At 70.2% G+C, this 461373-nt stretch carries 421 protein-coding genes, 7 tRNA genes, 1 pseudogene and 1 riboswitch (2 of these 430 running past the window's edge); of the genes and pseudogenes, 179 read left to right on the top strand and 250 right to left on the bottom strand.

All coding sequences use genetic code 11. The features are described 5' to 3' along the window. Positions 1–151, bottom strand: partial view of a LysR family transcriptional regulator ArgP gene (locus tag PP359_RS12405; protein WP_499250713.1) — the 5' portion only. The gene continues 770 nt to the left of window position 1, outside the view; the window shows 151 of its 921 coding nt (coding positions 1–151); the start codon lies at positions 149–151; the stop codon falls past the left edge of the window. A gap of 69 nt (positions 152–220) precedes the next feature. On the opposite strand from PP359_RS12405, the gene PP359_RS12400 reads away from it, so the two are divergent. Further along, complete coding sequence (locus tag PP359_RS12400; protein WP_499250712.1) at positions 221–835, top strand: LysE/ArgO family amino acid transporter; 615 nt, start codon at positions 221–223, stop codon at positions 833–835. 6 nt (positions 836–841) lie between these two features. On the opposite strand, the gene PP359_RS12395 is transcribed toward PP359_RS12400, so the two are convergent. Continuing rightward, on the bottom strand, positions 842–1813 hold the full coding sequence (locus PP359_RS12395; protein WP_499250711.1) for a formylglycine-generating enzyme family protein: 972 nt from the start codon (positions 1811–1813) through the stop codon (positions 842–844). 45 nt (positions 1814–1858) lie between these two features. Between PP359_RS12395 and PP359_RS12390 the strand changes: the two genes are divergently transcribed. Next, positions 1859–2134, top strand: a complete 276-nt coding sequence (locus tag PP359_RS12390; protein WP_036316881.1) for an acylphosphatase — start codon at positions 1859–1861, stop codon at positions 2132–2134. Between the two features lie 62 nt (positions 2135–2196). Here the strand turns inward: PP359_RS12390 and rplA are convergent, their stop codons facing one another. The 6 genes from rplA to PP359_RS12360 all read right to left on the bottom strand — a co-directional run bounded on the left by rplA (position 2197) and on the right by PP359_RS12360 (position 5598). Beyond that, a complete protein-coding gene (rplA, locus tag PP359_RS12385) occupies positions 2197–2886 on the bottom strand; it encodes a 50S ribosomal protein L1 (RefSeq protein WP_005050012.1) in 690 nt (229 codons plus the stop codon). A 13-nt stretch (positions 2887–2899) separates the two neighbouring features. Continuing rightward, positions 2900–3331, bottom strand: a complete 432-nt coding sequence (gene rplK / locus PP359_RS12380) for a 50S ribosomal protein L11 (RefSeq protein ID WP_005050009.1) — start codon at positions 3329–3331, stop codon at positions 2900–2902. Between the two features lie 144 nt (positions 3332–3475). Beyond that, entirely contained in the window at positions 3476–4546 is a 1071-nt protein-coding gene (nusG, locus tag PP359_RS12375) for a transcription termination/antitermination protein NusG (RefSeq protein WP_294978027.1), read from the bottom strand. A 53-nt stretch (positions 4547–4599) separates the two neighbouring features. Then, the gene (gene secE, locus PP359_RS12370; protein ID WP_499250710.1) at positions 4600–4986 is read right to left on the bottom strand and encodes a preprotein translocase subunit SecE; all 387 of its coding nucleotides are present in this window, start codon (positions 4984–4986) and stop codon (positions 4600–4602) included. Further along, positions 4960–5032, bottom strand: a tRNA-Trp gene (locus PP359_RS12365). The genes secE and PP359_RS12365 overlap by 27 nt, the downstream gene beginning before the upstream one ends. A gap of 131 nt (positions 5033–5163) precedes the next feature. After that, complete coding sequence (locus PP359_RS12360; RefSeq protein ID WP_039411433.1) at positions 5164–5598, bottom strand: pyridoxamine 5'-phosphate oxidase family protein; 435 nt, start codon at positions 5596–5598, stop codon at positions 5164–5166. Positions 5599–5696: 98 nt separating this feature from the next. Between PP359_RS12360 and PP359_RS12355 the strand changes: the two genes are divergently transcribed. Both PP359_RS12355 and PP359_RS12350 read left to right on the top strand, forming a co-directional pair. After that, the gene (locus PP359_RS12355) at positions 5697–7529 is read left to right on the top strand and encodes an HSP90 family protein (RefSeq protein ID WP_378795247.1); all 1833 of its coding nucleotides are present in this window, start codon (positions 5697–5699) and stop codon (positions 7527–7529) included. Further along, positions 7526–10327, top strand: a complete 2802-nt coding sequence (locus PP359_RS12350) for a tetratricopeptide repeat protein (RefSeq protein WP_499250709.1) — start codon at positions 7526–7528, stop codon at positions 10325–10327. The genes PP359_RS12355 and PP359_RS12350 overlap by 4 nt, the downstream gene beginning before the upstream one ends. A gap of 22 nt (positions 10328–10349) precedes the next feature. Here the strand turns inward: PP359_RS12350 and PP359_RS12345 are convergent, their stop codons facing one another. The 6 genes from PP359_RS12345 to gabT all read right to left on the bottom strand — a co-directional run bounded on the left by PP359_RS12345 (position 10350) and on the right by gabT (position 18521). Further along, positions 10350–11714, bottom strand: coding sequence for an NAD-dependent succinate-semialdehyde dehydrogenase (locus PP359_RS12345; RefSeq protein WP_295819108.1), 1365 nt, complete (start codon positions 11712–11714; stop codon positions 10350–10352). A gap of 61 nt (positions 11715–11775) precedes the next feature. Beyond that, entirely contained in the window at positions 11776–13230 is a 1455-nt protein-coding gene (locus PP359_RS12340; RefSeq protein WP_499250708.1) for an NAD-dependent succinate-semialdehyde dehydrogenase, read from the bottom strand. Continuing rightward, complete coding sequence (locus PP359_RS12335; RefSeq protein WP_036317321.1) at positions 13227–14780, bottom strand: APC family permease; 1554 nt, start codon at positions 14778–14780, stop codon at positions 13227–13229. Before PP359_RS12335 ends, PP359_RS12340 begins: the two co-directional genes overlap by 4 nt. Beyond that, positions 14777–15661, bottom strand: coding sequence for a universal stress protein (locus tag PP359_RS12330; RefSeq protein ID WP_499250707.1), 885 nt, complete (start codon positions 15659–15661; stop codon positions 14777–14779). Before PP359_RS12330 ends, PP359_RS12335 begins: the two co-directional genes overlap by 4 nt. Then, the gene (locus tag PP359_RS12325; protein WP_039411413.1) at positions 15658–17019 is read right to left on the bottom strand and encodes a flavin monoamine oxidase family protein; all 1362 of its coding nucleotides are present in this window, start codon (positions 17017–17019) and stop codon (positions 15658–15660) included. The genes PP359_RS12330 and PP359_RS12325 overlap by 4 nt, the downstream gene beginning before the upstream one ends. 152 nt (positions 17020–17171) lie before the next feature. After that, on the bottom strand, positions 17172–18521 hold the full coding sequence (gabT, locus tag PP359_RS12320; RefSeq protein ID WP_135949488.1) for a 4-aminobutyrate--2-oxoglutarate transaminase: 1350 nt from the start codon (positions 18519–18521) through the stop codon (positions 17172–17174). A gap of 151 nt (positions 18522–18672) precedes the next feature. Here gabT and PP359_RS12315 point away from each other — a divergent pair, with 151 nt between their 5' ends. The 3 genes from PP359_RS12315 to PP359_RS12305 are packed head-to-tail and all read left to right on the top strand — an operon-like array spanning position 18673 to position 21927. Further along, positions 18673–20205 (top strand): helix-turn-helix domain-containing protein, encoded by a 1533-nt coding sequence (locus tag PP359_RS12315; protein ID WP_499250706.1) that lies wholly within the window; start codon positions 18673–18675, stop codon positions 20203–20205. Positions 20206–20251: 46 nt separating this feature from the next. Further along, on the top strand, positions 20252–20944 hold the full coding sequence (locus PP359_RS12310; RefSeq protein ID WP_499250705.1) for a response regulator transcription factor: 693 nt from the start codon (positions 20252–20254) through the stop codon (positions 20942–20944). Then, positions 20941–21927, top strand: a complete 987-nt coding sequence (locus tag PP359_RS12305; protein ID WP_112930822.1) for a sensor histidine kinase — start codon at positions 20941–20943, stop codon at positions 21925–21927. Before PP359_RS12310 ends, PP359_RS12305 begins: the two co-directional genes overlap by 4 nt. 30 nt (positions 21928–21957) lie before the next feature. On the opposite strand, the gene PP359_RS12300 is transcribed toward PP359_RS12305, so the two are convergent. The 16 genes from PP359_RS12300 to PP359_RS12225 all read right to left on the bottom strand — a co-directional run bounded on the left by PP359_RS12300 (position 21958) and on the right by PP359_RS12225 (position 38763). Beyond that, complete coding sequence (locus PP359_RS12300) at positions 21958–22755, bottom strand: FAD:protein FMN transferase (RefSeq protein WP_499250704.1); 798 nt, start codon at positions 22753–22755, stop codon at positions 21958–21960. Then, complete coding sequence (locus PP359_RS12295) at positions 22752–23288, bottom strand: FMN-binding protein (protein ID WP_036316253.1); 537 nt, start codon at positions 23286–23288, stop codon at positions 22752–22754. Before PP359_RS12295 ends, PP359_RS12300 begins: the two co-directional genes overlap by 4 nt. Positions 23289–23307: 19 nt before the next feature. Then, complete coding sequence (locus PP359_RS12290; RefSeq protein WP_499250703.1) at positions 23308–24723, bottom strand: ferredoxin reductase family protein; 1416 nt, start codon at positions 24721–24723, stop codon at positions 23308–23310. A 94-nt stretch (positions 24724–24817) separates the two neighbouring features. Then, the gene (locus PP359_RS12285) at positions 24818–25948 is read right to left on the bottom strand and encodes a LacI family DNA-binding transcriptional regulator (protein ID WP_347417640.1); all 1131 of its coding nucleotides are present in this window, start codon (positions 25946–25948) and stop codon (positions 24818–24820) included. Between the two features lie 46 nt (positions 25949–25994). Next, on the bottom strand, positions 25995–27875 hold the full coding sequence (locus PP359_RS12280) for a glycoside hydrolase family 3 protein (RefSeq protein ID WP_499250702.1): 1881 nt from the start codon (positions 27873–27875) through the stop codon (positions 25995–25997). 32 nt (positions 27876–27907) lie between these two features. After that, positions 27908–28774: a carbohydrate ABC transporter permease gene (locus PP359_RS12275; RefSeq protein ID WP_347417642.1), complete on the bottom strand. Its 867-nt coding sequence runs from the start codon at positions 28772–28774 to the stop codon at positions 27908–27910. Positions 28775–28786: 12 nt separating this feature from the next. Then, complete coding sequence (locus tag PP359_RS12270; RefSeq protein WP_039411388.1) at positions 28787–29740, bottom strand: carbohydrate ABC transporter permease; 954 nt, start codon at positions 29738–29740, stop codon at positions 28787–28789. Positions 29741–29745: 5 nt separating this feature from the next. Continuing rightward, a complete protein-coding gene (locus tag PP359_RS12265; RefSeq protein ID WP_499250701.1) occupies positions 29746–31008 on the bottom strand; it encodes a sugar ABC transporter substrate-binding protein in 1263 nt (420 codons plus the stop codon). A gap of 245 nt (positions 31009–31253) precedes the next feature. Continuing rightward, complete coding sequence (locus tag PP359_RS12260; protein ID WP_347417644.1) at positions 31254–31889, bottom strand: TetR/AcrR family transcriptional regulator; 636 nt, start codon at positions 31887–31889, stop codon at positions 31254–31256. 30 nt (positions 31890–31919) lie between these two features. Next, positions 31920–33536 (bottom strand): glucoamylase family protein, encoded by a 1617-nt coding sequence (locus PP359_RS12255; RefSeq protein ID WP_347417645.1) that lies wholly within the window; start codon positions 33534–33536, stop codon positions 31920–31922. Between the two features lie 287 nt (positions 33537–33823). Next, positions 33824–34681 (bottom strand): MurR/RpiR family transcriptional regulator, encoded by an 858-nt coding sequence (locus PP359_RS12250; protein ID WP_499250700.1) that lies wholly within the window; start codon positions 34679–34681, stop codon positions 33824–33826. After that, positions 34671–35471 carry a phosphonate ABC transporter, permease protein PhnE gene (gene phnE, locus PP359_RS12245; RefSeq protein ID WP_036287321.1) on the bottom strand — a complete coding sequence of 267 codons (801 nt, stop codon included), beginning with the start codon at positions 35469–35471 and terminating at the stop codon, positions 34671–34673. Before phnE (PP359_RS12245) ends, PP359_RS12250 begins: the two co-directional genes overlap by 11 nt. After that, positions 35468–36280 (bottom strand): phosphonate ABC transporter, permease protein PhnE, encoded by an 813-nt coding sequence (phnE, locus tag PP359_RS12240; RefSeq protein ID WP_499250699.1) that lies wholly within the window; start codon positions 36278–36280, stop codon positions 35468–35470. The genes phnE (PP359_RS12245) and phnE (PP359_RS12240) overlap by 4 nt, the downstream gene beginning before the upstream one ends. Further along, the gene (phnC, locus tag PP359_RS12235; RefSeq protein ID WP_499250698.1) at positions 36277–37095 is read right to left on the bottom strand and encodes a phosphonate ABC transporter ATP-binding protein; all 819 of its coding nucleotides are present in this window, start codon (positions 37093–37095) and stop codon (positions 36277–36279) included. The genes phnE (PP359_RS12240) and phnC overlap by 4 nt, the downstream gene beginning before the upstream one ends. After that, a complete protein-coding gene (gene phnD, locus PP359_RS12230; protein ID WP_499250697.1) occupies positions 37092–38072 on the bottom strand; it encodes a phosphate/phosphite/phosphonate ABC transporter substrate-binding protein in 981 nt (326 codons plus the stop codon). Before phnD ends, phnC begins: the two co-directional genes overlap by 4 nt. Before the next feature lie 37 nt (positions 38073–38109). Beyond that, positions 38110–38763 (bottom strand): HAD family hydrolase, encoded by a 654-nt coding sequence (locus PP359_RS12225; RefSeq protein WP_499250696.1) that lies wholly within the window; start codon positions 38761–38763, stop codon positions 38110–38112. 75 nt (positions 38764–38838) lie between these two features. Here PP359_RS12225 and PP359_RS12220 point away from each other — a divergent pair, with 75 nt between their 5' ends. After that, positions 38839–39522, top strand: a complete 684-nt coding sequence (locus tag PP359_RS12220) for a hypothetical protein (RefSeq protein ID WP_499250695.1) — start codon at positions 38839–38841, stop codon at positions 39520–39522. A 39-nt stretch (positions 39523–39561) separates the two neighbouring features. Here PP359_RS12220 and PP359_RS12215 read toward each other — a convergent pair whose 3' ends face one another. Next, on the bottom strand, positions 39562–41043 hold the full coding sequence (locus PP359_RS12215) for a helix-turn-helix domain-containing protein (protein WP_499250694.1): 1482 nt from the start codon (positions 41041–41043) through the stop codon (positions 39562–39564). Between the two features lie 138 nt (positions 41044–41181). Here PP359_RS12215 and aceA point away from each other — a divergent pair, with 138 nt between their 5' ends. The 4 genes from aceA to PP359_RS12195 all read left to right on the top strand — a co-directional run bounded on the left by aceA (position 41182) and on the right by PP359_RS12195 (position 45727). Continuing rightward, positions 41182–42498 carry an isocitrate lyase gene (gene aceA, locus PP359_RS12210; RefSeq protein WP_036318282.1) on the top strand — a complete coding sequence of 439 codons (1317 nt, stop codon included), beginning with the start codon at positions 41182–41184 and terminating at the stop codon, positions 42496–42498. Between the two features lie 84 nt (positions 42499–42582). After that, positions 42583–44208, top strand: a complete 1626-nt coding sequence (gene aceB / locus PP359_RS12205; protein WP_499250693.1) for a malate synthase A — start codon at positions 42583–42585, stop codon at positions 44206–44208. 108 nt (positions 44209–44316) lie between these two features. Then, complete coding sequence (locus PP359_RS12200; RefSeq protein WP_499250692.1) at positions 44317–45159, top strand: alpha/beta fold hydrolase; 843 nt, start codon at positions 44317–44319, stop codon at positions 45157–45159. Next, the gene (locus PP359_RS12195) at positions 45152–45727 is read left to right on the top strand and encodes a TetR/AcrR family transcriptional regulator (protein ID WP_036318283.1); all 576 of its coding nucleotides are present in this window, start codon (positions 45152–45154) and stop codon (positions 45725–45727) included. The genes PP359_RS12200 and PP359_RS12195 overlap by 8 nt, the downstream gene beginning before the upstream one ends. A 3-nt stretch (positions 45728–45730) precedes the next feature. On the opposite strand, the gene PP359_RS12190 is transcribed toward PP359_RS12195, so the two are convergent. The 6 genes from PP359_RS12190 to PP359_RS12165 are packed head-to-tail and all read right to left on the bottom strand — an operon-like array spanning position 45731 to position 51698. Further along, positions 45731–47029, bottom strand: coding sequence for a chloride channel protein (locus PP359_RS12190; RefSeq protein WP_294978694.1), 1299 nt, complete (start codon positions 47027–47029; stop codon positions 45731–45733). A 4-nt stretch (positions 47030–47033) separates the two neighbouring features. After that, entirely contained in the window at positions 47034–47969 is a 936-nt protein-coding gene (locus PP359_RS12185; RefSeq protein WP_295775594.1) for an ROK family protein, read from the bottom strand. Further along, entirely contained in the window at positions 47966–48652 is a 687-nt protein-coding gene (locus tag PP359_RS12180; RefSeq protein WP_239498549.1) for an N-acetylmannosamine-6-phosphate 2-epimerase, read from the bottom strand. Before PP359_RS12180 ends, PP359_RS12185 begins: the two co-directional genes overlap by 4 nt. Further along, positions 48633–49511 (bottom strand): carbohydrate ABC transporter permease, encoded by an 879-nt coding sequence (locus PP359_RS12175; protein WP_051039415.1) that lies wholly within the window; start codon positions 49509–49511, stop codon positions 48633–48635. The genes PP359_RS12180 and PP359_RS12175 overlap by 20 nt, the downstream gene beginning before the upstream one ends. Then, positions 49492–50412 (bottom strand): carbohydrate ABC transporter permease, encoded by a 921-nt coding sequence (locus PP359_RS12170; RefSeq protein ID WP_239498548.1) that lies wholly within the window; start codon positions 50410–50412, stop codon positions 49492–49494. The genes PP359_RS12175 and PP359_RS12170 overlap by 20 nt, the downstream gene beginning before the upstream one ends. Then, a complete protein-coding gene (locus PP359_RS12165) occupies positions 50412–51698 on the bottom strand; it encodes an ABC transporter substrate-binding protein (protein WP_167487170.1) in 1287 nt (428 codons plus the stop codon). Before PP359_RS12165 ends, PP359_RS12170 begins: the two co-directional genes overlap by 1 nt. 199 nt (positions 51699–51897) lie before the next feature. Here PP359_RS12165 and PP359_RS12160 point away from each other — a divergent pair, with 199 nt between their 5' ends. The 4 genes from PP359_RS12160 (at position 51898) to PP359_RS12145 (ending at position 56227) form a co-directional block, all read left to right on the top strand. Then, a complete protein-coding gene (locus tag PP359_RS12160) occupies positions 51898–52614 on the top strand; it encodes a GntR family transcriptional regulator (RefSeq protein ID WP_036315553.1) in 717 nt (238 codons plus the stop codon). 18 nt (positions 52615–52632) lie between these two features. Next, entirely contained in the window at positions 52633–54156 is a 1524-nt protein-coding gene (locus PP359_RS12155; RefSeq protein ID WP_499250691.1) for a DUF4127 family protein, read from the top strand. Between the two features lie 28 nt (positions 54157–54184). After that, positions 54185–55390: a pyridoxal phosphate-dependent aminotransferase gene (locus PP359_RS12150; RefSeq protein ID WP_294944511.1), complete on the top strand. Its 1206-nt coding sequence runs from the start codon at positions 54185–54187 to the stop codon at positions 55388–55390. Positions 55391–55474: 84 nt separating this feature from the next. Next, positions 55475–56227 carry a phosphatase PAP2 family protein gene (locus PP359_RS12145; protein WP_347417659.1) on the top strand — a complete coding sequence of 251 codons (753 nt, stop codon included), beginning with the start codon at positions 55475–55477 and terminating at the stop codon, positions 56225–56227. Here PP359_RS12145 and PP359_RS12140 read toward each other — a convergent pair. The 10 genes from PP359_RS12140 to PP359_RS12095 all read right to left on the bottom strand — a co-directional run bounded on the left by PP359_RS12140 (position 56224) and on the right by PP359_RS12095 (position 65716). Beyond that, a complete protein-coding gene (locus PP359_RS12140; protein ID WP_499250690.1) occupies positions 56224–57360 on the bottom strand; it encodes a UDP-N-acetylmuramate dehydrogenase in 1137 nt (378 codons plus the stop codon). The two genes, PP359_RS12145 and PP359_RS12140, sit on opposite strands and share 4 nt — an antisense overlap. Further along, positions 57360–57773 (bottom strand): MaoC/PaaZ C-terminal domain-containing protein, encoded by a 414-nt coding sequence (locus PP359_RS12135; protein WP_499250689.1) that lies wholly within the window; start codon positions 57771–57773, stop codon positions 57360–57362. The genes PP359_RS12140 and PP359_RS12135 overlap by 1 nt, the downstream gene beginning before the upstream one ends. Next, positions 57770–58219, bottom strand: a complete 450-nt coding sequence (locus PP359_RS12130; RefSeq protein ID WP_112930795.1) for a MaoC family dehydratase N-terminal domain-containing protein — start codon at positions 58217–58219, stop codon at positions 57770–57772. Before PP359_RS12130 ends, PP359_RS12135 begins: the two co-directional genes overlap by 4 nt. Before the next feature lie 91 nt (positions 58220–58310). Beyond that, positions 58311–59120: a sulfite exporter TauE/SafE family protein gene (locus PP359_RS12125; RefSeq protein WP_499250688.1), complete on the bottom strand. Its 810-nt coding sequence runs from the start codon at positions 59118–59120 to the stop codon at positions 58311–58313. Next, positions 59117–61153, bottom strand: a complete 2037-nt coding sequence (locus PP359_RS12120; RefSeq protein WP_294978717.1) for an ABC transporter ATP-binding protein — start codon at positions 61151–61153, stop codon at positions 59117–59119. Before PP359_RS12120 ends, PP359_RS12125 begins: the two co-directional genes overlap by 4 nt. Beyond that, on the bottom strand, positions 61150–62877 hold the full coding sequence (locus PP359_RS12115; RefSeq protein ID WP_499250687.1) for an ABC transporter ATP-binding protein: 1728 nt from the start codon (positions 62875–62877) through the stop codon (positions 61150–61152). Before PP359_RS12115 ends, PP359_RS12120 begins: the two co-directional genes overlap by 4 nt. A 171-nt stretch (positions 62878–63048) precedes the next feature. Next, positions 63049–63125: transfer RNA gene (locus PP359_RS12110), tRNA-Met, on the bottom strand. A 35-nt stretch (positions 63126–63160) separates the two neighbouring features. Then, positions 63161–63232: transfer RNA gene (locus PP359_RS12105), tRNA-Thr, on the bottom strand. Positions 63233–63295: 63 nt separating this feature from the next. Continuing rightward, positions 63296–64747 (bottom strand): M23 family metallopeptidase, encoded by a 1452-nt coding sequence (locus tag PP359_RS12100; protein ID WP_499250686.1) that lies wholly within the window; start codon positions 64745–64747, stop codon positions 63296–63298. 177 nt (positions 64748–64924) lie between these two features. Beyond that, positions 64925–65716, bottom strand: coding sequence for an inositol monophosphatase family protein (locus tag PP359_RS12095; RefSeq protein ID WP_499250685.1), 792 nt, complete (start codon positions 65714–65716; stop codon positions 64925–64927). Between the two features lie 31 nt (positions 65717–65747). On the opposite strand from PP359_RS12095, the gene PP359_RS12090 reads away from it, so the two are divergent. Further along, complete coding sequence (locus tag PP359_RS12090) at positions 65748–67313, top strand: phytoene desaturase family protein (protein ID WP_499250684.1); 1566 nt, start codon at positions 65748–65750, stop codon at positions 67311–67313. Positions 67314–67316: 3 nt separating this feature from the next. On the opposite strand, the gene PP359_RS12085 is transcribed toward PP359_RS12090, so the two are convergent. The 4 genes from PP359_RS12085 to PP359_RS12070 form a co-directional block, all read right to left on the bottom strand. Beyond that, positions 67317–68339: a hypothetical protein gene (locus tag PP359_RS12085; RefSeq protein ID WP_036317494.1), complete on the bottom strand. Its 1023-nt coding sequence runs from the start codon at positions 68337–68339 to the stop codon at positions 67317–67319. 125 nt (positions 68340–68464) lie between these two features. Further along, positions 68465–68546, bottom strand: a tRNA-Tyr gene (locus PP359_RS12080). 100 nt (positions 68547–68646) lie between these two features. Further along, positions 68647–69132 carry an FBP domain-containing protein gene (locus PP359_RS12075; RefSeq protein WP_499250683.1) on the bottom strand — a complete coding sequence of 162 codons (486 nt, stop codon included), beginning with the start codon at positions 69130–69132 and terminating at the stop codon, positions 68647–68649. A 38-nt stretch (positions 69133–69170) separates the two neighbouring features. Next, positions 69171–70037, bottom strand: coding sequence for a phosphotransferase family protein (locus PP359_RS12070; protein WP_433718984.1), 867 nt, complete (start codon positions 70035–70037; stop codon positions 69171–69173). A 47-nt stretch (positions 70038–70084) separates the two neighbouring features. Between PP359_RS12070 and PP359_RS12065 the strand changes: the two genes are divergently transcribed. Beyond that, entirely contained in the window at positions 70085–70573 is a 489-nt protein-coding gene (locus PP359_RS12065) for a YajQ family cyclic di-GMP-binding protein (RefSeq protein WP_039416538.1), read from the top strand. 32 nt (positions 70574–70605) lie between these two features. Here PP359_RS12065 and PP359_RS12060 read toward each other — a convergent pair whose 3' ends face one another. Then, a complete protein-coding gene (locus PP359_RS12060) occupies positions 70606–70881 on the bottom strand; it encodes a hypothetical protein (protein WP_167487222.1) in 276 nt (91 codons plus the stop codon). A 31-nt stretch (positions 70882–70912) separates the two neighbouring features. Between PP359_RS12060 and PP359_RS12055 the strand changes: the two genes are divergently transcribed. After that, the gene (locus PP359_RS12055) at positions 70913–71302 is read left to right on the top strand and encodes a L,D-transpeptidase (RefSeq protein WP_204359871.1); all 390 of its coding nucleotides are present in this window, start codon (positions 70913–70915) and stop codon (positions 71300–71302) included. A gap of 17 nt (positions 71303–71319) precedes the next feature. On the opposite strand, the gene PP359_RS12050 is transcribed toward PP359_RS12055, so the two are convergent. Next, complete coding sequence (locus PP359_RS12050) at positions 71320–72195, bottom strand: DUF1295 domain-containing protein (RefSeq protein ID WP_499250682.1); 876 nt, start codon at positions 72193–72195, stop codon at positions 71320–71322. Between the two features lie 32 nt (positions 72196–72227). Continuing rightward, positions 72228–73982, bottom strand: coding sequence for an AMP-dependent synthetase/ligase (locus PP359_RS12045; RefSeq protein WP_499250681.1), 1755 nt, complete (start codon positions 73980–73982; stop codon positions 72228–72230). A 244-nt stretch (positions 73983–74226) separates the two neighbouring features. Here PP359_RS12045 and PP359_RS12040 point away from each other — a divergent pair, with 244 nt between their 5' ends. Further along, on the top strand, positions 74227–75654 hold the full coding sequence (locus PP359_RS12040; protein ID WP_239498604.1) for a D-alanyl-D-alanine carboxypeptidase family protein: 1428 nt from the start codon (positions 74227–74229) through the stop codon (positions 75652–75654). A gap of 10 nt (positions 75655–75664) precedes the next feature. On the opposite strand, the gene PP359_RS12035 is transcribed toward PP359_RS12040, so the two are convergent. The 6 genes from PP359_RS12035 to PP359_RS12010 all read right to left on the bottom strand — a co-directional run bounded on the left by PP359_RS12035 (position 75665) and on the right by PP359_RS12010 (position 81728). Then, on the bottom strand, positions 75665–76621 hold the full coding sequence (locus PP359_RS12035; protein ID WP_112931729.1) for an alpha/beta hydrolase: 957 nt from the start codon (positions 76619–76621) through the stop codon (positions 75665–75667). A gap of 120 nt (positions 76622–76741) precedes the next feature. Then, positions 76742–77569, bottom strand: coding sequence for an endonuclease domain-containing protein (locus PP359_RS12030; protein ID WP_036317483.1), 828 nt, complete (start codon positions 77567–77569; stop codon positions 76742–76744). 195 nt (positions 77570–77764) lie between these two features. Further along, the gene (locus PP359_RS12025) at positions 77765–79138 is read right to left on the bottom strand and encodes an FAD-dependent oxidoreductase (protein WP_036317482.1); all 1374 of its coding nucleotides are present in this window, start codon (positions 79136–79138) and stop codon (positions 77765–77767) included. 64 nt (positions 79139–79202) lie between these two features. Further along, the gene (locus PP359_RS12020) at positions 79203–80264 is read right to left on the bottom strand and encodes a polyprenyl synthetase family protein (RefSeq protein ID WP_036317481.1); all 1062 of its coding nucleotides are present in this window, start codon (positions 80262–80264) and stop codon (positions 79203–79205) included. Positions 80265–80401: 137 nt separating this feature from the next. Beyond that, positions 80402–81115, bottom strand: coding sequence for a class I SAM-dependent methyltransferase (locus tag PP359_RS12015; protein ID WP_036317480.1), 714 nt, complete (start codon positions 81113–81115; stop codon positions 80402–80404). A gap of 55 nt (positions 81116–81170) precedes the next feature. Then, entirely contained in the window at positions 81171–81728 is a 558-nt protein-coding gene (locus PP359_RS12010) for a DUF402 domain-containing protein (RefSeq protein ID WP_499250680.1), read from the bottom strand. 69 nt (positions 81729–81797) lie between these two features. Between PP359_RS12010 and PP359_RS12005 the strand changes: the two genes are divergently transcribed. After that, a complete protein-coding gene (locus tag PP359_RS12005) occupies positions 81798–83060 on the top strand; it encodes an isochorismate synthase (protein WP_036317478.1) in 1263 nt (420 codons plus the stop codon). Between the two features lie 13 nt (positions 83061–83073). On the opposite strand, the gene PP359_RS12000 is transcribed toward PP359_RS12005, so the two are convergent. Genes PP359_RS12000 through PP359_RS11990 form a run of 3 tightly spaced genes read right to left on the bottom strand, consistent with a single transcriptional unit; the run spans position 83074 to position 86193 of the window. After that, a complete protein-coding gene (locus PP359_RS12000; RefSeq protein WP_036317476.1) occupies positions 83074–83937 on the bottom strand; it encodes a polyphosphate kinase 2 family protein in 864 nt (287 codons plus the stop codon). Positions 83938–83978: 41 nt separating this feature from the next. After that, a complete protein-coding gene (menD, locus tag PP359_RS11995; protein WP_499250679.1) occupies positions 83979–85784 on the bottom strand; it encodes a 2-succinyl-5-enolpyruvyl-6-hydroxy-3-cyclohexene-1-carboxylic-acid synthase in 1806 nt (601 codons plus the stop codon). A gap of 1 nt (position 85785) precedes the next feature. After that, positions 85786–86193: a PLD nuclease N-terminal domain-containing protein gene (locus PP359_RS11990; RefSeq protein ID WP_036317472.1), complete on the bottom strand. Its 408-nt coding sequence runs from the start codon at positions 86191–86193 to the stop codon at positions 85786–85788. Between the two features lie 75 nt (positions 86194–86268). Here PP359_RS11990 and PP359_RS11985 point away from each other — a divergent pair, with 75 nt between their 5' ends. Then, positions 86269–86547: a DUF4229 domain-containing protein gene (locus PP359_RS11985; RefSeq protein ID WP_039416516.1), complete on the top strand. Its 279-nt coding sequence runs from the start codon at positions 86269–86271 to the stop codon at positions 86545–86547. Positions 86548–86577: 30 nt separating this feature from the next. Here PP359_RS11985 and PP359_RS11980 read toward each other — a convergent pair whose 3' ends face one another. From PP359_RS11980 to PP359_RS11970, 3 genes are read right to left on the bottom strand one after another with little or no spacing between them, the layout of a single operon-like run. After that, positions 86578–87561, bottom strand: coding sequence for a 1,4-dihydroxy-2-naphthoate polyprenyltransferase (locus tag PP359_RS11980; RefSeq protein WP_036317470.1), 984 nt, complete (start codon positions 87559–87561; stop codon positions 86578–86580). Between the two features lie 54 nt (positions 87562–87615). Then, complete coding sequence (locus tag PP359_RS11975) at positions 87616–88782, bottom strand: AMP-binding protein (RefSeq protein ID WP_036317468.1); 1167 nt, start codon at positions 88780–88782, stop codon at positions 87616–87618. A 17-nt stretch (positions 88783–88799) separates the two neighbouring features. Then, positions 88800–89711, bottom strand: a complete 912-nt coding sequence (locus tag PP359_RS11970) for a 1,4-dihydroxy-2-naphthoyl-CoA synthase (RefSeq protein ID WP_036317466.1) — start codon at positions 89709–89711, stop codon at positions 88800–88802. A gap of 69 nt (positions 89712–89780) precedes the next feature. Between PP359_RS11970 and PP359_RS11965 the strand changes: the two genes are divergently transcribed. The 7 genes from PP359_RS11965 to PP359_RS11935 all read left to right on the top strand — a co-directional run bounded on the left by PP359_RS11965 (position 89781) and on the right by PP359_RS11935 (position 95804). Beyond that, on the top strand, positions 89781–90332 hold the full coding sequence (locus PP359_RS11965; RefSeq protein ID WP_499250678.1) for a hypothetical protein: 552 nt from the start codon (positions 89781–89783) through the stop codon (positions 90330–90332). A gap of 45 nt (positions 90333–90377) precedes the next feature. Further along, positions 90378–93308 (top strand): ATP-binding cassette domain-containing protein, encoded by a 2931-nt coding sequence (locus PP359_RS11960; protein ID WP_499250677.1) that lies wholly within the window; start codon positions 90378–90380, stop codon positions 93306–93308. A gap of 9 nt (positions 93309–93317) precedes the next feature. Continuing rightward, on the top strand, positions 93318–93806 hold the full coding sequence (locus PP359_RS11955; protein WP_476153236.1) for a GNAT family N-acetyltransferase: 489 nt from the start codon (positions 93318–93320) through the stop codon (positions 93804–93806). Next, positions 93806–94159, top strand: a complete 354-nt coding sequence (locus tag PP359_RS11950) for a VOC family protein (protein WP_499250676.1) — start codon at positions 93806–93808, stop codon at positions 94157–94159. Before PP359_RS11955 ends, PP359_RS11950 begins: the two co-directional genes overlap by 1 nt. A 79-nt stretch (positions 94160–94238) precedes the next feature. Further along, positions 94239–94646, top strand: coding sequence for a glucose-6-phosphate dehydrogenase (locus PP359_RS11945; protein WP_083867937.1), 408 nt, complete (start codon positions 94239–94241; stop codon positions 94644–94646). Positions 94647–94721: 75 nt separating this feature from the next. Continuing rightward, a complete protein-coding gene (locus tag PP359_RS11940; protein WP_112931745.1) occupies positions 94722–95231 on the top strand; it encodes a hypothetical protein in 510 nt (169 codons plus the stop codon). Positions 95232–95240: 9 nt separating this feature from the next. Continuing rightward, a complete protein-coding gene (locus PP359_RS11935) occupies positions 95241–95804 on the top strand; it encodes a hypothetical protein (protein WP_499250675.1) in 564 nt (187 codons plus the stop codon). A gap of 24 nt (positions 95805–95828) precedes the next feature. Here the strand turns inward: PP359_RS11935 and PP359_RS11930 are convergent, their stop codons facing one another. Further along, positions 95829–99563, bottom strand: a complete 3735-nt coding sequence (locus tag PP359_RS11930) for a methionine synthase (RefSeq protein ID WP_499250674.1) — start codon at positions 99561–99563, stop codon at positions 95829–95831. Positions 99564–99617: 54 nt separating this feature from the next. Here PP359_RS11930 and PP359_RS11925 point away from each other — a divergent pair, with 54 nt between their 5' ends. Then, positions 99618–100595, top strand: coding sequence for an o-succinylbenzoate synthase (locus PP359_RS11925; protein WP_499250673.1), 978 nt, complete (start codon positions 99618–99620; stop codon positions 100593–100595). A 15-nt stretch (positions 100596–100610) separates the two neighbouring features. Here PP359_RS11925 and PP359_RS11920 read toward each other — a convergent pair whose 3' ends face one another. Then, on the bottom strand, positions 100611–101270 hold the full coding sequence (locus PP359_RS11920) for a TetR/AcrR family transcriptional regulator (protein WP_036317438.1): 660 nt from the start codon (positions 101268–101270) through the stop codon (positions 100611–100613). A gap of 173 nt (positions 101271–101443) precedes the next feature. On the opposite strand from PP359_RS11920, the gene PP359_RS11915 reads away from it, so the two are divergent. Both PP359_RS11915 and PP359_RS11910 read left to right on the top strand, forming a co-directional pair. After that, the gene (locus tag PP359_RS11915; RefSeq protein ID WP_499250672.1) at positions 101444–104335 is read left to right on the top strand and encodes an MMPL family transporter; all 2892 of its coding nucleotides are present in this window, start codon (positions 101444–101446) and stop codon (positions 104333–104335) included. Continuing rightward, entirely contained in the window at positions 104332–106305 is a 1974-nt protein-coding gene (locus PP359_RS11910; protein WP_499250671.1) for a YhgE/Pip family protein, read from the top strand. Before PP359_RS11915 ends, PP359_RS11910 begins: the two co-directional genes overlap by 4 nt. A gap of 124 nt (positions 106306–106429) precedes the next feature. On the opposite strand, the gene ccsB is transcribed toward PP359_RS11910, so the two are convergent. The 6 genes from ccsB to PP359_RS11880 form a co-directional block, all read right to left on the bottom strand. Next, a complete protein-coding gene (gene ccsB, locus PP359_RS11905; RefSeq protein WP_499250670.1) occupies positions 106430–107506 on the bottom strand; it encodes a c-type cytochrome biogenesis protein CcsB in 1077 nt (358 codons plus the stop codon). A gap of 39 nt (positions 107507–107545) precedes the next feature. Continuing rightward, on the bottom strand, positions 107546–109312 hold the full coding sequence (resB, locus tag PP359_RS11900) for a cytochrome c biogenesis protein ResB (RefSeq protein WP_499250669.1): 1767 nt from the start codon (positions 109310–109312) through the stop codon (positions 107546–107548). Continuing rightward, positions 109293–110045 (bottom strand): cytochrome c biogenesis CcdA family protein, encoded by a 753-nt coding sequence (locus PP359_RS11895; RefSeq protein WP_112931754.1) that lies wholly within the window; start codon positions 110043–110045, stop codon positions 109293–109295. The genes resB and PP359_RS11895 overlap by 20 nt, the downstream gene beginning before the upstream one ends. Next, positions 110042–110653 carry a TlpA family protein disulfide reductase gene (locus PP359_RS11890; RefSeq protein WP_499250668.1) on the bottom strand — a complete coding sequence of 204 codons (612 nt, stop codon included), beginning with the start codon at positions 110651–110653 and terminating at the stop codon, positions 110042–110044. The genes PP359_RS11895 and PP359_RS11890 overlap by 4 nt, the downstream gene beginning before the upstream one ends. Then, complete coding sequence (locus PP359_RS11885) at positions 110650–111279, bottom strand: histidine phosphatase family protein (protein WP_294982417.1); 630 nt, start codon at positions 111277–111279, stop codon at positions 110650–110652. The genes PP359_RS11890 and PP359_RS11885 overlap by 4 nt, the downstream gene beginning before the upstream one ends. A gap of 66 nt (positions 111280–111345) precedes the next feature. Continuing rightward, entirely contained in the window at positions 111346–112002 is a 657-nt protein-coding gene (locus PP359_RS11880; protein ID WP_039416486.1) for a DedA family protein, read from the bottom strand. A 77-nt stretch (positions 112003–112079) separates the two neighbouring features. On the opposite strand from PP359_RS11880, the gene aspS reads away from it, so the two are divergent. The 3 genes from aspS to PP359_RS11865 all read left to right on the top strand — a co-directional run bounded on the left by aspS (position 112080) and on the right by PP359_RS11865 (position 116495). Continuing rightward, complete coding sequence (aspS, locus tag PP359_RS11875; protein ID WP_499250667.1) at positions 112080–113420, top strand: aspartate--tRNA(Asn) ligase; 1341 nt, start codon at positions 112080–112082, stop codon at positions 113418–113420. Positions 113421–113498: 78 nt separating this feature from the next. Continuing rightward, complete coding sequence (locus PP359_RS11870) at positions 113499–114689, top strand: mechanosensitive ion channel family protein (RefSeq protein WP_499250666.1); 1191 nt, start codon at positions 113499–113501, stop codon at positions 114687–114689. Positions 114690–114776: 87 nt separating this feature from the next. Then, positions 114777–116495, top strand: a complete 1719-nt coding sequence (locus PP359_RS11865; RefSeq protein ID WP_499250665.1) for an AMP-binding protein — start codon at positions 114777–114779, stop codon at positions 116493–116495. 24 nt (positions 116496–116519) lie between these two features. Here the strand turns inward: PP359_RS11865 and PP359_RS11860 are convergent, their stop codons facing one another. The 5 genes from PP359_RS11860 to PP359_RS11840 all read right to left on the bottom strand — a co-directional run bounded on the left by PP359_RS11860 (position 116520) and on the right by PP359_RS11840 (position 118071). Continuing rightward, a complete protein-coding gene (locus tag PP359_RS11860; protein WP_036321684.1) occupies positions 116520–116822 on the bottom strand; it encodes a Dabb family protein in 303 nt (100 codons plus the stop codon). After that, on the bottom strand, positions 116819–117088 hold the full coding sequence (locus tag PP359_RS11855; protein ID WP_187289969.1) for a glutaredoxin family protein: 270 nt from the start codon (positions 117086–117088) through the stop codon (positions 116819–116821). The genes PP359_RS11860 and PP359_RS11855 overlap by 4 nt, the downstream gene beginning before the upstream one ends. Positions 117089–117182: 94 nt before the next feature. Continuing rightward, positions 117183–117281, bottom strand: coding sequence for a 30S ribosomal protein bS22 (locus PP359_RS11850; RefSeq protein WP_003792170.1), 99 nt, complete (start codon positions 117279–117281; stop codon positions 117183–117185). A gap of 82 nt (positions 117282–117363) precedes the next feature. Further along, entirely contained in the window at positions 117364–117555 is a 192-nt protein-coding gene (locus PP359_RS11845; protein ID WP_005049784.1) for a helix-turn-helix domain-containing protein, read from the bottom strand. Between the two features lie 108 nt (positions 117556–117663). Beyond that, positions 117664–118071: an ArsR/SmtB family transcription factor gene (locus PP359_RS11840; protein ID WP_112931760.1), complete on the bottom strand. Its 408-nt coding sequence runs from the start codon at positions 118069–118071 to the stop codon at positions 117664–117666. A 70-nt stretch (positions 118072–118141) separates the two neighbouring features. Between PP359_RS11840 and PP359_RS11835 the strand changes: the two genes are divergently transcribed. From PP359_RS11835 to PP359_RS11825, 3 genes are all read left to right on the top strand, one after another. Continuing rightward, positions 118142–119584, top strand: a complete 1443-nt coding sequence (locus PP359_RS11835) for a TrkH family potassium uptake protein (RefSeq protein WP_499250664.1) — start codon at positions 118142–118144, stop codon at positions 119582–119584. After that, positions 119577–120248: a potassium channel family protein gene (locus tag PP359_RS11830; protein WP_036321973.1), complete on the top strand. Its 672-nt coding sequence runs from the start codon at positions 119577–119579 to the stop codon at positions 120246–120248. The genes PP359_RS11835 and PP359_RS11830 overlap by 8 nt, the downstream gene beginning before the upstream one ends. Positions 120249–120465: 217 nt before the next feature. Beyond that, positions 120466–121461: a type IV toxin-antitoxin system AbiEi family antitoxin gene (locus PP359_RS11825; protein WP_135949868.1), complete on the top strand. Its 996-nt coding sequence runs from the start codon at positions 120466–120468 to the stop codon at positions 121459–121461. A 98-nt stretch (positions 121462–121559) separates the two neighbouring features. Here the strand turns inward: PP359_RS11825 and proC are convergent, their stop codons facing one another. The 3 genes from proC to PP359_RS11810 all read right to left on the bottom strand — a co-directional run bounded on the left by proC (position 121560) and on the right by PP359_RS11810 (position 124156). Further along, complete coding sequence (gene proC / locus PP359_RS11820; protein WP_036321976.1) at positions 121560–122393, bottom strand: pyrroline-5-carboxylate reductase; 834 nt, start codon at positions 122391–122393, stop codon at positions 121560–121562. A 76-nt stretch (positions 122394–122469) separates the two neighbouring features. Continuing rightward, a complete protein-coding gene (locus tag PP359_RS11815; RefSeq protein WP_112931762.1) occupies positions 122470–123150 on the bottom strand; it encodes a GntR family transcriptional regulator in 681 nt (226 codons plus the stop codon). 10 nt (positions 123151–123160) lie between these two features. Then, complete coding sequence (locus PP359_RS11810; protein WP_499250663.1) at positions 123161–124156, bottom strand: ornithine cyclodeaminase family protein; 996 nt, start codon at positions 124154–124156, stop codon at positions 123161–123163. Between the two features lie 244 nt (positions 124157–124400). Between PP359_RS11810 and PP359_RS11805 the strand changes: the two genes are divergently transcribed. The 8 genes from PP359_RS11805 (at position 124401) to PP359_RS11770 (ending at position 132851) form a co-directional block, all read left to right on the top strand. Further along, positions 124401–125327 (top strand): ABC transporter permease, encoded by a 927-nt coding sequence (locus tag PP359_RS11805; protein ID WP_112931763.1) that lies wholly within the window; start codon positions 124401–124403, stop codon positions 125325–125327. Then, positions 125324–126244, top strand: coding sequence for an ABC transporter permease (locus tag PP359_RS11800; protein ID WP_112931764.1), 921 nt, complete (start codon positions 125324–125326; stop codon positions 126242–126244). The genes PP359_RS11805 and PP359_RS11800 overlap by 4 nt, the downstream gene beginning before the upstream one ends. Continuing rightward, positions 126241–127275, top strand: a complete 1035-nt coding sequence (locus tag PP359_RS11795) for an ABC transporter ATP-binding protein (RefSeq protein WP_499250662.1) — start codon at positions 126241–126243, stop codon at positions 127273–127275. The genes PP359_RS11800 and PP359_RS11795 overlap by 4 nt, the downstream gene beginning before the upstream one ends. Next, positions 127272–128120, top strand: a complete 849-nt coding sequence (locus tag PP359_RS11790; protein ID WP_294945063.1) for an ATP-binding cassette domain-containing protein — start codon at positions 127272–127274, stop codon at positions 128118–128120. Before PP359_RS11795 ends, PP359_RS11790 begins: the two co-directional genes overlap by 4 nt. Next, positions 128117–129649: an ABC transporter substrate-binding protein gene (locus tag PP359_RS11785; protein ID WP_036321995.1), complete on the top strand. Its 1533-nt coding sequence runs from the start codon at positions 128117–128119 to the stop codon at positions 129647–129649. Before PP359_RS11790 ends, PP359_RS11785 begins: the two co-directional genes overlap by 4 nt. Before the next feature lie 74 nt (positions 129650–129723). Further along, a complete protein-coding gene (locus PP359_RS11780) occupies positions 129724–130956 on the top strand; it encodes an amidohydrolase family protein (protein WP_083868061.1) in 1233 nt (410 codons plus the stop codon). Then, positions 130953–131696 carry an aspartate/glutamate racemase family protein gene (locus tag PP359_RS11775; RefSeq protein ID WP_112931768.1) on the top strand — a complete coding sequence of 248 codons (744 nt, stop codon included), beginning with the start codon at positions 130953–130955 and terminating at the stop codon, positions 131694–131696. The genes PP359_RS11780 and PP359_RS11775 overlap by 4 nt, the downstream gene beginning before the upstream one ends. Positions 131697–131738: 42 nt before the next feature. Beyond that, complete coding sequence (locus PP359_RS11770) at positions 131739–132851, top strand: alpha/beta fold hydrolase (protein ID WP_036321998.1); 1113 nt, start codon at positions 131739–131741, stop codon at positions 132849–132851. A gap of 14 nt (positions 132852–132865) precedes the next feature. On the opposite strand, the gene PP359_RS11765 is transcribed toward PP359_RS11770, so the two are convergent. Further along, positions 132866–133333 (bottom strand): nucleoside deaminase, encoded by a 468-nt coding sequence (locus tag PP359_RS11765; RefSeq protein WP_499250661.1) that lies wholly within the window; start codon positions 133331–133333, stop codon positions 132866–132868. Positions 133334–133355: 22 nt separating this feature from the next. Between PP359_RS11765 and upp the strand changes: the two genes are divergently transcribed. Beyond that, positions 133356–133988: a uracil phosphoribosyltransferase gene (gene upp / locus PP359_RS11760; protein ID WP_036322016.1), complete on the top strand. Its 633-nt coding sequence runs from the start codon at positions 133356–133358 to the stop codon at positions 133986–133988. A 13-nt stretch (positions 133989–134001) separates the two neighbouring features. Here the strand turns inward: upp and PP359_RS11755 are convergent, their stop codons facing one another. From PP359_RS11755 to PP359_RS11745, 3 genes are all read right to left on the bottom strand, one after another. Continuing rightward, positions 134002–135003 (bottom strand): magnesium and cobalt transport protein CorA, encoded by a 1002-nt coding sequence (locus tag PP359_RS11755; protein ID WP_036287510.1) that lies wholly within the window; start codon positions 135001–135003, stop codon positions 134002–134004. Between the two features lie 302 nt (positions 135004–135305). Next, entirely contained in the window at positions 135306–135605 is a 300-nt protein-coding gene (locus PP359_RS11750; protein WP_036322021.1) for a DUF3467 domain-containing protein, read from the bottom strand. A gap of 78 nt (positions 135606–135683) precedes the next feature. Next, positions 135684–139247 carry a TM0106 family RecB-like putative nuclease gene (locus PP359_RS11745; protein WP_347417718.1) on the bottom strand — a complete coding sequence of 1188 codons (3564 nt, stop codon included), beginning with the start codon at positions 139245–139247 and terminating at the stop codon, positions 135684–135686. Positions 139248–139322: 75 nt separating this feature from the next. Here PP359_RS11745 and PP359_RS11740 point away from each other — a divergent pair, with 75 nt between their 5' ends. After that, positions 139323–141392, top strand: a complete 2070-nt coding sequence (locus tag PP359_RS11740; protein WP_499250660.1) for an NAD(+) synthase — start codon at positions 139323–139325, stop codon at positions 141390–141392. Between the two features lie 14 nt (positions 141393–141406). Here the strand turns inward: PP359_RS11740 and PP359_RS11735 are convergent, their stop codons facing one another. Then, positions 141407–141994, bottom strand: a complete 588-nt coding sequence (locus tag PP359_RS11735; protein ID WP_036318500.1) for a 4'-phosphopantetheinyl transferase family protein — start codon at positions 141992–141994, stop codon at positions 141407–141409. A gap of 232 nt (positions 141995–142226) precedes the next feature. Here PP359_RS11735 and PP359_RS11730 point away from each other — a divergent pair, with 232 nt between their 5' ends. Beyond that, positions 142227–143216 carry a hypothetical protein gene (locus tag PP359_RS11730; protein WP_476153282.1) on the top strand — a complete coding sequence of 330 codons (990 nt, stop codon included), beginning with the start codon at positions 142227–142229 and terminating at the stop codon, positions 143214–143216. A 1-nt stretch (position 143217) separates the two neighbouring features. Here PP359_RS11730 and PP359_RS11725 read toward each other — a convergent pair whose 3' ends face one another. The 12 genes from PP359_RS11725 to PP359_RS11670 all read right to left on the bottom strand — a co-directional run bounded on the left by PP359_RS11725 (position 143218) and on the right by PP359_RS11670 (position 162031). Beyond that, positions 143218–146304 carry an AAA family ATPase gene (locus tag PP359_RS11725; RefSeq protein WP_135949859.1) on the bottom strand — a complete coding sequence of 1029 codons (3087 nt, stop codon included), beginning with the start codon at positions 146302–146304 and terminating at the stop codon, positions 143218–143220. Further along, the gene (locus tag PP359_RS11720; RefSeq protein ID WP_112931775.1) at positions 146301–147449 is read right to left on the bottom strand and encodes an exonuclease SbcCD subunit D; all 1149 of its coding nucleotides are present in this window, start codon (positions 147447–147449) and stop codon (positions 146301–146303) included. Before PP359_RS11720 ends, PP359_RS11725 begins: the two co-directional genes overlap by 4 nt. A gap of 53 nt (positions 147450–147502) precedes the next feature. Then, the gene (locus tag PP359_RS11715; protein WP_294945087.1) at positions 147503–148969 is read right to left on the bottom strand and encodes an MFS transporter; all 1467 of its coding nucleotides are present in this window, start codon (positions 148967–148969) and stop codon (positions 147503–147505) included. Positions 148970–149077: 108 nt separating this feature from the next. Further along, positions 149078–152038 carry an immunoglobulin-like domain-containing protein gene (locus tag PP359_RS11710; protein WP_499250659.1) on the bottom strand — a complete coding sequence of 987 codons (2961 nt, stop codon included), beginning with the start codon at positions 152036–152038 and terminating at the stop codon, positions 149078–149080. Between the two features lie 47 nt (positions 152039–152085). Next, on the bottom strand, positions 152086–153588 hold the full coding sequence (gene araA / locus PP359_RS11705; protein ID WP_135949857.1) for an L-arabinose isomerase: 1503 nt from the start codon (positions 153586–153588) through the stop codon (positions 152086–152088). 50 nt (positions 153589–153638) lie between these two features. Then, the gene (locus PP359_RS11700; protein ID WP_499250658.1) at positions 153639–155237 is read right to left on the bottom strand and encodes a xylulokinase; all 1599 of its coding nucleotides are present in this window, start codon (positions 155235–155237) and stop codon (positions 153639–153641) included. Beyond that, positions 155234–155959, bottom strand: a complete 726-nt coding sequence (locus tag PP359_RS11695; RefSeq protein ID WP_051039629.1) for an L-ribulose-5-phosphate 4-epimerase — start codon at positions 155957–155959, stop codon at positions 155234–155236. Before PP359_RS11695 ends, PP359_RS11700 begins: the two co-directional genes overlap by 4 nt. Continuing rightward, complete coding sequence (locus PP359_RS11690; RefSeq protein WP_036320609.1) at positions 155956–157029, bottom strand: ABC transporter permease; 1074 nt, start codon at positions 157027–157029, stop codon at positions 155956–155958. Before PP359_RS11690 ends, PP359_RS11695 begins: the two co-directional genes overlap by 4 nt. Continuing rightward, positions 157026–158096 carry an ABC transporter permease gene (locus PP359_RS11685; protein WP_295819311.1) on the bottom strand — a complete coding sequence of 357 codons (1071 nt, stop codon included), beginning with the start codon at positions 158094–158096 and terminating at the stop codon, positions 157026–157028. Before PP359_RS11685 ends, PP359_RS11690 begins: the two co-directional genes overlap by 4 nt. Continuing rightward, positions 158093–159676: a sugar ABC transporter ATP-binding protein gene (locus PP359_RS11680; protein WP_476153149.1), complete on the bottom strand. Its 1584-nt coding sequence runs from the start codon at positions 159674–159676 to the stop codon at positions 158093–158095. Before PP359_RS11680 ends, PP359_RS11685 begins: the two co-directional genes overlap by 4 nt. A gap of 124 nt (positions 159677–159800) precedes the next feature. Further along, positions 159801–160817: an ABC transporter substrate-binding protein gene (locus PP359_RS11675; RefSeq protein WP_112931781.1), complete on the bottom strand. Its 1017-nt coding sequence runs from the start codon at positions 160815–160817 to the stop codon at positions 159801–159803. Positions 160818–161005: 188 nt separating this feature from the next. Then, a complete protein-coding gene (locus PP359_RS11670; protein WP_295776358.1) occupies positions 161006–162031 on the bottom strand; it encodes a LacI family DNA-binding transcriptional regulator in 1026 nt (341 codons plus the stop codon). Between the two features lie 153 nt (positions 162032–162184). Between PP359_RS11670 and PP359_RS11665 the strand changes: the two genes are divergently transcribed. Further along, positions 162185–163042: an alpha/beta fold hydrolase gene (locus PP359_RS11665; protein WP_294980940.1), complete on the top strand. Its 858-nt coding sequence runs from the start codon at positions 162185–162187 to the stop codon at positions 163040–163042. Positions 163043–163066: 24 nt separating this feature from the next. Here the strand turns inward: PP359_RS11665 and PP359_RS11660 are convergent, their stop codons facing one another. From PP359_RS11660 to PP359_RS11650, 3 genes are read right to left on the bottom strand one after another with little or no spacing between them, the layout of a single operon-like run. Further along, positions 163067–163294 carry an LAVTG motif-containing sortase-dependent surface protein gene (locus PP359_RS11660; RefSeq protein ID WP_295819316.1) on the bottom strand — a complete coding sequence of 76 codons (228 nt, stop codon included), beginning with the start codon at positions 163292–163294 and terminating at the stop codon, positions 163067–163069. Then, positions 163287–164393 (bottom strand): hypothetical protein, encoded by a 1107-nt coding sequence (locus tag PP359_RS11655; RefSeq protein WP_499250657.1) that lies wholly within the window; start codon positions 164391–164393, stop codon positions 163287–163289. The genes PP359_RS11660 and PP359_RS11655 overlap by 8 nt, the downstream gene beginning before the upstream one ends. Continuing rightward, positions 164390–165019 (bottom strand): hypothetical protein, encoded by a 630-nt coding sequence (locus PP359_RS11650; protein WP_499250656.1) that lies wholly within the window; start codon positions 165017–165019, stop codon positions 164390–164392. The genes PP359_RS11655 and PP359_RS11650 overlap by 4 nt, the downstream gene beginning before the upstream one ends. 358 nt (positions 165020–165377) lie before the next feature. Between PP359_RS11650 and PP359_RS11645 the strand changes: the two genes are divergently transcribed. Continuing rightward, positions 165378–168338: an immunoglobulin-like domain-containing protein gene (locus tag PP359_RS11645; RefSeq protein ID WP_499250655.1), complete on the top strand. Its 2961-nt coding sequence runs from the start codon at positions 165378–165380 to the stop codon at positions 168336–168338. Between the two features lie 13 nt (positions 168339–168351). Here PP359_RS11645 and PP359_RS11640 read toward each other — a convergent pair whose 3' ends face one another. The 4 genes from PP359_RS11640 to PP359_RS11625 form a co-directional block, all read right to left on the bottom strand. After that, positions 168352–168600, bottom strand: coding sequence for a hypothetical protein (locus PP359_RS11640; protein WP_036320633.1), 249 nt, complete (start codon positions 168598–168600; stop codon positions 168352–168354). Continuing rightward, on the bottom strand, positions 168597–168830 hold the full coding sequence (locus PP359_RS11635; RefSeq protein ID WP_295776370.1) for a hypothetical protein: 234 nt from the start codon (positions 168828–168830) through the stop codon (positions 168597–168599). Before PP359_RS11635 ends, PP359_RS11640 begins: the two co-directional genes overlap by 4 nt. Before the next feature lie 98 nt (positions 168831–168928). Further along, positions 168929–169240: a GNAT family N-acetyltransferase gene (locus PP359_RS11630; RefSeq protein ID WP_039413629.1), complete on the bottom strand. Its 312-nt coding sequence runs from the start codon at positions 169238–169240 to the stop codon at positions 168929–168931. A 39-nt stretch (positions 169241–169279) separates the two neighbouring features. Further along, positions 169280–169846, bottom strand: coding sequence for a P-loop NTPase family protein (locus PP359_RS11625; RefSeq protein WP_499250654.1), 567 nt, complete (start codon positions 169844–169846; stop codon positions 169280–169282). Between the two features lie 408 nt (positions 169847–170254). Between PP359_RS11625 and PP359_RS11620 the strand changes: the two genes are divergently transcribed. Genes PP359_RS11620 through PP359_RS11605 form a run of 4 tightly spaced genes read left to right on the top strand, consistent with a single transcriptional unit; the run spans position 170255 to position 173019 of the window. Continuing rightward, positions 170255–170992 carry a winged helix-turn-helix domain-containing protein gene (locus PP359_RS11620; protein ID WP_036320657.1) on the top strand — a complete coding sequence of 246 codons (738 nt, stop codon included), beginning with the start codon at positions 170255–170257 and terminating at the stop codon, positions 170990–170992. A gap of 55 nt (positions 170993–171047) precedes the next feature. Beyond that, a complete protein-coding gene (locus tag PP359_RS11615) occupies positions 171048–172016 on the top strand; it encodes a DNA-3-methyladenine glycosylase family protein (RefSeq protein WP_135950073.1) in 969 nt (322 codons plus the stop codon). Between the two features lie 39 nt (positions 172017–172055). Continuing rightward, positions 172056–172274 (top strand): hypothetical protein, encoded by a 219-nt coding sequence (locus PP359_RS11610; protein ID WP_039413617.1) that lies wholly within the window; start codon positions 172056–172058, stop codon positions 172272–172274. 22 nt (positions 172275–172296) lie between these two features. After that, on the top strand, positions 172297–173019 hold the full coding sequence (locus PP359_RS11605) for a Pr6Pr family membrane protein (protein WP_294947052.1): 723 nt from the start codon (positions 172297–172299) through the stop codon (positions 173017–173019). Here the strand turns inward: PP359_RS11605 and PP359_RS11600 are convergent. Next, the gene (locus PP359_RS11600) at positions 172958–173788 is read right to left on the bottom strand and encodes an aldo/keto reductase (RefSeq protein WP_112931790.1); all 831 of its coding nucleotides are present in this window, start codon (positions 173786–173788) and stop codon (positions 172958–172960) included. The two genes, PP359_RS11605 and PP359_RS11600, sit on opposite strands and share 62 nt — an antisense overlap. A 26-nt stretch (positions 173789–173814) precedes the next feature. Then, the gene (locus tag PP359_RS11595) at positions 173815–174627 is read right to left on the bottom strand and encodes a Cof-type HAD-IIB family hydrolase (protein ID WP_036320671.1); all 813 of its coding nucleotides are present in this window, start codon (positions 174625–174627) and stop codon (positions 173815–173817) included. A gap of 117 nt (positions 174628–174744) precedes the next feature. On the opposite strand from PP359_RS11595, the gene PP359_RS11590 reads away from it, so the two are divergent. From PP359_RS11590 to pgi, 4 genes are all read left to right on the top strand, one after another. Next, the gene (locus tag PP359_RS11590) at positions 174745–176091 is read left to right on the top strand and encodes a sensor histidine kinase (RefSeq protein ID WP_499250653.1); all 1347 of its coding nucleotides are present in this window, start codon (positions 174745–174747) and stop codon (positions 176089–176091) included. After that, on the top strand, positions 176079–176735 hold the full coding sequence (locus PP359_RS11585) for a response regulator (RefSeq protein WP_499250652.1): 657 nt from the start codon (positions 176079–176081) through the stop codon (positions 176733–176735). Before PP359_RS11590 ends, PP359_RS11585 begins: the two co-directional genes overlap by 13 nt. After that, positions 176732–177598, top strand: a complete 867-nt coding sequence (locus tag PP359_RS11580) for a hypothetical protein (RefSeq protein WP_499250651.1) — start codon at positions 176732–176734, stop codon at positions 177596–177598. Before PP359_RS11585 ends, PP359_RS11580 begins: the two co-directional genes overlap by 4 nt. Before the next feature lie 305 nt (positions 177599–177903). Continuing rightward, positions 177904–179583: a glucose-6-phosphate isomerase gene (pgi, locus tag PP359_RS11575; protein WP_112931795.1), complete on the top strand. Its 1680-nt coding sequence runs from the start codon at positions 177904–177906 to the stop codon at positions 179581–179583. 85 nt (positions 179584–179668) lie between these two features. On the opposite strand, the gene PP359_RS11570 is transcribed toward pgi, so the two are convergent. Next, positions 179669–180220 carry a helix-turn-helix domain-containing protein gene (locus PP359_RS11570; protein ID WP_135950064.1) on the bottom strand — a complete coding sequence of 184 codons (552 nt, stop codon included), beginning with the start codon at positions 180218–180220 and terminating at the stop codon, positions 179669–179671. A 65-nt stretch (positions 180221–180285) separates the two neighbouring features. Here PP359_RS11570 and PP359_RS11565 point away from each other — a divergent pair, with 65 nt between their 5' ends. Continuing rightward, positions 180286–181839: an FAD-dependent oxidoreductase gene (locus PP359_RS11565; protein ID WP_499250650.1), complete on the top strand. Its 1554-nt coding sequence runs from the start codon at positions 180286–180288 to the stop codon at positions 181837–181839. A gap of 28 nt (positions 181840–181867) precedes the next feature. Here PP359_RS11565 and PP359_RS11560 read toward each other — a convergent pair whose 3' ends face one another. Further along, positions 181868–182509, bottom strand: coding sequence for a YdeI/OmpD-associated family protein (locus PP359_RS11560; RefSeq protein WP_036320692.1), 642 nt, complete (start codon positions 182507–182509; stop codon positions 181868–181870). 112 nt (positions 182510–182621) lie between these two features. On the opposite strand from PP359_RS11560, the gene PP359_RS11555 reads away from it, so the two are divergent. Together PP359_RS11555 and PP359_RS11550 are read left to right on the top strand one after the other, a co-directional pair. Then, positions 182622–183332, top strand: a complete 711-nt coding sequence (locus PP359_RS11555; RefSeq protein ID WP_499250649.1) for an ABC transporter ATP-binding protein — start codon at positions 182622–182624, stop codon at positions 183330–183332. Then, on the top strand, positions 183329–184681 hold the full coding sequence (locus PP359_RS11550; protein ID WP_135950061.1) for an FtsX-like permease family protein: 1353 nt from the start codon (positions 183329–183331) through the stop codon (positions 184679–184681). Before PP359_RS11555 ends, PP359_RS11550 begins: the two co-directional genes overlap by 4 nt. A 19-nt stretch (positions 184682–184700) precedes the next feature. Here the strand turns inward: PP359_RS11550 and PP359_RS11545 are convergent, their stop codons facing one another. After that, entirely contained in the window at positions 184701–185417 is a 717-nt protein-coding gene (locus PP359_RS11545; RefSeq protein ID WP_499250648.1) for an NRDE family protein, read from the bottom strand. 64 nt (positions 185418–185481) lie between these two features. On the opposite strand from PP359_RS11545, the gene coaBC reads away from it, so the two are divergent. Further along, the gene (gene coaBC / locus PP359_RS11540; RefSeq protein ID WP_499250647.1) at positions 185482–186705 is read left to right on the top strand and encodes a bifunctional phosphopantothenoylcysteine decarboxylase/phosphopantothenate--cysteine ligase CoaBC; all 1224 of its coding nucleotides are present in this window, start codon (positions 185482–185484) and stop codon (positions 186703–186705) included. A 129-nt stretch (positions 186706–186834) separates the two neighbouring features. Here coaBC and PP359_RS11535 read toward each other — a convergent pair whose 3' ends face one another. Continuing rightward, positions 186835–188937, bottom strand: coding sequence for a glucose PTS transporter subunit IIA (locus tag PP359_RS11535; RefSeq protein ID WP_112931802.1), 2103 nt, complete (start codon positions 188935–188937; stop codon positions 186835–186837). A gap of 278 nt (positions 188938–189215) precedes the next feature. Here PP359_RS11535 and PP359_RS11530 point away from each other — a divergent pair, with 278 nt between their 5' ends. Continuing rightward, entirely contained in the window at positions 189216–190139 is a 924-nt protein-coding gene (locus PP359_RS11530; protein ID WP_499250646.1) for an aggregation-promoting factor C-terminal-like domain-containing protein, read from the top strand. Positions 190140–190212: 73 nt separating this feature from the next. Continuing rightward, the gene (locus PP359_RS11525) at positions 190213–190752 is read left to right on the top strand and encodes an NUDIX domain-containing protein (protein WP_499250645.1); all 540 of its coding nucleotides are present in this window, start codon (positions 190213–190215) and stop codon (positions 190750–190752) included. Positions 190753–190761: 9 nt separating this feature from the next. On the opposite strand, the gene PP359_RS11520 is transcribed toward PP359_RS11525, so the two are convergent. Both PP359_RS11520 and ykgO read right to left on the bottom strand, forming a co-directional pair. Beyond that, entirely contained in the window at positions 190762–191277 is a 516-nt protein-coding gene (locus PP359_RS11520) for a GNAT family N-acetyltransferase (protein WP_499250644.1), read from the bottom strand. Then, positions 191274–191396: a type B 50S ribosomal protein L36 gene (gene ykgO, locus PP359_RS11515; RefSeq protein ID WP_005049715.1), complete on the bottom strand. Its 123-nt coding sequence runs from the start codon at positions 191394–191396 to the stop codon at positions 191274–191276. Before ykgO ends, PP359_RS11520 begins: the two co-directional genes overlap by 4 nt. A gap of 82 nt (positions 191397–191478) precedes the next feature. Between ykgO and PP359_RS11510 the strand changes: the two genes are divergently transcribed. From PP359_RS11510 to PP359_RS11500, 3 genes are all read left to right on the top strand, one after another. Next, positions 191479–192513, top strand: coding sequence for a GTP-binding protein (locus PP359_RS11510; protein WP_499250643.1), 1035 nt, complete (start codon positions 191479–191481; stop codon positions 192511–192513). Between the two features lie 120 nt (positions 192514–192633). Beyond that, the gene (locus PP359_RS11505) at positions 192634–192804 is read left to right on the top strand and encodes a CsbD family protein (protein WP_036320714.1); all 171 of its coding nucleotides are present in this window, start codon (positions 192634–192636) and stop codon (positions 192802–192804) included. Between the two features lie 137 nt (positions 192805–192941). Next, positions 192942–193379, top strand: coding sequence for a DUF1622 domain-containing protein (locus PP359_RS11500; protein ID WP_036320717.1), 438 nt, complete (start codon positions 192942–192944; stop codon positions 193377–193379). A 13-nt stretch (positions 193380–193392) separates the two neighbouring features. On the opposite strand, the gene PP359_RS11495 is transcribed toward PP359_RS11500, so the two are convergent. Next, positions 193393–193767: a DUF2834 domain-containing protein gene (locus PP359_RS11495; RefSeq protein WP_499250642.1), complete on the bottom strand. Its 375-nt coding sequence runs from the start codon at positions 193765–193767 to the stop codon at positions 193393–193395. Between the two features lie 43 nt (positions 193768–193810). Continuing rightward, positions 193811–195388, bottom strand: coding sequence for a molybdopterin-dependent oxidoreductase (locus PP359_RS11490; RefSeq protein WP_499250641.1), 1578 nt, complete (start codon positions 195386–195388; stop codon positions 193811–193813). An 88-nt stretch (positions 195389–195476) separates the two neighbouring features. Between PP359_RS11490 and PP359_RS11485 the strand changes: the two genes are divergently transcribed. After that, positions 195477–195800 carry a DUF6176 family protein gene (locus tag PP359_RS11485; protein WP_499250640.1) on the top strand — a complete coding sequence of 108 codons (324 nt, stop codon included), beginning with the start codon at positions 195477–195479 and terminating at the stop codon, positions 195798–195800. A gap of 61 nt (positions 195801–195861) precedes the next feature. On the opposite strand, the gene PP359_RS11480 is transcribed toward PP359_RS11485, so the two are convergent. Further along, positions 195862–196194: a hypothetical protein gene (locus PP359_RS11480; RefSeq protein ID WP_499250639.1), complete on the bottom strand. Its 333-nt coding sequence runs from the start codon at positions 196192–196194 to the stop codon at positions 195862–195864. A 284-nt stretch (positions 196195–196478) separates the two neighbouring features. Between PP359_RS11480 and PP359_RS11475 the strand changes: the two genes are divergently transcribed. Beyond that, complete coding sequence (locus PP359_RS11475) at positions 196479–197033, top strand: DUF6932 family protein (protein ID WP_499250638.1); 555 nt, start codon at positions 196479–196481, stop codon at positions 197031–197033. 43 nt (positions 197034–197076) lie between these two features. Further along, the gene (locus tag PP359_RS11470) at positions 197077–198015 is read left to right on the top strand and encodes a hypothetical protein (protein ID WP_499250637.1); all 939 of its coding nucleotides are present in this window, start codon (positions 197077–197079) and stop codon (positions 198013–198015) included. A gap of 44 nt (positions 198016–198059) precedes the next feature. On the opposite strand, the gene PP359_RS11465 is transcribed toward PP359_RS11470, so the two are convergent. Together PP359_RS11465 and PP359_RS11460 are read right to left on the bottom strand one after the other, a co-directional pair. Further along, on the bottom strand, positions 198060–201614 hold the full coding sequence (locus PP359_RS11465) for an SIR2 family protein (protein WP_499250636.1): 3555 nt from the start codon (positions 201612–201614) through the stop codon (positions 198060–198062). Further along, entirely contained in the window at positions 201614–202015 is a 402-nt protein-coding gene (locus PP359_RS11460; RefSeq protein ID WP_499250635.1) for a type I restriction enzyme endonuclease domain-containing protein, read from the bottom strand. The genes PP359_RS11465 and PP359_RS11460 overlap by 1 nt, the downstream gene beginning before the upstream one ends. A gap of 526 nt (positions 202016–202541) precedes the next feature. Between PP359_RS11460 and PP359_RS11455 the strand changes: the two genes are divergently transcribed. Together PP359_RS11455 and PP359_RS11450 are read left to right on the top strand one after the other, a co-directional pair. Continuing rightward, positions 202542–203861 carry an HNH endonuclease signature motif containing protein gene (locus PP359_RS11455; protein ID WP_499250634.1) on the top strand — a complete coding sequence of 440 codons (1320 nt, stop codon included), beginning with the start codon at positions 202542–202544 and terminating at the stop codon, positions 203859–203861. 74 nt (positions 203862–203935) lie between these two features. After that, on the top strand, positions 203936–204253 hold the full coding sequence (locus PP359_RS11450; protein ID WP_295819398.1) for a hypothetical protein: 318 nt from the start codon (positions 203936–203938) through the stop codon (positions 204251–204253). Positions 204254–204280: 27 nt separating this feature from the next. On the opposite strand, the gene PP359_RS11445 is transcribed toward PP359_RS11450, so the two are convergent. After that, on the bottom strand, positions 204281–206101 hold the full coding sequence (locus PP359_RS11445) for a DUF2207 domain-containing protein (RefSeq protein WP_294947129.1): 1821 nt from the start codon (positions 206099–206101) through the stop codon (positions 204281–204283). A gap of 49 nt (positions 206102–206150) precedes the next feature. Between PP359_RS11445 and PP359_RS11440 the strand changes: the two genes are divergently transcribed. Further along, positions 206151–206579, top strand: coding sequence for a MarR family winged helix-turn-helix transcriptional regulator (locus PP359_RS11440; protein ID WP_036316225.1), 429 nt, complete (start codon positions 206151–206153; stop codon positions 206577–206579). A 4-nt stretch (positions 206580–206583) separates the two neighbouring features. Here PP359_RS11440 and PP359_RS11435 read toward each other — a convergent pair whose 3' ends face one another. The 4 genes from PP359_RS11435 to PP359_RS11420 form a co-directional block, all read right to left on the bottom strand. After that, positions 206584–206880, bottom strand: a complete 297-nt coding sequence (locus PP359_RS11435) for a DUF4287 domain-containing protein (RefSeq protein ID WP_294947133.1) — start codon at positions 206878–206880, stop codon at positions 206584–206586. Between the two features lie 29 nt (positions 206881–206909). Then, on the bottom strand, positions 206910–207941 hold the full coding sequence (locus tag PP359_RS11430; protein ID WP_294947136.1) for a DUF2804 domain-containing protein: 1032 nt from the start codon (positions 207939–207941) through the stop codon (positions 206910–206912). A 117-nt stretch (positions 207942–208058) separates the two neighbouring features. Further along, positions 208059–208514 carry an Hsp20/alpha crystallin family protein gene (locus tag PP359_RS11425; protein ID WP_016464249.1) on the bottom strand — a complete coding sequence of 152 codons (456 nt, stop codon included), beginning with the start codon at positions 208512–208514 and terminating at the stop codon, positions 208059–208061. Between the two features lie 139 nt (positions 208515–208653). Further along, positions 208654–210144 carry an L-serine ammonia-lyase, iron-sulfur-dependent, subunit alpha gene (locus PP359_RS11420; RefSeq protein WP_499250633.1) on the bottom strand — a complete coding sequence of 497 codons (1491 nt, stop codon included), beginning with the start codon at positions 210142–210144 and terminating at the stop codon, positions 208654–208656. A gap of 66 nt (positions 210145–210210) precedes the next feature. Here PP359_RS11420 and PP359_RS11415 point away from each other — a divergent pair, with 66 nt between their 5' ends. After that, positions 210211–212100 (top strand): amylosucrase, encoded by a 1890-nt coding sequence (locus PP359_RS11415; RefSeq protein ID WP_499250632.1) that lies wholly within the window; start codon positions 210211–210213, stop codon positions 212098–212100. 16 nt (positions 212101–212116) lie between these two features. Here the strand turns inward: PP359_RS11415 and PP359_RS11410 are convergent, their stop codons facing one another. The 4 genes from PP359_RS11410 to PP359_RS11395 all read right to left on the bottom strand — a co-directional run bounded on the left by PP359_RS11410 (position 212117) and on the right by PP359_RS11395 (position 213941). Further along, on the bottom strand, positions 212117–212641 hold the full coding sequence (locus PP359_RS11410) for a DUF4395 domain-containing protein (RefSeq protein WP_036316236.1): 525 nt from the start codon (positions 212639–212641) through the stop codon (positions 212117–212119). A 142-nt stretch (positions 212642–212783) separates the two neighbouring features. Further along, positions 212784–212856, bottom strand: a tRNA-Arg gene (locus PP359_RS11405). A 40-nt stretch (positions 212857–212896) separates the two neighbouring features. Next, entirely contained in the window at positions 212897–213499 is a 603-nt protein-coding gene (locus tag PP359_RS11400) for a hypothetical protein (protein WP_005049690.1), read from the bottom strand. A 61-nt stretch (positions 213500–213560) separates the two neighbouring features. Further along, positions 213561–213941, bottom strand: coding sequence for a DUF5684 domain-containing protein (locus PP359_RS11395; RefSeq protein ID WP_036316238.1), 381 nt, complete (start codon positions 213939–213941; stop codon positions 213561–213563). A 156-nt stretch (positions 213942–214097) separates the two neighbouring features. Between PP359_RS11395 and PP359_RS11390 the strand changes: the two genes are divergently transcribed. After that, a complete protein-coding gene (locus PP359_RS11390; protein WP_005049688.1) occupies positions 214098–214298 on the top strand; it encodes a hypothetical protein in 201 nt (66 codons plus the stop codon). 74 nt (positions 214299–214372) lie between these two features. Here the strand turns inward: PP359_RS11390 and PP359_RS11385 are convergent, their stop codons facing one another. The 3 genes from PP359_RS11385 to PP359_RS11375 form a co-directional block, all read right to left on the bottom strand. Then, a complete protein-coding gene (locus PP359_RS11385) occupies positions 214373–215353 on the bottom strand; it encodes an aldose 1-epimerase family protein (protein ID WP_005049686.1) in 981 nt (326 codons plus the stop codon). A 16-nt stretch (positions 215354–215369) separates the two neighbouring features. Continuing rightward, a complete protein-coding gene (locus PP359_RS11380) occupies positions 215370–216200 on the bottom strand; it encodes a sulfurtransferase (RefSeq protein ID WP_499250631.1) in 831 nt (276 codons plus the stop codon). Between the two features lie 72 nt (positions 216201–216272). Then, on the bottom strand, positions 216273–219359 hold the full coding sequence (locus PP359_RS11375) for a family 43 glycosylhydrolase (RefSeq protein WP_499250630.1): 3087 nt from the start codon (positions 219357–219359) through the stop codon (positions 216273–216275). A 438-nt stretch (positions 219360–219797) separates the two neighbouring features. On the opposite strand from PP359_RS11375, the gene PP359_RS11370 reads away from it, so the two are divergent. Together PP359_RS11370 and PP359_RS11365 are read left to right on the top strand one after the other, a co-directional pair. Then, a complete protein-coding gene (locus PP359_RS11370; protein WP_499250629.1) occupies positions 219798–221417 on the top strand; it encodes an MFS transporter in 1620 nt (539 codons plus the stop codon). Positions 221418–221427: 10 nt separating this feature from the next. After that, the gene (locus PP359_RS11365) at positions 221428–222273 is read left to right on the top strand and encodes an NAD-dependent epimerase/dehydratase family protein (RefSeq protein WP_036316432.1); all 846 of its coding nucleotides are present in this window, start codon (positions 221428–221430) and stop codon (positions 222271–222273) included. A gap of 43 nt (positions 222274–222316) precedes the next feature. On the opposite strand, the gene PP359_RS11360 is transcribed toward PP359_RS11365, so the two are convergent. The 6 genes from PP359_RS11360 to PP359_RS11335 form a co-directional block, all read right to left on the bottom strand. Further along, positions 222317–222946 carry a response regulator transcription factor gene (locus tag PP359_RS11360; protein WP_499250628.1) on the bottom strand — a complete coding sequence of 210 codons (630 nt, stop codon included), beginning with the start codon at positions 222944–222946 and terminating at the stop codon, positions 222317–222319. Beyond that, positions 222943–224052, bottom strand: coding sequence for a sensor histidine kinase (locus tag PP359_RS11355; protein WP_499250627.1), 1110 nt, complete (start codon positions 224050–224052; stop codon positions 222943–222945). Before PP359_RS11355 ends, PP359_RS11360 begins: the two co-directional genes overlap by 4 nt. 10 nt (positions 224053–224062) lie before the next feature. Further along, entirely contained in the window at positions 224063–224830 is a 768-nt protein-coding gene (locus PP359_RS11350) for an ABC transporter permease (RefSeq protein WP_499250626.1), read from the bottom strand. A gap of 3 nt (positions 224831–224833) precedes the next feature. Next, the gene (locus tag PP359_RS11345) at positions 224834–225766 is read right to left on the bottom strand and encodes an ABC transporter ATP-binding protein (RefSeq protein WP_499250625.1); all 933 of its coding nucleotides are present in this window, start codon (positions 225764–225766) and stop codon (positions 224834–224836) included. 87 nt (positions 225767–225853) lie between these two features. Beyond that, positions 225854–226450 (bottom strand): PadR family transcriptional regulator, encoded by a 597-nt coding sequence (locus PP359_RS11340; protein WP_112931835.1) that lies wholly within the window; start codon positions 226448–226450, stop codon positions 225854–225856. Between the two features lie 95 nt (positions 226451–226545). Further along, on the bottom strand, positions 226546–227628 hold the full coding sequence (locus PP359_RS11335; protein WP_499250624.1) for an FUSC family protein: 1083 nt from the start codon (positions 227626–227628) through the stop codon (positions 226546–226548). A gap of 82 nt (positions 227629–227710) precedes the next feature. Between PP359_RS11335 and PP359_RS11330 the strand changes: the two genes are divergently transcribed. Both PP359_RS11330 and PP359_RS11325 read left to right on the top strand, forming a co-directional pair. Further along, positions 227711–228412, top strand: coding sequence for a GTP pyrophosphokinase (locus PP359_RS11330; RefSeq protein WP_499250623.1), 702 nt, complete (start codon positions 227711–227713; stop codon positions 228410–228412). A 25-nt stretch (positions 228413–228437) separates the two neighbouring features. Then, on the top strand, positions 228438–229019 hold the full coding sequence (locus tag PP359_RS11325) for a DnaJ family domain-containing protein (protein ID WP_499250622.1): 582 nt from the start codon (positions 228438–228440) through the stop codon (positions 229017–229019). Between the two features lie 120 nt (positions 229020–229139). On the opposite strand, the gene PP359_RS11320 is transcribed toward PP359_RS11325, so the two are convergent. After that, entirely contained in the window at positions 229140–230117 is a 978-nt protein-coding gene (locus PP359_RS11320) for a Gfo/Idh/MocA family protein (protein WP_499250621.1), read from the bottom strand. 102 nt (positions 230118–230219) lie between these two features. Here PP359_RS11320 and PP359_RS11315 point away from each other — a divergent pair, with 102 nt between their 5' ends. Both PP359_RS11315 and PP359_RS11310 read left to right on the top strand, forming a co-directional pair. Next, positions 230220–231521, top strand: coding sequence for an O-acetylhomoserine aminocarboxypropyltransferase/cysteine synthase family protein (locus tag PP359_RS11315; RefSeq protein ID WP_499250620.1), 1302 nt, complete (start codon positions 230220–230222; stop codon positions 231519–231521). A 77-nt stretch (positions 231522–231598) separates the two neighbouring features. After that, a complete protein-coding gene (locus PP359_RS11310; RefSeq protein WP_036316412.1) occupies positions 231599–232198 on the top strand; it encodes a flavin reductase family protein in 600 nt (199 codons plus the stop codon). A 34-nt stretch (positions 232199–232232) separates the two neighbouring features. Here the strand turns inward: PP359_RS11310 and PP359_RS11305 are convergent, their stop codons facing one another. The 6 genes from PP359_RS11305 to PP359_RS11280 form a co-directional block, all read right to left on the bottom strand. Further along, positions 232233–233228, bottom strand: coding sequence for a class I mannose-6-phosphate isomerase (locus PP359_RS11305; RefSeq protein ID WP_499250619.1), 996 nt, complete (start codon positions 233226–233228; stop codon positions 232233–232235). Between the two features lie 11 nt (positions 233229–233239). Beyond that, positions 233240–234442, bottom strand: coding sequence for an ADP-dependent glucokinase/phosphofructokinase (locus tag PP359_RS11300; RefSeq protein WP_499250618.1), 1203 nt, complete (start codon positions 234440–234442; stop codon positions 233240–233242). Positions 234443–234470: 28 nt separating this feature from the next. After that, positions 234471–235337, bottom strand: coding sequence for a ketose-bisphosphate aldolase (locus PP359_RS11295; RefSeq protein ID WP_499250617.1), 867 nt, complete (start codon positions 235335–235337; stop codon positions 234471–234473). Between the two features lie 55 nt (positions 235338–235392). Next, on the bottom strand, positions 235393–236238 hold the full coding sequence (locus PP359_RS11290; RefSeq protein WP_135948989.1) for a carbohydrate ABC transporter permease: 846 nt from the start codon (positions 236236–236238) through the stop codon (positions 235393–235395). Position 236239: 1 nt separating this feature from the next. Further along, on the bottom strand, positions 236240–237169 hold the full coding sequence (locus PP359_RS11285) for a carbohydrate ABC transporter permease (RefSeq protein ID WP_499250616.1): 930 nt from the start codon (positions 237167–237169) through the stop codon (positions 236240–236242). A 109-nt stretch (positions 237170–237278) separates the two neighbouring features. Beyond that, positions 237279–238580, bottom strand: a complete 1302-nt coding sequence (locus PP359_RS11280) for an ABC transporter substrate-binding protein (protein ID WP_294979864.1) — start codon at positions 238578–238580, stop codon at positions 237279–237281. A gap of 179 nt (positions 238581–238759) precedes the next feature. Here PP359_RS11280 and PP359_RS11275 point away from each other — a divergent pair, with 179 nt between their 5' ends. Then, the gene (locus PP359_RS11275) at positions 238760–239563 is read left to right on the top strand and encodes a DeoR/GlpR family DNA-binding transcription regulator (RefSeq protein ID WP_112931847.1); all 804 of its coding nucleotides are present in this window, start codon (positions 238760–238762) and stop codon (positions 239561–239563) included. Between the two features lie 28 nt (positions 239564–239591). Beyond that, positions 239592–239948, top strand: a complete 357-nt coding sequence (locus PP359_RS11270; RefSeq protein WP_036316385.1) for a DUF7882 family protein — start codon at positions 239592–239594, stop codon at positions 239946–239948. A gap of 5 nt (positions 239949–239953) precedes the next feature. On the opposite strand, the gene PP359_RS11265 is transcribed toward PP359_RS11270, so the two are convergent. From PP359_RS11265 to PP359_RS11255, 3 genes are all read right to left on the bottom strand, one after another. Continuing rightward, positions 239954–240250, bottom strand: a complete 297-nt coding sequence (locus tag PP359_RS11265; protein ID WP_244295603.1) for a hypothetical protein — start codon at positions 240248–240250, stop codon at positions 239954–239956. 93 nt (positions 240251–240343) lie between these two features. Then, complete coding sequence (locus PP359_RS11260) at positions 240344–240670, bottom strand: DUF7882 family protein (protein ID WP_005049636.1); 327 nt, start codon at positions 240668–240670, stop codon at positions 240344–240346. 4 nt (positions 240671–240674) lie between these two features. Then, complete coding sequence (locus PP359_RS11255) at positions 240675–240983, bottom strand: hypothetical protein (protein ID WP_499250615.1); 309 nt, start codon at positions 240981–240983, stop codon at positions 240675–240677. A gap of 146 nt (positions 240984–241129) precedes the next feature. Here PP359_RS11255 and PP359_RS11250 point away from each other — a divergent pair, with 146 nt between their 5' ends. Then, complete coding sequence (locus tag PP359_RS11250; protein WP_016464229.1) at positions 241130–241285, top strand: hypothetical protein; 156 nt, start codon at positions 241130–241132, stop codon at positions 241283–241285. A 29-nt stretch (positions 241286–241314) separates the two neighbouring features. On the opposite strand, the gene PP359_RS11245 is transcribed toward PP359_RS11250, so the two are convergent. After that, positions 241315–242421, bottom strand: a complete 1107-nt coding sequence (locus tag PP359_RS11245; RefSeq protein WP_499250614.1) for a fatty acid desaturase family protein — start codon at positions 242419–242421, stop codon at positions 241315–241317. 159 nt (positions 242422–242580) lie between these two features. Here PP359_RS11245 and PP359_RS11240 point away from each other — a divergent pair, with 159 nt between their 5' ends. From PP359_RS11240 to PP359_RS11225, 4 genes are all read left to right on the top strand, one after another. Further along, a complete protein-coding gene (locus tag PP359_RS11240; RefSeq protein ID WP_499250613.1) occupies positions 242581–243498 on the top strand; it encodes an ROK family protein in 918 nt (305 codons plus the stop codon). A 52-nt stretch (positions 243499–243550) separates the two neighbouring features. After that, positions 243551–244339 carry an alpha/beta fold hydrolase gene (locus PP359_RS11235; RefSeq protein WP_294979869.1) on the top strand — a complete coding sequence of 263 codons (789 nt, stop codon included), beginning with the start codon at positions 243551–243553 and terminating at the stop codon, positions 244337–244339. 87 nt (positions 244340–244426) lie between these two features. Beyond that, positions 244427–244834, top strand: a complete 408-nt coding sequence (locus tag PP359_RS11230) for a DUF4383 domain-containing protein (RefSeq protein ID WP_499250612.1) — start codon at positions 244427–244429, stop codon at positions 244832–244834. Beyond that, positions 244831–245370, top strand: a complete 540-nt coding sequence (locus PP359_RS11225) for a hypothetical protein (protein WP_294947244.1) — start codon at positions 244831–244833, stop codon at positions 245368–245370. The genes PP359_RS11230 and PP359_RS11225 overlap by 4 nt, the downstream gene beginning before the upstream one ends. Before the next feature lie 89 nt (positions 245371–245459). On the opposite strand, the gene PP359_RS11220 is transcribed toward PP359_RS11225, so the two are convergent. Together PP359_RS11220 and PP359_RS11215 are read right to left on the bottom strand one after the other, a co-directional pair. Then, complete coding sequence (locus PP359_RS11220) at positions 245460–246587, bottom strand: Gfo/Idh/MocA family protein (RefSeq protein WP_036316375.1); 1128 nt, start codon at positions 246585–246587, stop codon at positions 245460–245462. After that, positions 246584–247408 (bottom strand): sugar phosphate isomerase/epimerase family protein, encoded by an 825-nt coding sequence (locus PP359_RS11215; protein ID WP_112931854.1) that lies wholly within the window; start codon positions 247406–247408, stop codon positions 246584–246586. The genes PP359_RS11220 and PP359_RS11215 overlap by 4 nt, the downstream gene beginning before the upstream one ends. A 135-nt stretch (positions 247409–247543) precedes the next feature. On the opposite strand from PP359_RS11215, the gene PP359_RS11210 reads away from it, so the two are divergent. Then, the gene (locus PP359_RS11210; protein ID WP_499250611.1) at positions 247544–248161 is read left to right on the top strand and encodes a TetR/AcrR family transcriptional regulator; all 618 of its coding nucleotides are present in this window, start codon (positions 247544–247546) and stop codon (positions 248159–248161) included. Between the two features lie 9 nt (positions 248162–248170). Here the strand turns inward: PP359_RS11210 and PP359_RS11205 are convergent, their stop codons facing one another. Continuing rightward, on the bottom strand, positions 248171–249070 hold the full coding sequence (locus PP359_RS11205) for a LysR family transcriptional regulator (RefSeq protein WP_499250610.1): 900 nt from the start codon (positions 249068–249070) through the stop codon (positions 248171–248173). Between the two features lie 84 nt (positions 249071–249154). On the opposite strand from PP359_RS11205, the gene PP359_RS11200 reads away from it, so the two are divergent. Together PP359_RS11200 and PP359_RS11195 are read left to right on the top strand one after the other, a co-directional pair. Continuing rightward, positions 249155–250312 carry a TDT family transporter gene (locus tag PP359_RS11200; protein WP_239640001.1) on the top strand — a complete coding sequence of 386 codons (1158 nt, stop codon included), beginning with the start codon at positions 249155–249157 and terminating at the stop codon, positions 250310–250312. Between the two features lie 9 nt (positions 250313–250321). Next, positions 250322–251200 carry a PhzF family phenazine biosynthesis protein gene (locus PP359_RS11195; protein WP_499250609.1) on the top strand — a complete coding sequence of 293 codons (879 nt, stop codon included), beginning with the start codon at positions 250322–250324 and terminating at the stop codon, positions 251198–251200. Here PP359_RS11195 and PP359_RS11190 read toward each other — a convergent pair. The 3 genes from PP359_RS11190 to PP359_RS11180 are packed head-to-tail and all read right to left on the bottom strand — an operon-like array spanning position 251184 to position 254753. Beyond that, positions 251184–251471, bottom strand: coding sequence for a hypothetical protein (locus PP359_RS11190; protein ID WP_294947225.1), 288 nt, complete (start codon positions 251469–251471; stop codon positions 251184–251186). The two genes, PP359_RS11195 and PP359_RS11190, sit on opposite strands and share 17 nt — an antisense overlap. 38 nt (positions 251472–251509) lie before the next feature. Then, positions 251510–252769, bottom strand: a complete 1260-nt coding sequence (locus PP359_RS11185; RefSeq protein WP_499250608.1) for a cation:proton antiporter domain-containing protein — start codon at positions 252767–252769, stop codon at positions 251510–251512. 7 nt (positions 252770–252776) lie between these two features. Beyond that, a complete protein-coding gene (locus tag PP359_RS11180; protein WP_499250607.1) occupies positions 252777–254753 on the bottom strand; it encodes a bifunctional lysylphosphatidylglycerol flippase/synthetase MprF in 1977 nt (658 codons plus the stop codon). Between the two features lie 164 nt (positions 254754–254917). On the opposite strand from PP359_RS11180, the gene PP359_RS11175 reads away from it, so the two are divergent. The 3 genes from PP359_RS11175 to PP359_RS11165 all read left to right on the top strand — a co-directional run bounded on the left by PP359_RS11175 (position 254918) and on the right by PP359_RS11165 (position 257354). Beyond that, positions 254918–255592 (top strand): response regulator, encoded by a 675-nt coding sequence (locus tag PP359_RS11175; protein ID WP_036316355.1) that lies wholly within the window; start codon positions 254918–254920, stop codon positions 255590–255592. Then, a complete protein-coding gene (locus PP359_RS11170) occupies positions 255589–256704 on the top strand; it encodes a sensor histidine kinase (RefSeq protein ID WP_499250606.1) in 1116 nt (371 codons plus the stop codon). Before PP359_RS11175 ends, PP359_RS11170 begins: the two co-directional genes overlap by 4 nt. Positions 256705–256853: 149 nt before the next feature. Further along, the gene (locus tag PP359_RS11165) at positions 256854–257354 is read left to right on the top strand and encodes a DUF2076 family protein (protein ID WP_378793061.1); all 501 of its coding nucleotides are present in this window, start codon (positions 256854–256856) and stop codon (positions 257352–257354) included. A gap of 31 nt (positions 257355–257385) precedes the next feature. On the opposite strand, the gene PP359_RS11160 is transcribed toward PP359_RS11165, so the two are convergent. After that, positions 257386–257877 carry a GNAT family N-acetyltransferase gene (locus PP359_RS11160; RefSeq protein ID WP_378793059.1) on the bottom strand — a complete coding sequence of 164 codons (492 nt, stop codon included), beginning with the start codon at positions 257875–257877 and terminating at the stop codon, positions 257386–257388. A gap of 129 nt (positions 257878–258006) precedes the next feature. On the opposite strand from PP359_RS11160, the gene arr reads away from it, so the two are divergent. Then, a complete protein-coding gene (gene arr / locus PP359_RS11155) occupies positions 258007–258429 on the top strand; it encodes an NAD(+)--rifampin ADP-ribosyltransferase (RefSeq protein ID WP_499250605.1) in 423 nt (140 codons plus the stop codon). A 32-nt stretch (positions 258430–258461) separates the two neighbouring features. Here the strand turns inward: arr and PP359_RS11150 are convergent. From PP359_RS11150 to PP359_RS11125, 6 genes are all read right to left on the bottom strand, one after another. Continuing rightward, positions 258462–258553 (bottom strand) — tRNA-Ser (locus PP359_RS11150). 100 nt (positions 258554–258653) lie between these two features. Beyond that, positions 258654–259955, bottom strand: coding sequence for an LCP family protein (locus PP359_RS11145; protein ID WP_112931866.1), 1302 nt, complete (start codon positions 259953–259955; stop codon positions 258654–258656). Positions 259956–259990: 35 nt separating this feature from the next. Continuing rightward, positions 259991–260075, bottom strand: a tRNA-Ser gene (locus PP359_RS11140). 96 nt (positions 260076–260171) lie between these two features. Continuing rightward, complete coding sequence (locus tag PP359_RS11135) at positions 260172–261101, bottom strand: HAD family hydrolase (RefSeq protein WP_036288963.1); 930 nt, start codon at positions 261099–261101, stop codon at positions 260172–260174. Continuing rightward, positions 261098–262375: a serine--tRNA ligase gene (gene serS / locus PP359_RS11130; protein WP_499250604.1), complete on the bottom strand. Its 1278-nt coding sequence runs from the start codon at positions 262373–262375 to the stop codon at positions 261098–261100. The genes PP359_RS11135 and serS overlap by 4 nt, the downstream gene beginning before the upstream one ends. 81 nt (positions 262376–262456) lie before the next feature. Then, entirely contained in the window at positions 262457–262657 is a 201-nt protein-coding gene (locus PP359_RS11125; protein ID WP_499250603.1) for a hypothetical protein, read from the bottom strand. A 311-nt stretch (positions 262658–262968) separates the two neighbouring features. Between PP359_RS11125 and PP359_RS11120 the strand changes: the two genes are divergently transcribed. Continuing rightward, positions 262969–263991 carry a diacylglycerol/lipid kinase family protein gene (locus tag PP359_RS11120; protein ID WP_499250602.1) on the top strand — a complete coding sequence of 341 codons (1023 nt, stop codon included), beginning with the start codon at positions 262969–262971 and terminating at the stop codon, positions 263989–263991. Here PP359_RS11120 and PP359_RS11115 read toward each other — a convergent pair. After that, a complete protein-coding gene (locus PP359_RS11115) occupies positions 263988–264584 on the bottom strand; it encodes a TetR/AcrR family transcriptional regulator (protein WP_499250601.1) in 597 nt (198 codons plus the stop codon). The genes PP359_RS11120 and PP359_RS11115 overlap by 4 nt on opposite strands. A 5-nt stretch (positions 264585–264589) precedes the next feature. Further along, positions 264590–265141 (bottom strand): hypothetical protein, encoded by a 552-nt coding sequence (locus tag PP359_RS11110; RefSeq protein WP_112931868.1) that lies wholly within the window; start codon positions 265139–265141, stop codon positions 264590–264592. A 122-nt stretch (positions 265142–265263) separates the two neighbouring features. Between PP359_RS11110 and PP359_RS11105 the strand changes: the two genes are divergently transcribed. Continuing rightward, positions 265264–266610, top strand: a complete 1347-nt coding sequence (locus PP359_RS11105; RefSeq protein ID WP_499250600.1) for a cryptochrome/photolyase family protein — start codon at positions 265264–265266, stop codon at positions 266608–266610. 47 nt (positions 266611–266657) lie between these two features. Then, a complete protein-coding gene (locus tag PP359_RS11100; protein ID WP_499250599.1) occupies positions 266658–267704 on the top strand; it encodes an LLM class flavin-dependent oxidoreductase in 1047 nt (348 codons plus the stop codon). Between the two features lie 109 nt (positions 267705–267813). On the opposite strand, the gene pheA is transcribed toward PP359_RS11100, so the two are convergent. Continuing rightward, entirely contained in the window at positions 267814–268797 is a 984-nt protein-coding gene (pheA, locus tag PP359_RS11095) for a prephenate dehydratase (protein ID WP_036316138.1), read from the bottom strand. Positions 268798–268820: 23 nt separating this feature from the next. On the opposite strand from pheA, the gene PP359_RS11090 reads away from it, so the two are divergent. Together PP359_RS11090 and pgm are read left to right on the top strand one after the other, a co-directional pair. After that, complete coding sequence (locus PP359_RS11090) at positions 268821–269456, top strand: hypothetical protein (RefSeq protein ID WP_231560275.1); 636 nt, start codon at positions 268821–268823, stop codon at positions 269454–269456. Between the two features lie 33 nt (positions 269457–269489). Next, entirely contained in the window at positions 269490–271133 is a 1644-nt protein-coding gene (gene pgm / locus PP359_RS11085; protein WP_499250598.1) for a phosphoglucomutase (alpha-D-glucose-1,6-bisphosphate-dependent), read from the top strand. 75 nt (positions 271134–271208) lie between these two features. Here the strand turns inward: pgm and PP359_RS11080 are convergent, their stop codons facing one another. Together PP359_RS11080 and PP359_RS11075 are read right to left on the bottom strand one after the other, a co-directional pair. Next, positions 271209–275297 (bottom strand): RICIN domain-containing protein, encoded by a 4089-nt coding sequence (locus tag PP359_RS11080; RefSeq protein WP_499250597.1) that lies wholly within the window; start codon positions 275295–275297, stop codon positions 271209–271211. A gap of 141 nt (positions 275298–275438) precedes the next feature. After that, on the bottom strand, positions 275439–276536 hold the full coding sequence (locus PP359_RS11075) for a glycerate kinase (RefSeq protein WP_499250596.1): 1098 nt from the start codon (positions 276534–276536) through the stop codon (positions 275439–275441). Positions 276537–276604: 68 nt separating this feature from the next. Here PP359_RS11075 and galE point away from each other — a divergent pair, with 68 nt between their 5' ends. Together galE and PP359_RS11065 are read left to right on the top strand one after the other, a co-directional pair. Next, a complete protein-coding gene (galE, locus tag PP359_RS11070) occupies positions 276605–277582 on the top strand; it encodes a UDP-glucose 4-epimerase GalE (protein ID WP_295776538.1) in 978 nt (325 codons plus the stop codon). 129 nt (positions 277583–277711) lie between these two features. Beyond that, positions 277712–277903 (top strand): hypothetical protein, encoded by a 192-nt coding sequence (locus PP359_RS11065; RefSeq protein WP_499250595.1) that lies wholly within the window; start codon positions 277712–277714, stop codon positions 277901–277903. A gap of 226 nt (positions 277904–278129) precedes the next feature. Here the strand turns inward: PP359_RS11065 and arfA are convergent, their stop codons facing one another. The 5 genes from arfA to PP359_RS11040 form a co-directional block, all read right to left on the bottom strand. Then, positions 278130–279635 carry an arabinosylfuranosidase ArfA gene (gene arfA / locus PP359_RS11060; protein ID WP_499250594.1) on the bottom strand — a complete coding sequence of 502 codons (1506 nt, stop codon included), beginning with the start codon at positions 279633–279635 and terminating at the stop codon, positions 278130–278132. Between the two features lie 45 nt (positions 279636–279680). Further along, positions 279681–281465, bottom strand: coding sequence for a glycoside hydrolase family 35 protein (locus tag PP359_RS11055; RefSeq protein ID WP_499250593.1), 1785 nt, complete (start codon positions 281463–281465; stop codon positions 279681–279683). Between the two features lie 84 nt (positions 281466–281549). Further along, entirely contained in the window at positions 281550–282893 is a 1344-nt protein-coding gene (locus tag PP359_RS11050) for an ABC transporter substrate-binding protein (protein ID WP_112931878.1), read from the bottom strand. A 73-nt stretch (positions 282894–282966) separates the two neighbouring features. After that, on the bottom strand, positions 282967–283890 hold the full coding sequence (locus PP359_RS11045) for a carbohydrate ABC transporter permease (protein WP_499250592.1): 924 nt from the start codon (positions 283888–283890) through the stop codon (positions 282967–282969). After that, a complete protein-coding gene (locus PP359_RS11040; protein WP_036316119.1) occupies positions 283890–284804 on the bottom strand; it encodes a carbohydrate ABC transporter permease in 915 nt (304 codons plus the stop codon). Before PP359_RS11040 ends, PP359_RS11045 begins: the two co-directional genes overlap by 1 nt. A 78-nt stretch (positions 284805–284882) precedes the next feature. On the opposite strand from PP359_RS11040, the gene PP359_RS11035 reads away from it, so the two are divergent. Both PP359_RS11035 and PP359_RS11030 read left to right on the top strand, forming a co-directional pair. Continuing rightward, complete coding sequence (locus PP359_RS11035) at positions 284883–285977, top strand: LacI family DNA-binding transcriptional regulator (RefSeq protein ID WP_374699898.1); 1095 nt, start codon at positions 284883–284885, stop codon at positions 285975–285977. Beyond that, positions 285974–288118 carry an alpha-galactosidase gene (locus tag PP359_RS11030; protein ID WP_499250591.1) on the top strand — a complete coding sequence of 715 codons (2145 nt, stop codon included), beginning with the start codon at positions 285974–285976 and terminating at the stop codon, positions 288116–288118. Before PP359_RS11035 ends, PP359_RS11030 begins: the two co-directional genes overlap by 4 nt. Before the next feature lie 22 nt (positions 288119–288140). On the opposite strand, the gene PP359_RS11025 is transcribed toward PP359_RS11030, so the two are convergent. Next, positions 288141–289151, bottom strand: a complete 1011-nt coding sequence (locus PP359_RS11025) for a LacI family DNA-binding transcriptional regulator (protein ID WP_499250590.1) — start codon at positions 289149–289151, stop codon at positions 288141–288143. A gap of 55 nt (positions 289152–289206) precedes the next feature. Between PP359_RS11025 and galT the strand changes: the two genes are divergently transcribed. From galT to PP359_RS11005, 4 genes are read left to right on the top strand one after another with little or no spacing between them, the layout of a single operon-like run. After that, on the top strand, positions 289207–290409 hold the full coding sequence (gene galT, locus PP359_RS11020) for a galactose-1-phosphate uridylyltransferase (protein WP_499250816.1): 1203 nt from the start codon (positions 289207–289209) through the stop codon (positions 290407–290409). After that, the gene (gene galK / locus PP359_RS11015) at positions 290406–291605 is read left to right on the top strand and encodes a galactokinase (protein WP_499250589.1); all 1200 of its coding nucleotides are present in this window, start codon (positions 290406–290408) and stop codon (positions 291603–291605) included. Before galT ends, galK begins: the two co-directional genes overlap by 4 nt. Positions 291606–291651: 46 nt before the next feature. Then, positions 291652–292503, top strand: a complete 852-nt coding sequence (locus PP359_RS11010; protein ID WP_499250588.1) for an alpha/beta fold hydrolase — start codon at positions 291652–291654, stop codon at positions 292501–292503. Between the two features lie 14 nt (positions 292504–292517). Then, entirely contained in the window at positions 292518–293192 is a 675-nt protein-coding gene (locus tag PP359_RS11005) for a YdcF family protein (protein ID WP_499250587.1), read from the top strand. Here the strand turns inward: PP359_RS11005 and PP359_RS11000 are convergent. The 3 genes from PP359_RS11000 to lplAB are packed head-to-tail and all read right to left on the bottom strand — an operon-like array spanning position 293165 to position 296595. Then, positions 293165–294616: a carboxylesterase/lipase family protein gene (locus PP359_RS11000; protein WP_499250586.1), complete on the bottom strand. Its 1452-nt coding sequence runs from the start codon at positions 294614–294616 to the stop codon at positions 293165–293167. The two genes, PP359_RS11005 and PP359_RS11000, sit on opposite strands and share 28 nt — an antisense overlap. Positions 294617–294655: 39 nt before the next feature. Then, on the bottom strand, positions 294656–295549 hold the full coding sequence (locus PP359_RS10995) for a DNA-methyltransferase (protein WP_499250585.1): 894 nt from the start codon (positions 295547–295549) through the stop codon (positions 294656–294658). After that, entirely contained in the window at positions 295546–296595 is a 1050-nt protein-coding gene (gene lplAB, locus PP359_RS10990; RefSeq protein WP_499250584.1) for a lipoate-protein ligase LplAB, read from the bottom strand. The genes PP359_RS10995 and lplAB overlap by 4 nt, the downstream gene beginning before the upstream one ends. Here lplAB and PP359_RS10985 point away from each other — a divergent pair. Beyond that, a pseudogene (locus tag PP359_RS10985) lies at positions 296525–298021 on the top strand (putative Ig domain-containing protein); the annotation flags it as partial. The gene lplAB and the pseudogene PP359_RS10985 sit on opposite strands and share 71 nt — an antisense overlap. 63 nt (positions 298022–298084) lie before the next feature. On the opposite strand, the gene PP359_RS10980 reads toward PP359_RS10985, so the two are convergent. Then, entirely contained in the window at positions 298085–299908 is a 1824-nt protein-coding gene (locus PP359_RS10980) for a LuxR C-terminal-related transcriptional regulator (protein ID WP_499250583.1), read from the bottom strand. 153 nt (positions 299909–300061) lie between these two features. Then, positions 300062–300943: an alpha/beta fold hydrolase gene (locus PP359_RS10975; protein ID WP_499250582.1), complete on the bottom strand. Its 882-nt coding sequence runs from the start codon at positions 300941–300943 to the stop codon at positions 300062–300064. Positions 300944–301002: 59 nt separating this feature from the next. On the opposite strand from PP359_RS10975, the gene PP359_RS10970 reads away from it, so the two are divergent. From PP359_RS10970 to PP359_RS10960, 3 genes are all read left to right on the top strand, one after another. Continuing rightward, on the top strand, positions 301003–302622 hold the full coding sequence (locus tag PP359_RS10970) for a DHA2 family efflux MFS transporter permease subunit (RefSeq protein ID WP_499250581.1): 1620 nt from the start codon (positions 301003–301005) through the stop codon (positions 302620–302622). 65 nt (positions 302623–302687) lie between these two features. After that, positions 302688–303137 carry a MarR family winged helix-turn-helix transcriptional regulator gene (locus PP359_RS10965; protein ID WP_112931889.1) on the top strand — a complete coding sequence of 150 codons (450 nt, stop codon included), beginning with the start codon at positions 302688–302690 and terminating at the stop codon, positions 303135–303137. Continuing rightward, the gene (locus PP359_RS10960) at positions 303134–304486 is read left to right on the top strand and encodes an MFS transporter (RefSeq protein ID WP_499250580.1); all 1353 of its coding nucleotides are present in this window, start codon (positions 303134–303136) and stop codon (positions 304484–304486) included. The genes PP359_RS10965 and PP359_RS10960 overlap by 4 nt, the downstream gene beginning before the upstream one ends. Positions 304487–304512: 26 nt before the next feature. Here PP359_RS10960 and PP359_RS10955 read toward each other — a convergent pair whose 3' ends face one another. Beyond that, positions 304513–306966: a glycoside hydrolase family 2 TIM barrel-domain containing protein gene (locus PP359_RS10955; protein WP_499250579.1), complete on the bottom strand. Its 2454-nt coding sequence runs from the start codon at positions 306964–306966 to the stop codon at positions 304513–304515. Further along, on the bottom strand, positions 306963–307664 hold the full coding sequence (locus tag PP359_RS10950; protein WP_051039444.1) for a TetR/AcrR family transcriptional regulator: 702 nt from the start codon (positions 307662–307664) through the stop codon (positions 306963–306965). The genes PP359_RS10955 and PP359_RS10950 overlap by 4 nt, the downstream gene beginning before the upstream one ends. Positions 307665–307855: 191 nt before the next feature. Here PP359_RS10950 and PP359_RS10945 point away from each other — a divergent pair, with 191 nt between their 5' ends. From PP359_RS10945 to PP359_RS10900, 10 genes are all read left to right on the top strand, one after another. Next, entirely contained in the window at positions 307856–309391 is a 1536-nt protein-coding gene (locus tag PP359_RS10945; RefSeq protein ID WP_036316088.1) for an ABC transporter substrate-binding protein, read from the top strand. A gap of 63 nt (positions 309392–309454) precedes the next feature. Further along, positions 309455–310396 (top strand): ABC transporter permease, encoded by a 942-nt coding sequence (locus PP359_RS10940; protein ID WP_036316087.1) that lies wholly within the window; start codon positions 309455–309457, stop codon positions 310394–310396. Then, positions 310393–312261 carry a dipeptide/oligopeptide/nickel ABC transporter permease/ATP-binding protein gene (locus PP359_RS10935; protein ID WP_499250578.1) on the top strand — a complete coding sequence of 623 codons (1869 nt, stop codon included), beginning with the start codon at positions 310393–310395 and terminating at the stop codon, positions 312259–312261. The genes PP359_RS10940 and PP359_RS10935 overlap by 4 nt, the downstream gene beginning before the upstream one ends. Further along, positions 312258–313100: an ATP-binding cassette domain-containing protein gene (locus PP359_RS10930; protein ID WP_499250577.1), complete on the top strand. Its 843-nt coding sequence runs from the start codon at positions 312258–312260 to the stop codon at positions 313098–313100. Before PP359_RS10935 ends, PP359_RS10930 begins: the two co-directional genes overlap by 4 nt. After that, positions 313097–314611 carry a sulfatase family protein gene (locus tag PP359_RS10925; protein WP_135948948.1) on the top strand — a complete coding sequence of 505 codons (1515 nt, stop codon included), beginning with the start codon at positions 313097–313099 and terminating at the stop codon, positions 314609–314611. Before PP359_RS10930 ends, PP359_RS10925 begins: the two co-directional genes overlap by 4 nt. Positions 314612–314646: 35 nt before the next feature. Further along, the gene (locus PP359_RS10920; RefSeq protein ID WP_499250576.1) at positions 314647–317061 is read left to right on the top strand and encodes a beta-glucosidase; all 2415 of its coding nucleotides are present in this window, start codon (positions 314647–314649) and stop codon (positions 317059–317061) included. Positions 317062–317078: 17 nt separating this feature from the next. After that, positions 317079–318206 (top strand): serine hydrolase domain-containing protein, encoded by a 1128-nt coding sequence (locus tag PP359_RS10915; protein WP_499250575.1) that lies wholly within the window; start codon positions 317079–317081, stop codon positions 318204–318206. Beyond that, a complete protein-coding gene (locus PP359_RS10910) occupies positions 318203–320983 on the top strand; it encodes a family 78 glycoside hydrolase catalytic domain (RefSeq protein ID WP_499250574.1) in 2781 nt (926 codons plus the stop codon). The genes PP359_RS10915 and PP359_RS10910 overlap by 4 nt, the downstream gene beginning before the upstream one ends. Positions 320984–320996: 13 nt before the next feature. Further along, positions 320997–322769: a DUF5605 domain-containing protein gene (locus tag PP359_RS10905; RefSeq protein ID WP_499250573.1), complete on the top strand. Its 1773-nt coding sequence runs from the start codon at positions 320997–320999 to the stop codon at positions 322767–322769. Beyond that, complete coding sequence (locus PP359_RS10900; protein WP_499250572.1) at positions 322766–324136, top strand: glycoside hydrolase family 30 protein; 1371 nt, start codon at positions 322766–322768, stop codon at positions 324134–324136. Before PP359_RS10905 ends, PP359_RS10900 begins: the two co-directional genes overlap by 4 nt. Here the strand turns inward: PP359_RS10900 and PP359_RS10895 are convergent. After that, the gene (locus PP359_RS10895; RefSeq protein ID WP_499250571.1) at positions 324123–324872 is read right to left on the bottom strand and encodes a FadR/GntR family transcriptional regulator; all 750 of its coding nucleotides are present in this window, start codon (positions 324870–324872) and stop codon (positions 324123–324125) included. The genes PP359_RS10900 and PP359_RS10895 overlap by 14 nt on opposite strands. 135 nt (positions 324873–325007) lie before the next feature. On the opposite strand from PP359_RS10895, the gene PP359_RS10890 reads away from it, so the two are divergent. From PP359_RS10890 to PP359_RS10860, 7 genes are read left to right on the top strand one after another with little or no spacing between them, the layout of a single operon-like run. After that, the gene (locus PP359_RS10890; protein WP_499250570.1) at positions 325008–326777 is read left to right on the top strand and encodes a dihydroxyacetone kinase family protein; all 1770 of its coding nucleotides are present in this window, start codon (positions 325008–325010) and stop codon (positions 326775–326777) included. Continuing rightward, complete coding sequence (locus PP359_RS10885) at positions 326774–327244, top strand: ribose-5-phosphate isomerase (protein ID WP_112931900.1); 471 nt, start codon at positions 326774–326776, stop codon at positions 327242–327244. The genes PP359_RS10890 and PP359_RS10885 overlap by 4 nt, the downstream gene beginning before the upstream one ends. Beyond that, on the top strand, positions 327244–328011 hold the full coding sequence (locus tag PP359_RS10880; RefSeq protein ID WP_499250569.1) for a triose-phosphate isomerase family protein: 768 nt from the start codon (positions 327244–327246) through the stop codon (positions 328009–328011). Before PP359_RS10885 ends, PP359_RS10880 begins: the two co-directional genes overlap by 1 nt. Further along, the gene (locus PP359_RS10875; RefSeq protein WP_499250568.1) at positions 328008–328802 is read left to right on the top strand and encodes a sugar phosphate isomerase/epimerase family protein; all 795 of its coding nucleotides are present in this window, start codon (positions 328008–328010) and stop codon (positions 328800–328802) included. Before PP359_RS10880 ends, PP359_RS10875 begins: the two co-directional genes overlap by 4 nt. Next, entirely contained in the window at positions 328799–329665 is an 867-nt protein-coding gene (locus PP359_RS10870; protein ID WP_499250567.1) for a phosphogluconate dehydrogenase C-terminal domain-containing protein, read from the top strand. The genes PP359_RS10875 and PP359_RS10870 overlap by 4 nt, the downstream gene beginning before the upstream one ends. Before the next feature lie 7 nt (positions 329666–329672). After that, positions 329673–330428: an SDR family NAD(P)-dependent oxidoreductase gene (locus PP359_RS10865; RefSeq protein WP_499250566.1), complete on the top strand. Its 756-nt coding sequence runs from the start codon at positions 329673–329675 to the stop codon at positions 330426–330428. Beyond that, positions 330425–332203 carry a D-apionate lactonase family protein gene (locus tag PP359_RS10860; protein ID WP_499250565.1) on the top strand — a complete coding sequence of 593 codons (1779 nt, stop codon included), beginning with the start codon at positions 330425–330427 and terminating at the stop codon, positions 332201–332203. Before PP359_RS10865 ends, PP359_RS10860 begins: the two co-directional genes overlap by 4 nt. Before the next feature lie 13 nt (positions 332204–332216). Here the strand turns inward: PP359_RS10860 and PP359_RS10855 are convergent, their stop codons facing one another. Then, entirely contained in the window at positions 332217–333218 is a 1002-nt protein-coding gene (locus tag PP359_RS10855; RefSeq protein WP_499250564.1) for a LacI family DNA-binding transcriptional regulator, read from the bottom strand. A 103-nt stretch (positions 333219–333321) separates the two neighbouring features. Here PP359_RS10855 and rhaI point away from each other — a divergent pair, with 103 nt between their 5' ends. From rhaI to PP359_RS10840, 3 genes are read left to right on the top strand one after another with little or no spacing between them, the layout of a single operon-like run. Continuing rightward, positions 333322–334488 carry an L-rhamnose isomerase gene (rhaI, locus tag PP359_RS10850; RefSeq protein ID WP_499250563.1) on the top strand — a complete coding sequence of 389 codons (1167 nt, stop codon included), beginning with the start codon at positions 333322–333324 and terminating at the stop codon, positions 334486–334488. A 1-nt stretch (position 334489) separates the two neighbouring features. Next, positions 334490–336526 (top strand): bifunctional aldolase/short-chain dehydrogenase, encoded by a 2037-nt coding sequence (locus PP359_RS10845; RefSeq protein ID WP_499250562.1) that lies wholly within the window; start codon positions 334490–334492, stop codon positions 336524–336526. Beyond that, a complete protein-coding gene (locus tag PP359_RS10840) occupies positions 336523–337944 on the top strand; it encodes a rhamnulokinase (protein ID WP_135948935.1) in 1422 nt (473 codons plus the stop codon). Before PP359_RS10845 ends, PP359_RS10840 begins: the two co-directional genes overlap by 4 nt. Here PP359_RS10840 and PP359_RS10835 read toward each other — a convergent pair whose 3' ends face one another. Next, positions 337945–338526 (bottom strand): DUF1349 domain-containing protein, encoded by a 582-nt coding sequence (locus PP359_RS10835; RefSeq protein ID WP_499250561.1) that lies wholly within the window; start codon positions 338524–338526, stop codon positions 337945–337947. Then, positions 338523–340580, bottom strand: a complete 2058-nt coding sequence (locus PP359_RS10830; RefSeq protein WP_295776606.1) for a beta-galactosidase — start codon at positions 340578–340580, stop codon at positions 338523–338525. The genes PP359_RS10835 and PP359_RS10830 overlap by 4 nt, the downstream gene beginning before the upstream one ends. 72 nt (positions 340581–340652) lie before the next feature. Between PP359_RS10830 and PP359_RS10825 the strand changes: the two genes are divergently transcribed. Together PP359_RS10825 and PP359_RS10820 are read left to right on the top strand one after the other, a co-directional pair. Next, complete coding sequence (locus PP359_RS10825; RefSeq protein ID WP_295819610.1) at positions 340653–341255, top strand: TetR/AcrR family transcriptional regulator; 603 nt, start codon at positions 340653–340655, stop codon at positions 341253–341255. Between the two features lie 45 nt (positions 341256–341300). After that, on the top strand, positions 341301–341657 hold the full coding sequence (locus PP359_RS10820; protein WP_005047703.1) for a hypothetical protein: 357 nt from the start codon (positions 341301–341303) through the stop codon (positions 341655–341657). Between the two features lie 43 nt (positions 341658–341700). On the opposite strand, the gene PP359_RS10815 is transcribed toward PP359_RS10820, so the two are convergent. Beyond that, positions 341701–342039 (bottom strand): hypothetical protein, encoded by a 339-nt coding sequence (locus PP359_RS10815; protein ID WP_005047706.1) that lies wholly within the window; start codon positions 342037–342039, stop codon positions 341701–341703. Continuing rightward, entirely contained in the window at positions 342036–342362 is a 327-nt protein-coding gene (locus PP359_RS10810; RefSeq protein WP_036317578.1) for a DUF7882 family protein, read from the bottom strand. Before PP359_RS10810 ends, PP359_RS10815 begins: the two co-directional genes overlap by 4 nt. Positions 342363–342463: 101 nt before the next feature. Between PP359_RS10810 and PP359_RS10805 the strand changes: the two genes are divergently transcribed. Continuing rightward, entirely contained in the window at positions 342464–343000 is a 537-nt protein-coding gene (locus PP359_RS10805) for a MarR family winged helix-turn-helix transcriptional regulator (protein WP_499250560.1), read from the top strand. Here the strand turns inward: PP359_RS10805 and PP359_RS10800 are convergent. Continuing rightward, positions 342985–343476, bottom strand: coding sequence for a MarR family winged helix-turn-helix transcriptional regulator (locus PP359_RS10800; protein ID WP_167487129.1), 492 nt, complete (start codon positions 343474–343476; stop codon positions 342985–342987). The two genes, PP359_RS10805 and PP359_RS10800, sit on opposite strands and share 16 nt — an antisense overlap. Before the next feature lie 75 nt (positions 343477–343551). Between PP359_RS10800 and PP359_RS10795 the strand changes: the two genes are divergently transcribed. The 3 genes from PP359_RS10795 to PP359_RS10785 are packed head-to-tail and all read left to right on the top strand — an operon-like array spanning position 343552 to position 347643. Next, positions 343552–345162 carry a carboxyl transferase domain-containing protein gene (locus PP359_RS10795; RefSeq protein ID WP_499250559.1) on the top strand — a complete coding sequence of 537 codons (1611 nt, stop codon included), beginning with the start codon at positions 343552–343554 and terminating at the stop codon, positions 345160–345162. Between the two features lie 4 nt (positions 345163–345166). Next, positions 345167–347146, top strand: coding sequence for an acetyl/propionyl/methylcrotonyl-CoA carboxylase subunit alpha (locus PP359_RS10790; RefSeq protein ID WP_499250558.1), 1980 nt, complete (start codon positions 345167–345169; stop codon positions 347144–347146). Then, complete coding sequence (locus tag PP359_RS10785; protein WP_005047720.1) at positions 347143–347643, top strand: MaoC family dehydratase; 501 nt, start codon at positions 347143–347145, stop codon at positions 347641–347643. The genes PP359_RS10790 and PP359_RS10785 overlap by 4 nt, the downstream gene beginning before the upstream one ends. Here PP359_RS10785 and PP359_RS10780 read toward each other — a convergent pair whose 3' ends face one another. Genes PP359_RS10780 through PP359_RS10765 form a run of 4 tightly spaced genes read right to left on the bottom strand, consistent with a single transcriptional unit; the run spans position 347644 to position 351949 of the window. Next, positions 347644–348234, bottom strand: a complete 591-nt coding sequence (locus tag PP359_RS10780) for a TetR/AcrR family transcriptional regulator (protein ID WP_112931914.1) — start codon at positions 348232–348234, stop codon at positions 347644–347646. A gap of 42 nt (positions 348235–348276) precedes the next feature. Next, a complete protein-coding gene (locus PP359_RS10775; protein ID WP_499250557.1) occupies positions 348277–349122 on the bottom strand; it encodes a transglutaminase family protein in 846 nt (281 codons plus the stop codon). Beyond that, positions 349119–350051, bottom strand: a complete 933-nt coding sequence (locus PP359_RS10770; RefSeq protein WP_005047726.1) for an alpha-E domain-containing protein — start codon at positions 350049–350051, stop codon at positions 349119–349121. Before PP359_RS10770 ends, PP359_RS10775 begins: the two co-directional genes overlap by 4 nt. Then, the gene (locus PP359_RS10765; RefSeq protein ID WP_499250556.1) at positions 350045–351949 is read right to left on the bottom strand and encodes a circularly permuted type 2 ATP-grasp protein; all 1905 of its coding nucleotides are present in this window, start codon (positions 351947–351949) and stop codon (positions 350045–350047) included. The genes PP359_RS10770 and PP359_RS10765 overlap by 7 nt, the downstream gene beginning before the upstream one ends. Positions 351950–352043: 94 nt before the next feature. Between PP359_RS10765 and PP359_RS10760 the strand changes: the two genes are divergently transcribed. Next, complete coding sequence (locus tag PP359_RS10760) at positions 352044–353555, top strand: molybdopterin-dependent oxidoreductase (protein ID WP_499250555.1); 1512 nt, start codon at positions 352044–352046, stop codon at positions 353553–353555. Positions 353556–353568: 13 nt separating this feature from the next. On the opposite strand, the gene rocD is transcribed toward PP359_RS10760, so the two are convergent. Together rocD and ddaH are read right to left on the bottom strand one after the other, a co-directional pair. After that, positions 353569–354792: an ornithine--oxo-acid transaminase gene (gene rocD / locus PP359_RS10755; RefSeq protein WP_499250554.1), complete on the bottom strand. Its 1224-nt coding sequence runs from the start codon at positions 354790–354792 to the stop codon at positions 353569–353571. Next, positions 354789–355631 carry a dimethylargininase gene (gene ddaH, locus PP359_RS10750; protein WP_294979985.1) on the bottom strand — a complete coding sequence of 281 codons (843 nt, stop codon included), beginning with the start codon at positions 355629–355631 and terminating at the stop codon, positions 354789–354791. The genes rocD and ddaH overlap by 4 nt, the downstream gene beginning before the upstream one ends. Positions 355632–355737: 106 nt before the next feature. Here ddaH and PP359_RS10745 point away from each other — a divergent pair, with 106 nt between their 5' ends. Continuing rightward, a complete protein-coding gene (locus PP359_RS10745) occupies positions 355738–356493 on the top strand; it encodes a hypothetical protein (protein WP_347417850.1) in 756 nt (251 codons plus the stop codon). A 111-nt stretch (positions 356494–356604) separates the two neighbouring features. Here PP359_RS10745 and PP359_RS10740 read toward each other — a convergent pair whose 3' ends face one another. Both PP359_RS10740 and PP359_RS10735 read right to left on the bottom strand, forming a co-directional pair. Beyond that, complete coding sequence (locus PP359_RS10740) at positions 356605–357150, bottom strand: GNAT family N-acetyltransferase (RefSeq protein ID WP_499250553.1); 546 nt, start codon at positions 357148–357150, stop codon at positions 356605–356607. After that, positions 357150–360848 carry a proline dehydrogenase family protein gene (locus PP359_RS10735; protein WP_499250552.1) on the bottom strand — a complete coding sequence of 1233 codons (3699 nt, stop codon included), beginning with the start codon at positions 360846–360848 and terminating at the stop codon, positions 357150–357152. Before PP359_RS10735 ends, PP359_RS10740 begins: the two co-directional genes overlap by 1 nt. A gap of 161 nt (positions 360849–361009) precedes the next feature. Here PP359_RS10735 and PP359_RS10730 point away from each other — a divergent pair, with 161 nt between their 5' ends. Continuing rightward, a complete protein-coding gene (locus PP359_RS10730) occupies positions 361010–361891 on the top strand; it encodes a LysR family transcriptional regulator (protein WP_061683823.1) in 882 nt (293 codons plus the stop codon). A gap of 19 nt (positions 361892–361910) precedes the next feature. Here PP359_RS10730 and PP359_RS10725 read toward each other — a convergent pair whose 3' ends face one another. After that, entirely contained in the window at positions 361911–362471 is a 561-nt protein-coding gene (locus PP359_RS10725; protein ID WP_036317546.1) for an acyl-CoA thioesterase, read from the bottom strand. A 143-nt stretch (positions 362472–362614) separates the two neighbouring features. Between PP359_RS10725 and PP359_RS10720 the strand changes: the two genes are divergently transcribed. Then, a complete protein-coding gene (locus tag PP359_RS10720; protein ID WP_036289977.1) occupies positions 362615–363133 on the top strand; it encodes a GNAT family N-acetyltransferase in 519 nt (172 codons plus the stop codon). Between the two features lie 164 nt (positions 363134–363297). On the opposite strand, the gene PP359_RS10715 is transcribed toward PP359_RS10720, so the two are convergent. From PP359_RS10715 to PP359_RS10705, 3 genes are read right to left on the bottom strand one after another with little or no spacing between them, the layout of a single operon-like run. Beyond that, complete coding sequence (locus PP359_RS10715) at positions 363298–364902, bottom strand: cytochrome b/b6 domain-containing protein (RefSeq protein ID WP_499250551.1); 1605 nt, start codon at positions 364900–364902, stop codon at positions 363298–363300. Further along, positions 364902–365909 (bottom strand): electron transfer flavoprotein subunit alpha/FixB family protein, encoded by a 1008-nt coding sequence (locus PP359_RS10710; protein WP_499250550.1) that lies wholly within the window; start codon positions 365907–365909, stop codon positions 364902–364904. Before PP359_RS10710 ends, PP359_RS10715 begins: the two co-directional genes overlap by 1 nt. A gap of 17 nt (positions 365910–365926) precedes the next feature. Beyond that, complete coding sequence (locus tag PP359_RS10705) at positions 365927–366703, bottom strand: electron transfer flavoprotein subunit beta/FixA family protein (RefSeq protein ID WP_061683826.1); 777 nt, start codon at positions 366701–366703, stop codon at positions 365927–365929. 154 nt (positions 366704–366857) lie between these two features. Between PP359_RS10705 and PP359_RS10700 the strand changes: the two genes are divergently transcribed. Next, positions 366858–367376 (top strand): MarR family winged helix-turn-helix transcriptional regulator, encoded by a 519-nt coding sequence (locus PP359_RS10700; RefSeq protein ID WP_499250549.1) that lies wholly within the window; start codon positions 366858–366860, stop codon positions 367374–367376. Here the strand turns inward: PP359_RS10700 and PP359_RS10695 are convergent. Both PP359_RS10695 and PP359_RS10690 read right to left on the bottom strand, forming a co-directional pair. After that, positions 367363–368139, bottom strand: a complete 777-nt coding sequence (locus PP359_RS10695) for an enoyl-CoA hydratase-related protein (protein WP_294978181.1) — start codon at positions 368137–368139, stop codon at positions 367363–367365. The two genes, PP359_RS10700 and PP359_RS10695, sit on opposite strands and share 14 nt — an antisense overlap. Before the next feature lie 4 nt (positions 368140–368143). Then, on the bottom strand, positions 368144–369292 hold the full coding sequence (locus PP359_RS10690) for an acyl-CoA dehydrogenase family protein (RefSeq protein ID WP_499250548.1): 1149 nt from the start codon (positions 369290–369292) through the stop codon (positions 368144–368146). Positions 369293–369468: 176 nt separating this feature from the next. Here PP359_RS10690 and PP359_RS10685 point away from each other — a divergent pair, with 176 nt between their 5' ends. The 5 genes from PP359_RS10685 (at position 369469) to PP359_RS10665 (ending at position 377040) form a co-directional block, all read left to right on the top strand. Continuing rightward, positions 369469–370686: an ROK family transcriptional regulator gene (locus PP359_RS10685; RefSeq protein WP_499250547.1), complete on the top strand. Its 1218-nt coding sequence runs from the start codon at positions 369469–369471 to the stop codon at positions 370684–370686. Between the two features lie 118 nt (positions 370687–370804). Beyond that, positions 370805–372169, top strand: a complete 1365-nt coding sequence (locus PP359_RS10680) for an extracellular solute-binding protein (RefSeq protein WP_499250546.1) — start codon at positions 370805–370807, stop codon at positions 372167–372169. 5 nt (positions 372170–372174) lie between these two features. Beyond that, complete coding sequence (locus PP359_RS10675) at positions 372175–373110, top strand: carbohydrate ABC transporter permease (RefSeq protein WP_499250545.1); 936 nt, start codon at positions 372175–372177, stop codon at positions 373108–373110. Then, positions 373107–373967, top strand: a complete 861-nt coding sequence (locus PP359_RS10670; RefSeq protein ID WP_499250544.1) for a carbohydrate ABC transporter permease — start codon at positions 373107–373109, stop codon at positions 373965–373967. The genes PP359_RS10675 and PP359_RS10670 overlap by 4 nt, the downstream gene beginning before the upstream one ends. Before the next feature lie 46 nt (positions 373968–374013). Then, positions 374014–377040, top strand: a complete 3027-nt coding sequence (locus PP359_RS10665; RefSeq protein WP_499250543.1) for an alpha-mannosidase — start codon at positions 374014–374016, stop codon at positions 377038–377040. A 97-nt stretch (positions 377041–377137) separates the two neighbouring features. Here PP359_RS10665 and PP359_RS10660 read toward each other — a convergent pair whose 3' ends face one another. The 6 genes from PP359_RS10660 to PP359_RS10635 all read right to left on the bottom strand — a co-directional run bounded on the left by PP359_RS10660 (position 377138) and on the right by PP359_RS10635 (position 384477). Further along, entirely contained in the window at positions 377138–378307 is a 1170-nt protein-coding gene (locus PP359_RS10660; RefSeq protein WP_499250542.1) for a thiolase family protein, read from the bottom strand. Positions 378308–378313: 6 nt separating this feature from the next. Further along, positions 378314–379516 carry a bifunctional 2-methylcitrate synthase/citrate synthase gene (locus PP359_RS10655; protein WP_499250541.1) on the bottom strand — a complete coding sequence of 401 codons (1203 nt, stop codon included), beginning with the start codon at positions 379514–379516 and terminating at the stop codon, positions 378314–378316. Positions 379517–379662: 146 nt separating this feature from the next. Beyond that, positions 379663–380562, bottom strand: coding sequence for a methylisocitrate lyase (gene prpB, locus PP359_RS10650; protein ID WP_039414774.1), 900 nt, complete (start codon positions 380560–380562; stop codon positions 379663–379665). Then, positions 380562–382088: an MmgE/PrpD family protein gene (locus PP359_RS10645; protein WP_499250540.1), complete on the bottom strand. Its 1527-nt coding sequence runs from the start codon at positions 382086–382088 to the stop codon at positions 380562–380564. The genes prpB and PP359_RS10645 overlap by 1 nt, the downstream gene beginning before the upstream one ends. Next, positions 382085–382714 (bottom strand): GntR family transcriptional regulator, encoded by a 630-nt coding sequence (locus PP359_RS10640; RefSeq protein WP_039414768.1) that lies wholly within the window; start codon positions 382712–382714, stop codon positions 382085–382087. Before PP359_RS10640 ends, PP359_RS10645 begins: the two co-directional genes overlap by 4 nt. Positions 382715–382818: 104 nt before the next feature. Then, entirely contained in the window at positions 382819–384477 is a 1659-nt protein-coding gene (locus PP359_RS10635; protein ID WP_499250539.1) for a PucR family transcriptional regulator ligand-binding domain-containing protein, read from the bottom strand. 136 nt (positions 384478–384613) lie between these two features. Between PP359_RS10635 and PP359_RS10630 the strand changes: the two genes are divergently transcribed. Genes PP359_RS10630 through PP359_RS10620 form a run of 3 tightly spaced genes read left to right on the top strand, consistent with a single transcriptional unit; the run spans position 384614 to position 388927 of the window. Then, the gene (locus tag PP359_RS10630; RefSeq protein WP_499250538.1) at positions 384614–386101 is read left to right on the top strand and encodes a CoA-acylating methylmalonate-semialdehyde dehydrogenase; all 1488 of its coding nucleotides are present in this window, start codon (positions 384614–384616) and stop codon (positions 386099–386101) included. Positions 386102–386126: 25 nt separating this feature from the next. After that, on the top strand, positions 386127–387494 hold the full coding sequence (locus tag PP359_RS10625; protein ID WP_499250537.1) for an aspartate aminotransferase family protein: 1368 nt from the start codon (positions 386127–386129) through the stop codon (positions 387492–387494). After that, on the top strand, positions 387491–388927 hold the full coding sequence (locus PP359_RS10620) for an aminobutyraldehyde dehydrogenase (protein WP_499250536.1): 1437 nt from the start codon (positions 387491–387493) through the stop codon (positions 388925–388927). Before PP359_RS10625 ends, PP359_RS10620 begins: the two co-directional genes overlap by 4 nt. Positions 388928–388955: 28 nt before the next feature. On the opposite strand, the gene PP359_RS10615 is transcribed toward PP359_RS10620, so the two are convergent. Next, positions 388956–389582, bottom strand: coding sequence for a TetR/AcrR family transcriptional regulator (locus tag PP359_RS10615; RefSeq protein ID WP_378792939.1), 627 nt, complete (start codon positions 389580–389582; stop codon positions 388956–388958). Between the two features lie 147 nt (positions 389583–389729). Between PP359_RS10615 and PP359_RS10610 the strand changes: the two genes are divergently transcribed. Then, the gene (locus PP359_RS10610; RefSeq protein ID WP_499250535.1) at positions 389730–390455 is read left to right on the top strand and encodes a hemerythrin domain-containing protein; all 726 of its coding nucleotides are present in this window, start codon (positions 389730–389732) and stop codon (positions 390453–390455) included. Next, positions 390452–390880, top strand: a complete 429-nt coding sequence (locus PP359_RS10605) for a BphX family protein (protein ID WP_433719408.1) — start codon at positions 390452–390454, stop codon at positions 390878–390880. The genes PP359_RS10610 and PP359_RS10605 overlap by 4 nt, the downstream gene beginning before the upstream one ends. Here the strand turns inward: PP359_RS10605 and PP359_RS10600 are convergent. Beyond that, positions 390867–391457 (bottom strand): TetR/AcrR family transcriptional regulator, encoded by a 591-nt coding sequence (locus tag PP359_RS10600; protein WP_499250534.1) that lies wholly within the window; start codon positions 391455–391457, stop codon positions 390867–390869. The two genes, PP359_RS10605 and PP359_RS10600, sit on opposite strands and share 14 nt — an antisense overlap. A 109-nt stretch (positions 391458–391566) precedes the next feature. On the opposite strand from PP359_RS10600, the gene PP359_RS10595 reads away from it, so the two are divergent. From PP359_RS10595 to PP359_RS10575, 5 genes are all read left to right on the top strand, one after another. Beyond that, positions 391567–392616 carry an agmatine deiminase family protein gene (locus PP359_RS10595; protein WP_499250533.1) on the top strand — a complete coding sequence of 350 codons (1050 nt, stop codon included), beginning with the start codon at positions 391567–391569 and terminating at the stop codon, positions 392614–392616. Further along, a complete protein-coding gene (locus PP359_RS10590) occupies positions 392613–394355 on the top strand; it encodes an amidase (RefSeq protein ID WP_499250532.1) in 1743 nt (580 codons plus the stop codon). Before PP359_RS10595 ends, PP359_RS10590 begins: the two co-directional genes overlap by 4 nt. Further along, a complete protein-coding gene (locus PP359_RS10585) occupies positions 394352–395728 on the top strand; it encodes a pyridoxal phosphate-dependent decarboxylase family protein (protein ID WP_499250531.1) in 1377 nt (458 codons plus the stop codon). The genes PP359_RS10590 and PP359_RS10585 overlap by 4 nt, the downstream gene beginning before the upstream one ends. 85 nt (positions 395729–395813) lie before the next feature. Then, positions 395814–396296, top strand: coding sequence for an Lrp/AsnC family transcriptional regulator (locus tag PP359_RS10580; RefSeq protein WP_036319660.1), 483 nt, complete (start codon positions 395814–395816; stop codon positions 396294–396296). Further along, positions 396293–397675, top strand: coding sequence for an aspartate aminotransferase family protein (locus tag PP359_RS10575; protein ID WP_499250530.1), 1383 nt, complete (start codon positions 396293–396295; stop codon positions 397673–397675). Before PP359_RS10580 ends, PP359_RS10575 begins: the two co-directional genes overlap by 4 nt. Positions 397676–397760: 85 nt before the next feature. Here the strand turns inward: PP359_RS10575 and ald are convergent, their stop codons facing one another. Further along, positions 397761–398834: an alanine dehydrogenase gene (gene ald / locus PP359_RS10570; RefSeq protein WP_499250529.1), complete on the bottom strand. Its 1074-nt coding sequence runs from the start codon at positions 398832–398834 to the stop codon at positions 397761–397763. A 141-nt stretch (positions 398835–398975) separates the two neighbouring features. Between ald and PP359_RS10565 the strand changes: the two genes are divergently transcribed. From PP359_RS10565 to ppsA, 6 genes are all read left to right on the top strand, one after another. After that, entirely contained in the window at positions 398976–399449 is a 474-nt protein-coding gene (locus tag PP359_RS10565) for an Lrp/AsnC family transcriptional regulator (RefSeq protein ID WP_231560325.1), read from the top strand. Between the two features lie 150 nt (positions 399450–399599). Next, the gene (locus tag PP359_RS10560) at positions 399600–401027 is read left to right on the top strand and encodes an APC family permease (protein WP_083868014.1); all 1428 of its coding nucleotides are present in this window, start codon (positions 399600–399602) and stop codon (positions 401025–401027) included. A gap of 80 nt (positions 401028–401107) precedes the next feature. Further along, positions 401108–402037, top strand: a complete 930-nt coding sequence (locus PP359_RS10555) for an ABC transporter ATP-binding protein (protein ID WP_499250528.1) — start codon at positions 401108–401110, stop codon at positions 402035–402037. Continuing rightward, positions 402034–403650: an efflux permease Rv1217c-related protein gene (locus PP359_RS10550; protein WP_499250527.1), complete on the top strand. Its 1617-nt coding sequence runs from the start codon at positions 402034–402036 to the stop codon at positions 403648–403650. The genes PP359_RS10555 and PP359_RS10550 overlap by 4 nt, the downstream gene beginning before the upstream one ends. A 154-nt stretch (positions 403651–403804) precedes the next feature. Continuing rightward, positions 403805–404620: a pyruvate, water dikinase regulatory protein gene (locus PP359_RS10545; RefSeq protein WP_112931942.1), complete on the top strand. Its 816-nt coding sequence runs from the start codon at positions 403805–403807 to the stop codon at positions 404618–404620. Between the two features lie 32 nt (positions 404621–404652). Beyond that, positions 404653–407040, top strand: a complete 2388-nt coding sequence (gene ppsA / locus PP359_RS10540; RefSeq protein WP_499250526.1) for a phosphoenolpyruvate synthase — start codon at positions 404653–404655, stop codon at positions 407038–407040. Here the strand turns inward: ppsA and PP359_RS10535 are convergent, their stop codons facing one another. Further along, positions 407041–408495: an aminotransferase-like domain-containing protein gene (locus PP359_RS10535; protein ID WP_499250525.1), complete on the bottom strand. Its 1455-nt coding sequence runs from the start codon at positions 408493–408495 to the stop codon at positions 407041–407043. Between the two features lie 67 nt (positions 408496–408562). On the opposite strand from PP359_RS10535, the gene PP359_RS10530 reads away from it, so the two are divergent. After that, positions 408563–408904: a hypothetical protein gene (locus tag PP359_RS10530; RefSeq protein ID WP_499250524.1), complete on the top strand. Its 342-nt coding sequence runs from the start codon at positions 408563–408565 to the stop codon at positions 408902–408904. Here PP359_RS10530 and PP359_RS10525 read toward each other — a convergent pair. From PP359_RS10525 to PP359_RS10515, 3 genes are all read right to left on the bottom strand, one after another. Beyond that, positions 408844–409602 (bottom strand): MBL fold metallo-hydrolase, encoded by a 759-nt coding sequence (locus PP359_RS10525; RefSeq protein ID WP_499250523.1) that lies wholly within the window; start codon positions 409600–409602, stop codon positions 408844–408846. The genes PP359_RS10530 and PP359_RS10525 overlap by 61 nt on opposite strands. A gap of 48 nt (positions 409603–409650) precedes the next feature. After that, positions 409651–410955 carry an HNH endonuclease signature motif containing protein gene (locus PP359_RS10520; protein ID WP_239498477.1) on the bottom strand — a complete coding sequence of 435 codons (1305 nt, stop codon included), beginning with the start codon at positions 410953–410955 and terminating at the stop codon, positions 409651–409653. A 73-nt stretch (positions 410956–411028) separates the two neighbouring features. Beyond that, positions 411029–411439, bottom strand: coding sequence for a GNAT family N-acetyltransferase (locus PP359_RS10515; RefSeq protein WP_036319721.1), 411 nt, complete (start codon positions 411437–411439; stop codon positions 411029–411031). Between the two features lie 73 nt (positions 411440–411512). Between PP359_RS10515 and PP359_RS10510 the strand changes: the two genes are divergently transcribed. After that, the gene (locus tag PP359_RS10510; RefSeq protein ID WP_112931948.1) at positions 411513–412058 is read left to right on the top strand and encodes a ribonuclease H family protein; all 546 of its coding nucleotides are present in this window, start codon (positions 411513–411515) and stop codon (positions 412056–412058) included. On the opposite strand, the gene PP359_RS10505 is transcribed toward PP359_RS10510, so the two are convergent. The 16 genes from PP359_RS10505 to PP359_RS10430 all read right to left on the bottom strand — a co-directional run bounded on the left by PP359_RS10505 (position 412055) and on the right by PP359_RS10430 (position 429210). Beyond that, positions 412055–412417, bottom strand: coding sequence for a VOC family protein (locus tag PP359_RS10505; protein WP_499250522.1), 363 nt, complete (start codon positions 412415–412417; stop codon positions 412055–412057). The two genes, PP359_RS10510 and PP359_RS10505, sit on opposite strands and share 4 nt — an antisense overlap. Positions 412418–412473: 56 nt before the next feature. Further along, positions 412474–412968, bottom strand: a complete 495-nt coding sequence (locus tag PP359_RS10500; protein ID WP_347417878.1) for an NUDIX hydrolase — start codon at positions 412966–412968, stop codon at positions 412474–412476. 31 nt (positions 412969–412999) lie between these two features. Further along, entirely contained in the window at positions 413000–414013 is a 1014-nt protein-coding gene (locus PP359_RS10495) for an aldo/keto reductase family protein (protein WP_036319715.1), read from the bottom strand. 62 nt (positions 414014–414075) lie between these two features. Then, on the bottom strand, positions 414076–415308 hold the full coding sequence (gene rlmN, locus PP359_RS10490) for a dual-specificity RNA methyltransferase RlmN (protein WP_295776696.1): 1233 nt from the start codon (positions 415306–415308) through the stop codon (positions 414076–414078). Beyond that, positions 415305–416306: a hypothetical protein gene (locus PP359_RS10485; protein ID WP_499250521.1), complete on the bottom strand. Its 1002-nt coding sequence runs from the start codon at positions 416304–416306 to the stop codon at positions 415305–415307. The genes rlmN and PP359_RS10485 overlap by 4 nt, the downstream gene beginning before the upstream one ends. 6 nt (positions 416307–416312) lie before the next feature. Then, positions 416313–417272 (bottom strand): carbohydrate ABC transporter permease, encoded by a 960-nt coding sequence (locus PP359_RS10480; RefSeq protein ID WP_112931952.1) that lies wholly within the window; start codon positions 417270–417272, stop codon positions 416313–416315. A 3-nt stretch (positions 417273–417275) separates the two neighbouring features. After that, positions 417276–418217: a carbohydrate ABC transporter permease gene (locus PP359_RS10475; protein ID WP_112931953.1), complete on the bottom strand. Its 942-nt coding sequence runs from the start codon at positions 418215–418217 to the stop codon at positions 417276–417278. Between the two features lie 64 nt (positions 418218–418281). Continuing rightward, positions 418282–419577, bottom strand: a complete 1296-nt coding sequence (locus PP359_RS10470; RefSeq protein WP_112931954.1) for a sugar ABC transporter substrate-binding protein — start codon at positions 419575–419577, stop codon at positions 418282–418284. A 37-nt stretch (positions 419578–419614) separates the two neighbouring features. Further along, positions 419615–420715 carry a LacI family DNA-binding transcriptional regulator gene (locus tag PP359_RS10465; RefSeq protein ID WP_135948893.1) on the bottom strand — a complete coding sequence of 367 codons (1101 nt, stop codon included), beginning with the start codon at positions 420713–420715 and terminating at the stop codon, positions 419615–419617. Positions 420716–420809: 94 nt separating this feature from the next. After that, on the bottom strand, positions 420810–422420 hold the full coding sequence (locus tag PP359_RS10460; protein ID WP_208656990.1) for a dipeptide ABC transporter ATP-binding protein: 1611 nt from the start codon (positions 422418–422420) through the stop codon (positions 420810–420812). Next, positions 422417–422932, bottom strand: coding sequence for a GbsR/MarR family transcriptional regulator (locus tag PP359_RS10455; protein ID WP_051039667.1), 516 nt, complete (start codon positions 422930–422932; stop codon positions 422417–422419). Before PP359_RS10455 ends, PP359_RS10460 begins: the two co-directional genes overlap by 4 nt. After that, positions 422929–424374 (bottom strand): serine hydrolase domain-containing protein, encoded by a 1446-nt coding sequence (locus PP359_RS10450; RefSeq protein ID WP_499250520.1) that lies wholly within the window; start codon positions 424372–424374, stop codon positions 422929–422931. The genes PP359_RS10455 and PP359_RS10450 overlap by 4 nt, the downstream gene beginning before the upstream one ends. After that, on the bottom strand, positions 424371–425261 hold the full coding sequence (locus PP359_RS10445; RefSeq protein ID WP_036321581.1) for an ABC transporter permease: 891 nt from the start codon (positions 425259–425261) through the stop codon (positions 424371–424373). The genes PP359_RS10450 and PP359_RS10445 overlap by 4 nt, the downstream gene beginning before the upstream one ends. Continuing rightward, entirely contained in the window at positions 425254–426186 is a 933-nt protein-coding gene (locus tag PP359_RS10440; protein ID WP_499250519.1) for an ABC transporter permease, read from the bottom strand. Before PP359_RS10440 ends, PP359_RS10445 begins: the two co-directional genes overlap by 8 nt. After that, complete coding sequence (locus PP359_RS10435; protein WP_112931958.1) at positions 426183–427541, bottom strand: M14 family zinc carboxypeptidase; 1359 nt, start codon at positions 427539–427541, stop codon at positions 426183–426185. Before PP359_RS10435 ends, PP359_RS10440 begins: the two co-directional genes overlap by 4 nt. An 82-nt stretch (positions 427542–427623) precedes the next feature. Beyond that, complete coding sequence (locus tag PP359_RS10430; protein ID WP_295776711.1) at positions 427624–429210, bottom strand: peptide ABC transporter substrate-binding protein; 1587 nt, start codon at positions 429208–429210, stop codon at positions 427624–427626. Positions 429211–429389: 179 nt separating this feature from the next. On the opposite strand from PP359_RS10430, the gene PP359_RS10425 reads away from it, so the two are divergent. The 4 genes from PP359_RS10425 (at position 429390) to PP359_RS10410 (ending at position 434586) form a co-directional block, all read left to right on the top strand. Next, the gene (locus PP359_RS10425) at positions 429390–430310 is read left to right on the top strand and encodes a PRD domain-containing protein (RefSeq protein ID WP_347417884.1); all 921 of its coding nucleotides are present in this window, start codon (positions 429390–429392) and stop codon (positions 430308–430310) included. 141 nt (positions 430311–430451) lie between these two features. Continuing rightward, positions 430452–432314 (top strand): beta-glucoside-specific PTS transporter subunit IIABC, encoded by a 1863-nt coding sequence (locus tag PP359_RS10420; RefSeq protein WP_499250518.1) that lies wholly within the window; start codon positions 430452–430454, stop codon positions 432312–432314. Positions 432315–432337: 23 nt separating this feature from the next. Then, a complete protein-coding gene (locus tag PP359_RS10415) occupies positions 432338–433759 on the top strand; it encodes a glycoside hydrolase family 1 protein (protein WP_499250517.1) in 1422 nt (473 codons plus the stop codon). Then, positions 433756–434586 (top strand): Cof-type HAD-IIB family hydrolase, encoded by an 831-nt coding sequence (locus PP359_RS10410; RefSeq protein ID WP_499250516.1) that lies wholly within the window; start codon positions 433756–433758, stop codon positions 434584–434586. Before PP359_RS10415 ends, PP359_RS10410 begins: the two co-directional genes overlap by 4 nt. Before the next feature lie 30 nt (positions 434587–434616). Here PP359_RS10410 and mmuM read toward each other — a convergent pair whose 3' ends face one another. Beyond that, positions 434617–435489 (bottom strand): homocysteine S-methyltransferase, encoded by an 873-nt coding sequence (gene mmuM / locus PP359_RS10405; protein ID WP_499250515.1) that lies wholly within the window; start codon positions 435487–435489, stop codon positions 434617–434619. A gap of 73 nt (positions 435490–435562) precedes the next feature. Between mmuM and PP359_RS10400 the strand changes: the two genes are divergently transcribed. Both PP359_RS10400 and PP359_RS10395 read left to right on the top strand, forming a co-directional pair. Beyond that, complete coding sequence (locus PP359_RS10400; protein ID WP_499250514.1) at positions 435563–436201, top strand: LysE family translocator; 639 nt, start codon at positions 435563–435565, stop codon at positions 436199–436201. A gap of 61 nt (positions 436202–436262) precedes the next feature. Beyond that, entirely contained in the window at positions 436263–437126 is an 864-nt protein-coding gene (locus PP359_RS10395; protein WP_036321571.1) for a Cof-type HAD-IIB family hydrolase, read from the top strand. Between the two features lie 94 nt (positions 437127–437220). Here the strand turns inward: PP359_RS10395 and PP359_RS10390 are convergent, their stop codons facing one another. The 4 genes from PP359_RS10390 to PP359_RS10375 all read right to left on the bottom strand — a co-directional run bounded on the left by PP359_RS10390 (position 437221) and on the right by PP359_RS10375 (position 440182). Next, on the bottom strand, positions 437221–438048 hold the full coding sequence (locus PP359_RS10390) for an SDR family oxidoreductase (protein WP_036321551.1): 828 nt from the start codon (positions 438046–438048) through the stop codon (positions 437221–437223). Then, complete coding sequence (locus tag PP359_RS10385; protein WP_039416290.1) at positions 438045–438830, bottom strand: enoyl-CoA hydratase/isomerase family protein; 786 nt, start codon at positions 438828–438830, stop codon at positions 438045–438047. Before PP359_RS10385 ends, PP359_RS10390 begins: the two co-directional genes overlap by 4 nt. Further along, complete coding sequence (locus tag PP359_RS10380; protein WP_036321548.1) at positions 438827–439588, bottom strand: SDR family NAD(P)-dependent oxidoreductase; 762 nt, start codon at positions 439586–439588, stop codon at positions 438827–438829. Before PP359_RS10380 ends, PP359_RS10385 begins: the two co-directional genes overlap by 4 nt. A gap of 96 nt (positions 439589–439684) precedes the next feature. After that, positions 439685–440182: a hypothetical protein gene (locus PP359_RS10375; protein WP_499250513.1), complete on the bottom strand. Its 498-nt coding sequence runs from the start codon at positions 440180–440182 to the stop codon at positions 439685–439687. A 53-nt stretch (positions 440183–440235) separates the two neighbouring features. Here PP359_RS10375 and PP359_RS10370 point away from each other — a divergent pair, with 53 nt between their 5' ends. Then, the gene (locus PP359_RS10370) at positions 440236–440961 is read left to right on the top strand and encodes a phosphotransferase (protein WP_499250512.1); all 726 of its coding nucleotides are present in this window, start codon (positions 440236–440238) and stop codon (positions 440959–440961) included. A 122-nt stretch (positions 440962–441083) separates the two neighbouring features. Here the strand turns inward: PP359_RS10370 and glpK are convergent, their stop codons facing one another. From glpK to PP359_RS10355, 3 genes are all read right to left on the bottom strand, one after another. Beyond that, positions 441084–442598: a glycerol kinase GlpK gene (gene glpK / locus PP359_RS10365; protein ID WP_036321542.1), complete on the bottom strand. Its 1515-nt coding sequence runs from the start codon at positions 442596–442598 to the stop codon at positions 441084–441086. Positions 442599–442646: 48 nt separating this feature from the next. Beyond that, entirely contained in the window at positions 442647–443405 is a 759-nt protein-coding gene (locus PP359_RS10360; protein ID WP_294978245.1) for an MIP/aquaporin family protein, read from the bottom strand. Positions 443406–443523: 118 nt separating this feature from the next. After that, complete coding sequence (locus tag PP359_RS10355; protein ID WP_499250511.1) at positions 443524–445251, bottom strand: glycerol-3-phosphate dehydrogenase/oxidase; 1728 nt, start codon at positions 445249–445251, stop codon at positions 443524–443526. Positions 445252–445419: 168 nt separating this feature from the next. On the opposite strand from PP359_RS10355, the gene PP359_RS10350 reads away from it, so the two are divergent. Beyond that, positions 445420–446406, top strand: coding sequence for a sugar-binding transcriptional regulator (locus PP359_RS10350; RefSeq protein WP_294944876.1), 987 nt, complete (start codon positions 445420–445422; stop codon positions 446404–446406). Here PP359_RS10350 and PP359_RS10345 read toward each other — a convergent pair. The 3 genes from PP359_RS10345 to PP359_RS10335 form a co-directional block, all read right to left on the bottom strand. Continuing rightward, entirely contained in the window at positions 446387–447181 is a 795-nt protein-coding gene (locus PP359_RS10345; RefSeq protein WP_295819759.1) for an energy-coupling factor transporter transmembrane component T family protein, read from the bottom strand. The genes PP359_RS10350 and PP359_RS10345 overlap by 20 nt on opposite strands. Further along, positions 447178–448650: an ABC transporter ATP-binding protein gene (locus PP359_RS10340; protein ID WP_499250510.1), complete on the bottom strand. Its 1473-nt coding sequence runs from the start codon at positions 448648–448650 to the stop codon at positions 447178–447180. The genes PP359_RS10345 and PP359_RS10340 overlap by 4 nt, the downstream gene beginning before the upstream one ends. Positions 448651–448652: 2 nt before the next feature. Continuing rightward, positions 448653–449309 carry an ECF transporter S component gene (locus PP359_RS10335; RefSeq protein ID WP_294944879.1) on the bottom strand — a complete coding sequence of 219 codons (657 nt, stop codon included), beginning with the start codon at positions 449307–449309 and terminating at the stop codon, positions 448653–448655. Then, positions 449302–449411, bottom strand: a riboswitch (TPP riboswitch). Its footprint overlaps the gene before it by 8 nt. 33 nt (positions 449412–449444) lie before the next feature. Here PP359_RS10335 and PP359_RS10330 point away from each other — a divergent pair. After that, on the top strand, positions 449445–450854 hold the full coding sequence (locus PP359_RS10330; RefSeq protein ID WP_244295585.1) for a serine hydrolase family protein: 1410 nt from the start codon (positions 449445–449447) through the stop codon (positions 450852–450854). 19 nt (positions 450855–450873) lie between these two features. On the opposite strand, the gene PP359_RS10325 is transcribed toward PP359_RS10330, so the two are convergent. The 5 genes from PP359_RS10325 to PP359_RS10305 are packed head-to-tail and all read right to left on the bottom strand — an operon-like array spanning position 450874 to position 455887. Then, a complete protein-coding gene (locus tag PP359_RS10325) occupies positions 450874–452469 on the bottom strand; it encodes an SLC13 family permease (RefSeq protein ID WP_112931969.1) in 1596 nt (531 codons plus the stop codon). Positions 452470–452503: 34 nt separating this feature from the next. Further along, entirely contained in the window at positions 452504–453454 is a 951-nt protein-coding gene (locus PP359_RS10320) for a DnaJ domain-containing protein (protein WP_036318145.1), read from the bottom strand. Between the two features lie 8 nt (positions 453455–453462). Further along, positions 453463–453990, bottom strand: a complete 528-nt coding sequence (locus PP359_RS10315) for a hypothetical protein (protein ID WP_112931971.1) — start codon at positions 453988–453990, stop codon at positions 453463–453465. Then, on the bottom strand, positions 453987–454823 hold the full coding sequence (locus PP359_RS10310; protein WP_499250509.1) for an LssY C-terminal domain-containing protein: 837 nt from the start codon (positions 454821–454823) through the stop codon (positions 453987–453989). Before PP359_RS10310 ends, PP359_RS10315 begins: the two co-directional genes overlap by 4 nt. Continuing rightward, complete coding sequence (locus PP359_RS10305) at positions 454823–455887, bottom strand: enoyl-CoA hydratase/isomerase family protein (RefSeq protein WP_112931972.1); 1065 nt, start codon at positions 455885–455887, stop codon at positions 454823–454825. Before PP359_RS10305 ends, PP359_RS10310 begins: the two co-directional genes overlap by 1 nt. Positions 455888–456010: 123 nt before the next feature. On the opposite strand from PP359_RS10305, the gene PP359_RS10300 reads away from it, so the two are divergent. After that, positions 456011–457093, top strand: a complete 1083-nt coding sequence (locus tag PP359_RS10300; protein WP_499250508.1) for an ATP-binding cassette domain-containing protein — start codon at positions 456011–456013, stop codon at positions 457091–457093. After that, entirely contained in the window at positions 457090–457914 is an 825-nt protein-coding gene (locus PP359_RS10295) for an ABC transporter permease (protein WP_036318149.1), read from the top strand. The genes PP359_RS10300 and PP359_RS10295 overlap by 4 nt, the downstream gene beginning before the upstream one ends. A 7-nt stretch (positions 457915–457921) precedes the next feature. On the opposite strand, the gene PP359_RS10290 is transcribed toward PP359_RS10295, so the two are convergent. Next, the gene (locus PP359_RS10290; protein WP_112931974.1) at positions 457922–458311 is read right to left on the bottom strand and encodes a hypothetical protein; all 390 of its coding nucleotides are present in this window, start codon (positions 458309–458311) and stop codon (positions 457922–457924) included. 126 nt (positions 458312–458437) lie between these two features. Here PP359_RS10290 and PP359_RS10285 point away from each other — a divergent pair, with 126 nt between their 5' ends. Then, the gene (locus tag PP359_RS10285) at positions 458438–459415 is read left to right on the top strand and encodes an acetylxylan esterase (protein WP_499250507.1); all 978 of its coding nucleotides are present in this window, start codon (positions 458438–458440) and stop codon (positions 459413–459415) included. 21 nt (positions 459416–459436) lie between these two features. On the opposite strand, the gene PP359_RS10280 is transcribed toward PP359_RS10285, so the two are convergent. From PP359_RS10280 to PP359_RS10265, 4 genes are all read right to left on the bottom strand, one after another. After that, entirely contained in the window at positions 459437–460231 is a 795-nt protein-coding gene (locus PP359_RS10280; RefSeq protein WP_112931976.1) for a uroporphyrinogen-III synthase, read from the bottom strand. A gap of 232 nt (positions 460232–460463) precedes the next feature. After that, positions 460464–460736: a hypothetical protein gene (locus PP359_RS10275; RefSeq protein WP_039416267.1), complete on the bottom strand. Its 273-nt coding sequence runs from the start codon at positions 460734–460736 to the stop codon at positions 460464–460466. Continuing rightward, positions 460726–461136, bottom strand: coding sequence for a phage holin family protein (locus PP359_RS10270; RefSeq protein WP_036318163.1), 411 nt, complete (start codon positions 461134–461136; stop codon positions 460726–460728). Before PP359_RS10270 ends, PP359_RS10275 begins: the two co-directional genes overlap by 11 nt. A gap of 1 nt (position 461137) precedes the next feature. Continuing rightward, a protein-coding gene (locus PP359_RS10265) for a hypothetical protein (protein WP_036318162.1) crosses the window boundary here: on the bottom strand, positions 461138–461373 show its 3' portion. The gene runs 160 nt beyond the window's last position; 236 of the gene's 396 nt are visible here — the last part of the coding sequence; the start codon falls outside the window, past its right edge; its stop codon occupies positions 461138–461140.

Here is a 461373-nt window from a genome sequence, read left to right as displayed (position 1 = left end):
GCAGGACACGTCCGAGGATCTCCTCCAGCGCTTTGATGCGCTGGCTGATCGCAGACGGGGTCACGTGCAGGCGGCGGGCGGCGCCGTCGAGAGTGCCCTCGTCGAGCACCGTGACGAGCGTGTGGGCGAGCTCGGCCGGGATCCGGATCATCAGCTCAGCTTATGGCGCTTCAGAATCATGAACTGGGCTTGCGCCATGTGCCGGTCTACGCTCGCGTGCGTGCTCCCCTCTGCGCTGGCCGGCCTCGGCCTCGGCCTGTCTCTCATCGTCGCCATCGGCGCGCAGAACCTGTTCGTGCTGCGGCAGGGGATCCGCCGCCAGCACGTCACCGCGGTGGTGATCGTCTGTACGGTCTCCGATGCACTGCTGATCGTGCTGGGCGTCTCCGGCGTCGGTGCGCTCCTGCAGACGCTGCCGGGCCTCATCGACGTCGTTCGCTGGGCCGGTGCGCTCTTCCTCGCGGGCTACGCCCTCCTGGCAGCGCGTCGAGCTCTGCGCGGATCACCGACCGGCCTGACGGGCGAGAGCCCGCCATCCGAGGTCTCCCGCCGCGCGGCGGTCGTGCTGACCTGTCTGGCCCTCACCTGGCTCAACCCGCACGTCTATCTCGATACGGTGTTCCTCCTCGGCACGGTCGCCAACACCCACGGGTCGATGCGGTGGGCCTTCGCCGCCGGTGCCGTCACGGCCTCGGTCGCCTGGTTCAGCGCGCTCGGCTTCGGTGCGCACCACCTGGGCCGACGCCTGTCGACACCGCGCGCCTGGCGGGTGCTGGACGGTACGATCGCGATCGTCATGCTGGGACTGGTGATCGGGCTCGTCCTGCCCCGGTGAACACGGCTAGCGCGCGCCGACCGTCCGAAACCCGGCGTTGCCCATGGACGAGTCCGGGGTGTTCGAGGAGCGGGCCGCGTTGCGATAGCGGTTGCAGTACGACGCGTGGCAGAGGTAGCTCCCCCCGCGCAGCACCCGCGCGCTCCCCCGCTCCGGGCCGCGCGGATCCTCCCGCGGCGAACGACGGTACGTGTCGGCGGAGAACCAGTCCGCACACCACTCCCAGACGTTGCCCACGGGCTGCCAGAGGCCATACCCGTTCCGGGTGAAGGAACGAACCGGCGCGGTCGCGACCCATCCGTCTTCTGCCGTGTTGACGTTCGGGAAATCGCCCTGCCAGATGTTCGCACGCCACCCGCCGTCGTCGACGGCGGCGTCGCCCCACGGATAGGTCGCACCCTCGAGGCCGCCCCGCGCGGCATACTCCCACTCCGCCTCGGTGGGCAGGCGCCGTCCCGCCCACGCACAGTAGGCCTGGGCGTCGTTCCAGCTCACGTGGACCACGGGGTGGTCGTCGAGGCCGTCGACCGAGGAGAGCCGACCCCCGGGGTGCGACCAGTCCGCGCCGCGGACGGCACGCCACCACGGAGTGCCGCCCAGGGGTGCCGACACCTCGTCGTCCGCTGCGGCGACGAGCAGGTGGAACACCGCGGACGAGCCGAACACCTCGGCCTCGGTGCGATACCCCGTCTCCTCGACGAAGCGCGCGAACGCCGCGACGGTGACCGTCGTGGCATCGATCTCGAACGCGGCCAGCTCGACCGCATGTCGCGGCACCTCGCCGTCGAGCGGGTTGCGATCTCCCGAGGCATCCCCCATGACGAAGGTTCCGGCGGGCACGGACACCTGCGCGATCGGATGAGACCCCCTCGTCGGGGCCGCGCGGACGGGCAGCAGAGGCCGTGACGGCACCGCACCGCGGGCCGGCGCCGCGCATCCGCAGCCGCAGCCGGAAGAGGGGTCGTCGGCGGTCGGCACCCCTCGACGCTACCCTCTGAGGCTCGGCGCGGGCAGGATGGACCGATGACACGGGTTCATCTGATCGCCTCGGGCGGCGTGCAGGGCGTCGGCTTCCGCTTCACTCTGCAGGCGGTGGCGACCCGGGCGGGCGCGACGGGATGGGTGCGCAACCGCGCCGACGGCACCGTAGAGGCCGAAGTCGAGGGCCCGCCCGAGGCGGTCGCCGCCGTCGTGGAGTGGGCACGGACGGGACCGCGCGGTGGGTGGGTCGATCAGCTGCGCGTCACGGAGCTGCCCGAGGAGGGGTCGAACGTCTTCGAGATCCGCCGCGACGGGTGATCGCACGACGACGATGGGGCCCCACCCGAAGGTGGAGCCCCATCGTGACGTCGATCCGAGGATCAGACGAGGGAGTTGACGTCCAGCGGGATGCCGGGACCGAAGGTGGTCGACACGGCGCCCTTCTGGATGTAGCGGCCCTTCGAGCTCGAGGGCTTCAGACGCACGATCTCCTCGACCGCCGCGGTGAAGTTCTCCTCCAGCTGCTCGGCCGTGAACGAGGCCTTGCCGACGACGAAGTGCACGTTGGCGTGCTTGTCGACGCGGAACTCGATCTTGCCGCCCTTGATCTCCTCCACGGCCTTGGCCGGGTTGGGGGTCACGGTGCCGGTCTTGGGGTTCGGCATCAGGCCGCGGGGACCGAGGACCTTACCGAGTCGACCGACCTGGCCCATGAGCTCGGGCGTGGAGACGGCCGCGTCGAACGCGGTCCAGCCGCCGGCGACCTTCTCGATGAGCTCGGCGCCGCCGACCTCGTCCGCGCCCGCGGCGATGGCGGCCTCGGCGGCCGGGCCCGTCGCGAACACGATGACGCGGGCGGTCTTGCCCGTGCCGTGCGGGAGGATGACCGTGCCACGGACCATCTGGTCCGCCTTGCGCGGGTCGACCGCGAGCTTGAGGGCGACCTCGACGGTCGAGTCGAACTTCTTCGACCCCGTCTCCTTCGCGAGCTTCACGGCCTCGGTGGACGTGTAGAACTTGTCGCGGTCGATCTTCGCCGCGGCTGCTTCGTAAACCTTGGACTTAGCCATTGTGCGTTCCCCCTCAGTCCTCGACCGTGATGCCCATGGAGCGGGCGGTGCCGGCGATGATCAGCGAGGCGGCCTCGATGTCGTTCGCGTTCAGGTCGGGCATCTTCGTCTCGGCGATCTGACGGACCTGGTCCTTGGTGAGCTTCGCGACCTTGACGGTGTGCGGGGTCTTGGAGCCCTTCTGCACGCCGGCGGCCTTCTTGATGAGCTCCGCGGCGGGCGGGGTCTTCAGGATGAACGTGAAGCTGCGGTCCTCGTAGACGGTGATCTCCACGGGGATGACGTTGCCGCGCTGCGACTCCGTCGCGGCGTTGTACGCCTTGCAGAACTCCATGATGTTGACGCCATGCTGACCGAGCGCGGGGCCGATCGGCGGCGCCGGGTTGGCGGCACCGGCGTTGATCTGAAGCTTGATCAGGCCGGTCACCTTCTTCTTCGGTGCCATTCTCTTTCCTTCTGTCGAGCGCACGTCGGCCGGAGCCTCGGGGCGCGCTTCCACACGATCGGCGGACCCGAAAGGTGGTGGGGATGTCGCGCGACGCGCGCGCAACCTGATGATTCTACCGGATGCCGCGGCATCCGGTATGGATCACTGCTTGGTGACCTGGTCGAACGACAGCTCGACCGGCGTCTCACGCTCGAAGAGGGAGACGAGCACGGTGAGCTTGCCGCTCTCGGGCTTGATCTCGCTGATCGATCCGGGCAGGCCCGCGAACGAGCCTTCCTTGATCGTGATGGTCTCGCCGATCTCGAAGTCGACCTCGGTGATGACGCTGCGCGCGGGAGCCGACGCCCCCTTGCCGGCGGCGCCCTTGACGGGGGCCGTCTCGGTGACCTGCACGAGCGACTTCAGCATGTTGAAGGCTTCTTCGAACCGCAGCGGCGTCGGGTTGTGCGCGTTGCCGACGAAGCCGGTGACGCCGGGCGTGTGACGCACGACCGACCAGGTGTCTTCGTTCAGCTCCATCCGCACGAGGACGTAGCCCGGGATGCGCACCCGGTTGACCATCTTGCGCTGGCCGTTCTTGATCTCGACGACGTCCTCCATCGGGACCTCGACCTGATAGATGTCCTCTTCGACCTCGAGCGAGTTCTTGCGCTGCTCGATGTTCGCCTTCACCTTGCGCTCGAAGCCCGCGTAGGAGTGGATCACGTACCACTTGCCGGGCAGCGAACGCAGTTCGGCGCGGAAGGCCTCGTAGGGGTCGTCGGGGGTCGCGTCCTCCGCGGCGTCGACGACGTCGCCGGCCGCAGAGACCTCGGCGACGAACTCCTCGTCCAGCGCGGGCGCGTCCGGCTCGCCGTTCACGTCGGGGCCGTCGTACGGCGCGATCTCCTCGGCAGCCTGGGCGGCGGCCTCGGCTTCTTCTTCGGCGAGCGCGTCGGTGAGCACCTCGGCGGCAGCCTCGGCCTCGGCCGCCTCGTCGATCTCGAGTGCGTCGTTCACGATGGCGTCTGCCTCCGGGTCGTCGATATCGATGTCTTCGTCTTCGCCCTCGACGTCGTCTTCATCGTCGACGACGTGCACGGCGAGGTGCTCTGCAGGCTCCGAGGAGAGCTCCTCGGCGGCGAGGATGTTGCCTTCCTGCGCCTCGTCGTCCTCGCTGGACTGCTCGGCGGCGGTGGCCCAGTCGACGTCGTCGGTGTACTTCTCAGACACGTATGTCCTCTTCCCTCGGGGGTCGTGCGGTGACAGCTCAGGCGTCGGCTGGATCAGCTCGGTGTGCCGAAGACGACCTGCACCACCCAGGTGAAGAGCAAGTCGAGGCTGTAGACGACGGCCATCATCACGACCACGAAGCCGAGGACCACACCGGTGAACTTCAGGAGCTCCTGACGCGTCGGGGTGACGACCTTGCGGAGTTCGCCGAAGACCTGGCGGATGAAGAGCGCGATCCGCTGGAAGAAGTTCAGCTTCTTCTCACGGGGCGTGCCGCCTGCTGCGACGACCTCGCCGTGCGCCTCTTCCTGGACCATGTACCCACCCATGTGACGTGCTCGGACGTGCTCGGACTTGCTTCCCACGCCGGCGTGAACCGGCGCGACCTGCGGTGTCAGCTGATCGCTGACGCGCAGGGCGGACAGGAATCGAACCTGCAACCTGCGGTTTTGGAGACCGCTGCTCTGCCAATTGAGCTACCGCCCTAGAGATCGTGAGATCCCGGGGTGAAGACCGCTTCCCTGCCCGAACGTCACGCGAAGCGCGGGCACGGCGAAAGAATGCAGACTTCAACTGCACTGTCCAGTGTACGTCATGCCATCTGGACGCGCGAACCGTCAGTACTGCTGCACCCCGTAGCGGTCGGGTTCGGGCCCCCTGCGAAAGTCTCGGCCCGACACGGATGCCGCGCGCACCCGGACATAGTTGTACTTCACGGTGGGGATCCAGGGCCGAAGACCCAGCTCGTCGGCGGCGCGGACCTCGTCGGCGGTCGTGAGCCGCTGCGCGTGCCCGCGGATCACGACGCTCCACGCGTCGGTGTCGCTGTACTCGTCGACCTCGAACAGGACGTCGTCGTTGATCGTCAGCTCGGTCAACTTGCTGCCCTCCGCCGTGCGGAACACCACACTGTCGCCGTCGACGATGTAGTTCACGGGGAAGATGTCCAGCACGGCGCCGACGTGGGTCACCAGGCGCCCGAGTTCTTGTTCGGCGAGCCGCTGCCAGCACTGCCGGTCATCGAGGAAGCTGACCGCATCCGAGGTGTCCATGGCCACATCATTCTCCGCTCGCGACCGGATCGCCAGCCTGCGCGCCGGGCAAAATTCTCGAATAGCCTGGACAGGTCCCCGACGCTCCACACCGAGGTATGACGCTGAACGAGAACGCCGCCGCCCATCAGTTCCAGGTCGATCTGCGCGGGGTCATCGACCTGCTCAGCCGACACATCTACTCCGGTCCCCGGGTGTACCTGCGGGAGCTGCTGCAGAACGCTGTCGACGCGATCAGTGCCCGTCGAGGCATCGACGGCGGGGGCGGGCGTGTGCGGATCACACCCGTCAGCGCGGCATCCGACGAGTTCGTCCTCCGCGACGACGGCGTGGGCCTGACGGCCGCCGAGGTCGCCGACCTGCTCGCCACCGTCGGCCGCAGCTCCAAGCGCGACATCTTCGATCTGCCGCGCGGGGACTACCTCGGGCAGTTCGGCATCGGGATGCTGTCGTGCTTCATGGTCTGCGACACCATCGTCATCCGCTCCCGCAGCGCGGTCACCGGCGAAGCCGTGGAGTGGGTGGGTCACTCCGACGGCACCTTCCGCGTCGGGCCGTGCACGCAGGACATTCCCGTCGGCACCAGCGTGCACCTGTCCCCCCGCGCGGAGACACGGACGCTGGTCGAGACCGCCACGGTGCGCGAGCTGGCGGAGACGTTCGCGGCCTATCTGCCGGTGACGATCGTGGTGGACCTGCCCGCCGGCGGCGAGATGACGATCACGACCGAGCCGCCGTTCCTCGCCGACGACCGCGACGCCCGTCTCGCCTACGGCCGTGACCTCATCGGCGCCGAGCCTCTGGACGCCATCGCGCTGTCGGTGCCGGCCACCCTGACCCGCGGGGTCGCCTACGTGCTGCCCTATGCCCCTCCCCCGACGGGCCGGCAGAGCACGCGGGTATACCTGCACCGGATGCTGCTGACCGAGCGGGCCGACGACATCCTCCCCGACTGGGCGTTCTTCGCTCGGGCCGTGATCGATTCGGAGGGCCTGCACCCCACCGCCAGCCGGGAATCGCTCGTCGATGACGATGCCCTCGAGCAGACGCGGCGAGAGCTCGGCGACGGCATCCGCCGGTGGATCCTCGAACTGGCGCTGCACGACCCGGCACGTCTGGCGCAGTTCGTGGCGATCCACGAGGTGGCGCTGAAGTCGCTCGTGCGCCACGACGACGAGCTCGCCCGCTTCATCGTGCGATGGCTGTCGGTGGAGACCACGCAGGGACGGCTGCGCATCGAAGAGCTGGTGCGGCGCTATCCGCACGTGCGCTACACCGAGACGGTCGACGAGTTCCGTCAGGTCGCGAGCGTCGCCGACACGAGCGGTGTGCTGGTGGACGGCGGCTATGTCTACGACGCCGATCTCGTGCGCCTGCTGCCGGGGCTGTTCCCCGAGGTCACCGTCGAGCGTGTCGACGTCGTCGATGAGATCGACCGTCTCGATCTTCCCCCGCTCGACGATCGCGACGCGGCGGTCGCCCTCGAACGGCGCGCGGCGGCGACGCTGGCCGACGTCGAGGTCATCGTGCGCGTGTTCGAGCGCACCGAGCTGCCGGGGCTGTTCGTCTCGGACCCGGCCGTGCTGCGCGCCCTCGACCGGGGACGGGCGCGCAGCGCGGGTGGGACCCTCTGGGGAGGCGTGCTCGACCGCGCCGCCGCGGTCGCCCGGGACGGGGAGCGGTCGGCGGCCTCGGCGTCGCGGCTGTGCCTGAACTGGAACAACGATCTCGTACGCCGGCTCGCGACGACACCCCGCGACACCGGCGAGCGGGTCTTCGCGCTGAGCGTGCGGCTGCTGTACGTGCAGTCGCTGCTGGCCGGACACCACCCCCTCGGCGCGGCGGACCGCGCGCTCATGACCACCTCGCTGTCAGAGCTGCTCGAGCACGCCCTGCGCGCCCAGACCGACGAAGAACAAGGAGAATCATGACGAGCTACGGCACCCGCATCCGCGCCCTCTTCGACGAGATCGACCGCACGCCCTGGGGCCCCGAGGAGCGGGCTCTCGTCGCCGAGGCCGTCGCGCTGGCGCAGGAGAGCGGCGACGAGCGCCTCGAGTACGAGGCACGACTGCGACAGACGTCGAGCGCGAACATGTCGGGCGACACCGACCTCATGCTGACCTCGTTCGCGTGGTGCCTGGCCCACCACGACGCCGACCCCGAGCGCTTTCCCGCCGTGCTCGAGCCCGCGGGCGATCTGCTCTGGCAGTACAAGTGGATGGCCGGAGCGCTGTCCAACTCCCCCGAGTTCGCTCCCGCCCAGATCGCCGCTGTGCTCGATGACATGCACGAGCACTACCGCCGCGCGGGTGTCGGCGAGTCGGGCGTGCTGATGGCGCGCTTCGAAGATGCCTGGTCGGCCGGACGTGTCGAGGAGGCGACCGCACTGCAGCGCACGCTGGAGGCGACGCCGCGCGACGATTACAGCCACTGCGACGCCTGCGTGCGCAGCCAGTTCGCCGGCTTCTTCGCCGAGACGGGGCGGGAAGAGGACGCCATCCGTCTGGTGCAGGAGATGATCGACGGCGGGTTCTCGTGCGGCGAGGAGCCCGAGCACGCCCTCGCCCGCATCCTGCTGCCCTACCTTCGCGCCGGCATGCTCGACCAGGCGCGGGCGGCCCACCTGCGCAGCTACCGGCTCGCGAAGGACAACCCCGCCAACCTCGCCATCATCGCCGACAACGTCGTCTTCTGCGCGGTGACCGGCAACGAGGCCCGCGCTCTGGCGCTGGTGGAGAAGCACCTGCCCTGGCTCGTCCACGACGGGCTGGATGCCGCCGCGCACGAGACCGCTCTCGCGTCCTTCGCCGTCGGCCTGGACGCGGTCGCCGCCGCGGGCCACCCCGACACCCCGGTGCGCGGCTCCGACGCGGAAGACCTCCTCGCATTGTGGGGCCCGCACGATGGAGCGTGGACCGCGTCCGCCCTGGCGAGCCGCGCGTGGGAGCTCGCCGACACGATCGCCGCCGCGTTCGACGCGCGCAACGGCACCGACGCGCATCGACGCGCCCTCGCCCGCCTGCGCGACGCCGGGCGCGAACGCTACGACGTGCCGATCCACTCGCACGAGTTCTCCGCGCGCGCCGCCTCACCGGCTCCGTCTGCACGGACGCCCGCGGAGCGCGTGCAGCACGCGCTGGTGCTGACCGGCGCCGGCTCGAGCGCCGCGATCGACGCGATCCGCGCCGCGCTTCCGGACGCCGTCGGCGAGGACCGCGTCGCACTGAGTTCGCACCTGCTGTCGGCCCTGTGCTGGTACGGACGCACCGAGGAGGCCGCAGCAGAACTGCCGGCCCGTCTCGCGGTGCTCCGAGAGGCGGGCCGCGACGTGCAGGCGGGCCTCGAGGAGCGTCTCGGGCTCGTGCTCTTCGGCGTCGACCTCGTCGAATCGCTGCCGCGAGTGCAGGAGGAGCTCGACGCGCTCGGCGACGAGCACCTCCTCGAGCGCGCCGACCTGCTGTCGACGCTCGCGATCGGCCGGATGTGGGCGGGCGCACACGCCGACGCCGCCGAGCCCGCCCGCGCCGCCGCCGCACTGTTCGCTCAGGCCGGCGACACCCGCCGCGCTCACGGCATGCGCCTGTTGGAGGCCGACGCCGTCTCCGCCGACGGCGACACGGCCGGCGGCGCCGGCCTGCTGGACGCGCTGCTCGGCGACCCTGCGCTCGAGGACGGGCGCCGGGTGCGGGTGCTCGCGACCCGTGCCCGTCTGCACGGGGTCGCCGAGGAGTTCACGGAGGGTGCCGCGGCCGCCGACGAGGCGGCGCGGGTCGCGGTGTCGATCGGTGTGGACGACGCGATGGTCTCGGAGATGTTCCTGCTGGCGGCCATGCTGCACGAGGACGACGGCGAGCCCTCGGCCGCCGTGAGCCGCTACCGGGTCGCGGCGGAGCGGCGCGACGCGGTGGGTCTGCCCAGCGTCGACGTGCGCTTCCGCCAGGGCCGCGCGATGCTGGCGGCCGGTTACGCTGCGGAAGCGGTGGACACGCTCAACGACGTGCTGCGCGAAGAGAGCGAGAACGGCGTGGAGCCGGGATCGCGGGCTCTGACCGCGGTGCTGCTCGCTCAGGCGCTGCATGCCGCCGAGGAGTACGGCAACGCGGTCGGCGCCTGGGCCTACGCGGCCGACCTCCGAGAAGAGGCCGAGGACGCCGTCGGACGCGCGTACGCGCTCGTGCAGCAGGGACGCCTGCTCGGTCGCTTCGGGGCCACGGACGACGCCATCGAGGTTCTCGCCGAGGCCGTCGATCTCGTCCGCGGCAACGAGGACGAAGTGGGACTGCTCGCCGACGGCCTGCACGTGCTCGCGCAGGCGCACCAGCAGCGCGGCGACGACGAGGCGGTGACGCTCATCGACGAAGCGCTGGAGCTCGGCCGCCGGCACGAGGCGACGTGGTTCGTGGCCGACGTCCTGGACACGCGCGCCCGGCTGCTCGCCGGTCAGGGACAGACCGATGCCGCCGTGGCGACTGCACTGCAGGCCGCGGACACGTTCGCGGATGTCGGCGACCCGGCATCCGCCGGAGGGTCCGAGCTGTTGGCGGCGCGGGTGCTGCGCGAAGCCGAGCGCGCCGACGACGCCGTCGCGCTCTACCGCGCGGCGTTCGAGCACGCGAGCGACGCGGAGCCGCTGCGGCAGGCCGTCGCGCTCGAGCTCGGCGACCTGCTCGAGGCGCTCGGGCGCCACGGCGAGGCCGCCGGCGTCCGCGCGGTGCTGCCGGCCTGAGCCGGCCGGCGGCACCGGCGCGTCAGCCGGCGATGCGGATGAGCTTCTTGTTGACGAATTCCTCGGCGGCCAGCAGCCCCATCTCGCGTCCGGTGCCGCTGCGCTTGATGCCGCCGAAGGGCAGCTCGGGCGAGTCGGCGAGGACGATGTTGACGTAGACCATGCCGGCGTCGATGCGATCGGCGATGCGTTCCGCCTGCTCCTCGTCGGTGGTGAAGACGTAGGAGCCCAGACCGAACTCGGTGCCGTTGGCGATCTCGATCGCCTCGTCCTCGCCGCTGACCCGATAGACGACGCCGACGGGTCCGAAGAACTCCTCGCGATACGCGTCCATGTCGGCCGTCACACCTGTGATCACCGTGCCGGGGAAGAACGCCCCGTCGCGCGAGCCCCCCGTGACGACGGTCGCGCCCTGCGCGACGGCGCGGTCGACCTGGTCCTGAAGCCGCTCGGCGGCGGCGAGCGAGGAGAGCGGCCCCAGGACCGTGTCCTCGGCGAAGGGATCGCCGACCTTGGCCCCCTCCAGCGCGGCCGCGAACTTCTCGACGAAAGCGTCGTGGAGCTCGTCGGCGACGAGGAAGCGCTTGGCGCCGTTGCAGGACTGTCCGTTGTTGTCCAGGCGCGCATCGACGGCGGCCTGCACCGCCGCGTCGAGGTCGTCGGTCGACAGCAGGATGAACGGGTCCGAGCCGCCCAACTCGAGGACGACCTTCTTGAGATTGCGCCCGGCGATCTCGGCGACGGCGGCACCGGCGCGCTCGCTGCCGGTCACCGAGACGCCGTGCACACGACGATCGGCGATGACCTCCGCGGCCTGGTCGTTGGTGAGACGGACGTCCACGTACGCGCCGACGGGGAAGCCCGCGTCGGCGTAGATCTGGGCGATCGCAGCCGCGGACTGCGGACACTGCGGTGCGTGCTTGAGCAGGATGGTGTTGCCGATCGCCAGGTTCGGCGCCGCGAAGCGGGCGACCTGGTAGTACGGGAAGTTCCACGGCATGATGCCCAGAAGCACGCCCAGCGGCGAGCGGCGGATCACCGCGGTGCCCTCCCCGAGGATGTCGATGGGCCGGTCGCCGGTGATCTCGTCGATGTGATCGGCGTAGAACTCCGTGATGTCGGCCGCGAAGTCGACCTCACCCTCGGCCGCAGCGAGCGGTTTGCCCATCTCCCGCACGATGATCGCGGCCAGCTCGTCGCGGCGCTCGCGATGCAGTTCGGCGACCCGGCGCAGCAGGGCCGCACGCTCCGCCGGCGTGGACGTGCGTCCCCATGTCTGTGCCGCCTCGTGCGCGGCGGCGACGGCGGCCTCGACCTCGTCGGCCGTGAAGTCGGGATAGGTGGCGAGGGTCTGGCCGGTGGCGGGATTCACAACCGCATACGTCATCGTCGTTCTCCGTTTCGTGTCGACTGAGGGTCGGTTCGCGTCAGTGGGGATCGGGCAGGGATCAGGCGGGGATCAGCGTGTACTTGGTCGAGAGGAACTCGTGGATGCCTTCGAGGCCTCCCTCACGGCCCACGCCCGACTGCTTCACGCCGCCGAACGGCGCGGCCGCGTTCGAGACGACCCCTGCATTCAGGCCCATCATGCCGGTTTCCAGGCGATCGATCATTCGCATGCCGCGCGCGAGATCCTCGGTGAAGACGTAGGAGACCAGGCCGTACTCCGTGTCGTTGGCGAGCCGAACGGCCTCGTCCTCGTCGGTGAACGTCGCGATCGCGAGCACGGGGCCGAAGATCTCCTCGCGGAGGATGTCGCTGCCGCCGACCACGTCGGTGATCACCGTCGGCTCGAAGAACGTTCCCGGCCCGTCGACGGCAGATCCGCCCGTGAGCAGCCGCGCGCCGCGCGCGACGGCATCCGAGACGAGCGCTTCGGCGCCTTCCACGGCCTTCGCGTCGATCAGCGGACCGATCTGCACGCCCTCCTCGGTTCCCCGTCCCACGCGCATCGCGTTCACGCGTTCGGTCACACGGCGCGCGAACTCGTCGGCGACCGAGGTGTGCACGATGAAGCGGTTGGCGGCGGTGCAGGCCTGCCCGATGTTGCGGAACTTGGCGAGCATCGCGCCGTCGACGGCCTTGTCGAGGTCGGCATCGTCGAACACGACGAACGGGGCGTTGCCGCCCAGTTCCATCGACACGCGCAGCACGCCTTCGGCCGCCTGGGCGATGAGCTTCTTGCCGACCGGCGTCGAGCCGGTGAACGAGAGCTTGCGCAGGCGCGGGTCGGCGATGATGGGTGCCGACAGCGCCGCCGAGCGGGTCGTGGTGACGACGTTGACCACGCCGGCGGGAAGCCCCGCCTCGACCAGGATGTCGACGAAGGCGAGCGTCGTCAGTGGGGTGAGCTCGGCCGGCTTGATGACCACGGTGCAACCGGCGGCCAGTGCCGGGGCGATCTTGCGCGTGGCCATCGCGAGCGGGAAGTTCCACGGGGTGATGAAGAAGCAGGGGCCGACGGGACGCTGGCTGACGATCATGCGTCCCGTGCCCTCGGGGTTCGAGCCGAACCGACCCGAGACGCGCACCGCCTCCTCGCTGAACCAGCGCAGGAACTCGCCGCCGTAGGTGATCTCGCCGCGGGCCTCCGCGAGCGGCTTGCCCATCTCGAGCGTCATCAGCAGGGCGATCTCGTCGGCGCGCTCCATCAGCAGGTCGAAGGCCCGGCGGAGGATGTCGCTGCGTCGCCGCGGGGCCGTCGCCGCCCAATCCTCCTGCGCCGCGACCGCCGCGTCCAGGGCGCGGATACCGTCCTCGGGCGACGCGTCCGCGATCTCGATGAGCGTGTCACCGGTCGCGGGGTCGACGACGGGGAAGGTGCCGGACGAGCCCTCGACCCACTCGCCGCCGATGAACAGGCCGCGGGGAACCTTCTCGAGCAGTGCGCTTTCGGTGATCAACGTGCGGCCTCCTTCAGGCGACGGGTGCTGGCAGGGGCGTCCGTGGCGAGGGTCTCGCCGCGGAAGAACGCGGGACGTGTCACCGACTGCCAGATCATGAGGACGATACCCACCACGATGATGAGCATGCCGAGGATGAAGACGATCCCGACGCCGCCGACGTTGGCGCCCGAGCCGTAGTCGGGATCCATGGAGTCGATGAGCGTGGTGAAGAACAGGATGCCGAGGATCACGCCGCCCACGAGCGGGAACAAGAACGTGAAGAACACGTTGCGCACGGAGTCGAACCACTGCTTACGGAAATACCAGACGCACGCGAAGGCCGTGACGCCGTAGTAGAAGCAGATCATCATGCCGAGGGTGAGGATGGTGTCCCAGAGGGTGTTCTCGCTCACCACGCGCATCACCGCGTAGAACGCGGAGGCGACCACCGCCGAGACGATCGTGGCGAAGCCGGGCGTGAAGAAGCGCGGGCTGACCCGGGCGAAGGCGGGCGGCAGCGCGCCGTAGTGCCCCATCGACAGGAGCGTGCGCGCGGGGCCCACGAACGTCGACTGCAGCGACGACGCCGACGAGGTGAGTACCGCGAGCGACACGAGGAACGCGAGGGGCCCCAGGATCGGCCCCGACAGGTGGAAGAACACGTTGCCCTGGATGTCTTCGTTGCCGAGGCCGAGCTCCCCCGTGCCGACACCGGCGTACATGATCATCGCGACCGCGAGCAGAAGGTAGATCGAGACGATTGTCAGCACCGTAATGGTCGCCGCACGACCCGGCGTCTTCTCGGGGTCCTTCGTCTCCTCGTTCATCGTGAGGGTGACATCCCACCCCCAGAAGATGAAGATCGACAGCGACAGGCCCGCGGCGAACGCACTGAACGAGCTCACGGCGAACGGGTTGAACCAGCCGATGTCGAACGGCTGGAAGTCGAAGCCCTTGCCGCTGACGGCCTCCACGATGGCGGCGATCGCGAAGAACAGCAGCACCGCGACCTGGAAGGTCACGAGCACGTACTGCAGCTTCTGGGTCGTCTGCATGTCGCGGTAGGAGATGAAGGTGGCCGCGAGCATGAACAGCAGGCAGACGCCCACATTGATCCAGGTGTTCGAGGCGAGGTCGGCGATCTCGGCGTTGCCGGTCACCTGCGACAGCAGCAGGAAGAGGAAGTCGACCGCGACGCCGGCGAGGTTCGACAGCACGAGGATCGTGGCGACGACGAGTCCCCACCCGGCCATCCAGCCGACCCACGGCCCGAAGGCGCGCGCCGCCCAGGTGAAGCTGGTCCCGGCATCCGGCATGCGGTTGTTCAGCTCGCGGTAGCCGAAGGCGACCAGGAGCATCGGGATGAATCCCACGAGGATGATCGCCGGGATCTGCGCGCCCACCGCGGATGCCGTGGGGCCGACGGCCGCCGTGAACGTGTACGCCGGGGCGATGCAGGAGATGCCGATGACGACCGCACCGATCAGACCGATCGTTCCGGCGCTGAGTCCCTTGCGGGAGAGTGCGCCGGTGGTGGCGTCGGCGTCGGTCGTGGAGGGTGCGCTCATCGTCGAGACTCCTCGGAGTGGGTTCGGGGCACGACGATCACCGGCACGGTGATCTCGTGCAGCATCTTCGCCGCGGTCGAGCCGAGGAACAGGCGGCGCGGCTGGGCGAGGCGGCTCGATCCGACGAGCACCACCTCGCCCGGCTGCCAGTCGAGGTAGGACACCGCCTCCTCGATGCTCTCGCCGGCGGCCACCGCGACGTCGGTGTGCAAGCCGGCGGGCAGCTCCGCCCGGGCTGCCGCCAGCACCTCGTCGGCTTTCGTGCTGCTGGCAAGGCGGATCGCTCCCGTATCTGCGGACGGCGGCAGATCGACCGGCAGCAGCGACAGCAGCCGGACGGGCACGCCGAGTCCCTGCGCGAGCGCCGCGGTCTCGGCGATGAGGGCATCGGCCCCGGGCCGCGTGCCGACCGCGACCGTCAGCCGCGTGATACCGGTCTCGGGGGCGATCTTGCGTGCTCCCCGCGGGACCAGCACGACGGGAACGTCCGACGAGTGCAGCAGCTCGGTCGTCGTCGATCCGAGCCGGTGACGACCGCGCGAGGCCCCATCGGCGGCGCCCACCACGACGTACGAAGCACGCAGCTCGTCGGCGATCTCGATGAGTCCCTCGGCGAACGATTCCGCCGGGCGCACATGCGCGTGGGAGACGACGTCGGCGGGAATCCGATCGATCGCCTGGGCGATCCAGGTCTGCGCCTGCGCGTGCAGATGCCGCTCGTACCCGGCATCCGGGGGCGTGATGACGCTGCGGTCCGACCGGGGCAGGATGATCGCCACGTCGAGCACGGCGTCGAGGGCCGCCGCCAGCCGCGCGGCGAACGCGACGGCGTCGCGTCCGGGCTTGGTCGCGGTGTACCCGACGACGACGTGCCCGCTCATGTGTGGATCTCGTCCAGGATCTGCTGCGCGGCCAGCCGCCCCATGCGGATGGCGCCGTCGACGTGCTGGTAGCCGGCGCCGGCCATGTCGCTGCAGGCGAAGTGGATCGGACCGACGGGCGTCCGCAGATCGGCCCCGTACCGGTGCAGGCCGCCGAGGTCGAAGGATGCCGCGTACGCACCGCGGGTCCACTCCTCGCTGCCCCAGTCGCTCTCGTAGTAGACGACCGGATCCTTCGCCTCGGGTCCGTAGTAGTGACTGAGCGATTCGAGGATGCGCTCCTTGCGCTCCTCGGCGCTCAGACGGAACAGGTCATCGGCGGTGCGGTCAGAGACGAAGCCCACGAGCGTTCCGCGCTCGTCGCCGTGGTTCGTGTTGTCGTACGCCTCGTGCGAGAGCTCGTACGGGCTGAAGGCCGTGCCCGACAGGCCCTTCTCGCGCCAGAAGGGCGTCTCGTAGACGGCGTGCACCTTGATGACGAAGCCCATCGAGATGTGCTGGTGCATCTGGTGCTGAAGGCGCGGCAACGGCGGCACGAACGAGATGCGGTTGTACAGCACCGGCGCGAGCGCGAGGATCGCGTGGCGCGCGCGGACGGTGACGCCGTCGGCGATGGCCACGACACCCTCCCCCTCGGTGTATTCGAGGGTGCGCACCGGCTGGCCGAGGAAGACGTCGTCGCCCAGGCGCTCGGCCAGCAGCAGCGGCACCTGCTGCAGGCCGCCGACGACGCGCTTGTCCAGGATGAAGTCGGCGTCGACCAGGTTGGTGTAGCTACCGGCGGATGCCGCCATCAGCAGCGACTGCAGCAGCGAGAACGAATGGGTCGGCTTCGTGAGCATGGCCGATCCGGTGGGGAAGGCGAGGTTGCGGATGGCCTCGTCGTCGTCGGTCTGCTCGCGCAGCCAGGCGTCCCACGAGACGGTGTCCCACTCCGCCGCCTGCGGATGGGCCCACGGACGGTCGGGGTCGATCTCGGCGACCATGGCGTCGAGGCGGGCGGTGACATCCGCGATGACCTTCTCGGTCTCGGCGCTGACGGGGAACATCTCACCCGTGTAGCGGTGGGCGACCCCATCGGGGCCGATGTAGACGCTGTCGCCGTCGCGGTAGCGGTCGAAGGTCTCCAGGCCCAGCTCGACGATGGTCTCCTTGAGCGCGTCCTGATCGGGCGAGACCCACTGGCCGCCGATCTCGAGCATCGCTCCCTCGATCGTGTCGGTCCACAGCCGCCCGCCCACGCGGTCGCGGGCTTCGAGCACGGCGACCGACAGGCCCGCCTTCTTGAGCTGGTTGGCGGCGGTCAATCCCGCCGCACCGGCGCCGATGACGACGACGTCGCGCGTGATCTCGGTCATGGTGTCTCCTCTGTCGTGGATCCGGATGCGTGGTGCTCCCGCAGCATGTCCCGATAAGCGCTGTCAGAGCGGCCTCGAGGAGACCGAAAGTGGGACATCGCCGGGCGCAAGTGGGACATGGGGCGGGGTGTGGGTGGGATGCCGGGGCGGGGTCAGTGGGCGGCGAGGGCGGCGACGACGACGTCGATTCCCTCGGAGAGCAGCTCGTCGGAGATCGACAGGGGCGGCAGGAAGCGGATGACGTTGCCGTACGTGCCGCAGGTGAGCACGATGACGCCCTCGGCGATCGCCGCCTTCGCGACCGCCGAGGTCAGCGCGGCGTCGGGAGCCTTCGTCTCGGGGTCGACGAACTCGACCGCGATCATCGCGCCGGCGCCGCGCACCTCGGCGATGCGCGGGTCGGACTGCTGCACGGACTCGAAGCGGGCGCGGAGGATCCCCCCGATCTCGCGCGCCCGCTCGAGCATCCCGTCGTTCTCGAACGCATCGATCGCCGCGAGGGCGGCGGCGCACGCCACCGGGTTGCCGCCGTAGGTGCCGCCGAGGCCCCCGCCGTGGGTGGCATCCATGATCTCGGCGCGACCGGTGACCGCCGCCAGCGGCATGCCGCCCGCGATGCCCTTGGCCGTCGTGATGAGGTCCGGCACGATGCCGAACAGTTCGCTCGCGAACATCGCTCCGGTGCGGGCGAAGCCGGTCTGCACCTCGTCGGCGATGAAGACGACGCCGTGGGCGCGGCACCAGTCGACGACCGCGGGAAGGAATCCCTCGGCGGGCACGATGAAGCCGCCCTCGCCCTGGATCGGTTCGATGATGACGGCCGCAAGGTTGTCGGCGCCGATCTGCTTCTCGATCAACGAGATGGCCTTGGCCGCGGCATCCGCACCGCTCAGGCCGTCGCGCAGCGGGTACGAGGCCGGAACGCGGTAGACCTCGGAGGCGAACGGACCGAATCCGCTCTTGTACGGCATCGACTTCGCCGTGAGGGCCATCGTGAGGTTGGTGCGGCCGTGGTACGCGTGGTCGAACGCGACGACGGCCGAGCGGCCGGTGGCCTTGCGGGCGATCTTGATCGCGTTCTCGACGGCTTCCGCGCCGGAGTTGAACAGCGCCGACTTCTTCGCGTGGTCGCCGGGCGTGAGACGGTTGAGCTTCTCGGCGACGGCCACGTACGACTCGTACGGCGAGATCATGAAGCAGGTGTGCGTCATCTGCGCGACGGCGGCCTGGACGGCCGCCACGACGCCCGGGTGGGCGTTGCCCACGCTCGTGACGGCGATGCCACTGCCGAGGTCGATGAGCGAGTTGCCGTCGGCGTCGACCACGACGCCCCCGCCGGCGGCGACGGCTTCGATGGGCACCGTGTGCGCGACTCCCGACGCGACGGCGGCGCTCTTGCGCGCCAGCAGCTCCTGCGAGCGGGGGCCGGGGATCGCGGTGACGAGACGGCGCTCCTGCGCCAGGGACGGACCGCCGACGACGGCGCTGTCGATGATGCTCATGCCGGGAGCGTATGAGCCTCGGATGCCGAGCCACACCCTCCGCCGTGTACATTCTGTGATCAGATGCGTACGTGGCGTACAGCCGCCGCGCACCCATCGCCGGGAACCCGCCCCGGATCGACCCCGGACCGCGCCGAGGAGGCCGCCGCCCATGACCGAGATGCAGCCGACCCTGCGCGCCCTCCTCGCGCGCCGCGACCTCGACCTGCGGCTCGCCTCCCGCCCCGACGATCTCGACGAGGGAGCACTGGACGCCCCGCTGCGTTGGGTGCACAGCTCCGACCTCATCGACCCCACTCCCTTCCTCGCCGATGACCTGCTGCTGCTGACGACGGGCACGCAGTTCGTCGGAGCCGGCGGCGACGGCGAATCGGGCGATGATGCCGCCGCCTACGTGACGCGCCTGCGCGCCCGCGGTGTGCGCGGGTTGGGGTTCGGCACCGAGGTGGTGCGCGACGGCATCCCGCCCGCGCTCGTTCTCGCCTGCGCCGCGCAGCGGATGCCGCTGTTCGAGGTGCCCTACCGCACGCCGTTCATTGCGCTGGCGCGGGCCAACGCCGAAGCCATCGCCGCGCAGGCGTATGCCCGTCGCACCTGGGCACTGTCGGCGCAGCGGGCGATCTCGCTCGCCGCACTGCGTCCGGACGGGCTGGCGGCGACCGTCGCCGAGCTCGCGTCTCAACTCGGCGCGTGGGTCGGACTGTTCGACGCCGCCGGCACGCTGACCCAGAGCGCCCCCGCCGACGCGCTCGACGACGATGCGCGCGCCGCCCTCGCGACGGAGGCCGGCGCCGTGCTGCGCCGCGGAGCCCGCGCGGCATCGACGCTCGAGATCGGTGATCGACGCGTCACGATGCAGACGCTCGGCCGCGGCGGACACCTCCGCGGGCTCATCGCGATCGTGGGCGCCGACCTCGACCTGGAGGGACGCAGCGTCGTGACCTCGGTCATCGCGATGGCCGGCCTCGCCCTCGAACAGAACGTGGGACTCGGCCGCGCTCGTGCGGCACTGCGGGCAGGACTGCTGCACACGCTCCTCGAGGACGACCCGCAACTGGCGCGTCGTGTGTCGCGCGAGCTGTGGGGCCCGCTGCCGACGAGCCCCGTCGTCATCGGGGTCGCCGCCGTCGCCGCCAACCGCACCGACGCGGCGGTCGACTGGCTCGAGCTGCAGGCCGCCGAGCGCGGCGGCCTGTTCTACGCGCGCAGCGGCGACGGGATCGTCCTCGTGGTCCCCGCCGACGACGAGGGCGCGCCCACCGCACTCGCGCGTCTGCTGGACGCCGCGGTGGGGCTGTCGGAGCCCACCGACTACGGCGGATTCTCTCGCGCCCACGCGCAGGCCCTCACCGCGCTGCGCACCGCCGTGAGCGGGACCGTCACGCGCTTCGCGGATGCCGCGGGGGTGCTGTCGAGTCTCGATTCCCCGGCCGCCCGCGCTCTCGCCGACGCGCGGCTGCGCCCGCTGCGGGCGCACGACGACGCCCAGGGCACGGCGCTCGTGGAGACCGTGCGCACCTGGCTCACCCACGACGCGCGCATCGATGAGGCCGCGCGAGCGCTCGGCATCCATCGGCACACGGTGCGCGCCCGGGTCGCGCAGGCGCAGCAACTGCTGGGGGTGGACCTGTCGAGCTTTCCGGCGCGTGCCGAGCTGTGGGCCGCCCTCGTCGCCGCGGGGTGATGCGCTCTTGGCGGATTCTTGGCGCCGATATGGGTGAATGATGGCGGTGAAGATCGGAGACGCGATGACCCGCGACGGCGCACGGCCGCGACTGCTCTACGTGGAAGACGACCCGACGATCGCGGGCATGACCGTCGAGGTGCTCTCCGAGGTCTACGACGTCACCCACCTCAGCGACGGTCTCGCCGCACGGGAGCGGGTGCTGGCGGAGCGCTTCGATGTCCTGGTCGTCGACCGGCGTCTGCCGGGGCTCGACGGGGTGGAGATCGTGCAGGCGATGCGTACCGCCCGCCTCACCACGCCGGTGCTGCTGCTGACGGCTCTCGGCGCCGTCGCGGACCGGGTCGACGGCCTCGACAGCGGCGCCAACGACTACCTGGTCAAGCCGTTCGACTTCGACGAGCTGCTCGCACGCCTGCGCGCGCTCGTCCGCGGGCACCATGCCGAGGGACGCCGGCGTCACCTCGGGGACTGGACCTTCGTCGCCGAGTCGCGCGCACTGTACGGCGGCGGCGGCGAGCGCGTCACGCTGACAGCGACCGAGGCGCGCCTGCTGGCGCTGCTGAGCGAGAGCCCCGAGCACGTCTTCTCCCGCGACGAAATCCTTCACGCCGTCTTCTCGTCCGACGACGCACTGAGCTCCGTCGACACCTACGTGCACTACATCCGCCGCAAGGCGTCGCCCGAGATCATCGAGACCGTTCGCGGTCGCGGCTACCGTGCGGGGAGCCCGTCGTGAGCGACGAGGCCGACCGCCGGCGCGTTCGTCGCGCCGCGGTCCACGTCGGTCTGCTCGTCGGTGCCGCATCGGCCGTCGTGGTGACGGCGGGAGTCGCGCTTCTCGTGGCCGTCCTGCTGCTGTCGGCCCGACCCGAACTGCACCACAACGGCGAGGGCGGCGGCCGCAGCGGTCCGCCGGACGGCGACCGCATCGTCGTCGACGTCGACCGCATCCTCCCCTGGGTCGTTGCGCTCGGTCTCGCCGGGGTGGCGCTGCTCGCCCTCGTCGCCTGGTTCGCCGCCCGCCGCGCGGTGGCCCCGTTGGCCGGTGCCCTGCGGCTGCAGCGCCGCTTCGTCGCCGATGCGAGCCACGAGATCCGCACGCCGCTGACGGCTCTCACGAGCCGGACGCAGATCCTGGAGCGCCGCTACCGACGCGGCGAAGACCTCACCGACACGCTCGCGGCGTTGCGCGCCGACGCGTCGGTCATGGACGCCGTGCTCACCGACATGCTGCTGACGGCGGAGGGAACGGCGACGGATGCCGAGCCCGCCGTCGTCGATGCGGCGCTGACGGCCGCGGCGGCCACGGTGGCGCCGCTGGCCGAGGAGGCGGGCGTGCGCGTCCGCGTCGGTCAGGGCGACGGCGCGGGCCTGCGGGTGCGCCTTCCCCGCGTCACCCTCGACCGGCTCTGCGTCGCGCTCCTGGACAACGCGGTGCAGCACACTCCCGCCGGCGGCGAGGTCGCACTGTCGGCGCGATCCGACGGACGGGGGGTCGCGATCCGGGTGCGCGACGGCGGCACCGGCATCGCCGATGCCGATCGCGAGCGCATCTTCGAGCGCTTCGCCCGCGGCCCGGAGTCGGGTCGGCGGCGCGGTTTCGGCCTGGGTCTCGCGCTCGTGCGCGAGGCGGCCGCGGCGGCCGGGGGCCGGATCGAGATCGAGCGAACGTCGGCAGCGGGTACCACCATGCTGCTCTGGCTGCCGCAGGCTGCGTAGCGGCCTCAGGCCGAGGTCGCCGTCGCGGGTTCAGGCCGCGGTCGCCGCGACGGTCTCGACGCCGACGCCCGCGACCCATCGACGGACACCGGCGTCGGTGACCGTCATCGCCGAGCGCAGCGGCGCGTCCCACAGCCACCGGGTGTCCTCGCCGGCAGCGACGGCGAGGGCGGTCGCCCACACGTCGGCGGTGGTGAGGTCGTCCGCGACGACCGTCGCGCTCACCGCAGCAGACACCGCGATGCCGGATCGAGGGTCGACGAGGTGCGCTCCCCGCTCGGCGGTCCCGGAGGTGGCGACGGCGCCGTTGCGCACCCGCAGCGTCGCCAAGGCCGCCCCCGGCCGCACCGGGTCGGCGATGCCGACGGTCCACGACCAGGGCGCGCCGGGCGCGGTCCATACCCTCAGGTCGCCGCCGACGTTGATGCCGACGGCGCTCACCCCGGGCATCGCGAGCAGCGGCTGGAGGTGCGCCGTCGCGGCGACATCCGTCGCCCAGCCCTTCACGTAGCCGGTGGGATCGAAGCCTTCCCGCCAGAAGGCGCTGAACCGCCCGCCGGTCGCCTCCTCGAGTCGTCGGCAGGCATCGGCGACATCCGTCAGCCGCGGATCGGCGTCGGCGAAGCTCAGCTCGCCGCGGCGCAGCCGCGAGATCTCCGAGTCCGCACGGTACGTCGAGAAGATCGCCTCCAGCTCGCGGAGCATCGCGACGGTGGATGCCGCGGCATCCGTCGCCGCCGCGCACGCGTCGGGACTGCCGATGACGTGGATGCTGGCGGTCGTGCCCATGAGCTCCGCCGTCCAGGCCCGGCGGCTCGGTTCGCTCATGCCGAGGCCTGGTCGATCGCCGACTGGAGCGAGTCGAGGTACCCGGTGCTCGTGTACGTCGCCCCCGACACCATGTCGATCTGCGCGCTCTGGGCCGAGAGCGTCTCGGAGATCAGCTGCGGCAGGGCGTCCTGGTTGATCTGACGATCGCGGCTGCTGTGATCGGGGTAGGCCGGCGTCTGCACGTCGGTGATCACGCCGCCCGAGACGGTGATCTGCACCTGCACCGCCCCGTAGCGCGTGTTGACCGCCGAGCCGGTGAACGTGCCGTCGGTGAGCCCGCTCTTCGACGTGGTCGTCGTCGAAGAGGTCGCCCCCGACGACGAGCTCGAACTCGACCCGCCGGCGGTCGTCGTGGTCGACGAGGTCCCGGCCGACGGCGACGCCGGAGCCGGGGTGACGCGGGTGGCGTCCGTGCGATTCGCGTTCAGCGGTGCGGCGACGGCCGCGTCCTCGGGAAGGGAGGTGCGATAGCTGAACAGCAGCACGAGGCCGCTGACGGTCGCGAGCAGGGCGTAGACGATTCTCTTCATGGTGGTGTCCTCTCTGAACTCAGACGCCGAAGGCTTCGCTGTGAATCTGAGCGGCCGGCACCCCGGCAGCCCGCAGGTCGCGACGCACCGAGGCCATCCAGGGCTCGGGGCCGCAGAGGTAGACGTCGTGATCGTGGATGCCGGGCACCATCCGCCGCAGCATCTCCGCACCGCGCCCATCGGCGAACGTCACCGGCAGCCACGTCGATCCGGCGCGACGGCGCGGACCGTGCAGAGCCACGTGGTGCAGGCCCCGGCGCGCGACCAGGCGCTCGATCTCGCGCACGCGCATCGACTCGGCCGCCGCATGGTCGCGAGTGATCAGGATCGCCTCGCCGGGCGCATACGGCTCGGCCTCGAGAAGCGAGACGAGGGGTGCGACGCCGGCGCCGGCACCCATCATGACGATCCCCCGCCGCGTCCGCGCCTCGCCCGTGAACTCGCCGTAGGGCCCTTCGATCAACACGCGCGTGCCCCGGCGGAGAGTCGCCAACCGGCGCGTCCCGTCGCCGACCATGCGGGCCGCGACGACGAGTTCGCCGCGGCGGGGGTCGGCCGCCAGCGACAGCGGGACTCCGCGCGTCCAGCCGGGTGCGCCCAGAAACCGCCAGACGAAGAACTGACCGGCGCGGGCGCCGAGGCCCTCCAAGCCGCGTCCGCGCATGCGGACCACGACGCCCACCGGCCCGTCTGCCTCGACGGCGACGACGCGGATGTCGTGACGCGCGGAGCGCCACAGCGGCAGCGCCACGCGGAAGACGATGACCGCGGCGGCGGTCGCCGCCCACAGTCCCCACCAGTACACCTCGGCGAGCGGATGGGCGGCGAAATCGGCGCCGGTCCACAGCATGTGCGGAATCGCCAGCCCGACACCGAGGTACCCGTACAGGTGCAGCAGGTGCCACGACTCGTAGCGCATGGCACGCCGCGCTCGGCGGATGCTGGTCACCACGACGAGCACCAGCAGGCCGGTTCCCGCCGTCGCGAGCATCATCCCGGGGTAGTTCCAGACGAAGTCCCACAGCTGGGCGATCACGTTGACACCGGCCTGGGCGGCGTAGCCGACCACCAGCAGGGCGATGTGGGCCAGCAGCAGCCAGAACGACCAGAAGCCGACCCAGCGGTGCATCCGCGTGATCGCATCGCGCCCGAAGGCTCGCTCGAACAGCGGCACGCGCGCCATCAGCAGCACCTGGTACAGCAGCAGATTCGCCGAGACGAGACCGGTGATCCGCCCCAGCGTGTTCAGGGTGTCGGCATCCCACGCGCGCAGGTCCTGCACGGCGCCACCGGCGATCCAGAGCGCGACGACGAAGAGGCTCGTCGCCCAGATGACGGCGATCGCGAGCAGCCGCCAGAGCGGGCGGCGCGAGCGGATGCCGAGCTGCGGCGCGGCGATGAGCGGAGTGGATCGCGTGGCGGCCTGTGTGGTCATGCGTCGAGCGTCGTCGACCAGCTCTGAGACAAGGCCAAGAATCAGAGGCTCAGGCGGCATCCATAGGAATCTGACAGCCCCGCGACACGGGCGCTCAACATCCGCAGCTCTGGCGGATCAGCAGGCGCGGAGCGAACACGGCGTCGAAGCGTGTCTGCCCCTCCGGGAGCGCACCGGCGGTGCCGGCGAGGATGCGGGCGGCGGCGCGTCCCATGGCCTCCATCGGCTGGCGCACGGACGTGAGTGTCGGCGTGCTGAGCCGACCGGCCAGGATGCCGTCGAACCCGGTGACAGCCACGTCGTCGGGCACGCGCACGCCGAGCCCGGCGAGGGCGTCGAGGGCCATGAGCGCGTGCTGGTCGCTGGCGCAGACGAGAACGCGGGGCAGCGCGCCGCGGGCGTGGAGCGCGCCGAGCTGCTCGAGCATCCGATGCCGACCGCGCACGGTGCCGTCGATCGGCTCGTCACGGGGACGCAGACCCCACCGCATCAGCGACGCCCGGTACTCCCGGAAGCGTTCGGCGTTGTCGAAGCCCTCCTGGCGCCCGACGAAGGCGACGTCGTCGTACTGGTGGTCGCCGACGAGGTGATCGATCAGCGCACTCATCCCGCCGGCGTTGTCCACGCGAACGCGGTGATGGGGATCGTCGCCGGGAGCGACGCTGAACAGGACCGTCGGGATCGTCGCGGGCATCCGCAGCAGAGCGGTCGGCAGCACCGGCGACGGGAAGATGGCCAGTCCGTCGACCCGGCCCGCCGTATCGGCGACCGACACGTCGCTGTCCGACCCGCTGGAGAGCATGACCGGCCGCCCCAGCATCCAGCACTCCAGCGCAAAGCCGCGCTGGATCTCGTCGACGTAGAGCGGGAACGCCCGCGGATCGGCGAGGGTCTCGTCGTCGGTCTGCGACCACGGGATGATCGACGCGGCGTCCCAGGGCGCCCGCACATCGGGTCGCGGGGGTGCGACGTCGCGCGGGTCGGCCCGTTCCAGCATGAGGTCGAACGCGTGCAGGCCGAGCGTTCCGGTGCGTCCGTTCGCGAGTCCTCGCGCCGCCGCGCTCGGGGCGTACCCCAACCGCCGCGCGGCGGCCAGCACCCGCTCGCGCGTGGCTTCGCTGATCCGCTCGGGGCGTCGGAAGGCGAACGACACGGAGGCGATCGAGACACCCGCCTCCTGCGCGACGTCGTAGACCGTCGGACGGCGCGCAGCGGCATCACTCATCGGCTGTCCCTTCGTCATCGGCGGCCCGGGGCGACTGGCGTGCGTCTCACCGGTCGGCGCGTTCTCCCACCCGTGCCGCCAGTTCGAGACCGAAGTGCACCGCGAACAGCGGATCACCCGTATCCGACGGTACATCTTCGCGCGAAGCGCGCACGGCATCCATCGACCGCGGCAGTTCCACCGGCAGGCGCCCCTCGGGAGCGACGCGACCGGTGAGCACGTCGAGCACGGCGTGCGCGGAGCTGCCGAAGTCGACGACGATCGCCGACGCGAACTCCGCGAACGGTGTGAGGATGCCGGGCCGGTCGAGGTTGACCACGAGCACCAGCGGGCACTGCTGCGCGATCCGTCGCATGCGGTAGATGCGCCCGGGCGGGAACTCGAGCGAGCCCTGGTGGAACCAGGCCTCGAGGAAGAGATCGTCGCGCGGTTCGAACGGGGCGCCGAGACGCACCAGGGCGAGATCGGCGGCGGCCGGATCGGCCACGACCTCGCCCAGCTCGGCGACGTCCTCCGCGCGGAAGCCCTCGACGTACACGCGGCGCGAGCGCGCGGCCAGCGGCAGCACGGGGTGGTCGTCGTCCGCGGTGGCGCGATTGACGACGACGGTCAGCGAGCGCGCCTGCGCCCGCTCCCCCTCGGCGCGGAACTCCGCGTTGCCGACGATGCGCTCGGCCTCGTCGGGATCGACGAACGGATCGTCGAACAAGCCCAGCTGGAACTTCACCCGCAGGATGCGGTGCGCCGAGGCGTCGATGCGCTCCTCCGGGACGCGGCCGGCCCGGACGAGGTCGATCAGCAGGTCGACGCACTCCTCGCCGCCGAACTGGTCGGCCCCGGCATCCAAGATCTTGAGCATGCGCTCGCTCGGCGACAGCTCCTCGACGCCCCAGGCCCGTGCCGGCAGCACCTGATCGCCCACGTGGTTGTCATTGACGAGTTCCCAATCGGTGACGACGACCCCGTCGAAGCCGAGCTCGTCGCGCAGGAGGTCGGTCACGATCTGGCGGTTGTAGCCGAAGCCCACCTCCTCGATCGGAACCCCGTGGCGTTCCAGCCCGATCGGCATACCGTAGTACGGCATCATCGCCGCGGTTCCGCGCCGGATCGCCTCCCGGAAAGGCTCGAGGTGGTACTCGAACATGCCGCCGGGGTAGACCTGCTCGCGGCCGTACGGGAAGTGCGCGTCCTCGCCGTCCTTCTGCGGACCCCCACCGGGGAAGTGCTTCGTCGTGCAGGCGACGCTGTCGGGCCCCAGCTCGTCGCCCTGGAAGCCCTGGAGGTAGGCGGCGGTGAACTCGGCGACCCGCGCGGCATCCTGGCCCAGCGTCTGGGCCTGGCGGCCCCACCGGGGCTCGGTCGCGAGATCGATCTGCGGGTGCAGGGCGGCGCGGATGCCGACGGCGCGGTACTCCTGGCGGGCGACCTCGGCGAACCGGCGCACCGTCTCGACGTCGTCGATCGCGGCGAGCCCGAGCCCCTCCGGCCACTGCGAGAACGGCCCGGCGGCGAACCCGACGCCGGTGTTCTCGACGAAGGCGTGCCGCGGGTCGGTGCTGATGGTCACCGGCACCCCGTGCGGGGTCTGCGCCGCGAGCATCTGGAGGTTGTTGTTCCACACCGCCGCCTGCCGCGCGGAGCGGATCGCGTGCACGTTGAAGTGCGTCAGGTGCTTGCCGCGCACCACCGTCGTCGTCGGCGACTTGGAGATCCGTCCCGGCGCCTCCAGCAGCTCGCCGTCCTCCCCCACCTCGATGACGGTCTGGAACATCAGACCGCACTTCTCCTCCAGGCTCATGCGAGCCACGAGATCGGCGGCACGCACGTCGGCGCTCAGGCGCGGGTCCTCGTACGGATCCATCACTCCGTTGCCGTTGAGGTCGCGGAAACGGGTGCCGTCGGGCGCGGTGAGATACGTGGGGGTCATGGTTCTCTTTCTCGAGGCGGGTCGGCGAGGGCTCACTTGAGCCCGGTCGTGGCGACGCCCTGGATGAAGTAGCGCTGCAGGAAGACGAACAGCAGCAGGATGGGCGCGATCACGAGCACCGATCCCGCCAGCAGCAGGCCGTAGTCGGTCGCGTTCTGGCCGGTCGAGTACAGCGACAGGGCCACCGGGAGCGTGTACATGTTCTCGGTCTGGGCGGCGACGAGCGGCCAGAGGAAGTTGTTCCACGAGGCGAGGAAGGTGAGGATGCCGAGGGTCGCCAGCGGCGGCCCGCACAGCGGCATGACGACACGGGCGAAGATGCGCAGCTCCCCCGCCCCGTCGATGCGCGCCGCCTCGATGAGCTCGTCGGGGATGCCGAGCATGAACTGGCGCATGAGGAACACCCCGAGCGGCGTCGTGATGAACGGCAGGATCAGCGCCGCGTAGCTGCTGGTCAGCCCCAGCGAGGAGACCATCACGAACAGCGGCACGAAGGTGACGACGCCCGGCACCATGAGGGTGACCAGCACGACGGCGAACAGCGCCTTCTTACCCGGGAAGTCCATCTTCGCGAGCGCGTAGCCGACCATCGAGCAGAAGACGAGATTGCCGAGCACCGTCAACAGGGCCACCACGATGCTGTTGGTGAAGAACCGGCCGATGTCCAGCGGCCCGAACCACTGGGCGAAGTTGTCCCACGTGAACTCGCGCGGCCACCAGGTGGGCGGGCGCTGCAGGATCTCGGCCTGGGTCTTGACCGATCCCAGCAGCATCCAGGCGAACGGCAGCATCCAGACGACGAGCCCGACGATCAGCACGATGTAGGTGACGGCACGTCCGGTCAAGGCCCGACGGCGGCGCCCCGTGCGCCGAGGCGGCGCGGTGACGGAAACGGTCATGACGAGGTCCTCTCAGTCCTTCGTCCGCAGCAGCCGGAACTGCAGCAGGCTCAGCAGCGCGATGGCGAGGAACAGGATGTAGCTGGCGGCCGAGGCCACGCCGTACTGCCCGAAGCCGAACTGCTTGAACGTGTAATAGGCCACCGACAGGGTCGAATCCAGCGGTCCCCCCTGCGTCATCACGAACGCCTCCTCGAAGAACTGCAGGAAGCCCACCGAGATGAGCACGGCACCGAGCAGGAGCGTCGGGCGCAACATGGGCAGCGTGACCGAGGTGAGCCGACGCCAGGCCGAGGCGCCGTCCATCATGGCGGCCTCCTTCACGTCGGTCGGGATCGCCTGGAGCCCGGCGAGGAAGATCACCATCAGCGTTCCGACGTTGCGCCAGACCGCCATCGCGATCAGCGACGGAAGCGCCCAGGTGGTGTCGTTGAGCCAGTCGGGCCCCTGGATGCCGATGAGGGCGAGCGCGCTGTTGAGAAGCCCGTCGGGCTGCAGGATGTAGCGCCAGACCACCGCGACGGCGACGATGCTGGTCACCACCGGGGCGTAGAACCCGACCCGCAGGAACGACACGATGCGCCCGCCCCCGGAGTTCAGCGCCAGCGCGAGCGCCAGGGCGACCGCCATCGTCACGGGGATGCCGACGACGACGAAGGTCGCCGTGACGCCCATGGACTTCAGGAAGGTGGGATCGGTCAGCACCTTGACGTACTGGTCGAGGCCCACGAAGTCCACCGAGAACGGGGAGCGGATGTCCTGCGCGCGGAAGTCGGTGAACGACATCGCGAACGAGCCCACGATCGGCACGATCATGAACACCGCGAACACGATGACGAACGGGAGCGCGAATCCCCACGCGATCCATCCCTGACGCCGGCGGCGGGTGGACCCCGGCCGGCGACCACGGCCGCGACCGGTGACGGCGACGGCCGTTCCGGTCGCGGCCAGTGATGCCTGCGTCATCTCGATCAGCCCATTCCGAGGGCGTCGGCCTTGCTCTGCAGCTCCTTCATGGCGTCTGCAGGGCTCTGGGTGCCCAAACGCACCTTCTCGAGCACCGCGTCACCGGCGGCGGCGACCTGCACCCACGTGGTGGTGGCGGGGACCGACTTCGCGGTCTCCAGCTGGGTGCCGAAGGCGGCGAGCGTCGGCTGCGAGGCGAGGGCCTGCTCCTTCCACGCCGCCTGGACGGCGGGCAGGTCACCGGTCTTCTCGTACCACTGCGCCTGCGTGGTCGGGTCGGTGAGCCACTGCGCGAGCTTCCACGCGGAGTGCGCGTTCTTCGAGTTCTTGAACACCGTGAGGTTCGCGCCGCCGCTGAACGACGTCGACGACTCCTTCGTGGGCAGCACCGCGGTGGTGAACTTGCTGGCGAAGTCCGCACCGCCGACCTTCTCGAGCGAGCCGATCATGAACGGACCGTCGATGAGCATCGGGGTCTTGCCCGCGACGAAGTCAGCCTCCTGGGCACCCGAGGAGCGGTCGGCCGCCGGGTTGGCGATGCCCTTCTGGAAGAAGCTCTGGTAGTACTCGTAGGCCTCGACCATCTGCGGGGTGTCGACGGTCCACTTATCGCCGTCGACGAGCGAAGCGCCGTTGGACCACGGCATCCACAGTGTGCCCTGGAACGAGTCGTTGCCGCCGGGCAGGCGGATGCCGTACTCGGCGCCGGCCTTGGACTGCATGTCGGCGGCCATCTGGCTGAGTTCGTCCCACGTGGTGGGGGCCTTCGTCCAGCCGGCCTTCGCGGCGAGGTCCGTGCGGTAGTAGAGCAGGCGGGTGTCCACGTACCAGGGGGCGCCGGTCATCCGATCGCCCACCTTCGTCGACGCGACAGCGCCCGGGAAGGATCCCGACGTGTCGAGGTCGCTCGGCACGGTCTGGAACGCGTCAGCGAAGTCCGCCATCCAGGTCGAGCCCATCATCGCGATGTCGGGCGTGGTGCCACCGGCGATGGCCGTCTGGATCTTGCTGTAGGCGGCATCCCACGGAATCGCCGTGACCTCGACGGTGACGCCGGGGTTGGCGTCTTCGAACGCCTTGACGAAATCGGGCAGCGCCTCGCCCTCCGCACCCATCGCCCACATCGTGATCGTGCCCGTGGCCGGCTCGCTGCCGATCGTCGTGGCGGCGTCGGGGGCGCTGGCGGTATCGCCGCCGCGGCCGCAGCCCGCGAGGGCGAGTGCGCCGATCGCGACGAGCGCGACGGCTCCCAGTCGGACGTGTTTCATGGTTCCTCCTCGAACGGGACACCCGCATCAGTGTCGGGCTCCACTGTACTTATGCGCATAACCTCCGTCAAGACGTGGCGCCCGCCCCCCGACCGCGCGCGAGTCCGCCCGCCCGCGAGACACCTCCTGCGCACCGAAACACCGGTGCACAGCGGCAGTCTCGGTGCAGGGACGGTGTCTCGCGGGGCGTACCCTCGGCGGGCTCGGCCGGCGGATCGGCGGGGTCGGCCGGCGGACGGGCGGGGTCAGCGGGGGGATGCCGCGGGGCGAGGTCCCCGTAGGTAGCCCCGCACGAACTCGTCGAACAGGGCCGTCATGTCGACGGTGTCATCGAGCAGCCACTGCTGCTGGATGCCGTCCATCACGGCGCTGATGAGGCGGGCCGCCGCGTCGGGATCGATGTCGGGCGCGATCTCGCCGGAGCGCTGGCCTGCGCGCAGGAGCGCCGCCGTGTCCGCGGCGCGCTCGCGATATCGCCTCGCGAAATCGTCGTGCAGCGGATGGTCGGGGTCGGCCGCTTCCGCCACCACGGTCGAGTAGAGGGAGGTGAGGCCACGTGTCGTCTGGTTGTGGGCGACGACCTTCGCCGCCTGGTCGATGAGGCCGTGCGCGGCGGGCTCCCCCGCCGCGGCGCGCACCCGCTCGTCGCGCTGGCGCAGGACCTCGGCGAACAGCTCCTCCTTCGAGGCGAAGTGGTGCAGGAGGCCCGCGGGGGTCAGTCCGACCCGCTTGGCGACCTCGCGCAGCGACCCGCTCGCCGAGCCCGAGCGGCCGAACACGAGCACCGCCTCGTCGACGATCTGCTGGCGCCGCGCCTGCCCCTTCGGATAGCTCCCCCGCGCACGCGAGGGAGCTACCCGGTCACCGGTGTCTGATGCCACGAGAATCCTCCCCGGCATCCACGCTACGGCTCAGTGATGCGGACGCCCCCACGACGAGCCGAACACCTGCTGCGCGATCACCGGCCGGAGGTTCCGTTCCATCGCGTCGTCGACGACGTAGCCCTTGAGCGCATCACCGGTCAGCTCGTTGCCGATCGCGGCCATGATCATCGACTGATCGAGCGAGAGATACCGCTTCGCGATGGTGTCGCTCTTGACGGCGACCGCATCGTAGAAGCCACCGGGCCCGTAGGCGCCGAGCTTCCGCTCGATCTTGCGGAGATTGTCCATGACGCCCTTGTGGTCGTACGGCAGCGCGAGGAAGGACGCGTGCGGCGTGACGACGCCGTCGCCGAAGGTCGGCGAGGGGTTGGTGCCCGTGTGGCAGCCAGGTCGGTCGATGTCGACGTCGGTCTTCTCCCGGTCGGAGGTGTAGCCGTCGCTGCGCATTCCGGCCAGATCGACGCCGTACTCGGAGTAACCCCCGAAGGGATCGCTGGCGGGCGAGAAGCCCCAGTAGCCGTACTTCGCGTCCTTCAGGCCGTGCTCCTTCTGCACTTCCACGGTGATGGGGTGGTTCAGACCCCACGAGCGAGGACCCCACTGCGCCTCCGGGATGAACAGGTCGGGCATGAGCGACTCGAACATGCTGCCGCCCCAACTGGGCACGAACGACATGCCGTCGTAGGAATACACCCCTTCGTACACGTCCACCCCGTCGTACTGGCGGGTCGTGCCGGTGGGCAGCTGCTCCTGCCAGGCCCAGTCGCAACCGGCGGGCATCGTACGATGCGTGCCGTAGAGGCCCGTCGCGGGGATCGTGCCGTCCGAGATCGCCAGGTACGTCGCAATGCGGCTCTCGCTGACGGTCGTGTCGTAGTGATGACACGTGTACGAGACCGTCTCGCCGCTGCCGTTGTACATGGGCGCTTCCACCGCGCAGCCGTCGCCGGGAGGCGCCTCCCAGAATCCCCCGCGGTTGGTTCCCGCCGGAAGCCCCGCGGCCCCGGCCGGATCGAAGAACGCGGAGAAGTCCATCGAACGGTAGAGCGCATCGGCACGGTCGTGCAGTGACGGCTCCGCCTCGCGCACGATCCGCAGGGCCGTCGCGAGCCAGCCGTTGTCGACCGTCGAGAGGAACGGATGGATCGTGTCGCCCGAGGTCGGAAAGACCGTGAGCTTGGCCCCCGTTGCCGGCGCGTACCAGTTGTAGAACATGCCGCTGCCGGGGTTTCGCTCCATGTGCTCGAGCGTGGTGATCGTCGCACTGAGCCGTTGACGCGCCTCGTCGGCGCCGATGATCCCGAGATCCCGAGCCGTGACGGTGGACCACAGATAGCCGCCGATGTTGGTCGGTGACGTGTAGCCCGACGCGGATGCCGCGTCGAGGTCACCGCCGATGTTGTCGTCGACGAGGCCCGTCTCGGGGTGAGCCATCGCGGCCATCGACGTCCAGGTGTCGGTGGCGTAGCGCAGGAGCTCGCGGGCGTCCTTCCCGTTGGGATGGCCGGGACGCCCGGCTCCATCCGCAGCGCTGTTGTGCGCTCCGGCGCCGTCGGGGGGCGCCGCGGTCGCGGGCGCACCTCCCGCCAGTGCACCGATCGTGAATGCGGCGATCGCGGCGGTGGCCGCGAGAGTTCTCTTCATGGGCGTGCTCTCCTCGTCGAAAGCGCTCCGCGGTGTCGGAGCCGCGCAAGAAACCTTACATGTGTACGGTTTTTTCGCAACCCGCCCGCGCGCGACGACGGCCGCACTCGCCGAGGAGATTTCCACTCGGGAGGACGGATGCCGCCACGGCATCCTCCCGACGCGAAATCTCCTCCCGGAGCGCAGCACGACTGAGCCGAAGCGCAGCACGACTGAGCCGAAGCGCAGCACGACCGGGGAGGATCGCCCTGCCCGACGAGATCGGCCAGCGAGATCGGCCGGCGCGGTCAGGCGGTGCCGTCGTCGAGGTTGTCCGACAGGATGCCGAGCACGTGCGCCCGCACGACGCGGGCCCTCTCCCCCAGCACGCCCGCGACGGCATCCACGAACGCCTCCACGAACGCGGCGTGTGCGACCCGCGAGGTGTGGGCCAGCTCCTCGCGGAAGCTGACGCCGGTCGGGGTGATCACGAGCGAGCGGTCAGCGCGGTCGGCCAACGGGCTGGACGCGAAGGAGGTCAGGGCCAGCACGCGCGCACCGGCGCTGCGGGCCGCCTCGGCCGCCCGCACGCTCGCGGCATTCGCTCCCGAGCCGCTCACGACGATGCACACGTCCGCGGCCGACAGCTGACGCGCCGCGATCTGCTGCGCGATGGCATCCGCGATCACCTCGGCGGGACGACCGACCGCGGTCAGGCGCATCGCCAGATCGCTCGCGACGGGAGCCGACAGGCCGTTGGCGACGACCAGCAGGCGTGAGGCACCGGCGACATCGGCGACGGCAGACGAGACGTCGTCGGCGCTCATCAGGCTCACCGCCGTGGTCAACGACTGCGCGGTGCGGGCGAGGGCCGCGCGCAGCTCACCGAGCGGGCCGTCGCCGTGGTCGGCGTCGCGTGGCGGCTGGGCGCCGAGTTCGGCGGCCAAGGCGACGCGCAGCTGCGGGTAGCCCCGGTAGCCCAGCGACTGGCACGCCCGCACGACCGATGAGCGAGCGACGCCGGCACGGTCGGCGAGCTGCTGCGCGGTGAGCTCCACCACCGCGTCGGGCTCGGCCACGATGAGGTCGGCGACCCGCCGTTCGGTGGGCTGCAGGCCGTTGCGCATCGCGGCGATGCGCACCGTCGTCGGCGCGTCAACGGGCACGCGGACCCTCCATGATTCGCCGGCGGAGCGCTCCACTCGCCGCGTCGATCGCCATCGTGACGACGATCACCACGATGAGCAGCATCCCCACGGTGGACCACTCCCGGTACTGGGTGTAGGACGTCAGCATATCGCCGATGCCGCCGACCCCGATGAGACCGAGAACGGCCGACGAGCGCACGTTGATCTCGAACCGGTAGAGCCAGAACGACAGGAACACCGGCTGCGCCTGCGGCCACACGCCCCAGCGCAGCACCTGCGCCGTCGAGCCTCCCGCGGCGCGCGCCGCCTCGATGGGCCCGGGAGGTACGGCCTCCACCGCTTCGTAGCCCCATTTGCCGAGCGTGCCGATGCCGTTGACGGCGAGGGCGAGCGCACCGGTCAGCGGCGTCAGCCCGGTGACCGAGAGGATGATGATCGCGATGATCAGCTCGGGCACGGCGCGGATGACCGAGAACACGAGTCGCAGCACGCCGCGCAGCCACAGCGGCCCGAAGCCGCGGGCGGCCACGAGACTGAGCGGGGTCGCCAGCAGGATGCCGAGCACGGTCCCCACCCACGCCATCTCGATGCTCCGCCAGGTCTGCCAGAGCGCCTCGGGCAGCTTCGACCACTCCGGCGCCGAGAACATGAGCCAGAGGTAGCGACCGATGTCGGCGGGGAGGTCGGCGAGACGGCCCCACGAGATCTGCACCGACCAGAAGGCGGCGACCACGACGGCGGTGACGACGACGGCCGACACGGCCCGCCACGGCGAACGACGGCGGACGGGAACGGCGAGGGCGCTCACACGAGCCTCCGTCTGATGGCGTCGCTCATCAGGTCGATCACGACGACCACGACGAGCACTTCGAGGATGATGAGGGAGAGCTGGTCGTAGCGGTAGAACGTGCGGACCGCGTCGATGAGCAGCCCGATCCCTCCGGCGCCGACGAGCCCCAGCACCGTCGAGGCGCGCACGTTCAGCTCGAACACGTACAGGGTCTGCGACACGAATGCCGGCCACGCATCGGGGAGGGCGACGGCGCGGTTGATCTGCGCCTGCGTGCCACCGGCGGCCCGACCGGCTTCGATGGCACCGGCATCCTGCGCGTCGATCGACTCGGAGACGAGCTTGACGATGATGCCGATGTTGAAGATCGCGAGTGCGAGGATGCCGGGAAGCGCGCCGACGCCGACCATCGCGACGAGCACCGCCGCGTAGACGAGCTCGGGAACCGCGCGGATCACATTCAGCAGGGTCCGCACCGCACCGCGGAAGGCGGGGTGCGGATTGGTGGGCCGTGCCGCCCAGAACGACAGCGGCAGCGAGATCGCGGCCCCCACGACGGTTCCCAGCACCGCCATCTGCAGCGTCTCGAGCATCGGCGCGACGGTGCGCGGAAAGAACGACCAGTCGGGCGTGAGCAGTTCGACGATCTTCGTGGCACCGTTTCGCCAGTTCGCGACGATCGGCGCGACATCCAAGCCCACGCCGATGCCCGGAAGGCACGTGACCACCGTGATCACGACGATGACCGCCACCGCGATCCACGTTCCGGCGCGGCGTCGAGGCCGCTCGGGCACCACCAGCGCGGATGCCGCGGGCGCGACGCTCATCGATCGAGCCGATCGTCGCCGGTCAGCGACCGTCCGTAGATGTTCTCGAAGTCGGCATCCGTCGCGCTCGCGGCCGGCCCGTCGAAGACGACCTCCCCGGCGCGCATGCCGATGATGCGCGCGCCGTACTGCCGTGCGAGATCGAGCAGGTGGATGTTGACCAGCACCGTGATGCCGAGGTCGGCGTTGATCCGCCGCAGATCGCCCATGACGCCGTGCGCGGTGGGCGGGTCGAGGCTCGCGACCGGCTCATCGGCGAGGACGATCCGCGGCTGCTGCGCAAGGGCGCGCGCGATCGCGACGCGCTGCTGCTGGCCGCCCGACAGTGCCGAGGCCCGATCCCACACCTTCGACAGGATGCCGACGCGATCGAGCGCCTCGAAGGCGATCTGCCTGTCGGCGTCGCGGTAGGCGCCCGCCAGGGTGCGCCAGTACGGCGTGTGGGTGAGACGCCCCACGAGCACGTTGTTCAACACGGTCGTCCGACCGGCGAGGTTGAACCCCTGGAACACCATGCCGATCTGCCCGCGGAGGTGGCGAAGGCGCTTGCCCCACGCGTTGTCGACGCGCTGGCCGCCGACGGTCACGGTGCCCTCCGTCACGGGCACGAGGCCGTTGATCGTGCGGATCAGCGTCGACTTTCCCGACCCGGAGAGGCCGACGATGCAGACCATCTCGCCCGGCGCGATCTCGAGATCCACACCGCGCAGGCCCACGGTGCCGTTGGGGTAGCGGACGGTGACCCCGTCCAGACGAATGCCCCAGGGCACCGCGGCCGCAGCCGCGATGCCCTGGGTCAGGATGCGATCCGTCACTGCAGTCCCAGCTGCTGGGCGGCCCGCGCGACGACGTCGAGCGATGCGGGGTTGGCCGGCGCGAGCTTGGTGATGGAGTAGATGCTCTGCAGCACCTTCGAGCCGGCCTCGGTCTCGGAGTACGACTGCAGTGCCTGCGTGATCTTGTCCTGGAGGGCCGGCGAGAGCTTCGACGAGACGGCGACGCCGTCGTTGGGGATCGGGTCGCTGAGGGCGAAGACGACGACCTTCTGGCCCACGTCGGGGGTGTCCTTCTTCACGAGAGTGCGCGCGTCCCAGAAGCTGAAGCCGACCTCGGCGTCGCCCTTGTAGACGGCCATGACGGAGGCGTCGTTGGCGGTGACCGGGATCTTCTGGAACCCGTTGTCGATATCGACGCCCTTCTCCTTGAGGGCGAGCATCGGATAGATGTAGCCGGCCGGCGAGCCGGGGCCGAGCACGGCGACCTTCGCACCGGCGATCTTGGTGATCGCGTCCAGGCCGCTCGGCGTCGCCAGCTTGTCGGTGCCGTTGCAGTACAGCATCCCGTCCTTGTCGACGGGGGTGTCGGAGCAGTACTTGCTCGGGTTGTTCGTCATGAACTGGGCCGGGTAGGTGATCGCGCCGTTACGCTCGGTCTGCAGCACGACCTTCGCACCGTAGCGGTCGCTGGCCTGCCACAGCTGCAGCGAGGGGAGGAAGCCGATCTGCGCCTGGTCGGCACCCATCGCCTCCACGGCGGCCTGATAGTCCTTCGACACGACGCCCGTGACGGGGATGCCGAGTTCCGAGCTCAGCATGTCGGTCAGGGGCTTGGCCGTGTCGACGAGGCCGCCCTGGTCCTGCGAGGGCACGAGGGCGAGAACGAGCGAGCTCGGATCGGCGGCCGGCGCGGCGGAGCCGGAGGCGTCGGAGGTGCCGGAGCAGCCGGCGAGCGCGACGGTGGCGGCGAGCGCCGTCGCGGCGACCGCGGCGAGTCGGAGGCGGGTGATGCGCATGAGGTGTCCTTCGGTGTCGGGGTGGATCGAGGAGTGGTCAGCGGGTACGCGCGCGGGCGCGAACCCATTCGGTGAGGGCGGGCAGGAGTTCGGGAAGCGTGTCGGCGCGGAAGTCCGGGGTGGCGTCGGGGTCGGGATAGCCGCCGACCAGCGCCGTCGCGTGGCCGCGGGCGTGGGCCGGAGCCAGGTCGTTGCGCCAGATGTCGCCGACGGCGAGCACCTCGGCATCCGCGTCCAGCTCGTCCAGCAGCGCGGCGAGCCCGTCGGGCTTGCCCGCGTCGACGACGACGCGGTCGAAGAGCCCTTCCAGCGCGAGCGCCGTCAGCGCCTCCGGAATGCGCACGCCGGGCGCGTTGGTGACCAGGATGCGCTCCGCGTCGACCGTCGCGAGGAAGGTGGCGAGGCCCTCGGGGGCGAGAACGGGAGCGTCGTCGGACGCGAGCTGTGCGCGGCTGGCGGCGTAGCCGCGCGCGAGGTGCTCGGGGGCGGCTCCGGCCGCGACGGCGCGCACCCGCACGAGGTCGTAGGCGTCGATGGCGTCGTCGCCGTCGGCGAGGCCGGTGGCGATCTCATCGACGAACGACGGCGACAGTCCGGCCTCGGTGGCGACGGCGCGGGCGTACGCGCGCACCGGCCCGTCGCCGAGGGCGACGGTACCGTCGAAGTCGAAGATGAGAATGGGACGAGGCACGAATCTCCCTGCGGGTGACGAACGCGTCCGTGAGGCTGGACGCTTTGTCCATAGTGAAGGACATGTGTGGACGTAATGACCACGGCAGATGAACATCCGGTAAAAAGTGGCGGGGAGCTCTCGCGACTCGACGCCGCGGCCGCGCTCGCCACGGGCGATCCCGCGGCCGCCTTCGACCTCCTCCCGTGGCTCGGCACCTCGATCGACGCCGACGCCGCCGCGCGCCGATTCGACGCATGGGGGCTGTCCACGGTCATCGACGAGAACACGGGCACATCCGTGGTCGCGGCGTCGGTCTTCAGGGCGCTCCACGAGCGCGCCGGCATCGACGCCTGCTTCCCCGTCGGCAACGCCGGCCTGCTGCACGTCTACGGCTACCTGCTGTCGACGACACCGACCCCCTACGGCCTCAAACGCGAGCGCTGGCTGGACGGCCAGCTGGCCCGCGCCTACGGGCTGGCCGCCGACGCCTTCCTCCCCTGGGCGCTGCCGACGGGCGAGACCCTGCTGGCGCGGGTCGCCGCTGCCGCCACCGCACTGGTGGAGCGCACTCCGGTGCGCCGTCAGCGGGTGCAGGACACGGAAGTCGTCATCGCGATCGGGCGCGCCGCGGCATCCGGCCCTTCCGCCCTCGCCTACGCGCTGATCAACGGCGGCATCCAGCGACTGATCACGACGTTCCCGGTCGCCTCGCCCGCGGCCGTTCTCGACGAGGTGGATGCCGCCACCCCGCGTCTGCGCTGGAACGCCGTGGTCTGAGCGGCCCACACCCCACCACAGCGCAGCGCAGCGAGCACCTCAGTCGCGGGGGGCGTGCGCCTCGAGGAACTCGTACAGGTCGGTCGTGTCGACGCCGGGGAACGCGCCGGTCGGCAGCGTCGCGAGCAGCGTCCGAGGGGTTCGCACGTTCGGCCACGCCTGATCGCGCCACTGCGACTCCAGTTCGGCGGGAGCGCGCCGGCAGCACACCTCGACCGCGTGACGGGAGACGCCGCGGTTGGTCGTCTCGCGCCCGACGAACCATTTCGTGTCGTCGAAGCGCACACCCACCGACACCGAGTGCGCTCCCTCGCTGGAGGTCTCCACGCGGGCCGTGCACCAGAACGTGCCGTTGCCGGTGTCGGTGTACTGGTAGTAGGGGTTGAACTTGTCGGGGATGTCGAACACGGCGCGGCTCGTCCAGCGCCGACAGCACAACTGCCCCTCGATCGAGCCCAGCCGGTCGGCCGGGAAGTTCACGTCGTCGTTCTCGTAGGCCTTCGTGATGGTGCCCGACTCGTGCACCTTCAGGAAGTGCACCGGGATGCCGAGATGCCGCGTCGCCAGATTGGTGAAGCGGTGCGCCGCGGTCTCGTACGACACCGAGTACGCGTCGCGGAGGTCTTCGATCGACAAGGCCCGGCGGGACTTGGCGTCGTGCAGCACCGGCACCGCATGGTCTTCGGGGATCAGGAGGGCACCGGTCAGGTAGTTCGTCTCCACCCGCTGACGCAGGAACTCGGCGTACGAGCGCGGCTCGGCGTGCCCGAGGATGCGACTGGCGAGCGCCTGGAGCACGGCGGTGCGCGAGTCGCCTTTCGCGGGCACCGTGCTCGACAGATACAGCCGCCCGTGCTTGATGTCGGCGACCGACCGCGTCGAGGCCGGCAGGTCGGCGACGTAGTGCAGGGAGAAGCCCAGGTGGGCGGCGATGTCCGACGCGGTGCGCTGCGTGAGCGGGCCACCCGGGTGGTCGACGGCGCGCAGGATGGCGCGCGCGTGCTCCTCGAGCTCGGCGAAATAGTTGTCCTGGCGCCGCATCAGGTGGCGCAGCTCGACGTTCGCGCGACGCGCCTCCTCGGGGGTGGCGGAGCGCTCGTCACCGAGCCTTTCGATCTCCCCCTGCAGCGCCAGCAGGGCACGAAGGGCGTCGTCGGGGATCGATTTGCCGATGCGGAACGGCTCGATTCCGAGCGCCCGGAAGGTCTGCCCCTTCATGGCGCGCTCCAGTGCGATCTCGAGCGTGGCTCGCTCGTCGAGAGGCTCGGCCTCGAGGAGCTGATCGACCGTGGCACCGAGCGCTTTGGCGATGGCGCGCAGGAGAGTGAGCTTGGGTTCGCGCTTTCCCGTCTCGATCATCGACAGCTGACTCGGTGCCCGCTCGACCGCTGCCGCAAGCTCGTCGAGGGTCATCCCGCGCGCCGTGCGCAGCTGACGGATGCGCCGGCCGATCGTGAGCGCATCGGCCTCGTCCTCGGGCTCTGTGGTCGTCGCCGTCAACGGAACATCGATGTTCGTCATGTCCGGGATTGTGTCACAGAACGTGAAGTTCCTTCAAACTTCACACCGGTTTTGGTTACTTCCGGCCTCGAATTTCACCCACAGTGGAGACACGAGCCACCGCCGGCATCGCCCCGGCATCCGATGAAGGAGAGCACCATGACGATCCAGGCCACCCCCGGTCAGCCGCCACTGCGCGCCGGCGACCAGACGCAGACCGCCGCTGAGCTGCAGGAGATCTGGGACACCGACCCGCGGTGGGACGGCGTACAGCGCACCTACACGGCAGAGGACGTCGTGCGCCTGCGCGGGTCGGTGCGCGAGGAGAACACCCTCGCCCGCCGCGGCGCCGAGAACCTCTGGAACCTGCTCCACACCGAGGACTACATCCGGGCCCTGGGCGCCTACACCGGAGGCCAGGCCGTGCAGCAGGTGCGCGCGGGCCTGAAGGCCATCTACCTGTCCGGCTGGCAGGTCGCCGCCGACGGCAACCTGGCCGGTCAGACCTACCCCGACCAGAGCCTCTACCCGGCCAACTCCGTGCCTGCCGTCGTCCGCCGCATCAACAACGCGCTGATCCGCCAAGACCAGATCGAGCACGCGGAAGGCACCCTCACGCAGGACTGGCTGGCTCCCATCGTCGCGGATGCCGAGGCCGGCTTCGGCGGCCCCCTCAACGCGTACGAGCTCGCGCAGTCGCTGATCCAGTCCGGTGCCGCGGGCATCCACTGGGAGGACCAGCTCGCCAGCGAGAAGAAGTGCGGCCACCTCGGCGGAAAGGTGCTGGTGCCCACGCAGCAGCACATCCGCACCCTGAACGCGGCTCGGCTCGCCGCCGACGTCGCCGGCGTGCCGACCGTCATCATCGCCCGCACCGATGCGCTGGCGGCCGACCTGCTCACCAGCGACGTCGACCCCCGCGACCAGGAGTTCACGACCGGCGAGCGCACGAGCGAGGGCTTCTACCGGGTGCGCCCCGGCCTGGAGGCGGTCATCAGCCGCGGCCTGGCGTTCGCGCCGTACGCCGACCTCCTGTGGGTCGAGACCGGAGAGCCCGACATCGAACTCGCCCGGGCGTTCGCGAGCGCGATCCACGAGCAGTTCCCCGGCAAGATGCTCGCCTACAACTGCTCGCCGAGCTTCAACTGGAAGCGCCACCTCAGCGACGAGCAGATCGCGACCTTCCAGCAGGAGCTCGCAGACCTCGGCTACAAGTTCCAGTTCATCACGCTGGCCGGCTTCCACGCCCTCAACTACTCGATGTTCGACCTCGCCTCCGGCTACGCCGAGCGCGCCATGAGCGCGTACGTCGAGCTGCAGGAAGCCGAGTTCGCCGCGGAATCGCGCGGCTACACCGCCACCAAGCACCAGCGCGAGGCGGGCACCGGCTACTTCGATTTCGTTTCCACGGCGCTCAACCCCGACAGCGCGACCCTGGCTCTGGTGGGATCCACTGAGGCCGAGCAGTTCCACTGACGCACCCCGTCTCGACTCGCTGCGCTCGCTGGGCCGAGTCGAAACGCCGCAATCAATCACACACGACACAGAAAGAGCAGGGCCATGACTCCCACCGCCACGGGCACCGCGCCCGCATCGACCATCACCATCACGGGACCGATCCGCGACCGCTACGAGGAGATCCTCACCCCCGCGGCCATCGCGTTCCTCGCCGAACTCCACGTCCGCTTCGCCGGGCGCCGCCACGACCGCCTCGCCGACCGGATGCGGCGCCGCTTCGAGATCGGCAACGGGCACGACCCGCAGTTCCGCTCCGACACGGCCCACATCCGCGACGACGCCGAGTGGCAGGTCGCAGGAGCCGGCCCGGGCCTGGAGGATCGGCGTGTCGAGATCACCGGCCCGACCGACCCGAAGATGACGATCAACGCGCTCAACTCGGGCGCGAAGGTCTGGCTGGCCGACCAGGAGGACGCCACGAGCCCCACCTGGCGGAACGTCATCGAGGGTCAGCTCTCGCTGTTCGACGCGATCCGCGGACAGCTGTCGTACACGAGCCCCGAGGGCAAGGAGTACCGCGTCACCGCCGAGCGGACTCCCACCATCGTGATGCGCCCGCGCGGGTGGCACCTGGTCGAGAAGCACATCCGCTACACCGATCGCGCCGGTCGCGACCTGGCCGCATCGGGCTCGCTGGTGGACTACGGACTGTACTTCTTCCACAACGCCCAGCGTCTGATCGACAACGGCGTCGGCCCGTACTTCTACCTGCCGAAGATCGAGTCAGCGGAGGAGGCGAAGCTCTGGGACGACGTCTTCACGTTCAGCGAGGAGTACCTCGGCATCCCGCACGGCACCATCCGTGCCACCGTGCTCATCGAGACGCTGCCGGCGGCCTTCGAGATGGAGGAGATCCTGTTCGAGCTGCGCGATCACATCGCGGGCCTGAACGCCGGCCGCTGGGACTACATCTTCTCGATGATCAAGAACTACCGCGGCCGGGGCGCGCGGTTCGTGCTGCCCGACCGCAGCCAGGTCACGATGACCGTGCCGTTCATGCGGGCCTACACGGAACTGCTCGTGAAGACGTGCCACAAGCGCGGCGCCTTCGCGATCGGCGGCATGAGCGCCTTCATCCCCAACCGACGCGACCCGGAGGTGACGGCCCAGGCGTTCGAGAAGGTCGCCGCCGACAAGAAGCGCGAGGCCGGCGACGGCTTCGACGGGACGTGGGTGGCCCACCCCGACCTGATCCCCGTCGCGCAGGCGGAGTTCGACGCCGTGCTCGGCGAGCGCCCCAACCAGATCGACCGCCAGCGGCCCGAGGTGAACGTGCAGGCGGCACAGCTGATCGACGTGCACATCGGGCTGCCGGTCACGGCGGCAGGCGTGTACGGCAACGTGTCGGTGGCGATCCGCTACATCGAGGCATGGCTGCGGGGCCTCGGCGCCGTCGCCATCGACAACCTCATGGAGGATGCCGCGACCGCCGAGATCAGCCGCAGCCAGGTGTGGCAGTGGATCCACCAGGATCGCTCGACCGACGACGGCACCCGCATCACGCGCGAGTACATCGAGGGTCTCATCGCGCAGGTGCTGAGCGAGGTGGAGCGGCGAAAGGGCGACCGCTACGACGACGCGGCGGCGATCTTCCGCGATGTCGCCCTCGGTGAGGACTTCCCGACCTTCCTGACGCTCGGCGCCTACGCCGACTACCTGGACGACTGACGAGTCCGACGCCGACAGTGGGGGTGGATGCGGCGGCATCCACCCCCACTGTCGTGCGGTGCCCGAGCGATCTTGACAGATTTGGCTAATGCTATTAGCTTTATGGCTATGACGACCTCGACCTCTCCCGCAGCCGCTTTCGCACGGCTCGATGTCCATCACCTCGACCGGCCCGAAGGTCGTATCGCGTATCGCGTGACCGGCGACGGGCCGCTCATCGTGTGCGTGCCCGGCATGGGCGAGATCGCCGCAAGCTACCGCCACACCGTTCCCGCCCTGCGCGAGGCCGGCTTTCGCGTCGCCGTGATGGACCTGCGCGGCCACGGCGAGTCGGACGCCACGTTCTCGGCGTACGACGACGTCGCGGCCGGCACCGACATCCTCGCGCTCATCGCCCACCTCGGCGGTCCGGCCGTCGTCGTCGGCAACTCGATGGCCGCCGGAGCAGCCGTCTGGGCGGCCGCCGAGAATCCCGCAGCCGTCAGCGGCCTGGGACTGCTCGGTCCGTTCGTCCGCAACGCCCCGACCAACCCGTTCGCCGCGGCGACGTTCCGCCTGCTGATGCTCCGGCCGTGGGCTCGCGCCGCCTGGCTCGCCTACCTGCCCCAGCTCTACCCCGGCCGCCGGCCCGCCGACTTCGCCGAGCACCGCGCGGCGATCCGCGCGGCGATGTCGCGCCCGGGCGCCACCGCCGCGTTCGCGCGCACGACCCGCACCGACCACAGCCTCGCCGAGAAGCGGATCCCCGAGGTGTCGGCACCGGCGCTGGTCATCATGGGCACCGCCGACCCCGACTTCAGCGATCCGAGGGGAGAAGCGGAGTGGATCGGCGAACAGCTGCACGCGCGCGTGACGCTCGTGGAGGGCGCCGGCCACTACCCGCAGGCCGAGCAGCCCGAGCAGGTCGGCCCCGCCCTGGTCGCGTTCTGTCGCGAGGTGACAGGTGCCTAGGGCCGGCCTCACGCGCGACGCCGTGGTGGCGCTGGCACTGGAGACGATCGACGAGCTCGGGCTCGACGGCCTCACCCTCGCCGAGATCGCCGGCCGCGCCGGCGTGAAGGTGCCGAGCCTCTACAAGCACATCGCCTCGCTCGAGGTGCTGCGTTCCGCTGTGGCCACCGAGGCGACGCGTGAGCTCGCCCAGGAACTGCGGGTCGCGGCCATCGGCGTGTCCCGGACGGCGGCGCTGGAGAGTCTTGCGCACGCCTATCGGGGGTACGCACTGCGGCATCCGGGACGATACGCGGCCACCCAGCGCGCACCGCTGCCCGGTGAGGCGCGCGAGGAGGCGCATGCCCTCGCCGCCGCGCAGGTGCAGCAGGTCGTCTCGGCGACGCTGCGCGGCTATGACATCGCCGACGATCAGCTGGTCGACGCGACCCGCACACTGCGTGCCGCACTGCACGGGTTCTGCGCGCTCGAGAACGGCGGCGGCTTCGCCCTTCCGGTCAGCGTCTCGGAGAGCTTCGCCCGGATGATCGCCGGTCTCGATCGCATGCTCTCGACCTGGCCGGCCTGACCCTTACTCGCGTCCGGGATCGATCGGCGCGAAGCGGCGCAGACCGCCACCCGTCGTCAGGCGGGATGCCGCGAGCGAGCCGGCGACCGCCAGGAAGATCGGCAGCAGCAGGGTGAAGCCCGTCCCCGTGAACTCGATGATCAGGGCGATCGCGGTGAAGGGGGCGCGCATGTTGGCGGCGAGGAACGCACCCGCGGCCACGATGGCCAACGCCGTACCGTCGGCACCGGGCCAGATGAACGCCCAGCCCGTCGCGGCGGCCGCGCCCAACGCCGCACCGATCGCCACCGACGGCTGCAGCGTGCCCCCGATCGCACCGGATCCGAGCGAGACCGAGGTGGCAACGTATTTCATGACGGCGAGTGCCAGCAGCAGGGAGGCGGGCTGAGCGAGATCGAAGCCGGCGGTCGCGAGGGCGCGACCATTGCCCAGGATGAGCGGGAAGAACGCGCCGAGCACGCCGACCGCGGCGAACGTGAGGGGAAGGACGATCAGCAGCTTCCACCCGGTGGGCCTGCGCCGCGACAAGCGGGCGGTGACGGCGGAGAAGCTCGTCGCTCCCCACCCCATGAGCGGTCCGACCAGCACCGCGGCGACGAGGAGCGACGGCGTGACGGCGACGGGGGCGACGTGGTACAGCGAGTCGTCGGCGACCAGGGGACGCGCGACGACCGTGGCGATCGCGCTCACGGAGAGGGCCACCACGGCGGCGCCCGCACTGAAGCGCGCAAGGAGGATCTCGATGGCGAACAGCGCGCCGGCCAGCGGCACGTTGTAGACGGCGGCCAGGCCCGCGCCGGCCGCGGAGGCGACGAGGATCATCGACCAGCGCGCGTCGATGCGGAACCAGCCGACGAGCTTCGATCCCGCCATCGCCGACAACTCCCGCGGCGCGACCTCCTTGCCAATCGAGGCTCCGAGGCCGACGGACGTCACCTGGATCACCGTGTCGGCAAGGGTCTCCAGCGCCGGCATCCGCTTTCCGGCGACGCCTTCTTCCACACTCGAAATGCGCCGACCGAAACGCCGCAGCACATACCAGCCGACGGCCGCGATCACTCCGGCTGCGCTCAGACTGACGATCGGCAGCCACCACGGCGACGGCAGCGCGAGCCCGTCGAGGAACGGCCCCTCGGCGCTTCCCCACACCAGGTGTTCCACCGAGTGGACGATCCAGACGAGCAGCAGCACCGCCAAACCCGTCGCGATGCCGACGCAGAGCGTGGCCAGACCCAGGCGCACCAGCCCCCAGAGACCGGAGAGACGGCGAGGCGGGCGGGCGGCGCGGTCGTCTCCTGTCACGTCGTCACGTTAGCGCACGCCGAGAGTCGTTCCGTGCGAGCCGAGCGGCGCCCCGCAGCGCGGCATCGGTGCCCGCGCGCGCGATCTCGATCCGCACCTCGGCGAAGGGCGGGCGCAGGCACGCCCGCAGCCCCTCGGTGAGGGGCTCGACAAGCGCCGCTCCCAGTTCGGAGACGCCGCCGCCGAGCAGCACCGTTCCCGGGTCGACAGTGGCGATCACCGGAGCGAGCGACGCACCCAGCTCGTCGGCAGCCGCCGCGATCACGTCAGCGGCCACTCTGTCGCCCTCCCGCGCGCGTCGAGCGACCTCTCGCAGAGGCACCACGCTGCCCGTACGCTCCGCAAAGGAGCGCTCGATACCCGGTCCGCTCGCGAAGGCCTCGATGTGGTCTCGACCGCCGCACGAGCACACCCGCCCGCGCATCGTGGCTGCGCGCAGATGCCCGATCGATCCGGCCATCCCGGATGCGCCGCGCAGGAGCGCACCCTCCGACACGACGGCTCCTCCGATGCCCGTCCCCACGGCGACGAAGAGGAAGCGGTCGCGGTTGGAATCGAGGGCGAGCTCCCCGAGCGCGGCTGCGTGGACGTCGTTGACGACGACGACCGGGATGCCGAGTCGCGCCACGAGTCCTGCGGCCACCGGGGTGCCGCGCCAGCCGGCGAGATGATCCGTGGCGTGCGTGACGGCGCCGTCCTCATCGAAGGCCCCTGCACTGCCGACGCCGACCGCCGCGATCGGACCGGCGGCAACGCCCACCTCGCGCACGAGCGCTGCCGCCGCATCGAGGATTGCTGCGGCGCCCTGCGCTGCCGGAGTGGGCCGCTGGATACGGTGACTGATCTGCCCGGACGCGTCCACGAGGGCTGCCGCCGTCTTGGTGCCGCCGATGTCGACGGCGACGACGGCCGGTGCGGTGCTCTGCTCCCGGACGCTCATCGCGCGCCCGGGGTCACAGCGACGAAGCGGCGCGTGATGGCGATGGGGTCGGTGATCGCTCCCCCCACGACGACGGCGTGGGCGCCGGCCTCGAAGGCCGCCGCCACGTCGGTGGGCGCCTGGAAGCGGCCCTCCGCGAGCACGCGAACGCCGCGCGCCGCGAGTCTCGCGACGAGGTCGAGGTCGGGCCCGCTGTGCTGTGGCGAGTAGGGGGTGTAGCCCGACAGCGTCGTGCCGACGAAGGTGGCCCCGGCATCCCACGCGGCCATCCCCTCATCGAACGTCGACACGTCCGCCATCACCGCGACGCCCGCGTGCGTGATCGCACTGCGCACGCGCGCCGCGACGTCCGCGACGACTTCGAGGGTGGCATCCACTGCGACGATGTCGGCTCCGGCATCCACGAGCGCGACGACCTGCTCATCGGTCTGCGTGATCACGTTCCGGCGCACCCCCATCCGCTTGTCGAGCCCGATGATCGGGACGTGCGTCGACTCTCGCACAGCAGCGATGTCGTGCACGCCGTTGACGCGCAGCGCGGCAGCGCCCCCGCGCAGCGCACTGGCAGCCAGCCGCGCGATCGTCGGCGTATGACGCAGCGGGGATCCGTTCGATGCCTGACACGAGACGATCAGGCGTCCGGCGACCGCGACGACGGCGTCTTCACTTGAGCGCACCGGCACCGACACCTCCTACGAAGTAGCGCTGGAAGACGACGAACAGCACCAGCGCGGGAAGGGTGAACAGAACGGATGCCGCCATCAGCGGGCCCCACTCCAGGTTCCGCTCCCCGAAGAACGAGTACAGACCGATGGACAGTGTGTACTTGCTCGCATCATTGAGATAGATGAGCGGATTGAGGAAGTCGGTCCATGCCCACACGAACTGGAAGATCGCGGCGGTGATGAGGGCCGGGCGTGCCTGCGGGAGAACGATCGACCAGTAGATCCGCAGCTCGGAGGCCCCGTCGATCCGAGCTGCCTGCAGCAGCTCGTTGGGCACGGAGGTCAGGAACTGCCGCAGCATGAAGATGAGAAACGGCGTGCCGAAGAAGGCCGGCGCGACCAGCGGGATGATGCTGTTGGTCGCCCCGAGGCCGTTCCACATCAAGAACAGCGGGATCATCGTGACCTGCGGCGGCAGCATCATCGTCGCCATGACGATCACGAGCAGGGGCCGCTGACCGCGCCACCCGATCTTCGACAGCGAGTAGGCCACGAGCGGCGAGGCGATGAGCATGCCCAGCACGGACAGACCCGCGATGACGACCGTGTTCAGCAGGTACTGCCAGAACGGGATCTCGTCGAACACCGCGACGAAGTTCTGCAGCGTCCATTCGGTGGGCCACAGCGACGGGGGTGCGCTGAAGATGTCGTCGGGCAGTTTGAACGCAGTGCTCAGCATCGACAGGAACGGGAAGACGAACGCCAGCGCGAGCAGCCAGACCGCGAGGTAGCGGGCGGTGGTGCGCGCGGCGCGGCGCCGCGCCGCGCGCGGACGGGCGCCGCCGATCGGCCGCGGGTCAGTCGCGGTCAGAGCCATAGTGGACCCATTTCTTCGAGGACCACAGCAGCACGAGCGTGATCGCGAGAGTAAGCAGGAACAGCACCCAGGCCATGGCCGATGCGTAGCCCATCTTCAAGAAGACGAAGGCGTTCTGGTACAGGTACATCGCGTAGCTGATCATCGATTGGCCCGGTCCCCCGCTCGCCTCGTTGAGCCGCGTCTGGGTGAGCAGATACGGCTGCGTGAAGATCTGGAGGTAGGCGATCACGGTCACGATGACCTGGAAGAGCGTGACCGGCGAGATGGTCGGCCATGTGATGTAGCGGAACCGGGCGAACCAGCCGGCGCCGTCGAGTTCGGCGGCCTCGTAGAGCTCAGCAGGGACGTCCTTGATCGCGGCGAGGTAGATGATCATGGTGCCGCCGATCGTCCACAGACACATCAACACGATCGCCGGCTTGCCCCACTGGGGCTGTTCGAGCCACTCCGGCTGCGGCAGGTGCAGCAGGCCGAGGAAGTAGTTGACGAACCCGTACTGGGTGTTCAGCAGCCATCGCCACAGGTACCCGCCGACCACGATCGGCACGATCGTGGGCAGATAGACCAGGGCGCGGTACAGCGGCTGACCGCGCACCGGAAGGTTCAGCAGGTGGGCACCGGCGATGGAGATGAGGATCGTGAGCGGCACGCCGAGGACCGTGAGGAACAGCGTGTTGGCCAACGCCTTCCAGAAGGTGTCGTCCCGCATCATCTGGGCGTAGTTGTCCAGCCCGACCCACGAGGGCGGCTGGAAGAGGTTGAAGTCGGTGAAGCTGTACACCGCCGAGGCCAGCACCGGCCACACGATGAACACAGCGGCGCCGATGAGGAACGGCGACGCGAACGCCAGACCCAGAAGGGTCTGGCGTCGCGCGCCGCGGGGGGCGGTCGGTGCCATCAGTACGAGGAGACCTTGCCGGCGACGGACGCCAGCGCCTTGTCAGGGCTGGTGACGCCGCGGACGATGTCGTCGAAGGCGGTCGCCAGGTCGGTGGAGTACTGAGCGCTGTAGGGCTGGCTCGCGAGCGACTTCGCGTTGGGGCTCGCGAGCGCCTTCAGCCAGGAGTCGAAGTGGGGGATCTCGGCGTAGGCGGGGTCGTCCAGCAGCGCCGTCTTGGAGGGCAGGTTGCCGAGCGCGAGCGTGAAGTCGACCATCGGCTTGTCCTGCACCATGTACGCGAGGAACTTCGCCGCCTCGGCCTTGTGCTTCGAGTTGCTCGGGATGAACAGCGTGCTCGTCGTCACCTGCGTCGTACCGGCGAGCGCGGGGGTGGCCGCCGGGATGTCGATCACGCCCCAGTTGAGGTTCGGAGCGACCTTGGGGATGTTGACCGCCTGCCATTCGCCGTCGACGACCATCGCCTGCTTGCCCGTGTAGAAGGGGTCCTGCGCGGACATGTACTGACCGAGACCCGACGCGAAGGTCGCGATCTTGTCGGCACCGAACGTGTCGGTCAGCGTCTTCGTGTACCAGTCGAGCGCTGCCACGTTCTGGGGGTCGTCGGGGGTGGGGGTCTTGCCGTCGGCGCCGTCCCAGGTGCCGCCGAAGGCGTAGCCGAGGGTCGTGAACAGAGTGGATGCCGAAGGGTTGCCGAGCCCGATCTGCGTGATCGCCCCGCTGCCGTCGACGACGGTCAGCTTCTTCACGGCATCCGCGAGTTCGTCCATCGTCGTCGGGGGCTTCACGCCCGCCTTGTCGAGGAGGTCCTTGTTGTACATGAGCTGCTGGGTGTGCACCGCGATGGGGAGCGCGTAGATCTTGCCGTCGAAGGTCATCTGCTCCATGGATGCCGGTGCGAACGCGGACGTGTCGACCTTCTCGGCCGCGAGGTAGTCGTCCAGGGGCGCGAGGATCCCCTTGGAGGCCCACGAGCCCACGGTGTTGCCGAAGTTGTCGGAGATGTCGAAGCTGCCGTTGCTGGAGGACATCGAGGTGAGCTGCTTCTGGGCATCGGGGCTCGAGACACCGACGACCTTGATGTCGGACTGGCTGGCGTTGAAGTCGGCGATGATCTTCTCCAGCGCCTTCGCCTCCTCGCCGCCCCACAGGTAGGAGAAGGTGATCGTGGTCGGGCCGGAGGGAGCGGCAGCCGCGCAGCCTCCCAGAGCGACGGACGCCGCGAGGACGCCGGAGAGCGCGACGGCGCGGGTGAGGACCCGCCGTCCCGTGGTGGTCAGTTCCATGGTGTTCCTTCGAGGTGCGTGGGTTCGGGTGATGAAGCTCGGTAGGAATTGGTGTACTCCATTTTTTCGAAGCATGTCAAGAGATTCCCCAAAAGTCATGTTTCTAGCGCCTCGACACACGGACTGATTCTGTGTAATGGTTAGATCCAATTCGCACACGGCAGCGGATGTCCCCCTGCCGAGGATCCGCGGGAGCACGATGACCGACGCGCAGCACAGCAAGTCCGAACGCTTACGACAGCACCTCGTCGAGGTGATCGGGCAAGGCCTCGAGCCCCATTCCCGTCTGCCCACCGAACGCGACCTGGCGACCGAGTTCGACGTCAGCCGGCTCACCGTCCGCCGCGCGCTCGACCGCCTGGAGCACGACGGGCTCGTCTATCGCGTGCAAGGTGCCGGCACGTTCGTCGCCGCACCTCGCATCGCCAAATCAGTGGAGCTGACCTCGTTCAGCGAGGACATGCGCGCGCGGGGACTCGAGCCGGGCTCGTCCGTGCTCGTGACCGAGACGATCCCGGCGGGAGCACGCCTGGGCGCGCGGCTTCGCATGAGCCCGTCGGAGGAGGTCTTCCACATCCGCCGCGCGCGCACGGCCGACGGGGAGCCCATGGCCCTCGAGGACTCGTACCTCAACCCGTCGTTCTTCCCCGGGCTGATCCAGAACGTCGGGAACGACTCGCTCTACCGGATCCTGGAGCAGCAGTACGGCATGCGGATCGAGTGGGCCGAGCAGAGCATCCAAGCGAGCGTCCTGGACCCCGAGCAGGCCGACATCCTGCAGGCGCCGGCGTTCTCGCCCTGCTTCTTCGTGACCCGCACCAGCTTCGACGCGCAGGACCGTGCGATCGAGTACGCCGAGTCGACCTATCGCGGCGATCGCTACCACTACGAGCTCCAGATCCATCGTTCGCGCTGAGGAAGCAGGACCCACCGCATGCGAATCGCCCTCGTTCCCCTCGACGAACGACCGGTCAACATCCAGCTGCCCCGGCATGTCGCCGCCATCGCGGGCGTCGACCTGCTGATCCCGCCCGCAACCGCACTCCCCTCCTTCCGGGCGCCAGCCGACGTCGACGCGTTGCACGCGTGGCTTCGCGAGCTGGCCGCCGCGGAAGGCGACGGCGTGAACCGCCTGATCGTCTGCATCGACACGCTCGTACACGGCGGCATCATCCCGGCGCGCATCACGGCGGATTCGCCGCGTGTGGCGCTGGACCGGCTCGACCTTCTGCGAGAGCTGCACGAGGTTCGCGCCGCCGCCGACACCCCCGCGCTCGTCATCACCGCGGCATCCCTGGTCATGCGCGCCAGCGACTCCTTCTCGGCCCTCGAGGAACCCGAGTATTGGAGCACGTACGGCCGCACGCTGCACGCCTTCGGCGGTGCGCTCCATCGCGCGCTGGAAGCCGATCTGCTCGCGGGCGATCCTCCGCAGGTTCCTGCCCTCGCGGTCCCGCGCGCCGAGCAGAGCGATTTCGAGCGCCGCCGCCTGCGCAACCACATCATCAACCTCGCCGCGCTCGGTCTGCACGAGGAGGGCGTCATCGATGCCCTCGCGGTGACCGCCGACGACACCGCCGCCTTCTCGGCCGGGTCGGTCGAACAGGCCTGGCTGCGTCACTGGGCACGCGCCCTGCCGCGCGGCGGCGAGGTGATGATGTATCCCGGCGCCGACGAGGTGGGCGCCGTCCTCGTCGCACGCGCGCTCGTCGCCGCCGGAGGCGGCCGCCCGACGTGGCGGATCGCCTGCGGCGAGGACGGCGGCCTCACCCGCATCCCGAACTTCGAGAACGCCCCCGTGCGCGACAGCCTCGTGCGACAGATCGTCGCCGCCGGCGGCATCGTCGCCGAGGACGACGGCCGGGTCGACGCCGTGCTCGTCGCGCACGCACCCGATCCCGAGCACGGCGACTGCTTCGGCAGCGTGCCGCGCTCCGATCCGGCGGCCGTCGAGGCGACCGTGTCGGCAGTGCGCGACGCGCTCGCATCCGGTGCCATCGTGGCGCTCGCAGATGTCCGCTACAGCAACGGCAGCGATCCGGCGCTCGTGGAACGACTCGCCGCGGAGGGGCTGCTGCTGCGGCTGACCTCGTACGGCGGCTGGAACACGGCCGGCAACGCGATCGGCGGCGCCGTCGCCGCGGCGACGGCCTGGTGGGTCGGCCGCCGCGACGGCACCGCCGACCCGCGTGCCCTCCGAGAGGCGCTGCTCACCCGGATCCTCGACGACCACGCCTACCAGAGCGGCATCCGCCCGGCCCTGCACGAGAGTGTCTTCGGCGGCGCGATCGGTCCGGTCGACGACGACACCGAAGCCCGAGCCCTCCGCCGCATCGGCCAGGAGCTCCAGAGCCGCCTGGACGATCTGCTCGCCGGCGACGACGCCTGGACGGTCGTCTCGGTCGCGCTGCCCTGGCATCGCAGCTTCGAGATCGACATCGCGCTGGCACCGCGCTGAGCGAACCGGACGCACTACGCTTTTGCCTGTGACCGAACGCGCTCCCCTGTCCCGCAAGCTGTCCGCCATCGCCGAGTCCGCGACCCTGAAGGTCGATGCGAAGGCGAAGGCCCTGCAGGCGGCCGGCCGCCCCGTCATCTCCTACGCGGCCGGCGAGCCCGACTTCGCGACGCCGCAGTTCATCGTGGATGCCGCCGCGCACGCCCTCCAGGACCCCGCCAACTACCGCTACACGCCCGCCGCCGGCCTGCCCGTGCTGCGCGAGGCGATCGCGGCGAAGACGCTGCGCGACTCGGGCCTGGAGGTCACCGCCTCGCAGATCATCGTCACCAACGGGGGCAAGCAAGCCGTCTACCAGGCGTTCCAGGCCGTGGTGAACCCGGGCGACGAGGTGCTGCTGCCGGCACCCTACTGGACGACCTATCCCGAGGCCATCGCGCTCGCCGACGGCATCCCCGTCGAGGTCTTCGCGGGCGCCGACCAGGACTACAAGGTCACCGTCGACCAGCTCGAGGCTGCGCGCACCGACAAGACGACGGTTCTCGTGTTCGTGTCGCCCTCGAACCCGACCGGCTCGGTCTACACGCCGGAAGAGACGAAGGCGATCGGCGAGTGGGCGCTCGCGCACGGCATCTGGGTGGTCAGCGACGAGATCTATCAGAACCTCGTCTACGAAGGGGCGCGGGCGGTGTCGATCGTCGACGCGGTGCCGGAGCTCGCCGGACAGACGATCCTCGTCAACGGGGTCGCCAAGACGTATGCGATGACGGGCTGGCGCGTGGGCTGGATGGTCGGTCCGGCCGACGCGATCAAGCTCGCCGGCAACCTCCAGTCGCACCTGAGCTCGAACGTCAACAACGTCGCGCAGCGCGCGGCGCTGGCCGCACTCACCGGGCCGCAGACCGAAGCCGAGGACATGCGTCAGGCTTTCGACCGCCGGCGCCGGCTGATCGTGTCGGAGCTCGCGAAGATCCCGGGCGTCACGGTGCCCAACCCGCTCGGCGCGTTCTACGTCTACCCGGACGTGACGGGCCTGCTCGGACGGGAGTGGAACGGCACGCGGGTCGACACCTCGCTCGAGCTCGCCGATCTCATCCTCGACCAGGCCGAGGTCGCGGTCGTTCCCGGCGAGGCGTTCGGACCGTCGGGATACCTGCGCCTGTCCTACGCGCTCGGTGACGACCAGCTGCTGGAGGGCGTCCAGCGCCTGCAGAAGCTGTTCGGCCTCGACTGATCCGCGACCTCCGCACACTCAGACAGCACATAGCTGGACGGAGAACGATCGGACTCCATGCGCCCGTCGACATCCTCCCTCCTTGTGGCGTCGCGCAGATCGCGCCGCCGCCGCAACGCGCTGCTCGCGCCGTCTGAACGACCGGCGACCAAGCTGGTCGTCGGGCTGGCGACGATCGTCTTCCTCATCAGCGCGGGGCTGGCTCTGCGCGCCGCGCCCATCGACGCGGACCTGTCGCGCGCGATGAACGGCTGGCACATCGATGGTCTCGGCCAGGTCACCGCCCTCGTGTACGACCTGTTCTCTCCTGTGCCGGCGATCGTCATCACCGTGATCGTCACCGGCATCGTGTGGGCGTTGAGCGGGCGACTGGCGCTGGCGATCGCCTTCGCCGGCACGATTGCGCTGACCTGGATCCCGTCCGACATCGTCAAGATCGCGGTCGGTCGCCCGCGTCCGGATGCGACACTGCTGCCGCATCCGGTGACGCAGATGCCGGTCGACCCGTCCTATCCCAGCGGGCACGTGGTCTTCGTCACCGCGCTGGTGCTCACGCTGGTGCTCATGCTGAAGGGCACGCGATGGCACCGGCCCGCGGTCGTGCTCGGCACGATCGCCGTCGTCGTGGTCGTGTTCTCCGTCGCGATCCTCGGCGTGCACTACCCCACCGACGCGCTCGCATCGGTGCTGTGGACGCTGGGCGTCTTTCCGGCAGCCCGCATCGTCTGGGTGCGCATGCTCATGCCGCTCGTCCCCTTCCTGCGGGAAGTGCCGCGACCCGAGCCGGCCGAGGCCGCTCCGGGACCCCGCCGCCACGGCGAGCCCGGAGAGATCTAGAGTTCGACGCCCACCAGCACCGGTTCGGGCTGCAGCAGCAGACCGAACTCGGACTGCACCCGGTGCTGGATATAGCGCGCGAGTTCGGCGATCTCGCCGGCGGTCGCCCCGCCACGGTTCGTGAGGGCGAGCGCGTGCTTCGTCGACAATCCGGCTCGAGAGCGTGGCAGCCGGAAGCCTTTGCCGAGACCGGCGTGTTCGATCAGCCAGGCGGCGCTCACCTTGACGTCGGGCTGAACCGAGACCGGCGGGGGCACGACGCCGTCGAAGGCGGCCAGAGGGATGACGGTGACGGGTTCGATCTCCACGGCCATCGGCCAGCGCGGGCACTCGGGCGGAAGGGTTCGCGCGAAGGATGCCGAAACGATCGCGTTCTGGAAGAAGGATCCGGCGCTGTGGGTGTCGGGATCGGCGTCGTCGAGCACCATGCCCTTGGCAGCCCGCGTCGCCAACACCGTCTCGCGGATCCACCGGAGCGACACCGCGGCATCCGGGGCCAACCGCAGCGCCTGACGCAGTTGAGCGCCGCGCACGGGGACCTCGCCGTCGCCGACCTCCTGCAGCTCGAGCGTGATCGAGACGATGACACCCGCGCGCTGGGCGCCGCGACCGTAGTGCTGCTTGAGCACCGACGTGCGAAAGCCCAGTTCGAGGGCGGCCGCAGAGACGGTCTCCACCTCACCGGTCGCCTCATCGAGCAGTTCGACCTCCACCAGCGTCTCGACGATCTCCTGGCCGTACGCCCCGACGTTCTGGATGGGGGCCGCACCGGCCGATCCGGGGATGCCGCTCATCGCCTCGATCCCGGCTAGGCCTGCCGCGACGGTGTACCCGACGAGGTCGTCCCAGTTGTGCCCCGCTTCGACGCGCAGGCGGACGTGACCCTCCCGAGCACCCTCCACGCGCTCGATGCCGGAGGTCCGCATCAGCACGACGGTTCCGTCGAAGGGCTCGTCGCCGGCGAGCAGGTTGGAGCCGCCGCCGAGCACGAGCCACGTCTCACCCTGCGACCAGGCCTCTCGCAGCGCCGAGACGAGCTCGTCGCGGGTGCGGGCCTCGACCATCCGCAGGGGGGTGCCCCCGACGCGGAGCGTCGTCAGGTCGGCGAGCGGAATCGGCGTGATCTCGGCCATCAGGACTGGTGGCGCACGCGCACCTGCGCCTTGCCGAGCACGGTCGTGTCACCGAACGTCACGGTGAGGTCGATGCGCACTGCCTCGTCGTCGACCGCGCCGACCTTGGCGGAGACGAAGAGATCGGCTCCGTGTTCGGCTTCCACGACGACGGGACGTGTGAAGCGCACGCCGTAGTCGACGATGCGTCCGGCGTCGCCGAGCCACCCGACGATGGTCTCGACGGCGAGGCCCATCGTCAGCATGCCGTGCGCGAGGACCCCGGGCAGACCGACGCGTTCGGCGACGTCGTCGCGATAGTGAATGGGGTTGAAGTCACCCGATGCGCCCGCGTAGCGCACCAGCGACTCGCGGGTCAGGTGCACGGTGCGCTCGGCGACGACGGTGCCGACCTCCAGGGCTGCGGATGTCATGAGACCTCGCCTCCGATGAGCAGGATGGATGTCGCGGTGACGACGTGGGCGCCGTCGGCGTCGGTGATCTCCGCCTCGCTGGTCACCATCGCTCCGGCGCCGAAGGGGCGGATGCCGGTGATGCTGAGCTGCGCGGTGAGCTCGTCTCCGGCGACGATCGGACGGCTGTAGTGGAAGCGCTGCTCGGCGTGCACGGTACGTTCCAGAGCGATGCCGGAGTCCTCGACGGCCAGCAGCTGCTGCATCGTGAGGTCTTGGACGACCATCGCGAAGGTGGGCGGTGCGACGACGTCGCGGTAGCCCAGCGCCTGAGCGGCGGCGGGGTCGACGTGCTGAGGGGCGTCGGCGAAGACGGCCCGCGCGAATTCGCGCACCTTTTCGCGGCCCACGAGATAGGAAGCGGTCGGCGGGAAGACGCGACCCACCAGCTCAGGATTCACTGACACCACTCGATCCTATCGACGGCGCTGCCCGCTCGTCCGCCCGCAGGCGCCGCATCAAACCCGCCGTGGCGACGGTTCGGGACGGATGAACGCGTCAGCGCGCGCGACGAGCGCGAACGGCCCGCACCGCCATCTGCGCGGCGATGAAGGTGAGGAAGCAGGCGAAGAGGATGTTGGCGACCAGGGGCGACAGCAGCGTGGCAATCCAGGCGCCGAGAGCCGTCGTGGTGCACGCCGCGACGCCAACGAGCGCGGCGGCGACCAGGTCGACGTTGCGGCGCTTGACGTTGCCCACGGTGCCCGAGATGGCGGTCGGGATCATCATGAGCAGCGAGGTTCCCTTCGCGATGAGGTCACTCGTACCGAAGAGGAAGATGAGCGCGGGAACGACGATGACCCCGCCGCCGACACCCAGCAAGCCCGCCATCACGCCCGTGAACAGCCCCAGCACCGCCAAGCCGATGCCGGATGCGACCGTGAGCTCGAGTGCGGCGTCCCGCGAGGGGACGACGATGAACAGCATCACGATCACGACGACGAGGAAGCCCACGAACCCCCAGCGCAGCGTGTTCTGCGGGATGCGTGCCAGCAGCCAGGAACCGATCTGCGCGCCGACGACGGCGCCGGCGGCGAGAATGAGCGCCGGGATCCACGCGACGGACCCGTGAAGGGCGTAGGAGACGACACCGACGGATGCCGTGGGCACGATGGCCGCGAGCGACGTGCCCGCGGCCAGCCGCTGGTCGAAGCGCAGCAGGAGCACCAGCATCGGCACGATGACCGTGCCGCCGCCGACGCCGAACAGCCCCGACAGCAGTCCGGCAGCGAGCCCGACCCCGATGCAAGCCAGCACGAAGCGGAGGTCGCGGCGCCGGGCGGGCGTCGCGGCTGCGGCCGCGCTCACGCGTCGGTCCCGGTGCCGACCTCGGCGGCAGGGTCGTCGGCGCCGGCGGCGGCCTGCTCGAACTGCGAGCGGTAGAGACGCCAGTAGGCGCCTTCCGCGGCGATCAACTCGTCGTGGCTGCCCTTCTCGACGATGTCGCCGTGCTCCATCACGAGGATGAGGTCGGCGTCGCGAATGGTCGACAGGCGGTGGGCGATCACGAAGGACGTGCGTCCTTCGCGCAACGCCGACATCGCGTGCTGCAGCAGCAGCTCGGTGCGGGTGTCGACCGAGCTCGTCGCCTCATCCAGGATGAGCACGCTCGGCTCGGCGACGAACGCGCGCGCGATCGTGATGAGCTGCTTCTCCCCCGCCGAGACGTTCGCGGCGTCCTCGTCGAGCACGGTGTCGTACCCGTCGGGAAGGGAGTGGACGAAGCGGTCGACCCGGGTCGCGACGGCGGCTTCGACGATTTCGAGGTCGGAGGCCTGCTCGTTGCCGTACCGGATGTTCTCGCGGATCGTTCCGGCGAACAGCCACGGATCCTGGAGCACCATGCCGGTGCGCGAACGCACATCGTCGCGGGTGAGCTCGGAGATGTCCTGTCCGTCGAGCAGGATGCGGCCCCCGTCGAGCTCGTAGAAGCGCATCAGCAGGTTCACCAGCGTCGTCTTACCGGCTCCGGTCGGGCCGACGATCGCCACGGTCTGGCCCGGTTCGACGCGGAAGGACAGGTCGCGGATGAGGGGCTTGTCGGGGCTGTACGAGAACGCGACGTTCTGGAACTCGATCACGCCGCGTCCCTCGCGCAGGGCGGGCGCGTCGGCGGCATCGGGCTCCTGCTCGTCCTGGTCGAGGAGTTCGAAGACGCGCTCAGCCGAGGCCGTTCCGGACTGCACGACGGCGGCCATGCCGCCGAGCTCCGACAGCGGCTGGGTGAACTGCTGCGAGTACTGGATGAACGCCTGCACGTCACCGAGCCGCAGCTGGCCGGAGGCCACCATCAGGCCGCCGAGCACGGCGATGCCGACGTAGGAGAGGTTTCCGATGAACATCATCGCCGGCATCATCAGCCCGGAGAGGAACTGGGCTTTGAACGCGGCCTGGTAGAGCTCTTCGTTCTCCTGCTCGAACTTCTCCCGCGAATCCTTCTCGCGGCCGTACACGCGCACGAGCGCGTGACCGGAGAACGACTCCTCGACGCGTGCGTTGAGCCGGCCGACCTTGCGCCACTGCGTGGCGAAGGCCTTCTGCGACTTCGGGCCGATGACTCCGAAGATGACGCCCATCAGCGGCAGCGCGATGAGGGCGACGATCGCGAGTTGCCACGAGATCGAGAACATCATGATGAGCACACCGACGACCGTCAGCACATTGGTGACCGCGGTGGACAGCGACTGCTGCATGGTCTGGGTGATGTTGTCGATGTCGTTCGTCACGCGCGAGATGAGCTCGCCGCGCTGCACCCGGTCGAAGTACGACAGCGGCAGACGGTTGATCTTCGCCTCGACCGACTCGCGGAGCCGCCACATGGTGCGCACCATGATCACGTTGATGACGTAGCCCTGCAGCCAGGTGAGCACGGCCGACACGACGTAGATGGCGAGTACGGCGACGAGCACCCACTTGAGACGCTCGAAGTCGACTCCGGCGCCGACCTGGAAGTCGTGCATCGCAGAGACGATGTTGGCGATGTCGTTCTGCCCGGCGGCGCGCAGGGCGTCGACGACCTGGGCCTGACTCGCGCCCGCGGGGAACTGGGCGGCGAGGGATGCCGAGACGACGCCCTCGAAGAGGATGTTGGTGGCTTCACCGAGAACCTTCGGCGCGATCACGGCGAGGACGACGCCGACCGCGCCGAGGACCGAGACGAACCCGAACGCCCACTTGTACGGGGCGAGCAGCCCGATCATCCGCACGAAGCTGCGACCGAAGTTGGCGGCTTTGCCGGGGGCGACGGAATCCCAGGATCCGGAGTTGAGCCGGGCCTGCTCGGCAAGCTCGAGTTCTTCGCGCTCCTCTTCGGAGAGGGCGGCGGTGTTCGGCGCGCTCATGCGTCGACTCCCAACTGCGATTCGACGATCTCTCGATACGTCTCGTTGCCGGCCAAGAGGTCATCATGCGTGCCGATGCCGACCCTGCGACCGTCGTCGAGGACCACGATGACATCGGCATCCGCGATGGTCGAGATGCGCTGCGCGACGACGATCTTGGTCACGTCCGGAAGCGCGCGCCACAGGGCTTGGCGCAGTCGCGCGTCGGTGGTGACGTCGAGCGCCGAGAAGGAGTCGTCGAATACGAGCACCTGCGGCCGGTGCACGATCGCGCGGGCGATCGACAGGCGCTGGCGTTGGCCACCCGAGACGTTGGTTCCGCCCTGCGCGATGCGCGCATCGAGTCCGCCGTCCATCTCCGATACGAAGTCACGGCCCTGCGCGATCTCGAGCGCGTCCCAGAGCTCGTCGTCGGTGGCGTCCTCACGACCGAATCGGAGGTTGCTGGCGACGGTACCGGTGAAGAGGAAGGCGCGCTGCGGGACGTAGCCGATGCCCCGCCACATCTCGTCGAGGTCGGCCTCGCGCACGTCGACGCCGCCGACCCGCACGGTTCCGCCGGTGACATCGAACAGTCGGGGAATGAGAGAGACGAGCGTCGTCTTGCCCGAACCGGTCGACCCCACGATGGCGACGGTCTGTCCGGGGGCGGCGCGGAACGAGATGTTCTCGAGGACGGGTGCTTCGGCACCCGGGTAGCTGAAGGTGACATCGTCGAATTCGACGGCGCCGAGGTCGGGAAACGCCGTGACCGGTCGCGCCGGGCGGTGCAGCGCGTCGGTCGAGTCGAGCACCTCTCCGATGCGATCTGCGGAGACGGCGGCGCGCGGGATCATGATCGTCATGAACGTCGCCATGAGCACGCCCATGAGGATCTGACCGACGTACTGCATGAAGGCGAAGAGGGTGCCGATCTGCACGTCGCCGGCATCCACCTGGATGCCGCCGAACCAGATGACGCCGACGACGGTGAGATTGAGCACCAGCATCGCCAGCGGGAACATGAGCACGAACAGCGAGCCGACCTTGCGTCCGACGACCATGATGTCGGTGTTCGCGACGCGGAACCGGGCCTCTTCGATGCGTTCGCGCACGAACGCGCGGACCACGCGCACCCCGGTGAGCTGCTCGCGCATGACGCGGTTGACGCCGTCGAGCTTGCCCTGATACTCGCGGAACAACGGCACCATGCGGCTGATGATGAAACCGGCGATCACCAGCAGCGTCGGCACGGCCACGGCGATGAGCCAGCTGAGCGCGGCATCCTGCTGGACAGCCATGATGACGCCGCCGATGGCCAGCAGCGGCGCCGTGACCAGCATCGTGGCGCCCATCATCGCGAGCATCTGCACCTGCTGGACGTCGTTGGTGTTGCGCGTGATGAGCGTTCCCGCACCGAACGACGACACTTCGCGCTCGGAGAAGCCGCTCACCTTGTCGTAGACGTCGCGGCGGATGTCGCGCCCGGCGCTCATCGCCGCGCGCGCCGCGAAGAACGTCGCGATCACCGAGGCGACGATCTGGCCCAGCGCGATGAGCAGCATGAAACCGCCCCGCGACCAGATGTATCCGGTGTCGCCCGCCGCGACACCTTTGTCGATGATGTCGGCGTTCAGGCGCGGCAGGTAGAGGGAAGCCATCGCCGAGGCGAACTGGAAGACGAGCACGCCCAGCAGCCACCACTTGTACGTCCAGAGATAACGGACGAGGAGTTTTCCGAGCATGAGGGGCTCCGTCTGCGGGCCGGGTGGGAACGGTTCATGCTATCGCCGGGCGCCGACACGCGTTCGCGAAGCGGATGCCGCGCGGCTGAACCGTGCCTCGGAGCGACGTACGACCCGAACGCGCCGCGAACACAAAACAGCCCCGGGGAGTCCGGGGCTGATCTGGGTTTCTGGTAGCGGGAGCGGGGCTTGAACCCGCGACCTCACGATTATGAGTCGTGCGCTCTCACCAACTGAGCTACCCCGCCGCGCCGCACCCACACGGCGAGATGTGGATGCTGCGAGCCCCGAGTCAGGATTGAACTGACGACCCCTTCCTTACCATGGAAGTGCTCTGCCACTGAGCTATCGGGGCGTGCTGCCCCTCGCGGGGCAACCAGAAAAGAATATCAGAGCCGGAGCGTCCGACAGAATCGGATCAGCCGACGGTGTGACCGGGCTTGGTGTGCTCGGCCAGCCACGGCATCGGGTCGATGCGGGTGGTGCCCCCGAGCAGAACCTCGAGGTGCAGGTGGGGCCCGGTCGCCTTGCCGGTCTGCCCGACGCGCCCGATGACCTGCCCGGCCGTAACCTTGTCGCCGACCTTGACCTGCAGCGAGCCGTACTGCATGTGGCCGTAGCGGGTGGAGACGAGCTGGCCGTCGATGATGTGGTCGATCAGCACGGTCACGCCGTAGTCCCCGCCGGACTCGGTCGCGATGCGCACGGTGCCCGCGGCGACGGCGTGGATCTCCGCACCCTCGCCCGGGGTCAGGTCGACTCCGTTGTGGGGCGTGGCGAACTCCGACATATAGGCGATGGAACCGAATGCCGCGGAGATCGGCACACCGACGGGGAACGGGTATTGGATGGGCGACGACGGGTCGTTCACCCACGTGTTCGCGAACAGGCGCACGCCGGACTCCGCGGCGAGTTCCGACATCGACGTCACGTTGTAGCTCTCGGGGCGATCGAGTGCCGTCGGAGCGTCCGTTCCCGAAGCCACGAACGCCTGGATCTGACCGGCATCCGAGCTCTTCGTCAACTTCTGACTGGCGGTGACGGCGGTGGGCTGCGCAGCGGTGTTCGACGATTCGGATGCCGAAGCGATCGCGGCCGCCGGCGTGGTCGTGCCCACGGCGAGCAGTCCGACGACGGCCATGACTCCCACGGAGAACGACGCCGCAGCGACGCGCTTGGCGATCGCCGCACCTCGCGGGCGGCGGCGGCCGGCGACGTGGACGACAGCCTCAGCGGCGGCAACCGGCTGGGCCGGCTCGGCGGACACGCTGGAGGGCTGCTGCACCGGCGTCTCGCCCGTGAACGAGAACAGCCGCGCGGCGAACTCGAACTCGTCGAGGGCGCACGGCTCGGATGCCGCGACGAACGCGGAATCGTTCGGCAGCTGGTCGGCGACGGGAGCGGGCACGACATCCGTGGCCTGCTCGACGGCGACGGGCGACGCGGGCGCGGCGTGGGGCGTGACGTCGAGCGCCGACGCGTCCTCGGTGGCCACCGACTCGAACACGGCCCGCGCGGCGCGGCGCAGACGCCGGCGGGAGGCCTCGTCGGGCTGTGCTCCGACGGCGGTCTCAGCGACGATCGCCGCGGCGACGTCGGCGACGACCGACTCGGCGAGGGAAGGCTCAGCGAGGGAAGGCTCAGCGGGCGCGGACTCGACGGGCGCCACGGGCTGCGCCGCCTCGGCGACGACGGCGGGAGCGCCGAGGGGAACAGTCTCCGCCGGCGCCGCCGCGGCAGCCTGAGCCGCCAGGCGCCGGTACTCGGCGCGGGTCAGTGCACCCGGCCCGGTCGGCGCTGCGGCCGACTCGGGTCGTCGGCTGGCTCGCCGCAAGGGCGTGGCATCGGCCGCGGGGGTGTCGGGGGTCAAATCACACAGGCTCTCGTCGGGCCGCACGGAAGGGGGGTTCCGCACGACGACGTACTACGGGCTTCGGATCGCTTCGCCGTTCGGGCCGGCAAAGATAACGATCGGGTAAACACTACATCGTGGTCGCTGGGAATGCCATGGACACACGGTCCACGTTCCTATCAAACCGTGGACGCCTCACATCTCCAGGAGCTCGCGCATCTGCGTGAACAGCTCCGGGCCGGCCGCGATCGTCATCTCCGCCCCCGGCGCATCACCGGGACGTCCGCCGACGACGCCGCCCGCCTCCGTGACCAGCAGGGCTCCCGCCGCGTGATCCCACGGCTTGAGCCCGCGCTCGAAGTACCCGTCCAGCCGCCCGGCGGCGACGTACGCCAGATCGAGGGAGGCGGCGCCGGCGCGACGCAGGTCGCGGGCGAGCACCATCATCCGGCGCACGCGTGCCAGGTCGCCGTCGTGGGTGGCGGGGTCGTATCCGAAGCCGGTCGCGAGCAGGGCCCCGGCATCCGTCACCGTCGATACGCGCAGAGGCTGATCGCCGAGCCAGGCGCCCCCGCCGCGGTGCGCGTGGAAGAGCTCGTCGACGGCGGGGCTGTAGACGGCCGCGGCCTGCGCGACCCACGTCTCGGGCCGCGCCTCGCCGGTCACCGCGGCGATGCTGACGGCGTACTGCGGAATGCCGTAGGCGTAGTTGACGGTGCCGTCGATGGGGTCGACCACCCAGGTGACACCGCTCGTGCCGGGCTGCGGATCGGACTCCTCACCGAGGAAGCCATCGTCGGGGCGGGCCGCGGCCAGCCGGTCGCGGATGAGCTGCTCGACCTCGCGGTCGGCCTCGGTCACGATGTCGGCGAGGGTGGACTTCGTCGCCGCCACCGCGACGCCCTCAGCCCGCCGACGCCGCGCGAGCGCGCCCGCCTCCCGTGCGATGTCGACGGCGATCTTCTCCCACTGCGCGGCATCCATCATGCCTCCACGCTACGCGCACTAGCGTGGCCTCATGAGCGCGCACTACGACGTCGTGATCGTCGGCGGTGGCCACAATGCCCTCACCGCCGCCGCTTATCTGGCCCAGGCACGCAAGCGCGTCGTCGTGCTCGAACGGCAGGACCGGGTCGGCGGCGCGGCGGTGTCGGAGCAGCCCTGGGCGGGCGTCGACGCGCGCCTGTCGCGCTACTCGTACCTCGTGAGTCTGCTTCCCCGCACGATCATCGACGACCTCGATCTGCGGCTCGACCTCCGGCGGCGCCGTTACTCGTCGTACACCCCCGACCCCGCCGACCCCTCCCGCGGCATCCTCGTCGACAATGCGGATGCCGCGGCCACCACCGCGAGCTTCATCCGCACGACCGGTGACCTGCGCGAGGCGGAGCGCTTCGAGACGTTCACCGACCGTCTCCTCCCCCTCGCCGCGACGGTCTTCCCCTCGGTGACGGCACCCCTGCGCCGCGCCAGCGAGATGCGGGCGGATATGGCGGACACGGCGCTCTGGGACGCGCTGACCACACGGCCTCTGGGTGACCTGCTGCGCGAGGGGCTGGGCACCGACATCGCGCGCGGCATCGCCCTCACCGACGGTCTCATCGGCACGTTCTCCTGGGCCGACGATCCCTCACTGCGCCAGAACCGCTGCTTCCTCTACCACGTGATCGGCGGCGGCACCGGCGACTGGGATGTTCCGGTGGGCGGCATGGGCCGGGTGAGCGCCGCACTCGAGAACGCGGCCCGTCGGGCGGGTGCCGAGGTTCGCGTCAACGCGACGGTGACCGCGATCGACCCCAGGGGAACCGTGACGCTGAGGACGGGCGAGCAGATCACCGCGCGTCTCGTGCTGAGCGGCGTCGGCCCGAGCGTGCTCGATCGCCTGATCTCGGCGGCGCCCGCGCCCGACGCGGACACGGCCCCGGAGGGCGCACAGCTCAAGGTCAACATGCTGCTGTCACGGCTGCCGCGGCTGCGCGACACGACGGTGTCGCCCGAAGCGGCGTTCGCCGGGACGTTCCACGTCAACGAGACGATGACCCAGCTCGATGACGCGCACGCCGCCGCGGTGGCCGGCGGCATCCCGCAGCCTCTTCCCGCCGAGATCTACTGCCACTCCCTCACCGATCCGTCGATTCTCGGACCGGCTCTGCAGCAGTCGGGCGCGCAGACGCTCACCCTGTTCGGACTGCAGGTTCCACACCGATTGGCTGCCGGTGTCACGAGCGCCGACTACCGGTCGACGCTCGTGGATGCCGCGACCCGCTCGCTCGATGCGGTTCTAGCCGAACCACTCGCCGACTGCCTGTTCATCGCGCCCGACGGCTCGCCGTGCATCGAAGCACGGACCACGACCGACCTGGAGGGGTCGCTCGGCATGACAGCCGGCGACATCTTCCACGGGCCGCTGTCGTGGCCGTGGGCGGGCGACGACGAGCCGCTCGAATCGGCCGCCGAGCGTTGGGGCGTGGCGACGGCACACGAACGGGTACTGCTGTGCGGGTCGGGCGCGCGTCGCGGCGGCGCCGTCAGCGGGATCGGCGGCCACAACGCCGCGATGGCGGCGCTGGAGCTTCTCGACTGACGCTCAGCTGTGCGGCTGCGGCGGCAGCGGCGGGGCGGGCGGGTAACCGTCGTGTCCGTGCGGGGCCGGAGCCGCCGGCGCGCTCGGCGCGTCGGTGAACCAGAAGCGCGCTCCGGCCGAGGGGTGACCCGTGTAGTAGGCATTCCAGTCCGGCGAGCCGTCGGGAAACACCGGCAGCGGGGTGACGCCGTCGGCGAAGGTGGGCCACGGCACGGATGCCGCCGGGGCGGGGGTCGGAGTCGGTGCGGACGGCTGTACGGGAGCGGCGGCGGGCTGCGGGGGCGCGGCGGGCGCGGGAGCAGGCGCCGCGGGCGGTGCTGCCGAAAGCAGAGCCGCGCCGTAGGGGGCCGAACCGTAGGGAGCCGCTGTGTAGGGTGCCGCGCCGTAAGGGGCCGCGATGTGCGGACGCGGACGCTTCGGCGCGAACAGCGCATTCACGAGCGGCAGGAGCGCGGTGCCGACGGCGGACAGGATCGCGAGGGCGACGACCACGCGCCAGTAGAGAGGACGGTAGGTGACGAACTCATCGGTCATCAGCGGCAGCACGAGCATGACCATGAGGATGACGACGAGCCCGATGGTCACGTAGGTGACGATCGAGGTGAAGGTCGTCTGGTGCCGCTGGAACGCTTTGAGGAAGAGTCGGGCGTGCAGAAGAGCCCCCTGGACGATGAGCGCGATGACGATGAACTTGAACACGCGCTCGGCGCCGGCGCCGAAGTAGCCGCTGGTCGGCATCCAGATGAGGAACGCTCCCACCAGCAGGATGAGCACCCACGAGATCATGCTCGTCAGCGCGAGCCAGGTGGGCCGGTTCTGCGCCATGTTCGACTCGGCGATCGAGACGCCGGCGAAGCCGGCCAGCAGGAGGATCGTCAGGAACGCCTTACCCACGATGCCGTTCGAGTCGCCGATCAGCACCCACACCACGCACACGAGGGCGGCGGCGATCAGGGCGCCGATCGCGACCCAGATCGTCGCTCGCAGGATCTTGTTCGACTGCGGTGAACTCGTCGGTTCGGTCATGTCTCTCCCCTTCGTTGGGCATCCAGCCGTGCACCCATCCTGTCACGCGGGTGCGACGGCGCGAGAGGTCTCGCTCCGCACGCGGGAAAGCGAAAGGCCCCGCGCGTGCGGGGCCTTTCGGTGGGTGGCGAGTGAGGGATTCGAACCCCCGAAGTCGAAGACGGCTGATTTACAGTCAGATCCCTTTGGCCGCTTGGGTAACTCGCCGAGTGCGCACCCGCCCGGCTTTTGCAGTCGACCGGAGGCGCGATCAACCATCTTACCCGGCCGCACGCGTTCCGAAAAACCACGGGCCGCATCGCGCGCGTCAGAGCGGGGCCACGACCCGCTCCACGAAGGCCTCCACGCGGTGGCGCGTCCCGTCGATACGGCGATCGACGCTGGCACGCACTTCGCTCGGCGCGAGCGGTGCCGCGAGGCGGACGTTCTCGTGACAGCCCAGATCTGCGCAGATGTAGGTGCCGACGCTGTCGCCGCGCTGCCCGGCATCCCCCGCCCGTCGCGCGGTGAACAGCGCCACCTGGTTGCCAGGCTGCATCGTGTGGCAGAGGTTGCACATCGCGGCGCGCGGACGGGACCCGGATGCCGCGCGCAGCACGATCCCGGTGGGCACACCGTCGCGCTCGACGATCATGTAGCCCCGACCTCGGAAGTCCGGATCGGACCACGCGAGGAAATCGAGGTGATCCCAGTCGGCGAGCACGAGGGAGAGCGGAAGCCCCACGCGGTCCAGCTCGTCGGGTGTCGCGTTGACGAGGGCGGCGCGCACCTGGTCCTCCGTGAGCGGCTGCATCCGTCCAGTCTACGAACCGGTCCGCCGCGCCGGGCCGGTCAGCCCGCGTACGTGTCGTTGGCCCGCGTGAGGGCGCGCTCGATCTCCTCAGCGGGTCGGCATCCCGCGATCGCGAAGCACAGCAGCTGCAGAGGGTAGGTCGCCGCCGTGACACGTGCGCGGTGGGTGACTTCGGGCGGCACGATCTGCGCCACGAGATCCCACCCGTGCCACGTCGCGAGCGCCGCCACATCTTTCGCCTCGTCGTCGGCGGCAGCGAGATCCCAGTCGATCAGACCCGAGACGGTGGAGGCGACGCCACCGGTCCACAGCACGTTGCTGCCGGCCAGGTCGCCATGCGTCAGCACGTCGCCCTGCGGCGCGAGCCCGACGAACGCCTCGGCCGCGCGGCGAGCGCGCTCACGGGCCGTCGGAGCGAGCATCGTGACGGCCTCGCCGGTCATGAGACGCAGACCCTCCTCGCCGCCGAAGAAGGTGTGTCGATGGGCCAGGTGCCTTCGCAGCGGCGCGAGGTCGGACTCGCGAAGGGTGTCGAGGAGGCGTCGAAGCTCGACGGGGTCGCCGCTGCCGCTCGGATGCGGCTCGCCGTCGACGCGCTCCTGCGCGATCGCGACCACGCCACCCGCGGCACGGTCATCGATCGCCGGGCCCGCGGAGCGCGGCACCGCGAAAGGCAGTGCCGGCAACGCGTCGACGAGCCGCTGGGCCCGGAGGGCCTCGGATGCCGCATCCGCGCTGCGCGCCACTCGCACCGCCACGCGCCCCGCGAGCACGACGAGGTTCGCCGAACCGTGCTCCACGCGCCGCCAGCCACCGCGCAGCACCCGCTCCCCTGCGGCGCCCAGCGCGCGGGCGACGGCGTCGTCGACGACGTCATCCGCGGGAGCGACGAAGCCGGTGTACACGGTTCGACCCTACGGGCTCGCGAGCGCGCGCGATTAGACTGCCACGCATGGCTGACTCCTCTTTCGACATCGTCTCCAAGATCGACCGCCAGGAAGCGGACAACGCGCTCAACCAGGCCCGCAAGGAGGTCGAGCAGCGCTACGACTTCAAGGGGACCGACGCGTCGATCGACTGGAGCGGCGAGGCGATCCTCATCAAGGCCAACAGCGAAGAGCGGGCGAAGGCGGTGCTCGACGTGTTCCAGTCGAAGCTGATCAAGCGCGGCATTTCGCTGAAGTCGCTCGAGTCGGGTGAGCCGCAGCCCTCGGGCAAGGAGTACCGCATCACGTCGACGCTCAAAGAGGGGATCTCCTCCGAGAACGCGAAGAAGATCACCAAGCTCATCCGCGACGAAGGCCCCAAGTCGGTCAAGGCGCAGATCCAGGGCGACGAGCTGCGCGTGCAGTCGAAGTCGCGCGACGACCTGCAGGAGGTTCAGCGCATGCTCAAGGCCGCCGACCTCGACGTCGACCTCCAGTTCGTCAACTACCGGTAAGGCACGCGGGCGGGCGGCACTCACCGGATTCATCACCGCTTCGCATAGATTCCGGGGATGATCGCGCCCCATCGTCGGCCGCCCCTCGTTGCCGCTGCGACGGCCTCCGCCGCAGCGGCCTTGTTGTGCCTTGCGGGCTGCAGCACACCCGCAGCATCCGCGGCGCCCGCGGCATCCACCCCGACCGCAGCAGCCACCCCGACCGCGACGCCCTCGTCGACACCGACACCGACACCCACTCCGGCGCCGACGCCCACGCCGGCCGTGTGGACGGTCCATACGACGCCCTCACCGGATGCGAACTGCACGGGGCCCGGCCGCGAGGCGGCGCGTGACGGCGTGCTGCACGTGTACGTCAGCATCGCGGCGCAGCACCTCTGGGAGTGCTCGGGCGAGAATCTGCTGATGGACTCGGCGGTGACCACCGGCGCCTCCGGTTTCGACCCGGACTACGCGACGCCGACCGGAACGTTCGCGATCAGTCGCATGACCCGCGACACCGAGCTTGTCGGCCACGACCGCCACGGCTCGTGGGACGACCACGTCGCGTACTGGATGCCCTTCGACGACGGCGACGTCGGCTTCCACGACGCCTCGTGGCAGACCTTCCCCTTCGGCACCGACGGCTACCTGCAGAACGGCTCGCACGGCTGCGTCCACATGCCCACCGACGCGATCGCGCACCTCTACAAGGATGTCGAGGTCGGCACGCGCGTCACGGTGCGCTGACCCGCGGCGCCAGCCGCTCAGCCGCGACCGAGACCGGGCACCAGCACCGGGGTGCGCTTCTTGTACTCCTGATAGGCCGGCTCGTCACCCCAGCGCGCGTCGGCGCGCTTCTCCAGCATCGGGATGCCGCTCACCCGCGTCAGCAGAAGGATCACGAACAGCGGCGAGATCACGGTGACCCACTGCCAGCCCACCGCCGCCGGCAGCGCGACGATCGCGACGCCGACCCAGACGAGGATCTCGCCGAAGTAGTTCGGATGCCGCGACCACGCCCAGACGCCCGAATCGATGAAGCGCCCCTTGTTGGCGGCATCCTTGCGGAACGCCGCCTTCTGCCCGTCGGCGACGACCTCGATGACCAGGCCCACGAGCCACACCACGGCACCGATGACGATCCAGACGTCGAGCCCACCCGCGGTGGTAGCGGTGATGCCGACCCACGCGGCCGACGACGTGACGGCGACCCACAGGCCCTGGATGATCCAGACCCGCAGGAACGCCAATGGGTTGATCTTGATGTCATCGAAGCGGCCGTCCGCGCCCTGCGCGTGCACCCGCACGTACAGGAATACGGACAGCCGCACTCCCCACACGACGATCATGACGGCCAGCACCCACGCCCGCACCGAGGCCGGCGCGACGGCCGCGAGCAAGACGATCGCGACCAGTGCGAACGTCAGGCCTCCCGTGAGATCGAAGAACTTCTCGGTACGCAGCAGCGCCGCCGGAATGTAGGCGACGACCTGGATCGCGAATGCCACGACGACCGCGAGCGCGAACAGCGGGATGCCGCCCCACGATGCGCCGGCGCTTCCGCCGGCGACGGCGAGTGCTGCGCCGATGCCGAGCGCGACGAGGATGGTGACGAGGATGGCGCCCGGGCGCTGTGACATGGGAGTTCTCCGGTTGAGGGGCGTAGGGCGGGTCAGAGGTAGAGGGCGTCGATGGTGCCCGACTCGCGGTCGAGCAGCTGACGACGCCGGATCTTCAGCGTCGGCGTCACGATCTCGCGATCCTCGGCATCCGCGAAGACGAGCGCGAACCGTCGCACCTGCTCGCTGCGCGAGACCAGCGCGTTGGCTTCGTCGACGGCCCGCTGCACCTCTGCGCGGAGGTCGGGGTCATCCAGCGCCACGGCGCTGCCGCGTGCGGCGGTGACCGCATCCTGGTCGAGCACGATGAGTGCGGTCAGATACGGCCGCCCCTCCCCCACGGTCACCGCCGAGGAGATGACGGGGTGCTCTTCGATCGCCGCTTCCCACCGCGCGGGGGCGACGGTCTTGCCACCCGACGTCGTGACGACGTCCTTGACGCGTCCCTCCAGCACGAGACGGCCGCGCTCGTCGAGCCTGCCGAGATCACCAGTGCGGAAGAAACCGTCGACGAAGGCGTCACGGTCATCGTCCGCGTTGCGATAGCCGGCGAACACACCGACGCCCTTCGCGAGCACCTCGCCGTCGTCGGCGATGCGCACGGTCGAGCCGGGAAGCGGCACCCCGACGGTACCCGAGCGGATGCGACCGGGAAGGTTGCCGGTGAGAGGCGCGGTCGTCTCGGTCAGCCCGTACCCCTCGATCACCGGAACACCCATGCCGCGAAACAGCAACGACAGCCGTGACGGCAACGTCGCGCCGCCCGAGAGCACGTAGCCGATGCGCCCGCCCATGAGGCCGCGGATGCGACGGTAGAAGAGGGCGTCGAACACGCGGCGACGCAGCCCCAGGCTCCACGACGACGCGGGCCGCTCGCCGTCGTCGATCTGCTCCTCACGCCGTGCGAGCTGCGTGGCGGTGCGAACCGCGGCATCCCAGACCCGCCCGAGGTGCTTGTCGGCGGCCTTCGCCGCGGCCGCCGCGGCGATCTTCTCGAGAATGCGGGGCACGACCACGAGGAAGGTCGGGCGCAGCTCCGCGAGCGAGGCGACGACTTCCGACGGCTCCGAGAGATGAGCGATGCGCATGCCGCTGGCGAGACAGATCAGCTGCAGCCCCCGGGCCAGCACGTGCGCCAGGGGAAGGAAGATCACCGTGCTGCCGTCCGCCCGCACGATGTCGGAGTATGCAGCGGCGATGTTGAGCACCTGCCCGAGGAAGTTCTCGTGACTGAGCACGACGCCCTTGGGCGTGCCGCTCGTGCCCGAGGTGTAGACGATCGTCGCGGGCGAGGTGGGGCCGGCATCCGTGCGGGCACGCTCGAGTACGGCGTCGTCGACGAGGCCGCCGCGAGCGGCGAGGTCGGCCAGGCCACGCGTCAGGGACAAGACGGTCGGTACCCCGGCCGCCGCCAACGCGGACCGGGAGCGCTCGTCACCGAAGAAGGCGACGCGCACTCCGGCGTCGGCGACGATCGCCGCGACCTGGCTCGGCGCGGAGGAGTCGTACATGGGCACGACGACGCCTCCCGCGAACCAGACGGCCAGGTCGGCGACGGCCCACTCGTAGCGCGTCGGGGCCATGATCGCCACGGCGTCGCCGGTTTGCAGGCCGTCGGCCAGCAGCCCCTTGGCGACCGCGCGCACCTCGGCGGCAAAGGCGGCTGTCGTCACCGGCCGCCACCGTTCTCCGTCGCGCACGTCGAAGGCGACGTGGTCGGGAGCCTCGTCGACCCGACGCGTCAGCAGGTCGGTGACATTGCGGTACGCCGACAGGTCGGCAAGCGGCGCAGTCGAGACTTCTCTCACGGACGGAGCTCTCCTTCGGGATGGGCGTAGCTGCCTCTTGTTCGGAGCCGTGGCCCGATCGGATCGGGTGTCCGCTCCGAAATCCTGCCATGCTCGCGCCCGACGCCCGGATGGGTTGCCGAAGCGCCCGCCGACACGGTATGGAGGCTCTCGCCGCGTGCGCGACCGGATACGCTCGCAGAGTGAGCTCCTCCGCTGTCATGCCGCGGCTCCCGGCGTGCGCCGTCACCGCACGGGGAGGCCGATGACCATGCCGCACGACGACGGGCTCGACGACTTCGCCGACCTGATGGGCTCGGCCCCCAGCGGTGCGTCGCACGTGTCGTTGTCCGCCGAGGATGCCGAGCGCCTGCGCCGACGTCGGCGCCGCCGCCGCCGCGGCTGGCTGATCGCCGCAGGTGTCGTGCTCGCGATCGTCGCCGGCGCCGGCGGCTACACGGCGTGGGCTCTGTCGGCGCCGTTGCCGGCGCTCGAGACGACGACACGCGTTCCGACCGTGACGCCGGGCGCCCCAGCAGCGCTGGCGATGCCCTCCGGACGGGCCGCCGCGATCTCGGTGGTCGGCGCCGCGGGCGATCTGGGGGCGGCGGGACTGCACGCGGTGAGCGGTGACGACCAGCCCCGACCGATCGCGAGCATCAGCAAGCTGATCACCGCGCTCGTCGTGCTCGACGCTCATCCGCTGCAGAGCGCCGACGACCCCGGTCCGACGATCACGTTCGACAAGGCCGACCACGACCTGTACGACCAGTACTACGTGCTCGGCGCGACCGTGGCCGCCATGCCGACCGGCAGCTCCATGTCGCTGCGCGACGCCCTGACCACCATGCTGTTGCCGTCGGCGAGCAACTATGCCGACGCGGTGGCGATGTGGGCCTTCGGCTCCCGTTCGGGCTACGTCTCCGCGACGCGCACGTGGCTCCAGGCTCACCAGCTGAACGGAACGACGATCGTCGAGCCCACCGGCATCGATGAGCGCAACACGAGCACACCGAGTGATCTGCTCGCCATCGGACAGCTCGCCGCGGCCAACCCCGCTCTCGCCCGGATCACGTCGATGTCGTCGGCCACCGTCCCGACGGTCGGAGAGGTGGACAACACCAACGATCTGCTCGGCAGCGACGGTGTGACCGGCCTGAAGACGGGCAACCTCGGCGCCGGGACGTTCGCACTGCTCTACACCGCGACGAGCAACCCCGGACTGGGCGAACCGCTGAAGATCGTCGGCGTCTCGCTCGATGGGCAGTCGCGGGAGCAGGTGGATGCCGATGTCACCACCGCGCTGCGCAGCGTCGCCGCCGGCGTGCACCTGGTGCCGGTCGCGAAAGCGGGAACACCGGTCGGCACGGTGACGAGCCCCTGGGGCGGGGAGGCGCAGTTGGTGCTGTCGCGCGACGAGAGCCTGCTCACGTGGTCCGATACGCCGATCACCGCATCGATCACGCTGACGATTGCGCCGACCGGCCAGGACGGCCAGCAGATCGGCATCGCGACGTGGACCTCCGGCGGCCGCAGTGCCAGCGTCGCGGTGGCCGTGCGCGGAACGATCGCCCCTCCCGACGACTGGTGGAAGCTGACCCATCCCTCGCTGCTCGGCGGCCCGGCGCCGTCGCCGTCGCCGTCGCCGAGCCTGAGCGTGAGCCCGTCTCCGACTCCCACCGCCGGCGGCTGAGCGGCGCGGATCAGCCCAGCGCGCCCGAGACGAGCCAGCGGCGCAGTACGCCGTACGCGGCATCCCTCGGCTCCGGCGCCGACAGGAACACGTCGTGGATCGCGCCGTCGATGTGCGCGACCGTCACGAGAGAGCCGATCCGCGTCGCCGCACGGGCGATGTCGGCGACCACCAGCACGCTGTCGGTGGAGGTCATCTCCGGCGCCCACTGCAGCGGCGTCGTCGATGCGGCGGAGAGCAGGGTGAGCACCGGGGCGTCGATCGTCAGGCCGCCGGCGACCGTGGCGTGACCCCGCATCACGGCGGCGAGCCAGCCCGGATGGGTGGGAAAGCCCCGCTCGGGACGCCAGCCTTCGGGACTGTCGGGCAGGGTCCCCAGTTCGCGCTGCGCGCGCGTGTAGAAGCCGAGATCGACGACCGGGTGCGCGCCGAGAGGGTCGAAGCGTGCCCGCATCGCGATGATCGGGGCGATGGCCTGACGCCCGATCGCACCCGTCTGCAGCTCCAGCCACGGACTGTTGAGCACGACGGCGGAGGCCGCGCCGCGATGCCGTGCCGCCCAGAGGCTCAGGGTGAGTCCTCCCGTCGAGTGCCCCAGCAGCACGAGCCGCCGGCCGCGATCGTGCGTGCCCATCGCGGCGAGGGCGGCGGCGATGTCGGGATCGTAGTCGTCGAGCGTCGTGACGTATCCCGGGATCTGCCCCGGGCGCAGGCTCCGGCCGTATCCGTGCAGGTCCAGGGCGTAGAACCGGGCACCGAGGCCCGTCCAGAAGCGCGCCAGCTCCGTCTGGAAGAAGTAGTCCGACCACCCGTGCACGTACAGCACGTCCACACCGTTCAACGGTCGCAGCCACGGCATCCGCGGGAGGGAGCGCACGAGGGTGGCGGGATCGGCGTCCGCGCCGAGCTCGAGCGTGAGCTGTTCGAAGCCCGGCCCGAGGATGTCTGCGACCCACTCGCCCACCATCTCGCCAGCCTATCCGCGGCCCCTCTGTGCGGGGCGACGGGGATAGCGGAGGAGATTTCCGTTCGGGAGGACGGATGCCGCGGCAGCGACCTCCCGACGCGACATCTCCTCCCGGGCGGTTCAGCGCGCGAGGTGGAGTCCCTGGGCGACCGCACGCATGAGCACGTCCTGCACCTGCTCCCACTGATGGATCACCTGTCGATAGCCGACGCGGATCACGTGATACCCGAGCAGCATGAGGGCGGCATCGTGCGCGTTGTCGGCATCGCGCTGCCCTCCGACATGGTGGCCGCCGTCGATCTGCAAGACGAGCCGCTCGCCGATGAGCAGGTCGACGCGGTGGCCGGCGATCCAGATCTGGCGCCGCAGCGACAGACGCATCCACCGCAACCGGGGCACGACGATCGTCTCCAATCCCGAGTCGGACCAGACCTCCGCCGCCGCGAGCACACGGCGCGCACAGGCCGGAAGGCGAAGCCGTGCCAGCGCCGGGGCGCTGACCTCTTCCTTCCGCAGAGCCGACTCCCACACCGCCAACGCGACCTCGAACGGTTGGCACGCGGCGACCGCAGCGAGCACGTTCTCGCGAGCATCGACCAGTGCATCCGGATGCCGCGGCACCACCGGCCGCGCCCAGTGCACGACCGCGGTGGCCGTCGGCGCCCTCCCGGCGTGAGCGTGAGCGGCGACGTGAACGCGCGCGTCGTCGTCGTGCACCCACCAGCCGCGCCGGCGCGCCTGCGTCACGCACGAGATCACCACGCCCGACCGTGCCGCCGCGATCAGGTGCGGGTCGGCATCCGGTACGGCCAACCAGCCGCGAGCCACGCGCACCAGCTCCCGCCGCGCCACCGCGCGGTCGAGCGCACCGCGCCCGTATCCGGCTCGAGCGATCCGATCGCTGCGGACCACGCCTCCGCATGCACGGGCCCACGTCGCGGCATCCATGTGCGACATCGTGACCCGAGCCACAGCCGGCGACCCCGCGCTCCGCGGCATCCGTACACAACCTGTCGCCTCTCCCCGCTGGGGAGGAGTCGAAGCAGGCCCACCCGCGCGCGCCAGCGGAGGAGATTTCCGTTCGGGAGGACGGATGCCGCGACAGCGACCTCCCGACGCGACATCTCCTCCCGAACCGACGCCTTACTCGCCGCGCGAGACCCGGACCATCTCGTCGCGGTCGACGACCTTGATGCGCGCACGCTCGTGCGGGGCGCCGAGAGCGACCTCGTGCTCGTCGAGACGATGCCACCCGTCGAGGTCCGTCCACGCGACGCCGCGCTCGGCCAGCAGGGCGGGGATCGCCTCCGGCGACGGGTCGGCGGGCTGCCACCACGACGCCTGGTCGTTGATGAGGTGGCTGATCGTCTCCATCGCGTCCGACTTCGTGTGCCCGATGAGTCCGACCGGGCCGCGCTTGATCCAGCCGGTCGCATAGACGCCGGGCACGCGCTCGTTGGAGTCCTTGTGCAGCACCTGACCCTCGTGATTGGGGATCACGCCGTGCTTCTTGTCGAACGGCACGCCCGGCAGCGGCGATCCGAAGTAGCCGACGGCGCGGTACAGCTGCTGGATCGGCACCTCGCGCAGCTCGCCGGTGCCGATGACGCCGCCCTGACCGTCCGGACGGGTGCGCTCGTACACGAGAGCGGCGACGCGGCCGCTGTCGTCGGTCTTCACCTCGACGGGCTTGGCCCAGAAGTGCAGGTGCAGCCGGCGCGACGCCTCGCCTCCGGCGTTGTTGACGCCCGGCCGCTGACGCCACGACTGCAGCACCCGATCGATGACCATCACCTGCTTGTTGCTGGCGACCGCGGCGCGCGACGCCTCGTCGTAGTCGAAGTCCTCGTCGTAGACGACCATGTCGACGTCGCGCAGCTCGCCGAGCTCGCGCAGCTCCAGCGGGGTGAACTTGACCTGGGCGGGGCCGCGGCGACCGAACACGTGCACGTCGGTCACCTGCGAAGCCTCGAGCCCGGCCTGCACATTCGCGGGGATCTCGGTGACGAGGAGGTCTTCGGCGTGCTTGGCGAGCACACGCGCGACGTCGAGCGCGACGTTGCCGTTTCCGATCACGGCGACGGATGCCGCATCCAGCGGCCACTCGCGCGGGAAGTCCGGGTGTCCGTCGTACCAGCTGACGAAGTCGGCCGCGCCGAACGAGCCGGCCGCATCGATGCCGGGGATGTCGAGGTCGGCATCCTTGATCGCACCGGTGGCGAAGATGACGGCGTTGTAGTGCTGCTTCAGGTCGTCGAGGGTGAGGTCCTGACCGAAGCGGACGTTGCCGAAGATGCGGATGTCACCGCGATCGAGCACGTCGCGAAGGGCGGTGATGATCCCCTTGATGCGGGGGTGGTCGGGGGCGACACCGTAGCGCACGAGTCCGTAGGGGGCGGGAAGGTGATCGAACAGATCGATCGAGACGTCGAACTTGCGCTCGGCCTTCAACAGGATGTCCGCCGCGTAGATGCCGGCGGGGCCCGCGCCGACGATGGCCAGCCTCAGCTTGGTCATGGGTGTGTCCTTCGTGTTCATCCGGTCGTGGGGCAAGGGCCGGCAGGCCCGGGTCGAGACGCGATCAGCTCGAGCGGTCGACGATGACGTGGGCGAGTTTGACCAGCGCATCGCGCACGGGACCGGCCGGAAGCGGATCGATCGCCGCGATCGCGGCATCCGCCCACTCGTACGCCTTGGCGCGGGTCTCGGCGGTCACGGCGTGTGCACGCAGCTGCTGCATCGCCTCGTCGAGGATCGCAGGATCGGCTCCGTCGGCGATGCGCGCCACGCCGTCGTCGATCGTGGCCTTCAGCGCGCGCGAGGCCGGGTCGGCGGCCCGGGCGAGAAGCAGGTAGGGCATGGTCGGCACGCCGGCGCGCAGGTCGGTGCCGGGGACCTTGCCCGTCTCGGCGGGGTCGTCGGAAAGGTCGATGACGTCATCGAGCAGCTGGAAGGCCACGCCGACCTTCTCGCCGTATTCCAGCGCGGGCTGACGGTACTCGGAGGGCGCGTCCGAGAAGAGGATGCCGGCCTGAGCGGATGCCGCGATCAGCGATCCGGTCTTGTCGGCCAGCACCTGCAGGTAGAAGTCGACGGGGTCCTCGCCGGCCTGAGCGCCCACCGTCTCGTGCATCTGTCCGAGGACGAGACGCTCGAACGTGTCGGCCTGCAGACGGATCGCGCGTTCGCCGATCTGGGCCATCAGCTGGCTGGCGCGCGAGAACATGAGGTCGCCGGTGAGGATGGCGACGTTGTTGCCCCACACGGCGTGGGCGCTGGGGACCCCGCGACGCACGTCCGCACCGTCCATGACGTCGTCGTGATAGAGCGAACCCAGGTGGGTCATCTCCAGGGCCGTGGCACCGGTGATGACGTGCTCGGTGGTGCCTTCGCCCAGCTGCGCGGTCAGGAGCGTGAGCATGGGACGCACCCGCTTGCCGCCGGCCTCGTAGAGATAGCGCGTCGTGGCGTCGGCGAGCGCGTCACTGACCCGCAGCTCGCGGGCGAGGGTGTCCTCGACGCGGTCGAGGCCGTCCTCGACGACGGCGAGCAGCTTGCGCATCCGGGGACCAGCGAGCACACGCTCGGTCAGACCGAGGTTGGCCGTCAATCGCGCACCGGCAGCGGAGGAGCTCGCAGTCACCCTCCCAGCCTACCCGCGGCCGTCGCACCCGCGGTCGCGGAGGCCGTTTCGACTCGGGCGCTACGCGCCCTCGCTCAACGACCGGGAGTCGCTGTCTCCCCCGCTCGGTGAGCGAGGGCAGCGAGTCGAAACGGGGCTCAGACGAGCGGCTTGATCGCGCGGTGCAGCGCGACGATGCCGAAGGTGAGGTCGCGGTGGGCGACGCGGGTCCAGCCGGCGTCGCGGATCCACGAGGAGAGCGTCACCTGGTCGGGCCAGTCTTTGATCGACTCGTTGAGGTAGTCGTACGCGTCGGCGTTCGAGCTCACGCTGCGCGCCACCGTCGGCAGGATCCGGTCGTTGTAGAACCGGTAGAGGCTCGCGAACGCGGGGTTCTGCGGGTGCGAGAACTCGCACACCAGCAGCATGCCGCCGGGCGCGGTGACCCGCAGCATCTCGGTGAGCGCCTTCTTCGGATCGTTGACGTTGCGCAGGCCGAACGAGATGGTGACCACGTCGAACTCGCCGTCGGCGAACGGCAGCGCCATCGCATCGGCCTCGACGAAGGTGACGTTGGGCACATGTCCGTGACGACGGCGGCCCTCGGCGATCATGCCCGGCGAGAAGTCGCCGGCCACCACCTCTGCGCCGCTGCGCGCCAGGGCGACCGAGCTCGCGCCCGTCCCGGCGGCGAGGTCGAGGATGCGCTGACCGGGCCGCGGAGCGATGGCACGCGTCGTGGCGATGCGCCAAAGCCGATCGTTGCCGAGGCTCAACACGGTGTTCGTGCGGTCGTAACCGGCGGCGACCTCGTCGAACATGCCGCTCACGCGGGACGGATCCTTGCCCAGGTCGGCGCGGTGTTCACTCACCCTTCGATCCTAGGCGCGCTCGCGGCGGCGCGGCAGCGCGGCAGCGCGGCGGCTCTCAGCGATGAGGCAGCGCCGCGAGCACGGCGAGCCAGTGCGCCGCCGTCGCCTGGTCGTAGGGCGCCCGCTCGGCACGGACCTCGGCTTCGAGCTCGACCGCCACGGTCTCGAGGCGCTCGACGATCTCCCTCGGGTAGCCGTACTGCACGCGATGCTCGTCCCACTCGTCGCGGTCGTCGATCCAGATGCCGCGGCCGTCGCGGGCACGCACGACGTCGAGGTCCATGTCGATGCCCGTGGGGCTCGGGATGCCGGCGGGATCCGCCGCGGCATCCCATCGCAGATCCCACGCCACATCGATGTAGATCGCGATGCGCGGGTGGGTCGCGTTGAGGGTGGCGGCGTATTCGCCGCTCGGCGGGATCAGGGTGACGTTGTCGCCGTCGCTGACCGTGTCGACGCCCGGTCGGGCACTGCGCCAGCCGTCGCGCTGACCGACCCAGTCGCCGTGGACGTCGCTGCCGAGATACACGCACTCGTGCTCCCAGTGCGGTCCGCCGCCCCACTTGCGCCAGCGGAAGACGAGCGGGGTGCCGGGCGCGGGTCGATCGGTCATGGCGGGAGCCTAACCCGCCCTGACCTTCGGCGCCCGGCTGCGGCGCGCCCGGCGGATTAGGCTGATCGGGTGAGTTCCGCGCCGCTCCTGCCACCCCGCCTGCGCATCGTGAGCCGGGAGATCGCCGCGATCGACGACCTGCTCGAATACGCCGATCCGGCCGACCCCCTGGTGTGGGCGCGACGCGGATCGTGGCTCGTGGGCGTCGGCTCGGCGCTGCGCATGGAGGTGCCGGCGGCGGATGCCGCAACCCTCGCCGACCGCTGGCGCGCAGTTGCGGCGGCGGCGACGGTGGACGACCACGTCGGCGTTTCCGGCAGCGGCCTGATCGCCTTCGGCGCGTTGCCGTTCGACGTGGAGTCGGCCGCGACCGCGGTGCTGACGGTGCCGCGGATGACGATCGGCACGCGCGAGGGCCGCACCTGGGTGAGCTGGGTGCTGCCCGACGACGGCGCCCCCGAGCCCGATGAGCCCCGCGCGATCGGCTACGGCCCGCACTGGTCGGCCGCGGTGGGACCCGGCGCGCTGACTCCGGAGGGCTATCAGGATGCGGTCCGTGCGGGACTTGCCGCGATCGCCTCCGGAGAGGTCAGCAAAGTCGTGCTCGCTCGGGAGCTGGCCGGCACGGTTCCGGCCGGCGCCGACCTCCGGCGACTCGCGCGCTCGCTCGCCTCGTCGTACCCCGACACGTGGGTCTACGCCGTGCACGGGCTCATCGGCGCGAGCCCCGAGACGCTCGTCACCGTCTCGGGGGGCCAGGTGACCGCGCGGGTGCTCGCCGGCACGGTCGCTCGGGGCGCCGGCCCGGACGCCGATCGCGAGGCGGCGCTGCGCCTGGCGACGAGCGCCAAGGACCTCGCCGAGCACCAGTACGCCGTGCGCAGTCTCGTCGACGCCCTCTCGCCGCACGCGAGCGCGCTGGCGGCCGCGGAGCAGCCGTTCACTCTCGCGCTGCCGAACGTGTGGCACCTCGCGACCGATGTGGAGGCCACGACCGCCGCCGAGACCTCCGCCCTCGACCTGCTGGGGGTGCTGCACCCGACGGCGGCCGTCGCGGGAACACCGACGGCGGCCGCTCTGGCCGCGATCCGTCGCATCGAACCGTTCGACCGCGGCCGCTACGCCGGACCCGTCGGGTGGGTCGACGCGAACGGCGATGGCGAGTGGGCGATCGCGCTGCGCGGGGCTCAGTTCGATCTCGCGGCGGCGGATGCCGACGGCATCCCGTTCCGCGCGCACGCCGGCGCCGGGATCGTCGCCGGCAGCGACCCCGAGGCCGAGATGCTCGAGACCCGCGTGAAGTTCCGCCCGATCGTCGACGCCCTGGCGTAGGGCGCGCCCGGGGTCAGCTGTCGGCGAGGCGTTTCTTCTCGGCCGCGACGTCGAAGTCGGCGGCGGGCCAGTGCGGATCGATGTCTTCGAGCGCATCCAGCAGGAGCGCCTGGACGGCCAGACGTGCGTACCACTTGCGGTTGGCGGGCACGACGAACCACGGCGCCTCGGGGGTCGAGGTGCGCGCGAACACCGTCTGGTAGGCCGCCATGTACTCGTCCCAGAGGCGGCGTTCGTCGATGTCGCCGGGGTTGTACTTCCAGTGCTTGTCGGGTCGGTCCAGCCGCTCCCCCAGCCGGCTCTTCTGCTCGTCGGCGGAGATGTGCAGCATCACTTTGACGATGCGGATGCCGCGATCGACGAGCCCCTTCTCGAAGGCGACGATGGCGTCGTAGCGGCGCTCGATCTCGTCGGCAGGCGCGAGCGCCCGCACCCGGCCGATGAGGACGTCCTCGTAGTGCGACCGGTCGAACACCCCGATGAAGCCGGGTGCGGGTACACGCTTCTCGATGCGCCACAGGAAGTCGTGCGCGAGTTCCTCGGGCGTCGGCTTCTTGAACGCGGCGAGCGCGACGCCCTGCGGATCGACCGATCCGACCACGTGGCGGACGATGCCGCCCTTGCCCGCGGAGTCCATCGCCTGCAGCACCAGCAGCACCGCCGGAGCGCCCTCTTCGACACGGCTCTGCGCGTAGAGGCGCTCCTGCAGCTCATCGAGCTCGTCCGCACCCGCCTCGAGGTCGCTCTGCCCCTGGTCTTTGTCGCCGTCGTAGCCCGGAGTGGATGCCGGATCGAGATCGGCGAGTCGGAACCCCGGGCCGACGCGCAGGAGCTCGGCGGGATCGGCGTTCCAGTTCTTCTGGCTTCTCGCGGTCATCTCCACATCATGGCGCGGGCAGCCGGATCCGGCCAGGGTGTTCAGCGCGCGAGGGCGACCTCGATGATCTGCCGCCCGACGACGCGGGCGGTGAGCGCCTGGTCGAGCTCGGCGCGCGTGGCGACGCGGACGTACTCCCAGCCGTACGCGGCGGCCAGCGGCGCCAGATCCACGTCCTGCGGCGTGTAGAGCACCCGCCGCATGGCGTCGGGCCCGGCGATTCCGGCGACCTCGAGCCCGTCGAAGATCGTTCCCCCGCCGTCGTTGCCGACGACGACCTGCAGCCGCGGCGCCGTCTCACCGACCGGCAGCAGAAGCGCCCCCACGTCGTAGAGGAAGGCGAGATCGCCGGTCAGCACACGGGTCACGCCGACGTCGGCGCCGGTCTGGCTCGCGATCGCGATCCCCATGCCCGTCGCGATGGTGCCGTCGATGCCGGCGAGTCCGCGGTTGGCGTGGACCGGCACCTTCTTGCCGCCGAGCACGCCGTCTGCGACACGCACGAGGCGCGACGAGGCGAAGAACAGCCGGTCGTGGGGCCAGGTCGCCCGCCACACGGCATCGACGAGTCCCACCCGGTCGATCGGGGCGCGCGCGACGGCGAGCTCGGACGCGATGGCGCCGAGGCGTTCGGCGGGTACCGCAGACGACAGCGCGGCGGCATCCGGCGCCGGCGGCGCGAGATCGACGGATGCCGCGCGGGACGCCCGCATCCAGGCGCCGAACCACTCACGGTCCATCTCGCCCACGGCGGCCACGACGGCGTCGACCGAGACCGAGGTGCCGTTGAGGTTGAGCGGCTCTCCCGGCCCGCGCACGGCGAGCACCTCGACGTCGTCACGCGACAGCAGCGCGGTGACCTCGCGGGTGAGCGTCGGATGACCGAAGACGACGGCGCGCTCGATGCGGCCGCCCAGCTCCGCATCGCGCAGCAGTCCGCGGTAGCCGTGCACGAGGTTGCGGCCGAAGCGGGCGCCGCTGACGATCTCGGCGATCAGCGGCCAGCCGCCCGCGTGCGCGAGCGCCTCGGCAGCGGGGCCGGCATCGGCCCCGGCGATCACCACGGTGCGGGGGCCACGCACCAGCACGTGCGGATCGACCTCCGGGTCGGCGGGATGGTTCGCCTCGCCGATGCCGCCGCCGCCCTGGTAGAGCGCTCCCGACGGCTCGGTCGCGCTCAGCTCGTCGCCGGCGACGTCGGGGCCGAGCGCGGGCGCGGGAAGGTCGAGCTCGGTCGTGCCCAGCCACGACGGCAGCACACCAGCCAGGGGCTCACGCAGCGGCAGGTTGAGGTGCACCGGTCCGGCCTGCCTCGTGCCCGTGCCGAGGGCGGCCGCGACCGCGTCCTCCGCAACCCGGCGGAGCATCATCGACTGCTCGCCGGTGCCGTCCGCATCGAGCGCGTCGGGCACGGGCAGGTCTTCTTCCAGACGCATGTTCGGCGCGAACATTCCGGGCTGGCGGGTCGTCTGGTTGGCGCCGACGCCGCGCAGCTCGGGAGGACGGTCGGCCGTGAGCAGCAGCAGGGGCACGCCGGCGTGATGCGCTTCGAGAGCCGCGGGCAGCAGATTCGCGACCGCGGTGCCGGAGGTGCACACGACGGCGGCGGGCATGCCGGACTCGCGGCCGATGCCGAGCGCGGTGAAACCGGCGACGCGTTCGTCGATGCGCACGTGCACGCGTACGTCGCCGCGCTTCTCCAGTTCGGCGGCGACCAGTGCGAGCGCCTGAGAGCGCGATCCGGGGCTGACGACGATGTGCGCGACCCCGAGTTCCGCCAGGCGTCCGAGCAGGGCGGCTGCGGCATCCGTCGCCGGTGCACGACCGGCGAGAGCGCTGTCGTCCATGTCAGGCGACGCTGCCGCGACGGTGCTCGTCCGGGTCGTCGTCGCCGCTCACCGGCGGATGCGACTGCGGGCCGCGGTCGGGATCGAGCCCCTCGGCATCGAGGGCGGCGAGCTCCTCTTCGAGGCGACGGATGCGCTCGTCCTGATCGGCGATCGAGACGCTGCGCAGGCTCCCGAGGAAGTCGGGGTTGTCGTCGGGTGCGCGGAAAGCGTTCTGGGGCCGCGCTCGGCCGCGACCGACCACGAACCACATCACGCCGCCGATGACCGGAAGCAGCACGACGATGACGATCCACAGCGGCTTGCTGACGCCGCGGTGACGAGTGGGCGGCTGCAGGGCGCAGTCGACGATGCTGTACACCCAGAAGGCGATCAGCAACAGCGCCAGAGGCAGCAGGATGCGCACCACCCCTCCATCCTAGGCGGCGCGCGCCGTGCGAGATCCGAGGACGGCGCACCGACGCCACGCGCGTAGGCTGGACACATGCGTGTCCGTTCGGCCCTCGTCTACACCGTCCTTCGTCTTCTGGTGTTCGTCGTGCCGTTCGCGATCATGATGCTCTTCCCGATCATGCGCGAGTACTACTGGCTGTCGGCGATCTTCGCCGCGCTCATCGGGCTCAGCCTCTCGGTGCTCTTCCTGCGCCGCCCGCTCGACGATCTGACCGCCGGTCTCGCCGCGCGCCGGCGTGCCCGTCGCGACACCGACGAAGACGCCGAGGATGCCGCGGCCGACCAGGTCGCCTCGACGCCGTCGGAGTGAGCCCGTCGGCGGCTCCTCGAGCGGGCGCGCTCAGCCGGTGAAAGCCCAGTAGAGCAGCAGCGACAGGGCCAGCGAGGTCAGCGAGGTCAGCCCCAGCGCGACGACCAGCTCGCGCGGTGCGCGGTACGTCCAGACGATGAGCACGGCGCACGCCGCGGGGATCAGCGCGAGCATCGCCAGCCATGCCAGCGGGTAGAACACCGCGAGGATGGCGACGAGGGCGAAGGCGATGACGACGAGCGCGGTGAACAGCACCTGCGTGGCGCGCCGACCGATGCGCACCGTGAGGGTGCGCTTGCCGGCGAGACGGTCCTGATCGATGTCGCGGAGGTTGTTCGCCAGCAGCACGGCGCAGGCCAGCAGGCCGGCGATCACGGCGCCGAACCAGCTCTCCTGCGGCACCGTGCCGATCTGCACGAACGTGGTGCCCACCGTGGCGACGAGACCGAAGAACACGAAGACGAACAGCTCGCCCAGTCCCGCGTAGCCGTAGGGACGCTTGCCGCCGGTGTAGAACCACGCGGCGACCAGGCAGGCGGCGCCGATGAGCGCCATCCACCAGTAGCCGGTGCGGACGATGATGGCCAGACCCGCTGCCGCGGCGATCGCGAAGAAGACGAGGGCGACCGTGAGCACGGTGCGCGGCTTCGCCCGGCGCGAGGCGGTGAGGCGGGCGGGACCGACCCGATGGTCGTCGGTGCCGCGGATGCCGTCGCTGTAGTCGTTCGCGTAGTTGACGCCGATCTGAATCGCCACCGCCACGACCAGGCAGCACAGGGCCAGCACCCAGCGCAGCGGCGTCCCGTCGAGACGAGCCGCCCCCGTGCCGATGACCACGGGCGCGACGGCGAGCGGGAGCGTCCGTAGGCGCGCGGCGCCGATCCAGTCGCGCGCGGTGGCCCGTGTCACGTGCGCGGGATCGCCCGACACACGCGCGCGCTGCGGATTGCCGCGCGGCTTCTGCTTCGCGTGATGCGCCGCGCGCGACTTCTTCTTCCGGGTGCTGCCTGCCACGCCAGAATCCTATGCCCGGATGGGCATGGATCCGCTGTGACGGCGTCGCGGACCTCAGCGCTCGGGAGCGATCCGCTCGGCCCACGCGCGCGCGAGCGCCGCCAGGGCCGGCCGGTCGGGCTTGCCACTGGCGAGCATCGGCAGTCGCGGCACCCGCAGGACGGCACGGGGCCGAGCCGGCGCACCGAGCTCATCCCCGACGAGCCCGCGGAGGGTCGGAAGGTCGGGATCGGCCTCTGCATCCGCGGCATCCGACGTCACCCCCGCAGCCACGACGATCGACGCCTCACCCCAGCGCTCGTCGGCGACCGGCACGACGACCGCATCGACGAATCCGGGGACGGTGCGGACGATGCGCTCGACGCGATCGAGCGAGATATTGATCCCGCCCGAGACGATGACGTTGTCACGGCGACCCGTGACGGTCAACCGACCGTCGAACCGCCCGGCGTCGCCGGTGCGGTACCAGCGCACACCCGCGTCGTCGCGCACGAACGCGGCGGCGGTGCGCTCCGGCTCGCCGAGGTAGCCGTCCGCGAGTGTCGGTCCCGACACGTGCACCTCCCCGTCGACGATGCGCACGCCCACGCCGTCGAGCGGGATGCCGTCGTACACGCAGCCGCCGGCCGTCTCACTCGATCCGTACGTGCGCACGACACGGATGCCGGCCTCGTTCGCGCGCGCGGCGAGCGCCGGCGGCAGCGCCTGGCCGCCCACGAGGACCGCGGCGAAGCCGGCGAGGGCGCGGCATCCGGCAGGGTCGTCGAGAAGCGTCTGCAACTGAGCAGGAACGAGGGACGTGTAGGTAGGCACCCGCTCGCCCCCGCGACTGGACGCCATCGACGATGCCGCGGCGACGAACGAGGCGGCGCGGAACGGACCCGCCAGGACGGCGGGCTCGTTGCCGGCGACCAGCGCGCGCACCAGAACCTGCACACCCGCGATGTAGCCCGGAGCCAGAGCGAGCAGCCATGAGCCGCTGCCGAGGCGAGCGGCCGTCGCCATCGCCGATGACGTCAGGGCTGCCCGACTGAGTGCGACGGCCTTCGGGTAGCCGCTGGAGCCGGATGTCGTGACGACCACCGCTGTTCCGGCCGGCACGTCCCGGGGCAGCTCGTCTCCCCCGCCGAGCGCGATCGCCGGCCCCGCCCCGAGCACCGCCGAACGCAGACCCCGCAGCACCGCGCGGGCATCCGCTGCGTCGACCCTCTCCAGCCGCACGTTCGTCTCCGGGAAGGTCAGTAGTGGTACGGGTACGGCGACCAGTCCGGGTCGCGCTTCTGCAAGAACGCGTCGCGGCCTTCGACGGCTTCGTCGGTGCCGTACGCGAGACGGGTCGCCTCGCCCGCGAACACCTGCTGACCGACCATTCCGTCATCGATCGCGTTGAACGCGAACTTCAGCATGCGGATCGCCGTCGGCGACTTGCCGAGGATCGTCCGCGCCATCGCGATCGCTTCGCGCTCGAGCTCGGCGTGCGCCACGACGCGATTGACCGCGCCCATCTCATAGGCACGGGCGGCCGAGTACTCCTCGGCGAGGAAGAACACCTCGCGGGCGATCTTCTGGCCGACCTGGCGAGCCATGTACGCCGAGCCGTAGCCCGCGTCGAACGACCCGACATCGGCATCCGTCTGCTTGAAACGGCCGTGCTCGGCGCTGGCGATCGACAGGTCGCACACGATATGCAGCGAGTGTCCGCCGCCCGCCGCCCACCCGGGGATCACCGCGACGACGACCTTCGGCATGAAGCGGATGAGGCGCTGCACCTCGAGGATGTGCAGACGACCCGCACGGGCAGGATCGGGCGCCGTCGCGTCATCGGCGGCGTAGGTGTAGCCGTCACGACCGCGGATGCGCTGGTCACCGCCCGAGCAGAACGCCCAACCGCCGTCCTTCGGGCTCGGGCCGTTCCCCGTCAGGAGCACGACCCCGATGCGCGGGTCCTGACGTGCGATGTCGAGAGCGCGGTACAGCTCGTCGACGGTGTGCGGGCGGAACGCGTTTCGCACCTCGGGACGGTCGAACGCGATGCGCGCGATGCGACCGTCACGCGAGACGTGCGCGGTGATGTCGGTATACGCATCCGCACCCGGGGCGAGCATCCACTCCGCGGGGTCGAACAGCTCGGAGACGAAGGAGTCGGTCACCCGCCCAGCCTACGCGCGGGCGCCGTCATCCGGCCGGGGCGCGCGTCCTGCCCCCTCTACGCTGGAGCGGTGACGTCGCCCCACCGCATCCTGACCCTGCTCGCCGCCGGCACCCTCGCGCTCGGCCTGTCCGCCTGTGCGTCGACCGGCGATGCGCAGCGCGCCGAGACCGAATCGCCGACTCCGGCCGGCACGGCCGAGGCCGACGCTGCGTGCACCGGGTCGGAGGGTGTCACACTCACGGTCGATTCGTCGGCGCTCAAAGGCGGCTCATCCGAGACCTGGTGCATCATCGGGACGGGTTCCGTGACGATTTCGAACGCACTGAACTTCGTCGGCGTGAGCATCGAGGGCACGAAGCAGTACGGCGATCAGGTCGTCTGCCGCGTCAACGGGCTGCCCTCGGCATCCGCTCCGGTCGGCTCGGCGCAGGACCCGGCGTACATCGAGGAGTGCGACGCCATGCCCGCGGCGTTCGCGTACTGGGCGCTGTGGATCAAGCCGGCCGACGGAGCCTGGGACTATGCGCAGGAGGGCCTGTCGACGCTGACGGCACAGCCGGGTGAGAGCGTCGAGTTGCTGTTCACCCTCGACGGCGCCCCCGCTGCGCCCTCCTCCTGACCGGGTCCGTCGCCTGACCGGCACCGACGCGCGTACTCTCGGCGCGTGAGCTTCCGCCCCGGACCCCTGCGCGCCGCCCTCGCTCTGGCGGTCGGCTTCGTGGCGGTCCGGGTCGTGTACCGGGTGCTCTTCCACGGCGTGGACGGCACCGGCGCGGTGCTGCTGCCGCTGCCGGTGTGGCCCCTGGCACCGCCGCTCGCCCACGTTCGGATGTTCGGCCCGGTGACGGCCGACGGGCTGACGGCGGCCGTCGTCGGCGCACTCCCGATCGCACTGACCATCCTCGCCTTCGGGATGCTCAGTGCGCTGCTCGACCTGCCGCGACTGCTCGCGCGCGGCGCGCGACGTGGTCCCTTCCAGGGACTCGCGCGGGCACTGTCGATCGCGTGGGCCGCACTTCCGTCGCTCGCCGATGCGGCACGCACGGCGCGGAGGGCGCAGCGTCTGCGCGGCGAGCGCGGCTTCGGGATCGGCATCCGCGTGCTCGCGCCGGTGCTGGAGGCGACCATCGAGCGTGCCACCGCCGTCGGCGCGTCTCTGGAGCTGCGCGGCTACGCCGGTCGCACGATCGAGGGCGACTGCCGCTCTCCGATCGCGCACGGACCTCTCGCGCTCGGGTTCGGTGACGACACCGTCGTGACGATCGACGGGTCGAGCGTCGGGGCGGATGCGGTGAGCGACGGCATCCGCAGCGGCTCGCTGACGGTGCTCACCGGCGCCACCGGCTCGGGCAAGACCACCCTGCTGCGTGCCCTGGGCGGGCTGCACACCCATCTCGACGGCGGGTGGCTCGACGGCGGCCTGTCGATCGCGGGGCACGATCGCGCCGACACCCCGCCGCGGGACCTGTCGCGGCTCGTCGGCGTGGTGCTGCAGAACCCCCGCGCCGGGTTCGTGACGACGAACGTGCGCGATGAGATCGGGCTGGCGCTGGAGCTGCGCGGGCTCGCCCGCGTGCTCGTCGACGAGCATGTTCGCGACGTCGCCGACCGTCTCGGCATCACGGCGCTGCTCGATCGGCGGCTGCGGGAGCTCTCCGCCGGCCAGGCGAGCCTCGTCGCCATCGCCGCCGCCATCGTCGAGCAGCCGGTGCTGCTGCTCGTGGATGAGCCGCTCGCCGACCTCGACCGCTCCGCGCGTGCCCGGATCGTGACGCTGTTGGGCGCGCTGGCGCACGAGGCCGGCATGTGCGTCATCGTCGCCGAGCACCGCGGCGCCGAGCTCGCCGGCGTCGCCGACGTGTGGCTGCATCTCACCGCGGCATCCGCAGCGACACCCGCGACCGTCACCACCCGACCCTCGCCGTTCACAACTCCGGAGTCTCGACCTCCCCTCCCCACCGAAGGGCCGTCGCGGGCAGCGACCGCAGCGGATCTCCGGAGTTGTGAACCGGCGCTCTCGACGCGGGTGACCGTCCGCTACGGGCAGCGGCTGGCCGTCGACGATGTCGCCGTGACGCTGCACCCGGGCGAGGTGGTGGCGCTGGTCGGGCCCAACGGAGCCGGCAAGTCGAGCCTTCTGCTCGCCCTCGCGACCGGCGAGCACGCCCGTGACGTGCGGCTCGTGCCCGACGACGCCGACGCGCTCTTCGTGCGCGACACGGTCGCCGCGGAATGTCGCCGCGCCGACCGGCGGGCGCACCTGCCGGTCGGGACCACCATCGCCCGCGTCGCCGCGCTGCTCGGACGCGACGAGCAGGCCCGACTGCTGGGGCCTCGGCATCCGCGCGACCTGTCCGCGGGCCAGCGGCGGTGCCTGGCGCTCGCGATCCAGACGGCGACGCGCCCCCGGGTGCTGCTGGTCGACGAACCGACGCGCGGACTCGACCCCGACGCCCGGCGGATGGTCGATGCTGCCGTCACGCGCATCGCGGCGGCCGGGACCGCCGTGCTCGTCGCGACCCATGACGCCGCGGTGATCTCCCGCGCCGACGTGGCGCTCGGCATGGACGCCGGTCGCCTATGCGCCGCGGGCACCACCACCGCCGCCGCGGCCCCCGCCACCGCCGCCGGGGCCCCCGCCGCCGCGCCGAGCGCAGACCGCGGCGCGACGCATCAGCCGCGTGCCGAACTCCTCCGCTCCGCGCGCACGCAGCCTTCGGAGGCGGCCATAGCCGCCGAACCGGACGAGATCGGAGGAGTTCGGAACACACGAGCGCAGACCACCGCCCGGGGACGGCGGCCACGCCCCGCGCTGACCGTCGCGCTGGTCGCGGCGAACGTTCTCGCCGCCGCCGCGTTCCTGTGGCCGCTCGCCGCGACCGCCCTCCCCGCACAGGCGCAGGCTGCCGTCGGGCCGATCGCGCTGGCTCTCGCGCCCCTGGCCGCGCTCGCCACCCTCGCGGCGCTCGACACGACGGTCCGCTCCGCCCAGACGCTGGCACTGCTGGCAGTGCTCGCCGCCATCGGGGCAGCCGTGCGCATCGCGAGCACCGGTGTCGGCGGCGTGGAGGCGCTGTTCGTGCTTCTCATCCTCGCCGGACGCGCGTACGGCGCCCGTTTCGGGCTGCTGCTGGGTGCGGCATCCGTGGGGCTGTCGGCGTTGCTGTGGGGAGGCGTCGGACCATGGCTGCCGTTCCAGATGTTCGCGTGCGCGTGGGTTGCGGCCGGCGCGGGCCTCCTGCCGCGCCGGGTGCGCGGCGGGGCGGAGATCGCGATGCTCATGGGATACGGCGTCGCCGCCGCGTACGCGTTCGGACTCATCATGAACATGTGGTTCTGGCCGTTCGCCGTCGGTGGTGGAACATCGATCTCGTATGTTCCCGGGGCGCCGCTGCCGCAGAACATGGGCGCCTTCCTCGTCTACTCGCTCGTGACCTCGACTCTCAGTTGGGACACGGTGCGCGCGCTCACCTCGATCGTCGGCATCTGTCTCGTTGGTCGCGCCGTGCTGCGATCCCTACGCCGGGCCAAGCCGGTGGCCGCCGCACCATCGCCGCCCCCCCACCGGCGCGAGCCCTCGGAGTGCGCTCGCTAGAGTCGAATCATGACCGCAACGATGCGCCCTTTGACGGCCGACGAGATCGCCGCCGACGCATTCCTCGCCCTGCTCTGGGAGGCCGCAGGAGTCGACACCGACGCCCTCATCCGCATTCGCGACGTCGAACTGCCCACGATGACCGTGGTCGGGACGGTCGAGGACGGCCGGGTGCTCGGCTTCGCCGCGTTCGGCGCCGACGCGCACGGCGCAGATCGCGCGGAGCTGCACTACATCGCCGTCGCACACGAGGCACGCGGAACGGGGCTCGGCTCTCGTCTCGTGGATGCCGCGCGCCGCGCCGACCCGACGCGACCCCTCTATGCGAGCACCGATGACGACGCCGTCGACTTCTACCGTCGCCTCGGCTTCGTCGTCTCCGACGCGCCCGGCGACCCGCGCTGGCCGACGCGGCAGCGCTACGACTGCCTCCTGGAACCCCTGGGCGACCCGGCCGAGGCTTTGACGACCACGGCGCGCAACGGAGGCCGCGACTGATGCTCACCGTCGGGTCGGTGGTGATCCGCGTCGATGATCTGGCGCGAGAGATCGCCTTCTGGACGGCGGCACTCGACTACGCGGCGCGCGAGCCCGTCGGCGACGACTTCGCACTGCTGCATCCGCGCGACGGTGTCGGCGTCAACGTGTCGCTCGACGCCGTCGCGGCTCCGCGCGTGCTGCCGCCGCGCATTCATCTCGATCTCTACGCGGATGATCAGGATGCCGAGGTGCGCCGACTCGAAGCGCTCGGGGCCCGTCGGGTGCACTGGGACAAGCAACCGCCGGATGCTGACTACGTCATCATGGAGGACCCCGAAGGCAACCGCTTCTGCGTCGTCGCGGCCGGTTAGGCGGGGACGGGCATCCACGCGGCGTGGGAGAATGGGGCACGGCGTGATCCACCCGAGGATGCCGCCGGAAGGACGAATCGTGCAGATCAGGAACTCCTCGGACTGGCGCGATGCCCTCCCCTTCGAGCTGCCGGTTTCCGCAGCGGAGGCCGTGCCTGGCGATGCCACGCGATGCTCCGGCTGCGGTCCCACGAGCGAGCCGTGGCCGCGCGAGGCGCTGTGGGTGGTGAAGCACCGGCATCCGACCAACCCCGCCGGTTTCGTGCGCTTCTACTGCGCCGATCACAAGCCGGCCGCGAAAATGGCTCCGGCCGCCGCGGCGGCGCCCGAACGCGCTCGCCGCACGCGGGCTGCCGCCGGTTCTGCTGCGCCGCGCAAGGCACCCGCCCCGATCATCCCCGAGCGCGAGGCCGTCCTCTGCCCCGACTGCTTCGTACAGGTTCCCGCCACGGGAGTCTGTGGCATGTGCGGCGCTCGCGTCAGCTGACGCCTGGCCCTCATCCCCGGCTTCGGCGCCGGCAACGCGTCGCCATCGATACGTGATCTCCGGCAGGATGACGCCATGGATGCGAATCGACGGAACAAACTGGCTCTCGCCACCGCTGGAACGGCGGTCGTGGCGGTCTACGCGGCCTGGGCGGCGATCCACATCCTGATCGTGAACCCGCTCGCCGCGATGCCCGGGCATACGGTCGGTGAGATACACGACACGATGACGGCGGCCAAGCAGTGGTCGGGGCCGCTCCGCGTCTACATCACCCTCGCTATCGGCCCCGTCCTCGCGATCGCCGCGCTCATCATCACCGTCCGCCGCAGCGATCTCTCCGTCGCCTCGATCGTGAGCGTCTACCTCGCGCTCATCGTGCTCGGCGCCCCTGGCTATTTCTGGGCATCGTTCGATATCGGCATGGGGATGGCCGACACATTCCAGATCAACGGCGGCGACTACTCGCCGTGGGCCGCACCACTGTACGCCCTGAGCTTCGCGACGCTCGTCGCACTGATCGCCGTCGGCGCGTCGGACCTGCTTCGCCGTCGGCGCCGGCAACGCGTCGCCGGCGCCAGCCGCTAGCATCGCGGCATGGTCGTCCTGCACCGCCTCACCCCGGCCATGGATGGGGCGCGGAGAGCGGTCCTGCTGCCCGGGCGCGGATACACGGCGCAGGCGCCCCTGCTCTCATGGAGCGGATTGCTGCTCGCCGAGGAGGGGTGGGACGTCTACGCCGTCGAGTGGACGGATGCCGCGGCCGAAGATCCGGCGGTGTTCCTCCACAGAGCCTGGGCAGAGGTGACGGCAATGCTCGACGGCGTCCCCGATCTCGTCGTCGCCAAGTCGCTCGGCACTTTCGCCGCGCCCCTGGCGATCGCCGCCGGCATCCCGGGCATCTGGCTGACACCGCTGGTGCGTCACGACGTCGTCGCGGATGCGCTGGGTGCGGCATCCGAGGATCATCTCGTCGTGGCGGGAACCGCGGATACCGCGTGGCGCCGAGACCTCATCGCCGGCACACGAGCTGCCGTCACCGAGATCGCCGACGCCGACCACGGCCTGCTGATCCCGGGCGACTGGCGTGCCTCGTACGCCGCTCATCAGGCGGTTTTCGGCCGCATCTCGGCCCACGTCGCCGCCCTACCGCCGATCTGAGCACCGACGGATGCCGCGGCCGCCTCAGACCGAGAAGTACTTCGCTTCGGGGTGGTGGAAGACGAACGCGTCGGTGGACTGCTCGGGGTGCAGCTGCAGCTCGTCGCTGAGTTCGACGCCCATGCGCTCCGGACGCAGCAGTTCCACGACCTTGCGGCGATCCTCCATGTCGGGGCACGCCGGGTAGCCGAGCGAGAACCGCGCGCCGCGGTAGTCGAGCGCGAAGAGGCCGGCGGTGTCGGTGGGGTCCTCCGCGGCGAAGCCGAGCTCGGCGCGGATGCGGGCGTGCCAGAACTCGGCGAGCGCCTCGGTCAGCTGCATGACCAAGCCGTTGAGCTCGTAGTAGTCGCGGTAGCGGTCTTCGGCGAACAGCTTCGCGGTCACGGCGTCGATCGCCCCGCCGGCGGTCACGAGCTGCACGGGCAGGACGTCGACCTGGCCCGACTCGCGCGCGCGCACGAAGTCGGCGAGGTTCAGGTGGCGGTCGCGCCGCTGCCGCGGGAAGTGGAAGCGCAGGCGGTCGGCTCCGAGCGGGCCGCCCGAGCCGCCATCGGGTGCGAGCAGCCCCGCTCTCCCCAGCACACCCGACGGGTCGTCGCCGTGATGCAGCACCACGATGTCGTCACCCTCCGACACGACCGGGAAGTAGCCGTAGGCGACCGACGCGTCCAGCATGCGCTCGGCGAGGATCCGGTCGAGCCAGTACCGCAGCCGCGGGCGCCCCTCTGCCTCGACGAGCTGCTCGTACGACAGCGCGCCCTCGCCGCGTCCGGGCCTGAGCCCCCACTGCCCCATGAACGTCGCCCGCTCGTCGAGGAACGCGGCGTAGTCGGCGAGCGCGATACCGCGGACGATGCGCGTGCCCCAGAAGGGCGGTGCGGGCACCGGGTTGTCAGATGCCACGTCCGACCGCGCCGGCATCGCCTCGGGCTCGGTGAGGGTCAGGCGTGACCCCGCGGCGTGGATGCGCTTCTTCAGCGGCGGCAGGCCGACGGCATCCGGAGCCTCGCCGCGCGCGACGCGCACGAGCGGCTCCATGAGAGCGAGCCCCTCGAACGCATCCTTCGCGTAGCGCACTTCGCCCTCGAACAGTTCGGCGAGGTCCTGCTCGACGTATGCGCGGGTGAGAGCCGCGCCGCCGAGGATCACCGGCCACCTCGTGCCGAGGCCTCGGGCCATGAGCTCCTCGAGGTTCTCCTTCATCACGACGGTGGACTTCACGAGCAGGCCGCTCATGCCGATGACGTCGGCATCGTGCTCCTCGGCGGCGGCGATGATGTCGGCGATCGGCTGCTTGATGCCGAGGTTGATGACGGTGTAGCCGTTGTTGGTGAGGATGATGTCGACGAGGTTCTTGCCGATGTCGTGCACGTCGCCGCGCACGGTCGCCAGCACGATCGTGCCCTTGCCGGCCTCGTCGGTCTTCTCCATGTGCGGCTCGAGCAGGGCGACCGCGGTCTTCATGACCTCGGCGGACTGCAGCACGAACGGCAGCTGCATCTGCCCCGACCCGAACCGTTCGCCGACGACCTTCATGCCCTCCAGCAGGTGGTCGTTGATGATCTGCAGCGGCGTGAGGGCGGGCGCCTCCGGACCGCCCGCGCGCGCCAGATCGAGGTCGGCCTCGAGCCCTTTCAACTCGCCGTCGATGATGCGGCGCTCCAGCCGCGCGCCCACCGGCAGGGCGGCCAGCTCGGCGGCGCGCTGGTCGCGCAGGGCCGCGGTGTCGACCCCGGCGAACAGGTCGAGCATCGTCGCGAGCGGATCGTAGGTGAGGGTGCCGTCGGCATCCCATTCGCGCCGATCCCAGACGAGGTCCAGCGCGACCGTGCGCTGCTCGTCGGGGAGCGAGGCCAGCGGCACGATCTTCGCTGCGTCGATGATGCCGCTGGTCAGCCCCGCCTGCGTCGCCTCGTGCAGGAACACCGAGTTCAGCACAGAGCGGGCGGCGGGGTTGAGACCGAACGAGACGTTGGAGACGCCGAGCGTCGTGTTGATGCCGGGGTACTTCGCGACGAGGGCCCGGATCGCCTCGATCGTCTCGATGGCATCGCGGCGGGTCTCCTCCTGGCCCGTCGCGATCGGGAACGTGAGGCAGTCGACGATGATGTCCTCGACCCGCATGCCCCACTCGCCGACGAGCTCGTCGACGAGGCGCGACGCGATGCGCAGCTTGTCTTCGGCCGTGCGCGCCTGACCCTGCTCGTCGATGGTCAGCGCGATCACGGCGGTGCCGTGCTCCTTGACGAGCGGCATGATGCGCCCGAAGCGGGATGCCGGGCCGTCGCCGTCCTCGTAGTTCACGGAATTGACGACGGGCCGGCCGCCGATCAGCTCGAGGCCCGCCTGGATGACGGCGGGCTCGGTCGAGTCGATCACGAGAGGAAGAGTGGATGCCGAGGCGAACCGCGACACGACCTCGCGGATGTCCGCAACGCCGTCGCGGCCGACGTAGTCGACGCACACGTCGAGCAGGTGCGCACCGACGCGGATCTGCCCGCGTGCGATCTCGACGCAGTCGTCCCACCGAGCCTCGAGCATCGCTTCGCGGAAAGCCTTCGACCCGTTCGCGTTGGTCCGCTCCCCGATCGCGAGGTAGCTGGCATCCTGCCGGAACGGCACGTGCTGATACAGCGACGCGACGCCGGGCTCCGTCTCGATCGCCGGTGTCAGCGAGACACCGTTCTCGCGCCGAGACACCGGTGCACTCTCGGTGTCTCGGTGCCCGGGCGGTGTCTCGCGGTCAGGGGGAGGGGACGCCACGGGGAGATGGCCGACCCGCTCCACGACGGCGGCCAGGTGCTCGGGCGTGGTGCCGCAGCATCCACCGATGAGGCCGATGCCGAACTCGCGGACGAACTGCTCGTGCGCGCTCGCGAGTTCCGCGGGCGTCAGAGGATAGTGGGCGCCGTCGGCGGTGAGCACCGGGAGCCCCGCGTTGGGCATGCACGCGATCGTCACCGACGAGTGCTTCGACAGGTGGCGCAGGTGCTCGCTCATCTCGGCGGGGCCCGTCGCACAGTTCAGGCCGATCGCATCGACGCCGAGCGGCTCCAGTGCGGTGAGCGCCGCACCGATCTCCGAACCCATGAGCATGGTGCCGGTGGTCTCGACCGTCACCTCGACGAAGATCGGCAGACGGATGCCGCGGGCCACGATCGCCTGCTTGCAGCCGTTGATCGCCGCCTTCGTCTGCAGGAGGTCCTGACTGGTTTCGACGAGGAAGGCATCCGCTCCCCCGTCGATGAGGCCCTCCGCCTGCAGCGCAAAGGTCTCCTTGAGGTGCGCGTAGGTCGTGTGCCCGAGGCTCGGCAGCTTCGTTCCCGGGCCCATCGACCCGAGCACCCAGCGCATGCGACCGTCGGCGCTCTCGGCAGCCTCGGCGCGTTCCCGCGCGATCCGCGCGCCGGCGGCAGCGAGCTCCGCGATGCGGTCGTCGATGCCGTAGTCGGACAGGTTCGACCAGTTCGCACCGAACGTGTTCGTCTCCACGGCGTCCACGCCGACGGCGAAGTAGGCGTCGTGGATCTCGCCGACCACGTCGGGCCGCGTGACGTTGAGGATCTCGTTGCAGCCCTCGAGTCCCTGGAAGTCGGTGTCGACCTGCAACTCGTGGCGCTGCAGCATGGTTCCCATCGCACCGTCGGCGATGACCACCCGCTCCGACAGGGCGCCCAGCAGCGCCTGCGCGCGAGCGGTGCGGGGCACTCCGTCGATGTCGAGCGCGAAGCGGCCGGTGGGCGCGAGTGAGGCGGTCACCGCCCGATTGTCCCACGGCTGTCCGGCACCGGCGCGGCGCGGCAGGATAGGGGCATGAGTCTGCCCCGCGTCGCCGATCTCCTCGCCACGGCGCACGTCGTCTCGCTGCCCCTCGTCACGCGCTTCCGTGGCGTCGAGCACCGCGAGGCGGTGCTGTTCGAAGGTCCCGAAGGCTGGACGGAGTTCTCACCGTTCCTCGAGTACAACGACGCGGAGGCCGCCGTCTGGCTGGCGGCCGCGATCGACTACGGCTGGCATCGTCAGCCCGCGCCGGTGCGCGATCGCGTGCCGGTCAACGCGACCGTGCCTGCCGTGGCCGCCGATGACGTGCCGAGTGTTCTCGCCCGCTTCGACGGGTGCCGCACGGCGAAGGTCAAGGTCGCAGAGACCGGGCAGACGCTCGCAGACGACGTCGCGCGAGTCCGCGCGGTGCGCGCGACCATGGGGCCCGAGGGCCGGGTGAGGGTCGACGCCAACGGGGGCTGGAACGTCGATGAAGCTGAACACGCGGCCCATGCCCTGGCCGCGTTCGATCTGGAGTACCTCGAGCAGCCCTGCGCGTCGATCGACGAGCTCTCCGAGCTGCGCGAACGCCTCGCCGACTGGGACCTGCCCATCGCCGCCGACGAATCCGTACGCAAGGCCGCCGATCCGCTGGCCGTCGCGCGCGCCGGGGCAGCCGACCTCCTCGTCGTCAAGGCGCAGCCGCTCGGCGGCGTCGCCCGCGCCCTGTCGATCGTCGACGAGGCGGGGCTTGCCGCCGTGGTCTCCAGCGCCCTCGATACGAGCGTCGGACTCGCGATGGGGGCAGCCCTCGCCGCCGCCCTGCCGGATCTCCCCTACGACTGCGGCCTCGGCACCGCGTCGCTGCTCGCCGCCGACGTCACGCGCGCACCTCTCCGGCCCGTCGACGGCAGCCTGCCGGTCGGCCGGGTGACACCGGATGCCGCGCTCCTGGCCCGCCACGCGGCATCCGCCGACCGTCGCTCCTGGTGGCTCGAGCGGCTCGAGCGCTGCGCCGCACAGCTCTAGGAGGTCGAGGAGCCGCTAGGAGCGGAACGCGGCCGCGCCGCCGTCGGAGACGAGCGCCGGCACCAGGGCTTCGATCCGGCGACGCAGGTCGTCCGTGATGCTGTCGGAGGACTTGCCCTCCAGCGTCGCCGTCGTGCAGGTCTCGTTCGAGACATCGAGGAGCACGCGCGCCGCGTCGCGCACCGGCATCCGCAGGGTGAGACCGTAGGTCGCGACGATGTGCTGCAGAAAGCCCTCGATGCGTTCGAGCACGCGGCGCTGCAGGGTGAGGAAGGCCTCGGCCAGACGCTGGTCGCGCAGAGCCTGCGCGCGGATCTCGGTCAGCAGGTGCGGATCCATCTCCTCGCCGAACGGGGCTCCGAGATGACCGACGAGATCGGAGATGTCGATCTGGCCATCCGCGGAGAGGCGCTGCACGCGACTCTCCACCGCGTCCAGCTTGGCGTCCGACAGTCGCGTGACGAGCGCCAGGAACAGCTCGTCCTTCGTCTCGAAGTTGGAGTAGAACGCGCCGCGCGTGAAGCCGGCCCGCTCGCAGATCGCCTCCACCGAAGCGGCATCCATGCCCACCTCCGAGAAGACCTCGTGAGCGGCATCCAGCAGTCGAGCGCGGGTCTGCTCCCGGCGCTGGCTGGGCGGGCGGGCGGCATCCGTGCGGTCGGCGATGTCGGTCACGGTCCCTCCCTCCCTCGACGACGGCGCCGCCGCCGTTGTCGCGTCTCAGTTCACATCGAGTGCTCAGGATTGCGCGAATCCCTGCTCTTAGGATACATCTGTGTATCGGATACAGCGGTGTATCGAACATTCCCTGTCCGTCACTGTCCCGAACGTCTGAACCGGAGCACCCCGTGTCCACACTTCTGTTTTCGCTCGGCCGCTGGTCGTACCGCCACTCCTGGCGGGTCCTCGTGTCGTGGCTGCTGCTGCTCGGCGTGATCGGCGGTGCCGTCGGGGTGGGTGTCGCCACGGGCGCCGTGAAGGGGTTCGACAACTCCTTCTCCATTCCGGGGACGGAGGGCCAGGAAGGCCTGGAGCTCCTCAACCGCACCTTCCCCCAGGCAGCCGGCACCAGCGCGCAGTACGTGATCGTGGCGGCGCCCGGTCAACACGTCGACGACGAGCCCTACAGCGGCCAGATCGCGGCCGCCGTCACGGATCTCGGAAAGCTCGACGGGGTGCTGGCGGTCACCGATCCGTTCAACAAGAACGTGACCGGCATGGTCAGCGACGACGGTCAGGCCGCGCTCATCCGCCTGCAGTTCGAGGGCACCGTCACCAATGTCCCCGCCGCCACGAAGACCGCCTTGCAGGACATGGCCACGAGTCTCGGCACAGCCCTCCCCGCGGGGTCGACGGTCGTGGTCGGTGGTGACCTGTTCTCGACCTCGCTGCCCAGCCTGTCGGTGACGGAGATCATCGGCGTGCTCGTGGCGCTGTTCGTCCTCATCGTCACGTTCCGCTCCCTCGCCGTCGCGTGGTTCCCCCTCGTCAGCGCGATCATCGGGGTGGTGCTCTCGGTCGTGCTGATCTTCGCCTCGACGGCCTTCGCGACGGTGTCCTCCACGACGCCGATGCTCGCGATCATGCTCGGGTTGGCCGTCGGCATCGACTACGCGCTGTTCATCGTCGCGCGACATCAGGACCAGGTGCGCGCCGGTATCGATCCCGAGGAGTCGGCCGCACGCGCGACCGGCACCGCCGGCTCCGCCGTCATGTTCGCCGGCGTCACGGTGCTGATCGCGCTCGTCGGCCTGGGCTTCGCCGGCATCCCCTTCCTCACCACCATGGGCCTGGCGGCCGCGGGCGCCGTCGCCGTCGCCGTCGCGGTCGCCGTCACCCTCACGCCGGCCCTCCTCGGCTTCGCCAAGGGCCGTGTCGCCGGGTGGCCGCGGGGTCTCGGGCGCGGCATCCCGCTCGGGCGGCGTCGCCGCGCGGCGCGTACGCGCGAGGATGCCGAGAACAGCGCCGCACCGGTGGCGTCGGCAGCGCCGAAGAAGACGAACCCGTGGGTGGCGCTCGTCACCCGGCATCCGGTGGTCAGCGCCCTGTCGGTGATCGTGGTGCTCGGCGTCGCGGCGATTCCCGCATCGAGCCTGCAGCTCGCGCTGCCGAACGCCGGCATGCAGCCGGCGTCGAGCGAGGCGCGACAGGCCTACGACCTGACCGCCGAGCACTTCGGTCCGGGCGCCAACGGGCCGCTCATCCTCACCGGCACGATCGTCACCTCGACCGACCCGCTGACGCTCATGGCCGACCTGAAGGCCGACGTCGAGAAGATCCCGGGCGTGAAGACGGTCGCCCTCGCGACCCCGAACCAGACCGCCGACACGGGACTCGTCCAGATCGTGCCGACCACGGCACCGGACGCCCCGCAGACGGCCGATCTCGTGCGGGAGCTGCGTGCCCACCACGACGAATGGCTGCAGAAGTACGGCATCGACCTCAAGGTCACCGGCTTCACCGCGATCGCGATCGACATCTCCGACCGTCTGGGCGCCGCCCTGGTGCCCTTCGGACTGTTCGTGGTCGGCTTGTCGTTCATCCTGCTGATGATCGTGTTCCGCTCGATCTGGGTGCCGCTGAAGGCGACCCTGGGCTACCTGCTGTCGATCCTCGCCGCGTTCGGCGCCGTCGCGGCGGTGTTCGAGTGGGGCTGGCTGGCCGACGCGCTGCACGTCACGCGGACCGGGCCGGTGATCAGCTTCATGCCGATCATCCTCATGGGCGTGCTGTTCGGGCTCGCCATGGACTACGAAGTGTTCCTCGTCTCGCGCATGCGTGAGGACTACGTGCACACCCGCCGCGCTCGCGGCGGACGAGCCGATCGGCAGACGGCCGTCGGCGCCGTGCGCAGCGGGTTCACGGCATCGGCGCGCGTGGTGACGGCCGCCGCGGTCATCATGTTCGCGGTCTTCGCCGCCTTCATTCCCGAAGGCGATACGTCGATCAAACCGATCGCGCTCGGGCTCGCCGTCGGCATCGCCGTCGACGCCTTCCTGGTGCGCATGACGCTCGGGCCGGCCATCATGGCGCTGCTGGGCGAGAAGGCCTGGTGGATGCCGAGGTGGCTCGACCGCGCACTGCCGCACTTCGACATCGAGGGCGAAGCCGTCGAGCGCGAGCTCGCCCTGACCGCGTGGCCGGAGCCCGGCTACACCGGCGCGCTGGCAGCGGACGAGCTGTCCGTGCGCGTCGAGGGCGGCTCGGGCGTCGGTGACATCACGCTCTTCCACGCCGAGTCCATCCGGCTCGAGCAGGGCGGCACGCTCCTGGCGACCGCGGCCGACCCGCGCGCCGGTCGCGCCTTCGTCCTCACCGTCGCCGGTCGGGTCGATCCCAGCGAGGGGCGCCTGCGTGTCGCGGGCCATCTGCTGCCCGGACGCGGCGCCTGGGTGCGCGCGCACGTCGGCGTCGCGCTGCTCGACGGTGCCGCCGCGCCCCTCACGGAGCTGCGGCGAGCGCTCGCCGGCGGAACCACCATGGTCGCCATCGACGGTCTCGACACCCTGAACGGAGCCGATCGCGATCAGGCCGCCGCGCTGCTGCGCGATGCGCAGGAGCGCGCCGCAGCCCGCACCGCCCGCGGCGGCGCTCCGACCCATCCGCTCACCATCGTCGCCTCCGCCCGTCGCGAGGGCCCCGCCCTCGACGTGCTCGCCGACGCCCATCGCCAGAGCGTGACCGCACTGGCGCTCACCACCGGCACCGCCGACTCTCCCACGCAGGTGATCTCCGCATGACTCTCTCCCTCGAACGCGCCCGCTCCCGTCGCCCCGTCACCTGGCTCACCCTGCTCGGGGTACTCCTGCTGCCCGTGCTGATCGGCGGCATCCTGCTCGCGGCGCTCTACAACCCCACCGAGCGTCTCGACAATGTCCGCGCCGCGATCGTCAACAACGACAAGCCGGTCACGATCAACGGGCAGACCGCGCCGTTGGGGCGCCAGCTCACCGCCGGACTGGTGGAGGGCTCCCCCGATGTGCCCAGCAACCTCGACTGGGTGATCTCCAACACCGACGATGCGGCCACGGGCCTCGCCGACGGCAGCTATGACGCCGTGATCACGATTCCGGAGAACTTCTCCGCCGCGGCGACCTCGACCGCACCGGGCAAGACGCCCGAGAAGGCCACCATCCAGGTGCAGACCGCGCCGGACGGCCGCGTCGTCGACGCAGCGATCACCGCGACGATCACGCAGACGGCGGCATCCGTGTTCGGCAGCGCCGTCTCCGAGCAGTACCTGACGAATGTGCTCATGGGGTTCACGAACCTGCACGACCAGCTCGGCCAGGCCGCCAGCGGCGCCGACCAGCTCGCGAGCGGCGCGCAGCAGGCGGCCACCGGCGCCGCACAGCTGCCCGGCGGTGCCACCGCGCTCGCCTCGGGCGCGGGGCAGCTCGGCACCGGGGCGAGCGAGCTGTCGTCGGGGCTCGACAAGCTGACGACCGGCGCCAACGATTCCGCGGCGGGAGCCGGCCAGCTCGCCGATGGGCTGACACAGCTGTCCGCGCAGTTCACCTCCACGGCTCCGAACACTCTCGGCGGCACGGTGTCGACCACGGCGCAGTACGCGTCGGCGACGGCGTCCGCGACCCAGAAGCTCGCGGGCACCTACCAGGAGCTGCTCGTCGCGAACCACTGCATCCCACCGCAGACGCCGACGACGCCGGAACAGGGTGCCGTCTGCGTCGCGCTGAGCTCATTGGCCGACGGTGTCACGCAATCGGCAACCAACGCGGGCTACGCGGCGGGATACGCGAACGGCCTGAAGAACGAAGCCGTCCCCGAGACGGTCAAGGGAGTGAACCAGCTCGCCGGCGGTGCGCAGTCCTTGCAGTCCGGCCTCGGCCAGCTCGCGGGCGGCATCGGCCAGGCGGCCACCGGCGCCACCGGACTGTCCACGGGCGCCTCGCAGCTCGCCGACGGCGCCACGCAGCTCGCCGACGGTGCGAGCCAGCTCAGCACCGGCGTGAACCAGCTCGCCACCGGGTCCAGCTCGCTCGCGCAGGGACTGGATTCGGCGGTCTCGCAGATCCCGACCTACTCGCAGCAGCAGGCCGACGCCACCGCCAAGGTCGTCGCGAACCCGGTGAGCGCGGACGGCATCGGCACCAACCTCTTCGGTGCCTCCGCGATCCCGCTCCTGGCGATGCTCGCGCTGTGGTTCGGAGGCCTCGGGTCGTTCATCGCGCTTCAGGCCGTGCCGCGGCACGCGCTGAGCTCGCGGCGGCCGTCGGTGCTCCTGGCGCTGCGCAGTCTCGCCCCGGCCGCCGGCATCGGAGCAGCCCAGGGTCTGCTCGTCGCGGGAGTCGCCCAGATCGCGGCGAACTACGACGCCGGCACCTGGTTCGCGTTCGCCGGCCTCGCCGTCGTCGCCGGTGTCTCGTTCGCGGCGGTCAACCAGGCGCTGGTCGCGGTCTTCGGGGGCGCCGGCCGCTGGATCTCGACGCTCGTCGGGGTGCTCGCGGTGGCGACCGGGATCGTCTCGACCATCCCCGGCGTGCTCGCCTCCATCGCGGGAGTCATGCCCACCGCCCCCGCCTACACCGCACTGCTGGCGGCGATCACTCCCGCCGGCGGCCTCGGTGCGGGACTCGCCGGCATGATCGCGTGGGCGGCACTGGCGTTCGTCGCCACGACGATCGCGGTGACCCGCCGCCGGACGGCGAACACCCGGGCGCTGCTCGCGGCATCCCCCGCCCTGGCCTGACCCCGCCCGCGCGCCACAAAACGGCTCGCGCTGCGACAACATCCGCAGCGCGAGCCGTTTTCTGCAGCTCACACCGGCCCGGCGACCGTGCGGACGTCTCCGTCCGGGCGCCCGCGGCGCGGGCTCAGTTCAGGCCGCTGTAGACGTGCAGGCCCTTGAAGAACAGGTTCACGATCGTGAAGTTGAACATCACCGCGGCGAAGCCGACGATGGACAGCCACGCCGAACGGGTGCCTCGCCAGCCGCGGGTCGCCCGCGCGTGGATGTAACCGGCGTAGAGCACCCAGATGACGAAGGTCCACACTTCCTTCGTGTCGAAGCCCCAGTAGCGTCCCCACGCGTCGTTGGCCCAGATCGATCCGGCGATGAGGGTGAAGGTCCAGAAGATGAAGCCGATGATCGTGAAGCGGTAGGCCAGCGCCTCCAGGACGTCGCCGGCCGGCAGCGTCCGCAGGAAGCGCAGGCCGCGGCGGCGCGGCGCGGCGGCGGCGGCCTCGTCCGATGCGGACAACGCCGCGATCGCCAGCCGCTCCCGGCGGGTCTGCATCAGCTGCAGCACCGACAGCGCGAAAGCGAGCGCGAACAGCGCCGTCGCGAGTGACGCCACGAACACGTGGATCACGAGCCACACGCTCTTCAGCGGATCCGAGAGGGGAACGACGGCGGTGTAGAACCAGATCACGGTGCCGCCGAGCAGCACGACGACGAGCCCGGTGATGAAGGTGCCGAGGAAGCGCAGGTCGTACTTGAACAGCACGACCAGGTAGACGGCGACGATCAGCATCGTGCCGGTGAGGGCGAACTCGTACATGTTCGACCACGGCACGCGGCCCGAGGCGACGCCGCGCAGCACGTCGCCGGCGACGTGGAAGAGGAAGCCGAGCACCGTCAGCGACGTGCCGATGCGCGCCCACAGGTATCGCGTGCGACGAGCCAGCGGCGCCTCCAGCTCCGCCTTGGCCGCCTGCTGCTCGGCCCGCATCTCATCGAGAGACCCGCCGAGCGCGGTCGACCCGGATGCCGAGACGCCCGCGACCGCGCCGACCAGCTCGCGCTGCTTCGCGGCATCCTTCTGCTGGATGGCGATGTCGGAGCGGCGTCCGAGGTCGATCGCGTAGGCGATGAACGCGAGCGCGTAGATCGCGACCGCGGTCCAGACGAGGAGCCGGGAGATTTCGTCGAGAGGGAGGCCGTCGGGCATGACGATCAGTCTACGTCGGCGTGCTGTGGGCCGGACCGGTCACGACCGGCCGGGGCCGCCAGCCCGACCCTCGGATGCCGCGACCGCTTCGCCCGCCGACCCGGCCGTGCCCGCGGCGTCCATTGCCGTGCCGTGGTCGCGGACGAGGTCGGCGACGGCGACCGCGATCGCAGGGTCCTCTCCACGCGCCAGACCCGCGTACTCGAGGTGCACCACACCGTCACCCGGCGTGGCCTTCACCCACATGCGCCGGCGCGGGATGAACAGCGCCGCGAGCAGTCCCGTCAGGGCGACGATCGCGAATCCGAGCACCCACGGCGCGCCGACGTCGCGGTGGATCGACAGCGACACGTAGCGCTTGACCTGCTCGCGAGCCCCGCTGGCCTTCGCGTCGTCGAACGTGATCGTGCCGAGACCGTTCGGCAGATCGACGGTCTGCCCCGGTGCGAGCTCGAGCGAGGGGACGTCGATCTTGCGGCCCGTCAGCTGCGTCATGCCGCTGACATCCAGCGCGTAGACGTTGCGGGGCGTGCCGTCGTCGATGCCGAGGTCGCCCGTGTACACGTCGAGGGTGAGCACGGGGTTCGCCAGCGACGGATAGTACGACGTCAGCGCACCGGTGTCCATCTTGACCGCCGTCGGATAGAAGAACCCGACGAGACCGACCTGCTGCGACAGCCCGTCGGGAACCTTGATGACCCCGAGCGAGGTCATCGTCGCGCCCTGCGGCAGGAACTCGACGTCCTCGTGCAGCACGACGTCGCCCGACGGGTTTCGCACCGTGATGGTCGGCGCGTAGCCGTTGCCCATGAGGTAGACGCGGTCGCCGGCCATGTCGATCGGGTGGTTGACCCGCACGGTCTGCTGCTGCGGGTCGTGTCCCGGCTCGCGGGTGGTGAGGTTCGCGGCGAAGTCCCCGGCCTGCCCCTGACCGGCCTGCCCGATGGGCACGTAATTCACGTCGAAGCTGTCGAGGGTGAGCGAATACGGCGGCAGCGCGTTCGTGTCGACGAAGCGACCGGGGTTGAACGAGGTGTAGCCGAGCCCGAGGGAGTTGACGAAGCTGTCGCCTTCGACGATGACGGTCTGGCCCGTATAGGTGAGCCCCCCGCCGACACCGACCGAGATGAGCACGCCGACGAGCGCGGCATGGAAGACGAGGTTGCCGGTCTCACGGGCGTAGCCGCGTTCGGCCGACACGGATGCCGTCGCGGGCCGCTTCGCCGTCGCGGCGGTGTCATAGCGCTCGACGCGGTAGCCGGCCTTGCGCAGCTGGGCCTGGGCGAGCTCGACCGCGGCGACGGCGGCCGCCTCGGCATCCTGCCCCGGAGCGACGATGCGCTCCGCCTCGGCGTGATCGTCGAGTCGCGACAGGCGCGCGGGCGTGCGCGGCGGGCGGGCACGCAGCGCGTTGAAGTGGTGCTTGGTGCGCGGGATCACGCAGCCGATCAGCGAGATGAACAGCAGGATGTAGATCGCCGAGAACCACACCGACGAGTACACGTCGAACAGCTGCAGACCGTCGAGGATCGGGAACAGGCCCGGGTTGTCGGTCTTGTACTGCAGCACGCCGTTGGGGTCGGCGGTGCGCTGGGGCACGATCGAACCCGGAATCGCCGCGATCGCGAGCAGCAGCAGCAGCACGAGCGCCGTGCGCATGCTCGTCAGCTGCCGCCAGCCCCACCGCAGCCAGCCGATCACGCCCAGCTGCGGCTGGGCGATGGCGGCGGGCGTCGCGGCATCCGCGTGGTCGGCCGGACGCAGCGGATCGCTGGTGCCCGTGCCGTCAGAGCGGGAGTTCGACACCGCCGATCACCCCCGTGAGCTGCGACATCGCCGCGGTCCAGAGCCCGGTGACCATGAGCAGCCCGAGCACGATCAGAAGCACGCCGCCGATGATGTTGACGGCGCGGATGTGGCGACGCAGGAACGCCACCGAGCGGGTCGCCCAGCCGAAGCCCACCGCGAGCAGCAGGAACGGGATGCCGAGTCCCAGCGAGTACGCGACGGCGAGCAGCACCGCGCGGGTCGGGTCAGCCTGGGTGAGGGAGATCGAGAGGATCGCCGCGTAGGTCGGGCCGATGCACGGCGCCCAGCCGATGCCCATCGCCACGCCCAGCAGCGGCGCGCCGACCAGTCCCAGACCGCTGCGCACCTGCGGCTTCATCGTGCGCTGCGCGAAGCCGAACAGACCGAGGAAGACGAGGCCCATGATGATCACGACGACGCCCAGCACGCGCGTGAGCACCTCGCCGTACTGGAGGAAGAAGCGGCCGAGGGTTCCGGCGAGCACCCCCATCGCGACGAAGACGACCGTGAACCCGGCGATGAACAGCACCACCCCCAGCAGCAACCGGCCGCGGCCGGTGCGCGTCGGACGACCGCTGCGGCTGCCGGCTCCCCCGGAGGCGCCGCCGAGGAACCCGAGGTAGCCGGGCACGAGCGGCAGCACGCACGGCGACAGGAACGACACGAGACCCGCGAGCATCGCGATGGGGATCGCGAGCCAGAGCGCGCCGCTGAAGACGACGTCGCTCACGTGGTCTCCGCGACGACGTCGTTGATGATCGTCTTGAGGATCGACTCGCTCTCGACACGGCCGATGAATCGCGCCGCGACGCGGCCTTGCCGATCGAGCACGAGGGTGATCGGCACGGACTGCAGCGGCGTCCACGACGCGAACGCGAGCTTGAGGTCGGCGTCGTCCTTGGCGAGCAGCGACGGGTAGGTGATGTTGTACTTCTCGTCGAACGCCTTCGCGCCCTCGGGCCCGTCGTAGATGTTCACACCGAGGAACTCGGCACCGGACGGCTGTACCGCCTGGTAGGTGCTCTCGAGCGTCGGCGCCTCCGCGCGGCAGGGGCCGCAGTTGGCGTACCAGAAGTTGAGGACCAGCACCTTGTCGGCGTAGTCGGCATTCGTCACCCTGGCCCCGTCGACCGCGGTGCCGCTGAACGAGACCGCACCGCCGCGGTCGCCGGGCGCGATCTCCTGCACACTGCCGTCGCCGGAGATGTAGCCCTTGCCGTCGCCCTGCTTGTACTGGTTCGCGAGGTCGTCATTCGCGCTGCTGCATCCCGCCAAGCCCGCGCCGAGCGCCAGGGCGAGAAGGGATGCCGCCAGCCGCGCGGTCGTCCGATGCTTCATACCGCTCCCACATCCACCGCGTGAGCCGTCGTGGCCGGCTCGACGTAGTCGACTTCGCGCCAGCGGCCGCCGGCGCGTTCGAAACTCGTGATGCTCGACAGGGCGCAGCGGCGCTTGCGCGGATCGTGACGCAGCGGCTGAGCGGCCACCGAGAGATGCGTGACCCAGATCGGCAGCTGATGGGAGACGATGACGACGTCGCCACCGTCGGCGTCGTTCCAGGCTTCGCTCATCGCGGCATCCATGCGGGCGACGACCTGCGCATACGGCTCGCCCCAGCTGGGGATCTCGGGACGCGCGAGATACCGCCAGTTGAGGGGGTTGAGCACGGCGCGCGTCATGCGCTTGCCCTCGAAGACGTTGGTGGGCTCGATCACGCGCTCGTCGATGATCGGGTCGAGTGCGAAAGCCTCGGCGACGGGCTCCGCCGACTCCTGGGTGCGCTGCAGCGGCGAGGCGTAGAGGGCGCTCACCGGGCGGCCCGACCCCTGCAGGTGGGCGGCGGCGCTGCGAGCCATCTCACGCCCGGCGGCACTCAACCGGAAGTTCGGAAGTCGCCCATACAGCACCCGCCCGGGATTGTGGACCTCGCCGTGGCGCACGAGGTGGAGGCGGTCAGCGGGCACCCCGCCAGTCTACGCGGGGCACATCTGTGGCCGGGCTGAGAGCGGAACCGCTCCGGGGGCTCCGTGTCAGGCCGGGTCGCTGTCGGCCGACGCACCGCGCAGCTGGCGCACGCGGTTCACGGTGAACCAGACGAGGGCCGTCGCCGCGACCGCGATCACCGCGTACTGCAGCACACCCGCGTACTCCTCGACGATGTGCCACTGATCGCCCAGCAGATAGCCGGAGAGGACGAAGACGGCGTTCCAGATGAACGATCCCGCCAAGGTCAGCAGGCCGAAGCGCCACAGCGGCATGCGCGTGACGCCCGCAGGGATCGAGATGAGGCTCCGGAAGATCGGCAGCATGCGCCCGAAGAAGACGGCCTTGCCCCCGTGCCGCTGGAACCAGGCGACGGTGCGGTCGACGTCCTCGACCTTGAGCAGCGGCATCCGTCGCACGAGCGCGCGGAGGCGATCGATGCCGAGCCACGCGCCCAGAGCGTAGAGCGCGAAGGCGCCCGCGACCGAGCCGGCGGTGGTCCACGCCAGCGCCTCGAACAGCGAGAACGAGCCGCGGGCGGCGGCCAGGCCCGCCATCGGCAGGATGACCTCGCTGGGCAGCGGCGGGAACAGGTTCTCGAGCGCGATCGCCAGCCCTGCGCCCGGCGCGCCGATGAGGTTCATGAGGCCGACGACGGCATCGACGAGCGCGGTGAGCCAGGAGCCGTCGGATGCCATCGCCATAGCTCGACGGTAGCGAGCGGTGATGCCCGTTGCCTGGACGGATGCCGGGTGCGGCGCTCCACGTAGACTGGTGCCTCGTGAGTGAACGCACCCTCCTCAGCCAGCTGCAGTCCCGCGAAGACGGCACCGTCTCGGTGTCCGGATGGGTCGAGACCGTCCGTGATCAGAAGAAGGTGCAGTTCGTCATCCTCCGCGACGAGACCGGCGCCGTCCAGCTCGTCAACCCGGCGACGCGCCCCGACCCCGACGGCGCCGAGCAGGATGCCGCGGCGCTCGCCCTCACGGCGCTCATCTCGGAGCTGTCCACCGGCACCTTCCTCACCGTCACCGGCGAGCTCAAGCACGACGAGCGCGTCAAACTCGGCGGCGTCGAGATCAAGATCGCCAGCCTGGACATCGCCGCCGCGGCCCTGCCCGAGACGCCGATCGCCGCCGACAGCGGCCTCGACAAGCGCATGGACTGGCGTTTCATCGACCTGCGCCAGCGTCGCAACAACCTCGTCTTCCGCATCCAGACGACGCTCGAGCACGCGATGCGCTCGTACTGGATCGAGCGCGACTACGTCGAGATCCACTCCCCCAAGCTCATGTCCACGCCGGCCGAGGGCAACGCCGAGCTGTTCGCGCTCGAGTACTTCGGCGACCAGACGGCCTACCTCGCGCAGAGCCCGCAGCACTTCAAGCAGATGGCGCAGGCCGCCGGCTTCGGCAAGGTGTTCGAGATCGGCGACGTCTTCCGCGCCGACCCCAGCTTCACCAGCCGCCACGCGACCGAGTTCACCTCGATCGACGCCGAGATCAGCTGGATCGACTCGTACGAAGATGTCGCGGCGATGCAGGAGGAGCTCCTTGCCGCTGCTTTCCAGGCCGTCAAGGACAAGCACGGCGACGAGATCGCCGAGCTGTTCGGCATCGACGTCGTCGTGCCGACGCTCCCCTTCCCGCGCATCCCGCTGGCCGAAGCCCGCGAGATCGTGAAGGCCCGCGGCTACGACATCCCCCGCACCGATGGCGACCTCGACCCCGAGGGCGAGCGCCAGATCTCGGCGCATGTGCGGGAGACCTTCGGGCACCAGTTCGTGTTCATCACCGACTACCACCCCGAGATCCGGCCGTTCTACCACATGCGCAACCCCGAGACCGGACTGACCAACAGCTACGACCTGCTGTTCCAGGGCACCGAGATCACGACCGGCGCGCAGCGCGAGCACCGCATCGACGTGCTGGAGGCGCAGGCGCTCGAGAAGGGCCTGTCGCTGGAAGGACTCGAGCACTACCTCGACTTCTTCCGCTACGGCATCCCGCCCCACGGCGGCTTCGGCATGGGTCTCGCGCGCGTGCTGATGCTCATGCTCGGCCAGGACTCCATCCGCGAGGTCACCTTCCTCTTCCGCGGGCCGACGCGCCTGGCTCCCTGACCGGGAGTCCGAGCCGGAGTTGCTTCGTACCCGGGGGCCGCGCCTAGCCTGGATGCTCCCCCGCCGAAGGAGACCTCCATGTGGGACAACTGGCTCGAACTCGCCATCGCGGTGGCCATCGCGGTGGTCGCGGCGTTGCTGCTCACCGTCGCGACCACGCTGATCGTTCGCCTCATGGCGCGGCGCGCCGACTGGCCGACGCGCCTCATCCGTCACGGGCGGCGACCGTTCCGCGTGCTCATCCTGGTGTTCGCAGTGTGGATCGCGGTCGCGGTGGTCGTTCCGGGAGACGCCCCGTGGATGCCGCTGCTCAGCCAGCTGTTCACGATCGCCGCGATCCTCGCCAGCGCCTGGCTGCTCGCCGGACTGGTCGCCTTCGCCGGCGACCTGGCGCTGGGCCGCTACCGCATCGACGTCCCGAACAACCGGGTCGCCCGCCGGATCAGAACCCAGGTGCTCATCCTTCGCCGGCTGGCGATCGCGTTGATCGTCATCATCGCGATCGGTGCGATGCTCCTCACCTTCCCCGCCGTCCGCACCGTCGGGGCGAGCCTGCTCGCCTCGGCCGGCATCGCGTCCGTCGTCGCGGGCCTGGCCGCGCAGTCGGTGCTGGCCAACATCTTCGCCGGCGTGCAGCTCGTCTTCAGCGACGCCCTGCGCGTGGACGACGTCGTCGTGGTGGAGGGCGAGTGGGGTCGGATCGGGGAGATCACGCTCAGCTACGTCGTCGTCGACATCTGGGACGACCGCCGCCTCGTCCTGCCCTGCACGTACTTCACCACCAAGCCATTCCAGAACTGGACGCGCACCGGCAGCGAACTGCTCGGCTCGGTCGAGCTCGACCTCGACTGGCGCGTATCGCCGGGGCGCATGCGCGAGGAACTCGCGCGGGTTCTCGAGCAGACCCCGCTGTGGGACCGGCGCGCGTCTGTTCTGCAGGTCACCGACGCCACGAACGGATTCATTCGCGTGCGCGTTCTCGTCACGGCGGTCGACGCGCCGACGCTGTTCGACCTGCGCTGCTACGTGCGCGAGCACCTCGTCGACTGGGTGCACCGTGAGACGCCAGGGGCTCTCCCCGTGCAGCGCGTGCTGATCGAGGATGCCGAGACGCCGCCTGCCGCGCCGGCCTCTCGCGACGCGGCCGCCGACACGGGATCGACCGGGCTGTTCACCGGATCTCCCGAGGCGGAGGAGCGCGCTCGCGCGTTCACGCAGGCGATCCCCATCGTCTCCGGCACCGGCGACGATTCCGAGCGCCCTGGGTGACGATCGTCGACAGCGCGCCGCGGGTGTCGCATGCCGCGCGACGGATGCGGCAGGGCGTAGCCTGACCGAGTGCCTCACGCGGATGACATGACGACTTCCCCCATCCGACCCGCCACCGACGCCACCGAGAAGGTGCGCGCCGCACGCGATCACCTGTTCGCGCATCGCGACGACTACGACGGCGCTGTATCGGGCTTCGCCTGGCCGGAGCTGTCCGCGTTCAACTTCGCGCTGGAGTGGTTCGACGTGGTCGCCGGCGAGCACCCCGACCGCGCCGCCGTCACGATCGTCGACGCCGACCTCGCGGCGCGGTCGTGGAGCTACGGCGAGCTCTCGCGCCGCTCGGATGCCGTCGCCGTCTGGCTGGGCCAGCAGGGACTGCAGCGCGGCGACCGCGTCATCGTGATGCTCGGCAACACGATCGAGCTCTGGGAGGTCATGCTCGGCCTCACCAAGCTCGGCGCCGTCGCCATCCCCACCACCACCCTCCTCTCGCCCGACGATCTCGCCTACCGCATCGCGCACAGCGGCGCCCGCGCGGTCATCGCCCCGGCCGAGACGGCGAGCGCGGTGGATGCCGCGACCACCGGCATCCTGCGCATCGCCGTCGGCGCCGACGCGCCGGAGGGCTGGCTCTCGTTCGACGAGTCGCACGAGGTCACGGCGACGTTCGTCCCGTCGGGACCCACACCAGCCGACGACCTCAATCTGCTGTACTTCACCTCGGGCACCACGTCGGCGACGCCCAAGCTCGTGCGCCACACCCACGTCTCCTACCCGGTGGGCCATCTCTCGACCCTCTGGTGGCTGGGCCTGCGCCCCGGAGACGTCCACATGAACATCTCTTCTCCCGGCTGGGGCAAGCACGCGTGGAGCAACTTCTTTGCTCCTTTCCTCGCCCAGGCGACGGTGTTCGTCTACACGTACGACCGCTTCGACGCCGCGACCCTCATGCACGTGATGGACACCCACGACGTCACCACGTTCTGCGCCCCGCCGACGGTCTGGCGCATGCTGATCCAGGCCGACCTCAGCCTGCTCACGAAGCCGCCGCGCGAGCTGCTGGGGGCGGGAGAGCCACTGAACCCCGAGGTGATCTCGCGCGTGCGCGCGGCCTGGGGCCCGACGATCCGCGACGGATACGGCCAGACCGAGATGACCTGCGCGATCGGGAACTCCCCGGGCCAGGTGGTGAAGGACGGTTCGATGGGGCGCCCTCTGCCCGGCTACCCCGTCGTGCTCGTCGACCCGGAGACGGGCGAGCGCGGCGTGGAGGAGGGGGAGATCTGCCTCGACGTGTCCACGCCGATCCTGGGCCTGATGGACGGCTACCACGACGCACCGGAGCGCACCGCCCGGGCCCTGCACGACGGGCTCTACCACACGGGCGACATCGCGTCCCGCGACCAGGACGGCTATCTCTCGTACGTCGGGCGCAGCGACGATGTGTTCAAGGCCTCCGACTACAAGATCTCGCCGTTCGAGCTCGAGTCGGTGCTGCTCGAGCACCCGGCGGTGGCAGAGGCCGCCGTGGTGCCGAGTCCCGACCCGCTCCGCCTCGCGGTGCCGAAGGCCTTCGTGCGACTGAGTGCGGCGGCCGCCGCGGACCCGCGCGCGGCGGCGGGCGAGATCTTCGCGCACGCCCGCGCCCGCCTCTCCGCCTACCAGCGCGTGCGCCGTCTCGAGTTCGTGGAGGAGCTTCCGAAGACGATCTCGGGAAAGATCCGCCGCGTCGAGCTGCGTGCGGCGGAAGCCGCAACGCGCGAACGGCCTGCGGGCGAGTTCAGCGACCGCGACTTCCGCTGAGGCGACGGCTCAGATCTCGACGGCTCAGATCTCGATGTCGACCGCGACCCGATCGGCACGGATCGTGCCGATGTAAGCCGCGACCTCCTCGTGGGCGGGGTGCACCTGGTAGGCGTCCAGGCCCGCGACGTCCTCGAAGTCGGCGACGAGCACGAGGTCCCAGTTCTGATCGGGGAAGAGGACGTTCGCCCCGGCGCTCATCGCGCGTAGCGTCGGAACGACGCCGACGAGGGCGTTGAGCCGGCGAGCCGCTTCCGCGGCGTGCGCGGCGCGGTCGGCGGGATCGGCGGCGGCCATGCGGAAGGCGACCACGTGGCGAAGGGTCATCGGAGGGTGTCCTCTCGGTCAGGGGTCGACAGCGCAGCCCGAAGGCGCTCCGGCGACAGACGCCAATGGGCGTGCAGGCGATCGTCGATGAGCACGACGGGGATCTTCTCCCACCACTGCGCGTAGAGGGCGGGATCGTCCAGGATCGACAACTCCCGGACGTCGACGGCATCCTCGGGCAGGTCGGCGACCACGGTCTCGACGATCTCCCGTGCGACGTCGCACAGGTGGCAATCCGGTTTGGAGATGATCGTGAGGGTGGTCACGCAGTCCATTCTGCCGGAGAACACGAAGCGCCCGTCCCGGATCGGTGATCTCGGGGACAGGCGCTCGGTGTCGTTTGCAGCGTGCCGCGACGAATTACTTCTTGTTGCGGCGCTGGTGGCGAGTCTTGCGAAGCAGCTTGCGGTGCTTCTTCTTCGCCATGCGCTTGCGGCGCTTCTTGATGACAGAACCCACGGAAAACCTCACTATGTCAGGGGTCTGGACGCGGGTGGCCGCGTCCGGGAACGGGCATCTCGAAAAATGCCCTCGGATTAGTCTAGCCGACGTCGGCGATAGGACGTTGCACGGCCTCGGTGACGGCCGTCTCGGGCACGCGGTAGCTGCGACCGAACCGTACGGCGGGGAGCTCGCCGGCGTGCACCAGACGGTACACGGTCATCTTCGACACGCGCATGATCTCGGCCACTTCCGCGACCGTCAGAAAACGCACGTCAGAAAGGTCCGGCATCCCATTCCCCCACCGATACCCGATGCGGTGCCTCCGCATTGCTGTGAACCAACATTAGGGTCTCTGTGCGCCGCGTGTAAACCCGTGTGATCGGTGTGACTCGTGTGCTCAGCGACCGGGGAAGCGCTTGAACGCGGTGTCCCACGCGTGCTTCGCGGATGCCGCCGCGCGCCCGACCAGATCGGCGGCCGCCACCGCGGGCTCGGGAAGCGTCGATGCTCCTGCCGGAGCGGGAACGAGATCTTCGTCCAGGAAGGGGACGAGCCAGTCATCGACCGCGTCCAGCGGCGCCGGCGACAGGCTGTAGTAGCGGTGCTGACCCTCTTCGCGCACCGTCACCAGCTCTGCCTCGCGAAGCACCTTGAGGTGCTTGGAGACCGTGGGCTGGCTGACGCCCAGCTCGGTGACGATGTGGGACACGCTCGTGCCGTGCTCGCCCGCCGATGCGCGCTCGCGCAGAAGCTGCAGAATGTCCCGACGGGTACCGTCGGCGATCACGTCGAAGATGTCCGCCATGACGATAGGTTAGCCCGCGTCGCGGCCCGGAGTACCATGTCAACGGTTCTTCGTCAGAGAGGGGCGGACCATGACGGGCGACACCGCGGGTGCCCGTGCATGGCGCTCTCTGCGCAGCTCACTCGACGTGACCCGCGATCGCCTGCGCGACGCGACCACGGCCTCGCCGTCGCGGTTCGCGGTGGGCATCTTCCTCGCGCTGATCCTGCTGTTCACCGCGCTGTTCTCGCTGCCCGCGGCATCCGCCGACGGTCGGGTCACGCCGTTCGCCGACGCCCTCTTCACCGCGGTGTCGACGATCTGCGTGACGGGACTGTCGACCGTGAACATGGGGACGCACTGGAGTGCGTTCGGTCACCTGATCGTCTACATCGGCGTGAACGTGGGCGCGATGGGCGTGCTGACCCTGGCATCCATTCTCGGCCTGGTCATCTCCAAGCGCCTGGGGCTGCGCGCGAAGCTGATCGCCGCGGGCGACACGAATCCGCTGCGCGCCCACGGCGGACCGGTGAACGAAGGTCAGGCGGTGCGCCTGGGCGAGGTCGGCCAGCTTCTGGCCACCGTGGCGCTGTCGACGCTCGTGATCGAGGCCGGGCTCGCCGTGCTGCTGTACCCGTCGCTGCTCGCGAGCGGTGTCGACCCGTGGAGCGCACTGTGGGAGGCGCCGTATTACGCGGCGATGTCGTTCACCAACACCGGGTTCGCTCCGAATGCCGAGGGCATCGCCCCGTTCGCGCACAACTACCTGTTCCTCACACTCCTGATGGCGGGAGTGTTCCTGGGCTCCATCGGCTTCCCCGTGATCTTCGCGCTGTGGCGCCACCATTTCCATGTCCGTCGCTGGTCGCTGCACGCCAAGCTCACCCTCATCACCACGGTCATCCTCTTCTTCGCCGGCGCCGCGGTCTTCCTGCTGCTCGAGTACGACAACCCGAAGACGTTCGGCGGGATGGATGCCTGGGACACGACCTTCCAGGCGTTCTTCCTGTCCGCGATGACGCGCTCGGGGGGCTTCTCCATCATCGACATCGGGCAGCTGCACGGATCGTCTCTCGTCGTTGGCTCGATGCTCATGTTCATCGGCGGCGGCTCGGCATCCACCGCCGGCGGCATCAAGGTGACCACCCTCGCCGTCCTCGCCCTCGCCGTCTGGTCCGAGGCCAAGGGCCGGCCCAGCGTGCAGGCGTTCGGCCGCCGCATTCCCAGCGACGTGCAGCGCGTCGCCCTCTCGGTCGTGGCCTGGGGCTCGACCATCGTCGCGGTGTCGACCATCACGATCGCGCAGATCACCAGATACCCCGTGGAGTACGTGCTCTTCGACGTCGTCTCGGGCTTCGCGACCGTCGGACTGTCCACCGGGATCACGCAGGACCTGCCCGATCTCGCCGTCTACGTCATGGCGGCGACGATGTTCATGGGCCGTGTGGGTACCGTCACTCTCGCCGCGGCCGTCGCCGCGACGAGCCGATCGCAGCACTACTCGCTGCCCGTCGAAAGGCCGATCGTTGGTTGAGCAGATCCGGAGCGATGCTCCCGTCCTGGTGATCGGCCTCGGCCGTTTCGGAGCCGCGTGCGCCGGCGAACTCGACCGCCTCGACCGCGAGGTGCTCGCGATCGACGACAACCTCGAGCTCGTGCAGAAGTGGTCCGAGCGCGTCACCCACACGGTGCAGGCGGACGCGCGCAACATCGAAGCACTCAAGCAGATCGGCGCCCAGGACTTCCAGGTGGCCGTCGTCGCGGTCGGCTCGTCGATCGAGGCTTCGGTGCTCATCACGGCGAACCTGGTCGACCTGAAGGTGCCGCAGATCTGGGCGAAAGCCGTCTCGCAGAGCCACGGCAAGATCCTCGCCCGCGTCGGCGCGAATCACGTCATCTACCCCGAGCGCGAGGCGGGTGAGCGCGTCGCGCACCTGGTCAGCGGCCGGATGCTCGACTTCATCCGCTTCGACGACGACTTCGTGCTCGCCAAGATGTATCCGCCGAAGTTCATCCGCGGCATCGGTCTGAACGAATCGGGCGTTCGCACCAAATACAGCGTCACCGTGGTCGGTGTGAAGAGCCCGGGCAAGCCGTTCCGCTACGCGGAGGCCGACACCGTCGTCACCAACCATGACCTCATCATCGTGTCGGGCACCAACAGCGACATCGAGCGTTTCGCCTCGCTCGACCGCTGACCTCGGCATCCGCGCCCGCCCGCCGCGCCCGTCCGCGACGCCCGCCCGCGAGAAACCATCTGCGGTGCGAGAAACCCTGCCGCGCGTGGTTTCTCGACGCGCCGGTGGTTTCTCGCCGCCGCACGGGGGCTCCTCCCCAGGCGGTTCGCGGCGTGGCCGCCGCGGGGAGGGTGGGGATGTGGGCGCGCGGGCGCGGGCGCCGGGGCATGATCTGCGGATGCCGCACCTGCCGACGCACCGTGCCACCACCCGGTCACCGCTTCCGCTCGTCACCGCCGCCGAGGCCCGCGTGCTGCGGCTGGCGGTGAGCGGACCCGGCTTCGCGCGGGTGCGCCGCGGCGTGTACGTGGAAGCTGCCGCGGCGGCGCGGCTGGCGCCGTGGCAGCGGTACGCGCTGCGGGTGCACGCGTTCGCGCTCGCCCACCCGGACGCCGTGCTGTGCCTGGAGTCTGCCGCGGTGCTGCTCGGCCTGCCGCTGTTCGGCGAGACGCGCGATATCCACGTGTTCGATCCCGACCGCACGGCGTCCCGACGGTTCGGCGACGTGTGCGTGCACACCAGCACCGACGCGCGGGAGATCGTGCGCGTCGACGGCATCCTGTGCACCTCGCCGGCGGATGCCGTCGTCGATCTTGCCCGCGTGCTTCCGCCCGCGCAGGCGCTCGCCGTCGTGGATGCCGCGATCTCGCCCCGACAGGGCGGCATGCTCGTCGTCGACGATCTCCGGGAACGGGCCGCGTCGCAGGTCTCCCGTCGGGGCGTCGCTCGACTCGCGTGGGTCTGGGCACACGCGGATACGCGCGCCGAATCGCCCGGCGAAAGCGTCAGCCGCGCCGTCATCCGCTGGTGCGGCTTCGAAGACCCGGTGCTGCAGGCCGAGTTCCGCTACGAGGGGGTGACGGACCGCACGGATTTCCTGTTCCCGACCAGCCGCACGGTCGGCGAGAGCGACGGCTGGGGCAAGTACGGGATCGGCGACAACGACGCGCTCGAGGGAGCCGCGCTGCGCTTTCGTGACGAGAAGCGCCGCGAGGACCGTCTGCGCCGCGCGGGGCATCCGGTCGCGCGCTGGGAAATGGCGGATGCGGTGCGGGTCGAACCGTTGGCCACCGCCCTGCAGCGCGCGTACGTGCGGCTCGTCCGCCCGCGCGACCGCGCTGGACTGGCGAGCCTGCGCCACACGCCCCGCGCGCTCCCCCACCGAGCGCGGTGAGAAACCACAAGGGAGACGACACACACCTGCGGTGGTGGTTTCTCGTGCCGAAGGTGGTTTCTCGCGGGCGTGACGCGGCGCGTGGGGCGGGGGCGGGGTCAGGCGCCGGCGGCCATCTCCTTGGCGCGTGCGAGCGCGGCGTCGGTGGCCTCGGCGAACACACCGTCCAGACGCGCGCCCTGCAGCACCGCGATCGCACGCTCCGTGGTGCCCTTCGGGCTGGTGACGCGTCGGCGCAGCTCGGCGGGATCTTCGCCCGAGGCGTCGAGCAGCGCCGCCGCGCCGATGAACGTCTGCTCGGCCATCAGGCGCGCGTCGGCGTCGGAGAAGCCCTTGCCGCGCGCGGCTTCGGTGAGCTCCTCGACCAGCAGGAAGAAGTAGGCCGGACCCGATCCCGAGATCGTCGACAGGGCATCGATCTGCGATTCCGGAACCTCGATGACCGCGCCGCACGTCTCGAACAGGCGACGCACGAGTGCGAGCTCGTCCGCGGATGCCGTGGGGCCCGCCGACAGGCCGGTCACGGCTTTGCCGACCACCGCCGGGGTGTTCGGCATCGACCGGATCACCGACACCTCCTCACCGACGATGGACGCGAACGTCGCGATCGTCACACCGGCGGCGAGGCTCACGACGATCGCCCCCGGTCGCAGCACGGGCGCGATCTCGCGCAGCAGGTCGGGGACCATGACGGGCTTCACGCCGATGAGCACGACGTCGGCGGATGCCGCGGCACTCGTGTTCGCGTCGCCATCGGTCTCGAGCGAGAGGCTCGTGACGCCGTCGAGTCCCGCCAGCGCATCCGCGCGCGCAGCCGTGCGGTTGGTCACCGTGATCGCGGGGGCCTCACCCGAGCGGACGAGGCCCTGCAGGATCGCGCCTCCCATCGAGCCGGCACCGAGGATCGCGATCGAAGGGAGGGGGGAAGCCATGCTGACATCCTCGCAGAGGAAACAGCAGCCTGCAGAGAAAGCACTGCCCGACGAGGCCGGAAGAACTCCGCCGCGGTCAGAACGCGGTCAGGTCGGTCGTCGGCAGAATGATCTCCATCGAGGGAGCGCGACCCTTCTCGATGTGGCTGAAGGCCAGACTCTCGGCGAGACGGGCGTTGCCGTCAGCGATGGCGGCCAGCAGCTCGTCATGCTCGTGGGACTGCTCACGCGCGTCGCGGTCCACGCCCGTGAGGTAGAACAGCCACACGAGACGTCCGCTCACCACGCGCGTGAGCGAGGTGAGAAGGGTGCTGTCGGCCATCTCCACGATGCCCGCATGGAAGGCGGCGTGGGCCTCGGCGATCGTCAGGCGGTCTCCGCTGGTGACGGCATCGTGCGCCGCGTCGAGTGCGCGCTCGAGCGCCGCGACGGACGCGCCCCGACCTGCGTTCTGGGCGGCGAGGCGGGCGGCCAACGACTCGAGACTCAGCCGCACGTCGAACAGCTCGTCGATCGCGCGGCGATCCCACCCCACGACCCGGGCGCTGCGCCGCGGGGACGTCGCGAGGAAGCCGTCGACGCCCAGCTGCAGGATGGCGGCGCGGATGGGGATGCGCGACATCTCCAGCTCGTCGGCCAGGCGTCCCTCGGTGATCGCCGCGCCGTCGGCGTAACGACCGAGGATGATCGCCGTCCGGATGCGCCGGTAGGCGGTTGCGGCCAGGGAATCGTCGGCCGACTCCTCCACGTCGGTCATACGGTCCCCTTCATGCTCGGATGGCGACCATTGTGCCAGCGCCCACCGCGCTCGCGCGCGCGCAGAGGACGTGCGCCGCGTAGAGGTCTTGGATGCCGATACCCACCGAGTTGAAGATCGTGAGCCCACCCGGGGCGGCGCCGGGCTCCGCGGCGACCACGTCGCCGAGGGGGATGAGCTGCTCCGGGACGAGGGCTCCCGCCGCGCACGCGTCGCGAACGTTGCCCGACTCGGCGAGCGCGACAGCCGGATCGTCGACGACGACGGCGCGGGCGGCGGCGAAGACGTCGGCGTGCACTTCGCTGAACATGGGCCGCGGCGGGGAGCCGACGGCGTTCACGTGGACATCCGATCCGAGAAGCGCCCGCGAGAGGAACGGCTCCTGCGCCGGCGTCAGGGTGCAGACGACGTCGGCTCCCTCGAGAGCCGACTCCGTCGTCACGGCGACCAGAGCCGGGATCCCCTCGGCGCGCAGCTGCTGAACGCATGCCTCCGCGCGCGCCGCGCTGCGCGACCAGACCCGGATCTGCGCGAGATCCCGCACCCGCACGAGCGCCCGGGCGTGTTCGGCGGCGAGCGGTCCGGCGCCGATGAGCGTGGCCACCTGCGCGTCCGTGCGGGCGAGGACGTCGGTGGCCAGCGCCGTCACGGCCGCCGTGCGCAGGCGCGTCAGCGCACGCCCGTCGATCATGGCGACGCACTCCGCCGTGGCCGCGTCGAACACCGCCACGGTCGATCGCTGGGCGGGCAGCCCGACCGCGCGGTTGCGTGGGGCATCGGCGAGCACCTTGACCGCGAACAGGCCGAGCTCCTCCGACAGGGCGCTCATCGGCACGACGGTCGGAGCGTCGGGACCGGCCGCCCCGACGAACGGCAGCGGGTGAGGGCGGGGCTGCACGGCGCGATGAGCGTGCAGCGCTCTGTGAGCGGCCGCCATCGCACGCCGCATCTCGTCGGCATCCGCGAGAACTTCGACGTCGGCGGAGGTCAGGGTGAGTGTGGTCATCGGATCTCCTTTTGGTATCCCAAATCTAGATCTCCACGTCGCGGCCACAACACCACCACATGCGGGTGCCGCGAGGCTCGTTCTGCGTGACACCAAGGAGTCCCGCATAATTCCGCGACAAAATGCACCCACGCATCGGCCGATCGCGCTCAGAAAGTTCACTGCGTGGAAATCGCGCGACACATCGTCGTAACAGAGATGCCCGATTCTGTATCCCAGATTCGCAAACCGGAAGGAGACGAGCATGGCGCGACTGGTCGCACGACGACTGCTCCAGGCGCTGGCGACGATCTTCGCCGTCGTCACCATCGCCTTCGCGCTGGGGCGTCTGAGTGGCAGTCCCGCCGCCCTCCTGCTCGGCGACAACGCATCCCGCGCACAGATCGATGCACTCAACGCGAGCCTGGGTTTCGATCAGCCGCTGTGGAAGCAGTACCTCGACTACCTCGTGGGAATCGTGACCCGCGGGGACTTCGGCGACTCCTACCGTCAGCGCGGCGTGTCGTCGATGGAACTGGTGCTCGAGAGGGTCCCAGCCTCGCTGCAACTGGGCGCCGTCGGTCTCGTCGCCGGTGTGCTGGTCGCCGTCGTCGCCGCCGTAGCTGTGCACCTCACGCGCAGTACCGGCCTGCGTACGGTGTTGCTCACGGTCGGCTCGGCCCGACAGGCCGTCCCCGACTTCTTCTTCGGGTTGCTCCTCGTCCTGGTGTTCTCCGTGGCGCTGGGGCTGCTGCCGTCGCTGGGCAATCGCGATCCCCTCGCGATCATCATGCCGGCGGCCACCATCGCGACGGCGCAGTTCGTCGTGTACCTGAGACTGCTCGACAACGCGCTGGCGGAGCAGTCCCGCCTGGACTACGCGCGCACCGCGTACGCCCGCGGCGAGAGCCGATTCCGGGTCGTCGTCGCCGAGCTGCTTCCCAACGCCGTCCTGCCCGTGATGACCATCGCCGGCATCAGTCTCGGCTCGTTCCTCGGCGGCCTCGTGATCGTCGAGAACGTCTTCGCCTGGCCGGGTCTCGGACAGCTCATGCTCAGCGCCGTGTACGCCCGCGACTTCCCGGTCGTCCAGTCGGGCCTCATCGTCGTCGCGGCCCTCTTCATCCTCTCCAATGCGCTCGTCGATGTGATGAGCGCACTCGTCGACCCGAGAGTGAGGCACCTCGCATGAGCACGCCCTCCCCCACGATCACGACGACGGACACGCTGCCGCCGGCTCCCGCTGCCGACACCGCCGCACGCATCGCGTGGCCGCGGCTGCGCGCCACGGAGTGGGTCGGCGTCGGCATCCTCGTCGTCGTCGCGGCGTTCATCCTGATCGTCCCGCTGCTGCCCGGCAGCGATCCGTACGGCCAAGACCTGTCCGCGTCGTTCATCCGCCCGTTCACCGACCCGGCCCACCTGCTCGGCACCGACATGCTGGGCCGCGACCTGGCGAGCAGGCTCGCCGTCGGCGGTCAGGTGTCCCTGGGCATCGTCCTGTTCGTGGTCGCGATCAACGCCTTCATCGGGATGGTGACCGGCATGATCGCCGGGTATGCGGGCGGACGCCTGGACAACCTCCTCATGGGGTGGGCCGACGTGCAGTTGGCAATGCCGATCATCCTCGTGCTGATCGCTCTGTCCGCGGCACTCGGACCCAACGTGTGGCTCATGATCCTCACGCTTGCGGCCACCTACTGGGTGGGTTATGCACGCGTCGCCCGCAGCACGGCGATGTCGCTGAAGGGACGGGACTTCGTCATCGCCCCGCGCATCCAGGGAGCGAGCCCGCAATGGATCGTGTCCACGCACATCGCCCCGCACGTCGGCGTGCAGGTGCTCATCCTCGCCTCGGCCGACATCGGCGGCGTCCTGCTGCTGACATCCTCATTCGACTACCTCGGACTGGGCGTCCAGGCGCCCACGCCGTCGTGGGGGCTGCTCATCAGCGAGGGGCAGAAGTACGTGCGCGAAGCGCCGTACCTCGCCCTCATCCCCGGTATCGCGATCTTCCTCGTCGTGATCGGAACCAACCTCCTCAGCCAGCGATTCACCGCCGAGCGCGAGCTGTCCGCGCTCCGTCGTCGGAAGAAGGCCCGCGCATGACCCCGGACACGCACCCCCCGACACCCGCCATCCTGCTGAAGGTCGAGGATCTCGTCGTCGGAACCCGCGACGATCAGGGCCGCGAGATCCGCCTGGTCGACGGCGTGTCTTTCGAGATCGCCGAGGGCGAGGTGCTGTGCATCGTGGGCGAGTCGGGCTCGGGCAAGAGCATCACCATGGCGGCCGTGCTGGGCCTGCTGCCTCCCGGCGTCGACGTGCTGTCCGGCCGGGTCGAGTACCGCGGCGAGGACCTCCTGGCCGCCAGCGAGAAGAGGCTGCGCGAACTGCGCGGCCGTCGCCTGGCGATGGTCTTCCAGGATCCGATGACCGCGCTCAACCCCGTCGCTCGCGTCGGCGCTCAGATCGCGCGCGCCGTGCGACTCCACGGCGACGGCGTCACCCGCGCCCAGGCCGATCGGCGCGCGGCCGAACTCCTCGCCGCGGTCGGGGTGCCGGATGCCGCGGCGCGCGCCCGCGCGTATCCCCACCAGTGGTCGGGGGGTATGCGCCAGCGCGCCGTGATCGCCGCGGCCATCGCGCACGACCCGGACCTGCTCGTGGCGGATGAGCCGACCACCGCGCTCGATGTGACGATCCAGGCACAGATCATGGATCTGCTGGCGCAGGCGCGTCGTCGCACCGGCGCCGCGATGGCGCTGATCACGCACGATCTCGGACTCGTGGCGCAGACCGCCGATCGCATCGTCATCATGTACTCGGGCCGCATCGTCGAGTCGGGCACGGTCTGGGACCTCTTCGACGCGCCTCGCCATCCCTACACGGCCGGCCTGTTGGCGAGCCTGCTGACCACCGAGAGCTCCTCGGGGCGCGCCTACGCGATTCCGGGTTCGCCTCCGCAGCCGGCCGCCCGACCGGCGGGGTGCCCGTTCGCCCCGCGATGCGAGCTGCCCGCGAAGTCGGCGCGATGCCGGACCGACCTGCCGCCGCTGCGCGTCGTGTCGCCGGCGCACGACAGCGCGTGCCATCACGCCGAATCCGTGTCCCGCTTCGCCCAGGAGGTCGCCGGATGAGCCCCGCAGAACCCGTCCTGCAGATCGACGACCTGCACGTGCGATTCACCCGACGCACCGGGTGGCGCCGCCGCCATGTCGTCGATGCCGTGGACGGCGTCTCCCTCACCCTGCATCGCGGCGAGACGCTGGGCCTGGTCGGCGAGTCCGGATGCGGCAAGTCGACGCTCGTGCGCACGGTGTTCGGGCTGAACACCCCGGCATCCGGCGAGATCCGCATCCTCGGCCAGCGCATCGACGACCTGCCGCCGCTGCAGCGGCGACGCCTGCGCAACCGCGTGCAGCTGGTGTTCCAAGACCCCTACTCGTCGCTCGATCCGCGCCTCAGCGTCCACGACATCGTCGCCGAGCCGCTCACGATCGTCGGGCGCTACTCCAAAGACCGTGTCGTCGAGTTGCTGGAGAGCGTCGGCATCGGGTCGGAGAGCCTGCGCCGCACCCCCGCACAGTTCTCGGGGGGCCAGCGGCAGCGCATCGGCATTGCCCGCGCGCTCGCTCTCGAGCCGGAGGTGCTCGTCCTCGACGAGCCCGTCTCGGCACTGGACGTGTCGGTCCAGGCGCAGGTGATCAACCTCCTGCAGGACCTGCAGCGCGAACGTCAGCTCTCCTACCTCTTCATCGCACACGACCTGTCCGTCGTCCGCCATCTCTCCGACCGCGTCGCCGTCATGCGCGCCGGTCGCATCGTCGAGATCGGCGCCCGCGACGAGATCTTCGAACGGCCCCAGCACGCGTACACGCGGACGCTCCTGGCCGCGATCCCGATCCCCGACCCGCACCTGCGGGCGGATGCACCACCCGCACCAGCACCTGCCCTCACCCGAACGAACAGAGGAACGCCATGACCCACCGCACATCCCGCGTCCGTCGCGCGCTCGCCGCCGCGGCCGCGCTCACCGGCGCCGCGCTCGTCCTGTCTGCCTGCGCCGGCGGCTCGGCGTCGACCGCCGAGACCCACAACCTGACGATCGGCGTCGTCGCGGAGCCGGAGAAGTCGCCCGACCCGATCATCGACGGGTCGCTGGCGGGCTACAACATCTACTACAACCTGTTCGACCAGCTGACGGTGCTCGATGCCGACGGCAAGATCCAGCCGTCGCTGGCCACGTCGTGGACGCCGAACGCGGACTTCACTCAGTGGACGTTCACGCTCCGCGACGACGTGAAGTTCCAGGACGGCGAGCCGTTGAAGGCGTCGGACGTGGTCTTCACGTACGAGACCGTGCTGCACACGCCCGACTCGGACAACCTCGGCTACATGGGCATGCTGCAGTCGGTGTCGGCGCCCGATGACCACACGGTCGTCTTCGACCTCAACTCGTCGTTCTCGCCCTGGCCGTCAATCACGACGGCGCAGTCGATCGTTCCCGAGAAGGTCTACACCGCGCTCGGCTCGGAGGGCTTCGCCGCCGCGCCCGTCGGCAGCGGCCCCTTCTCCTTCGTCAGCTGGAAGCGCGGCGTCGACTACGTGCTCAAGCGCAACGACGCCTACTGGGGCGGGGCGCCGAAGATCGACACGCTCACCTTCCAGACCGTCTCCGACGAGGAGGCACGCCTCAACGGCGTCATCTCCGGCAGCCTCGATGTCGCCCTGATCTCACCGAACCAGGTCTCCTCGGCCGAGGGCAGCGGCGTGGACGTGCGCTCCCGCGCCGCCAACGGCACCACCTTCCTCGGCATCAACTCGACGTCCGGCCCGTTGGCCGATGAGCGCGTGCGCCAGGCCGTCTGGCACGCGATCGACCGCGACGCCCTGGTGAAGACCGTGCTGAGCGGTCGCGCGGTGGCCAACGATCAGATCGTCGCCGCCAACGTCACCGGCTACGCGGCCGATGCGAAGGGTCCGGCCTACGACCCCGCCGCCGCGAAGGCGCTGCTCGCCGCGGCCGGCTACAACGGCGAGGCGATCCCCCTGGAGTACGCGACCAGCGGCCGCATCCCGATGAGCGCCGAGATCGCGCAGGCGATCGCGGGCTACCTGGAGGCGGTCGGCTTCACGGTGACCCTCTCCGGAATGGACCAGGCCACGCTCTCCAACCGCATCTACAGCACCGTCGACATGAAGGGGCTCTACCTCAACACGTGGGCGCCCTCGACGATGGACGGCGACATGCCCGCGACGAACCTGTTCGCCGGAGGACAGAACGACTACGCGAAGAGCCCGCAGACGGCGGCTCTCGTCGCGAAGCAACGCACCGTCGCCGGCGATGACCGGATCGGCGTCTTCCGCGACCTGGCCGAGGCCAACTTCCAGGCCGCCTACATCGTGCCGCTGTTCACGCCCGAGGCCGACTACGCGGTATCGCCGAAGGTCACCTGGACGCCGCGCGTCGACGGCGAGTACGACCTCGCCGATGTGAGCTTCGCCGGCTGATCCCGCCCGACGGGGAGGAGCGACGCACCCGCGCGCTCCTCCCCGTTCCGACCTCTCTCGAAAGGCCCCTTCCCGTGACCCTCACTCTGCTGCACGACGTCCGCCCCTGGGGAGGTGCGCCCGCCGACGTGCTCGTGGACGCCGACGGCATCCGCGAGATCGCCGCCCCCGGCACGATCGACCCCGCGATCACCACCGCGGATGCCGTGACGATCGACGGCGACGGCGGCATCCTGATCCCCTCGTTCAGCGACGTGCACGTGCACCTCGACTCGACGCGCATGGGTCTGCCGTTCCGACCGAACACCGCCGGAGAGACGCGTTGGTCGCACATCATGAACGACCGCGAGAACTGGCGCTCCGCCGAGCGCCCGGTCGCCGAACGGGCGACGTACACGCTCGGCCGCATGATCGCCCAGGGCGCCACTCGCGTGCGCAGTCACGCGCAGGTGGATGCCGATTCGGGATTGGAGAAGTTCGAGGGCGTGCTCGCCGCGCGCGAGGCGCATCGGCAGCGTGCGGCGGTCGAGATCGTCGCGTTCCCGCAGGTCGGCATCCATCTCGAAGACGGTGTTCCCGATCTGTTGGATGCGGCCCTGCGTTCGGGAGCCGACCTCATCGGCGGCATCGACCCGTGCGAGATCGATCGCGATCCGGTGCGCCACCTCGACACGGTCTTCGACCTGGCCGACCGCCACGGCGTCGGCGTGGACATCCACCTGCACGAGGGCGGATCGCTCGGGCTGTTCTCCCTCGACCTGGTCCTCGAGCGCACCCGGGCACTCGGCATGACCGGGCGCGTGAGCGTCTCGCACGCGTTCTCGCTGGCCGATCGCTCCGCCGGCGTCGATCGGGCCCTGGAGCAGATCGCGGAGCTCGACGTCGCCCTCACGACGATCGCCCCCAAGGGCTCGCTGTCGGTCCCCCTCGATCTCCCCGTCGAGCGCCTGCTCCAGATGGGCATCCGTGTGGGGCTCGGAATGGACGGACAGCGCGACTACTGGTCGCCGTGGGGTGACGGCGACATGCTGGAGCGCACCTGGATGCTCGCGTTCACGCAGGGCTTCTCCCGCGACGATCTCATCGAGGACTGCCTGGCGATCGGCACCTGGGGCGGCGCTTCGGTCATCGACGCCGCACTGCCCCGACTCGCTCCCGGCGTCCGCCCCGGCCTCGCCGTCGGCGACCCGGCGGAGCTCGTCGTCGTCCGCGGCGACACGCCCACCGCCGCCGTGATGGACCGTGACCCGCGGCGCATCGTCATCCACCGCGGTCGCGTGGTCGCCCAGGACGACGAGCTGACATGACCACGAAGATCCTCGCGGTCAACTGCAACACCGATACGGCCATGACCGCGGCGATCGCGGCGATCGGCCAGGCGGCGGCCTCACCGGGAACGACGGTCGTCGGCGTGACCCCGGCGTGGGGTCCCGCGTCGGCCGAAGGGTATGTCGAGAGCCTGGTGACCGCGACGGCGGTGATGGATGCCGTCGCCCGCCGCACCGACGCCTTCGACGCCGTCGTGATGGCGGGCTTCGGCGAGCACGGTCGGGAGGGGATGCGCCAGCTCATCACCCAGCCCGTCGTCGACATCACCGAGGCGGCCGTGTTCACCGCATGCCTGCTGGGTCATCGCGTCGGCGTCGTCACGACGGTGGCCTCAGCGCTCGCCGGCATCCACGACAGCATCACGACGATGGGCATGGCCGGCCGCTGCTGCTCCGTGCGCGCGGCCGACGTGCACGTCTCGAGCATCGGCGATGATGTCGCCCGCACCGCCGACGCGCTCGAGGGCACGGGACGCGCCGTGCTCGCCGACGGCGCCGACGTGCTCGTGCTCGGATGCGCCGGTTTCGCCGGACTGGATGCCGAGCTGGAACGCCGGCTGGGGGTGCCCGTGGTCGACGGCGTCGCCGCCGCCGTGCGCTGGGCCGAGAGCCTGGTCGCCCTCGGCAAGCGCACCAGTACGGCCGGTCCGTACGCGCCGCGCGACCGCGAGAAGGTGTGGTCAGGACCACCCCTGGGAGCTCTCCGTCTGTTGACCTGAAAGTTCATTCATGACGTCAGGTCGTCGGAGTAGGATGCGGTCATGACGCTCCTCGACGGCATCACCTCCCGGATCATCGACACCGATCGCCTGCGCGTCGGCATCCTCGAACGCCGCGGCGACAACCCGGCCGCGACCGCGGATCAGACGGTGATCCTGGTGCACGGCAACGTGTCGTCCAGCCTGTTCTGGCAGGAGCTCATGCAGGATCTGCCCAGCGATCTGCGGGTCGTCGCCATCGACCTCCGCGGCTTCGGCGAGACCGAGAGCGCGCCCGTCGACGCGACGCGCGGCGTCCGTGACTTCAGCGACGACGTGTTCGCCACGCTGCAGGCGCTGGGCATCGAGACGGCCCACCTCGTCGGCTGGTCGATGGGCGGCGGCGTGGTCATGCAGTACGCGATCGACCACCCCGCACGCTCCCTCACGCTGCAGGCTCCGGTCTCGCCCTACGGCTTCGGCGGCACCCGCCGCGACGGATCGCGCGTGACCGCCGACGATGCGGGTTGCGGTGCGGGCGGCGCCAACCCCGACTTCGTCCAGCGCCTCACCGACCGCGACACGACCGACGAGGCCCCCACGTCGCCGCGCAGCGTCTTCCGCTCGGGTTACGTCGCGCCCGGCTACGCGAGCGCGCACGAGGACATCTGGGTCGAGTCGATGAACACCACCTCCACCGCGACGGGCAACTACCCCGGCGACAGCGTCGCCAGCGAGAACTGGCCGGGATTCGCCGCCGGACGGCTGGGCGTGCTGAACACCATGGCGCCGCAGTACTTCGACACGTCGGCGATCGTCGAGATCAGTCCCAAGCCGCCCGTCCTCTGGGTGCGCGGCTCCGCCGACGCGATCGTCTCGGACGCCTCGTTCTTCGACATCAACCACCTCGGCGCGCTCGGCGTGATCCCGGGGTGGCCGGGCGCCGAGCTCGCCCCCGCGCAGGAGATGGTGTCGCAGACCCGCGACGTGCTCGACGCCTACCGCGCGGCGGGAGGCACCGTCACCGAAGTGGTCTTCGAGGGCGTCGGCCACGCGCCGCACCTGGAGCGGCCCGCACAGTTCCGCCGCGCCCTGCTGGAGAACATCGGCTACATCGGCCGGCCGGCCGATCCCGCCCCGCCCACCGAGGCGATCATCCTCAGCTCCTCCGACTGAGCCGGGGCACCTCGTCAGCGACGGGCGTCGAAGAAGGTGCGCAGCAGAGCGCGCGCGTCATCCTCGAGGATGCCGCCGACCACCTCGGCCCGCACCGGAAGCCGCCGGTCGCGCAGCACGTCGTACACCGATCCGGCAGCTCCCGCCTTCTCGTCCCACGCGCCGAACACGACGCGCGTGATGTGCGCCTGCAGAATGGCGCCCGCGCACATCAGGCAGGGCTCGAGGGTGACCGCGAGCGTGCACCCCTCCAGATTCCAGCTGCCGAGGGATGCCGCGGCCTCGCGCAGCGCCATGATCTCCGCGTGGGCGGTGGGATCGGCCGTGGCCTCGCGCCGATTGCGTCCGACGCCGATCACGGTGCCCGCGGCATCCCGCACGACGGCACCCACCGGGATCTCGCCCGCGGCACCGGCCTCGGCGGCGAGCGCGAGCGCGCGACGCAGCGCGCTCTCGTCGTCGGCACGCACGGGCAGGCTCATGCCTTCAGCGTAGGCTGAGATCATGCGCGTGCACGTTGCCGATCACCCCCTCATCACCCACAAGCTGACCGTGCTGCGCGACGAGCGCACACCGTCGCCGGTGTTCCGTCAGCTCACCGAGGAGCTGCTGACGCTTCTCGCCTACGAGGCGACCCGCAGCGTGCGCGTCGAAGAGGTCGAGATCCAGACGCCCGTCACGACGACGACCGGGGTGCGCATCTCCGAGCCGCGACCCCTCGTGGTGCCGATCCTGCGCGCCGGCCTCGGCATGCTCGACGGAATGGTGAAGCTGCTGCCCACCGCCGAGATCGGCTTCCTCGGCATGGCGCGCAACGAAGAGACCCTGCAGCCCTACACGTACGCCGAGCGCCTTCCCGACGACCTCAGCGACCGCCAGTGCTTCGTTCTCGACCCGATGCTCGCGACCGGTGGATCGCTCGGCGCGGCGATCGACTTCCTCTTCGCCCGCGGCGCGCAGGACGTGACCGCGATCTGCATCCTCGGCGCACCCGAGGGCGTCGCGAAGATCGAGGAGCTCGTGGGCGAGCGCGACGTGACCCTCGTGCTCGGTGCGCTCGACGAGCGCCTGAACGAGAAGGGCTACATCGTTCCCGGCCTCGGGGACGCCGGCGACCGCCTCTACGGCACCGTCTGAGCCCCCTCGAGGGTCACAACCACCGACGCCGCTTGAAGATCAGGTAGAGCACGGTGGGGAAAGCCACCATCACACCGAGGGCGACGGGATAGCCGTACTCCCAGTGCAGTTCGGGCATGACGTCGAAGTTCATGCCGTAGACCGTGCCGATCAGCGTCGGGGCGAAGATGATCGCCGCCCACGAGGAGATCTTCTTCACCTGTTCGTTCTGGGCCAGATTCACCTCGGTCTGGCGCCGCGAGACGAGCGCGGAATGCACGATGAGCGCCTTGTCGAGCACGGCACGGAAGCCGTCGATGCGCTCGGTGACGCGGAGGGCATGGTCGCGGACATCGCGCAGCCGCCGCTGCAACTCGATGTCGACGTGGTAGGCGTCGTGGCCGCGTTGCAGCCACTCGATGATCGGGACGAGCGGGTGCGTGGCCCGCGCGAAGCGGTTCAGCTCGCCCGACAGCTCGTAGATGCGGCGCGACAGCGCATCGTCGTCCGCGTCGCCGAACAGGTCGTCCTCGATCTCGTCGATGTCGTTCTCGATGCCGGCCACCAGAGGCTCGTACTCATCGACGACACGGTCGAGCACGGCGTACAGCACCGCTTCCGATCCCAGCGCCAGCAGTTCCGGCTGCTGTTCGAGGCGCCGCCGCACGGCCCCGAGATCGGGCGATTCGGCGTGACGGATGGTGATGACGAAGTCGGGGCCGACGAACAGATGCAGCTCGCCGATGTCGAGCTCTTCGCGCTCGTCGTCGTAGCGCGCGGGACGCAGCACGACGAACAGCGTGTCGCCGTACCGCTCGACCTTCGAACGCTGGTGACCCAGAGCCGCGTCCTCGATGGCGAGGGGATGCAGTTCGAACTCCGTCGCGACCGATGCCAACTCTTCGTCCGACGGACGGTACAGGCCGATCCACGCGAAACCCGCGTGCGCCTCCTGGAGGGCATAGGCCTCGTCGAGCGAGGCGGGGGTGGCGACGCGCACGCCGTCCTTGTAGACGGCGTTGTCGATCAGGGTCATGGGTCTCTCCTCGAGGACACGCGGTCGCCGGGCGCCGCGAACGGGCACGCGCGAAGGATCGCGCGCACGTCCGTGCGTGCCGGAGCGGCACGCACGAGAGCGCCGCGGGTGCGCCGGCCTCAGAGCGAGAGGATGCCGGCGGCGAGCACCGCGGCGCGCCTACTATCGTCTGCCATGGTGTCTCACCGCCTCTGATCACGGCTCGTCGTGATCGGATGCACGGGGACGAGCCTCCGGGAGTATATCCCCCCAAGATGACGCGCACCGGGCACGACCGTGCGCGGCCGCGGAGACGGGCTGCGTCACCCTTCGGCGCGTCGTCCGGTCTCCTGTTCCCAGAACTCCAGCTGCTGGGTGAGCGCCTTCGCGAGCTCGAACACCTGCTGCGGCGGGATGCGCACCCGCTGCACCACCCGCCCGGGAACGACGGTGACGGGAGCGCCGTCGGCATCCACCCCGGCTTGCGGGGGCCGCACGAGGGAGACGAAATCCATCACGAAGACGTCGGGCGTGTGCCAGACGTTGGCGAAGTCGGCGAAGCTGCCGGCGATCGCCTCCGGCGGCAGATCGATCTCGAACTGCCGGGGCATCTCATCGCTCATGTCGCGCTCCTGTTCGCCGCGTCGCGGAGGCATCGTCCGGCGGGACACGACCGGTGAGCCTCGAGCGGTACGCCGAGTCTACGGCGCGTCCGCGCCGACGAGACGGGCGAAGGCGCTGAGCCGGGCGACACCGTCGGGGGTGCGGGGCAGGTCGTCGAGCAAGCCCGTGCCGTACACCACGAACGCGGTGTGCTCGGCTCGCGAGACGGCCACGTTCAGACGGTTCTGCAGCAGCAGGAACTCGAGTCCTCGGGGTGCATCACGACCGCTGGATGCCGCGAGCGACACGATCGCGACGGCCGCCTCCTGGCCCTGGAACTTGTCGACGGTTCCGACCGGGATCTCTCCGAGCCCGGCGTCCGCCAGAACGGACTCGACGAGCACCTGCTGCGCGTTGTACGGCGTGACGACGATCAGATCCGCTGCCGTGAGCGGTCGCGGCGGCACATGTGCGGACGGTGTCCACGCCCGACCGAGCAGATCGCGGGCGAGGGCGAGGACGGCGTCGGCCTCCTCCGGCGACTGCGTGGCGTTGCCCGCATGCGTCAGCGCCACCGGAACGACGCCGGCCGCGACCCCCTCGAGGCGACGAGCCGAGGTGGAGGGGTGGGCAGCGAGTCGCCCCTCGTAGGAGAGCTGGGAGACGGGACCGGCGACCTCGGGGCGCATGCGCCGGGTCTGCGCGAGGAAGAAACCCCGGTCGTCGGGGACGACGGCGGCGCCGTCCATCACCCATCCGAGCGCGGAGGTGTCGACCGGCTCGGGGTGGGTTCCCTGGCTCACCTGCGGCAACTGCTGCGGATCGCCGAGCAGCAGCAGACGCGGTGCCGCGACCGACACCGCAATGGTGGAGGCGAGCGAGAACTGTCCTGCTTCGTCGATGACGAGCAGGTCCAGGCTCGCGCGGGGCACGCGCCCGGCGTGACTCAGGTCCCACGCCGTGCCCCCGATGACGAAACCCTCCGGGTGGGCTGCGGCGAACGCCGCGTAGCCGTCCTTCGCGATGACGGTGAAGCTCTCGGCGCCGGATGCCGTGCCCTTCGTCGCCTTCGCGACGCGCTCACCCGGCACGCCCGCATCGACGATGCGCGCGAGCATGTTCTCCACGACCGCGTGCGACTGCGCCACGACACCGACGCGGTATCCCTTCTCGCGGACGAGCCGTGCAACCACGTGCGAGCCGACATAGGTCTTGCCGGTGCCCGGCGGACCCTGCACGGCCAGATAGCTGCGGTCGAGGTCGTCGACGGCACGGGCGATCTCGTCGACCGCATCGCCGAGGCCCTCACTGCGGGCGAGCGCGCCCGAGCGCGTGCGCGGAACCCTGCGCAGCAGCAGATCGGTCGCGGCGTCGGACGGGAACGCTGCGGAGTGCAGGGGCGCAGCCTGGATGATCGCGTCGGCCCACTGGTCGATGGCCGCCTGTTGCGACCCGGCCTGCGGCGGCGCGGGCGGTGTGGAGGCGATCGGCAGCTCCTGCCAGGTGAACCCCTGAACGGAGTTCTCCTCCACGACCATGCCGTCATCGAGGACGTCGACGACGCGGACCGAACGTGCAGCGTGGATCCATCGCGGGCTGGTGTCGACCGGGAACGGTGTCGGCAGCTCGTACAGCAGGAAGACCGCACCCCCCGCGGACAGCTTCGTGCCCGGCGCGAGATCGCCGCGCAGCTCGATCACGCGACGCTGGACGCGTCCGCCCTCCGGTACGTGCCAGTCGCTCAGGACTCGGCACCGATCGTGATCGAAGACGACGACGTCGCGGGTGTCCTCCCAGATCGAGACGGGCTCACGCAGCCGCAGGAAGTGCGTCGCCCAGAAGGTCTTCGCCTCGCGGGGGTAGTAGTCGATCGCCGCGGCGGCGAGCTTGAGCGCGGTGACCGCGGCCACATCGGGGGCATCGTCCCTCTCGGCAGCGCCCGCCATGCGCGTGAGCGCATCGGCACGCGGGGACGGTTCGTACGGACGCTCTGCGGCGTCGACGTCTGCCGAGGGCAGGAGCTTGGACTCCCGGGCCCGCTCGACCAGCCAGTTGCGCAAGCGCCGGGTCGAGACGCAGTCGTAGCGGTTGTAGTCGGCGAGATCGTCGAGAATCGCCGCTCCCGCGGCATCCGCCCCCGCGTCGATCAGCTCGCGCGCCTCGACATACTTGACGATCGAGTCGTCGCCGCGCTGCACGTCGCTGGTGCGCACCTCGGCGCCCATGTAGAGCGGTTCGAGCTTCTTGATCGAGTACGAGCGCGATCCCACGCGAAGGGCGCGCCGGACGATCGGGTAGAGGTCGACGAAGACGCCCTCACGCAACAGCGTGTCGACCTCGGCCTCGCGCACACCGTAGCGGGCGGCCATCGCCAGCAGATGCGTCGGTTCGTACGGCGCGTAGTGGTAGATGTGCATTCCGGGGTGGGCGCGCCGGCGCAGCGCCACCACATCCAGGAAATCCTCGAGCGCCCGCTTCTCATCGGCAAAGGAATGCGCCCACAGCGCCGCGTATTGCTCGTCGTCGTCGACCCAGCCGAACAGGTAGTCGATGCCCCACATCGCTCCCACCCCGTCGGCGGCTTCGGTGTAGAGCGGGTCTCCCTCGAAGTCGAAGAAGAGGTCGCCGCGGTCGGGCCGGGGCAGCGCTCCGATCGCCTTCGGAAAGACCACCTCGAAGGTCGGCACCGGCGGCGCGGCCGCGGTTGCCGTCTCCCCCACGCCGCCCGCCGGGCTGTCCAGCTGCAAGCGCGCCTGCGTACGCAGGCCGGCGAACGTGTCACCCGACATCCGCTCGGGAGGCGCGCTCGCGGCGGCCAGGTCGTCGATGGTATGGATGCCGGCGGCGCGCAGCCGGTCACGCTGCACGGGTCGCATCCCCGCGACGAGCAGCAGGTCGCGATGGGCGACGACCTCCGCATCGCAGGTCGCGCATCGGCCGCACGCCACGATCCTGAGCTCACCCCGGTCGTCTCCCCACGCGATCGGAGCGCCCGTAGCGCCCGCCGCGATGTCGCGGTCGGCGACGAGCGCCCGCAGTCGCTGCCTGCGCAACCGGAAGACGGGCAGGAGGTCGCTGACGGCGTGCGTCGAGGTCGTGCCGTCGCCGAGCAGCAACTCCACACGGCCGCTGCGCGGCACTCCCAGCCGGTCGAGCTGGTCGGCATATGCCGCAAGCTGCATCAACGCCGTCACGCGTGCGTGACGCGCGAGTTTGGTGTCCTGCACGACCCACGGGTTGGCGGCGGCATCCGCGGGGCGAGCGGGGTCGTCGCGCACGAGGAAGTCGGCGAATCCGACGAACTCCTCGGTGGCGAACACCGCCTGATAGATGACCGCGACGGCGGGGTCGGCCAGCGCCGCCGTCGTCGCGGCCACCGCAGCCGCGACGGCCGCGGCATCCGACGATCGCGTCTCGGGCAGTTCCACGACACGTCCGGGATACTGCGCGCGGTAGGCCTCCAGCTGGCGCAGCTCGTGCTGGGTGCCGAGCCGACCGGCGCGCTCGAGGGTGAGGTCTTCGGGTTCGACGACCGCCGGCACCCGTCCGAGCTTGGCGTCGATCGCACGCAGCCACGCGAACTCGCACTCGGCGGCTGCTTTCAGATCGCTCGCGCTCCAGACGATGCGCGCACCGTCGCCGGTGTCCTCGATGTATCGCATGTCACCCTTCCGCCTTCGACGCTAGTCGGCGCCGCCGACATCGCCCAGCGCCTGCGCACCTGCCAGACTGGAGGGGTGAGCGAGAACCTGCCGTTCGAGAGCGTCTATCGGCACGGGTTCGCCCGGGTCGCCGCCTGTACGATCCCCGTCGCGATCGCCGACCCGGCGCGAAACGCCGAGGCGGTCATCGACGCGGCCCGCGCGCTCAGCGACGATGCCGTCGCCGTCGCCGTCTTCCCGGAGCTCTGCCTGACCGGGTACGCCATCGACGACCTCGTGATGCAGGATGCCGTGCTCGACGCCGTCCACGCCGCCATCGCAAGCCTCGTCTCGGCCTCGCAGCAGCTGCGTCCGCTGCTGGTCGTCGGCGCACCGCTGCGGCTGGGGCCACGCCTCTACAACTGCGCGGTGATCATCCACGGCGGCCGCGTGCTCGGCGTCGCACCGAAGAGCTATCTGCCGACCTATCGCGAGTTCTACGAGGCCCGCTGGTACGCGGCCGGAACGGATGCCCCGGAATCCACCGTGCTGGTCGGCCAGGAGGTGCCCGTCGGCACCGACCTGCTGTTCGCCGCCGACGACGTGCCGGGCCTGGTGGTCCACGCGGAGGTGTGCGAGGACATGTGGGTGCCCGTGCCGCCGTCGTCCACCGCCGCTCTCGCCGGTGCGACCGTGCTCCTGAACCTCTCCGGCAGCCCGATCACCGTCGCGCGGGCCGATGATCGTCACCTTCTCGCGAAGTCTCAGTCGTTCCGCTGCATCGCCGCCTACGTGTACGCGGCCGCGGGCCTGGGCGAGTCGACCAACGACGTGTCGTGGGACGGACAGACGATGATCTACGAGTCGGGCGCCCTCCTGGCCGAGACCGAGCGCTTCCCGGACGGCCCGCGCAGCGCCATCGCCGACATCGACCTCGACCGCATCCGCCAGGACCGCCTTCGCCAGGGCACGTTCGACGACAACCGCCGCGCGGTCGCACCGGCGACGAGTCCGATGCGCACGGTGGCGTTCACGGTCGATCCGCCGGCATCCGACATCGGCCTGCGTCGCCCGCTCGACCGCTTCCCCTTCGTGCCCGACGACCCGGCACGACTCGACCAGGACTGCTACGAGGCGTTCAACATCCAGGTGTCCGCGCTCGAGCAGCGGATGCGCGCGATCGGGTCGCCGAAGCCCGTGATCGGCGTCTCCGGCGGCCTCGATTCGACGCACGCCCTCCTCGTCGTCGCGCGGGCGATGGACCGGATGGGGCGAGCGCGCAGCGACATCCTCGCCTACACGATGCCCGGCTTCGCCACGAGCGATCACACGAAGTCGAACGCCATCGCCCTCGCCGAGGCCATCGGCGCCTCCATCGAGACGATCGACATCCGGCCGATGGCCACCGAGCTGCTGACGGGCATCGGACACCCCTTCGCGAACGGCGAGCCCGTGTACGACGTGACGTTCGAGAACGTGCAGGCCGGGGCGCGCACCGACTTCCTGTTCCGCCTCGCGAATCAGAACGGCGGCCTCGTCGTGGGCACCTCCGACCTGTCGGAGCTCGCCCTGGGGTGGGCGACCTACGGCGTGGGCGACCAGATGAGCCACTACGCGGTGAACGCCGGGGTGCCCAAGACGCTCATCCAGCACCTCATCCGATGGGTCATCGCCCACGCCGGCGACGACGGCATGAGCCTGTCGCCGGCGGCGAAGGACGTGCTGCAGGCGGTGCTGGACACCGAGATCAGCCCCGAGCTGGTGCCCGCGGGCCAGGACGGCAAGGTCCAATCGACCGAGGACACCATCGGCCCCTATGCGCTGCACGATTTCGCGCTGTTCCACGTGCTGCGTTACGGCTTGCGCCCGTCGAAGATCGTCTTCCTCGCAGAGCACGCCTGGCGCGATGCGGATGCCGGTGCATGGCCGCCGGGCTTCCCGGCATCCGACCGCTACGGTTACGACCGCGAGACGATCGTGCGCTGGCTGCGGGTGTTCCTGACGCGCTACTTCGGCTTCGCGCAGTTCAAGCGCACCGCGATTCCCAACGGCCCGAAGGTGCTGGCGTCGGGTTCGCTCTCACCGCGCGGCGACTGGCGTGCTCCCAGCGACGGGAACGCCGCGGTGTGGCTGGCCGAGCTCGACCGCGCCTTCCCTGCCGCCTGAGTGCCCGCGGGAACTCACGCCGCGGGGAGCGTCCCGATCGCGATCGTGATCACCCAGCTGTCGCGTGAGGCGTCGACGAGCGTGTACTTCATGTTGCGGTCCGGGATCCAGCCCTTGAGCCGGCCCATGTCCAACCGCACGTTCTCGGGTGCGACGCGCACCCCGCGACCGTCAGCTTCGAGCACCGCCTGAACCCGGACCCAGTGCTGGAGCAGGTCGGGGATGTTGTTCGGATCGAACAGGTGCGAGTGCTTCTGCATGAGACGGATGTCGGCCGGCTCCGGGGTCATGTCGCGGATGTCGATGCCCAGCGGCAGACCCGGGTCGCAGATGGCGACGACCGTGGCGGCGCGGAAGCTCGCCGTGACGATAGCGATCGGCAGGTCCTCGCCGTCCCGCGAGGCGATCAACCGCGTGTGGTAGCCGAAGCCGCGCGGCGCCTCACGCTCGATACGGATGTCGTTCATGTCGCAGCCGAGGCGTGCGGCGATGAGCTCCTTGGCGAGAAGACGGCGACGATCGTGGACGGTCGTGGCCGGGTCCCAGCCGAGTCGCGCGGCAACCGAGGGCGGAGTGTCGAGCAGAACCGAAGTGAGTGTCATGGCGTCCCTTTCATCGCGCGTCCCGCCGCGTGGATGCACCGGCGGGATGCCGCGTGCTCCCATCCTGGCCCAGGATGACACGTCGCGGTCGCCGAATGCGACGTGAGAAAGGCCGCGGACAGCTGACCGTGAACAAAGTCACAGTGAGTCGATAGGGTCGACTTACCGCCGCCGCGCCCGCCGTCCCTCGGACGGGGCCGCGCGACGTCCCGAGACGACGAAGGAAGAGCAGATGTCGACACCCCCGCCCACGAATCCTCAGGATCCGGACGGCTCGGCCGCCGACGGGCCGGACGCGGTCACCCCCGACGCCGTCGACTCCGCTGCGACCGAGGTCTCGCTTCCCGCGGCCCCGCCTGTCCCGTCCGCGCCCACCGGCGGATACGGAGACGCGTACGTCGCACCGACGGCGCCTCCGCTGCCGCCGGATCCCGGGCAGCCCACCGCGCCCTACGGCGCACCCACCGTCCCCTATGGCGCACCCACGGTCGCCTACGGCGCACCCACGCCTTCGTCTGTCGCCCCCTCGGGACCGCCGACGCCCGACACGCGGTCGAAGGCCATCGCGTGGACGGCACTCGGGCTCGCCGCCGGAGGCACGCTGCTCAGCATCATCGGCATCGTGCCGGTGCCCTGGGTGGGCCTGGTGGCCGTCCTGATCGGCGGCCTGCTGCTGCTGGCGGGCTTCATCTTCTCCATCGTCGGGCTCGCCGGAAAGCGCTACGGCGGAAAGCCCCTCAGCATCACGGCTCTCGTGCTGTCGCTGGTGGGCGCGACGATCGGCTCGTTCGCGCTCATCTGGTCGATCATCCTCGTCGGTGTCTCGTCGGCGGGCTCGTCGATCAGCGAGATGATGAGCACCCCCTCGCCCGTGCCTTCCGTCGAGGTCGACTCCGGCGGCATCCTGCCCGGAGAGGGCGACGGTTCCGCGCCGGCCACGGAGTCGGCCGCGCAGCAGGAGTTCATCGCCGATGTCCGCCCGAAGGTCAACCAGATCCTCGGAGAGGTCGATCCGACGGCGACGCCGGAGATCATCGAGCAGGTCCTCCCCGACGAATCGCTGATCCTCATCGGCGAGACGCTGCTCACGACCGGTGAGGCGGGAATCGACGAGCTCGTGCAGCAGACGATCACCAGCGTCGGAGCCGACGAGAGCTCCGCCGACATGCTGCGAACCCTCTACGGTGAGATCCTGACCTCTGCCCGCACCTACCTGCAGTAGGTCACCGCGCGCGTTCGACGCCGAGGGCCCGAGCGGCATCCTGATGGATGACGCTCGGGCCCTCCGGCGTCGATGCGACCAGCAGCTGGGCCGGCAGCTGCTCCTTCATCGCCTCGACGTGGCTGATGACACCGACGGTACGCCCGCCCGCGCGCAGGTCGTCGAGAGTCCGCAGCGCGAGTTCGAGTGTCTCGGGGTCGAGCGATCCGAAGCCTTCGTCGACGAAGAGCGTGTCCAGACGGATGCCGCCGGCCCGGGCCGTGACGACCTCTCCAAGACCGAGCGCGAGGGCGAGCGAGGCGAGAAAGGTCTCGCCGCCGGACAGCGACTGCGGCGGACGCCGCCGGCCGGTGTGCGCGTCGAGCACGTCGAGGCCCAGGCCCGACGCGCGCCCGCGCGCGGCACGGGCGTCGGAGTGGTGCAGGGTGTAGCGTCCCGACGACATCTCCGCCAGACGCACGTTGGCAGCCGCGACGATCTCCTCCAGTTCGGCGGCCAGCACGAAGGTCTCGAGGTCCATCCGCATCGTGTTCGGCGCCCGCCCGGCCACACTGTCGGCCAGACGGATCACGGCGGCGGCCTCGTCGGCGCTCTCCTGCACCTCCGCCAGGGCACGGTCGACCTGCTGCAGCAGATCCTGGAGCGCCTCGGCCGTGCGGACGGCGCCGGCGTGGGCGGAGATCGCATCGGTGCGCGCGGCATCGGCGAGCTCGACGGCATCGCGAGAAACGTCGACGTCGTGGGCCGAGGGGTCATCGCCGCCGGCGTCGAGTTCGAGTTCGAGAAGTCGAGAGCGCGTCGCCGACAGCTGCGCCGCGTGGTCGGCGATCGCGATGTCGATCCCCTCGATCTCCTCGTCGGAGATGAGCGCCGCCCGGGCCGCGTCGAGATCGTCGAAACCGGAGGCCGCGAGCAGCGCGTCGAGTTCCTGTCGGGCGTCGAGGTGCGCACGAGCACGCTCATCACGTGCGGCATCAGCCACGACGACCGCGCGCGCCCGATCGCGCTCCTCGGCGACGGCGTCGATTCTCGCCGCCACCGTCGCGAACGACCCGCGCGCCGCGGTGACGACCGCGTCGAGGCGGGAGATGTCGGACTCGGCCGCGCGGGCACGCTCGCGCGCCGTCGCGAGGTGTTCGACGCACGCCGCGCGCCGCTCGTCGTCGGCCGCGGCGGCCTGCTCGGCACGCGCGCGGCGCTGCGAGAGGCCGGCGAGTTCCGCGGCCGCACGCTCGGCCTCGGCCTGCGCCGCGGACGTGGCGGCGAGCCTCTCCTCGGCCTCGGCTCCGTCGAGGCCGCCGGCGGCGATGCGGGCCGCAGCGACAGCTTCCCGTGCGAGGCCGGCACGCTCGCGCGCGTCGGCCTCGGCGACGGACGCCTCGTCTCGCGCGCGCTCGGCCGCCACCAGCAGGTCATCGGTGACGGGCTCGTCGGCGGGCGGCGAGGGGTGGGGATGCTCGGTGGAGCCACAGACCGGGCACGGCTCCCCGGGAACGAGCGCGGCCGCAAGGTCCGCCGCGACGCCGGCGACACGTCGACGCAGCAGCGCACCGAGCGCAGCCGAGGCGGCCTCGGAGTCCGTCAGCGCGGTCGCGTACGCAGCCTCGGCCGCGGCGAGCGCGGCCGCGAGGTCGTCGGCACGATGGGCCGCAGCGACGACCTCGCGCAGACGCAGGTGCTCGGCACGCAGATCGTCGAGACGCGCCGCGGCGACCGACACGGCGGCGATCTCGGCGTCGATCTGGGCACGCTCGGCGGGACGGGCGGCGCGGCGGTCATCGATGTCCGCGAGGTCGTGCTCGCGCGCCACGATCGCGGCGATCGCAGCCTCGTGCTCGACCCGACGCGCGACGAGGTCCCGCTCCTGAGCGGCTGCGATCTCCCACCGGGCGAGATCACCGGTGAGCTGCTCGACCGCGCGAGCGGCATCGGCTGAAGCGTCCGTGCGGCCCGCACGCCACCGATCCCGAGCCGTGTCGGCGTCGTGCGCCGCCGCCGCCGCAGCGCGCTCGGCACGCTCGAGAGAGTCGAGAGGGGCGCGCAGCACCGCGGCGGCACGCCCGCCATCCAGCCGGCGGCGCGCACGTGCGATCTCGTCGGCGCGGGCCTCGAGTTCACCGAGGCGGTGGCGCAGCGTCTGTCGCTCCTGCGCGCGCGCCGCGGCGGCCACGACCGCGGCGTGCGCGGCGGCCGCGGCGGCGAAACGCTCCTCGGTCGCCGTGCGCGCGAACTCCGCCTGTTCGACGCGGTACCGCGCGCGGCGGTGCGCCCGCGCGAGATCCTCGCGACGGGTCGCCACGGGCGCCGGCGCGGGATCCGCGCGCCGCGGGTCGGGGCGCGCCGCAAGCTCTGATCCGCCCGCGTGCTCGTCGGCGAGGTCGTCGGCGCCGTCCTGCGCCTCGCGGGTGTCGAGATCGTGAGCTCGGGCCAGCCTCTCGCCCTCCTCGACGAGCGTGCGCGCACGCGAGTCGACAGCGGCCAGAGCCGTCTCCGCCTCTCGGCGCCGGCTATCGAGCTCATCACGGTACTGCTCGAATCGACGCGTACCGAAGAGCGTGCGCAGCAGGCCCTGGCGCTCCTCACCGGAGGCGAGCAGAAACCGCGAGAACTTGTTCTGCGCCAGAAGGATCACCTGCTGGAACTGCTGCGCGTTCAGACCGAGGATCTCGCCGAGAGCCTCGCCGACCGTGCGCGGTTTCGCCGCGCGCCCGACCCATCTTCCCTCGACCAGCTCCTCCAGCTCCGCCCGCGGCGGCTCCGTCGTCAATCCGCCCCCGCGCTTGGCGGGGCGGTCGTATTCCGGCGCCCGCGTCACGCGCCAGCGTCGCGCGCCGACGGTGAACTCCAATCGCACCTCGGTCGGGTCGGAGAGATCCGCGTGGTCGCTGCGCAGACGCTTCTCCCCGCCGTCATAGCGAGGCACGCTGCCATACAGGGCGAAGCTGACCCCGTCGAGAATGCTCGATTTGCCGGTGCCGGTGCGCCCGGAGATCAGGAAGAGTCCGTCGGCATCGAACGCGTCGAAGTCGACGACCTGCGTGTCACGGAAGGGCCCGAAGCCGGTGAGCTCCAAACGGTGGAGCTTCATGCCAACGCCTCGACGACGACGCGCTCCTCGAGGACGTCACGCAGCACCTCGCGCTCTCGCTCCGTCAGCCCCTCGCCGTCACGCACATGTGACAGGAACGCATCGAACAGCTCGAGGTCGCTGCGTGCGGCCCGGACACGATCGGTGTAGCCCCGCCCATCGCTGTGGCGTGCGACGTCCGGCACGTGCACGACCTTTGCGCAGTGCGGAAAGCGCTGCTGCAGCCGACGCAGCGGATCGCGCACCGGAAGATCATCGGTGTACTCGACGCTGACCCATGCGTCGCGGGCGTCGTCGGAGCCGGGGTCGGCCAAGATCTCCTCGAAGGGTCCGCGCAGGGTGACGAGGCGTCGAGGCACCGGCAGCTCGAGCCAGACCGCCGCGGCGGCTCCCTCGGCATCCAGATCGAGGAGCCACGACCCGCGGGGCTTGTGCCCTTCACCGAAGCTGTAGTGCAACGGCGCACCGGCGTAGCGCACATGCGCCGCGAGTTTCTGGCGGCCGTGGATGTGCCCGAGGGCGACGTAGTCGACACCGTCGAAGGCCGACAGCGGGACGACGTCGAGTCCGCCCTGCTGGATGTCGCGCTCGAGGTGGGGAGTCGGCTCCACGCCGGCGGCGAAGCAGTGCGCGATCGCCACCGTCCGTCCCCCACGGGAGGCATGATCAGCGCGGACGAGGTCCATCGCGCGGCCGACCGCATCGGCCTGCGTACGCACCCCGGGCCACACTGCACGCACGAGGGCGGGTTCGAGGAAGGGGATGCCGTAGAAGTGCACCGGCCCGTGCTCGTCCGACACGGTGATCGGCTCGCCGATCGCCGTCGGGTCGGTGCGCACGTGGATGCCGTCGCGCAGCAGAGCCGCCTGGAAGCCGAGCCGCGCCGCGGAGTCGTGATTGCCGCTGGTCACGATGACCTGCGCACCAGTATCGGCGAGGGCCCGCAGCGTCTCGGACAGCAGCGTGTAGCAGGCGGCCGCCGGCGTCGCGGAATCGAAGACGTCGCCCGCCACGACGACCACGTCGACCGCGTGGGCGCGGACCTGATCGGTGAGCGTCTCGAGCACGCCACTGAGCGCCTCGAGCGTCGAATGACCGTGGAAGGTCCGCCCGATGTGCCAGTCGGAGGTATGCAGGATGCGCATGGCACCACGCTAAGCGCAGCCGCCGACATCGCGGGGAAGGCCCGCGGGCCGGCTCAGTCCTGGGCGGCTCTGCGCCGTGCGCCGAGGTCGATGACTCCAATCAGCAGTGCGATGCCCAGGAAGACGCCGACGGCCACCATTCCGTACGCGTATGCGTCGTGGAAGACCGCGAGGGAGTCTGCCGCGCCGTCCTTCTCGCGGTAGACCGTCGAGTAGAAGAGCGAAAGCCCGATCGCGGTGCCCACCGCCGTCCCGACGCGCTGGCCCAGCTGGCCGACCGAGCCGGCGAGCCCTCCCTCGCGCGTGGGGATCTCGGCGAGCGTGAGCGTCTGGTTCGGTGCGACCACGAGGCCGGCGCCGGCGCCGGCGAGAACCATGACCCCCGCCATCGCGTACTCCACGACACCGGCCGGCACCGTGTACGCGACGACGGCGAGCGCGACGACGCTGACGAGCACCACGATCAGTCCGCCCACCACGAGCGGGCGGCCGAGTTTGCCGACGAGCGAGCCGCCGAACCACGCGGTGATGGCGCTGGCCACGGCGAAGCCGATGGAGACCATCCCGGCGAAGACGGGTTCGGTGCCGATGCCGATCTGCAGGAAAAGCGTGGTCAGCAGGAACATCGCCGGGATCGCGGTGAAGTAGGTGGTGACGACGAGGGTGCCGTTGCGGAACGACGAGATCGAGAAGAGGGAGAACGGCACGAGAGGTGAACGACCGGATGCCGCGTACCGCCGCTCCCACCACGTGAACGCGGTCACGAAGACGACGAAGAGCACGAGACTCCACCACCGGCGGGGATCGTCGGTGGGCGCGCCCGTCGTGAAGAGGAAGGGCCACATGAGGGTCACGATCGTGAACGCGAGCAGCACGAGACCCACCGGATCCAGCTGCAGACGTCCGGGGGTCGCGCGGCGCGTTCGCGGCAGCAGGCCGAGCACTCCGGCGATCACGAGCGCACACAGCGGCACGTTGATCCAGAAGATCCATCGCCAGCCGTCCTGCACCCCGCCGACGGCGATCATGAGGCCCCCGAATGTCGGGCCGATGGCGGTGGCGACGCCGATCGTGGCTCCGAACAGTCCGAACGCGCGTCCGCGCTCCTTGCCGACGAAGATCTGCTGAATGGTCCCCAGCACCTGTGGCATCTGGATTCCGGCGGCGAGGCCCTGCACGAGCCGGGCGGCGATCAGCACCTCGATCGTGGGTGCGAGGGCGCACACGACGCTGGTGATGAGGAACAGGCTCAGACCGACGAGGAAGAGGGCCTTGCGCGATCGCTGGTCGCCGAGGCGCCCGAAGGGCACGAGGGCGAGGCCGAACATCAGCACGTAGCCGGAGACGACGATCTGCAGCTGTGTCGACCCGGCACCCAGCGCCTTCTCGATCGAGGGCAGCGCGACGTTCACCTTGCTCAGATCGAGGATCGTCAGCGCCGCGACGGACACGCAGACCCAGAACGCGCGCCAGCGCTGCCCGCCGTTGAGGGAGATGCTCGCGGTACCCGGACTGGTCATCCGTCCACGCTATCGCTCCCCGGCGCGTGGCCGTCCTCGACAGCTGACGCAGAGGACGGGCGGCTCGGAGACGATCTCCGAGCCGCCCGTCCTGGGGGGAGTGCGGACTCAGCCGTTGCGGGTGCGACGACGGCGCGCGATCAGCAGAACCGTTCCGGCCGCCAGCAGCAGCGCTGCGAGCATGCCTGCTGCCGTGACCAGTGCCGGGCTCTGTCCGGTCGTCGCCAGCGAAGCCGCGCCCGGGTCGCTCTGACCCGCACCGCTCTGACCCGTGCCGCTCTGGCCCGCCCCATCGGTGGGAACCGGCGACGGCTCCGGGTCCGGCGTCACGACGACGTCGGCCAGCGTCACCGCGTCAGAGCTCGACACCTGCACGAGCTGATCGCGGTAACCGTCGTACTGTGCCGTGACGGTGCGGATTCCGGCCGGGACGACCACGCTCGCCACACCACCCGACACGGGCACCTGCGCCGACCACGCGCTGGCGCGCGCCAGCGAGGAGGTGCCGGTCTCGCCGGTGAACGTGACCGTTCCCGCGACGTCTCCGCCATCGGCGGCGACGACGCGCGCGGTGACCGTGCGCTCCTGCGCGCTCAGCGACGTGGTCGATGCGACCGCGCTCACGCCGGTCCAGTCGTGCATGGCGGTCAGCACCGTCTGCGGAACGCTCACGAAGGCGCCGTGACGAGGGCTCTCCGGCAGACCTCCCGGAGCGCGGACGTTCCAGTCGGAACGCTGCGACAGGCGGTCGCTCTGCGTGCTGGAGGCGATCGCGTCTCCGGTTGTCACGAACGCGCGGTAGCCGCCGGCGCCGTAGTTGTCCACGAGGAAGACGTAGCCGTCGCCGGCGTTGTTCGGGTCGCCCGCGTTGAGCTTGACGATCTCAGGGCCTTCACCGGCCTGACCCGTCTCAAGCGAGGTCATGTGCGTGTCCAGCAGCTGCCAGGTGGTCGACGGGTCGGCCGTCCAGCTGGATACCGTGGTCGGAGCCGTCAGCACCTTCGAGCGCTCGAGGAAGATGTCCTTCCCGGCTTCCAGCGGGCCGGCGGCGCCTCCCTCCTCGTTCTTCGTGAAGCGGTAGTAGTAGTCCCCGATCTTGGTGACGGTCGAGTCGATACGGGCGTATCCCGTGTCCTGCCAGCTCGCCGGGGGTGCCGTGAAGGTGCGGAAGTCACGCGTGAGCACAGCGAACATCCGCGCATACAGGTTGTCGTTGTTCGTGTGGCTCGCATCGGAGTACAGCCGCGACGCGAAGAACACGACGTACGACTGGAGCGCGTCGTCCCAGTACGCCTCCGGCGCCCAGGTCATCCCCGCAGCGGGCTGGTTGACCGTGATGCCGCTGTCCTCGCCGTTGGTGCGCTTCCAGTTCACGAGGTCCGTCGACTCCCACACCTCGATCTTGAGGCTGCCGGCGGATTGGGCGGGGCCCCAGCCGGTGCCGCACCCGATGCACAGATCGGTCGCGACCATGTAGTACTTGTCGCCGTCCTTCGAGCGCAGGATGTACGGGTCGCGCAGGCCCTTCGTGTCGGTCGTCGAGGTGATGACCGGGTTGCCGCCGTTGACCGGCGAGAACGTGAAGAAATCGTTGCCGCTGGTCGCCGCCTGGTAGATCTTCTCGTCGCTGTCGGACTTGAAGTAGGCCGCGGCGTAGCCCGCGTCGGGCGCGGTGCGACCGTGCTCGGCCACCGTGACGGTGAAGGTGCGCTCATCGTGCATGCCGTTGAGGACGGCGTGCGCCGTGAGGGTCACCTCACGGTCACCGGCGCCGTACGCCGGTCGGGTGACGATGCCACCACCGCGGTACGGGTCGGCGAGCCCGACGGCGGGCGCGGTGTACCCCGCGTCGGTCGCCGTCACCAGAGACGGGTCGGAGGAGGTCCAGGTGATGGCCGCGCCGTTGACGGCACCCGTGGTCGCCAGCGGCAGGTTCTCGGTGGTGCGGTTCGCGAGGACGATCGCGTCGAGGTCGGCCGAGACGGTCGGTGCGATGACGGTCACGTCGAACGTGATGGTCGAGCCGAGCGTGCTGACCGCGGTCAGCGTCACGGGGGTGTCGGACGAGATCGCCCGCGAGACCACGCCCGAGGTCGAGACGACCGAGGGCGCAGACGACGACCACGTCAGGCCGACGCCGTTGACCGTCGCCGGCAGGGTCAGATTCGACGTGACGTTCGTCAGCGCGGAGTTCGCGCCGAGCATCTGTGCCAACACGTCTCCGCGCAGCAGGGCTGCGGTGGTCGCCTTCTTCTGCTCGGCGGTCGGCATGCTCGCCGACACCTCGCCGGACGTCAGCGCGACGTCCCAGAACTTGACGTCCGACACGTCCGCGCGCAGCAGCGGGTCGCCCTGGTACAGCGAGCGGCCCAGGTAACCCATCACCGCACCCGTCGGGATGATCGAGCTCAGCGAGAGCGAGTGGGTGAGGGTCGAGATCTGCTGCCCGTCGCGGTACAGCGTCAGCGTGTTGCCGGCCCCGACCATCGTGAGGGTCGTGAAGCCCGGGTTCAGGCCGCCGCCGGCCGGCATGCGCGTCTCGCCGTTGCTGTTGCCGTTCTTGACGCGGATCGCCGCCAGCACCTGGTCGGTGTAGCCGCCCTGCGCCGAGCGCGGGCTGAGGAAGATGTGGTTGCCGAGCTGCGTGGTGTTCCACGGGCCGACGCCGTCGCCGATGACCCATCCGAAGTGGTTGGCGGAGGTCTGGGTGGACACCGTGTACTCGACGGTGAAGTTGTTGTCCGATCCGGTGATCAGGCCGGACGGCAACGACGCGTAGCCGTCGGCGCGGAAGCGCAGCACGGCGTCGCCCGCGGCATCCGCGAAGGAGGCGTCGGTCAGTCCGGTGAGCGTGGCATTGCGACCGTTGCCCGACACGTCGAGCAGCGTCGATCCGCTGTGCGACATGTCGTAGTGGGCGCTCGGGGCCGGCACGTCGGCGGCGGATGCCGCGTTGGGCGCGGCCAGGCCGACGCCGGTGAGCGCGAGAACGCCGGCAACGGTCGCGGCGAGTGCTCGACGCGGTGTGCGCCCGGGCGCCGAGGCGCGCGGGATCCGTGTTGATCTCATCATCGAGAGAGTTCCTCTTGTTTCGGGTGGGGGTGGTGAGGTCGGGGTCAGAGGCCCTGGGCCAGGCGGTAGTACGCCTGGTTCCAGCGCAACTCCTTCTGGAATCCGCGGACGGTCGTGTCCTCGTCGATGACGAGAAGCTCGGTGCCGGCGATGTCCGCGAAGTCGCGGAACACCTCGATGCCGACGGCGGTGGTCATCACGGTGTGGTGGGCGGCGCCGGCGGTGAGCCAGCAGGCGGCACTGGTGGCGAAATCGGGGGCCGGCTTCCAGATTGCCCGCCCGACGGGAAGCTTCGGCAGGTCGGGGGCCTCGACGTTCTCGACGACGTTGGCCACGAGACGGAACCGATCGCGCATGTCACTCATCGCGACCACGACGGCCGGGCCCGGGTCGGCCGTGAAGACGAGGCGGACGGGGTCGTCCTTGCCGCCGATGCCGAGCGGGTGGATCTCCAGCCGCGGCTTCTGCGTCGTCAGCGAGGGCGAGACCTCGAGCATGTGCGCGCCGAGGATCTTCTCATCCCCCGCGACCAGGTCGTAGGTGTAGTCCTCCATGAGGCTCGCTCCGCCGGGCAGCCCCGCGCCCATGACGTTGGCCACGCGGACGAGGATCGCGGTCTTCCAGTCGCCCTCCGCGCCGAAGCCGTATCCCTCGGCCATCAGGCGCTGCACGGCCAGCCCGGGCAGCTGCGTCAGAGCGCCGAGGTCCTCGAACGAGGTCGTGAATGCACCGAAGCCACCGGCTTCCAGGAACGTCCGCAGACCGACCTCGATCGCGGCGCCGTCGCGCAGCGACTGGTGGCGCTCGGCACCGGGCAGCAGCTCCTCGGCGACGTCGTACTCGTCGAGGTACACCTGCACGAGCGCGTCGATGTCGGCCTCGGATGCCGCCGCGACGGCATCCGCGAGCTCGTTCACGCCCCACGTGTTCACCTGCACGCCGAAACGGAGCTCGGCCTCGGTCTTGTCGCCCTCGGTGACGGCGACGTAGCGCATGTTGTCACCGAAGCGGGCGAGCTTCAGCGTGCGCGCGGCCTGCCACCCGGCGGCGGCGCGCTGCCACTGCTCGATCTGAGCGAGAACGGCGGGGTTGGAGACGTGCCCGACGACCGTCTTGCGCGCCACGCCCAGGCGCGTCTGGATGTAGCCGAACTCCCGGTCGCCGTGGGCGGCCTGGTTCAGGTTCATGAAGTCGAAGTCGATGTCCTCCCAGGGCAGCTCGACGTTCGCCTGCGTGTGCAGGTGCAGCAGGGGCTTCTGCAGGGCGTCGAGACCTGCGATCCACATCTTCGCCGGGCTGAACGTGTGCATCCAGGCGACGACGCCGATCACCGAGTCGTCACTGTTGGCGTCGAGCGCCAGGCGCCGAATGGAGTCCGAATCGGTGAGCACGGGCTTCCACTCGACGCGCACCGGCAGGGCGCTCAGGCCTGCCGCCACCTGCTGGGACTGCGCGGCGACCTGGCGCAGGGTCTCCTCTCCGTACAGCCCCTGGCTGCCGGTGACGAACCAAACGGTGTAGTTCTCGAGAGAGGTGGAGAGGGTCATGATGTCTTTCCGGTCGGTGAGTGTGAGAAGCCTCGAAGATCGAGGCGTCCTCAGAGTGAGTGGACGGCCGCCGCCTCGACGGCGAGGCCGGCTCGGTAGCGGTCGAGGTAGGTGGCGAATCCCGCGACATCCGCGGGAACAGGCTCGACGACGGATGCCGCGGCATCCGCGAACACGGTCTCGTCGAGGTAGGTGCCCAGCGTGAGGTCCCGCCCCTGGGCCACGGCGCGGCGGAACGCCGCCAGGACGGCGATGCCCCACGCCCCGCCCTCCGAGGCGGTCTCTCCCACGGCGACCGGCGCATCCAGCGCCGCGGCGAGGAAGCGCTGCGCGACCCCGGCCGTGCGGAAGACCCCACCGTGCGCGTACATGCGATCCAGCGCCACGCCCTCTGCGGCGAGCACCTGCATGCCGAGGGCGAGCGTGCCGAACACACCATAGACCTGTGCGCGCATGACGTTCGCGAGACTGAGTGTCGATTCCGGGGTGCGCACGAAGAGCGGGCGCCCCGCCGTGAGGCCGGCGATCGGCTCACCGGCCAGGTGGTTGTACGCCAGCAGGCCTCCCGCGTCGGCGTCGCCGTCCAGGGCTTCGCGCAGCAGCACGCCGAAGACCTCGTCGTCGTCCAGCGGTGTGCCGGATGCCGCCGCGAACCGACGGAACAGCCCCGCCCACGCCGCCAGCTCGCTGGCGCCGTTGTTGCAGTGGACCATCGCGACGGGGTCGCCGGCGGGGGTCGTGACGAGATCGAGCTCGTGGTGCTGGGCGGCGAGCGGGCCCTCCAGCACGACCATCGCGAAGATGGAGGTGCCGGCGCTGACATTGCCGGTGCGCGGCGCGACGGCCCCGGTCGCGACCATCCCCGTGCCCGCATCGCCCTCCGGCGGACACAGCGGAATGCCGGGTCGCAGCCGACCGCTCGGATCGAGCAGCGCCGCACCGTCCACCGTGAGGGTGCCGGCGTCCGCACCGGCGGGCAGCGCCTGCGGCAGCAGCGCACGAAGCGGGGGGATCTCTCCCGGTGCGAGCGCGTCGAAGCGGGCGATGAACCGCTCGTCGTAGTCGGCGGTGCCGGCGGCGATCGGGAACATGCCCGATGCGTCACCGACGCCGAGCACGCGACGACCGGTCAAGCGTTCGTGGACGTATCCGGCGAGCGTGTTGACGGCGGCCACTCGCGACACGTGTGACTCTCGGTCGATGACCGCCTGGCGCAGGTGCGCGATCGACCAGCGCAGCGGAATGTTGACCCCGAACAGCTCGGACAACTCCGCCGCCGCTGCGGCGGTGTTCGTGTTGCGCCAGGTCCGGAAGGGAACGAGCAGCTCCCCCGCCTCGTCGAAGGCGAGGTAGCCGTGCATCATCGCCGACACACCGATCGATCCCACGGTCTCGGGGGTCACGCCGTGGGTGCGCTCGAGATCGGCGACGAGGTCGGCGTACGCGGCCTGCAGCCCCTCCCAGATCGCTTCCAGCGGGTAGGTCCACAGGCCGTCTTCGAGTCTGTTCTCCCACGCGTGCGAGCCGACGCCGAGCACGCTCGCGGGCGCCTCGGCATCCACGAGACAGGCTTTGATGCGCGTCGAGCCGAACTCGATGCCGAGACTCGTGCGACCCGTGCGGATCGCGTCCGCCGCCTCCCCGCTCATCGCCGCTCGTCCGTTCCCTGCCCGTAGACGTTCTGGTAGCGGTTGTAGAGCGCGTCGATCTTGTCCTGCGGGATCGGGATCAGCTCCCCGGCCTGGCGCGCGATGTGCACCGTCCGGGCGACGTCCTCGCACATGACGGCGGCCTTCACGGCATCCTTGGCGTTGACGCCGATCGTGAAGGGGCCGTGGTTCTGCATGAGCACTGCGCGACTGCGGTGCCCGCGCAGCGTGTCCACGATGCCGCGGCCGATGGAGTCGTCGCCGATGATGGCGAACGGCCCGACCGGGATCGGCCCACCGAACTCATCGGCCATGGCCGTGATGACGCAGGGAATCTCCTCGCCGCGCGCCGCCCACGCCACCGCATAGTCGGAGTGGGTGTGCACGACACCGCCGACCTCGGGCATGTGCCGGTACACGTACGCGTGGGCCGCGGTGTCGCTGGACGGGCTGCGGTCGCTGCCCGGCGTTCCCGCGATGACGGCGCCGTCGAGGTCGCAGAGGATCATGTTCTCGGGGGCGAGGTCGTCGTAGGAGACGCCCGAGGGCTTGATCACGAAGAGGTCGCTGTCCGGCACGCGCCCAGAGACGTTGCCGCCCGTCCAGACCACCAGGCCGTACCGCACGAGCTCCGCGTGCAGCGCGGCCACATCGGCGCGGACGGCGTCGATGCGCTCCTGCAGGTGCTGGTCGATCACACGGCCCCCTGCCGGCGCGCTCACTCGCTCCTCCGCTTCGTGAGCACCCGCTGCAGCAGCACGAAGGCGAGGAGGATGCCGCCAGTGATGATCGTGAGGTACTCGGGCTTGATCGAGCCGTCCTTCGTGATGATCATCCACAGGGCGGCGAGCACGAGCGTGCCCACCACGGAACCCAGCACGTAGCCGACGCCGCCGGTGAGCAGCGTGCCGCCGATCACGACCGCAGCGATCGCGTCGAGCTCCCAGCCGATGCCGGTGACGTTCTGCGCTTTGCCGCCCACCTCTGCGGTGTAGACCACTCCGGCAAGGCCGGCGAGAGCGCCGCTGAGGATGTAGATCCAAACCCGCGTGCGGGCCACGGGCAGGCCCATCAGCTGGGCCGACGACTCGGCACCGCCGATCGCGTAGATCGTGCGTCCCGTGCGGGTGCGGTGCAGGAAGAAGACCGCGGCGATCACGACGACGACGGCGATGAAGAAGCCGGGCGTGAGGACGAGATCGTTGGTCTTGGGGCCGTCGATGAGCTTGAAGTCCGTGGCCAGCAGCAGGATCGGAGAGCCCTCCGGCGCGTGCACGGGCACCGTCGACAGGATCGAGGCGAGGCCGCGCGCGAGGAACATCATCGCGAGCGTCGCGATGAAGGGCTGCACGTTGAAGAACTGGATCAGCACGCCCGAGACCAGACCGAACAGCGCGCCCAGCACGATCATGATGACGATCGCGAGCCACGCGTTCACCCCCGCGCCCATGAGCATCACGCCGGCGACCGAGGTGAACGCCACGACGGCGCCGACGGACAGGTCGATGCCGCCGGAGAGGATCACGATCGTCATGGCCACGGCCAGGATGATCGTCGGGGCGAAGCTCACGAGCAGACTCGACATCGTGCCGAGGTGGAAGACCCGGCCGTAGGCGATCTCCGCGTACACGAGCATGCTGATGAACAGCACGACCGCCGCGAGCGTGGGAATCAGCGACTGGCTGCGGCCCCAGACACGCGACCACGCGGTTGCGCGGGGGGTGGCGATCGCCGCGGCCTGCCCGGCCGACGGGGGCGTGGAGCGTTCGCGAGTGGTGGATGCGTCGCTCATGCGACGACCTCCTTCGGCTGCGTGGACTCGGAGAGGGGGGCCGCGGGTGTGCGGGTGCGGTTGCCGCGGCGGAGCACCAGGGAACGGATGCGCTCGGACTGCAGCAGCACCAGCGCGACGATGACGATCGCCTTGAAGGCCGGCGTCGCGGCGGCCGAGACTCCGAGGAAGAGGACCGTCTTGTTGAGGGTCGCGATCAGCAGCGCGCCGACCGTCGAGCCCACGATCGAGAACTTCCCGCCGGCGAGCGAGGTGCCCCCGATGACGACGGCGAGGATCGCGTCGAGCTCCATCTGGTACCCGGTGCCCGAGACGTCGACGGTCATGACCTCCGACACCGTGAACAGTCCGCCGACAGCGGCGAGCGCCGCCGACAGCACGTACACCGCGATGAGGATGGGGCGGGGGCGGATGCCGGCGAGCCGGCTGGCCTGCGGGTTGATGCCGATCGACTCGATCATGAGGCCGAGGGCGGTGCGGCGCATCACGAGCGCGACGACGATGACGATCGCGATCGCGAGCACGAAGCTCAGCGGAAGCCCGAGGAACTGACCGTTCGCGAGAGCCCGGAAGGGCGCGTTCTCCGCGTTCGTGTTCTGGCCGCCGGTGATGACGCGCGCGATACCGCGCCCGGCGAGCATCATCACGAGCGTGCTGATGAACGGCTGCAATCCGATGACGGCGACGAGCAGGCCGTTGATCGCGCCGAGCACGATACCCAGCAGCACGGCGAGCCCGATCGCGGTGAACATCGCACCGACCGAGGTGGGCTGGCCCAGACCGCTGAGGGTGACCATCGCGACCGCGCCGCCGACGGCCATGACGGAGCCGACCGACAGGTCGATGCCGCTGGTGGCGATGACGAACGTCATGCCCAGCGCGATCATCACGATCGGCGCCGACACCCGCAGGATGTCCAGAAGGTTGCCCGACAGCTGACCCGTCGTCGGGTTGACCCCGAGGGCGAGGTAGGTGGGGTCCTTCAGCGTGTTCAGCGCCAGCAGCAGGACGATGCCCACAATGCCCCAGAACCAGGGGGTGCGTACGAGCGCCCTCAGACGGGTCATGCCTGTTCTCCTTCGACCTCGTCGGCGAGCGCTTCCGCGTTCGCTTCGGCGGCGGCCTCGGAGTCGGCGGCGATGATCGAGACGATCCGCTCCGCCGTGACGTCCGGACCGTTGACGACCTCGCCGACCTTCTGGTGGTCCTTCATGATGACGATGCGCTCGGAGAGGCGGACGACCTCCTCCAGCTCCGAGGAGATGAAGACGACGCTCATGCCGCCCTCGGCGAGCTCGGCGACCGTCTCCTGGATGTCGGCCTTCGCGCCGACGTCGATGCCGCGCGTGGGCTCATCCAGCAGCAGCAGCTCGGGATCGGTCGCGAGCCAGCGCCCGAGGAGGACCTTCTGCTGGTTTCCGCCGGACAGCAGGCGGATGGGCCGATCGGGGTCGTTGGGACGCACGCTGAAGCGCTCCATGTACATGGTGACGAGCCGGTCGACCTCCTTGGCGGGAACGCGTCGCAGCCATCCGCGCTGCGCCTGGACGGCGAGCATGATGTTCTCGCGGATGCTGAGGTCGCCGACGATGCCGTCGTCGCGACGGTTCTCCGTCGAGTAGGCGATGTGGTTCGCCAGGCCCGAGACGGGCGAGGTGATGCTGGCCTTCTTGCCCTTCAGACGCACCGTGCCGGCATCCGGCTTGTCGGCACCGACGATGAGGCGCGCCAGTTCGGTGCGGCCCGAGCCGAGCAGGCCGGCGAAGCCGACGACCTCACCCTTGTGGATCTCGATGTCCGTGGGGGCCAAGGCACCCTTGCGGGCGATGCCGTCCGCGGCGTAGACGGGCGTCTGGCTGCGGTCTCGCTCGTCGACCTGGCGGTTGGAGCCGAGGGCCCGCAGGGCGCCGAGGTCCTTGCCGATCATCTTGGAGATGAGCTCAGTGCGGTCGAGGTCGTTCTTGAGGTACTCGCCGACGAACGCCCCGTTGCGCAGCACCGTGATGCGGTCGCTGATCGCGTAGACCTGGTCGAGGAAGTGGGAGACGAAGAGGATGGCGACGCCCTGATCGCGCAGCTGGCGCATGACGGCGAAGAGCGTCTCGACCTCGGCGGCATCCAGGCTGGAGGTCGGCTCGTCGAGGATCAGGACCTTCGACTTGGTGACCATGGCCCGGCTGATCGCGACGAGCTGCTGCAACGCGATCGAGATGGACTGCAGGGGGGCGCGCGGGTCGAGGTCGCCGAGACCCATCTCGGTGAGCACCTCGTGGGCGCGGGCGTGGGTCTTGCGCCAGTCGATGCCGAAGAGGGAGCGGCTCTCGTGGCCGAGCATGACGTTCTCACCGATGGTGAGGTTGGTGCAGAGGTTGACCTCCTGGTACACCGTGGAGATCCCGGCGGCCTGCGCCGACGCCGTGCCGGAGAAACGCCGTTCCTCGCCGAAGACGAGGATCGATCCGGAGTCGATCTGGTAGACACCGGTCAACGCCTTGATGAGCGTCGACTTTCCGGCGCCGTTCTCGCCCATGAGGGTGTGGACCTCACCGGGCAGGAGGCGGAAGTTCACGTCGTCGAGCGCCTTGACGCCCGGGAACGTGATCGACGCGCCGCGGACTTCGACGATCGGGAGGGGTTCGGTGACCACTGCAGACTTCCTCGTTGAATCGGGTGGGGTCGCCCGTGCAGGGCGGATGGCGGGACGGGGACCGCCGAAGGTGGCGATCCCCGTCCCCGTTCTGTCCGAGCGGACTCGGGGCGGCTCGTGGTGCTTAGAAGCCGAGACCCTGGTCGAGCGCCTTCTGGGCCGCCTCGGGCGAGTCGAACGTGGCGCTCTTGACGATGATGGTCGAGTCGACCTTCTCGCCCGCGAGGGCCTTCTTCACGGCGTCGACCGCGTCGGTGCCGAAGAAGGGGTTGTACTGGGCGACGAAGCTCAGGTCGCCCTTCGCCAGCGCCTCCAGCGCGCCCTTGGTGCCGTCGATCGTCGCGATCTTGACGTCGGTGCCGGGCTTGAGGCCCGCCGCGCTCACGGCCTGCGCCGCGCCGATGCCCATCTCGTCGTTCTGGGCGAAGATGAACTGGATGTTGTTGTTGTTGGCCTTGAGGACCGTCTCGATGACGGACTTGCCCTCGTCGGTCTTCCAGTTGGCCGTCTGTGCGCCGACCTTGTTCCAGCCCGACTTGCCGGCGATCGCGGCGTCGAAGCCCTCGTTGCGCTCGTTGACGACCGACAGGCCGGGAACGCCCTCGAGCACGAAGTAGTTCGCACCGCTCGGGAACGTGGTGGCGGCCCACTCGCCGACCGAGTTGGCGACCTGCTTGTTGTCAGGCGCGATGCGCGTGACGTACAGGTCGGAGGAGGCGTCGACACCGCGGTCCAGCAGGATCACGGGGATGTTGGCCTCCTTGGCCTTCTTCAGCTCGTCCTCCCAGCCCGATGCCTCGGTCGCCGTGAGGAGGATGACGTCGACCTCGTCGTTGACGAAGGTCGAGAACGCGTCGAGCTGCGACTTCTGGTCGCTGGGGCTGGCCGCCGGAGCGTACTTGAGGTCGAAGCCCGCGTCCTTGGTGAACGCGTCCTTGATGGCCTGCTCGTTGGCGTTGCGCCAGCCGCCCTCGGGGCCGACCGCGACGAATCCGACCGTGATGGGCTTGTCCCCACCGGCTGCGGCGCTGCCGCTGCCGGCGGGCTCTGCGCCACCCGAGCACGCGCTCAGCCCGACGACCATGGCGCCGGCCGCTGCGACCGTGAGCAGTCCACGGAATCCGCGCTTGCTGATGTCCATTCTTTCTCCTCCTTGAGAGTCCGCCGCGACGATTGCGGTGGATGTGTGTGGTGCCCCGGGGGGCGCATGGGATGCTGCACTCCGATTGTGCGCGCTAACAATTCCGGAACACAAGTGGCATTCGCCATCCCCGTGCTTTCGTTACTTTTTTGTTACCGCGAACAGTGCTGTGCCCGCGACGGGGGCCCTCAGCCTCGGGGCACGGCCGCGGCGGTCGATGCGCGCAGCACCAGCTCCGGAGCGATCAGCGCATGCATCGCGGTGTCGTCGCCGTCGATGGCGGCGATGATCAGCCGGAGCGCGAGGGCACCGAGAGAAGCGAAGTCCTGCCGCACGGTCGTCAGCGGCGGCAGGAAGTGACGAGCGTCGGGCAGGTCGTCGAATCCGACGACACTGATGTCGTCGGGAACGCGAAGACCGCGTTCCACGAGGCCGTGCACGGTTCCCAGAGCCATCTGATCGTTGGCGGCGAAGACCGCCGTCGCGGCGGCGAGCTGCCGGGACCGCCCGATCTCATAGCCGCGATCGGAGGTCCAGTCGCCCTGCACCATCGGCCCCTCCCCCAGGCCTGCCGCCTCCAGCTCATCGCGCCACCCCTGCCAGCGGGCTCGCGCGTCGTACCAGTCCAGGGGTCCGGCGACGTGGGCGATCGTGCGATGACCGAGTTCGATGAGGTGCGCCACGGCCATGCGCGCGCCGGTGTACTGGTCGACGGCGACGGTGTGCAGATGCGGGTCGGGCTCGGCTTTGATCACGAGCGTCGGCATGTTCGAGCTGTGCTCACGGAACAGCTCCAGGGCCGATGACCGCGGAGCGATGACGCACAGGGCGTCGATGCCCTGAGCCACGAGGTCGGTGATGCCGGTGGAGATGGTCGCGGCATCCTCGTCCGACGTCGAGAACACACTCACCGAGTACGCACTGGCGCGGGCGGCCTCCTCGATCGCGCGCAGGGTGCTGTTCGGCCCCCACTGCACCGGACTGTCGACGAGAACACCGATGCGCATGGACTTGCTCGTCGCGAGGGCGCGAGCGATGGAACTGCGCGTGTACTGCATCTCGTCGATCGCCTGCAGCACGCGCACGCGCGTGGACTCGCGGATGTTGGGGTGACCGTTGAGCACGCGCGAGACGGTCATGTGCGAGACGCCGGCGTGATTGGCGACGTCGTAGATGCTGGGTTTGGCCCACCCTCGGCCGGACTGATCAGCCATCTGCGCCTTTCCCCTGGGAAGCTCCGCGCCGACGGTGCGCCGACGTGACCGTTCCGACGGAGTCCTCATGCGCTCAGGAGCGGATGCCTCATCGTTTCACACTCCGTCCGCGAGGAGCCGGCAGCACGCGCCGCGCATCATTACTCTCGATCCATGGACTCCGCCGACCGCACTCCCGACTCGCCCGCGGATGCCGCCGCGGAGGCGGTCTCGCAGATGGCGGATGCCGTCGATCGGGCGATCGACGAGATCACGGGCGTGCCGACCGACGACGGACGGATCGAGGTGTTCGCACACGGCGGCGCGAGTATCGTGGCCGAGCGCCGCGGCCAGGTCTCGTCCGCACGCACCATCGTGCTCGTGCACGGGATCGGCATGGGCCGCAAGGTGTTCGGAGACCTGGTGCAGCGTCTGGAAGGCAAGGCGCTCGTCGTCGCGCTGGACCTGCCGGGCTACGGCGACGCCCCGGAGCCGACGCGCACGCCCACGATCGAGCGGATGGCCGATCTCGTCGCGGCGTATCTGCGCCATCTGGGACGTGGCCCGGTCGTGCTGCTCGGACACTCGATGGGGACGCAGGTCGTCACCGAGACCGCCGTGCGACACCCCGACACCGTCGACCGGCTCGTCCTGGTCGCCCCCACGGTCGACCGCCATCACCGGCGCGCGCTGCGTCAGCTGTGGCGCTTGGCGCGTGACCTGTGGGGCGAGAGCCCGAAGGTGCTGCTGCTGGGCGCCCGCGAGTATGTGCGGGCGGGACCGAACCTCCGGCGCAAGATGCGCGCGATGCTCACCCACCGCCCTGAGGCCGCCTACGCGCGAGTGTCGGCGCCCACCCTGGTGGTGCGGGGCGAATACGACGTCGTCGTTCCCCGTGAGTGGTTCGACGAGGTCGTCGCCGCCATCCCGGACTCGCGCGCCTTCGTCGTCGACGGCCACCGTCACGAGACGCTCATTCGCACGGCAGAGCCGACTGCCCGTGAACTGGATCGGTGGCTGTCCGCCCCGTGAGCGCCACGATCGCCCCGGGCAGGCTCACGGGCGCAGACGCGCGCCGCGGCGGCGCGCCCGCTGGACCAGGACGAATCCGGCCGCGACGACGACGGTGGCGACGACGGCGAGCCCCACGGGCACGGTGCCACCGGTCAGGGCCAGCGGGGAAGGGTCCGCGGACGCCGGCAGCGGCGCGATCGTGACCGCGACCTGCACAGACGAACCGGGCGATGAGATGGCGTCGGGAACGAAGGGGGAATCGTCAGGCACTGGTGCTCTCCTCTGTGGGTGCGGCTGCCGCCGGGGGTCGGTCGTGCTCGTGCGCGTCTGCGACGAGTCGATCGGTGCGGCGGCGGGAACGTTGCCGACCCCACAGCGCCGCGAAGATCAGAAGGGCCGCTCCCGTCAGCACGATCAGCTGCGAGATCGGCATCGCCCACAGCGACGTCTGCAGAGACGACGCAGCGGGGATGGGGATCTGCCCATCGATCGTGATCCCCCGCGGGCGGAGAATCACATCCACGGGAACGAGGATCGACGGCCAGAGGTCGTCGACGACGACGCGCACGGTGCGGCGATCGCCGGGCAAGAGGTCGATGACCGGCTCACCGGCGGCGGGGAAGGGGGTGTCCTGGCCGGCAGCGGAGACCGTGCCGCTCGCCAGGAGCCTCGTGTTGCCATCGTTGACGACGTCGAAGCTGACGATCGCCGATCCCGGCCGCAGCGGGTTCCAGGCGACCGCGTACGATCCCCCGCCGCCGTGCAGCGAGGCGGCAGGGCTGAGCTGCCCCGCGACACGGGCCAGCACGCGCACGCCGACGCGGGTGTCCACGCCCACGCTCGCTCCGCCATCGACGCGAGCGGTCGACAGCACGGAGGCGGTGATGCCCGCCGAATGGTCTCCCGGCGCCGCGCCGGAGGGCGCAGCGATCGAGAAGGGGACGACCACGGTGGCGCCGGCGGGAACCGTCACGCGCGCCGGCAGGGAGATCCACGAGCCCGCATCGACGGAAGACTCTCCCTCTGCACGCACATCGAATCTGCCGGATGCCGAGGTGAAGCCGTCGGCTGCCGCCAGCCGGAACGTCACCGCCGCGTCGCTCGCGTTGCGCACGGCGATGTGATCCTCGACCGTCTGGCCGGGTCGCACGCCCACCTCGACGGCGGACCGACCGTCGGGACCTCGTCCGTCCGACGGCACGACCGACCACCGCACGCCCGCCGATGCGGGTGCGGCCTCGCGCGCGGCGGCCAGCGGGCCGACAGCCGGGGCGATCGACAGGGCGGCCGCGAGCAGCACCCCGACCGCGACGGCGACGGGAAGTCGCCATGCCGCTCGAGCACGCCGACGCGCAACGAGGGGAATCACTGCGGCTGAGCCTCTTCCCACAGCGTCAGAGTGATCGTGCCCGAATAGGCACCCGGCTCGACCGTTCGGGGCACCCTGAGGAACAGGTCCGCACCCGCCGTCCAGCTTCCGACCGCGGCAGACGCGCGGGAGTCGACCGACAGCGCCAGCAAGTGCGCGCTCGCGAGGCCGTCGTTGAGCGGAGTGTCGGCGGTGGCGGCATCGAGCACCGTGTTGACGACGTCGCCGGAGGCGACCTCCCCGTGACCGCTCGTCGTGATCACCTTCGGCGCCCAGCCGAGGTGACCCGCATCGATGCTGCGGCTGCCGGAGGTCAGGGAACTGGCTTGACCCGTCACGTACCAGACGGCACCGGACGGGATGATCGCCCGATCGTCGGTGACGGTCACCTCGGGCAGCGACCCTGTGAATTGACGGACGTTCGCATCAGAGGAGGGGACCTCGGTGAGGGTGGTCACCGTCGAGGCGACGCTCAGGGTGAGAGCACCGACCGCCGCGGCCTGACCTTCTGCATCTCGCTGCTGCGTGCGATTCTCGTCGGCGAGAGCGGCTCCCGCTCCGCCGACGACGAGCGCGCACCCGAGGAGTCCGGCTGCAACGCGCGCAAGGGCGACGTTCATCGTCATGGTGTCTCTCCCGTCTCAGCCCGGCATCTGTGCCGGCCCGATGCTGTCGACCCGTCGATGGGCTCACGACTTCCGAAATGTTAGCGATAACCGACCGATGGAGATGTAACGAAAAAGTAACGACCCCGTTCCCGAGATCTGGGGATGCCGACACGAGCATGTACCCGTCGACTGCGCACTTGACACGCCGCCGGAGCGCCACCTAACGTGAGCCGCGAGGGCATGTTTCCGGTAACACCCTTGAACGCGATCAGCGATTCGAACCCCCACGCGATGACGCAGGGCTCAGCACCGAGACGGAGATGTCTCTGGCGCAAGCAGCGGTGTCGCCCAGCCGAGATGAGCGAGGAGAGCGCGCATGACCACGCCTCAGAGAGCCCGAAACCGTCGGCGCCAGCCGCAGCATCTGCAGCCACTGTCACCGACCCGGGCACGCATCGGCGCCCTCGCCGTCGCCGTCGGTCTGACACTCGCGAGCACCGCCGTTCCCGTCGCCGCGCGCGCTGATGGCCAACCCTCCCCCGTCATCCACTACTCGTTCGATGCGGCATCCGGCACGACCATCTCCGACGTGAGCGGCAACGGCAACGACGCCACCCTCCGCCAGAGCGGCGGAGAGGTCGCCGACGGAATGCTCTCGCTGCCCGGGGGGTCGCGCGACACCGGGGCCTACCTTGACATTCCGACGACGGCATTGGTCGGCAAGAAGGACCTCACCATCTCGACGTGGCTGTCCCCGAAGACCGGCGCCGCCAATACGGCGGCCGCCTTCATCGGCACCCCGCTCACCGGTGGAGCGTCGTTCTCCTCCGGCTACTGGCTGCTCAACCCGACGAACCCCGCAGGCTACGTCAAGTCGGTCGTCACGAACGCCACCGATGCCGGCGCCCCCTGGACCACCGAGGTGGGCGCTGGGGCGACCGCGGCGGCGACGACGGGTCTGCGCACCCCGGCCGGCCTCAGCCTGTACACGACGGTGATCGACGGCACGAACGGGCAGCTGCGGGTGTATGTGAACGGCACCCGCATCACCCAGAACGCGATCTCCCGCTCGGTCGCCTCGTTCGGCGACGCGCTGACCGCGACGCTGGGCCGCTCGACATACAACGACGCCAACTGGAGCGGGCTCATCGACGACTTCGCCGTCTACGGCCAGGCGATGAGCGACGCCGCCGTGCTGTCGCTGTACAACGGGCAGGCCCTCGACCGCGCTGTCGCCGGCGTTGCCGTTCCCGCCACCGCGACCGCCGACTTCGCCCTGCCGACGACGAGCGCGGGTGTTGCGGTGACCTGGCGATCCGATGCCGCCGCCATCGTCGTCTCCGGAGGCACCGCCGCCGTGAGCCGTCCCGCGGGAGGTAGCGGCGACGCACACGTCACCCTGACGGCGACCTTCACCGCCGGCACGGCCACCCGGGAAAAGGCCTACTCGGTCACGGTCCCTCAGCAGCTGACCGACCAGCAGCGGGTGTCCCAGGACATCGCGGCAGTGAGTCTGTCGAATCTCGACGACGTCCGCACGAACTTCTCCGTTCCCGCCACCGGCGCACAGGGCTCGACGATCACCTGGACGGTGACCGCGGGCATCAACATGGCCACCGTGCGCGACGGTGTCCGCCCCGATTCGCGCACCGTCGCCGTCTCCCGGCCGGCGGCCGGCGCCGCAGCCGCCACCGTCGAACTGACCGCTGTCGCTCGCAGCGGCGACGCCTCGGCGACCCGCACCTTCACGGCACGCGTGCAGCCGATGCCGGGCGGCTCAGCCATGACCGAGGCCTACTTCTGGACTTTCTTCACCGGCGAGGGCCAGGGCGCCGAACGCGTCAGCATCGCGGCATCCAAGGGCAATGACGCGCTCAGCTGGAACACTCTCAACAACGGACAGCCGCTCTTCTCCTCGACGGTGGGCACGCAGGGCCTGCGTGATCCGTTCATCCTGCGCTCACCCGACGGTGACAAGTTCTACATGATCGCCACCGACCTCAAGGTCGACGGGCTGGCCGGGGGCTTCACCACCGCACAGATCTCCGGCTCGCGCTATATCGAGGTGTGGGAGTCCACGGACCTCGTGACCTGGTCGGACCAGCGCCACGTGAAGGTGTCGAGCGACTACGCCGGCAACACCTGGGCGCCGGAGGCGTTCTGGGACGACGAGCTCGACACATTCGTCGTCTACTGGGCTTCCAACCTCTACCCCACGACCGACCCGGCCGACCGCACCGCCGTCACCTACAACCGCATGATGTACGCGACGACCGACGATTTCGTCACGTTCTCCGAGGCGAAGCCGTGGATCGACGTGCGCCGCGGCGCGGGACTCGGAGCGATCGATTCGACTGTGGCGAAGGTCGGCGACGTCTACTACCGCTTCACGAAGGACGAAGCGAGCATGACCATCCGCGAGGAGAAGTCCACGAACCTCCTGTCGACGGTCAGCGGGTCGCTGCCGGGTACGACCGGGTCCGCCGACCAGTGGACGCTGGTCCAGGATCGAGTGGCCAGCGGCCTGCCCAACGGCGAGCCCGGCGGGATCTACTCCAGCGGCGAAGGACCGAACATCTTCCCCGCCAACGAGGGCGATGTGAACGGACAGCGCTGGTTCCTGTTCATCGATCAGCCGAACTACCACGGCGGACCCAATCACTACGTGCCCTTCGGGACGACCAGTCTCGAGGGCGCTGCGTGGCAGCCGCTCGGTGAGAAGCTTCGCCAAGGCCTGCCGCAGAACGCGGACGGCGGCAAGCCGCGCCACGGCACGGTGCTGCCCATCACGCGCGCCGAGTACCAGCGGGTGCTGACCGCCTATGCGCCCGATGTCGCGGTGGCCTCCGTCGCCGCGATGGACCTCTCGACCACGGTGGGCACCGCGCCCACCCTGCCGCAGGCGACGCTCACGACGGTGAGCGGTCAGCAGCGCACGGTCGACGTCGCGTGGGACACCGTCGCCCCCGCGTCCTACGCGCAGCCGGGGACCTTCACGGTGCGCGGCGTCGCCCAGGACGATTCCCGGATGCCGGTGGAGGCCACCGTCACGGTGACCAGCGTCGTCCAGGTCACTGTCTCCACCACGTCACGCTGCGTCGCAGGCGCCGTCGTTCTGGTCGTCACCGCCGCGAACGAGGACGGCGCCCCGGCCACCGTCTCCGTGACGACGCCGTATGGCGCGAGGACGATCGCCCTGGCGCCGGGAACGACGGCATCGTCGGCATTCTCGACGCGCCTCGCGAGCATGCCGGCGGGGAACGTCTCCGCGGCCGTGACGCGCGAGGGGAACAACTCGACACTCGAGGTCGGCTACGCCGCGCAACGCTGCCGCTGAGAAGGCACGTCATTCAGTCGGTCGCCTGGTCCGCTGCGAGCTCAGCGATCAGCGCGAGGATGACCTCCTCCTCGGCGGGAACCCCCGTCTCGGCGAGGCGACCGCGAACGGCCTTGTCCACGGTGGCCGCGTTCTGACCGGCGACGTCGGCGCGCAGCTGGGCGATCAGCCCGTCCAGGCGCTCCTGATCCGATGTCTGGTGAAGGTCGAGCCGGGGCTCGTCCTGCGTCTCCGCAGGCGTCGTGTCGTCCGTGTCGCTCATCGCTGGGCCTCCTCGTCATCGCGAACCTGCTCGTCGGTGCGCAGGTCGGGATCGAGTCCGGCCTGGATCTCCGCGCTCTCCACGAACCCGTCGGGCACACCGTCGACGGGCTCTTCGGCCCGCGCCGAGGCCTCGCGCGTCTCGGCGTCGGCGACGGCCCCGCTCTCCCAGCCTCCGGCCGGTTCGGCATTGATCACGCCGTCCGGAAGTTCATCTCGATCGGTGCTCATGGCTTCTCCTCACATCGGTCGTCCCCACTGTGCGGGGCCGTGCGGCGACCGGCCAGACCCTTGACGGGGCCGGCGGCGGGAAGCTAGGAGACGATCGGTCACGCCCCTCGCGGAGGCGCCAACAGCGATCGGTGCTCGGGATGGGCCGCGAACCAGTCGGCGACGTACCAGCAGACCGGGCTGATGACGCGGTCGCCTCGGCCGGCGACCTCCTCGACGGCGCGCGCGACGATGTCGGCCGCGTACCCGTGACCGCGGAACGTGGGCACGGTGTAGGCCCGCGTCATCGCGACGGTGTGGCCGTCGTCGCGGTAGTCCAGCGCACTCACGATCTGCTCGCCCCGGCGCAGCGTGTACCGCGACGCTTCCGGCTCGTTGCGAAACGACAGCTCGTCGGCGGTTCCGGTCATATCCCTACGCTACGCCGCCACGCAGAGGGTGGGGCGCCGCTACGCGGAAGACAGCGAGCGCACCCACTCGTCGACCTCGCGCTGCCCACGCAGTCGCACGACGGGATCGCCCGCGGCGATGCGCGCCTCCATCCGGCGTTGCATCGTCGGATAGCTCGTCCAGGCCCAGCGGAGGATGTTGTCCTCCGGCTTCCACTTCAGCCACGAGCGCACGCGCTCGCGGTTGCCGTGCCAGAGCTCTTCGCGCAGGATGCCGCGACGAAGGGTTCGCCGGAGCACCCGCCACATCACGACGCGACGCGGGTGGTCGACCCACACCACGACGTCGGCCCCGCCGGGGGTACCGGGCTCCATGAGACCCCCCAGCCGTGAGTTCCAGTTGCCGTCCGCGACCCACCCCTCGGGGTGCGCCGCGAGGAACGCACGCACGCGCGTCTGCGCCTCGGCGAGGTCGCGATACGTCCACCCCGCGTCCCAGAAGACCTCGTCCAGCTCGAGCCGGGCACGGCGTGTGCGCGCCGCGACCTCCTCGGCCAGCCGCGACTTTCCCGATCCCGACGTCCCCACGATGCGGATGCGCGCGGGCGGGTGTGTCGGGGTGCTCACGACCATGCACTCTGTCACATTCCGTCATCTTGTGACGGCGGCATCCGTGCGGTTTGACACATCGCGACGCGGTTCGTCATAATCAGGCCCATGACTGACAACGCACGCACTCTGTCCGCCCTGGAGGCGAACGGACATGCCGGCATCATGATGATGCCGCGCGTTGCCATGTGTTGCCGAATGTGCCACTGACGGTGAACCCCGCCGGGTGCGCCCGCCGACGCTGACCCACCTCCGTCAGCCGGCCGCCACCCCCGAGCACCGCGCCGCGCACAACGCGAACGTCGGCTGTCTCGCACAGGCCCTCGCATCCCATCCGATGCGCATCTCGCACCGGGCCTCCCGCAACACACCCCTGAACCCGCTGCCGGGCCGTATGCCCCGGGTTCCGCCTCGAAGGACATTCCCGTGTCGAACACCGCTCTTCTTGCCTCGCCCGCTCCCGTCCGTCACCTGCGCGCCGTCCCCGACGTGCCGCCGCGTCGCGCCGTGGCCGCACCGACCGCGAGCGCAACCCCTCCCGCCGCGGGCACCGTCCCGGTCGGCACCGCGCCGCGCGGATTCGCCCTCTACGTCGGCATCGACGAGGCGAAGGCAGCCGCCGACGGCGTCTCGCTCTCCACGCTCGTCGAGGCCCTGCGCCGCACGCTCGGCGAACTCGCCCCGCACGCCGAGACCTATGCCACCGTCGCCCTGGCGCCCGCGTCCGCCGGTGGCCGGGACGTCGACGTCGTGCGCCTGGCGCTCCACGAGCCGAGCGCCGTCGCCCGCACCAAGCAGGACGAGCCCGAGGACGACCACGTGCCCGGAGGGGTGACGATCGACATCTCCCGCCGACGCGTGCACATCGAGGGCGAGGCCGCGCAGCTGACCTTCAAGGAGTTCGAACTGCTGCAGTACCTCGTGCTCCGCGAGGGCCGCACCATCGAACGCACCGAACTCGTCTCGTCACTGTGGAGCCACGCCGACGCCGACGAGGCACCCGGCGAGCGCACGATCGACGTGCACGTGCGCCGCCTGCGCTCCAAGCTCGGCCGTTACGAGGACATCGTCCGCACCGTTCGGGGCATCGGCTACCGCTTCGACCGCCACGCCGACGTCGTCATCCGCTACGGCCACGGCACGCCGTCGCCGGACCGCTTCTGATCCGCATCCACGCCAGCGCGTCGTGATGTCGGAGGCCCTGACATAGGGTGACGGCATGACCACGCGCGAGAGGATGCCGCCGCGCGCTGCGCAGCCGGCGACGCGCGACCCGCGACGGCCCTCACCGCGACCCCTCGAGAGCGAGTACCGGCCGCGTGTGCCCACCGACGTCGGGCGCGCCGTGCGCCCGCAGCAGCGCGGCGCCCACGATCCGTCGCAGCTCGAGCACCAGGGCGTCATCTGGCGGGCCACGCGCACGCCCGAGGGCGTCGCGACGCTGGCGTTGCGCATCGAGCGCGGACTCGTCCGCGCAGCGGCCTGGGGTGCCGGTGCCGCCTGGGCACTGCAGCAGCTGCCGCGACTGTGCGGCGCCGACGACGACCCGACCGGCTTCGAACCCCACCGGCATCCGCTCATCTCCGACACCCACCACCGGCACGGCGACCTCCGATTGGGCCGCACCGACCTCGTCTTCGACGCGCTGATCAGCGCCGTGTTCGAGCAGAAGGTGACCGGATTGCAGGCCTTCGGCGCCTGGCGGATGATCCTCACCTGGTGCGGCGAGCGCGCGCCCGGCCCCACCCCCCGACCGATGTTCGCGCCCCCGGCCGACTGGCACCTGATCCCCAGCTGGACGTGGCACCGCGCCGGACTCGAGCCGCCGCAGTCGCGGACGATCGTGGAGGCGGCGACGCGGCGCGCATCGATCGAGCGTGCCGCCCGCGATCCGGCATCCGCCGACCGCGCGGTGACGAGCCTTCGCGGCATCGGGGCATGGACCAGTGCGGAGATGCGCATTCGCGCCTTCGGAGACCCCGACGCCGTGAGCGTCGGCGACTACCACCTCTCGCATCAGGTGGGCTATGCGCTCACCGGCCGCCGCGTCGACGACGACGGGATGCTGGAGCTGCTCGAGCCGTGGCGCGGTCATCGCCAGCGCGTGATCAGACTGATCGGGCTGAGCGGCCGGATCGAACCGCGCCGGGGTCCCCGCCTCGCACCGGAGGACCACCGCGGGCGGTGATCGGGCGGCGATCCCGGGCCGACCTTCTACGCTGGTGCCATGACCCACAGAGGATGGCCACGCGGCCGGATCGGCTGGTCGATCGGCACCGTGGTGCTGCTGGGCGCGGGCGTGCTGTTCGGGCTGATCATGCAGAACGTGCTGCTCGGTGTGCTGTTGGCCGTGATCGTCTCGATCGGCTGGCTCATCGCGTACGAATCCTGGCGCGGGCGCACACCCGAGCTCGACGATCCATGGGACGACGGCGCGCAGCTGTGAGCGTGAGCCCTAACATGAGCGAATGATCGCGCGCTCCCGCATCCTCGCTTTCGGCTACCGCGCGGTGGCGTCGCTCGTCATCGTGATCGGCATCGCTCGGGTGTCGGGGCTGTGGACGGCGACTCCCACGTGGTCGGCCTTCCTCTACTACACGGTGCTCAGCAACGTGCTGTGCCTGGCGTGGATGGTGCTGTCGGCGATCACCACCCTCCGCGACGCACAGCGTGACGGGTGGATCGGCGCATCCACGCCGTCGCCGCGGTGGGCGGCGGCGGTGATGCACGCGATCACCGTCACGATGTTGATCTACCTCTTCGTGCTCGCACCCGCGCTGTTCACCCAGCCGGGCGCCTACCAGCCGTTCACGCTCACCGACAACCTCGTCCACATCGTCACGCCGATCCTCGTGATCGTGGACTGGGCACTGTTCGTCCCCAAGGGTCGCCTGGGCCGGTACGACCCGCTGCTGTGGGCGCTCATCCCCTTCGCGTACCTCGTGTTCGCGTACACCTACAGTGCGCTCGGGGGCCGCTTCGCGGGCGGCACGACCGTGCCGTACCCGTTCATGGACGTGGCGAGACACGGTGTCGGCGGGGTCGCCGCCTGGATCGTCGGCCTGACGCTGGCGCTGGTCGCGGTCGGCTACGTCTTCGTCGGATGCGACCGGCTGCTGGCGCGCGCCGTCACATCTCCTCGTGCGTCTCGGGATCCCCACCCCACAGACGACCCCGCTCCAGGGCGCTGAGCGCCGCGACCTCGTCATCGGTCAGGGTGAAGCCGAAGATGTCCGCATTCTCACGCTGACGCGCCGGCGTCGCCGACTTCGGGATGGGCGTCGAGCCGAGCTGGGTGTGCCAGCGCAGCACGGCCTGGGTGGGCGTGACCCCGTGCGCGGCGGCGACATCGGCGACCACCTGCTCGGCGAGCAGTTCGCTGCGCCGCGCCAGCGGACTCCAGCTCTCGGTGCGGATGCCGTGAGCGGCGTGAAAGGCGCGCAGCGCTGCCTGGGGGAAGTACGGATGCATCTCGACCTGGTTGACGGCCGGGGTCACGCCCGTCTCCTCGATCAGTCGGGTGAGCATCTGCTCCGTGAAGTTCGAGACACCGACCGAGCCGACCGCACCATCGCTCTGCAGATCGACCATGGCACGGAAGGTCTCGACGTAGCGGTCCACGCTGGGGTTCGGCCAGTGGATCAGGTAGAGGTCGATGCGCTGCAGGCCCAGACGCTCGAGCGACGCGTGGGCGCTGCGGATCGTCTCCTCGTAGCCGTGGTCGCGGCCCGGAACCTTCGTCGTCACGATGAGCTCGTCACGGATGCCGCTGCGGCGCACCGCTTCTGCGACCTCGGCTTCGTTCTCGTAGTTGACGGCAGAGTCCAGCAGGCGGTAGCCCGCATCGATGGCCGCTTCGATCGCCGCGACGCCGTCGTCGCCCTGCAGCTTGTAGGTACCGAACCCGAGCTCGGGAAAAGGCGTGCCGTCGTTCAGGGTGACCGTGGGGATCTTGACCATGCCTCCACGCTACGCCCGGCGGATGATCACCGTGCGATCAACTCCTCGATGACGCTCAGCACCCCGGCATCCGCATTCGAGGGCGCACGGAATCGTGCGGCGGCCACGACGTCGGGGTGGGCATCGGCCATGGCGTACGACCAGTGCGCGGCCCCGAGCAGCTCGAGGTCGTTGAGGTAGTCGCCGAACGCGGCGGTCTGCTCAGCGGTCACACCGAGCGCCACCTGCAGGGCGCGCAGCGCGACGCCCTTGTTGACGGTCGCGTTCATGATGTCGACCCAGTGGTGACCCGAGACGACGACCTGGTGGGTCTCGGCGAGATCGGCGAACGCGGGCGCGGAGTGCCGTTCGCCGCCGTCGAGGTCGTAGATCGCGAGTTTGAGGATCTGATCGTCCACAGCGAGCAGATCGTCCACGATCTGCCGACGCGCGTAGTACTTCTCGACCTCCGCGAGGAACCGAGGGTCGGTGTCCTCGACGTACGCCGACCGCTTGCCGCACACCACCAGACCGGCGCGCAGGCTGCCCGCCGCGACGGCGGCGCGCAGGCGCGCGACGACGGATGCCGCGACCGCCGGATCCACGGCGTCCGAGCTGACCTCGACGTCCCCGCGGACCACGTACGCGCCGTTCTCGGCGATGTAGTCGAGCTCGCCGTCGACGGCGGCGAACGTCTGCTGCAGCGTCGCCAGCTGGCGACCGCTGGCCGGGGCGAAGGCGATGCCCCGCTCGCGCAGCCGCCCCAGCAGCGACCACAGCCCGTCGGGCACCGACCCGTCGGGCAGCAGCAGCGTGCCGTCCATGTCGACGGCGATCAGGCGGATGTCGCGGACGGTCATGCCTCCATCCTTCCGCACGCCCTCCCTCGGCGCGGAGCCGGCCGGTGGGGATAACCCCACCCCGATTCGGGGGACCGCTCCCTGCGTCCGCGCCGTGGCGCGCCCTAGCGTGGAGTCATGTCAGAGACCGCCGCCCTGCCCCCGGCATCCGTGCCACACGCCGCACCCCCGCCGCCTGCGTCAACGGTGCCGGCCCGCCGTATCGGACTTCTCGCCCATCTCGGGGCCATCGCGCAGCTGGCGGCGATGGGGCTGGCGGGCACCGCGATCTTCAGCCTGCTCCTGCTGCTGCTGAGCCTCGGTGTCGGCCTTCTGCCCGCTCTCGGGGTCGGGGCGGTGTTCCTGGTGGCGTTCGTCTACACGACGTGGGCCACCGCATGGCTCGAATACGCGCGGGTCGACGGCCTCTACGGGTACGGCCTGCCCGCGCTGACGGCACGCCCTAGCGCCCACCCCGGGTTCACCGGGTGGCTGCGCAGCCTCTGGCAGCAGTTCACCGACGGCCCGATGTGGCGCGGCGTCGCCTCGGCGGGCATCTCGACGATCCTCGGGCTCGTCGTGCTGCCGATCGTCGGCGCCCTGTCCTCCAGCGTGGTGCTGCTGTTCGCTCCACTGATCGGCGAGGATGCCGCTCGCATCCCGGCCACGGACGTGCAGATCGGCATCGAGGCGGCCGTCCCGGTCGGCATCGTGGGCATCATCGTCAGCCTCGCGCTGTTGATCGGCGCCGCGCTCCTGCATGCGGTGCTCACCCGGGCGGTCCTCGTGCCGAGCCGTGAAGCGGTGCTCGTGGAGCAGGCCCGCACCGCCGGCACGCAGCGCGAGAGCGCGGTGCGCTCCGGCGAACTGGAGCGCACGCGCATCGAACGCGACCTCCACGACGGCGTCCAGCCGCGACTCGTCTCGGTGGGGATGACGCTGGGGCTGGCCCAGCAGAAGATCGACAGCGATCCTGCCGCGGCCAAGGCGCTGATCGATGAAGCCCACACCTCGACCAAGGCGGCGATCACCGAGCTGCGCCAGCTGGCCCGCGGCATCCACGCCTCCGTCCTCGACGACCGGGGCCTGGATGCCGCCCTCAGCGCCCTGGCCGCGCGATCGCACGTCCCCGTGACCCTCGACGTGCGTCTGCCCGATGCCGCCGCGGACCCGTCGAATCGGTGCAGCCGCACGGCCGAGGCCGCGGTCTACTTCGCCATCGCCGAGTCGCTGACCAACGCCGCCAAGCACTCTCGGGGCAGCGAGGTGCGCGTGACGGTGCGCCGACGCGATGGCGCCGATCAGGGCGCGCCGATGCTCTGGGCACGCGTCGAGGACAACGGCGTCGGCGGGGCCCGCGTGCTGCCCGGCGGCGGCCTCGACGGCATCGCGCATCGGATCGCGGCAGCCGGCGGGGTAAGCCGCCTCGACAGCCCCCACGGCGGTCCGACCGCTCTGGAGGTGAGTGTGCCGTGCGCATCCTGATCTGCGAGGATTCCACCCTGCTGCGCGAGGGTCTCGTGCGCCTCCTCGACGACGCCGGTCACGAGGTGGTCGCCGCGCTCCCCGAAGCCGGGGCGCTGATGGATGCCGTGGCCACCTCCACCCCGGATCTGTGCATCCTCGACGTGCGCCTGCCGCCCACGTTCACCGATGAAGGCATCCGCGCCGCGGTGCACCTGCGCGCCGCACATCCGGAGGTGGCCGTGCTGGTGCTCAGCCAATACGTCGAGGAGCGGTATGCGGGCGAGCTGATCAGCACGCAGTCCGCGGCGCTGGGCTACCTGCTGAAGGATCGCGTGGCCGATGTCGGCGATTTCCTCGATGCGGTCGAACGCATCGGCGCGGGCGCCACCGTCCTCGACCCCGAAGTGGTCGCGCAGCTGCTCACCCGCCGCGGACGCGACGCACGCATGGAGCGGCTGACCGAACGCGAGCGCAGCGTGCTGGCGCTGATCGCCGAAGGCAAGAGCAATCAGGCGATCGCACAGACGCTGTTCGTCACCGAGGCGAGCGTCGAGAAGCACATCACCTCGCTGTTCCAAAAGCTCGACCTCGAGCAGGACGAACACGGCAACCGACGGGTGCTGGCCGCCCTCATCCACTGGGAGAACGGAACGAACCGATGACCACCACCCTCACACCGCCTCCGCCGACCGCCGGCGCGGGCGGGCCATCCGCCGGCCGTCCCGACGGACCGCCGCGTCCGACCGGCCCACGCCCGGCGGCCCGCGTCGTGGCGATCCTGACGATCGCGCTCGGCGCCGCCCTGATCTTCGGCGCGTTCGCCACCTCGGCGCTCGGCGCGATCGCCGGCGCCGCGCGCGGCAGCGGCACGCTGACGGCGGATGCCGCGGACGTACGTGCCCTCACCGTCGACGTGGCCGCCGCGGATCTGAGCATCGTCTACGGCGGTGACCGCGCGTCGCTGGAGGTCGACGGTGCCGTCACAGACTGGCGCCTGCGTCGCGACGGCGATCGGCTCGTGGTCACGACGCAGCGTACGTGGTGGAGCGCGATCCGCCCCTTCGGGCGCAGCGACACCGCGGTGCTGACCCTCCCCCGTTCGCTGGAGCGGGTCGCCCTCGACGGCGATCTCACGCTCAGCGCCGGCGCGCTGCGGGTGCAGGGCACGTACGGGACGGTCGACGCCACCGTGAGCGCCGGATCGATGGAGCTGTCGGGGCGAGCGGCAGCGCTCACCGCGGACGTCTCCGCCGGGCGACTCGTCGTGGATCTCGCCGGAGTCGATCGCGCGGGCTTCAAGCTGAGTGCCGGGTCCGTCGAGGGCAGCCTCACCGAGTCCGCGCCCCGGACACTGACGGCGGACCTCAGCGCGGGCCGGCTCGCTCTCGTGCTGCCCGACGCGACCTACGCCGTGTCCACCGACGCTGCCGCCGGAGACGTGGAGAACCGTCTGCGCGTGGATCCGGACTCGCCGCGGCGGATCAGCGTGACGGTCTCGGCAGGGTTCGCTTCGCTGCGATCGTGAGGACGGGACCGTTTCCTGGCAGGACGGTATGCGAACGATATGCAGTCGGCGGACGAGCCCGCCACCGCGACCTCGCCGTTGTAACGTGAGTCATCGCCGAATCCGGACACCGACTCCATGAGCCGGAGGAGGCGACGCAGGACTCTCCCCCTGCGAATGTGGTGCAACGGATTGCAGGGCCGGTCGTCCTCTCGGACGGCCGGCCCACCGTCGTTTCCGGGGCTCGCGCGTCGATCTCGTCCGGCCATGTCTTTCTCACAGGACTCACGTCTGCACACCCGGCTCGCGGGCGCTAGCGTAAAGGCGTGAGCACTCCCATCGACGCCACCCGCACTCCCGCCTGGGCCGATCTGTCCGCACGCGCCGCGGATTTCGCCCCCGACCTCCGCGCCTGGTTCTCCGACGACCCGACGCGGGTCGAGCGGCTGACCTTCGACGCCGCCGATCTGCACGTCGACCTCTCCAAGAACCTCGTGGACGACGGCATCCTGACCTCGCTCCTGTCTCTGGCCGACGACGTTCACCTGGCCGACCGCCTCGCGGCCATGTTCCGCGGCGAGCACATCAACACGACAGAAGACCGCGCCGTGCTGCACACCGCCCTGCGCCGCCCCGCGGGCACGACGCCCGAGCTGGTCGTGGACGGTCAGCACGTGGATGCCGACGTGCAGGCCGTGCTGGACGCGATGAGCGCGTTCGCCGATCGCGTGCGCTCGGGCGCGTGGAAGGGTGTCACCGGCAAGACGGTCACCCACGTCGTCAACATCGGCATCGGCGGCTCCGACCTCGGTCCCGCGATGATCTCGACCGCGCTGGAGCCGTATGCGACCGCGGGGATCAGCGCGCGTTTCGTCTCGAACATCGACCCGTTCGACCTCGCCCACAAGACGAAGGACCTCGACCCCGAGACGACGCTGTTCATCGTCGCCTCGAAGACGTTCACGACCCTGGAGACCCTCACCAACGCACGTCTCGCGCGCGACTGGCTGTGGACGGGCCTGGCCGCCGCCGGGGCGATCGACGGCTCCGACGCGCAGAAGCAGAATGCCGTCGCGCACCACTTCGTCGCGGTCTCGACGGCCCTCGACAAGGTGGCCGACTTCGGCATCGACCCGGCCAACGCCTTCGGATTCTGGGACTGGGTGGGCGGCCGCTACTCGGTCGACTCCGCCATCGGCCTGTCGCTGATGGTCGAGCTCGGACCGGAGGCGTTCCGCGAGCTCCTCGCGGGCTTCCACGCGATCGACGAGCACGTGCGGACGAGCCCGTTCGAGCGGAACGTCCCCGTCCTCATGGGCCTACTCAACGTCTGGTACACGAATTTCCTCGGCGCGCAGTCGCACGCCGTGCTCCCCTACGCCCAGCAGCTCAGCCGCTTCGCCGCGTACCTGCAGCAGCTGACCATGGAGTCCAACGGCAAGCGCGTGCGTTGGGACGGCTCGCCGGTCACGAGCGACACGGGCGAGATCTTCTGGGGCGAGCCGGGCACCAACGGTCAGCACGCCTTCTACCAGCTGATCCATCAGGGCACCCGCCTGATCCCGGCGGACTTCATCGCCTTCGTGAACCCCGCGTACGACCTGAACGACGGCGGCCGCGACGTGCACGGCCTGTTCCTGGCGAACTTCCTCGCGCAGACCAAGGCTCTCGCCTTCGGCAAGACGGCGGAGGAGGTCGAAGCCGAGGGCACCACCGGCGCACTCGTGGCGGCGCGCACGTTCCCCGGCAACCGTCCGACGACGTCGATCTTCGCCCCCGCGCTGACGCCGCGCGTGCTCGGCGAGCTGGTCGCTCTGTACGAGCACATCACCTTCACGCAGGGTGTGGTCTGGGGCATCAACTCGTTCGACCAGTGGGGTGTCGAGCTCGGCAAGCAGCTCGCTCTGCAGATCGCTCCGGCCATCGAGGGCGACGAGACGGCGACGGCCGCGCAGGATGCCTCGACCCAGGCACTCCTGTCGTACTACCGCGCACACCGCGCCTGACGCGTCCCACCTCCGCGAGAAACCATCGCCGCGTCGAGAAACACGCGCCGGCGTGGTTTCTCGCGGCGGTCGTGGTTTCTCGCCGTCAGGCGAGGCGCGTGTGGAAGCGTTCGCCCGAGGCACTGAAGATGCTCAGCACCTCGGCGGGGCCATCGGCGGTCGCGCTGATCGAGTGCGGCAACCGCGTGTCGAACTCGGCGGCCTCGCCGGCGCCGAGCGCGTGCTCGCTGCCGTCGAGCGCCAACCGCACGCGTCCGCTCAGCACGTAGAGCCACTCGTATCCCTCGTGGATGCGGGCAGCGGGCGCGGCATCCGCCGGCGGATAGACGATTTTCAGCGCCTGCATCGGCGAGTCCTCGAGCGTCAGCGGCGCGATGACCATCCCGTCGCGACGCTCGATCGGGCGGTGCACGCGCGGGTCACGTGTCTCGGCGGGAAGGAGATCGTCGATGCGGATGCCGAGTCGACGCGTCAACGGCAGCAACAGCTCGAGGGAGGCTTGTCGCTTGCCCGACTCCAGACGCGACAGCGTACTCACCGAGACGCCCGCCGGCGTCGCGAGCTCCTCGAGCGTCCAGCCGCGTGCCTGCCGGGCCGCACGAAGGCGAGCGCCGACCTGATCGAGAGCGTGGGACATCTCCTCAGTTTGCCAATAACGCAATTCCGTTTGCAATCATCATCCGCACCTTCCACAGTGGACCTATGCAGAGCAGAGAGTGGGACGCGGTCGTCATCGGCGGCGGTGCGGCCGGCCTGAGCGCCGCACAGATGCTGGGACGTGCGCGTCGGCGCACGCTGGTGATCGACGGCGCCAGCCCGCGCAATCGCTTCGCCGCGCACCTGCACGGCGTCCTGGGGCACGACGGCATCGATCCCCAGGCGCTGCTCGCGCGCGGACGCGACGAGCTGGGCCGCTACGGCGTGCGCATCGAAGAGGGCGAGGTCGACGGCATCCGCGATGACGGCGCCGTGTTGCGCCCCACGCGCACCGACGGCACGGTCGACACCGCTCGCGCCGTCATCATCGCCAGCGGAGTGCGCGACCAGCTGCCGCCCGTCGCGGGGCTCGCCGAATACTGGGGACGCCATGTGCTGCACTGCCCGTACTGCCACGGCTTCGAGGTGGCGGGCAGCCGTCTCGGCGTGCTGGCGACCTCGCCGCAGAGCGTGCACCAGATCGAGCTGGTTCGGCAGTGGAGCGAGGAGCTCACCGCCTTCACGGGCGCGATCGAGCCCCTCGACGACGAGCTGCGGGTGCGCTGGCGGGCTCGCGGCATCCGCATCGTGCCGACCCCGATCGTCGCCCTCGACGGGGCGAACGGTGCGCTGCACGCGGCGCGGGATGCCGACGGCGAGATGCACGCGATCGATGCCCTGTTCGTCGCGCCGACGCCAGCGATCGACCTGGCGTTCGCCGACGCCCTTCGCCTCGCGCGCACCGACGCGCCCGGAGCGCCGCTGGCGGTCGACCTCCTGGGCACGACCTCGCATCCGCGCGTGTGGGCGGCCGGCAATGTCGTCGCGCCCTACGGCAATGTTCCGGTCGCGATGGCAGCGGGATCGATGGCCGGAGCCGGGGCGAATGCGGCGCTGGCCGTGGAGGACGGCGACCTGGCACTGGTGCAGCGCGCCCGCGAACGAGCCTCGGCGTGGGAGCAGCGCTACGCCGCCCGCGACAGCGTCTGGTCGGGTCACGTCAATGCGACCTTCGCCGAGATCGCCGCGGCGCTCCCGGTCGGCAGGGCCTTGGAGGTCGGCTGCGGCGAGGGGGCGGATGCCGTCTGGCTCGCCGAGCGCGGCTGGCAGGTCACGGCCGTCGACGTCTCGGAGACGGCGATCCGCCGCGGTGCGACCGCAGCGCGCGAGCGCGGACTCTCCGAACGGGTCACCTTCTTCGTCGGAAGCGGCGCCCCGGCGGCACCACTGGGGACGTTCGACCTGGTCAGCGCGAGCTTCTTGCACTCGTGGGAACCGGATTTCCCGCGCATCCCCCTGCTGCGCGACGCGGCCGAGCGCGTCGCCGTCGGCGGCCATCTGCTGATCGTGTCGCACGCCGCGGCGCCGCCGTGGTCCCGTCACGAAGACGACGGGCAACACCCACGGCTGCTGCCCCCGGAGGAGGAGCTGCGACTGCTCGACCTCGACCCGGAGGCGTGGGAGCCCGTGCGCGTGGAGACCCGCACCCGCGCCGCAACGGGCCCCGATGGGGAGCCGGGGACGCTCGAGGACGGCGTGCTGCTGCTGCGCCGGCGCTGACGGTCGACGACGCGGCCGTGCGTCGCCGTTACGACTCTCCGTGCGCCGCGGCCGCCGCAGCGGCGCGCGCGAGCCACGCGGGCGGGGTGCCGTAGCGCTGCGACGCGATGAGCCGCCCGGCCGCGCACTCCTCGACGAGCTGCGCGAGGCGGGCGCTCCGCGTCTCGGCACGGCGCGCGCCGTGCACCCAGTGGGCGCAGATGCGACGGTAGCCCGGGGTCGCGGCATCCCAGAACGACTGAGCGGCGGGAACGGCCGCGATCACGGCCAGCTCGTCCGCGTCGAGTTCATCGCTGGTCTCATACGAGTAGATCGCGGTGCGCTCCGGCCGGCGCCGCTCGAACGCTGCGAGGCCGGCCGGGTGCATGCGCCCCTGCGCGGTGAGCTTCTCGACCAGCGCGACGTTCACGGCGCTCCACGTCGAGAGGGCTTTGCGCGGTGTCCAGCGCTGGATGCGCGCGTCGTCGTCGAGTCGTCGACTCGTCGAATCGATCCAGCCGAAGCACAGCGCTTCGGCGACGGCGTCCTCCCAGAGCAGCCCCGGCTCGGGATGGGCCTTTCGGCGGCGCACCATCCAGAGCTCCGTCGCCGTGTCGTGGTTCTGTTCGAGCCACGCGCGAAAGGCCGCGGCATCCGCGAAGAACACCGGCTCGCCGTCGTCGACTCCCATGCCGCGACGCTAGCAGCGACTCCCGACCCCCGAGACAGATCGCCCGAAAGGTGGATGCCGATACATCCCCGGACCGACGACGCCGCGCCGGCTGCGGCGAAGACTGGAGGACATGCACGCGCCCGTCCTCTCCGCATCCGGCCTCGTCAAGCGTTACGGAGACCTCGTCGCCCTCGCCGGCGTCGATGTCTCCATCGACCCCGGCGAATCCGTCGCCGTCATGGGAGCCTCCGGCTCCGGCAAGACGACGCTGCTGCACTGTCTGGCGGCGATCATCGCCCCGGACGCCGGCTCGGTCGTCCTGTCGTCGCCGAACGGCGCCGCGGTGGAACTGGTGGGCATGACGGAGAATCAGCGCTCCGCCGTCCGTCGCAGCCAGCTCGGCTTCGTCTTCCAGGAGCACCTGCTGCTGCCCGAGCTGACCACCGTGGAGAACGCAGCCCTGCCGCTTCTGCTGCTGGGCACGCCTCGCGCCCAGGCCGAAGCCCACGCGGCGGGGTGGCTCGCGGCCCTGGGACTGGGCGGCATGGAGCAGCGGCGCATCGGACAGCTGTCGGGCGGCCAGGCGCAGAGGGTCGCGATCGCCCGCGCCCAGGTGACGGGGGCTCCGATCGTGTTCGCCGACGAGCCCACCGGCGCCCTCGACTCACGCACCTCGGCAGAGGTGCTCACCGCGTTGCTCGCGGCGACGACGGGGCAGGGCCGCAGCCTCGTCGTCGTGACGCACGACCCCGGCGTCGCGGCGCGCTGCTCGCGGACGCTGCACATGACGGACGGTCGCATCCAGGGGCCGGCGACGGCCGCGAGGGGTGGTGTCGCATGAGCCTGGCCACGACCGTCCGCCTCACGGTGATGCTCGCACGTCCGTCGCGGCAGGGTCGCGCGGCACTGGTGCTGCCGATCGTCGCGTTCGGCGTCACGACTGCGCTGCTGCTGGTCGTCGTCGGCGGGGTGCGCATGTTCTTCACCGATCCTCGCGCGGCCGCAGAGACGGAAATCGTCTATCGGGTGCTGAGCGCCCTGGCGCTCGTGCTGCTCACGGTGCCGATCGCGACGCTGGGCGCGGCCGCCGCACGCCTGTCGGCGCGCCGGCGCAACGACCGCCTCGCCACTCTGCGCCTTCTCGGGGCCGGAGCGGGAGAGGTCAGCGCGATGACGGTCGTCGAAGCGGGCGCGACCGCGCTGGTCGGCGGCATCCTGGGCGTCGGACTGTACGCGGCGCTGCTGCCGCTGGTGGGACTGCTGCCGTTCTTCGGCGGCCCCGTCGGCGCCGGGGCTCTCTGGACCGGCGCGGGCACGGCGGCCGGGGCGGTCGTGGGTGTCGTCGTGGTCGCCACGGCGAGCGCGGCACTGAGCCTGCGACGGGTACAGCTCACGCCGCTCGGCGTGGCGCGTCGCACCGACCCGCCACGGCGGCGCACGACGGCGCTCGTCTTCGGCGTGCTCGCGATCGTCGCCGTCGTGACCGCGGTGTCGAACATCAGCGCCATCGCACAGGTCTGGGGCGCCGCGGTCGGACTGGTCGTCCTGATGGGCCTGTTCGGGGTCGCGCTGCTGATCGTGAACGTCGTCGGCACACCGCTGGTCGCCGCTCGCGGACGCAGCCTCGCACGCACCACGTCGTCTCCGGCGCGACTCATCGCCGGGCGTGAGCTGTCGGCGCACGCGGCCTCGGCCTGGCGCCGGGTCTCGGGAATCGCGATGATCGCCTTCATCGCAGTGGTGGGCGGCTCGGGAGCGAGCCTCGTGGCCCTCGCCGGCGACGACGGGCAGACGGGGTCTCAGGCCGTGCTGTTCGCCGACATGCGCACGGGCGTGCTCGTGACACTCGGCGTCGGCTTCGCGCTGCTCGCGTGCTCGGTGGGGGTGACACAGGCCGCGTCCACGCTCGAGGACCGCGAGCTCATCGTGGGCCTGGATCGTCTGGGGATGCCGGGGCGCGAACTGCGCCGCGCCCGCGCGCACACCGTCATGGTGCCGCTGCGTTGGGCGGCGGTGGGGGGCGCGCTCGTCGGGGCCGCACTGGCGCTGCCGGTCGTCGGCATGACCGTGCTCGTCGCGCCCGTCTCCCTCGCCGTGATCGTGGGCACGTTCGTCGCCGGGATCCTGCTGGTGCGCCTGTCATTGCTCGCGTCCCGGCCGCTGGTGACGGCGATCCGCCGGGCAGCCTGAGGCGAGGACGGCGCAGAGCTCAGGCGAGCCGGGGTCGGTTCCACTGCCCCGGCTCGTCGAACTCCGCGTAGCGCACGTCGACGCCGTCGGGTCCGAGCGAGGCGGCGACGACCAGCAGCGACAGGGTCGGGTACCCGAAGGGACGGTTGTCGCGCACGATGGCGCGATCGTCGGTGGGTCCCAGTCCGCTCGTCAGCTCGAGAGTGTCGAGCCAGGGCTCCCACCAGTGCCCGTCGATGGCAGCCGGCGCGCTGAAGGCCTCGCGCCACGCCGCGATGCGCGCCGTCGCCTCGTCGTCGACGTCGTCATGCGCGACCATGTGGATGCCGGGAGCAAGCTCCACGTGCCGCAGCGCGCCGCCGTCCCACATGGTGACGCGGGCACCGGCCGGCGTCGCCTCGACGAGGTTGAATCCCTGCGCGTGCGGCGGGTCGTCCGGGCCGCGACCCGCGACGGCGTCCAGGACGATCCGACCGCGGGAGACGGGCGGCTCGCCGTCGGGGTCGGCAGCCAGCACGTCGGCGCGGTTGAGGATCACCGCGACGCGGCCGTGCTCGGCATCCGCGGCCAACCACGCACCACCGGCACGACGGTCGCGCACGCCTCGCACAGCGGGAAGCTCGGGCCACCACGGGCCCAGCGGATCCCACGAGCGCGCGGGATCCTCGTCGCGGACGGCGAGCAGCCGCACGGGTGCGCCGTCGTCGTGCGGAACGTGGACGATGACGGTGCACACGGTTGCTCGAGACCTCTCCGTCCGCTCCTCGTGGCCCCGCCGTCGGGCGTGGCAGGATCGGACCATGTTCGTTGTGGTGGGCGTGACGGGCGGCATCGCCGCGTACAAGACGGTGCATCTCGTGCGCGCCCTCGTGACCAACGGGCACGAGGTGCACGTTGTTCCCACCGAGGACTCGCTGCGCTTCGTCGGGACGACCACGTGGGAGGCCGTCAGCAGGAATCCTGTCACGACCAGTGTCCACGATGACGTGGCCCGCGTGCGCCACGTCGCCCTCGGCACGTCGGCCGAGCTCATCATCATCGCCCCTGCGACCGCCAACACGCTCGCGAAGATGACCGCAGGCATCGCGGACGACCTGCTCGGTGTCACGCTGCTGGCCACGAGAGCCCCCGTCGTCGTCGCCCCCGCCATGCATACGGCGATGTGGGAGCATGCCGCGACACAGGCCAACGTCGCAACGCTGCGCGCACGCGGTGTGCACGTGGTGGGGCCTGCCGACGGTCCGCTGACCGGCGGCGATAGCGGGCCGGGGCGCATGGTCGAGCCGGAGGAGGTCCTCGCGTCCGCCCTCGCCGTCGCGGCGCCCTCTACGGCGCCCTCCTCCTCGTCGACCGACCTCACGGGCGTGCGGGTCGCGGTGTCGACCGGTGGGACGCGTGAGCCCATCGATCCGGTGCGCTTCCTCGGCAATCGCTCCAGCGGCCGCCAGGGTGCCGAGCTCGCCCTCGCCGCCGCCGACCGCGGCGCCGACGTCGTGCTCGTGGCGGCGCACGTCGACGAAGGGGTGCTCGCCGCGGCATCCCGTCACACGCGCATCACGATGGTGCGCGTCGGCACGGCCGCCGAACTCGAGGCGGCGATGACGGATGCCGCGGCCGGTGCCGATGTCGTCGCGATGGTCGCCGCGGTCGCCGACTACCGCGTGGCGGAGGTCTCGCGCGAGAAGCTGCGTAAGGAGGACGGCGTGCCGCGGCTGGAGCTGGTGACCACCCCCGATGTGCTCGCGGGGCTCGTCGCGGCGCGCCGGCCCGGGCAGACGATCGTCGGTTTCGCAGCCGAGACGGCCGACGACGACGAGGAACTGCTCGCCCGGGGGCGGCGCAAGCGGGCGCGCAAGGGCGTCGATCTCTTGGCCGTGAACCGGGTCGACGAGGATCACGGTTTCGAGATGGCCGACAACCGGGTGCTGCTGCTCGATGCGTCCGACCAGGTCGTGACGGATGCCGCGGGCACCAAGCGCGAGGTCGGCGACGCGATCTGGGACGCGGTCGCCAAGATCCGCTGACGGTGAGGGCCCACCGCGTTTCGACTCGTCGCTGCGCTCCTCGCTCAACGACCGAGGTCATCCGCCCCGGTCGTTGAGCGCGCGCAGCGAGTCGAAACGCAGAGCGCAGCGGGTCGAAACGCCGCCGTGTCAGGCCTTCTTCTGCACGTCCAGCAGCGGGGCGCCGTGGGTGACGGGGCCGAGCTTCACCGGGTCGACGGTGTCGAACGTGTCTCCGTTGAGGACGATCACCGGCGTGATCAGCGGGTAGCCCGCCTTCTCGATCACGGCACGATCGAAGGTCACCAACGGCGTGCCGGTCTCGACGCGGTCGCCGTTCTTCACCTTCACATCGAACCCCTCACCCTTCAGGTTGACGGTGTCGATGCCGACGTGGATCAGCACCTCGGCGCCGTTGTCCAGCTGCAGGCCGAAGGCGTGACCGGTCGGCTGCGCGGCGACAACGACACCGGCGCCCGGTGCGTAGACGGTGGTTCCGGTCGGCTCGATCGCCACGCCGGGCCCCATCACTCCGCCCGCGAACACGGGGTCGGGCACGGTGTCGAGCGGCACCACCGTGCCGTCCAACGGTGCCGCGACCTGGATCAGCGCGCCCACTGCGGCGGTACGCTCAGCGACCGCGGTGGCCGTCTGCGCTCCTTCACCGGCCACACCGGCCAGTTCCGCGCCTCCGGCGACCGCCGGGATGATGTCGCGCGCCGCACCGGGGGCGACGGATGCCGCACCCGCCGTGGCCGCGGCAACGGCCGCACCCGCCGGCTCCGGGTTCTTGTACCCGGAGATCATGACGAGCACCATCGCGACGACGAAGGCGCCGGCGACGGCGACCAAGTAGAGCCCGATCGGGTTGAACGCGGGGATCGTCAGCAGCGACGTGAAGACGAACGCCTGCGTCGTGATGCCGTGCGGCAGGCCCAGCAGGAGCGATCCGACGCCGATGATCAGACCACCCGTGAGGCAGCCGACGAGCATGCGCGGATAGATCCTCTTGTACCGCAGGTGGATGCCGTACAGCGACGGCTCGGAGATGCCGCCGAGAAGGCCCGCGGCGAGCGCGCCGGTCGCCGTCTGGCGCATCTGCTTGTCCTTCTCGCGCCAGGCGAGCACGAGCACACCGGCCGTGGCGCCGAAGCACGCGAAGTTCCACGCACCCATGGGGCCCTGGATGAAGTCGTACCCGAGGGTCTGGATGTTCAGCAGCATGATGGCGTTGATCGGCCAGTGCAGGCCCAGCGGCACCATGAAGGGGTAGGCCAGCGGGATGACGATCGCGAAGATGAACGGTGAGAACGTGTTGATGGAGCTCAGCAGGTTCGCCAGGGCCGCGCCCGCGTAGACGCCGATCGGGCCGATGAGGAACGCCGTCAGCGGAATCATGACGAGCATCGAGATGAACGGCACGAAGATGAGCTGGATGTTCTCGGGAATGACCTTCTTCAGCCCCTTGTAGACCAGGCCCAGCACGGCCGCCATCAGCAGCGGCGGGAACACCTGCGAGCTGTAGTCGAAGATCGTCAGCGGCAGGCCGAACACCTGCACGGTCGTGATCTGCGAGCCGAGGAAGGTCGTCTGCACGGCATCCGCCGTCTTGCCGAGCCCCGCGAATCCGGGAAGCATCGTCACGGCCATGATCGCGAAGCCCACCCACGGGTCGGCACCGATCTTCTGCGACGCGTTGTAGGCCACCATCAGCGGCAGGAAGATGAACACGCACTGCCACATGAGGTTGACGAAGGCCCACGACGGCGGCAGCACGACACCGGGCGCGTTCCACGCCGGAATCCAGCCGAGCGTCGCGGCCAGTGCCATGAACGTGATGAACAGCGAGGCACCGAGGAGGGCGCCGAGGATGGGGCGGAAGGAGTCCGAGAGGAACTCGAACAGCGTGTCGAGCCACGCGTTCGTGCCGCGGGGGCCCTTCGCGCGCTCGCGCGCCTTGATGTCGGCGTCGCTCTCCCCCGCGCCGGCGGCGGATGCACCGCCGGCCATGACGGGCAGCGCCATGATCTCGTTGTAGACGGTCTGCACGCCGCCGCCGATCACGACCTGGAAGCGGTCGCCGGCCTGCGGGACCGCGCCGAGCACTCCCGGAATGGCTTCGACGGCGGTCTTGTCGACCTTGTCTCCGTCGTTGAGCTGGAAGCGCAATCGTGTGGCGCAGTGGGTGAGACTCGCGATGTTTCCGGGTCCGCCGACGGCGTCGACGATCTCGGATGCCGAATTGGATGCCATTTTTTCGCCTCTTTTTCGTTATGCGACGTCCTGTCGATGACGATCTGTCGCAGGCGACTCTATATCGCCGCCAGGACAGCGGACAGGGCCCGGACCGTGGCAAACGGCCCGGAGGAAATGCGGCCCGACGGGCGGTTGGCGTACAGGTTTCACTCAGGTTCTGCGCCGGGGATGTCCAGAAAACGTTGTGAAGCTGTGACCTTCGTGTCCACCCGAGGACGCACACCGCTCGCGCTCCGGCGCCGGGGCGGTGCTGATTCACCGGAAGTACTCTCTTTATGCCCCGTCTGCCTTACCGCCCCGTGACATCCGCCCTCCTCGGCCTCGGCCTCGTGATCGGCGCCGCCACGACCACTGCGGGGGCCCTGCCGGCCTTCGCTGCGAGCGATGCTCCCGCCGCCTCCACCGGCTCGGTCGCCGTCGAGACCACCTCCGCACCGCTCAGCGCGATCACCGCCGGCGGCGTCACCGCGATGAGCGCCGCGCAGAGCGCCGTCGCCGCCGCCGCGAAGGTGTCGATCGACATCTCGGCCTCCGGTCTCGATGTCGGCACCACCGACACCACGGTCGACACCGCCAAGCTCGGCGCCCTCATCACGAAGCTGCGCGCACTCGACGTGACGCCCGCGATGATGATCCCCACGCTCACGTCCGACGCGAAGGCCGAGACCGAGGTCGTCGCCGCCAAGACGGCGAAGCTGCGGGCCGCCCTCGATGCCGCCGTGCAGCGCAAGGCCGCAGAGGAGGCTGCCGCCAAGGCCGCCGCCGAGGCGGCGGCGAAGGCTGCTGCCGAGGCAGCCGCGGCCGCAGAAGCCGCCGCGAAGGCGAAGGCCGAGGAGGCCGCTGCGGCGAAGACCGCGTCGGTCTCGTCGCGTCCGGCCGTCGACGTCAACGTCGACCCGGCATCCGCTCAGGGCATCGCTCGTTCCATGGCGTCGGCCAACTACGGCTGGGGCGACGACCAGTTCGCCTGCCTCGTGTCGCTGTGGAACAAGGAGTCGGGCTGGCGCGTCAACGCCGCCAACAGCAGCGGCGCCTACGGCATCCCGCAGGCTCTCCCCGGGAGCAAGATGGCATCGGCCGGTGCCGACTGGGAGACCAACCCGGCGACCCAGATCGCGTGGGGCATGGGCTACATCGCGGGCCGTTACGGCACGCCGTGCGGCGCGTGGGACCACTCGGAGTCGGTGGGCTGGTACTGAGCAGCGCACACGTACGCCTTCGAACGGCCCGGACCTCTGCGTCCGGGCCGTTCGCCCGTTCTAGGGTGGGCGCATGACGTGGAAGACGCGCGCATCGCGCACCGTGTACGAGAACCGCTGGATCCGCGTCGAGGAGAACGACGTCGTCGGCCCGCACGGCGAGGGCATCTACGGGGTGGTGGAGATGCAGCATCCCGCCGTGTTCGTCGTGGCCGTCGACGATGACGACCGCGTCTGTCTCGTCTCGCTCGAGCGCTACACGACGGGGCCTTCGTGGGAGGTGCCGGCGGGAGGCTCCGACGGCGAAGACCCACTGGCCGCGGCGAAGCGCGAGCTGGCCGAGGAAGCCGGCATCACGGCGGAGCGCTGGACCGCACTCGGCCGGATGAACGCCCTCAACGGCATCGCCCGCGCGCCCGAGTTCGTCTTCCTCGCGCAGGGCGTCTCCCGGGGTGCGGATGCCGAGGCATCCCAGCATGAGGAGGGAATCGACGCGGTGCGGTGGGTACCGTTCGGCCAGGTCCTGCGCATGATCGCCGCCGGCGAGATCACCGACGGCGAGAGTGTCGCCGCGGTCGCGTATGCGGGCATCCACCTCGGACGCTTCGCCTGAGACTCGCGCTCAGACGCTGAGGGGGCGCGCCCTCCATACGACATCCCGATCGCGCGCCGCGGGGTCGACCACGTCGATGCGGTCGATGACGAACCCCTCCCGTTGATAGAACGCGCCGGCGCGGCGATTCGCGGCGACGTGCTCGATGAGCACGCGGGGCGTCCCCTCCGGCAACGCTGCGATCATGGCATCGAGCAGGCGGACGCCGAACCCCCGGCCGCGCCGCCCCGGAGCGACGTACAGCCGATACACGACGGGCTCGCCGCCGGCGGAGCCGAGCTCGCCGACACCGACGAGGGCTCCGTCCGCGTCCACGGCGACCCACACCGCCCCCGCCGCCACCCCTCGGGAGGTGACCTCCGGATTCCACCAGTCGGCCACGAGCTCGGCAGCGGCCGCCGCTCCGATGAGCGGACCGTAGTGCGCCGGGAGCACGTCCGTTCCGAAGGCGCAGATCGCCGGGACCTCCTGCGGGCGCGCGAGACGGATCTCGACGTCGGCGCTCGAGGAGGCGTCGATGGTCACCCCTGCCGGCCCTTGAACCGAGGGTTCTGCTTGTTGATGACGTAGACGCGACCGCGCCGGCGAACGACCTGAGCACCGGGCTGCTCCTTCAGCGACTTGAGCGACGCACGAACTTTCACGAGACCTCCTTGTTGATAATTCTTCTCAATAAGAAGCTAGAGTGAAGGCGTCCGTCCGTCAAACCTGAAAGCAGGCCCCGTCGTGCTGCCCTCTCCCCTCATCGTCGCCGGCGTGTGCACTCCGGAACGTCGGCGCTATGCCGCCGGGCTGGCCGTCGCCACGCAGCGCGGACTGCTGCGCATTTCGACGAGAGACGATGCCGCAGCGCCGACGCCGGACCACCCCGTCACCATCGCTCTCACCCGCGACCGCCGAGACGTCGAACGGTTCGTGATCGATGCCGGCATCGACGTGGACGTGCTCCACCTGGACATCGTGACCCGGACGCCGTCCGCGCCGATCGTGTGCGTCGTGGACGCACGCCACATGCTCGACGATCTGCGCGACCCCAGTCCGCTCGACGAACGGGGAGGCCCCGGCGACGGCGACAGCGGTGCGCGTGCACGCCGAGCCGTCACACTGCTGGAAGCCGCCACACTCGTCAGCATCGTCCGGTGGGAGCACGTGGCGACAGCCGAGCTCTCGATGCTCATGGCGCTGGCCTCGCATCTGGCGCCGCGCGCTCGGGTGCGCCTGTCGCGGGGCCCCAGCGAAGACATCCGCGCACTGATCGACTCCGCGCCGTCCGCCGTCGACGATGGGCCCGTGCTCGAGCGTGCCGGGTGGGTGCGCGCCCTCAACGACGAGCACGACCCCTACATGACCGACCCGCGGGTGAGCACCGTGCGTTACGAACGACTGCGACCGTTCCACCCCTCGCGGCTCGCCGATGCGCTCGACGAGATCGACACCGGGCGCCTCGGTCTTCTGCTGCGATCGGCGGGCTTCTGCCGGATCGCGACCCGACCCGGCATCCTCGCCCGATGGAATCAGGTCGGCTCGGCGATGTGGATCGATCCGCAGGACGCCGGGGCCGAGGCGGCGCTCACCGCGCAGGACATCGCGCTGACCGGGCTGGATCTGATCACCGGTGCGGTGATGGCGACGCTCGACGAGGCACTGTTGACCGACGCGGAGCTGGAGGCCGGGACCGCGGCCTGGGCGGCTTTTACCGATCCCCTCCCCGACTGGCCGGCACTCGCGGAAGACCCCCTCCCGCGAGACCCGTCGGCGTGATCAGGATCCGGATTCCGCGGCATCCGCGCATAGTACGGTGGCCGCGCCGCGTCAACCCACTGCCCTCCGGCGCGCGGACTTCATAGCGTCGAGGCAGGAGTTGGCAGAAGGGAAGACATCATGGGTCTCGACGACAAGATCAAGAACGCGGCCGAGGACATCGGCGGCAAGGTCAAGGAGGGCGTCGGCAAGCTGACGCACAACGAGAAGCTCGAAGCGGAGGGTGAGGCCGACCAGGCCAAGGCCCACGTCAAGAAGGCCGGCGAAGACGTCAAGGACGCGTTCAAGTAAGCCCCCGACCGACGCCCCCACTCCTCGGCGAGTGGGGGCGTCGTCTGCGCGCGGACGACGCCTGCTCGCCGCGCCCGCGAGCCGCCTCGTAGAGTGAGCGGCGAGAGGATGTCGGTCCTCCGAGGGGAGCGCACATCATGGCGGAGAGCATCGAGCCGTTGTTCACGGCGATCGCGCTCGGGTTCGAGGCGATCGGCGCGCTCGCCATGGTCGCCGGATTCGTCATCGCCCTCGTTCTGGCGGTGCGCGCGCTTCGGCGCACCGGGAGCGGCCACGACGCCTACCTGGTGCTGCGCAACACGCTCGGCGCCGCGATCCTGCTCGGGCTGGAGGTTCTCGTGGCCGCCGACCTCATCCGCACGATCACTTCCAAGCCGTCGATCGAAGACGCGGTGATCCTGGGGCTCATCGTGATCATCCGGACCGTTTTGTCCATCTCGATCCAGATCGAGATCGAGGGCACCCTCCCCTGGCGACGGGCGCTGCTGACCAGCGGCGGCCAGGTGCTCGCCCGTTCGATCGCGCGTGAACGCAAGGCCACACGCACGGACGAGGGCCGCGCCGTCACCGACTGAGCCCGGGGGCCGTTCAGCTCGCGGGCTCAGCAAGGTCGTCGGAGCCCACGGTCGACAGCATCCGCCGCGCCGCGAGAGTCCGCTCGCGCATCGCGAGAAACAGCGGAAAGACGAAGGCGAACGCGGTCACGAGCGACACGAGCACGTACAGCCACGGGCGGCGCATGCCCAGCCGCCGTCCTTCGACGATGATCAGGATGCTGCCCGCAATCGCCGCGACCATGATGTCGACACCGATCGACCCGACGGCCGGTCCCGACTGCACGAGATCGAGCAGGTAGTTGCGCATCAGTACGACCGACCAGACGTTCAGCGCGAACGTGCCGACAAGGCCTACGACCGCCAGCACGAGATAGGTGATCGCGAGAGGTGTCCAACGAGCTGTCATGGGCACATTCTCACGCGTCGGCATCGCCACCGTGTGCGATCACTCACGACGAGACCGTGACGAGCACCCGGTGCCACCCCGTCGAACCGTTCGGCGCGATCGGGGCGCGCTGCTGCTCCTGCAGCTCGCCCTTCTTGTTCCAGGCGCGCACCGCGATGTAGTGAGTGCCGGGCGCGGCATCCCATTCGTACATCCACTGCACCCAGCTCTCGTCGTTCACCGGCGTGGAGATCGTCGCGGGAACCCAGCCGGTGTCGTCGATGTTCACCTCGACGCGGGCGACGCCGGTCGGCTGCGCCCACGCCATGCCGGCGACGGGCACACGTCCGGGGGCGACGGGACTGCCGACCTTGGGGACGTCGACACGCGAGGAGAGTTTGATGGGCGCCTGCGCGCTGTAGCCTCGCGGGGTCCAGTACGCCTCATCAGCGGCGAAGGTCGTCACCTTCAGCTCGGTCAGCCACTTCGTCGCCGAGACGTACCCGTAGAGCCCTGGGACGATCATCCGCACCGGAAAGCCGTGCTCGGCAGGTAGCGGCTCGCCGTTCATCGCGACCGCCAGAATCGCGTCGAGTCCATCATCCGTGAGCGCCGACAGCGGAGTGCTCGCGGTGTAGCCGTCGACGCTGCGTGAGAGCACCATGTCGGCGCCGCCTTGCGGTCCCGCCATCCGCAGAATGTCGCGGACGGGCACGCCGAGCCATCTCGCATTGCCCACCAGCCCGCCGCCGACCTCGTTCGACACGCACGTCAAGGTGATGCCGTACTCGTCCAGCCCCATGCCCACAAGGTCGTCGAAGCTCAGCTCGATGCGACGGTCGACCATGCCGTCCACGACGAGGCGCCACGTCGTCGGATCGATGGCCGGGACGGTGAGCGCCGTGTCGACGCGGTAGAAGTCGGCGTTCGGCGTGAACAGCGGCGAGAGACCGGGAACGTCGAGCTCGGCGCCCGCGGGTACGGTCAGCGTTCGGCGAGGGGCCGGCAGCTTCAGCGCATCGCGGATCGCGTCGACCGATGAGGTCGCGGCCGTCACGACGCGTGCCGTGACGCCGACGATCACGGCGGAGACCCCGGCCACGCCCGCGAGGCGGAAGAAGCCGCGCCGACCGAGCGCCCGTGCCTCGTCCGGCGCGGAGTCGGTTTCGGCAGAGTCCGGACCGGGCCGCCGCCAGCGCCGCAGGCGGCGACCGAGCATCACGAGAACGACGGATGCCGCGGCCGCCCCGACCACGGGAGGAACGAACGACAACGGCGTGACTCCGGTGCGCGAAACGACGGCGGCGGTCGACAGCACGCCGGCGATCGCGACGACCACGACGCCGAGAGGGCTGCGCACGTACTCGAGCACTCCCCCGATCGCCGAGGCGATCACGACGGCGAGGCCGAGACCGGCGAGGAGGGCGATCTTGTCGTTGGAGCCGAACGTGGCGATCGCGAACTCTTTGAAGGGCTGGGGGACGATGTCGATCACGAAGCCACCGACCGCCAGGATCGGGCTAGCGTTGCGCGCGACGAGCATCGCCAGCAGCTCGGCGACGCCGAGGAACACCGCACCGCTGACAAGGCCCGCGAGGGCGGCGAGGGCGAGCGACACGCGCCGGCCGGTGTGCGTGGTCACGATGGTCTCCTGCCGCCGGGGTCGGGGTACCTGTGTTGTTCGTCGCTACCGCGCAATCGGATGGGTGGCGGCCTTCTAGGCTGACTGCATGATCCATCTCGTCGCACGGCGCATCGACCCCGATCACCTCGACCGCGTTGTGGAGTGGCTCCGCACCGTGAACGGTCCGCGTCGCCAAGAGGCACTCGCCTCACTCGCCGCGGAACGCGTCCGTCATGAGACGGCGATGATCCTTGACGGCGCGGATGGCCCCGTCCTTGTGTACGCCATGGAGACCGACGACATCGCCCACTCCCGAGCCGTCGCCGACATGTCGCCCCGCGCGATCGACGCAGAGCACCGCGCCGTCATGCGCGCGGCCGATGCTGGCGGGGTGGACTGCGACATCGTGCTGGATCTGCGGGCGGTATGACCGACGGCCTGGCAATCGAGGTGGCGGACGACGCCGTCGAGGGAGAACGAAATGACCGCCGTCACAGCTCGCCGCTTCCATCGGCCGCGGCACCGTCCGGCGGAGCCGTGAAGGAAACCGGCGTGCCGGTCGCCCGCGCGTAGGCGATCTCCGCCGCCGTCGATGCGCCGATATAGCCGCCCGGGTTGACGACGAGCACGCGATCGGCGAGGTCGATCTTGTGGCGGTGCAGCGCATCGAGGTGCGCCTTCTGGTCTGCGCTGACATCGCCGTCCATCTCGGCGGGCGCGAGAACGACGACGCCGCGAAGTGTGAGGTCACGGCTCGCGTCGCGCATCTCGTCGGCGAAGCGCGCGGATCCGCAGATGCACACGATGTCGGGGCGAACGGGCATAGCCCAGTCTCCCATTCCAGCCCGACAGAGCCCCTCGCGGGGCGTCGGGTCGCCGCCGTGCCCCACAGCCCGCACAGCCCGCACAGCCCAAGTGTTCGACGCCAGACGGTTTGGCAAAGGTGTTCACTCAGCTTCCCCGTAATTCCGCATGAGCCGCTACGCCTCATCCAGGCTCCACCGCCAGGCGCTATGTCAGCGGCAGACGCTGACCTCCTCGATATCCTTGTCGTCCGACCGCCGGTGCACCATCGGGCGATGTCTCGGGCTCCTTGTATGCTCCGACCATGGCCGATGCAGAACACACGACTCATGTGTCGGCACTCCCCGCTCTTGACCCGATCCTCGGCACTCTCCCTCCCAGCCCATCGCCGTATCGAGTGACGATGTCGGACGTACATTCGCTGTTCGTTGCCAGCGCCCCCTTCAAGGAGCGCCGCGAACGCCTCTTCAGAGCGTTCGCTCTTTATGCGGAAACCATCTGGACGGAGATCCCTGGAGCGCTCCTCTGGGTCGACGGCGGTTTCGTCACGCACAAGTCATGGGAGGAGCCGCATGATGTGGACGTCGCGATCATTGCAGATGACGTTCCAGCGGAGTCCAAGCGACGCCTCGCGACACAGGGTCTTCTGACCTTCGACGACACCAGTGGCACAATCAATTCGAAGCAACTCCCGATCGGCAAGCTCGCGCCGTTCGGGGGGATGATCGACTCCTACTTGGCGTCGTCCAACACCGCTTCGTTCTACCGCGTTCAGTGGTCGAGAGTACGCGGCCCGGACGGTCAGATCATCCCGAATGCGTCAAAGGGCTTCTTGGAGGTGGCTCGTGGAATCATCTAGCCCATCCACCGCCTCCAGCGAGCTTCGTCGCTCGATCCGTCACTTGCTCGCGGAGAGTGACTATGAGCTTGAGTTGGGGTCGCTCCTCGCTGTGATCCGCGACGATCCAGAACTTGTTCGCATCGCTGAAGCCGAACTTGCGCCGAGGAACGGCCACTTGGAGTTGCACCTGGATGGCGGTTCCGTGAAGGGCCATGCGACAGTAGCGAAGTCATTCGGCCAGTTCGTGACGAGAATGGCGGACGCCACCAAAGCAGCCGTGCGTGAAATGGCGGGGCTGGCTGCCCTGCCCGACGAGTTGCTCGTGGAGGCCGGCGCAGGTTCAGTCCGGGTTACGTTCGTTGCGCCGCCTCGCCATGATCCCGCCGCCGAGATATCGGTCCCCGAGATCGCAGATGAGATTCTGCCCGATGAGGACGGGTATTCAGAAGCGCTCCGCCGCATTGCCGTCGTGCTCTCCAACGCCGACACGGCGTCTTTGGATGACGAGGACCTCAACGCAGCTGTAGGGCTCCTCCCTTCCAGCGCGCGTCATCATCTGCGAGTGGCGCTCGACCAAGTTCAAAAGGGCGCATGGTCAATTGATGGAGAGTTCAGCCAGCGAGGCGTGGGGCGAGTACAGCTCCACGTAGGGGAATCTGGCGTTGGCTACCTCCGGGAGAAGCTCACGGAGACCGTCACGCAACGCGAGGCGCGTGAGGCCAAGGGGTTCCTGGACGGGCACACATGGTCGAAGGGGACCATGCGGCTCATACTCGAACCGACCGGCGAGACACTCACTGCCTCGTTCGGAAGCCCCGGAGTCCAGCTCGAGGTCGCAAGACTCGACGCGAACCCAAGCCAGCGCGTGCGGGTAAAGCTTGATGTCTTGATCACCCGCACTCTTGCGCTTCCGGACGGGCGCCGTAGCTACGTTGTGCAAGAGATCGAACCGGTTGACGAAGAATCGCTCTTCTCAGTAGAGCCGGGGAGTGGAGCATAAGGGTTCCGGAAGTTGTGCCAGTCGCTCGCTTCCTCCACCCAGTTCTACACGCCCCGCTCGCCCAGGAGACCCTTCGCGCGCGCAGCGTTTTCGAGCGGTGCGACGACCTCATCTCCTACTGCCGTCCGAATCGCCGCCACGAGTCTGCGCAGGCGGTAGGAAAGAGTGAATCCCACTGGGGTCGTGTTCTTCACGCGAGCCATGAAGTACTGGACCAGCTCTCGCCCGTGCATCGCAAACACTCCACCCGGAATGTCGGCGAGGAATGAGCGCTCACCTAACCCGGGCGGATTCGCACCGAATAGCGCGATTCCTGCCGGGACGCTTGTGCCAATGTAGGGGATGACATCTGCCCAGCACGCGAGCTCCTCTGGCGATGCGTTTCGCGGCACACCGTTGAGCCGGTCTGTGATGTGAACTCGCAGCCAGTGCTCCCATACCGCCGCACCATCAACCCGCTCGGCCCCAAGGAATCGGATGGTCGCTTCGGCGAACTGCTCCGCGTACGCTCCATCCTCCGAAAGCACACTTCGGTCGAGCAGCGCCTGCCGTTCGTCGTCCGTAATACCAGCGAAAGATGCGACCGAGGCGCTCACACCAAAGAACTGCTGCCGGATCATCTCATCGCCGATTTCTTCGAGTCGATCCCACTGAGCCACCAGCGCGCCCATCAGACCGGCAGCGAGCAACTTGTCGTTGTAGCGCGGGTGATAAAGGAACGCCTTCCAGACGAGTGCTGCACCCTCGGCATCACTGAACAGCGGGAGAAGGTGAGCGGAGGCAAACTCAGCATCAGCGGCGAACAGGAAGAACAACTGGCTTGCGAGCGCAGGGCGCGTCGCGTCGAGAGCATGCGGGGGCCCGACGAGTAGTTGAGCAAGCGACGCGTGCTCCTCTTCGTTGAGGCCCACCCAATCGTCACGGTGCTGCCGCCAACGCCGATCGATTTCGGTCAGCCAGTAGAGGGCAAGGCTGCCGGGCCACGAGTTGAGATACAGAGGCGCCATCGACATCACGTCAAGGCCGTCGGTATGGCTGAAGGCACTGCCATGAGCTTGCCAGAGCGCCTGAGCTAGAGCTCGCATGCTCTTCAGGGAGTCATCTTCGGCGTCATCGACCCGCTTACGCACTTGTTCAAGTAGAAAGCGCCCAATCTGATGCGCGGCCCCAGCGTCTGACACGAGCGTGCTCGCGCTATCGACGGCAAGCAGCGCTACGGATCCGAGATCAGCCTTCGTCCATCCGGCAACTATGGCTCGAAGCATCCCAGCCCGTCGAGCCGGATCTTGGACCTGTTCAAGGGCCTCATTCCAGAGAGCGTCACCAATCGCAGCGTCGTTCTCGACTACCTGCGTGACTAAGGTGAGCGCGTCGTCCCAGCTCGGCTCATCGAACGCCCGGTCCGAGAAGTCTCTCGAGAGCAGATCCTTGAGCGCCGTTGAGGCATCCGCGCGGACGGCGGCCAAGAACTCTGATGGATCTAATGGCAGCTGCCCGCCCCATGTGCCTGATGACATCCATGTGTCGAAGTCCGGATGCTCCCTCGGAATGAAGTCCGGGTTGGTTTGCTGGATGACCCCGAGAGCAGTAGCGGCCCCCGCCCAAGCTGGTGCGCTCGCGACAAGCCAAACGAGCAAATTGTACTTGCCATACTGGACGTGACGATCGCGGTCAGGAGTCTCAGCAGGGAAGGCCGGTCCTTCGGCTACGAGCTCAAGAACCCGCTCTCGAATCTCATCTGACGCGTTCTCGACACTTGCCGCAAGAACCGCGTAGGTTTCGTGCTTGAGACCGTCCTCGTAGAGGTTGCTCCGCTCTAGCAACCACCCGAGCTTTGCGTTCGAGTCGAGATCCGGAGCGGTCGCGATGAGGTGGAGCGCTAGTCGCTGGAGCAGAGCGCGGCCGGTCGCCCACCACCTATCGGGTAAGCGGTCTTCAGTTCCACGCGCCCGCACACCGAAGTCGCGTAGCGCGTCGATGATCGCATCGAGAGGCTCGCGGATTTCATCCTGTTGATGCGGTTCGATTGCCGACCGACCGAATGAGTGTGGATCCCAACCGACCTCTCCACGATAGGCATCAAGTAGGTCGTATGCAGAAGCCACCGATTCCTCAAGCGCGAGGCCCAACGAATGGTCCCCCGGCGGAGACGCTTGAACTGCCGCGGAGAGGTGTGGCGTCAGGGAGTATTCTTCCCCGTTCCATTTGACTTCGGCATCGGGCACGGTCGTCGGCGCCTCGTGCTCCTCGATGAACCATCGCCGCTTCAGGACCAGAAACGGGCGTAGGGCGAACCTCAGTACCGGCACACTTCGCGCCTCAAGGCCAGAGACGACCGGAAGCAGTATGTCCGAACGCGCGGGGGCCGTAAATCCGTGCACCGAAGTCGCGAGAAACGCACGCCATCGTTCGCTTGCTTTCGGGTCGGATCGCGACAACTCGTCAACAGCGAAACTCGCAGCCGTGAACAACGGTTCTGCGAAGTTCTGCCCGAGGCGCTGGACAGTTTGGAGTGCCGAACCGTGCAGCACCGGATCCGCGAGGAACGTGCGGCAAAACCAGTTCGCGAGGATCACGGAGGCGTCGCCGACAGCTCCGGCTTCGAAGAGCCGTTTGAAGCCTGCGAAGCTTTCTAGCCAATGAAGCCATTCGAGCTTCAACTCGGTCGGTCCTGATGCGGTCGCCTTTGCGAAGTCGGCGGCACCGTCGCGGCAACTTAGCCGTCCGATTAGGTAATCCCGATCTACTGGAGTGACAGCGGGCCCGGCGGCAACAATCTCCTCTACACGGACGCCATGCTCAAGCTGCCCCATCCGAGCGCGAACATCCCACGCCTCGAGGGCTCGGACAAGCGCGCCATGATCGTTCCCCGAGACCGGATAGGCCACCGGCTGGACACCCAGGCGTCGCCATTTGGCGTCATGAGCGCTCTCCTCGCTCGTCAGGACGAAGCGTGGTGTACCAGAAGGTAGACCGAGTGCGAGGTACCGCATGATCGGGTCGTCGTGGCTGTAGCCAATGAAAACCACTGTGAATCGCTGGAACATGGGCAGCAGAAACCGCGTGGCCCACGCAGCGGTGAGGTAGGCACGACCGAAATCCTTATCGGTGAGAACAAGCTCGCCGGGTTGCCGTGTCACAGATCCATGGAGGTGAACGAGTCCTTGGAAGTCGTCCCCGAGCGGTAGCGCGGGACCGATCCACTTTTCTGCGATCGCGACGCCCTGTCCCGCTGCCGCTGAAGCGAGATGGTCATCGAAGTTGGTCGTAACTATCCTCAGGGTGCCGGTCGCGGAAGCCAATCGAACGAGAGCTCTATGGGTGGAGTTCGGCATCGAGCCGCCATTCGAAATGATGTCGCGAGTGTGGCCGTGAGTGTCGAAATCATCCGGCATGGATCCGAGGAAGTAGTCGATGGCAATTGCGTCGTCGTATGAGACGCGAGCCAGGCCGGCAAGCCTCTTCGCGAGCGCCCCAAACAGAGGTAGATCCGAAGGGTGGTCAACACTCGCTCCCGCACCGACGAAGAACACAAGACGATCCTCGGCCTGCGCTGCAAGTACTTCATCGGGCAGTTCAACGTCACCGGTGATCCACATCAGGCGGTCGACACCTCACCATGCGCAAAGAGTTCCGCCTGCTCCAACACCAACTCCACTGCCTTCGCCTCGGCGTCCGGCGGATAGTCGTAGCGAGCGAGGAGGCGTCTCACCTTGGAGCGCATCGGTGCGCGGACGCTCTCCTTCTGATCCCAGTCGATGACCACGCTTGACCGTACCGCCCAGACGAGATCGACCGCGATCTTCTTCAGCGTGTCATCGCCCATCTCTAGCGCGGCGTCGTTCTGAGCGATCGCGTCATAGAGGGCGACCTCGGCCGTCTCCCGCCCCGGATATGCCTTTGAGATTCGGATGGGATCGATGCGCGTCAGCTCAAGTTCGCTTACTTGATCGGGCCCGATATCGCACACCCGACCGCCGTACTTCACCTCGACAGTCACAGCTGCGAGTTCCGAGGCAGTGTGCCCGGATGGCGCGAAGGTTGTCAGGATCACCGTGCGAGGTCTCTCGTGGTCGAGGATCGTGAGCCTGACAGTGCGTACTTCGGGTACGTGCTCGGCGCCAAGCTACGTCGGGCGGGTGGAGCGTTGCGCGACGCGCCGAACGACTGACAGATTCAGTGGCGCGGATGACACGCGCTTGGCGCTACTGACAACTTGCGTGGCGTCGAACACCAAGATTCGACTTTCGTATGAAGTCACGAAAAGGTAACGGAAACCCCTTGTGGCCGTTATCTGGTCGTTATAGAGTGCTCGCACGGTAGTTGTTTTGCTGTGGCAGCTACCGGCATGTGATTGCAGGACACTCTTGGTGCAAGGGACAAGGGCCGGTCGGAAGCCTCTCCGACCGGCCCTTACTCTTGCGTTGATTCCTCCCCAGACGGGGCCATCCGACGGTTATCCACAATGCGCCGTTGACCAGGACTTATCCCGCTCCAGTGTCGGAGGTCCGCGACAGAATGAGGTCATGGCCACCACCGAGTCCCCCACGACGCGCGATGAGCGCGCGCTCGTCGGTGAGATCGTCGAGGCGCTCGTCGACCGGCGCCGACGTATTGCATCGCTGCAGGCGGAAGAGGCCGTGCTGCTGCACGCGGCGCAGGAGCAGGCGCTCGCGCAACGCGACGTCACCTGCGCCGATCCGAATGCTCCGGACGACATCACGATCCGGTCGATCGCCGCCGAGATCGGTGCGGCGACACAGCAGTCCGACCGCACGATCCAGTCACGGATGGACGAGGCTTCGACGCTGGTGACACGCTTTCCGGCGACGCTCCATGCACTGACGACCGGCCGGATCAGCCGCGCGCACGCGGCGGTGATCACGGATGCCGGGGCACGCCTCACCGACGACGACGCCCGCGCCGCCTACGAGACGGCGGTCCTGCCGGTGGCCGAACGCGAGACGGTCGGCAGACTGCGACCCATCGCCCGCCGCCTCGCCGACGCCCTTCATCCGACGCCGATCGATGACCGCCACCGCGACGCCCGCCGCCAGCGCCGCGTCTGGGTCTGCGATCGCGAGGACGGTATCGCGGAACTCGGCCTCACCGGCCCCGCCCACCTCGTGCACGGCGTCTACGACCGCCTGACCCAGCTCGCACGCGCCGTCCTCGACGCGCCCCGCCCCGCAGCCCCGGACGATGAGACGATCACGGCGACCGTGGATGCCGCGTCCGCGACCGCTCCCGACACACGACGGCTGGATGAGGTTCGCGTCGACGTCGCACTCGACCTCCTGCTCTGCGGACATGCGACCGCCGAAGCGAGCGCCCAGAGCATCCCCGGGGCCGATGCGATCCGCGCCCGCATCCAGGTCACGGTTCCCGCGATGAGCCTGCTCGGCGCCGCGGACGAGGCGGCCGACCTGACCGGATACGGTCCGATCGGCCCCGACCTCGCGCGACAGCTCGCGGGCAGAGCCGCCGGGTGGGATCGGCTGTTCACCAGCCCGACGACGGGGGCCGTCCTCGCGATCGACCGCTACCGCCCGTCTCGTGACCAACTGCGCATGCTCCGCGCGCGCGACGAGCACTGCCGCTTTCCCGGATGCCGCCAACCGATGCAACGCTGCGACGTCGACCACACCGTCGCCCGCGAACACGACGGGCCGACGTCGGTCACGAACCTGGCGCATCTGTGCCGACGGCATCACACTCTCAAACACCATTCCGCCTGGCGCGTCCGCCAACGGGCGGACGGCATTCTCGAATGGACGAGCCCGATGGGTCGGCGATACGACGACCGTCCCGCGCGCACTCTCGTCTTCGACCCGGCGCCGTTCTGAGACCGACGCGGCAACCGCGATCGCGAGACCGACGCGACACCGGAGCATGCCCCCTCCCGTGATGGAATGTCACCATGCCCGACGACGTCATCTCGCTCACCCTCGACGGCACACCCGACCTCCCGAGCGCGATACTCCAGACCCTCTACCGCCTCACCGGACGATCCACGGTCGAGATGCGACTCGGCATCCAGCGTCACGAGCCGCTCTTCACCGCCGCGCTCTTCGGGCCCGACCACATCGATGTCGTCCCCCGCCTCGAGAAGACCATCGCGTACCTCGACGAACTGGGCCTGCCGTTCGCGCTGCACGCTCAGTTCGACGGCGAGCGCGACGACATCGACCGGGCGACGCTCCGCAGCATCCTGGAGGGCGACGGCGGCACGCTCTGACGTCGTCGCGACCAGTCGACGAGCCGGTCAGACGCCGCCGCCTCCGCCACCCCCGCCCCCGCCCCCGGCGGAACCGCCCCCTCCCGATCCACCCGACGTCGATGACGACGACATCGCCGCGCTCGACAGCGAACCGATCCCCGCCGAGAACGACGACGCATCGAAGACTCCGGTGCCGTAGTACCAGTACGGACCGGCCGCGCCGACCGCCGTGTACAGCACCGCCAGCTGCGCCGACCACTGCTTCTCCTGGCCGAACACCACCGCGTAGGGCAGCAGCTTCTCGTACAGATCCAGCTTCTGGCGCGGGTCGTTCACGTCCACCGCCACCCGCTCCGCCCCCGCCGGCGATTGGAGCATCCGAATGCGGTCGGCCTCGGCCCACCGGATGAACTCCTCCAGCCCCCGCAGGTGATCGCGGGTTTCGGCTCCGAGCGCTGTGAGGGGCCTGCGTGAGCAGATGCCGATCACCACGACCGCGATCGCCACGCTGATGCCGATCACCGTCCAGGGAAGGGCCGGCTGCACGTACGCTCCGATCGCGACGAACCCCAGACCCAGGGACAGCCCTGCGCCGACGACGGCGAGCAGGATCGGCAACCAGCGGGCACGAAGCGGCACCGCTCTGCGCAGTCCGCGCACGGCCAACTCCGTCTCCGCCGCCGCGAGGATCTTCTGCGCCACCTTGGAGAAGCGCGTGTCCTGCTTTCCGAACGGGTACTGCGCGCCCGGCATCCCGCCCGGGAACAACCCGTCCAGCAGCATCATCCCGTCGCCGTCCGCTTTCGAGCGGTCGACCAGCTCCGCAATGAGCTTGGGCTTGCCCCAGCCACGCCCGTCGGACTCCAGGATGCGGATCGACCCGCGCACCGCCTGCTCCAGCACTTCTGCGGGGATCGCCTTCGCCGCTTGCCCGAGCAGCACGGCACTCTCGAGCGCATCCACGATCTGCGGAGGATCGTACTCCGCGATGATCGTGGGCCGACCGGGCTCATCCGCCAGCTCGCGCCGCCGCGCACGCAGACCCAGAACACCCGCTCCGACGGCGAGCGCACCGGCGCCCAGCTGTCCCCAGCCGATCGGGGAGGCCAGGTACCCGGAATCGAAGGTCGCAAAAGTCCCCTCCGCGAACCCGACGGCGATCGTGAGCGTCTGGTGCGGCTGCACATCGTCAGCGACGGCCGTGACGACGACACCCCCGGCGCTGCCCGCGGCATCCGGCGCCGACGAGATCGACCCGCAGGACGCCGTCGCCCCCTGATCCCCCTGATAGCAGGACATGCGCCCCGTCAGGGATGCCGCGAGTGGGGCGTCCAGGTGCAGCCGAGCCGTGACGTGCCCGAAGGACTGACCCCAGTCGACGCCGTTGACATCCCAGTAGAACTCCAGGCCGGAGTCGGCAAAGACCCACGTCACGTTCTCGAGCGTGTAGGTGAGGACGAAGGTCTGCGCACCGCGCAGGTACTCGTCCGACCGCGAGACGACCGAGAACACGCCGTCTTGATCTTCCACCTCGCTCGGTCGTGGTGATCCGTCGCCGTCCGTCACCGAGACGAGTTCGGGGCGCAGCGGCTGACCGTTGTAGGAGTCGGGGATCTGGCGGCGGATGCCGTGGTTCTGATCCGCGTCAGGGAACTGTGCGACGAGCGTCTCGACGACGCGCAGCCGACTGGTGCCGTCGGCGGCCCGCGTCAGGGTGTAGTCGGCCGTCATCGACGAGAAGGAGAAGTCGTCGACCGCTGTCGCCGCTCCGGCCCACGCAGGACTCGCCGTTCCGGCCGCCACCGCGACCGCGATACCGACGATCGCGAGCGCGACGCCGACGATCCGTGCACGTACGCGCCCCATGGGCTTCAGCCTATGGGCGACGTCCGGGTGGCGCACTACAGTTGACGCCATGACCGACCGCCGCCTCGCCATCTCCGCGTGGGAGAGCCTCTTTCGCGCGCAGCACGAGATTTTGCGCGAGATCAGCGAAGACTTCGGCGAGGACGAGCTGACACAGGCCGAATACGACGTGCTGCTCACCGTCGTCCGAGGTGATGACAACAGTGCGCGCCTGCGCGACGTGACCGCCAACATGCTCATCAGCCAGCCGAGCGTCTCGCGACTGGTCGACCGCATGGTCGCCCGCGACCTCATCAGCAAGTGCGTCGATCCGCTCGACGGGCGCGGCGCGGTCGTCCGCGCGACCGAACGGGGGGTGGCCGCGTTCCGGCGCCTCGCGACCGTGCACGGTCGATCGATCGCCGAGCGGATGTCGGTGCTCAGCGACGACGAGCTGACACAGTTGCAGCGACTGACGACGAAGCTGCGGGGCGCCTGAGCCGTCAGGACCCGCGCGACGGGTTCGTCGCCTTACCCTTGAGCCATAGGGTGTCGCTCTCGTCGCTGTGCGACGTGCCGCTGCCCACGTGGGTCGACGCGATCTTGGGCCCCTTTGTGATCACGTGCACGAGCGCCATCGCGTGCCCGCGCCCGAGCCCGTAGTCCTCGGCGAGCCATGCGACGATCTCACCCGCCTTCGTCCCCGGTCCGAAGCCCTTCGCGCTGGCTTCGTCTACGAGCTCCTGTGGCGTCCGCCCGGTCTTGTCCTCGATGTTGTCGAGATATGCCTGAAACGACATCCTTGCCCCTTCCTCTGACCTCTCCCCGGCTACCACCGGTTGCGGACATCCTCCGCGAAACCTTCGATGCCGTCGAACGCGATCACGCCGCCGTCCCCGGCGAACGTCCCCGACCAGGTGCCGAAGCACTGATCCGTTCGCGAGGAGACCACGCCGAGGTTCGTCGCCGACTTCTTGTCGTAGAACGGGGTGAACACGGCATCCAGGCCTCCCCCGCGCACCCGCCACGGACGCAACGGCGCGGCGCGCTCGTACTCCCAGACCACCGACGCAGAGATCTTGTGCAGAACACCGTCGAGCACGACGGCGTTCTCCGTCGAGCCCGTCCCGTCGGTCCACCGTCCCCCGACCTGGATGCCGAGGCTGCGCCCGTCTGCGAGGGTGCCTGATCCCGCACCCCAGTTCCACGACACGTCGTAGGGCCAGCGCCCCCGCCCGTGGTCGAGCACCGCCCACGATCCCTGCCCGACGTCGTAGTCGATGCCGTCGAGCGTCAGCACCCCGGATGCCGGGAGCGCGACATCCTTCACGGTGTACTGGAAGCGCCGAGACGACCATGGCACGACGACCGCCAGCAGCTCGTGTCCGGGCGGGCGGCGCACCGTGATGTCGAAAGACGCGTCCGCGATCTCCGCGTGCAGACGCCAAAGCGTTCCCCGCTCGGCGGGAGTGATCGTCGCGGCGAGATCCGCGTGTCGCGCGATGGCGATGCCCGTGCCGAGCGACGCGGGAAGGGATACCTCGCGCGACGGCAGCACCGTCACACTGCGACCCCACGACCGGGTCGTGGCGCGATCGTGGATCCACACTTCGTGCACGGCCGCATAGTCCAGCGACGACACCGTGAGCGAGACGATGTGCGTGGGAGTCATGACGTTCCAGTACTCCCAGCGCTTGTTGCGCCCCCACGAGCGGACGAAACGTCCGCGCCCGATGCCACGGGTGTCGATGAGCGGCGCGCGGGCGAAGCCGATCGCCTCCGGGTTGAGTCGACCATCGGGACCGGTGAGGGCGACGGGTTCGGTGATCTCGCGCTCGCGCGCGACGGGGGGTGCGGTCATCGGCATCCTTGCTGACGTTCCGAGTGCTGGTACTTCCGGCGGGTGCTTCGACACTAGCGTGCGCACGCGAACCGCCCCGGTCCTCGCGGACACGGGGCGGCTGCGCGCGGTGCGGGACTACTGCTCGACCGGCTGCGGCTCCTGCGCGGATTCGTGCGCCTGGATCGTCGGCGCCGCGCCATCGGCGACGACCTGGACCTTGCGCGGCTTCGCCTTCTCGCTCACGGGGATCGTGACCGTCAGCACGCCGTTGCTGTAGGTGGCGGCGATGCCATCGGTGTCGATGCCCTGACCGAGGTTCAGCTGGCGGAGGAAGCTCGCGGTCTCACGCTCGCGCGTGATCCACTTCACGCCGTCGCCCTCGCTGAGGGTGCGCTCGGCACGAATGGTCAGCAGCTGGCCGTCCACATCGATGTCGACCGAGCCCGGGTCGATTCCCGGAAGGTCGGCGCTGAGCACGTAGTGGTCGCCGTCGCGGTAAAGGTCCATCGGCATCCGGCGGGGTCCCCGGCGCGTGTCGAAGAGGCCCGACGCGATGCGGTCGAGGTCACGGAACGGGTCATACGTGGCCATTGTTCTCTCCTTGTCGTGTGTCACTGTGATGGTCTGTCAAAGTTGAGCCTCATTGACTCAACTGCCATCAGATTAGCACTCGCCCCATGAGAGTGCCAGTGGTTCACGCATGGCGAACACGAGCGGTTGCGGGCGCCGTTCAGCACTCCACGACGTTGACGGCGAGTCCGCCCTCGCTGGTCTCCTTGTACTTGGTCGACATGTCGATGCCGGTCTGACGCATCGTCTCGACCACGGCATCCAACGGTACGTAGTGCGTGCCGTCGCCACGCAGCGCGAGGCGCGCGGCGGTGACCGCCGTGGATGCCGCGATCGCGTTGCGCTCGATGCAGGGGATCTGCACGAGTCCGCCCACAGGGTCGCACGTCAGACCCAGATGGTGCTCCATCGCGATCTCGGCGGCGTTCTCGATCTGGCGGTTCGTGCCGCCCATCACCGCGGTCAAGCCGCCGGCAGCCATCGCGCACGCCGAGCCGACCTCGGCTTGACACCCGCCCTCGGCTCCCGAGATCGAGGCGTTGGCCTTGAAGAGCGAACCGAGAGCCGTGGCCGTCAAGAGGAATCGACGGATGCCGCGACGACGGTTCGCCTCGGCGAGCTCCTGCGCGGTGGCGACGACCTCCTCCGGCCCCTGCGGACCACCCTGCCCGCCGTGCAGCCCGAGAAGCGCCGAGCCGACGAGTTCGCCGTAGGGCGTCACCGCATTCTCGGCGCCGATCCCGGCATCCGCGAGGAAGCGCCACCAGTACATCGCGACGGCGGGCAGGATGCCGGCAGCACCGTTCGTCGGCGCCGTCACGACCCGACCACCGGCGGCGTTCTCCTCGTTGACAGCCAGCGCGAACGCGCCGAGCCACTCACCGGGAAGCTCGCGCCCCGTCGCCTCGACGCTCTCCAGCTGCGCGCGGATCGCGCCCGCACGCCGCTTCACCTTCAGCATTCCCGGCAGCACCCCGTCGGCGTGCAGGCCCGCATCGACGCACGCCGCCATGGCGTCCCAGATCGCGTCGAGGCCGGCCGCGACGTCTGCTTCCGGTCGCAGCGCCTCCTCGTTGCGCCGGGCGACCTCCGCGATCGTGAGCCCGTAGGTATCGCAGACGTCCAGCAGCTGCGCCGCCGTGGCGTACGGCAGCGGGAAGGATGCCGCGGCCACCGCCGCGCCCTCCCCTTCGCGGCGGATGAAGCCGCCGCCGATCGAGTAGTACGTGTCCTCGCGCAGCACCGCACCGGCGGCATCGCGGGCGACGAGGGTCATCGCGTTCGGATGTCCGGGAAGACGCGTCCGCGGTGCGAGCGAGATGTCTGAGCGTGAGAAAGGGATCGGGATGCGACCGTCCAGGAGGAGGTGCGCCCCGTCGACCCAATCGGTCCAGGCACCCCGCACGCGCGCCGGATCGACGGTCTCGGCCGCGAACCCCTGCAGGCCCGCGACGACCGCGTCGGGCGTGCCGTGTCCGATGCCGGTGGCGCCGAGCGAACCGTAAAGGACGCACTCCACCCGGAAGAGCCCCGGCAGATCCCCGACGCGGCGCGCGAAATCTCGGGCCGCGCGCAGCGGGCCCACCGTATGGGAGCTCGATGGTCCTACCCCGATGGAGAACAGGTCGAACGCCGAGACGTACGCACTCACGTGTGTGAGCCTACGCCGCCCGCCGCGCCGGGCCCTGCCCGATACGCTGAGACCGGAGGGGGAACCATGACCGCACTGACCACGTCCGACGCCGATCGCGTCGCGGCGCTCGAGGCCTGCGAGGCGGCAGGGCGCCTCGACGACGCGTTCCTCACCCGGTTCGATGAGCAGTTCCCGCGGTTGCACGGCCTCTTCACCCGCCTCTACGGCGAGCGCACCGACGGCCGCGAGCAGCTGGCGGCCACGGTGGCGACGGCATCCGCCTCGTGGAATGCGCGCCCTCTCGACCTGAAGGTGCACGACGCGCAACGCGCCGCCGACCCCGAGTGGTTCCAGTCCGAGCGCATGCTGGGCGGCGTCTGCTACGTCGACCGCTTCGCCGGCAACCTCGCCGGCGTGCGCGAGCTGATCCCCTCGTTCCGCGAACTCGGGCTGACCTACCTGCACCTCATGCCGCTGTTCGACGCCCCCGCCGGCGACAACGACGGCGGCTATGCCGTCTCGAGCTACCGGCGCGTCAACCCGAGCCTGGGCACGATGGCGCAACTGGCCGAGCTGGCGGCAGAGCTGCGGCTGGCGGGCATCTCGCTCGTACTCGACTTCATCTTCAACCACACCAGCAACGAGCACGAGTGGGCTCAGAAGGCCGTGGCGGGCGACCCCGACTACGCCGACTTCTATCTGATCTTCCCCGACCGACAGATGCCCGACGCCTACGAGCGCACGACCCGGGAGATCTTTCCCGACGACCACCGTGGATCGTTCGTGCAGCTCGAGGACGGCCGCTGGATCTGGTCGACCTTCTACCACTACCAGTGGGACCTCAACTACGCGAACCCCGCCGTCTTCCGGGCGATGGCGGGCGAGATGCTGTTCCTGGCGAACCAGGGCGTCGAGGTGCTCCGGATGGATGCCGTGGCCTTCATCTGGAAGCGTCTGGGAACGTCCTGCGAGTCGCTGCCCGAAGCCCACCTGCTGCTGCAGGCGTTCAACGCGGTGCTCGCGATGGCCGCGCCCGGCATGATCTTCAAGTCCGAGGCGATCGTCCACCCCGACGAGGTCGTCAGCTACATCTCACCCGACGAGTGCGAGCTGTCGTACAACCCGCTGCAGATGGCGCTGACGTGGGAGGCGCTCGCCACGCGCGACGGCCGGCTCCTGCAGCAGGCGCTGGATCGACGCCACGCGCTGCCGGCCGGCACGGCATGGGTGAACTACGTCCGCAGCCACGACGACATCGGGTGGACGTTCGCCGACGAGGACGCGGCCGAGCTCGGCATCGACGGCTACACCCACCGACAGTTCCTCAACCGCTTCTACACGGGCCGCCACGAGGGAACGTTCGCGCGCGGCGTCGCCTTCCAGGAGAACCCCGTCACCGGCGATGCCCGCGTCACCGGGACGACGGCGTCCCTGGCCGGTATCGAAGCGGGAGATCCCGGCGGGGAGGATCGCGTGATCCTCGCGCACGCCCTGGCACTGTCGACCGGCGGCATCCCCCTGCTGTACCTCGGGGACGAGGTCGCACAGCTCAACGACTACTCCTACGCCGACGATCCGGTTCGCCGTGGCGACACCCGCTGGGTGCACCGCGGCCATCGTCCGCGCGATGCCTACGCGCAGCGCGACGACGACACCACGCCGGCCGGGCGGGTGTTCCGCCGGCTCACCAAGCTGATCTCGGTGCGCCAGCAGTCTCCGGAGCTCGCGGGCAACGCGCTCATCCCCTTCCATACCCCGCACCCCGCCGTCGTCGGCTACCAGCGCCCCGGTGAGACCAGCACGCTGCTGGTGCTGGCGAACGTCGGCGACGCCGAGGTCACGATCGATCCGCTCACGCTGTCGGGCTTCGAGCGCACCGCCTTCGACCCCGTACACGACGCGAGCGTCGACCTCGACGAGGGTCTTGCACTGCGCCCGCACGGGTTCGTGTGGCTGCGCGTCACGCCCGTCTGACGGGCGCGCTCGTCCCTCAGGCGCCCAGCAGGCCGCCCCGCGGGCGGAACACGCCGGCACGGGCGAGCGCGAGGTAGAGCAGGCAGCCGAGGCACACGCCGAAGGCGGCGTTGAGGAACGCGGCGATGAATGCGAGGGCCGCGGCGATCGGCAGGGCCCACGCGACGCCCGCGACGTGCAGCACGAGGCCGACCGTCACGACGACGAATCCGATGACCTGCGCGAAGCGCGGGGGACGCGGGTCTTCGAGGTCGGCCGGCGGCTGCAGGCGCGGACGGATGGCGACGCGGTACAGCGCACCCCACGGCGCGGTCCGCGGAGCGGCGAAACCCCACACGAAGAGGAGGTCGACGACGAGCAGCAGGAGGAACGCCGGATCGGCGAGCCTCTCGGCGAAAGTCGCGGCCTCGCGCACAGACGTTCCCAGCAGGGCGAGGAACGTGCCGGCCAGCAGGAGCACGGCGGTGATGGATGCCGCGAAGCGCGGACCCCGGGGGTCGATGCCGGCGGGGCGGACGGAGGCGGGAGCGGAAGTGGCCACGCAGATACGTTAGGTCGCCGCACAGGCGTCGGGGCCGGGATCGTCACACTTCTTCACGCACGCGCGATCGCCGATGCCGCCGGAGAACGAGAAAGGCCCGCGGCATGCCGCGGGCCTTTCTCGTTACTGTCTCAACACAGTGTGCGCCCGAAGGGACTCGAACCCCTAACCTTCTGATCCGTAGTCAGATGCTCTATCCATTGAGCTACGGGCGCAGTTTCCGGCACCTCTTGGAGGGCCGAGGACCAGCTTAGCCTACGCGCCGGGATGTGACGAATCGGGGTCCTGCTGCTTCTGCTGAGCCGCGACACTGCGCCGATGGGCGCGAAGTTTCGGAAGGTCCACGAGCCGCAGTGCCTGCATCCGCGCCGTGCGCATTCGCTCGTAGTCCGGGTCGAGATCCGGGCGCGCGGCCTCGATCCGCAGCGTTCGATCGATGTTGCCGGCCACCTCTGCCCACGCGGCATCCCGCGCGTCCAGGACGAGCTTGCGCAGCTCTTCGGTGTCGTCGGCGCGACGCCGCAGCTCATGGGCGACGTGCAGCGACTGCTTCTGGCGGCGGCGCAGGTTGCGCACATCGCGACTGCGATAGTCGTGCGTGCCGTCCGAGTCGGTGTGGCGGCCGCGGGCAGCGCGACGCTGCCGTTCGGTGCGCGCCGCATCGTCCTCCGCTTCCGCGGCGAGGGTCTCCAGGGCTTCCTTGGCCTCGGGGAGATACCGATCGAGGTCGAAGTCCTCTCCCTCGGCGAGGATGTGGACGAGGATCGTGTTCTTCAGGCTCAGCCGCGTCGCCGCGGACGCGATGTACAGCCCCTCCGCGACCACGTCACGGGTGCGTACGCGCTTCTCGTTGACCACGGCATCCCCTCCCCTCGATCCTAGGGAAGACCGACGCCGGGACGGAATGCGCGACGGGCGCTCAGGCCGGCGACGTGTACCGATCGGAGCTGAAGCCGATAATGAAGAACCCGATGGGGGCGAACAGCAGCAGCAGCACGATCGAGAAGAAGGCGCCGTGCCCGAACCCGCGGCCGATGCGGATCGCCACGATGATGAAGAAGATGACGTTGACGATCGGAACGATCGCCAACAACCCCCACCACGCCGAGAATCCTGCGATCTTCACCTGGATGAACCAGTTCACGATGGGGATGAGGGCGAGGATGCCGGGGTATCCGGCCTTGCTGAACACCTTCCACATCGCCACGGCGAGCAGCACGTAATAGACGACGAACAGGACGAGACCGGTGCCGCCGCCGAAAGCCGCCTGCCACTGGTCCAGAGTGCCGGTGTTGTTCACGGCGCCATCCTAGGGGTCGTGCGCGCCCGCCCACCAGCGCGGGCTGCGGCGACCGCACGGGCTGCGGTTAGCACGGGCACGGCACCGGCGACAAGCCCTTTCATGTGGCGCAGACGGTTCGTACCGTGGAGGTCCGACCTGATGAAAGGAGTCGCCATGGGATTCATCGACGACGCGAAGGACGCGGCCGAGACGGCCGGCCGGAAGATCAAGGAAGGCTTCGAGGACACGGTCGACCGTGTCTCCGACAAGATCGACGAGGCGAAGGCCGACGCCGAGGTCAAGAAGGCCGAAGCCGAGCGCGACTCCGTCCACAAGCGCAACGAGATCAAGGAAGAGATCCGCGGCGACCACTGAGTCGTCTCCTCACGCCGAAGGGCCCCGACACGTCCGTGTCGGGGCCCTTTCGCGTGAGAGGGGGACTGCCGCAGTCAGATACCGACGGCGGCGATGCGCCAGGATGCCGAGACCGATCCGCCGGCCGGGATGACGATCAGGCCCGCGTCGTAGTCGTAGCGATCGGCGTTGAAGGCGTCCGGAGCGCAGGTCATCGGCTCGACGGCGAGGCCGGCGCGGTGACCGGGATCGGGGCTGCCGTCGGCCAGCGGCGGGCGGTCGGCCGTGTGGATCTGCACCCAGGGGCACGCCTGATCCCAGACCATCTCCACGCCGGTACCGGACGGGTCGACCAACCGCACGGTCGCCACACCGTCCGCGCGGGACAGCCCGGTGAACGCGTGGTCGATCTCCACATCGCCGAGCACCCGCGGCGCGCGCCAGTCGAAACGATCCGAGCCGGCGACCTCGGCGAGCGCGATGGGAGCGAGCTGGTGGTCGGTGACCTCGAGCACCCGGTCGGCGGGCAGCGTCAACGTCCACCCGTCCAGCGGCGCAGAACCGGCCACCAGATACGGATGCGGACCGGTGCCGAACGGCGCAGCATCCGCGCTCTCATTCGTCGCCGCCACGGTCTGGGTGAGACCGTCGGCACCCAACCGGTAGGTCGTCTCCACACGCACGCGCCACGGGTAGCCGGACTGCGGCACGATCACCGCCGCCAGCGTGACCGCGTCGGCGGTGTGATCGACGACGGCGAAGTCGAGCCAGACGGCGAGGCCGTGCAGCGCATTCGGGCGGCCGATGTCACTGAGCGCGAGTTCGTAGCTGTGCCCGCCGAAGGAATACGCGCCGTCGACGACGCGATTCGGCCAGGGGGCGAGAGTGGCACCGCGGAAGGCGGGGCGCACCTCGTCGGCAGCGAAGGGGACGACGAGGTCGCGCCCGTCGAACGTGAGCGCACGCAGCGACGCGCCGACGCTGGCGATGTGCGCTTCGTAGGCTCCGTGACGGAGGGTCACGTCGGTCCCCGAGGCGGGAACGGACGCGGTGGTCGGGGCAGGTGTCTGTGGCATCGTCAACATCGTAGTGTCAGGGGCGGTCGCCGGTGGCGACCGGCCGGTCGGGAGTATTCGACCACTGGCTCCAGGAGCCCGGGTACAGAGCCGCGTCGTGGCCCGCGACCGCGAGCGCCAGAACGGCGTGGGCAGCGGTGATGCCCGAGCCGCAGTAGACACCGACGGACTGTCCCTCCAGATCGGCGTAGCGGGAACGCAGCACGTCGGGGGCGAGGAGCCGGCCCTCGGCATCCAGGTTCTCGGTGGTCGGCGCGTTGCGGGCGCCCGGGATGTGTCCGGCGGCGGGGTCGAGCGGTTCGACGTCGCCGCGGTAGCGCTCCGGTGCGCGGGCGTCCAGGAGCACGCCGCTGTATGCAAGGGATGCCGCGGCGTCGATGTCGAGCCTGCGGCGCTGTCCCGCATGCAGCGTCACGGCGCCCGGCGTGGGGATCACGTCGCCGGTCTCGAGGGCCCCTCCGGCGGCGCGCCACGCGCGCAGCCCGCCGTCGAGCACCCGGGCGGGAACGCCGGCGTCCGTGAGCATCCACCAGGCGCGGGCCGCGGCGAACGAGTTCCAATCGTCGTAGACGACGACGGTGTCGCCGTCATCGATCCCCCAGCTGCGCACGGAACGCTCGAAGTCAGCCGGAGACGGAAGGGGATGACGCCCCTCGCTCGCAGCCCCGTGCACGGCGAGCTCGCCGTCCATGCGGACGTACACGGCACCGGGCACGTGGCCGTCGCGGTACGCCTCCGCGCCGTCGGGGGCGTCGAGGCGGTAACGCACATCGAGGACGACCGGCGGCGCGAGAGAGCCCAGCTGGGCCTTCAGCTCGGAGGGGGTGATGAGGGGAGACATGCTCATGGGAGAGAGGTTACGCGCGAGCGCGTGCGGGCGGACGCCGACTTCTCGGCATCCGCCCGCACGCTCAGGGGATCAGTCCGAGACGCGGCTCAGGTGGCGGCGGCGCCAGATCACGGCCCCACCCGCCAACAGGAGCAGCACCCCGGCGAACGCACCTGCAACCAGGCCGTCGGACTGACCGCCGGTCGCGGCGAGGTTCGAGCCGCCCGCCGCGGGTGCCGGCGTCGACGTACCTGTACCCGTGCCCGGATCGCCGCCCGCGTCGCCGTCGGCGAGCACGGTGATCGCCGCGGACGCGACGACCTCACCATCGACCCGCACCTGGATGGTGTGGCTGCCCGGTTCGAGGTCGGACGGGATGACGACCGGCGCGGAGAACGCGCCATCGACGACATCCGCCTCCGCGAGCGCCCGGTAGGTGCTGGCCACACCGACCTCGACGCGCGGCACGGTGAAGTCGCTGCCCGTCACGGTGAGCGCGCCGCCGGCACGAACCTCGGTCGCGCTCAGGGCGATCGACGGGTCGTTCTCGACGGGCGCCTGCGCGGCCGTGAACGTCCAGTTGTCGACCTCGAACAGCGGCCCCGTGGCCTCGACCGCCGCGGACTCGGGCTGGGCGAACACGAAGAACACGTCGTGCGTGCCCGTCGCGCCGGTGACATCGGCGGTGACCGTGGTCCACTCGCCGGCCGTGCCCTCCACCGGGAGCGTCGCGACGACCGGGCCGTCGACGTTGTCCAGGCGGACCTGCACCGAGGCACCTTCAACCAGCGGCTTCACGCGCGCCGACACCGTCGCCGCACCCTCGCCGAACGCGACCTGCGACAGCGCGGCGAAGTCACCGTCGTCGATGCCGGACAGCGCCATGTTGCCGTTGCCGTTGTGCTCCGGGAACTCGACCGAGGGCTGGGTCGTCGCCGTCGTCTTCACGCCGAGCTGCCAGGCCAGTGTCTCGGCCTCGAACGTACGGTACGGGTCGAAGTCTTCGACCTGCGCAACGCCGGCGCGCGTGCCGACGATGGGCTTGATCGTGCCGTCCGCATTGAACTCGAGCTTGTCGATGTGCACCGAGCGGTACCCCTGCGTCTGTCCCGCCGTGCCGAGGGCCTGCGCCCACGCGGCCCCGCGCGTCTGCGCGTGGTAGGTGAAGTAGGTCTCGCCCTTGTAGGTGAACATGTCGGAGTGGTTGTTGCCGCCGTTGCCCGGTCCGAAGAACGTGCTCGGGTTCTGGAAGGCCACACCGGCGTACGTCGATGCCGGCAGCTTCATCGGGTCATCGGTCATCATGTAGGCGATACCGCCGCGCGACGGATACTGCCCCGGGACCTCGTTCACCTGGAAGTTCGACGAGTACGAGTAGTAGTACTTGCCGTCCCGCTTGAAGATGGACGACGCCTCGAACATGCCGGGGCCGTCGATCTCGACGGGGTCACCGTCGAGGGTGACCATGTCGTCCTTCAGCTTCACGACGCGCGTCGACTTCGGGTTCTGCGGTCCCTGGACGTTGGCGCCCGAGCCGATCTGCGAGTTGCCGCCGAAGTACAGGTACGCCTGACCGTCGTCGTCGATGAACACCTCGGGGTCGAACAGCCACATGCCGGCGGGGAAGCCCCCGTTGTTGACGTAGTCGCGCGAGACGGTGTCGGGGATGATCTTCTTGCCGAGCGGATCGGTCCACGGTCCGAGCGGCGAACCGCCCACGACCACGGCGGTGCCGGTGCCGCTGTCGCAGAAGTACAGGTAGACCTTGCCGTCCTTCTCGATCGCCGCGGGCGCCCACGAGTTGCGCGCCCACGGAGCCGCGCCGCCCTCGCGAGCGATCGGCACGGAGCCGTGATCGACCCAGTTGACCATGTCGGTCGTCGACATGACGTTCAGCGTCGTGATCGCCCCGTACCCGTTCGACGCCGTCGGAAGCCCATTGGCGTCCTTCGAGTTGGCCTCGTACTGCTGCGTGTCGTTGGTCGAGTAGATGTAGAGGCGACCGTTGTAGATGAGGTGGTGCGGGTCGGCGCCGAACTTGTGGCCCACCAGCGGGTTGTGGTCACCGATCGGCTTGGTCTGCACCTTCTCCAGCGAGGTGAAGCCGGGGCCGGCCGGAGCGTCCGAGATCTTGACGAGCGAGATCTCGTCGACCTGGAAGTCCTGGAGCGCGTTGGAGTTCCACGGGGTCTCGACGAACAGCCAGTCCATGCCGGGGTGGCGCTGGTCGGCGACGAAGTCCTTCGAGAACGATCCCCACTCGCCCTTGGTGAAGCTCTGACCACGATCGTCGCAGCCGTTGAAGTTGGCCGGGCAGAAGGTGAAGTTGAACTGCTGGGTGTCGGGACCCTCGGTGTACTTGAGTTTCGCGCTCAGACGGTAGCCCGCCCCGGCCTCGAGCTTGCCGGTGACACTGGCGAACGGACCGGATTGCGTGTTCGTGCGGCCTGTGACCTTCAGCGCGTTCAGGCCGCTCGCGGCATCCGTCGTCAGCGCCAGCGTGCCGCCGCGCGGAGCCTGCCACCCGGTGAAGCCGTCGACGAAGCGACCGTCGGGCAGCAGGTTGCCGGGGACGACCGGCACTTCCGGCACCGTGGGGGTCGTCGGCGTCGTGCTCTGAACCGTCAGTGATGCATCGTCGACGACGAAGGAGGCGACGGTCGTGTCCCACGGCGTCTCGACGAAGAGGTAGTCGTACGTGTCGACGGCCGGGGTGAAGGTCTTCGTGAGCGTGAGCCATTCACCCGACGTCGCCGTGCCACCGACCACCGGCGCGCACGCGCTGCGCGAGGCCGTGCAAAGGGTCACGTTGACGTTATGCGTCGCCGGCGTGCCGGTGTATTTGATCGACAGCGACAGATCGTAGGAGCGATCGGTCTTCAGCTGCCCGGTCACGGTCGCGGCCGGCCCGGACTGGAACCCCGTCCGGCCGGAGATCTGGATGGCCCCGGTGCCCGTGCGGGCATCGCTGCTGGCCGCAAGCGTGCCGCCGAACGGTGCGCTCCAGCCGGCGATGCCGCCTTCGAACGTGCCGTTGCTCAACAGCTCGGTCGTCGCCGCCGTCGCCGGCGAGGTCGCGAGCGCCGACAGGACCAGCGCGCCGACGCCGGCGAGTGCGCCGACACGGCGCAGCGCCGGCCGCGGAGAGGGTGTGGGTGGTTTTGTGTGATGACTCACGTCGATGACTCCTTTGATTGGGTACCTCGGTGCGCCCATCGGCAGGAGCCTCGACGTTCAGTGTGAGCACGCCTCGCGGGGTGTACACTTTCGCCGTTCCAGACCGAGGCGGCTTCGCCGCCCGTGCACAGTCGGGAACACTCCGACGACTCCTCGGACGGTGGGCGCACGCGAAGTGCAGTGCGAGAACGTGCCGGCATGCACGCTCTCCCGATCCCTGTCCGGGGAGTCGTCCGGTCTGTGCGAAGACGGCGGCGCTCGGGTGAGCGACACTGCCCCCGACATCCCGTTCGGATGGAACGTTCGCGATGTTACCGGTACCACAAAGGAGCGGCAAGCCCGCTCCCGCGGTTTCGATGCCCGTTTCGATGGGTTATCGATAACAGCCCCCACCCCGCCTCATGGACATCAACCGGGTCTCGGGTGCATACTTTCAGTATGACTGAAGGTATCGTCGACGCAGCGCCGTCCCGGCGCGAATGGATGGGACTCGCGGTCCTCGCCGCCGGACTCGGCATGATCGTGCTGGATGGGACGATCGTCGGTGTCGCCATGCCCGACATCATCCGCGACCTCACACTCGACCTGACCGACGCGCAGTGGGTCTCGAGCCTGTACGCGGTGCTGCTCGCGGCGCTCCTGCTGTCCACCGGCAAGCTCGCGGACCGCTTCGGCCGCAAGCTCCTCTTCCTGCTCGGCATCCTGGTCTTCGTCGGCGGCAGTGTGTGGGCGGCGGCATCCACGACGGGCGGGGCGCTCATCTCGGCGCGCGCCGTGCAGGCCGTCGGCGCCGCGTTCATCATGCCGTCGACGCTCTCGACGGTGAACGCCGTCTTCCGGGGCCGCTACCGCGCCGCCGCCTTCGGGGTGTGGGGCGCGGTCATCTCGGGCGCCGCAGCGATCGGACCGCTGGTAGGAGGCGCGCTCACCCAGTACGCCTCGTGGCAGTGGGTGTTCCTGGTGAACCTGCCCTTGGGTGCGGTTGTCTTCGCGCTGGCACTGTGGGCCGTGCCCGAAACGCGAGGTGCCGGCTTCCGCCGCGGCGCCGACGTCGACGGCGCGTTGCTGTCGGCCATCGGTTTCGGCTCGCTCGTCTTCGCCGTCATCGAAGGACCCGATCTGGGCTGGTGGACGCCCAAGTCCGACCTCGTGATAGCCGGCTGGGTCTGGCCCGCGTCGGCCCCGGTCTCGATCGTGCCCGTCTGCCTCGCCGTCGCCGCCGTCGCACTGACGCTGTTCGTCTTCTGGGAGCGGCACCGCGAACGCGTCCAACGCGACGCCCTACTCGATCTGCACCTCTTCTCTCTGCGCACCTTCTCGTGGGGCAATGTGACCGCCGCCATGGTCGCCGTCGGCGAGTTCGCGATCATCTTCGTCCTCCCGCTCTACCTCACGGCGGCGCTCGGACTGTCGATCATGCAGACGGGTCTGGTCCTGGCCGCCATGGCGTTCGGGGCGTTCGCGTCGGGAGCGGCAGCACGACATCTCGCCGCGCGGTTCGGCTCCCCCGGCACCGTGCTGATCGGCCTGGCCCTGGAAGTCATCGGCATCGTGATCCTCGCCGGGATCGTCGCCGCCACGACGCCGGGGTGGGTCATCGCCGTGCCGCTCGTCCTCTACGGCCTCGGCCTCGGCCTCGCGTCTGCCCAGCTCACGGGCACGGTGCTGCGCGATGTGCCGGTGGAGATCAGCGGCCAGGGCTCGGCGACGCAGTCGACCGTCCGCCAGATCGGCACGGCGCTCGGCACCGCGTTCGCCGGGGCGGCACTGTCGGTCTCGCTCGCGCTGACCCTTCCCGGAGCATTGACGGATGCCGGGATCACCGGCCCCGCGGCGTCACAGCTCGCCGACGCGACGCGGACGTCGGCGGGCACCCTGATCTCGCAGCTGCGCGCGGAGGGCTCCGCCAGCATGCTCGGAGCACAGACCGATGCCGCCGTGCACGCCCTTTCGGCAGGGTTCGCCGACGCGACCCGCTGGTCACTGCTGCTCGCATCGCTGTTCCTCCTGCTGGGTCTCGTCGGCGCCGCACAGCTGCGGCGGTTCGCCCGGCGTTAGGCTCGGAACCATGCGTATCGCCGTGACCGGAGCATCCGGAAAGCTGGGAACCGTCGTCGTCCGCGAACTGCGAGAGGCGGGTCATGACGTCGTCGGAATGGACGTCGTGGGCACCCGCGGCGCCGGCTTCGTGCAGGTCGACTTCACCGACTACGGACAGACCGTCGACGCCCTGCAGGCTGTCAACGACCAGCACGACGGGCTCGACGCGGTCGTGCACCTCGCGGCCATCCCGGCTCCCGGCATCCGCTCCGACGTCGCCACCTTCCACAACAACATCGCGGTCACCTTCAACGTGATGTGGGCGGCGATCCGGCTGGGCATCACCCGCATCGTCACCGCGTCGAGCGAGACCGTGCAGGGCCTGCCGTTCGACGTGCCGCCGCCGTACCTGCCGGTCGACGAGGAGTACGCCGCCCGCCCCGAGACGGTCTATTCGCTCGTGAAGCACCTCGAGGAGACCATGGAGAAGGAGCTCGTGCGGTGGCACCCCGAGGTGTCGATCACCGCGCTGCGCTTTTCCAACGTCATGGTCCCGGCCGACTACGCCGAGTTCCCCTCGTTCGACGCCGACGCGACCCTGCGCAAGTGGAACCTGTGGAGCTACATCGACGCCCGAGACGCCGCCGCCGTCATCGGCCGGGCACTGGAGGTCGCGCCGGCCGGGTTCGACCACTTCCTCATCGCGAACACCGACACGGTCATGAGCCGCCCGAACGCGGAACTGGTCGCCGACGTGTTCCCCGACGTCGAGGTCCGCGGCGACCTCGGCGTCAACGATTCGCTCTTCTCGACCGCGAAGGCGCAGCGACTGCTGGGCTGGACCCCCCAGCACTCCTGGCGCGACGAGGTCTGAGCCGCGCGCGGGGCGAGCGCCGACGGAGTCCAGGGCGCGGCCGCTACAGCCACCCCTTGTCCTGCGCGATCCGCACGGCCTGAGCCCGGTTCGACGCGCCGAGCTTGCCGATCGCGGCGGAGAGGTTGTTGCGAACCGTGCCGGCCGACAAGTACACCTCTGCGGCGATCGCGGGGGCATCGCGGCCGTCGGCGGCAAGGCGGAGGATCTGCCGCTCCCGTTCGCTGAGCGGGTTGGCGCCGTCGAACAGGCTCGCCTCGGCGAGCTGCGGGTCGACGACCCGCAGCCCGGCATGCACTCGCCTCACCGCGTCGGCGAGGTGCTCGACCGATGCGTCTTTCACGACGAATCCGGCGGCCCCGGCATCCAAGGCGGCGCGAAGATAGCCCGGTCGGGCGAACGTCGTGACGATGAGCACCCGCGTGTGCGGACTGGCCGCACGGATCGCCAGGGTCGCCTCGATCCCGTCCCGACCGGGCATCTGGATGTCCATGAGACACACATCGGGCCGCTCGGCCTCGACGATGCGAAGGGCCTCGTCGCCGTCGCCGGCGACACCGACCACCCTCATGTCCGGCTCGAGATCGAGCAGCGCAGCCAGAGCCCCGCGGAGCATCGCCTGGTCGTCGGCGAGGACGATCCGAATGCCCCCGGCCCGATCTTCGACGCTCACCACGTCACCTCCACGCTCGTGCCGCCCGCACCTGCGGCCGTGATCGACAGCCGCGCCCCCGACATGGCGGCGCGCTCCCGCATCCCCCGCACACCGTTGCCCTCGGGTCCGCGTATGCCGCGCCCGTCGTCGGCCACGACGAGGCCGCCCGGACGGATACGGACCGACACGGCGGAGGCGGCGGCGTGGCGAAGCACGTTCGTCGTCGCCTCCCGGAGGATCCAGCTCGCCGTGAGGGCCTGTGCGGGCGAGAGCGTCTCGGCATCCCCGTGCACGACGAACCCGACGCCCGCGGCGCGCAGCACGTCGCGACTGGTCGCCAGCTCGTCGGCGAGCGTCGCACTGCGGATGCCGGCGACGGTCTCCCGCACCCCCGACAGCGCCTCCGCGGTGAGAGCCTCGATGTCGGCGAGCTCGGCGTCGGCGCGCTCGGGATCGGTGGCGATGAGCCGTCGCGCGAGCTGCGCTTTGACGCGCACGACGGTCAGTGAATGGCCGATCAAGTCATGCACGTCGCGCGCGACGGCCTCGCGCCCCTCGCTCGTCGCGAGCTCGACTTCGAGCTGCTGCGCCTGCACGGAGCGGACGATGAGCGCCGTCGTGACGGTGTTGACGGTCGCCAGGAGCACGATGATCGCGAGCACCGCCACGTAATCGACGCCATCCGGCAGCAGAAGCACCGTCGCCGCCGCGACGCCGATTCCGCCCGCGACCGTCGCCCAGTGGGCCGGACGGGTGAGGCCGTAGGACGCGAACGACATGACGAACGGAACGAAACTCAGCGCGTTGCCCGACACCGCGGGGATGGTGAGCGCGGCGCACACGATCAGCGCGCCGAACGCCACCCACTGGATCGGCCTCGGCGGCGTGAGCAGCCCCCCGCCGTCGCCGCTCATGCCGTTGAGGAAGGCTGCGATGTAGATGAGCACGAAGGCGACGAGCGCGACCCAGCCTGTCACGATCCAGCCGGCATCGGCGGCCGATCGCAGCAGGCCGAGAATCGGGTAGATGAGGAAGACGAGCCACACGACGGCCATGACCCAGCCGTAGCGTTCCCAGACCGAGTCGGGGCCCCGCTCCCGCACGCGCCCTGCCTCGCGACTCATGCTCTCGACCCTACCGACGGGCGCGAGAGCGCTTCACACCGACGCCGACCAGCGCGGCGAACACGACCAGCCACACGACGATGTTGAGGGCGATGCCCCACGGCTGATCGGTCTGACCGGTGGTGAGGACACCGTCGGTGAGCGGCCAGCGCGCGAGCGCCACCACACCGTACATCGGTGTGAACCGGGCGATGTCGAGCATCGTGCCGTCCAACGGCATGAAGACGTTGCCGAAGAATCCGAAGAAGGTCAGCGAGATCGAGGCGAGCGTCGCCGCGCCGTCCGAGCGGAACACGAGCCCCATCCCCAGCCCGTAGAGCCCGAACAGCAGCGCACCGCCGAGAACGAGAACCGCGGAGGCGGCCCAGCGCCATCCGTCCGACGCCTCCGCTCCCGTGGCGGCGCCGACCACGAAGACGAGCGCCACCGCGAGCGTCGCCGCCGCCAGCGCGGTGATCAGCTTCGTCGCCGCGTACCCGGCGGTGCGCAGCGGCGTCATGGCCAGCTGGCGTCCCCATCCCTGCGCCGCCTCGACAGCCGCCGTCGAGGTCGCCGAGGTCATCGCCACCGCCGCACCGTAGGCCGCCATCGACACCATGACGTAGAAGCGGACGTTGCCGTGTCCGGCCGACATCCCGCCATAGGCGGCGCCCGCACCGAACAGCAGGTACATCCCCACCGGCATCGCGAGAGTGAACGCGAGCGTGTACGGGTTTCGCACCTGACGCAGCGCCTCCACGCGCAGCATCGTGGGCGAGATCGTGAACGCGTGAGTCATGGGTCAGTCCTCCGTCAGTGCCGTGAAGGCGGTCTCGAGTGTGGGAGCCGTGACCTCGAGGTCGTGGGCGCCGGCGCGCAGCAGGGCGAACGCCGCGGCGTCGGCGTCGACGGCGCGCAGGTGAACGCGCCCGCCGTCCTCGCGCAGGTCGGTGACACCGTTCGTCGCAGCGAGAACGCCGACCAGCGCCGCGGCGCCGTCGGCGGGAAGGGTCGCGGCCACCGTGCGGGCGCCGAGGCTCGCCCGCAGCTGCGCCGTCGGAGCGTCCGCGACGATCCGCCCGCGGTGCATCACGACGGTGCGTTGCGCGAAGTGCTCCGCCTCTTCGAGGTAGTGGGTGGCGAAGACGATCGTGCGCCCGGCATCCGCCTGCGCTCGCATCACGTCCCAGAACCGCTGGCGCGCCGTCACGTCCATGCCCGCGGTCGGCTCATCGAGCACGAGGATCTCGGGATCGGCCACGAGCGCCAGCGCGAAGCGCACCCGCTGCTGCTCACCGCCGGAGCACTTCGACACCCGACGCCTGGCAAGCGGCTCCAACGCCGTCTGCCGCATCACTTCCGGCACTCGTTGCAGGGCCGCACGCCCGTGCAGCGAGGCGATCACCTCGACGCTCTCACGCACCGTGATGTCGCCGAGCAGCCCTCCGGTCTGCAGGACGGCGGCGATGCGACCGGATGCCGCGGCATCCGCCGCCCGCTGCCCGAGCACCCGCACCGTGCCCGCGGTGGGCTCGACCAGCCCGAGCAGCATGTCGAGGGTCGTGGTCTTGCCGGCGCCGTTGGGTCCCAGCAGGGCCACGATCTCGCCCCGGCGGACGGTGAGGTCGATGCCGTCGACCGCGCGCACGGTGCGCTCGCCGAGACCGAAGGAGCGCTCCAGGCCGTCGAGGCGAAGGACGACGGATGTGAGGGTGGCGGCGCGTGCGGTGGTCACACATCCACTCTGATCGCGCACGCCCGGAACGTCAGGAGGGCGCTGTCACGAGCGGAACATGACACGTGTCACGTCTCGGTGCGCCTCTCACGGAGTCGCGGCGGCGCTCCGCGCCGGCCGTCCCCGCTTGGGCCGCTCAGACGAAAGCCCCTGCGCAAGCGAGGCGATCGACGGGCTGGACAGCCGCTCTTCGACGTGTGCGAGCCAGCGCACCTCCGACTCGGCGGTGAACAGCGACGCCGACAGCGGCAGCGCTCCGACCACGGATGCCGGATCGTCGACATCCACGCCGGCGTAGCGCGCCGTCAGTTCGTCGAGCCGCCCCTGAGATGCCGCACGCTGCGCGCGCACCAGGTACAGCACATCGACTCCGGGCAGGGTCGCTGCGAGAGCGACCTTCACCGCCAGTTCGTCGCGGGTTGCTTCCCCCCGCTCGACAGGAGTGTCGAACCATTCGCGCACGGCGGCCGATCCGTCGTCCGTGATGCGCCAGTACACGTGGCCCTGGGCGTCGACGTCGTCTTTGGAGACGAGCCCGTCGCGCTCCAGGCGCTCCAGGGTGTTGTAGATCTGGCCGACGTTCAGCGAGCTCGCCCCGGTGCGTCGCGTGAACTCGGCGCGCAGCTGATACCCGTAGCACGGCGCTTGATCGAGGATCGCCAGCAGGCTGTGACGCACCGACATCTGTGCTCCCCCGACCTTCCAGTATGTAATTTCTCAGTATATGCATACGCGGAAAATCGGCCCGCACAGGGCGTGCGGCTGGCGGCCGCCAGCCGTCAGTCCCCTGCGCGAAGCCGCACCGCGAGTGCCGCCGCCGTTCCCACGGCAGCGCCGACGAGCGTGTCGAGGATGCGCTCCAGAGCGAGCGGCAGCGTCTCGCCCGTGCCCGTCGCCGCGCCGATCAGCAGCAGCACGAGCGGCGTGATGAACACCAGTGCGAGCGCGTAGTGGCGCACCACGACCATCTCGATCGCGAACTGCAGTACGCCCAGCAGCAGCCCGAGTGCCCAGACGGGCAGCGGCACGAATGCCAGCCCGAGATACAGCGCGCCGCCGACCACGGTGCCCACGGTGCGGTGGACGCCGCGCGTCGCCGCATCCCGCCGCCCCACCGGCAGCCCGACCACGGCCAGACCCGCGCAGACGATCCAGTACGAGCGTGCCGGGTCGACGACCACCGCCGCGGCCACGCCCGCGACGCCCACGATCGCCGCACGCAGCGTGAGGGTCTGCGCGAGCGCCGACCACTGCAGCGGAAAGAGCTCCGCACGCGGTCGAGGCCGCTCGCGGCGGTACCGCGGCAACAGCAGCGGTGCCGCGACCAGCAGGCAGGCGAACGCGCCCGACGCGGCGACGACGGCGAGGTAGACCGCCGGGTCCACGGCACGCGCACCGCCGTGCCGCGAGGTGATCTGCGCAGACAGACCGAAGACCAGCACGAAGAACACCGGTCCGGGTGGCCCGAGCGAGACGGCACCGGCCAGCGCCGACACGACGATCGTGGTGACCAGCACCCCGCCGAGCACGAACGCAACGCCGCCCTGCGCCGCCAGCGTGCCGCCGGCGGCGCACACCCACAGCACCAGCGCCAACAGCGGCGCGACGCGGGCGCGCTCGCGAGGGCGCAGCCAGCCGCCGTAGATCACGGCGAAAGCCCCGGTCGCCGACAGGAGCGCGAGGTCGGCGTGACCGGATGCCGCGAGCGCAACGATCGGCACGGCCATGGCGAGTCCCGCCTGCAACGCGAGTGGCCAGCGCCGGCCGCGCGCGGGACCGAACGTCGCAAGGCTCCGCGCGACGTGGGCCGCCTCCGCGCGCACGCGGGCGCCGAAGCGGGGCGACGGGGTGGACGACGACATCCCCTCATTCTCCCTCGCCCCTCGGGCCGACTCCCCCGGTTCGCACAGCCGGCACCGAGGAGGGCTGGCTACGGTCGAGACCATGGAAGCGATTTCGCAGCCCCTGTCCATCTCGACCGACGAGGGGGTGGCGACCTTCTCCCCCGAGCAGCTGCGGATGATGCGCGACGAGTTCCAGCGTTTCCTGCTCGAGTACCAGTTCGGCCTGCGGGAGGTCGAGACCAAGCTCGGCATCCTCCGCGACGAATTCCTGCTGATGCACGACTACAACCCGATCGAGCACGTCTCCAGTCGGGTGAAGTCGGCCGACAGCCTCGTCGACAAGATCACGCGCAAGGGTGTCGATCCCAGCTTCGACGCGATCCGCGCGGCCATCACCGACATCGCCGGCATCCGGGTGACGACGAGCTTCACGAAGGACGCCTACCGCCTGTTCGACCTGCTCACCCAGCAGGACGACATCACCGTGCGCGAGGTGAAGGACTACATCGCCCACCCGAAGGCCAACGGCTACAAGAGTCTGCACGTGATCGTCGAGGTCCCCGTGTTCCTCTCGTCGGGGCGCGTCGACGTCGCCGTCGAGGTGCAGTTCCGCACGATCGCGATGGATTTCTGGGCGAGCCTGGAGCACAAGATCTACTACAAGTACGCCGGCGCGGTTCCCGACGGACTGCTCGCCGAACTCAAAGAGGCGGCCGACTCGGCATCCCTGCTGGATGCCCGCATGGAACGCCTGCACGGGCAGCTGCACGGCCCGGCCTCAGCGACGATCCGGGCCGTCTGAGCACGCCGGCGCCTAACCTGGACGCATGAGCGAGGATCCGCGCCTGGAGGCGGCGCGCTACCGGATCGCGCAGGAGGCGCGCGCGTCCGGCGAGGGCGCCCCGGCGGTGGGCGCCACCGATGCGCCTGCGCCCGCGCACGGCACGCCCACCGCCCACGACCGCGCGATGTACGTCGAGACGGCCGTCCAGCAGGCGATCCGCCGCGGAGACTTCGACGGTCTGCCCGGCGCCGGTAAACCGTTGGAAGGCCTCGGCGACCACCACGACCCCGACTGGTGGATCCGCCGCAAGATCCAGAACGAGCGCCTCACCGGCCTCGGACCCGCCGCGCTGATGCTGCGCACCGAGGATGCCGAGTTCGCGCAGACCCTCGACGCCCTGACGCGCGAAGCCGACGTGCGTGCCCACGTCGACGACTTCAACCGGCGCGTGGTCGAGGCCCGCCGCCAGCTGCAGGGCGGCCCTCCCGTGGTGACGGCGACCCGCGACGTCGATGGCGAGGTCGCGGCGTGGCACGAGCGTCGTCGGCAGCGCCTCGCGGCGGCATCCACCCCGCCGTCGCCGCCCGAGCCTCGACGCCGGCGCGGTCTGTTCCGCCGACGCTGAACCGGCAGCGGATGCGCAGGCGAGCAACGGATGCGGATGCCGAGCGCCTCGGCATCCGCATCCGTTGATGGTTTCCGATTCTGTGAACTCCGCAGCGGCGAGCGCACAGCACGGGCCGGGTCAGCCGAGCGCGGCCCGCCAGTCCTCGAGCAGGCGTGCGGTCGTGCGGGTCTGCGCCCACGGCATTTCGGGCGCCTCGGTCCGGCCGTCGCGCAGCGCCAGGATCGTGGCATCCGCCTCGGCGGCCATCGGGCTGATCGTCGCCGTGCGGATCCGCTCGACGGTGCCGTCGGCGCGGCGCAGCACGGCTTCTGCCGTCGAGACCACGCGGCTGCCCCACACGTTCTCGATCTCGAGCTCGCCCTCCGTTCCGCGCACCACCGCACGACGGGGCAGATCGGCGGTGATCGCCGTCGCGATCCGCGCCTCGAAGCCGCCGAACGCGATCGTGGCCCGGGCCTGCTCGTCGACGGCGCCCACGACACCGTCGGCGTCCACGATCACGGGCGGGTGGTCGATGCCCGCCCACGCGGCCAGCCCCACGACGAAGGATGCCGGGTAGCACCCGACATCGAGGATCGCACCGCCGGCGGTCGCCGGGTCGAACAGACGCCCCTCATGAGCGTCGGCGGCGAACCCGAGCGTGGAGTCCACCGACCGCAGCTCGCCGATCACGCCGGAGGAGACGAGCCGGCTCAGCTGCTCTGCGAACGGACCGAAGCGGTACTTGAACGCCTCCACGAGCGGCAGCCCGGCCCGCGCCGCATGGTCGAGCACGGCCTCGGTCTCGGCCGTCGAGATCCCGAGGGGCTTTTCGCAGAGCACCGCCTTGCCCGCATCGAGGGCGGCGTGCGCGAGCTCGGCGTGCGTCGTGTGGACGGTGCCGATGTAGACGGCATCCACGTCCTCGCGCGCCAGCACCTCGTGGTAGGTACCGGCCACCGGCGCGCCGTGGCGGTCGGCGAACTCACGCGCCCGGATGCCGTCGCGCGCTCCCACCGCGTGCAGAACCCCGTGTTCCGCGTGCGGCAGCGCCGCGAGGAAGTCGCCCGTGATGACACCGGCGCCCAGAACCGCCCAGCGTGCTTTCTCGCTCATGGCTCCACGCTAGCGGCGCCGCTGGAGGCCCACGCGCATGGGATGCCGCGAAGTGTTACGACCGATCCGTCACAATCACCCACATCGCCCTAATCTGTGCTGGTGAGCACGCAGCCCGACAGCGACGACTACGGCTTCGACACCCGCCAGGTGCACGCCGGCGAGGTCGACGACCGCAACCACGGCGCACGCATCACCCCCATCTACCTCACGGCCGCCTACCGCTTCGACTCGTTCGCGCAGGCCGAGGACCGCTTCACGGGAGCGGAGACGGGTCAGCTGTACTCCCGCAACCTCAATCCGACGCACGAAGTCGCCGAGCGCCGCATCGCCTCGCTCGAAGGTGGGACGGGAGCGATCGTCGTGGGCTCCGGTCAAGCGGCGATCACGGCGCTGCTGCTGGGGCTCGCCGGCGCCGGCGAGCGTCTCGTGTCGACCGCGAGCATCTACAGCGGCACGCGCATCCTCTTCGATCGCACCTTCGCCCGCCTGGGCGTGTCGACCGACTACGTGCGCGACCCGGCCGACGAGGCCGAGTGGGAGCGTCTGATCACGCCGCAGACGAAGGCGATCTTCGTCGAGACGATCCCCAATCCGAAGAACGACCTCGTCGATGTCGCCGCGGTCGCCCGCATCGCACGGCGGCACACGATCCCCCTGATCGTGGACAACACCGTCGCGACCCCGTACCTCATCCGGCCGCTCGAGCACGGCGCCGATGTCGTCGTGCACTCCTCGACGAAGTTCCTCACCGGTCACGGCGCCGCCCTGTCGGGCGTCATCGTCGACGGCGGCCGCTTCGACTGGGCCGGCTCGTCGCGCGACTACCCGGGGCTGACCGCACCGGCCGCCCCCGGCCGTCCCGCGCTCGTGGACAGCCACGGCGCCCGTGCGCTGGAGGCGTACCTGCGCTTCGGCATCGTCAACGATCTCGGGGCCGCCCTGTCGCCGGTCAACTCGTTCCTGCTGCAGCAGGGCATCGAGACGCTGTCGCTGCGCATGGCGAAGCACCTCGAGAACGCCGAGATCGTCGCCGCGTGGCTCGCGAGGCATCCCGCCGTGGAGAGCGTCGACTTCGCGGCTCTGCCCTCGAGCCCCTACCACCGCATCGCACAGGAGCGCTTCGGCGGCCACGCCGGATCGGTGTTCGCGTTCACCGTCCGCGGCGGGCGGGCCGCCGCCGAGCGCTTCTTCGACGGCCTGCGCCTCATCAGCCGCATGACGAACATCGGCGATGTCCGCTCGATGGCGCTGCATCCCGCGACGACGACGCACGTGTCGTTCCCGCCCGAGGAGCGGGAGCGGCTCGGAATCGGCGACGGACTCATCCGGCTCTCGATCGGCATCGAGACGGCATCCGACCTCATCGCCGACCTCGACCGGGCGCTGGCGGCGTCCTCCTGAGCGGAGCGCGGCCCCGGACATGTCGCCGTGTTGCGCCTGACGGAGCCCGCCTTCCTCAGTGCGTTTACCGTGGAGATATGACCTCGTCGCCCACCGCACCCATCGCCGTGCCGGTCGATGCCCCCGCGCACCACGCCACCGACCTCACCTCACCGGGTTTCTCCTCGTCGCTGTCGGCCGACGAGTTCAAGGCGCTCTTCCGCGGCCACCCGGGCGGCGTGGCGGTCATCACCGCCGATGCCGGCGACGGACCGGTCGCGCTCACGGCGACGAGCGTCGCCAGCGTCAGCGCCGAGCCGCCGCTGCTGATCTTCTCGGTGTCCGCCCTGTCGTCGTCAGCCGCCGTGCTCGCCAAGGCCGAGACCGTCGTCGTGCATCTGCTCGATGCGCACGACCTCGACCTCGCCCGCCTCGGCGCCACCAGCGGCGTCGATCGTTTCGACGGGTCGCAGCCGTGGTCGCGGCTGGTCACCGGCGAGCCGGTCTACCACGATGTGCGCGCCTGGGTGCGGTGCGCCGTCATCGAACGCATGGATGCCGGGGGCTCCACCGTGTTCGCGGCACACGCACTGCAGTCGCAGCTCGAGCGCGACGTCGCCCCGGGAGAGCCCGGCGACGCGCTGGTCTACCACAACCGCACCTGGCACCGTCTCGGCGAGCACTCCCGCATCTCCTGAGGTCGCCGACCGCCGGGGCACCGAACGCGACGGGCTACGGCGCCGGCGGTCGCGCGACCAGGAGCTCACCGCGGCCGCTGACGACCACATCGCCCTCCGCTGCAGCGACCAGCCAGGTCGTCCCCACCCGAGCGGGGGCGCCACTGATCACCACGTCGCCGTCCGTCACCACGATGACGGCGAAGCCCGCGGAGATCACGGCCGCACCCTCCACGACACGACGCTCGAGACGGAAGTACGCATCCGCCGCCGCGGGAAACACCGACCCCTCATGCCCGACCGGCGCCGGGTGGACGAGCTCGTCGATCTCGGCGGCGCTGCGCGCCCGACGGGTGACGGCGGTGAGGGCCCGGTCGAACCCGATCCCCACGTGGCCATCGGCCGCGCCGTCCAATGCGAAGCCGCGCCACTCGAGAAGGATCGAGAGGTCCTCGGGTTGCTGCAGCTCCAGCAGGAGCACGCCCTCACCGATCGCGTGCAGCTCTCCGGGAGGCACCCACACCACGTCGCCCGGGTGCACCTCCACGCGGTGCAGCAGCGCCAGCAGCTCCTCGGTGCGCTGGCGGGCCACCATCTGCGCCAACCGGTCGAGGTCGACGTCCTCACGCAGCCCCAGGTGCACCGTTCCGCCGGAGAGGATGTACCAGGCCTCGGCCTTTCCGTGCGCGCGCCCGAGATCGGCGGCCGCAAAGGCGTCGTCGGGATGGGCGTGTACGGGCAGGCGCTGACCGGCGTCGAGGAGCTTCACGAGCAGACGCGTATCGGCACCCCACCGCTGCGCGTGCGCACCGCCCAGCCAGTGCACGGGGTCGGCGGCGACGGCATCGCGCAGCAGGATGCCGCGCCCTCCGCCGCCGTCGGGAAGCGCCGTCAGCCCCGTGAGCGCCGCACCGGACACCGTGGTCGTGGAGGCGATCCAGTCCTCCGGTTCGCGTCCGGCCGGTGGCGCCTCGCCCCGGAACGCGCACAGGCGCGCGCCGCCGCGGTAGAAGCGATCCGCGGGACGGTTCGAGGGCAGCCGGATGGGCATGACGAGGCCCGTCAGGGCGCAGACACCGCGTCGGCGACGCGCGTGACCGACAGGAATCCGCCGACGAAGCTGTCGCCGAGGCCGATGGTGGTCGGGGTCGGGGTGTCGACCACGACAGCGGCCACCCCGACGGCATCCGGTCGCGACCCCTCGACGACCGCGACGACGCGGGCGCCGTCCGGATGCCGCGGCAGCCGTCCGGTGTCGTCGAGGTCGGACGCGTCGAACACGTCGCCGAGACGGTAGCGCGTCGCCGAGACCCGCACCGCGGCTTCGAGGGCGGAACGGTGGCGCTGCGCGCCGTCACCGACCGCGATCGACCAGAAGCGCGTATGCACGACGAGCGCCGGCACCGGGATGAGCCGGTGCGCCTCGGCCAGGGCGGCGGCGACGTCCGCGGGATCGCACAGATCGATCGTCCGGCCGACGTACTCCTGCAGCTCGTCTTCGTTCATGCCGTACACATCGATGCGCGAGATGAGGCGATCGCGGACGATCGCGGCGAATTCCCGTCGATAGAACCCGGCGTCCTCGTAGTAGACCAGTGCCCCCGCCGGAAGCCGACTCATCGCGACCCCCAGCTCGTCGAGGCGCAGGGCCAGAAGCTCGGCATCCTGCATCGTGTTGAATCCCGACACGAGGAAGGCGTCGGCGTCGCGCAGGCGCTCGCCCAGTTGCGCAGCGATCGCCATCTCGCGGTTGGGTCGATCGTTGGCGACGATCACCCGATTCGCCGCGGGCGCTGCGACCTCGCCGTCGGCGAGCGCGACGACCGCCCCCGCCGGGTACTGCACGATCAGGTGCGGGTCGAGGGTGTCCGCGGAGGCCGAGCACACCCAGTCGACGATCGGGGGCATGAGACGTCGCACGTTGTCGTCGATGCTCACGAGGTGCTGCGTGCTGGGGATGCCGAGATTGGCCAGCGCGATTCCCGCGCGCACCCCCGTGCCGCCGAGCGTCACCGCCGTCTCGAAACGCGCAGCGAAGGTCTCGAGCAGGTCGGAGGAGGCGGCGAACCGCTCCCCTCCGACGCCGCGTTCGAGCAGGGCGAGGATCGCGACGATGAGCGCGCGCTCGTCGTCGATGGGGCCCGGGGCCGCCAGCTCCGCCCGGCGCACGCCGTGGTGGCGGGCCAGATCGCTGATGACCGCGGCATCCCACCGGATCTCGTAGTCGACGGTGCCGCCGAGTCCGAGGACGAGTCGCGCGCTCATGGTGTCGATGATCTCCTGCCGACGTGCGTCAGTACAGGTCGGCCTTGCCGGCCGCGCCGAACAGGTCGATCTTCTGGGCGGCCGTCGCCTTGAGGGCGGCGATCGGCTCGGGCTGGATGGCGTTCGGCTCGCGCAGGCGCTCGTCGGTGCCGAGGATCTCGCGCATCCGGTTGTGGTAACTGACCTTGATGTCACTGGAGATGTTGATCTTGTTGATGCCGAGCGAGACGGCGCGGGCGAGCTCTGCGTCGGGGTTGCCCGAGCCGCCGTGGAGGACGAGAGGGATCTTCACCGCGGCCTTGATCTGCTCGAGCAGGTCGTGGCGCAGCTCCGGGTTCTTGTCGGACGGGTAGAGCCCGTGCGAGGTGCCGATGGCGATGGCGAGGCTGTCGACTCCGGTCTCGGCGACGAAGCGCACCGCGTCGTCGACGTTCGTGTAGATGATCTCCGCGGCCCCGGATTCGCCGTAGCTGTCGTTCGCGCCGATCGTGCCGAGCTCGCCCTCCACCTGGATGTCGACGGCGTGCGCGGCCTCGACGACCTTGCGGGTGAGTGCGACGTTCTCCTCGAACGGCAACAGCGATGCGTCGATCATGACCGACGTGAAGCCGGCCTGGATGGCCACGATCATCTGCTCGTACGTGCCGCCGTGATCCCAGTGGATCGCGACCGGTACCGGCGAGCGGTGCGCGCGTTCGCGGATAGCGACGATGAGGTCGGTCGTCACGTGCGAGACCTCGTCGGGGTGGATCGCGATGATGACGGGCGCGTTCTTCTCCTCGCTGATGTCCATGACGCCGAGGAACATCGCCCAATCGCTGATGTTGAAGGCCGGGATGGCGAAGTTGTTCTGGTTGGCGATGTCGAGGATGGACTTGCCGGTGTACAGCACCACGGTGGATTCTCCTGTCGGTGGGGGTGGTGAGAGGCGTCCGTGCGGACGGGTCTGATCAGCTCTTCACCGAGCCGGCCGTCAGGCCGCTGATGAAGAAGCGCTGGAAGAAGAGGAAGAGGATGAGCACGGGGATCGAGCCGAGCACGCTCATGGCCATGATCTGGTTCCACTCGTAGGAGTGCTGGCCCATCAGCAGCTGGATGCCGATGGGGACCGTGCGCATGTCGATCGTGCGGGTCAGTGTCAGGGCGAACAGGTACTCGTTCCACGCGATCATGAACGTGTAGATGCCCACCGACACGATGCCGGGCACCGAGATCGGTACGAGCACCCGCCACAGGGCGGTCATCGAACCGGCGCCGTCGACGCGGACGGCTTCGTCCAGTTCGCGCGGCAGGGTGTTGAAGTAGCCGGTCATCATGATGATCGCGTAGGGCAGCGTGAACACCATGTACGTGAGGATCAGGCCGGGATAGGTGTTGTACAGGCCGAGGCCCACCATCAGGCCGAAGTAGGGGATGAGCAGCGTGATGGGGGGCACCGCCTGCACGCTCACGATGATGACGTTGAGCACGCGCTTGCCGCGGAAATCGAACCTGCTGAACGCGTACGCCGCCTGGATGGCGACCAGCAGCGTCAGCACCGTCACGGCACCGGCGACGATGTAGCTGTTGAGGAAGAACCGCATCGTCTCGGGGTTCGTGAAGATGGCGACGTAGGCGTTCAGGGAGAACGTGTCGGTGATCAGTCGTGGCGGCAGCTCGAAGATCTCGGTGTTCGATTTGAACGAGTTCGAGAGCATCCACACCACGGGACCGGCGGCGAACACCGCCCCGAGGACGAGGCCGATCACGATGCCGACGCGCGCGGTGCGCCGACGTGTCTGTACGGACATGGCCATGTCAATCCCTCGCCTTCTGGTGCCGCACGTAGAACACGGCGAGGACCATCGACATGAGCAGGACGAGCACGGCGGCGGTCGCCGCGAGCGAGAAGTCGTACTTCGCGAAGGCCAGCTTGTAGGTGTAGGTGCTGAGCACCTCGGTCACATCGATCGGGCCTCCGCCGGTCGTCATCCAGATGAGGGCGAACTGCTGAGAAGTCCAGATGAGATCGAGCAGCAGCAGGCTGACGATGATGGGCCGAAGCTGCGGCAGGGTGACGTTCCAGAACCGCTGCACGCTGCTGGCACCGTCGACCGTGGCGGCCTCGTAGAGGTCGCTGGGGATGCCCTGCAGGCCCGCCAGAAGGCTCACCATGAAGAACGGGTAGCCGGCCCAGATGTTGATGAACGTCACGGTGCCGAGAGCGAGCTGCGGGGAGGCGAGCCATTCCACGTTGGCATTCAGGAGGAAGTTGATCACTCCGTTGGGAGCCAGCAGCATTCGCCAGAGGACGGCGATGACGGCGACGGTGAACAGCCACGGCAGAACGTAGAGCCCCCGGAAGATCGCGCGCGGCACGGCCCCGATCAGCGTGCTGTTGAGCATGAGGGCGAAGCCGAGGCCGAGCACGAGGTGGGCGGCGACGCTGACGACGGTGAAGACGACCGTGTTGGAGGTCGCCTTCCAGAACGCGCCGTCGCCGAGCACCGTCAGGTAGTTCTGGATGCCGACGAACTGGCCGTTCTTGCTGAGGATGACGTTGCTCTGCAGCGAGTAGCCGATGACCATGACGATCGGGACGATCATCAGCACGAGCAGGAGGATCAGCGTCGGCGCGAGGAAGGCGTACGACTCGGTCGTGCGGCGCAGCTGGCGCCGGCGACGCAAGTGCGCGACGCCGGTGACGAGCACCTCGGTGTCGAGCGAGACGGGGGTTTTCAGGGTCATGAGACCGCACGGCTCCTTGCGGGGTTCCGGCCGGCGCCGGACGGGTGGGTGGGCGGGTGCCGCACCGCTGTCGCGCAGCGATGCGGCACCCGGGTGGGGGCGAGGCGGCTCAGAACGCTGCGGCCCAGGACGTCTGCGCGTTCTTGAGCGCATCGTCCATGGACTGCTGACCGTCCAGCGCCGTCTGCAGCTGCTGGCCGAGCTGGCGCATGAGGTCCTCCGCAGTCGGCAGCCCGGTGAACTCGTTCGCGGGGTAGCCCGCCTTGTAGATGTCGAACGCCTTCTTGAACAGTTCGTCGCTGCCCGAGAAGTCCGGGGTGGACTGCGTGTTGCCGGGGAACGCCTTGGCCAGCGTCGACAGCTTCGAGTTGGTGTCCTTGCTCATCAGGAACGACACCAGCTTGAACGCGGCATCCTTGTGCGCGGAGTTCTCGGCGACGCCGATGCCCCACGACGCGTAGGGGATGCCGCGCTGTCCGGTGTAGCCGTCGGCGGCGGGGATCGCCGAGATCGAGAACTTGAGGTTGGGGTTCGACTGACGGATCAGGTTGATGTGCGCCAGCGAGTCGATCATCATGCCGACGCGACCGTTGGTGAACTCCTCGACCTTGTCCTGCTCCTTCATCGTGAAGGATCCGGAGGCGATGACACCGTCCTTCCACAGCCCGTCGATGTAGTTCATCGCGGAGGTCACGTCCTTGTTGGTGAGATCGGGCTTGCCGTCCTTCAGCATCGATCCGCCCGACGCCCACACCCAGGACATCACGTCGTTCTGCACGCCGTTGGGGGCTTCGAGCGACAGCGGCAGGACCCAGCCGGAGACGTCACCGCCGAGGGCCTTGATCTTCTTCGCGGCATCGGCGAACTCGGTGCGCGTGGACGGGGGTGCGGTGACGCCGGCCTTGGCGAGCAGGTCGTCGTTCGTGAACATCGGGTAGACGAAGTTGACGACCGGGATCATGTAGGTGCTGCCGTCGACCTTGATCTGGCTCGCCAGCTGACTCTCGTCGTAGTTGTTCTGCGTCATCAGGTCGGTGAGGTTCGCGATCACGCCCTTGGAGGCGAAGTCGTTGACCCACGCGCCGTCGAGGCCGACGACGTCGGGCATGGTGCCGGACGCGGCCCCCGCGAACAGCTGCTCCTTCGTCGACGCGTACGGGCCGCTGACGAGCTTGACCTTGATGCCCGGGTTCTCGGACTCGAACTGGTCCATCAGCGCGCGGAACTGTCCGTCTGGCAGCTCCGGCTCCCACCACTGCGCGAACTCGATCGTGACATCTCCGCCGGCGTCGCCGCTGCCGGACGGCGACGCGCTGCTGGAGCAGCCCGCCATCGCAACCAGCGTCGCCGCCGCCGCGACCGCGCCGAGAACCGTGCGGGCCGTGCTGTGACCCCGCCCCACTCTGGACATCGTTTCTCCTCTTTGAGTTTGTGCGCCCTCCGCACCACTGCGGATAAATGCGTCTTTCAGCACCATTATGCCGTCTTTTGCCGCTCGGTCAAGAGGTCTGCTCCACAAATTGCCATCTTCTGCACTCTTATGCCGGTTATGGGCGCGAAAACAGCATCCACTGTGCTAGGGATGAAGACATGGACAAAGCAGCCCCCCGTGGCCGCCGGCTTCCCGCCGGCCGCAAAGCCGACCTGGCGGCCTACGTCGCCGAACAGGGGCAGGTCACGGTGGCCGAGCTGTCGGAGCACTTCGACGTGTCGATCGACACCGTGCGCCGCGACCTCGACCAGCTCCATCGCGAGGGCGCGCTCATCCGCACCCACGGCGGCGCCGTGAGCGCCACCGACGGGGCGCTGCGCGATCGGGGTCTCGACGTGCGCCTGCGCGTGCAGGTGGAGGAGAAGGAGAAGATCGCCCGGCTCGCCGCCGAGATGGTCGACGACGGCGCGGTCGTCATGCTCAACGCCGGCACGACGACGCTCGCCGTCGCCCGCGCGCTCCGAGGACACCGCGACCTGACGATCGCGACCAACAATCTGAGGATCCCGGCGGAGATCGCCCCGTCGGCGTTTCGCGACCTCTACGTCTTCGGCGGCGCCGTCCGGACGATCACACAGGCCACCACCGGCCCCGTCACCTTCGCGATGGCGGCCGGTGGCCGTGAACTCGACATCCGCTGCGACCTCGCGCTCGTCGCCGTCGGCGCCGTCGACGAGTCCGGCTACTCGACGAGCAACCTCGGCGACGCGACGATGATGGCGGAGATGATCGACCGCGCTGACCGCACGGCGGTGCTCGCCGACTCCTCCAAGCTCGGCCGCCGACTCTTCGCCCAGGTCGCTCCCCTCGAGGGCGTCGACTACCTCATCACCGATGCGGCGCCGCCGCCTCCCCTGACGAGCGCGCTCCTGCAGGCCGGCGTGAGCCTGATCACTCCCTGATCGCTGTCCCGCGGCCTACAATCGCATCGTGGGCACGATCTATTACGGGGGCTCGGCGACTCCGATCCATATCGAGGACAGAGTGCTCGCCCACCTGAAGGTGGTCGTCGCCACGAAGCTCCGTCGCGGCGAGAGCTTCACCGTGTCGTGGCAGCACCCCGACGGCGAGACCCGCGGCCGCAGCACCATCTGGCTGCATCCGTCGATTCCGCTGCGCTTCGTCTTCGACGATCCGGAGCCCACGGAGCTGAACCGCGCGTGGATCGAAGAGCTGGCGCAATCCGCCAGTTCGTCCGGCGGCATCCAGCTCACCGAGGAGCAGATCGAATCGGTCGACGGCGACGCGGACAACGCGCCGCAGACGGTCGCGGTCGCCGACGACTGATCGCGTCAGAAGCCGCGTGCCGGCGGGAAGTGGGCGATCGGGATCGGTCGGCTCGCGGTGGAACGTTCCTGCTCGCAGAGGATCCGTTCGCCCCTCTCGACACACTCCTCCAGCGAGGACAGACGCGCACGCCGCGCACCGCCTCGCATCCAGACCGTCTCGAACCCGCCGTCCGTGCGCTCGATGTAGGCCACGACGAATTCGGCGTCGCGTGCGCTCACGCGACGATCACACAACCGCCAGGCGTCCTCATCGATGGGGAGCAGTTCGAGGTGGCCGCCGACATGCGCTGTCTGCGTCATCGTCGTCACCGCCTTCTCCCCCACTCTCCGGGACGCTCGGCGGCGAGGCGAGGGGATTGACAGGTCCCCGCGCCCGTGCGACGCGCGAGGCCGTCAGCCGGTCAAGACCTCACCGGAGTAGGGGCCCTCGGGCTCGGGGACGATCTGCAACCCCGCCGTCGAGTTCGCGGCGTGTGTCAGCGCCTCCAGCCACGCCCGGTTCAGGGCGGGCTGACGGCTGCCGTGGTACGAGTAGACGATCGATGCGTGCGGGTGCAGCCAGATGGCCGTGCGCCCGTCACCGAGGCTCGTGTCGTTGCGCCACGTGAAGGTGAATGTCTCGCCGCGGCGGAGTTTCTGACTGATGACGACCTGCAGGTGCGCGAGCACGCGATCGTCGAACTCCGCTTTGACGCTGCCGTCGTAACTGAACCGTCCCACTGCTCTACAGTAACGCGCGCCCCGATCGACTCGAGCCGCTAGCGAGCGCCGCCGTGCGCCGGGAGATCTCCGCGCACGCGCGGTCGGCCCCCAGGATGTCGGAGGCAAGCGAGGTCGTCGCATCCAAGACGGCGACGGGGATGCCGCTGCCGAGGAGCATCCGGCAGACGCTGAGGGCGCCGTCGTCGATGCTGGGGAACTCCACGATGTCGGTGGAGCCCGCCTGATTCAGGCGCTGCGCGTACGTCAGGACCGCATCCGCGACGCCATCGGTCGTGAGGATGCGATGCCCCTCAATCAGGATGTCTTTCACGCTTCGACCTCGCCGGGGATCATCAGTACGTCGGATGGTGATCCTCAGTACAGCCGAAGCGGCCGGTCGCGACGAGGGGCTTGACAGCCTCCCGCGGCGATGTCAAGCCCCCGCGCCCGGGCGAGCGACACGGGCACACTGGAACCATGGCACTCGCACTCATCCTTCTCATCGTCGGCATCGTCCTGATCCTCCTCGGCGTCTTCGTCGAAGCGGCGAAGTTCCTGCTGTGGATCGGACTGGTGATCCTGCTGATCGCGATCATCGCGTGGCTCATGCGCGTCGTGAAGCGCAACGCCTGACGCGACCGCAGCCGGCACCGCCGGGGGCGTCAGGCGCGGCGGTAGCCGGCGACCATCGGGCAGTCGAACGGGTCGCGTGCCGCGAGGCCGACACGGTTGAGGTAGTCGATGACGATGGCGTACGAGCGCCAGACGCTCGTCTCCGTGTAGGGGATGCCGGCGCTCTTGCAGTAGTCGCGGACGACGGCGCGTGCGCGCGAGAGGTGCGGGCGCGCCATGCTCGGGAAGAGGTGGTGCTCGACCTGGTGGTTGAGCCCGCCGAACATCCAGGTCGCCCACCAGCCGCCCGTGATGTTGCGAGACGTGCGGACCTGCTTGGTGAAGAAGTCGAGCCGGGCGTTCGCGTCGACGATCGGCATTCCCTTGTGGTTCGGCGCGAACGACGCACCCATGTAGACGCCGAACACGGCGAGCTGCACGCCGAGGAACGCGAAGGCCATGCCGAGCGGCAACAGGAGGAAGACGGGGACGACGACCACGGCGAGGCGCGTCGTGATGAGCGCCAGCTCCAGCCCGCGCTTCTTCACCGGCTGGCGGGACAGCAGGTGACGGATGCCGTGCGCGTGCAGATTCAGCCCCTCCAGCGTCAGCAGAGGGAAGAAGAACCACCCCTGGTGCAGCGTGATGACGCGGCGGATTCCCCGTGCCTGAACGGCATCCTCGACGAGGAACGAGATCGTGTCGACCTCGATGTCGGGGTCTTTGCCGACCCGGTTGGGGTTCGCGTGGTGGCGCGAGTGCTTGGAGTCCCACCACGAGTAGCTGATGCCGACGACGCCGGCGGCGAGGATGCGTGCGAGGCGGTCATTGGCGGGTCCCGTCGAGAGGATCTGGCGGTGGGCCGCCTCGTGGGCGAGGAACGCGACCTGAGTGAGGACGATCCCGAGCGCCGCTGCGATCAGCAGTTGGAACCAGCTCTGGCCGAGGAGCACGAAGCCGGCGACACACCCGGCGAGGCAGAGGGCCAGCGCCGAACCGACGAGCGCGTAGAAGACCGGCGCGCGCCGCAGAAGCCCGAGCTCCTTCACTACCTGGGACACCTGAGTGTACGAACGGTCGACCGAGGGGAACGTCTCGGACGTCGCGTAGGTCTGTCTGATCGGTCCGAGGGTGGAGGTGGGGGCGAGTGTGGTCATGACCGACTCCGTTGATCGGCGTCCATCGTGAGCAACGATGTCCGTTGGGCGAAGCCAAAGGCGGGTGCCGATCGCTGGTGCCGACACTACGCTTAGGTCTATACGGCTCCGGGCATACGGCCCGGACTGCGTCGTCTCTCACTCCCTCAAGGACGCGGTTTGACTCTGGCACTGGCGATCGATCTCGGCGGCACGAAGATCGAGGGCGCCCTCGTCGACGCGAACGGCGCGATCATCGAGGGATCGCGCCACCGCAGCCCGACCGGCGCGGGCGCGGCCACGGACGTCACGGTGCTCGAGCGCGGTCTCACCGCGGTGATCGACGGATGCCGCGCGCACCCGCGGTGGAACGAGGTCGTCGCGGGGGGCATCGGCGCGGCCGGCCCGATCGACATCACCGCCGGCACCATCGCTCCGATCAACCTTCCTGCGGCGCACGGGTTTCGCATCGTGGAGGCGGTGCGAACCGCAAGCGGGCTGGACGCCGTGACGCTGCGCCTGGATGGGACGTGCATCGCCCTGGCAGAAGCCTGGCGAGGCGCGGCGCGAGGGGTTCGCAACGCCATCGTCTTCGTCGTCTCGACGGGCGTCGGCGGCGGTATCGTCTCGGACGGCCGTCTGGTGGCGGGCGGATCGGGAAACGCCGGCCACCTGGGTCAGATGATCGTCGCCGACATCCAGGGCGAGCCGGCGGCCTCCACTCTCGAGCAGCGCGCCTCGGGTCCGCACACGGTCGCCTGGGCCCGCGCCCAGGGGTGGGCGGGCACGACCGGCGAAGAGCTCGCCGACGCCTACCGCGCGGGCGACGAGGTCGCCGTCGCGGCCATCGCACGATCGGCGCACGCCGTCGGTATCGGTCTCACGAGCGCCGCCACTCTGCTCGACCTCGAGCTCGCCGTCGTCGGCGGCGGGTTCTCGTTCGTGGCGGACGACTATCCGGACCGCATCGAACGCGTCGTTCGCGAGAACGCCGTCAACGCCTACGCCGGGCGGTTGAAGGTCGTGCGTGCCGGACTGGGCGGGGATGCCCCGCTCATCGGTGCCGGCGCGCTCGTGCACCGCGCCGACCTCCTCTGAGGTCCGCTCCAACACCCTTGACGATGTCGGAGGGCAGTGCTTGCATCGGGCCATGCATCACGTGATCTCCGCCGACGGAACCCGCCTCGCCGTCCACGACACCGGATCGGGGCCCGCCGTCGTGATCGTCAACGGCGCCCTGTCGACCGCGAAGGATGCCGCGGCGCTCGCCACGACGCTGGCCGAGTCCGGCATGAGGGCGATCACCTACGACCGGCGCGCTCGGGGCGACAGCGGCGACACGACCCCGTTCTCACCGCGTCGTGAGGCGGAAGATCTGGCCGCCGTCATCGCCGACGCCGGCGGAGAAGTCGCGGTGCTGGGGCACTCCTCGGGTGCGGTGATCGCGCTGTACGCGGCATCCCTGGCCGTCGAGACGGGGGTGCCGGTGCGCGCGCTGTTCCTGTCCGAACCCCCGTTTCACTTCGGCATCGACGAGCCGGCGCCCGATCTGCCGTCGCGCATCCAGGAGTTCGTCGACGCGGGAGACCTGGAAGAGGCCGTCGTCCTCTTCCAGCGCGAGGCCGTCGGGCTTCCCGACGCGATGATCGCGCAGTTCCGCGCCACCGACGCCTTCGCCGGCATCGTGCCGCTGGCCCAGTCGACCGTGTACGACGCGACGCTGGCCCGCGAGCTGTCCACGCCGACGGACGCCATGCTCACCGTCGACGTGCCGGTGACGATCCTCTGCGGCCAGCAGACCTTCCCGATCCTCACCGCGGCCGCCGAACGCCTGGCGGCGGCGATGCCGCACGCCGAGCTCATCGTCTCTCCCGAATCGGTCGGCCACCGCCTCGACCCCGCCGCCGCGACGCGGATCGTGACCGCGCGGCTGAGCTGAGGCACGACCCGCCCGCAATCCGTTCGGGGCGGCGCAGCGAACAACCTCCGTCACGACACCGGTCGCGACCCGAACAGGAGGTCCGTCATGAACTCGTCACCGAACCGTCTCGTCGCCACCGTCTTCGGCGCCGTCTACCTCGTCGTCGGCGCCCTGGGCTTCGCCGTCACCGGCGGCGTGGGATTCCTCGCCACCGATGGTGGACTGCTGCTGGGGATCTTCGCCGTGAACCCGCTGCACAACATCGCGCACCTTCTCATCGGTGCCGCTCTCGTGATCGCGGGCCTGAGCAGCGTGCGCGCCGCCAAGACGATCAACGCCACCATCGGCGCCGCCTATCTGCTGCTGGGCGTGGTCGGCTTCTTCCTCGTCGGCACCTCGGCGAACATCCTCGCGCTGAACGTCCCCGACCACTTCCTGCACCTCGCCAGCGCGATCGTGCTGCTCGGTGTGGCTCTCGGCGCCGAGCGCGGCGCACGGTCGGTCACGGCATGAGCGCGCCCTCCCGCGCGGCGGCCGCTCCGGGAGCCGCCCTGCGCGCCTGGACCGTGCCGCTCGCGTGGGGGGCGGGCCTGGTCTCGATCGGCATGGGCGCGGCCGCCATCACGGGTGACGTGTCTTCGGGCGCGGCCCGCGGGGCGGGCGTCGTCCTCGCCGTGGCGGGACTGCTGTGGCTGGCCTGGGGCGCGGCGGCGCTGACCACCGGCCGCCTGCTCCTCTCCCGGACCGCGGCGGCGTCGACGCTCGTCACTGTCATCGGCGTCGCCGCGCTCGTCGTTCTGACCGGAGGCCGCGCGAGCATTCTCGCCGCGGCGGTCGCGGTCGTCCTCCTGCTGACCACCGCCGTCATGATCATCGCCGACGGTCGCCGCCCCGTGGCCCCGGCCAGCGCGATCCGCTTAGTTCCTCTGCTTCTGGCCGCGGGTCTCGTGGCGGTCGTGACCACACCGGCGCTCGGCGCCGTGCAGGATGCGGCGCTCGTGCGACCCGACGGCACCGTGATGACCGTCGATCCGCACGCCGGTCACTGACCGCGAGGCCGGTCGTCGATCAGGCGACGAAGAGGGGTGGATGCCGGTGCTCCCGGCATCCACCCTCTTCGCGTGCGCCCGGCGGCGACTCAGGCGAGCGTGCTCTCGAAGGGATCGAACCCCTCGGGCAGAAGCGGCACGTCGGCGACGGTGCTGTCGATCGTCAGGGTCTCGCCGGTACCGGCGGATTCCTGCGCCGACAGCATGACGTCGAGGACGTGATACCCGAGCTCACCGGTGGCGACATGCGGCCGCCCGTCCGCGATGGCGCGTGCCATGTCGAGCACGCCGAGGCCGCGACCGACGACGGTGCCCTGCGCGGGGATCTCGACCCACTCCTGCTCGAACCGCATGCCGTCACGGATCACACCGAGCGGCTTCACGTACGCGATGCGTCCGGTGAAGGCGTTCGGGTCGGGCAGCACGATCGTGCCCTCGGAGCCGTGGATCTCGATGACGCCGTGTCGCTCCAGCGCCGAGTCGAAGCTGAGCAGGTGGGTGCCGTGCTGGCCACCGGCGAACGAGGTCAGCACCTGGACGGTCGAGGGTACCTCGACGGGGAAGGTCTCGCCCGCCCGCGCACCGGTGTGGATCTGACGGGTCGTCTGCCAGCGCGACCCGCGCGCCGTGACGCCCGCGACCGGACCGAGCAAGCTCACCAGCGCCGAGAAGTAATACGGCCCCATGTCCAGCAGCGGCCCCGCACCCTGTGCGAACAGGAACGCCGGCTCGGGATGCCACAGGTCGGGCCCCTGCGTCTGGAACGACGTCTGCACGAACAGCGGCGTGCCGATGACGCCCTCGCGGATGGCGCGCTTGGCGGTCTGGAAGCCCGGGCCGAGGATCGTGTCGGGGGCCGACCCGATGCGCACACCGGCCGCCTCGGCTTGCGCGAGCAGTTCACGCGTGCTCTCACGATCCAGGCCCAGCGGCTTCTCGGTCCACACGTGCTTGCCGGCGGCGACGGCGGCCTTCGACACCTCGACGTGCACCGCCGGGATCGTGAGGTTGACGACGAGGTCGACGTCGGGATTCGACAGCACGTCCTCCCCCGTGCCCCAGCTGGGCACGCCGTGCTCCTCGGCCTTGGCCTGTGCGCGTTCGGGCAGGAGATCGCCCACGGCCACGACCTCGACGTCGGGGAACGAGGTCAGGTTCTCCAGGTAGGTCTGGCTGATGACTCCGGTGCCGATGACACCGACGCGCAGGGCGCTCACTGGACGTACCCCCCGTCGCGGAGGAAGGCGTAGCTGGCGGCGATGTCCTCGAACACGTCTCCGGGGGCCTTGTCGTACTCGATCACGGCGTAGCGGATCGCCGTACCGGCCTTCAGCGCCTCCGCGAGAGGGACGTCGGCAGTGCCGGCGTGGCGCTGGTCGAGGCTGTCCGACCCGAAGGAACCGGCGCCGGGAGCCCAGGGGTTGGATGCCGGGACGACGCCGTCCTTGACGTGCACCGCGACGAGGCGGTCGCCGAGCGCGGACACGAGCGCGGGCACGTCCTGGCCGCCGGTGAGCGCCCAGAAGAGGTCGAGCTCGAGCTGGACGCGCTCGTCGGTCAGCGCGACGAAGCGCTCGTAGGCGGTGGCGCCGTCGAAGGAGGCGACGAACTCCTGGGCGTGGTTGTGGTAGCCGACGCTGAGGCCGAACTCCGCCGCCTTCTCGGCGGCGCGGTTGAGCCGGTCGGCGATGTCGGCGACACCGTCGGCCGTCAGCCAGCGCTCGGGAGCGACGAACGGGTCGATGACCGTGGTCATGCCGATCTCCGCCGCGGCGGCGAACACGACCTCGGGTGCCGGGGTCGGAATCTCGCCGTCCGGAGTCCAGAGGGTGTCGGACAGCAGCGGTGCATGTCCGGTGGGCGAGGCGAGTCCGCTGGCGTCCAGCGCGGCGCGGACCTGCGTGGGGCGGGAGACGAAATCGAACGCCTCCACGTTGCGCAGGCCGATCGCGGCGAGCTTGTCGAGCGAGCCTCCCATGTCGGCGGTGAACTCCTTGGCCAGCGTGTAGAGCTGGACGGAAGCGACGGGCAGTGTCATGACGTGCGTCCTTCGAACCTCGTTGTCTCGTGTGTGCGGCGTCGGCGGCGCATCGTCCGCGTGGCGCTGAGGCGACGGTATCACAAAACCTCCACATGGAGGTTTCTTCTTCGAGGATCGGCTAGGTTGGATGCCGTGAGCACGACGGACGGCACGGGCAACGAGGCGGTGATCGGGCGCCGCGGCCTGCAGCCGAAGGGGGTGGCGCGGCGCCAGGAGATCCTGGACCGCGCGATCGAGGTGTTCCGCGAGCGCGGGGCCGACGGCACGTCGCTGCGTCGCATCGCCGAGGCGATCGGCGTCTCGCATGCCGCTCTGCTGCACTACTTCGACTCCCGGGAGCAGCTGCTGGTCGCCGTCTACGCGCATGCCGAGATCCGGCGCAACGCCGCTGCGGACCCGATCGTCACCCCCGGCGTCGACACGATGATCGCTGCGGCGATCGCGAACGTCGACGTGCCGGGACTGGTCCAGCTGTATACGACGCTGCTGGCGGCCTCGCTGGAGGCGGGCAACGACGTCGGCCGAGAGTTCTTCTCGGCCCGCTTCGAGCGCGTGCGCGACGAGCTCACGTCATCGTTTCGTCGGCAGCAGGCCGATGGCGACATCCGCGACGACGTCCCCGCCGAGGACCTCGCGGCGCTCTTGATCGCCGCCTCCGACGGCCTGCAGATCCAGTGGCTGCTCGAGCCGTCGATCGGACTCAGCGAGACCCTCCGCACGTTCGGGCGCCTACTGCAACCACCGCGCTGAGCGCAGCGGTCAGCCGATACCGAGCGTGTCGGCGATGACGGCGAGCAGGCGGGATGCCGCGGGCTCGGGCTCGCGACCGGCCCAGACGGCCGCGACCGGGCGCGTGATCACCTCACCGTCCATCTCGACGCGGACGAGGCGCCCCGAGTGGAGATCGTCGCGCACGGCGAGCGCGCTGACCGCGGCCGGCGCGAAGCCGGTGGCCGCGGTCGTGCGCACCGCCGACGAGGAGGGCAGTTCCGCCGCGGGAGCCGCCGTCAGGGAGGTGCCCGCGGCATCCAGCGCCGCTTCCAGAGCGCGGCGCGTGCCGCTGCCGCGCTCCCGCAGCACCAACGCGGTGCCGGCGACCTCCGCCGGATCGAGGCGGCGCCGCTGTGCCCATGGGTGCGACGGCGAGACCACGATCACGATCTCGTCCCGCGCGATCACGACGTTCCGCAGGTCCGTCGGCAGATCCGGGGTCTCGATGAAGCCGAGATCCGCACCGCCGCGGCGCACCCGAGCGATGACGGCAGCGCTGTTCTCGGCATCCAGCCGAACGCCCGGCGCCGCCGGGTCCCGCTCCCGCCACGCCGCCACCCACGCGGGCAGCAGGTGCTCGGCGACCGTGAGGCTGGCGGCAACCCGCAACGTCCCCCGGCGCCGCTCCCGCAACGCGCCGACCGACTCGTCGAAGCGGTCGGCGGCGGCCATCACCTCCCGACCCCACCCCTCGACCAGCTCGCCCACGCGCGTGAGCCGCGAGCCGCGCGCAGAACGCTCGACCAGCACCGCACCGACGTCGCCCTCCAGCGCCCGCAACCGCGCAGACGCGGCCTGCTGGGTCACGCCCAGACGGCGCCCCGCCGCCGTCAGACTGCCGGTGTCGGCGAGTGCCGTCAGAAGACGCAGCGCCTCAATGTCGACCACGAACCCTCCAGCCACAAGCCGAGTTTGTACCCTGCCAAAGATACGGCTCTTCCGCGGCAGCGCAGAGCCCACGACGCTGGTGACATGACGATGTCGACTCCACGCACACGACGCCTGTTCCGCGATGTCCCCGGCGGGCGGATGCTCGTGTCGGCGATCACGCCCAACTGGTTCGCCTCCGTCATGGGTACCGGCATCGTCGCCACGGCGGCAGCGACGCTTCCCGGCTCACCCTCGGCGCTGCGGGTGCTCGCCCTGGCCGCATGGCTGGTCGCCGCGGCGCTGCTCATCGTGCTCCTCATCGCGTCGGCGCTGCACGCGGCATGGTTCCCCGAGATCGCACGCAGCCATCACCTGCACCCGGTGATCGCGCACTTCTACGGCGCCCCGGCGATGGCGCTGCTGACCGTGGGCGCAGGCGCCGTCCTGGTCGGCGCGTCGATTCTCGGCGAGACACTGGCCGTCGCCGTCGACGCGGTGCTCTGGACGGCCGGAACCATCCTCGGGCTCGCGACGGCGGTGGCGATCCCCTACCTCCAGTTCACTCGGCACGAGGCGACGGCCGACGCCGCCTTCGGCGGATGGTTGATGCCCGTCGTGCCGCCGATGGTGTCGGCGGCGACCGGAGCTCTGCTGATCGAGCATCTGCCTGCGGGACAGGCGCGCCTGACGATGCTGGTGGCCTGCGGACTCATGGTCGGCGTGGCCTTCCTGTCGACGCTGGCGATCCTTCCCCAGCTGTGGTCCCGGCTGGCCCAGCACAAACTCCCCGCGCCGGTGATGGTGCCCACCCTGTGGATCGTTCTGGGGCCGCTCGGTCAGTCGGTCACGGCGGCGAACCTGTTGGCCACCCACGCGCCCGCCGCCGTCGGAGCGAGCGGAGCCGCCACCGTGACCGCCGCGGCGGTCGTGCTGGGCGTTCCGGTCTTCGGATTCGCCCTGCTGTGGCTCGCGATCGCGGCGGCGATCACGGTGCGCACCGCGCGCGCCGGCCTGCCGTTCACCCTGACATGGTGGTCGTTCACCTTCCCCGTCGGCACCTGCGTCACGGCGGCGAGCGGCCTGGCGCTGCACACCGGCTCGACGATGCTCGCGATCATGGCGTACGCGCTGTTCGCCCTGCTGCTGGCGGCATGGTTCACGGTCGCGGCACGCACCTTCCATGGCGCGATCGTCACCGGGCGACTGCTCGTCCCCGCGGCATCCTCGGCACCGGCCCCGACCGGCTTGGCGCGCCCGTAGCCTGAGAGGATGGCCGCACCCGAAATCCTCCGCTACACCGCCTTCAGCTCTGACCCCGCCGGCGGCAACCCGGCGGGCGTGGTGCTCGATGCCGGCGGGCTGGACGATGCCGACATGCAGCGGATCGCCGCCGAGGTCGACTTCGCCGAGACCGCCTTCGTGACCGGGATGCGCGAGGACGGGGCGCGCGCGGTGCGCTACTTCTCCCCCATCGCCGAAGTGCCGTTCTGCGGGCACGCCACGATCGCCACGGCCGTTGCCCTGGCCGAGCGCAGCGACGCCGATGCCATCGTCTTCGACACCCCCGTCGGCGACATCCGCATCGAGATCGAACGCGGCGCCGGCGGCATCCGCGCGGCCTTCACGAGCGCTCCGACCTCCGTGCGCGCCCTCGATCCCGATGACCGGGACGCGATCCTCCTGCTGCTCGGGCTCAGCAGCGACGAGCTCGACTCGACGCTGCCACCGCGCATCGCCGATGCGGGCAATCCGCATCCGGTCATCGTGCTGGCCGACCGCACCCGCTTCGATGCGTTCACCTTCGACCCACACCGCGTGCGGGCCCTCATGGATGCGCGCGGTTGGCCCGCGACGATCACCGTCGCGCACCGCGTGGCGGAGGATCGTTTCACCGTGCGCAACCTGTTTCCCGTCGGGCGGATCACCGAAGACCCCGCCACCGGCTCCGCGGCCGCCGCACTGGGCGCCTACCTGCGCGAGCTCGACGCCGTGCGCGTGCCGGCACGCATCGCGATCGAGCAGGGCCTGCACGTCGGTCGCCCCGGCCTGCTCGTCGTCGACGTTCCGGCGACGGGGCGCGTCCGCGTCTCCGGCGTCGCCGTGCCGATGACGGACGCCACCCGCCCGCGCGTTACCGCCGACTCATGAGAGCTGCGAGCGCGTCCTCGAGCACGAGAGCCTGGTGCACCTCGGTCGCCTGCGCATAGGACGCCCCCGCGAGCGCCACGAAGACGGCACCGACCACGTCGACGTACCCGACGACAAGGCCGTCGGCGATGACGCGGTAGCGGTCGATATCGTCGATGACCAGCCGATACGCCTCGTCGGCGCCGGCGGCGGGAGCGTCCGCACCGGGACCGGGTCGATGGCCCTCCTCCGGTCGCTCAGTGCGACGGGACGGCGTGGTGTCGATGGTCATGGTGCGCCTCCACCCCCAGCCTCGCGCACATCACCGGATCACGCCGGGGGCTTGACGGATGCCGCCGCGGCACCTACCCGGGGCGGTGCGGCATCCGCTGCGCGTGCTCCCCACAGGCGCCGAACGAGCAGGGGCCCGCCGATCCCGTGGATCGCGACGCTTCCCAGCACGACCATGCAGGTCGCCGCCAGCACGAGAAACCCCTGCTCGCCGGGCAGGGCGTTCGCGGCGATGAGCCCGAACACGATGGATGCCGCGCCTCGCGGCCCCACCACCGCGACGAAGATCCGCTCCTGGCGAGTTGCCTCGCTTCCGAGCAGGGCGATGCCGACGGGGATGATCCGCCCGATGGTGAGCGCGACGAGCGCCAGGGCGATCGCCGGCCACCAGTCATACGTCTCGCTCAGCAGCACGACGGCGGCGAAGCCGAAGGCCAGCCACAGCAGCAGATTGGTCAGCCACGACACATCCTCCAACAGCGTGAGCTCAGCGCGGTCGAGCCCCTTCTCCCCGCGCGTCAGCCGGATGGCGATACCGGCGACGAACACGGCGACGAAGCCGTTGCCGTGCAGCATGACGGCGGCCGCGAAGACGATGAGCGGTGCGGCGACGAAGGCGATGCGCATGCTCTGCGGCTCGGTCCACCCGCGCTCATCGGCGAAGCGGGTCGCGCCGCCGATGGCCGCGCCCACCGCCGCGCCGACGAGAACGGCGATGAGCCCGGCGGGGGCCGCGACGGCGAACGCGCGCCCGGCGTCGCCCGTGGTTCCCGCCGAGGCGAACGCGAGCGCGGCGAGCAGGAGCGGAGAGACGAGGCCGTCGTTGTAGCCGCTCTCGACGCTGAGCCAGCGCCGCACGCGCGCGGGAATCCGCTCGTCGCGGACGAGGGAGGTTTCGGGCGAGAAGTCGGCGGGAACCGCGATGCAGGCGATGGCGAGCACGACGGCGACCGACAGACCGAGCGGGAGCATCAGCCCGACCGCGAGGACGAGCACGAGCGAGAGCGGCAGGCCGATACCGAGCAGGCGGACCGGCACCCCCGTGAACTGCGAACGCACCGAGCCGCGCACATCCAGCGCGTCGACGAACAGCAGGAACGCGAGGACGATCTCGGCGAGGAAGAGCGTCGCTTTCGACTCCATGAAGAGAATGCCCTGAGTGGGCAGCACGGCCCCGACGATCAGACCGAGCCCGGTCATCACGATCGGCCCGTTCACCGTTGCACGCCGAAACGTCCGGCTCCACAGCGACCAGATCAACAGGGCGACACCGGTGACGAGCAGGAATGTCGTCAGCACGGTGACCTCACGCCATCGCCTTCAGCGTCGCGAAGATGGCGCGCAGCCGCAGGCCGGGAACATAGGCGCGGACCAGAGCCGATCCGACGCGCCCGAGCTGGAGGCCCTCGGGGTAACACATCCAGAGGGGGCGGTGCTCGGCGCCGAACTTCGCCTTGAACCTCTCCAGGGAGGCGAACCCGTAGGCCGGCTCGAGGGCCCGCACCACCCGACGCGAGATCCGTCCGGGTACGGCACCCTCGTGCGGAGCGAGCGGTGTGCCGGACAGGCTGATCGTCGGGATGCCGTCGACCTCCGCCTGCCGGATGGTCGACACGATCGCGAACTCCATCGCTCCCGGCATGGCCGCTTCGGCGCGGCGCATGACATCCAGGGTCCATCCCACGACGACGCCCGCCCGTCGACGGGGAAGCCAGCTCGTGACGGCGTGGATCTCGCCGTCGGCGCCGACGACGAGCATCAGGCGCACCTCCTCGTCCTTCAGTTCGGCAAGGCCGCCGAGGGTGAAGCCCATTTCCGGAAGCGCCTTGTCCTGCGCCCAATGCCCGCAGATGCGGTCGACCTGCTCTCGCGCGGCCGCGTCGAGATCGACGTAGCGAGTCCATACTGCCTCGACCGATTCGCGTGCGGCACGGTTGACGGCGGTCCGCAGGTCCTGACGCCGCTTGCCGGAGAGGCTGAAGCCGGCGGTCGCGAGCACCGCTTCGGTGCCGACGGGCATCGTGGACCAGCCTGCGCCGGCCAGATCGGCGGCCGTTTCGGCATGGACGCTGTACAGGACCGGCATCCATCCCCGCTGATCGCAGAAGTCGGAGAATGCGCGGACGGTGGCCGCGCGGTCGGAGCAGATCGGATCACCCACCGTGATCGCCACGCCGCCGCGCACGCGATACGCGACCACCGCGCCGTCCGGGCCGACCCACACCGAGTTGCCCGCCCAGGTCGCCATGTGGGCGAAGGTGCCGGTTCCGAGAGCGTGTGCGGCGTCCCGGGCGGCGGCGCGGTCTTCCGCCGTCGCCGTCGGCGCCGCGCGCCGCACGATCGCGCGAGCGCCGATCACCACGCTCAGCGCGGCCAGCGCGGGAAGGACACCGGCGAGCGCGATGACGATCTGCCATTCCATCTCGCCGCCGCTGATCCCGGACCACCAGAGGTCCCCCTCGACCAGAGGTGTGAGCAGCACCTCGACGAACACGACGGCGGCGACCGTGACGAGCACAGCCCCGGCGAGCACGACGCCCACGATCCGACCGAGATCGATCAGCAACGCGCTGACCAGAAGAAGCGCGGCGGCCAGGGGCGCGAGGGATGCATCGACCGCGGCGCCCGTCCACGCCAGGATTCCGCTGGCGTCGGGGGTCACCGCCGCCAGCGCGAGGGCGCTGGCCAGGACGATGAGCGCGGATGAGACGAGGCGTCGCCACGTACTGCGCGCGCCGGCCGGCCACGGGCGCACCGCGGCGGACGGCGCCCACCACGCCGCTGCGGCGAGGCCGGGCAGCACCGCCGCCGCACGGGCCAGATCGGAGGCATGGCCGTTGACCAGGAGCATCGCAACGATGATCGTGACGGCGGCCCAGCGGACGCGTCGCCGCGTCGCGGGACGCAGCGAGCCCGACGCGACCGTCACCAGAAGGGCCGTCGTGACCGAGGGCACCCACGGTTGGTACTGCAGGGCCGTTACCGACAGCTGCTCCCCGAGAGCGGCAAGAGTGGACAAGACACCCCAGGCGAGCAGGACGGCCGTCGCCGTGCCCGCAGCGGTCACGAGCACCGCCCGCGCGCTTCCCATCATGCGCTCGACGATCGCGAGCATCACGACCAGGCCGAGCCACGACAGCACGCTGAAGGCCGCCCCGTCCAGCGCGACTTCTCCCGCCGCGGTGACATGGGCGACCCCCATCCCCAGGGCCCCCGCGGCGACGGCGAGCGACACGGGGTGGCGCAGCACAGCACGGACGACGGCGGAGAAGGCAGGTTTCACACCATCGAGCCAACCTCGATCCGCGCGCCGACGCATCGGTCGGCAGGTGTCATCCGCCCCCGCCGATCGGCGGGCCTCCCTCCCGGCGGATGGCGGAACGTCCGACGACGTGGACGCGACCGCGAGCACCATGATCTAGGTTCTGAGGGAGGGAGGTGGCGTCGATGATCCGTGTCGTCATCGTGGACGATGAAGCGCTGGTGCGCAGCGGCTTCACACTCATCCTGAATGCGACACCCGACATCCGTGTGGTCGCCAGCGCGAGCGGTGTCGACGCACTCGAGGTGATCAAGGCGGAGAAGCCCGACGTGCTGCTCCTCGACATCCGCATGCCCCAGGTGGACGGGCTCACGCTGTTGAACGTGCTCACCGCGATGCCCGATCGGCCGGCGATCGCGATGCTGACGACGTTCGACGCGGACGAGTACGTGCTCACTGCGCTCAACGCCGGCGCCTCCGGGTTTCTGCTGAAGGACACCGAGCCCGATCAGCTCGCGCAGTACGTGCGGGCTCTCGCCGCGGGCGGCGTCGTGCTCGCCCCGCGCGCGTCGCGTCGGCTTCTGGACACGCAGCCGGGCCGCCTGGCCATGGATGCCGAGGCCGAGCGCGTCGCGACGCTCACCGGTCGCGAGCAGCAGGTGCTCGCGCTCGTCGCTCAGGGGCTCTCCAACGCGGAGATCGGCGGGCGGCTCTACCTGGGCGCCGGCACCGTCAAGGACCACGTCAGCGCGATCCTCGCGAAGCTGGGAGTCGCCGGTCGCGTGCAGGCGGCGCTCGCAGCGCAGCGCGCGGGCCTGCTCGACGCGCACGACGGCGCCGAACGGGACGACACGGTGTGAACGCCATCCGAGCATGGTGGCGGCGGGTCCCGCCGTTCGTCGTCGATCTTCTCGCCGTCGCCGTGGCCGCCGCCGACGCCTACCTCTCGGCCAACACCGACGACCCCCTGACGCTCGCGGTCTGCATCCTCGGGTGCGCCGCACTGCTGCTGCGGCGTCGCTGGCCGGCGCTGGCCTTCGCACTCACCCTGCCTGCCGCACTCATCGCGAATGTGCTCGCCGCACCCGTCATCGCGCTGTTCAGCCTGTCGGCGCGCACGCGGGCCCGCGGGCTGCTGATTCTCGCGGGAGCGGCGTTCGCCGCGGCCGAGGCCATCGGGTGGCCGATCGTCGATCAGCTCGTCGTCGACCAGAGTTGGACCGCGGTCACCTTCGTGTACCAAGCGGCCACCGCGGCGGCGCCCATCCTGCTCGGCCAACTCCTGCAGACGACGGAGGAGCTGCACGCGCGCCTCGAGGAGATCGAGGCGACCAAGCGCCACGAACAGGAGTTGTACGCGCAGTCCGTCCTCGACCAAGAGCGCAACCAGCTGGCGCGCGAGATGCACGACGTCGTGTCGCATCAGGTCAGTCTGATCGCGGTGCAGGCGGCCGCTCTGCAGGTCACGGCGGCGGATGCCGCGGCGCGGGAGGGCGCGGCATCCATCCGGTCCTTGAGTTCGACGACTCTGGAGGAGCTCCGCTCGATGGTCATGCTGCTGCGCGCCGCCGGCACCCGCAGTCCCGGTCTCGCGCCGCAGCCGACGATCGCGGAGCTTCCCGCACTGCTCGCATCGACCGGCATGGCCTTGGCGGTCACCGGAGCCCCACCCGAAGATCTCGGGCCCGCGGCGCAACGCGCCGTCTACCGCACCGTGCAGGAGGCACTGACCAACGTCCGCAAGCACGCGCCCGGCTCGCCCGTCGCCGTCGCGTTCTGGCAGGACGACCGTGCGTGCGGTGTCACGATCACCAACGGCGCGATGACGGAGCCGGCTCTCGATCTGCCCGGCGCGGGTCTGGGGCTGAGAGGCCTCCGCGAGCGTGCCGAGATCCTGGGGGGAACCCTCGACGCCCACCCTCTCGATGACGGCTTCCTCGTGCGCCTGACCCTGCCGCGCCGCACGGACTGATCCCGCCCCGCCGTCGGGCGAGGGGTGTCCGCCGGTCGGCAAGCGTTCCCGGCCGCCCGGCGGATGGGCCCGCAGTCCCCGGCGACCGAGCATGGAAGAGCGCGGCCACGGCACCCGACGCCGATCCGCGCCGAACGAAAGGACATGCCATGCAGACTTCGGATGTGCGACTGATCGTCGACCTCGCCGACGCGGTGCGCGGTGCGGGACCGATCCAGAAGGATGCCGAGGCGGCCCGCCTGATCGATCAGCTGATCGGCACGCAGCCGGACGCGCTGTACTTCCTCGTGCAGACCGTGCTGCTGCAGAAGGAGGCTCTCGCCGCAGCGGGCGCGCCCGCCGCCACGCCTCCGGCAGCGCCCGCGACCGCCGCGCCCGCCGCCGCGGAGGAGAGCCCGCGCCCACGCTGGGGAGGCCTGTTCGGGTCCCGGCGCGACGGCGGAGCCGATCAGGCGGCACCCGCCGGTGGTGGCGGTGGTGGCAGCTTCCTGCGCACCGCGGCCGCCGGAGCAGCAGGCGTCGCGGGCGGTGTGCTGCTCGCGCAGGGCATCTCCAGCATGTTCACACCTCCCCCCGCAGCCCCCGCGCCGTCCGCCGACGGTGGCGACGACGACGGTGACGACGGGTGGGACATGGGCGACGTGTTCTGACGGGGACCGTACGCCTGCGCAGCGGAGGACGTCAGCCCCCGGTGGCGTCCGCCGCTGCGATCTCCTTCTGCAGGAACACCTGCGCGGTGCCGTCCCCCTGATCGATGCGTGCGCTCTCCCGATAGCCGCGGCTCTCGTACAACGCGATGTTCTGCGCACTCAGCGATCCGGTGAACAGCTCCGCCCGCCGGCATCCGCTCTCGACGCCTCGCTGTTCGACGGCCTCCAGCAATCTCGATCCGATGCCCTCACCCTGCTGATCGGGAGCGATCGCGATCCGGCCGACGAGGAGCATATCCCCATCGGCGACGGCGCGCGCGACCCCCACCAGTCGCGTCCCCGCGATCGCGACGCAGCCGAGGTTGTCGCGCAGTTCGAACTCGACTTCCTCCAGCGTCTGAGTGAGCGGGGCCATATCGGGGTCGCCGTAGATGAGCGCCTCGGCGACGAAGGCCGCCCGCTGCACGGTCAGCACCTCGCCCGCGTCGGACGGGTGGATGGGGCGGATGGTGATCTGGGGCATGGGGGGGTCTCCTGACGACCTCACGAGACTGACGCGGATTCCGCATGAACGTCAATCCCCTTGCCGGTTCTCTCGGCAGGAGAACTCGGCACGCGCACTCGAGAACCGCCGGCGATCTACGCTGACAGCATGAGCGCAGCCGACGAGACAGGTCCCTTCTTCCACGGCACGGTCGCCGACCTGCACCCGGGCGACGTCCTGAGCCCGGGGTTTCGATCGAACTATCGACCCGAGGTCGTGATGAACCACATCTACTTCACCGCGCTGCTGCCCGGCGCCGGCCTCGCGGCCGAACTCGCCGCCGACCTCGCCGCCGACGGCCGCGCTCCTCGCGTGTACCTCGTCGAGCCGACAGGTGCCTTCGAGGACGATCCGAACGTCACCGACAAGAAGTTCCCCGGAAACCCGACCCGCTCCTATCGCAGCGCGCAGGCGTTGCGTGTGGTCGAGGAGGTCGCGGACTGGCCGCGGTTGACACCGGAGGAGCGGCAGCTGTGGCGCGAGCGCATCACGTCCCGACCGCCCGAGGAGCGCGGCGACATCATCAACTGACGGTGAGCGAACCGCTGCAGCGAAAGGGGAAGTGGCGGAGACGGAGGGATTTGAACCCTCGGTCCCCGTAAGGGGACTCCACCTTAGCAGGGTGGTGCACTAGGCCTGACTATGCGACGTCTCCAGGCGCTGCCGGTCGAAACCGCGCGAACGCACCCCGCAAGCATAACGGTTTCGGAGCGTGCTGCCGAACCGGATGCCGCCGCATCCGGTCGACGGCACGATCAGCGCTGGGCGACGGTGCAGGTCACCTGGGCCGCGGTCTGCCCGGTGATCGAGGACGGCAGCTGCACGGCCTCCTGCGTGGGCGTGGGTGCCGCAGCCGTCGCGCCGGCGTCGCCGGTGGCGGTCGGGCTGGGCGTGGCGCCCGGGTCGGCGGGCGACGGCGTCGCCTCACCGACGACCTCGGTGCCGTAGCCGTCGCTGGTCGACCCGGTCAGCTGGATCGGCTGGTTGTTGGCGAGCGCGTCGAAGAGCACCTTGGCCGCCGAGGTGACGGGGTCGACACGGGAACCGCCGGTCGCATACACCGTGGGGTACTGCACGAAGACGATGTCCTGGTACGGCACGCTGCGCACCGCCATCGCGATCTGCACCATCCGCTGCGGGTTCGCGAGGGTGGAGCTCAGCACGACCTGTGGCGGGTCGGCGGTCACCTGCGAGATCGCGGTGTTGGCGAGGTTGAAGAGGGTCGCCGGGTTGCCCAGCACGCCCTCGGACTGCAGCTTGCGCACCAGAGAGCTCAGGAACTGCTGCTGGTTCGAGATGCGGCCGAGGTCCGAACCGTCGCCGATGCCGTGACGGATGCGGAGGAACTGCAGGGCTTCGACGCCCATCAGCGTGTGCTCGCCCTTGGTCAGGTTGAGCCCGGTGTGGCTGTCGCTGATGTCGTCGGCGACACAGACGTCGACGCCGCCGATGGCGTCGGACATCGCGATGACACCCGTCCATCGCGTCGCGGCGGCGAACTGGATGTCGATGCCGGTCAGCTTCTCGATGGTCGCCACGGTGCACGACAGGCCGCCGTACATGTACGACGCGTTGAGCATCTGACCGCTCATCGCGGAGTACTGCGTGCCGTCCGGGCCGGTGCACGAAGGGATCGGCACGATCATGTCGCGCGGAAAGGAAACGACCGTGACGCGACGCGGCTGATCGGAGATGTGCACGAGCATCGTGACGTCGTTGCGCTCGCCGTCGGTGTCGCCGGCCTGGCAAGCACCGGAGAGGGCGGCGTTGGGCCCCTCGCACGAGTCGGTGCCGACGACGAGGATGTTGGCGCCGCCCTCGATCTCGCCGAGCGTGGGCGGAAGCGCTTCGTCATCGCCGCCGATCGAGACACCGGCGGCCTGTACGGCACGCGCGGCATCCCACACATAGAACGCGCCCACGGCCGTCGTGCTCACCACGGCGACCGCGACGATCGCCGCGAGGATCGCGAGCACCTGCGAAAGCGGGTGCGGAGACTTCAGGATGCCGTGGCGGGCGACGGGCTGCCGACGAGGGCGCTCGGGGCGTGGACTCACGGGGGACCTTTCGACAGCGGGCACGACCGCTTCTGCGGAGGGTGTGGGATTCGAACCCACGGGACATCTCTGCCCACCGGTTTTCAAGACCGGGTCCATCGGCCGCTCGGACAACCCTCCCGATGGATGCCGCGGCATCCCTCAGACAGGCGACGAGTCTAGTCGACGCACGATGCCCATCATCGCGCGTCGTCCTGGGCGGCGGCTGAAAAGGCGTCAGAGTTCGCGCAGGATGTCGGCGACGCCGCCGGCGTGCACCGAAGCCGTGACCTCTCCTGCTTCACGGCGCACCTCGTCGGGCCCCTGTCCCATCGCGATGGCACGGCCACCGTGATCGAGGGCCCAGCGGAACATACCGAGGTCGTTGCGGCCGTCGCCCATCACCAGTACGCGCTCGCTCTCCACGCCGAGCCAGGTGCGCACGCGCTCGAGGGCGGTCGACTTGTCGACGCCCTGCGGCGCGATGTCGAGCCACGCCGACCAGCCCACGGCATACGAGACCTTGGTGAGGCCGATGCGTTCGACGAGGGCCAGGAAGTCCTCGTCGGTCTCGTCGGGTGCGACCACGACGACGCGGCAGACGGGCTGCGCGACGAGCTCGGCGAAGTCGACTCGGCGCGCGTGCGCCAGGTTCCAGTCGTCGAGCCGCTCGGTGTAGAGCCGCTCGCCGTCGGCGAGTTCCACCATGTACTTCGCGTGCGGCAGGTGCGCGCGCAAGAGGTCGACGACCTCCGAGGGGTCGAACGTTTCGACGTGGAAGCGCTCGTAGCGGCCTTCTTCCGCGAAGTCGCCCCCGACGCGCTTCATGATGACGGCGCCGTTGGAGCAGACCGCGTACTCCGGGGCGAGCTCGAGCACGTGCTGGATGCCGCGGGTGCCCTCCCAGCTGCGGCCCGTGGCGAGCATTACCTCGTGTCCGGCGCGATGAGCGTGCGCGACGGCCTCCACGACACCCGGGCTGAGGGTCTCGTCCTCCAGCAGCACCGTGCCGTCGACGTCGAGCGCGATGAGCAGGCGCTCCGTCGCGACGGCGGGGTTCTCGGCATCCGTCGCCAGATCGTCGACGAGGTGCGCGGCCTTCGGCGCGTCGACGACCTCGATCGCACCCGTGGGCGGCAGACGGTCTTCGGCGCGCGGGCCGCTCATGCGATCGGCTCCGCCACCTCGAGGCCACCGAGGTAGGGCCGCAGCACCTCGGGGATCACCACCGACCCGTCGGCGCGCTGGTGCGTCTCCAGCAGCGCCACGATCCATCGGGTGGTCGCGAGGGTGCCGTTCAGCGTCGCGACCGGAGCGGTCTTGCTCGCCACGCCGTCGACGCTCGGCCGGTAGCGCACGTCGAGGCGTCGCGCCTGGTAGGTCGTGCAGTTGCTGGTGGAGGTCAGCTCGCGGTACGAGCCCTGCGTCGGAACCCAGGCCTCGACGTCGTACTTGCGCGCCGCGCTGGATCCGAGGTCTCCCGCGGCCACGTCGATCACGCGGTAGCTGAGACCGAGGTCCTGCAGCATCTGCTCCTGCAGAGCGACGAGGCGCAGGTGCTCGGCCTCGGCATCCTCCGGGGTCGTGTAGACGAACATCTCGAGCTTGTTGAACTGGTGCACCCGGATGATGCCGCGGGTGTCCTTGCCGTACGACCCGGCTTCGCGCCGGTAGCAGGTGGACCAGCCGGCGTAGCGCTTCGCGCCGGCGGTCAGGTCGAGGATCTCGCCCATGTGGTAGCCCGCAAGGGGGACCTCGCTCGTGCCGACGAGGTAGAGGTCGTCGGCCTCGAGCTTGTAGACCTCGTCGGCGTGCTGTCCGAGGAAGCCGGTGCCGCGCATGACCTCGGGGCGCACGAGCGTCGGCGGGATCATGGGGATGAACCCGGCATCCACCGCGCGCTGGAGCGCGAGGGACATGAGGGCGTACTCGAGGCGGGCGCCGATGCCGGTGAGGAAGTAGAAGCGGCTGCCGGAGACCTTGGTGCCGCGCTCCATGTCGATCGCGCCGAGCTTCTCACCGAGGGCGAGGTGGTCGAGGGGCTCGAAGTCGAAGGATGCCGGTTCGCCGTGCGTACGGACGGTGACGAAGTTCTCCTCGCCGCCGGCGGGAACCCCGTCGATGACGATGTTCTCGATGCGGGCGAGGGCCGCGTCGGCGGCCTCTTCGGCCGCGGTGACGGCCTGCTGCGCGGCCTTGACGCGATCGCTCAGCTCCTTCGCCTGCGCGACGAGCGCGGGCTTGTCCTCCTTTGGCGCCGAGGCGACGGTCTTGCCGTGCGCGTTCTGTGCGGCGCGCAGCTCTTCGAAGGCCGTGATCGCCGCGCGCCGGGCGCGGTCGGCTTCGATCGCGGCGTCGACGGTGTCGGCCGACTCGCCGCGCGCCTCCTGCGAGCGCTTGACGAGGTCCGGATTGTCGCGGAGAAGGGCGAGATCGATCACCCGACAAGTCTAGTTCGCGGGGTCGCCCCTGCTCGGTCGTCGGGCACGACGGCTCGGGGAGCCGTCGCAGACGGCGTGTGTCTAGAGACGGTGCCGAGCCGCGAGGCGCAGTCCGAGGATCAGCGAGGACACGACGTAGGCAGCCATGCCTCCCGCGGAGGCGAAGAACACCCATGCGTTCACGGGTTGCGACGGATCCAACTGACGCACGAGTGCCGTCGCGGCGATGACGACCACGACGATCACGGTCACGCCGAAGTGGACGGCGTCGGCGCGTTGCACCCCGCCGAGCGTGTCGATCCGAGCAGTGCCCCCCACGGCGATCCCGATCGCGGTTGCGGCGCCACACTCCATCGCGCGGTGGCGCAGGACGGGTTCCTGAATACCGCCATGGCGACGAGGGAGGTGCCCAGCGGGATCGCAAGGGCGAGGAACAGGGCGATCCAGCCCGCCCAGCGAACAGCGGAGCGGATCTGACGCGCTTGTCCCCTCCCTCCGTTCTACCCGTCCATGGCCTCAGCCGCAGCGAGTGCCGCGGCGCCACGATCCGCCCGCCCCGCCGCTGATGTTCACCGCCGGGTATGTTTAGCCGCATGGCATCCGCTGACGTCGCTGCACCCTCCGGTGATGAGGCGTCGCCTCGCCGCGCGGCGCTGGTCTACAACCCGATCAAGGTCGAGGTCGATCAGCTGCGCGATGCGGTGACCCGTCACTCCGCCGACGCAGGGTGGGCGGAGCCGCTCTTCTACGAGACGACCGTCGACGAACTCGGCGACGGTCTGGCGCGCGAGGCGATCGCGGCCGGAGCCGATGCGGTGCTCGTCGCGGGCGGCGACGGCACGGTCCGCGCGGTCAGCGAGGCCATGGCGGGCGTGGAGGTGCCGCTGACGATCGTGCCGAGCGGCACCGGCAATCTGCTCGCCCGCAACCTCCAGCTTCCCCTTTCCGATCCCGACGCCATGATCGCGGCGACCTTCGCGGGCGATGTCCACGCGATCGATGTGGGGTTCGCGGAGCTGGTGCGCCCCGACGGACAGCGGGAGGAGCGTGCGTTCGTCGTGATGGGCGGCATGGGTCTGGATGCCGCCATGATCGCCAACACCAGCGGCGATCTGAAGAAGAAGGTCGGGTGGGTCGCCTACGTCGACGGCGCCGCCCGCTCGCTCGTGAAGGCCAAACCCTTCGGCATCATGTACCAGGTCGCCGGCCACCGGATACACCGCGCACACGTGCAGAGCGTGCTCTTCGCCAATTGCGGCTCGCTGCCGGCCGGTCTGGAGCTGATCCCCGAGGCGTCGGTCGCCGACGGGCAGCTCGACATCGCGATCTTCCAACCCAAGACGGCCTTCGGCTGGCTCGCGGTGTGGCGCCGCGTCGCCTGGGACAACAGCGTGCTGCGCAGGTTCCGCGCCGGACGGCGCATTCTGCGGCTGCGCACCCGGGACAACTCCATCCGGTACGCACGCGGTACCGGCATCCAGATCGCCGCCGGCGTCGCCACGCCGGTGCAGCTCGACGGGGACGAGTTCGGCGAGGCCACGGCCGTCGACGTGCGCATCCACGCCGGCGCGCTCCGGCTCGCCGTACCCACCGGGCACACCTCCCCCACGCTCTAGCGGGGACGGCGGGCAATGTCGTCGAGGTGCGCGACGACCAGGCGGCGCGCCGCCTCCGCGTCATCCTCCCCGCCCCACACCGCGTGCAGGGCGGCGCCATCCAGCAGGGCGTGCAGCCGCTGGGCCTCCAGGTTCGGGTCGCGCCCGACGCCGAGGTCGTCCGCCTCTCGCAGAAGCTCGATGCACGCGCGACACGCCGCGGCGACCCCGCCGTTGAGGCGCAGGACCGAGTCGCGCAGCCGCGCATCGGTGAGAGCGAGCACGCCGAGCTGGATCTGGGCGAGCAGCTCCACCCGCCGGTCATGATCGAGCGGCAACAGCTGTTCCAGGATCTCCTCAGCGAGCCGACGTCCCGCGGAGTGCCCGAGAAGCCCGGCGATGCGCGCGGACACCCGCCGATCGATGAGCAGCAGACAGTGCTCGCGCAGCGCATGCTGCGTGGGAAAGGTGCGCCGCAGCGACGCGACGGCGATGCCCGCCTCGTCTGCCACGCCGCGCACCGACAGTCCCGCGAGGCCGTCGCGCTCGAGCACGCGCAGCGAGGCCGCGGCGATGTCTCGCGTGCGAGCGTCTTGGTCGATGAGCCGGGGCATGAGAGCTAGTGTGCCCCGACGGGCGGCGCTGACGACGCGCGTCGGGGCCAGATGGTGTAGCTCACAGCCCAGATCACGTCGGCGGCGAGGATGATCCCAAGGATCCGAACGTTGACCAGCAGTTCGTCAGCCCCGTTGCCGTCGCGGGCGAGCGCGATCAGCCCCCACGTGACACCGCCCGCGATCACCACCATGACGATGGTGCGCAACACGTCCTTCCAACACGCGATCGTGTATGCGGTACCCGAGAGCCTGACGGGCGGAGGCCCGGAGGCGAAACGGTGCGCGAAGCGCACGTCGGCCCACGAGATGACCTGATGGCCGAAGGCGACCGAGAAGCCGATGTAGATCGCGGCCAGCCCGTGCTGCCACGAGGCAGCCCCTCCGCGGAGCAAGTCGACGGCCACGAGGATCAACAGCACAACGTCGATCGCCGGAGCCGCGATCAGCAGCGCTGCCCCCAGCCGCGGTCGCCGCAGGGGGTAGCGCGCGAGGAGGCCGGCGAGCACGGCTACCCAGAACCCGACCTCGCACGCCACGATCAGTATGACGATCATGCGACCCGCCTCTTCATCTTTGTGAGTACAACTGTACTCACAAAGATTCCCGCCACGTACCGCCAGCGCCACCGCATACGCAAGGGCTCGCCGCAGCCCGACGGACCCGGCACGATGGAGCCATGCCGGCATCCCCGAGTCTCGTCTGGTTCCGCGACGACCTCCGCGTCGCGGACAATCCCGCGCTGCGTGCGGGCGTCGATCGCGACGAGCCCGTGATCGCGGTCTATGTGCTCGACGAGGAGTCGCCGGGTATGCGTCCCCTCGGCGGCGCCGCCCGGTGGTGGCTGCATCACTCCCTCACCGCGCTCGGCGAGCGCCTGCGCGAGAAGGGCACCCGCCTCGTCCTGCGCCGCGGCGCCGCATCCGAGGTCATCCCTTCACTCGCCCGCGAGGTCGGCGCCGGCGCGGTGTTCTGGAACCGGCGGTACAGCACGCCCGAACGCGAGGTGGACGCGGGCCTCAAGACGTCACTGCGAGCCGACGGCCTCGAAGTCAGCTCGTTCGCGGCATCGTTGCTGTTCGAACCGTGGACCGTCCGCACCGGCGCGGGGACGCCCTACGGGGTGTTCACGCCGTTCTGGAAAGCGTGTCAGCAGCTTCCCGCTCCGCGCGAGCCGCTCGCGGAGCCGCGCGAGCTGCGCGGGGCGTCGACGTACCCGGCATCCGACGACCTCGACGACTGGGCGCTGCTGCCGACGAGACCGGACTGGGCGGGCGGGCTGCGCGAGCGCTGGACTCCCGGCGAACTCGCCGCACGCCACCGCCTGCGGGAGTTCCTCGCCGAGGATGTCGCCGACTACGACCGCGCCCGCGACGAGCCCGCCGGGGGCGCGACCTCGATGCTGTCGCCACGGCTGCGGTGGGGAGAGCTGAGCCCATTCCAGGTGTGGCACGCGGCCGTCGAATCGGGCGCCCGCGTAGCCGGCTTCCTCTCCGAGGTCGGCTGGCGCGAGTTCGCCTGGCACACCCTCTTCCACGCGCCGGATCTGGCGACCACGAACCTCAAGCCCGCGTACGACGCGTTCCCCTGGCCCCGACTGAGGCCATCGATGCTGCGCGCGTGGCAGCGCGGCGAGACCGGGGTTCCCCTGGTGGACGCCGGCATGCGCGAGCTGTGGGCGTCGGGCTTCATGCACAACCGGGTGCGGATGGTGACGGCATCCTTCCTCATCAAGAACCTCCTCATCGACTGGCGCCGCGGCGAGGAGTGGTTCTGGGACACCCTCGTCGATGCGGATGCCGCCAGCAACCCGTTCAACTGGCAGTGGGTCGCCGGCTCCGGCGCCGACGCGGCCCCCTACTTCCGCATCTTCAACCCGGAGCTGCAGGCGAAGAAATTCGATGGCGACGGGCGGTACGTCCGCGAGTGGGCGCCGGATGCCGAGGACAGGGACCCCATCGTCGACCTGAAGGCATCGCGCGACGCGGCCCTGGCGGCCTACGAGGTCGTGAAGAACGCCGGTTGAGATCCGGCGGCGGAATGCGAGAGGCGCGCGCGGGGTTGTCGCTGTCGATGTCTCCCGCACTCTCCGTTCTCGACCTCGTTCCCGTCCGTTCCGGCCAGACCAGCAGCCAGGCCGTCGCCGCCTCGCTCGCGCTGGCGCAGCGCGCCGACGACCTGGGCTATCGCCGTTACTGGTCCGCAGAGCACCACAACATGCCGGCCGTCGCGTCGACGACGCCGCCGGTACTGATCGCTGCCACCGCCGCACGCACCTCGCGCATCCGCGTCGGCTCCGGCGGCGTGATGCTGCCGAACCACGCGCCGCTCGTCGTCGCGGAGCAGTTCGCCGCGCTCGAGGCCATCGCGCCCGGCCGCGTCGACCTGGGCCTCGGGCGAGCACCGGGAAGCGACCCGGTCATCACCCAGCTGCTGCGCATGAGCGGCACCTCCAGCGACGTGGACCGCTTCCCCGAGCACGTCCGCGACATCAGCGCGCTGATGTCGCCCGACGGCGCGACGGTGCGCCTCACGGGCCGCGCCGGCGACGACGACCGCTACGGCATCCACGCGACGCCCGCGGCGACGGGCGCGCCCGAGGTGTGGCTGCTCGGATCGAGTGACTACTCGGCGCAGCTCGCGGCCGCATTCGGGCTGCCCTACGTGTTCGCCAACCACTTCTCGGGCGAGGGCCTCGAGCGAGCGCTGGACCTCTATCGCGGCCAGTTCCAGCCCTCGGCGCACCTCGACGCGCCCCGCACCTTCCTCACCGCCAACGCGGTCGTCGCCCCCACCACCGCCGAGGCCGAGGAGCGCATGCTGCCGCAGGCGCGGATGATGGCACGTCTGCGCGGTGGGCGCCCGCTCACGGCGCTGGAAACCGTCGAGCAGGCCGCCGCGTCCGAGGCGGAGGACCGTCTCGCCAGCCCTCTTCTCGACGCGCTGCGGCGGCGCTGGTTCGTCGGCACCGGCGACGACGCGCGCGGGGCGATTGCGGCCTTCGCGGATCGCCACGGCGTCGACGAGGTCATGGTCTCGCCCGTGTCGGGAGCCTACGACGGGGAGCCGATGAACGCCGCGACCGGCCGCGTCCAGACGCTGGAACTCCTCGCAGCCTGAGGCCGCGGATCGGGGCGTTTCGACTCGCTGCGCTCTGCGTTTCGACTCGCTCCGCTCGCTCAACGACCGGCGAGAACTGCATCCCCGGTCGAAACGGCGAAGCCGGTGGTCAGGCCTCGGGGGCGCCGGAGATGAGACCGCGAAGCCAGTCGCGGGCCTCGACGAACACCTCGTCCGAGTAGCGCTCGGGGTAGTGGACGATCGCACGGTCGGCGCGCGGATAGGAGCCGAGATAGATCATCTTCGGGCTGAACCGCCGCAGACCCAGCAGCGCGTCGGCCATGCGCTCGTCCTGGATGTGCCCGTCCGCATCGATGACGAATCGGTAGCGCCCCAGGGCGTCGCCGATGGGTCGCGAGGCGAGCAGCGACAGGTTGATCCCGCGCGTGGCGAACTGCTCGAGCATCTCCATCAACGCGCCAGGGTACTCCTCGGGCAGCTCGACGATCAGCGAGGTCTTGTCGGCGCCGGTCGGCGCGGGCGGCGCGACGGTGCGCCCCACCAGCACGAAGCGGGTGACGGCATTGGCGTTGTCGCCGATCTCCTCGGCGAGCAGCTGAAGGTCGTGGTGTTCGAGGATCGCGGGCGGCGCCACCGCGGCATCCGCGTCGCTGATGCCCTCCAACATGTCGACCGCGGAGGCCACGTTGCTCGACGCCGGCAGGTGCGCGTGGTCGGGCACATGGGCCGACAGCCAGCGCAGGCACTGCGCGTAGGCGACCGGGTGCGCAGCCACGAGGGTGACGTCCTCGAGGCGGGTTCCCGGACGGCCGACGAGCACGAAGTTCACGCGGACCAGATACTCACCGATGATTCTCAGCCCCGGCATCGTGGCCAGCGCATCCTGTGCGGTGGACACACCGCCGTCGACCGAGTTCTCGATCGCGATCATCGCGGCATCCGACCGGCCTTCGACCACGTCGGCGAGCGCTTCGGCGACATTGCGCACCGGACGCCAGATCTGGTCGCGCGCCTCGGGCACCTGCGCCAGCGCCGCTTCGGTGAACGTTCCGGCCGGTCCGAGATAGCTGTAGGTACGGCGCGCGGGCACGGATGCCGCAGACGCCTCGGTCGACGAAGGCGCGGAAGTCACGGGTGACAGCCTACGCTGAAGGGGTGATCCGCCGATTCTCCTCCCTCGCCGTCGTCACCGCCGCCATGCTCGCACTCGGCTTGAGCGCGTGCGCGCCCGTCGATGAGAAGCCGGCGACCCAGCCCACGCCGACCGGTTCTGCGAGCGCAACCCCGACGCCGACGCCCACTCCGACAGCGACGCCCTCGCCGTCGCCCACGGCCGACCTCGCCTGCCTCGTCGGCGAGTGGCACATGGGCCAGGACCAGGTCACGGCCTTCTACAACGACGTGAACTCGCTCATGGCGGGATCGGGTGCCAAGTTCACTCCGGTGGGCACCGCGGATCTCATCCTCCGCAAGGACGGGACCTACAAGTGGACCCCGGCCGAGCAGGTCACCGCGAACGTGTCGGGAACGACCATCCTCATCAACTTCAAGGGCTCGATCACGGGCACCTACACGGTCACCGGCAACGGGATCGGCAGCCAGACCCAGGACACGTCGGGCTTGGAGATCGTCGCGACGATCGACGGCAAGGGCACGGACGCCGGGGCCATCAGCCAGCAGATCTCGGTCGCGCCGATCAGCGACGCGAAGTACGGGTGCAAGCCCGAGACGCTGACGCTCATCAACAAGCTGTCCGACAGCACCGCGACCTCGGTCCTGCACCGGGAGTGAGCGGGGGCGCCGCGGCAGTGACAGACTGTGGACATGAGCCGCGCAGGACAGCCAGCCGAAGCCTCCGACCTCGTCGACATCGATGAGCTCATCGCCGCCTACTACGACCTCAAGCCCGATCCCACCGTCGCCGAACAGCGTGTCGCCTTCGGTACGAGCGGCCACCGCGGCTCGTCGCTGAGCACGAGCTTCAACGAGGACCACATCCTCGCGACCACCCAGGCGATCGTCGACTACCGCACGGCGCAGGGCATCAGCGGTCCGCTCTTCCTCGGTCGCGACACGCACGGCCTGTCGCTTCCGGCAGAGCGGACGGCGGTGGAGGTCCTGGTCGCCAACGGTGTGGACGTCCGTACCGACTCCCGCGATTCGTGGGTACCGACACCGGCCCTCAGCCACGCCATCCTCACCTACAACCGCGATCTCTCCGCCGACGACCCCGCTCGCGCCGACGGCATCGTGGTCACCCCCTCGCACAACCCGCCGCGAGACGGGGGCTTCAAGTACAACCCGCCCCACGGCGGCCCGGCCGACACCGATGCCACCGGCTGGATCGCCGACCGCGCCAATGCCCTCATCGCCGCCGGCCTCGAGGGCGTGCGGCGCACGCCCTTCAAGGACATCGACGCCGACACCCTCGGTTCGTACGACTTCCGTGAAGGCTATGTCGCCGACCTCGGCAGCATCATCGACGTCGCCGCCATCGCGAAGGCGGGCGTGCGCATCGGCGCGGACCCCCTGGGCGGCGCCTCGGTCGAGTACTGGCAGCTGATCGGCGAGCGCTACGGGCTCGATCTCACCGTCGTGAACCCCGAGGTCGACCCGACGTGGCGCTTCATGACACTGGACTGGGACGAGAAGATCCGGATGGACCCGTCGTCGCCGTCCGCGATGGCCGCACTCGTGGCGCGACGCCATGAGTACGACATCCTCACGGGCAACGACGCCGACGCCGACCGCCACGGCATCGTGACGCCGGATGCCGGGCTGATGAACCCGAACCACTACCTGGCGGTGGCGATCGACTACCTGTACGCGCACCGCCCACAGTGGGCGGCCGACGCCGCCGTCGGCAAGACCCTCGTCTCGTCGATGATCATCGACCGTGTCGCTGAGGCGCTCGGCCGGCGCCTGCTCGAAGTGCCGGTCGGGTTCAAGTGGTTCGTTCCCGGACTCCTCGACGGGTCGGTCGCGTTCGGCGGCGAAGAGTCGGCGGGAGCCTCCTTCCTGCGTTTCGATGGCTCGGTGTGGACGACCGACAAGGACGGCATCCTCCTGTGCCTTCTCGCCGCGGAGATCCTCGCGGTGACCGGCAAGACGCCGTCGCAGCGCTATGCCGAGCTGGAGGCCCAGTTCGGCGCCTCCGCCTATCAGCGCGTGGACGCCCCGGCGACGCCGGCGCAGAAGTCCGCCCTGTCCAAGCTCGCCCCGGAGGCGGTCACCGCGACCGAGCTCGCCGGCGAGCCGATCACCGCGAAACTGTCGCACGCGCCCGGCAACGGCGCCGCGATCGGTGGCCTCAAGGTGCAGACCGCAGACGCCTGGTTCGCCGCACGCCCCTCCGGCACGGAGGACGTCTACAAGCTGTACGCCGAGTCGCTGCGCGGCGAGGATCACCTGCGCGAAGTGCAGGCCGAAGCCCGCGCCGTCGTCGCTGCCGCGCTGGGCGACGCGTGACACGCACCGATCGCTGACCGCACGAACGGAAGCGGCCCCGGCCCCCGACGAGGGGGACGGGGCCGCTTCCGTCTCTCAGGCCCGCTCGGGGCGGCGACGCATGACCAGCGCCGCGCCGGCGAGGACCAGGAGCATCGCGATGACCAGAGCCACGCCGAACGGAGCCGTGGCACCGGTCGTCGCGAGCACCGTCGGCGCTGCCGTCACCGTGACCGCGTACCACCCGATCACCGCTCCGGAGGCGTCGGTGACCGCAAGCCGGTGTGCGCCTGCGGGGACGTCGAGCGGAACGGTCACCGCGATGGTTCCCGCTGCCGAGACGGTCGCCGTGCCGAGGGCTCGCGGCGTCGAGAACAGCCACGCACCCACCGAGCTGCCGGCGCGATCGGTGCCGACCTGGATCGACACGGTGGAGCCGGCGGCGATGGTCGCCGGACCCGAGATCGCACCCTGCAGCGCCGCCGTGAGGTCGCCCTCACCAGGCGCTCCCGTTCCGGCGGATGCCGACGGCGACGGCGAAGCGGGGCTGCTCGGGGACGGGGAGGTGGAGCCACTCGGCGACGGCGAGGGATCCGGCGTCGGCGTGGTCGTCGCCTCCTGACCCGTGACGGCGTCGGAGACCGTGGTGGCAGCCGTGAACCCGTCGGCGGCTGCCGTGAGAGCGACCGTCAGCGCGTGTCCGACATCGGCGGTGGTCACGGTGTACTGCGTCGACACCGCTCCATCGATCGGCACCCCGTCCCGACGCCAGGCGTAGGTGAGCTGCGCCGTCGACGGGTCGACGGTGCCGGCGACAGCCGTCAACGTCGCACCGACCGTGGGCGTGCCGGTGATCGTCACGCCCGAGACGACGGCGTCGCGGGTGACGGCGACCGTGTACACCTTCTCGGCGCCGGAGACGGCCGTGACACGGACAGTGGCCGTGCCCCCGCCGTCGGCGGGCTGGACGATCGCGACCGTCGCATCCTCGTCGACCGCTGTCGCGGCCACCGTCGGCCACGTCGATCCGGGCACCGACACCGCATAGGCCGTGCGGTCGGCGGTGAAGTCCTGCACGGACGTGGAGCCGACGCTCAGCCGTGCGAGGTCCGCGACCGACGACGCCGAGGGGGCCGGCGCGTAGATCTCGACCTCCGACACGATGATGTGCGTGTTGGGGTAGGCGTTCATCACGACACGGATCTGATCGGCCGATGCCGCGCCGACGGGGACGTCGACGGAGGGATCGCCGGTCGCCGGGGTTCCGACGGTGATCGTGTCTCCGGTGACCCAGGAACCCGAGCCGAGTCGGTAGTCGATGTGCATCGTCTGGGCCCACGAGGTGCCCCCGTCGCGCTTGAAGTACACCTTCACGTGCGACACGGGAACCGCAGCGGACAGGGCGTACGTCACCGTGTCGGCGGCGTTGAGCGTGCCGCTGCGCCAGTTCGACCATCCCTTGTCCGTCGTGATGCCGTTGATCGTGTTCGAGGCGGGGTAGCCGCTCTCGGTGTAGGTCGCGGACGCCGTACTCGTGCGTGCGACGTTGTTCTCCGTCGGCTCCGTGACGATGACGCTGAGCGTGGCCGGGAGGGTGCCCCCGCCTGCGACACTCGCACTGCCGCTGATCGAGACGATGCCGGGCTGCGCGAACGCGGCATCCGTCACGCCCGACCACGACCAGGTCACCGGCGCCGACGCCGTCGCTCCGCCGGTGCGCACCTCGAGAGGCACGGTCGTCGGGGCCGTGGCGGCGACCGTGGCCGCAGAGGCTCCCGTGTACGTCGTGAGCGAGACGGGCAGTGCCGCCGTATAGGCGCCGACGTCGACCACCGCCCGCACGGTGAACGGCGTACCGAACAGATCCGTGCCGCTGCCGGCGACGATGGTGGTGCCCGGGGCCCAGTCGTGGCCGTCGAGGCTCCACGTCACGGCGGCCGTGCGCGTGCCACCGCCCACGTAACGGATCGGCACCGTCGTGGGAAGCACCGGCGCGACGCCCACGGCGGTCGTGGTCGTCACGTCGGGCACACTCTGAACTGCCGTCGGGGCGAGCGTCCAGGCCTGGTTCGCGCCGTTGTTCGAGGTCCACAGTCCCACACTGGTGCCGTCGGTCGTGCCGGCGCCGTTGACGTCGAGCACGCGGGTGGACGCGACGTTCAGCAGCGAGAATCCGCGTCCGTCGAGCGTGGTGGGCATCCACTGCGCCGCCGGGTTGGTCGCGGCCTGCTCCGGTGTCGCACTGATCACCGTCAGGTTCGTCCCGGATGAGGCCAGGTAGCGCCCGTCGGCCGCCCGCAGCAGCACACGCTGGCGGTCGGAGCCGGCGCCGGTGAGCGAGGTCGCCGTCCAGGTCTGCGCCGTCGCGGCATCCGCCGTCGTCGCCGCACTGCGGATGGTGAGCGCCGTCCCCTGCACGGTGAGGGCCTTGCCGCTCTGCACGCCCAGGAGCTGGTAGGCCGCGCCGTCCTTCACCTGCGGCGCGGACGCCGCAACGCCCGACACGCCCGACACGACGAAGGTCGTGACGGACTTGGCCGGCACCGTGAGGGTCGCCGTGCGCGTGATCGGGTCGACGGCCACGGCGGAACCGGTGACGAGCGCGTTCTTCTCGACATCGTCGGCCGGAGACTGCGTCGTGACGACCGGGGTCACGGTCGCGCCCGGCGCGATCGATGCGAAGTTCGACAGGTCCAGACGCACGGTGCGGGCGGTGGTCTCCGTGTTGACGTGAACGAGGTTCACCCCGGTACCGGATGCCGAGACGGCGGCGGTGGTCTGCGTGTCGTTGGTGGGGACGATGTGGTCGCCCGGGCGGATGAAGTGGGTGAAGTTGCGCACCGTGTTGTACTTCGCGTTGGTGACGACCTTGCACGAGGGGTCGGCGTCGCCGTCCGTGAGGCGCCGCTTCGAGTTCCCGTCGGCGTTGCAGTCGAAGTCGACGAGGACGCTGCCCCAGTTGAGCTTTTCCACCTTCTGCATGTTGTAGAGGTCTTCGACCGGCTGCCAGAACACCCAGGCCCGCGGTTCGAGCTCGCGGAGGTCATCGATCATGTGGCCCGCCATGCCCAGACCGTTGTCGATGTTGGTCTGGTTGAAGCCGGACTTCGAGGTGTCCCAGTCGCCTTCGACCTCGCTCATCCACAGCGGCTTGTCAGCGGTCTTGGCGATGTCGCGCACCATCGTGCGGTTGGAGGTTCCGTACGTGTGCACGTTGAGTTGGGCGACGGCGTCCTTCGATGACTGCGACCACCCGTTCCAGTCCGTGACGAAGGTGGACGGGTTCGTCTCGTCCATGGCCGAGATCGGAACCTTGGTCGTGGTCGACGGGGCCGCGAGACGCGCCGCGAGCGCCTGGATCATCTGATCCTGGCGCTGCGGGCCGATGTGCGCCCCCTCCTGGCGACTGGCCGAGGTCGGCCAAGTCGCGCCCTGCGGGATGGTCGTGCCCCAGTAGTTCGTGTTCGGCTCGTTGAACGGGTCGAGGGAGTCGAAGGTGATGCCGTAGGTCTGCTCGAGGTGCTCGACGACCTTCACGAGGTACCCGGCGAACTTGTCCATGTCGGCGGGCGCCAGCTGCTCGGCGCTGGCGTTGTTGATGCCACCCGAGACGTACCCGCTCTGCGTCAGGAAGTAGGGCGGGGAGTTGCTGAACGCCTCCCACTTGGTGATCTTGTCCTTGAGCGCTTCGATCCACCAGCGCTGGGTCGCATCGGCGTTCCAGTTGAACGCGGACGGGTCGTCGGGGTTCCAGGCGGCGGCGTAGCGTGCACGGTCGGCGTAGGTGGAGGTGATCGGCCCGGAGCCGTCGCTCTTGCCGAGATCCGGGTTCCACCACCCCTGCACGGCACCGCCCGGACGCAGATACGACGGGACGTCGGTCGCGTTGCCGCCGCCGATGTTGTAGCGGGCGATGTTGAGGTTCAGCCCGTCTTCGCCGAACACCTTGTCGAGGAGGTCCTGTCGAACCGCCTCCGGGTAGCCACCGGTGGCGTTCGCGAACCAGACCAGGCTCGTCCCCCACCCTTCGAAGGGCTCGGAGGCGTAGGCGGGGTTGGGGGTGATCGTCACCGTGGGGGGCGCGGATGCCGCCGCCGCAGGCTCGGCAGCCGCGAGCGGCGCCACGAGTCCGGTGATGCCGAGGGCGGTGACGGCGGCGAGCGCGATCAGGCCGGGGGACTTCATCGTGGGGGATTCCTCTCTGTGTCGCGTCGTCGCGAACCGGGAGCTCGTCATGTTGACGTTAACATGGCTCGCGTACAAGCCTAGAGGAGTCGCAATGTTGACGTCAACACGCGATGTTCGCGTCGCGGCGGCGCCCCCTCGTCAGGCCACGCGTGCGACACCTGCTGCGAGCTGCGCCCCGGCGGCGCGCAGCCACCGCGCGGGATCGGCGAGCGCAGCCTCCGTCGACCCGGCGAGGTCGGTGAGCGCGATCGCCGCGGAGAACGCGGTCGCATCCGCTGTGGGGGCGACCCGTCCGGCGACGAGGACCGTCGGCACCCCGGCCGCGCCGGCCGCCGCGGCGACCACGGAGGGCGCCTTTCCCGCCGCGGACTGATCGTCGTAGGCCCCCTCACCCGTGACGACGACATCGGCCGTCGCGACGGCATCCGCGAGTCCGACGAGGCGGGCGATCTCCTCGGCGCCGGAGACGAGTCGTGCTCCCCACGTCAGCAGGGCGAAGCCGGTGCCTCCCGCCGCGCCCGCGCCCGACACCATCGGATCGAGCGGGAACAGCGACGCGGCATGCGCGAGGCCCACCTCCGCGCGCGCGATGTCGTCGATGCCCTTCTGCGGACCGAAGACCGCGGCCGCACCCGAGGGGCCGAGCAGGGGATTGGTCACGTCGGAGAGCACGACGATGCCGCCGGCAGGAGGCGGTCGCAGCGCGGCGGTGTCGACGTGGGCGATCGCCGCCAGCCCTCCGGCGCCGTCGGACACCGCGGCGCCGTCGCCGTCGACGAACCCGGCGCCGAGCGCCGAGAGCATGCCGACGCCGAGATCGGTGGACGCGCTCGATCCGATGCCGAGGACGAGGCGCTCCACGCCATGGTCGAGCGCGGCGGCGATCGCCTCGCCGAACCCGCGCGTCGACGCATCCCACGGACGCAACCGACCGCCGAGCAGTTCGATCCCGCTGGCCGCCGCGAGCTCGACGACCGCGGTGCTGTCCGGCAGCAGCAGCCATGCGGTCTCGGCGGGCGTTCCCGCGGGCCCGGTGACCGTGAGCGGCATCCGCGTCGCACCCGGGACGGCGGCGGCGAACGCGTCCAGCGTGCCCTCTCCCCCGTCGGCCATCGGCCGCAGCACCACCTCGTCAGCGGGTCGTACCGACCGCCACCCGTCGCGCAGTGCGGCGGCGACCGCGGCGGCGGGGATCGAGCCCTTGAAGCTGTCGGGGGCGAGGACGACGCGGGTCATGGGCGCGATGCTACGCGTTCACCTGCCCGCGGCATCGGGTACCCGCTCGCATCGGGCAGGATGGACACATGACGTGGCTTGTGACCGGCGGAGCGGGATACATCGGTGCGCACGTGGTGCGCGCTCTACAGGCGTCGGGCATCGCCCCGGTCGTCGTGGACGACCTCTCGAGCGGCCACGCGTCGTTCGTGCCGGAGGGCGTACCGTTCGTGGAGGGCACGATCCTGCATCGCGCACTGCTGGCCGACACGATGCGCGAACACGGCGTCACGGGCGTGATCCACGTCGCCGGATTCAAGTACGCGGGCGTCTCCGTACAGCGCCCGCTGCACACCTACGAGCAGAACGTCGAGGGCACCCGCGTGGTGCTGGCGGCCATGGCGGATGCCGGTGTGCACAACATCGTCTTCTCCTCCTCGGCCGCGGTCTACGGCACCCCTGACGTGCCGCTGGTGACCGAGGACCTTCCCAAGCGCCCCGCGTCGCCGTACGGCGAGTCGAAGCTCATCGGAGAATGGCTGCTGCGCGACCAGGCGGTCGCCACGGCATCCGACGAGAACCCGCTGCGGCACACCGCGCTGCGCTACTTCAACGTCGTCGGCTCGGCCGACCCCTCGGTCTACGACACCAGCCCCCACAACCTCTTCCCGATCGTGTTCGAGAAGCTGCTCGCGGGCGAGACGCCGCAGATCAACGGCGACGACTACGACACTCCCGACGGCACCAACGTCCGCGACTACGTGCACGTCGGCGACATCGCCGCGGCGCATGTCGTGGCGGCGCAGCGCCTGGAGGCGGGTGAGCCTGTGGAGGCCGCCTACAACCTCGGCTCGCAGAACGGACTGAGCGTGCGCGAGATCATGGATGCCATGGCCCGCGTGACCGGCATCGACTTCACGCCGAAGATCGGGCCCCGCCGCCCCGGCGACCCCGACCGCATCGTCGCCACGGGCGAGCTCGCCGCTCGCGACCTCGACTGGGCGAACCGCTACACGGTCGACGAGATGGTGCGCACGGGCTGGGAGGCGCGCCGCGCCGCGCGCTGACGCACGGCGGCGTGCGACTCGCATGGGGAGTCCTGCCCATGTCGCACGGCCGCCACCGGCGCCTAGGCTCGCATCGACACCAGGAGGCGGACCAGGCCGGGATCAAGGGCGGGCCGAGGGGAGTCCGTCATGCTCGTCGGGTTCAGTCAGGGCGGCATCCTCGCGGGCCACCTCGCCGCCTACCGCTCGGACGACGACAACTTCGGTGCCGTCGTCGTCTGCGGCGCACCGATCGAGCTGGGCATTCTTTACAGCAAGATCGGTGATGGGATCGACGTCAGCAGCGACGGGATCGACGACGCTCTCGGCACAGGTCGATGACGGACACCGACACGGCGACGACGCCGACGCTCCGCTTTAGACTCGCCGGCGCGTGGCGTCCGGTGCTGTGGAACGAGCTCAGCTCTGAGGAGCTCATCGCCGACTGAGGCGCAGCGCGGGCGCGCGCCGCGCCGCGAGAAACCACATTCAGCGCAAGAAACACCCGCCGCGTTGGTTTCTCGTGGCGGATGTGGTTTCTCGCGCGGGAGAACGCGCGGAGCGGAGGCTAGCCGAGTCGCACGACCGCCCACGAGACGGCCGGCAGTGACACGCGCAGCTCGTCGCCCTGGCGGATGACCTCCAGCGACTGCGGCCGCACCCGGTCCGGGTCGGCGAGCGTGTTGGCGACCCGGTAATCGGCATCGGTGATCATCCACGACTCGACGACGGCGAGGGATGCCGCGTCGAGCTCGCGCAGATCGATCACGAGCTCCGCGGCATCCGACACCGAGCGGTTCACGAGGAACACGCTCGTGCCGGCGTCGTCGGTCGTGGCGACCGCGTTGACGGCGGAGACGTCGCCGAAGCGCGTGCTCTGCACGCGCGGCGCGCCGTCGATCTCGACCCGCCGCGCGGTGCCGCGGCCGAGGCGGGACGTGAGTGAGAAGGGGTAGAAGGTCGTCTGGCGCCACGCAGGACCGCCGGGCTCGGTCATGATCGGTGCGATGACGTTCACGAGCTGTGCGAGCGAGGCGGAACGCACGCGATCGGCGTGCTGGAGCAGCGTGATGAGCAGATCGCCCACGACGACGGCATCCATCACGTTGTACTGGTCCTCCAGCAGCCGCGGCGCGACCGGCCAACCGTCGGGGACGAGGTCTCCCGCTTTCGTGCCGTCGTCGGCGAACTGGTACCAGACGTTCCACTCGTCGAACGAGAGCATGATGCGCTTGTCCGAACGGCGCTCGTGCGCGACCTCGTCGGCGGCAGCCACCACCTCGCGGACGAACAGGTCGGTGTCGACGGCCGAGACGAGGAACTCCTGCGCCTGGCCGTTGCGCTCCTGGTAGTACGCGTGGCAGGAGATGAAGTCGACGTCGTCGAACGTGTGCCGCAGGACGTCGCGCTCCCACGCCCCGAACGTGGGCATGTCACGCGCCGACGAGCCGCAGGCGACGAGCTCGATGGTGGGATCGAGCATGCGCATCGCCTTGGCCGCACGCGAGGCGAGCGTGCCGTAGTCCTCGGCGTTGCGGTGACCGAGCTGCCACGGACCGTCCATCTCGTTGCCCAGACACCACATCCGCACGTCGAAGGGGGTCTCGCGTCCGTTCGCGGCGCGCTCGCGAGTCCAGGCGGTGTCGGCGGCGACGTTCGCGTACTCGAGCAGGTCGAGGGCCTCGGCGACATCGCGCGTGCCGAGGTTCACCGCGAGCATGAGGTCGCTGCCGACCTTCTCCAGCCACGAGGAGAACTCGTGCAGGCCCACCTGGTTGGTCTCGGTCGATCGCCACGCGAGGTCCAGGCGCCGCGGCCGATCCTCGCGCGGGCCGATGCCGTCTTCCCAGCGATAGCCGGAGACGAAGTTGCCGCCGGGGTAGCGGATGGTCGTGACGCCGAGCTCCTGCACGAGCGCGATCACGTCGGTGCGGAAGCCCTCGGCATCGGCAGCGGGGTGCCCGGGCTCGTGGATGCCGTCGTAGATGTGCCGTCCGAGATGCTCGACGAACCCGCCGAACACTCGGGCGTCGACGTCGCCGACGATCTCGGCAGCACGCACACGTGCGGTCATGGGTTCTCTCCTCACCATTCGACGGGCCTCACCATTCGACAGGCCTCACCATTCGACAGGCCCGAGCAGCAGCCGATCGCTGAACGCGAGTTCGGCGGCGCCGGTCGGCTCCAGGTCGAGCACCGTGAACACGTTACGACCCGCCCGCGTCAGCGGGGCGGGGACGAACAGCGAGTGCTGCGGACCCGTCTGCCAGAAGCGACCCAGGCAGAACTCTCCGATCCACGCCAGCCCCGTTCCGAGCGCCGTGAGATCGACGACGAGGTCACGCGGCGCGTCGAGGTCGACGACGGCGCGAAGCACCGCGGCACCGGCGACGGGCCCGGCATCCGCACCGGATGCTTCGGCGGCGCGCGCCGGCAGCTGCTCCCAGGGCACGACGACGACGTCCCACGCGGCGGGAACCAGCCCGCCCACGGTGACCGGACCGATCAGGCCTTTGTCCTCGCCGATGCGCGGTCCGTAGTTCACGCGTCCCTGGTCTTCGACGAGGATGCCGAGAACGCCGGTGCCGCGCGGCAGCACGAGCGTGCGTTCACGGCGGTCGCGCGAGAGGACGCCGACGGGCACGCCGTCCAGGCTCACCCAGGCACGGTCGCGCACCTCGCCGATCGCGAGCACCACGGGCGCCTCGCCCTGCGCCAGTCGGGTCTCGTAGCGCAGGAAGCCGCGGGAGACGCCGAGCTCGTCCATCGTCGGCGCGTGATCGTGGTGCTGTGCGGGCTCGGCGCGCAGAAGATCAGCGAGCGCGACGACGCCCTCGAGCGGGACCGGCGCCGGGGCCGCCGCGAGAGGCGGCAGCAGATCGGCCGCGGTCGCCTCGGGAACGGGCGCGTAGCGGGCGATGACCTCTCGGAACGCCCAGAACTTCTCCGTGGGACGGCCGGCCTCGTCGAGCGGGGCGTCGTAGTCGTAGCTCGTGATGGTCGGCTCGAAGACGCCCTTGTCGTTGGCACCGTTCGTCAGGCCGAAGTTCGTGCCGCCGTGGAACATGTAGATGTTGACCGAGGCGCCCGCCTGCAGCAGAGCCTCCAGTGACGCGACGGATGCCTCCGTCGAGGACGTGCGATGGAACGATCCCCAGTAGTCGAACCATCCGCACCAGAACTCCGAGCACATGAGGGGGCCGGTGGGCTGGTGCGTGCGCAGGACGCGCAGGCGATCGGCGACGTTGCCGCCGAAGGAGCCGGTGCGGTGCAGCTCGGGCAGACTGCCGCGCGAGAGCATCTCGTCGGTCGGCTGGTCGACGCTCGTGAGCGGCACCGTCACGCCCGCATCGAGATACGTGTCGCGGAGGGCGCGCAGGTAGCTCTCGCGCTCCTGCGTCGTGAAATCGCCGTAGGCGCCGTACTCGTTCTCGACCTGCATCAGGATGACCGGGCCGCCGCGATCGATCTGGCGCGGCACCACGATCTCGAGCACTCTGCGAAGGAAAGCGGTCACGGGGGCGAGGAAACGAGGGTCGGCCGAACGGACGCCCATGTCGCCGTCGAAGAACAGCCAGGCGGGAAGACCACCGCCGTCCCACTCGGCGCAGATGTAGGGCCCGGGGCGAACGATCGCGTGCATTCCTTCGGCCGCGATCAGATCGAGGAAGCGGGCGAGATCGAGCGCACCGTCGGCGCGGAAGACTCCCGGCTCGGGCTCGTGCTCGTTCCAGGGAACGTAGGTCTCGATCGTGTTCAGCCCCATGAGGCGGGCGGCGCGGATGCGATCGGCCCACTGGTCGGGGTGCACACGGAAATAGTGGAGGGCGCCGCTCAGCACCCGGTACGGCTGGTCGTCGAGCAGAAAGTCGCTCTCGCCGATGCGGAAGGATCCGGTAGCCATGCGGGCCTCTCAATCACTGTCTTCTCACAGCCGCGGCGGTGGGGTGATCGGGACCACCCCACCGCCGCAGATCCTGCGAAGGGCTTACTTGTTGACGCTGAAGCCCTGGTCCGTGCCGTACGACACGTTCTTGTCCTGCCAGGCCTTCAGTCCGTCCGCGATGGACGTCTTGTTCAGGTAGGCCTTGCCGACGGTGTCGGCGTAGATGCTGTTGGCGTACGACTGCCACGGCAGGTACTGCCATCCGGTGCCCACCGACTTGGTCGCGTCGACGAGAACCTGGTTAATGGCCTGGCCACCGAAGTAGTCCGAGGTCTTGTTCAGGAAGTCAGACGACTCGAGGTCCTTCGTCGTCGCGGGGAAGCCGCCCGACTTCAGGAAGACGTCGATCGAATCCTGCGAGTTGTTCAGCCACTTGAGGAAGCCGGCCGCGAGAGCCTGGTTCTTCGAGCCCTTCATGACGACCTCGGACGATCCGCCGTTCTCGGCCGTGGCCGGGGTGCCGTCGTAGGTCGGCATGGGCGCGACAGCCCACTTGCCCTTGCCGCCGGGGACGTTGGCCTCGAGAACACCCGGCATCCAGGCGCCGATCGGCAGCGAGGCGATCGTGCCGTCACCGAGAGCCTGGAACCACTGGTCGCTCCAGCCGGGGATGTTGCCGAGCGAGCCGCTGGCGAGCAGCTTGTCCCAGACAGCGGTCCACTTCTTCGCGCCCGCGTCGTTCAGGTCGATCGTGACATTCTCGCCATCGGTCTTGAACGGGCGGCCGCCGGCCTGCCAGATCATCGAGGTGCCGAAGCCGGCGTCGGTGCCCTGGTCGTTCGTGATGAACTTCGTCGGGTCTGCCGCGTGCAGCTTCTCACCCGCCGCGACGAACTCGTCCCACGTCTTCGGCACGGTCAGACCGAACTTGTCGAAGACCTCCTTGTTGTAGAACAGGGCCATGGGGCCCGAGTCCTGCGGAAGGCCCCAGATGCCACCGTTCTGCGACACCGCACCCCACGTGGATGCCGTGTAGTCGTCCTTGAGGTCGCCGAAGCCGTACGCGCTGAGGTCCAGGAGCGAACCGGCCAGCTGGAACTGCGGGAGCGACTGGTACTCGATCTGGACGACGTCGGGGATGCCCGAGCCGGCCGAGATCGCGTTCTGCAGCTTGGTGTTGTTGTCGTTCGCGCCACCGGTGTTGACGAGGTTGACCTTGACGTTCGGGTAGGCCTTCTCGAACGCGGCGACCTGATCCTTGGCGGAAGGGGTCCACGTCCAGTAGGTGATCTCGCCGCCGGCCTTCAGGGCCTCGTCGATCGACGACGCGCTGCCGCCCGAGCTCGAGCCGCCGTTGCCGCCGGCGCACGCCGCGAGGCCGCCGCCGATCAGGAGCGCGGTGGCTCCGATCGCGACCACACGCGCGATCTTCTTGGTGCTTGTCATGCTGTGTCCTTCCGCTTCTTTGTCGGATATGGGTGGGTGGGTGGGTATGGGACGCCGCGCAGTGACACCCCTGTCACTGCTTGACGCTTCCCGCGCTCAGGCCGGACTGCCAGTAGCGCTGGAGGAGGAGGAAGGCGATGACGATCGGAACGATCGTGAGGAGCGACCCGGTGATGACCAGGTTGAAGATCGGCTGCGAGCTGACGCCGACGGCTTGGAGGTTCCACTGCTGCAGACCGATGGTCAGCGGGAACAGGTTGGGGTCGTTGAGCATGATGAGGGGCAGGAAGTAGTTGTTCCAGGTCGCCACGATCGCGAAGAGGGCCACGGTGACGACGCCGGGCGCCAACAGACGCAGTGAGATCGTGAAGAACGTCCGGAACTCACCCGATCCGTCCACGCGGGCTGCTTCGAGCAGTTCGGTGGGCACGGAGTCGACCGCGTAGACCCAGATCAGGTACAGACCGAAGGGCGAGATCAGGGACGGGATGATGATCGCCCACATCGTGTTCGTGAGGCCGAGCTGGCTGAACATGAGGAACGTGGGCACGGCGAGGGCCGTTCCCGGCACCGCGATGGCACCGAGGATCACGGCGAAGACGGCGCGCTTGCCGGGGAAGTTGTACTTCGCGAGGCCGTAGCCGGCCAGCGTCGCCAGCAGCGTCGCACCCCCGGCTCCGATCACGACGTAGATCAGCGTATTCAGGAACCACCGCAGGAAGATGCCGTCGTTGTAGGTGAGGACCTGGCCGATGTTGTCGAACAGGGCGAAGGGCCCCGAGAACCACAGGCCGAACGATCCGATGAGCGACTGCTGCGTCTTGGTCGAGCTGATCACGAGCCACAGCAGCGGCAGGAAGGAGTAGATCAGGAACAGCGACATGATGATCGTCAGCAGGGGCGACTTGCGCGGCCCCTGCTCGCCGATCTCGGAGCGCCGACGGCGACGGGGACGACCGGTCATGGTGCCGGTGTGGTCGAGGGGCAGGCCGGCCATCAGCGGTTCTCCTTACGGGTGCCGCGCAGCTGGACGACGTAGGCGATGACGGCGGTGATGACGCCCATGATGATCGCGATGGTGGCGGCGTAGTTGACCTGCTGGCCGATGAAGCTCAGGTTGTAGGCGTACATGTTCGGGGTGAAGTACGTCGTGAGCAGGTTCGGGACCAGCGTCTTGAGGATGTTGGGTTCGTTGAACAGCTGGAAGCTGCCAATGATCGAGAAGATCGTCGCGATCACCAGCGCACCGCGCAGGGCAGGCAGCTTGATCGCGCGGATGATGCGGAACTGACCGGCGCCGTCCAGCGCCGCCGCCTCGTAGAGGTCCTCGGGGATGGTGCGCAGTGCCGAGTAGAAGATCAGCATGTTGTAGCCGATGAACTCCCACGTGATGATGTTGCCGATCGCCAGCAGGATCCACTGCTGGGTGAACGGGGTCACGAGGTCGAAGCCGACGAGCTGGTTGATGTTGCCCGCCAGCCCCAGACGGTCGGAGTACATGAAGCCCCACATGAGCACCGCGACGACGCCGGGCACCGCGTAGGGCAGGAAGATGCCGATGCGGAAGAAGGAGCTGCCGGCCAGGCGGCGCGAGTCCAGGGCGAGGGCGGCGATGAGCGCCAGCAGCAGCATGATCGGCACCTGGATGACGAGCACGAGGAAGACGTTTGCGAACCCCGCCCAGAACTGGGGGTCGGAGAACGCCTGCAGGTAGTTGTCGGCACCGACGAAGGACGTGCCGCCGATCAGCTTCGTGCGAAAGACGCTGAGATAGATCGAGTAGGCCAGCGGCGCGAGGAACGTCACGGCGAACACGATCAGGAAGGGCAGGACGAACCAGAACCCCGCCCATTGGCGGTCGGTCCGACGCACGCGGCGTCGAGCCGGTGCGGGTGCGGTGAGTGCGGACATCTTCGTCAGAGCCTTCTGTGGGACGGGGCCATGTTTACGTCAACATGGCGAGGTCGAGAGTAGCATGTTGACGTCAACATGTGTCAAGAGTTCCGGATCGACGCTCAAGGGAGAACGCGGATGAACGGCTCAGCGGAACGCGCGCGCAGCGCCTCGCTGCAAGATGTCGCGCGGCGCGCGGGGGTCTCCGGACAGACCGTGTCACGAGTCGCTAACAATTCCGAACGAGTCGCGGATGCGACCCGCCACCGTGTGCTCGCCGCGATGAACGAGCTGGGCTATCGCCCCAACGTCGCGGCACGCGCCCTGCGCCGCGGCGCCTTCGGCTCCATCGGGGTCGTGGTCTTCAGCCTCGACTCGCTCGGCAACATCGGCACGATCGGCGGCATCCTCACCGCCGCAGCCGCCCGCGGCTACGCCATCGAGCTCATCCAGGCCCAGCCGGCCCTCGCCGCCGGCGACGCCGTGGCCTCGGCGGTGTCACGCCTGGACCAGGACGCCGTCGACGGCATCATCGTCGTGATCGAGTCGCATCTGATGTCCTCGGCATCGGTCGGCTTTCCCGCGGGCATGCCGAGCGTGCTCATCCAGTCCGGCGCCGGCGACGAGCACCCCTCCGTGACCGCCGACCAGGACCAGGGCAGCCGCCTCGCCGTCGAGCACCTGCTCTCGCTGGGCCACGAGACGGTCTGGCACATCGCCGGACCCCCCGCTTCGCGTGCCGCCGAGCTGCGTCGACGGGCGTGGCAGTCGACGCTGGAGGCGGCGGGCAGGGCGGTGCCGCACGTCCACGTGGGCGACTGGACCGCCGAGTCGGGCTACCGCATCGGTCGCCTCCTGGCGGCGCAGCCCGAGCTGACGGCCCTGTTCGCCGCGAACGACCAGATGGCGCTCGGCGCAATGCGCGCCTTCCACGAGCGCGGTCGCGCCGTGCCCGCCGAGGTCAGCGTCGTCGGCTTCGACGACATGGCCGAAGCGGCCTACTTCTGGCCGCCGCTGACCACGGTGCGCCAGGACTTCGGAACCGCCGGCTCGCTGGCCGTCTCTCTCGTCGTCGACCAGATCGAGGGCCGCCCGGTCGCGGGCGGCGTGCACCATGTGTCGACGGCGCTCGTGACGCGCGCCTCCACCGCACCGCACCCCCGCTGCCCGACGAAGGACGACCGCTCGTGACCTCTGCCTCCACCGCCGTCCCCCCTCATGCCCACCTTCGCGCCGGCGGCACGAGCGTCGTGCTGGATCTCGTGTCGGCCGACCAGCCGATCATCGTGCACTGGGGGCCCGATCTCGGCGAGCTCGCGGCATCCGATCTCGCCGACCTCGCCCGGGCCGCCGTCCCGCAGCGTGTCTCGGGCGGCCTGGACACGACGGCGAGACTGACCCTGCTGCCCCAGCAGTCCGGAGGATGGCTGACGGCCCCCGGGCTGAGCGGCGATCGCGCGGGCGCGGATTTCTCGACGCGTCTCACCCTCGTCGACGCCGACGTGACCCCGGACGCCGCGACCTTCACGCTCCGCGACGGTGCCGCCGCACTCGAGGTGCGGATCGCTCTCGCCGTCGGCGTGAGCGGCCTTCTGCACCAGCGCCTGCGGGTGACCAACCTCGGCGCCGCGCCCTACCGCGTGGATGCGCTCACCGCCGGATTCCCCCTGCCCCCCGGCGCCGCCGAGCTGTTGAGCACGACCGGTCACCACCTGCGCGAGCGCGCGCCGCAGCGTCAGCCGTTCACGATCGGCGGATTCGTCCGCGAGAGCCGTCGCGGCCGCCCGGGTGCGGACGCGACCCTGCTGCTCGCGGCGGGGGTCCCCGGCTTCGGCTTCGAGCGCGGACTCGTGCACGGGGTGCACGTGGCGTGGTCGGGCGATCACCGCCTTCTCGCGGAGCGCACGCCCACCGGAGACGCGGTGCTGCGCGCCGGCGAGCTCCTGCAGCCCGGCGAGGTTCTCCTCGCCACGGGCGAGAGCTACGAGACTCCCGAGGCGATCGGCTCGTGGGGCGATGGCCTCGATGAGCTCGCGGCCCGCTTCCACGACGAGCTGCGGGCACGCGAGGCGCATCCGAGACGGCCAAGACCGGTCACCCTCAACACGTGGGAGGCGGTGTACTTCCGCCAGGACCTCGACACCCTCCGCGCCCTCGCCGACCGCGGTGCGCGTGTCGGCGTGGAACGCTTCGTCCTGGACGACGGATGGTTCCACGGACGCCGGGACGACACGGCCGCACTCGGGGACTGGTGGGTGGATGCCGAGGTCTGGCCCGACGGGCTGGGCCCGCTGATCGAGCACGTGCGCGGGCTGGGGATGGAATTCGGGCTCTGGGTCGAGCCGGAGATGATCAGCCCCGACAGCGAGCTCGCGCGGCGGCATCCCGACTGGATCCTGCGCGCGCGAGATGAGCTGCCCCCGCCGGGACGTCAGCAGCAGGTGCTCGATCTGTCCCACCCCGAGGCCTACGCCTACATCGCGCACCGGTTGCACGCCCTCCTGGACGAGTACCCGATCGCCTATCTGAAATGGGATCACAACCGGGATCTCGCCGAGGCGGGATCGGGTGCGCACGGCACCCCCCGGACGCACGAGAACGTCCTCGCGCTGTACCGCCTGCTGGACGAGCTGCTCGAGCGGCACCCCGGTCTCGAGATCGAGTCGTGCGCGTCGGGCGGGGCGCGGGTGGACCTCGGCATCCTGCAGCGCACGCATCGCATCTGGACCAGCGACTGCCTCGATCCCCTCGAGCGCCTCGACACCCAGCGTTACACCGGCCTGATCGTCCCGCCCGAGATGATGGGCGCCCACCTGACGAGCCCGGTCGTGCACTCGACGGGACGGAGCGTCTCGCTGCCGTTCAGCGCGCTGACCGCGCTGTTCGGTCACCTCGGAATCGAGTGGAACCTCACCGCCGAGGACGAGACGACCCTCGCGCAGATCGCCGCGTGGGTGGAGCTCTACCGCGAGCACCGCGACCTCATCGCCACCGGCCGACGCGTGCACGCCGACCTCGCCGACCCCGCCCTCGACCTGCGCGGCACCGTGGCCCGCGACCGCTCGCGCGCCGTCTACGTCCACACGCAGGTGCGGACGAGCGCACTGCATCCGCCCGCGCCGATCACCCTGCCGGGGCTCGACCCCGACCGCCGGTACCGGGTGTCGATCGCCATCCCGGACGGGGCCGGTGGCTACCTCGGGCAGTCACCGCTGGCCTGGGAGGCCGCGCCGGTCACGATGACGGGCCGTGCGGCGGCATCGGTGGGGCTCCGGCCGCCGGTGCTGCAGCCGCAGGCCGCGGCGCTGATCGACGCCGTCGCCGTCGACTGACCTCGCGAACGTCGTCCCGCGATCAGACCGGCGCGGGGCCCGTGCTGTCGCGCACGATGAGGGGAGCCGGCATGACGGCGCGGGTCGCCCCGGTCGCCGACGTGGACTCGAGGTCGTCGCCCTCGTCGAGAAGAGCGGCGACGGCCTGCGCACCGAGCCGGTCGAAGAGCTGGCGCACGGTCGTGAGCGGGGGCCGGTAGTTCGCCGCGTCGTCGACGTCGTCGAAGCCGACGACGCTGACGTCTTCGGGCACCCGCGCACCGTGCTCGGCGAGGGCGCGCAGCGCCCCGAGGGCCATCTGGTCGTTGGCGACGAACAGGGCGGTGCCGACGGCGCCGTCGTCGATGAGTGTCTGGGCTGCCTCGTAGCCGGATGCCGAGGTCCAGGAACCGCGCACGAGCGCGCCGACCGGCCGCCCCGCCGCCTCGAGGGTGTCGCGCCAGCCCCGCTCGCGCTCGGCCGCCGCGTAGGAGGTCGCCGGGCCGGCGATGTGCGCGACCGACGCGTGGCCGAGCGCGAGCAGATGCGCGGTCGCCTCGGCGGCTCCCCCGGCATGATCGGTCTCCACACCGGCGAAGCGGTCGTCGGGAGCCGAGTCGACGACGACCAGTCGAAGAGCGATCGGCAGATCGGCAGAGCGGACGAGCGCGGAGGCCTCGTTGATGACGACCACACCGTCCACGCCCTGCTCGTTGAGTCGCTGGAGCGCCTCGGCCGCGTCTCCGGAACCCAGAGTGACGACGGCCACGTCGTGCTCGCGTTCGGCGGCGGCATCGGTCACGGCTTCGAGCATGAGCGAGTTGCCGACGGTCGCGAGCGTCGAGACGACGACGCCGATCGTGCCCGATCTCCCGGTCCGCAGCGCCCGGGCGGCGCGGTGGATGCGGTAGCCGCTGCGGGCCATCGCCTCCTCGACGCGGGCGCGGGTGGCGGGATCGACCCGGGGACTGGCGTTCACGACCCGGGAGACGGTCTGCGCCGACACCCCCGCGATTCGTGCGACATCCGCCATCGACGCGCGCTTGTGTGCCATCCCGACCTCCGTGTTGACGATAGCACGCACATAGCCCTATCGTGTTATCGTGAACATGCCGGAGCCGCCTTCTCACCTCGCTGCCGCGACCCCTCAGCCGCTGCCCCTGCCCGCGGTGTCCCTGGGCGCGGGCGTGGTGAAGCGCCCCACACGGCTGGCCGACGGGCGCGACCTCATCTACTTCGACGACCCCGACACGGCGCTCGGAGCCGACCGCGCCGTCGATGCGCGCAGCCTCGACCCTCGTCCCGCGACGGCGACGATGCGCCAGGACATCCTCACCGGAGACTGGATCTCCGTCGCCGCTGCTCGGCAGAACCGCGCCTTCCTGCCCCCGGCGGAACTCGACCCGCTCGCGCCGCAGACGCCGACCAACCCCTCCGAGATCCCCTCTCAGTACGACGTCGCCGTCTTCGAGAACCGCTCCCCCTCCTTCGGCCCGGCTCTGGCGGAGGCCACCGGAGACGCCCCCGCGGCATCCGACCCTCCGCGCGGACTCGACGACCTCGCACACCTGGGCCTCGGGCGCACCCGCACGAGCGTCGGCCGCTGCGAAGTCGTCTGCTTCTCACCGGAGCGCAGCGGCTCGTTCGGCACGCAGACACCGACACGCGCACGCACGGTGATCGAGGCCTGGGCCGACCGCACGGCGGCGCTGTCTGCGCTGCCCGGTGTGCAGCAGGTGTTCCCGTTCGAGAACCGCGGCGAGGCGATCGGCGTCACGCTGCAGCACCCGCACGGTCAGATCTACTCGTATCCGTACATCACCCCGCGCACGACCCGACTCCTCGACGCGATCGACCGGACGGCACCGGACCTCTTCGCTCGTATCCTCGCGTTCGAGCAGGCAGGCCCCCGCGTGCTGCTGCGGGGCGAGCACTGGACCGCGTTCGTGCCGTTCGCCGCCCGCTGGCCGCTCGAGGTGCACCTGCTTCCCCACCGCCACGTGCCCGACTTCGCCGCCCTCGACGACGCCGAACGCGACGAGCTCGCGCCGATCTATCTGCGCCTGCTACGCGGCATCGATGCCCTCTACGGCGACCCCACGCCCTACATCGCCGCGTGGCATCAGGCCCCGGTGCACGTGGGCCGCGACACGGTGCGCCTGAACCTGCAGATCACGAGCCCGCGCCGCGCGGCCGACAAGCTCAAGTTCCTCGCCGGATCCGAAGCCGCCATGGGCGCCTGGATCGGCGACGTCCCCCCCGAGACCGCGGCCGACCGGCTGCGATCCGCCATCGAAGGAGTCCAGCTGTGACGACCACGGCCACACCGCGCACCGATGCGCACGACCTGTTCGGCGAGCTCACCGGCGCAGCGCCCGTGGGCTACTGGTCGGCTCCGGGACGGGTGAACCTCATCGGGGAGCACACCGATTACAACGACGGCTTCGTGTTCCCCTTCGCGATCGACGGCCGCACGATCGCGGCGCTGGGTACGCGCGACGACGGCCGCATCCGCGTCGTATCGACCTTCGATCCGGTGCCGGTGGAGGTCGCGCTGGCCGACCTCGACGCCCTCTTCCCCGACCGACGCGATGAGATCGTCGAGTGGGCGCGCTACCCGCTCGGGGTGGCGTGGGCGCTGCGGGATGCCGCACGCGCCGCCGGCCGCGACGCCGACGTGCTGACGGGCGTCGACATCGCTCTGGCCTCCGACGTGCCCGTCGGCGCGGGGCTGTCGTCGTCGGCGGCGATCGAAGGTGCCACGGCATCGGCCCTCAACGACGTGTGGCAGCTCTCCCTCTCGCCGGTGGATCTCGCTCAGGCCGGTCGCCGCGCCGAGAACCTGGCCGTGGGCGCGCCCACCGGGATCATGGACCAGATGGCCTCGATGCTCGGACGCGCCGATGCCGGCATCTTCCTCGACTGCCGGTCGCTGGAGGCCGATGTGGTCCCGCTCGGATTCGCCGACGCAGGGCTGGAGGTGCTCGTCATCGACACCCGCGTGAGCCACGCGCACTCCACCGGTGGCTACGGCGAGCGGCGCGAAGCCTGTGAACGCGGCGCGCAGATCATGGGGGTCGCCGCCCTGCGCGATCTCGTGCCCGCCGACCTCGACCGCGCTCGCGCGCTGATGGATGACGTCACCTTCCGGCGTGTGCGCCACGTCGTCACGGAGGACCAGCGGGTCCTCGACGCCGTGCGTCTGCTGCGCGCGGAGGGACCTCGGGCCATCGGCGCGCTGCTCGACGCGTCGCACGCGTCGATGCGCGACGACTTCGAGATCTCGACACCCGAACTCGATCTCGCCGTGGAGACCGCACGGGCGGCAGGAGCCGTCGGCGCACGCATGACCGGCGGCGGCTTCGGCGGCGCCGCGATCGCACTCATCGATCGTGATCTCGTCGAGGAGGCGACCGCCCGCGTCGTCGCGGCATTCGAAGCCGCGGACTTCGGCGCTCCGCACGTGTTCACCGTGCATCCCTCGGACGGCGCACGCCGCGACGGGTAGCGTCGAGGGCGGGAGGCCGATCCGCGGCATCCCGGAAGGAGCAGTCGTGGCCTACATCACCGTCGGGACCGAGAACTCGACCGATATCGACATCTTCTACACCGATCACGGTCCGTCCGAGGCTCAGCCGGTCGTGCTGATCCACGGCTTCCCGCTGAACGGCGAGTCATGGGACCTGCAGCAGCGCGCCCTGCACGATGCCGGGTACCGCGTCATCTCGTACGACCGCCGAGGCTTCGGACTCTCGAGCAAGACGGCCTCGGGCTCCGACTACGACACCTTCGCCGCCGACCTGCACGCGCTCATCGAGGACCTCGATCTCGATGACGTCGTCCTCGTCGGCTTCTCGATGGGAACCGGCGAGATCGCCCGCTACCTCTCCCGCTACGGCACGGAGCGCGTCGCGAAGGCGGCGTTCCTGGGATCGCTCGAGCCGTTCCTGCTGATCACGGACGACAACCCCGACGGCGCCGGAGACCAGGCCTTCTTCGACGGCACCGCGGCGGCGGTCGCCGCCGATCGCGCCGCGTTCCTCACGGGCTTCTTCCGCGACTTCTACAACCTCGACGACCTGCTCGGCCGGCGGATCTCGCAGGAGGCCGTCGATGCCTCCGTCCAGGTCGCGAACCAGGCCGGCAACGCCGCGATCGCCGCCGCTCCCCTGACGTGGCCGACGGACTTCCGGGGCGACATCCCGGCCATCACCGTCCCGACGCTGATCCTGCACGGCACCGCAGACAACATCCTCCCGATCGACAAGACGGCGCGGCGCTTCAAGGATCTGATCCCGGAGGGCACGGATCTCACCTACGTCGAGATCGACGGCGCGCCGCACGGCCTGCTGCGCACCCACGGCGCCGAGGTGAACGAGGCGCTGCTCGCCTTCCTCCGCGTGTGAGGCTCCTCGGGTGGATGCCGTGGGTCGCCGCGGCGGGTGGGGCGATCGTCGCGTTCGGTGAGGTGCAGGCGTGGCGTACTTCGCGCGCGGACTATCCCGCGGCCCCCACCGCCGGCCCCGCCAGCGGGCGCGACGTCGTGCTCGTGCTCGGCTTCCGCTCGCGGGCGGACGGTCGACTCAACGCCCTGCAGGCATGGCGGACGCGCATCGCGGTGCGCTCGGCACCGCCCGACGCACTCTTCGTCTTCTCCGGCGGCACCGTACGCGGAACCGAACCGGAGGCGGTGGTGATGGCGCGTCACGCGACTGTTCGTCTGGGCGTGCCGCCGGATGCCGTCGCCATCGAGTCGGCGGCCGTGAGCACACGGGAGAACCTGTCGTTCAGTCTGCCGTGGCTGCGGGAGGCCCGCACCATCCGCATCGCCTCGAACACGGCGCACGCCCACCGCGCCCGCGGTTACCTGCACGATCTGGATCCGCATCTGTGGGCGCGTCTTCGCCGCACCCGCGACTTCCGCCCGCTCGAGCTCGGCCCCCTGCGACTCGCGCTCACCTTCTACGATTTCGTCGCGGCGCGCTCGGCCGGACGCGCCGCCGCCATGGCCGCCGCGAACCGAGCGGTCATCGGCGTGCGCGTCGGCGAGGACGCCGTCTCGGGTGCTCAGCGCAGGGGCGCCACCGAGGCGTAGGCGCCGACCCGCTCCGAGACCGGTACGTCGTAGATCCGCGCCGCCTGCGCCGCACTCCACCGGGTCCATCCGGGATCGCCGCCGGCGACGAACGCGACCGCGTCGGCGTGCACCGCGTCGGCGAGCTGCGGGGGCGGCGCATCGCCCGCCAGCGGGGCGATGCCCTCGGCATCCAGACAGTCGAAGAAGAAGGGCACGTCGAGGCAGTGCTCCGCGAATCCGAAGCGCCCCGACGGCCACGAGAATCGGTACATCCAGGTGGGCGCCGCACCGCGCGCATCCGCGAGCTGCACGTTCTTCTCTCGGAACATGCGGTCGGTGAGATAGCGACCGGCGACGCGCGCCGTCCCGTGCGCGGCGACGTCGCGGTTGGCCGCGAGGTAGGCGCGGCGCCGTCGTCGTTCCAGCCCGAGACGACCGAGAACGATGCTCCTGGGCACCCAGCGCATCGCCCGGGCCGCGCCCGCGAAGATCATCGTGAACTCGTCGTCGGTCGTGCCCAGCACGAGCGGCTTGTCCGCTCCCACGCCGGCCGCGAACGACGCGCCGGTCGCGCGCGGCAGCAGCTCGCCGTCGATCTCGGGACCGAGGGCGAGCCCGGCAGCGAGCATCTGCGCCGCCGCCTTCGGATCGATCGCGGTCGCCTGCTTCTGCAGCGCGAGCAGGCGTTCCTCGGGGATCGACGCGAACCCGTCGCGGTCGGCGGAGACCCCGGCTGCGGCGGCGATCGCGGCGGTGAGAGCCCGAGCGCGCTCGGGCTCCACGTCGCCGAGAGCGGCAGACAGCGACCACACCCGGTGGAACAGGTGTTGTGCCGACGGCATCCCGAGGAGGGTCAGCACCGCACCGCCTCCGGCCGACTGGCCGGCGATCGTCACGCGGGCCGGATCGCCCCCGAAGGCGGCGATGTTCTCCTGTACCCACTCCAGCGCCGCGAGCCAGTCGCGGACGCCGCGGTTGGACGGCGCGCCGTCGATGTGGCCGAAACCGTCCACGCCGAGCCGGTACGAGACGGTGACGGTCACCGCACCGTCACGCGCGAAGGCACGGCCGTCGTACCAGGGGCTGGCGGGCGAGCCGGAGAAGAAGCCTCCGCCGTGGATCCACACGAGCACCGGAAGCCCGGCGGCTCCCGGGTCGGGGGTGAAGACGTTGACGTTCAGCGTGCCGTCCCCGGGAATACTGGGCTCGGGGATGAGGGTGATCCCGGGGTCACCGCGTTGCGCCGTGGCGCCGAACGCGCCCGCGTCCCGCGTGCCCTCCCACGCCGCGACGCGCACCGGCGCGCCGAAGCGCCGCTCTCCCACCGGCGGCTCCGCGAACGGGATGCCGAGGAACGCGGCCGAACGGCTCCCGTCCGCCGCCGTCCGCCAGCGACCGCGCACACGTCCGGCGGTGATCAGGATCTCGGGATCGCTCTGCACGGTCCGATCATGGCACGGCCCGATCGGGGCCGGGGTCGATCACGGCACGGGCGGTCGCGGCTCGGCCGCCACGATGCGCGCATGCGGCATGCGGCGGCGCATCACCGCGATGGCCTCGGGGTTGTCGTCGACGAGCACGGCGTCGCGCCCCAGTGCGCTGCACACCGCCCCCGTGGTGCCGCTGCCGGCGAACAGATCGAGCACGCGATCGCCGGGTCGGCTGGACGCCTGGACGATCCGACGAAGGATGCCTTCGGGCTTCTGCGTGGGGTAGCCCGTCTTCTCGCGGCCGCTGGTCGGCACGATCGTGTGCCACCACACGTCGGTCGGGAGTTTGCCCCGGGCCGCCTTCTCGGCCGTGACGAGCCCGGGGGCCATGTAAGGCTCTCGGTCGACGGCATCCGAGTCGAACCAGTACCCGCGTGGGTCCTTCACGTAGACCAGTATCGTGTCGTGCTTCGTGGGCCACCGGCGGCGGCTCTTGGCGCCGTAGTCGTAGGCCCAGATCAGCTCGTTGAGGAAGCACTCGCGCCCGAAGAGCGCGTCGAGCAGCACCTTCGCATAGTGGGCTTCGCGATAGTCGAGATGCACGTAGAGCGTGCCGTCGTCGGCGAGCAGTCGCCACGCCTCGCGCAGACGCGGTTCGAGGAACTCCCAATAGTCGTCGAAGCGGTCGTCGTAGCGGCGGAGATCACCACGCAGGCGTGCATAGCTCGTGCCCCGGAAGCCGGTCTTGACCTCGCCGCGCACGCCGCTGCGGTCCGCGGACTCGATCGCCTTGCCTTGCAGCCGCCCCGTGTTGAACGGTGGGTCGAGATAGATCAGGGTGAACGCGGCATCCGGCAGAGCATGCGCGATAGCGAGGTTGTCGCCGTGATGGATCTCGACGGCGCCGGCAGGATCGACGGCGCCGGGTGCCGATGCGTCCGTCACGGAACGCGGTGCAGCCACGCGTCGGTGGAGAACTTCTCCTCGACGAGGGTCGCGGCCTCGGCGTATTCCTCCTCGGTGATATGACCGGGTTCGGCACCGTAGAGCGTGGAGAACGTCTGCACGAATCGTTCGATGATCGCCTCGCGGGGCAGTCCCGTCTGACTCCGCAGCGGGTCGACGCGTTTGGCCGCAGACACGGTGCCCTTGTCGCTCAGCTTCTCGCGCCCGATCCGCAGCACCTCGGTCATCACCTGACCGTCCATGTCGTACGAGAGCGTCGCGTGATGCAGCACACCGCCGTTGGCGAGCCGCTTCTGCGCGGCACCGCCGATCTTGCCGGTCGGCGAGGCGATGTCGTTGAGCGGCTGGTACACGGCATCCACTCCGAGCGAGCGCAGGGCCTGCAGGGCCCAGTCGTCGAGGAACGCATAGGAGTCGGCGAAGGTGAGGCCGGCGACGAGGGATGCCGGGACGTACAGCGAATACGTCACGATCGACCCGGCGGCCATCAGCATGGCGCCGCCGCCCGAGATGCGCCGGACGACGTCGAACCCGTGCCGCGCCGCGCCCTCGGGGTCGACCTCGTTGCGGTACGACTGGAACGAGCCGATGACGACCGCCGACTCGTTCCACTCCCAGATGCGCAGGGTCGGCTTGCGACGCCCGTCGCCCACGCGCGTCGTGAGCACCTCGTCCAGCGCGAGGTTCATGGCGGGCGAGTCCGCCTTCTCGTGCACGACTTCCCACTCGAAGTCGCGCCATCCGGGCGCCGTGACCAGCGCACGACGGACGGCCGTGCCCACCGACTCCGGCGTGAATCCGAGCAGCTGCGCCCCCTCGGGCAGGGCCCCGCGGACGGCCGCGGCGATGCCCGCGGCATCCGTCTCCACGGGAAGCCCGGTGACGGCGGCGTCGATGTCGGCCAGCGCGTCGTCGGGCTCGAGGAAGAAGTCCCCCGCGAGGTGGAAATCGGCGATGCGTCCGTTGTCGACCTCGAGGTCGACGACCACGAGCTTGCCGCCCGGAACCTTGTACTCCCCGTGCATGACTCCAGCGTACGAGGTCGGGACAGCCCTCCGGCGCACGCCGGAATCACTCCGTCCACCCATATACGCGCCGCACGCTCCACCCGATGATGACGGGGTGCCCCCTCTCTCGGTCCGCCCCGCCCTCTCTCCCGTCACGCACCCGACCCGGCGCGCCGTCGCGCCGCTCGCCGCCGTGAGCGCCGCCCTGTTCTCGATGGGTGTGGCCGTGACCCTCGGCGGGGCCCCGGCGGCGGCGAGCTCGTCCGCGGTGCACGTCGTCGCGTCCGTGAGCGGCGCCGCGGGAGGGGTGACGGCGATGACGCTGTCGACATCGGGCGGCGTGGCGTTCGTCGTCGACGGGTCGGATGCCGTCGGCCTGATCGACACCGCGACCAACGCGATGACGGGAGCGACCTCGTCGCCGCCGGCATGGCTCGGCGTGCCGACGGATCTCGCCACAGCTCCCGACGACACCGGCGCCTACGTGGTCACCGACGACGGTTGGGTTTCGCTCGTCCACGGCGACGGCAGCGTCGACGCGGTCAGCGCACTTCCCGGCACCGGTTTCGGGGCGCTGGCGGCGGTTGCGAACGGGCCGAGCATCGTGGTCGTGCCGAGCGCGGTGAGCCCGAGCGCGATCTACCGCGTCAACGTCGGGGCGGGCACCATCAGCCCGATCCCCCTCGGGACCGCGACGCCATCGACGCTCGGCCGCGTCGCCGTCGGAGCGGGAAACGGCAACGACAACCCGATCCTGCTCGCAGGCACGGCCGGCGCAGTGGGCGTTCTGTACCTGTTCGACGGCCCGTTCGCCCTCACCGGGCCGACGACGGCGATCACCCTGCCGGCAAGCTCCGGCGCGTACGACGTCGCGCTGTCTCCCGACGGCGCGCAGGCCGCGGTCACCTCCCCCATCGACGGGCTGGTCTTCCTCGTGGACGTCGATCCCACCTCGCCCGGCTTCGGCAGCGTCAGCGCAACGGTGTCCGCCGTGCCCGCGACGCGGGTCGCGTACAGCCCCGACGGATCCGCGCTCTACGTGGTCGGCGCGAACACCGTCACCGTCGTCGACCCGGTCACCGGCACCGCAGAGACGTCGTTCGCCATCGACGAGACGAGCGCAGCGGCGATCGCCGTCTCGCCGTCCGGCGCGCGCGTGTGGGTCGCCGACGCGCACGTGCCGGGAGGCATCGCCATGCTCGCGGACCCCGCGGTGACGGCTCCCGCGGCGAATGCGACCGTCGGCGCGATGTTCTCCGCGATGCTCACGGCATCCGGGTTCGACCTGCCGGTGACCTACGCCGCGACGCCGGCCCTGCCGGCCGGTCTGACGCTCGATCCGGCAACCGGCTCGGTCTCGGGCACACCGAGCCTCGAGAGCCCCGCGACGGCCTACACGATCACGGCGTCATCGTCCGACGGGGCGGCGGCGACGACCACGTGGACTATCGCCGTCGGCGCCGCACCGGCCGCGGCCGCGCCCGCGCCCGCGAACGGTGAGAGCGACTCACACCGGCTCGCCGACAGCGGCGGTGCGGTGAACGGCCCCGTCCTCGGCGTCGGAGTGATGCTGCTCGCCGGAGGCGGCGTCCTTCTCACGCGACGCCGCCTCGTGCGGCACACGCGCCGCGACGGCGGCGCGTGAGGTCACATCCAGACGGTCCAGCACGGCGGACACGTGCTTCTCGACGGTACGCTCGCTGAGCCCGAGCCGGCTGGCGATCTCGGCATTGCGCAATCCGGCCGCGATCAGCCGTGCGACCTGCGCCTGGCGCGGGCTGAGATGCGCCGCGGCATCCTCGTCGCCGACCGGCGCGAGCAGGGCGGCGAGGTGGACCCGCGAGCGCAACCCCAGGACGGCCAGCACCTCGGCGGCGTGGGACTTCACCGTGCCCAGCGACAGAAATCGCAACCTCGCGATCGCGGGGTTGCTGTGCCCTTCCGCCATCAGCGCCGCGATCTCGCGCTCCCGTGAGCTGAGAACGCTGATGTCCCCGACGATCGAGGGATCGTTCGCCGACAGGCGCCGCCAGTCGCGGGCCGCGAGCGCCCTCACCGACTCGATCCCCAACCGATCGGCCTCGGACGCGATGCGGCGCAAGGCTGCGGCAGCGCGGCGGGTGTCGGGATCGAGACTCGCGTGCAGGTGCCGCCCGCGCAGAGCCTCGATGTCGGAACCCACCGCTTCGTCGAGATGGACCGACGCGACGGCGTGGGCTCTCGCCTCCTCGAGCCGTCCGCGCATCGCCGCGATCGCTCCGCGCGCACGGGTGACCGCGGAGGCTGCGACGAGGTGCGAACTGAGGGCTGTCGCCTCGGCGAGCAACTCCTCTGCGCGCAAGAGATCACCGCGCTGAGCGGCGGCGCTGATGATGATCTCGGACGCGAAGGCACGATCCCACAGCTTGCAGCGCGCGAGACCGGGACCGCCGATCGCGGTGAGCAGCGCGGCGGAGGCCTGGAGCTGGCCGAGCGTGCGCATGCCCCAACCGACGTAGAGGCAGGAGCCGACGCTCAGATAGTTCGCGTCGTCGCGCGCACGGGCGAGCACCTCCGCGGCGGCGCGCTCGAAAGCGCGCCGATCGCCGGCCTGGGCGTGACCGTACGCGGCAATCGCGTCGATCACCAGGAAGGCGCGCTCCGGTACCGCGACGCCCGCCGCGGCGAAACCCTCGCCGATGACCCGAGCCTGGGCGGCGCGCCCCCGGAACGCGCTGAGCCGCGCTCGCAGAAGCTGGAGGGTCAGCGCGGCGCCGTCGATGCGCGCCGGCGGCGCGCCCGCCGCATCGGGTTCGCCGTCGCCCGTAGGGGCGCTCACCTGCCCCGGCGCGAGCCCGGCACCCTCGATCAGCTGCTCGGCGACGTCGAATTCGGCGACGCTGAGCGCGGCTTCGGCGAGGAGATAACGCGTCAGCAGGTCATCGCGGCGGGCACGCACGCTCGTGCGGCGCGGACCGGAGTCGCCGGGAAGGAGCGCGGGCAGCGTGATCCCCCGTCGAGACGCATTCGCCGTCCCCGCCATCGCGTCGGTCATCAGCACGACGGCGCCCACCATGCGCGTCAGCTCCGCCGACAGGCCGACGGCCGCATCGGCCGCGCGCGCGGCATAGTCCGCGGCGACGTCGAACCGACAGGCGATGACCGCGGCCATCGCGGCAGCGACGGCGAGCCGGGTTCGCGACTCGGCCGCATCGGGGTCGGCGCCCACGGTGTCGAGCATGCCCTGCAGGCGGGACAGATGATCCGCGGCGTCGCCGGAGAAGACGCTCACGAGCGTCGCATCCAGAGCGACCCGAGCCTGCTCACGGTCGCGGTCCGTGCTCCTCGCCATCGCGCGCATTCCTCCGCACTGACCGGCGCTCACGCCGGATTCTGCCGGAATCTTGACACGGGAGCGCGCGCCGCGAAACGGGGAGACCGCACGCGATGCGGAAATCATCCGTTTCCCCCACGCGTCGCCGCGCACGAAGATCGCTGCGCGGCGTTATCCCGAGGGCGGGAGGTGCCGGTCGATCCATGCGATCAGGTCGGCGATCACCTCGTCGCGTGTCACGTCGTTGAACACCTCGTGCCGGATGTCGGGGTAGATGAGCGTCGTGACGTCGGTGAGGCCGGAGCGCCGCCGGTACGCCGCGGCGAGACGGTGGATGCTGCGCGGACCGCCGACGGTGTCGTCGCGGCCGATGATCAGCAGCACGGGAACGTCGCGGGGAAGGTTCTTCGCGGGCTTGCCGACCAGCCGCAGCGTGTCCAGCGGCCCGAAAAGCTTCGCCAGCGGTTCCGAGGTGGTCAGCGGGTCGTCGAGGAATGCGCGGCCGACCGAGAGGTCGGAGGACAGCCACTCCGATCCCATCGCTTCGGGCCCCGCCCACGGCGCGTTGAGGTCACCCGAGTTCAGGGATCCCGGCCAGCGCAGCGCCGAGCCGGTGAGGACGAGCGCGTCGTAGTCCCGCGGATGCCGGTCGAGCAGCATCTGCGCGAGGAACGAGCCCCACGAATGCCCGATGAGGATGAGGGGCAGCTCGGGGTGGTCGGCGCGGATGATGCCGCTCAGCTGTGCGCAGGCCGCGACGGCAGCCCTCAGCCCACCGGGGCCGAGTCGACCGAGCCGGCTCACATCACCGCCGTGCTGCTCCAGGCCGGTGCGCCCGTGTCCGCGGTGATCGTCGGCGTAGACGAGGAATCCGGCGGCTGTGAGGGCCTCGGCGACGTGCGTGTAGCGGCCGGCGTGCTCCCCGACGCCGTGGAGGATCTGCACGGCGCCGCGCACGGGCGGGGCGTCGCCGTCGGGCTCGTAGAGGTCGTAGATGATGCGGATGCCGTGAGGATCGATGAAGGAACGTTCCTCGCGCCGCACTGCTGTCATGGCCCGAGTCTAGGACCGGTGGTTGGCATTCCGGATATTGCTAGATAAGCTAGCCATTCATGAAGGACGTCACGTCACGCCGCTGGATCGGTCTGGTCTTCATCAGCCTCGCGGTCGCGCTCATCATCGTCGACTCGACCATCGTCAACGTCGCGATTCCGGCGATCGTGGACGACCTGGGCATCACCTCCACCCAGGTGCAGTGGGTGCAGGAGGCATACACCCTCGTCTTCGCCTCCCTGCTGCTGCTGTTCGGGTCGTTGGCCGACCGCATCGGACGGCGACGGCTGCTGCTGATCGGCGTCGCCCTGTTCGCGGGCGCATCGGTGCTGGCCTCGTTCGCGCCGACAGGCGACCTGCTGATCCTCGCGCGTCTCATCCAGGGCGTGGGCGGTGCCATGATGCTGCCGAGCACGCTATCGCTGCTGAACGCGACCTTCCAGGGTCGCGAGCGCGGCATCGCCTTCGCCGTCTGGGGATCGACGATCGGCGGCATGGCGGCCGTCGGCCCCCTGCTCGGCGGCTGGCTGACCACCTCGTTCTCGTGGCGCTGGGCTTTCGGCATCAACATCCCGCTCGGTGTCATCATCGCGATCGGAGTGCTGTGGGCGGTGGGCGAGTCGCGCGCCAAGAACGCTCCCGCGATCGACGCGATCGGCGCCGTCCTGTCTGTCATCCTCTTCGGCGCCCTCGTCTTCGGCCTGATCGAAGGCCGCACCCTCGGATGGTGGGAGGTCAACGACCCCTTCACCATCGGCGGCTGGAGCTGGCCGTTCTCCGTCTCGCCCGTGCCGGTGGCCTTCGCGATGGCGCTGCTCGCGGCCGTGGGCTTCGTGACGTGGTCGCGGCGCCAGGCACATCGAGGACGTCCGACCCTGCTCGATCCCCGCCTCTTCTCCATCGCGACCTTCCGCAGCGGCAACATCGCCGCCCTCGTCGTCGCACTCGGCGAATTCGGAATCATCCTGTCCCTGCCGCTCTGGCTGCAGTTCGTGCTCGGCTTCGACGCCCTGCAGACCGGCCTCATCCTCATCGCGCTGGCCGCGGGCTCGTTCGTGGCCAGCGGGTTCGCGGGCGCATCCAGCGGCAAGATCAGCGCCGTGCTCATCGTCCGCGCCGGCCTCGTCGCCGAGATCGTGGGCGTGGTCGCAGCGGGGTTGGTCGTCGGCTGGGATGCCGGGACGCAGTCGGCCTGGCTCTGGCTGCTGCCCGCCCTGTTCGTCTACGGCTTCGGCGTGGGCCTCGCGACGGCGCAGCTGACGGGGGTCATCCTGCAGGACGTGCCGGTCGAGCTGTCCGGACAGGGGTCGGGGACGCAGTCGACGGCCCGTCAGGTCGGATCGGCGCTGGGCATCGCGATCCTCGGAACCGTGCTGTTCACCGGCACCGCCGGCATCCTGTCGTCATCCCTCGACGATCGCGGACTGCCGGCACAGGAGCGCGATCAGATCGTGTCGGCGGTGGTCGACAGCTCGGGCGGGGCCATCGCCGGCCTCGCTGCGAACCCGGCGACCGCGCCGATCGCCGCCGACGCGAAGGCGGCGTTCTCCGACGCGACACGGCTGTCGGCGTTCACCGCCGGAGGCTTCCTCGTGGTGGGACTGTTCGCGACGATTCCGCTGGGCCGCGAGCGGCGACGCGACGAGACCGACGCGGCGCAGCCGTCCGTGCAGAGCTGAGGACCGGCGGCGACAGCCGCATCCCCGATACTTAGCATGACTAATGAACTATGCTAAGTATCAGCATGAGCACCGAGACGCCCGCCCCCGCCGCACCCGACCTGTCCACACCCGCCGCCGAACTGCGCATGGCAACCTTTCGCCTGGCACGACGACTTCGCTCCCAGCGGGCCGTCGACACCATGAGCGACGCACAGTTCGCGGTGCTCGCCGCGCTGTCGGTGCACGGGCAGCACACCCTGGGCGAACTCGCCGACCGGGAGCGCGTGTCGGCGCCGTCGATGAACCGTACGGTGAACTGCCTCGAAGAGTCCGGGTATCTCACCCGCACGACCGACACCGACGACCGCCGCAAGGTCAACATCGCGCTGACGGACTCGGGCCGCGCGGTGGTCGACGAGACCGTCCGCCGGCGCGACTCCTGGCTCGAAGACGCCCTGGCCGCATTGACGCCGGCGCAGCGCGAGCTGCTGCGCTCGGCGGCTGAGCTGATGCGGGAGGTGGCCGCCCGATGAGCTCGCCCACCCGCGCGTCGAATGCGATGTTCCGCTCGTTCTCCGTCTTCAACTACCGCGTCTGGTTCATCGGCGCCCTGGTGTCCAACATCGGCGCGTGGATGCAGGCCACGGCTCTCAGCTGGGTCGTCCTCACGCAGCTCACGCACAACGACGCGGGTGCGATGGGCGTCACCATGGCGTTGCAGTTCGCTCCTCCCCTGCTGCTGGTGAGCGTGACCGGCTGGGTCGCCGACAAGTTCGAGCGGCGACGGCTGCTGATGGTGACCCAGAGCTCGCTGCTGGTGCTCGGCGCTACCATCGGCATCCTGATCCTCACCGGCGTCATGACGCTTCCCCTCATGTACGTCTTCGCCTTCGCGCTGGGTCTCGTGGCGGCGTTCGACAACCCGACGCGCCAGGCGTTCGTGTCCGACCTCGTCGACCGCGAGAACGCCTCGAACGCGGTGGCGCTGAACGCGGCATCCTTCAACGGCGCTCGGATGATCGGGCCCGCCGCCGCCGGCGTCGTGATCGTCGCGGTCGGCACCGGCTGGGTGTTCCTGGTCAACGCGGTGACGTTCCTCGCGATGATCGTGGCTCTGCGGCTGATCCGCTCCGAGGAACTCGTGCCGCGCGTCACGGCGCCCGGAGCATCGCGTCTGGCCGACGGCTTCCGCTACGTCGGCAGCCGCCCCGACCTCGTGGTGACGTTCGTGATCGTGTTCCTGCTCGGCGCGTTCGGCATGAACTTCCCGATCTTCGCCTCCACGATGGCCCTGGAGTTCGGACGGGATGCCGACGGCTACGGGCTGCTGAGCTCGATCCTCGCCATCGGCTCGCTCGCCGGGGCCCTGCTCGCCGCTCGGCGCGATCGCGCACGGATGCGTCTCGTGATCGTGGGCACCGGCATGTTCGCGGTCGTCGGAACGGTCTCGGCATTCATGCCGGACTACTGGTTGTACGCCATCACCCTGATGTTCACCGGATTCTCGGTCGTCACGACGCTCACGACCGCGAACGGCTACGTGCAGACGACGACCGATCCCGCGCTGCGCGGGCGCGTGCTCGCCCTGTACATGGCGATCCTCATGGGCGGAACGCCGATCGGCGCGCCCATCGTGGGATGGGTGGCCGCGGAGTACGGTGCCCGCGCCGCCATTCTGCTCGGAGCCGCCGCGGCGTTTGTCGCCTTCGCCGTCGGGTTCGGATGGCTGCTGTGGTCAGGCCGGCTGCATCGCCACGAGTCGCGCCGCTTCGCGCTGTCGCTGGACGAGACACGGCCCCTGTCCATCGTGACGCCGGAGGAGTTCAGCGACGAGGTGGCGGGAACCACGCCCATCTCCCTCCCGGACCCGACGCGGCGGTAGCACGGCGGCTCGTTGCGGCAGCGCTGTCAGGACGTCCGAGCAGCCGGCGCTTGCGCAACGACCCGCACCGCGGCGGGGCTGTACCCCGGCGCATCGACGGTGACGATGATCTCCCCGCCGCCGGTGGCACGCACCACGGCGAGCGCACGCCCGTCGTGGGTCAGACGCGAGGGTCCCGCGAACGACTCCGTCGTCCGGCCTCGGCTCGAACCGAGCGCGGCGAGTTCGCCGGCGCCGGCCACCGTGACCGTGACCTCCGTGTCGCTATCGCACGCGACGATGCCGTCCGCGTCCGCCAGCTCGATGACGACGTGCGCAAGGCCCCCGTCGGCCGCGATGGTGAGGTCTTCGGCGCGGACACGCAGCGCCGGCGAGCCCGCGCTCGCCAGCTCGGCCCGCCCGATCTCCGCCCCGCCCCGGCGTGCGATCGCGAGAAGCCGGCCCGGCCGATACTGCGTTTCGAATCGGGCGATGAGCGGCCGCGGGTGGCCCACCGGCGCGCGACCGACCACGACCTCGCCGGTCGCGTCGATGAGGCGCAGCTCGACCTCCTCGGCATCCGCGTACACGTCCACCGTCACCGGCGAGCCCGGCTCGACACCCCACGACCACGACGAGACCACGTCGTCCCACGACCACGGCGTCTTCTCGACCGGCCGCCCGTGATGTGCGGGGCGATGCACGGCGATCGCCGGATCGCTGCGAAGACCGAACGCGATCTGACGGTAGTACGAGGCGGGCGTTCGCCGACCCGTGAGGTCGATGTCGCCGCACCGCGCCAGCAACCACGGGAAGGGGCCTGCGGTCCCGGTCGATCGGTAGTCGTCGACGTCCGTGTACTCGACGCGACCGATGCCGGCCTCGCCGACGTAGTCCCATCCCGTCCAGGTGAAGTCCCCGATGACGTGCGGAAGCCTGCGCACCTGATCCCACAGGTCGGCGATCCGATCGGGGAACGTCTCCGACCCCACGATGACCCGCCCCGGGAACAGCTCCGCATCCATCTCGTATCGGGCATCGCCGTAGTTGAAGCCCACCACGTCGAGCACCGCCGCCGACTCCTCCGTCGAACGCGTGATGAGCTCCGACGCGTTCGCGGCGGCCATCTGGGCGCCGAGCCCGGCCATCATCGTGTTCGGGTCGGTCGCTGCGATCTCACCGAGGATCTCGGGCAGTCGCTGCATGTTAGCGATGACCCCGTTGATGCCGTTCGTGATGTAGCGCGTCGGGTCGAGCCGCCGGAACTCCTCCGCGATGCGCCGGCTCCAGGTGGCCCCGTGCGGCGTCGCCAGCTCGAGGATCTCGTTGCCGATCGAGTACAAGATCACGCTCGGACGGTTGCGGTCCTTCGCCACGAGGGCCGCCACTGCTGCCTGCCAGCGCGACGCGAACCCGACGGACGCGTCGAACCCGGTCTTGGCATGAGTCCACACGTCGCTGAGCTCATCCATGACGAGCATCCCGTGTCGATCGCACGCGTCGAGCAGGGCGCGCGAGGCCGGGTTGTGTGCACTGCGGATCGCATTGAATCCGGCGTCCTTCAGCAGCCGCACCCGCCGATCCTCGGCATCGGGATGGGTGATCGCACCGAGAGCGCCGTTGTCGTGGTGCACGCATGCTCCGCGCAGATTCACCCCCACACCGTTGATGCGAAGCCCGTGGCGCGCGTCCACCTGCAGGCGGCGGATGCCGAATCGCACCGCATCCGTGTCGACGACCGTGCCGTCGGCGTCTTCCAGGCTGATGCGCACCGCGTGCTGGGCGGGATGATCGGGCGACCACAGCTCGGGACGCGCGACGAACAGGCGCGCCCGTGCCACCGCCTGCTCACTCGGCAGCACGGTCACCGGCGCGTTCGCCTGCACGATGACGGCTCCGGACGGATCGGCGAGATGCCAGTGCACCCGCAGCGTGCGCGTGTGACGCGTGAGGTTCTCCACGATGGTCGTGACCTCGACCATCGTTCGTTCGTCGTCGATGTCGGGGGTCGTCACCGTCGTGCCGTCGAGAGCCAGGTGCACCGGATCGGCCACGATGAGATGCACGGGCCGGTAGATGCCGGCGCCCGTGTACCACCGGCTGTCGCGGTGGGCGCGCGCCTCGACGGTGACCGTGTTGGTCTCGCCGAAGCGCAGGAACGCGTCCGCGGCGACGACGAAGGCCGCGTAGCCGTCGGGCTGATGCGCGGCGAAGTCTCCGTTGATGAACACGACGGCGTCGCGGTACACGCCCTCGAACTCGATCAGCACACTCCGCTCGCGCCAGTCATCCGGCACCTCGAAGGAGCGTTCGTAGACGAAGACCCCACCCGGGATGTAGCCGGAATGCACACCGCCGTCGTTGTCGGCGGAACGCGGCAGGTCGCGCAGCGCGTCGTGCGGGATGGTGACCGGCACGGCAGCAGCGGCGCCCTCACGACTCTCGAAAGCGCCGAGCTTCGGTCCGACCGTCCAGCCGACGTGGAAGGGAACCCGCTTCACGACGTGGGCACCGAGCCGGCGCCCTCGCCGCTCGGGAATGATCCGGCGGCGCGCGCGTCGAGCAACTGCTCGAGCGCGTCGAGGTCGTACCCGCGCACGTAGCCCCGGAAGAACTCTGCCAGGGCATCGGCCATGTCAGTGGACGTCGGATCCAGCAGCCACTGCACCTGGAGACCGTCCATCATCGCCGTGGTCGCGACGGCCGCGCGATACGGATCGATCTCGCGGATCAGTCGCCCCTCTGCCGCGATCCTCCGGAACGCCGCCGTGATGCTCTCGCGCACGTACTCGTAACGGCGCAGGAAGTACTCGTGCGCCGGGTGGGACGGCGACGTCGCCTCGGCCGACAGCGTGCAGAACAGCTCGATGACCCCCGGGATCGACGCGTTGTACCGCGCGAGCTTCACGAGCGCGCGCAACGTCTCGACGCCGTCGGCGTCGTCGAAGTTCACGATCTGACGCGACTGCTCGTCGCGATGGTCGAGCACGGCCAACAGCAGGGTGCTCTTGCTCTTGAAGTGATGCAGCAGTCCCGCTTCGCTCATCCCGACGCGCTGAGCGATCTCTCGCAGCGATCCGGCGCGGTACCCGCCTTGAGCGAAGACCTCCAGCGCGGCGTCGAGGATCGCTCCGCGCGTCACCTCGCTCTTCGCGTACTCGCCGCGCTGGCTGCGCCGCGGTGTGTTCGTGTCGGTCATCGTGACCATCGTGCCCTATCCCGGTCGCCGCGAGTCGGCGCCGATGCCCCCAGTGTGCACGCTCTCATAACAAAAACCTAGCGATCACTCGATATTTGATCCAAAAACCTAGTGCGCACTCGGATTTCCTGCTAGCGTCCCCCGACAGAGCGATCCGCAGGGGTATCGCCCACCCGAGAAAGGGACCAAAGATGTTCCGTTGGAAGGCCACAGCAGCCCTCGCGGTCGTCGCGGCACTCGCACTCACCGGCTGCGCCGGTGGCGGCGAGTCCGGAGGCGAGAGCGGCTCAGGCGGCGCACACGCAGACCGCCTCACACTCATCTCCATCGCCGCACCCACGAGCTACGACATCGGCGCGGGCGCCGAGTGGGGCAACCGCAGCGAGTACTTCGAGGCAGTGTTCGACACCCTCCTGCGACAGGACTCCAAGGGTGAGCTCCAGCCCAACCTGGCGACCGAGTGGTCGTACAACGACGACAAGACCGTCCTCACCCTGACGCTGCGCACCGACGCGAAGTTCACCGACGGCACCCCCGTCGACGCGAAGGCCGTCGTCGCCAGCATGGAGCGCTTCCGCGACGGCACGTCACCGCAGGCGGGCACTATGAAGGGCAACCAGTACGCGGCCACCGACGACCACACCGTCACCATCACGCTGCCCGCGCCGAACCCGGCTCTGCTCAACTCGCTCTCGCTCGCCCAGGGCCTCGTCGCCGCGCCGTCGTCGTTCTCCGACTCCGACGTCGCCACGCGCCCCGTCGGCTCCGGCCCGTACATCCTGGACACCTCGGCGACCGTGACCGGCACGACCTACGTGTACAAGGCGAACCCCGACTACTGGAACAAGGATGCCGTCAAGTACGACAACCTGACCGTCAACGTCATCGACGACACGACCGCCATCCTCAACGCCATCAAGGCCGGCGAGGCGAACGGCGCGAAGATCGCGGACAACACCACGATCAGCGAGGTCGAGGGCTCGGGCTGGTCGATCGCGTCCAACGAACTCGACTTCCAGGGCCTGCTGCTGCTCGACCGCGCCGGCACGATGAACCCGGCGCTCGGCGACGTTCGCGTCCGCCAGGCGATCAACATGGCCTTCGACCGCGAGGCGCTGCTGAAGTCCCTCCAGAGCGGATTCGGCACCGTCACCGAGCAGGTCTTCCCGAAGTCCTCGGTCGCCTACGACCCGGCCCTGGACAGCACCTACGCGTACGACCCGGCCGGCGCCAAGAAGCTCCTCGCCGACGCGGGCTACGCGAGCGGCCTGACCATCAACATGCCGTCGGTGCCCGCCTTCCAGACGTCGTTCGACCTGATCAAGCAGCAGCTGCAGGACATCGGCATCACGGTGCAGTACACGGAAAGCGGCACGGGCAACTTCATCAGCGACATGCTGACCCCGAAGTTCCCCGCCACCTGGATGGCGCTGCAGCAGGACCCCGACTGGCAGCTGATCAACTTCATGATCGCTCCGGGCGCGACGTTCAACCCGTTCAAGGCCGAAGACCCCAAGATCGACGCTTTCATCAAGACGATCCAGTTCGGCAGCACGGACGAGGCCACCCAGGCGCTCAAGGACCTGAACAAGTACCTGGTCGACCAGGCCTGGTTCGCTCCGTTCTTCCGCGTTCAGGGCTCGTTCGCCACCGACGCCAACACGACCGTCGACTTCTGGCCGACGAACGCCTACCCGTCGATCTTCAGCTTCGCGCCGAAGAACTGACCCGCTGCGCTGTCCGCCTGCGCACCCGCAGGCGGACAGCGCCGCTCGAACCCGGAGAGAGCCATGCTCAGCTTCATCCTCAGGCGGATCGCCTCGGGCGTCGTCCTCGTCGCCGTCATCTCCTTCCTCGCCTACGTGCTGCTCTACGCCGCCGGCGGCGACATCGCCCGCCGTATCCTGGGCGAGACCGCGACCGCCGAGACGGTCGCCAAGAAGACCGAGGAGCTCGGGCTGAACCGCCCGCTCCTCGTGCAGTACTGGGACTGGCTGACATCGGCGCTGACGGGAAACCTCGGCCGCAGCTGGTTCAGCGGAGAGCTCGTCAGCGTCAGCGTCTCCGGACGCGTCGGCGTGACCCTCTCGATCGTGATCGGCGCGACGCTGGTCTCGGCCATCCTGTCGGTCGTCCTGGGCGTGCTGGCCGCGCGCCGCGGGGGCTGGATCGACGGACTCGTGCAGTTCCTCTCCCTCATCGGCTTCGCCATTCCCGGCTTCCTCATCGCCCTGGGCCTCGTGCTCGTGTTCGCGATCGAACTGCACTGGTTCAAGGCCACCGGCTTCGTGCCGCTCACGACCTCGTTCGGCGGGTGGGTGGCCTCGGTGACCCTGCCGATCGTCGCGCTCTCCCTCGGCGCGATCGCCACGGTCGCCCAGCAGGTGCGGGGCTCCGTCATCGACGCGATGTCGCGCGACTACGTCCGCACGCTCCGCTCGCGCGGCCTGTCCAGTGCCTCCGTCGTCTACAAGCACGTGCTGCGAAACGCCGGCGGCCCGGCACTGGCCGTGCTCGCCGTGCAGTTCATCGGCCTGCTGGGCGGCGCCGTCATCGTCGAGCAGGTCTTCGCCATCCCCGGCATGGGTCAGCTCACCGTCAAGGCGACGACGCAGGGCGACATCCCCGCCGTCATGGGCCTGGTGATCGTCTTCGCGATCATCGTGGTCATCGTCAACCTCCTGATCGATCTGGCTCAGGCCGCTCTCAACCCGAAGGTGCGTCTGTCATGACCGCTGTCGACGTTCCCAACTCCGTCCCCGTCGCGCCGGTGCGCGTCTCGCTGATGCGCCGGCTCGTGCGCCGCCCCCTCGGCCTGGTCTCGCTGGGCTTTCTCGCGCTGGTCATCCTGATCGCGATCATCGGCCCCTTCATCGCTCCGCAGGATCCGAACTACGCCGACATCCGCGCGATCCTCGCCCCTCCCGGCGCCGACCACCTGCTGGGCACCGACAGCGCCGGGCGCGACGTCTTCTCGCGTCTGCTGCTGGCCACCCAGACGAGCATCGCCGCCGCTCTCGTGGCGCTGGCGACCGCGCTGGTGCTCGGCGTCGTGTCGGGTCTGATCGCCGGCTACTACCAGGGCTGGTTCAACACGGTCGCCACGTGGGTGACAGAGCTGAACATGGCCCTGCCGGCGATGGTGGTGCTGCTCGCGGCACGTGCCGCCCTGGGTCCGTCCGTCTGGCTGTCGATGTTCATCTTCGGCATCCTGCTCTCCCCCGGCTCCTTCCGGCTCGTCTTCGCCTCGGTCACCGCCGTGCGCGCGGAACTCTACGTGGATGCCGCGCGGGTCTCGGGCCTCAGCGACGCCCGCATCATCGGTCGGCACGTGCTGTCGGTCGTGCGCGCGCCCATCATCATCCAGTCGGCGATCATCGCCGGCATCGCGATCGCGATCCAGTCGGGCCTCGAGTTCCTGGGTCTCGGCGACTCGTCGGTGCCCACGTGGGGCGCCATGCTCAACGACGGTTTCAAGAGCATCTACAAGCAGCCGATGCTCATGCTGTGGCCCTCGCTGGCCATCGCACTCACCTGCATCGCCCTGACCCTGCTCGCCAACGTCATGCGCGACGAACTGGAGCGCACCGTCACCGTGCGCCGCAAGCGCCGGCGCGCGGTGACGACCGCGACCGGATCGATCGCGGCGGTCACCACATCGGTGCGCACCGGCGGCGGCGACCTGGTCGACCTCGACGAGCCGCCCGTGATCGAGAACATCGAGGTGATCGTCCACCCCGAAGACACGCGCAGCAAGGCGAGCGACGCCATCCTGCAGGTGCGCGACCTGCACGTGGGCTACGACCAGCCCGACGGCTCGCACATCGAGGTCGTCCACGGCGTCTCGCTCGACATCCGCCGCGGCGAGGTGCACGGCCTGATCGGAGAGTCGGGTTCGGGCAAGACCCAGACCGCCTTCGCCGTGCTCGGGCTGCTCCCGCGCGGCGGCAGCGTCACCTCCGGCTCGATCGTCTACGAAGGCACCGAGCTGGCCGATGCGTCGGAGCGCGTCTACGCGGGTGTCCGCGGCAAGCGCATCGGCTACATCCCTCAGGAGCCGATGAGCAACCTCGATCCGTCCTTCACGATCGGCAGCCAGCTGGTCGAGCCCCTGCGCAAGAACCTGGGCCTGTCCAAGGCGGAGGCGCGTGAGCGCGCGCTCGGGCTGCTCGAGCGCGTGGGCATCCCGCAGCCGAAGCGCACGTTCGACGCGTACCCGTTCGAGGTCTCCGGTGGCATGGCGCAGCGGGTGCTCATCGCCGGCGCCGTCTCGACCGACCCCGACCTGATCATCGCGGACGAGCCGACCACGGCTCTGGACGTGACGGTGCAGGCCGAGGTGCTGGATCTGCTGCGCGATCTGCAGGCGGAACGCAACATGGCGATGCTGCTCGTGACGCACAACTTCGGCGTCGTCGCCGACCTGTGCGACCGCGTGACGGTCATGCAGAACGGGCTCTTCGTCGAGCAGGGCCCCGTGCGCGCCATCTTCAACGATGCGCGACACCCCTACACGAAGACGCTGCTCGACGCGATCCTCGACGAGGGTCCGGCCCGCGGGCCCCTCACCCCTGCCACGAACGGAGCCGGAGCATGAGCGCGTCACTGCTGGAGGTCACCGACCTCGTCGTCGAGTACCCGGGCAAGAGGTTCCGGGCCGAGCCCTTCCGCGCGCTGAAGGGCGTCTCACTCGACATCAAGCCGGGCGAGACGGTGGGCCTGGTCGGCGAGTCCGGCTCGGGAAAGACGACACTCGGGCGCGCCGCACTGGGCCTGGCTCCCGTCACCGCCGGAACGATCCGCTTCGACGGCCAGGACATCTCGCACCTGAGCCGCCGCGAGCGCCGTGCGCTCAGCTCGCAGATCCAGGTGGTGTTCCAGGACCCGTACTCGTCGCTGAACCCGTCGATGACCGTCGAGCAGATCCTCACCGAGCCCCTCACCGTCGCCGGTGTCGGATCTGCCGAGGCGAAGACGCGCGTACGCGATCTGCTCGACCAGGTGGGCCTTCCCGCCGATGCGCGCAGTCGCCTTCCCCGCGAGTTCTCCGGCGGCCAGCGCCAGCGCGTCGCCATCGCCCGCGCCCTCGCGCTGAGCCCGCGGCTGATCGTGTGCGATGAGCCGGTCTCCGCACTGGACCTGTCCACGCAGGCGCGCGTCCTGGATCTGTTCATCGAGATCCAGGAGCGGACGGGCGTCGCCTACCTGTTCGTGACGCACGACCTGGCCGTGGTCCGCCACGTCAGCCACCGGGTGGCCGTCATGTACCGCGGCGAGATCGTGGAGTCCGGCGACGGCGACCAGGTCACCTCGCGTCCGCAGCATCCGTACACGCAGCGTCTGTTCATGGCCGCGCCCGTCCCCGATCCCGACAAGCAGGAGGAGCGCCGCGCCGCCCGCCGCGCGATCCTCACCGCGGAGGCTGCCGCACGATGAGTCGCCCGAACATCGTCTTCGTGATGTCGGACGACCACGCCGCCCATGCGATCTCGGCCTACGGCAGCACGGTCAACGCGACGCCGCACCTGGACCGACTGGCACAGGAGGGGGTGCGCATGGATGCCGTGTACTGCACGAACTCCATCTGCAGCCCGTCGCGGGCCACGATCCTGACCGGGACCTACAGCCACATCAACGGCGTCTCCTCGATCTGGACCGAGATGGACTACCGGGTGCCGACGTTCATCGATGTGCTCCACGGCGCCGGATACCGCACCGCGATGTTCGGCAAGTGGCATCTCGGCGAGCACGGCAACGCGCTACCGCGCGGGTTCGACGCATGGAAGATCTTCCCCGGCCAGGGCGACTACGTCGACCCGGAGATGATCGACGAGAACGGCAGCGGGCCGGTCCCCGGCTACGCGACGGACATCGTCACGGACCTCGCGATCGACTGGATCGACGAGGTCACCACGAGTGGTGATGAACCGTTCTGCATGATGGTCCACCACAAGGCGCCGCACCGGCCGTGGGTTCCGGACGAGAAGCACCGCCACCTCTACGCGGACGGCACGATCCCCGAGCCCGACACGTTCTTCGACGACCACGCGACGCGCAGCAAGGCCGTGCAGGGCGTGCGTATGACGATCGCCGACGACATGGGGGCGGACGACCTGAAGGAGGAGGTGCCGGCGCACCTTCGCGGCCCCGAGAACCGCGAAGCGCGCATGCGCTGGAAGTACCAGATCTACATGCGCGACTATCTGCAGTGCGTGCAGTCCATCGACGACAACGTGGGCCGGCTGCTCGACCACCTCGCCGAGCGCGGCCTCGCCGAGAACACGATGGTCGTCTACACGTCCGACCAGGGGTTCTTCCTCGGCGATCACGGCTGGTTCGACAAGCGCCTCATGTTCGACGAGTCGCTGCAGATGCCGATGCTCATCCGCTGGCCGGCCGAGATCCCGGCCGCGAGCCGCTGCGCGGGCATCGTCACCAACGTCGATTTCGCCGCGACCTTCCTGGACGTGTGCGGGATCGACGCGGCATCCGCTCTGCCCACCTCGCAGGGTCGCAGCTTCCGCCCGCTGCTGCGCGGCGAACAGGTGGAGGACTGGCCGGAGGCCGCCTACTACCGCTATTGGGAGCACGACGACCCCATCCACGCCGCTCCCGCGCACTACGGCATCCGCACCGCGACGCACAAGCTCATCCACTACTACGGGGTCGGCATGGGCGTGCCCGGTGCCTCGGAGGCCGAGTTCGAGCCCGAATGGGAGCTGTACGACCTCGTCGCCGATCCGGCCGAGCTGCGCAACGTGGCCGACGATCCCGCGTACGCGGAGGTGCGCGCCCAGCTCGAGCAGACCCTTCGCGAGTACCAGGACCACTATCGCGACCTGCCCTATACCGGCCCCGACACCCCCCGACCGGACTGGGGGCCGTACGACCACGAGCTGCTGGCGCGCGTCGAGCAGTACGTCACCCAGATCCGCGCATCCTCCTGATGACCGCGACCACCCCCACCCCCGGAAGGACCTCCATGACCGCCGCCGCCGACCACCTGCGCCCCCTGCTCGAGAAGCTGACGCTCGAGCAGAAGGCCGCTCTCGTCCAGGGCGCCGACTTCTGGACGACGGTGCCGCTGCCGGAGATCGGTCTGCGCGCGATGACGCTCTCGGATGGGCCCGCCGGCGTGCGCGGTCCCCGCTGGGATGAGCGCGAGCCGTCGCTGAACCTCCCGTCCGGCTCGGCGCTGGCCGCCTCGTGGGATGCCGGATTGGCGTACCGTTACGGCGCCGCGGCGGCCGCCGAAGCACGGGCCAAGAACGTCGACGTCGTGCTCGGTCCGACCATCAACCTGCACCGCAGCCCCCTCGGCGGACGCCACTTCGAGTGCTTCAGCGAAGATCCCCAGCTGTCGGGCGAGCTGGCTGCGGCGTACGTCGCGGGCATGCAGGAGCGCGGCGTCGCGGCGTGCCCCAAGCACTACGTCGCGAACGATTCCGAGACCGACCGCTTCACGGTGGATGTCCGCGTCGACGACCGCGCGCTGCGCGAGCTGTATCTCGCGCCGTTCGAGCGGGCCGTCACCGACGCGCACGCGTGGACCATCATGAGCTCGTACAACTCCGTCGACGGCGTGACCATGACCGAGAACGACCTGCTCGAGACACCCCTGAACACCGACTGGGGCTTCGACGGCGTCGTGATCAGCGACTGGACCGCCGTGCGTTCGCTCGACGCGGTCGCCGCCGCGCAGGACCTCGCCATGCCCGGCCCGGCTCCCGCCTGGGCCGAACTCGCCGAGGCCGTCCGCGACGGACGGGTCCAGGAGGCCGACCTCGACCGCAAGGTGCTGCGTCTGCTGCTGCTGGCCGAGCGCGTCGGCGCCCTGGGCGACAGCGCTCCGGCGGCGACCGATGAGATCGACGGCCCGGCCTTCGCACGCGAGGCGGCCGTGGCGGGGACCGTGCTGCTGCGCAACGACGGCACCCTGCCGCTGAACCCGGCGTCCCTCCGCTCGGTGGCCGTCATCGGCCAGAATGCCCGTGATGCCCGCACACAGGGAGGCGGCAGCGCGACCGTCGTCCCCGCGCACGTCGTCTCGCCGCTGGACGGGCTGCGCGCCGCCCTGCCCGGCGTGGAGGTCTCCTACGAGCTCGGCGCGCTCGTGCAGGAAGGCGTCGCCGAGATTCCTCTCGCCCAGCTGCAGAACCCCGTCACCGGAGAGCCGGGACTGCGGGTGCGCTTCTTGGATGCCGAGGGCACCGAGCTCTTCGCCGAAGATCGCCGGTCGACGGCGCTCGTCTGGTTCGGCGGGGACGCCCCCATCGAGGCGAGCCGCACCGTCATCTTCGAGACGCGGTTCACGCCCGACGAATCCGGCACGATCGAGCTGGGCTTCGCCGGTGCCAACCACGGGCGCCTCTACGTCGACGACGAGCTGGTGCTCGACGACAGCCCCGTCATCGATGGCACCGACCTCGGCGCCGCGTTCCTGAACCCGCCGTCGCTGACGACCGCTGTCGCCGTGGAGGCGAGCGTGGCGCGCACGGTCCGCGTCGAGTTCTCGCGCGAAGCGGCGGGCGCCCTCGCCGGTGCGCTCAGCGCCACGGTCGGCATCGCCCCCGAGCGCACGCCCGATGCCGAGTTGATCGCCCGGGCGGCGCATGCCGCGGCATCCGCCGATGTCGCCGTCGTGGTCGTCGGGACGAACTCTCGCGTCGAGTCCGAGGGCTACGACCGCACGAGCCTGGACCTCCCCGGCGCGCAGGACGAGCTCGTGCGGGCCGTCGCGGAGACCGGCACCCCGACCGTCGTCGTGGTCAACGCGGGCTCGCCCGTCGTCCTGCCCTGGGCCGACGAGGTCGCCGCCGTCGTGCAGGGCTACTTCGGCGGCCAGGAGTTCGGCCACGCGATCGCCGACATCCTCACGGGCGCCCAGGAGCCCGGGGGGCGCCTGCCCACCACCTGGCCGGCCGCACTGGCCGACGTCCCCGTCACGGATGTGACCCCGCAGGACGGAGTGCTGCGCTACACCGAGGGCATCCACATCGGCTACCGCGCGTGGTTGAAGGACGACGCGACTCCCGCCTTCCCGTTCGGCCACGGACTCGGCTACACGACGTGGTCGTGGGACGATGCGCGCCGCGAGGGCGGCGAGGTCGCGGTGACGGTCACCAACACCGGCGCGCGCTCCGGCAAGCAGGTGGTGCAGGTGTACGCCGAACGGCCGGGCTCGGCGATCGAGCGCCCCGAGCGCTGGCTCGTCGGATTCGCGACCGTCCGCGTAGACGCCGGCGCATCCGCGACCGTCTCGATCGGCCTTCCCGAGCGACGCCTGGCCCACTGGAGCGGTGAGCACTGGAGCGTCGAGGCCGGCACGTATGCGCTGCGCATCGGCTCCTCCGTCGCAGAGCTGCCGCTCTCGCTCGCCTGGGAGGTGTCGGAGTGATGACGACGATGTCGCCGGTGAACGCGATCCACCTGCAGGGCGCGGCCGACGCGCGCCTGGCCGCGGTGGTCGACCGTCTCGACGGATTCCTGCGCGAAGACGACGACCTCTCCTTCCAGGTCGCGGCCTTCCACCGCGGCGTGCCGGTGCTCGACGCGTGGGGCGGCCCGCACCTGACGGGCACGTCCGTGCTGATCCCGTTCTCGGTCACCAAGAACACGATCGGACTGTCGGTGGGCTTGCTCCTGGAACGCGGTCTCATCGATCTCGATGAGCGCGTCGCGCACTACTGGCCCGAATTCGCCGCGAAGGGGAAGGATGCCGTCACGGTGCGCCAGCTGCTCTCGCACCAGGCGGGGCTTCCGCAGGCGACCACAGCGCTGACGTGGGACGAGCTCTGGGACCACCACGCGGCGGCCGCGCGCCTCGCCGACACCCGGCCGTACTGGTACCCGGGCAGCGCGTTCGGCTACCACGCGATCACGATCGGCAGCCTGGGCGACGAGCTGGTGTACCGCGTGACGGGGCGAACCCTGCACGAGTTCTACGAGGATGAGATCCGCGCCCCGCACGACATCGACTTCTACCTCGGTCTGCCGGAGGACCAGGAGCACCGGTTCGCGCCGCTGCGCCCGATGATCCGTCCCGTATCGGCGACGGGCACTCCGCAGTTCTCGGCGCTGGGCCCGGTGGTCTTCGGCGCCCTCAGCCGCGACATCGACCACACCAACTCGCCCCGCAACTACCGGTACGGCCATGCCGCCACCGCGGGCACGGGCACCGCGCGGGGGCTCGCACGCCTCTTCGCCGCCGCGGTCACGGGCGTCGACGGTCGCGCCCCGTTCCTGTCGGCCGACACCGTCGAGCAGATCGGCCAGCAGCAGATCCGTGGCTACGACGAGGTGCTCCACCAGCACGACCGGGCCCACGCGATCGTCTTCCAGAAGCCGTCGCAGCAACTCTCCTTCGGCGGTCCCCGCGCGTTCGGTCACGACGGCGCGGCCGGTGCGCTCGCCTGCGCCGACCCCGACACCGGGATCACTTTCGCCTGGACGATCGTCCGCGGACCGTGGCCCGGCGGGGCCGACCCGCGCGCCGTCGCCCTGGCGCGGGAGCTCGGCGTGATTCTGGAAGCGACAGCATGACCGCGGTCATCACGAGCCTGCGCGCGGAGCTGCGCCACGACAGCGCCGTGGTCGCCACGGCGACCCCTCGCCTGAGCTGGGTGGTCGGCGGCGACATCACGGGCTGGCAGCAGGCGAGCGCGGAGCTCAGCGACGGGGAGATCACGCTCACCCTGGACGACGGCGAGAGTGCCCTCGCGCCGTGGCCGTTTCGCCCTCTGGCACCCGGTGAGAGCCGATCGGTGCGGGTGCGAGCGCACAGCACCGATGGACGATCGACCACGTGGAGCGATGCGCTCGTCGTGGAGGCGGGCTTCCTCGCCGACGACGAGTGGGTCGCCCTCCCGGTCGGCCTGGCCGACCCGTCGCGCGCAGCGCAGCCCGCCGCGGTGCGCACCCGTTTCATGATCGAGCGCGAAGTCACGCGCGCCGTCCTCTTCTGGACCGCGCTGGGCGTGGCCGAACCGACCGTCAACGGCGCCCCGGTGAGCGACGATGTGCTCTCGCCCGGATGGACCGCCTACCGCGACCGGCTCGTGCACGAGAGCGTCGACGTCACCGCCCTCCTGCGTGACGGCGAGAACGAGCTCGCGGCGACGATCGCGGGCGCCTGGTACACGGAGAAGTACGGCTTCTTCACCTTCACCGACCGCGTCTACGGTGATCAGCCCTCGTGGCTGGCCCAGCTGCGCGTGACGTACGCAGACGGCACGAGCGCGACCCTCGCGGCCACCGGCCCCGACTGGGAGGCGACGGGCGACGGACCCGTCGTCGACAGCGGCATCTACGCGGGCGAACACCAAGACCTGCGCCGGAGCCTCGACGACGCGGTGTGGACGTCGGCGCGCGTCGGCGCGGCGGCGCGGCCCGGCTACGAGAACGTCCCCGTCCCCGAGCCGCGGATCGCTCCGCCCGTACGCCGCATCGAGACGCTGCCGGTCGCGGAGGTTCTCGCCTCGCCCTCCGGCGCCACGATCCTCGACTTCGGCCAGAACCTGGTCGGGCGCCTGCGCATCCGTGCGCGAGGAGCGGCCGGCACCCGCATCGTCATCCGTCATGCCGAAGTGCTCGATGCGGGTGAGCTGGCGCTTCGCCCCCTGCGCAACGCCGAGGCGACGGCGACGTTCGATCTCTCGGGCGGCGACGACGTGCTGGAGTCGCGTTTCAGCTTCTACGGCTTCCGCTACGCGCAGATCACCGGACTCGACGTCGACCCCGCGGACATCGAGGCCGTGGTGCTGCACACCGACCTCGCCCGGACCGGATGGTTCTCGGCATCCGACCCGCTCGTGCAGAAGCTGCACGAGAACGTGCGCTGGGGCATGCGCGGCAACTTCCTGTCGATTCCCACCGACTGTCCGCAGCGCGACGAGCGCCTGGGCTGGACGGGCGACATCCAGGTGTTCGCGCCGACCGCGACGTTCCTGTACGACTGCGACGGCTTCCTGACCTCGTGGCTGCGCGACCTGGCGCACGAGCAGGACCGCGACGGCGGGATCGTTCCGGTCGTCGTCCCCGCAGCGCTGCCGTCGTTCGCGGGCGGGGGACCGGTCGCCGCGTGGGGTGACGCCGCAACGGTCGTGCCAAGCGTGCTGTGGCAGCGCTTCGGCGACCGTGACGTGCTCGCCGCGCAGTATCCGAGCATGCGTGCGTGGGTAGAGGCGGTGCGCCGCGATGCGGGCGACTCAGGCCTGTGGGCCGGCCGTATGCAGCTCGGCGACTGGCTCGACCCCGCCGCCCCGCCGGACAAGCCCGGCAAGGCGAAGGTCGACGCCGACATCGTCGCCAGCGCCTACTTCGCCCGGTCGCTGCGCCAGGTCGCTGATGCCGCAGCGCTGCTCGGACACGACGAGGATGCCGAGACCTACGGAGCCCTCGCCGAGGCCGCGCGCCGCGCGTTCACCGCGGAGTACGTCACCCCGGCCGGACGCATGATGAGCGATGCTCCGACCGCCTACGCCCTCGCGCTGCAGTTCGACCTCGTCGTCGACGCCGACACCCGCGCCGCGCTCGGTCGCCGCCTGGCGGCACTGGTCCGCGAGGGCGGCTACCGCATCGGCACCGGCTTCGTCGGCACACCGCTGGTCGCCGACGCACTGACCGCCACCGGCCACGTGGATGCCGCCGAGCGCCTGCTGCTGCAGACGCAGTGCCCGTCGTGGCTGTATCCGATCACGCAGGGCGCGACGACGGTGTGGGAGCGGTGGGACTCGCTGCTGCCGGACGGGTCGGTCAATCCCGGCGAGATGACCTCGTTCAACCACTACGCGCTCGGCGCGGTCGCCGACTGGCTGCACCGCTCGGTCGCAGGGCTCGCGCCGGCCGCGCCCGGCTATCGACGCCTGCGCATCGCGCCGCGCCCCCTCTCGGCGCTGACGCGCGCGTCGGCGCGGCACCTGACCCCCTACGGCGAGGCTGCCGTCTCCTGGCGTCGCGACGGCGACAGCATCGTCGTGACCGCGACCGTACCGGCGAACACCACTGCCGACATCGATCTGCCCGGCATCGTCGCGACCGTCGGGCCCGGTTCGCACGAGTGGCGCGTCGCTGCGGCGGCCGGTGCGCAGCGACCCGAACTGCCCGGACTCGACGCCGACCTCGCCGCCGTCATCGACGATCCGCGCGCCTACCGCGCGCTGCTCGACACGCTGGCCGACGTCGCACCCGAGCGCGTCGACGCCGTCCGCGAGGAGACGACGTGGGCGGCGGGTCGTCCGCTCGTGTCCGCCCTGATGTTCACGCCGCCGTCGGTGCTGGATGCCGTCGATCACGCGATCCGCGCGGCGACGACCCCCTGATCTGAGGAGTTCCATGTTCGATCGCGCCAGCACGTTCGGCGATACGCTCGACAGCCCCGCCGGCCGCGCGGTGCTCGAGAAGCACCTTCCCGGCATCGCCGCCTCTCCCATGGCGCAGCAGTTCCGCAGCGCCCGCCTCGGCCAGCTCGTCGCGCTCGTTCCGGAGTTGGAGGAGCCGGCCGCCCGCGACGCGCTCTGGGCTGCGCTCGCCCAGGTCGGTGACGGCACCGCCCGCGCCCCCTACCCCCCGGCGATCGCTCCCGACCCGGCGTACGAGGCCGGCGAGGTCGCCCCCGCCTCGGCGACGCTCGCCCCGGCCTCGAAGGCGCGACAGTGGGACCCCCTCGAGGTGCGCCTCGTCGGCCCGTCGCACGGCAACCCCTTCGTCGACGTGGAACTCGACGCCCTGTTCACCCGACCGGACGGCAGCGTCGTGCGCGTCGGCGGGTTCTACGACGGCGACGGTGTGTACGTCGTCCGGGCTCTCGCGGATGCCGAGGGCACCTGGCGCTTCCGCACCCGCTCCACGGCCCGGTCGCTCGACGGCATCGCCGGCACCATGGACGTCGCGCACGCTCCCGTCGACGCGCACGGCCCGGTGCGCGTCGACGGGTTCCATTTCCGCCACGCGGACGGCACCCGCCATCGGCCGCTGGGAACGACCGCGTACGCGTGGACGCACCAGAGCGAGGCGCGTCAGCAGCAGACTCTCGCCACCCTCGCCGCGTCGCCGTTCACCAAGCTGCGGATGTGCGTGTTCCCCAAGTCGTACCTCTACAACGCGAACGAACCGATCGACTTCCCCTTCGTCGGCTCGCTGGAGACCGGTTTCGACCTCACCCGGTTCGACCCCGCGCACTTCCGCCGTCTCGAGCAGCGCATCCGCGATCTGGCGGAGCTCGGCATCCAAGCCGATCTCATCCTCTTCCACGCCTACGACCGATGGGGCTTCTCGGACCTCGGCCCCGCGGTCGACGAACGCTACCTGCGTTACGTCGTGCGCCGCCTCTCCGGCTACGCGAACGTCTGGTGGTCGATGGCGAACGAGTACGACCTCATGTGGTCGAAGGATCTCGACGACTGGGAGCGCCTGGCGGCGATCGTCGGCGAGGAGGATCCGTTCGGACACCTCAACTCCATCCACAACTGTCGTCCGTTCTACGACTACGACCGCCCGTGGATCACGCACGTCTCGATCCAGCGGGTGGACGTCTACCGCACGGCGGAGAACACCGATCAGTGGCGGGAGCGCTGGGGCAAGCCGGTCGTCATCGATGAGTGCGCCTACGAGGGCGACATCGACCAGGGTTGGGGCAACATCACCGGCGAGGAGATGACCCGACGTTTCTGGGAGGGCGCCGTGCGCGGCGGCTACGTCGGACACGGCGAGACCTACTATCCGCCTGCTCTGGACGCCCCCGGGGATGCCGACGACGACGAGGTGCTGTGGTGGTCGAAGGGCGGCGTGCTGCACGGCACCTCGCCCGCCCGGATCGCCTTCCTCGAGCGGCTGCTCGCCGAGGCGCCCGACGGCGTCTGGGACCCGCTGCCCGGCGACTGGGACGTTCCGTGGGGCGGAACCGGCGACGTACGGGTGGCCTACTTCGGCTTCAACCGTCCGCGCTTTCGCAACGTCCTCCTGGGCGAAGGCCGCTGGCGCGTCGAGGTGATCGACACGTGGAACATGACCGTCGAAGAGGTGGCCGGAACGCACACGGGGCAGGTGCGCGTCGATCTTCCGGGCCGCCAGTACATGGCCGTGCGTCTGACGAGGGTCGCGGCATGAGCGCACCGCGTTGGGTCGTCAGCACCACGGATGCCGTGTGGCAGACGCGGGAGGCGGCGGCGCTGACGGGCCCGTCGGCCATGCCCGACGTGGTCGTCGCCGTGGACGATCCGCAGCAGGAGATCGAGGGCTTCGGCGCCTGCTTCAACGAGCTGGGCTGGCAGGCTCTCGACCTGCTCACCGAGGCCGAACGCACCGGCATCCTCCGCGAGCTGTTCGCCCCCGGCGTGGGCGCCTCGTTCGGCATCTGCCGCATGCCGATCGGCGCGAACGACTTCTCCCGCGACTGGTACTCCTACGACGAGACCCCGGGCGACCTGGGTCTCGCCCACTTCGATCTGTCGCACGACGACGACACCCTCGTGCCGTTCATCCGCGCCGCGCGCACGCATCGCCCCGACCTCGTCCTGTGGGCCTCTCCGTGGAGTCCGCCCACGTGGATGAAGCGCAACGGGCACTACGCCGGGGCCCTTCCGCACCCCTTCTTCGGCGACGTCGACAACGGGCTGCGACCCGACCAGGTCGGCGCCGAGGGCACGGACATGTTCCGCGTCGACGAGGAGCACCTCGCGGCCTACGCGGCATACTTCGGCAGGTTCGTCGACGGCTACGCCGAGCGCGGCATCCGGGTGTCGATGGTCATGCCGCAGAACGAGTTCAACTCGGCACAGGTCTTTCCGAGCTGCACGTGGACGCCGTCAGGGCTGTCGGCGTTCCTTCGCCACCTCGGCCCGGAGATGGCCGCGCGCGGCGTCGAGGTCTTCCTGGGAACGCTCGAGCGCGCGGACGACCGACTCATCGAGGACGTCCTCGCCGACCCGGAGGCCGCCGCCGTCGTCTCCGGCGTCGGCCTGCAGTGGGCGGGCAAAGGCGCGGTCGCCGCCGTGCACCGCCTGCACCCGGAGCTGCGGATCTATCAGAGCGAGCAGGAATGCGGCGACGGACGCAACGACTGGCGTCACGCGCGGTACGCGTGGCGGCTCATGAAGCACTTCCTCGGCAACGGCACCAACGCCTACCAGTACTGGAACATCGCACTGCAGGAGGGCGGCCGCAGTCGCTGGGGCTGGACGCAGAACTCGCTCGTCGTGGTCGATCCCGACACCCGCACCTTCCGCTACACGCCCGACTACCTGGTGCTCAAGCACGTCAGCGCCTTCGTCGCCCCCGGCGCCCGTGTGCTGCCGACCTGGTGCGTCGCCGGTCACGACAATCAGCTGGTGTTCCGAAACCCCGACGGCTCGCTCGTCGTCGTGCTGCACAACGAGCTCGACGAGGTCATGCCGATCAGCCTGCTGCTCGGTGCTGAGGCGCTGTCGCTGGAGCTTCCGGCGGCGTCGTTCAGCACCGTCGTCATCGCGCCCTGAGGCGACCGGAGTCCTCCGACAGCCGGCGCGACGCCGTGGCCATGTGCGCCGCCATCGCCGAGGCGGCGAGGTCGGCGTCACCGGCGTCGACGGCGGCACGCACCGCCGCATGCTCCTCGATCGCGAGCTCCGCCGCGGCGGCATCGTGCACCGCACGATCCGCGTAGACCTGCAGCAGTGAGCGGACGACGTGCAGCAGATCGACGAGCGTGTCGTTGCCGGCGGCCGCGGCGAGCGTCTCGTGGAACTCGGCATCCGCCCGGGCGAAGGCCGTCAGCTCGGCGGTGCTCTCGCGCATGCGAGCGAGGGATGCCGCGAGCGCGGCGCGCTGGTCGGCACTCGCGCGACCGGCGGCCAGGCGCGCGACATAGATCTCGAGCCCCGAGCGCAGCTCGAGCATCTCATCGGTGTTCTTCTGCCCGATCAGCAGTCCCCACCGGAGCGTCTGCGGCAGCAGGTCGCTCGCGGTGCCGCGAAGGTACGTGCCGGAGCCGGCGCGCACGTCCACGATGCCGAGGATCTCGAGCGCGGCAAGCGCTTCGCGAACCGCGGAGCGCCCGACATTCAGCGTCGTCGCCAGCTGACGCTCCGGAGGAAGCCGTGTGCCGGGCTCGAGCGAGCCGCCGGTGAAGAGATCCATCAGACGACGGGCGACCTGCGACACCGGCGAGCCGGTGGGCAGCACCTCCAACGCCGCCGCGATCTCGGCGGAGCGGTCGTCGGGGTAAGCGGGCACGGGTCCAACATACGGCAGCACCGCCGTCCCCTCCCACGATTGGTCAACCGGTTCTTGCAATTGGTCAACCGGTTTGTCAGAATGTCCGAGTGCCGGTGCGCTCTCTCCGGCTCTGATCTTCAGGAGAACCCCGCGATGACGCGCCTCTGGAACGACCCGGCAGACTTCGCCGAGGAGATGATCGACGGCTTCGTGGCCGCCCATGCCGCCTACGTGCGACGCGTGGCCGGGGGCGTCGTCCGCCGGGAGGGCGCGCGACCGGGTCAGGTCGCCGTCGTCATCGGCGGCGGCTCGGGCCACTACCCCGCCTTCGGCGGCCTCGTCGGTCGGGGGCTCGCCCACGGTGCGGCGATGGGCAACCTCTTCGCCTCGCCGTCGACGCAGCAGGTGCACGCCGTGGCGAGCGCCGCACACCGCGGCGGCGGGGTGTTCTTCTCGTACGGCAACTACGCGGGCGACGTCCTGAACTTCGACGCGGCCCAGGAGCGCCTGCGGGCGGACGGCATCGCCTGCGCGACCGTGACCGTCACCGACGACATCTCGAGCGCCGGGCCCGACGAGCGTCACCGCCGTCGCGGGATCGCGGGCGATCTGACCGTCTTCCGCATCGCCGGGGCCGCCGCCGAGGCCGGCTACGACCTCGACGGCGTGACCCGGATCGCCGCGCACGCGAACGAGCGCACCCGCTCCTTCGGCGTCGCGTTCTCGGGCTGCACGCTCCCCGGTGCCCCGGCACCCCTGTTCTCGGTGCCGATCGGTCGCATGGCGGTGGGACTCGGCATCCACGGCGAGCCCGGCATCGGCGAGACCGACGTGCCGACCGCCGACGAGCTGGCCGACCTCCTCGTGGATCACCTGCTGGCCGAGGTGCCCGATGGCGTCGAGGTGAGCGGATGCCGGGTCGTTCCCATCCTCAACGGACTCGGCTCGCTCGCCGCGGAGGAGCTCTTCGTGCTCTACCGCCGCGTCGCCGCGCGGCTCACCGAGGCCGGCGCGGTCATCGTCGATCCGCACGTGGGCGACTACTGCACGAGCTTCGACATGGCGGGAACCTCGCTGACGCTGTTCTGGCTCGATGACGAGCTGGCGACGCTCTGGGACACCCCCGTCGACACGCCCGCCTACCGCCGTGCACCGCAGGAGGTCGACCGGGCCCGCGTCGGCGGAGGCCGCCCCGCCACCGACGGGGCGCTCGCCACATCGACGCGCCCGACGCCCGCCGCGCCCGTGACCTCCGGCGACGACCAGTCGCGCCGCTGCGCGACCACGGTGCTGCATCTTCTCGACACCGCCACGACCACCATCGACAGGCACGCCGACGAGCTCGGGCGCATGGACGCCGTCGCCGGCGACGGAGACCACGGCATCGGCATGCAGCGCGGGGCACGCGCTGCCCGCGCGGCCGCCGCGGAGGCGGTCGCGGCCGGCGCCGGAGCCGAGAGCGTCCTGCGCCGCGCCGCCGACGCATGGTCGGATCGGGCCGGCGGAACCTCGGGGGCGCTGTGGGGTCTGATCCTCACCGCGATCGCCGCGCACCTGGGCGATGCGGGCACCCCCGCGCCCGCTCAGGTCGCGGCGGGCGTCGCGGACGCGGCCCGCACCGTGCAGGCTCACGGAGGCGCCGCCGTCGGCGACAAGACCCTCGTCGACGCCCTCGTGCCCTTCAGTGACGCGCTCTCCCGAGCGGTCGCGGCGGGCACCCCTCTGGCCGACGCCTGGACCGCGGCGGCATCCGCCGCGCGAACGGCGGCGGCCGCCACCGCCGACCTGCTCCCCCGGCGCGGGCGCGCCCGCACGCACGGGACCGCCAGCGTCGGCACCCCCGACCCCGGCGCGCACTCGCTCGCTCTCATCGCCGACGCCACCGCCGGCGCACTCGCCGACTCCGAGAGGACTCACGCATGACCACGCCCCTCCGCCTCGTGATCGGCAGTGACGACGCCGGATTCGACTACAAGGAGATCCTGAAGCAGGATCTGCTCGCCCACCCCGGCGTCATCGACGTCGTCGACGTGGGAGTCGATGCCGACGGGCACACCGCGTACCCCCGCGTGGCCATCGAAGCCGCCGAGCGTGTGGCGCGGGGCGAGGCCGATCGGGCCCTGCTCATCTGCGGCACGGGGCTCGGCGTCGCGATCGCGGCCAACAAGGTTCCCGGCATCCGGGCCGTCACCGCCCATGACTCGTTCTCCGTCGAGCGCGGCGTGCTTTCGAACAACGCCCAGGTGCTCACGATGGGCCAGCGCGTCGTGGGAGTGGAGCTGGCGCGCCGACTCGTCCGGGAGTGGCTCACCTACCGTTTCGACGACGCGTCCGCATCGGCGGAGAAAGTCGCCGTCATCGCACAGTACGAGAGCACCGGTTCCTGCTGATGTCGGCGCTCACCGTCGGAGTGAGCCTGAAGGCGTACTTCGGTCGCCAGCAGGCGCGCGAGTGGTTCGAGGAGGTCGCGTTCCGCGTCGGCACCCTGCCCGCCGTCCGCTCCGGAGCCGTGGAGGTGTTCGTCGTGCCCACCTATCTCCAGATCGCGGATGCCGTGGCCACCTGCGCCCCCACGCGCATACGCGTCGGGGCCCAGGACGTCTCCGCCTTTCCCCCGGGCGCCTTCACCGGCGAGACCACCGCCTCCGAACTGTCCGCTTCCGGAGTCACGCTCGTCGAGATCGGGCACGCCGAGCGCCGGCGGCTGCGGGGCGAGACCGACGCGGACGTGGCGGCGAAAGCGTCCTCGGCACTCAGCGAGGGCCTCACTCCCCTTCTCTGCGTGGGTGAGACGAGCCGGCAAGACCCGGATGCCGCGGCATCCGCGACGCTCGCACAGCTGCGCACGGCCCTCGCCGATGCTCCGGCGGCGCCCGTGATGGTCGCCTACGAGCCCGTTTGGGCGATCGGCGCTCCCGAGCCGGCACCGACCGATCACATCCGCGTCGTCACCCGCGCCCTGCGCGCTGCGCTCGACGCCGATCCCGCGCGCGGAGGCTCCCGCGTCATCTACGGCGGCTCCGCCGGTCCCGGCCTGCTCACGCGACTGGACGGCGACGTCGACGGCGTGTTCCTCGGCCGCTTCGCGCACGACCCCGCGGCGCTCGCCGCCGTGGTCGACGAGGCGGCGACCCTCACACGGACGTCGACACCGTGATCGGGCTCGGCACCTACGCATTCTTCTGGCAGCACTCCTATCGCGCCCCGAAGCCGCTCAGCCTCATCGACGCCTTCCACGCGACGCGCGCGCTCGATGTGGGACTGTTCCAGATCTGCGACTACGCGCCGTTGGAGGCCATGACGGATGCCGAGCTGCGCACCGCGGCCGGCGTCGCCCGCGAGCTGGGCCTGCGGATCCAGCTCGGAACCAAGGGCATCTCCCCCGCACACCTCGAGCACTACCTCCGCCTCGCCGCGGTCTTCGACGCGGACCTCGTGCGCACCATGGTCGGCGCACCCCACCCGCAGCCGTCGCCGTCCGAGGCTCGGGCGTGGCTGACGGCGACCGCGTCCTCGTACGAACAGGCGGGGGTCACGTTGGCGCTCGAGACGTACGAGCAGGTCGCGACCGACGATCTGGTGCGCCTCGTCGACGATGTCGGCAGCGCGCACCTCGGCATCTGCCTCGATCCCGCCAACGTGGTCGCCCGGCTCGAGGATCCCCGCGCCTGCGTGGAGGCCGCGGCATCCGCCACGCGCAATGTGCACGTCAAGGACTTCGCGTTCAGCCGGCGCGACGGATGGGTGGGCTTCACCTACGCCGGCGCCCTGATGGGGACAGGACTGCACGACTACGCGCACCTGCGCGCCACCGTCCGCCCGGTCGAGCGCGGCATCGACGAGATCGTCGAGCATTGGCTGCCGTGGCAGGGCGACGCCGAGACCACCATCCGCACCGAGCGGGACTGGACCCGCACCACCCTGGAATACCTGAGGAGAACCCCGTGAGCCACACCATCGCCGTCTTCGGCGCCGGCGGCAAGATGGGCACGCGCGTGTCCGACAACCTCGTGCGCACCGCCCACACGGTCCACTACGTCGAGACCTCGCCGGCCGGTCGCGAGCGCGTCCTCGCCGCGGGTCGCACGCTGTCCGACGCCGCCACTGCCGTCGTCGACGCCGACATCGTCGTGCTCGCCGTGCCCGATCTCGCTCTGGCGCCGGTGACCGCGGAGCTCGTGCCCCAGCTGCGACCGGGCACGATCGTCCTGACCCTCGACCCCGCCGCCGCCTATGCCGGGCTCCTGACGACGCGCGACGACATCGTGCAGGCGGTCGCGCACCCCTGTCATCCGTCGGTGTTCCTCCAGCGGCAGAGCCCCGAGGAATGGGCCGACACCTTCGGCGGCGTCGCCGCACCGCAGGACGCGATCGCCGCGATCGAGAGCGACGACCCGCAGAAGAGGGCGATCGTCGAGGACACGGTGCGGGCGATCTACGCACCCGTCGTGGACGTGCACTGGGTGAGCGTCAAGCAGCTCGCCCAGCTCGAGCCGACGCTTGTCGAGACGGTCGCCTGCATGATCGGCGCGCTCCTGAACGAGGCCCTGCACGAGGCGATCCACACGATGGGAGTTCCCGAGGCGGCGGCGCGCAGCATCCTGTACGGGCACACGCAGGTGGCGCTGGCCAATGGGCTCCGCGGCGACAACCCCTTCAGCGACGCCTGCCTCATCGCGATGGACTACGGTCGCGAGAGCATCATCAAAGATGACTGGAAGAAGATCTTCCGCGACGACGAGCTCGACAAGAACCTCGCGCGGATGCTCCACCTCGACCGCATCGAGCGCCCGCTCGCGCCGAAGAACTGAGGACCCCATGGGACAGCTGAACGACAAGACGGCCCTCATCACGGGTGGCGCGTTGGGTATCGGCCTGGCGGTCGCCACACGGTTCGCCCGGGAGGGAGCCCGCGTCATCCTCGCCGATCGCAACGGCGACGGGGCCGCCGAGGCAGTCGCGCGCATCGGCGCAGCTGCGCGAGCGCTGACGATGGACATCTCCGACGAGGCGTCGGTGGCCGCGGGGTTCGCGGAGGTGCACGCGGCCGGCTGGGCGCCCGATGTCGTCGTCGCCAACGCCGGCGTGCAACTCTTCGGCCACGACGCGCCCATCGCGGACCTCGACCTCGACGTCTGGCGCCGCACGATCGACGTGAACCTCACCGGCACCTTCCTGACGGTCAAGTACGCGGTCCGCTCGCTCCTGGCCCGCGGCGGCGGTTCGATCATCCTCACCGGCAGCCCGACGGCGGTCAACGGGGAGGGGAAGGACTTCACCGCGTACAGTGCGTCGAAGGCCGGCGTGCACGGCCTCGCGCGCACGGTGGCTGCGGCGTACGCCGGCACCGGCATCCGTGTGAACACCGTGCAGCCTGCGTACACCGAGACGCCGCTGGTGGCGGCCATCACCGATGATCCCGAGGCACGGGCCGCGATCGTCGAGCGCATCCCGATCGGGCGGGCGGGCACCCCCGACGACGTCGCCGGCATCATGGTCTACCTCGCGTCCGACGACGGCGCTTTCGCGACGGGTGCAACGTTCCAGGTCGACGGGGGCATGACGTCGCTGTGACGGAGCAGTGGTGGGGTGAGGATCCGCGGCGCTGGAGCGCGGGGCGCTGGTCGCTCGACCTGCGCGGCGACGAGCTCGCCGACATCTCGGTCGACGGTGCGCTGGTTCTCCGGTCGGTGCGCGCCGTGGTCCGCGACCGCGACTGGAACACCGTTGCACTGGTCGTCGAACGCGTCCAGGAGCACGACGCGTCGCTCACGCTGCACGTGCGCTCGCGCGGTCACGGGTCCTCCTTCGTCGGCACGGTCCGCGTGCACGCGGCGGATTCCACGCTGACCGTCGCGTGCGATCTCCAGACGACGCGGCCCGTCGAGACGAATCGCACCGGACTCGTGGTCCTCCACCCGCCGACAGTGGCGGGTACCACGCTGTCGGTGACCCACACCGACGGCAGCGAGCAGTCGACGGCGTTCCCCCGCGCGATCAGCCCCCACCAACCCGTTCTCGACATCGGCGCGCTGCGATGGACGCACGCCGGCCTCGCGGTCGAGGTCGTGTTCTCTGGCGACGTCTTCGAGATGGAAGACCAGCGCAACTGGACCGACGCCTCGTTCAAGACCTACAGCCGGCCGCTCGCTCTCCCGTTCCCGGTGCAGCTGGCCGCCGGCGCACGGATCACGCAGGCGGTGAGGGTGACGGCCCGGCGGGCGACGCCCGCACCCGCCGCGGAGGGCCCCGCCCCACAGACGGACGCGGTCGCTCTGATCACCGCCGGCCGCTTTCCGGAGATCGCCGTCGGGGCGGCCACGGGAGCCGATCCTGCACCCGAGCCACGCGCGGATGACGCGGTCGGATCACTCCCCGTGCTCGTCGAGCTCGATCTCGGATGGGCCGGCTGGCCGGCCGCGCTCGAGCGCGCGGCACGGTCGGGCGGACGCCTGGATGTGCGGCTGCTGCTGCCGTCCGCCTCGAAAGCGCGAGAAGCGACCGTGGACGCGCTGGATCGCGCCGTCGCCGCGCTCGCACACCACGATGTCTCCCGCCTCGGCGCCTTCTGGCTCGACGGCGATGCTGCCCAGCTCGCGGATCGGGAGGCGACGGCGCTGCTGCGCGCCGCACTCGCGCACCGCGGTCACCACGTCGCGGCGGCGACGGTGATCGGGGGCGTGCGGACGCACTTCACCCAGCTCAATCGCGAGCACCATCGCCTGGACGACACGGTCGACGGCGTCGCCTTCAGCCTCACACCCCTCTTCCACAGCACCGGAACCGCCCAGCTGATCGAGTCGCTCGGCATCCAGCGCCTCGTCGCCTCACAAGCCGTCGTTCTGGCGGCCGGAGTGCCCGTGCACATCGGCCCGGTCACGTTGCATCCGCGGGTGAACGACGTCGCGACGACGCCCGCGCCGTCTCCGGCGACGAGCGAGCTCATCCGCGGGTACGGAGCGGCTCTGGTCGCGCCGGACGACGCGCGCCAGCGCAGCGCGCCGATGGCCGCGTGGACGATCGCCTCCGCTGCGGCGCTGGCGGTGCCCGGTGTCGCAAGCCTGGCCTTCTTCGAGGAGTGGGGTCCGCGCGGCATCCGCGACGAGCGCGGCATCCCCTATCCCGTCGCCGCCGCCGTGCGCGCGCTCTCGGAGCTGTCCGGGCAGAGGCTGCTGTACGGCGGCAGTCGCGACGGGCTGCTGTGGGTGGTGGGAGCGGTCGACGACAGGGGTGCGGCCACGCTGCTTGCTGCGAATCTCGGCGACACCGACCGCACGATCACGGTGCTCGGCGCGCGAGAGCGCACCCTGGCGGTGCCGGCGCAGAGGTGGGTGCGCAGCGTCGAGTGAGTCGCGCCCGCGCTCACGAGCCGGTCGAGGCCCGCACCACCAACTCCGGACGGAAGCGGACGGCGCGCGTCGCCGCGGGATCGTCGAGCGTCTCGAGCAGCAGCTCCACTGCGCTCGCCCCGATGCTCCGCGCGGGTTGGCGGATGGAGGAGAGGGGCACGACGGCCGTCGCCGCGAAATCGATGTCGTCGTAGCCGATGAGGGCGAGCTGCTCGGGGACGCGGATGCCGCCGAGGATCGCTGCCCCCTGCAGCAGCCCCACGGCGAGCAGATCGTTGGCGCAGAACACGGCGTCGGGCCGATCCGCGGGCGCTCGGGCGGCGAGCGCGTCGCCGACACGGCGTCCGGCGAGCACCGTGAGCGCGTCGACGTCGACGACCTCGAGCGTCGCATCCGAGACGGCGGCGAGCGCACGGCGTGCGCCGGCGAGTCGGTCGGCGACCTGCCGCACGTGGGCGGGCCCACCGACGAAGGCCAGTCGACGCCGGCCGAGAGCCAGCAGATGTGCCGCGGCGAGGAATCCGCCCTCGACGTCGTCGACGGCGACGGAAGGCACCCGCCGTTCGTGATCTTCCGCGTCGACGAGCACCACGGGGATTCCCGCGGCGCGCAGCCGCTCGAACGGCCACGCATCACGCGCGGTCGGCGTGAGGAGCACACCGTTGACGCGCTGCTCGCGGAACAGGTCGAGGTAGGCGTCCTCGCGGTCACGCAGATGATCACTGTTGCCCAACAGCACCGCGAGATCCTCGGCCGCGGCGCGCTCCTCGGCCCCGCGCGCGACCTCGGCGAAGAAGGGGTTCGCGGTGTCGAGCACGACGAGCCCGATCGCGCGGCTGCGACCCACGCGCAGCTGGCGCGCCGCGTCGTTGCGCACGAATCCGAGACGCTCGATGGCGCTCTGCACCCGGGTGACGGTTTCGGCGGCGACCTTTTCGGGTCGGTTGAGCACGTTGGAGACCGTGCCCACCGAGACGCCCGCGGCGGCAGCGACGTCCTTCACACTGACGCCCATCTCCGCCCCCTGTCGATCTTGACGAATCGTGTCAACGACACTACCGTTTGAAACGATTCAATATGCGTTCCAGAATCAGACGCCTGTCGAGAGAAGCCCAAGAATGACGACGCTGTCACCAGAGAACCTGTCCACCCTCGCCGCCCAGGCGATCGAGCTGCCCTCGTGGGCTTTCGGCAACTCGGGAACCCGCTTCCGGGTCTTCCCCACCCCCGGCACGCCCCGCGATCCGTTCGAGAAGATCGCGGATGCCGCGCAGGTGCACCGTCACACGGCGCTCGCACCGAGCGTCGCGCTGCACATCCCCTGGGACGCGGTCGAGGACTACGCTGCCCTGCGCCGCCACGCCGAAGACCACGGCGTGCGCCTGGGCACCGTCAACTCGAACACCTTCCAGGACGAGGACTACAAGTTCGGCGCGCTGACGCACCACGACGAACGCATCCGCCGCAAGGCGATCGACCATCACCTCGCGTGCATCGACATCATGGATGCCACGGGCTCGCGCGACCTGAAGATCTGGCTGGCCGAAGGGTCCAACTACCCCGGCCAGAACGACATGCGGGACCGACAGGATCGCCTCGCCGACTCGCTGCAGCAGATCTACGCACGCCTGGGCGATGAGCAGCGCCTCGTGTTGGAGTACAAGTTCTTCGAGCCGGCCTTCTACCACACCGACGTTCCCGACTGGGGCACCTCCTACGTGCAGGTGGCGGCCCTGGGCGAGAGGGCGATGGTCTGCCTCGACACCGGCCACCATGCCCCCGGCACCAATATCGAGTTCATCGTCATGCAGTTGCTGCGACTCGGACGACTCGGCTCCTTCGACTTCAACAGCCGCTTCTACGCAGACGACGACCTCATCGTCGGGGCGGCCGACCCTTTCCAGCTGTTCCGCATCCTCGTGGAGGTCATCCGCGGCGGCGGTCTGAACAATCCGGATGTCGCGTTCATGCTCGATCAGTGTCACAACATCGAGGACAAGATCCCGGGCCAGATCCGCTCGGTGCTCAATGTGCAGGAGATGACGGCGCGCGCACTCCTGCTCGACCGCGAGGCGCTGAGCGCCGCTCAGCAGAACAACGACGTGCTCGCCGCGAACGCGATCCTCATGGACGCGTTCCAGACGGATGTCCGGCCTCAGCTGGCCGCCTGGCGCGTGGAGCGGGGACTTCCCGCCGACCCGATGGCCGCCTACGCGGCATCCGGCTACGCGGAACGCAGTGCGGCCGAGCGCGTCGGCGGCGTGCAGGCGGGATGGGGTGCCTGAGATGACGAACCCCACCGTCGCCGAACTCCTCGCCCGGAGCAACCGTCTGGGCGCCGACCCCGCGAACACGAACTACGCCGGCGGCAACACGTCCGCCAAGGGCACGGACACCGACCCGGTCACCGGAGCCCCCGTCGAGCTGCTCTGGGTCAAAGGCTCCGGCGGCGACCTGGGCACGCTCACCGAGCCGGGACTGGCCGTGCTCCGCCTCGACCGCGTGCGCGCGCTCGTCGACGTGTACCCCGGCGTCGACCGCGAGGACGAGATGGTCGCCGCGTTCGACTACTGCCTCCACGGCAAGGGCGGCGCCGCTCCCTCGATCGACACCGCGATGCACGCGCTCGTGGATGCCGCCCACGTCGACCACCTGCACCCCGATGCGGGCATCGCGATCGCCACCGCCGCCGACGGCCCCGCGCTCACCCGCGCGATCTTCGGCGACACGGTCGTCTGGGTGCCCTGGCGCCGTCCGGGCTTCCAGCTCGGGCTGGACATCGCGGCGATCAGGGCCGAGAACCCCCGGGCGATCGGCACGATCCTCGGCGGCCACGGCATCACCGCATGGGGCGAGACCAGCGCCGAGGCCGAGCGAAACTCCTCCACTATCATCGCGATGGCCGCCGCCTACCTCGCCGAACACGGCGATCCGGCTCCGTTCGGAGGAGTTCGGGACGGCTACCAGGCCCTTCCCCTCGCGCAGCGGCGTGCCCGCGCGGCGGCGCTCGCGCCCACCATCCGCGGCCTCGTCTCCAGCGATCGTCCGATGCTCGGTCACTTCACCGACAGCGACACCGTGCTGGAATTCCTCGCGTCCGAGGCGTCGCCGCGCCTCGCGGCGTTGGGCACGAGCTGCCCCGACCACTTCCTGCGCACCAAGGTGAAGCCGCTGCTGCTGGACCTGCCCGCGACGGCCTCCCTCGACGACCAGCTCGGCCGCCTGCACGAGCTGGTCGAGGACTACCGTGTCGACTACCGGGCGTACTACGACGCGCACGCCGACGCCGACAGTCCCGCGATGCGCGGCGCCGACCCGCTCATCGTGCTCGTGCCGGGGGTGGGGATGTTCTCCTACGGCGCGACGAAGCAGACGGCGCGAGTGGCGGGCGAGTTCTACGTCAACGCCATCAACGTCATGCGCGGCGCCGAGGCGGTCTCCACGTACACCCCGATCTCGGACGCCGAGAAGTTCCGCATCGAATACTGGGCCCTGGAGGAGGCCAAGCTCCAGCGGATGCCGAAGCCGAAGAGCCACCAGGGGCGCATCGCGTTCGTCACGGGCGCGGCCTCCGGCATCGGCAAAGCGATCGCCGCACGCCTGGCCGCCGAGGGTGCGTGCGTCGTGGTCGCCGACCTCGACCTCGAGAAGGCCCGGGCCGCCGCCGCGGAGCTGGGCGGGCCGGACGTGGCGATCGGCGTCGCGGCGAACGTGGCGGATGCCGAGGCCGTCCAGGCCGCGATCGACGAGACGATCCTCGCCTTCGGCGGCGTCGACCTCGTCGTCAACAATGCCGGTCTCTCGCTGTCGAAGCCGCTGCTGGAGACGACGGAGAAGGACTGGGACCTGCAGCACGACGTCATGGCCAAGGGCTCGTTCCTGGTGTCGAAGGCCGCCGCAGCGGCGCTCATCGCGCAGAGGATGGGCGGCGACGTCATCTACATCTCCTCGAAGAACTCCGTCTTCGCCGGACCGAACAACATCGCCTACTCGGCGACGAAAGCCGACCAGGCGCACCAGGTGCGTCTGCTCGCGGTCGAGCTGGGTGAACACGGGGTGCGGGTGAACGGCGTCAACCCCGACGGCGTGGTGCGCGGCTCCGGGATCTTCGCCGCGGGCTGGGGCGCGAACCGCGCGGCGACCTACGGGGTCAAGGAGGAGGATCTCGGCCAGTTCTACGCCAACCGCACGATCCTCAAGCGCGAGGTGGTGCCCGAGAACGTCGCCGACGCGGTCTTCGTGCTCACCGGACCCGAGCTGTCGCGCACCACGGGCCTGCACGTCCCGGTGGACTCCGGCGTCGCGGCCGCGTTCCTGCGATGATCCACACGCCACGCGCGGTCGCCGCGATCGATCTGGGCGCGACCAGCGGGCGCGTCGTGCTCGGGCGGGTCGGGCGCGGCATCCTCGACACCGAGACGGTGGCGCGATTTCCCAACGATCCGATCCGCCTGGGCACGGGCCTGCACTGGGATGCCGCAGGGCTCTATGCCGCATCCGTGCACGGCCTGCGGGACGCCTTCCGCCGCGAACCGCAGATCGCGAGCATCGGCGTGGACTCGTGGGCCGTCGACTACGCGCTGCTGCGCGACGGGCGGCTGCTCGGCATCCCGTTCCACTATCGCGACGAGCGCACCGCCCGCGGCGTCGCGGCGGTGGAGACCGCCATCGCACGCGACGACCTGTTCGCGCGCAACGGCCTGCAGTTCCTGCCGTTCACCACGGCGTACCAACTGGCCGCCGAGCCGCCCGAGCTGATGGCGACCGCCGACACGCTGCTGCTGATCCCCGACCTCATCGCCTTCTGGCTCACCGGCGCTCGCCGCGCCGAGCTCACCAACGCATCGACGACGGGGCTGCTCGACGCGCGCAGGCGAACATGGGACGACGAGCTCGTGTCCGCTCTCAGACTGCCGCGCACCGTGCTCCCGCCGCTCATCGCTCCGGGCGAGCGGATCGGAGAGCTCCTCCCCCACGTCCATGCGAGTGTGGGCGGCACCGCGCCGGTCATCGCCGTGGGCTCGCACGACACGGCATCCGCCGTCGTCGCCGTGCCCATGCGGGCCGAGGCCGCCGCCTACATCTCGTGCGGAACCTGGGGGCTGGTCGGCGTCGAGGTCGCCCATCCGGTGCTGACTCCCGCGGTGCGCGCCGCGAACGTCACCAACGAGGGCGGCGTCGACGGGCGCGTGCGCCTGCTGCACAACGTCATGGGGCTGTGGATCCTCAGCGAGGCAGTCCGCGGCTGGTCGCGCGATGGCGGGGACGTCGAGCTGGCGACGCTGCTGGCCGCGGCGGCGCAGGTGCCGGCATCCGCCGCGCCCGTGTTCGACGTCGACGACCCCCGCTTCCTCGCCCCCGGCGACATGCCCGCGCGCATCGACGCGTGGTGCGATGAGAACGGTCTCGCCCCGCCGCGCACGCGCGCCGCGTACGTGCGCGCGATCGTCGAGTCGCTCGCGCAGGCCTTCGCGGATGCCGTCGCCACCACGTCCCGGCTGGGCGGCGTGGACGTGCGCACCGTCCACCTCGTCGGCGGCGGTGCACTCAATGAACTGCTGTGTCAGCGCACGGCCGACCGGTGCGGCGTGCCCGTCGTGGCGGGACCGGTCGAGGCGACCGCGCTCGGCAACGTCCTGATCCAGGCACGCGCGGCGGGCGTGATCGACGGAGAGCTCGAACAGCTGCGAGACCTCGTCGCGCGCACACAGGAGCTGCGCCGGTACGAGCCGCGGGCGTGATCAGTGCAGCGACGCGTCGGCGTCGGTGTGCAGCCACTCGGTGAACACGACCTCGAGGCCGGCGCGCGTCGGCGCGCACACCATCGGTCCTGCCTGCGCGTCGAGATCGCCGCGGAACGGCGCGACCCGCACCAGACGCAACGGCTCGCCGTCGACGCCGGCGCGCACCGTGAGGGCATCCTCGCCACGGCTCACGCGCACGCGCAACGGCCGCCCGGCCCACTCCGGCACCGCCCCGACCGACCAGTCCGACATGATGTCGGTGACGACGGCGCCGACGCCGAGCACACCGTCGGCGTTCTCGACTCCGGCCTTCATCCAGCGCTCATCGTCGGCGCGCACGAACAGTCCCGCCTGATCGAACTGCGCTGTGAAGTCGGCCTCGAAGACGACCTCCATGGCCGTCCCGACCGGCAGCGGTGCGATCAGCGCATGCTCGGTGTCGTGGATGAACCCATACGCCGTACGGCGCCATGCGTCACTGCCTTCGACGGCGGTGACCACCAGCGCGCCGTCCCGCTCACTCACCGCGGCCGGCGGACTCGTCCACGTTGCGGCATCCCAGGCGACACGTTCTCTCATGAGCCCATCCTGCCGTGCGCAGCCCCGACGGCCGCCTCGTCGGACGCACCGACGGGGAGGGTCAGCACCTCCACGCCGCGCGGGGCGACGCGCAGACCGTCTCCGGCATCGACGACGACCTCCTCGTCGGTGCGGTTGACGAGGAACACGTGCCGACGCGCCTGACCGCGGCGGACGATCACCTCGAGCCGGCCTCCGGCCGCGAGCGGGTCGGCCGCGAGTGCGTCGATGTCACCGGCGAGACGCTCGAGCAGGGCGCGGGCGCCCTCCCGACCGAGGTCGGCGGAGACGTAGGTCGCCGACCCGTCGCCGGCCCGGCGACGGGTGACGGCGGGCATCCCGGCGAGGTCGCCGGCCGCATAGGTGTCCAGCACCTCGACGTCGGCGCCGACGCGGGCGATCCGCTCGCTCCAGTGCGCCGCCCGTGCCCCGGAGGCGAGCACGGCCTCCTCCTCGGGCAGAAGCGGCACGAACTCTTCGACCGTCACGCCGAGCACCTCGCGAAGCGCGCCGGGGTAGCCGCCCAGCCAGACCCGGTCGTGCTCGTCGACGATTCCGGAGAAGTACGTCGTCACGAGATGGCGGCCACTGCGCACGAGGGTCTCCAGCCGGGTGCGCAACGCGTCGGGCACGACGTGCAGCATCGGCGCGATGACGACCTCGTAGTCGTCGAGGGATGCCGAGACGGGAACGACGTCGGCGCGCACGCCGAGGTCCAGCAGCGCGCGATACCAGGCCAGCGTCTCGTCGTCGTAGCGGATCGCGTCGGTGGGGTGCGAGTCGCGCCCACTGACCCACCAGGACTCGTAGTCGAAGACGACCGCGACGCGTGCACGCTCCCGGTGCGAGCCGGTGACCTCCGACAGTTCCTGCAGACGTGCACCGAGCGCCACGACGTCACGGAACACACGGCTGTGCTCGCCGGCGTGCGGCACCATGCCCGAGTGATACCGCTCGCCGCCGGCGCGGGACTGGCGCCACTGGAAGAAGCAGACCGCATCCGCCCCGTGCCCGACGTGGGTCAGCGCGTCGCGCAGCAGCACGCCCGGCCGCTTGGGCGGGTTCACCTCGCGCCAGTTGATGGCACTCGGCGCGTGCTCCATCAGGAACCAGGGCCGCCCCTCGGCGATGTTGCCGGTGAGGTTCGCCCAGAAGGAGAGGTCATCACGGCCGACCTCGCCGGGCCGCAGGTAGTGGTCGTTGGAGACGAAGTCGACGTCCCCGGCCCACGAGGGGTAGTCGATGTCCCGAACGTTCTGCGCGACCATGAAGTTCGTCGTGAACGGGATGTCGGGCGTCACCTCGGCGAGCACGGCGGCCTCGGCGCGCAGGTGATCGCGCACCGCGTCCGACGAGAACCGCTCGAAGTCGAGCCGCTGGCCGGGGTTGCGGTGCGTGGGCGCGGTGCGCGGCGGCAGGATCTGATCCCACTCGGTGTAGTGCTGCGACCAGAAGGCCGTTCCCCAGGCGTCGTTGAGGGCGTCGAGCGTGCCGTAACGCTGCCGCAGCCACGCACGGAAGGCCCGGGCGGCGTCGTCGGAGTAGTCGTAGATGTTGTGGCAGCCCAGTTCGTTCGAGATGTGCCAGGCGATGATCGCAGGGTGATCGCCGTAGCGCTCTGCGAGAGCGCGCACCAGTCGCAGCGCGTGCTCGCGGAACACGGGCGAGGTGGGCCGCCAGTGCTGACGCGCACCCGGCCACAGCACGGTGCCGTCCTCGGTCTGCGGGAGGATCTCGGGGTGCCGCTGCGACAGCCAGGCCGGAGGCGACGCCGTCGCCGTGGCAAGGTCGACGTCGATGCCGTTCTCGTGCAGCAGATCGATGACCTCGTCGAGCCAGGCGAAGTCGTACTCGCCCGGACGCGGCTCCAGCAGCGCCCACGAGAAGATCGCGAGTGACACGACGTTCACTCCGGCCTCGCGCATCAGACGCATGTCCTCTGCCCAGACGTCGCGCGACCACTGCTCGGGGTTGTAGTCGGCGCCGTAGCGCATGCGCCGCGCCCCCGTCGCGCCGTCTCGGACCCAGCGATACTCCCGTGCCTGCGTTGCCATGACGGCATCCTATATCGAATATCGTGCACATGCACGGTTTTTTCGGCGGGCGCCACGGTACGCTGTCATGCCATGACGACCCCGACTCCGGCTCGCCGCGGTCCGTACGCGAAGTCGGCCGAACGGCGCGCGGAGATCATCGCGTCGGCGACGGCGATCTTCAGCGCCCACGGCTACCGCGGAGGTTCCCTGCGTCAGATCGCCGCTGAACTGGGGCTCGGCCTGACGACGGTCATGCATCACTTCCCGACGAAGGTGTCGCTGCTGGCAGCGGTCTTGGAGCAGGAGGATGCCGCAGATGCCGACTTCCTGGAACGCACCCGTCGCGACGGACTCATCCCGACCGTGCTGGGCATCGTCGAACGCAATCTCGACCGTCGCGAGCTGGTGCGCATGTTCTCCATCGTCTCGGCGGAGGCCACCTACCCCGGACACGAGGCGCACGACTGGCTGCGCCAGCGGTACGCGCGCGTCATCGCCGACTACGCCGGCGCGATCGCCGCCGATCGCGCCGCCGGAAGGATCGACCCGCCCGTCGGCGACGACACCGCTCTGGCCGCCCTGGTCATCACGGGGTGGGAGGGCGTTCAGATCCGCTGGCTCGCCGATGATTCGGACCCCGTGGCGGCCATGTCCCTGCTTCTGTCGAGTGCACTGCGACCACGGGCGGCATAATGGGTTTGTGCCTTCCGGCACGCTGAAGCCGAGAATCGAGGCCCCATGCCCTATCGCAACCAGGAAACGGTCGCCTCATGGGTGCGCGATTACCTCGAGGACCGCAACGTCGAGGCCTCCTCCGTATCGGTTCTCGAGAAGGACTTCACTCCGGGACCGGACTCCGGCCTCGTCGTCGTCGCCTTGAGCAACGCGTCCACGGTCACCTACATCCAGCCGGTCATCGCAGACGGCCACCCGCGGTGGATGGTGACGTTCGAGCCCCGGACCGAGAGTTTCGACCTCGATGCCACGGGCGTTGCGCGACTGTCAGCAGATCTGTCCGACCTCGCCGAGTTGTGCGGCTACCTGCAGGGACGCACCGAACAGGCCATCGCCGAGGCAACCGCCGCGGGAGTCTGAGCATCGCCACGCCCCTGTGATCTCGCGGTCTAGATCACGCGGTCTAGATCAGAGGAGTCGTGAGGACGGCGGTCGCCAAGGCTCCCAGCGCGACGACACCGCTCACCGTTGCCGCCGTCTGCCACAGCACCTGCGCCCGCGGCGACGACTCGACACCGGACTCGGGCCGCACCGCGTGCGCGGTGAACACAGCGCGCTGGGCCTCCGCAAGGCTCACGTAGCGGCCCACCGGGGTCGATCGCGAGTCGAAACCCACGAAGTGACCGTCGGGCGTGGCCTCCACACAGCCCACGTAGTCGCCGGCACGCGAGGCGACGAAGAAGCCCTCGCTGACGCGAGCCCAGGTGACGCGCCCCGGAGACGCGGGAGCGATGATGCTCATGCGACGGCCGCCAGCTCCGCGCGCGACGGTGCGGTGGTCAGCGCACGCTCCATCACCACTCCAGCCGCCGAAGCCGCCGCCTGGGCGATCTCGTTCACCCGCGCGGGGTCGAGGCGAATCGGCTCCGCGTCGTCGAACTCGAAGCGCAGGGGAATCGCACTGTGCACCCACAGGGCGGTCCGTCCGTAGGCGGGCGAGGAGAACGTCAGGCTGAAGCCCTCCGACCGGCGCAGCTTCGTCATCGTCACCATCCGAAGGTGGGCGAGGTCGACATCGTCGATCTCGATGGCGTCGGCGCTGTTGCCGTAGTACATGCGTCCCATCGTGACTCCCTCCGTGTGGCGCGGTACGCCAGGTCTGTTACGAGAAAGGTTATTCCGTGGATAAGTAGTTAGTCAAGCGAGATAATTCATGAGCTATATTGGTGACACCGGACTTTTTCGGCGACGACTTCTTCTGGGAGGTGAGTGAGGTGACGACCGCACACACATCCGACACGGCCCCCGTGCTGGAAGCGCTCGCACGCTTTCGAGCGGCAGACGCGCAGATGCATCAGCGCGTGCGCACCCATGCCGCCCTGGGTGAGAACGAACTTCGCATTCTCCAGTACGTGCTGGCCTGCGACCGCGCGGGCACCGATGTCAAGCCGAGCGAGATCTCGCGCCACCTGGGCATCAGCTCGGCATCGACGACGGCGCTGCTCGATCGCTTGGAGCGGCTCGGCAGCGTTCAGCGCGTGAGCCACCCCACCGACCGTCGCAGCATCCTCATCGCACCGACCGAGCGCGCGGCAGCCGAGGTTGCCGCCCTCGTCGACGCGTTCGAGGACCGTGTCGCGCACGCCATCGATCAGCTCTCCGACGACGGTCGCGCAGCAGTGCTGGCCTTCCTGGATGCGGCGACCGGCGCCGCCGACGATATCGCCGACCCCGCGGGCGCTCGCGACTACGCGTCGATGTGATCGACCGCGACGCGCATCGCGTCGAGGAAGTGGATGACGGTGTCGCGCTGGTCCTGATCCATCTCCCGCACGACCGCCATCATGCGCTCGTGCATGGCCGACAGGGTGTGACGCACCTCGTCGTCGGACTTCTCGCTCGATCGGATGAGGACGCTGCGCCGGTCGTCCGGATTGGGCGTGCGCGTGATGTGGCCCGATTTCTCGAGCCGATCAAGCAGCGCGGTCGTCGACGCTGACGTGATCCCGAGATAGCGGCTCAGGGTGACGGGCGTCACGTTCTCGCCGCGCATATGCGCGCGTGCGAGAAAGCGCAACACGAGGAGCTCGTTCTCCCCCATGTCCATCGACTGCTGGGTCCTCCGCCGCATCGCGACCTCGGCAGCCCGGTAGGAGCGCATGGCCTCCATGACCGACGTCGAGCGCGCGTCCTCGTCCACGTACCAGTAGGACGGCGGCTGCTCGGCGGGCGTGCTCATCGCAATATTGTGCCGCACCATCGTGCTCCGGTCCCAGATCGATGATGACGGTGGACAATCCTCGCCTCAGGCGCTATGTTCCTGATTGGGTTACTGATTGATAACCGAAATGAGGATGCCGTGTCGACGACGACGAACGGGTACCGCGAGCTCGTGGCGGCGCTGCGCGAGGTGCGCGAGGAGGCCGCGCGGGGCGGCCCCGACAGCGCGCGCCAGCGGCACACCGCCCGCGGCAAACTCCTGGCTCGCGACAGGATCGACGTGCTGCTGGACCGCGGAAGCCCGTTCCTCGAACTCGCCCCCCTCGCCGCGCACGGTCTCTACGGCGGCGACGCTCCCGCCGCCGGCGTCATCGCCGGCATCGGCCTCGTCCACGGGCGGCACGTGATGGTCGTCGCCAACGACGCCACCGTCAAAGGAGGCACGTACTATCCGATGACGGTGAAGAAGCACCTGCGCGCACAGGAGGTCGCGGCCGAGAATCGCCTCCCGTGCATCTACCTCGTCGACTCCGGCGGCGCGTTCCTGCCCCTCCAGGACGAGGTGTTCCCCGATCGCGAGCACTTCGGCCGCATCTTCTACAACCAGGCGCGGATGTCGCGCGACGGCATCGCGCAGATCTCCGCGGTGATGGGCTCCTCGACCGCCGGCGGCGCCTACGTCCCGGCGATGAGCGACGAGACCGTGATCGTGCGCGACCAGGGCACGATCTTCCTCGGCGGTCCGCCTCTGGTCAAGGCCGCGACCGGCGAGGTCGTGACGGCGGAGGAACTCGGGGGCGGGGTGACCCACTCGCGCATCTCGGGTGTCACCGATCATCTCGCCGAGAACGATCATCACGCCCTTCAGATCGTTCGCGACATCGTCGAGACGCTGCCGCGCTGCGCCGCGCTGCCGTACGATCTCGGCCCGGCCGATCCGCCCGCGCACGACGCCGACACCCTCTACGACGTCGTCCCGGTCGAGCTGACCACTCCCTACGACGCGCGCGAGATCATCACACGGCTCGTCGACGACAGCCGGTTCGCGGAGTTCAAGCAGGAGTACGGCGAGACCCTCGTCACCGGCTTCGCACACATCCACGGCCACCCGGTCGGCATCGTCGCCAACAACGGCGTCCTGTTCGCCGAGTCGGCGATGAAGGGGGCGCACTTCATCGAACTGTGCGACCAACGCGGCATCCCGCTGCTGTTCCTCCAGAACATCACCGGTTTCATGGTGGGGCGCGAATACGAGCACGGCGGCATCGCCAAGCACGGCGCGAAGATGGTCAACGCCGTCGCCTGCGCCCGCGTGCCCAAGCTCACGGTCGTCGTGGGCGGGTCGTTCGGTGCCGGGACCTACTCCATGTGCGGTCGCGCCTACTCGCCGCGCTTCCTCTGGTTGTGGCCGGGAGCACGGGTGTCGGTCATGGGCGGCGCACAGGCGGCATCCGTGCTGTCCACCGTGCGAGGCGAGCAGCTCAGCGCCGCCGGCAACGCCTGGACCGAGGAGGAGAAGGCGGCGTTCGAAGCGCCCATCCGCGACCAGTACGAACGCCAGGGCAGCCCCTACTACTCCACCGCGCGGCTCTGGGACGACGGCGTGATCGAGCCCGCGCAGACCCGCGACGTGCTCGGACTCGCCCTCGACGTCGTCTCCCGTGTCCCGATGACCGACGCCGGCTACGGCGTCTTCCGGATGTGATCGCATGACCACCATCACGAAGGTGCTCGTCGCCAACCGCGGCGAGATCGCCGTGCGCATCATCCGTACGCTCCGGAGCCTCGGCATCCGCTCGGTCGCCGTCTTCAGCGACGCCGATGCGGGTGCCGTGCACGTCCGCCTCGCCGACGAGGCGGTGCGCCTCGGGCCCGCCCCCGCCGCCCAGAGCTACCTGTCCATCGAGCGCGTGCTGGATGCCGCGCGGCAAACGGGCGCGCAGGCCGTCCACCCCGGTTTCGGCTTCCTTGCCGAGAACGCCGCCTTCGCGAGCGCCTGCGCCGAAGCCGGCGTCGTCTTCATCGGCCCGAGCCCCGAGGCGATCGAGATCATGGGCGACAAGATCTCGGCCAAGCGGACGGTGGAAGCCCGGGGTGTGCCCACCGTGCCGGGGCTTGCGCGCGCCGGCCTCACCGACGCGGAGCTGATCGACGGCGCTGCCGGAGTCGGCTTCCCCGTCCTCATCAAGCCCTCCGCGGGCGGGGGCGGCAAAGGGATGCACGTCGTCGAGGAGGAGGCGCAGCTTTCGGCCGCCGTCGCCGCCGCCCGGCGCGAGGCGGCGGCGTCCTTCGGTGACGACACCCTGTTTCTGGAGCGCTACGTCACGACGCCACGGCACATCGAAGTGCAGGTGATCGCCGACTTCCACGGCAACATCGTGCACCTCGGCGAACGCGAGTGCTCGCTGCAGCGACGGCATCAGAAGGTCGTCGAGGAGGCTCCCTCTCCCCTGCTGGATGCCGCGACGCGTGCCCGCATCGGGGCCGCCGCATGCGAGACGGCGCGCAGCGTCGGGTACGTGGGCGCCGGCACCGTGGAGTTCATCGTCCCCGCGGACCGTCCGGACGAGTTCTTCTTCATGGAGATGAACACGCGCCTGCAGGTGGAACATCCCGTCACCGAACTGGTCACCGGCCTCGACCTGGTGGAGCTGCAGCTGCGCATCGCGGCGGGCGAGGCGCTCCCGTTCCAGCAACAGGACGTGCGCCTGAACGGCCATGCCATCGAGGTGCGCGTCTACGCCGAGGATCCGCAAGCGGGGTTCCTGCCCACCGGCGGCCGGGTCGAACGGGTCGTGCACCCGTCGGGACCCGGCATCCGCGTGGACACCTCGCTCGAGGACGGCCTCGACGTTTCCACCGACTACGACCCGATGCTCGCAAAGCTCATCGCGTGGGCTCCGAACCGCGAGGAGGCGCGGCGTCGTCTCGTGGATGCCATCGCCGAGACAGCGATCTTCGGGTTCGAGACCAACCTCACCTTCCTGAAGCTGTTGCTCGAGCGGCCCGAAGTCATCGCCGGTGAGCTCGACACCGGGCTCATCGCCCGCGTCTTCGAGCACCTGCCCTTTCCGGAGACCTCGGAGCGCACCTTCGCGGAAACCGCGCTCGTCATGCACGCACAGCCGACCGGCACCATCGCTACGGGTCCGACAGGACCCTGGGCGCGCGCCGACGGATGGCGCCTGGGCGCGGCGGCGGCGACCGTCTTCGATCTGGAGACACCGGCGCGCCGCGCTCGCGTCCGCGTGTGGGCGTCGCCGCTGCGCGTCGCGGTCGACGACGGGGAACCGCAAGCGGCCACCGTCGCTCTCGACGGCGGCCGGGCGAGCGTCGGCATCGGCGGTCACCGGCGTTCCTTCCCGTTCGCGGCGGGATCGGGCGGGGTCTGGCTCCGTACTGACGCAGACGCGGTTCTCGTGCGCGAGCACCGCGCGACATATGGAGCGGACCGCACCGCCGACGCCTCCCCCACACTCACCTCCCCTCTCCCGGGCACGGTCGTCATGGTGGCGGTCGACGAGGGCGCCCATGTCGAGGTGGGCGACGCGATCGTCGCGGTGGAGGCGATGAAGATGGAGCATGTGCTGCGCGCAACGGTGGGCGGCACCGTGCGGCTGACCGTCGCCGCCGGCGATCAGGTCGCCCGCGGCGGCGTCGTGGCCACGATCGAGAGGGAAGACGCATGAGCGACGGCATCGCCGCGGCACGGATCGAGCAGCGGGGGCTCTATTTCGAGGAGTTCATCGAGGGGGCGCTCTACGTGCATGCCCCCGGCCGTACGGTCACGGAAGCCGACAACGTGCTGTTCACGACGCTCACCATGAACACGCAGTCGCTCCACCTCGACGCGGCGTGGGCTGCGGGCACCGAGTTCGGGGAGCGCCTCGTCAACAGCATGTTCACCCTGTCGACGCTGGTCGGCCTGTCGGTTGCCCAGCTCACGCAGGGAACGATCGTGGCGAACCTGGGCTTCGGCCAGGTGGCGTTCCCGGCGCCGGTGCGCGTCGGCGACACCCTCTACGCCGAGACGGTCGTCGTCGGCACCCGCCTCTCGTCGTCCCGACCGGGGCAGGGCATCGTGGAGTTCGCGCACACGATGCGCAACCAGCGCAGCGAAGTGGTGGCCACCGCAACGCGCACCACCCTCATGCGGTGCCTGCCCGCCGCGGCGACGGGTGCGTGATCACCCCTCGACCAGAGCCCGGCGCGCCATCGCGGCGAGGATGCCGGCGGCCTCCTCGCCGCCGGCGGGCGCGCTGTGGGGCGTGGAGTTGAGCAGCCCGAAGACCCCGAGCAGCCGCGTCTCGCGTTCGGGCGCGCTCAGGCCGGGAACGGCGGATGCGAGCACGGTGTCCCAGTCCTGCACGTATTCGCGCTGCAGCCGCCGTACGCGCTGGTTCGTCTCGGCATCGAGTCCGGCGAGCTCCCGGTCCTGGATGCGGATGATGTCGGGGGCGGCGGTCGCGAAGCCGATGTGGAACGCGATCAGCTCGTCCAGCGCGGCACGCGCCGCGGCGGCATCCGTCACCGGGCCGGCACCGAGGATCTCCCGAGCGCCCTGGAGCAGACGCTCGCTCGCGTCGAGAAGCAGCTCCGCCAGCAGCGCATCCTTGCTCCGGAAGTGCTTGTACAGGGCCGGGCCGCTCATCCCGACGGCTTCCCCGATCTCGACGGTGGTCACCGCCGCGAATCCGCGCCGGGCGAAGAGCGCGGCGGCCTCCGTGAGCAGGCGTGCTCGACGATCAGCCTTCTGCGAGCTGCGCCACGTCGTCACCGGTTCAGCCTACCGAGCCGCTGCGCAGTCCCCGCGGAGGCGTCACGCTTCCCGGGTGATGGTGACCTTCACGTGCAGGTTGCTCTTGAACGGGCCGGCGTAGACGCCCCGCAGCGGCGGGATGTCGTTGTAGTCACGGCCGCGGCCGACCAGCACGTGCCGGTCGCCGATCTCGGCGTTGTTCGTCGGGTCGAAGCCCTGCCAGCCGCCCGAGAACCACTCCACCCAGGCGTGCGACTCACCCGTCACGGGCACGCCGACCTCGGCATCCGGCTGCGGATGCAGGTACCCGGACACATAGCGCGCGGGGATGCCGACTTCGCGCAGCGCCCCGAGGGTGATGTGGGTGATGTCCTGGCAGACCCCCTTGCGCTCCGCCCATGCCTCCGCACCGGTCGAATGCACCCCGGTGATGCCGTGCATGTACTCCATCGCGTCGCCCACGGCGGTCGCGATCTCCAGCGCCGCGCGGGCCGGTTCGTCGTGGCGGCCGGCGATGGTGCGCGCGAGCTCGGCGACCTCGGGGTGCGGACTGGTGCGGGTCGACTGCCCCAGCATCTCGACCGTGCCGATCGAGCGCACGCTCTCGGCAGCGAGCCGTTCCCAGCTCAGTTCGGGGAAGTCGAGCGGACGCGGGCGCACCTCGACGAGAGAGCGTGCCGTGATCTCCAGCGCCCGGTGGCCGGCGAGCACGTCGAACGCGGCGACCCGGGTGCCGAAGTAGTCGAGGTAGTAGTTGACGCTCGTCGAGGGGTCGATGTCCAACTGCGAGCTCAGCACGAACTGACTGTCGGTCGAGATCGGCAGCATCCGCGCCTCGTTGTACGACGCCCCTACGTCTCCTTGATAGGCGAAGCCGGTGGTGTGCTCGATCCGCAGCCGCATCATGATGTCTCTCCGATCCAGCTCGGCTCGGCGTGCGTGGGGAAGAAGCGCCCGCGGATGGCTTCCGAGGCCTCCCGCGTGACCTTCTGCACACGCTCCATGTGATCGGGCAGCTCGCTGAGGATCTCGCCGATCGGCCGGTACTCGAGGTCGTTGCGGATGCGTCCCAGCGCCCGCAGCACGGTGTTGGAATGGCCGACGCGGTCGGCGACCGGATCGATCTCCCGCATGCACGCTTCGGCCTGGGCGATCGAGTAGATGATCGAGCGCGGGAACAGCCGGTCCAGCAGCAGGAACTCAGCTGCGTTGGACGCGCTCGGCATCCCGCGGTAGGTGCGTAGATACGCCTCGTAGGCGCCGCAGGAGCGCAGGATCGTCGTCCACGACGGACCGGATGCCTCTGTCAGCGCGCGCGTCGCGAGAAGCCGTGCGGTCATGTCGGTGCGTTCGATCGCCCGCCCCAGCGTCAGGAACTGCCACGCCTCGTCCCGGCTCGTGGAGGAGTCGGTGATGCCGACGGCGAGCGCGGAGCGCTCCCGCACCCACTGGAAGAACTCGTGCACCTTCTCGTTGTGCAGGCGGCGGGGCATCCGAGAATTGGTCGTGTTCAGGGTCTCCCACAGCTCCGTCGAGACGATCTCGCGCGCCCGGCGGGCGTTCTCCCGCGACGCCTGCACGGCGTAGGCGATGCTCGACGGGTTGGCGCGGTCGACGGCGAGGCTGGTCAGCACGTCGGAGCGGGTGACCTCGACCGTCGGCGGTGGCGGCACCGAGCCCATGACGCCCATGAGCGAGCGGCACGCCGTGTCCTCATCGATCCAGGGGTCCTCCAGCAGCAGCTGGAGGTGCACGTCGAGGATGCGCGCGGTGCCGTCGCTGCGCTCGATGTAGCGCCCGATCCAGAACAGGCTCTCGGCGATGCGGCTCAGCATGGCGTCACCTCCGCATCCGCACCCGCGGCATCCGCCGCACGAGCGTGTCCCCCTTGCAGCCCACCGTGTCCCACTTGTTGCGCACTGTGTCCCACTTCTGGTCGCCCCAGGCCCTTGCAGACGACAGATTCTGGGACATGCTGGCGGGTGGATGCCGCGGCATCCCGCACCGGCGGCTGTCGCCGCACCGCCGACTGTCGCATCACCGCCGGCTGTCGCTTCACCTCCTGGGTGTCGCGGCCCTGCTGCTGCTGCTGCTGCTGCTCCTGCGTGCTCAGTGGACGATCCTGCGGGGAATGCGACTGCTCGCCCTGCGCGTCGTAGATGATCGGGATCGCCTCGGTGACCGAGGCCTGATCGGCGACCAGACCCGCCAGGCCGCCCGCGGTCTGCACGACGCGGTCACCGCGGTGGGGGGCGTCGCCGCCGACGATCCAGGTGTCCTTCGAGCCGCCACCCTGTGAGGAGTTGACGACGAGCTGCCCCTCCGGCAGGGCCACGCGCGTCAGGCCCCCGGGCAGCACCCAGACCTCGTCGCCGTTGTTGACCGCGAACGGACGGAGGTCCGCATGGCGCGGGCGCATCCCGTCCTCGACGAGGGTCGGGATGGTCGAGAGCATCACAACCGGTTGAGCGATCCACCCACGCGGGTCGCGGATGAGCTTCTTGCGCAGCTTCTCGAGCTCGGCGGGCGACGCGTCGGGGCCGACCACGAGGCCCTTTCCGCCCGAGCCGTCGACCGGCTTCACGACGAGCTCGTCCAGCCGGTCGAGCACCTCTTCGAGGGCGGCCGGCTCCTCCAGCCGCCACGTGTCCACGTTCTTGAGGATCGGCTCCTCCGCGAGGTAGTAGCGGATGAGGTCGGGCACGTACGTGTAGAGCAGCTTGTCGTCGGCCACCCCATTGCCCACGGCATTGGCGATCGTCACGTTGCCCAGCCGCGCGGCGAGCATGAGGCCGGGCGCTCCCAGCATCGAATCGGCGCGGAACTGCAGCGGGTCGAGGAAGTCGTCGTCCACACGGCGGTAGATGACGTCGACGCGGCGCGGCCCGCGAGTGGTGCGCATGAAGACCTTGCCTCCGACGCACTGCAGGTCGCGCCCTTCGACCAGCTCGACGCCCATGAGGCGTGCGAGCAGCGTGTGCTCGAAGTAGGCCGAGTTGTACACACCCGGCGTCAGCACGACGACGTTCGGGTCGTCGATGCCGGGCGGGGCCGAGGCGCGAAGGGCCTGCAGCAGCTTGTTGGGGTAGTCGCCGACCGGGCGCACCCGCATCGAGACGAACAATTCGGGCAGCGTCTGGGCCATGACCCGGCGGTTGGAGATGACGTAGCTGACGCCGGACGGCACCCGCACGTTGTCTTCGAGAACCCGCATCTCGCCGTTCTCGTCGCGGATGAGGTCGATGCCGGCCACCTGGATGCGCACCCCGTTGGCCGAGTGGATGCCGGCGGCCTGGCGGTAGAAGTACTGGCTGGAGGCGATCAGCGCGGCCGGCAGCACGCCGTCGCGCACGCAGTGCTGGTGGCCGTAGGCGTCGTCGAGGAACGCCTCGAGGGCGCGCACGCGCTGCTGCACGCCCTTCTCGATGTTCGACCACTCGTCGTACTGGATCACACGGGGCACGGCGTCCAGCGGGAACGGACGCTCCTCTCCGGCGAAGTCGAAGGTCACGCCCTGCGCGAGGTACGAGCTGGCGAGCGACTCGGTGCGTCCGCGCAGCTCCTCCTGAGTCATCTTGGCGAGCGCCTGATACAACTCTCGGTAGGCCGGACGAGAGGTCGCCGCGGCGCCGGCGGAGGCGGGCGCGGCGAACATCTCGTCGAAGGCCGGAACGCCGGAGACGGTCTTGCGCGGAGCCAGCGTCGAGCCGTATCCGTCGAACAGGTCACCCATGCCATGAGCCTAGTCCGGGCCGTGTTTCCTGAGTGTGACGACGGATGCCGCGGCATCCGCCCGCGCGCCGTCCGCGGCGACTTAGGATCAGCGCATGCGTACGCGAGCACGGGCAGCCGCCGCCGGCGCGGCCTCCGCCGCCTTCGGTGCCGGGCTCGGCGAGCTTGCCGGCGCCCTCGTGGGGGCGAGTCCCATCGCCGCCGTCGGCGGGGCACTGATCGACCTCGCCCCGCCGTGGGGAAAGGACCTCGCGATCGCCTTGTTCGGCACCGGCGACAAGGCGGCGCTCGTCACCGCGGTCGCCATCGCGCTGCTGCTGATCGGAGCCGGCGCCGGTCTGCTCGCCCGCCGCTCGATGGGCGCCGCGCAGGCTCTCGTCGTCGTGCTGGGGCTGGTGGGCGCGGTGGCCGCCGTGTCACGGGCCGATGCCGCCGCGCTGGCCGTCGTGGCCCCCGCCGTGGGCGCCGGCGCCACGCTCCTCGCCCTGAGCCTGCTCGCGCCGCGCGCCGTGACCGCGCCCTCCGCCGACGATGCTGCGGTCACCTCTCGCCGCACCTTCCTCCTGTGGACCGCCGGCGCGGCGGCGACGGGCGCTCTGGCCGCCGTCGGCGGGTGGGCGCTGCAGACGGGGGCCCGTGCCGCGACCGCGGTTCGCGCGGCGATCACGCTTCCGCGCGCCACGAAGACGGTGAGCGTGCCGGCCGGCGCCGACCTCGGCATCCCGCAGCTCGCGCCGGTCATCACGCCCACGGGCGATTTCTACCGGATCGACACGGCGCTCGCGGTGCCGCAGATCGACCCGGCGACCTGGCGGCTGCGTATCCACGGCAAGGTCGACACCGAGGTGGAGATCGGCTGGGACGAGCTGCTCGCCGTTCCCCTGGAAGAGAGCGTGATCACCCTCACGTGCGTCTCGAACGAGGTGGGCGGCGATCTGATCGGCACTGCGCGCTGGCTCGGCTACCCGATACGACACCTGCTGTCGCGGGCCGGCGTGCAGGCGGATGCCGACATGGTGCTCTCGACGTCGATCGACGGCTTCACGGCCGGCACCCCGCTGGAGGCGCTCACCGACGAGCGCAATGCGATCCTCGCCGTCGGGATGAACGGCGAGCCGCTTCCGCTCGCCCACGGCTTCCCCGTGCGGATGGTCGTGCCGGGCTTGTACGGCTATGTGTCGGCGACGAAGTGGGTGACCGACCTGGAGGTCACCCGTTTCTCCGATGCGCAAGGGTACTGGACGCCGCGCGGGTGGTCGGAGCGGGGCCCGATCAAGCTCGCCAGCCGCATCGACGTCCCCCGGCGGGGCGACACGGTCGCGGCCGGCGACACGGTGATCGCCGGCGTCGCCTGGCAGCAGCACGTGGGCGTTCGCGGTGTGCAGGTGCAGATCGACGGCGGCGAGTGGCAGGACGCGACGCTCGCGACCGCCATCTCGGCCGACACCTGGGTGCAGTGGTCGCTCCCGTGGCGGGCGACGGCGGGACAGCACACGATCGTGGCCCGCGCGATCGGCATCGACGGGCAGCCGCAGACGCAGACGGTCGCCCCACCGGCGCCGGACGGCGCGACCGGGTGGCCGCGGGTCTCGGTCTCCGTGGCCTGAGGCCGGGCGGGGCTCAGCCCTCGAGGACGAGCCGTAGCTGCTCGATCGCCCAGTCCAGCTCGGTGGCCCGGACCACGAGCGGCGGAGCGATGCGGATCGTCTGGCCGTGCGTGTCTTTCACGAGGACCCCCCGCGCGAGCAGCCGCTCGGCGATCTCGCGTCCCGTCCCCCGTGTCGGATCGACGTCGACGCCCGCCCAGAGCCCCGCGACACGGATCGCGGTGACGCCATTGCCGACGAGGGGCTCGAGGGTGGACTCCAGGTGCGCACCGAGCGCGGTGGCGCGCGCCTGGAACTCGCCCGATGCCAGCATCTGCACCACCTGGGCACCGATGGCCGCCGCGAGCGGGTTGCCCCCGAACGTGGACCCGTGCTCGCCGGGACGGATGATCCCGAGGACGTCGCGGTCGGCGACCACCGCCGACAGGGGCACGATCCCGCCGCCGAGCGCCTTGCCCAGCAGGTACACGTCGGGCACGACCTGTTCGCGGTCGCACGCGAACGTCGTGCCGACCCGCGCGAGCCCGGACTGGATCTCGTCCGCGATGAAGAGCACGCCCTCCCGGTCGCACAGCGCGCGGATGGCGCGCAGATACCCGTCGGGCGGAATGACGACGCCGGCCTCGCCCTGGATCGGCTCCACGAGCACGGCGGCGGTGTTCTCGTCGATCGCGGCGGCGATGGCGTCGGCATCCCCGTAGGGCACGCGGACGAATCCGGGCGTGAAGGGGCCGAAGCCGGCGCGAGCCTGCTCGTCGTCGCTGAAGCCGACGATCGTCGTGGTGCGCCCGTGGAAGTTGCCGTCGGCGACGATGATGGTCGCGGCATCCGCGGCCACCCCCTTCGTGCGGTACGCCCATGCGCGGGCGACCTTGATACCCGTCTCGACGGCTTCCGCACCGGTGTTCATCGGCAGCACGAGGTCCTTGCCGCACAGCTCCGCGAGCGCCGCGGCGAAGGTGCCGAGCTGATCGTTGTGGAACGCTCGGCTCGTCAGCGTGACCCGGCCCAGCTGCGCGGTGGCCGCGGCCACCAGGGCGGGGTGGCGGTGACCGAAGTTGAGGGCGGAGTAGGCGGCCAGCAGATCGAGGTAGCGCTTGCCCTCGACGTCGGTCACCCAGGCCCCCTCACCGCGGGCGATGACGACCGGCAGCGGGTGGTAGTTGTGCGCGACGTGCTCGTCCTCGGCCGCGATGAGGGCGGCGGAGGATTCGTCGATGGAGATGGCGGAGCTCATTTCTTTCCTCGCAGTTCGAGCGTGCAGCATTTGATGCCCCCGCCGCCGAGCAGCAGCTCTGACAGGTCGACGGGAACGGGAACGTAGCCCCGATCGCGCAGCTGGGCATCGAACCCGGTGGCGCGCGGGGAGAGGAAGACGTGACGGCCATCGGATGCCGCGTTCAGGCCGAACACGGCGCCGTCCTCGTCCGACACGAGGATCGCGTCGGGGTAACGCTCTTCCAGCAGCCGCAGCGACGCCTCGTCGAACGCCGAGGGCAGGTAGGCGATGTTCGCGGCATCCACCCCGCCCTCACCCTCGACCGGGTCGAGCACGCAGATCGCGGTGTCGAGGTGGTAGAACCGAGGATCGATCAGGCGGAGGGAGACGACCTCGCGGCCGAAGACATCGGCGACCTCGCGATGACTGTCACCGGTGGAGCGGAATCCGGTGCCGGCGAGGATCGTGTCGCCGACGAGAAGGAAGTCCCCCTCGCCCTCCTGCACCTCGACCGGTTCGATCACCTCGAAGCCGGCGGCGGCGAACCAGTCCATGAACGCACGCTCTTCCCCTCGCCGTTCCGGAACACGAAAGCGGACTCCGAGCGCTCGGCCGTCGACGACGAAACCGCCGTTGGCCGTGTAGACCATGTCGGGAAGTCCCGGCAGCGGGTCGATCAGTTCGACCTCGTGCCCGAGGGCGAGATACGTGTCGTACAACGTCTGCCACTGACGCACGGCCTTGGCCGTGTCGGTCGGTCGCGCCGGCTCCATCCACGGATTGATCGAATAGCGCACCGTGAAGTATTCCGGTCGGCACATCAGGTAGCGGCGGTGGTGGGCGATACGGTCGGGCATTCGAGATCCTCGTTCCTCGCCATCCCCATTCTGCCAGAGCACCCTCGGCATCCGCCGAGACTGTCAAGACCGTTGCGGGTTTCATTCCCCTGAGTAGATTCGTCCCATGGCCCGCCGCACGGGAGAGGAAACGCGCGCACTGTTGTTGCGCGTCGGCATGCAGATGCTGCTGGAGCGCGGCGTGGCGGCTGGTGTGCAGCACATCCGTCTGCAGGAAGTACTGCGACGGGCGGGGCTGACCACCGGCGCGGCGTATCGGTTGTGGGCCGATCAGAGCGACTATCAGCGTGATCTCGCAGTGGCGATGGTGCGGCTGCGCATCCGCAGCGACCCCGCCGAGTATCCGCGCGCCGCGATCGAGGATCTCGTCGCGGCGGGTGCCGACGGTGACGAGGTGATCCGCACGGCGACTGCCGCGCATGTGCAGAGCATCACACTCGACACCGACGATCCGACCCACGATCTGGACGCGCAGCAGTTCCTCGTGACTCTGGCCCTGCGGGCGACGGCCGAGACCTGGCCCGAGCTGCAGGAGGCGACCCGAGAGCGCCATCAGGGATCCATCGCGGCGTTCGCGCAGTTCTACGTCTACCTCATGGAGGCGTACGGGCTGCGTCTGCGCTCTCCGCTCACCATCGAAGACTTCACCGAGCTGCTGGCCGCGATGTCGGAGGGGTTCGCGTTGCGGGCGATCGAGGGCATTCCCCACCCGATCGTCGCGGCGAGCGCATCGGACGAATTCCCCGAAGGCGCGTGGACCCTTCTCGGTCTCGGAGTGCGCGCACTGGTGTATGGGCTGATGGTTCCGGTCGAGACGGACGAGCGCGACTGCGAATCGGGCGGGAGCTCTGGGGTCGAGTGAATCCCCCGGCCCCAGAGCGACACTCCCCCCGGCGTGTCACAAGACGGTCCGATCGGACGCGCAACCGCGCGTGAGTCGATCCCCGTCTGGCGCTCCCCAGATGCGCCAGAATCATGCTCGCTCGCGCGACCTTCCATCGCCAGAAAGATAAGTTGTTTCTCTCGCGGGGGCGTCGGCGACGGTTGCGTTCCACACCTTCACGAGGCGCTCGTCGGTCTCCGTCGCCGTGCGCGCCAGGCCCTCGCCATCCACATAGTCATAGGTGACCGTGGACATCTCACCCGTTGCGACGTAGCCCAGGCGCTCGTACAGGCGCCGCGCAGCGGGGTTGTCCACGGCGACGCCCAGGCTCAACCGGGTATGGCCGTGTGCACACATCCACGCTTCGGCGGCGACGACGAGCGCCGTGCCGACGCCCTGACCCCGGCGGTCCGGCCGGACGTTCAGGTTCTTCAGCTCGATCGGCGCTGCGCCGAGATCGAGCTGTCCCGACCCGACCGGGACGTCGCCGACCCACGCGACCAGCAGCATGCTGCGGCCGAGCACCTGAAGCCGCCACATCTCGCGGACGAAGCCCTTGCCGGGTGGCTCATCCGCCTCGATCCGATCGACGTCGGATGCCGAGAGCTCACGGACCTCGACGAACGCCGGCTGCATCAGATGACCTCCGCGCTCCAGTCGTCGGGGTTGCCGAAGCGGTGCGCAGTGATCGACACGGCCTGCTCGCGCAGGAACGGCAGCAGTTCGATGCGGCCGGCGGTGGTGACCTCTCCGGCGTAGACGGCGATGTCGACGTCACCGTCGGTCGCACTGACGAGGGCGTCGTGGACGCGGGCGACGGATGCCGCCGGCCCGACCAGCCGCACGCGCGGTGCGTCACCGTCTTCGCGTGCCGCCTGCAGGCGCTCGATCCACTGCTCGTCGGTCTCGACGAACACCGCGATGTCGAGATCACCGAGCGCGCGACGCACGCCGGCCGGAAGCCCCACCGGTGCACTGATCGTCATCCCGCCACCCGCGCGAACGCCCGCGACCACGACGCGCAGCAGGGCCTGCCACGCGGCATCCTTCGTCGCGCGCACCGCCACCTCGACGGGCCGATACCGGAAGAGGTTCCGCTCCACACCGAGCCGTGACACGTCCTTGACGCGGCCGAACTCCCGATCCCAGGCGACCGCGTCCGACAGCGCACCCCGGCGCAGCCATTCGAAGGCCTCGTAGTCCAGCGAGGGCTGGGCCGACTCGATGAGCGTGGTGATGCGCCCGTCGAGCCCACGCAGGTGCAGCGTCGACGAGGGCGCGCCCCCAGCGGATGCGCGCCACGAGCCGAGTCCGACGAGATAGTTGGGGCCGCCGGCTTTCGTCCCCGCCCCCACCGACGAGCGCTTCCAGCCGCCGAACGGCTGGCGCTGCACGATCGCACCGGTGATGCCGCGGTTGACGTAGAGGTTGCCCGCCTCGACCTGATCGAGCCACAGCTCGAGGTCGGCCGGGTCCTGCGTGTACAGCCCCGCCGTCAGGCCGTACGCGACGGCGTTCTGCAGCTCGACCGCCTCCGACAGCGAGGAGGCGTGCATGATGCCGAGCATCGGGCCGAAGAACTCCTCGAGGTGCGTGCGCGAGCCCGGCCGCACCCCGACGCGGATGCCGGGCCGCCACAGGCGCCCGGCCAGAGCAGCATCGGCGTCGGCCGAACCCTCGATGAGTTCGGGAGCGACCAGCCAGCTCTCACCCTCCTCGAGGGTCGTGAGGGCCCACTCGAGCTTGCCGCGCGGCGCCTCGATCACCGGCCCGACCTCGCTCAACGGGTCGGAGGGCGCTCCCACGCGCAGTGAGCGGACGGCATCGACGAGCTGGCGCGCGAACCGCTCCGAGCGCGCCACCGGTCCCACCAGGATCGCGAGCGAGGCGGCGGAGCATTTCTGCCCGGCGTGACCGAAGGCGCTCTTCACCAGATCAGACGCCGCGAGATCCAGGTCGGCGGAGGGCATGACGATCATGGCGTTCTTGCCGCTCGTCTCGGCGAGCAGCGGCAGGTCGCGCCGCCAGGAGCGGAACAGCTGCGCGGTCTCCCACGAGCCGGTGAGAATCACACGATCCACATCGGGGTGCGCGATCAGCTGCTGGCCGTGCTCCTCCTCGTCGACGTCGACCAGCGCGAGGATGTCGCGGTCGACGCCCTCGAGGTCCAACGCCGCCCAGACGGCCTCGGCGACCACGGCCGCGCAACGGCGCGCCTGAGGAGCCGGCTTGAACACGACACCCGAGCCCGCCGCGAGCGCGGCGAGCACGCCGCCGGCGGGGATCGCGACGGGGAAGTTCCAGGGCGGCGCGACCACCGTGAGCGCCGCAGGCACGAAGACCGCGCCGCTCACCCGATCGAGCTCGCGCGCCGTCGCCGCGTAGTAGTTGGCGAAGTCGACGGCTTCGCTGACTTCGACATCGGCTTCGGCGAACACCTTGCCGGTCTCGCTCGCGGCCACCTCGATGAGCTCGCCGCGCCGAGCCTCGAGCGCACGCGCGACCGCACGCAGAACCTTCGCTCGATCGTCCGCGGGCACGGCGCCCCACCGTGTGCCGGCGGCCCGAACGCGCGCGACCGTCTCTTCGAGCGACGCCGAATCGTCGATTCGCGCAGCGGCGATGGTCGACTCTCCGGCGCTCGACCCGGCAATCCGAGCCAGAATCTCGTCGGCCCAGGCACGGTTGGCCGGCAGCGCGGGGTCCGTGTCGGGCGCGTTCGCGAACCCCGGCGCACCCTCGGCGCGGACGGATTCACGGAGGTCGAAGACCGCGGTGTCGACGAACGACCCACCGTCACCCCGACCGTCGGCGATGCCGAGAACCACCTGCGTCAGATCGCCGTCGGCGGCTCCCTCCGCCGTTTCGACTGCGGGCTCCGGACGGGTGAGGGCGGGGGTCGCTGCGCGGCTCGCCGCGTCGTCCCGCCGCGTCTGTGTGCGCTGTGGCCCGACGGGAAGCGCGGGGTCGGCCGCCCGCTGCAGCGAGGCGAGGAAGCGGTCGCGCTCCCGCGCGAACATCGCCGGATCTTCGGCAAGGTCGAAAGCGGCCGAGAGGAAGTTGTCGCTCGACGCGTTCTCCTCCAACCGGCGCACGAGGTAGCTGATGGCCACATCGAACTCGTCGGGCCGCACGACCGGCACGTACAGCAGCACGTGGCCGACCTCGCGCGAGACCGCCGCCACCTGTCCCTGTGCCATGCCGAGGAGCATCTCGAACTCGACGTCGTCCCGGACGCCGCGCTCCCCCGCGAGCAACCACGCGTACGCGATGTCGAAGAGGTTGTGGCCGGCGACGCCGAGGCGCACCGCGCGCGAGTTCTCCGGCCGCAGCGCCTCGTCGAGGCACCGGAGGTAGCTGGCGTCGGCGTCGAGCTTGCTCGCATGGGTGGCCAGCGGCCAGCCGTGCATGACGGCATCCACCCGTTCCATCGCGAGGTTCGCGCCCTTGACGAGTCGCACCTTGATACGGGCGCCCCCGCCGTCGACCCGCTGCTGAGCCCAGGCGGTGAGCTGCCGCAGGGCCGGCAACGCATCGGGAAGGTAGGCCTGCAGGACGATGCCCGCCTCCAGGTCACGCAGCCGCGGATCCTCCAGCAGCCGGGTGAACACCGCGATCGTCAGGTCGAGGTCGCGGTACTCCTCCATGTCCAGATTGATGAACGTCTGAGCGGACTCGGGCCCCGCCGAGGAGGCGGCCGTCAGGTACAGCGGGAGCAGGCGGTCGACCACCCGGTCGACGACCTGGTCGAAGGCCCACATCGAGATGTGGCTCGCGATGGCCGACACCTTCACCGAGACGTAGTCGACGTCGTCGCGACGGATGAGATCGTGGATGCCCTCCAGGCGGCGCAGCGCTTCGGCTTCGCCCAGCACGGCTTCGCCCAGGAGGTTCAGATTGAGGCGCGCACCGGATTCCCGGATGGCCGTCAGAGCGGGGCCCAGCTTGTCGGGCCGGGCATCGACGATGAGGTGCCCGACCATCTCGCGCAGCGCTTTGCGCGCGATCGGCACCGTCGGCGCCGGAAGAACCGGCCCGACGGCACCCGCGGTGCGCACCGCCGCCCGCAGGTACCAGGGCAAGAACTGCGGAACCAGAGGCGCCACGCGCTGCAGGTTCGCCGCGGCGGCGCTCAACGACTCGGGACGCATGACACCGTCGACGAAGCCGATCGTGAACGGCAGCCCGTGCGGATCCTTGAGCACGCCCGCCAGCCGTTCGGCGGCGGGATCGACGTCGGCAGCCGCAGACTCGTCCACCCAGCGTCGCGCCAGCGAGATGGCGCTGTCGGCGAGCGCGGATGCCGAAGGAGGCGTGGTGGTGTCGTCGGTCACGTCTCCAGAGTGCACTGTGTCCATGCGTCCAGCGTGAGGCACGCATATGATTCGGCAAAAGCGATGATCTTTGACGGATATCGTTCGATGACAGCGATGTTTTCTCCGGCGCGACCACGACGCAGCCGAGACGACGGCGACGGGTGACGGAAGGAGCGGGCGTGTTCGAGTTGAGACGCCTCCGACTGCTGCACGAACTCGCCCAGCGCGGCACGATCGCCGCCGTCGCACAGGCGTTGGCGTACAGCCCGTCCACGATCTCGCAGCAGTTGTCGCAGTTGGAGCGCGAGGCGGGAGTGGCGCTGCTCGCTCCGGATGGACGCCGCGTGCGGCTGACCGCGCACGGTGAGACGCTGGCCGCCTACGCGGCGCGCGCCCTCGATGCCGACGAGGAGATCCGCGGCGAACTGGAAGACACCCGCCTCGGGATCGCGCCGGTGCGTCTCGCCGTGCTGCAGACAGCGGCCCGCGCTCTCGTGCCCGCAGCCCTGACCCTGCTCGCCGAGCGGACGCCGGGCCTGCGCGTGGAGATCTCCGAGCTGCCGCCCGAAGAGGGGTTGTTCGAGCTCGGAGCGCGCGGCTTCGACCTCGCGATCGCCGAGCAGTACCCGGGGCTCACTCGCCCGCACCGATCGGCGCTCGATCGGGATCTGCTCGGCGTCGATCCGATCCGGCTGGCGACGGCGCGCGCCATCGGGCCGCTGGCCGACCTGGCCGAACACGCCTGGGTGATGGAGCCGCGCGGCACGGCGGCGCGCGAGTGGGCGATGCAGCAGTGCCGCGCCGCCGGGTTCGAGCCGGATGTCCGCTTCGAGCTCGCCGACCTCAGCGGGCATGCCGAGCTGATCGCCGCCGGTCACGCCGTCGGACTGCTGCCCGATCTGCTGTGGGCCGGCGGTGCGCCCCCGGTGCACCTCAGCGCGCTTCCGGGCGACCCGGCGCGTGAGATCTTCACGGCGGCTCGCCGATCCAGCCGCAACCGTCCCGGCATCCGCAGCGTCCGCGAGGCTCTCGCCGACGCGTTCGTCGCGCGTCGGGTCTGACGCCGGCATCCCTGCGGGGTCAGTCCCACTCGCTCGGCGCGGGGGCCTTCGTCGAGGGCAGCGCGCTGTCGCGAGCCCAGTCGGCCACCCACTGCGGCAGCGGTGGGAGATCATCCGGCCGCTCGAGCGCCTCGAAGAGCTCGTCGGTGTTCACCACGCCGCCGGTGCGGCGCAGGAAGCGCGCGCGGACGATCATCTCGGCGTAGACCTCGCCGTCCACGACCGCGCGGTGCATCTGGTAGACGGCCTTGTCATCGTGGGCGTACAGGCGGGATTCGACCGTGAAGCGCTGCCAGAGCTGCAGCGACTTGCGGAAGGTCACCGTCTCGCTGGCGACCACCGCGTACCAGCCCTGCGCGTTCATCGCATCCCAGATGCCGGTGCGGATCAGCAGGTCGAAGCGGCCGAGGTCGAACAGCGAGGCGTATCGACCGTTGTTCATATGGCCGAGCAGATCGATGTCGGTGGGCAGCGTCCGAAGCCGCAGCCGACCGACACTGCGTGGCGGCATGGGGCCGCGCCGATGCAGCAGCACCTTCGCGCGCCAGATCGTCAGGAGGGTCCGCCACCATACGTTCACGAAGCGCGATGCTAGCGGATTCCCCGATGGGCCCCCGGCATCTCTTGTGGGGTTCCCACAGTCCTCGTGGTGTCGCCACGACGAGGGTGGAGCGCGGCATCCATCGATTTCGTGAATCGGAAGGGCCGCCGTAGAGTCTGGCCATGGAAGCCCCCACCGACATCACCGCGCAGACCGACACCGTCGTCCGTCCCGTTCGTGACGTGGATGCCGAGGCCCTCGGACGGGTCCACGCGACGTGCTGGCACGAGACCTACGACCACCTCATCAGCAAGGCCGCTCTCGAGAACGTCTCTCCCAAGCGCCTCGCCGAGCTGTGGACGCACTGGGCCCAGCAGGGACCCGAGTTCAAGATGTTCGCCGCCCTCGTCGGCGGCGAGATCGTCGGATTCGCCGGCTCGGGCCCGGCGCGCGACCGCGACGCTCCGCGCACGCGTGAGCTCTACTTCATCTACCTGCTCGACCAGTTCCACGGCACCGGCATCGGGCAGCAGCTGTTCGACGCGACGGTCGACGCCGACGAGGAGCTCTACCTCTGGGTCGCCGCGGACAACCCGCGTGCTCACCGCTTCTACGCGCGCAACGGCTTCACGCTCGACGGCGCCACGCACACCGAGCCGTTCCTCGGTGAGACGCTCACCGAGGTCCGCTTCGTGCGCTGATCGCGCCTGCCGCGTCGCGGGTTCTGCCGGCCCCACCGCGCTGACGAACTCCGCAGATTCTGACGAACTCCGCATCCAGATCGCCGATCGGATGCGGAGTTCGTCGCATTCTGCGGAGATGCTCGGCTGAGCGGCGGCCACTGTCGGGACGCTGATCGCGCGCGTCAGCGCCCGCTGACCGTGCCGAACAGGCGGGCGATCGGGGCGAGCACGAGCGGGCGGGCGACGACCCACGCGGCGGCGATGACCACGAGCGAGACCACGAACAGCCAGAAGCCGGTCCAGTTGTCGGCATAGGCCGTCGGGTCGACCGAGCCCTGCGCGGCGTACATGTGGTTGAGGTTGCGCAGCGCCCCGGTCGCGAGCACGAGAACGACGTGGATGACGATGAACACGACGAAGAACAGCATCACCGGGAAGTGGACCTTGCGCGCCCACTCGATCGGGTAGGCGGCGCTGAGCTTCAGGTTCTTCTTCGGCCACATCCCGCTCATCCGGAAGCCGGTGATCGCGGCGAGCGGGGCGGCGATGAAGACGGTCGAGAAGTAGGCGAGCTGCTGCAGCGCGTTGTAGTTGACCCAGCCGTTCTCGGTCGGCCAGTCCAGCGAGACGTACTGCAGCGCGGCGCTGAGCGCGTTGGGGACGACTTCCCAGCTCGTGGGGACGATCCGCATCCACTGGCCGGTGACGAACAGCAGCACGATGAAGACGGCGCCGTTGATGAGCCACAGGATGTCGAGCGCCTGATGGAACCAGATCGTCAGGCTCGTCTTGCCCTTGGGGTTGTTCTTCGGCGCCCAGAAGACGCTCGGCCGCTTCTCGCGGCGGATCGTGAGCCCCGAGCGGATGATCAGCACCATCAGGAAGACGTTGAAGAAGTGCTGCCAGCCGAGCCACGCGGGGATGCCGACGGGCGCACCGGCAGGCAGGTGGTACTCCCCGGGGTAGGTCGCGAGGAAGTCGCGCATGCCGTCCAGGCTCAGCAGGAATCGCACCGCGAGCACGGCCATGCCCGCCGCGAACAGCAGGCCGATTCCGCCGACCACGACGGCGCCCGCCCACTGCGTCTTCGTGAAAGGCCCGATCCGCTGCGGCTCGGGCTTCGGCTGCGGCCGACGCCACGCGGCGCGACCGGCCCACGCGGTCTGCGGAACGCTCAACGGGGCGCGCGGCGCCTCGGTGGCGGTGCCGATGAGCGGGAGGTCGGCCGCGGGTGCGGCCTCCTCGGCCGCAGTACCCGCGCCGTCCGCCGCAGCATCGGCGGCGACCGGGGAGGAGACGGCGGCGGCCGGGGAAGAGACGGCGGCGACTGTGCCGGCGGGTGGCCACGCGTCGCCACCCGCGATGCGCGGCAGCCCGCGGCGCACGGAGGTGTCACCGTCGGCGGCGGCGAGCGGGGGCGCCGGAGGGGCGGCGGCGAGCGGGGGCGCCGGAGGGGCGGAGGCGACCTCAGAGGGCGTCGGCCCCGGGCCCGCGGCAGCCACGACGTCCGCGGACGGCCACGGCTCGCCGCCGGCGACGCGGGGCAGGCCGCGGCGGACGACCGTCGTCCCGCTGCGCTCGGGCGCGGACGCCGTCGCGAGCGCCGGCGGCTCGCCCGAGCCCGTCGACGGCTCGGCGGGTCGCCCCGCTGCCGCCTCGACGACCGCTGCCGCGGGCGCAGAGGCGTCCACGACGGCCTCGGCGGGCGCGCTCGCGGCCGGCGGCCACGGTTCTCCACCGGCGACGCGCGGCAAGCCGCGGCGCATGGACGATCCGCCGGTCGCCATCAGGCCTTCCTGGCGTCGAGGGCGGCGATCAGCTGCGGGACGACCGTGAACACGTCCCCCACGATGCCGAAGTCGGCGATGTCGAAGATCGGGGCGTCGCCGTCTTTATTGATCGCGACGATCGTCTTCGCGGTCTGCATGCCAGCCTTGTGCTGGATGGCCCCCGAGATGCCGAGAGCCACGTACAGCTGGGGCGACACCGATACCCCGGTCTGCCCGACCTGGTGCGAGTAGGGGATGTATCCGGCATCCACGGCCGCGCGAGACGCGCCCACAGCCGCGCCGAGGGCATCGGCGAGCTGTTCGACGAGCGCGAACTTCTCGGCCGAGCCGAGTCCGCGCCCTCCGGAGACGACCTTCGCCGCGCCGCGCAGCTCCGGCCGCGACGACGCGGCGACTTCGGCTTCGAATCCGGTGATGCGCGCCGCCGGCGCGCCCGAGGCGGCGGCCTCCAGCGGCACCACCCGCGGCTCGGCGACGGCCGCGGCACGGGCCTCGACCGCCCCCTGGCGCACCGTGACCACGAGAGGACCGAAGGTGGCTGCGCTCGTGACGTTGTACGCCCCGCCGTAGACGGAATGCTGCGCGAGCACGCCCTCGTCGTCGCGGGAGACGCCGACCGCATCCACGGCCAGAGCCGCGCGCGAGCGTGCCGCGTACCGTCCGGCGATGTCGCGGCCCTCGATGGAGTTCGACACGAGCACGGCGTCGGGCTTCACGAGCGCGGATGCCGCGTCCACGGCATCGACCAGAGGAACCGTCAGCGATCCGTCCGCACCGCCCAGCCCCGCGGTGAGCACGACCGCAGCCCCCAGCGCACCCGCCGCCTCGGCGAGTGCGGCATGCGCCTCCTCACCGGCGACGACCAGCGCGACCGGCGTGCCGATGCCGGCGGCGGCGCCGAGCAGTCCGGCGGCCGAGCCGGCCAGCTCACCGGCCGGGGTGACATCCAGCAGCACGAGAATCGCGTCCGAGGCGACATCCACCATCACGTTCTCCATCGTCATCGTTCCCCGCACCGTTCTCAGGCCAGTCGGTTCTCGACGAGGAAGGCGGCGAGCTTGTCGCCCGCGTCGCCCTCATCGACGATCTTGATTCCCGCACCGCGCGGAGGCTTCTCGGCGACCGCCGTCATGATCGACTGCGCGGCCGCGGACGGGTCCACGTCGACGCCGAGGTCGGCCAGCGACACGGTCTCGAACGGCTTCTTCTTCGCCGCCATGATGCCCTTGAAGTTCGGGAACCGGGCATCCGGGAGGGCTTCGGTGATCGAGATGACGGCCGGCAGCGTCGCACTGACCTGCGCGGTGCCGAAGTCGGTGGCGCGCGTGCCGGTGATCTCCCCCTCGCCGATGGTGACCGACGACAGCGCGGTCGCCTGCGGCACCTGCAGGTGCTCGGCGATCATCGCCGGAAGGACGCCGCCGGTGCCGTCGGTGGAGAGATTGCCGGTGATGACCAGGTCGAACCCGGCTCGCCGCACCGCCGCGGCGAGCACGGCCGCGGTCACGCCCAGATCTGCGCCGGCCAGCGCCGGGTCGACGACCTGCAGAGCGGATGCCGCGCCCATCGCGAGCCCCTTGCGGATGGTGGCCGCAGCCTCCTCCGATGCCATCGAGACGACAGCGACCTCCGTGCCGGGGTGGGCGTCGGCATACGACAGAGCCACCTCCAGTGCGCGCTCCCCGATCTCATCGAGCACGCGCTCGGAGGCCGAGCGCTCGGCGAGACCGGTCTCGAGGTCGAGCTTGCGGTCGCCGTAGGTGTCGGGGACTTCTTTGACCAGCACCACGATCTTCATCGGTTCTCCTTGCGACGCATTCATTCTAGAAGGTGCGACTCAGTATCGCATCCGTTGAGACTCAGGATCATCCGTGGGGACGGATCGAGGTCCGCGCTAGCGTGAGACCAGCGCGCACGGCACTCCGGGCGCCGAGCCGTTCGAGGAGATGCCCGTGAGCCGCACGCCGTCGTCGCCACGCGATCCGATCGCAGAGGCCCGCCGCCAGTGGGTGGCGCACGGCTGGGTCGACGCCGCGGCAGGGATGACGGCGGTGACGAGCATCATGCGGGCGCACCAGATTCTGCTCGCGCGCGTCGACGAGGCCCTGAAGCCGTTCTCGCTCACGTTCGCCCGTTACGAACTGCTGACGCTGCTGAGTTTCACCCGTAACGGACGGATGCCGCTGTCGTCGGCGGCGAGCCGCTTGCAAGTGCACCCGACGAGCGTGACGAACACCGTCGACCGCCTTGAAGCGGCCGCGCTCGTCGCGCGCGAGCCGCACCCCGGCGATCGTCGGGCGACGCTGGTCGCCCTGACGAGGGCAGGGCGTGACCTCGCGGCTCAGGCCACCGCGGCGCTCAACGACGCCGTGTTCGCCGCGCCCGGCCTGACAGCCGACGACGTGGAAGACCTCGTCGCGATCGTCGCCCGACTGCGCCGGTCGGCGGGCGATGTCGTCAGCGATTCGTGAATCGCGGCGCACGCTTCTCCCGGAAGGCGGCCATGCCCTCCTTCTGGTCGTCCAGCGCGAACAGTGATGTGAAGACCTGCTTCTCGAAGCGCAGCCCCTCGGCGGCGCCGGTCTCCAGCGAGGCGCGCAGCGACTCCTTGGCGGCGTACAGGACGGGAAGCGATTTCGCGGCGATCTGCTCGGCCATCGCTTCTGCCTCGGCGAGCAGGTCGGCGGCGGGCACGATGCGGGAGACCAGGCCGGCCCGCTCGGCTTCGGCGGCATCCATCATCCGTCCCGTGAGCACGAGCTCTGCCGCCTTGTAGTAACCGATCGCACGCGGCAGACGCTGCGTGCCGCCGAGGCCGGGGATGACGCCGAGAGTGATCTCGGGCTGACCGAAGCGGGCGGTGTCGGCAGCCAGGATGATGTCGCACGCCATCGCCAGCTCGCAGCCGCCTCCGAGCGCGTACCCCGCGACGGCCGCGATGACGGGCGTGCGTACGCGCGAGAAGGCCTCGAGGCCCACGAAGGGGTTGCGCAGCGACATCTCGACGGCAGAGCGGTCCTCCATCTGCTTGATGTCGGCGCCGGCGGCGAAGGCGCGCTCCGAGCCGGTGACGACGATGCAGCCGATCTCCTCGTCGGCATCGAACGCGGCCGCCGCGGCGGCGAGTTCTTCGACCAGGGTCGAGTTCAGCGCGTTGAGCGCCTCGGGCCGGTTCAGGGTGATCCATCCGACGCGGCCGCGGGTGGAGACGAGGATCGTGGAGTAGTCGCTCATGTGCTCATGCTCCCAGAACGTCGCGACCGATGATGACCCGCATGATCTCGTTCGTACCCTCCAGGATCTGATGCACACGAAGGTCGCGCACCACCTTCTCGATCCCGTACTCCTGCAGATACCCGTAGCCGCCGTGCAGCTGCAGCGCCCGGTTGGCCACCTCGAAGCCGGCGTCGGTGGCGAAGCGCTTGGCCATGGCGCACTGCACGGCGACGTCGTCGGCACGGGCGTCGATCGCGCGAGCCGCGTCGCGCACCATCGCCCGGGCCGCCTGCAGCTGCGTGGCCATGTCGGCGAGGGCGAACACGACGCTCTGCCGTTCGGCGAGGGCCTCGCCGAACGTGAACCGCTCGTGCACGTAGCGCACGGCACGATCGAGCGCCCACTGGGCGCCGCCGACGGAGCAGGCCGCGATGTTGACCCGCCCCCCGTTGAGCCCGCTCATCGCGATGCGGAACCCCTCGCCCACGCCGCCCAGCAGAGCGGATGCCGGCACCCGCACCTCGTCGAGGATCACCTGACGGGTGGGCTGCGCGTTCCACCCCATCTTGCGCTCGTTGGGTCCGAAGCTCAGACCCGCGGCATCCGCCGGCACCAGGAAGGCGCTGATGCCCCGCGCACCGGGCTCGCCGGTGCGGGCCATGACGACATAGACCGCCGCCTCCCCCGCCCCGGAGATGAACTGCTTGACCCCGGTGAGCACATAGCCGTCGCCGTCGGCGATCGCGCTGGTCGTGATGGCCGCGGCATCCGAGCCCGCGCCGGGCTCCGTGAGGCAGTAGGCGCCGAGGTCGCGAAGCGTGATCAGACGCGGCAGCCACTGCTCGCGCTGCGCCGGAGTGCCGTGGGTGTCGATCATCCAGGCGACCATGTTGTGGATGCTGATGTACGCGGCGATCGTGGGATCACCCATCGACAGCTGCTCGAAGACGAGTGCGGCGTCCTCGCGCGTCAGCGCGGTGCCGCCGACGTCCTCACGCACGTACAGCCCTCCGAGGCCGAGTTCGCCGGCGTCGGCGAGCACATCCCGCGGAAAGTGCTTGTCGCGATCCCATTCCAGCGCGTGCGGCTCCAGCCGCGTCCGGGCGAAGTCGCGGACGGCTTCGAGGATGGCTCCCCGCTCATCGGCGGAGAGGGAAGGGGACACAGTCATGCTCATCGCGTCACGTCCTTGTGAAACAGATCGACAGCCGGAAGTGCGCCCGGTAGGGCACAGCGATCATTTTACATGGACGTCCTAGTATCTCGCGCGACGCTCCAATGCGTCTCCTGTGGGCGCCCGGCTGTCACGCGTACTAGCGTGAAGGCGCAGACCACGGGAGGAGGGCGATGGTGCTCAGTACGCGCGGGTCGAACCTCCTCGGGGTGGGCAACTACAACCAGGCGCTGATCCTCGACCTCATCCGGCGCTCCCCCGACGGCATGAGCCGGGTGGAGCTCGCCGAGAAGACCGGACTGTCCGCACAGACCCTCACCAACGTCACCCGCCGACTCACGGCGGAAGGGTTCATCGCCGAGGCAGGCAAAGTGGGGACGGGACCGGGCAAGCCTCGGACGATGCTCGCGCTCGAACCCTCGGCGCGCTTCGCGATCGGCGTGCACCTGGACCCCGCGGTGACCACGGTGGTGCTGCTCGACCTGGCGGGTCGCATCGTCCAGCACAGGGAGATCCAGCCGACCGGCGCCTCCAGCCGCCGACAGCTCCAGGCGATCAGCGAGGTCGCCAGCGATCTCGTCACCTCATTGCCCGATCCGAGTCGCGTCTTGGGCGTCGGCATCGCCGCGCCCGGCCCTCTCGACACGGATGCCGGCCTGCTGCTGAACCCGCCCCTGCTGCCGGAGTGGTCGGACACGCCGCTGCGGGAGGACCTGGCGATGACGACGGGCCTCCCGGCGCTCTTGGAGAAAGACGTGATCGCCGCCATGGTCGGCGAGCTGTGGGTGACACCGGCCGGCGATCTGGGCGACGCCCTGTTCTTCTACTACGGCGCCGGCGCCGGCGTCGGACTATCCCTGGACAGCACTCCTCTGCGCGGGGCGAGCTCCAACGCCGGGGACATCGCCCACCTGATCGTCGACCCGGATGGACCGGCATGCGGGTGCGGCGCGCGTGGGTGCCTCGGAGTCTCGCTCGAACCGGCGACACTGCTCAGCGAGGCCGGCCTCCGCTCCGCCCGGGAGACGACGCCGCGCGACCCCCGCGCGGCACTGGACGAGCTGTGCCTGCGAGCACTGGAAGGCGAACCGCAGCCTGCCGCGGCATTGACCCGGGCCGCCGCACGCATCGCACGCGCCCTCGTGCAGCTGGACAACCTTCTCGATCTGACCGACGCCGTCCTCGGGGGTCCCGTCTGGGCGCGCCTGAGCCCGTTCCTCCGGCCCGCCGTCGCAGATGCCCTGCCCCGCACCGGTGGCATGACCACGGTGCGCCCGCTCACCCTGCGGGAATCGCGCCTCGGCACGGATGTCGCCGCCGTCGGAGCCGCCTGTCTCGTGCTGGACGGTGCCTTCACCGCACGCCCCTCGCACCTGCTCATCACCGGCTGAGAGCGATCCGCGCTCATTGCTCGTCGAGATGCAATCGTGACTTGACCTCATTTATCAAGTTGATAGATTAATCACGCTCAGCGCCGAGCTGACGCCATCCCCTAGCAAAGGAGCAGGAATGCGACACAAAGTTCTGGGCGCTGCCGCCGCCATCACGGTGGCCGGACTCGCCCTGACCGGCTGCAGCGGCAGCGCCCCCGCCGCCCCCGCCACCGAGTCCGGCGAGCGGACCATCACTGTCGTCTATCAGAAGACGGCGGCCTTCCATCAACTCGACGACCTCTTCCAGAAGGTCAAGCCCGAGTTCGAGGCCGCCAATCCTGGCGCGACCGTGAAACTGCAGCCGATCGAGTCGGAAGACCAGTACTTCACCAAGCTCGCTCTGATGAACGGCTCGCCCGAAACCGCGCCGGACGTCATCTACGAGGACACCTTCCAGATCAAGTCCGACTCCGCCGCCGGATACCTGCTGCCGATCGACGACTACGTCGCGAACTGGGCGGACTGGAGCCAGTTCTACGATGCGGCCAAGCAGGCCGGCCTCGGCGACGACGGCAAGACGTACGGCGTCTCGATGGGAACAGACACCCGTGGCATCTACTTCAATAAGGACATCTTCGCGAAGGCGGGTCTGCCCGCCGATTGGCAGCCGAAGACCTGGGACGACATCATCACGGCCGCCGAGAAGATCAAGGCCGCCGTCCCCGACGTCACGCCGCTCAACATCTACGGCGGCAAGGCCGCCGGCGAGCAGACCTCGATGCAGGGCTTCGAGATGCTCATGTACGGCACCGGCTCGACTCTGTATGACAACGATTCCCAGAAGTGGGTGACGGGCTCGAAGGGCATGGCCGACTCGCTGTCGTTCTACAAGGAGCTCTACGACAAGGGCCTCGCGACACCGCTCGATCTCGCTCTGGACCCCACGATCGGCAGCCGCGTGTCGACCGAGCTGATCCCGCAGGGCAAGGTCGCTATGGCGATCGACGGATCGTGGCTGCCGGGCGGATGGATGACCGGCGACCACGCGTGGCCGGCCTGGCAGCAGACGATGGGCCTCGCGAAGATGCCGACCCAGGACGGTGCGGACCCGGGCGCGACCTCGATGTCAGGCGGATGGACGCTCGCGGTGGGCTCGCAGACGAAGCACCCCAAGACGGCATTCGATTTCATCGCGATGGCGCTGAACAAGGAGAACACCCTCAAGTACGACACGGAGAACAGCCAGATCGCCGTCCGTGACGACGTCGCCACCTCCCAGGACTACCTCGGCTACAACCCGACCTTCAAGTTCTTCGCCGACCTCGTGAAGGTCACCCACTTCCGCCCGGCAACGCCCGACTATTCGCAGATCTCCAGCGCCATCCAGCAGGCGACGGAGTCGGTGATCACCGGTGATGCGACTCCGGAGCAGGCCGCGAAGACCTACGACGGCGCGCTCACCAAGATCGTCGGGGCGCAGAAGGTGACTCAGGGCAACTGACCACCATGTCGACGATCGCACGGTCGCCCCTGCGCTCGGCCCTCGACGGGGCCGAGCGCAGGCGGGGCGGCACCCTCCGTTCACTGTCGCGCTCCACCCCGCTGATCCCCGCGATCATCCTGCTCGTGATCTTCCTCGTGGGACCGATGATCTTCGCGCTGTGGGGTTCCCTCACCAACGCCGCCCTCACCGGGTACCGCGCTGCGAAGCCTCAGTTCATCGGGCTCGACAACTACATCTCGCTGTTCTCCGACCCCGACTTCTGGAGCTCGGTCGGCCTCACGCTCTCGTTCGTGTTCTTCTCGGCGATCATCGGCCAGAACGTGCTCGGGATGGCCCTGGCCGTGCTGACGCGCGCGGGATCGAAGATGCTGTCCACCGTCGTGAGCACCCTGGTGGTCATCTCCTGGGTGCTGCCCGAGATCGTCGCCGCTTTCGCTCTCTATGCCTTCTTCTCCTCCGACGGCACGCTCAACGCGACGCTCACCTCACTCGGGCTCGGCAGCATCAGCTGGCTCATCGACTATCCGATGCTCGCGGTCATTCTCGCCAACATCTGGCGCGGCACCGCCTTCTCGATGCTCGTGTACAACGCCGCCCTCGCCGAGGTTCCTCCGGAGATCACCGAGGCCGCACAGATCGACGGCACGAACTCGGTGCAGCGCTTCTTCCTCATCACCCTGCCGATGATCCGCCGCTCGATCGCCACGAACCTGATGCTGACCACGCTGCAGACCGTCGGCACGTTCGGTCTGATCTGGGTGATGACCGGCGGCGGCCCCGGTACGCGCAGCTCGACGCTTCCTGTGCTCGCATACCAGGAGGCGTTCAAGTTCGCGCAGGTCGGGTACGGCACCGCCATCGCCGCCGTCACGATCATGCTCGGTGCGGTGTTCGCGGTGATCTACATCAAGATCCTCAAGCCCGAGGTGGAGTCATGAGCGTCGCAGCCATCAGCACCCTGACCGTCGACTCCCCCGTCCGCCGCCGCGGGCGCTGGCTCGCCAACATCGTCCTCGTGGTGCTCGGCGTCGTCTTCGTCGTACCCATCGCGTGGATCGTCCTGTCCTCGATCAATCCGGCGGCGACCGTGTCGATGTCGATCCCCGACGGCGTCACCGTCGACAACTTCGCCCAGGTGCTGACGTTCAACCAGTCGTACCTGCCGCTGTGGAACTCGGCGATCATCTCGTTCGGCACCGCCGCGCTCACGGTCGTCGTCGGCATCCTTGCCGCCTACCCGCTGTCGAGGTTCAACATGCGCTTCCAGCGCGGGTTCCTCTACAGCGTGCTGTTCGGCTCCTGCCTTCCCATCACGGCGCTCATGGTGCCGGTGTACGCGATGTTCGTGCAGCTGAAGTTGCTGGATTCCCTGCTGGGCGTCGTGCTGTTCATGACGGCGACGTCGCTGCCGATGGCGATCTGGATGCTGAAGAACTTCATGGATTCCGTGCCCGTGTCCCTTGAGGAGGCAGCCTGGGTCGACGGCGCCTCGCCGATGCGGGCGCTCGCGCAGATCGTGCTGCCGCTCATGCGTCCCGGCATCGGCGTCGTCTTCATCTTCGTGTTTACGCAGGCATGGGGGAACTTCTTCGTCCCGTTCGTCCTGCTGTTCAGCGCGGAGAAGATGCCGGCATCCGTCGCAATTTTCCAGTTCTTCGGCAACCACGGCGCTGTCGCGTATGGGCAGCTCGCCGCCTTCGCGATGGTCTACTCCGTGCCGATCCTCGTGCTGTATCTGCTGATGCAGCGCTTGACCGGAAGCTCCTTCGCCCTCGCCGGCGGCGTCAAGGGCTGAGCCCGACCCCTTTCTCACCTCCCCCCTGTCCGGAAAGGACCTCCCCATGCACGACCGCAGCGCTCTCGCCGAGCTGCGCATCGACCGCTTCCTCCGCGAGCGGCTCACCGCGAACATCCACCGCGCTACCACGCCCCTCCACGTCGAACTGTGGGAGGCGCCGGGTGAGCCGGTGTCCTTCGCCGAAGCGAGCGCCGCTGACTTCTCGCCATTCGAGACGGGACGGGCGTGGGGACGGCCCTGGGGCACGACGTGGCTGCGCGTGCACGGCGACGTGCCGCCGTCTTGGCGGGATGCCGAGGGGGCTCTCCCCCCGGGCACGCGCGCCGAACTGCTCGTCGACCTCGGATTCACGAGCGGCCAGGTCGGCTTCCAGAGCGAGGCGATGGTCTGGACGGTAGACGGCCGGCCGCTGCGCGGCATCGCGCCGTTCAACAACGCCGTGACGGAGGCGATCGACGCCGACGGGCGCATCGACGTGTTCATCGAGGCGGCATCCAACCCCGACGTGGGCAGCCTCTTCACGTTCGAACCGACGCCGCTGGGCGACCCTGCGACGGCCGGCACCGATCACATCTATCGGCTGCGGCAGGTGGATGTGGCCCTCCGCGACCTCGAGGTCGCCGCGCTTCGCGCCGACACAGTGGCGCTTCGCGGACTCGCGGAGCAGTTGGATGCCGGCAGCCCCCGCCGTGCCGAGATCCTGGCGGGCCTGGAGGCGATGATCGACGCCGTCGACCCCGACGACGTATCGGGTACCGCCACCGCGGGCCGCGCCGTGCTCGCTCCGCTGCTGGCGCGCCCGGCGCACGCGAGTGCGCACACACTGCACGCCGTCGCGCACGCCCACATTGACTCCGCCTGGCTGTGGCCGGTGCGCGAGACCGCACGCAAGGTCGCGCGGACCTTCTCCAATGTGCTTTCGCTCATGGACGAGGACCCCGACTACGTGTTCGCCAGCTCCTCGGCCCAGCAGTTCGCGTGGGTCAAGCAGTACTACCCCGACCTGTACGCGCGCATCGTCGAACGCGTGCGAGAAGGCCGCTTCATCCCGGTGGGGAGCATGTGGGTCGAATCCGACACCAACATGCCCGGCGGCGAGGCGCTCGCCCGCCAGTTCGTTGTCGGGAAGGGCTTCTTCCAGCGTGAGTTCGGCATCGACACCCCGGAGGTGTGGCTGCCCGACTCGTTCGGCTACACGGGCGCACTGCCACAGATCGCCAAGGCCGCCGGCGCGCGATGGTTCCTCACCCAGAAGATCTCCTGGAACGAGACGAACCGCATGCCGCACCACACCTTCCAGTGGGAGGGCATCGACGGCACGCGCCTGTTCACCCATTTCCCGCCCGTCGACAAGTACAACTCCGATGTCTCCGCGGCAGACCTCGCCCATGCCGAACGCAACTACGCCGACAAGGGCCGCGGCACGGTGTCGCTGCTGCCCTACGGCTTCGGCGACGGCGGCGGCGGCCCGACGCGGGAGATGACGGCGGCCATCGCGCGCGCGGCGTCGCTGGAGGGCTCGCCGCGCACCGTGCACTCGACGCCGGCGCGCTTCTTCGCCGCGGCGGAGACTGAGTACCCCGAGCCAGAGGTGTGGGCCGGCGAGCTCTACCTCGAGTTCCACCGCGGCACGTACACGAGCCAGCTGCCCACCAAGCAGGGCAACCGGCGTAGCGAGCACCTGCTGCGCGAAGCCGAGCTGTGGGCGGCGACCGCAGCCGTCCGGGTCGGCGCGCCGTATCCGGCCGAGCGTCTGACCCGCATCTGGCAGACGGTGCTGCTGCAGCAGTTCCACGACATCCTCCCCGGATCGTCGATCGCCTGGGTCCACCGCGACGCGGAGCGCAACTACGCGGCCGTCGCCGGCGAGCTGGAGGAGATCATCGCCGACAGCCTCGCGGCGATCGCCGGTACAGGGCCACATCTGCTCGCCGTCAACGCGGCGCCGCACGAGCGGGCCGGCGCACCGGCGCTCGGCGGCGCGGCTGCGGCGCTCCCGGCATCCGTCACGCCCCGCGTGGACGGGCACGGATGGGTGCTCGACAACGGCATCGTCCGCGCCCACATCGACGGCCGCGGCCTCGTCACCTCGCTGGTCGATCACGCCTCGGGGCGCGAGGCCGTGGCCCCGGGCGGCGCGCTCGGACTGCCGCAGCTGCACCGCGACACCCCGACGCAGTGGGACGCGTGGGACATCGACGCCCACTATCGCCACCACGTGACCGGTCTCGAGGCCGCCGCATCGATCGTCGTCGAGGCTGACGTGATCATCGTCACGCGCTCGTTCGGCTCATCGCAGCTCGTCGAGCGCATCCGGCTCGACGAGGGATCGCGGGTGCTGTCGTTCGACCTCGACATCGACTGGCATGAGCAGCAGAAGCTGCTCAAGTTCGCGTTCCCCCTCGACGTGCACACCCACACCGCCGCCTCGGAGATCCAATTCGGCCACATCGAACGCCCGATCCACACGAACACGTCGTGGGATGCCGCGCGCTTCGAGACCGTCGCCCATCGCTGGGTGCGGGTGGCCGAACCCGACTTCGGTGTCGCGATCGTCAACGACTCGACCTACGGCCACGACATCACCCGCCAGGGGCGGGACGGCGGCGGCACGGTGACGACCGCACGGCTGTCGCTCGTGCGCGGCGCACTGTTTCCCGACCCGACGCAGGATCAGGGTCGTCACCGCCTGCACGTGGGAGTCGTGGTGGGCGCCGACGTCCTCACGGCGGTGCGGGAGGGTTACCGGGCGAACCTCCCGGTGCGGACGATCGAGGCGGACGTGACCGAGATCCCGCCGCTCGTGAGCGTGGGCCACGAGGGCGTCGTGATCGAGGCGGTCAAGCTCGCCGAGGATGGCAGCGGCGATGTCGTCGTGCGCCTCTACGAAGCCCTTGGCCGTCGTGCCGCGGCACGCGTGAGCCTCGGGTTCGCGGCGACGGGCGTCGTCCAGACCGATCTGCTGGAGCGCGAGGTCGCTCAGACGGCAGTCGTCTCGGCGGACGCGGCGCACGCCGACCTCGCACTGAGGCCGTTCGAGATCGTCACCCTGCGGATGCCGCGGGCGTAGTGCGTTTCGACTCGTCGCTGCGCTCCTCGCGGGGCGACCGGGAAGGGGAGTCGCTCTCCGGTCGTTGAGCGAGCGCAGCAAGTCGAAACGCCGCCGGCTACAGCCGTTCGATGATCGTGGCGTTCGCCATCCCCCCGCCCTCGCACATGGTCTGCAGTCCGTACCGTCCGCCGGTGGACTCGAGGTACGCGAGGAGCGTACCGAGAAGTCGCGTGCCGCTGGAGCCGAGCGCGTGCCCGAGGGCGATCGCGCCGCCCCAGGGGTTGAGCTTGGCGGCATCCGCGCCGAGTTCGGCAGCCCACGCGAGCGGCACCGGGGCGAACGCCTCGTTGACCTCATACGCGTCGAGATCGTCGATCGTCAGTCCACCGCGCTCCAGCACGCGACGTGTCGCGGGAATCGGCCCCGTGAGCATCATCAGGGGGTCGTCGCCGACGACGGAGAAGGCGTGGAAGCGCGCTCGCGGCGTGAGCCCGAGCTCGCGCGCCTTCTGCTCGCTCATGATCAGGACGGCGGAGGCGCCGTCGGTCAGCGGAGAAGAGTTGCCCGGTGTGATCAGCCAGTCGATCTCGGGAAAGCGCTCCGCCATGGCATCGGTGCGGAAGGCCGGCGCGAGGCCGGAAAGACCCGCGACGGTGGTGCCCGGGCGCACCGTCTCGTCGATCTCGACACCGTCGACGGGCAGCAGCTGCGAGGCGAATCTGCCCTGGACCTGCGCCTCGGCAGCGCGTTCGTGCGACTCGGCCGCGTACGCGTCGAGCTCGTCGCGCGAGAAGCCCCAGCGCGCCGCGATCAGCTCGGCCGACACGCCCTGGTTCACGAGTCCGTCGGGATAGCGCGCGTGCAACCCCGGTGAGAAGGGTGAACCGGCGACGGATGCCGCGACCCCGAGAGGCACGCGGCTCATCGATTCGACGCCGCCGGCGATGACGATGTCGTACTGTCCGGCCATGACGCCCTGCGCCGCGAACTGCGCGGCCTGCTGGCTCGATCCGCACTGCCGATCGATCGTCGTCGCCGGAACGCGCTCGTCGAATCCGGCCGCGAGCACCGCCTGACGCGCGATGTTCATCGTCTGTTCGCCGACCTGGCTGACGCAGCCGAGCAGCACGTCGTCGATCTGCGCCGATTCCAGGCCGTTGCGCTCGAGCGTCGCCCGCAGCACCAGCGCGGCGAGGTCGACGGGATGGATGCCGCTGAGCGCGCCCCCCGGCTTGCCACGGCCGGACGGGGTGCGGACGGCGTCGACGATGACCGCGGTACGCACGAGCGCTCAGCCCTCGGCTTCGGCGGCGCGCAGCGAGATCGTCGAGGTGCCGGCCTCGTCGACGAACCCCTCGATGTGACGCTCGTCCACGCCGCTGTAGGCCGACAGCGGACGGATGAGCGCGTTGGATGCCGCCTGTTCCATGATGTGCGCCGTCCACCCCACGACCCGCGCCGCAACGAACAGCGGAGTGAAGGTCAGGGTGTCGAAGCCCATCAGGTTGTACGCCGGCCCCGACGGGTAGTCGAGGTTCGGGTAGATGCCCTTGCGGGCGACGAACTCGCGCTCCAGCGTCGCGTAGAGGGCCTCGACATCGGGACGGTCGTAGTACGTGATGAGCGTGTCGAGCGCAGCTTTCATCGTGGGCACGCGCGAGTCGCCGTGCTTGTAGACGCGGTGACCGAAGCCCATGATCTTGCGCTTCTCGGCGAGGGCCCGCTCGAGCCAGGGCGCCACGTTGTCGGCGTCGCCGATCTCGTCGAAGATGTGCAGCACGGCTTCGTTGGCCCCGCCGTGCAGCGGTCCCTTGAGCGCTCCGATCGCGCCGACCACGGCCGAGTACAGGTCGCTGAGGGTGGAGGTGATCACCCGCGCCGTGAAGGTGGACGCGTTGAACGAGTGCTCCGCGTACAGGATCATCGAGCGGTTGAACGCGTCGATCACGACCGGGTCGAACTCTTCGCCGAAGGTCATCCAGAGGAAATTCGCCGCGTAATCGAGATCGTCGCGCGGGGCGATGAGCTCTTCACCGCGGCGGCGACGCTGCCCGTAGGCGACGATCGCCGGCAGCGCGGCGAACAGGCGGATGCTGCGCTCGAGGTTCTCGTCGCGAGACCCGCTCGCATCGAGCACGGACCCGGTGCCGGCAAGATCGCGCGCGCCCAGCACGCTCACCGCCGAGCGCACCTCATCCATCGGGTGGGCATCGGTCGGGGTCAGATCGATCACGGCCTTGACGTCGTCGGCGAGACTCCGGTGCTGCCGCTCGGTGGCTCGGAGCGCGGCGAGCTGCTCGCCGGTCGGCAACTCGCCGTTCCACAGCAGGTACGCGACCGCTTCGGCCGACTGCGTAGCGGCCAGCTCGTGCACCGGATAGCCGCGGTAGAGCAGCGAGTTGGTCTCCGGGTTGACCTTGCTGATGGCGGTCGCATCGGCGACGACGCCCGCGAGCCCCTTGTGGATCTGGGGCGGGGTCTGCTGGTCGCTCATGACTGCTCCTTTGCACGTGCGGGCCGGTTGCGGCTGCAACCATGTCCCAGTTTCTGTCCTGTGGATGCCCCGATTGCGACCTCTTGTGGGACATGGTCGGTCGCAAGTGGGACGAGGGTCAAGGGGAGGGGAGGGTGAAGGGGTGATCAGCGGGTGATCTGAAAGTTGAAGACGTTCGCGTCGAACTGGTTGTACGACGGGTAGTCGATGAGGTCGTACAGGTCGGCGCGGTGCTGCATCTCACCCAGGCGCGAGGTCAGATGTCCCTCGTCGTTCAGGGTATCCAGCGCACGGGATGCCGCACCCATCGCGATCCGCAGCAGCGAGACGGGCCAGATGACGATCTGCACGCCCGCATCGCGGAGCTGGTCGACGCTGAACAGATCGCTCTTACCGAACTCGGTCATGTTCGCCAGCACGGGCACGTCGACGGCGGCGCACACGGCGGCGAACTCCGCGAGGTCGCGCATCGCCTCGGGGAAGATCGCGTCGGCCCCGGCATCCACGAGCGCCTTGGCCCGATCGATGGCGGCGTCCAGCCCCTCGATCGCGCGGATGTCGGTGCGCGCCATGATGAGGAAGTTCGGGTCGCGGCGGGCGTCGACGGCGGCGCGGATGCGCTGGAGGGCGGTGTCGGTGTCGACGACCTGTTTGCCGTCGAGGTGACCGCAGCGCTTGGGGTTCACCTGGTCTTCGATGTGCGTGCCCGACAGCCCCGCGTCTTCCAGCGTCTGGATGGTCCGCGCGACGTTCATGGGCTCGCCGAAGCCGGTGTCGGCGTCGATGATGGCGGGAAGCTCGGTCATGCGGGCGATCTGCTGACCGCGACCGGCGACCTCGGTCAGCGTCGTCAGACCGATGTCCGGAAGCCCCAGATCGGCACTCAGCACCGCCCCCGAGATGTAGACGCCCTCGAAGCCCTTCTGCTCGATCATCCGGGCCGACAGCGGGTTGAACGCTCCGGGAAAACGGACGAGCTCACCCGCCCGCAGGCGCTCGCGCAGCAGGCGCCGCTTCTCGGATGCCGGGGTCTGGCTGTACAGCATCAGAACAGCCCCTTCGGGCTCGCCACCGCGGCCAGCACGCCGGCGCGGGCGACGATGTTGAGCTCGCGCACCTCGTCGACGGTCAGCTCGGCAAGCCGCTCGGCCAGGGCCAGGAACCGCTCGATCTCGGCGGGCTCGAGCACCGGCTCGGCGAGCAGACGGAACTTGCGCACGTAGTCGGCGCGAGCGAACGGGCGCGCGCCGAGCGGGTGGGCGTCGGCGACCGCGATCTCGTCCACGATCGTCGAACCGTCCGCGAGGCGGATCTCCACGCGGCCCCCGAACGCCTTCTCGTCGGGGTCCTCGGAGTGGTAGCGGCGCGTCCACTCGGCATCCTCGGCCGTGGTGATCTTGTGCCACAGCGCGACCGTGTCCTCGCGGGCGGCGCGAGCGGGCAGGTACGAGTCGACGTGATGCCACCCGCCGTCCTGCAGTGCGACGGCGAAGATGTAGGGAATCGAGTGGTCGAGGGTCTCGCGAGAGGCGGTCGGGTCGTACTTCTGCGGATCGTTCGCGCCGGAGCCGATCACGTAGTGGGTGTGATGGCTGGTGTGCAGCACGATGCTCTCGACGGTGGCGGGATCGGCGAGCTCGGGGTGGGCGCCGTGGAGCTTGCGCGCGAGGTCGATCCACGCCTGCGCCTGATACTCGGCGGAGTGCTCCTTCGTGTAGGAGTCGAGGATCGCGCGCTTGGGCTCGCCGGGCGCGGGAAGCGGCACGTCGTACGCGGCGTCCTTGCCGTCGAGCATCCAGGCGATCACGCCGTCTTCGCCCTCGTAGATCGGGGACGGCGAGGTCTGTCCGCGCATCGCGCGGTCGACGGCTTCGACCGCCATCTTGCCGGCAAAGGCGGGGGCGTGCGCCTTCCAGGTGGAGATCTCACCCTTGCGCGACTGCCGCGTCGCGGTGGTCGTGTGCAGGGCCTGCGCGACGGCCTGGGCGATCGTGTCGGCGTCGAGACCCAGCAGCGTGCCGATGCCGGCCGCCGCCGACGGGCCCAGGTGCGCGACGTGATCGATCTTGTGCTTGTGCAGGCTGATGGCGCGCACGAGATCCATCTGGATCTCGTATCCGGTCGCGATGGCGCGCACCAGCGCCGCGCCGTCGGCGCCGACGTGCTGGGCGACGGCGGCGATCGGCGGGATGTTGTCGCCGGGGTGCGAATACTCCGCAGCGAGGAACGTGTCGTGATAGTCGAGTTCGCGCACCGCCACACCGTTCGCCCACGCCGCCCACTCGGGGCTCGTGTGCACCGTGTTCGGCTCGCCGAACACCGTGGCGCCCGCCCCTCCCCGCGAGACCGGGTGATCGAGCGCCTGGGCGCGCGCCGCGGTGACGGGGCCGCGGGTGAGGGATGCCGCGGCCACCGCCGCGTTGTCGATGACGCGGTTGATGATCATCTCGACGACGTCGGACTCGACGGCCACCGGGTCGGCGGCGACCTCGGCGATCTTGTGCGCGAGCTGGTCCTCGCGGGCGAGGTTCTCTTCGCTCCGGTGCACACGGACGTGGTGGATGACGGTCATGGGGTTCCTTCCAGCGAGGCGAGGATCGCGACGAGCGCGTTGTGCAGGTGGACATGGGTGGCGTGCGCGGCGAGGTCGGCGTCGCCGGCGGCGACGGCGGACGCGATCAGTCGGTGCTCGGCGACGGATGCCGCCAGGCGTGCGGGGTTGTCGCGCGCGAGCCGGCGGACCCGGACGAGGTGGGTCCGCACCGTCTTGAGGGCCGCGGTCAGGTAGTCGTTGGCGACGGCCGCGTCGAGGGCGTCGTCGAAGCGGGCGATGAGGGCGTAGTAGGCGTCGGGGTCGGCGGCGGCATCCGTCCGCGCGAACTCACCGGCCAGCGCAGCGAACAGATCGGCATCGGCCCCGCGTGCGGCGAGGCGTGCAGCCGTCTCCTCCAGGGCGCGACGCACCTCGAAGAGCTCTCGGATGTCGCCGGCATCGATGTCGCTGACCACGGTGAGCCGCGGCGACGGTTGCACGACGAGGCCGTCGGCGAGCAGGCGCCCCAGCGCTTCGCGCAGCGGCGTGCGGCTCACCCCCAGGCGCACCGACTGCTCGACTTCGGCCAGCACCGCTCCGGGCGCCAGCACGCCGGACTGGATCTCGTCGAGCAGCGCCCGGTAGGCGCGGTCACTGGCACGCACGCGGTCTCCTCTCGACTCCTCGATTGTATACACGGAGGATCAAGAACGAAAGGAGGCAGCCTCTTTTGGCGACTAATGCATACAGAGCGTGAGGCGTGCCCGGCTCACCCGCCCGCGTGGAGCCGGTGGGTCAACACGGCGACATGGAGAGCGGCGACCTGCTCGCCATCGTCGAAGTCGACGCCGAGAAGGTCTTCGAGCAGGGCGATGCGCTGATAGAACACCGAGCGCGAGAGGTGCGCCGCTTCGGCGGCCGCCGTGCGGTTGGACGGGTGCGCGAGCAGCGCCGTCAGCACGTCGAGAAGGTCGCCGCCCCGAGCGCGGGTCTCGGCCAGCAACGGATCGAGCATCCGCTCCGCATGAGCGACGAGGCGGTGATCGTCGCGCAACGCCGCGACCACCCGGGTGAGGGGACGCTCCGCCACACGCCTCCCGTCCGCGCCCCGGCGGGAGGAGCCGCGCAACCCCTCGTCGGCGCCGACGAGGTCGATGGTTTCGCGCAGACCCGCGACGAGCACACCCACCGCGCGCTCGTACTCGGCTGCGGGCTCGAGCGCGGGAATGACCGCGCCCGGGCCGAGCACGACGCGCGCCCGCGCCGACGTCGACCCCGCCCGCAGGGCGTCCTCGAGTGCGACGGTGAAGGCGTCGGCCCGGTTGTCAGCGGCACTCGTCGCGCGGCCCGCCACGGCGAGGATCAGGGGCGTACGCACCAGGGCAGACCCGTCGTCGACGGTCGTGCTCGTGCCGCACACGACGCGCGCGCCGATCGCCGCAGCGGCGATGTCGGCGGCCGCCGCGACCGCGACCGCGTCGCCGCCCTGGCCCGACGACACGAGCGCGACTGCGGCGAAGGCCACCGTGCCGACGAGCGGCATGCCCGCGGCATCCAGTCGAGCCGCCACCGCGGACAGACCGGTGAATCGTCCGTCGATCAGCGCGTCGACCACGCGGCGCCGTCCCAGCCGCGACCACTCCTCACCGCCGGGATCGGCGAGTCTGCCCAGGGCGAGCGCGGTGGCAGCCTGCTCGAGTACGGCGTCGCGTCCCGCGAGGTGGGCGGGGCCGGGCAGCGCCACGAGCCATCCCCATCTGATACCGCGGGCTTCCACGGGCACGATCGTCCGCCCGTCCCGGTCGGGCGCCGCGGCGGCCGACCGGGATCGGCGCGCCCAGTCGCGAAGCGTGCGGGTCTCGGCGGCTCCGCCGACGTGAGCGACGACGACCTCGTGACCGACGGTCTCCAAGACGACGGGAGCGGCCAGCGTGAGCCCCACCTGTTCGACGATGAACTCCGTCGGCGCACCGCGCAGCGCGAGCCCCGTGAACAGTGTGCGCACCGCGTCGCGGGCTTCCAGCGCCGCCGTCTGATCGGCGATGATCCGGCGGTGCACGGCCTCGGTGATGGTGACGAACTTCACCTCGCGGTGCAGCACGATCAGGGCGATGTCGGCGCTGCGCGCGGCGTCGGCCAGAACCGCCGGCACGTAGCGGTAGTGGGCGCCCAGCTCGAGCACGATGCCCGCGGCACCCACCTCGGCCAGCTGCGTGACGAACAGCGCCAGCCTCCGGGGATCGTCGGGCCATCCCGATCCGGTGGACAGCAGCAGCTCGCCGCCTTCGAGCAGTCGCGCGACGTCCGCACTGTCGGAGACGTGCACCCAGCGCACGGATGCCTCCAGCGCGGCACCGCCCACGACCACGACCGGCGCACCGGGGGTGAAGGCATCGAGCGTCAGCACCTCGGAGACGGTGGGGAGCACGGCGGGAAGATCCGCGGTCGGACGTTCTGTCCGAGAACCGTCCACATCGCGACGATCAGACACCTGCATCTCCCCCCTGCGCTCCGTCAGCATAAGCATGTCACGACCCGGTCGAACTGTCCGAACAGGAGCCCCCATGGACCTCATCCGTCATCACGTCGCCGGCCAGTCCGTCGGATCTGCCGAGCGCACGGGGCCCGTCTACGATCCCGCGACCGGTGCCGTACAGGCCGAGGTGGCCTTCGCCTCGACCGCCGAGACGGATGCCGCGATCGCGGCGGCCGCGGCGGCGCTGCCGGCCTGGCGCGCCACGAGCCTCATCAAGCGGGCCGACGTCTTCTTCCGCCTCCGCCACCTGCTGGTCGAACGCGCCGACGAGCTGGCCGCGATCATCACCGCCGAGCACGGCAAGGTGCTCTCCGACGCGAAGGGCGAGATCAGCCGCGGCATCGAGAACGTCGAGTTCGCGGCGGGACTGGTCCACCTTCTGAAGGGCGAGCACGCCGAACAGGTCTCGCGCGGCGTCGACGTGCACTCGGTGAAGCAGCCCGTGGGCGTGGTGGGCGCGATCACGCCGTTCAACTTCCCCGTGATGGTGCCGCTGTGGATGACGGCATCCGCGATCGCCTGCGGCAACACGGTCGTCCTCAAGCCGAGCGAGAAGGACCCCTCCGCCGCCCTCTTCCTGGCGCGTCTGTACGAGGAAGCGGGCCTTCCCGCCGGCGTGCTGAACGTCGTGCAGGGCGACAAGGTGGCCGTCGACGCGATCCTCGACTCCCCCACCGTGCGTGCCGTCAGCTTCGTGGGCTCGACTCCGATCGCCCGCTCGATCTACGAGCGCGCCGCCGCCGCGGGCAAGCGCGTGCAGGCTCTCGGCGGCGCGAAGAACCACATGGTCGTCATGCCCGACGCCGACCTGGATGCCGCGGCCGACGCCGCCGTCTCGGCCGCGTACGGCTCGGCCGGCGAGCGCTGCATGGCCGTGTCGGTTCTCGTCGCGGTGGGTGACGAGGTCGCCGATGCGCTCGTGGAGAAGGTCGCCGAGCGCATCGCGGGCCTGACGATCGGACCGGGCACGGATGCGGCGAGCGAGATGGGACCGCTCATCACCCGCGAGCACCGCGACAAGGTGGCCTCCTACGTCGCCGGCGCCGCCGCGGAGGGTGCGACGGTCGTCATCGACGGCACCGCGCAGCGCTTCGAGGGCGACGGCTTCTTCGTCGGCGTCTCGCTCGTCGACCGGGTCGCTCCCGGCATGAAGGTCTACGACGAGGAGATCTTCGGTCCGGTGCTCTCCGTCGCCCGCGTGTCGACGTACGACGAGGCGGTCGCCCTCGTCAATGCGAACCCGTTCGCCAACGGCACCGCGGTGTTCACGCGCGACGGCGGCACCGCCCGCCAGTTCGAGTTCGACATCGAAGTCGGTATGGTCGGCATCAACGTGCCGATCCCGGTGCCGGTGGGCGCGTTCTCGTTCGGCGGCTGGCGCAACTCGCTGTTCGGCGACACGCACATCTACGGCCCCGAGTCGATCCACTTCTACACGCGGAGCAAGGTCGTGACGACCCGCTGGCCCGACCCCAGCGAGAGCCAGATCAGCCTGGGCTTCCCGAGCAACCACTGAGTCCGCGGCATCCGAAGGAGACATCATGAGCACCATCGACCCCGTCGCCGACCCGGCGGCCGATGCCGCGGTCCGCGGCGACGACCGCAGCCACGTGTTCCACTCGTGGAGCGCGCAGGCGCTCATCGACCCGCTGCCGGTCGCGGGAGGTGCGGGCGCGACGTTCTGGGACTACGCCGGAAACAGCTACCTCGACTTCTCGTCACAGCTGGTGAACCTCAACCTCGGCCACCAGCACCCCGACCTGGTCGCGGCGATCCAGGAGCAAGCGGGGCGCCTCGCCACGATCCAGCCGTCGATGGCCAACGACACGCGCGGCGAGCTGGCGCGCCGCATCAGCGAGATCGCTCCCGACGGCTTCTCGAAGGTCTTCTTCACCAACGGCGGGGCCGATGCCAACGAGAACGCGGTGCGCATGGCGCGCCTGGTCACCGGCAAGCGCAAGGTGCTGGCGATGTACCGCAGCTACCACGGCAACACCTCGACTGCCATCACGCTGACCGGTGACCCGCGCCGGTGGGCGAACGAGCCGGCCGATGCGTCCGTCGTGCACTTCTTCGGGCCGTACGCCTACCGCTCGCCGTTCCACGCGGCCTCCCCCGAGCAGGAGACGGAGCGTGCGCTCGCGCACCTCGAGCAGACGATCATCCTGGAGGGCGCCTCGACGATCGGCGCGATCATCATCGAGTCGGTCGTGGGCACCAACGGCGTGCTGATCCCGCCGCCCGGCTACCTGCCCGGCGTGCGCGAGCTCTGCGATCGCTACGGCATCGTCTACATCGCCGACGAGGTCATGGTCGGTTTCGGACGCCTCGGCACCTGGTGGGGCTTCGAGAACTTCGACGTCGTGCCCGACCTCATCACCTTCGCGAAGGGTGTCAACTCCGGCTACGTGCCGTTGGGCGGCGTCGTCATCTCCGACCGCATCGCCGCGCACTTCGACACGGTCTCCTTCCCGGGCGGACTGACGTACTCCGGGCATCCCCTCGCCTGTGCCCCGGGCGTCGCCACCTTCGAGGTCTTCCGGCGCGACGGCATCCTGGAGCGGGTCCGCGACCTCGGCGAGCGCGTCGTACGTCCGCGACTGGAGCAGATGGCCGCGCGGCATCCGTCCGTCGGAGAGGTGCGCGGTCTCGGTCTGTTCTGGGCGATCGAGCTCGTGCGCGACCGCGAGAGCCGCGAGCCGCTGGTTCCGTTCAATGCGACGGGAGCAGACGCCGCGCCGATGGCCGCGTTCGCGGCGGCGTGCAAGAAGGCGGGCCTGTGGCCGTTCACGCACTTCAACCGCGTGCACGTGGCACCCCCGCTGATCGTCTCGGAGGACGACCTGGTGCGCGGCCTCGACATCATCGACCGCGCCCTGGAGGTCACCGACCCCGAGGCGGCGTCGTGACCGGGGCGCAGGCCGTGCTCCGCAACGTCATCGACGGGGCACCGGTCGCCTCTGCCGGCGCGACGCTGCCGCTCGTGAGCCCCGTGACCGGCGAGGTGTACGGCCACGCTCCGGTGTCGACGGCGGAGGAGGTGGATGCCGCGTTCGCGGCGGCATCCCGCGCCTTCGAGACGTGGAAGCGCACGACGCCCGCGCAGCGCCAGCTGCTGCTGTTCCGGCTCGCGGATGCGCTGGAGGCGCGGGCCGACGAGTTCGCCGATCTGGAGTCGCAGGACACGGGCAAGCCCCGCGCGAACCTGGTCGCCGACGAGATCGTCCAGTCCGTCGATCAGCTCCGCTTCTTCGCGGGTGCCGCCCGCGACCTGGACGGGCGGGCGGCGGCCGAGTACGCGGAGGGGTTCACGTCGTACGTGCGCCGCGAGCCGATCGGCGTCGTCGCCCAGGTGACGCCGTGGAACTACCCGCTGAACATGGCGGTGTGGAAGATCGGGCCGGCTCTCGCGGCCGGCAACACCGTCGTGCTGAAGCCGAGCGAGACGACGCCTCAGACCACCGTGCGCCTCGCTGAGATCGCCGCCGAGATCGTGCCCGCCGGGGTTTTCAACGTCGTCCTCGGCGACCGGGAGACCGGCCGGATGCTGGTGGAGCACCCGACCCCGCAGCTGGTCGCGATCACCGGTTCGGTGCGCGCGGGCATGCAGGTGGCCGCTTCGGCCGCGCAGGACCTCAAGCGTGTGCACCTGGAGCTCGGCGGCAAGGCGCCGGCCCTCGTCTTCGCCGACGCCGACCTCGACCGCGCCGCCCGCGGCATCGTGGAGGCCGCGTTCTTCAACGCCGGACAGGATTGCACCGCCGCGACGCGCGTACTCGTGGATGCCGCCGTGCACGACGAGCTGGTCGCCACGCTCGTCGCCCACACCCGCGATCACGCGAAGACGGGCGCGCCGGACGACCCGGATGCCTTCTTCGGGCCGGTGAACAACGCCGACCAGCTCGCGCGCGTGAAGGGTTTCGTCGATCGCCTCCCCGCGCACGCGACGATCGCCATCGGCGGCCGCCGCCAGGGCGATGCCGGCTGCTTCTTCGAGGCGACGATCGTCACGGGCGTCCGCCAGGACGACGAGGTCGTACAGCAGGAGATCTTCGGCCCCGTGCTCACGGTGCAGCCGTTCGCGTCGGAAGAGGAAGCGCTCGCGCTGGCGAACGGCGTGCCGTACGCCCTCGCGGCATCCGTCTGGACGCGCGAGCACGCGCGGGCGCTGCGGTTCTCGCGCGACCTCGACTTCGGCTGCGTCTGGATCAACGCGCACATCCCGTTCGTCTCGGATATGCCCCACGGCGGCTTCAAGCACTCCGGGTACGGCAAGGACCTCTCGGTCTACGGCTTCGAGGACTACACCCGCCTCAAGCACGTCATGGCGAGCCTGGACTGACGCGAGGGCACGTCGGCGTCGGCGTTCGTCAGCCGGCGACAGCGCGCCGCAGCTCGACGGCGAGCCACTCCCGGTAACGCTCTGCGCTCCAGCCGGCCTCGCGGAAGTGCAGGTACGTGTCGGTGGAGACGAGCATCGTGACCAACGCCGTCGCGTCGTCGCTTCGGTCCGGCGGCACGACGCCGCGCGCGGCCAGCAGGGCGACACCCTCGCGGATGCTGCGAAGACGACGTTCGTCGATCGCCGCGTACACGTCGCGGACGGCCGGGTCGGCGTCCGCGGCGGCGCGCAGCGTCCGCAGCAGCGCGGCGATGCGCGCGTTCGCGGCGGTCATGAACGCCGCGTACATCGCGATGAGCCGCTCAGGATCGGGCTCCGCGATGATCTGCTGCATCGGGTCGGTGTCGTTCAGCGACGCCCAGCCCTCACGATCCGCAAGGGCGCGCTCGTACGCCGCGGCCAGGAGCGCATGCTTCGGCCCGTGCAGATTGACCGTCTGCACCGACACGCCCGCCGCAGCGGCGATCGCCTTCAGCGACGTGGCGGCGTAGCCGTCGCGGACGAACAGCTCCGCGGCGGCATCCACGATCCGCGCCCGCGTCGCTGCCGCTTCGGCCTCGCGCAACGGCGACGCGTACGGCTTTCTCCCGCTCATCGTGCCCCCTTCGACGTCCACTGTAGTCGGTATTGACTAGATTGCCGATCTAATGAATAGTGTGACGCACAAACCATTTTCCGAGAGGAATCCTCGTGCCGTCTCTCCTTGCCGCCCCTGCCGCGGCCCGCACACAGGTCCGGCGCCGTGGCTGCTGAACGCCTTCCGGCGACCGGATCACCCGCCGAGCCCCACGCCGACCCCCGGTCGGGCTCGTGGGGATGCGACACCGCCGACGTCGTGATGTTCCACCGCTTCCTGCGCATGGTCTTCCGCGATGCGGGGAGCGTCGTCGACGCCGTGGCCGACGGCGACCGCCGCCGCACGACGCTCGCCGTGCGGCATCTGCGCCAGATCGCCCACGCACTGGAGAGCCACCACCACGGCGAGGACATGTTCCTCTGGGACGACCTCGAACGGCGCTCACCGGCGTGCGCCCTCCACGTCGAGCAGATGCGCGCCCAGCACGCAGAGATCGAGAAGCACCTGACCGCTCTCGGCGCGAGCGTCGACGCCTGGCGTGCCAGCGCGCGACGCCGCGAGGCCATCGCGGTGCGGGAGCAGCTCGACCGTCTCACTGCGGCGCTCGACGATCATCTCGGCCAGGAAGAGATCGACATTCTGCCGGTCGCCGCCACCTCCTTCACGCCCGCGGAGTGGGAACGCCTGGAGCGGCACGGACGGCGCACGGTGCCGCCGCGGTGGCTGTTCATCCAGCTGGGATTCATGCTCGAATCCATGCCTGCCGCCGAGCAGGGGGCGTTCCTTCGGGCACTGCCCGCTCCCGCCCGAGCCGCCTGGAGGCTGGTCGGACGGTCGTCGTTCCGCAGACACCGCGCCCGCTTGTTCCCGGCGAGGAGAACCACGACATGAAGAGTCTCACCTGGTGGTATCGCGTGACGGGCGCGGTCTACGTTCTTCTCGGTCTCAGCTGGCTCCCCGTCGTCACCATGGCCACGGTGAGCCAGAAGATCCCCGACTTCGACGGTGCCCCCGGGGGCACCGCAGTGACGGGGTTCGCCGACTGGATGCTGGTGTTCAGCCTCGACCTGTTGGTTCTCGGCGCGTTCCTCCTGGTCGGCTCACGCCGTCCGATGGCCTGGCTGCCGCTGCTCTGGCTGACGATCGCGCTGGGTGTCGTCCGCGGCATCGCCGACGACGTCTACATGATCGCGCGCGGATACCCGCCCCTGCCGCTCCTCGGGTTCATCATCCTGCACGCGGCGATCATCGCGTGGGGAGTGCTCGCCTGGCGCGGCGTGCGGCGACAGATCGGCGCCCGACTCAGTCCGCGCTGAGAGCACCGACCTCGACGCGCAGCAGTCCCGCGACGGCTCGTCGCAGCGGCGAGACGGGATCGATGTCCGACCCCCACCCCACGAGCCCGTGGGCACCGAGCCCGTCGATCATCGCCAGCAGATGCCAGGCGAGCGGCTCCGGATCGGCCATCGGAATCACCCCGGCATCCATTCCCCGCGCGATCTCGGCGGCGATCACGGCACGCCAGGCATCCATCGCCGTGCGCACCCGCTCGGCCAGCGGGGCGTTTCGCGTGCCGAGCGCCCACGCCTGCACCCAGACGAGCGTGACGTCCCGGCGGTGCGGGTCGAGCGTCTCGCGCAGCATCACCCCCAGTCGTGCCGGCGCGGGCGCGTCGGGAAGCAGCGCGCGCACCTCGTCGAGCTCGGCCGAGACGATGTCGAAGAACGTGTCGGCGACGAGGTCGTCCATGCTCGGGATGTAGTGGGCGACCAACCCCGAGGCCACGCCCACCCGCGCGGCGACGGCGCGCAGCGTGACCGCGTCCAGTCCCTCGGCGAGCGCGAGCCCGCGCGCAGCGCCCGCGATCTGCTCGCGCCTCTGATCGGCGCTCATCCGCGCCCGTCCGGCAGTTGACGTCGACGGCATCCGCTCGCTACCCTCCGATGAGTTGATCATGTGATCAATAAGCTACTCCAGGACCGGACGAGAGTCGAGGATGCCGATGAGCTGGCGGATGCCGAGCGAGACCGCGCCACACGCGCGCACATGGATGGCCTTCCCCGTGGAGGGCCCCACGCTCGGCGACACCGCCGCCGAGCGCGAGGAGGGCTACGCCGCGTGGACGGAGGTCGCCGCCGCCATCGCCCGGTTCGAGCCGGTCACGATGATCGTCGATCCCGCCGAGACCGCGCGCGCGCGGCGGATGCTGCCCGGCGACGTCACGATCCTCGAGGCGCCGGTCGACGAGTTCTGGATGCGCGATCATGGCCCGACCTTCGTCGTGGATGACGCGCGCCCCGGCATCCTGGGCGCCGTCGACTGGATCTTCAACGGCTGGGGCGCACACGACTGGGCGCGCTGGGAACGCTCCGCCGAGCACGCCCGCATCGTCGCGGCCGAGGTCGGCGCGGAACTCATCTCCTCGACCCTGGTCGCCGAAGGCGGGGGCTTCCACGTCGACGGCGAGGGCACGGTGCTGCTCACCGACACGGTGCAGCTCGACCCGCGCCGCAACCCCTACGCCGATCGCGCCCGCGTCGAGGCGGAGTTCGCCCGCACCCTCGGCACGACGACGGCGATCTGGCTGCCGCGCGGTCTCACTCGCGACTACGACGATTTCGGCACGAACGGCCACGTCGACATCGTCGCGACCTTCCCCTCTCCGGGCCGCGTGCTGCTGCACACCCAGCGCGACGCGGCACACCCCGACCACGCCGTCAGCACGGCGCTGCGCGAGATGCTCGCCGACCACACCGATGCCGCCGGACGCCGCCTCGAGATCGTCGAGCTGCCCGCGCCGGCGACCCTGCGCGACGACGAGGGCTTCGTCGACTGGAGCTACGTCAACCACCTCGTCGTGAACGGCGGCGTCATCGCCTGCGGCTTCGGTGAGGACAGAGCGGATGCCGAGGCCCGCACGATCCTCGCCGATGCGTACCCGGGGCGCGAGATCGTCACGGTCGACGCCCGCCCGATCTTCGCGCGTGGCGGCGGCATCCACTGCATCACTCAGCAGCAGCCGGCGCTCGTCGGGCAGGAGGCCGAGCGATGATCGACGTCGTCGAAGCCTCGATCGCCGAGCTGCGCACCGCCCTCGAGACGGGGCGCACGACCGCCGTCGAGCTCGTCGAGGCCTACCTCGCACGCATCGACGCCTACGACGGTCCCGACACCGCGACCGCGCTCAACGCGGTCGTCGTGCGCAACCCCGACGCGCACGCGGAAGCAGCCGCCTCCGACGCCCGCCGGGCCCGCGGCGAGGTGCTCTCACCGCTGGACGGCATCCCCTACACGGCGAAGGACAGCTACCTCGTCCGCGGGCTGACCGCGGCATCCGGCTCCCCCGCCTTCGCCACGCTCGTCGCGCAGCGCGACGCCTTCACGATCGAGCAGCTGCGCGCCGGGGGTGCCATCTGCCTGGGACTGACCAACATGCCGCCGATGGCCGGCGGCGGCATGCAGCGCGGGCTCTACGGCCGCGCCGAGAGTCCCTACGCCGCCGACTGGCTCACCGCCCCGTTCGCCTCGGGATCCTCGAACGGCTCCGGAACGGCGACCGCGGCCTCGTTCGCCGCGTTCGGCCTCGGCGAGGAGACCTGGTCGAGCGGACGTGGGCCGGCCTCGAACAACGCGCTGTGCGCCTACACACCCTCGCGCGGTGTCATCTCCACGCGCGGCAACTGGCCGCTGGTGCCCACGCAAGACGTCGTGGTGCCGCACGCGCGCACGATGGCCGATCTGCTCGAGATTCTCGACGTCATCGTCGCCGACGACCCCGAGACGCGCGGCGACTTCTGGCGGACGCAGCCGTGGGTGCCGCTGCCGCGCCCGTCCGCGGTGCGCCCCGCGTCCTACCCCGCCCTCGCCGACGGTGCCTCCCCGGCGGGACGGAGGATCGGCGTGCCCCGCATGTACATCAACGCCGATCCGGATGCCGGGACCGCTCCGACGCCCGGCATCGGCGGGCCGACCGGCCGGCGCATCGAGACGCGCGCCTCGATCATCGCGCTGTGGGAGAAGACCCGCGCGGCACTGACCGCCGCCGGCGCGGAGGTCGTCGAGGTCGACTTCCCGGTCGTGTCGAACTACGAAGGCGACCGGCCCGGGGCGCCGACGATCTTCACCCGGGGGCTCGTGACCCGCGCGTACCTGGATCGCGAGATCCTCGACCTGTCGGCATGGTCCTGGGACGACTTCCTCGCCGCCAACGGCGACCCGGCACTGCACACGCTCGCCGACGTCGACGGCGCGCTGATCTTCCCGCACCCCGCCGGCGCCCTCCCCGACCGCTACGACGGCTTCGACGACGACCTGCCGAGCTATCCCGACTGGGTGCGAGCGCACCCGAGCGTCACCTGGCGCGACGTGCCCGAACTCGAAGACGGCCTTCGCGGGCTGGAGCGCACGCGAGAGGTCGACCTGGAGGAGTGGATGGACGACCTCGGCCTCGACGCCGTCGTCTTCCCCGCCGTCGCCGATGTCGGCCGTGCCGACATGGACGTGAACCCCGCCTCCGCCGAACTCGGCTGGCGCAACGGCGTCTGGGTCGCCAACGGCAACCTCGCGATCCGCCACCTCGGCATCCCGACGGTGACCGTCCCGCTCGGGCTGATGGACGACACCCGGATGCCGGTGGGGCTCACGATCGCCGGGCGCTCCGGTGACGATGCCGCCCTGCTGCGGCTCGGGTGCGCGATCGAGACGCTGACCGACGAACGGCCGGTGCCGCCGCGGACTCCCGCCCTCCCGGCATCCACCCCCGCCCCTTCTTCCACCGAGGATCATTCATGACCGATGCCGCCCGCATGCACGACGTCACCGCCGAGACCCGACGCATCGTCGACCTGGTGCTCGACTACTCGCGCGAGCGCCTGCTCGCCCAGGACACCCCGCTGGACAAGCCGCTGCCCGCCGCGGAACTCGCCCGGCTGGCGGGGCGGACGATCTCCGAGGAGGGCGTGGGCGCCGAGCGTGCGCTCGGCGTGTTCACGCACGTCCTGGCCCCCGCCTGCATCACGACCGACGACCCGCGGTACCTCTCGTTCATCCCGACCGCGCCCACGAAGGCGGCCGCGGCCTTCGACCTCGTCGTGTCGGCGAGCGCCCTCTACGGCGGCTCCTGGCTGGAGGGCGCCGGCGCCGTGCACGCCGAGAACGAGGTGCTGCGCTGGCTGGCCGACGAGTTCGGCCTGCCGGCATCCGCGGGAGGCGTCTTCGTGCAGGGCGGCACGCTCGGCAACCTGTCCGCGCTCGTCGCCGCGCGCGAGGCGGCGCGCGCGCACCGGACCGACATCGGTGTCGCCGCGCCGACCCGCTGGGCGGTCGTCTGCAGCTCGCAGGCGCACTCCTCCATCGCGTCGGCGGCGCGCGTCATGGACGTCGACGTCATCACGGTGCCGACGGATGCCGACGGCGTGCTGCGCGGCGAGGCCGTCGCGGCGGTGCTCGCCGACGTGCACGAGCGGGTCTTCGCCGTCGTCGCGACGGCCGGCTCGACCAACTTCGGCATCGTCGACGACATCGCCGGTGTCGCGGCGGCAGCCCACGCCCACGGGATCTGGCTGCACGTCGACGGCGCCTACGGCCTCGCCGGCATGCTCTCGCCCCTCGCCCGCCACCTGTACGCCGGAGTCGAGCAGGCCGACTCGGTGATCGTCGATCCGCACAAGTGGCTGTTCGCCCCGTTCGATGCGTGCGCGCTCATCTACCGCGACCCCGAGCAGGGCCGACGCGCGCACACCCAGCACGCGGAGTACCTCGACACCCTGACCGACCGCTCCGACTACAGCCCCTCCGACTACGCCGCACACCTCACCCGTCGCGCCCGCGGCCTGCCGCTGTGGTTCTCGCTGGCCACGCACGGTGCGGCCGCGTACCGCGAGGCCGTCAGCGCCTCGATCGTGCTGGCCCGGCGGATCGCGAATGAGATCGAGGCGCGCTCCGGCTTCTCGCTGGTGCGCCGGCCGCAGCTGGGCGTGGTCGTGTTCGAGCGCGACGGCTGGACGCGCGCCGACTACGAGGCCTGGTCGCAGCGCCTCCTCGACGTGCAGCACGCGTTCGTGACGCCGTCCAGCCACGATGGCCGCCCCAACGCCCGGTTCGCGATCCTGAACCCCCGCACCACGTTCGACGACCTCACCGGCATCCTCGACACCATGCGCTGAGCGCCGCACGTCGCACGGGAGCCCGCCCGGTGACTTCTGAATCAGTCTTGATTATTCACTGCCGCGATTGATATCGTCGCCGATCATGCCTCAAACGACGGAAACCGCACCTTCGCGCCGACAGCCGCTGGATGCCGCATCCAAAGCGATCATCGAGCAGCTGCAGGAGGACGGGCGCCGACCCTACGCCGAGATCGCGAAGGCCGTCGGCCTCAGCGAGGCCGCCACGCGCCAGCGCGTACAGAAGCTCGTCGACCAGGGCGTGATGCAGATCGTGGCCGTCACCGACCCGCTCCAGCTCGGCTTCGCCCGTCAGGCGATGATCGGCATCCGGGTCGCCGGCGACACCCGCGGCATCGCCGCGCGGCTGTCGACCCTGCCCGGCATCAGCTATGTGGTGTCGACGGCGGGCTCGTTCGATCTGCTCGTCGAGGTCGTCTGCGAGAACGACGACGACCTCATGGACCTGCTCAACGAGCAGATCCGCGCCCTTCCCGAGGTGGTCTCGACCGAGACCTTCGTCTACCTCAAACTCCACCGTCAGCTCTACAACTGGGGGACACGATGACCATCGACGACGCCGATCTGCAGGCCAAGGCCCGCGACCACCTCTGGATGCACTTCGCACGCCAGTCGGTGATGACCGAGGGCTCGGGAGTACCCATCATCGTCAAGGGTGAGGGTCACCACATCTGGGACTCCCGCGGCAAGCGCTACATCGACGGGCTCGCCGGCCTGTTCGTCGTCAACGCGGGACACGGCCGCTCGCGCATCGCCCAGGCCGCGGCCACGCAGGCGGAGGAGCTCGCGTTCTTCCCGCTGTGGTCGTACGCCCACCCGTCGGGCATCGAGGCCGCCGACCGCATCGCGAACCTCGCGCCGGGCGACCTCAACCACGTCTTCTTCTCCACCGGCGGCGGCGAGGCGGTCGAGACGGCCTTCAAGCTCGCGAAGCACTACTGGAAGCTGCAGGGGAAGCCCACCAAGCACAAGGTGATCTCCCGCGCCATCGCCTACCACGGCACCACGCAGGGTGCCCTTGCGATCACCGGCCTCCCCGTCATGAAGCACATGTTCGAGCCCGTGACGCCGGGCGGCTTCCGCGTGCCGAACACCAACTACTACCGCGCCACCGAGTCGGGCTTCGGCGGGGGGACTCCGGAGGAGTTCGGCCTGTGGGCCGCCGACCGCATCGAGCAGATGATCCAGTTCGAAGGACCCGAGACGGTCGCCGCGGTGTTCCTCGAGCCCGTGCAGAACGCCGGCGGCTGCTTCCCGGCGCCGGCGGGCTACTTCCAGCGGGTGCGCGAGATCTGCGACCGCTACGACGTGCTGCTCGTCTCCGACGAGGTCATCTGCGCCTTCGGCCGGCTCGGCCACTACTTCGGGGCTCAGGCCTACGACTACCAGCCCGACATGATCACGTTTGCCAAGGCCGTCACCAGCGGCTACGCGCCGCTGGGCGGCACGATCGTGAGCGACCGCGTCTACGAGCCCTTCGCGCACGGCGACCTGTCGTTCCCCCACGGCTACACCTTCGGCGGGCACCCCGTCTCGGCTGCCGTCGCGCTGGAGAACCTCGACGTGTTCGAAGAGGAGAAGCTGCTCGAGAACGTGCGGGAGAACTCGCCCGTGTTCCGCGCGACCCTGGAGAAGCTCCTCGACCTGCCGATCGTCGGCGACGTGCGCGGCGACGGCTACTTCTTCGGCATCGAGCTGGTCAAGGACAAGGCCACGAAGGAGACCTTCGACGACGACGAGTCGGAGCGGCTGCTGCGCGGCTTCCTCTCCAAGGCGCTGTTCGACGCGGGTCTGTACTGCCGCGCCGACGACCGCGGCGACCCCGTCATCCAGCTCGCCCCGCCGCTGACCATCGGCCCCGCCGAGTTCACCGAGATCGAGCAGATCCTGCGCTCCGTGCTCACGGAGGCCTGGAACCGCCTCTGACGGCGCACGTACTCCGCAGAATGCGACGAACTCCGCATCCGATCACGCGGTCAGATGCGGAGTTCGTTCGTATCTGCGGAGTTCGTCAGGCCAGGATGCGGGTGTCGATGACCTCGCCGCCGCGGATCGACAGACCCGCACGCAGCGAGGCGTCGGCCTCGAGCGCTGCATCGGTGCCGCGATCGGCGAGCGCGAGCGTGTACCGCAGCGTCGCGTTGGTGAGAGCGAGGGTCGAGGTCAACGGCACCGCTCCCGGCATGTTGGCGACGGCGTAGTAGATGGCGTCGTGCACCCGGTAGGTCGGATCGGTATGCGTGGTCGCATGCGTGCCCTCGAAGCAGCCGCCCTGGTCGACCGCGATGTCCACGAGCACCGAGCCCGGCCGCATGCGCTCGACCATGTCGAGCGTCACGAGCTTGGGCGCCGCCGCACCGGGCACCAGCACCGAGCCGATGACGAGGTCGGCGTCGGCGACGAGGTCGGCTAGCGTCGAACGCGTCGACACGCGCGTGTCGACGCGGCCGTCGAAACGCTCGTCGAGCCGGCGCAGCTGCGGGATCGACAGGTCGACGATGGTCACGTGCGCGCCGAGTCCCACGGCCATCTGTGCGGCGTGGGTGCCGGCGACGCCGCCACCGATCACGACGACACGGCCGCGCGGTGTGCCGGGCACGCCGCCGAGCAGGATGCCGCGTCCCCCGGCCGGACCGAGCAGCTGCTGCGCACCCACCTGCACCGACAGTCGACCGGCGATCTCGCTCATCGGGGCCAGCAGCGGCAGCGACCGGTCGGGCAGCTGCACCGTCTCGTAGGCGATGGCGGTGGTACCGGCATCCAGGAGAGCGGTCGTCAGCGCCGGCGCGGCGGCCAGATGCAGGTAGGTGAACAGCGTCAGGTCCGAGCGCAGGAAGCCGTACTCGGGCGCGATCGGCTCCTTGACCTTCACGAGAAGGTCCGCGCCGCCCCAGACGTCGGCGGCCTCGGCCACGATCTCGGCCCCAGCGGCGCGATAGGCGTCGTCGCTGAACCCCGACCCGACGCCGGCTCCGCTCTGGATGAGCACCCGGTGGCCGTGTGCAGAGAGCTCGTCGACCCCCGTGGGCGTCATACCGACGCGGCGCTCACTGTCTTTGATCTCTGTGGGAACACCGATGATCATGGGCGGGACTCCTTCGACATGGTCCGCGGGAAAGGGAGTGGAGCGGTGCAGCGCGATCACGATGTCAGCCCTCCGGACGCTCGACAAGAGCATCCGAAAATTCGGTGAAATTGCCTCAGCGCTGAGAACTATGCTCGGGAAATGGCCGTCTCTTCCGCTGATCCTTCACTGGATGCCGCCGATCTCCGACTCATCGACGAGTTGCGCGACGATGCCCGCCAGCCACTGAGTCGTCTTGCGGCGACCCTGGGCGTCGCGGCGTCGACCGTGCACGCACGCATCTCGCGCCTCGTGTCGCGCGGGGTGATCCGTCGCTTCACGATCGACGTCGATCCGGGAGCACTGGGGTACCGCACCGAGGCTCTGGTCTCGGTGCGGATCCGCCCGGGGGCACGCGCGCAGCTGACCCGCTTCGCCGAGGAGCTGCGCACCCACCCCGACGTCGCCCAGTACTTCTATGTCGCCGGCGCGGAGGACTTCGTGATCCACTTCCGCGGGCGCGACAGCGCCGACCTGCGCTCTTTCGTCACCGACCACCTCTCCACGCATTCCATCGTCGCGGCGACCAACACGAGCCTCATCTTCGAGCGCACCGACGGGCTGCGCGGGGTCTGAGCCCACACCCTTCGTCCGCGAAGGGGCGATCCCCGGTCGAATCGTCCGAACATGGTGCCCACGCGTCATCGGAGGTGACGGCGACGCTACACAAACGAAACAGGGCGACCCTAGTATTCGAGCACCCGAAACACCTCACCATCAGGAGGAATCACGAACGAGTCACTGGCCGCCACGTCGGCATCCTCTCGCTCCGCCACCCTTGCGCGCTCTCTGGGAGTCTGGTCCATCGTCGGTCTCGGCCTCGGCTACATGACTCCGACGGTCGTGTTCGACACCTTCGGCAATGTCGCCGTCGAGACCAACAACGTCGTCCCCGCCGCCTACGCGCTCGCCCTCGTCGTCATGGGCTTCACCGCGATCAGCTACGGCAAGATGGTCGGCGTCATCCCGAGCGCCGGCTCCGCGTACACCTACGTCCGCGAGTCGATGCACCCGAGCCTCGGCTTCCTCGTCGGCTGGACGTCGCTCATCGACTACCTGCTGCTGCCGATGGTCAACGCCCTGATCCTGCGCAGCTACATGGAGGCGCTCTTCCCCGACATCCCGGGATGGGTGTGGGTCGTGGCCTTCACCGCGGGCGTCACCGGGATCATCTACCTGACGATGCGCGGCACCTCCAACGTCAACATGATCCTGCTGATCTTCTCGATCGTGGTCATGGCGGTGTTCGTCGTCATGGTCATCGTGCAGTTGGTGCAGGGCGCCGGCGCCGGCACGGTCGCCTCCGTGCAGCCGTTCTTCCACCCCGAGGTCGAGTTCGGCGCGGTGCTGGCCGGTGCGACCATCGTCTGCTTCTCGTTCATCGGCTTCGACGCGGTGACGATGTACGCGGAGGAGGCGAAGAACCCGAAGACCATGCCGCGCGCGATCCTGCTGACCGTGCTGGTGGGCGGCGCGATCTTCCTCGTCGCGGCCTACTTCACGCAGCTGCGCTTCCCGGCCCACGAGGCGTTCCCGCCCGAGGCGATCGCCGACTCGACGCTGCCGGAGATCGGCTCGCAGGTCGGCGGCATCGTGCTGCAGTCGGTGCTGACGGCGGCGGGCTTCGCAGCCACGCTGGCGTCGTGGCTCGCCTCGCACGCGTCGGTCGCGCGCATGCTGCTGGTCATGGGCCGCAACGGCGTGCTGCCCAAGCGCTTCTTCGGCTACATCAGTCCGCGCACCCACACACCCGCCTTCACGGTGGTGCTGGTCGGCATCGTGAGCCTGGCGGCCATCGCCTTCACCCTCGATCAGATCGTCGACTACATCAACTACGGCGCCCTCATCGCGTTCACCTTCGTGAACATCTCGGTGATCGCCTGGTTCGCGGTTCGCCAGGGACGTCGACGGACGCCGCGCGACATCATCAACTACATCGTGATGCCCGCGATCGGCATGGCGCTGACCGGACTGCTGTGGGTGAACCTGGACGACCACGCGCTCATCGTCGGCCTCATCTGGACGGGGCTCGGGCTCGTGTATCTCGTCTTCCTCACCCGAGGGTTCCGTCGCCCCGTGGTGTCGTTCGATGAGAACCAGCCGGTCACCGGTTTCAACAAGATCGTCGAACCCGGGCCGCGCTCGCAGATCTGAGCGCAGCCCCCGACGCACCGGGGGTAAGGGGCGGGTGTCGCATCTACCGCGGCACCCGCCCTCGGCGTAGCATCCGGCGCATGACCACCGTCATCCGCACGGACGCCCTCACGAAGCACTACGGCCGCGTGCACGCCCTCGACGGGCTCGACCTCGTCGTCGAGGCGGGCCAGGTGCACGGCTTCCTCGGCCCCAACGGCGCGGGCAAGTCGACCACGATCCGCATCCTCCTCGGCCTCGCACGTCCCACCTCGGGCACGGCGACCGTACTCGACGCCGACCCGTGGGGCGATGCCGCACGCCTGCATCGACGGGTGGCATCGGTTCCCGGCGACGTCAGTCTCTGGCCGAACATCTCCGGCGGCGAGGCCATCGATCTGCTCAGTCGCCTCCGCGGCGGGGGCACCGGCCCGCACGACGCCACCGCGCGGCGGCGACTGTGCGACGCCTTCCAGCTCGACACCCGCACGAAGGGACGCGCCTACTCGAAGGGCAATCGGCAGAAGGTCGCGCTCATCGCCGCCTTCGCCGTCCCTGCCGAGCTCTACATCTTCGACGAGCCCACGAGCGGTCTGGATCCGCTGATGGAGGTGGTGTTCCGCCAGGAGGTCGCGCGAGTACGGGATGCCGGCGCCACGGTGCTGCTGTCGAGCCACATCCTCTCGGAGGTCGAGCTGCTCTGCGACCGGGTGTCGATCGTACGGGCCGGGCGCATCGTCGACACGGGTTCTCTCGCCGAGATGCGCCATCTCACGCGCACCGAGGTGTCGTTCGCGGCATCCGCGCGCGCGACCCCGGCCACCGCCGCGACCGTGCCCGGCGCCGAGGACGTGCGGGAGGAGGGCGGGCGGATCTCGCTGACGCTCGCCAGCGATGCCGTCGCCCTCGCTCTGCCCCGCCTCGCCGAGCTCGGCGCCGAAGGACTGCGCATCGCGCCGCCGTCCGTGGAGGAGCTGTTCCTGCGCCACTACGGCGCGGGCGCAGAGCCGAGCGAAGGCGCCCGGCGGTGAGACCGTTCGGGCTGCTGCTGCGCCAGCGCCTGCGGCGCGACGCCGTATCGCTCACCGTCTGGATCCTCGGACTCGCCGCCCTGGCCGCGGCCGGATATCCGGGCGTGCGGGGGTCGTACGGCGACGAGCAGGAACGCCTCGCTCTGCTGGCCACGGTCATGACGAACCCCGTCGTGCTCCTGTTCCGCGGGCTTCCTTCCGGCACGTCGGAGTCGCAGCTGGTCTCCTTCCTCCTGCTGCCCTGGCTGCTGCTCGTCGTCGCCCTCATGTGCTCGTTTCTGGCGGTGCGCCATACCCGCGGGGATGAGGAGGACGGCCGTCTCGAGTTGGTGTCGGCCACCCCGGCCGGGCGCACCGCGCCGCTCGCCTCGACCGCCGTGCACGGCATCGGCGTCGCCGTCCTCTCAGGCGCGGTGGTCGCTCTCCTCTTCATCGGCAATGGCGCGCCACTGGCGGGAGCAACACTGACGGGAGCATGCTGCACACTCGTCGGCACGGTCTTCCTCGGCGTTGGGCTCGTGGCCGGCGAACTCATGCCCTCCTCGCGCGCCGCCAACGCGCTGGCGGTGTGGATCCTGGTCGTCACGTTCGCCCTTGCCGGCACCGGGAATGCGCTCGGGACGCCGAACGCCGACCTCACCCGGATGACGAGCTCCGCCCTGACGTGGTTCTCGCCGTTCGGCTGGGCCGAAAACACCCGCCCGTTCGATGCCGACGACCCCCTTCCTTTGGCGGCCGCAGCACTCACGACGTTCCTCCTCCTCGGCGGGTGCGCCCTGCTGCACGCGCGCCGCGACCTGGGAGCCTCCTTCGTCCCGCCACGCGTCGGTCGCGCCGAGGCTCGACCGGGCTTCGCGACACATCTGGCGCTGGTGGTGCGCCAGAGCCGTGCTGCGGCTGTCGGCTGGATTGTGGCAGGGATGCTCGTCGGCATTCTGTCGACGTCGCTCGCCGGTCTTGCCGGGCGGATCGGCCAGGGGAACGCGGCCGTCACCGCGCTGCTGGAGGCGTTGAGCGGAACGTCCGAGGACCTCTCACGCGGTCTGGTCGTGATCTTCTTCGTCATGCTCGGAGTCATCGCGGCGTGCGCCGCAACACAGACCGCTCTGCGCGCGCGCCAGGACGAGACCCGCGGGACGGCGGAGCTGGTCCTCGGTACCGCACTCACACGCACGCGGTGGCTCGCCGACCACATCTCGGTCGCCGCGACCGCCGCGGCCCTCACGATCGTGGCGGGAATCGTCGGCGCCGCTGTCGGAGCACTTACCGGGGGCGTCGGTGGCGGGCTCCTGCGCGATGCGGCGGTGGCCGGTGCGGGGCAGATCGTCCCGGCCTGCCTGTTCGCCGCGGTGACCGCCGCCCTGGTGGTCGCGCTTCCGCGTGCGGCGGTCGTGCTCGCGTGGGCGCTGCTGGCCGTCGCCGCCGTCGTCGCGCTGTTCGGCCCGCTCTTCGGTCTGAGTGCGTCACTCGTGGACGCCTCGCCCTTCGCCGCCGCTCCCGTACCGAACGGAAACGGCGTCGATCCGCGCGGCGTCGCCGTGCTCGTGGTGGTCGCGGCATCCGCGGCCCTCATCGCGCTCGCGGGCATGCGCCGTCGCGAGCTCCGGTCCTGACGCCGGGCGAATCCTCCCCGAGCGACAAGAAGCGGCATTCTTTCGCTTGAAAGCGAGCGGAGAGATACGTCATCTTTCGTAGCCTCGAAGCAATCGGTCGTAAGACCGCCGCCCGATCTGCCGTCGGGATCCGCCGAGACGACGAGGAGCGCACGTGACCACCACGCCCCGTGCCGCTTACTTCGTCTCCGACTCGACGGGCATCACCGCGGAGACGCTGGGGCGGGCTCTGCTCGTCAACTTCCCGGGTGTGTCGTTTCGTCACCACACCGTGCCGTTCGTCGACTCGGCCGAGGGCGCCGCCGCGGTCGCCCGAGAGATCGACCGAGCGGCAGATGCCGGGCTGCAGCCCCTCGTGTTCCACACCGTGCGCTCCCCCGCCGTGGCGCGCGTGCTCGGCGGCGCGCGGGCGACGCACATCGATCTGCTGAGCGGCCACCTCACCGAGCTGGAGGCGGCGCTCGGAACGACCGCGTCCGAGCAGCTCGGCTCCTTCCACACGGTCGGCGACACCGAGCAGTACTTCGCCCGGATGCGCGCGGTCGAATACGCCATCGAGCACGACGACGGTCAGAGCATGCGCGCTCTCGATCAGGCCGACGTCCTGATCGTCGCGCCGTCGCGGTGCGGCAAGACGCCGACGACCATGTACCTGGCGCTGCAGTACGGCCTGCTCGTGGCGAACTACCCGCTGACGGACGACGACTTCCCCACCGAGGGCCTCCCGCGAGCGATCGCCCCGTTCGCGGCGCGCTGCTTCGGGCTGACGACGACGCCGCTGCGGCTCAGCCAGGTGCGCCACGAGCGCAGGCCCGACTCGACCTACGCGAGCCTCGCGCAGTGCACCCTCGAGCTGCGGCGCGCCGAGGACCTCTACCGGCGCACCCACATCCCGTTCGTGAACTCGTCGACCAAGAGCGTCGAGGAGATGTCCGCCGTGATCATGCAGTCCCTCAAGCTCCGCGCCTGAGCATCGCCCCCTCCCACCGAAAGGCCCGACACATGAGCAGCATCCTCTGGTTCGACCAGCTCGGCATGGCCGACCTCCCCGCCGTGGGCGGAAAGAACGCGTCGCTCGGCGAGATGGTGTCGCACCTCGCCGCCGCCGGGGTGAGCGTTCCCGGCGGCTTCGCCACGACCGCCGACGCCTATCGCGAGTTCCTGGCCGAAGGCGGGCTGCGCGAACGCATTGCGGCGGCGATCGCCGAGGTCGATGTCGAGGATGTCGCGGCCCTCACCCACGCCGGCACGCAGATCCGGGCGTGGGTGGAGGAGCAGCCCTTTCCCGCAGCTCTCGAGTCGTCGATCCGCACCGCGTACGAGCGGCTGACGGCGGAGCACCCCGGTGCCTCGTTCGCGGTGCGCTCCTCGGCGACCGCTGAGGACCTGCCCGACGCCTCTTTCGCCGGGCAGCAGGAGACCTTCCTCAACGTCGCCGGCATCGACAACGTGCTGGCTGCGATCCGCTCGGTGTTCGCGTCGCTGTACAACGACCGCGCCATCGCGTACCGCGCTCACCACGGGTTCGACCACGACGAGGTCGCCCTGTCGGCCGGCATCCAGAAGATGGTGCGCTCCGACGTGGGCGCTGCCGGTGTCATGTTCACGGTCGACACCGAGTCGGGCTTCGAGAACGCCGTCTTCATCACCAGTTCGTACGGACTCGGCGAGGCCGTCGTGCAGGGAGCGGTCAACCCCGACGAGTTCTACGTCTCGAAGGTGGCACTGCGCGCGGGCCGTCCGGCGGTGCTCAAGCGCTCGGTCGGCGAGAAGGCCATCGCGATGCGTTACACGGATGCGCGCGAAGCGGGAGCATCGACGCGGTTCGAAGACGTTCCGACGGCAGAGCGTCGACGGTTCTCGATCGATGACGCCGACCTGGTCGAGCTCGCGCGCCAGGCGCTGATCATCGAGGAGCACTACGGCCGGCCGATGGACATCGAGTGGGGCAAGGACGGCGTCGATGGTCGGCTCTACATCCTGCAGGCTCGACCCGAGACGGTCGTCTCGCGCGTCGAAGCCGGGGTCATCCGCCGCTTCGTGCTGGACGCGCGCGGTGAGGTCGTGACGGCCGGGCGGGCGATCGGTCAGCGCATCGGCGCGGGACCGGTGCGAGTGCTGCGCAGTCTCGACCAGATGGCCGACTTCCAGCCGGGTGAGGTGCTCATCGCCGACATGACCGATCCCGATTGGGAGCCCATCATGAAGCGCGCGAGTGCCATCGTGACCAATCGCGGCGGTCGCACGTGCCACGCCGCGATCATCGCGCGCGAGCTCGGCATTCCCGCCGTCGTCGGCACGGGCGATGCCACCGCCGCGCTCGTGGACGGAGAGGAGGTCACCGTCTCGTGCGCGGAGGGCGACACGGGGTTCGTGTACCGCGGCATCCTTCCGTTCGAGGAGGAGGTGACCCGGCTGGATTCCATGCCGGACGCGCCGGTGAAGATCATGATGAACGTCGGCACGCCCGATCAGGCCTTCTCGTTCTCACGGCTGCCTCACCGCGGTGTCGGGCTGGCGCGGCTGGAGTTCATCATCAACCGACAGATCGGCATCCATCCGCGAGCGCTGCTGGAGTTCGACGCGCTGGACGGCGAGCTGCGCGCCCGCGTGGCCGACGCGACCGCCGCCTACGACGCGCCGCGCGACTACTTCGTGCGGCGGGTCGCGGAGGGTGTGTCGATGATCGCGGCGGCGTTCTGGCCCGAGCCGGTGATCGTGCGACTCAGCGATTTCAAGTCGAACGAATACGCGAACCTCGTCGGTGGTGAGCTGTACGAGCCGCACGAGGAGAACCCGATGCTCGGCTACCGGGGCGCCTCCCGGTACATCTCGCCCGACTTCCGCGCGTGCTTCGACATGGAGTGCGAGGCGCTACGGTTCGTGCGCGAGGAGATGGGCTTCACCAACGTGCAGGTGATGGTGCCGTTCGTGCGCACCGTCGGCGAAGGGCACGCGGTGGTCGAGTTGCTCGCCGAGAACGGGCTGCGTCGCGGCGAGAACGACCTCAAGGTCATCATGATGTGCGAGCTGCCCTCGAACGCGCTGCTCGCGGATCAGTTCCTGGAGTTCTTCGACGGATTCTCGATCGGGTCGAACGACATGACCCAGCTGACGTTGGGGCTCGATCGCGATTCGGCGCTCGTGGCCTCCACGTTCGATGAGCGCGATCCGGCCGTACTGCGCCTGCTGTCGATGGCGATCAGCGCGTGCCGTGCGGCAGGGAAGTACGTCGGCATCTGCGGACAGGGCCCGTCGGATCATCCGGACCTCGCCGAATGGCTCGTCGCGGAGGGGATCGAGTCCGTCTCGCTCAACCCCGACACGGTCGTCGAGACGTGGCTGCGCCTGTCGAAGACGGTGGAGGCGACAGCTCCGCAGGCCGGGTGATCACTCCGCGCGCCACACCCGCCCGAGCCGCTCGATCGCGGCGTGGAGCAGCTCGTCGGGTGCGGTGAACGGGATGCGGAGGTGGTCGTCGGCGGGTGCGGATGCCGAGAACTCCGACCCGCCGGCGACCGCGACGCCCGCCAGAGCCGCACGCCGCGCAAATGCGGTCGCCGAACCCGAGGGCAGGCGCGCCCAGAGCGAGAGACCGCCGCGCGGCACGTCGAAGGTCCAGCCCGGAAGGTGCTCGTGCATCATCGGGACCAACCGCTCCAGCGCCGCGGCGTGGGTGGCGCTCGCGTCGCGGCGCAGGGCGGGCGCGTTGTCGAGAAGACCCAACGCCATGTGCTGCGCGGGGACGCTGGCGGCCTGGTCGACGAGCTGCCGCGATGCGCGCAGCCGCCGGATGAGCACGGGATCAGCGCGCGCCCACCCGATGCGCAGTCCCAGCCACGCCCATTTCGACAACGAGTCGACGACGATCACGGGCGCATCCGGCCGCAGCGCCGCGAGCGATACGGGAACGACGCCGTCGAAGGAGATGTTCGCGAGTACGCGGTCTTCGATGACACGCACGCCGTAGCGGGCGGAGAGTTCAGCGACAGCCAGACGCGATGCCGGAGGCATGCGTGATCCGGTCGGGTTGTGGTGGTGGGGGTTGAGGGCGATGAGGACAGGGCGCAGGGCCACGATCGCGGCCTCCAGGGCATCCACGTCGACGCCGTCCGGCGTCATCGGCACCCCGTGCACGCGCGCTCCTCGCCGCCGGACCGGGTCGACAAGACCCGGCCAACTGAGCTCCTCGCTCAGCACGACGTCACCCGGAGAGACGAGCTCGTCGATCACGAGGCTCAGCGCCTGCTGGGCGCCGCTGGTGACGATCACCTGCTCGGGCGTCGTCGGCGTGCCGTCGTCGGTCAGCAGTCGCGCGATACGCTCGCGCACCTCAGGCAGGCCCGCGGGGTCGGAATCGGTGGCCGTCGCGGCGACGAGGGCGGCATCGAACCCGCGCACGATCTCGATCGTGCGCGCAGGGATGCGCGGCACCGCGCGCAGGAGGTCGATGGCGGCGGGCGCGGCCTGGAAGAGGCTCTCGCCCTGCGAGCGCCGGGCCGGCAGCGCGATCGCGGCACCCGCGACGCGCGTGCCGCTGCCCTGGCGCCGTTCCAGCACGCCGCTGTCGGCGAGCGCGGCGTAGGCCGCGACCACGGTGCCGCGCGATACCGCGACGGCCGCGGCGAGCGCGCGCTCCGAGGGCAGTCTGTCACCCGGGCGCAGTTCTCCCGAGCTCACGAGCGCCCGCAGAGCAGCGGCCAGACTCGCAGTCAGAGACCCATCGGAGTCGGCCCAGCGACCCAGCCGTGCCGCCAGCGCCGTGGGAGACACCGCTGCGGCACGGTCCGTATCGGCCAATCGTGTGACCACTCGCGGCGAAGTGGCCCTGTCGTGAGCGTTCATCGAAACCGATTCTGGTCCAATGACCCGCCGCCCTGTGACCCCCCTTCCTCAGAATCAGCCAGCCACCATGCCACTTGAGTCGGAGTGGATCATCGCACGCGTCATCGATTGGCTCGCGGACGACGACCGCGGCGGCGACACGGACGGTCACGACGCCCTCGATGCCCACCGCGACACGCTCGGCGCGATCGACGCGGGCATCGCGCGACGACTCCGTCAGCCCGCATGCCCGCCCGGTGCGCGAACGGCGATGCTGGTCCGGTCCATCACGACCGCGACGCGGCGGCATCCGGCGCTCTGCACGCTCACGGTCGCCGACCTCGTCTCCGGGACACCGGTCGAACCGCGTCAGAGCGGCAACGGCACGCCGGCGGCAGGCACACGCAACCTGTCGGCGAGTCCCGCGTAGGCGAACTCACGCTCGAGGCGGTCGATCGTCTCGGTGAAGTGGTGCCAACCCTCGGCATGCACGGGAACGATGATCGCCTCCCCCAACGCCCGTGCCGCCTCGACGGCGGTGCGGGCGTTGAGGGTGAGGTCGCTGTCGCCGAAACGTCCGACGTTGGCGGCGCCGGTGAACAGGACGGCGATGTCGATCGTGCCGACGCGTTCGACGATCTCGGCGACGAGCGCGCTATCGGCATTGTCGCCGGAGACGTAGACGACGGGCTCGCCCGCGGCGCGCAGGACGAAACCCGTCACCGGCCCGGAGAGCTCCTCGGCGCCAGCCGGACCGTGCAGAGCGGGCGCGGCGATGATCTCCACACTGCCGACGGTGTGGCACTGCCACGACGCGAGGCCGTGGACGCCCTCGATGCGCGAGGCCGCTGCGGGCGTGGAGAGCACGGTGGTGGCGCGCGCCAGGAACGCGCGGCCCGCGGCATCCAGGTTGTCGGGATGCTGGTCGTGCGACAGGAGCACGACGTCGATCCGGCCGACGTCGTCGGGCGTCAGGGCAGGACCGGTGAGCTTGTGAAGCGTCACCGTTCCCGACGGGTAGTCACCCGGCTCGTCGAACGTCGGATCCGTGAGGACGCGGATGCCGGCGTACTCGATGATCGCCGTGGGACCGCCGACGAGAGTGAGCACGGGGCGCGGTGAGGTCATCCTCCCATTCTCTCTCGGCCCACGACCTCCGCCGGAGCCGAGCACGCGTCAGTGGGTGAAGACGGGGAGGGTGCGTTCGGGCGCGACCACGTACCGGCGTCCGTAGGGGGAGATCCATTCGAGCGATCCGGAAGAGGTGCCCTCGCTGAGTTGGCGCACCTGCCAGCCACCGTGGTGTTTGACGGTGTGGTGTCCGCGACACAGTGGGGCGAGGTTGGTCAGCGCGGTATGGCCGCCGTGTTCCCAGGCGAGGGTGTGGTCGAGGTCGCATCGGTCGGCGGGCATTCCGCAGCCAGGTGCCATGCACCGCGCCGCGCGCCAGCGGGCGAGCTGCTGCAGCGCGGGTGGGGGCCGGTAGCGTTCTCGCCCGACGGAGACGACGGCGCCGGTGTCGGGGTGGGTGAGGATCCGCATCCACCCGTCTCCCCCGCCGCACAGCTCGCGGGCTCTGTCGATCGGGATCGGCCCGACACCGTCGACGACGGCGACCCCGCAGTTCAGAGCATCGGTGGATGCGTCGAGGAGGGCAAGGGCGGGAACGGTGACGACGACGGTGGCTCGGATGCCGCGGGCGGCGTCCGGGTGAGCGGTGCAGGTGCCGTCGATCAGCAGGTCGCCGAACACGTCTGCGCGCGCCTGCTCCAGCGTGCGCTCATCGCCGTCAGCAGCAGTCACCGCCTTCGCGATCGCGGTGAGCCGTCCGTGGATGGCGTGGGCTTCCACCGCCGGGAGGTAGGCGTTCAGCCATGCCATCCCGTCGTCCGCCGGTTCCACGAACACCCGCCGCTCGTCCAGCGCCCGCTCGTGCCGCTCCGGGAGGCTCTCCACACGGGTCTGGTCGATCAGCGCCCGCAGCCGGCGACGGAATGTGCCGACCGGTTCCGCCTCCGCGAGGACGAGCGCCCGCGGAAAGACCGCGTCGCGCTCGGTCGCGGCGAGCGGGTCGAGCAGTTCGACCAACACGTGCACGTGCCGTTCCGTCACCCGCGCCGCCCCCAACGCGGCCAGCGCGGCGGGGTAGCGGGTCTCGAGCGCCTGCGCCTCGGCGATCAGCATCCCGGCGGCATGCTCCGTGACCCGCAGCGCCGCCGCGAGTTCCAACCGGATCGCCCGCTCGGCCACATCGATGAGGCCCCGACCGCGACCAGCAGCGTCTGCGAGAGCTTCTCGCCGGTACGTGGCGACCCGTCGGTAGCGTTCCGCGGCGAAAACGGCGACCATCGCATCCGCATCACAGACCAGGTCCACCGCATCGGGCGGAACCCAGCCCGGATCGCACGGAAACGCATCGTCTTCGACGGCATCCCACCCGCCCGGAACATCCGGGGAGGAACTACCGTCGACGACCTTCATAGCCCCGACGCTACCGGCAACCTCCGACATTCCTCGTCGGAGAGGCACCGAAAACCGCAGTTCAGGAGGAGATTCAGCCTCCCAGGACCATCATCCGCTCGGGATTCGGCAGCGGCACGAACCCGACCTTCTCGTACACGCCGTGGGCGTCGGCGGTCGCGAGCATGGTCCGCTTCAGTCCCCACGGCCGAACCGCGGCCGCGATCGTCTCGGCGAGCAGCGTTCCGACACCCGCGCCGCGTGCGGACGGCGTGACGAACACGTCGCACACCCACGCGAACGTCGCAGCATCGGTGACGACGCGCGCGTAGCCGACGAGTATGCCGTCGGCATCCAACGCCCCGAAGTTCAGCGACGCCCGGGCGGCGCGTTCGACGAGCTCACGGCTGCGCCCGAGCGCCCAATACGCCTCCTCGGAGAGCCAGCGGTGCACGAGGTCCAGGTCGATCTCGTCCAGCTCTGTCGTCACGCGCACACCGGTCATGTCGTCAGCATACGAGAGGAGCCCGGACGCACCCGCGGCATCCGCCGCCTGCCCCATCGAGTACCGTCGAACGGTGACTTCCGCGACCGATCCGACCGACACCTACACCGTGGCCACCGACGGCGCCTGCAAGGGCAACCCGGGACCGACCGGTTGGGCATGGGTCGGCGAAGACGGACACTGGGCGGCGGGCGCGATCCCGGTGGGCACGAACAACATCGGCGAGCTCATGGGGCTGCTGAAGGCGATCGAGGACCACGCGGACGTCGCACATCTCGTCGTGCAGGCCGACTCGAAGTACGCGATCGACACGTACTCCTCGTGGATGGATGCCCACCGCCGCCGCGGCTGGAAGACCTCCACCGGAGCACCCACCAAGAACCGCGACCTGCTCGAACAGCTCATCGCCGCTCGCGACGCGCGGCGAGCGGCCGGTCTTCCCGACGTCGTGCTCGAGCACGTCCGCGGGCACCGCGGACACGTCCTGAACGAATGGGCCGACGAACGCGCCGTCCGCGGCGCCGAGCACGCCGCGAAGGGCACTGCGAGTGCGTGGTCGTCGTTGGGCGGCCTGCACCCTCAGCTCGACGTGTCCGCAGCACCGAAGAAGAAGCGCTAGTCCTGGGTCGTCCCCTCGAACAGGCCGATGTGGTTGCCGTCGGGGTCGACGATCATTGCCCACCAGCTCTTCGCCGTGATCGGCTGCTTGCCCATGGCGACCGTCGCCCCGGCGGCCTCGGCCTTGGCGATGGTGTCGTCGATCGAATCGACCTCGACGTACGAACGCGGCTGGGTGAACCCCTCGCTGCGCGGGGCGAGTCCGCCGCCGCTGATGCCGTTGGGGGCCGACCACATCGGGTAGCCCTCGAAGCCGGGCGGCTCCGCGATCTGCCAGCCGAACAGCTCGGAGTAGAACGCCGCCGCCGTCGCCACGTCCGCGACCGGGATGTCGATGTGCGTGATGTCGCCGTGTGCCATGAGGGCCCCCTTCGTCGCGCACAGTCTTCGCCACCGGGGGTGCGCCCGCAAGAGGGTCACATCTTGCGCGTCAACCGTTCACACGCGTCCAGCGCCGGCCGCTGCCCGGCGACCAGTCGGGGGCGGGCTTCTGCGAGCGGCATCCAGGCCACGCGGTCGATCTCGGGAAAGCTCTGACGGCGTCCCGACCGCGGCGGCCACTCCATCTCGAACGCGCCGAACACGAGCGCGGCGCGGTCGACATCGGAGGCGAGGAATCCCGTGCCGTCGCCACAGAACACCGTGACGGACTTCGCCCCCGAAGAGTACGCGAAGGTGCCGAGCTCGACATACGGGACATCCGGCGGATCGACACCGAGCTCTTCGCGGAACTCGCGCGCCGCGGCATCCCTCGCCGCCTCCACCTGCGGATCGAACTCGCCCTTGGGGATCGACCAGGCCCCCTCGTCCTTGCGCGCCCAGAACGGACCGCCCATATGTGCGACGAGCGCCGACACCGTGCCGTCCGGATCGGTCCGGTACAGCAGGATGCCGGCGCTCGTCGTGACCATCGTCAGACGACGTCTCTCATCGTGAGAGCGCTCAGAGCGGACGAGAGGCAGGCGAGACCGTGTAGGTCTCTTCGGGGTCGGTGACCGCGGCGGGGGCGAGGGCCTCATCGATCGCCGACATCACCTCGGCATCGAGGACGACGCCGGACGCCTTGACCGAGTCCTCGAGCTGCTCGGGGCGCGAGGCGCCCACGAGTGCCGCCGAGACGTTCGGGTTCTGCAGCACCCACGCGATCGCCAGCTGCGGCATGGTGAGGCCCGCCTGCTCGGCGATCGGCTTGAGCTTCTGCACGGCGGCGAGCGTGTCGTCCTGCAGGAAGCGCTTGATGAAGTTCGCCCCGCTCTTCTCGTCGGTCGCCCGCGAGCCCTCGGGAACGGGCTGACCGGGCAGGTACTTGCCGCTGAGCACGCCCTGCGCCATCGGCGACCAGACGATCTGCGAGATGCCGAGCTCCTCGGAGGTCGGCACGACCTTGCCCTCGATGACGCGCCAGAGCGCCGAGTACTGCGGCTGGTTGCTCACGAGCTGGAAGTTCAGCTCCTTGGCGAGTGCGGCGCCCTCGCGCAGCTGCTCGGCCGTCCACTCGCTGACGCCGATGTAGAGGGCCTTGCCCTGGCGCACGATGTCGGCGAACGCCTGCATCGTCTCCTCGAGCGGGGTCTCGTAGTCGAAGCGGTGCGCCTGGTACAGGTCGACGTAGTCGACGTTCAGCCGGCGGAGCGAGCCGTGGATGCCGTCGAAGAGGTGCTTGCGCGACAGACCCTGGTCGTTCGGACCCTTCTTGCCGATCGGCCAGTAGACCTTCGTGAAGACCTCGTAGTCCGTGCGCTCGAGGCCCTTCAGTGCGTCGGCCAACACGACCTCCGCGGCGGTGTTGGCGTAGGCATCCGCGGTATCGAACGACGTGATGCCGAGATCGAGTGCCTTGTGCACGGTGGCGATAGCGGCGTCGTTCTCCACCTGGGAGGCGTGGGTCACCCAGTTGCCGTAGGTGATCTCCGAAACCTTGAAGCCGCTGTTGCCGAGATAGCGATAGTTGACCATGACTCCACGCTACTGCCGCCGCCGATGCACGGGGCCAGCCTTGACAGGACGCGTGGACGGGTTCAGTCGACGGGCACGGATGCCGCGACCGCGCGGTCTTCCTCGGTGGCGACGAGCTGGCCGCACGCGCCGTCGATCTCCTTGCCGCGGGTGTCGCGGAGGGTCGTCGGAATGCCGGCTTCGTTGAGGCGGCGCACGAACTCGCGCTGCACCTCCTTCTCGGAGGCCGTCCACACCGACCCCGGCGTCGGGTTCAGCGGAATCGGGTTCACGTGCACCCAGCCGCGGCCGCGGTCGTTGAGCTTCGTCGCGAGCAGATCGGCGCGCCACGCGTGGTCGTTCATGTCCTTGATCAGGGCGTACTCGATCGACACGCGGCGGCCGGTCTTCTCGAAGTAGCCGCGCGCGGCATCCAGCGCCTCGTCGACCTTCCAGCGCGAGTTGATCGGGATCATCTCGTCGCGCAGCTGGTCGTCGGGAGCGTGGAGGGACAGCGCGAAGGTCACCGGGATGTCCTCTGCGGCGAGTTTGTTGATCGCCGGCACGAGGCCCACGGTCGACACCGTCACGCCGCGAGCGCTCATCCCCAGGCCGTGATCCTTGTCGACCATCGTGCGGACGGCCTGCATCACCCGGTTGTAGTTGGCGAGGGGCTCCCCCATCCCCATGAAGACGATGTTGGTGACGCGCTCGTCGGCGTGCTCGGCGGGGCCCAGCTCGCCGGCACGGATCGCCGCGTTCGCCCGGACGACCTGCTCGATGATCTCCGCCGCCGACATGTTGCGGGTGAGCCCGGCCTGACCGGTCGCGCAGAACGGACAGTTCATGCCGCACCCCGCTTGCGACGACACGCACAGCGTGATGCGACCGGGGTAGCGCATGAGCACCGATTCGACGAGCGCGCCGTCGTGCAGCTTCCAGAGGAACTTGATCGTGTCGCCGCGGTCGGTCTCCAGCCGTCGCACCTCGGTGAGCAGGTGGGGCAGCAGGCCCGCGACGAGCTCCTCCCGACCGGATGCCGGGAGGTCGGTCATCGCGGCGGGATCCGACGTGTAGTGCTGGAAGTAGTGCTTCTCGACCTGCTTGGCCCGGAAGCCCGGCAGCCCCAGCTCCTTGACCTTCTCGACGCGCTGCTCGGGCGTCAGGTCGGCGAGGTGCACGGGCGGCATCCCCCGCTTGGGTGCGGCGAACTGCAGGAGCGGCTTGCCGTCGGCGTCGAGCCGCTGGGTCCAGCCTTCCGCGCGCGGGCGCACCTGACGGGGACGGGTGGTGCGCACGGGGCTGGACTCGGTCATGTCTCCAGGGTACCGAGGCCACCTGGATGAGCGGCGGGCGGACGGATCGTCGATTCCCGCACGGTGAGGCGACCATCGACCCAGCCGATGGGAAGAGGGTCGGTGATGCCGCCCACGAACGCACCGTGCTCGTCGAGGTTGTGGAAAGCGAACAGCAGCCACTGGCCGTCGTCGCGCCGTCGGAGCAGCCGCCCGACGTAGAGGCTCGCGTCGGTGAGGGGGTAGGCCTCCTCGACCTCGAACGGCCCGAGCACGCTCGCCGCGGGAACCGCCCACGTCCCGCCGCGTTCGGCGGCGCGGGCCGGCATCGCGTGCTCCGCCAGGCAGGAGAACAGCAGCACGGGCCGCCCGTCGACGACCTCGACCTGCATGACCTCGAGCTGTCCGAAGCCCCGCTCGCTGGGCGCCGACAGCGGCGGTCGCAGCTCCCACGTCTTCAGGTCGGGCGACCAGGCGTGGCCGATGACGCCGCGGCCGAAGGCCGGACCCTCGGGGGCACGGGCGGTCACCAGCATGTGCCAGCCGTCGCCATCGGGGTCGGCGAACACCCAGGGGTCGCGGAACGCCTCGTCGTGCCAGTCACCGTCGGCGAGCGTCTCGTACCAGGGGCCGGATGCCGACAGCAGCGGCCCCGGCACCTTCGTCCACACCATGAGGTCGGGCGAGGTCGCGCAGCCGATCCGCTGCACGTTCTTGCCATCGGGAGCCAGCGACGACCCGGTGTAGAAGAGGTACCAGAGCCCGTCGCCGCCGCGGACGGTCGAGCCGGTCCAGGTCGCGAGATCGTCGAAGCTGCCCGCCTCGCCGCGGACGATGGCGTCGGCGACCGGCGTCCACGTGACGAGGTCGTCGGACACGGCGTGGCCGACCGAGGCCCGGTAGTGGCGCGCGTCCGGATCGTGCAGGGCGCGCGAGGCATAGAGGAAGAAGAGGTGGTAGGTCTCACCGTCGTCGGCGAACCAGTAGTCCCAGACCCAGGAGGAGGAGAGGTCGAACATGTGCGCTTAGCCCTTCACTCCGCTGGCCGCGATGCTGCTGACGAACGCGCGCTGGAAGACGAGGAACACGATGAGGACGGGGAGCGTGATCAGCGAGGTGTAGGCCATGACCTCTCCCCACGCCGTGTTCAGTTGGAAGAAGTACTGCATCCCGACCATCACGGGCCGCAGGCCCTCCTTCTGCACCACCATGAGCGGCCACAGGTACTGGTTCCACGCGGGAAGGAACGTGAGGATCGCGACGGTCGCGAACGCCGGCCCCGACAGCGGCACGATGATGCGGCGGTAGACGGTGAACCAGCTGGCGCCGTCGATGCGCGCCGCCTCATCGAGCGAGGCCGGGATCGTCGAGAAGTACTGCGCGAACAGGAAGATCGAGAACGCGTTGGCGATGAACGGCACGATCTGCACCTGGTAGGTGTTCAGCCAGCCGAAGTCGTACTTCAGCACGCCGCCTTCCATCACCAGAGTCGGCAGGTGGGACACCCAGTAGACCATCGGCACGGCGATCGTCTCGAACGGCACGATGAGGGTCGCGATGATCAGCGCCATCACGACGAGGCGCCCCTTCCACCTCAGTCGCGACAGGGCGAAGCCGGCCATCGAGTTGACGATGAGCCCCAGTCCCACGGTCAGCACAGTGACCAGCACCGAGTTGAACATGAACTGGGCGACGGGAACGCGGTCGAAGACGCCGAAGTAGTTGTCGAGGCTGATGTCGCCGACGGGGAGGAAGGCCGCCGGTGAGTTGACGTCGCGCAGGATCTGCGCGTCGGGCTTGAGGCTCGAGACGAACATGAAGACGAGCGGGAAGAGGAAGAGCACGCCGAAGCCGCTCATCACGACGTACATGAGGATCTTCCCGATGCGCCGACGACGGCGCTCGCTCGCGTCTTTGCGCACGGGGCGCGGCGCGGATGCCGGGGCGGACGCCGGAGCCGGGGCGGGGGTGACAGTGGCGGTCATGACTCAGTCCTTGTCTCGCGTGAGCCGGCGCTGGATGAGCGCGATGATCAGTACCGCGACGAAGAAGATCAGCGAGATCGCCGCGGCGTATCCGATCTCCTGCTGCTGGTAGCCCTTGCGCACGGCGTGGTAGACGATCGTCGAGGTCGAGCCGGTCGGCCCGCCCTGCGTCATGACGTCCACCTGCACGAACAGTCCGAGCGCGGCGATCGTGATCGTGACGAGGACGAACACCATGGTGGGACGCAGGCCCGGCCAGGTGACGCTTGTGAACTGGCGCCAGGGGCTCGCGCCGTCCATCTTCGCGGCCTCGTAGAGCTCCTCGGGAATCGTCTGCAGCCCCGAGAGCCAGATGATCATGTGGAAGCCGACCGCCTGCCAGATCGACAGCACGATGATCGCGGGCAGTGCGGTCGCCGGATTGTTCAGCCAGTCCACGCTCTGCCATGCGCCGAAGGTGAGCGTGTCGATGAACGAGTTGATGAGCCCGTCCTTCTGGTACATGAACTTCCAGAGGATCGACACGACGACGATCGAGGTCACGACGGGGATGAAGAAGATCACGCGGAACGCGGTGACCCCCCGCATCCGGCGGTTGACCAGCACCGCCAGCAGCAGGCCGAGACCGGCCTGCACCGGCACCACGACGAGCGCGAACAGGAAGGTGTTCCAGGCCGACTGCAGGAACATCGGGTCGGCGCCGAAGGCACGAGCGAAGTTGTCCAGGCCGACGAAGCGCGGCGGGTTCGGCGAGATGAGGCGTGCGTTCGTGAACGAGAGCCCGAACGCAAGCAGCACGGGGATGACGAGGAACAGGACGAGGAGGATGCCGGCCGGGGCGATCATCGCCAGGCCGGCCCACGTCTCGCGTCCGCGGATGGAGCGGAAGCGGCTCAGGGCGCGCCGCGGCTTCTCAGCCACGGCCGTGGCAGGGGTGACAGTCATGGTGACTCTTTCGAGGTCGTCGAGCGGAGCGGGTGGGACGTGTGAGCGCCCCACCCGCTCAGGCTCACTTCTTGAAGCCGTACCCGTCGTTGGACGAGATGTTGGCGTCGATCTCGCTGACGGCCTGGTCGAGCGAGCTCTTGACGTCGGCGCCGTTCATGATGTCTTTCGCCGCAGTCTCGAACGTGGTCGAGATGACGGCATAGGCCGGCGTCTCCGGGCGCAGAACGGCGAACTTCTGCGAGAGCTCGACGAACGGACGCAGGACGCCCTTGTCGTTGAAGTACTTCGACGCCTGCGCGGCGGAGTCGGTCGCGGGAATGACGATCTGCTGGTCGGCGAACTGGGTGATGTACTTGTCCTGGAAGCTGAACTCGAGGTACTTGCGCGCGCCGTCGGCGTCGTTGCATCCCTTGGAGATGGCCCACTGCCAGGATCCGCCGCCGATCTTCGGGCCGGTGCCGAGGTCCGGCGGAGGCAGGATCGCGAGGTCGTCGCCGACGGCGTCGACCGACGCGAGCGCGTTCCACACGCCCGTGTAGCTGAGAGCCACCTTGTTGTCGACGAACTCCTGGTTGCCGACCGTGCCGTTCGCGTTGGCGTAGCCGTCCTTGAACAGGTTCTGGAACCACGTACCCCACGCCACCGCGTCGCTGCCGTTGAGCGCGCCGTCGGCGGTGAGCATGGTGGAGCGGTCGATGAGATCGCCGCCGAAGCTCTGCAGGAACGGCGAGTACGCGTAGGGCCACCACTCGCCCTTGTCCTCGGCGCCGATGTCGATCGGGGTGTCGTAGCCGGCGGCCTTCAACGTCGCCAGGACCGCGCCGAATTCGTCCTTCGTCCACGGCTTGTCGACGGTCGGGATGCGGATGCCGTTCTTCTCCAGCACCGACTTCCGGGCGAAGATCGACAGCGCGGCATCCCAGTAGCCGGCGGAGTAGATCTGCCCGTCCCACTTTCCGACGGCGGTCGGCAGCAGCGCATCGGTGATCTTCGTGTCGATGCCCAGCGGCTGCAGGTAGCCGGCCCACGCCCAGTTGGGCATGATCGGCCCGTCGAGGTCGAGCAGGCAGGGAAGGTCCCCGGATGCCGCGGCCGCGACGACGGCGTCGTTGTACGCGCCCTGGGGGAAGGACTCCTCGACCACTTCGTACTTGTCCTGCGACGCGTTGAAGTCCGAGATGATCTGCTGATAAACCGCCAATTCGGCGGGGTTTCCGGCCGAATGGGTCCACATCGTCAGCTTGGTACGACCGTCCGCGGTCGTGCTGTCGCCCGTGCCGGCTTGTCCACAGCCGGTCAGCGCCAACACACCGACGAGCCCCGCCGCAGCGAGGAACGACACGGATGTGCGCTTCATTGTGATTTCCTTGTCTCGTGACCGACGCGCGCGCCGGTCACCGGTCGGGGGTCGCCGAAAGCGACCGCTCGGTGTGTTGTGAGGTCCGTCGCCGGTTCTGTTTGGCGACGTGCGCCGGCGGCGGACCCACGGAGTCTCGTCGAATGACGGGACACTCCATCTGGTGGACGGCATCCACTCCCCCCTCACGGATGCCGAGTGCAACCTCCATCGCCCAGCGGCCCATCTCGTAATGGGGCAGGGCGATCGTGGTCAAAGGAGGGTCTTGTTCGGCGGCGATGAATTGCTGGTCGTCGTAGCCGATGATCGAGATGTCTCCCGGAATCTGCAGTCCGCGCGCGTGGATCGCGGTGTACGCACCGGTCGCCATGCGGTCGTTGAAGCAGAAGATCGCCGTGGGGCGATGATGCTCGGGCAGATCGAGAAGACGGTCGGCGGCCTCGCGACCGCCGCGGTGCGAGGTCTCCCCGTGCACGTGCAGCCGGTCGTCGATCGCGATGCCGGCCTCGGCGAGCACCGCGCGGTAGCCCTGAAGACGGAGGTCGGCGGCGAGAGGCCGGGTGGCGTCCTCGGCCGTGTCGATGTAGGCGATGCGCGTGTGACCGGCGGCGACGAGTTCCCGCGTCGCCGCCGCCCCGCCCTCGCGATCGTCGGGGACGACGCTGGGAAAGCCGACGATGCCGTCCGCCGGCCGGCAGTCGAGCAGCACGGTACCCGCGGGCAGACTGACGTCGGCCGAGACGACCCGATGCCACATCGCGGCGTAGATCAGCGCGTCCACCTGCTGCGCGGTGAGCGCACGGATGGCGGCCTCCTCGACCTCCGTGTCCGAACCGGTGTCGACGAGGAAGACGAGGTGCTCGTTGGCCCGGGCGACGTCCTGAGCGCCGGCGAGCATGCGCCCCGCGAAGGGTGTCGTCGCAATCTGGTCGGAGATCAAACCCACCGTCTTCGTGCGCTGCCGGCGAAGCCCGCGCGCGAGTGCACTGGGCTCGTATCCGACCGCGGTCGCCGCTGCGCGGACGCGGTCGCGCGTCTCCTGCGAGATACGCGACTCGACATCGTTGAGCACGAGGGACACCGTCGTGACCGACACTCCGGCCGCCGCCGCCACATCGGAGATGCGCACCCGAGCCATGTCATCACTTCCTCGTGATAAATCGATTTATCGTCTGGAGCGATTATTGACCTACCGCGGCGCGCACGTCAAGCGTCGGGAGGAAATAGGGTTGTCAGGCGCTGCGGCGTTCGGCCTGTGCGACAGGATCGGGCACCGGCGCCGCCGCGATCAGCGCCCGCGTGTACGGATGCCGCGGCTCGCGCAGCACACGGGTGCGCGGACCCTCTTCGACGACGCACCCGTGCTGCAGGACGACGATGCGATCGCACAGCTCGTCGACGACCGCGAGGTCATGACTGATGAACAGGCAGGCGAACCGGAGGTCGCGCTGCAGATCGCGCAGCAGCTCCAGCACCGTGGCCTGTACCGAGACGTCGAGCGCGCTGGTCGGTTCGTCGGCGATCAGCAGACGCGGGCGAAGCGCGATCGATCGCGCGATCGCGACGCGCTGACGCTGACCTCCCGACAGTTCGTGCGGGTACCTGCGGCGCCACGCGGCCGGTAGACCCACGGCATCCAGAAGCCCGCCGACCCGCGCCTCGAGGGCACCGCCGCGAAGACCCGCGTGTACGCGGAGGGGCTCGGCGACGGCCTCGCCGATGGTGCGCCGCGGATCCAGGGCCGCCGTGGAGTTCTGGAAGACGACGCCGACCTGGCGCTTGACCTCCACGGCGCGGCGGCCGCGCGCAGCGCGGAGGTCGACGTCGGCGATACGCACCGTGCCGGAGGAGATGGGAGTGAGTCCGAGAGCGCAGCGCCCGATAGTGGACTTTCCCGACCCCGACTCGCCCGCGAGAGCGACGATCTCACCCTCCCGTACCTGGAGTGACACGTCGTCCACCGCGTGCACGGCGTGGCGCCCCCGTCCGTAGACGACCGAAAGTCGGTCGACATCGAGGACGATCGCGCTGCCGGCTGGGTCCGGACGTTCGGGCGCTCCCAGACGCGGCACAGCCGCAAGCAGCCGGCGCGTGTAGTCGGCATTCGGCGCGGAGAACAGCTCGCGCACCGCCGCGGCCTCCTCGACCATGCCGTCGTGGAGCACGACGACGCGATCGGCGATGTCCGCCACCACACCCATGTCGTGGGTGATCATGATGATCGCGGTGCCCACGCGCTCCCGCAGGCGGCGGAGCACGTCGAGCACCTCGCGCTGGACGGTGACATCCAGTGCCGTCGTGGGCTCGTCCGCGATGAGCACTTCGGGATCGCACGCCAACGCGATCGCGATCATGACGCGCTGGGCCTGCCCCCCGGACAGCTGGTGCGGATAGCTGGAGACGCGCTTGTGCGGTTCGGCGATCTCGACCATCTCGAGCAGCTCGATCACCCGGGCGCGACGCTCTGCGCGGGTCATGTCCGGACGGTGCACGATCAGCATCTCTTCGATCTGCGCCCCGACGGAGAAGACCGGGTCCAGGGCGCTGCCGGGGTCCTGGAAGACGACACCGATGCGCGTTCCCCGCACCGCCTCGCGTCGGGCGCGCGTCATCGCGAACAGATCCTCACCGTCGAGCAGCGCCTCGCCGCGGACGACGGCGTTGCGCGGCAGCAGACCCACGAGCGAGAGCGCGCTGACGCTCTTGCCCGAACCGGACTCGCCGACGAGGGCGAGCACCTCGCCGCGGTCGACGGCGAAGGAGACACCGCGCACCGCTGTGGTCGTCTCGCCGCCGACGACGAAGTCGACGGTGAGATCGCGGACATCGAGCAGCGGCGTCACGGCGCGACGTCCTCGTCGATGTCGGCGTCACGATACGCCTGCCAGTCGGCGAGCATCTTGCGGTGATAGCCCATGAGCCAGATCATGTACCGTCGCGCGTTCTGCAACCGGGTGCGGGGGCCGGCGGCGTCGTCCGGCAGGATGTCGAGACCGTACTCGATCGTCGATGTCACCCGGCGCGCATAATCGCGCTCACCGGCCAGGAAGCTGCCCCAGACGTCTTCCTCCACCCGGAAATACCGGTTGCGGTCACCGGGCAGCGAGTGCGGCTTCAAGAAGCCGAGGCTCACGAGGGCCCGCGTGGACATGGACACCGCGCCGGCGCTCGCCCCGAGCAGGTCGGCGATCTGAGCGGACGACAGGAACGGCCGGTCGACGATCAGCAGCAGGCCGAGCACCCGCCCGTCCATCCGGGGGTTGCCGGCGGCGCCCCAGGAAAAGGCGAAGTCCTCGACGAAAGTACGCGCCTCCTCGCTCAACGGCTCCGATGGTCGGTCGATCTCCTCGCTCACAGCGACATCCTCTCCAACACTGCCCCCGGATCGGGAAGCGCCATGGCCTCAGTGAACACGGCATGAGGCCACATGGTCATGCCGCTCCACGAGATCGATTCCACCGCACCGTCGGCCGCTCGCGCCACCTCGACGGGTTCGCCGGTGGCGCCGAAGCCGTCACGCCGGGACTGGCGGAGCGTCCCGTCGGCGGCGATCTCGACGCGTTCGGCGCCGCGCGCCGGGTCGTCGGCGACGGGGTGCAGCGCAAACGTCGCACCGCCGAGGTGCGCGATGTCCAGCACGCTCCAGAGGCTCGCGAACCGTTCCTCCGGCAGCTCCGCCCGCTCTTCGTCGTCGGCGTGGCTGAGCGCGAGGTGGATCAGCGCCATCGCTCCGGTGGCGAGAAGATCCGCGGGTCCGTCGATGGCATTCGTGAACACGCTGACGGAGACACCCTCGTCCGGGTCGAGCCAGGTGCGCGTGATGTGTCCGGGATACCCGCCACTGTGGCCGACCAGGCGCCGCCCGCCGAGGGTGTGCAGTTCGAATCCCAGCCCGTAGTCGCGCAACGCGCCGCCGATGTCGATGCGCGAGTGCGGGTGCTGAGCCTGCCGCTTGGCGTCGTCGGAGACGAGACGTTCGTCACCGAGGCGGTGGGCGCTGAGGTAGGCCGTCGTCTCGGCGGCGGTGGAGAACCATCCCGTCGCCGCGGCGAGCGCCCGCGTGTCGACGTGACCGATGACGCGACGCTCGCCGTCTGCGAGACGGGCGGTGTGACCCGCGGCATACTCCGCTTCGCGGGCGGCCTGCCATTCCGAACCCGACCGCTCGAGCCCGAGCGGAGCGCAGATGTGCGCACGGGTGAACTCGTCGTAATCGACGCCGGATGCCGCCTCGACCACAAGACCGAGCAGCCCGTAGGCGATGTTGGAGTACTTGAAGAACTCGTTGCGGGCGAACACGCGTCCCTCCGCGCGGCAGATCTCCACGAGTCGCGCTCGATCGGGGAAGGGCCCCCCGCGCTGCCAGTAGTCGGCATCGCGTCCGTCGCGCACCACGCCGCCCTGGTGAGCGAGCAGCTCCCGCACCGTGACGGACGCCAGCTCGGTGTCGACGAGCTCGGGAATCCAGCCGGCGATCGTGTCATCCAGACGGAGGTCGCCGCGGTCGGCCAGCTGCAGCACGGCGGTGGCCGTGAAGGTCTTCGAATGGGACGCGATGCGGAACAGGTGCTCTCCGGTCAGCGCAGCACCGGTCGCGGCGTCGGCGACTCCCCACGCGAAGTCGAGCACGAGCTCGCCGTCCAGACGGATCGCCGCTTGGATGCCGGGAACCTGCCGCTGCGCCCCGGCGAAGGCGAACCAGCGGGCGGCGTACCGTGCGGCATCCTCGACGGCGCGGCGTCGCGCGCTCGCGCGCGGTGCGGCGGCGTCCTCGGGGGCGGAGGCGGTGACGGTCACAGACGACGTCCTTTCGGGTCGAGCGCATCGCGGAGGATGTCGCCGAGGGTGATGAGCGCGAACACCGTCACGCTGAGGAAGAGGGCGGGGAAGAAGAGCATGTGCGGTGAGGTGCCGAAGTACGACTGGGCGTTCGCCATCTGCAGTCCCCACGAGATCGACGGGGCCCGCAGACCCACCCCGAGGAAGGTCAGCGTCGACTCGGCGACGATGATGCTGCCGACCATCGTCGAGGTGATCGCGAGCACCGGGCCGAGCGCGTTCGGCACGACGTGGGTGAAGAGGGTCCGTGCGTGAGAGATGCCCATCGCGCGCGCCGCGCTGACGTAGTCCATGCGACGAACGGTGCGCACGGACGTGCGGACGAGCCGGGCGAGGGTCGGCCAGCTGAACGCGGCCAGCACGACGGCCACGATCACAGGGGTGCGCTCTCCCACGCTGTTGAGGACGATGATGGCCCCGAGGATGAACGGGAAACCGAGGAACACGTCGGTCAGCCGGGAGATGATCGTGTCGGCGATGCCCCCGTAGTACGCCGCCAGAGTGCCGACGACCACGGCGACCAGAAGCGCGATCACCGTGGCGGTGAGGCCGATGAACAGCGATGTCCGCGTACCGTGGATGACGTTCGCGTAGACGTCGCACCCCTGCAGGTCGGTGCCGAACACGTGCGCGGAGCTCGGCGGCTTGGCACTGTCACGCAGGTTGCAGGCGCGCGGGTCGGGCTGGCCGAACAGCCCACCGATGGATGCCGGAAGAAGCGAGATCACGGCGAGTGCGGCGAGGATCACGACGCTCAGCCAGAACAGGACGCGCCGGCGCAGACTCGCCCAGACACCTCTGCTGACGGTGATGTGCTCGAGGGCGACGACAGCGGTCTCAGTCATGACGACTCCGGGGGTCCAGCAGCGAGTTGAGCAGATCGACGAGCACGTTCAGCACCAGGAAGATCAGGATCAGCGTCGTCCCGACCCCGACGATCGTCGGCCCTTCGTGCGTGCGGATGGCTCCGAAGAGCAGCTGTCCGATGCCGGGCAGGTTGAAGATGCCCTCCACGACGACGGCGCCGCCGAGGAGGAACCCGAGGTCGATCGCCACGAAGGTGAGCACCGGCGCCACGGAGTTGCGCATGACGTGGAGGCCGACAATGCGGCGGCGCGGCATGCCTTTCGCGCGCAGGGTCCGGACGAAGTCAGACTCCATCGAGTCGACGACACTGCCGCGCATCAGACGGGTGATGGAGGCCAGGCCGAACAGGGCGATGACGAAAGCCGGGAGCAGGTACGACACCGGCCACCCGGCATCCGTTCCCGCGATGGGAAACCAGCCCAGCTGCAGACCGAAGACGAGCTGCGCGCTGACGGCGACCACGAAGACGGGGACCGAGGTGGCGAGGATGGTGCCGAACAGCACCGTGCGGTCGATGGCGCCGTCGCGGCGCAGGCCCGAGATCAGCCCCAACGCGACACCGAGGACGACCTCGATCACCCAAGCGGTGACGGCGAGCGTGATCGTCACGGGCCACCGCGACGCCATGCGGTCGGCGACCGGCACGCCGCTGAAGGTCGTGCCGAGGTTCCCGGTGAACAGTCCGCCGAGGTAGCGGAGGTACTGCTGCCAGAGGGGCTCGTCTAGGTGGAACTGCTCGCGAAGCTGCGCCACGACGTTGGCCGGCAGCGGCCGGTCTCCCCCCAGCGCCGCGATCGGATCGCCCGGCAGCGCCCAGACGGTCGCGTAGATGATGAAGGTCACCCCCACGACGACGATCAGGAACTCGAGCAGGCGCCCACCGACGCGGCGCGCGGCGATCACTCGGCGTCCTCGGCGACGCGTCGGCGCACGGTGGCGAAGAGAGCGGCCAGCTGCACGCCGACGAGGGCGTTCAGCGGCGCGGGGGCGAGCTGCGCGTGCGGGTCGGCCGCAAGCCAGTCCTCCCAGCGCGCCGTGAGGGCGGTGAGGGCCGCGCGTACCGACGGCGACGCCGTGCCAGCGTGCACCTCTGCAGCCAGCGCTCGCCGCAGGATGCCGCCGAAGCGCAGCCGGAAGGTGCGCACCACCTCCGCGTTGCCGAACACCTCGGCCACCGTGGCCGGCCGGTCGGTCTCGGGGCTGGCGATGCGCACCCGCTCGGCCGCGGCGACGCTGCCCATCCCCGGAGCGAACGCCTCGCTCGCGCGGCGGAACGGCGAGTCGATCGTCATGTCGCCGCGCACGCCGTCCAGGATGCCGGTCATCACGTCGTGCAACTCCTCCAGCGCGGCGGCCTTCGCGGTGAGCACCGCTCGGTATGAGGTGCCGGTGTCGGTCGTGTCGGCGGCATCCGGATGACACCAGTACGGCAGTTCGGCGATCATCGTCGTCGTACCGAATCTCTCCAGGTAATCCGCGGTGCCCGCGCCACCGGCGCGCGGTTCGGCGAGTCCGAGAGCGATGCGCCGGTCAATCTGCTCGCGGGTGAGCGGAGCTCGGAACACCGCATCGGCGAGCAGGTCGAGCCCGGCGATCTCGGGCTCGCCGACGTCGAGGGGAAGCCCGAAACGCGCCGGGATGGCGCTGAGTTCACGGGCGAGCACGGCGTCGGCCTCGTTCGTGTAGAAGTACACGCCGCCGAACTCGCCATTGTGCAGTCCGACGAAGACGTCCGGACGCACGCGATCGAACAGCTCCATCAGTGCCGACGTCTCCGGGATCGGCGCGTCGAAGCCGAACCCGCGGTACGAGAACGGAAACGACCACTCGACCTGCTCGTCGGGGGCCGGGCGGTAGAAGCCGCGATAGTAGTCGTCGCGACGCAGCGGCGCCGCGAACCATCCTTCGTTCAGCCGGGTGCCGTCGGGGTCGATGCAGGGAACGAGGTGCCAGGTCGCGTCGAATCCGAACGTATCGGGGTCGGCGATCAGCACGCGTGCCAGGTGCTGGACAGTGCGAAAGCCGATCGGTTCGTTCGGATGCACGCCCGCTGCCACCACCACGCTGCGCTCCCCGCCGACGATCGTGAAGAGGTGGATCGGATCGCCGAGCCGGGATCGTCCGATGACGGATGCCGTGATGCGATCGGGGTGAGCGCGACTGAGCTCCATCAGGTCGTCGCGCAGCTCGTCGACGGTGGGAAAGCCATCGGCCGGCACACCGCTCGTGGCGAGGTCGGCGAGGGAGGGGAAGGGCATGACGTGCTCTCCTGCACGGTCGGCGGGGTCAGGGGCGGGTGCGGAGCGTCCGGCGGGGGGTGGACGCTCCGCACCCCGATCGTCACTTCGAGAGGACGATCGATCGGTAGGTGGGGTTGCCTACCGGAGATGTCACGAGTTCGGCGACTCGCGGAGAGGTGACGTACGAGTACTTCTCGAAGAACAGCGGCACTGCAGGGAAGTTCTTCTGGATGATCTGCTGCACCGAGGCGTACGCGGATCCGTCCGTCGACAGGTCGCCGTCGGCCGCCGTCATCGCGGAGGCCACCTCGTCGCTGTACCACGGGATGCAGTTGTTGCAGCCGCCGCCCTTGATGAAGAACACGCGCAGCGTCGCCTGCTGGCTGGGGTACAGGGCGCCCCAGCGCGAGAAGAAGGGACCGGTGATGTTCTGGTCGTTGCGGTTCTGCAGGAACTCCGCCCAGTCAGCGCTGGGCTTCGCGGTCGCATCGATGCCGAGGTTCTGTCGCAGCTGGTTCGCGATCGCCTGGTACAGCGGGTCGAGACCGCTGCCTCCCGGGTAGTAGATCTCCATGGGGCCGCTGAAGCCGCCGGCCTGCGCGAGCAGCGCCTTGGCCGCCGTGGGATCGAACGTGCAGTACTGACCGCAGATGCCGGTCGGCGTGCCGGGCTCGATCGCGGGCGTCCACGCCGTCGCGGGGTCATAGGTGCCGCCGTAGATCACGTCGATGATCGCCTGCCGGTCGATCGCCATCGAGATGGCCTGGCGTACGCGCTCGTCCTGATAGGCGGCGTTCCACAGCGGCAGACCGAGGAAGGAGATGCCGGGCGCAGCGAACGAGTAGAGACGCTGTCCGAAGTCCGTCGAGGCCTGCGTGAGCTTGGACGCCGGCACCCCGGCCACATCCAGGTTGCCGGCGAGGACATCGGTGTACGCCGTCTCGCTGTCGGTGTAGGGGACGAAGGTGATGCGATCGATGGTCGGCTTGTCGCCCTTATAACCCGAGTAGGTGTCGAGCACGATCGGCTCGTTCTCGACGTAGTCCTGCGCGAACTGGAACGGGCCGTTGCCGACGGGATGCTTGTTGTAGGCCGTGAAGTCCGTGAACGCGGATGCGGGCATCGGATACATCGCGGTCTGCGCCTGCGTCACCTGGAGGGGGAACTGGCTGTCGGGCCCGATCAGCGTGACGGTGAAGGTATCGGTGTCGACGACCTTCAGGCCCGACATCTTGTCGGTGGCCGGCGTCCCGGACTTCGGGTTGAGGTCGGCGTAGCCGACGATGTTGGCCAGCTGGCCCGAGTTCTCGAAGGCGTTCGGGCCGTACGCGACCGCATTCCACGAGTCCACGTAGCTCTGCGCGGTGACCGGCGTGCCGTCCTGGAAGGTCCAGCCGTCACGGAGCTTCACGGTCCAGGTCGTCGCGTCCGGCGACTCGATCGACTGCGCCTGGACGTAGTCGAGTGATCCGTCGGAGTTCAGGAACGCCAGCGGGGACCAGACCGCCATGTTCACGTCGTACGCCACGGATTGACGTCCGGGAATGATCAACTGCGGATCGGTGGAGGCGACGCGGATCTCCTTCTTCTGATCAGCGCCGGAATCGGACGATGTCGCGCTGCACGCGGACAGGGCGAGGGCGGCGGCGACCACCGTGGCCGCTGCAGCCAAGAGCCTCTTCTTCATGGTTTCCTCATTGCGGGTTGCGGGACGGGTGAGGTGCTGCGCCTCACCGGCGAGGAGCAGGACCGGCGAGATACCCACACAGTAGGGGTTAAATCTTTCGAACTTTCAGTATGTAATGAAACCTTTACAACGACGAAATCGACGGAGTCCTCCCTCGGGCGGCTTCTAGACTTCTCAGCATGAGCACCCCCGACGCCGCGGCATCCGCTCGGCGCACCCACCCGACGCACGCCGTCCCGGTGCACAAGGTGCTCAACAACAACGTCGTGATCGCCATCGACGAGTCGGGGCGCGAGCGGGTTCTCATGGGACGCGGCCTCGCGTTCGGGCTCAAGCCCGATGACGTCCTCGATCCGGCCAAGGTCGAGAAGACGTTCATCCTCGACAACGGCGCCGACGGCGAGCGCGAACGGCGCCTGCTGACCGACGTGCCGTACCCGATCGTCGAGGCGGCCACGCGCGCTGTGGATGAGGCCGAGCGCCGGCTCGGACGCGATCTCGGGCGACGGTTCACCATTGCCGTGATCGACCACGTCGCCTACGTGATCGAGCGTCTCGACAAGGGCATGCGGATCACGACGGCATCCATGCCCGAGCTGCGCGTGCTCCACCCGCACGAGTTCGGGGCTGCCGAGCACATGGCCACCTCCATCGCCACGAGCCTCGAGCGCGAACTGCCCGCCGAAGAAGCCGTGTTCCTCACGATGCATCTGCTCAATGCCACTCGCGACGAGCCGAACGGCACGGCCGCGCTGCTGTTTCGCCGGGTGCAGCACGTCGTGGAGGTCGTCGAGCAGTCGCTCGGTGTGCGCCTGGACGTCGACGGTCCCGACTACGCGCGTTTCATCCTGCATGTGCAGTTCCTGCTGCAGCGTCTCGTGAGCCGCACGATGCTGGCCAGCGGCGATACGTCGTTCTTCGAGTTCGCCAAGCACAGCTACCCGCGCTCGTACGAGATCGCCGAGCATGTGAAGGCCTACGTGCACGGCGCGACCGGGTCGGATCTCACCGACGAGGAGTTGCTGTATCTCATCGTCCACGTCGAACGCCTGCGCGCTCAGGTCGCCCCTGGCGCAGATCCCGACCCTGTGGTAACTTGATCGCAGATCCCTGGATCGTTACCGCGCAAGCGGGCGAAACCTGGACTCACCGATTGCTTCGGCTTTCATCGAGTCCAGGTTTTTTTGTTGCCCGGGCAGAGGTGCCCGGCATCCCTTCACACACAAGGAAAGGCGAATCCGATGGCGGATTACGCAAAGACCGCGGCCGGTGTCCTCGCCGGCGTCGGCGGCGAAGACAACGTCACCTCGCTCGTGCATTGCGCGACGCGTCTGCGCTTCGTCCTCAAGGACGAGAGCAAGGCGGATGCCGCGACGGTCAAGGCGGTTCCGGGCGTCATCACGGTCGCCCAGGCCGGCGGCCAGTACCAGGTGGTCATCGGCAACGACGTGCCCGAGGTGTTCGCGGAGATCGGCAAGATCTCCCGCGTCGGCGGCGGCCAGGACAGCGCTCCGGCCGAGGGCCCGAAGGGCAACCTGTTCAACCGCTTCATCTCGATGATCTCCGCGATCTTCACGCCCGCACTGTGGACGCTGGCGGGCACCGGCCTGCTCAAGGCGTTCCTGTCGGCGGCGGCGACCTTCGGATGGATCGACGCCACCTCGTCGACCTATGTCGTGCTCTACGCGCTGTCGGACGCCTTCATCAACTTCCTGCCGATGGTCCTTTCCATCACCGCCGCCCGCTACTTCAAGGCGAACGAATGGACCTCGCTCGCCATCGCCGGCGCGTTGGTCTACCCGACGATCGTCGCCGCGAACGGTGCCCCGGGCCTCACGTTCTTCGGCATCCCCTTCACGATGGTCAGCTACGTCTCCAGCGTCATCCCGATCATCATCATCGTGTGGCTGCAGAGCCACGCCGAGAAGTTCCTCTACGCGAAGCTGCCGGGCGCGATCCGCCGCTTCGTCACGCCGATGATCGTCGTGCTCATCGCGGTTCCCCTCGTCTTCGTCGTCATCGGCCCTATCTCCGATCTGCTCTCGCGCGGCGTCGGCGGCGCGGTCAGCTGGGTCTGGGACGTCGCGCCCTGGGCCGGCGGCGCGATCATGGGCGGCCTCTGGCAGGTCTTCGTCATCTTCGGTCTGCACTGGGGCCTCGTACCGGTCTTCCAGGTCGAGTTCCAGACGACCGGACAGATCCTCCTGCTCGGCCCCGTGTTCGCCGCCGTGCTCGCCCAGGCGGGAGCCGTCGCCGGCGTCTGGGTGCGCGCCCGCAACAAGAACCTCAAGTCCCTCGCCGCTCCCGCGACGCTCTCCGGCTTCCTCGCCGGCATCACCGAGCCCGCGATCTACGGCATCAACCTGCCCCTCAAGCGGCCGTTCGCCTTCGGCGTCGCCGGCGGCGCCCTCGGCGGCGCGATCATCGCGCTGGGCGGTGTCTTCTCCAAGGCGTTCGTCGTCCCCTCCGGTCTCGCCATCACCGCCCTGCTCGGCAATGGCAACATGGTGATGCTCGGTCTCGGCCTGCTCGTCGCGATCGTGCTGCCGTTCGCGCTCGTCGTGATCGTCGGATTCAAGGAGCCCGCCGACGACGCCGCACCGGCCGCCGTCCCGGTCGCCGCGAACGACGTCACGGTGCTCGCCCCCGTCGACGGCACCGTCATCGCGCTGAACGAGGTGGCCGATGCAGCCTTCGCCGACGGCGCGCTCGGCCAGGGCGTCGCGATCCAGCCGCGCTCCGGCGCCGTCTACGCGCCGTTCGCCGGCACCGTCGTCGCCGCCTTCCCGACCGGTCACGCGTTCGGTCTGCGTCACGCCGACGGCACCGAGGTGCTGATCCACATCGGCCTGGACACCGTGAAGCTCGGCGGCGCCCACTTCTCCGTGAAGGTGGCCGCCGGACAGCAGGTGGCCGCCGGCGATCTGCTCGTCGAGTTCGACGGTGACGCCATCGAGAAGGCCGGCTACGACCTCACCACCCCCGTCATCGTGACCAACCCCGACCTGTACCCCGCCATCGCGGATGCCGCGTCCGGCCCGATCGCCCACGGTGAGCCCCTGTTCACCGCCGTGTCGGTCGACTCGGTCGCCGCGACGAAGTGACCGCGGACACAAGGAGAATCATCATGAGCACCACCGCACCCGCCTTCCCCGAGGGTTTCCTCTGGGGCGGTGCCACCGCCGCCAACCAGCTGGAGGGCGCCTACCGCGAGGGGGGCAAGGGCCTGTCGGTCCAGGACGTCATGCCCCACGGCATCGTCGGCCCGCGCACCGCGGGCCCCACCGACGACAACCTCAAGCTGGTCGGCATCGACCACTATCACCGCTACGCCGAAGACATCGCACTGTTCGCGGAGATGGGCTTCACGACGTACCGGTTCTCGATCGCATGGAGCCGCATCTTCCCGAAGGGCGACGAAACGGAGCCCAACGAGGAGGGTCTGGCGTTCTACGACCGCCTGCTCGACGAGCTCGACAAGCACGGCATCGAGCCGCTCGTCACGATCTCGCACTACGAGACGCCGCTGCATCTCGCCGAGACCTACGACGGATGGACCGACCGCCGGCTCATCGGCTTCTACGAGCGCTACGCCCGTACCCTCTTCGAGCGTTTCGGCGCCCGGGTGAAGTACTGGCTGACCTTCAACGAGATCAACTCGCTGCTGCACGCGCCGTTCATGTCGGGCGGCATCAACACCCCGAAGGATCAGCTCAGCGCACAGACCCTCTACCAGGCCATGCATCACGAGCTCGTCGCCTCGGCGCGGGCCACCCGGATCGCACGGGAGGTCGCCCCGAACGCCCAGATCGGGTGCATGGTGCTGTCGATGCCGGTCTACCCGCTGACGCCCTCACCGGCCGACGCACGGGAGGTCATGGCCTTCGATCACTCCAACCTGGTCTACGGCGACGTGCACACCCGCGGCGCCTACCCCGGGTACTTCCTGCGGACTCTTCGCGAGAAGGGCATCGAGCTCGAGATCACGGAGCAGGATCGCGAGGATCTGCAGAACACCGTCGACTTCGTCTCGTTCAGCTACTACATGTCCGTCGCCGCCACGGCCGACCCCGCGAAGAAGGTGACGGGCGAGGGCAACATCATGGGCGGCGTGCCGAACCCGACGCTGGAGGCGAGCGAGTGGGGCTGGCAGATCGACCCGGTCGGCCTGCGCCTGGTGCTGAACCAGTTCTGGGACCGGTGGCAGAAGCCGCTGTTCATCGTGGAGAACGGCCTGGGCGCGAAGGATGAGCTCGTCGAGATCGACGGCGTGAAGACGGTCGTCGACGACTACCGGATCGCATATCTGAACGACCACCTCGTGCAGGTCGGAGAGGCGATCGCCGACGGCGTGAACGTGCTGGGCTACACCTCCTGGGGATGCATCGACCTGGTCTCGGCATCCACCGCCCAGCTCAGCAAGCGATACGGCTTCATCTACGTCGACCGCAACGACGACGGGTCGGGCACCCTCGATCGCTACAAGAAGAAGTCCTTCCACTGGTACGCCGACGTGATCCGCACCAACGGCGGAGCCTTGACCGTATGACCCGCCCCTCCTCCGCGACGGTCGGCTCCGCCCGGACACGTGCGATCTTCCTGGACGTCGACGGGACGATCATGCACGGCGGCCGCCACATCCCGCCCACCGCGGTGGAGGCGATCCGCGCCGCCCGTGCTCGGGGACACCTGGTGTTCCTGAGCACGGGGCGCGGCACGGCGGAACTGCACGACGAGCTCATGGACATCGGCTTCGACGGCGCCGTGACCAACGGCGGCGCGTTCGCCAGCCTCGGCGGGCGGATCGTCGCCGCCACCCTGTTCACCCCCGACGAGGTCGCGCGCTTGCAGCGCTATCTGGTCGACAACGACCTGCACGGATACTTCCAGTCGTACGACCAGCTGTTCGGCTCGGCGGAGCTGTCCGCGCTCTTCGCCGAGAGGTTCGGGGCCGCCGGCCTTCCCGGCAAGGTCTTCCGCGAGCCGCACGAGATCGATCCGACGCTCCTCGCGAAGCTCGTGTTCGTGACCGACGACGAGGATGCCGCGGCGCGCGCGCTGACCGAGCTGGCGGATGACTTCGAGGTCGTCGGGGGCACCATTCCGGTCGCGTTCGCGGCCTCGGGCGAGATCGCGCCCCGCGGCGTGCACAAGGGAGCCGCGATCCGCTCGCTGCTCGCCGAGCTCGACCTCGACGCACGCGATGCGGTCGGCATCGGCGACAACTGGAACGACGTCGAGATGTTCGCCGCGGTCGGCACCGCCGTCGCGATGGGCAATGCGGTCGACGGCGTGAAAGCGCTCGCCGATCAGGTCACCGCCGCGATCGACGAGGACGGCCTTTCCCTCGCGTTCCTCCGTAACGGCCTGGTCTGACCCGAGGCGCCGGACGCAGCGCGGTGGTCGTCAGCGCAGCGACGCCGCCAGCGCCGCGATATGCGCCGGAGTCGTGCGGCAGCAACCGCCGACGAGTCGGGCACCGGCCGCGATCCACGCGCTCGCCAGCGCGGTCGGCACACCCCCCTCGCCCACCCAGGTGCGGGCCTCGGCATCCCAGCGCTCACCGGAGTTCGGATAGGCGATGCCGGCAACGCCCGATGGCACAGCCGCGAGGGCGGGTGCCACCGCCTCGGGCGGGCAGCAGTTGACGCCCACCGCGACGACACCGGCGACCTCGGCCGCGTCGGCGAGCGCGGCGGCGAGATCCGCACCCACGAAGCCACTGCTGGCTGCGGAGAGGCTGATCCACACCGGCAGATCGGGGCGGCCGAGACGGCCGAGCTCGGCGGCGAGCGCCTGCACCTCGAGTCGGCTCGGAATCGTCTCGATGGCGAGGGCGTCGGCCCCGGCATCGGCCAGCACCTCCAGCCGGCGGCGGTGGAAGGTGCGCAGCGTCTCGACGTCGACGTCGTACGCACCGGTGTACTCGCTGCCGTCGGCACGGACGGCCCCGAATGGGCCCACGGATGCCGCGACGAACGCATCGCCCGCGCCCTTCGCGAGCGCGACGCTGCGGCGCAGCAGGTCGTCGACCTCGTCGTCGTCCATGCCGATGCCGTACGCGAGCTGGTAGGAGGAGGTGACGAGCACGTCCGCGCCGGCATCCACGAACTCGGCGTGGGCGGCACGGACCTCTTCGGGGTCGTCGCGCAGCAGCCGCGCCGACCACAGGCGACCGCTCAGGTCATTGCCGCGCGACTCGAGCAGCGTGCCCAGACCGCCGTCGAGCACGAGGGGACGGTCGCGGAGTGCGGAGCGCAGGTCTAAGGAGGAAGCCATCGCTGCCACCGTAGCCGCTCTGGGCGAGAGGCGTGGGCGAGGAGGGGGCGCACCGCGCCCCTAGACTGACGCCATGGTGCCCTGGGAGAACCTGCTCGCGTTCACGCTGACGGCGCTGGTGCTGATTCTCATCCCCGGCCCGGCGGTGCTGTTCTCGGTCGGACGTACCCTCGCGCTCGGGCGCACCGGCGGACTGCTGAGCGTCGCCGGAGTGAGCCTCGCGCTCATCCCGATCGTCGCACTCGTCGCGGTCGGAGTCGGGGGCCTCGTGGCGCAGTCGATCGTGCTGTTCACGATCCTCAAGGTCGTCGGCTCGCTGTACCTCGTCTACCTCGGCATCCAGGCGATCCGCCACCGCAAGAGCGCCACGGCGGCACCCGATCTGACCGGGCTGCCGCGCGGGCACGCCCGTCAGCTCTGGCAGGGCTTCGTCGTGGGTGTCACCAATCCGAAGACGCTCGCCTTCTTCGTCGCGGTGCTGCCGCAGTTCGTCGATCTGAAGGCCGGCGCGGTGCCGCTGCAGCTCCTCGAGCTCGGCCTGGTGTTCGCACTGCTCGCGGTCGTATCCGATTCGATGTGGGTGCTCGCCGCCGCGGCGGCGCGCGTGTGGTTCGCGCGCTCACCGAAGCGCATCGAGCGGCTGAGCGCGACCGGGGGCGGAATGATGATCGGGCTCGGCGGCATCCTGCTCGTCACCGGGCCGAAGCACTGAGGTTCGGGCCGGCGACGGTCGCGACACCGGACGTTCAGGCGCACCGGGGAGAATGGATGCCGTGAGCTCCTCGTCGATATCCCCGTCCCGCCGCCGCATCATCTTCATCGACATCGACGGGACGATCCTCGAACACGGGGCCCAGATGTCGGCCTCGACGCCGGTCGCGATCGCCGCCGCGCGCGCGAACGGTCACCTGGTGTACCTGTGCACGGGTCGCTCGGCCGGCGACATCAACCCGAAGGTGCGCGCCATCCCCGTCGACGGCGCCATCACCAACGGCGGCGCCTTCGCCGTCCGCGGCGACGAGCAGATCGTCGCGCACCTCATGCCGCGCCCCCTCGTCGACCGGATGATCGCGTACTTCGAAGAGCACGGTGCGCACTACTTCCTGCAGACCGACGGCACCGTCTACGTCAGCCCCGGCGTGCTCGAGCACGCCCGCCGCTTCGTGCGAACCCACCCCCCGGTCGACGAACGCGCGGCGGCCGCCGCCTCGGAGGATGTCGCCCTCCTCAACCATTACCGGCCGCTCGACGAGGTCGACCTCGATGCCGTGGTCAAGGCGACCTTCCTCAGCACGGCCAGCGACACGCTCACCCGCGCCGCCGACGAGCTGGGGCCGCAGTTCCACGTGATCCCCGGTTCCATCCCGCTGCCCGGCGGCTCGAACGGCGAGATCTGCCAGCAGGGCGTCAACAAGGGCGCGGCGATCACCGAGGTGCTCGCCGTGCTGGGGATGGATGCCGCCGACGCCATCGGCATCGGCGACAGCTGGAACGACGTCGAGATGTTCGAGGTCGTCGGCACGTCGGTCGCGATGGGCGGTGCCGATCCCGAACTGCAGGCGATGGCCGACCTCGTCACCACCGGCGTGCTGGAGGACGGCGTCAGCAACGCGCTGACGCGTCTCGGGCTGATCTGACACCGCGTTTCGACTCGCTCGGCTCGCTCAACGACCGGGTGTCACACCTCCGGTCGTTGAGCGAGGAGCGCAGCGACGAGTCGAAACGCAGGGCTCAGAGGAAGATGTCGGGGAACAGCTCGTGGTCGGGCGTGCCCGGTGTCGCCGCGTAGCGGGAGAAGTCCGTCACCCCGGCATCGCGCAGCACCTGCTCGACGATGAGTGTCTGACCGGTGTACTCGCGCGCCGGACGCGTGAGCACTTCGTACGCCGCGTCGGCGTAGACCTCGGGGGTGCGGCTGACCTTCATCATCCGGTCGCCGCCGAGTGCGAACTGCACGGCGGCCGTGGCGATCGTCGTCTCGGGCCACAGGGTATTGGCGGCGATGCCGTCCTTCGCGAACTCCGCAGCCATCCCCAGCGTCGCCATCGTCATGCCGTACTTGGCGAGGGTGTAGCCGGTGTGCGCACCCAGCCAGCGCGGCGTGATGTTCAGGGGCGGCGACAGCGAGAGGATGTGCGGGTTCTCGGCATCCTTCAGAATCGGCACGGCGGCACGGCTGAGCATGAACGTGCCGCGCACGTTGACGTCCTGCATGAGGTCGTACTTCTTCGCGGCGAGCTCGAGCGAGCCGGACAGGTCGATCACCGAGGCGTTGTTGACGACGATGTCGATGCCCCCGAACTCGCCGTGGGTCTTCAGCACCGCAGCGGTGATGTCGTCGTCGTTGCGCACGTCGCCGACGATCGGCAGAGCCCGACCGCCAGCCGCCTCGATCTCGGCCGCGGCGCTGTGCACGGTGCCGGCGAGCTTGGGGTGCGGGGTGTCGGTCTTGGCCATGAGGGCGATGTTGGCGCCGTCGCGGGCCGCCCGCAGAGCGATCGCGAGGCCGATGCCACGGCTGCCGCCCGACATGAGGATGGTCTTTCCGGCGAGAGTCATGCGCGTCCCTTTTCAGAGGTGGGCGAGGTGGATGCCGCGGCGAACGCCGCGACCCGGGCCTTCGCCTGCGGGGTGTCGAAGCTGGCGCCGATCGTGCGGGCTTCGTCGTCGAGGTTGTCGGCGAAGGCGCGACGCGCGCCGGCGCGGACGAGGCGCTTGGCCTGACCGAAGGCCGCGGTCGCGCCGTCGAGCCAGAATCGGGCCAGCTCGGCGGCACGTGCACCCGGGTCGTCGGCGATCTCGGTGACCAGACCCCACTCGAGCGCGGTGGCCGCGTCGATGGTGAGGTCATCGAGCAGCATCCGCAGCGCGCGGGTCTGCCCCACCGCCGCCGGAAGCAGCGTCGAGACGCCGAGATCGGGGGTGAGGCCGATATTGGCGTACTTGCTCACGAAGCGCGCCCGGGGCCCTGCGACGACGTAGTCGGCCGTGAGCATCAGACCGAGTCCCCCACCCGCGACGGCGCCCTGCACCGCCGCGACGATCGGAATGTCGGAGTCGACGAACGTGCGGATGCCGTCGTGGATTACGCGTGCCATCGCTGTGATGTCGTCGCCGCTCGAGCCGGAGGCCGCCATCTCGACGACGTCGCCGCCGGCGCAGAAGGCGGGGCCTGCGGCATCCAGCACGATGGCGCCGACCGTCGGATCGGCGGTGATCTCGTGGGCGAGGTCGCGCCAGAGCGTGCCCATCTCGAAGCCCATGGCGTTCAGCGACGCGGGCCGGTTGAACGTGAGCCGGGCGAGCGCGCCGTCGCGGGTGTGGATGATCGAGGCGGTCACTTCGGCGCCATCCGGATGGCGCCGTCGAGGCGGATGGTCTCACCGTTGAGGTAGCCGTTGCGCACGATCTCGGCGACCAGGCTCGCGTATTCGTCCGGCCTTCCGAGGCGGGCCGGGTAGGGAACCTGCTGACCGAGACTGTGCTGCGCGGCCTCCGGGAGACCGGCGAGCATCGGGGTCTCCATGATCCCGGGGGCGATGGTGACCACACGGATGCCGTAGCGCGCGAGCTCGCGGGCGATCGGCAGCGTCATCGCGTGCACACCGCCCTTGCTCGCGGAGTAGGCGGGCTGGCCGATCTGACCGTCGAAGGCCGCCACCGAGGCCGTGTTGACGATGACGCCGCGGTCGCCGCCGTCGGTGGGCTCCGTCTTCGCGATGGCGGCGGAGGCCTGCCCGATGACGTTGTACGTGCCCACGAGGTTGACACGCACGATGCGCTCGAAGTGTGCGAGATCGCTCGGCGACCCGTCGCGCTCGAGCACCTTGGCGGGCGGAGCGATACCGGCGCAGTTGACGACCACCCGCAGCGGAGCCTGCGCCACGGCGGCGTCGACGGCGGCAGCGATCTGCGTCGGGTCGGTGACGTCGGCGGCCGCGAAGGTGCCGCCGAGTTCCGCAGCCCGCTCGGTGCCGGCGGAGGTGGGGAGGTCGACGATCACGACGTGCGCGCCCGCATCGGCGAGGCGTCTCGCGGTGGCCAGGCCGAGGCCGCTGGCCCCGCCGGTGACGAGCGCGGATGCGCCGACGATATCCATGGATTCTCCTTCGAAGTCCGGACTGCTCCCGTCGCTCAGCGACGGGTCGTGCTACTGAGTGCCAGCATACGCGGTACTAGGTCTCAATATGCCACCTCAGTGTGCTCGGAGGATCTCCCCCAGCCGCGCCAGCAGATCGTCGGGACGGGCGAGCAGCACGCGTGCCTCCGGCACGGCGACCAGGTGATCGACGAGGCGCCGGGCCAACGCGGCATCCCGCCGCCGATAGCCGGAGAGGTAGTGCGGCGTCGCTCGCCACTCCACGACCGCCCCGTCGTCGGTGGTGACCCGAACGGGAAAGGTCGGCGTCTCGGAGATCTCTCCCGACGAGCCGCCGAAGATGCCCTCGATCAGCGGCACGAGGGTGTCGCCGACGGCGGGATGCGGCCACCACGTCGCGGGCACGTCAGCGACCACCGCGCGCACCCGTCCCCAGGGCACGAAGCCGGCGGGCGCGTCCCCGAGCGCGGGCTGCAGGCCGTCGGGGCGCAGGCGGACGTGACGCGCGGCGGCATCCCCGAGGGCGAGGGCCGGCCCGTCGGTGTCGTCGAGAGCGGTGAGCACGCCGACACGGCGAGCGACAGAGGTGGGCACAGTTCCATCTCACCACGGACGCCGCCGCGGGCGCGAGGGGCAGGATGGATGCCGTGAGCATCCCGAGCGAGCACCTTCCGGTCCCGGTCCGGGTGCGGCGCCTCGCGGCGGGTGCCGGGCTCGCACCGGTCTGGCGCAACGCAAGCGGCGGAGTGACCTTCCATACCGACGACGGCCGCTACATCAAGTACGCGCCCCGCACCCTCGAGACCACGATGGCCGCCGAGGCGGCACGTCTGGCCTGGGCGCGCGCCTACACGCCGGTGCCGGAGGTCGTCGCGCACGGTGAGGCCGGCGATCACGAGTGGCTCGTGACGCGCGCGCTGCCGGGCCTGTCGGCGGTCGACCCGCGGTGGGTCGGCGAGCCGGCGACTGCGGTGGCCGCCGTCGGCGCGGGGTTGCGCGCCCTGCACGACGCCCTCCCGGTCGCGGACTGTCCGTTCGACTGGTCGGTGCCGGCGCGCGTCGCCGCGGCCCGCCGCCGCGGCGTCCGCCTGCCCGTCGCGCTCACCGAGGGACCCGTCGTCGACCGGCTCGTCGTGTGCCATGGCGACGCCTGCTGCCCGAACACGCTCATCGGGGGCGACGGGCGCTGGAGCGGACACGTCGACCTGGGGGCGCTCGGCGTCGCCGACCGGTGGGCCGACATCGCGGTCGCCGCCATCAGCACCGAATGGAACTACGGGCCGGGTTGGGAGCGCGCCCTGCTCGACGGCTACGGCATCGACGCGGATGCCGAGCGCATGAGCTTCTACCGCGACCTCTGGAACGCGACGTAATCCTCCGTGCTCCCGCCGGCACGGGACCGCCCCCGCACGCGAGATCGGGGTCGCACACGGTCGTCATGCCTCGCGAGAGGCGACCGTCTGCGACCCCGATCCGGGTATCGCGCGGAGCGAGATCAGTTCACGTCAGCGTCGACCCAGTCCATCGACTTGGTGACGGCCTTCTTCCACAGGCGCAGCTGACGCTCGCGCTCGGCGACGTCGTCGTTCGGCGTCCAGCGCTTGTCTTCCTGCCAGTTCGCCCGCAGCTCGTCGAGGTCGTTCCAGAACCCGACCGCGAGACCGGCCGCGTAGGCCGCACCGAGGGCGGTGGTCTCGGCGACCACCGGCCGCACGACCGGAACGCCCAGGATGTCGGCCTGGAACTGCATCAGCGTGTCGTTGGCGATCATGCCGCCGTCGACCTTGAGCTCGGTGAGGTCGACACCGGAGTCCGCGTTGACGGCATCCAGCACCTCGCGCGTCTGGAAGGCGGTGGCCTCCAGCGCAGCGCGGGCGATGTGGTTGCGGTTCGCGTAGCGGGTGAGACCGACGATCGCACCACGGGCGTCCGGACGCCAGTACGGTGCGAACAGACCCGAGAAGGCGGGCACGAAGTAGACACCGCCGTTGTCGTCGACCTTCTTGGCCAGCTCTTCCACCTCGGGGGCGGAGGAGATGATGCCGAGCTGATCGCGCAGCCACTGGATGAGCGACCCGGTGACGGCGATCGACCCCTCCAGCGCGTAGTGGGCGGGCCCGTCGCCGAGCTTGTAGCCGACCGTCGTGAGCAGACCGTTCTCGCTCTTCACGATCTCGGTTCCGGTCTGGAAGATCAGGAAGTTGCCGGTGCCGTAGGTGTTCTTGCTCTCGCCGGCATCGAACGCCGCCTGGCCGAACGTCGCCGCCTGCTGGTCGCCGAGGATGCCGGCCACCGGAGTCTCGCGCAGGAGCGACGTGTCGCGCGCCTCGCCGTAGACCTCGCTGGAGGAGCGGATCTCGGGCATCATCGAGCGCGGCACACCGAAGTCGGCGAGGATGTCGTCGCGCCATTCGAGGGTCTTCAGGTCCATGAACAGCGTCCGCGACGCGTTCGTGACGTCGGTCGCGTGCACGCCGCCGTCGGGGCCGCCCGTGAGGTTCCAGAGCACCCACGTGTCGGTCGTGCCGAAGATCAGATCACCGGCTTCGGCCTTCTCGCGCGCACCCTCGACGTTCTCGAGGATCCAGACGATCTTGGTGCCCGAGAAGTAGGTCGCGAGCGGCAGACCCACGATGTCCTTGTAGCGCTCGACTCCCGCATCGCCCGCGAGCCGGTCGACGATGGGCTGCGTGCGGGTGTCCTGCCAGACGATCGCGTTGTACACCGGGATGCCGGTGTTCTTGTCCCACACGACGGCGGTCTCGCGCTGGTTCGTGATGCCGACCGCGGCGATGTCGTGCCGCGTCAGGTTCGCGCGACCGAGCGCGATGCCGATGACCTCGCGCATGTTGTCGCGGATCTCGATCGGGTCGTGCTCGACCCAGCCGGCGCGCGGCATGATCTGCTCGTGCTCCTTCTGGCCGACGGAGATGATCGAGCCCTTCTTGTCGAAGATGATCGCGCGGCTGGAGGTGGTGCCCTGGTCGAGGGCGATGATGTAGTCGCTCATGAGTGGACGTCCTTGTCTAGGTGTCTGTAGTGAGGATCGGGAACGGGATCAGAGGTGCGCGAGGTGCAGCAGCACCGGAGCGGCGAGCGCGGCGATCGTGCCACCGAGCAGCGGGCCGACGACCGGCACCCAGGCGTAGGACCAGTCGCTGGAGCCCTTGCCCTTGATCGGGAGGATCGCGTGGGCGATGCGGGGACCGAGGTCACGAGCCGGGTTGATGGCGTAGCCGGTGGGGCCACCGAGCGAGGCGCCGATGCCGACCACCAGGAGGGCGACGGGCACGGCGGTGAGCGGTCCGAGCGCACCCGGAACACCGATCTGCACGTCGCCGTAGTCGGCGAACGCGAAGATGACGAACACGAGCACGAAGGTGCCGATGACCTCGGTGATCAGGTTCCAGCCGTAGGAGCGGATGGCGGGACCGGTGGAGAAGACTCCGAGCTTGGTGGCCGCGTCCGGCTCCTCGTCGAAGTGCTGCTTGTAGGCGAGCCAGCAGAGCACCGCACCGATGAACGCGCCGACCAGCTGCGCGGCGATCGCGACGAAGAACTGCGCGACGCCGATCTTGCCGGCGATCAGCAGGGCGATGGAGACGGCCGGGTTCAGCTGTGCACCGGAGTAGGAGGAGACGAGCACACCCGCGAACACCGCGAGGCCCCAGCCCCAGTTGATCATCAGCGTCCCGCCGCCGAAGCCCTTCGACTTGGCGAGGATGACGTTGGCGACGACGCCACCGCCGAGCAGGAGCAGCATCGCCGTCCCGACGAGCTCTGACACGAAGTAGAGCCCGAGATTGATGTCGTGCATGTCAGCATTGACCTTTCTGCAGAGGTTCCCCCGGCGACGCCGCCGGGTGGGAAGGATGGCCTGAAGGGGATGCCGGCGTCAGGCCGCGCCGGATTCTAGAAGCGGCTCCTCCTGCCTCTCATGCGCTCAAGGGCGCCAGGTGGGAGGTTTCCACATCGATGCGGTGCCGCTCCTGGAGCTCGCGGGCCGCGTCGTCGATCTGGGCTCGGATGGCATCGGCATCCCACCCGAGCACGGGGGCAGCCGCCTCCGCGACCTCGGCGAGGGTGTCGGCGGTCACGCCGCCGACGAACGCGATGTGCGTGCGGCGCAGCAGCAGATCGATGAGCGTGACGACCTCCTCACGCTCGGCCAGGAAGGCGATCTCCTCCGCCGAGTAGCCCGGGGCGTGCTCGAGGGGGCGCTGGTTGACCGGCAGCGTTCCGAGCATCTCGGTCGCGTAGGTGCCGTAGCGCTCCAGCATGCGATCGGCGAACGCGGCGCTGTGCGCTCCACGATGGGCCTCGAGCCAGCGCGAGCGGTCCGCGTCGGTGCGCGGGTATCCGGCGCCGCCGCCGATGGCGAGATCGAGCGTCGAGATCCGGCGCGGACGCCCGAGCGCAGCGAGCACCTCAGTGGACAGGTGCTCGGCGAGGGCACGGAAGGTGGTCCACTTCCCGCCGACCAGGCTCATCACCGGAACGCCGGCGGCACCGCCCAGGCGCGCCTTCTCGATGCGGTAGTCGCGCGACACGAAGCCCGGCGCGAGGTCGTCGTGCCGGGGCAGCGGGCGGATGCCCGAGAACGTGTAGACGATCTGCGAGCGGTCGACCGCGATGTGCGGGAAGACCTGTGCGATGAGGTCGAAGAAGTACGAGATCTCGTCGTCGGTGCAGACGGTCGGCGTCGACGGGTCGGCGTCGATGTCGGTCGTTCCGACCATGACGCGGCCCTTGAGCGGGTAGATCAGCACGATCCGACCGTCGGCCGCCTCGAAGAAGATCTCGTTGCCGCGGGTCGCCTCCAGCAGCTCCGCATTCTCGAGGACGATGTGCGAGCCCTTCGTGCCGCCCATGAATCGGGTGGGGGTGCCCAGAGCGTCATTGGTGATGTCGGTCCAGGGGCCGCTCGTGTTGACGACGACGTCGGCGGTGAAGGGGAACTCCTCGCCGGTGACGGCATCGCGGATGATGACCGCCTTCCCGTCGGCACCGACGACGGGTGCGTAGTTCGCGGCGCGCGCGGACTCCTCCCGGGCACCGTCGCGCAGCACGTCCAGCGCGAGGCGCTCGGGGTCGTGCATGGAGGCGTCGTAGTAGGTCGCGGTGTAGCGGAACCGGTCATCGAGGTCGGGGAACAGCTCGCGCGAGCGGCGACGCCCGTGGAACCGGTGGCGCGGGACGGCACCCCCGTCGCGCGAGAAGGTGTCGTACATGACGAGACCGAGCTTGATCAGCAGCGCACCGCGCTCGCTCGGCTTGCCGCGGCCGTGCGTGACGAGCAGACGGAAGGGCGCAGTGAGGATGCCCGAGATGGTGCGGTGGATCGGAATCGTCGTGGGCAGCGGGCGCACGAAGTGGGGCGCGTTGCGCACGAGCCGGTTGCGCTCGGTCACCGACTCCTTCACGAGGCGGAACTCGCCGTTCTCCAGATACCGCACACCACCGTGGATCATGTGGCTGGATGCCGAGGACGCGCCGCTCACGTAGTCGTCGCGTTCCACGAGGGCGACGTCGACGCCCTGCAGCGCGAGGTCGCGGAACGTCGCGATGCCGTTGATTCCACCCCCGATGACGAGAACGTCCGCGTGGGGGCGGTCCTTCAGGGCCTGGATGTTCGGACGGATCGTCGCCTTCGACTCGGTCATCGCTCTTCCTTCCGCGGCTTCGCAGTGTCTCGCCGCGCGTTTTTCACGGTGGAACGGATCTACACTGAAACGCCGGTGAACGAACGCGCAAACGATCTGAACATACGTGCATCGTAGCCCGCACCCTGCACGAATGTGCAGGAGGAATGTTCATGATCAGGAGGACACGTGAGCATCGAGACCGACGCCGAGGCGCGAGCCCGTGACGCACTGCACGCCGCGCAGCTGTACTACGTGCAGGACCAGACGATGGAGCAGATCGCCTCCGAGATGAAGCTGTCGCGATCATCGGTCTCGCGCCTGATCGCTCACGCCCGCGAGATCGGCCTGGTGGAGATCACGGTTCATTCGCCACAGGAGGCCACGAGCGTCGTCGCCCGGCGTCTGTCCGAGCGCTACGGCATCTCGGTGCACGTCGTCAGCACGCCGCCGCGTTCCACCGACGCCGAGCGCCTCGAGCGCACCGCGCGCACCGCGGCGCACGTCCTGTCGACCACGCTCGATCCCCAGGCGAGCATCGGCATCGCCTGGGGCGCGACCGTGTCGGCGATCGCCCGTCATCTGCCGACCAAGCGGCTGCACGAATCGCAGATCGTGCAGATGAACGGCGCGGCCAACGAGTCGACCTCGGGCATCAGCTACTCGGGGGCCATTCTGGAACGCTTCGGGCAGGCCTTCGGCACCGACGTGCAGCAGTTTCCCGTGCCGGCGCTGTTCGATGACCCGCACACGAAGCAGCTGCTGTGGCGGGAGCGCTCCATCCGCCGCGTCGTGGAGGCGCAGGCGCGCGTGCAGGTGTTCGTCTTCGGGCTCGGCTCGCCCCAGGCGGACGTTCCCTCGCACGTCTATGCCGGCGGCTACCTGACCGGCGAGGATCTGCGGGTGCTGCTGCGCGACGGCGTCGTCGGCGACTGCGCCACGGTGTTCTACCGGCTGGATGGCTCGACCGGCGGCATCGAGCTCAACGATCGCTCGAGCGGTCCGTCGTTCGACGTCATCCGCCGCATCCCCCGTCGCCTGTGTGCGGTGTCGAGCCTGTCGAAGATCGACGCGCTGCGCGGCGCGCTGGCGGCGGGGCTCATCACCGAACTGGTCGTCGAGGAGGCTCTCGCCCGCCGCATCGTGGAGCTGCCGCTCAGCGCGGCCCGAGGATGAAGTTCCACGTGCCCGCCGCAACCGCGGCCGACACCGAGACGGCGGAGATCGCGACGCCCACCGCCACGAGCATCCATTCGCGCCTGCCGAAGCGGGAGGCGCGGGCCCACGTGCGGCGGCCGGGAGCGCCGAAGCCGCGCGCCTCCATCGAGGTGGCGAGCTTGGAACCGCGGCGGATGGAGAGCACGAGCAGCGCGAAGGCCATGCCGGCGAAGCGGCGAACACGCCCCTGATCGGCGATGCCGCGTGCCCGGCGGGCGAGTTCCAGAGCCCTCCAGTCCTCGAGGAACAGTCCGACCATGCGCAGGCCCGCCAGCGCGCCGAGCACGAACCGTGCGGGCAGGCGCCACACCTGGGCCAGGCCGTCGGCGAGATCAGTGGGATCGACGGTGACGAACAGCACGACCGAGGGCAGGGCCACGGCCAGCACGCGGAAGAAGGTCGCGACCGCCAGCGCGAGCGACCCCTCGCTGATGCGCAGGACGAACCATTCGACGTAGACCTGCCCGGACGCCGCGCCGTAGAGCGCGATCGTCAGCGCCGTCAGCGGCGCGGCCAGCCACACGGGCCAGGTCCGCATCCAGAACTCCCGCCACCGCAGCCCCGCGAACACGAACAGGACGCTCTCCAGCGCCAGCGCGACCGCGGCCGACACCCAATCCAGCGTCACGATCAGCGGCAGGGCGATCACCGCGCTGGCGGCGAGTTTGGCGACCGGATTGACCCGCGCGATGACGCCGGGCCGGGTGCGGGTGTCGGCGGCGAGCATGCTCATGCCGCGGCATCCGCAGTCAGCGCGAAACGCCGGGCGTGGAGCGCATCGACGACGGCCTCGTCATGGGTGATCGCCACGATGGCCGACCCCTCGTCGCGCAGGCGGGCCAGCAGCGCGACCAGCTCCGCCCACGTGCGCGCGTCCTGGCCGAAGGTCGGCTCGTCCAGCACCAGGACGCGCGGGGCGGTGGCGAGGACGGCGGCGACGGTGAGCCGGCGCTTCTCCCCTCCCGAGAGCGTGTACGGGTTGGCGGCGGCCAACGCGGTCAGCCGCAGCCGCTCCAGCAGCTCGTCCACGCGGGCGGCAGACGCGGCCTCGTCCACTCCGAGCGCGCGCGGCCCGACCTCGAGCTCGCCGCGTACCGACCGGGCGAGCAGCTGATGCTCCGGGTCCTGGAAGACGGTGCCGATACGGGTGAGAAGCTCACGTGAGCGCCACGCGATCGGTGCCGGCGCGGCGCCGGCGGCGAGCGTCGCCGAGGCCGACAGGTCGCCGGATGCCGGCCGCAGCAGTCCCGCGAGAGTGAGGCCGAGAGTCGACTTGCCGGCCCCGTTGGGCCCCGTGATGGCGAGCGCCTCCCCGGCGCGGACCTCGAGATCGATGCCCGTGGCGACCGGCACGCCGCGCACGCGCGCGACGGCCAGGTCCCCCGCGCGCAGCAGGTCGTCGCCCGCGGCTGCGGCGGGCGGAGGCGGCACCGCCGCCGGGATGCCGGGAACCCAGACACCCGCGTCGGCGAGCTCGGCCGCCCGCGCGCCGAGCACGCTCTGCGGCGGGCCGTCGGCGAGCAGTCCCTCCGCCCCGAGCACGATCACCCGGTCCACGAGCGGGAGCCAGACGTCGACCCGATGCTCCACGACCACGAGCGTCGCCCCGGTGCCGTCGAGAACGCGCCCCACAGCGTCGCGGACGTCGGCGACACCGGCCGGGTCGAGATTGGCGGTCGGCTCGTCCAGCAGGAGCAGGCCCGGCCGCATGGCCAGCGCGCCGGCGAGCGCGAGCCGCTGCTTCTGCCCGCCCGACAGCGCCTGCGTCGGCCGGTCGATCTCGACGTCGAGCCGCACGGCATCCAGTGCCGCGTGCACGCGCGGCCAGATCTCCTCACGCGGCACGCCCAGGTTCTCGCAGCCGAACGCGACGTCGTCACCCACTCGCGCGAGGATCACCTGCGCGTCGGGATCCTGCAGCACGAGGCCCGCCCGGCCGCGGGTCTGCGCGGCCGGGACGCCGTCGATCAGCAGTGCTCCCGCCGACTCGCCCTCCTCGTCGCCGCCGAGCACGCCCGCAAGCCCCTGCAGCAGGGTCGACTTGCCCGCGCCGGAAGCACCGAGCAGCAGCACGCGTTCGCCGGGTTCGATGCGAAACGACACGTCGCGCACAGCCCACGCCCGGCGTGACGCGTGCCGCCAGCCCCATCCCTGGGCGCTGACCGTGACCGGCGCGACCGGCCCGCCGAGGTCGACGGCCACGCTCAGACGAGGTCGCGGCGTTCGCGCCCCGCGGCGAAGCGATCCAGCGCACCGGTCGCGGCGAGACCGCGCGCGAGCACCCACGAGAGGGCACCGGCGATGACGGCGCCCGAGATGGTGGTGCAGATCAGGTAGATCACCGTGAACGCGGCGTCGGCCCCGGCGTACCAGAGGATCAGATTGTTGATGCCCCCCGCAAGGGCAGCCCCGGCGCCGGCGAGGATGGCGACGGGGAGCTTCCACGCCCGGTAGAAGAACAACAGGAAGACGAGCTCGGCTCCGAGACCCTGGACGAGTCCCGCCTCGAGGGTCAGGAAGCCGCCCCACTGGTTGCCGACGAGGGCCGAGACGACGGCCGCGAGCGTCTCGGTGTAGATCGCCGCTCCCGGCTTGCGGATGAGGAGAGCACCCAGCACGCCGGCGAACAGCCACGGCCCGTCCAGCAGGCCCTGCATGCCGGGCAGCAGGGGTTCCAGCAGGCTCTTCGGGCCGAGGTAGCCGATGTTCCAGAGCAGGAAGATCAGGCCCGACGCGACGCCGATGACACTGGCGACGACGATGTCGACGACTCTCCAGCGCAGACGGCCGACGCCGACGGCGGAACGGGATGCCGCGGCATCCGACGAGGTGACGGTGGACGGGGACGCAGACGCGTGCATATTCTCTCCTCCCTGCGCCGGCATGATCCGGATCAGGTTCGACGGTCGAAGCGTGGATCGCTTCCTCTCAGCCCGGCTCACCGGACTCCCGTGGTTGTGCGCTCGAGTATAGCGGCGAACGGGTACGTTGAGCGGGTGACCTCGGACGACGCGCCCCCGCCGTCGCGCCGCGCGCTGCGCGAGAGCACCGCCCCGACCGATACCGTCGTCGTCCGCAACCGCGCAGGCCGCCGCGCGCTCGCCTGGGTGGACGATGAGACCGTCACCGGCGCGGTCGATACGCCGATCGCGGCCGGTGCGGCTCCCGACCTGCTTGCTCGACGCCCGCGACGCTCCCCGCTGCGCGCCGGCGTCGTCGTGCCGTTGCTCACCGCCATCGGCGTCTGCGGCGCCTACGCGGCCGCGACGCTGCTCTGGCCGCTCTGGGCCGTGGCGCCGACCGTGCGGGAGATCACGCCCGACGGACCGGTGGCGACCGTGTCGGCCGTGGCGTGGCCGTCCGCGGGCGCCGGCGCCGTCGGCGTCGCGGGATTCGAGGCCGTCGCGGCATCCTCGAGCGCACCCGTCTCGATGGCGAGCATCTCCAAGGTCGTCACCGTCCTGATGATCCTCGACGAGATGCCGCTGAGCGTCGGACAGCCCGGGCCGGAGTTCACCTTCACCTCGCGCGACCGCCAGACGTACTGGGACTATCTGGCGGACGACGAGTCAGCGCTGGATGTCCCCGTCGGAGGCACGCTCACCGAGTACCAGATGCTGCAGGGCATTCTGATGGGGTCGGCGGGCAACTACACGAATCGACTGGCCAGCACCCTCTGGCCAACCGACGAGGTCTTCGCCCAGGCCGCGCGGGCATGGCTGGACCGTCACGGCCTCGGGGCCATCACGCTGTCCGAGCCGACGGGAATCGACCCCGCCAACACCGCCGAGCCGGCCGCTCTGGTGACGCTGGCGCAGCTCGCCCTCGCCAACCCCGTGGTGGCCGAGATCGCACGCACTCGCAGCGTCGAGCTGCCCGGGGCGGGTGAGGTGACGAACACGAACGATCTGCTGACCGACCCCGGCGTCGTGGGGCTGAAGACGGGCAGTTTGGCAGCGTTCTACAACCTGCTCGCGGCGAAGGACATCACCGTCGGGACCACCCAGGTGCGCGTCTATGCCACCGCTCTGGGTCAGCCCACTGCCGAGGCACGCGACCAGGAGACGGCACGTCTGCTGTCCGAGGTCACCACCGAGGTCTCGACACCCCTCGCCCTGCCGGCCGGCACGCTCGCCGGCGTGGTGAGCACCGCCTGGGGGGCGACGGCGAACATCGTGACGGATGCCGACGCGGCAGTCATCCTCTGGAACGGCGCCGCGGCGGCGACGACCACGACGCTCGATCTGGGACAGGCCCGCACGGCGAACGCCGCCGTCGGCCAGGTGCTGGTGCGCGGCCCGTTGAACGCAGCGACGGTCGGGGTGCACCTGACGGCCGACATCCCCGATCCCGACGCGTGGTGGCGTCTCACCCACCCGCTGCAGCTCTGGGGGCTGGTGCGCTGATCGCGCCCGGCGCGACGCGTCAGAACGGCCAGATGAGCGGCACGTACAGCACGGCGACCGCGAGGTACACGAACATCAGCGGCAACCCGAGCCGGCCGTAGTCGCCGAATCGATAGCCGCCCGGCTGCATCACCATCAGATTGGCGGGCGTCGCGACCGGGGTGAGGAATGCCGCGGCCCCGGCGACGGTGAGCGCCATCATGAACGGCTGCACACTCGCATCGAGCGCGTGCGAGATCGCGACGGCGATGGGGATCACGACCAGGACGGTCGCGACGTTGGAGATGAACTGGCCGAGCACCATCGTCAGCACGCAGAGCACCAGGAGCGCCAGGTGCGGCGAGCCGGTACCGATGACGCCGAGGACGGCGTCGGCGACGACGTCGGCGGCACCCGTCGATACGAAGGCGGACGACAGCGGAACCATCCCGGCGATGAGGATGACGGTGGTCCACGAGATGGCGCGATAGGTCTGCGGCACGCTCAAGACCCGGGTCAGCACGAGGGCACCGGCCGCCAGCAGTCCCGCCACGGCGGCGGGCACGAGTCCGGTCGCGAGCAGCACGACCATCGCCGCGAGGATGCCGATCGCCCGCTTGGCGCCCCGGCCCAGCGGAACGGCGCGCTGCAGGACCTGGGGAGGGGTGACGGCGATGACGTCGGGCGACCGCGTGTAGCGCGTCAGCGCGGCCCACGGCCCCTGGACCAGCACCGCATCGCCGGCGCGCAGCACGAGTGATCCGGCAACACCGGTGCCGCGCGAGGCGTTCGGCCCGTCCTCCTCGCCGCGGCGGACGGCGAGGATCACCAGGTTCTCGTCGTTCGTGGTCATGCCGGCCGACGCCGTGCGCCCGATGAGACGCGAGCGAGGGGACACGAGCACCTCGGCGACACCCTCGCGCGCGCTGAACAGGCGGCCCGTGTCGAGGTCGACGTCGTAGCTGTCGCGAAGGGTCTGAGCGTGCGCGCGAGGATCGGGGGCGAGATCGGCCAGGCGCTCGGCGGCACGAGCCGGAAGCAGCCGTCCGCCGCCGAGCGCGACGACGGCGACCGTCGACAGCACCAGGGGGATGCCGGCGAGCGCGAACTCGAAGAAGCCGAACTCCCGCCCGCCGGCGGCGACGGCGGCCTCGCTGACGACGATGTTCACGGGCGTGCCGGTGAGGGTGAGCAGCGAGCCCGCACTGGCGGCGAACGCTAGGGGGATCAGCAGTTTCGACGGAACGATGCCGGCGCGCACGGCGACGACGACCACGACCGGCAGCAAGGCGGCGACCGCGCCGTTGATGGAGATGAAGGCGGTGAGAACCGCCGCCAGCGCACCGATGATGACGGTGAGACGGGCCCGCCCCGCGCCCGCGCGTGTGACGACCTGATGGCCGAGCCAGGCCGTGACACCCGTGGCATCCAGCGCCTCGCTCACGACGAACAGCGACGCGATGAACAGCACCGTGGGGTCGCCGAAGCCCGCGAACGCCTCCGGGAGGGTGAGCACCCCGGTGGCCCAGAGCGCGAGCGCGACGCCCACGGCGACGAGCGCCAACGGCACCTTGCCGCTGACGAACGCGACGACCGCGAGCGCGAGGATCACGAAGGTCCAGCCGGCGGGGTCCATGTCCTCACCCTAGACGGCCGAACCCGCACGCCCCTCAGACGAAGCGCACGCTCTGCTGCAGACGGGTGCGCACATCGAACAGCTCATTGCCGCCGATGTCGCGGGCACCGGTCAGGCCCCGCCGGAGCACCGTCGCCAGCGCCGATCGCGCGACGACCGCCACGGGCAGCGAGCGCACCCGGCCGATCTCCTCGATCGCGCTCACGACGTCCTCGTCGGGCAGCACCACGATCGCGCCGCTGAAGCGGACGCGCGCCGCGCGCGCCAGCACGCGGGCCCCCGCGACCAGGTCGGCGATCGGAGAGCCCTCGACGCCCTCACCGATCAGCTCGCCGCGTCGCAGTCGCACGGGACCACCGAGATCCTCACTGAGCAGGGCGTAGAGGCCGCTGGGTCCCAGCACGATGTGATCGACCTTCAGCGACGGATCACGCGGGTCGACGGCGACGTCATGCCACACCGTGTATCCCATGCCCAGGTCGCCGATGACACGCGCGCTGGCCTCTTCGGCGAGGGCGTCCGCGAGCATCCGCTTCAGCTCGCGCGGGGCCGCGCGCACCAGCGCCGGGTCGTAGGGGTCGGGCACCTCGGTGCCGCGTCCCGCCCACTCGCGGATGAGATCGAGGTAGCGCTCTCGACGCCACCCCCCGGGCTGGCCGAACGAGCGCGCGCGTGGGCGGGTGTCGGCCGGTCGCGACGGCGGACGCCAGCTCGTACCGGCGCCGCTGCCGTCGGCGCCTTCCGGACCGTAGGAGGGCGCCGAGGCGCCGAAGCCGTGACCGCGGTCGTAGGCGGTGCGCGCCTCCGGTGTGCCGACGAGCTCCCACGCGCGCTGCACCTGCACGAAGAGCGCGGCATCTCCGCCCGTGTCGGGATGGGTCTGACGCAGCCGCAGGCGGTACGCCTTGCGGAGCTCTTCGCCGTCGGCATCCGCGGTGACTCCGAGCACCTCGTAGGCGGACGCGGAAAGGGGACTGTCGAACACGGGACCTCTCAGCGCTTCTCGGTGCGACGGGCGTACGCCGCGGCGCTGCGGCTGGACAGCGCGAGCAGCACGAGGATGTCGAGCGCCAGCGCAGGCAGGGTCGTGAACAGCGTGATCTCCTGATCGCGCGCCCACCAGCTCGCGAAGGCGCTGGCGATGGACAGGGTGGCGACGGTCATCACGGCGACGCGTGCGAGGTTGCTGCCGAAGAACAGAAGGATCACGCACACGAGCTGGATCACCACGGCGGCGCCGAGGACGACGAGCAGGACGGCGAGTGAGGCGTCAGCCAGATCGGGGGTGGCATCGATGCCGTCGAGGTCGAGCACGACCGCGCTCGCATAGCTCTTCCAGTTCACCGCCACCTCGACCATCGAGCCGATCCCGACCAGCGCGCTCAGCAGCACCAGAGCGGCGCCGGTCACCGTCGTGGACGGCCGCGACATGGCCGGGTCGTGGGCGATCGGCTGCAGGAGCCGGGTCACCGGTTCATACGACGGTCGCCGTTCGGGCCGCACGTTCCGCTCCTCGCTCATACCACGGCCTCCTCGGAGACGTGCACCCCGCGCACGTCGACCACGGGCAGGTCACCGTCGGTGCGGATGCTGTCGCCGCCGCCGTTGCGGGCGTGGTACCCGGTGGAGAAGTCGGCGATCACGTCCACGCGCACGGCGGCCTCTCCGGCGCGGAGGGTCGCGACGATGTGATCGCGCTCGACGTCGGTGTCGGCGTCGATGCGGTGGGTGACCTGCAGGGTGAACAGCGACAGGCCCACCGAGGTGTCGAACGTGCCCGCAGCCAACCAGTCGACGCGCCGGCCTCCCGGCAGCAGCCAGCCGTCCGGGCACTTCCAGAAGCGCACGTGGTGGCGCTGCGCCGGGTTGCCGTCGACCTCCTGCTGGTAGGCGAAGTCCTGTTGGCGACCGAAGAGGAACAGGGGGCTCACCGGAGCCTCGTGATAGCTGCGGCGGCGCAGGGTCGAGGTCACGATGCGCCACGACGACGCGAAGGTGACGGGATCTGCCTTCGTCCACCCCGATGCCCGCATCGCTCGCTCGATCTGCGCGCCCTCTCCCAGAAAGGCGAGGTTGACCGGATCGCCGAGAAGGCCGTCACTCGTGCGCGCACGTCCGATGAAGTAGTCGGGCACGTAGATCGTCGTGAGGATCCGATGCAGTCGGGGCAGGACGAGGTAGGCCAGCAGCAACCAGAACAGCAGGAAGCCGAGAATGCCCCACCATCCGACCGTCAAGCTCTCGGTGAAGCCCAGATAGGCGAGCCAGATGGCCGCCAGGCCCGCGAAGACGAAGAAGAACTGGTCGATCGCGACGCCGATCGACCATCTGCGCGAAGACCGGGTCCGGCTCATCACGGTTCCCACAGCGCCAGCGGCGGCTCCCACGCGAGCGCCCGCTGTTCCAGCCCATCCTCGAGGTCGTCGAACGCGGCCGGATGCCAGTGCGGGTCGCGGTCCTTGTCGACCAGCTGCGCGCGAATGCCCTCGGGCAGGTCGGGCTGGGTCTGGGCGAACCACAGCACGAGCCCGTACTCCTGCGCGAGCGCGGCGCGGAGATCCGGCAGCCGCCGGGCAGCGCGCACGGCGGCGAGCGTCACGGTCAGCGCGGTCGGCGCGAGTGTCGAGAGCGCGTCGGCGGTGGCGACGGCATCCGGCTCGGGCCGCTCACGCAGCCGCGCGATGATCTCAGCGACGGTGTCGGCGGCGAAGGCATCGTCGATCCACGAACGGGCTGCGACGAGCCGCGACGGCCCCGGCGTCTCGTCGAACAGCAGCACGATCTCGGCCGGGGTCGCCGGATCGGCACGATCGGCGAGCGCGGCGCGGAGGTCTCCGATCCGCTCGCTCGGCACCAGCGCATCGGCGAAGCCGGCGGCGAGGGCGTCCGCGGCATCCATCGACTCACCGGTGAGCGCGAGATACTCGCCGAGCCGTCCGGGCGCGTGCGCAAGCAGCCACGAGCCGCCGACGTCCGGGGTGAAGCCGATGCGCGTCTCGGGCATGGCCAGCCGCGAGCGCTCGGTGACGACGCGGACCGCCGCATGGCCGGCCAGCCCGATGCCGCCGCCCATCGTCACGCCGTCGGCGACGACGACGACCGGTTTCGCATACGTGGCGATCCGGAGATTCAGGGCGTACTCGGCGCGGAAGAAGTGCGCCGTCTCCTCGACGCGTCCCGCGAGGATCCACTCGCGAAGGCTCCGCACGTCTCCCCCGGCGCACAGGCCGCGCTCGCCCGCGCCGTCGAGGAGCACCACCTCGATGTCGGCGTCGTGCTCCCAGCGATCCAGGGCAGCCGAGATGATCTCGATCATGCCCAGGTCGAGTGCGTTGATGGCCCGTGGACGGTTCAGGGTCAGGTGGCCCACTCCCCGGACGGTGCGGACCAGCACGGTGGGTTCGGCGGCATCGCTCACTCTCGCAACGTTACCCGCGCCGTCGGTATCGGCGCCGCCCGCGCGGGCGCAAGGCCCGCGCGGGCCGATCGGGCAGGATGGAGACGGCGGCCGACGACGGCCGGTGCTGACGAGAGGACGACGATGCCCGAAGGACACCTCCTCGAGTTCCGTGGGGTCACGAAGACATTCGGCGCGATTCGCGCCGTCGACGACTTCACCGCCCGCGTCGAGCCCGGACGCGTGACGGGATTTCTCGGCCCCAACGGCGCGGGCAAGACGACGTCGTTGCGCATCCTGCTCGCGCTTGTGCGCGCCACCTCCGGCACCGCCACCATCGGCGGCCGGCGGTACTCGGAGCTGCGCCATCCGCTGCAGACCGTCGGCGCCGCACTCGAGGCCTCCAGCTTCCATCCCGGGCGCACCGCCGCCGGTCACCTCACCGTCGCCGCACACGCGGCGGGGCTCCCCCGCGCACGAGTGGACGAAGTCCTGGGCCTCGTGGGGCTCGCCGACGCTGCCGGCCGCAAGGTGGGCGGCTTCTCGCTCGGCATGCGACAGCGCCTCAGCCTGGCCTACACGCTGCTCGGAGACCCCGGCGTGCTGGTGCTCGACGAGCCCGCGAACGGTCTGGACCCCGAGGGGATCAAGTGGCTGCGCGGCTTCCTCGGCCAACTGGCCGGCGAAGGACGCACGGTGCTCGTGTCGTCGCACATGCTCGCCGAGGTGCAGCAGACGGTGTCGGCACTGCTGGTCATCTCCCGCGGCCGACTCGTCTACGAGGGCGATATCGGCGACCTCGTCGCCGCGGACGACGTGGCGACGATCATCGATGCCCCCGACCGCACCGCCCTGGCGAATGCTCTCGATGCCGCAGGCATCGCGTACACGCCCCTGCGCTCGGGCTTCTCCGTGCGCGGCGCCGAGCCCGCGCGACTCGGCGCCATCGCCGCGGCCGCGGGAGTCGCCCTGTCGCATCTGCAGCGGCGTGGCCCGGTGCTGGAGGAGGTGTTCCTCGAGCTGGTGAACGGCACGCGTGTCCAGGCGCCGGCGGCGCCGGCGTCATCCCCGGTGAACGACCTCCCCGCGCCGCTCGCGGCCGCTGCCGCGCCCGTCACGACCTCGCCCGAAGACCCGGAGCCGGGCGTCGAGGACGCCGAGTACATCCACGCCGTCGAGGACGACCCGAACGATACGGTCGCCGCCGAGGAAGGAGATGTGCGATGAGTCTCGTCAACGCGTCCCGGTCGGAGCTCACGAAGCAGTTCACCACGGCGATGTGGTGGATTCTCGCCGTCGTTCTGCTCGCCTACGTCGGGGTGACCGCGGGCGGCCTGTCCGCCGTCTTCGGTGCGGTCGCCAGCGGGACGCTGCCGGGCAGCTCGACCAGCGGTGCCGAGATGTCGCCGACGATGCTGCCTCCGCTCATCTACAGCCTCGCCACCTCCGTCGGCTACGTGTTCCCCCTGCTCATCGGCACCCTCCTGGTGACCAACGAGTTCCGGCACAAGACGCTGACGCCGACGTTCCTGGCCACGCCGCGGCGAGGGATCGCCCTCGGCGGCAAGCTGACCGCGGGTGTCGTCATGGGCCTGCTCTACGCCGGCGTCGCGCTCGTCGCGGCGGTCGGGATCGGCGCGGCGGCACTCGCCGCGTTCGGCGTCGACACGCGGCTGGGCGAGAGCGACACCTGGGCGATGATCGGGCGCATCGTGGCGAGTTTCGTTCTGTGGACGCTGATCGGCGTCGGCGTCGGCACCCTCGTGCGCAATCAAGTCGCCGCCGTCGTCGGCGTGCTGGCGTTCACGCAGTTCGTCGAGCCCATCGCGCGAACTGTGTCAACGCTGGTCGAGGGCCTGTCGGGTGTCACCGCCTACCTACCGGGTGCGGCCTCGGACGCCCTGGTCGGCACCAGCATCTACGCGACGATGGGCGCCGGCGGGGCCGTCCCTCTCGCGTGGTGGGGCGGAGGCATGGTCTTGCTCGGCTACGCCGTGGTGTTCGTCGGCCTCGGCTATCTGACGAGCTGGCGGCGCGACGTCGCCTGACCCGCCGTCAGGAGTCGGCGAGTTCGACGACGTCCGACGCGTCGTCGCCGTCCAGACGCAATGCCTGGACGAGCGCGACCCCGTGACGAGTCGTCAGCACGAGGCGCTCGAACTCGGCATCGTCGGAGAGATCGACGACCACCGCCGGGCGACGACGGCGCACCAGGACGAAATCGTTGCCGCTCGCGGAGCGCCAGGTTCCCATCGCGACGGTGCCCCGCACCTGCGTGCCGGGGCTGGGCACTCCGCGCAGCCAGGTCCAGGCGTCGTCGGTCAGCTGCACCCGGAGGATGTGAGACCTGTCGACGCGCACGCTCTCCGATCGCCGCGACAGGGCGCGTTCGACGCCCGACAGCACGACCTCGAGCTGCGTCGAATCGAGCAGCAGGGTCACCATGACTTCAGTCTGCCAGCGTCACCATGTGCGGATGCTCACAGCCCCGCAACGATCCGGTCTCGGCGCGGGCGATATCGTGGAACGTCGGCGACGATGCGCCGGCGTCACCCGACACGGAGTCTCCCGATGCCTCGATTCGATCTCGATCTCCCCGCCCTGGAAGCCTTTCGTCCCGCGGTGCGCGAGCCCGTCGACTTCGACGAGTTCTGGGCGCGGACGATCGCGCAGTCGCGCGCGGCCGGAGGCGAGATCGTGGTCCAGCCCGTGGAGACCGTGCTGAGCACCATCGATGTCTTCGACGTGACGTTCCCGGGGTTCGCCGGCGAACCCGTCAAGGCGTGGCTGCACACGCCCCGACGTGCCGACGCTGCCGCTGCGCTGCCCACCGTCATCGAGTTCAACGGTTACGGCGGAGGTCGCGGGCTTCCGACCGAACGGCTCGGCTGGGCCTCGGCCGGCTACGCGCATCTGTTCATGGACACGCGTGGGCAGGGATCCACCTGGGGAGCTCCGGGATCGACACCGGATCCGCACGGCACCGGGCCCTCGACCAACGGCTACATGACTCGCGGCATCGAATCGCCCGAGGACTACTACTACCGCCGCGTGTTCACCGACGCCGTGCGCCTCATCGACGCCGCTCGCACCCTTCCGGTCGTGGATGCCGCGCGCATCGCCGTGACCGGCGGCAGCCAGGGCGGCGGCATCACGTTGGCCGCGGCGGCACTGAGCGAGGGACTCGTCGCGGTCATGCCCGACGTGCCCTTCCTCTGCCATTTCGAACGCGCGATCGGGATGACCGACCGCGAGCCGTACCACGAAGTGGTGCGCTACCTCTCGGTGCACCGCGGTGCCACGCAACGGGTGCTCGACACGCTCTCCTACTTCGACGGCGTGAACTTCGCGCGCCGTCTGAGTGCGCCCGCCCTGTTCTCGGTCGGCCTGCTCGACCCGGTGTGCCCGCCCTCGACCGTCTACGCGGCCTACAACCACGTCGAGCGAGATGACAAGCAGATCCGCGTCTACGACTTCAACGAGCACGAGGGCGGTCAGGCGTTCCAGTGGGAGGAGCAGGCGCGCTTCCTCGCGCAGATCCTCGGCTGAACGGAGAGCGCGGATCGCGCGTCAGAGGTGGAACTCGTCCGTGGCGTGCGGCAGCGGAAAGTTCGACACCGCCGTGATGAGCCCCTCCACGGTCTGCTCCCGCGCCACCGCGCTCACGCCGAGACCCACCTTCCGGGCATCCTTCGCGGTGCGCGGTCCGATGGCGGCGATCACGGTGGTGTCGGGGATCTCGGGGAACTGCAGCCGCACCTGCTCGGCGACCGAGCCGCTGGTGACGAGAATCGCGTTGATGCGGCCGCTGGCGACGTCGTGCGCGATCCGCTCCGTCACCGGCACCCCGACCGTGCGGTAGGCGACGACGCTGCGCACGTCGTGTCCCGCTTCGGTGAGGCGGCGCGTGAGCACCGGCTTGGCGATCTCGCTGCGCAGCGTCAGGATGCGCCGCGCTGCCGGCTCGAGCTCGATCAGCTGCGAGGCCATTCCCGCCGCGGAGTTGTCCTCGTCGGGGACGAGGTCGACGCGATAGCCGACGGCGGCCAGTGCGGCGGCGGTGGTCTCACCGACGGCCGCCACCCGCGTCGTGGCGGGAATGACGGCGCGATAGGCGTAGAGGACGTCCACCGTGGTGGCACTTGTCAGGGTCACCCAGTCGAACGCGCCGGCGGCGAGATCGGCGAGAGCCTGCTCCAGCGTGGCCTGATCGGTCGAGGGAGCGAAGTTGATGAGCGGGGCGATGACCGGCACGGCGCCCTGCACCCGCAGCGTCGCCGCGACGGAGTCCCCCCAGGGACCCCCGCGCGGAACGAGCACACGCCACCCCTTCAGGGGCTTGGCGGCGTGCGGGTCAGGAATCATGCTCGACTTTCGTGATGCTCAGTCGGGACGCACGGTTTCGCGCATCCGGCAACGACGTTCGTGCACGCGCGAACGCGATGGCTGCGCGGCTCGGGTCGTCGTTGCCGGCAGCTTGCGCACCATTGCCGCTGCCTGAGACACGAGCATACCCCGGGCGACGCACGGCTCGGTCACGGGGTTGACAGTGCCCGCGGCAGGTGTCAGAACACGCGCGAGCGTGCCCGACCACGACTCAGCGCGTGTAGGCGCGGACCATCCCCCAGACGGCCAGTCCCACCGCCGCCGCCGCACCGAGCACGGCGAGCGAGGCCTGCGTGGGGTTGCGCCGTGCGTAACGACGCGCGTCGGCGATCCGACGATCGGTGGCCTGCGCGACGCGCTTGGGCACATTCGCCTTGACCTCGATCGCCGCCAGAGCGGCCTTCAACTCGGCACGGGCGCTCTCCACCGGGTCGGTGATGCCGAGGGCGACGGCGGTGCGCGGAATCGGCTGGTCAGAACTCATCGGCCACGTCCTTCACGATGCGCGCGTCGACCTTCACGGCGTCGACGGGGTTGGTCGAACGACTCAAATGCTTGAAACGCAGGAGCCCCAGCCACGCGAAGACGGCGGCTCCGACGAGCGCGATCACGACCACGATGAGGCTGGCGAGCCAGGCCGGCATCCACGAGGACAGTCCGATGATGGCGAAGGCGGCCAGCGCGGGCAGAGACCAGAAGAGGAAGAACAGGGCGACGATGAACCAGACGCCGCCCATGCCGGCATCCTTGCCCGCCTTCTTGGCCCAGTTCTTCGCCGAGTCGATCTCGGCGACCACCAGGTTGCGGACGAGCTCCGGCACCTCGCCGACGAGTGTCAGCAGGCTGTCGTCGGCGCGGTCGCGGAATCCCCGAGGCGTCGCCATGTCAGTCGTCCGCTGCCTTCTTGGCCGCGGTCTTCGCGTCCGCGACGGCCTTGTCAGCGGCCTTCTTGACCTCGGCGGCGGTCTTCTCCGCCCCGCGCGCGACGTCGTCCGCCGAGGCCCGACCGGCACGGATCGCCGAGTCGAGCTTCTGTCCCGGCGAGCCGCTGCGGCTCGCCGCGCGCGTGACCTTGACCGCTCCGTCCCACAGGGCGCTCGGCAGAGCCAGGGCGGCGCTCT

The organism is Sphingomonas sp. BLCC-B65, assembly GCF_028550675.1.
GTDB lineage: Bacteria > Actinomycetota > Actinomycetes > Actinomycetales > Microbacteriaceae > Microbacterium.
The sequence above is the reverse complement of the archived record's forward strand: the minus strand, read 5'-3'. Positions and strand labels throughout refer to the sequence as shown.

Excerpts from the sequence above, each read along its gene's own strand:
- PP359_RS11350 (WP_499250626.1), bottom strand. The coding sequence starts at position 224,830 with ATGACTCACGCGTTCACGATCTCGCCCACGATGCTGCGCGTGGAGGCG.
- PP359_RS11690 (WP_036320609.1), bottom strand. The coding sequence starts at position 157,029 with ATGAGCGACGCATCCACCACTCGCGAACGCTCCACGCCCCCGTCGGCC.
- PP359_RS11215 (WP_112931854.1), bottom strand. The coding sequence starts at position 247,408 with ATGACACTGCCCGTCGCTTCCGTCCAGCTCTACACGCTGGCCAAGGAG.
- PP359_RS12280 (WP_499250702.1), bottom strand. The coding sequence starts at position 27,875 with ATGACCCCCACGTATCTCACCGCGCCCGACGGCACCCGTTTCCGCGAC.
- PP359_RS10935 (WP_499250578.1), top strand. The coding sequence starts at position 310,393 with ATGACCGCTGTCGACGTTCCCAACTCCGTCCCCGTCGCGCCGGTGCGC.
- PP359_RS10800 (WP_167487129.1), bottom strand. The coding sequence starts at position 343,476 with ATGAGCACGCCCGCCGAGCAGCCGCCGTCCTACTGGTACGTGGACGAG.
- PP359_RS10645 (WP_499250540.1), bottom strand. The coding sequence starts at position 382,088 with ATGACCGTCATCCACCACGTCCGTGTGCACCGGAGCGAAGAGAACCTC.
- PP359_RS11535 (WP_112931802.1), bottom strand. The coding sequence starts at position 188,937 with ATGGCATCCAATTCGGCATCCGAGATCGTCGACGCCGTCGGCGGACCC.
- PP359_RS10980 (WP_499250583.1), bottom strand. The coding sequence starts at position 299,908 with ATGGCGAGGAGCACGGACCGCGACCGTGAGCAGGCTCGGGTCGCTCTG.
- PP359_RS10665 (WP_499250543.1), top strand. The coding sequence starts at position 374,014 with ATGCACGACCGCAGCGCTCTCGCCGAGCTGCGCATCGACCGCTTCCTC.
- PP359_RS12295 (WP_036316253.1), bottom strand. The coding sequence starts at position 23,288 with ATGAAGAGAATCGTCTACGCCCTGCTCGCGACCGTCAGCGGCCTCGTG.
- PP359_RS11415 (WP_499250632.1), top strand. The coding sequence starts at position 210,211 with ATGACCGCACTGACCACGTCCGACGCCGATCGCGTCGCGGCGCTCGAG.
- PP359_RS10505 (WP_499250522.1), bottom strand. The coding sequence starts at position 412,417 with ATGGCACACGGCGACATCACGCACATCGACATCCCGGTCGCGGACGTG.
- PP359_RS12360 (WP_039411433.1), bottom strand. The coding sequence starts at position 5,598 with ATGGACACCTCGGATGCGGTCAGCTTCCTCGATGACCGGCAGTGCTGG.
- phnD (WP_499250697.1), bottom strand. The coding sequence starts at position 38,072 with ATGCGCATCACCCGCCTCCGACTCGCCGCGGTCGCCGCGACGGCGCTC.
- PP359_RS11075 (WP_499250596.1), bottom strand. The coding sequence starts at position 276,536 with ATGACCCGCGTCGTCCTCGCCCCCGACAGCTTCAAGGGCTCGATCCCC.
- PP359_RS11635 (WP_295776370.1), bottom strand. The coding sequence starts at position 168,830 with ATGAGCACCGATCGAGATGAACTTCCGGACGGCGTGATCAATGCCGAA.
- PP359_RS10905 (WP_499250573.1), top strand. The coding sequence starts at position 320,997 with ATGTTCGATCGCGCCAGCACGTTCGGCGATACGCTCGACAGCCCCGCC.
- PP359_RS10475 (WP_112931953.1), bottom strand. The coding sequence starts at position 418,217 with ATGACTGTCACCCCTGCCACGGCCGTGGCTGAGAAGCCGCGGCGCGCC.
- PP359_RS10390 (WP_036321551.1), bottom strand. The coding sequence starts at position 438,048 with ATGACTCTCGCCGGAAAGACCATCCTCATGTCGGGCGGCAGCCGTGGC.
- PP359_RS10890 (WP_499250570.1), top strand. The coding sequence starts at position 325,008 with ATGACGCGCCTCTGGAACGACCCGGCAGACTTCGCCGAGGAGATGATC.
- PP359_RS11040 (WP_036316119.1), bottom strand. The coding sequence starts at position 284,804 with ATGTCCGCACTCACCGCACCCGCACCGGCTCGACGCCGCGTGCGTCGG.
- PP359_RS11195 (WP_499250609.1), top strand. The coding sequence starts at position 250,322 with ATGGCCGCACCCGAAATCCTCCGCTACACCGCCTTCAGCTCTGACCCC.
- PP359_RS10840 (WP_135948935.1), top strand. The coding sequence starts at position 336,523 with ATGATCCACACGCCACGCGCGGTCGCCGCGATCGATCTGGGCGCGACC.
- PP359_RS10525 (WP_499250523.1), bottom strand. The coding sequence starts at position 409,602 with ATGACCTCACCGCGCCCCGTGCTCACTCTCGTCGGCGGTCCCACGGCG.
- PP359_RS12185 (WP_295775594.1), bottom strand. The coding sequence starts at position 47,969 with ATGAGCGTCCGGGAGCAGAGCACCGCACCGGCCGTCGTCGCCGTCGAC.
- aceA (WP_036318282.1), top strand. The coding sequence starts at position 41,182 with ATGACGATCCAGGCCACCCCCGGTCAGCCGCCACTGCGCGCCGGCGAC.
- PP359_RS12290 (WP_499250703.1), bottom strand. The coding sequence starts at position 24,723 with ATGACCACACAGGCCGCCACGCGATCCACTCCGCTCATCGCCGCGCCG.
- PP359_RS11080 (WP_499250597.1), bottom strand. The coding sequence starts at position 275,297 with ATGAAGTCCCCCGGCCTGATCGCGCTCGCCGCCGTCACCGCCCTCGGC.
- PP359_RS10515 (WP_036319721.1), bottom strand. The coding sequence starts at position 411,439 with ATGACCGGTGTGCGCGTGACGACAGAGCTGGACGAGATCGACCTGGAC.
- PP359_RS11455 (WP_499250634.1), top strand. The coding sequence starts at position 202,542 with ATGGCCACCACCGAGTCCCCCACGACGCGCGATGAGCGCGCGCTCGTC.
- PP359_RS12160 (WP_036315553.1), top strand. The coding sequence starts at position 51,898 with ATGACCGACGCGCAGCACAGCAAGTCCGAACGCTTACGACAGCACCTC.
- PP359_RS12025 (WP_036317482.1), bottom strand. The coding sequence starts at position 79,138 with ATGACCAAGCTGAGGCTGGCCATCGTCGGCGCGGGCCCCGCCGGCATC.
- PP359_RS12000 (WP_036317476.1), bottom strand. The coding sequence starts at position 83,937 with ATGACCGCGAGAAGCCAGAAGAACTGGAACGCCGATCCCGCCGAGCTC.
- PP359_RS10535 (WP_499250525.1), bottom strand. The coding sequence starts at position 408,495 with ATGAACGCTCACGACAGGGCCACTTCGCCGCGAGTGGTCACACGATTG.
- PP359_RS12345 (WP_295819108.1), bottom strand. The coding sequence starts at position 11,714 with ATGACGTATGCGGTTGTGAATCCCGCCACCGGCCAGACCCTCGCCACC.
- PP359_RS12350 (WP_499250709.1), top strand. The coding sequence starts at position 7,526 with ATGACGAGCTACGGCACCCGCATCCGCGCCCTCTTCGACGAGATCGAC.
- PP359_RS10945 (WP_036316088.1), top strand. The coding sequence starts at position 307,856 with ATGTTCCGTTGGAAGGCCACAGCAGCCCTCGCGGTCGTCGCGGCACTC.
- PP359_RS11160 (WP_378793059.1), bottom strand. The coding sequence starts at position 257,877 with ATGCCCCAGATCACCATCCGCCCCATCCACCCGTCCGACGCGGGCGAG.
- PP359_RS11245 (WP_499250614.1), bottom strand. The coding sequence starts at position 242,421 with ATGACCACACTCGCCCCCACCTCCACCCTCGGACCGATCAGACAGACC.
- rplK (WP_005050009.1), bottom strand. The coding sequence starts at position 3,331 with ATGGCACCGAAGAAGAAGGTGACCGGCCTGATCAAGCTTCAGATCAAC.
- PP359_RS10880 (WP_499250569.1), top strand. The coding sequence starts at position 327,244 with ATGTCGGCGCTCACCGTCGGAGTGAGCCTGAAGGCGTACTTCGGTCGC.
- PP359_RS11845 (WP_005049784.1), bottom strand. The coding sequence starts at position 117,555 with ATGCCGGACCTTTCTGACGTGCGTTTTCTGACGGTCGCGGAAGTGGCC.
- PP359_RS10295 (WP_036318149.1), top strand. The coding sequence starts at position 457,090 with ATGAGTCTCGTCAACGCGTCCCGGTCGGAGCTCACGAAGCAGTTCACC.
- PP359_RS11835 (WP_499250664.1), top strand. The coding sequence starts at position 118,142 with ATGACGGGCGACACCGCGGGTGCCCGTGCATGGCGCTCTCTGCGCAGC.
- PP359_RS12140 (WP_499250690.1), bottom strand. The coding sequence starts at position 57,360 with ATGGCCGAGATCACGCCGATTCCGCTCGCCGACCTGACGACGCTCCGC.
- PP359_RS10400 (WP_499250514.1), top strand. The coding sequence starts at position 435,563 with ATGGTGCCCTGGGAGAACCTGCTCGCGTTCACGCTGACGGCGCTGGTG.
- PP359_RS12040 (WP_239498604.1), top strand. The coding sequence starts at position 74,227 with ATGACCATGCCGCACGACGACGGGCTCGACGACTTCGCCGACCTGATG.
- PP359_RS10485 (WP_499250521.1), bottom strand. The coding sequence starts at position 416,306 with ATGTTCGACCTCTCCTCCTCCTGGGTCTGGGACTACTGGTTCGCCGAC.
- PP359_RS12325 (WP_039411413.1), bottom strand. The coding sequence starts at position 17,019 with ATGACCGAGATCACGCGCGACGTCGTCGTCATCGGCGCCGGTGCGGCG.
- PP359_RS10690 (WP_499250548.1), bottom strand. The coding sequence starts at position 369,292 with ATGACTGTGTCCCCTTCCCTCTCCGCCGATGAGCGGGGAGCCATCCTC.
- PP359_RS11310 (WP_036316412.1), top strand. The coding sequence starts at position 231,599 with ATGACCTCGTCGCCCACCGCACCCATCGCCGTGCCGGTCGATGCCCCC.
- mmuM (WP_499250515.1), bottom strand. The coding sequence starts at position 435,489 with ATGGCTTCCTCCTTAGACCTGCGCTCCGCACTCCGCGACCGTCCCCTC.
- PP359_RS11735 (WP_036318500.1), bottom strand. The coding sequence starts at position 141,994 with ATGACACTCACTTCGGTTCTGCTCGACACTCCGCCCTCGGTTGCCGCG.
- PP359_RS10630 (WP_499250538.1), top strand. The coding sequence starts at position 384,614 with ATGGACCTCATCCGTCATCACGTCGCCGGCCAGTCCGTCGGATCTGCC.
- PP359_RS10615 (WP_378792939.1), bottom strand. The coding sequence starts at position 389,582 with ATGAGCGGGAGAAAGCCGTACGCGTCGCCGTTGCGCGAGGCCGAAGCG.
- PP359_RS11465 (WP_499250636.1), bottom strand. The coding sequence starts at position 201,614 with ATGTGGATCACCGGTGACGTTGAACTGCCCGATGAAGTACTTGCAGCG.
- PP359_RS11940 (WP_112931745.1), top strand. The coding sequence starts at position 94,722 with ATGGATGCGAATCGACGGAACAAACTGGCTCTCGCCACCGCTGGAACG.
- PP359_RS10775 (WP_499250557.1), bottom strand. The coding sequence starts at position 349,122 with ATGATGCGGCTGCGGATCGAGCACACCACCGGCTTCGCCTATCAAGGA.
- PP359_RS10425 (WP_347417884.1), top strand. The coding sequence starts at position 429,390 with ATGAGCACCCCCGACGCCGCGGCATCCGCTCGGCGCACCCACCCGACG.
- PP359_RS11285 (WP_499250616.1), bottom strand. The coding sequence starts at position 237,169 with ATGACCCTGAAAACCCCCGTCTCGCTCGACACCGAGGTGCTCGTCACC.
- PP359_RS11100 (WP_499250599.1), top strand. The coding sequence starts at position 266,658 with ATGTCTCCCGCACTCTCCGTTCTCGACCTCGTTCCCGTCCGTTCCGGC.
- arr (WP_499250605.1), top strand. The coding sequence starts at position 258,007 with ATGAGCGCAGCCGACGAGACAGGTCCCTTCTTCCACGGCACGGTCGCC.
- PP359_RS11750 (WP_036322021.1), bottom strand. The coding sequence starts at position 135,605 with ATGAGCGATGAGATGCCCCGGCAGTTCGAGATCGATCTGCCGCCGGAG.
- PP359_RS11365 (WP_036316432.1), top strand. The coding sequence starts at position 221,428 with ATGCGTATCGCCGTGACCGGAGCATCCGGAAAGCTGGGAACCGTCGTC.
- PP359_RS11065 (WP_499250595.1), top strand. The coding sequence starts at position 277,712 with ATGCTCGTCGGGTTCAGTCAGGGCGGCATCCTCGCGGGCCACCTCGCC.
- PP359_RS11475 (WP_499250638.1), top strand. The coding sequence starts at position 196,479 with ATGGCCGATGCAGAACACACGACTCATGTGTCGGCACTCCCCGCTCTT.
- PP359_RS10445 (WP_036321581.1), bottom strand. The coding sequence starts at position 425,261 with ATGACTGAGACCGCTGTCGTCGCCCTCGAGCACATCACCGTCAGCAGA.
- rocD (WP_499250554.1), bottom strand. The coding sequence starts at position 354,792 with ATGAGCTCCGCCATCTCCATCGACGAATCCTCCGCCGCCCTCATCGCG.
- PP359_RS10795 (WP_499250559.1), top strand. The coding sequence starts at position 343,552 with ATGTTCCTGATTGGGTTACTGATTGATAACCGAAATGAGGATGCCGTG.
- PP359_RS10920 (WP_499250576.1), top strand. The coding sequence starts at position 314,647 with ATGACCGCCGCCGCCGACCACCTGCGCCCCCTGCTCGAGAAGCTGACG.
- PP359_RS11250 (WP_016464229.1), top strand. The coding sequence starts at position 241,130 with ATGGCACTCGCACTCATCCTTCTCATCGTCGGCATCGTCCTGATCCTC.
- PP359_RS11710 (WP_499250659.1), bottom strand. The coding sequence starts at position 152,038 with ATGAGATCAACACGGATCCCGCGCGCCTCGGCGCCCGGGCGCACACCG.
- PP359_RS10940 (WP_036316087.1), top strand. The coding sequence starts at position 309,455 with ATGCTCAGCTTCATCCTCAGGCGGATCGCCTCGGGCGTCGTCCTCGTC.
- PP359_RS10810 (WP_036317578.1), bottom strand. The coding sequence starts at position 342,362 with ATGGGACGCATGTACTACGGCAACAGCGCCGACGCCATCGAGATCGAC.
- PP359_RS11025 (WP_499250590.1), bottom strand. The coding sequence starts at position 289,151 with ATGGCACACAAGCGCGCGTCGATGGCGGATGTCGCACGAATCGCGGGG.
- PP359_RS10380 (WP_036321548.1), bottom strand. The coding sequence starts at position 439,588 with ATGGATATCGTCGGCGCATCCGCGCTCGTCACCGGCGGGGCCAGCGGC.
- PP359_RS10495 (WP_036319715.1), bottom strand. The coding sequence starts at position 414,013 with ATGGTCAACTATCGCTATCTCGGCAACAGCGGCTTCAAGGTTTCGGAG.
- PP359_RS11600 (WP_112931790.1), bottom strand. The coding sequence starts at position 173,788 with ATGGTCAAGATCCCCACGGTCACCCTGAACGACGGCACGCCTTTTCCC.
- PP359_RS12065 (WP_039416538.1), top strand. The coding sequence starts at position 70,085 with ATGGCTGACTCCTCTTTCGACATCGTCTCCAAGATCGACCGCCAGGAA.
- PP359_RS10925 (WP_135948948.1), top strand. The coding sequence starts at position 313,097 with ATGAGTCGCCCGAACATCGTCTTCGTGATGTCGGACGACCACGCCGCC.
- PP359_RS10465 (WP_135948893.1), bottom strand. The coding sequence starts at position 420,715 with ATGGCTCGGGTGCGCATCTCCGATGTGGCGGCGGCGGCCGGAGTGTCG.
- PP359_RS12265 (WP_499250701.1), bottom strand. The coding sequence starts at position 31,008 with ATGAAACACGTCCGACTGGGAGCCGTCGCGCTCGTCGCGATCGGCGCA.
- lplAB (WP_499250584.1), bottom strand. The coding sequence starts at position 296,595 with ATGCACGGGGAGTACAAGGTTCCGGGCGGCAAGCTCGTGGTCGTCGAC.
- PP359_RS11300 (WP_499250618.1), bottom strand. The coding sequence starts at position 234,442 with ATGAGCGCGCGACTCGTCCTCGGACTCGGCGGCACCGTCGACTACGAG.
- PP359_RS11500 (WP_036320717.1), top strand. The coding sequence starts at position 192,942 with ATGGCGGAGAGCATCGAGCCGTTGTTCACGGCGATCGCGCTCGGGTTC.
- PP359_RS10865 (WP_499250566.1), top strand. The coding sequence starts at position 329,673 with ATGGGACAGCTGAACGACAAGACGGCCCTCATCACGGGTGGCGCGTTG.
- PP359_RS11700 (WP_499250658.1), bottom strand. The coding sequence starts at position 155,237 with ATGAGCGGGGAGGCGGCGGACGCGATCCGCACGGGTCGCACGAGTCTC.
- PP359_RS11770 (WP_036321998.1), top strand. The coding sequence starts at position 131,739 with ATGACGCTCCTCGACGGCATCACCTCCCGGATCATCGACACCGATCGC.
- PP359_RS11865 (WP_499250665.1), top strand. The coding sequence starts at position 114,777 with ATGACGACTTCCCCCATCCGACCCGCCACCGACGCCACCGAGAAGGTG.
- PP359_RS11005 (WP_499250587.1), top strand. The coding sequence starts at position 292,518 with ATGCCGTGGGTCGCCGCGGCGGGTGGGGCGATCGTCGCGTTCGGTGAG.
- PP359_RS11925 (WP_499250673.1), top strand. The coding sequence starts at position 99,618 with ATGAGTCTGCCCCGCGTCGCCGATCTCCTCGCCACGGCGCACGTCGTC.
- PP359_RS10555 (WP_499250528.1), top strand. The coding sequence starts at position 401,108 with ATGACCACCGTCATCCGCACGGACGCCCTCACGAAGCACTACGGCCGC.
- PP359_RS10745 (WP_347417850.1), top strand. The coding sequence starts at position 355,738 with ATGGCCCGCCGCACGGGAGAGGAAACGCGCGCACTGTTGTTGCGCGTC.
- PP359_RS11525 (WP_499250645.1), top strand. The coding sequence starts at position 190,213 with ATGACGTGGAAGACGCGCGCATCGCGCACCGTGTACGAGAACCGCTGG.
- PP359_RS10595 (WP_499250533.1), top strand. The coding sequence starts at position 391,567 with ATGAGCTGGCGGATGCCGAGCGAGACCGCGCCACACGCGCGCACATGG.
- PP359_RS12075 (WP_499250683.1), bottom strand. The coding sequence starts at position 69,132 with ATGCAGCCGCTCACGGAGGACCAGGTGCGCGCCGCCCTCGTCAACGCG.
- PP359_RS12285 (WP_347417640.1), bottom strand. The coding sequence starts at position 25,948 with ATGAGTGATGCCGCTGCGCGCCGTCCGACGGTCTACGACGTCGCGCAG.
- PP359_RS11275 (WP_112931847.1), top strand. The coding sequence starts at position 238,760 with ATGGACAAAGCAGCCCCCCGTGGCCGCCGGCTTCCCGCCGGCCGCAAA.
- PP359_RS10360 (WP_294978245.1), bottom strand. The coding sequence starts at position 443,405 with ATGCACGACATCAATCTCGGGCTCTACTTCGTGTCAGAGCTCGTCGGG.
- PP359_RS10815 (WP_005047706.1), bottom strand. The coding sequence starts at position 342,039 with ATGAGCATCATCGCTCCCGCGTCTCCGGGGCGCGTCACCTGGGCTCGC.
- PP359_RS10500 (WP_347417878.1), bottom strand. The coding sequence starts at position 412,968 with ATGGTCACGACGAGCGCCGGCATCCTGCTGTACCGGACCGATCCGGAC.
- PP359_RS10785 (WP_005047720.1), top strand. The coding sequence starts at position 347,143 with ATGAGCGACGGCATCGCCGCGGCACGGATCGAGCAGCGGGGGCTCTAT.
- PP359_RS11550 (WP_135950061.1), top strand. The coding sequence starts at position 183,329 with ATGAGCCTGGCCACGACCGTCCGCCTCACGGTGATGCTCGCACGTCCG.
- PP359_RS10530 (WP_499250524.1), top strand. The coding sequence starts at position 408,563 with ATGCCACTTGAGTCGGAGTGGATCATCGCACGCGTCATCGATTGGCTC.
- PP359_RS11425 (WP_016464249.1), bottom strand. The coding sequence starts at position 208,514 with ATGGCCACGTATGACCCGTTCCGTGACCTCGACCGCATCGCGTCGGGC.
- PP359_RS11175 (WP_036316355.1), top strand. The coding sequence starts at position 254,918 with ATGATCCGTGTCGTCATCGTGGACGATGAAGCGCTGGTGCGCAGCGGC.
- PP359_RS10855 (WP_499250564.1), bottom strand. The coding sequence starts at position 333,218 with ATGGGCGTCAGTGTGAAGGACGTCGCTGCCGCCGCGGGCGTCTCGGTG.
- PP359_RS10300 (WP_499250508.1), top strand. The coding sequence starts at position 456,011 with ATGCCCGAAGGACACCTCCTCGAGTTCCGTGGGGTCACGAAGACATTC.
- ald (WP_499250529.1), bottom strand. The coding sequence starts at position 398,834 with ATGATCATCGGTGTTCCCACAGAGATCAAAGACAGTGAGCGCCGCGTC.
- PP359_RS10585 (WP_499250531.1), top strand. The coding sequence starts at position 394,352 with ATGACCGATGCCGCCCGCATGCACGACGTCACCGCCGAGACCCGACGC.
- menD (WP_499250679.1), bottom strand. The coding sequence starts at position 85,784 with ATGGACGACAGCGCTCTCGCCGGTCGTGCACCGGCGACGGATGCCGCA.
- PP359_RS12095 (WP_499250685.1), bottom strand. The coding sequence starts at position 65,716 with ATGATGGATGCCGCGCAGTGGGAGAAGATCGCCGTCGACATCGCACGG.
- phnE (WP_499250699.1), bottom strand. The coding sequence starts at position 36,280 with ATGAGCGTCGCGCCCGCGGCATCCGCGCTGGTGGTGCCCGAGCGGCCT.
- araA (WP_135949857.1), bottom strand. The coding sequence starts at position 153,588 with ATGACCCTCTCCACCTCTCTCGAGAACTACACCGTTTGGTTCGTCACC.
- PP359_RS11555 (WP_499250649.1), top strand. The coding sequence starts at position 182,622 with ATGCACGCGCCCGTCCTCTCCGCATCCGGCCTCGTCAAGCGTTACGGA.
- PP359_RS10695 (WP_294978181.1), bottom strand. The coding sequence starts at position 368,139 with ATGAGCGACTACTCCACGATCCTCGTCTCCACCCGCGGCCGCGTCGGA.
- PP359_RS11280 (WP_294979864.1), bottom strand. The coding sequence starts at position 238,580 with ATGTCCAGAGTGGGGCGGGGTCACAGCACGGCCCGCACGGTTCTCGGC.
- PP359_RS11385 (WP_005049686.1), bottom strand. The coding sequence starts at position 215,353 with ATGCCACAGACACCTGCCCCGACCACCGCGTCCGTTCCCGCCTCGGGG.
- PP359_RS11390 (WP_005049688.1), top strand. The coding sequence starts at position 214,098 with ATGGGATTCATCGACGACGCGAAGGACGCGGCCGAGACGGCCGGCCGG.
- PP359_RS11775 (WP_112931768.1), top strand. The coding sequence starts at position 130,953 with ATGACCACGAAGATCCTCGCGGTCAACTGCAACACCGATACGGCCATG.
- PP359_RS10705 (WP_061683826.1), bottom strand. The coding sequence starts at position 366,703 with ATGAAGATCGTGGTGCTGGTCAAAGAAGTCCCCGACACCTACGGCGAC.
- PP359_RS10335 (WP_294944879.1), bottom strand. The coding sequence starts at position 449,309 with ATGCACGCGTCTGCGTCCCCGTCCACCGTCACCTCGTCGGATGCCGCG.
- PP359_RS10685 (WP_499250547.1), top strand. The coding sequence starts at position 369,469 with ATGGTGCTCAGTACGCGCGGGTCGAACCTCCTCGGGGTGGGCAACTAC.
- PP359_RS11325 (WP_499250622.1), top strand. The coding sequence starts at position 228,438 with ATGAGCGAGGATCCGCGCCTGGAGGCGGCGCGCTACCGGATCGCGCAG.
- PP359_RS11630 (WP_039413629.1), bottom strand. The coding sequence starts at position 169,240 with ATGACCGGAACCGCCGACGAGCTGTCGTTTCGCAACGAGCCGGAAGCG.
- PP359_RS11800 (WP_112931764.1), top strand. The coding sequence starts at position 125,324 with ATGAGCACGCCCTCCCCCACGATCACGACGACGGACACGCTGCCGCCG.
- PP359_RS11440 (WP_036316225.1), top strand. The coding sequence starts at position 206,151 with ATGACCGACCGCCGCCTCGCCATCTCCGCGTGGGAGAGCCTCTTTCGC.
- coaBC (WP_499250647.1), top strand. The coding sequence starts at position 185,482 with ATGTTCGTTGTGGTGGGCGTGACGGGCGGCATCGCCGCGTACAAGACG.
- PP359_RS11765 (WP_499250661.1), bottom strand. The coding sequence starts at position 133,333 with ATGAGCCTGCCCGTGCGTGCCGACGACGAGAGCGCGCTGCGTCGCGCG.
- PP359_RS11890 (WP_499250668.1), bottom strand. The coding sequence starts at position 110,653 with ATGAAGCATCGGACGACCGCGCGGCTGGCGGCATCCCTTCTCGCCCTG.
- PP359_RS10575 (WP_499250530.1), top strand. The coding sequence starts at position 396,293 with ATGACCATCGACGACGCCGATCTGCAGGCCAAGGCCCGCGACCACCTC.
- PP359_RS11880 (WP_039416486.1), bottom strand. The coding sequence starts at position 112,002 with ATGGCGATGGCATCCGACGGCTCCTGGCTCACCGCGCTCGTCGATGCC.
- PP359_RS12315 (WP_499250706.1), top strand. The coding sequence starts at position 18,673 with ATGACCGAGATGCAGCCGACCCTGCGCGCCCTCCTCGCGCGCCGCGAC.
- PP359_RS11815 (WP_112931762.1), bottom strand. The coding sequence starts at position 123,150 with ATGACCGACGTGGAGGAGTCGGCCGACGATTCCCTGGCCGCAACCGCC.
- PP359_RS10720 (WP_036289977.1), top strand. The coding sequence starts at position 362,615 with ATGGAAGCCCCCACCGACATCACCGCGCAGACCGACACCGTCGTCCGT.
- PP359_RS11430 (WP_294947136.1), bottom strand. The coding sequence starts at position 207,941 with ATGACCGCACCCCCCGTCGCGCGCGAGCGCGAGATCACCGAACCCGTC.
- PP359_RS12035 (WP_112931729.1), bottom strand. The coding sequence starts at position 76,621 with ATGGTGGGCGAGTGGGTCGCAGACATCCTCGGGCCGGGCTTCGAACAG.
- PP359_RS11340 (WP_112931835.1), bottom strand. The coding sequence starts at position 226,450 with ATGTCGGTGCGTCACAGCCTGCTGGCGATCCTCGATCAAGCGCCGTGC.
- PP359_RS12090 (WP_499250684.1), top strand. The coding sequence starts at position 65,748 with ATGAGCGCGCACTACGACGTCGTGATCGTCGGCGGTGGCCACAATGCC.
- PP359_RS11505 (WP_036320714.1), top strand. The coding sequence starts at position 192,634 with ATGGGTCTCGACGACAAGATCAAGAACGCGGCCGAGGACATCGGCGGC.
- PP359_RS10345 (WP_295819759.1), bottom strand. The coding sequence starts at position 447,181 with ATGAGCATGCTCGCCGCCGACACCCGCACCCGGCCCGGCGTCATCGCG.
- PP359_RS11955 (WP_476153236.1), top strand. The coding sequence starts at position 93,318 with ATGACCGCAACGATGCGCCCTTTGACGGCCGACGAGATCGCCGCCGAC.
- PP359_RS10325 (WP_112931969.1), bottom strand. The coding sequence starts at position 452,469 with ATGGACCCCGCCGGCTGGACCTTCGTGATCCTCGCGCTCGCGGTCGTC.
- PP359_RS11380 (WP_499250631.1), bottom strand. The coding sequence starts at position 216,200 with ATGAGCATGTCTCCCCTCATCACCCCCTCCGAGCTGAAGGCCCAGCTG.
- PP359_RS11190 (WP_294947225.1), bottom strand. The coding sequence starts at position 251,471 with ATGACCATCGACACCACGCCGTCCCGTCGCACTGAGCGACCGGAGGAG.
- PP359_RS10355 (WP_499250511.1), bottom strand. The coding sequence starts at position 445,251 with ATGACCGAGTCGAAGGCGACGATCCGTCCGAACATCCAGGCCCTGAAG.
- PP359_RS11725 (WP_135949859.1), bottom strand. The coding sequence starts at position 146,304 with ATGAAGCTCCACCGTTTGGAGCTCACCGGCTTCGGGCCCTTCCGTGAC.
- rplA (WP_005050012.1), bottom strand. The coding sequence starts at position 2,886 with ATGGCTAAGTCCAAGGTTTACGAAGCAGCCGCGGCGAAGATCGACCGC.
- rlmN (WP_295776696.1), bottom strand. The coding sequence starts at position 415,308 with ATGACCGAGTCCAGCCCCGTGCGCACCACCCGTCCCCGTCAGGTGCGC.
- PP359_RS10600 (WP_499250534.1), bottom strand. The coding sequence starts at position 391,457 with ATGAGCGCCGATCAGAGGCGCGAGCAGATCGCGGGCGCTGCGCGCGGG.
- PP359_RS11120 (WP_499250602.1), top strand. The coding sequence starts at position 262,969 with ATGGCATCCGCTGACGTCGCTGCACCCTCCGGTGATGAGGCGTCGCCT.
- PP359_RS11560 (WP_036320692.1), bottom strand. The coding sequence starts at position 182,509 with ATGGGAGTCGACGACGGCGAGCCGGTGTTCTTCGCGGATGCCGCGGCC.
- PP359_RS10930 (WP_499250577.1), top strand. The coding sequence starts at position 312,258 with ATGAGCGCGTCACTGCTGGAGGTCACCGACCTCGTCGTCGAGTACCCG.
- PP359_RS11825 (WP_135949868.1), top strand. The coding sequence starts at position 120,466 with ATGCCGCACCTGCCGACGCACCGTGCCACCACCCGGTCACCGCTTCCG.
- PP359_RS10765 (WP_499250556.1), bottom strand. The coding sequence starts at position 351,949 with ATGGGTGACCTGTTCGACGGATACGGCTCGACGCTGGCTCCGCGCAAG.
- PP359_RS11050 (WP_112931878.1), bottom strand. The coding sequence starts at position 282,893 with ATGACAAGCACCAAGAAGATCGCGCGTGTGGTCGCGATCGGAGCCACC.
- PP359_RS11580 (WP_499250651.1), top strand. The coding sequence starts at position 176,732 with ATGACCACCACCCTCACACCGCCTCCGCCGACCGCCGGCGCGGGCGGG.
- PP359_RS10520 (WP_239498477.1), bottom strand. The coding sequence starts at position 410,955 with ATGAAGGTCGTCGACGGTAGTTCCTCCCCGGATGTTCCGGGCGGGTGG.
- PP359_RS11685 (WP_295819311.1), bottom strand. The coding sequence starts at position 158,096 with ATGACCCGTCTGAGGGCGCTCGTACGCACCCCCTGGTTCTGGGGCATT.
- PP359_RS11790 (WP_294945063.1), top strand. The coding sequence starts at position 127,272 with ATGAGCCCCGCAGAACCCGTCCTGCAGATCGACGACCTGCACGTGCGA.
- PP359_RS10290 (WP_112931974.1), bottom strand. The coding sequence starts at position 458,311 with ATGGTGACCCTGCTGCTCGATTCGACGCAGCTCGAGGTCGTGCTGTCG.
- PP359_RS12390 (WP_036316881.1), top strand. The coding sequence starts at position 1,859 with ATGACACGGGTTCATCTGATCGCCTCGGGCGGCGTGCAGGGCGTCGGC.
- PP359_RS12215 (WP_499250694.1), bottom strand. The coding sequence starts at position 41,043 with ATGACGAACATCGATGTTCCGTTGACGGCGACGACCACAGAGCCCGAG.
- PP359_RS11665 (WP_294980940.1), top strand. The coding sequence starts at position 162,185 with ATGGACTCCGCCGACCGCACTCCCGACTCGCCCGCGGATGCCGCCGCG.
- PP359_RS11565 (WP_499250650.1), top strand. The coding sequence starts at position 180,286 with ATGCAGAGCAGAGAGTGGGACGCGGTCGTCATCGGCGGCGGTGCGGCC.
- PP359_RS11590 (WP_499250653.1), top strand. The coding sequence starts at position 174,745 with ATGTCAGAGACCGCCGCCCTGCCCCCGGCATCCGTGCCACACGCCGCA.
- PP359_RS12175 (WP_051039415.1), bottom strand. The coding sequence starts at position 49,511 with ATGGCTCTGACCGCGACTGACCCGCGGCCGATCGGCGGCGCCCGTCCG.
- PP359_RS10420 (WP_499250518.1), top strand. The coding sequence starts at position 430,452 with ATGGCGGATTACGCAAAGACCGCGGCCGGTGTCCTCGCCGGCGTCGGC.
- PP359_RS10950 (WP_051039444.1), bottom strand. The coding sequence starts at position 307,664 with ATGACCGACACGAACACACCGCGGCGCAGCCAGCGCGGCGAGTACGCG.
- PP359_RS11870 (WP_499250666.1), top strand. The coding sequence starts at position 113,499 with ATGTGGGACAACTGGCTCGAACTCGCCATCGCGGTGGCCATCGCGGTG.
- PP359_RS11755 (WP_036287510.1), bottom strand. The coding sequence starts at position 135,003 with ATGACCCTGATCGACAACGCCGTCTACAAGGACGGCGTGCGCGTCGCC.
- PP359_RS11720 (WP_112931775.1), bottom strand. The coding sequence starts at position 147,449 with ATGCGCATCCTGCATACCTCCGACTGGCACATCGGGCGGACCTTCCAC.
- PP359_RS10315 (WP_112931971.1), bottom strand. The coding sequence starts at position 453,990 with ATGAGCGAGGAGCGGAACGTGCGGCCCGAACGGCGACCGTCGTATGAA.
- PP359_RS11445 (WP_294947129.1), bottom strand. The coding sequence starts at position 206,101 with ATGGGGCGCGTACGTGCACGGATCGTCGGCGTCGCGCTCGCGATCGTC.
- PP359_RS11485 (WP_499250640.1), top strand. The coding sequence starts at position 195,477 with ATGATCCATCTCGTCGCACGGCGCATCGACCCCGATCACCTCGACCGC.
- PP359_RS10900 (WP_499250572.1), top strand. The coding sequence starts at position 322,766 with ATGAGCGCACCGCGTTGGGTCGTCAGCACCACGGATGCCGTGTGGCAG.
- PP359_RS10415 (WP_499250517.1), top strand. The coding sequence starts at position 432,338 with ATGAGCACCACCGCACCCGCCTTCCCCGAGGGTTTCCTCTGGGGCGGT.
- PP359_RS10580 (WP_036319660.1), top strand. The coding sequence starts at position 395,814 with ATGCCTCAAACGACGGAAACCGCACCTTCGCGCCGACAGCCGCTGGAT.
- PP359_RS11370 (WP_499250629.1), top strand. The coding sequence starts at position 219,798 with ATGACTGAAGGTATCGTCGACGCAGCGCCGTCCCGGCGCGAATGGATG.
- PP359_RS10790 (WP_499250558.1), top strand. The coding sequence starts at position 345,167 with ATGACCACCATCACGAAGGTGCTCGTCGCCAACCGCGGCGAGATCGCC.
- PP359_RS11335 (WP_499250624.1), bottom strand. The coding sequence starts at position 227,628 with ATGTCGTCGTCCACCCCGTCGCCCCGCTTCGGCGCCCGCGTGCGCGCG.
- PP359_RS10275 (WP_039416267.1), bottom strand. The coding sequence starts at position 460,736 with ATGAGTTCTGACCAGCCGATTCCGCGCACCGCCGTCGCCCTCGGCATC.
- PP359_RS11730 (WP_476153282.1), top strand. The coding sequence starts at position 142,227 with ATGTCGACACCCCCGCCCACGAATCCTCAGGATCCGGACGGCTCGGCC.
- PP359_RS12135 (WP_499250689.1), bottom strand. The coding sequence starts at position 57,773 with ATGACATCCGCAGCCCTGGAGGTCGGCACCGTCGTCGCCGAGCGCACC.
- PP359_RS11810 (WP_499250663.1), bottom strand. The coding sequence starts at position 124,156 with ATGACCACACTCACCCTGACCTCCGCCGACGTCGAAGTTCTCGCGGAT.
- PP359_RS10830 (WP_295776606.1), bottom strand. The coding sequence starts at position 340,580 with ATGGCAACGCAGGCACGGGAGTATCGCTGGGTCCGAGACGGCGCGACG.
- PP359_RS10590 (WP_499250532.1), top strand. The coding sequence starts at position 392,613 with ATGATCGACGTCGTCGAAGCCTCGATCGCCGAGCTGCGCACCGCCCTC.
- PP359_RS12155 (WP_499250691.1), top strand. The coding sequence starts at position 52,633 with ATGCGAATCGCCCTCGTTCCCCTCGACGAACGACCGGTCAACATCCAG.
- PP359_RS11105 (WP_499250600.1), top strand. The coding sequence starts at position 265,264 with ATGCCGGCATCCCCGAGTCTCGTCTGGTTCCGCGACGACCTCCGCGTC.
- PP359_RS10480 (WP_112931952.1), bottom strand. The coding sequence starts at position 417,272 with ATGACCGCCACTGTCACCCCCGCCCCGGCTCCGGCGTCCGCCCCGGCA.
- pgm (WP_499250598.1), top strand. The coding sequence starts at position 269,490 with ATGAGCCGCGCAGGACAGCCAGCCGAAGCCTCCGACCTCGTCGACATC.
- PP359_RS10825 (WP_295819610.1), top strand. The coding sequence starts at position 340,653 with ATGACGACCCCGACTCCGGCTCGCCGCGGTCCGTACGCGAAGTCGGCC.
- PP359_RS11650 (WP_499250656.1), bottom strand. The coding sequence starts at position 165,019 with ATGACGATGAACGTCGCCCTTGCGCGCGTTGCAGCCGGACTCCTCGGG.
- PP359_RS10675 (WP_499250545.1), top strand. The coding sequence starts at position 372,175 with ATGTCGACGATCGCACGGTCGCCCCTGCGCTCGGCCCTCGACGGGGCC.
- PP359_RS10760 (WP_499250555.1), top strand. The coding sequence starts at position 352,044 with ATGCGTACGCGAGCACGGGCAGCCGCCGCCGGCGCGGCCTCCGCCGCC.
- PP359_RS11435 (WP_294947133.1), bottom strand. The coding sequence starts at position 206,880 with ATGTCGTTTCAGGCATATCTCGACAACATCGAGGACAAGACCGGGCGG.
- PP359_RS10975 (WP_499250582.1), bottom strand. The coding sequence starts at position 300,943 with ATGACAGCAGTGCGGCGCGAGGAACGTTCCTTCATCGATCCTCACGGC.
- glpK (WP_036321542.1), bottom strand. The coding sequence starts at position 442,598 with ATGAGCGACTACATCATCGCCCTCGACCAGGGCACCACCTCCAGCCGC.
- PP359_RS10715 (WP_499250551.1), bottom strand. The coding sequence starts at position 364,902 with ATGGCGACCGGCGGATCGTCCATGCGCCGCGGCTTGCCGCGCGTCGCC.
- upp (WP_036322016.1), top strand. The coding sequence starts at position 133,356 with ATGCGCGTGCACGTTGCCGATCACCCCCTCATCACCCACAAGCTGACC.
- PP359_RS11235 (WP_294979869.1), top strand. The coding sequence starts at position 243,551 with ATGCATCACGTGATCTCCGCCGACGGAACCCGCCTCGCCGTCCACGAC.
- galE (WP_295776538.1), top strand. The coding sequence starts at position 276,605 with ATGACGTGGCTTGTGACCGGCGGAGCGGGATACATCGGTGCGCACGTG.
- PP359_RS11200 (WP_239640001.1), top strand. The coding sequence starts at position 249,155 with ATGACGATGTCGACTCCACGCACACGACGCCTGTTCCGCGATGTCCCC.
- PP359_RS11290 (WP_135948989.1), bottom strand. The coding sequence starts at position 236,238 with ATGGCCATGTCCGTACAGACACGTCGGCGCACCGCGCGCGTCGGCATC.
- PP359_RS11495 (WP_499250642.1), bottom strand. The coding sequence starts at position 193,767 with ATGACAGCTCGTTGGACACCTCTCGCGATCACCTATCTCGTGCTGGCG.
- PP359_RS11610 (WP_039413617.1), top strand. The coding sequence starts at position 172,056 with ATGACCCACAGAGGATGGCCACGCGGCCGGATCGGCTGGTCGATCGGC.
- PP359_RS11045 (WP_499250592.1), bottom strand. The coding sequence starts at position 283,890 with ATGGCCGGCCTGCCCCTCGACCACACCGGCACCATGACCGGTCGTCCC.
- PP359_RS10770 (WP_005047726.1), bottom strand. The coding sequence starts at position 350,051 with ATGCTGAGCCGCATCGCCGAGAGCCTGTTCTGGATCGGGCGCTACATC.
- PP359_RS10740 (WP_499250553.1), bottom strand. The coding sequence starts at position 357,150 with ATGCAGCCGGCGTTCGTCGAGGTCCGTGAGCTCTCGGCATCCGACGTC.
- PP359_RS11110 (WP_112931868.1), bottom strand. The coding sequence starts at position 265,141 with ATGATCGTCATACTGATCGTGGCGTGCGAGGTCGGGTTCTGGGTAGCC.
- PP359_RS11860 (WP_036321684.1), bottom strand. The coding sequence starts at position 116,822 with ATGACCCTTCGCCACGTGGTCGCCTTCCGCATGGCCGCCGCCGATCCC.
- ddaH (WP_294979985.1), bottom strand. The coding sequence starts at position 355,631 with ATGCCCGACCGTATCGCCCACCACCGCCGCTACCTGATGTGCCGACCG.
- PP359_RS12170 (WP_239498548.1), bottom strand. The coding sequence starts at position 50,412 with ATGGCACCGACCGCCCCCCGCGGCGCGCGACGCCAGACCCTTCTGGGT.
- PP359_RS12335 (WP_036317321.1), bottom strand. The coding sequence starts at position 14,780 with ATGAGCGCACCCTCCACGACCGACGCCGACGCCACCACCGGCGCACTC.
- PP359_RS12200 (WP_499250692.1), top strand. The coding sequence starts at position 44,317 with ATGACGACCTCGACCTCTCCCGCAGCCGCTTTCGCACGGCTCGATGTC.
- PP359_RS11265 (WP_244295603.1), bottom strand. The coding sequence starts at position 240,250 with ATGACGCAGACAGCGCATGTCGGCGGCCACCTCGAACTGCTCCCCATC.
- PP359_RS11035 (WP_374699898.1), top strand. The coding sequence starts at position 284,883 with ATGTGTCAAGAGTTCCGGATCGACGCTCAAGGGAGAACGCGGATGAAC.
- PP359_RS11615 (WP_135950073.1), top strand. The coding sequence starts at position 171,048 with ATGACCACGCGCGAGAGGATGCCGCCGCGCGCTGCGCAGCCGGCGACG.
- PP359_RS10605 (WP_433719408.1), top strand. The coding sequence starts at position 390,452 with ATGAAGAGTCTCACCTGGTGGTATCGCGTGACGGGCGCGGTCTACGTT.
- proC (WP_036321976.1), bottom strand. The coding sequence starts at position 122,393 with ATGGCTTCCCCCCTCCCTTCGATCGCGATCCTCGGTGCCGGCTCGATG.
- PP359_RS11230 (WP_499250612.1), top strand. The coding sequence starts at position 244,427 with ATGAACTCGTCACCGAACCGTCTCGTCGCCACCGTCTTCGGCGCCGTC.
- PP359_RS10565 (WP_231560325.1), top strand. The coding sequence starts at position 398,976 with ATGGCCGTCTCTTCCGCTGATCCTTCACTGGATGCCGCCGATCTCCGA.
- PP359_RS11745 (WP_347417718.1), bottom strand. The coding sequence starts at position 139,247 with ATGCGATACATCGAGGACACCGGCGACGGTGCGCGCATCGTCTGGAGC.
- PP359_RS11320 (WP_499250621.1), bottom strand. The coding sequence starts at position 230,117 with ATGAGCGAGAAAGCACGCTGGGCGGTTCTGGGCGCCGGTGTCATCACG.
- gabT (WP_135949488.1), bottom strand. The coding sequence starts at position 18,521 with ATGAGCATCATCGACAGCGCCGTCGTCGGCGGTCCGTCCCTGGCGCAG.
- PP359_RS11935 (WP_499250675.1), top strand. The coding sequence starts at position 95,241 with ATGGTCGTCCTGCACCGCCTCACCCCGGCCATGGATGGGGCGCGGAGA.
- PP359_RS11530 (WP_499250646.1), top strand. The coding sequence starts at position 189,216 with ATGCCCCGTCTGCCTTACCGCCCCGTGACATCCGCCCTCCTCGGCCTC.
- PP359_RS12050 (WP_499250682.1), bottom strand. The coding sequence starts at position 72,195 with ATGTCACAGCGCCCGGGCGCCATCCTCGTCACCATCCTCGTCGCGCTC.
- PP359_RS12120 (WP_294978717.1), bottom strand. The coding sequence starts at position 61,153 with ATGAGCGCGCCGAACACCGCCGCCCTCTCCGAAGAGGAGCGCGAAGAA.
- PP359_RS11330 (WP_499250623.1), top strand. The coding sequence starts at position 227,711 with ATGGAAGCGATTTCGCAGCCCCTGTCCATCTCGACCGACGAGGGGGTG.
- PP359_RS10965 (WP_112931889.1), top strand. The coding sequence starts at position 302,688 with ATGAGCACCGAGACGCCCGCCCCCGCCGCACCCGACCTGTCCACACCC.
- PP359_RS10820 (WP_005047703.1), top strand. The coding sequence starts at position 341,301 with ATGCCCTATCGCAACCAGGAAACGGTCGCCTCATGGGTGCGCGATTAC.
- PP359_RS11570 (WP_135950064.1), bottom strand. The coding sequence starts at position 180,220 with ATGTCCCACGCTCTCGATCAGGTCGGCGCTCGCCTTCGTGCGGCCCGG.
- PP359_RS10435 (WP_112931958.1), bottom strand. The coding sequence starts at position 427,541 with ATGCCCTTCCCCTCCCTCGCCGACCTCGCCACGAGCGGTGTGCCGGCC.
- PP359_RS12085 (WP_036317494.1), bottom strand. The coding sequence starts at position 68,339 with ATGACCGAACCGACGAGTTCACCGCAGTCGAACAAGATCCTGCGAGCG.
- PP359_RS12030 (WP_036317483.1), bottom strand. The coding sequence starts at position 77,569 with ATGGATGCCGCGACGTGGGCCCGTGCATGCGGAGGCGTGGTCCGCAGC.
- PP359_RS10285 (WP_499250507.1), top strand. The coding sequence starts at position 458,438 with ATGCCTCGATTCGATCTCGATCTCCCCGCCCTGGAAGCCTTTCGTCCC.
- PP359_RS12010 (WP_499250680.1), bottom strand. The coding sequence starts at position 81,728 with ATGACCGATCGACCCGCGCCCGGCACCCCGCTCGTCTTCCGCTGGCGC.
- PP359_RS10885 (WP_112931900.1), top strand. The coding sequence starts at position 326,774 with ATGACCACGCCCCTCCGCCTCGTGATCGGCAGTGACGACGCCGGATTC.
- PP359_RS10625 (WP_499250537.1), top strand. The coding sequence starts at position 386,127 with ATGAGCACCATCGACCCCGTCGCCGACCCGGCGGCCGATGCCGCGGTC.
- PP359_RS10655 (WP_499250541.1), bottom strand. The coding sequence starts at position 379,516 with ATGAGCGACCAGCAGACCCCGCCCCAGATCCACAAGGGGCTCGCGGGC.
- PP359_RS10430 (WP_295776711.1), bottom strand. The coding sequence starts at position 429,210 with ATGAAGAAGAGGCTCTTGGCTGCAGCGGCCACGGTGGTCGCCGCCGCC.
- PP359_RS11640 (WP_036320633.1), bottom strand. The coding sequence starts at position 168,600 with ATGAGCGACACGGACGACACGACGCCTGCGGAGACGCAGGACGAGCCC.
- rhaI (WP_499250563.1), top strand. The coding sequence starts at position 333,322 with ATGACGACGCTGTCACCAGAGAACCTGTCCACCCTCGCCGCCCAGGCG.
- ppsA (WP_499250526.1), top strand. The coding sequence starts at position 404,653 with ATGAGCAGCATCCTCTGGTTCGACCAGCTCGGCATGGCCGACCTCCCC.
- PP359_RS11675 (WP_112931781.1), bottom strand. The coding sequence starts at position 160,817 with ATGGACATCAGCAAGCGCGGATTCCGTGGACTGCTCACGGTCGCAGCG.
- PP359_RS10710 (WP_499250550.1), bottom strand. The coding sequence starts at position 365,909 with ATGACGATGGAGAACGTGATGGTGGATGTCGCCTCGGACGCGATTCTC.
- PP359_RS11225 (WP_294947244.1), top strand. The coding sequence starts at position 244,831 with ATGAGCGCGCCCTCCCGCGCGGCGGCCGCTCCGGGAGCCGCCCTGCGC.
- PP359_RS11305 (WP_499250619.1), bottom strand. The coding sequence starts at position 233,228 with ATGCCCATCCGGCTGCCCTCGAACCGTCCCGCGGATCGCTTCTACCGC.
- PP359_RS11910 (WP_499250671.1), top strand. The coding sequence starts at position 104,332 with ATGACTCTCTCCCTCGAACGCGCCCGCTCCCGTCGCCCCGTCACCTGG.
- PP359_RS11805 (WP_112931763.1), top strand. The coding sequence starts at position 124,401 with ATGGCGCGACTGGTCGCACGACGACTGCTCCAGGCGCTGGCGACGATC.
- PP359_RS12270 (WP_039411388.1), bottom strand. The coding sequence starts at position 29,740 with ATGACGCAGGCATCACTGGCCGCGACCGGAACGGCCGTCGCCGTCACC.
- PP359_RS11115 (WP_499250601.1), bottom strand. The coding sequence starts at position 264,584 with ATGCCCCGGCTCATCGACCAAGACGCTCGCACGCGAGACATCGCCGCG.
- PP359_RS10845 (WP_499250562.1), top strand. The coding sequence starts at position 334,490 with ATGACGAACCCCACCGTCGCCGAACTCCTCGCCCGGAGCAACCGTCTG.
- PP359_RS12220 (WP_499250695.1), top strand. The coding sequence starts at position 38,839 with ATGACCACGGCAGATGAACATCCGGTAAAAAGTGGCGGGGAGCTCTCG.
- PP359_RS10960 (WP_499250580.1), top strand. The coding sequence starts at position 303,134 with ATGAGCTCGCCCACCCGCGCGTCGAATGCGATGTTCCGCTCGTTCTCC.
- PP359_RS11795 (WP_499250662.1), top strand. The coding sequence starts at position 126,241 with ATGACCCCGGACACGCACCCCCCGACACCCGCCATCCTGCTGAAGGTC.
- PP359_RS10835 (WP_499250561.1), bottom strand. The coding sequence starts at position 338,526 with ATGAGAGAACGTGTCGCCTGGGATGCCGCAACGTGGACGAGTCCGCCG.
- PP359_RS11450 (WP_295819398.1), top strand. The coding sequence starts at position 203,936 with ATGCCCGACGACGTCATCTCGCTCACCCTCGACGGCACACCCGACCTC.
- PP359_RS11645 (WP_499250655.1), top strand. The coding sequence starts at position 165,378 with ATGACCACGCCTCAGAGAGCCCGAAACCGTCGGCGCCAGCCGCAGCAT.
- PP359_RS11785 (WP_036321995.1), top strand. The coding sequence starts at position 128,117 with ATGACCCACCGCACATCCCGCGTCCGTCGCGCGCTCGCCGCCGCGGCC.
- PP359_RS11135 (WP_036288963.1), bottom strand. The coding sequence starts at position 261,101 with ATGAGCGGCCCGCGCGCCGAAGACCGTCTGCCGCCCACGGGTGCGATC.
- PP359_RS12115 (WP_499250687.1), bottom strand. The coding sequence starts at position 62,877 with ATGCTCGGAAAACTCCTCGTCCGTTATCTCTGGACGTACAAGTGGTGG.
- PP359_RS10270 (WP_036318163.1), bottom strand. The coding sequence starts at position 461,136 with ATGGCGACGCCTCGGGGATTCCGCGACCGCGCCGACGACAGCCTGCTG.
- galT (WP_499250816.1), top strand. The coding sequence starts at position 289,207 with ATGCCGGAGCCGCCTTCTCACCTCGCTGCCGCGACCCCTCAGCCGCTG.
- PP359_RS10470 (WP_112931954.1), bottom strand. The coding sequence starts at position 419,577 with ATGAAGCGCACATCCGTGTCGTTCCTCGCTGCGGCGGGGCTCGTCGGT.
- PP359_RS11595 (WP_036320671.1), bottom strand. The coding sequence starts at position 174,627 with ATGACCGTCCGCGACATCCGCCTGATCGCCGTCGACATGGACGGCACG.
- PP359_RS10680 (WP_499250546.1), top strand. The coding sequence starts at position 370,805 with ATGCGACACAAAGTTCTGGGCGCTGCCGCCGCCATCACGGTGGCCGGA.
- PP359_RS11840 (WP_112931760.1), bottom strand. The coding sequence starts at position 118,071 with ATGGCGGACATCTTCGACGTGATCGCCGACGGTACCCGTCGGGACATT.
- PP359_RS10910 (WP_499250574.1), top strand. The coding sequence starts at position 318,203 with ATGACCGCGGTCATCACGAGCCTGCGCGCGGAGCTGCGCCACGACAGC.
- arfA (WP_499250594.1), bottom strand. The coding sequence starts at position 279,635 with ATGACCGCACGTGTGCGTGCTGCCGAGATCGTCGGCGACGTCGACGCC.
- PP359_RS10970 (WP_499250581.1), top strand. The coding sequence starts at position 301,003 with ATGAAGGACGTCACGTCACGCCGCTGGATCGGTCTGGTCTTCATCAGC.
- PP359_RS10310 (WP_499250509.1), bottom strand. The coding sequence starts at position 454,823 with ATGAGCCGGACCCGGTCTTCGCGCAGATGGTCGATCGGCGTCGCGATC.
- PP359_RS12300 (WP_499250704.1), bottom strand. The coding sequence starts at position 22,755 with ATGAGCGAACCGAGCCGCCGGGCCTGGACGGCGGAGCTCATGGGCACG.
- PP359_RS10280 (WP_112931976.1), bottom strand. The coding sequence starts at position 460,231 with ATGATTCCTGACCCGCACGCCGCCAAGCCCCTGAAGGGGTGGCGTGTG.
- PP359_RS12355 (WP_378795247.1), top strand. The coding sequence starts at position 5,697 with ATGACGCTGAACGAGAACGCCGCCGCCCATCAGTTCCAGGTCGATCTG.
- prpB (WP_039414774.1), bottom strand. The coding sequence starts at position 380,562 with ATGCTGTACAGCCAGACCCCGGCATCCGAGAAGCGGCGCCTGCTGCGC.
- PP359_RS10670 (WP_499250544.1), top strand. The coding sequence starts at position 373,107 with ATGAGCGTCGCAGCCATCAGCACCCTGACCGTCGACTCCCCCGTCCGC.
- PP359_RS11715 (WP_294945087.1), bottom strand. The coding sequence starts at position 148,969 with ATGACCAGTCCGGGTACCGCGAGCATCTCCCTCAACGGCGGGCAGCGC.
- PP359_RS12165 (WP_167487170.1), bottom strand. The coding sequence starts at position 51,698 with ATGGAACTGACCACCACGGGACGGCGGGTCCTCACCCGCGCCGTCGCG.
- aceB (WP_499250693.1), top strand. The coding sequence starts at position 42,583 with ATGACTCCCACCGCCACGGGCACCGCGCCCGCATCGACCATCACCATC.
- PP359_RS10410 (WP_499250516.1), top strand. The coding sequence starts at position 433,756 with ATGACCCGCCCCTCCTCCGCGACGGTCGGCTCCGCCCGGACACGTGCG.
- ccsB (WP_499250670.1), bottom strand. The coding sequence starts at position 107,506 with ATGCCCGACGGCCTCCCTCTCGACGAAATCTCCCGGCTCCTCGTCTGG.
- PP359_RS11950 (WP_499250676.1), top strand. The coding sequence starts at position 93,806 with ATGCTCACCGTCGGGTCGGTGGTGATCCGCGTCGATGATCTGGCGCGA.
- PP359_RS11670 (WP_295776358.1), bottom strand. The coding sequence starts at position 162,031 with ATGGCTGATCAGTCCGGCCGAGGGTGGGCCAAACCCAGCATCTACGAC.
- PP359_RS12275 (WP_347417642.1), bottom strand. The coding sequence starts at position 28,774 with ATGACCGTTTCCGTCACCGCGCCGCCTCGGCGCACGGGGCGCCGCCGT.
- PP359_RS11165 (WP_378793061.1), top strand. The coding sequence starts at position 256,854 with ATGCAGACTTCGGATGTGCGACTGATCGTCGACCTCGCCGACGCGGTG.
- PP359_RS11480 (WP_499250639.1), bottom strand. The coding sequence starts at position 196,194 with ATGCCCGTTCGCCCCGACATCGTGTGCATCTGCGGATCCGCGCGCTTC.
- PP359_RS11055 (WP_499250593.1), bottom strand. The coding sequence starts at position 281,465 with ATGGCTACCGGATCCTTCCGCATCGGCGAGAGCGACTTTCTGCTCGAC.
- PP359_RS11605 (WP_294947052.1), top strand. The coding sequence starts at position 172,297 with ATGATCGCGCGCTCCCGCATCCTCGCTTTCGGCTACCGCGCGGTGGCG.
- PP359_RS12255 (WP_347417645.1), bottom strand. The coding sequence starts at position 33,536 with ATGAAGAGAACTCTCGCGGCCACCGCCGCGATCGCCGCATTCACGATC.
- PP359_RS11355 (WP_499250627.1), bottom strand. The coding sequence starts at position 224,052 with ATGAGTCGCGAGGCAGGGCGCGTGCGGGAGCGGGGCCCCGACTCGGTC.
- PP359_RS11985 (WP_039416516.1), top strand. The coding sequence starts at position 86,269 with ATGCGTGTCCGTTCGGCCCTCGTCTACACCGTCCTTCGTCTTCTGGTG.
- PP359_RS12330 (WP_499250707.1), bottom strand. The coding sequence starts at position 15,661 with ATGAGCGGGCACGTCGTCGTCGGGTACACCGCGACCAAGCCCGGACGC.